Annotated in this window: 423 protein-coding genes, 6 tRNA genes and 1 other RNA gene (1 of these 430 only partly in view); 235 read left to right on the top strand and 195 right to left on the bottom strand. The window is 57.0% G+C overall.

Annotated features, from left to right (window positions below; all coding sequences use genetic code 11):
- The 8 genes from IE102_RS02140 to IE102_RS02105 all read left to right on the top strand — a co-directional run.
- Positions 1-978 carry the 3' portion of an aromatic ring-hydroxylating oxygenase subunit alpha gene (locus IE102_RS02140; protein WP_189484725.1) on the top strand. It extends 117 nt beyond the left edge of the window, so only the last 978 of its 1,095 coding nucleotides appear in the window; its start codon lies off the left edge, out of view; it ends in the stop codon at positions 976-978.
- Complete coding sequence (locus IE102_RS02135; protein ID WP_229807525.1) at positions 975-1,766, top strand: SDR family NAD(P)-dependent oxidoreductase; 792 nt, start codon at positions 975-977, stop codon at positions 1,764-1,766. The genes IE102_RS02140 and IE102_RS02135 overlap by 4 nt, the downstream gene beginning before the upstream one ends.
- On the top strand, positions 1,763-2,602 hold the full coding sequence (locus IE102_RS02130) for an alpha/beta fold hydrolase (protein ID WP_189484724.1): 840 nt from the start codon (positions 1,763-1,765) through the stop codon (positions 2,600-2,602). The genes IE102_RS02135 and IE102_RS02130 overlap by 4 nt, the downstream gene beginning before the upstream one ends.
- Before the next feature lie 10 nt (positions 2,603-2,612).
- On the top strand, positions 2,613-3,635 hold the full coding sequence (locus IE102_RS02125; protein WP_189484723.1) for a ketoacyl-ACP synthase III: 1,023 nt from the start codon (positions 2,613-2,615) through the stop codon (positions 3,633-3,635).
- The gene (pseG, locus tag IE102_RS02120; protein ID WP_189484722.1) at positions 3,635-4,648 is read left to right on the top strand and encodes a UDP-2,4-diacetamido-2,4,6-trideoxy-beta-L-altropyranose hydrolase; all 1,014 of its coding nucleotides are present in this window, start codon (positions 3,635-3,637) and stop codon (positions 4,646-4,648) included. Before IE102_RS02125 ends, pseG begins: the two co-directional genes overlap by 1 nt.
- Positions 4,649-4,650: 2 nt before the next feature.
- Entirely contained in the window at positions 4,651-5,235 is a 585-nt protein-coding gene (locus IE102_RS02115; protein WP_189484721.1) for a GNAT family N-acetyltransferase, read from the top strand.
- A gap of 46 nt (positions 5,236-5,281) precedes the next feature.
- Positions 5,282-5,752 (top strand): peptide-methionine (R)-S-oxide reductase MsrB, encoded by a 471-nt coding sequence (msrB, locus tag IE102_RS02110; RefSeq protein ID WP_189484720.1) that lies wholly within the window; start codon positions 5,282-5,284, stop codon positions 5,750-5,752.
- Positions 5,753-5,928: 176 nt separating this feature from the next.
- The gene (locus tag IE102_RS02105; protein WP_189484719.1) at positions 5,929-6,294 is read left to right on the top strand and encodes a hypothetical protein; all 366 of its coding nucleotides are present in this window, start codon (positions 5,929-5,931) and stop codon (positions 6,292-6,294) included.
- A gap of 84 nt (positions 6,295-6,378) precedes the next feature.
- Here IE102_RS02105 and IE102_RS02100 read toward each other — a convergent pair whose 3' ends face one another.
- Positions 6,379-7,809: an aldehyde dehydrogenase family protein gene (locus tag IE102_RS02100; RefSeq protein WP_189484718.1), complete on the bottom strand. Its 1,431-nt coding sequence runs from the start codon at positions 7,807-7,809 to the stop codon at positions 6,379-6,381.
- Between the two features lie 338 nt (positions 7,810-8,147).
- On the opposite strand from IE102_RS02100, the gene IE102_RS02095 reads away from it, so the two are divergent.
- The 5 genes from IE102_RS02095 to IE102_RS02075 all read left to right on the top strand — a co-directional run bounded on the left by IE102_RS02095 (position 8,148) and on the right by IE102_RS02075 (position 17,894).
- Positions 8,148-9,308 carry a DegT/DnrJ/EryC1/StrS family aminotransferase gene (locus tag IE102_RS02095; RefSeq protein ID WP_189484717.1) on the top strand — a complete coding sequence of 387 codons (1,161 nt, stop codon included), beginning with the start codon at positions 8,148-8,150 and terminating at the stop codon, positions 9,306-9,308.
- A gap of 205 nt (positions 9,309-9,513) precedes the next feature.
- Positions 9,514-10,815, top strand: coding sequence for an ammonium transporter (locus tag IE102_RS02090; RefSeq protein ID WP_189484716.1), 1,302 nt, complete (start codon positions 9,514-9,516; stop codon positions 10,813-10,815).
- A 389-nt stretch (positions 10,816-11,204) separates the two neighbouring features.
- Entirely contained in the window at positions 11,205-12,653 is a 1,449-nt protein-coding gene (locus IE102_RS02085) for an NAD(P)-dependent oxidoreductase (RefSeq protein WP_189484715.1), read from the top strand.
- A gap of 2 nt (positions 12,654-12,655) precedes the next feature.
- Positions 12,656-17,170 carry a glutamate synthase large subunit gene (gene gltB / locus IE102_RS02080; protein WP_189484714.1) on the top strand — a complete coding sequence of 1,505 codons (4,515 nt, stop codon included), beginning with the start codon at positions 12,656-12,658 and terminating at the stop codon, positions 17,168-17,170.
- A gap of 244 nt (positions 17,171-17,414) precedes the next feature.
- On the top strand, positions 17,415-17,894 hold the full coding sequence (locus IE102_RS02075; protein ID WP_189484713.1) for a DUF1579 domain-containing protein: 480 nt from the start codon (positions 17,415-17,417) through the stop codon (positions 17,892-17,894).
- A 135-nt stretch (positions 17,895-18,029) separates the two neighbouring features.
- Here the strand turns inward: IE102_RS02075 and IE102_RS02070 are convergent, their stop codons facing one another.
- From IE102_RS02070 to IE102_RS02030, 9 genes are all read right to left on the bottom strand, one after another.
- A complete protein-coding gene (locus IE102_RS02070; protein WP_189484712.1) occupies positions 18,030-18,776 on the bottom strand; it encodes a phosphoadenylyl-sulfate reductase in 747 nt (248 codons plus the stop codon).
- 21 nt (positions 18,777-18,797) lie between these two features.
- A complete protein-coding gene (locus IE102_RS02065) occupies positions 18,798-19,319 on the bottom strand; it encodes a DUF934 domain-containing protein (RefSeq protein ID WP_189484711.1) in 522 nt (173 codons plus the stop codon).
- Positions 19,306-20,949, bottom strand: coding sequence for a nitrite/sulfite reductase (locus IE102_RS02060; protein ID WP_189484710.1), 1,644 nt, complete (start codon positions 20,947-20,949; stop codon positions 19,306-19,308). Before IE102_RS02060 ends, IE102_RS02065 begins: the two co-directional genes overlap by 14 nt.
- Entirely contained in the window at positions 20,949-21,251 is a 303-nt protein-coding gene (locus IE102_RS02055) for a DUF2849 domain-containing protein (RefSeq protein ID WP_189484709.1), read from the bottom strand. Before IE102_RS02055 ends, IE102_RS02060 begins: the two co-directional genes overlap by 1 nt.
- Positions 21,248-22,669 (bottom strand): siroheme synthase CysG, encoded by a 1,422-nt coding sequence (gene cysG, locus IE102_RS02050; protein ID WP_189484708.1) that lies wholly within the window; start codon positions 22,667-22,669, stop codon positions 21,248-21,250. The genes IE102_RS02055 and cysG overlap by 4 nt, the downstream gene beginning before the upstream one ends.
- Before the next feature lie 156 nt (positions 22,670-22,825).
- On the bottom strand, positions 22,826-23,107 hold the full coding sequence (locus IE102_RS02045) for a hypothetical protein (protein ID WP_189484707.1): 282 nt from the start codon (positions 23,105-23,107) through the stop codon (positions 22,826-22,828).
- 129 nt (positions 23,108-23,236) lie between these two features.
- Positions 23,237-23,806, bottom strand: coding sequence for a DUF5655 domain-containing protein (locus tag IE102_RS02040; RefSeq protein WP_189484706.1), 570 nt, complete (start codon positions 23,804-23,806; stop codon positions 23,237-23,239).
- 32 nt (positions 23,807-23,838) lie between these two features.
- Positions 23,839-24,186, bottom strand: a complete 348-nt coding sequence (locus IE102_RS02035; RefSeq protein WP_189484705.1) for a GFA family protein — start codon at positions 24,184-24,186, stop codon at positions 23,839-23,841.
- Between the two features lie 179 nt (positions 24,187-24,365).
- A complete protein-coding gene (locus IE102_RS02030) occupies positions 24,366-25,463 on the bottom strand; it encodes an NAD(P)/FAD-dependent oxidoreductase (RefSeq protein ID WP_189484704.1) in 1,098 nt (365 codons plus the stop codon).
- 144 nt (positions 25,464-25,607) lie between these two features.
- Between IE102_RS02030 and gcvA the strand changes: the two genes are divergently transcribed.
- Complete coding sequence (gcvA, locus tag IE102_RS02025; RefSeq protein WP_189484703.1) at positions 25,608-26,570, top strand: transcriptional regulator GcvA; 963 nt, start codon at positions 25,608-25,610, stop codon at positions 26,568-26,570.
- 4 nt (positions 26,571-26,574) lie between these two features.
- Here gcvA and IE102_RS02020 read toward each other — a convergent pair whose 3' ends face one another.
- Positions 26,575-27,588 (bottom strand): cysteine synthase A, encoded by a 1,014-nt coding sequence (locus tag IE102_RS02020; protein ID WP_189484702.1) that lies wholly within the window; start codon positions 27,586-27,588, stop codon positions 26,575-26,577.
- A 252-nt stretch (positions 27,589-27,840) separates the two neighbouring features.
- On the opposite strand from IE102_RS02020, the gene IE102_RS02015 reads away from it, so the two are divergent.
- Positions 27,841-28,812, top strand: a complete 972-nt coding sequence (locus tag IE102_RS02015; protein WP_189484701.1) for a homoserine kinase — start codon at positions 27,841-27,843, stop codon at positions 28,810-28,812.
- Positions 28,813-28,849: 37 nt separating this feature from the next.
- On the top strand, positions 28,850-29,983 hold the full coding sequence (locus IE102_RS02010; protein ID WP_189484700.1) for a tetratricopeptide repeat protein: 1,134 nt from the start codon (positions 28,850-28,852) through the stop codon (positions 29,981-29,983).
- On the opposite strand, the gene thrC is transcribed toward IE102_RS02010, so the two are convergent.
- Positions 29,980-31,359, bottom strand: a complete 1,380-nt coding sequence (gene thrC, locus IE102_RS02005; RefSeq protein ID WP_189484699.1) for a threonine synthase — start codon at positions 31,357-31,359, stop codon at positions 29,980-29,982. The two genes, IE102_RS02010 and thrC, sit on opposite strands and share 4 nt — an antisense overlap.
- Positions 31,360-31,585: 226 nt before the next feature.
- Here thrC and proB point away from each other — a divergent pair, with 226 nt between their 5' ends.
- The 8 genes from proB to phoB all read left to right on the top strand — a co-directional run bounded on the left by proB (position 31,586) and on the right by phoB (position 40,972).
- A complete protein-coding gene (gene proB, locus IE102_RS02000) occupies positions 31,586-32,743 on the top strand; it encodes a glutamate 5-kinase (protein ID WP_189484698.1) in 1,158 nt (385 codons plus the stop codon).
- 12 nt (positions 32,744-32,755) lie between these two features.
- Positions 32,756-34,021, top strand: a complete 1,266-nt coding sequence (locus IE102_RS01995; RefSeq protein ID WP_189484697.1) for a glutamate-5-semialdehyde dehydrogenase — start codon at positions 32,756-32,758, stop codon at positions 34,019-34,021.
- 272 nt (positions 34,022-34,293) lie between these two features.
- Positions 34,294-35,781 carry a sensor histidine kinase gene (locus IE102_RS01990; protein WP_189484696.1) on the top strand — a complete coding sequence of 496 codons (1,488 nt, stop codon included), beginning with the start codon at positions 34,294-34,296 and terminating at the stop codon, positions 35,779-35,781.
- Positions 35,782-35,935: 154 nt separating this feature from the next.
- Positions 35,936-37,366, top strand: coding sequence for a phosphate ABC transporter permease subunit PstC (pstC, locus tag IE102_RS01985; RefSeq protein WP_189484695.1), 1,431 nt, complete (start codon positions 35,936-35,938; stop codon positions 37,364-37,366).
- Positions 37,359-38,672, top strand: a complete 1,314-nt coding sequence (pstA, locus tag IE102_RS01980; RefSeq protein ID WP_189484694.1) for a phosphate ABC transporter permease PstA — start codon at positions 37,359-37,361, stop codon at positions 38,670-38,672. Before pstC ends, pstA begins: the two co-directional genes overlap by 8 nt.
- 68 nt (positions 38,673-38,740) lie before the next feature.
- Positions 38,741-39,514 (top strand): phosphate ABC transporter ATP-binding protein PstB, encoded by a 774-nt coding sequence (gene pstB, locus IE102_RS01975; RefSeq protein ID WP_189485969.1) that lies wholly within the window; start codon positions 38,741-38,743, stop codon positions 39,512-39,514.
- Positions 39,515-39,580: 66 nt separating this feature from the next.
- Positions 39,581-40,273 carry a phosphate signaling complex protein PhoU gene (phoU, locus tag IE102_RS01970; protein ID WP_189484693.1) on the top strand — a complete coding sequence of 231 codons (693 nt, stop codon included), beginning with the start codon at positions 39,581-39,583 and terminating at the stop codon, positions 40,271-40,273.
- A 9-nt stretch (positions 40,274-40,282) separates the two neighbouring features.
- Positions 40,283-40,972 (top strand): phosphate regulon transcriptional regulator PhoB, encoded by a 690-nt coding sequence (phoB, locus tag IE102_RS01965; RefSeq protein WP_189484692.1) that lies wholly within the window; start codon positions 40,283-40,285, stop codon positions 40,970-40,972.
- A 58-nt stretch (positions 40,973-41,030) separates the two neighbouring features.
- On the opposite strand, the gene IE102_RS01960 is transcribed toward phoB, so the two are convergent.
- Positions 41,031-42,023, bottom strand: coding sequence for an aspartyl protease family protein (locus IE102_RS01960; RefSeq protein WP_189484691.1), 993 nt, complete (start codon positions 42,021-42,023; stop codon positions 41,031-41,033).
- Between the two features lie 93 nt (positions 42,024-42,116).
- Positions 42,117-43,019: an Hsp33 family molecular chaperone gene (locus IE102_RS01955; RefSeq protein ID WP_189484690.1), complete on the bottom strand. Its 903-nt coding sequence runs from the start codon at positions 43,017-43,019 to the stop codon at positions 42,117-42,119.
- A gap of 252 nt (positions 43,020-43,271) precedes the next feature.
- Here IE102_RS01955 and serA point away from each other — a divergent pair, with 252 nt between their 5' ends.
- Positions 43,272-45,221 carry a phosphoglycerate dehydrogenase gene (serA, locus tag IE102_RS17955; protein ID WP_189484689.1) on the top strand — a complete coding sequence of 650 codons (1,950 nt, stop codon included), beginning with the start codon at positions 43,272-43,274 and terminating at the stop codon, positions 45,219-45,221.
- Positions 45,222-45,327: 106 nt separating this feature from the next.
- Here serA and IE102_RS01945 read toward each other — a convergent pair whose 3' ends face one another.
- On the bottom strand, positions 45,328-45,786 hold the full coding sequence (locus tag IE102_RS01945; protein ID WP_229807524.1) for a PilZ domain-containing protein: 459 nt from the start codon (positions 45,784-45,786) through the stop codon (positions 45,328-45,330).
- 560 nt (positions 45,787-46,346) lie between these two features.
- Between IE102_RS01945 and IE102_RS01940 the strand changes: the two genes are divergently transcribed.
- From IE102_RS01940 to IE102_RS01930, 3 genes are all read left to right on the top strand, one after another.
- Entirely contained in the window at positions 46,347-48,254 is a 1,908-nt protein-coding gene (locus tag IE102_RS01940; protein WP_229807523.1) for a DEAD/DEAH box helicase, read from the top strand.
- Positions 48,255-48,498: 244 nt separating this feature from the next.
- The gene (locus tag IE102_RS01935; RefSeq protein WP_229807522.1) at positions 48,499-50,382 is read left to right on the top strand and encodes a M1 family metallopeptidase; all 1,884 of its coding nucleotides are present in this window, start codon (positions 48,499-48,501) and stop codon (positions 50,380-50,382) included.
- Between the two features lie 58 nt (positions 50,383-50,440).
- Complete coding sequence (locus IE102_RS01930; RefSeq protein ID WP_189484687.1) at positions 50,441-52,198, top strand: ATP-binding protein; 1,758 nt, start codon at positions 50,441-50,443, stop codon at positions 52,196-52,198.
- A 15-nt stretch (positions 52,199-52,213) separates the two neighbouring features.
- Here IE102_RS01930 and IE102_RS01925 read toward each other — a convergent pair whose 3' ends face one another.
- The 9 genes from IE102_RS01925 to IE102_RS01885 form a co-directional block, all read right to left on the bottom strand.
- On the bottom strand, positions 52,214-53,230 hold the full coding sequence (locus tag IE102_RS01925) for a sugar kinase (RefSeq protein ID WP_189484686.1): 1,017 nt from the start codon (positions 53,228-53,230) through the stop codon (positions 52,214-52,216).
- Between the two features lie 227 nt (positions 53,231-53,457).
- A complete protein-coding gene (locus IE102_RS01920) occupies positions 53,458-56,418 on the bottom strand; it encodes a TonB-dependent receptor (RefSeq protein WP_229807521.1) in 2,961 nt (986 codons plus the stop codon).
- Between the two features lie 301 nt (positions 56,419-56,719).
- Positions 56,720-57,565 carry a 2-keto-4-pentenoate hydratase gene (locus IE102_RS01915; RefSeq protein ID WP_189484685.1) on the bottom strand — a complete coding sequence of 282 codons (846 nt, stop codon included), beginning with the start codon at positions 57,563-57,565 and terminating at the stop codon, positions 56,720-56,722.
- Positions 57,565-58,740, bottom strand: coding sequence for a glycoside hydrolase family 88/105 protein (locus IE102_RS01910; protein WP_189484684.1), 1,176 nt, complete (start codon positions 58,738-58,740; stop codon positions 57,565-57,567). Before IE102_RS01910 ends, IE102_RS01915 begins: the two co-directional genes overlap by 1 nt.
- Complete coding sequence (locus tag IE102_RS01905; protein ID WP_189484683.1) at positions 58,737-60,341, bottom strand: glycoside hydrolase family 28 protein; 1,605 nt, start codon at positions 60,339-60,341, stop codon at positions 58,737-58,739. The genes IE102_RS01910 and IE102_RS01905 overlap by 4 nt, the downstream gene beginning before the upstream one ends.
- Entirely contained in the window at positions 60,301-61,629 is a 1,329-nt protein-coding gene (locus IE102_RS01900) for an ABC transporter substrate-binding protein (RefSeq protein ID WP_189484682.1), read from the bottom strand. Before IE102_RS01900 ends, IE102_RS01905 begins: the two co-directional genes overlap by 41 nt.
- 2 nt (positions 61,630-61,631) lie before the next feature.
- Entirely contained in the window at positions 61,632-62,507 is an 876-nt protein-coding gene (locus tag IE102_RS01895; RefSeq protein ID WP_189484681.1) for a carbohydrate ABC transporter permease, read from the bottom strand.
- Positions 62,504-63,412, bottom strand: coding sequence for a carbohydrate ABC transporter permease (locus IE102_RS01890; protein WP_189484680.1), 909 nt, complete (start codon positions 63,410-63,412; stop codon positions 62,504-62,506). Before IE102_RS01890 ends, IE102_RS01895 begins: the two co-directional genes overlap by 4 nt.
- A gap of 8 nt (positions 63,413-63,420) precedes the next feature.
- Positions 63,421-64,545 (bottom strand): ABC transporter ATP-binding protein, encoded by a 1,125-nt coding sequence (locus IE102_RS01885; protein WP_189484679.1) that lies wholly within the window; start codon positions 64,543-64,545, stop codon positions 63,421-63,423.
- Positions 64,546-64,733: 188 nt separating this feature from the next.
- Here IE102_RS01885 and IE102_RS01880 point away from each other — a divergent pair, with 188 nt between their 5' ends.
- The gene (locus tag IE102_RS01880) at positions 64,734-65,372 is read left to right on the top strand and encodes an RpiB/LacA/LacB family sugar-phosphate isomerase (protein WP_189484678.1); all 639 of its coding nucleotides are present in this window, start codon (positions 64,734-64,736) and stop codon (positions 65,370-65,372) included.
- 83 nt (positions 65,373-65,455) lie between these two features.
- On the opposite strand, the gene kduD is transcribed toward IE102_RS01880, so the two are convergent.
- The 4 genes from kduD to IE102_RS01860 form a co-directional block, all read right to left on the bottom strand.
- Positions 65,456-66,211, bottom strand: a complete 756-nt coding sequence (kduD, locus tag IE102_RS01875; protein ID WP_189484677.1) for a 2-dehydro-3-deoxy-D-gluconate 5-dehydrogenase KduD — start codon at positions 66,209-66,211, stop codon at positions 65,456-65,458.
- Between the two features lie 54 nt (positions 66,212-66,265).
- On the bottom strand, positions 66,266-67,126 hold the full coding sequence (gene kduI / locus IE102_RS01870; protein ID WP_229807520.1) for a 5-dehydro-4-deoxy-D-glucuronate isomerase: 861 nt from the start codon (positions 67,124-67,126) through the stop codon (positions 66,266-66,268).
- Between the two features lie 75 nt (positions 67,127-67,201).
- Entirely contained in the window at positions 67,202-68,614 is a 1,413-nt protein-coding gene (uxaC, locus tag IE102_RS01865) for a glucuronate isomerase (RefSeq protein WP_189484676.1), read from the bottom strand.
- 140 nt (positions 68,615-68,754) lie between these two features.
- Complete coding sequence (locus IE102_RS01860; RefSeq protein ID WP_189484675.1) at positions 68,755-69,861, bottom strand: LacI family DNA-binding transcriptional regulator; 1,107 nt, start codon at positions 69,859-69,861, stop codon at positions 68,755-68,757.
- Positions 69,862-70,127: 266 nt separating this feature from the next.
- Between IE102_RS01860 and IE102_RS01855 the strand changes: the two genes are divergently transcribed.
- The 3 genes from IE102_RS01855 to IE102_RS01845 all read left to right on the top strand — a co-directional run bounded on the left by IE102_RS01855 (position 70,128) and on the right by IE102_RS01845 (position 74,054).
- Entirely contained in the window at positions 70,128-71,669 is a 1,542-nt protein-coding gene (locus tag IE102_RS01855; protein ID WP_308429894.1) for a UxaA family hydrolase, read from the top strand.
- Positions 71,670-71,739: 70 nt separating this feature from the next.
- On the top strand, positions 71,740-73,179 hold the full coding sequence (locus tag IE102_RS01850) for a mannitol dehydrogenase family protein (protein ID WP_189484674.1): 1,440 nt from the start codon (positions 71,740-71,742) through the stop codon (positions 73,177-73,179).
- A 62-nt stretch (positions 73,180-73,241) separates the two neighbouring features.
- A complete protein-coding gene (locus IE102_RS01845) occupies positions 73,242-74,054 on the top strand; it encodes an alpha/beta hydrolase family protein (RefSeq protein WP_189484673.1) in 813 nt (270 codons plus the stop codon).
- Here the strand turns inward: IE102_RS01845 and IE102_RS01840 are convergent.
- The 3 genes from IE102_RS01840 to IE102_RS01830 form a co-directional block, all read right to left on the bottom strand.
- Positions 74,051-75,637, bottom strand: coding sequence for a carboxylesterase/lipase family protein (locus IE102_RS01840; RefSeq protein WP_189484672.1), 1,587 nt, complete (start codon positions 75,635-75,637; stop codon positions 74,051-74,053). The two genes, IE102_RS01845 and IE102_RS01840, sit on opposite strands and share 4 nt — an antisense overlap.
- Positions 75,638-75,692: 55 nt before the next feature.
- A complete protein-coding gene (locus tag IE102_RS01835; RefSeq protein ID WP_189484671.1) occupies positions 75,693-76,514 on the bottom strand; it encodes a DODA-type extradiol aromatic ring-opening family dioxygenase in 822 nt (273 codons plus the stop codon).
- Positions 76,515-76,588: 74 nt separating this feature from the next.
- Positions 76,589-77,173, bottom strand: a complete 585-nt coding sequence (locus tag IE102_RS01830) for a YceI family protein (protein WP_189484670.1) — start codon at positions 77,171-77,173, stop codon at positions 76,589-76,591.
- A gap of 290 nt (positions 77,174-77,463) precedes the next feature.
- On the opposite strand from IE102_RS01830, the gene IE102_RS01825 reads away from it, so the two are divergent.
- Positions 77,464-79,965 (top strand): TonB-dependent receptor, encoded by a 2,502-nt coding sequence (locus IE102_RS01825; protein WP_189484669.1) that lies wholly within the window; start codon positions 77,464-77,466, stop codon positions 79,963-79,965.
- Positions 79,966-79,983: 18 nt separating this feature from the next.
- On the opposite strand, the gene IE102_RS01820 is transcribed toward IE102_RS01825, so the two are convergent.
- The 6 genes from IE102_RS01820 to chvI form a co-directional block, all read right to left on the bottom strand.
- Entirely contained in the window at positions 79,984-80,760 is a 777-nt protein-coding gene (locus IE102_RS01820; protein WP_189484668.1) for a hypothetical protein, read from the bottom strand.
- Positions 80,760-81,035 carry an HPr family phosphocarrier protein gene (locus IE102_RS01815; protein ID WP_189484667.1) on the bottom strand — a complete coding sequence of 92 codons (276 nt, stop codon included), beginning with the start codon at positions 81,033-81,035 and terminating at the stop codon, positions 80,760-80,762. The genes IE102_RS01820 and IE102_RS01815 overlap by 1 nt, the downstream gene beginning before the upstream one ends.
- Positions 81,036-81,148: 113 nt before the next feature.
- Positions 81,149-81,553, bottom strand: coding sequence for a PTS sugar transporter subunit IIA (locus tag IE102_RS01810; protein ID WP_189485963.1), 405 nt, complete (start codon positions 81,551-81,553; stop codon positions 81,149-81,151).
- A 139-nt stretch (positions 81,554-81,692) separates the two neighbouring features.
- Positions 81,693-82,145: an HPr kinase/phosphorylase gene (locus IE102_RS01805; protein WP_189484666.1), complete on the bottom strand. Its 453-nt coding sequence runs from the start codon at positions 82,143-82,145 to the stop codon at positions 81,693-81,695.
- On the bottom strand, positions 82,142-83,698 hold the full coding sequence (gene chvG, locus IE102_RS01800; protein ID WP_229807519.1) for a two-component sensor histidine kinase ChvG: 1,557 nt from the start codon (positions 83,696-83,698) through the stop codon (positions 82,142-82,144). The genes IE102_RS01805 and chvG overlap by 4 nt, the downstream gene beginning before the upstream one ends.
- A 19-nt stretch (positions 83,699-83,717) precedes the next feature.
- Complete coding sequence (gene chvI, locus IE102_RS01795; protein ID WP_189484665.1) at positions 83,718-84,428, bottom strand: two-component response regulator ChvI; 711 nt, start codon at positions 84,426-84,428, stop codon at positions 83,718-83,720.
- Between the two features lie 260 nt (positions 84,429-84,688).
- Between chvI and IE102_RS01790 the strand changes: the two genes are divergently transcribed.
- Positions 84,689-86,404, top strand: a complete 1,716-nt coding sequence (locus IE102_RS01790) for a hypothetical protein (protein WP_189484664.1) — start codon at positions 84,689-84,691, stop codon at positions 86,402-86,404.
- A gap of 71 nt (positions 86,405-86,475) precedes the next feature.
- On the opposite strand, the gene IE102_RS01785 is transcribed toward IE102_RS01790, so the two are convergent.
- From IE102_RS01785 to IE102_RS01760, 6 genes are all read right to left on the bottom strand, one after another.
- On the bottom strand, positions 86,476-88,158 hold the full coding sequence (locus IE102_RS01785; protein ID WP_189484663.1) for a methyl-accepting chemotaxis protein: 1,683 nt from the start codon (positions 88,156-88,158) through the stop codon (positions 86,476-86,478).
- 153 nt (positions 88,159-88,311) lie between these two features.
- Positions 88,312-88,716, bottom strand: coding sequence for a VOC family protein (locus IE102_RS01780; protein ID WP_189484662.1), 405 nt, complete (start codon positions 88,714-88,716; stop codon positions 88,312-88,314).
- Positions 88,717-88,743: 27 nt separating this feature from the next.
- Positions 88,744-89,172 carry a hypothetical protein gene (locus tag IE102_RS01775; RefSeq protein WP_189484661.1) on the bottom strand — a complete coding sequence of 143 codons (429 nt, stop codon included), beginning with the start codon at positions 89,170-89,172 and terminating at the stop codon, positions 88,744-88,746.
- A 73-nt stretch (positions 89,173-89,245) separates the two neighbouring features.
- On the bottom strand, positions 89,246-92,071 hold the full coding sequence (gene polA, locus IE102_RS01770; RefSeq protein ID WP_189484660.1) for a DNA polymerase I: 2,826 nt from the start codon (positions 92,069-92,071) through the stop codon (positions 89,246-89,248).
- 79 nt (positions 92,072-92,150) lie between these two features.
- Positions 92,151-92,618: a VOC family protein gene (locus IE102_RS01765; RefSeq protein WP_189484659.1), complete on the bottom strand. Its 468-nt coding sequence runs from the start codon at positions 92,616-92,618 to the stop codon at positions 92,151-92,153.
- Between the two features lie 73 nt (positions 92,619-92,691).
- Complete coding sequence (locus tag IE102_RS01760) at positions 92,692-92,946, bottom strand: zinc-finger domain-containing protein (RefSeq protein ID WP_229807518.1); 255 nt, start codon at positions 92,944-92,946, stop codon at positions 92,692-92,694.
- 146 nt (positions 92,947-93,092) lie between these two features.
- Between IE102_RS01760 and IE102_RS01755 the strand changes: the two genes are divergently transcribed.
- Positions 93,093-93,169, top strand: a tRNA-Arg gene (locus IE102_RS01755).
- 76 nt (positions 93,170-93,245) lie between these two features.
- Here the strand turns inward: IE102_RS01755 and IE102_RS01750 are convergent.
- From IE102_RS01750 to IE102_RS01660, 19 genes are all read right to left on the bottom strand, one after another.
- On the bottom strand, positions 93,246-94,337 hold the full coding sequence (locus IE102_RS01750) for a tyrosine-type recombinase/integrase (protein WP_189484658.1): 1,092 nt from the start codon (positions 94,335-94,337) through the stop codon (positions 93,246-93,248).
- A 180-nt stretch (positions 94,338-94,517) separates the two neighbouring features.
- Positions 94,518-94,883 carry a hypothetical protein gene (locus IE102_RS01745; protein WP_189484657.1) on the bottom strand — a complete coding sequence of 122 codons (366 nt, stop codon included), beginning with the start codon at positions 94,881-94,883 and terminating at the stop codon, positions 94,518-94,520.
- Positions 94,876-95,073: a hypothetical protein gene (locus IE102_RS01740; protein ID WP_189484656.1), complete on the bottom strand. Its 198-nt coding sequence runs from the start codon at positions 95,071-95,073 to the stop codon at positions 94,876-94,878. The genes IE102_RS01745 and IE102_RS01740 overlap by 8 nt, the downstream gene beginning before the upstream one ends.
- Positions 95,066-96,004, bottom strand: coding sequence for a hypothetical protein (locus IE102_RS01735; RefSeq protein WP_189484655.1), 939 nt, complete (start codon positions 96,002-96,004; stop codon positions 95,066-95,068). The genes IE102_RS01740 and IE102_RS01735 overlap by 8 nt, the downstream gene beginning before the upstream one ends.
- Before the next feature lie 178 nt (positions 96,005-96,182).
- Positions 96,183-96,611 (bottom strand): hypothetical protein, encoded by a 429-nt coding sequence (locus IE102_RS01730; RefSeq protein WP_189484654.1) that lies wholly within the window; start codon positions 96,609-96,611, stop codon positions 96,183-96,185.
- A 246-nt stretch (positions 96,612-96,857) separates the two neighbouring features.
- Positions 96,858-97,325 carry a hypothetical protein gene (locus IE102_RS01725; RefSeq protein WP_189484653.1) on the bottom strand — a complete coding sequence of 156 codons (468 nt, stop codon included), beginning with the start codon at positions 97,323-97,325 and terminating at the stop codon, positions 96,858-96,860.
- Positions 97,326-97,407: 82 nt separating this feature from the next.
- Entirely contained in the window at positions 97,408-97,680 is a 273-nt protein-coding gene (locus IE102_RS01720) for a hypothetical protein (RefSeq protein ID WP_189484652.1), read from the bottom strand.
- Positions 97,680-97,952 (bottom strand): DUF2312 domain-containing protein, encoded by a 273-nt coding sequence (locus IE102_RS01715; RefSeq protein WP_189484651.1) that lies wholly within the window; start codon positions 97,950-97,952, stop codon positions 97,680-97,682. The genes IE102_RS01720 and IE102_RS01715 overlap by 1 nt, the downstream gene beginning before the upstream one ends.
- Positions 97,953-98,045: 93 nt before the next feature.
- A complete protein-coding gene (locus IE102_RS01710) occupies positions 98,046-98,438 on the bottom strand; it encodes a hypothetical protein (RefSeq protein WP_189484650.1) in 393 nt (130 codons plus the stop codon).
- A 65-nt stretch (positions 98,439-98,503) separates the two neighbouring features.
- Complete coding sequence (locus IE102_RS01705) at positions 98,504-99,661, bottom strand: coiled-coil domain-containing protein (protein ID WP_189484649.1); 1,158 nt, start codon at positions 99,659-99,661, stop codon at positions 98,504-98,506.
- Positions 99,661-100,338 carry a hypothetical protein gene (locus tag IE102_RS01700; RefSeq protein WP_189484648.1) on the bottom strand — a complete coding sequence of 226 codons (678 nt, stop codon included), beginning with the start codon at positions 100,336-100,338 and terminating at the stop codon, positions 99,661-99,663. The genes IE102_RS01705 and IE102_RS01700 overlap by 1 nt, the downstream gene beginning before the upstream one ends.
- A gap of 1 nt (position 100,339) precedes the next feature.
- Positions 100,340-101,020, bottom strand: a complete 681-nt coding sequence (locus IE102_RS01695; protein WP_189484647.1) for a YqaJ viral recombinase family protein — start codon at positions 101,018-101,020, stop codon at positions 100,340-100,342.
- The gene (locus IE102_RS01690; protein WP_189484646.1) at positions 101,020-101,259 is read right to left on the bottom strand and encodes a hypothetical protein; all 240 of its coding nucleotides are present in this window, start codon (positions 101,257-101,259) and stop codon (positions 101,020-101,022) included. Before IE102_RS01690 ends, IE102_RS01695 begins: the two co-directional genes overlap by 1 nt.
- A complete protein-coding gene (locus IE102_RS01685) occupies positions 101,256-101,549 on the bottom strand; it encodes a hypothetical protein (protein WP_189484645.1) in 294 nt (97 codons plus the stop codon). Before IE102_RS01685 ends, IE102_RS01690 begins: the two co-directional genes overlap by 4 nt.
- 2 nt (positions 101,550-101,551) lie before the next feature.
- Positions 101,552-101,722 (bottom strand): hypothetical protein, encoded by a 171-nt coding sequence (locus tag IE102_RS01680; RefSeq protein WP_189484644.1) that lies wholly within the window; start codon positions 101,720-101,722, stop codon positions 101,552-101,554.
- On the bottom strand, positions 101,719-102,621 hold the full coding sequence (locus tag IE102_RS01675) for a hypothetical protein (RefSeq protein WP_189484643.1): 903 nt from the start codon (positions 102,619-102,621) through the stop codon (positions 101,719-101,721). The genes IE102_RS01680 and IE102_RS01675 overlap by 4 nt, the downstream gene beginning before the upstream one ends.
- Positions 102,622-102,822 carry a hypothetical protein gene (locus IE102_RS01670; protein ID WP_189484642.1) on the bottom strand — a complete coding sequence of 67 codons (201 nt, stop codon included), beginning with the start codon at positions 102,820-102,822 and terminating at the stop codon, positions 102,622-102,624.
- Positions 102,822-103,049 (bottom strand): hypothetical protein, encoded by a 228-nt coding sequence (locus tag IE102_RS01665; RefSeq protein WP_189484641.1) that lies wholly within the window; start codon positions 103,047-103,049, stop codon positions 102,822-102,824. Before IE102_RS01665 ends, IE102_RS01670 begins: the two co-directional genes overlap by 1 nt.
- A 177-nt stretch (positions 103,050-103,226) precedes the next feature.
- Entirely contained in the window at positions 103,227-103,505 is a 279-nt protein-coding gene (locus IE102_RS01660; protein WP_189484640.1) for a hypothetical protein, read from the bottom strand.
- 800 nt (positions 103,506-104,305) lie between these two features.
- Between IE102_RS01660 and IE102_RS18060 the strand changes: the two genes are divergently transcribed.
- Positions 104,306-104,644, top strand: a complete 339-nt coding sequence (locus IE102_RS18060; protein WP_189484639.1) for a DUF4258 domain-containing protein — start codon at positions 104,306-104,308, stop codon at positions 104,642-104,644.
- Positions 104,641-105,147 carry a helix-turn-helix domain-containing protein gene (locus tag IE102_RS01650; protein WP_189484638.1) on the top strand — a complete coding sequence of 169 codons (507 nt, stop codon included), beginning with the start codon at positions 104,641-104,643 and terminating at the stop codon, positions 105,145-105,147. Before IE102_RS18060 ends, IE102_RS01650 begins: the two co-directional genes overlap by 4 nt.
- Before the next feature lie 48 nt (positions 105,148-105,195).
- Here the strand turns inward: IE102_RS01650 and IE102_RS01645 are convergent, their stop codons facing one another.
- The 4 genes from IE102_RS01645 to IE102_RS01630 form a co-directional block, all read right to left on the bottom strand.
- Complete coding sequence (locus IE102_RS01645) at positions 105,196-105,426, bottom strand: hypothetical protein (protein ID WP_189484637.1); 231 nt, start codon at positions 105,424-105,426, stop codon at positions 105,196-105,198.
- 141 nt (positions 105,427-105,567) lie between these two features.
- Positions 105,568-105,924: a hypothetical protein gene (locus IE102_RS01640; protein WP_189484636.1), complete on the bottom strand. Its 357-nt coding sequence runs from the start codon at positions 105,922-105,924 to the stop codon at positions 105,568-105,570.
- Positions 105,921-106,418 (bottom strand): hypothetical protein, encoded by a 498-nt coding sequence (locus IE102_RS01635; protein WP_189484635.1) that lies wholly within the window; start codon positions 106,416-106,418, stop codon positions 105,921-105,923. The genes IE102_RS01640 and IE102_RS01635 overlap by 4 nt, the downstream gene beginning before the upstream one ends.
- Positions 106,418-107,116 (bottom strand): S24 family peptidase, encoded by a 699-nt coding sequence (locus tag IE102_RS01630; protein ID WP_189484634.1) that lies wholly within the window; start codon positions 107,114-107,116, stop codon positions 106,418-106,420. Before IE102_RS01630 ends, IE102_RS01635 begins: the two co-directional genes overlap by 1 nt.
- A 95-nt stretch (positions 107,117-107,211) precedes the next feature.
- Here IE102_RS01630 and IE102_RS01625 point away from each other — a divergent pair, with 95 nt between their 5' ends.
- Complete coding sequence (locus IE102_RS01625; protein ID WP_189484633.1) at positions 107,212-107,403, top strand: hypothetical protein; 192 nt, start codon at positions 107,212-107,214, stop codon at positions 107,401-107,403.
- 582 nt (positions 107,404-107,985) lie between these two features.
- On the opposite strand, the gene IE102_RS01620 is transcribed toward IE102_RS01625, so the two are convergent.
- Positions 107,986-108,216: a hypothetical protein gene (locus IE102_RS01620; protein WP_189484632.1), complete on the bottom strand. Its 231-nt coding sequence runs from the start codon at positions 108,214-108,216 to the stop codon at positions 107,986-107,988.
- On the opposite strand from IE102_RS01620, the gene IE102_RS01615 reads away from it, so the two are divergent.
- The 33 genes from IE102_RS01615 to IE102_RS01460 all read left to right on the top strand — a co-directional run bounded on the left by IE102_RS01615 (position 108,215) and on the right by IE102_RS01460 (position 136,924).
- The gene (locus IE102_RS01615; RefSeq protein ID WP_189484631.1) at positions 108,215-108,826 is read left to right on the top strand and encodes a hypothetical protein; all 612 of its coding nucleotides are present in this window, start codon (positions 108,215-108,217) and stop codon (positions 108,824-108,826) included. The two genes, IE102_RS01620 and IE102_RS01615, sit on opposite strands and share 2 nt — an antisense overlap.
- Positions 108,813-109,112, top strand: a complete 300-nt coding sequence (locus tag IE102_RS01610) for a hypothetical protein (RefSeq protein ID WP_189484630.1) — start codon at positions 108,813-108,815, stop codon at positions 109,110-109,112. The genes IE102_RS01615 and IE102_RS01610 overlap by 14 nt, the downstream gene beginning before the upstream one ends.
- Positions 109,112-109,480 (top strand): hypothetical protein, encoded by a 369-nt coding sequence (locus IE102_RS01605; RefSeq protein WP_189484629.1) that lies wholly within the window; start codon positions 109,112-109,114, stop codon positions 109,478-109,480. The genes IE102_RS01610 and IE102_RS01605 overlap by 1 nt, the downstream gene beginning before the upstream one ends.
- Positions 109,481-109,630: 150 nt before the next feature.
- Entirely contained in the window at positions 109,631-110,983 is a 1,353-nt protein-coding gene (locus IE102_RS01600; protein ID WP_189484628.1) for a replicative DNA helicase, read from the top strand.
- Positions 110,980-111,858: a YdaU family protein gene (locus IE102_RS01595; protein ID WP_189484627.1), complete on the top strand. Its 879-nt coding sequence runs from the start codon at positions 110,980-110,982 to the stop codon at positions 111,856-111,858. The genes IE102_RS01600 and IE102_RS01595 overlap by 4 nt, the downstream gene beginning before the upstream one ends.
- Positions 111,855-112,091 carry a hypothetical protein gene (locus tag IE102_RS01590; RefSeq protein ID WP_189484626.1) on the top strand — a complete coding sequence of 79 codons (237 nt, stop codon included), beginning with the start codon at positions 111,855-111,857 and terminating at the stop codon, positions 112,089-112,091. The genes IE102_RS01595 and IE102_RS01590 overlap by 4 nt, the downstream gene beginning before the upstream one ends.
- Complete coding sequence (locus IE102_RS01585) at positions 112,091-112,678, top strand: hypothetical protein (RefSeq protein ID WP_189484625.1); 588 nt, start codon at positions 112,091-112,093, stop codon at positions 112,676-112,678. Before IE102_RS01590 ends, IE102_RS01585 begins: the two co-directional genes overlap by 1 nt.
- Positions 112,679-112,824: 146 nt before the next feature.
- The gene (locus IE102_RS01580; RefSeq protein WP_189484624.1) at positions 112,825-113,469 is read left to right on the top strand and encodes a terminase small subunit; all 645 of its coding nucleotides are present in this window, start codon (positions 112,825-112,827) and stop codon (positions 113,467-113,469) included.
- Positions 113,470-113,509: 40 nt separating this feature from the next.
- The gene (gene terL / locus IE102_RS01575; RefSeq protein ID WP_229807517.1) at positions 113,510-114,841 is read left to right on the top strand and encodes a phage terminase large subunit; all 1,332 of its coding nucleotides are present in this window, start codon (positions 113,510-113,512) and stop codon (positions 114,839-114,841) included.
- 9 nt (positions 114,842-114,850) lie between these two features.
- Positions 114,851-116,704 (top strand): anti-CBASS protein Acb1 family protein, encoded by a 1,854-nt coding sequence (locus IE102_RS01570; protein WP_189484622.1) that lies wholly within the window; start codon positions 114,851-114,853, stop codon positions 116,702-116,704.
- Positions 116,705-116,706: 2 nt separating this feature from the next.
- Positions 116,707-117,849, top strand: coding sequence for a DUF2213 domain-containing protein (locus IE102_RS01565; protein WP_189484621.1), 1,143 nt, complete (start codon positions 116,707-116,709; stop codon positions 117,847-117,849).
- Positions 117,850-117,867: 18 nt separating this feature from the next.
- Positions 117,868-118,326, top strand: a complete 459-nt coding sequence (locus IE102_RS01560) for a structural cement protein Gp24 (protein WP_189484620.1) — start codon at positions 117,868-117,870, stop codon at positions 118,324-118,326.
- A gap of 57 nt (positions 118,327-118,383) precedes the next feature.
- Complete coding sequence (locus tag IE102_RS01555; RefSeq protein ID WP_229807516.1) at positions 118,384-119,289, top strand: DUF2184 domain-containing protein; 906 nt, start codon at positions 118,384-118,386, stop codon at positions 119,287-119,289.
- 12 nt (positions 119,290-119,301) lie between these two features.
- Positions 119,302-119,622 carry a hypothetical protein gene (locus IE102_RS01550; protein ID WP_189484618.1) on the top strand — a complete coding sequence of 107 codons (321 nt, stop codon included), beginning with the start codon at positions 119,302-119,304 and terminating at the stop codon, positions 119,620-119,622.
- Between the two features lie 47 nt (positions 119,623-119,669).
- Entirely contained in the window at positions 119,670-120,155 is a 486-nt protein-coding gene (locus IE102_RS01545; protein ID WP_189484617.1) for a DnaT-like ssDNA-binding protein, read from the top strand.
- A 2-nt stretch (positions 120,156-120,157) separates the two neighbouring features.
- The gene (locus tag IE102_RS01540; protein WP_189484616.1) at positions 120,158-120,517 is read left to right on the top strand and encodes a cupredoxin domain-containing protein; all 360 of its coding nucleotides are present in this window, start codon (positions 120,158-120,160) and stop codon (positions 120,515-120,517) included.
- A gap of 1 nt (position 120,518) precedes the next feature.
- Positions 120,519-121,565 (top strand): putative phage head morphogenesis protein, encoded by a 1,047-nt coding sequence (locus tag IE102_RS01535; RefSeq protein WP_189484615.1) that lies wholly within the window; start codon positions 120,519-120,521, stop codon positions 121,563-121,565.
- A gap of 38 nt (positions 121,566-121,603) precedes the next feature.
- Positions 121,604-122,062, top strand: coding sequence for a hypothetical protein (locus tag IE102_RS01530; RefSeq protein ID WP_229807515.1), 459 nt, complete (start codon positions 121,604-121,606; stop codon positions 122,060-122,062).
- A gap of 185 nt (positions 122,063-122,247) precedes the next feature.
- Positions 122,248-122,676: a phage tail terminator-like protein gene (locus IE102_RS01525; RefSeq protein ID WP_189484613.1), complete on the top strand. Its 429-nt coding sequence runs from the start codon at positions 122,248-122,250 to the stop codon at positions 122,674-122,676.
- A gap of 22 nt (positions 122,677-122,698) precedes the next feature.
- A complete protein-coding gene (locus IE102_RS01520; RefSeq protein ID WP_189484612.1) occupies positions 122,699-123,430 on the top strand; it encodes a hypothetical protein in 732 nt (243 codons plus the stop codon).
- A 96-nt stretch (positions 123,431-123,526) separates the two neighbouring features.
- Positions 123,527-123,940, top strand: a complete 414-nt coding sequence (locus IE102_RS01515) for a phage-derived protein YdaY family protein (protein ID WP_189484611.1) — start codon at positions 123,527-123,529, stop codon at positions 123,938-123,940.
- 83 nt (positions 123,941-124,023) lie between these two features.
- Positions 124,024-124,332 carry a phage tail assembly chaperone gene (locus tag IE102_RS18140; RefSeq protein WP_505595771.1) on the top strand — a complete coding sequence of 103 codons (309 nt, stop codon included), beginning with the start codon at positions 124,024-124,026 and terminating at the stop codon, positions 124,330-124,332.
- Positions 124,332-125,975, top strand: a complete 1,644-nt coding sequence (locus tag IE102_RS01510; protein WP_189484610.1) for a phage tail length tape measure family protein — start codon at positions 124,332-124,334, stop codon at positions 125,973-125,975. Before IE102_RS18140 ends, IE102_RS01510 begins: the two co-directional genes overlap by 1 nt.
- Positions 125,976-126,034: 59 nt before the next feature.
- Positions 126,035-126,664, top strand: a complete 630-nt coding sequence (locus IE102_RS01505; RefSeq protein WP_189484609.1) for a hypothetical protein — start codon at positions 126,035-126,037, stop codon at positions 126,662-126,664.
- The gene (locus tag IE102_RS01500; RefSeq protein WP_189484608.1) at positions 126,664-127,239 is read left to right on the top strand and encodes a hypothetical protein; all 576 of its coding nucleotides are present in this window, start codon (positions 126,664-126,666) and stop codon (positions 127,237-127,239) included. Before IE102_RS01505 ends, IE102_RS01500 begins: the two co-directional genes overlap by 1 nt.
- A gap of 6 nt (positions 127,240-127,245) precedes the next feature.
- Positions 127,246-129,264, top strand: a complete 2,019-nt coding sequence (locus IE102_RS01495) for a phage tail protein (protein WP_189484607.1) — start codon at positions 127,246-127,248, stop codon at positions 129,262-129,264.
- 29 nt (positions 129,265-129,293) lie between these two features.
- A complete protein-coding gene (locus IE102_RS01490) occupies positions 129,294-131,249 on the top strand; it encodes a hypothetical protein (RefSeq protein WP_189484606.1) in 1,956 nt (651 codons plus the stop codon).
- Positions 131,250-131,253: 4 nt separating this feature from the next.
- Positions 131,254-131,439, top strand: a complete 186-nt coding sequence (locus IE102_RS01485) for a hypothetical protein (protein WP_189484605.1) — start codon at positions 131,254-131,256, stop codon at positions 131,437-131,439.
- Positions 131,440-131,518: 79 nt separating this feature from the next.
- On the top strand, positions 131,519-134,974 hold the full coding sequence (locus tag IE102_RS01480; protein WP_189484604.1) for a sialidase family protein: 3,456 nt from the start codon (positions 131,519-131,521) through the stop codon (positions 134,972-134,974).
- A gap of 78 nt (positions 134,975-135,052) precedes the next feature.
- Positions 135,053-135,316 (top strand): DUF7940 domain-containing protein, encoded by a 264-nt coding sequence (locus tag IE102_RS01475; RefSeq protein WP_189484603.1) that lies wholly within the window; start codon positions 135,053-135,055, stop codon positions 135,314-135,316.
- Complete coding sequence (locus IE102_RS01470) at positions 135,300-135,935, top strand: lysozyme (RefSeq protein ID WP_189484602.1); 636 nt, start codon at positions 135,300-135,302, stop codon at positions 135,933-135,935. Before IE102_RS01475 ends, IE102_RS01470 begins: the two co-directional genes overlap by 17 nt.
- Entirely contained in the window at positions 135,932-136,336 is a 405-nt protein-coding gene (locus IE102_RS01465; protein WP_189484601.1) for a hypothetical protein, read from the top strand. Before IE102_RS01470 ends, IE102_RS01465 begins: the two co-directional genes overlap by 4 nt.
- Positions 136,337-136,519: 183 nt before the next feature.
- Positions 136,520-136,924, top strand: a complete 405-nt coding sequence (locus IE102_RS01460) for a hypothetical protein (protein WP_189484600.1) — start codon at positions 136,520-136,522, stop codon at positions 136,922-136,924.
- Here IE102_RS01460 and IE102_RS01455 read toward each other — a convergent pair whose 3' ends face one another.
- Positions 136,925-137,239, bottom strand: coding sequence for a hypothetical protein (locus IE102_RS01455; protein ID WP_189484599.1), 315 nt, complete (start codon positions 137,237-137,239; stop codon positions 136,925-136,927).
- Positions 137,240-137,322: 83 nt separating this feature from the next.
- Complete coding sequence (locus tag IE102_RS01450) at positions 137,323-137,526, bottom strand: hypothetical protein (RefSeq protein ID WP_189484598.1); 204 nt, start codon at positions 137,524-137,526, stop codon at positions 137,323-137,325.
- Between the two features lie 639 nt (positions 137,527-138,165).
- Between IE102_RS01450 and IE102_RS01445 the strand changes: the two genes are divergently transcribed.
- The 6 genes from IE102_RS01445 to IE102_RS18055 all read left to right on the top strand — a co-directional run bounded on the left by IE102_RS01445 (position 138,166) and on the right by IE102_RS18055 (position 142,973).
- Positions 138,166-139,488, top strand: coding sequence for a tyrosine-type recombinase/integrase (locus tag IE102_RS01445; protein WP_189484597.1), 1,323 nt, complete (start codon positions 138,166-138,168; stop codon positions 139,486-139,488).
- 155 nt (positions 139,489-139,643) lie between these two features.
- Positions 139,644-140,303: a hypothetical protein gene (locus IE102_RS01440; RefSeq protein ID WP_189484596.1), complete on the top strand. Its 660-nt coding sequence runs from the start codon at positions 139,644-139,646 to the stop codon at positions 140,301-140,303.
- A gap of 182 nt (positions 140,304-140,485) precedes the next feature.
- Positions 140,486-140,674: a helix-turn-helix domain-containing protein gene (locus IE102_RS01435; protein WP_189484595.1), complete on the top strand. Its 189-nt coding sequence runs from the start codon at positions 140,486-140,488 to the stop codon at positions 140,672-140,674.
- Between the two features lie 721 nt (positions 140,675-141,395).
- Positions 141,396-142,214: a hypothetical protein gene (locus IE102_RS01430; RefSeq protein WP_189484594.1), complete on the top strand. Its 819-nt coding sequence runs from the start codon at positions 141,396-141,398 to the stop codon at positions 142,212-142,214.
- Entirely contained in the window at positions 142,199-142,792 is a 594-nt protein-coding gene (locus tag IE102_RS01425; protein WP_189484593.1) for a hypothetical protein, read from the top strand. Before IE102_RS01430 ends, IE102_RS01425 begins: the two co-directional genes overlap by 16 nt.
- Positions 142,686-142,973 (top strand): HGGxSTG domain-containing protein, encoded by a 288-nt coding sequence (locus IE102_RS18055; RefSeq protein WP_373295576.1) that lies wholly within the window; start codon positions 142,686-142,688, stop codon positions 142,971-142,973. Before IE102_RS01425 ends, IE102_RS18055 begins: the two co-directional genes overlap by 107 nt.
- 91 nt (positions 142,974-143,064) lie before the next feature.
- Here the strand turns inward: IE102_RS18055 and IE102_RS01420 are convergent, their stop codons facing one another.
- A complete protein-coding gene (locus tag IE102_RS01420; RefSeq protein ID WP_189484592.1) occupies positions 143,065-143,661 on the bottom strand; it encodes a hypothetical protein in 597 nt (198 codons plus the stop codon).
- A gap of 395 nt (positions 143,662-144,056) precedes the next feature.
- Positions 144,057-144,146: transfer RNA gene (locus IE102_RS01415), tRNA-Ser, on the bottom strand.
- A gap of 342 nt (positions 144,147-144,488) precedes the next feature.
- Here IE102_RS01415 and IE102_RS01410 point away from each other — a divergent pair.
- A complete protein-coding gene (locus IE102_RS01410) occupies positions 144,489-145,664 on the top strand; it encodes an OmpA family protein (protein ID WP_189485960.1) in 1,176 nt (391 codons plus the stop codon).
- A 117-nt stretch (positions 145,665-145,781) separates the two neighbouring features.
- Here the strand turns inward: IE102_RS01410 and IE102_RS01405 are convergent, their stop codons facing one another.
- Together IE102_RS01405 and IE102_RS01400 are read right to left on the bottom strand one after the other, a co-directional pair.
- Entirely contained in the window at positions 145,782-146,885 is a 1,104-nt protein-coding gene (locus IE102_RS01405; protein WP_189484591.1) for an acyltransferase family protein, read from the bottom strand.
- Positions 146,886-147,048: 163 nt separating this feature from the next.
- Positions 147,049-147,124 (bottom strand) — tRNA-Ala (locus tag IE102_RS01400).
- 158 nt (positions 147,125-147,282) lie between these two features.
- On the opposite strand from IE102_RS01400, the gene IE102_RS01395 reads away from it, so the two are divergent.
- Complete coding sequence (locus tag IE102_RS01395) at positions 147,283-147,588, top strand: YggT family protein (RefSeq protein WP_189484590.1); 306 nt, start codon at positions 147,283-147,285, stop codon at positions 147,586-147,588.
- Positions 147,589-147,595: 7 nt separating this feature from the next.
- Complete coding sequence (locus IE102_RS01390) at positions 147,596-147,886, top strand: DUF167 family protein (RefSeq protein WP_189484589.1); 291 nt, start codon at positions 147,596-147,598, stop codon at positions 147,884-147,886.
- A gap of 20 nt (positions 147,887-147,906) precedes the next feature.
- On the opposite strand, the gene leuB is transcribed toward IE102_RS01390, so the two are convergent.
- From leuB to IE102_RS01350, 8 genes are all read right to left on the bottom strand, one after another.
- Positions 147,907-148,974: a 3-isopropylmalate dehydrogenase gene (leuB, locus tag IE102_RS01385; protein ID WP_189484588.1), complete on the bottom strand. Its 1,068-nt coding sequence runs from the start codon at positions 148,972-148,974 to the stop codon at positions 147,907-147,909.
- Positions 148,971-149,558 (bottom strand): 3-isopropylmalate dehydratase small subunit, encoded by a 588-nt coding sequence (gene leuD, locus IE102_RS01380; RefSeq protein ID WP_189484587.1) that lies wholly within the window; start codon positions 149,556-149,558, stop codon positions 148,971-148,973. The genes leuB and leuD overlap by 4 nt, the downstream gene beginning before the upstream one ends.
- Before the next feature lie 52 nt (positions 149,559-149,610).
- A complete protein-coding gene (leuC, locus tag IE102_RS01375; protein WP_189484586.1) occupies positions 149,611-151,011 on the bottom strand; it encodes a 3-isopropylmalate dehydratase large subunit in 1,401 nt (466 codons plus the stop codon).
- 69 nt (positions 151,012-151,080) lie between these two features.
- Positions 151,081-152,010 (bottom strand): branched-chain amino acid transaminase, encoded by a 930-nt coding sequence (locus IE102_RS01370; protein WP_189484585.1) that lies wholly within the window; start codon positions 152,008-152,010, stop codon positions 151,081-151,083.
- 189 nt (positions 152,011-152,199) lie between these two features.
- Complete coding sequence (locus IE102_RS01365) at positions 152,200-152,466, bottom strand: ACT domain-containing protein (RefSeq protein WP_189484584.1); 267 nt, start codon at positions 152,464-152,466, stop codon at positions 152,200-152,202.
- Positions 152,444-154,132 carry an acetolactate synthase 2 catalytic subunit gene (gene ilvG / locus IE102_RS01360; RefSeq protein WP_189484583.1) on the bottom strand — a complete coding sequence of 563 codons (1,689 nt, stop codon included), beginning with the start codon at positions 154,130-154,132 and terminating at the stop codon, positions 152,444-152,446. Before ilvG ends, IE102_RS01365 begins: the two co-directional genes overlap by 23 nt.
- Positions 154,133-154,332: 200 nt before the next feature.
- Positions 154,333-155,334, bottom strand: coding sequence for a ketol-acid reductoisomerase (gene ilvC / locus IE102_RS01355; protein ID WP_189484582.1), 1,002 nt, complete (start codon positions 155,332-155,334; stop codon positions 154,333-154,335).
- Positions 155,335-155,433: 99 nt separating this feature from the next.
- Positions 155,434-156,030: an IlvD/Edd family dehydratase gene (locus IE102_RS01350; protein ID WP_189484581.1), complete on the bottom strand. Its 597-nt coding sequence runs from the start codon at positions 156,028-156,030 to the stop codon at positions 155,434-155,436.
- Between the two features lie 633 nt (positions 156,031-156,663).
- Here IE102_RS01350 and ilvD point away from each other — a divergent pair.
- Complete coding sequence (gene ilvD, locus IE102_RS01345) at positions 156,664-158,529, top strand: dihydroxy-acid dehydratase (RefSeq protein ID WP_189484580.1); 1,866 nt, start codon at positions 156,664-156,666, stop codon at positions 158,527-158,529.
- A 25-nt stretch (positions 158,530-158,554) separates the two neighbouring features.
- Here the strand turns inward: ilvD and IE102_RS01340 are convergent, their stop codons facing one another.
- The 3 genes from IE102_RS01340 to IE102_RS01330 all read right to left on the bottom strand — a co-directional run bounded on the left by IE102_RS01340 (position 158,555) and on the right by IE102_RS01330 (position 160,416).
- Positions 158,555-159,580, bottom strand: coding sequence for a methyltransferase domain-containing protein (locus IE102_RS01340; protein ID WP_189484579.1), 1,026 nt, complete (start codon positions 159,578-159,580; stop codon positions 158,555-158,557).
- Between the two features lie 122 nt (positions 159,581-159,702).
- The gene (locus tag IE102_RS01335) at positions 159,703-160,143 is read right to left on the bottom strand and encodes a CBS domain-containing protein (protein ID WP_229807514.1); all 441 of its coding nucleotides are present in this window, start codon (positions 160,141-160,143) and stop codon (positions 159,703-159,705) included.
- 42 nt (positions 160,144-160,185) lie between these two features.
- Positions 160,186-160,416: a hypothetical protein gene (locus IE102_RS01330; RefSeq protein WP_189484577.1), complete on the bottom strand. Its 231-nt coding sequence runs from the start codon at positions 160,414-160,416 to the stop codon at positions 160,186-160,188.
- 307 nt (positions 160,417-160,723) lie between these two features.
- Here IE102_RS01330 and IE102_RS01325 point away from each other — a divergent pair, with 307 nt between their 5' ends.
- Positions 160,724-160,912 carry a hypothetical protein gene (locus tag IE102_RS01325; protein ID WP_189484576.1) on the top strand — a complete coding sequence of 63 codons (189 nt, stop codon included), beginning with the start codon at positions 160,724-160,726 and terminating at the stop codon, positions 160,910-160,912.
- Positions 160,913-160,926: 14 nt separating this feature from the next.
- Complete coding sequence (locus IE102_RS01320) at positions 160,927-161,172, top strand: hypothetical protein (protein ID WP_229807513.1); 246 nt, start codon at positions 160,927-160,929, stop codon at positions 161,170-161,172.
- 33 nt (positions 161,173-161,205) lie between these two features.
- Here the strand turns inward: IE102_RS01320 and IE102_RS01315 are convergent, their stop codons facing one another.
- The gene (locus IE102_RS01315; RefSeq protein ID WP_189484575.1) at positions 161,206-161,406 is read right to left on the bottom strand and encodes a hypothetical protein; all 201 of its coding nucleotides are present in this window, start codon (positions 161,404-161,406) and stop codon (positions 161,206-161,208) included.
- A 187-nt stretch (positions 161,407-161,593) separates the two neighbouring features.
- Between IE102_RS01315 and IE102_RS01310 the strand changes: the two genes are divergently transcribed.
- The 3 genes from IE102_RS01310 to IE102_RS01300 all read left to right on the top strand — a co-directional run bounded on the left by IE102_RS01310 (position 161,594) and on the right by IE102_RS01300 (position 165,734).
- Entirely contained in the window at positions 161,594-163,234 is a 1,641-nt protein-coding gene (locus IE102_RS01310; RefSeq protein WP_189484574.1) for a M28 family metallopeptidase, read from the top strand.
- 100 nt (positions 163,235-163,334) lie between these two features.
- Positions 163,335-164,108 carry a PAS domain-containing protein gene (locus tag IE102_RS01305; protein ID WP_189484573.1) on the top strand — a complete coding sequence of 258 codons (774 nt, stop codon included), beginning with the start codon at positions 163,335-163,337 and terminating at the stop codon, positions 164,106-164,108.
- Between the two features lie 141 nt (positions 164,109-164,249).
- A complete protein-coding gene (locus IE102_RS01300) occupies positions 164,250-165,734 on the top strand; it encodes a methyl-accepting chemotaxis protein (RefSeq protein ID WP_189484572.1) in 1,485 nt (494 codons plus the stop codon).
- A gap of 17 nt (positions 165,735-165,751) precedes the next feature.
- Here IE102_RS01300 and IE102_RS01295 read toward each other — a convergent pair whose 3' ends face one another.
- Positions 165,752-166,513 carry a DUF4197 domain-containing protein gene (locus IE102_RS01295; RefSeq protein ID WP_189484571.1) on the bottom strand — a complete coding sequence of 254 codons (762 nt, stop codon included), beginning with the start codon at positions 166,511-166,513 and terminating at the stop codon, positions 165,752-165,754.
- 155 nt (positions 166,514-166,668) lie between these two features.
- Between IE102_RS01295 and cysQ the strand changes: the two genes are divergently transcribed.
- From cysQ to IE102_RS01275, 4 genes are all read left to right on the top strand, one after another.
- Positions 166,669-167,499, top strand: a complete 831-nt coding sequence (gene cysQ, locus IE102_RS01290; protein ID WP_229807512.1) for a 3'(2'),5'-bisphosphate nucleotidase CysQ — start codon at positions 166,669-166,671, stop codon at positions 167,497-167,499.
- A gap of 3 nt (positions 167,500-167,502) precedes the next feature.
- Positions 167,503-168,423 (top strand): sulfate adenylyltransferase subunit CysD, encoded by a 921-nt coding sequence (gene cysD, locus IE102_RS01285; RefSeq protein WP_189484570.1) that lies wholly within the window; start codon positions 167,503-167,505, stop codon positions 168,421-168,423.
- A gap of 73 nt (positions 168,424-168,496) precedes the next feature.
- Entirely contained in the window at positions 168,497-170,419 is a 1,923-nt protein-coding gene (gene cysN, locus IE102_RS01280) for a sulfate adenylyltransferase subunit CysN (protein ID WP_189484569.1), read from the top strand.
- A 102-nt stretch (positions 170,420-170,521) separates the two neighbouring features.
- Positions 170,522-171,175: a DUF2971 domain-containing protein gene (locus tag IE102_RS01275; protein WP_189484568.1), complete on the top strand. Its 654-nt coding sequence runs from the start codon at positions 170,522-170,524 to the stop codon at positions 171,173-171,175.
- A gap of 51 nt (positions 171,176-171,226) precedes the next feature.
- On the opposite strand, the gene IE102_RS01270 is transcribed toward IE102_RS01275, so the two are convergent.
- From IE102_RS01270 to paoA, 4 genes are all read right to left on the bottom strand, one after another.
- Positions 171,227-171,484 (bottom strand): dihydroxy-acid dehydratase domain-containing protein, encoded by a 258-nt coding sequence (locus IE102_RS01270; RefSeq protein WP_229807511.1) that lies wholly within the window; start codon positions 171,482-171,484, stop codon positions 171,227-171,229.
- A gap of 138 nt (positions 171,485-171,622) precedes the next feature.
- A complete protein-coding gene (gene paoC / locus IE102_RS01265; protein ID WP_189484567.1) occupies positions 171,623-173,815 on the bottom strand; it encodes an aldehyde oxidoreductase molybdenum-binding subunit PaoC in 2,193 nt (730 codons plus the stop codon).
- 3 nt (positions 173,816-173,818) lie between these two features.
- The gene (locus tag IE102_RS01260; RefSeq protein WP_189484566.1) at positions 173,819-174,769 is read right to left on the bottom strand and encodes an FAD binding domain-containing protein; all 951 of its coding nucleotides are present in this window, start codon (positions 174,767-174,769) and stop codon (positions 173,819-173,821) included.
- Entirely contained in the window at positions 174,766-175,401 is a 636-nt protein-coding gene (gene paoA, locus IE102_RS01255; protein ID WP_189484565.1) for an aldehyde dehydrogenase iron-sulfur subunit PaoA, read from the bottom strand. The genes IE102_RS01260 and paoA overlap by 4 nt, the downstream gene beginning before the upstream one ends.
- Positions 175,402-175,643: 242 nt before the next feature.
- Between paoA and IE102_RS01250 the strand changes: the two genes are divergently transcribed.
- A complete protein-coding gene (locus IE102_RS01250) occupies positions 175,644-176,543 on the top strand; it encodes a LysR family transcriptional regulator (RefSeq protein WP_189484564.1) in 900 nt (299 codons plus the stop codon).
- Between the two features lie 238 nt (positions 176,544-176,781).
- Here IE102_RS01250 and IE102_RS01245 read toward each other — a convergent pair whose 3' ends face one another.
- Complete coding sequence (locus IE102_RS01245) at positions 176,782-178,026, bottom strand: ROK family transcriptional regulator (protein ID WP_229807510.1); 1,245 nt, start codon at positions 178,024-178,026, stop codon at positions 176,782-176,784.
- Positions 178,023-179,006, bottom strand: coding sequence for an ROK family protein (locus IE102_RS01240; protein ID WP_189484563.1), 984 nt, complete (start codon positions 179,004-179,006; stop codon positions 178,023-178,025). Before IE102_RS01240 ends, IE102_RS01245 begins: the two co-directional genes overlap by 4 nt.
- 496 nt (positions 179,007-179,502) lie before the next feature.
- Between IE102_RS01240 and IE102_RS01235 the strand changes: the two genes are divergently transcribed.
- From IE102_RS01235 to IE102_RS01200, 8 genes are all read left to right on the top strand, one after another.
- Positions 179,503-182,481 (top strand): TonB-dependent receptor, encoded by a 2,979-nt coding sequence (locus tag IE102_RS01235; protein WP_229807509.1) that lies wholly within the window; start codon positions 179,503-179,505, stop codon positions 182,479-182,481.
- 254 nt (positions 182,482-182,735) lie between these two features.
- The gene (locus IE102_RS01230) at positions 182,736-185,300 is read left to right on the top strand and encodes a GH92 family glycosyl hydrolase (protein ID WP_189484561.1); all 2,565 of its coding nucleotides are present in this window, start codon (positions 182,736-182,738) and stop codon (positions 185,298-185,300) included.
- Positions 185,301-185,346: 46 nt separating this feature from the next.
- Entirely contained in the window at positions 185,347-188,448 is a 3,102-nt protein-coding gene (locus IE102_RS01225; protein ID WP_189484560.1) for a glycoside hydrolase family 2 TIM barrel-domain containing protein, read from the top strand.
- Between the two features lie 9 nt (positions 188,449-188,457).
- The gene (locus tag IE102_RS01220) at positions 188,458-191,232 is read left to right on the top strand and encodes a glycosyl hydrolase 115 family protein (RefSeq protein ID WP_189484559.1); all 2,775 of its coding nucleotides are present in this window, start codon (positions 188,458-188,460) and stop codon (positions 191,230-191,232) included.
- Positions 191,233-191,245: 13 nt separating this feature from the next.
- Positions 191,246-192,166 (top strand): family 43 glycosylhydrolase, encoded by a 921-nt coding sequence (locus tag IE102_RS01215; protein ID WP_189484558.1) that lies wholly within the window; start codon positions 191,246-191,248, stop codon positions 192,164-192,166.
- Positions 192,167-192,184: 18 nt separating this feature from the next.
- Positions 192,185-194,254, top strand: coding sequence for an alpha-L-fucosidase (locus tag IE102_RS01210; protein ID WP_189484557.1), 2,070 nt, complete (start codon positions 192,185-192,187; stop codon positions 194,252-194,254).
- Positions 194,255-194,274: 20 nt separating this feature from the next.
- Positions 194,275-195,801: a tryptophan halogenase family protein gene (locus IE102_RS01205; protein WP_189484556.1), complete on the top strand. Its 1,527-nt coding sequence runs from the start codon at positions 194,275-194,277 to the stop codon at positions 195,799-195,801.
- Positions 195,794-197,446 carry an alpha-L-fucosidase gene (locus IE102_RS01200; protein ID WP_189484555.1) on the top strand — a complete coding sequence of 551 codons (1,653 nt, stop codon included), beginning with the start codon at positions 195,794-195,796 and terminating at the stop codon, positions 197,444-197,446. Before IE102_RS01205 ends, IE102_RS01200 begins: the two co-directional genes overlap by 8 nt.
- A gap of 166 nt (positions 197,447-197,612) precedes the next feature.
- Here the strand turns inward: IE102_RS01200 and IE102_RS01195 are convergent.
- Positions 197,613-197,699, bottom strand: a tRNA-Leu gene (locus IE102_RS01195).
- A 201-nt stretch (positions 197,700-197,900) separates the two neighbouring features.
- On the opposite strand from IE102_RS01195, the gene IE102_RS01190 reads away from it, so the two are divergent.
- On the top strand, positions 197,901-198,857 hold the full coding sequence (locus IE102_RS01190; RefSeq protein WP_189484554.1) for a complex I NDUFA9 subunit family protein: 957 nt from the start codon (positions 197,901-197,903) through the stop codon (positions 198,855-198,857).
- A 53-nt stretch (positions 198,858-198,910) separates the two neighbouring features.
- Here the strand turns inward: IE102_RS01190 and IE102_RS01185 are convergent, their stop codons facing one another.
- Positions 198,911-199,717, bottom strand: coding sequence for an undecaprenyl-diphosphate phosphatase (locus tag IE102_RS01185; RefSeq protein WP_189484553.1), 807 nt, complete (start codon positions 199,715-199,717; stop codon positions 198,911-198,913).
- A gap of 120 nt (positions 199,718-199,837) precedes the next feature.
- Positions 199,838-201,028, bottom strand: a complete 1,191-nt coding sequence (locus tag IE102_RS01180) for a citrate/2-methylcitrate synthase (protein WP_189484552.1) — start codon at positions 201,026-201,028, stop codon at positions 199,838-199,840.
- Between the two features lie 473 nt (positions 201,029-201,501).
- Here IE102_RS01180 and fzlA point away from each other — a divergent pair, with 473 nt between their 5' ends.
- The 7 genes from fzlA to IE102_RS01145 all read left to right on the top strand — a co-directional run bounded on the left by fzlA (position 201,502) and on the right by IE102_RS01145 (position 209,005).
- On the top strand, positions 201,502-202,194 hold the full coding sequence (gene fzlA / locus IE102_RS01175; protein WP_189484551.1) for an FtsZ-binding protein FzlA: 693 nt from the start codon (positions 201,502-201,504) through the stop codon (positions 202,192-202,194).
- Positions 202,195-202,217: 23 nt separating this feature from the next.
- Positions 202,218-203,366: a tRNA epoxyqueuosine(34) reductase QueG gene (queG, locus tag IE102_RS01170; protein WP_189484550.1), complete on the top strand. Its 1,149-nt coding sequence runs from the start codon at positions 202,218-202,220 to the stop codon at positions 203,364-203,366.
- Positions 203,363-204,364 (top strand): glycosyltransferase family 2 protein, encoded by a 1,002-nt coding sequence (locus IE102_RS01165; RefSeq protein WP_189484549.1) that lies wholly within the window; start codon positions 203,363-203,365, stop codon positions 204,362-204,364. The genes queG and IE102_RS01165 overlap by 4 nt, the downstream gene beginning before the upstream one ends.
- Positions 204,361-205,968: a glucose-6-phosphate isomerase gene (gene pgi / locus IE102_RS01160; RefSeq protein ID WP_189484548.1), complete on the top strand. Its 1,608-nt coding sequence runs from the start codon at positions 204,361-204,363 to the stop codon at positions 205,966-205,968. The genes IE102_RS01165 and pgi overlap by 4 nt, the downstream gene beginning before the upstream one ends.
- Before the next feature lie 83 nt (positions 205,969-206,051).
- Entirely contained in the window at positions 206,052-207,479 is a 1,428-nt protein-coding gene (locus tag IE102_RS01155) for a serine hydrolase domain-containing protein (RefSeq protein WP_189484547.1), read from the top strand.
- Between the two features lie 60 nt (positions 207,480-207,539).
- Positions 207,540-207,845, top strand: coding sequence for a hypothetical protein (locus IE102_RS01150; protein ID WP_189484546.1), 306 nt, complete (start codon positions 207,540-207,542; stop codon positions 207,843-207,845).
- On the top strand, positions 207,845-209,005 hold the full coding sequence (locus IE102_RS01145) for an SGNH/GDSL hydrolase family protein (RefSeq protein ID WP_189484545.1): 1,161 nt from the start codon (positions 207,845-207,847) through the stop codon (positions 209,003-209,005). The genes IE102_RS01150 and IE102_RS01145 overlap by 1 nt, the downstream gene beginning before the upstream one ends.
- On the opposite strand, the gene IE102_RS01140 is transcribed toward IE102_RS01145, so the two are convergent.
- Positions 208,996-211,041 carry an NAD(+) synthase gene (locus tag IE102_RS01140; protein ID WP_189484544.1) on the bottom strand — a complete coding sequence of 682 codons (2,046 nt, stop codon included), beginning with the start codon at positions 211,039-211,041 and terminating at the stop codon, positions 208,996-208,998. The two genes, IE102_RS01145 and IE102_RS01140, sit on opposite strands and share 10 nt — an antisense overlap.
- Before the next feature lie 283 nt (positions 211,042-211,324).
- Between IE102_RS01140 and IE102_RS01135 the strand changes: the two genes are divergently transcribed.
- A complete protein-coding gene (locus IE102_RS01135; protein WP_189484543.1) occupies positions 211,325-212,527 on the top strand; it encodes a threonine ammonia-lyase in 1,203 nt (400 codons plus the stop codon).
- Entirely contained in the window at positions 212,508-213,005 is a 498-nt protein-coding gene (gene bamJ, locus IE102_RS01130) for a BamJ family beta-barrel-assembly machinery protein (protein WP_189484542.1), read from the top strand. The genes IE102_RS01135 and bamJ overlap by 20 nt, the downstream gene beginning before the upstream one ends.
- On the opposite strand, the gene IE102_RS01125 is transcribed toward bamJ, so the two are convergent.
- From IE102_RS01125 to IE102_RS01115, 3 genes are all read right to left on the bottom strand, one after another.
- Positions 213,006-215,171, bottom strand: coding sequence for an FdhF/YdeP family oxidoreductase (locus IE102_RS01125; RefSeq protein WP_189484541.1), 2,166 nt, complete (start codon positions 215,169-215,171; stop codon positions 213,006-213,008). It lies immediately after the preceding gene.
- A 37-nt stretch (positions 215,172-215,208) separates the two neighbouring features.
- The gene (locus IE102_RS01120; protein ID WP_189484540.1) at positions 215,209-215,334 is read right to left on the bottom strand and encodes an entericidin A/B family lipoprotein; all 126 of its coding nucleotides are present in this window, start codon (positions 215,332-215,334) and stop codon (positions 215,209-215,211) included.
- Between the two features lie 76 nt (positions 215,335-215,410).
- Positions 215,411-217,528 carry a M3 family metallopeptidase gene (locus tag IE102_RS01115; protein ID WP_189484539.1) on the bottom strand — a complete coding sequence of 706 codons (2,118 nt, stop codon included), beginning with the start codon at positions 217,526-217,528 and terminating at the stop codon, positions 215,411-215,413.
- Positions 217,529-217,672: 144 nt separating this feature from the next.
- On the opposite strand from IE102_RS01115, the gene IE102_RS01110 reads away from it, so the two are divergent.
- Positions 217,673-218,536 carry a glutamate racemase gene (locus tag IE102_RS01110; protein ID WP_189484538.1) on the top strand — a complete coding sequence of 288 codons (864 nt, stop codon included), beginning with the start codon at positions 217,673-217,675 and terminating at the stop codon, positions 218,534-218,536.
- A 42-nt stretch (positions 218,537-218,578) separates the two neighbouring features.
- Positions 218,579-219,505, top strand: coding sequence for a TraB/GumN family protein (locus IE102_RS01105; RefSeq protein ID WP_189484537.1), 927 nt, complete (start codon positions 218,579-218,581; stop codon positions 219,503-219,505).
- Positions 219,506-219,508: 3 nt separating this feature from the next.
- On the opposite strand, the gene ahpF is transcribed toward IE102_RS01105, so the two are convergent.
- The 3 genes from ahpF to ahpD form a co-directional block, all read right to left on the bottom strand.
- Positions 219,509-221,101 carry an alkyl hydroperoxide reductase subunit F gene (gene ahpF, locus IE102_RS01100; protein WP_189484536.1) on the bottom strand — a complete coding sequence of 531 codons (1,593 nt, stop codon included), beginning with the start codon at positions 221,099-221,101 and terminating at the stop codon, positions 219,509-219,511.
- 164 nt (positions 221,102-221,265) lie between these two features.
- Positions 221,266-221,829, bottom strand: a complete 564-nt coding sequence (ahpC, locus tag IE102_RS01095) for an alkyl hydroperoxide reductase subunit C (protein WP_189484535.1) — start codon at positions 221,827-221,829, stop codon at positions 221,266-221,268.
- A 97-nt stretch (positions 221,830-221,926) separates the two neighbouring features.
- The gene (gene ahpD, locus IE102_RS01090; RefSeq protein WP_189484534.1) at positions 221,927-222,496 is read right to left on the bottom strand and encodes an alkylhydroperoxidase, AhpD family; all 570 of its coding nucleotides are present in this window, start codon (positions 222,494-222,496) and stop codon (positions 221,927-221,929) included.
- A 151-nt stretch (positions 222,497-222,647) separates the two neighbouring features.
- Between ahpD and IE102_RS01085 the strand changes: the two genes are divergently transcribed.
- The 8 genes from IE102_RS01085 (at position 222,648) to IE102_RS01050 (ending at position 228,882) form a co-directional block, all read left to right on the top strand.
- The gene (locus IE102_RS01085; RefSeq protein WP_189484533.1) at positions 222,648-223,559 is read left to right on the top strand and encodes a hydrogen peroxide-inducible genes activator; all 912 of its coding nucleotides are present in this window, start codon (positions 222,648-222,650) and stop codon (positions 223,557-223,559) included.
- Between the two features lie 39 nt (positions 223,560-223,598).
- Entirely contained in the window at positions 223,599-223,820 is a 222-nt protein-coding gene (locus IE102_RS01080; protein WP_189484532.1) for an AbrB/MazE/SpoVT family DNA-binding domain-containing protein, read from the top strand.
- Complete coding sequence (locus IE102_RS01075) at positions 223,817-224,203, top strand: type II toxin-antitoxin system death-on-curing family toxin (RefSeq protein ID WP_189484531.1); 387 nt, start codon at positions 223,817-223,819, stop codon at positions 224,201-224,203. Before IE102_RS01080 ends, IE102_RS01075 begins: the two co-directional genes overlap by 4 nt.
- Before the next feature lie 53 nt (positions 224,204-224,256).
- Complete coding sequence (dapF, locus tag IE102_RS01070; protein ID WP_189484530.1) at positions 224,257-225,099, top strand: diaminopimelate epimerase; 843 nt, start codon at positions 224,257-224,259, stop codon at positions 225,097-225,099.
- Positions 225,092-226,429, top strand: a complete 1,338-nt coding sequence (gene mtaB / locus IE102_RS01065) for a tRNA (N(6)-L-threonylcarbamoyladenosine(37)-C(2))-methylthiotransferase MtaB (RefSeq protein WP_189484529.1) — start codon at positions 225,092-225,094, stop codon at positions 226,427-226,429. Before dapF ends, mtaB begins: the two co-directional genes overlap by 8 nt.
- Positions 226,430-226,441: 12 nt before the next feature.
- Positions 226,442-227,386 (top strand): signal recognition particle-docking protein FtsY, encoded by a 945-nt coding sequence (ftsY, locus tag IE102_RS01060; RefSeq protein ID WP_189484528.1) that lies wholly within the window; start codon positions 226,442-226,444, stop codon positions 227,384-227,386.
- Positions 227,387-227,390: 4 nt separating this feature from the next.
- Complete coding sequence (locus IE102_RS01055) at positions 227,391-228,110, top strand: inner membrane-spanning protein YciB (protein ID WP_229807508.1); 720 nt, start codon at positions 227,391-227,393, stop codon at positions 228,108-228,110.
- A gap of 91 nt (positions 228,111-228,201) precedes the next feature.
- Entirely contained in the window at positions 228,202-228,882 is a 681-nt protein-coding gene (locus tag IE102_RS01050; RefSeq protein WP_189484526.1) for a MarR family winged helix-turn-helix transcriptional regulator, read from the top strand.
- Here IE102_RS01050 and IE102_RS01045 read toward each other — a convergent pair.
- The 3 genes from IE102_RS01045 to IE102_RS01035 all read right to left on the bottom strand — a co-directional run bounded on the left by IE102_RS01045 (position 228,879) and on the right by IE102_RS01035 (position 230,570).
- Positions 228,879-229,190, bottom strand: a complete 312-nt coding sequence (locus tag IE102_RS01045; protein ID WP_189484525.1) for a hypothetical protein — start codon at positions 229,188-229,190, stop codon at positions 228,879-228,881. The genes IE102_RS01050 and IE102_RS01045 overlap by 4 nt on opposite strands.
- 111 nt (positions 229,191-229,301) lie before the next feature.
- Positions 229,302-230,063, bottom strand: coding sequence for an L-rhamnose 1-dehydrogenase Lra1 (gene lra1 / locus IE102_RS01040; RefSeq protein ID WP_189484524.1), 762 nt, complete (start codon positions 230,061-230,063; stop codon positions 229,302-229,304).
- A 99-nt stretch (positions 230,064-230,162) separates the two neighbouring features.
- Entirely contained in the window at positions 230,163-230,570 is a 408-nt protein-coding gene (locus tag IE102_RS01035) for a helix-turn-helix domain-containing protein (protein WP_189484523.1), read from the bottom strand.
- A gap of 149 nt (positions 230,571-230,719) precedes the next feature.
- Between IE102_RS01035 and rhmD the strand changes: the two genes are divergently transcribed.
- The 6 genes from rhmD (at position 230,720) to lldD (ending at position 237,060) form a co-directional block, all read left to right on the top strand.
- On the top strand, positions 230,720-231,916 hold the full coding sequence (gene rhmD, locus IE102_RS01030; protein ID WP_189484522.1) for an L-rhamnonate dehydratase: 1,197 nt from the start codon (positions 230,720-230,722) through the stop codon (positions 231,914-231,916).
- Between the two features lie 60 nt (positions 231,917-231,976).
- Positions 231,977-232,849, top strand: a complete 873-nt coding sequence (locus IE102_RS01025; protein WP_189484521.1) for a 2,4-didehydro-3-deoxy-L-rhamnonate hydrolase — start codon at positions 231,977-231,979, stop codon at positions 232,847-232,849.
- Positions 232,849-233,595 carry an SDR family NAD(P)-dependent oxidoreductase gene (locus IE102_RS01020; protein ID WP_189484520.1) on the top strand — a complete coding sequence of 249 codons (747 nt, stop codon included), beginning with the start codon at positions 232,849-232,851 and terminating at the stop codon, positions 233,593-233,595. Before IE102_RS01025 ends, IE102_RS01020 begins: the two co-directional genes overlap by 1 nt.
- A gap of 188 nt (positions 233,596-233,783) precedes the next feature.
- On the top strand, positions 233,784-234,689 hold the full coding sequence (locus IE102_RS01015; protein ID WP_189484519.1) for an amidohydrolase family protein: 906 nt from the start codon (positions 233,784-233,786) through the stop codon (positions 234,687-234,689).
- A gap of 72 nt (positions 234,690-234,761) precedes the next feature.
- Positions 234,762-235,841 (top strand): L-rhamnose/proton symporter RhaT, encoded by a 1,080-nt coding sequence (gene rhaT, locus IE102_RS01010; RefSeq protein WP_189484518.1) that lies wholly within the window; start codon positions 234,762-234,764, stop codon positions 235,839-235,841.
- Positions 235,842-235,923: 82 nt separating this feature from the next.
- The gene (gene lldD, locus IE102_RS01005; protein WP_189484517.1) at positions 235,924-237,060 is read left to right on the top strand and encodes an FMN-dependent L-lactate dehydrogenase LldD; all 1,137 of its coding nucleotides are present in this window, start codon (positions 235,924-235,926) and stop codon (positions 237,058-237,060) included.
- Between the two features lie 60 nt (positions 237,061-237,120).
- On the opposite strand, the gene IE102_RS01000 is transcribed toward lldD, so the two are convergent.
- The 3 genes from IE102_RS01000 to IE102_RS00990 all read right to left on the bottom strand — a co-directional run bounded on the left by IE102_RS01000 (position 237,121) and on the right by IE102_RS00990 (position 243,965).
- Positions 237,121-238,719, bottom strand: a complete 1,599-nt coding sequence (locus IE102_RS01000; protein ID WP_189484516.1) for an MFS transporter — start codon at positions 238,717-238,719, stop codon at positions 237,121-237,123.
- 148 nt (positions 238,720-238,867) lie between these two features.
- Positions 238,868-240,043, bottom strand: a complete 1,176-nt coding sequence (gene bglB / locus IE102_RS00995) for a beta-galactosidase BglB (protein ID WP_229807507.1) — start codon at positions 240,041-240,043, stop codon at positions 238,868-238,870.
- Between the two features lie 25 nt (positions 240,044-240,068).
- Complete coding sequence (locus tag IE102_RS00990; protein ID WP_189484515.1) at positions 240,069-243,965, bottom strand: beta-galactosidase; 3,897 nt, start codon at positions 243,963-243,965, stop codon at positions 240,069-240,071.
- 310 nt (positions 243,966-244,275) lie between these two features.
- On the opposite strand from IE102_RS00990, the gene IE102_RS00985 reads away from it, so the two are divergent.
- Together IE102_RS00985 and rhaM are read left to right on the top strand one after the other, a co-directional pair.
- Positions 244,276-245,496 (top strand): rhamnogalacturonan acetylesterase, encoded by a 1,221-nt coding sequence (locus IE102_RS00985; protein ID WP_229807506.1) that lies wholly within the window; start codon positions 244,276-244,278, stop codon positions 245,494-245,496.
- A 3-nt stretch (positions 245,497-245,499) separates the two neighbouring features.
- Positions 245,500-245,817 carry an L-rhamnose mutarotase gene (gene rhaM / locus IE102_RS00980; RefSeq protein WP_229807505.1) on the top strand — a complete coding sequence of 106 codons (318 nt, stop codon included), beginning with the start codon at positions 245,500-245,502 and terminating at the stop codon, positions 245,815-245,817.
- Between the two features lie 36 nt (positions 245,818-245,853).
- Here rhaM and IE102_RS00975 read toward each other — a convergent pair whose 3' ends face one another.
- Entirely contained in the window at positions 245,854-246,675 is an 822-nt protein-coding gene (locus IE102_RS00975; RefSeq protein WP_189484513.1) for a DeoR/GlpR family DNA-binding transcription regulator, read from the bottom strand.
- Between the two features lie 147 nt (positions 246,676-246,822).
- Positions 246,823-248,205, bottom strand: coding sequence for an FGGY-family carbohydrate kinase (locus IE102_RS00970; protein ID WP_189484512.1), 1,383 nt, complete (start codon positions 248,203-248,205; stop codon positions 246,823-246,825).
- Positions 248,206-248,502: 297 nt separating this feature from the next.
- Here IE102_RS00970 and rhaI point away from each other — a divergent pair, with 297 nt between their 5' ends.
- The 3 genes from rhaI (at position 248,503) to IE102_RS00955 (ending at position 251,975) form a co-directional block, all read left to right on the top strand.
- Entirely contained in the window at positions 248,503-249,810 is a 1,308-nt protein-coding gene (gene rhaI / locus IE102_RS00965) for an L-rhamnose catabolism isomerase (RefSeq protein ID WP_189484511.1), read from the top strand.
- A 9-nt stretch (positions 249,811-249,819) separates the two neighbouring features.
- Positions 249,820-250,566 (top strand): DUF1961 family protein, encoded by a 747-nt coding sequence (locus tag IE102_RS00960; protein ID WP_189484510.1) that lies wholly within the window; start codon positions 249,820-249,822, stop codon positions 250,564-250,566.
- Positions 250,567-250,646: 80 nt separating this feature from the next.
- Entirely contained in the window at positions 250,647-251,975 is a 1,329-nt protein-coding gene (locus tag IE102_RS00955) for an oligogalacturonate lyase family protein (protein ID WP_189484509.1), read from the top strand.
- Between the two features lie 106 nt (positions 251,976-252,081).
- Here IE102_RS00955 and IE102_RS00950 read toward each other — a convergent pair whose 3' ends face one another.
- Positions 252,082-254,046: a rhamnogalacturonan lyase gene (locus IE102_RS00950; RefSeq protein ID WP_308429893.1), complete on the bottom strand. Its 1,965-nt coding sequence runs from the start codon at positions 254,044-254,046 to the stop codon at positions 252,082-252,084.
- Positions 254,047-255,007: 961 nt separating this feature from the next.
- Between IE102_RS00950 and IE102_RS00945 the strand changes: the two genes are divergently transcribed.
- Positions 255,008-258,721, top strand: coding sequence for a TonB-dependent receptor (locus IE102_RS00945; protein WP_189484508.1), 3,714 nt, complete (start codon positions 255,008-255,010; stop codon positions 258,719-258,721).
- Between the two features lie 152 nt (positions 258,722-258,873).
- Here the strand turns inward: IE102_RS00945 and IE102_RS00940 are convergent, their stop codons facing one another.
- A complete protein-coding gene (locus IE102_RS00940; RefSeq protein WP_189484507.1) occupies positions 258,874-261,258 on the bottom strand; it encodes a glycoside hydrolase family 95 protein in 2,385 nt (794 codons plus the stop codon).
- A 234-nt stretch (positions 261,259-261,492) separates the two neighbouring features.
- Here IE102_RS00940 and IE102_RS00935 point away from each other — a divergent pair, with 234 nt between their 5' ends.
- Positions 261,493-264,264, top strand: a complete 2,772-nt coding sequence (locus tag IE102_RS00935) for an exo-rhamnogalacturonan lyase family protein (RefSeq protein WP_189484506.1) — start codon at positions 261,493-261,495, stop codon at positions 264,262-264,264.
- Positions 264,261-266,135 (top strand): glycoside hydrolase family 2 protein, encoded by a 1,875-nt coding sequence (locus tag IE102_RS00930; protein ID WP_189484505.1) that lies wholly within the window; start codon positions 264,261-264,263, stop codon positions 266,133-266,135. Before IE102_RS00935 ends, IE102_RS00930 begins: the two co-directional genes overlap by 4 nt.
- Here IE102_RS00930 and IE102_RS00925 read toward each other — a convergent pair.
- The 6 genes from IE102_RS00925 to ccmA all read right to left on the bottom strand — a co-directional run bounded on the left by IE102_RS00925 (position 266,122) and on the right by ccmA (position 269,362).
- Positions 266,122-266,505: a hypothetical protein gene (locus IE102_RS00925; RefSeq protein ID WP_189484504.1), complete on the bottom strand. Its 384-nt coding sequence runs from the start codon at positions 266,503-266,505 to the stop codon at positions 266,122-266,124. The genes IE102_RS00930 and IE102_RS00925 overlap by 14 nt on opposite strands.
- Positions 266,506-266,545: 40 nt before the next feature.
- Positions 266,546-267,067 (bottom strand): redoxin family protein, encoded by a 522-nt coding sequence (locus IE102_RS00920; protein ID WP_189484503.1) that lies wholly within the window; start codon positions 267,065-267,067, stop codon positions 266,546-266,548.
- On the bottom strand, positions 267,064-267,234 hold the full coding sequence (gene ccmD / locus IE102_RS00915) for a heme exporter protein CcmD (RefSeq protein ID WP_189484502.1): 171 nt from the start codon (positions 267,232-267,234) through the stop codon (positions 267,064-267,066). Before ccmD ends, IE102_RS00920 begins: the two co-directional genes overlap by 4 nt.
- Before the next feature lie 9 nt (positions 267,235-267,243).
- Positions 267,244-267,963 (bottom strand): heme ABC transporter permease, encoded by a 720-nt coding sequence (locus tag IE102_RS00910; RefSeq protein ID WP_189484501.1) that lies wholly within the window; start codon positions 267,961-267,963, stop codon positions 267,244-267,246.
- Positions 267,964-268,032: 69 nt separating this feature from the next.
- Positions 268,033-268,722: a heme exporter protein CcmB gene (gene ccmB / locus IE102_RS00905; RefSeq protein ID WP_189484500.1), complete on the bottom strand. Its 690-nt coding sequence runs from the start codon at positions 268,720-268,722 to the stop codon at positions 268,033-268,035.
- Positions 268,712-269,362, bottom strand: coding sequence for a heme ABC exporter ATP-binding protein CcmA (gene ccmA / locus IE102_RS00900; protein WP_189484499.1), 651 nt, complete (start codon positions 269,360-269,362; stop codon positions 268,712-268,714). Before ccmA ends, ccmB begins: the two co-directional genes overlap by 11 nt.
- Positions 269,363-269,584: 222 nt before the next feature.
- On the opposite strand from ccmA, the gene acnA reads away from it, so the two are divergent.
- From acnA to IE102_RS00885, 3 genes are all read left to right on the top strand, one after another.
- Complete coding sequence (acnA, locus tag IE102_RS00895; protein ID WP_189484498.1) at positions 269,585-272,275, top strand: aconitate hydratase AcnA; 2,691 nt, start codon at positions 269,585-269,587, stop codon at positions 272,273-272,275.
- 111 nt (positions 272,276-272,386) lie between these two features.
- Positions 272,387-274,969: a bifunctional aconitate hydratase 2/2-methylisocitrate dehydratase gene (gene acnB / locus IE102_RS00890; RefSeq protein WP_189484497.1), complete on the top strand. Its 2,583-nt coding sequence runs from the start codon at positions 272,387-272,389 to the stop codon at positions 274,967-274,969.
- Between the two features lie 419 nt (positions 274,970-275,388).
- Positions 275,389-275,727, top strand: a complete 339-nt coding sequence (locus IE102_RS00885) for a DUF2794 domain-containing protein (protein WP_189484496.1) — start codon at positions 275,389-275,391, stop codon at positions 275,725-275,727.
- Here the strand turns inward: IE102_RS00885 and IE102_RS00880 are convergent, their stop codons facing one another.
- A complete protein-coding gene (locus tag IE102_RS00880; RefSeq protein WP_189484495.1) occupies positions 275,728-277,368 on the bottom strand; it encodes an ArnT family glycosyltransferase in 1,641 nt (546 codons plus the stop codon). It abuts the gene before it with no gap.
- Positions 277,369-277,684: 316 nt separating this feature from the next.
- On the opposite strand from IE102_RS00880, the gene IE102_RS00875 reads away from it, so the two are divergent.
- The 4 genes from IE102_RS00875 (at position 277,685) to IE102_RS00860 (ending at position 283,793) form a co-directional block, all read left to right on the top strand.
- A complete protein-coding gene (locus IE102_RS00875) occupies positions 277,685-280,111 on the top strand; it encodes a TonB-dependent receptor (RefSeq protein ID WP_189484494.1) in 2,427 nt (808 codons plus the stop codon).
- 230 nt (positions 280,112-280,341) lie between these two features.
- On the top strand, positions 280,342-281,409 hold the full coding sequence (locus IE102_RS00870; RefSeq protein ID WP_189484493.1) for an agmatine deiminase family protein: 1,068 nt from the start codon (positions 280,342-280,344) through the stop codon (positions 281,407-281,409).
- A 24-nt stretch (positions 281,410-281,433) separates the two neighbouring features.
- A complete protein-coding gene (aguB, locus tag IE102_RS00865) occupies positions 281,434-282,303 on the top strand; it encodes an N-carbamoylputrescine amidase (RefSeq protein ID WP_189484492.1) in 870 nt (289 codons plus the stop codon).
- A gap of 41 nt (positions 282,304-282,344) precedes the next feature.
- Positions 282,345-283,793, top strand: coding sequence for a glycosyltransferase family protein (locus IE102_RS00860; RefSeq protein ID WP_189484491.1), 1,449 nt, complete (start codon positions 282,345-282,347; stop codon positions 283,791-283,793).
- 246 nt (positions 283,794-284,039) lie between these two features.
- Here the strand turns inward: IE102_RS00860 and IE102_RS00855 are convergent, their stop codons facing one another.
- Complete coding sequence (locus IE102_RS00855; protein WP_444541747.1) at positions 284,040-285,092, bottom strand: 1,9-bis(guanidino)-5-aza-nonane synthase; 1,053 nt, start codon at positions 285,090-285,092, stop codon at positions 284,040-284,042.
- A 319-nt stretch (positions 285,093-285,411) separates the two neighbouring features.
- On the bottom strand, positions 285,412-286,680 hold the full coding sequence (locus tag IE102_RS00850) for a type III PLP-dependent enzyme (protein ID WP_189484490.1): 1,269 nt from the start codon (positions 286,678-286,680) through the stop codon (positions 285,412-285,414).
- 402 nt (positions 286,681-287,082) lie between these two features.
- Here IE102_RS00850 and IE102_RS00845 point away from each other — a divergent pair, with 402 nt between their 5' ends.
- The 5 genes from IE102_RS00845 to IE102_RS00825 all read left to right on the top strand — a co-directional run bounded on the left by IE102_RS00845 (position 287,083) and on the right by IE102_RS00825 (position 292,097).
- Complete coding sequence (locus tag IE102_RS00845; RefSeq protein WP_189484489.1) at positions 287,083-287,904, top strand: phosphonate ABC transporter ATP-binding protein; 822 nt, start codon at positions 287,083-287,085, stop codon at positions 287,902-287,904.
- Positions 287,904-288,953, top strand: coding sequence for a phosphate/phosphite/phosphonate ABC transporter substrate-binding protein (gene phnD / locus IE102_RS00840; RefSeq protein ID WP_189484488.1), 1,050 nt, complete (start codon positions 287,904-287,906; stop codon positions 288,951-288,953). Before IE102_RS00845 ends, phnD begins: the two co-directional genes overlap by 1 nt.
- A 9-nt stretch (positions 288,954-288,962) precedes the next feature.
- Entirely contained in the window at positions 288,963-289,775 is an 813-nt protein-coding gene (gene phnE, locus IE102_RS00835) for a phosphonate ABC transporter, permease protein PhnE (RefSeq protein ID WP_189484487.1), read from the top strand.
- A 100-nt stretch (positions 289,776-289,875) separates the two neighbouring features.
- A complete protein-coding gene (locus IE102_RS00830) occupies positions 289,876-290,922 on the top strand; it encodes a substrate-binding domain-containing protein (RefSeq protein WP_189484486.1) in 1,047 nt (348 codons plus the stop codon).
- Between the two features lie 167 nt (positions 290,923-291,089).
- Complete coding sequence (locus IE102_RS00825) at positions 291,090-292,097, top strand: substrate-binding domain-containing protein (protein WP_229807504.1); 1,008 nt, start codon at positions 291,090-291,092, stop codon at positions 292,095-292,097.
- 2 nt (positions 292,098-292,099) lie between these two features.
- Here IE102_RS00825 and IE102_RS00820 read toward each other — a convergent pair whose 3' ends face one another.
- Positions 292,100-293,173 carry a glycosyltransferase family 4 protein gene (locus IE102_RS00820; RefSeq protein ID WP_189484484.1) on the bottom strand — a complete coding sequence of 358 codons (1,074 nt, stop codon included), beginning with the start codon at positions 293,171-293,173 and terminating at the stop codon, positions 292,100-292,102.
- 323 nt (positions 293,174-293,496) lie between these two features.
- Here IE102_RS00820 and IE102_RS00815 point away from each other — a divergent pair, with 323 nt between their 5' ends.
- The 4 genes from IE102_RS00815 to IE102_RS00800 all read left to right on the top strand — a co-directional run bounded on the left by IE102_RS00815 (position 293,497) and on the right by IE102_RS00800 (position 297,239).
- On the top strand, positions 293,497-294,165 hold the full coding sequence (locus tag IE102_RS00815; protein ID WP_189484483.1) for a TetR/AcrR family transcriptional regulator: 669 nt from the start codon (positions 293,497-293,499) through the stop codon (positions 294,163-294,165).
- 105 nt (positions 294,166-294,270) lie between these two features.
- The gene (locus tag IE102_RS00810) at positions 294,271-294,693 is read left to right on the top strand and encodes a DUF924 family protein (RefSeq protein ID WP_308429892.1); all 423 of its coding nucleotides are present in this window, start codon (positions 294,271-294,273) and stop codon (positions 294,691-294,693) included.
- Positions 294,694-294,763: 70 nt separating this feature from the next.
- Positions 294,764-295,129, top strand: coding sequence for an aspartate 1-decarboxylase (gene panD, locus IE102_RS00805; protein WP_189484482.1), 366 nt, complete (start codon positions 294,764-294,766; stop codon positions 295,127-295,129).
- Positions 295,130-295,364: 235 nt separating this feature from the next.
- Complete coding sequence (locus tag IE102_RS00800) at positions 295,365-297,239, top strand: ribonucleoside-diphosphate reductase subunit alpha (protein WP_189484481.1); 1,875 nt, start codon at positions 295,365-295,367, stop codon at positions 297,237-297,239.
- A gap of 236 nt (positions 297,240-297,475) precedes the next feature.
- On the opposite strand, the gene IE102_RS00795 is transcribed toward IE102_RS00800, so the two are convergent.
- From IE102_RS00795 to IE102_RS00750, 10 genes are all read right to left on the bottom strand, one after another.
- Positions 297,476-298,444, bottom strand: coding sequence for a type II secretion system F family protein (locus IE102_RS00795; RefSeq protein ID WP_189484480.1), 969 nt, complete (start codon positions 298,442-298,444; stop codon positions 297,476-297,478).
- A gap of 3 nt (positions 298,445-298,447) precedes the next feature.
- A complete protein-coding gene (locus tag IE102_RS00790) occupies positions 298,448-299,425 on the bottom strand; it encodes a type II secretion system F family protein (protein ID WP_189484479.1) in 978 nt (325 codons plus the stop codon).
- A 110-nt stretch (positions 299,426-299,535) separates the two neighbouring features.
- Positions 299,536-301,113 (bottom strand): TadA family conjugal transfer-associated ATPase, encoded by a 1,578-nt coding sequence (locus IE102_RS00785; protein WP_189484478.1) that lies wholly within the window; start codon positions 301,111-301,113, stop codon positions 299,536-299,538.
- Between the two features lie 8 nt (positions 301,114-301,121).
- Positions 301,122-302,672, bottom strand: a complete 1,551-nt coding sequence (locus IE102_RS00780; RefSeq protein WP_189484477.1) for a CpaE/TadZ family protein — start codon at positions 302,670-302,672, stop codon at positions 301,122-301,124.
- 12 nt (positions 302,673-302,684) lie between these two features.
- Positions 302,685-303,338, bottom strand: coding sequence for a CpaD family pilus assembly lipoprotein (locus IE102_RS00775; RefSeq protein ID WP_189484476.1), 654 nt, complete (start codon positions 303,336-303,338; stop codon positions 302,685-302,687).
- Between the two features lie 9 nt (positions 303,339-303,347).
- A complete protein-coding gene (locus IE102_RS00770; protein WP_189484475.1) occupies positions 303,348-304,784 on the bottom strand; it encodes a type II and III secretion system protein family protein in 1,437 nt (478 codons plus the stop codon).
- Positions 304,781-305,698: a Flp pilus assembly protein CpaB gene (cpaB, locus tag IE102_RS00765; RefSeq protein WP_189484474.1), complete on the bottom strand. Its 918-nt coding sequence runs from the start codon at positions 305,696-305,698 to the stop codon at positions 304,781-304,783. The genes IE102_RS00770 and cpaB overlap by 4 nt, the downstream gene beginning before the upstream one ends.
- 310 nt (positions 305,699-306,008) lie before the next feature.
- On the bottom strand, positions 306,009-306,518 hold the full coding sequence (locus IE102_RS00760) for an A24 family peptidase (RefSeq protein WP_189484473.1): 510 nt from the start codon (positions 306,516-306,518) through the stop codon (positions 306,009-306,011).
- A 95-nt stretch (positions 306,519-306,613) separates the two neighbouring features.
- Positions 306,614-306,799 carry a Flp family type IVb pilin gene (locus tag IE102_RS00755; RefSeq protein ID WP_189484472.1) on the bottom strand — a complete coding sequence of 62 codons (186 nt, stop codon included), beginning with the start codon at positions 306,797-306,799 and terminating at the stop codon, positions 306,614-306,616.
- Between the two features lie 119 nt (positions 306,800-306,918).
- On the bottom strand, positions 306,919-307,113 hold the full coding sequence (locus IE102_RS00750) for a Flp family type IVb pilin (RefSeq protein WP_189484471.1): 195 nt from the start codon (positions 307,111-307,113) through the stop codon (positions 306,919-306,921).
- Positions 307,114-307,488: 375 nt separating this feature from the next.
- Between IE102_RS00750 and IE102_RS00745 the strand changes: the two genes are divergently transcribed.
- Genes IE102_RS00745 through IE102_RS00735 form a run of 3 tightly spaced genes read left to right on the top strand, consistent with a single transcriptional unit; the run spans position 307,489 to position 309,050 of the window.
- Positions 307,489-307,914 carry a pilus assembly protein N-terminal domain-containing protein gene (locus tag IE102_RS00745; RefSeq protein ID WP_189484470.1) on the top strand — a complete coding sequence of 142 codons (426 nt, stop codon included), beginning with the start codon at positions 307,489-307,491 and terminating at the stop codon, positions 307,912-307,914.
- A 3-nt stretch (positions 307,915-307,917) separates the two neighbouring features.
- A complete protein-coding gene (locus tag IE102_RS00740) occupies positions 307,918-308,478 on the top strand; it encodes a TadE/TadG family type IV pilus assembly protein (protein WP_189484469.1) in 561 nt (186 codons plus the stop codon).
- A complete protein-coding gene (locus IE102_RS00735) occupies positions 308,478-309,050 on the top strand; it encodes a TadE/TadG family type IV pilus assembly protein (protein ID WP_229807503.1) in 573 nt (190 codons plus the stop codon). The genes IE102_RS00740 and IE102_RS00735 overlap by 1 nt, the downstream gene beginning before the upstream one ends.
- Before the next feature lie 7 nt (positions 309,051-309,057).
- Here IE102_RS00735 and IE102_RS00730 read toward each other — a convergent pair whose 3' ends face one another.
- Positions 309,058-310,485, bottom strand: a complete 1,428-nt coding sequence (locus IE102_RS00730) for an anthranilate synthase component I family protein (RefSeq protein ID WP_189484468.1) — start codon at positions 310,483-310,485, stop codon at positions 309,058-309,060.
- Between the two features lie 268 nt (positions 310,486-310,753).
- Here IE102_RS00730 and IE102_RS00725 point away from each other — a divergent pair, with 268 nt between their 5' ends.
- Positions 310,754-311,095: a DUF6559 family protein gene (locus IE102_RS00725; RefSeq protein WP_189484467.1), complete on the top strand. Its 342-nt coding sequence runs from the start codon at positions 310,754-310,756 to the stop codon at positions 311,093-311,095.
- A gap of 63 nt (positions 311,096-311,158) precedes the next feature.
- Here IE102_RS00725 and IE102_RS00720 read toward each other — a convergent pair whose 3' ends face one another.
- Together IE102_RS00720 and IE102_RS00715 are read right to left on the bottom strand one after the other, a co-directional pair.
- On the bottom strand, positions 311,159-312,646 hold the full coding sequence (locus tag IE102_RS00720; RefSeq protein ID WP_373295586.1) for an AMP nucleosidase: 1,488 nt from the start codon (positions 312,644-312,646) through the stop codon (positions 311,159-311,161).
- A gap of 77 nt (positions 312,647-312,723) precedes the next feature.
- Complete coding sequence (locus IE102_RS00715; RefSeq protein ID WP_189484465.1) at positions 312,724-313,578, bottom strand: alpha/beta hydrolase; 855 nt, start codon at positions 313,576-313,578, stop codon at positions 312,724-312,726.
- A 157-nt stretch (positions 313,579-313,735) separates the two neighbouring features.
- On the opposite strand from IE102_RS00715, the gene IE102_RS00710 reads away from it, so the two are divergent.
- Positions 313,736-313,996, top strand: a complete 261-nt coding sequence (locus IE102_RS00710) for a hypothetical protein (RefSeq protein ID WP_189484464.1) — start codon at positions 313,736-313,738, stop codon at positions 313,994-313,996.
- 70 nt (positions 313,997-314,066) lie between these two features.
- On the opposite strand, the gene IE102_RS00705 is transcribed toward IE102_RS00710, so the two are convergent.
- The 3 genes from IE102_RS00705 to IE102_RS00695 all read right to left on the bottom strand — a co-directional run bounded on the left by IE102_RS00705 (position 314,067) and on the right by IE102_RS00695 (position 316,586).
- On the bottom strand, positions 314,067-314,426 hold the full coding sequence (locus IE102_RS00705; RefSeq protein WP_189484463.1) for an endonuclease domain-containing protein: 360 nt from the start codon (positions 314,424-314,426) through the stop codon (positions 314,067-314,069).
- Positions 314,427-314,485: 59 nt separating this feature from the next.
- Positions 314,486-315,532: a ribonucleotide-diphosphate reductase subunit beta gene (locus IE102_RS00700; RefSeq protein ID WP_189484462.1), complete on the bottom strand. Its 1,047-nt coding sequence runs from the start codon at positions 315,530-315,532 to the stop codon at positions 314,486-314,488.
- A gap of 241 nt (positions 315,533-315,773) precedes the next feature.
- Complete coding sequence (locus tag IE102_RS00695) at positions 315,774-316,586, bottom strand: tetratricopeptide repeat protein (RefSeq protein ID WP_189484461.1); 813 nt, start codon at positions 316,584-316,586, stop codon at positions 315,774-315,776.
- Between the two features lie 108 nt (positions 316,587-316,694).
- Between IE102_RS00695 and IE102_RS00690 the strand changes: the two genes are divergently transcribed.
- Positions 316,695-318,119, top strand: coding sequence for a leucyl aminopeptidase family protein (locus IE102_RS00690; RefSeq protein WP_189484460.1), 1,425 nt, complete (start codon positions 316,695-316,697; stop codon positions 318,117-318,119).
- A 112-nt stretch (positions 318,120-318,231) separates the two neighbouring features.
- Positions 318,232-319,098, top strand: a complete 867-nt coding sequence (locus tag IE102_RS00685; RefSeq protein WP_189484459.1) for a C40 family peptidase — start codon at positions 318,232-318,234, stop codon at positions 319,096-319,098.
- Between the two features lie 71 nt (positions 319,099-319,169).
- Here the strand turns inward: IE102_RS00685 and IE102_RS00680 are convergent, their stop codons facing one another.
- A complete protein-coding gene (locus IE102_RS00680; protein WP_189484458.1) occupies positions 319,170-319,859 on the bottom strand; it encodes a c-type cytochrome in 690 nt (229 codons plus the stop codon).
- A gap of 221 nt (positions 319,860-320,080) precedes the next feature.
- On the opposite strand from IE102_RS00680, the gene IE102_RS00675 reads away from it, so the two are divergent.
- The 3 genes from IE102_RS00675 (at position 320,081) to IE102_RS00665 (ending at position 322,682) form a co-directional block, all read left to right on the top strand.
- The gene (locus tag IE102_RS00675; protein WP_189484457.1) at positions 320,081-320,806 is read left to right on the top strand and encodes a 3-deoxy-manno-octulosonate cytidylyltransferase; all 726 of its coding nucleotides are present in this window, start codon (positions 320,081-320,083) and stop codon (positions 320,804-320,806) included.
- A gap of 1 nt (position 320,807) precedes the next feature.
- Positions 320,808-321,653 (top strand): prephenate dehydratase, encoded by an 846-nt coding sequence (locus IE102_RS00670; RefSeq protein WP_189484456.1) that lies wholly within the window; start codon positions 320,808-320,810, stop codon positions 321,651-321,653.
- A 267-nt stretch (positions 321,654-321,920) separates the two neighbouring features.
- Positions 321,921-322,682, top strand: a complete 762-nt coding sequence (locus IE102_RS00665) for a class II glutamine amidotransferase (protein ID WP_189484455.1) — start codon at positions 321,921-321,923, stop codon at positions 322,680-322,682.
- Here the strand turns inward: IE102_RS00665 and IE102_RS00660 are convergent.
- Positions 322,679-322,879, bottom strand: a complete 201-nt coding sequence (locus IE102_RS00660; protein WP_189484454.1) for a hypothetical protein — start codon at positions 322,877-322,879, stop codon at positions 322,679-322,681. The two genes, IE102_RS00665 and IE102_RS00660, sit on opposite strands and share 4 nt — an antisense overlap.
- Positions 322,880-323,018: 139 nt before the next feature.
- Here IE102_RS00660 and ffs point away from each other — a divergent pair.
- The 4 genes from ffs (at position 323,019) to recR (ending at position 325,976) form a co-directional block, all read left to right on the top strand.
- Positions 323,019-323,114: signal recognition particle sRNA small type (gene ffs / locus IE102_RS00655), an RNA gene on the top strand.
- A gap of 93 nt (positions 323,115-323,207) precedes the next feature.
- Entirely contained in the window at positions 323,208-325,043 is a 1,836-nt protein-coding gene (locus IE102_RS00650; RefSeq protein WP_189484453.1) for a DNA polymerase III subunit gamma/tau, read from the top strand.
- A complete protein-coding gene (locus IE102_RS00645) occupies positions 325,040-325,369 on the top strand; it encodes a YbaB/EbfC family nucleoid-associated protein (RefSeq protein WP_189485950.1) in 330 nt (109 codons plus the stop codon). The genes IE102_RS00650 and IE102_RS00645 overlap by 4 nt, the downstream gene beginning before the upstream one ends.
- Before the next feature lie 4 nt (positions 325,370-325,373).
- Complete coding sequence (gene recR, locus IE102_RS00640) at positions 325,374-325,976, top strand: recombination mediator RecR (RefSeq protein WP_189484452.1); 603 nt, start codon at positions 325,374-325,376, stop codon at positions 325,974-325,976.
- 138 nt (positions 325,977-326,114) lie between these two features.
- Here the strand turns inward: recR and IE102_RS00635 are convergent, their stop codons facing one another.
- The 5 genes from IE102_RS00635 to IE102_RS00615 form a co-directional block, all read right to left on the bottom strand.
- The gene (locus IE102_RS00635; protein ID WP_189484451.1) at positions 326,115-326,993 is read right to left on the bottom strand and encodes a CheR family methyltransferase; all 879 of its coding nucleotides are present in this window, start codon (positions 326,991-326,993) and stop codon (positions 326,115-326,117) included.
- Positions 326,990-328,189 carry a protein-glutamate methylesterase/protein-glutamine glutaminase gene (locus tag IE102_RS00630; RefSeq protein ID WP_189484450.1) on the bottom strand — a complete coding sequence of 400 codons (1,200 nt, stop codon included), beginning with the start codon at positions 328,187-328,189 and terminating at the stop codon, positions 326,990-326,992. The genes IE102_RS00635 and IE102_RS00630 overlap by 4 nt, the downstream gene beginning before the upstream one ends.
- 63 nt (positions 328,190-328,252) lie before the next feature.
- A complete protein-coding gene (locus IE102_RS00625; RefSeq protein WP_189484449.1) occupies positions 328,253-328,618 on the bottom strand; it encodes a response regulator in 366 nt (121 codons plus the stop codon).
- A gap of 28 nt (positions 328,619-328,646) precedes the next feature.
- Complete coding sequence (locus IE102_RS00620) at positions 328,647-329,090, bottom strand: chemotaxis protein CheW (protein ID WP_189484448.1); 444 nt, start codon at positions 329,088-329,090, stop codon at positions 328,647-328,649.
- A complete protein-coding gene (locus IE102_RS00615) occupies positions 329,087-331,462 on the bottom strand; it encodes a chemotaxis protein CheA (RefSeq protein ID WP_189484447.1) in 2,376 nt (791 codons plus the stop codon). The genes IE102_RS00620 and IE102_RS00615 overlap by 4 nt, the downstream gene beginning before the upstream one ends.
- A 164-nt stretch (positions 331,463-331,626) precedes the next feature.
- Here IE102_RS00615 and IE102_RS00610 point away from each other — a divergent pair, with 164 nt between their 5' ends.
- Positions 331,627-332,436: a hypothetical protein gene (locus IE102_RS00610; protein WP_189484446.1), complete on the top strand. Its 810-nt coding sequence runs from the start codon at positions 331,627-331,629 to the stop codon at positions 332,434-332,436.
- A 158-nt stretch (positions 332,437-332,594) separates the two neighbouring features.
- Here IE102_RS00610 and chpT read toward each other — a convergent pair whose 3' ends face one another.
- On the bottom strand, positions 332,595-333,293 hold the full coding sequence (chpT, locus tag IE102_RS00605) for a histidine phosphotransferase ChpT (protein WP_189484445.1): 699 nt from the start codon (positions 333,291-333,293) through the stop codon (positions 332,595-332,597).
- 223 nt (positions 333,294-333,516) lie between these two features.
- Between chpT and cysK the strand changes: the two genes are divergently transcribed.
- The 6 genes from cysK to IE102_RS00575 all read left to right on the top strand — a co-directional run bounded on the left by cysK (position 333,517) and on the right by IE102_RS00575 (position 338,502).
- Positions 333,517-334,482: a cysteine synthase A gene (gene cysK / locus IE102_RS00600; RefSeq protein WP_189484444.1), complete on the top strand. Its 966-nt coding sequence runs from the start codon at positions 333,517-333,519 to the stop codon at positions 334,480-334,482.
- A gap of 170 nt (positions 334,483-334,652) precedes the next feature.
- Complete coding sequence (locus IE102_RS00595; protein ID WP_189484443.1) at positions 334,653-335,891, top strand: DUF2336 domain-containing protein; 1,239 nt, start codon at positions 334,653-334,655, stop codon at positions 335,889-335,891.
- Between the two features lie 181 nt (positions 335,892-336,072).
- Positions 336,073-336,501, top strand: a complete 429-nt coding sequence (locus IE102_RS00590) for a Ros/MucR family transcriptional regulator (protein ID WP_189484442.1) — start codon at positions 336,073-336,075, stop codon at positions 336,499-336,501.
- 260 nt (positions 336,502-336,761) lie between these two features.
- The gene (gene mopJ / locus IE102_RS00585) at positions 336,762-337,280 is read left to right on the top strand and encodes a motility/cell cycle regulatory protein MopJ (RefSeq protein ID WP_189485949.1); all 519 of its coding nucleotides are present in this window, start codon (positions 336,762-336,764) and stop codon (positions 337,278-337,280) included.
- A 251-nt stretch (positions 337,281-337,531) separates the two neighbouring features.
- Complete coding sequence (locus tag IE102_RS00580; RefSeq protein WP_229807502.1) at positions 337,532-337,963, top strand: helix-turn-helix domain-containing protein; 432 nt, start codon at positions 337,532-337,534, stop codon at positions 337,961-337,963.
- Between the two features lie 62 nt (positions 337,964-338,025).
- Positions 338,026-338,502, top strand: coding sequence for a DUF6456 domain-containing protein (locus IE102_RS00575; RefSeq protein WP_189484441.1), 477 nt, complete (start codon positions 338,026-338,028; stop codon positions 338,500-338,502).
- Positions 338,503-338,584: 82 nt separating this feature from the next.
- On the opposite strand, the gene IE102_RS00570 is transcribed toward IE102_RS00575, so the two are convergent.
- Together IE102_RS00570 and IE102_RS00565 are read right to left on the bottom strand one after the other, a co-directional pair.
- Positions 338,585-338,995: a SufE family protein gene (locus IE102_RS00570; RefSeq protein WP_189484440.1), complete on the bottom strand. Its 411-nt coding sequence runs from the start codon at positions 338,993-338,995 to the stop codon at positions 338,585-338,587.
- A gap of 39 nt (positions 338,996-339,034) precedes the next feature.
- Positions 339,035-339,823: a sensor histidine kinase gene (locus IE102_RS00565; protein ID WP_189484439.1), complete on the bottom strand. Its 789-nt coding sequence runs from the start codon at positions 339,821-339,823 to the stop codon at positions 339,035-339,037.
- Positions 339,824-340,048: 225 nt separating this feature from the next.
- Here IE102_RS00565 and IE102_RS00560 point away from each other — a divergent pair, with 225 nt between their 5' ends.
- A complete protein-coding gene (locus tag IE102_RS00560) occupies positions 340,049-341,935 on the top strand; it encodes a sensor histidine kinase (protein WP_229807501.1) in 1,887 nt (628 codons plus the stop codon).
- Positions 341,936-342,080: 145 nt separating this feature from the next.
- Here IE102_RS00560 and IE102_RS00555 read toward each other — a convergent pair whose 3' ends face one another.
- The 3 genes from IE102_RS00555 to IE102_RS00545 form a co-directional block, all read right to left on the bottom strand.
- Positions 342,081-342,644, bottom strand: coding sequence for an OmpA family protein (locus IE102_RS00555; RefSeq protein WP_189484438.1), 564 nt, complete (start codon positions 342,642-342,644; stop codon positions 342,081-342,083).
- A gap of 164 nt (positions 342,645-342,808) precedes the next feature.
- Positions 342,809-343,975 (bottom strand): acyltransferase family protein, encoded by a 1,167-nt coding sequence (locus tag IE102_RS00550; protein WP_189484437.1) that lies wholly within the window; start codon positions 343,973-343,975, stop codon positions 342,809-342,811.
- A gap of 86 nt (positions 343,976-344,061) precedes the next feature.
- Positions 344,062-344,949 carry a DMT family transporter gene (locus IE102_RS00545; RefSeq protein WP_189484436.1) on the bottom strand — a complete coding sequence of 296 codons (888 nt, stop codon included), beginning with the start codon at positions 344,947-344,949 and terminating at the stop codon, positions 344,062-344,064.
- Between the two features lie 105 nt (positions 344,950-345,054).
- Here IE102_RS00545 and IE102_RS00540 point away from each other — a divergent pair, with 105 nt between their 5' ends.
- Positions 345,055-346,434: an aminotransferase-like domain-containing protein gene (locus tag IE102_RS00540; RefSeq protein ID WP_195826288.1), complete on the top strand. Its 1,380-nt coding sequence runs from the start codon at positions 345,055-345,057 to the stop codon at positions 346,432-346,434.
- A gap of 104 nt (positions 346,435-346,538) precedes the next feature.
- Positions 346,539-347,273: a DUF1428 domain-containing protein gene (locus tag IE102_RS00535; protein WP_189484435.1), complete on the top strand. Its 735-nt coding sequence runs from the start codon at positions 346,539-346,541 to the stop codon at positions 347,271-347,273.
- 54 nt (positions 347,274-347,327) lie between these two features.
- Here the strand turns inward: IE102_RS00535 and IE102_RS00530 are convergent, their stop codons facing one another.
- Positions 347,328-348,272, bottom strand: a complete 945-nt coding sequence (locus IE102_RS00530; protein WP_189484434.1) for a hypothetical protein — start codon at positions 348,270-348,272, stop codon at positions 347,328-347,330.
- Between the two features lie 100 nt (positions 348,273-348,372).
- On the opposite strand from IE102_RS00530, the gene IE102_RS00525 reads away from it, so the two are divergent.
- From IE102_RS00525 to IE102_RS00500, 6 genes are all read left to right on the top strand, one after another.
- On the top strand, positions 348,373-348,702 hold the full coding sequence (locus tag IE102_RS00525) for a DUF1491 family protein (RefSeq protein WP_189484433.1): 330 nt from the start codon (positions 348,373-348,375) through the stop codon (positions 348,700-348,702).
- A 70-nt stretch (positions 348,703-348,772) separates the two neighbouring features.
- Positions 348,773-349,162, top strand: coding sequence for a hypothetical protein (locus tag IE102_RS00520; protein ID WP_373295575.1), 390 nt, complete (start codon positions 348,773-348,775; stop codon positions 349,160-349,162).
- Between the two features lie 305 nt (positions 349,163-349,467).
- A complete protein-coding gene (locus IE102_RS00515) occupies positions 349,468-353,541 on the top strand; it encodes a hypothetical protein (RefSeq protein WP_189484431.1) in 4,074 nt (1,357 codons plus the stop codon).
- Between the two features lie 218 nt (positions 353,542-353,759).
- Positions 353,760-354,971, top strand: a complete 1,212-nt coding sequence (gene rlmN, locus IE102_RS00510) for a dual-specificity RNA methyltransferase RlmN (RefSeq protein WP_189484430.1) — start codon at positions 353,760-353,762, stop codon at positions 354,969-354,971.
- A 142-nt stretch (positions 354,972-355,113) separates the two neighbouring features.
- On the top strand, positions 355,114-355,572 hold the full coding sequence (locus IE102_RS00505; RefSeq protein WP_189484429.1) for a DUF350 domain-containing protein: 459 nt from the start codon (positions 355,114-355,116) through the stop codon (positions 355,570-355,572).
- A gap of 18 nt (positions 355,573-355,590) precedes the next feature.
- Positions 355,591-356,424 (top strand): S1 family serine peptidase, encoded by an 834-nt coding sequence (locus IE102_RS00500; RefSeq protein WP_189484428.1) that lies wholly within the window; start codon positions 355,591-355,593, stop codon positions 356,422-356,424.
- Positions 356,425-356,496: 72 nt separating this feature from the next.
- Here IE102_RS00500 and acs read toward each other — a convergent pair whose 3' ends face one another.
- On the bottom strand, positions 356,497-358,446 hold the full coding sequence (acs, locus tag IE102_RS00495) for an acetate--CoA ligase (RefSeq protein WP_189484427.1): 1,950 nt from the start codon (positions 358,444-358,446) through the stop codon (positions 356,497-356,499).
- Positions 358,447-358,663: 217 nt separating this feature from the next.
- On the opposite strand from acs, the gene IE102_RS00490 reads away from it, so the two are divergent.
- From IE102_RS00490 to IE102_RS00480, 3 genes are all read left to right on the top strand, one after another.
- Complete coding sequence (locus IE102_RS00490; RefSeq protein WP_189484426.1) at positions 358,664-359,440, top strand: creatininase family protein; 777 nt, start codon at positions 358,664-358,666, stop codon at positions 359,438-359,440.
- Positions 359,437-359,955, top strand: a complete 519-nt coding sequence (locus IE102_RS00485) for a GNAT family N-acetyltransferase (protein WP_229807500.1) — start codon at positions 359,437-359,439, stop codon at positions 359,953-359,955. Before IE102_RS00490 ends, IE102_RS00485 begins: the two co-directional genes overlap by 4 nt.
- Positions 359,956-360,109: 154 nt before the next feature.
- Positions 360,110-360,286 (top strand): hypothetical protein, encoded by a 177-nt coding sequence (locus IE102_RS00480; RefSeq protein WP_189484425.1) that lies wholly within the window; start codon positions 360,110-360,112, stop codon positions 360,284-360,286.
- Here the strand turns inward: IE102_RS00480 and nth are convergent.
- Both nth and IE102_RS00470 read right to left on the bottom strand, forming a co-directional pair.
- On the bottom strand, positions 360,283-360,912 hold the full coding sequence (nth, locus tag IE102_RS00475) for an endonuclease III (protein WP_189484424.1): 630 nt from the start codon (positions 360,910-360,912) through the stop codon (positions 360,283-360,285). The two genes, IE102_RS00480 and nth, sit on opposite strands and share 4 nt — an antisense overlap.
- Positions 360,905-361,243: a nucleoside triphosphate pyrophosphohydrolase family protein gene (locus IE102_RS00470; RefSeq protein WP_189484423.1), complete on the bottom strand. Its 339-nt coding sequence runs from the start codon at positions 361,241-361,243 to the stop codon at positions 360,905-360,907. Before IE102_RS00470 ends, nth begins: the two co-directional genes overlap by 8 nt.
- 68 nt (positions 361,244-361,311) lie before the next feature.
- Between IE102_RS00470 and IE102_RS00465 the strand changes: the two genes are divergently transcribed.
- Together IE102_RS00465 and IE102_RS00460 are read left to right on the top strand one after the other, a co-directional pair.
- Positions 361,312-361,791 carry a low molecular weight protein-tyrosine-phosphatase gene (locus IE102_RS00465; RefSeq protein WP_189484422.1) on the top strand — a complete coding sequence of 160 codons (480 nt, stop codon included), beginning with the start codon at positions 361,312-361,314 and terminating at the stop codon, positions 361,789-361,791.
- A gap of 36 nt (positions 361,792-361,827) precedes the next feature.
- A complete protein-coding gene (locus tag IE102_RS00460; RefSeq protein WP_189484421.1) occupies positions 361,828-362,100 on the top strand; it encodes a DUF3144 domain-containing protein in 273 nt (90 codons plus the stop codon).
- A gap of 11 nt (positions 362,101-362,111) precedes the next feature.
- On the opposite strand, the gene hslU is transcribed toward IE102_RS00460, so the two are convergent.
- Genes hslU through hslV form a run of 3 tightly spaced genes read right to left on the bottom strand, consistent with a single transcriptional unit; the run spans position 362,112 to position 364,527 of the window.
- Positions 362,112-363,413, bottom strand: a complete 1,302-nt coding sequence (hslU, locus tag IE102_RS00455; RefSeq protein ID WP_189484420.1) for an ATP-dependent protease ATPase subunit HslU — start codon at positions 363,411-363,413, stop codon at positions 362,112-362,114.
- 35 nt (positions 363,414-363,448) lie between these two features.
- Entirely contained in the window at positions 363,449-363,973 is a 525-nt protein-coding gene (locus IE102_RS00450; protein WP_189484419.1) for a GNAT family N-acetyltransferase, read from the bottom strand.
- Entirely contained in the window at positions 363,970-364,527 is a 558-nt protein-coding gene (hslV, locus tag IE102_RS00445; protein ID WP_189484418.1) for an ATP-dependent protease subunit HslV, read from the bottom strand. The genes IE102_RS00450 and hslV overlap by 4 nt, the downstream gene beginning before the upstream one ends.
- 121 nt (positions 364,528-364,648) lie before the next feature.
- Between hslV and IE102_RS00440 the strand changes: the two genes are divergently transcribed.
- The 3 genes from IE102_RS00440 to IE102_RS00430 all read left to right on the top strand — a co-directional run bounded on the left by IE102_RS00440 (position 364,649) and on the right by IE102_RS00430 (position 366,002).
- Entirely contained in the window at positions 364,649-365,395 is a 747-nt protein-coding gene (locus tag IE102_RS00440) for a HesA/MoeB/ThiF family protein (RefSeq protein ID WP_189484417.1), read from the top strand.
- On the top strand, positions 365,392-365,808 hold the full coding sequence (locus tag IE102_RS00435) for an MAPEG family protein (RefSeq protein WP_189484416.1): 417 nt from the start codon (positions 365,392-365,394) through the stop codon (positions 365,806-365,808). The genes IE102_RS00440 and IE102_RS00435 overlap by 4 nt, the downstream gene beginning before the upstream one ends.
- Positions 365,809-365,927: 119 nt before the next feature.
- Positions 365,928-366,002, top strand: a tRNA-Gly gene (locus tag IE102_RS00430).
- A 637-nt stretch (positions 366,003-366,639) separates the two neighbouring features.
- Here IE102_RS00430 and IE102_RS17950 read toward each other — a convergent pair.
- Positions 366,640-366,765: a hypothetical protein gene (locus IE102_RS17950; RefSeq protein ID WP_268247442.1), complete on the bottom strand. Its 126-nt coding sequence runs from the start codon at positions 366,763-366,765 to the stop codon at positions 366,640-366,642.
- Positions 366,766-366,786: 21 nt separating this feature from the next.
- Positions 366,787-367,605, bottom strand: coding sequence for a DUF6807 family protein (locus IE102_RS00420; RefSeq protein WP_189484414.1), 819 nt, complete (start codon positions 367,603-367,605; stop codon positions 366,787-366,789).
- 107 nt (positions 367,606-367,712) lie between these two features.
- Here IE102_RS00420 and IE102_RS00415 point away from each other — a divergent pair, with 107 nt between their 5' ends.
- Positions 367,713-369,764: a glycoside hydrolase family 97 protein gene (locus tag IE102_RS00415; RefSeq protein WP_189484413.1), complete on the top strand. Its 2,052-nt coding sequence runs from the start codon at positions 367,713-367,715 to the stop codon at positions 369,762-369,764.
- A 173-nt stretch (positions 369,765-369,937) separates the two neighbouring features.
- Here IE102_RS00415 and IE102_RS00410 read toward each other — a convergent pair whose 3' ends face one another.
- The 4 genes from IE102_RS00410 to IE102_RS00395 all read right to left on the bottom strand — a co-directional run bounded on the left by IE102_RS00410 (position 369,938) and on the right by IE102_RS00395 (position 375,387).
- The gene (locus IE102_RS00410) at positions 369,938-370,522 is read right to left on the bottom strand and encodes a Smr/MutS family protein (RefSeq protein WP_189484412.1); all 585 of its coding nucleotides are present in this window, start codon (positions 370,520-370,522) and stop codon (positions 369,938-369,940) included.
- A 5-nt stretch (positions 370,523-370,527) separates the two neighbouring features.
- The gene (rimK, locus tag IE102_RS00405) at positions 370,528-371,946 is read right to left on the bottom strand and encodes a 30S ribosomal protein S6--L-glutamate ligase (protein ID WP_189484411.1); all 1,419 of its coding nucleotides are present in this window, start codon (positions 371,944-371,946) and stop codon (positions 370,528-370,530) included.
- A gap of 75 nt (positions 371,947-372,021) precedes the next feature.
- On the bottom strand, positions 372,022-374,406 hold the full coding sequence (locus IE102_RS00400; protein WP_189484410.1) for a PAS domain-containing protein: 2,385 nt from the start codon (positions 374,404-374,406) through the stop codon (positions 372,022-372,024).
- 297 nt (positions 374,407-374,703) lie between these two features.
- Positions 374,704-375,387, bottom strand: coding sequence for a glutathione S-transferase family protein (locus IE102_RS00395; RefSeq protein ID WP_189484409.1), 684 nt, complete (start codon positions 375,385-375,387; stop codon positions 374,704-374,706).
- A 178-nt stretch (positions 375,388-375,565) separates the two neighbouring features.
- On the opposite strand from IE102_RS00395, the gene IE102_RS00390 reads away from it, so the two are divergent.
- On the top strand, positions 375,566-376,744 hold the full coding sequence (locus IE102_RS00390) for a Yip1 family protein (RefSeq protein WP_189484408.1): 1,179 nt from the start codon (positions 375,566-375,568) through the stop codon (positions 376,742-376,744).
- A gap of 2 nt (positions 376,745-376,746) precedes the next feature.
- Here IE102_RS00390 and IE102_RS00385 read toward each other — a convergent pair whose 3' ends face one another.
- Positions 376,747-377,586, bottom strand: a complete 840-nt coding sequence (locus tag IE102_RS00385; RefSeq protein ID WP_189484407.1) for an alpha/beta hydrolase — start codon at positions 377,584-377,586, stop codon at positions 376,747-376,749.
- Between the two features lie 153 nt (positions 377,587-377,739).
- Here IE102_RS00385 and IE102_RS00380 point away from each other — a divergent pair, with 153 nt between their 5' ends.
- Positions 377,740-379,164 (top strand): HD-GYP domain-containing protein, encoded by a 1,425-nt coding sequence (locus tag IE102_RS00380; protein WP_229807499.1) that lies wholly within the window; start codon positions 377,740-377,742, stop codon positions 379,162-379,164.
- Positions 379,165-379,171: 7 nt separating this feature from the next.
- Here IE102_RS00380 and IE102_RS00375 read toward each other — a convergent pair whose 3' ends face one another.
- The 5 genes from IE102_RS00375 to IE102_RS00355 form a co-directional block, all read right to left on the bottom strand.
- Entirely contained in the window at positions 379,172-379,690 is a 519-nt protein-coding gene (locus IE102_RS00375) for a DUF4142 domain-containing protein (RefSeq protein ID WP_189484406.1), read from the bottom strand.
- A 197-nt stretch (positions 379,691-379,887) separates the two neighbouring features.
- Positions 379,888-380,649 (bottom strand): ABC transporter permease, encoded by a 762-nt coding sequence (locus IE102_RS00370; RefSeq protein WP_189484405.1) that lies wholly within the window; start codon positions 380,647-380,649, stop codon positions 379,888-379,890.
- Positions 380,650-380,817: 168 nt separating this feature from the next.
- A complete protein-coding gene (locus tag IE102_RS00365; RefSeq protein ID WP_189484404.1) occupies positions 380,818-381,732 on the bottom strand; it encodes an ABC transporter ATP-binding protein in 915 nt (304 codons plus the stop codon).
- A gap of 64 nt (positions 381,733-381,796) precedes the next feature.
- Entirely contained in the window at positions 381,797-382,687 is an 891-nt protein-coding gene (locus IE102_RS00360) for a quinate 5-dehydrogenase (protein WP_189484403.1), read from the bottom strand.
- A gap of 9 nt (positions 382,688-382,696) precedes the next feature.
- Positions 382,697-383,593, bottom strand: a complete 897-nt coding sequence (locus tag IE102_RS00355; protein ID WP_189484402.1) for a LysR family transcriptional regulator — start codon at positions 383,591-383,593, stop codon at positions 382,697-382,699.
- Between the two features lie 137 nt (positions 383,594-383,730).
- On the opposite strand from IE102_RS00355, the gene IE102_RS00350 reads away from it, so the two are divergent.
- From IE102_RS00350 to IE102_RS00320, 7 genes are all read left to right on the top strand, one after another.
- The gene (locus IE102_RS00350) at positions 383,731-385,005 is read left to right on the top strand and encodes an NAD(P)/FAD-dependent oxidoreductase (RefSeq protein ID WP_189484401.1); all 1,275 of its coding nucleotides are present in this window, start codon (positions 383,731-383,733) and stop codon (positions 385,003-385,005) included.
- 11 nt (positions 385,006-385,016) lie between these two features.
- A complete protein-coding gene (amaB, locus tag IE102_RS00345) occupies positions 385,017-386,528 on the top strand; it encodes an L-piperidine-6-carboxylate dehydrogenase (protein ID WP_189484400.1) in 1,512 nt (503 codons plus the stop codon).
- A complete protein-coding gene (locus tag IE102_RS00340; RefSeq protein WP_189484399.1) occupies positions 386,521-387,684 on the top strand; it encodes an acyl-CoA dehydrogenase in 1,164 nt (387 codons plus the stop codon). The genes amaB and IE102_RS00340 overlap by 8 nt, the downstream gene beginning before the upstream one ends.
- Positions 387,685-387,960: 276 nt before the next feature.
- The gene (locus tag IE102_RS00335) at positions 387,961-389,094 is read left to right on the top strand and encodes a CaiB/BaiF CoA transferase family protein (protein WP_189484398.1); all 1,134 of its coding nucleotides are present in this window, start codon (positions 387,961-387,963) and stop codon (positions 389,092-389,094) included.
- On the top strand, positions 389,087-390,739 hold the full coding sequence (locus tag IE102_RS00330) for a thiamine pyrophosphate-binding protein (protein WP_189484397.1): 1,653 nt from the start codon (positions 389,087-389,089) through the stop codon (positions 390,737-390,739). The genes IE102_RS00335 and IE102_RS00330 overlap by 8 nt, the downstream gene beginning before the upstream one ends.
- 20 nt (positions 390,740-390,759) lie before the next feature.
- Positions 390,760-391,203 carry an Lrp/AsnC family transcriptional regulator gene (locus IE102_RS00325; protein ID WP_189484396.1) on the top strand — a complete coding sequence of 148 codons (444 nt, stop codon included), beginning with the start codon at positions 390,760-390,762 and terminating at the stop codon, positions 391,201-391,203.
- A gap of 62 nt (positions 391,204-391,265) precedes the next feature.
- The gene (locus tag IE102_RS00320) at positions 391,266-392,519 is read left to right on the top strand and encodes a dicarboxylate/amino acid:cation symporter (protein WP_189484395.1); all 1,254 of its coding nucleotides are present in this window, start codon (positions 391,266-391,268) and stop codon (positions 392,517-392,519) included.
- Positions 392,520-392,535: 16 nt separating this feature from the next.
- Here IE102_RS00320 and IE102_RS18010 read toward each other — a convergent pair whose 3' ends face one another.
- Positions 392,536-394,455 carry an isoaspartyl peptidase/L-asparaginase gene (locus tag IE102_RS18010; protein WP_308429890.1) on the bottom strand — a complete coding sequence of 640 codons (1,920 nt, stop codon included), beginning with the start codon at positions 394,453-394,455 and terminating at the stop codon, positions 392,536-392,538.
- 216 nt (positions 394,456-394,671) lie between these two features.
- Here IE102_RS18010 and IE102_RS00310 point away from each other — a divergent pair, with 216 nt between their 5' ends.
- Positions 394,672-397,398: a TonB-dependent receptor plug domain-containing protein gene (locus tag IE102_RS00310; RefSeq protein WP_189484394.1), complete on the top strand. Its 2,727-nt coding sequence runs from the start codon at positions 394,672-394,674 to the stop codon at positions 397,396-397,398.
- A 33-nt stretch (positions 397,399-397,431) separates the two neighbouring features.
- Here IE102_RS00310 and IE102_RS00305 read toward each other — a convergent pair whose 3' ends face one another.
- The 7 genes from IE102_RS00305 to hemC form a co-directional block, all read right to left on the bottom strand.
- On the bottom strand, positions 397,432-399,189 hold the full coding sequence (locus tag IE102_RS00305; protein WP_229807498.1) for an amidohydrolase: 1,758 nt from the start codon (positions 399,187-399,189) through the stop codon (positions 397,432-397,434).
- Between the two features lie 103 nt (positions 399,190-399,292).
- The gene (locus IE102_RS00300) at positions 399,293-400,519 is read right to left on the bottom strand and encodes a glycerophosphodiester phosphodiesterase family protein (protein WP_189484392.1); all 1,227 of its coding nucleotides are present in this window, start codon (positions 400,517-400,519) and stop codon (positions 399,293-399,295) included.
- Positions 400,520-400,625: 106 nt separating this feature from the next.
- Positions 400,626-400,701, bottom strand: a tRNA-Thr gene (locus tag IE102_RS00295).
- A 114-nt stretch (positions 400,702-400,815) separates the two neighbouring features.
- Complete coding sequence (locus tag IE102_RS00290) at positions 400,816-402,348, bottom strand: heme biosynthesis protein HemY (protein WP_189484391.1); 1,533 nt, start codon at positions 402,346-402,348, stop codon at positions 400,816-400,818.
- A complete protein-coding gene (locus IE102_RS00285; protein WP_189484390.1) occupies positions 402,345-403,319 on the bottom strand; it encodes a COG4223 family protein in 975 nt (324 codons plus the stop codon). Before IE102_RS00285 ends, IE102_RS00290 begins: the two co-directional genes overlap by 4 nt.
- Before the next feature lie 126 nt (positions 403,320-403,445).
- Positions 403,446-404,177 (bottom strand): uroporphyrinogen-III synthase, encoded by a 732-nt coding sequence (locus tag IE102_RS00280; RefSeq protein WP_189484389.1) that lies wholly within the window; start codon positions 404,175-404,177, stop codon positions 403,446-403,448.
- A 3-nt stretch (positions 404,178-404,180) separates the two neighbouring features.
- Positions 404,181-405,125 carry a hydroxymethylbilane synthase gene (hemC, locus tag IE102_RS00275; RefSeq protein ID WP_189484388.1) on the bottom strand — a complete coding sequence of 315 codons (945 nt, stop codon included), beginning with the start codon at positions 405,123-405,125 and terminating at the stop codon, positions 404,181-404,183.
- 102 nt (positions 405,126-405,227) lie between these two features.
- On the opposite strand from hemC, the gene tsaD reads away from it, so the two are divergent.
- Together tsaD and IE102_RS00265 are read left to right on the top strand one after the other, a co-directional pair.
- Positions 405,228-406,385: a tRNA (adenosine(37)-N6)-threonylcarbamoyltransferase complex transferase subunit TsaD gene (gene tsaD, locus IE102_RS00270; protein ID WP_189484387.1), complete on the top strand. Its 1,158-nt coding sequence runs from the start codon at positions 405,228-405,230 to the stop codon at positions 406,383-406,385.
- Positions 406,382-407,404, top strand: a complete 1,023-nt coding sequence (locus tag IE102_RS00265; protein ID WP_189484386.1) for an NAD(P)H-dependent glycerol-3-phosphate dehydrogenase — start codon at positions 406,382-406,384, stop codon at positions 407,402-407,404. Before tsaD ends, IE102_RS00265 begins: the two co-directional genes overlap by 4 nt.
- Before the next feature lie 137 nt (positions 407,405-407,541).
- On the opposite strand, the gene IE102_RS00260 is transcribed toward IE102_RS00265, so the two are convergent.
- Complete coding sequence (locus IE102_RS00260) at positions 407,542-408,420, bottom strand: ATP-grasp domain-containing protein (RefSeq protein ID WP_189484385.1); 879 nt, start codon at positions 408,418-408,420, stop codon at positions 407,542-407,544.
- A gap of 49 nt (positions 408,421-408,469) precedes the next feature.
- Here IE102_RS00260 and IE102_RS00255 point away from each other — a divergent pair, with 49 nt between their 5' ends.
- Positions 408,470-409,462 (top strand): adenosine kinase, encoded by a 993-nt coding sequence (locus IE102_RS00255; RefSeq protein WP_189484384.1) that lies wholly within the window; start codon positions 408,470-408,472, stop codon positions 409,460-409,462.
- Between the two features lie 133 nt (positions 409,463-409,595).
- Here the strand turns inward: IE102_RS00255 and IE102_RS00250 are convergent, their stop codons facing one another.
- Positions 409,596-410,582: a 2-hydroxyacid dehydrogenase gene (locus IE102_RS00250; RefSeq protein WP_189484383.1), complete on the bottom strand. Its 987-nt coding sequence runs from the start codon at positions 410,580-410,582 to the stop codon at positions 409,596-409,598.
- A 191-nt stretch (positions 410,583-410,773) separates the two neighbouring features.
- Between IE102_RS00250 and IE102_RS00245 the strand changes: the two genes are divergently transcribed.
- The 6 genes from IE102_RS00245 (at position 410,774) to IE102_RS00220 (ending at position 415,282) form a co-directional block, all read left to right on the top strand.
- Entirely contained in the window at positions 410,774-411,340 is a 567-nt protein-coding gene (locus IE102_RS00245; protein WP_189484382.1) for an SH3 domain-containing protein, read from the top strand.
- 251 nt (positions 411,341-411,591) lie between these two features.
- Complete coding sequence (fabA, locus tag IE102_RS00240) at positions 411,592-412,110, top strand: 3-hydroxyacyl-[acyl-carrier-protein] dehydratase FabA (RefSeq protein ID WP_189484381.1); 519 nt, start codon at positions 411,592-411,594, stop codon at positions 412,108-412,110.
- A gap of 57 nt (positions 412,111-412,167) precedes the next feature.
- Positions 412,168-413,391, top strand: coding sequence for a beta-ketoacyl-ACP synthase I (gene fabB / locus IE102_RS00235; protein WP_189484380.1), 1,224 nt, complete (start codon positions 412,168-412,170; stop codon positions 413,389-413,391).
- 57 nt (positions 413,392-413,448) lie between these two features.
- Positions 413,449-413,886 (top strand): hypothetical protein, encoded by a 438-nt coding sequence (locus IE102_RS00230; RefSeq protein ID WP_189484379.1) that lies wholly within the window; start codon positions 413,449-413,451, stop codon positions 413,884-413,886.
- A 69-nt stretch (positions 413,887-413,955) separates the two neighbouring features.
- Positions 413,956-414,768, top strand: coding sequence for an enoyl-ACP reductase FabI (locus IE102_RS00225; RefSeq protein WP_189484378.1), 813 nt, complete (start codon positions 413,956-413,958; stop codon positions 414,766-414,768).
- Between the two features lie 121 nt (positions 414,769-414,889).
- Positions 414,890-415,282 (top strand): metallopeptidase family protein, encoded by a 393-nt coding sequence (locus IE102_RS00220; RefSeq protein ID WP_229807497.1) that lies wholly within the window; start codon positions 414,890-414,892, stop codon positions 415,280-415,282.
- Between the two features lie 318 nt (positions 415,283-415,600).
- Here the strand turns inward: IE102_RS00220 and IE102_RS00215 are convergent, their stop codons facing one another.
- Positions 415,601-416,173 carry a VUT family protein gene (locus IE102_RS00215; RefSeq protein WP_189484377.1) on the bottom strand — a complete coding sequence of 191 codons (573 nt, stop codon included), beginning with the start codon at positions 416,171-416,173 and terminating at the stop codon, positions 415,601-415,603.
- A 74-nt stretch (positions 416,174-416,247) separates the two neighbouring features.
- On the opposite strand from IE102_RS00215, the gene IE102_RS00210 reads away from it, so the two are divergent.
- The 4 genes from IE102_RS00210 (at position 416,248) to truA (ending at position 419,832) form a co-directional block, all read left to right on the top strand.
- Positions 416,248-417,504 (top strand): DNA recombination protein RmuC, encoded by a 1,257-nt coding sequence (locus IE102_RS00210; RefSeq protein WP_189484376.1) that lies wholly within the window; start codon positions 416,248-416,250, stop codon positions 417,502-417,504.
- Between the two features lie 42 nt (positions 417,505-417,546).
- Positions 417,547-418,056: a peptide deformylase gene (def, locus tag IE102_RS00205; protein WP_189484375.1), complete on the top strand. Its 510-nt coding sequence runs from the start codon at positions 417,547-417,549 to the stop codon at positions 418,054-418,056.
- 73 nt (positions 418,057-418,129) lie between these two features.
- Positions 418,130-419,059 (top strand): methionyl-tRNA formyltransferase, encoded by a 930-nt coding sequence (gene fmt / locus IE102_RS00200; RefSeq protein WP_189485941.1) that lies wholly within the window; start codon positions 418,130-418,132, stop codon positions 419,057-419,059.
- Positions 419,059-419,832, top strand: a complete 774-nt coding sequence (truA, locus tag IE102_RS00195; protein ID WP_189484374.1) for a tRNA pseudouridine(38-40) synthase TruA — start codon at positions 419,059-419,061, stop codon at positions 419,830-419,832. The genes fmt and truA overlap by 1 nt, the downstream gene beginning before the upstream one ends.
- An 89-nt stretch (positions 419,833-419,921) precedes the next feature.
- On the opposite strand, the gene dapE is transcribed toward truA, so the two are convergent.
- Positions 419,922-421,079: a succinyl-diaminopimelate desuccinylase gene (gene dapE, locus IE102_RS00190; RefSeq protein ID WP_189484373.1), complete on the bottom strand. Its 1,158-nt coding sequence runs from the start codon at positions 421,077-421,079 to the stop codon at positions 419,922-419,924.
- A gap of 78 nt (positions 421,080-421,157) precedes the next feature.
- Here dapE and IE102_RS00185 point away from each other — a divergent pair, with 78 nt between their 5' ends.
- Entirely contained in the window at positions 421,158-422,426 is a 1,269-nt protein-coding gene (locus IE102_RS00185; protein ID WP_189484372.1) for an MFS transporter, read from the top strand.
- A gap of 172 nt (positions 422,427-422,598) precedes the next feature.
- Here IE102_RS00185 and aptA read toward each other — a convergent pair whose 3' ends face one another.
- The gene (gene aptA, locus IE102_RS00180) at positions 422,599-423,930 is read right to left on the bottom strand and encodes an omega-aminotransferase AptA (protein WP_189484371.1); all 1,332 of its coding nucleotides are present in this window, start codon (positions 423,928-423,930) and stop codon (positions 422,599-422,601) included.
- 120 nt (positions 423,931-424,050) lie between these two features.
- Here aptA and IE102_RS00175 point away from each other — a divergent pair, with 120 nt between their 5' ends.
- Both IE102_RS00175 and IE102_RS00170 read left to right on the top strand, forming a co-directional pair.
- A complete protein-coding gene (locus tag IE102_RS00175; RefSeq protein WP_229807496.1) occupies positions 424,051-424,731 on the top strand; it encodes a GntR family transcriptional regulator in 681 nt (226 codons plus the stop codon).
- A gap of 2 nt (positions 424,732-424,733) precedes the next feature.
- On the top strand, positions 424,734-425,270 hold the full coding sequence (locus IE102_RS00170; RefSeq protein ID WP_189484369.1) for a hypothetical protein: 537 nt from the start codon (positions 424,734-424,736) through the stop codon (positions 425,268-425,270).
- Between the two features lie 34 nt (positions 425,271-425,304).
- Here IE102_RS00170 and IE102_RS00165 read toward each other — a convergent pair whose 3' ends face one another.
- The gene (locus tag IE102_RS00165; protein WP_189484368.1) at positions 425,305-426,228 is read right to left on the bottom strand and encodes a flagellin; all 924 of its coding nucleotides are present in this window, start codon (positions 426,226-426,228) and stop codon (positions 425,305-425,307) included.
- 3 nt (positions 426,229-426,231) lie between these two features.
- On the bottom strand, positions 426,232-428,391 hold the full coding sequence (gene flgK / locus IE102_RS00160) for a flagellar hook-associated protein FlgK (RefSeq protein WP_189484367.1): 2,160 nt from the start codon (positions 428,389-428,391) through the stop codon (positions 426,232-426,234).
- Between the two features lie 499 nt (positions 428,392-428,890).
- Between flgK and IE102_RS00155 the strand changes: the two genes are divergently transcribed.
- The 10 genes from IE102_RS00155 (at position 428,891) to flhA (ending at position 441,078) form a co-directional block, all read left to right on the top strand.
- The gene (locus IE102_RS00155; protein ID WP_189484366.1) at positions 428,891-430,438 is read left to right on the top strand and encodes a flagellar hook-length control protein FliK; all 1,548 of its coding nucleotides are present in this window, start codon (positions 428,891-428,893) and stop codon (positions 430,436-430,438) included.
- A gap of 10 nt (positions 430,439-430,448) precedes the next feature.
- Positions 430,449-431,135 carry a flagellar hook assembly protein FlgD gene (locus IE102_RS00150; protein ID WP_229807495.1) on the top strand — a complete coding sequence of 229 codons (687 nt, stop codon included), beginning with the start codon at positions 430,449-430,451 and terminating at the stop codon, positions 431,133-431,135.
- A 94-nt stretch (positions 431,136-431,229) separates the two neighbouring features.
- Positions 431,230-432,660: a flagellar hook protein FlgE gene (locus tag IE102_RS00145; protein ID WP_189484365.1), complete on the top strand. Its 1,431-nt coding sequence runs from the start codon at positions 431,230-431,232 to the stop codon at positions 432,658-432,660.
- A gap of 171 nt (positions 432,661-432,831) precedes the next feature.
- On the top strand, positions 432,832-433,113 hold the full coding sequence (gene sciP, locus IE102_RS00140) for a CtrA inhibitor SciP (RefSeq protein ID WP_189484364.1): 282 nt from the start codon (positions 432,832-432,834) through the stop codon (positions 433,111-433,113).
- Between the two features lie 324 nt (positions 433,114-433,437).
- A complete protein-coding gene (fliF, locus tag IE102_RS00135) occupies positions 433,438-435,132 on the top strand; it encodes a flagellar basal-body MS-ring/collar protein FliF (protein WP_229807494.1) in 1,695 nt (564 codons plus the stop codon).
- Positions 435,133-435,141: 9 nt separating this feature from the next.
- On the top strand, positions 435,142-436,164 hold the full coding sequence (gene fliG / locus IE102_RS00130; RefSeq protein WP_189484363.1) for a flagellar motor switch protein FliG: 1,023 nt from the start codon (positions 435,142-435,144) through the stop codon (positions 436,162-436,164).
- Between the two features lie 150 nt (positions 436,165-436,314).
- Entirely contained in the window at positions 436,315-436,962 is a 648-nt protein-coding gene (locus IE102_RS00125; protein ID WP_229807493.1) for a FliH/SctL family protein, read from the top strand.
- A 2-nt stretch (positions 436,963-436,964) separates the two neighbouring features.
- Complete coding sequence (gene fliN / locus IE102_RS00120; RefSeq protein WP_189484362.1) at positions 436,965-437,297, top strand: flagellar motor switch protein FliN; 333 nt, start codon at positions 436,965-436,967, stop codon at positions 437,295-437,297.
- A gap of 17 nt (positions 437,298-437,314) precedes the next feature.
- Positions 437,315-438,685 carry a sigma-54-dependent transcriptional regulator FlbD gene (gene flbD / locus IE102_RS00115; protein ID WP_189484361.1) on the top strand — a complete coding sequence of 457 codons (1,371 nt, stop codon included), beginning with the start codon at positions 437,315-437,317 and terminating at the stop codon, positions 438,683-438,685.
- A 296-nt stretch (positions 438,686-438,981) separates the two neighbouring features.
- Positions 438,982-441,078, top strand: a complete 2,097-nt coding sequence (flhA, locus tag IE102_RS00110; protein ID WP_189484360.1) for a flagellar biosynthesis protein FlhA — start codon at positions 438,982-438,984, stop codon at positions 441,076-441,078.
- A 3-nt stretch (positions 441,079-441,081) separates the two neighbouring features.
- Here flhA and IE102_RS00105 read toward each other — a convergent pair whose 3' ends face one another.
- Positions 441,082-442,572, bottom strand: a complete 1,491-nt coding sequence (locus IE102_RS00105) for a glycosyltransferase family 39 protein (RefSeq protein ID WP_189484359.1) — start codon at positions 442,570-442,572, stop codon at positions 441,082-441,084.
- A gap of 216 nt (positions 442,573-442,788) precedes the next feature.
- On the opposite strand from IE102_RS00105, the gene IE102_RS00100 reads away from it, so the two are divergent.
- On the top strand, positions 442,789-443,271 hold the full coding sequence (locus IE102_RS00100; RefSeq protein ID WP_189484358.1) for a DUF4282 domain-containing protein: 483 nt from the start codon (positions 442,789-442,791) through the stop codon (positions 443,269-443,271).
- On the opposite strand, the gene IE102_RS00095 is transcribed toward IE102_RS00100, so the two are convergent.
- The 4 genes from IE102_RS00095 to IE102_RS00080 are packed head-to-tail and all read right to left on the bottom strand — an operon-like array spanning position 443,268 to position 447,317.
- Entirely contained in the window at positions 443,268-444,329 is a 1,062-nt protein-coding gene (locus IE102_RS00095) for an endo-1,4-beta-xylanase (protein ID WP_189484357.1), read from the bottom strand. The genes IE102_RS00100 and IE102_RS00095 overlap by 4 nt on opposite strands.
- 14 nt (positions 444,330-444,343) lie before the next feature.
- On the bottom strand, positions 444,344-444,760 hold the full coding sequence (locus IE102_RS00090) for a flagellar export protein FliJ (RefSeq protein WP_189484356.1): 417 nt from the start codon (positions 444,758-444,760) through the stop codon (positions 444,344-444,346).
- Positions 444,761-444,778: 18 nt separating this feature from the next.
- A complete protein-coding gene (gene fliI, locus IE102_RS00085; RefSeq protein ID WP_189484355.1) occupies positions 444,779-446,131 on the bottom strand; it encodes a flagellar protein export ATPase FliI in 1,353 nt (450 codons plus the stop codon).
- Positions 446,132-446,177: 46 nt separating this feature from the next.
- Entirely contained in the window at positions 446,178-447,317 is a 1,140-nt protein-coding gene (locus IE102_RS00080; protein ID WP_189484354.1) for a tetratricopeptide repeat protein, read from the bottom strand.
- Positions 447,318-447,452: 135 nt separating this feature from the next.
- Between IE102_RS00080 and IE102_RS00075 the strand changes: the two genes are divergently transcribed.
- A complete protein-coding gene (locus IE102_RS00075; protein WP_189484353.1) occupies positions 447,453-449,417 on the top strand; it encodes a DUF2075 domain-containing protein in 1,965 nt (654 codons plus the stop codon).
- Positions 449,418-449,462: 45 nt separating this feature from the next.
- Positions 449,463-450,431, top strand: coding sequence for a quinone oxidoreductase family protein (locus IE102_RS00070; protein ID WP_189484352.1), 969 nt, complete (start codon positions 449,463-449,465; stop codon positions 450,429-450,431).
- A gap of 40 nt (positions 450,432-450,471) precedes the next feature.
- Here the strand turns inward: IE102_RS00070 and IE102_RS00065 are convergent, their stop codons facing one another.
- Complete coding sequence (locus tag IE102_RS00065) at positions 450,472-451,266, bottom strand: MerR family transcriptional regulator (RefSeq protein WP_189484351.1); 795 nt, start codon at positions 451,264-451,266, stop codon at positions 450,472-450,474.
- A gap of 265 nt (positions 451,267-451,531) precedes the next feature.
- Here IE102_RS00065 and IE102_RS00060 point away from each other — a divergent pair, with 265 nt between their 5' ends.
- The 3 genes from IE102_RS00060 to IE102_RS00050 all read left to right on the top strand — a co-directional run bounded on the left by IE102_RS00060 (position 451,532) and on the right by IE102_RS00050 (position 453,890).
- Positions 451,532-452,944, top strand: coding sequence for a rhamnogalacturonidase (locus IE102_RS00060; protein WP_189484350.1), 1,413 nt, complete (start codon positions 451,532-451,534; stop codon positions 452,942-452,944).
- Between the two features lie 73 nt (positions 452,945-453,017).
- Positions 453,018-453,500, top strand: a complete 483-nt coding sequence (locus IE102_RS00055; RefSeq protein ID WP_189484349.1) for a hemerythrin domain-containing protein — start codon at positions 453,018-453,020, stop codon at positions 453,498-453,500.
- Positions 453,501-453,581: 81 nt separating this feature from the next.
- The gene (locus IE102_RS00050) at positions 453,582-453,890 is read left to right on the top strand and encodes a hypothetical protein (RefSeq protein ID WP_189484348.1); all 309 of its coding nucleotides are present in this window, start codon (positions 453,582-453,584) and stop codon (positions 453,888-453,890) included.
- On the opposite strand, the gene IE102_RS00045 is transcribed toward IE102_RS00050, so the two are convergent.
- Positions 453,880-455,070: a DUF418 domain-containing protein gene (locus IE102_RS00045; protein WP_189484347.1), complete on the bottom strand. Its 1,191-nt coding sequence runs from the start codon at positions 455,068-455,070 to the stop codon at positions 453,880-453,882. The genes IE102_RS00050 and IE102_RS00045 overlap by 11 nt on opposite strands.
- 120 nt (positions 455,071-455,190) lie before the next feature.
- Between IE102_RS00045 and IE102_RS00040 the strand changes: the two genes are divergently transcribed.
- The 5 genes from IE102_RS00040 (at position 455,191) to arsC (ending at position 459,064) form a co-directional block, all read left to right on the top strand.
- The gene (locus tag IE102_RS00040) at positions 455,191-456,450 is read left to right on the top strand and encodes a dicarboxylate/amino acid:cation symporter (RefSeq protein ID WP_189484346.1); all 1,260 of its coding nucleotides are present in this window, start codon (positions 455,191-455,193) and stop codon (positions 456,448-456,450) included.
- A gap of 308 nt (positions 456,451-456,758) precedes the next feature.
- Positions 456,759-457,460 carry a response regulator transcription factor CtrA gene (gene ctrA / locus IE102_RS00035; RefSeq protein WP_189484345.1) on the top strand — a complete coding sequence of 234 codons (702 nt, stop codon included), beginning with the start codon at positions 456,759-456,761 and terminating at the stop codon, positions 457,458-457,460.
- 254 nt (positions 457,461-457,714) lie between these two features.
- Entirely contained in the window at positions 457,715-458,233 is a 519-nt protein-coding gene (locus IE102_RS00030; protein WP_189484344.1) for an arsenate reductase/protein-tyrosine-phosphatase family protein, read from the top strand.
- Positions 458,234-458,354: 121 nt separating this feature from the next.
- Positions 458,355-458,687 (top strand): ArsR/SmtB family transcription factor, encoded by a 333-nt coding sequence (locus IE102_RS00025; protein ID WP_189484343.1) that lies wholly within the window; start codon positions 458,355-458,357, stop codon positions 458,685-458,687.
- Between the two features lie 23 nt (positions 458,688-458,710).
- The gene (gene arsC / locus IE102_RS00020; protein WP_189484342.1) at positions 458,711-459,064 is read left to right on the top strand and encodes an arsenate reductase (glutaredoxin); all 354 of its coding nucleotides are present in this window, start codon (positions 458,711-458,713) and stop codon (positions 459,062-459,064) included.
- A gap of 225 nt (positions 459,065-459,289) precedes the next feature.
- On the opposite strand, the gene IE102_RS00015 is transcribed toward arsC, so the two are convergent.
- From IE102_RS00015 to IE102_RS00005, 3 genes are all read right to left on the bottom strand, one after another.
- Positions 459,290-459,655 carry a hypothetical protein gene (locus IE102_RS00015; RefSeq protein ID WP_189484341.1) on the bottom strand — a complete coding sequence of 122 codons (366 nt, stop codon included), beginning with the start codon at positions 459,653-459,655 and terminating at the stop codon, positions 459,290-459,292.
- 116 nt (positions 459,656-459,771) lie between these two features.
- Entirely contained in the window at positions 459,772-460,425 is a 654-nt protein-coding gene (locus IE102_RS00010) for a hypothetical protein (RefSeq protein WP_189484340.1), read from the bottom strand.
- A 34-nt stretch (positions 460,426-460,459) separates the two neighbouring features.
- Positions 460,460-461,074: a recombinase family protein gene (locus IE102_RS00005; protein WP_189484339.1), complete on the bottom strand. Its 615-nt coding sequence runs from the start codon at positions 461,072-461,074 to the stop codon at positions 460,460-460,462.
- Positions 461,075-461,373: the final 299 nt, after the last annotated feature.

Genomic DNA, 461,373 nt, shown 5'->3' with positions numbered 1-461,373 from the left:
GATCTGCAAAACCCGAACGATTTCATCACCCGTCAGATCGGTAAGACCAATATTGTCGTGCAGAATGTCAAAGGCACATTACGGGCCTTTCGCAATGTCTGCACCCACCGGTTTTCGCGTATCCAGTGTGAGGCGAAGGGTAACCGGCCACTGACCTGCCCCTATCACGGCTGGTCGTTTGATGGCGACGGCACGCCGGTGGGTGTGCCGCATAATGCCAAAAGCTTTGACCTGAGTGACGATGACCGGCAGTCCTTACGGCTTGAGGCGTTTGCGCTTGAGACCTGCGGTCGATTTGTGTTTGTGCGCATGGCCGCGGACGGGCCGGATCTGCGCGGGTTCTTGGCTGGGTTTTATGACATCCTTGAGCATTTGAGCGATACCTGCCCGGAGCGGTTTGATAGCCATCAGGCGTTTTGGGACTTTAACTGGAAGCTGGGTGTGGACAATGCCGCCGAAGGGTATCATGTCCCTCTGGTGCATCCTGAAAGTTTCGCGGCCATGTTAAAGCCCGATCTGCGCCTGACGGCTGAGGGTGAGCACGGTTATTTTCTGGGCGATTTTCGCGAACAGTCGGTGAAATGGTGGGCCGGCGTCTCCAAGGCCATCGGATTGCAGACCACGCCGCGCTATCCCGAATATGCCTGTTTTCTGGTCTTTCCCAATTTGGTCATCAATATGAGCTGGGGTGGCTTCTATTCCGCCCTGATGTTTGATCCGATCGGGGTGGATGCCACCGCGGTCAATGCCGGGCTGTTTCTGGGCCGCAATAAGGGCGGGGCCGCCCGCGACATGATCGTGGCGCAGCTTAAAGAGTTTTCCGATAAGGTGCGGTCCGAGGATCACGGCATCTGTGCCAAGGTGCATCTGGGGCTGACATCGATGGCCACGCCGCGCGCACCTTTGTTAGGTAAGATGGAAGATGCTTGCGCCCATTTTCATGCTGTCTATGCCAACCGAATGAAGGGGGCCTTATGAGCGATCTGATGCCGACACAAAATCTGGCGCGTGAACCGTTCAATCCTATGTCGCTTGAGGGGCGGACCATTCTGGTGACAGGGGCCTCCAGTGGTATCGGTAAGGGCACGGCTATCTATCTGGCCAAGCTGGGGGCAAAGGTCATTGCGTCCGGCCGTAATGCCGAAAGATTGCAGGAAACGCTGAATGAGATGCCGGGTGAGGGCCATGTCGGGCGCGTGCTCGACCTGTCGCAACATGAGCTGATCGTGCCGTGGATGAAGGAAATGTGCGCGCTTTATGGCCCCTTAAACGGTCTGGCACACTGTGCCGGTATTCAGTCGATGCGACCGCTGCAAACGGTAAATCTCGATTATATCCGTGAGGTGTTTGACGCCAATCTGACGGCAGCGCTGGTGCTGGCGCAGGGTATGCGGCTTAAGACGTGCCATACGCCGCAGGCCTCATTGGTGTTTGTGGCCTCAACCTCGGCCTTGCGCGGAGCGTCCGGCAATTCGGTCTATGCGGCGTCAAAAGGCGGTATGGCGGCCATGACGCGCAGTCTGGGGATCGAGTTGGTGCGCGACGGTCTGCGGGTCAATTGCGTCGCCCCGGCGCTGGTGGATACGCCCATCGCCCATGCCTACCGTAAGCTGACCGAGGATGGCTATCAGCGCCTGACCGCCGCCCATCCGCTGGGCATCGGATACCCTGAAGATGTCGCCGCCGCCGTGGCCTTTCTGCTGGCCGATACCTCGCGCTGGATCACCGGGTCGATCATGGCGGTCGATGGGGGCCTTTTGGCATGACCGCCGTGACTGCGCCCAAAGCCCCGTCCCGGCGCCTCAGTTTGTCGTTGAACTCCGATCATAGCTGTGCGCCGCTCAGTTATCTGGAAATGGGTCGTGCAGACGGGCCGGTGCTGGTCTTTCTCCATGGATTGGGGGCGGATTGTCTGGCCTGGCATTACTGTCTGCCCGCGTTTATGGCGCGCTACCGGATCATTGCGCTCGATCTGCCGGGGCATGGCCGGTCGGGACACGAGGTTGGCGACGGTGATGTCGCGTTCATGACTGGCTGGCTGGACGAAGCCTTGACCCTGCTGAAAGTGACCTCTGCCCATGTGGTCGGCCATTCGATGGGGGCCAAGCTGGCCTTGGGTCTGGCCCATCGTCACTCAGAACGGGTGCAGTCCCTTAGCCTCATCGCGCCGGCGGGCCTTGGCGGGCCTTTTCATTACGAAACCATGGATGCCTATCTGGCCGCACCATCGCTAAAGACCGCACATGATCTGGCCCGGTTTCTGGTGGCCGATAGCCACGCCCAGATGGTGCCCGCCCTGGCGCAGGCGCTTTTTGAGGCGGTCAGTAATCCCGAACGTCAGGCGGCTTTTGCTAAGCTGCTGGAGACTGCCAAGACCTTTGGCGTAGCGTTATCGCCGGAATGGCGTGACTGGACGCGGTTGCGCTGCCCCATACAGTTTATCTGGGGCGATCAGGACCGTCTGACCCCGTTGCGTGAGGCGGCCTATCTGCCGGTGGATGCCGCCATTCATGTCCTGCCGGACGTGGGGCACCTGCCCCATGTCGAGGCGGGGGCGATGGTCGTGGCGCGCTTAAAAGCCTTTCTGGAAACGGCAGTATAGGGGTGCGGTCATGGTCACATTTGTAACCCGCGCCCCAGCCCTCAGAGGCATAGTCACGGCCATGCCGGCGCATCAGGAATCGAACCACGATCTGTCGGGTCTGTTTGGCGAAGAGATGGTGGATAAGATCATCCGGGCGACCGGCATTGAGACCCGTCCGGTTTCAGACGGACTGCTCATCAGCGATATGGCGGTGGCCGCCGCACAAAATCTGATGGATGGTCTGGGCTGGGACAAGGACAGCATTGATCTGTTGGTTTTGGTAACCCAGACGCCGGACTATCCCTTACCCGCGACCTCCTATGTGGTGCATGGCCGACTGGGCCTGCCGATAACCACCGCGACCCTTGATCTACGTCTGGGATGTTCCGGCTTCGTCTATGCCTTAAGCATCATATCGTCGATGATGGCGGCGGGCGGCCTCAAGCGGGCCCTGCTGCTCGGTGGCGATGTCATCAACAGCATGATTGCCGATGATGACCGGGCCTTGCGACTGCTGTTTGGCGATGCGGTGGCGGCCACGGCTTTGGAAGCGTCAGATGACGATCATCAGATTGGCTTTGATCTAGGGGCCGACGGCACGGGTGCGCCACATTTGATGTCGGAAACCGGCGGGGTGGCCCATCCCGGTGATCCGCGTCTTTATATGGACGGGGCGCGGGTACTGTCGTTTTCCCTGCGTCAGGTGGCGCCATCGGTGGCACGCGCGTTGGCGGCGGTGGGTTTGGCGGCTGACGACATGGACCATGTTATCCTGCATCAGGCCAATGCCATGATGATCCAGTCTCTGGCCAAGAAGATCGGTCTGCGTGACGAACAGGTGGTGGAGGTGGTCAGGGACTACGGCAATACCGGCCCGGCCTCCATTCCGCTGGCGATGTGCGAGACGTTCCATCAGGCGACATCGAAAAAGCCGGTCAATCTGCTGCTGAGTGGGTTCGGTGTGGGCTGGTCGTGGGCGTCAGCCGTCTGGCGCACCCCTCTGCCGCGTTATTGCGATATCATCCGCCTGCCGCATAAGGATCAGCCATAATGGCGCGACTGTGGATCAGAACCGAAGCCTCGCCCACCTTGGGGCTTGGCCATTTCATGCGTTGTTTTGCGATTGCCGAAGCCGCCCGTGCGCACGGATGGAAGGTCAGCTTCATCCTCAATGAGGCATCAAGCGCCGCGCAAAAACATATGGCGGCCATTGGCGCCAACTGGGTGCAGGTGCAAAGCCGGATCGGCTCTCAGGCGGATGGGGTCGCGTTGCGCGTACTGATTTCCAGTCATCACTGGCTGATCATCGACAGCTATAGCGCGACGCCTGACTATATTGCCGCCATGTATGATCATTGCCGGGTACTGGTTATGGATGATCTGGCTAAACTCAGCCATATCCGCGCCCATATGGTGGTCAATGCCGCGGCGGCGGCCAAGACCTTACCCTATGACGATATAGCCCCCAAGGCGATTACGTGTCTGGGGCCGCGCTATGCGCCGATCCGGGCGGAGTTTAGCCGCGAATACCCAAAGTTCGATCAGGAGGGGTTTATTGCCCTCATGTTTGGCGGGTCAGATCCTAAAAACCTGACGTGTCAGGCGCTCAGTCATCTCTACCATGAAATGTTCCCGATGATCGGCCAGCGCGTGCCGATCCGCCTGATCGCTGGCCCCGCCAATCCGCACATTGAGGCGTTATCGGCCCAGATCGCGGGCATGGAGCAGGTGTCTTTGCATGTGGCCCCTGATAGTGTGGCCGAAACCCTCAACGGTGCGGCTTTGGTGGTAACGGCGGCAGGCGGCAGCGTCGGAGAAATCGCCGCTCAGAACCTGATGGCGCTGGTGCTGATTGTGGTCGATAATCAGGTCATGTCGCTGAAATCCTCACCCTATCCGGTGATGGATGCGCGCTCAGGTTTGCCGGATGACTTCGCGCAGTGGGTGGCGACCTTTCTGATGCATCCTGAAATTTGTCAGGAAACCGCCACGCGCGCCAAGGGCCTGATCGACGGGCAGGGGCCGCGCCGGATTGTTGAGATCATGAACGAATTGAGTCTCTGACCATGACCTACGCACACATGTCGTTTCGCGAACCGACGATTGATGACGCCCAGATGATACTAGACTGGCGTACGGCGGATCATGTCGCACCCTATATGCTGACGGTGGTGGACTATGACCTAGATAAACAGCGGGCATGGATTGAGCGCAGCAATGCCCGCGCTGATTACCATCACCGGCTGATCCTGATTCATGGCCGGCCGGTCGGCTATACCTCGATTACTATTGTCGATATGGATGAACGTATTGGTGAAATCGGCATCTATATGGGTGAGCGCGACGTGCCGGGCGACCTGACCATGTATAATTTTGTGCCGACCCTGAACCACGCCTTTTTTGCGTTGCGGCTTACCAAGCTGGTCAACCATATTGCCGACTGGAACCCGCGCGTCATCAAGGTTCAGAAATATAACGGCTACCGTCAGATCGGGGTCGAACCCGGCAAGGTCGTCAAGGACGGTATCGCGCGCGATCTTTATGTGTTTGAACAAACCGCCGAAGAATGGGCGCAGTTTCGGCGCAAATATCCGGATACGCGCGACTGGGATGGGGTTGCGCGGCCTGATCCCTTACCCGTTACCGATTGAGATTTAACGACGCGGGCCTATATAGGTATCACATAGGAGAGCAAATATGGCCCGTTCATCGTTAGGTTTTGATCTGACACCGCCGACAGAGGCGCAATACAAAGCGCTGGCGGCTAAACTTGATCCCGAAGCCGTGCGCATCTTGCTCAATCATGGTACGGAACCGCCGTTTTGCGGTAAGTTCGATGAATATGAGGATGAGGGCATCTATACCTGCGCTCTGTGTCACCTGCCTTTGTTCCGGTCGCGCGCCAAGTTCCATTCCGGTTCGGGCTGGCCAAGCTTTTATGAAGGCATTGATGAGGATCATATCCGCAATATTCAGGATCGCTCCCACGGTATGGTGCGCACCGAAATCCGCTGTGGCCGTTGCGATGCCCATCTGGGCCATGTGTTTGAGGACGGCCCGCGGCCGACCGGCCTGCGCTATTGCATGAATTCGGTCGCTATGGATTTTGTGCCGGATGGCGAGGCCTTACCCGATATGCTGGAGCGGGATGATCCGGCGCAAGTGTAAATATAATCCGTATACAGATTAAAATATTCCGTTCAAAATAGTGTGAAATTGATCCGTATTCGGATTTATTTTTGTTGCTAAGTCTCTAAAAGAGCGCATGATTTCATAACAGTCTTGGGAGGACTGTGCCGAACTTTCGGCTTTCACCCGATAAAACAAAAAACGGGAGTGAAATCATGTTTAAGTTAAATGCAGTTCTCGCGGCTGCGGCCTTTGGTGTGCTTACAGCTTCAGCGGCTTTTGCCGAATGTGACATCGTGCAGGGGCAGCAGGTGGGTAAGGCCATCACCCGCGCCACCCAAAAAGACCTGTCGGGAGTGATTACGCCGGCCCGCAAGCCGGTGATCGACATTCTTAAGTGCGAGGGTGGCGGCAGCCGGTTTGAGGCGACCTTCCGTTATTCGCAAATAAACAGCGACGGCCAGACGGTCTGGATCGAAGGCAACGCCAAGGGCCAGAACGATACGGTCACAAACCTTGAATACCGCAAATCCAGCCCTCAGCTCCAGTCCAGAATTGAGCCGCGCAAGGGTAGGTTCTGACTAAAAAAGCGGCCCCGTTTCCGGAGCCGCTTTTTTTGTATCTGGGGCTTGGGGTTGTGACCCCAAAACCTTGAACCTAAAGCTTTAAGCCGAAGTATAGGCCGTCTTGACGATGGTGTAGAATTCCTTGGCATAGGCGCCTTGTTCGCGCGGACCATAGGAGGAACCCTTACGGCCACCGAACGGGACGTGGTAATCAACACCGGCGGTCGGCAGGTTGACCATGACCATACCGGCTTCCGAGCGGCGCTTGAAGGTTTCGGCCGACTTGAGTGAGGTCGTGCAGATACCGGCCGACAGACCAAACTCGGTGTCGTTGGCGACCTTGATGGCTTCTTCGAGATCCTTGACGCGGATGATAGACGCGACCGGGCCGAACACTTCTTCTTTGTTGATCGACATGGCCGGGGTGGTTTTGTCGATCAGCGTCGGGGCGTAATAGTAGCCGGGTGTGCCAAAGGTCAGGTCTTCGCCGCCCGACAGGATTTCAGCGCCTTCGGCCTTGGCCTTGGCAACCGCGTCCTGAGCGATCTTGAGTTGTTCCTGAGAGGCGATCGGGCCCATCTGAACGCCATCAGCGCGGCTGTCACCAACCTTGATCGCTTTGGCGGCTTCGGCCAGCTTGGCCACAAACGTGTCGGCAATGCCCTCAGTCACGATGATACGCGACGAGGCCGTGCAGCGGTGGCCGGACGAGAAGAAGGCCGAGTTCAGCACGGAATTGACGGCGACGTTGAGGTCAGCATCGTCAAGCACGATGACCGGGTTCTTACCGCCCATTTCGGCCTGAATACGCTTGCCCTTCGCTACAGCCTGATCGCGCACACGGGTGCCGGTCGGCACCGAGCCGGTGAAGGAGATAGCGTCACAGCCGTCGATCAGCAACGGGCCAGCGACCGAACCGCGGGCAAACACGACATTCAGCACGCCCTTGGGCAGGCCAGCGCGGGTCAGGATATCCGCCAGTGCCCAGGCACAGGCCGGGGTCAGTTCGGCAGGCTTACAGACAACCGTGTTGCCAAACGCGATGGCCGGAGCCATTTTCCATGCTGGAATAGCGATCGGGAAGTTCCACGGGCAAATCAGGCCAATAACGCCGACCGGCTCACGGGTGATCTCGACTTTGACGCCGGGACGCACAGAGTCGAGCACTTCGCCGTGGGCGCGCAGGGCTTCACCGGCAAAATATTTGAAGATATGACCGGCGCGGGTGACTTCGCCGATACCTTCCGGCAGGGTCTTGCCTTCTTCGCGCGACAAAAGCGCACCGAGTTCGGCCTTACGGGCCAGAATTTCAGTGCCGGCATTGTCGAGCACGTCGAAACGCTGCTGCGGCGTTGAAAACTGCCAGGTCTTAAAGGCTTCGCGGGCGGCGTCGATGGCCGCTTTGACTTCCGCTTCACCGGCGGTCGAATAGGTGCCGATGATGTCGTTGGTATCGGACGGGTTGATGTCGTTAAAGGTGTTGCCCGTTACGACCCATTCGCCGTTAATCAGGTTGCCATATGTGGTCAAAGTCCGCTCTCCCGGAGTGTATGAAAATCTTTTTAGCTGCACACGAAATGTTAGCGCTAACTTAGGGGCTCTGTGGTCGCGCAAAAGCCGCTTTACGTCAACCGTCTCTCGCAAAAAAGTGAAAAGTCCGGCTAATGTCGGCGCCTGCGCAGCCGTGACCTCTATATAGAGAAAAGTCCGACAAATTAAAGGGCTGATTTCATAAAATCGTATACGAAATTTTCACCCAAACCCCCTTTTTGGATTGAAATGTTGGGTAATGCCTTTTGAGGTGCGTACGCGCCATAACCTGATAAATGACAGGTGCTGAATTTTCAGGCTTTTTATGAAGGCGTCCTATGGCTATTCCGTTTATCGACCTCGGCACCCAACGCGCGCGTATCGGCGCAAAGATCGAAGCCGGTGTGCTTAAGGTCATTGGTCATGGCGCCTACATCATGGGGCCGGAGGTCAAGGCCTTTGAAGCCGATCTGGCGACGTTTGCCCAGTCAAAACATGCCTTGAGTTGCGCGAATGGCACCGATGCCATTGAGCTAATCCTGCTGGGGCTTGGGATTGGCGCGGGCGACGCCGTGTTCGTTCCGGCCTTTACCTTTGTGGCGACGGCGGAGGTCGTGCCGATGACCCGCGCCGAGCCGGTGTTTGTCGATATCGACGCCCGCACCTATAATATTGACCCGGTCAAGCTGGAGGCCGCTATAGAAGCCGTGATCGCAGAGGGACGCCTCAAGCCTGCCGCCATTATCGCCGTCGATTTGTTCGGCCAGCCTGCCGATTATCCGGCGCTCAAACTCATTGCTGATAAATATGGCCTGCCGCTGATTTCCGATGCAGCGCAAGGCTTTGGCGGCACGATTGACGGCAAACAGCCGCTTGAGTGGGCGGTGGCGACCGCGACCAGCTTTTATCCGGCCAAGCCGCTCGGCTGCTATGGCGATGGCGGAGCGGTGGTCACCAATGATGATGTTTTGCAGGACCGGCTGATTTCTTATCGTGTCCACGGTGGCGCGACGGCTGCAGATGCGGCGGCAGCCAAGTTCGAACATGAAACCAAGTACCTTAATGTCCGTATTGGCATGAATTCGCGTCTGGATACCATTCAGGCGGCGGTTCTGATTGAAAAACTGGCCATCTTTGCCGAAGAAATCGAGCTGCGTCAGGTGGTTGCTAAACGCTACAATGAGGCGCTCGAAGGTTTTGTGACCAGTGTGCCCTATGTGAAGGACGGCTATGTCTCGACCTGGGCGCAATATACGATTGAGCATGAAAATCGCGATGGTTTGCAACTGCATTTGCGCGAAAAGGGCATCCCCACGGCGGTCTATTATCCAATCCCGCTGCACCAGCAACCGGGTTATGCAGGCTTTACCTCCGGCACGCGTAACCTTTCGGTGTCTGAGGCCAAGTCGAAGACCGTGATTTCCTTACCGTTTTCGCCTTACCTTACGGCCGAAACGCAAAACGAAATCGTCGAGGCGATAAAATCCTTTAAGGGTTAAAATGCATCGCGGCACGCAATAAAATGACTCTGTGGCGGTAAAATTTGTCACCAAAGCCATTTTTGCAGGAAAAATTTTGACACGGAATTGACAAGGCGTCAGTATATATGCTTGAGAAAAACAGCGATGCCTTCGCGTGTGCAAACGTGCGGATCATGAGGCGAAGCGCTAATTCTTTCAGGCTTGATACGGGGATATATCGGGAATGACGGCTACACCCGCCACGGATGCGATGGTTGCTGCGGCAAATCCTGAACCGGTTTTGGCATTGCTGGCCCATCAGGCACAGCTTGCGCTCGATCCGGCGGCAACCGTGTGGGTGCTTATCTCGACTGCCCTTGTGCTATTGATGACCCTGCCGGGTCTTGCGCTCTTTTACGGCGGCATGGTGCGTAAGAAAAACCTGCTGGCAACCCTGGCCCAATCAGTGGCCGCGACCATTCTGGTCTCAGTTCTATGGATCGTGATCGGCTACAGCCTGTCATTCGGCGTCGGCCCGAATGAGGGCTGGAACAAGGTTTTGGGCGGTTTCCAAGTCGCCCTCCTTTACGGGGTCGGCATGGATACGGCCTATAAGGCCCTGCCCGGACTGCCTGAATATCTATGGGTGGTGTTCCAGATGACCTTTGCGATCATCACGCCCGCCCTGATTGCCGGGGCTTTTGCTGAGCGCATGAAGTTTTCGGCCTTTCTGCTGTTTGTCGGTCTGTGGCACCTTTTGGTCTATGCGCCGGTTTGTCACTGGGTATGGGGCGGCGGTTTCTTAGGCGCTATGGGTGTGCTTGATTTCGCCGGTGGCGCCGTGGTCCACGTCAATTCCGGGGTCGCCGGTCTGGTGTGCGCCTATGTTTTAGGTCAGCGCCGCGGTTACGGACGTGATAACATGGCCCCGCATAATCTGGCCTTTACGATGATCGGTGCGTCCTTGCTGCTGGTCGGCTGGATTGGGTTTAATGGCGGTTCAGCTCTGGCGGCAGACTCGCTGGCGGCAGTGGCCACGCTCAACACTATCCTTGCGGCCATGACCGGTGCGATCGGCTGGATCATTCCGGAGTGGATCGAGCGCAAGCAGCCCACGGTTTTGGGCATGATCACCGGCCTTGTGGTCGGTCTGGTGGCCATTACGCCGGCGGCAGGCTTTGTCGATCCGCGCGGGGCGATGCTGATCGGCCTGATTACCGGCCCGATTTGTTTCGTAGCCTCGACCGCGATCAAGAAGGCCATGAAATATGACGACAGTCTGGATGCCTTTGGGGTGCATGGTGTCGGGGGTCTGGTGGGTGCGCTTCTGACCGGGATTTTCGCCACGACGTCGGTGAATGCTCTGGCTGAGGGTGCCAATATCGGCAAACAGGCGCTGGGTCTGGTGGCCGTGATTATCTGGTCAGGTGTGGTGACGTTCCTTATTCTGATGATTTGCAAATACATGACCGGGCTGCGGGTCACCGAAGAACAGGAAATTGAGGGTCTCGACAGCACGCAGCACGGAGAGACCCAGCACGGATAGAAGCAAGCCACATTTTCCAAAAGGCTTGGGCGTTTATCCTCCCCCTCGCGTTTTGGCTCCGCTTTTGGCAGTCAGGCCGGGCAGAGACCAGAACCGAGGGGGTTCGCATGTTTGGGCTATGGTTCTTGAAAAAGATATTCGTTCGCATTCGGACGAAGTCTCTGACGGGAACAAAAGGCAAACTGGTATCCTGTGATACTAAGTGGTCTAATGCTGATAAAAATCTCACCCACGGGTGAAATCTTTATCTAACTTGGTTTTTGTGCTTTTTATTTGTCAGCAATTGCGCTTTCACCCAAACGCTTTTGCTGAACGTATCAGGCGCAGTGAGACAATAGTTTTTGGGGTCGGAGGTGTAAACGCTTCCGACAGGTTTTGGAGGTTTAACAATGACGGGCGAAACGAACCGCTTTGTTGTCGAAGTCCGGCGCACGCCGCAGAAGCATGATGCGAAAACCCGCATTAATAACTTCTCGGAAATTTACGCCGATTTCAAACCGGCCCAGGCCACGACCCAGTCTTCGCGCTGCGCGCAGTGCGGTGTGCCGTTCTGCCAGTCGGGTTGCCCTTTGCAGAACAACATCCCTGACTGGCTGCGCATGACCGCAGAAGGCCGTTACGAAGAAGCTTACCTGCTGTCGTCGGCGACCTCGACCCTGCCGGAAATTTGCGGTCGTATCTGCCCGCAGGATCGCCTGTGCGAAGGCTCCTGCGTGCTGGAACAATCCGGTTGGGAAAACGTCACTATTGGTTCCGTTGAGCGTTTCTTAGGCGATATGGCGTTTGAGAACGGCTGGATCGAACCGATTGTGCCGGTGCAGGAGCGCGGACAGAGCGTTGGCATCATAGGTGCTGGCCCTGCCGGTATCGCCGCGGCTGACCGTCTGCGCACGCTCGGATACAAAGTCACCATCTATGACCGCTATGACCGCGCCGGTGGCCTGCTGACCTATGGTATCCCGTCGTTCAAGCTAGAGAAAGAGGTCGTGTTGCGCCGTACGGATCGCCTCGCGCAATCGGGCGTCGAATATGTCATGAACTGCGACATCGGCAACGACGTGTCGTTTGAAGAACTGCGCGAAAAGCACGACGCCATCCTGATCGCCACGGGCGTCTATAAGACCCGCCGCCTGAGCGTGCCCGGTTGTGGCTCGCAGGGCGTGGTCATTGCGCTCGATTACCTGACCGCGTCGAACCGCGTCGGTTTTGGCGATAATGTACCGGACTATGTGTCGGGCCGTCTGAATGCCGAAGGTAAGAACGTCATCGTCATCGGCGGTGGCGATACGGCTATGGACTGCGTGCGTACCGCCACTCGTCAGGGGGCAAAGTCTGTCACCTGCGTCTACCGTCGTGACCGCGCCAACATGCCGGGGTCTGACCGCGAAGTGTATAACGCCGAAGAAGAAGGCGTGAAGTTCGAATGGCTGTCAGCGCCGATGGCCGTGCTGGGCGATGCCGAGACCGTCACCGGCCTTAAGGTGCAGCGTATGCGCCTGACCACGCCGGACGCGCAAGGCCGTCAGGGTATCGAAGATATTGCCGGTGCCGAGAACGATCTGCCGGCCGATCTGATCATTGAGGCGCTGGGCTTTGAGCCGGAAAACATTCCGGTCATGTTCAATGAACCGGGCCTTGAGGTCTCCAAGTGGGGTACGATCAAGACTCTGGCCGGTGAGTTCCAGACCCTCGTGCCCGGTGTCTTTGCCGCCGGTGATATTGTGCGCGGTGCATCTTTGGTGGTGTGGGCTGTCCGTGAAGGTCAGGACGCCGCCGCTGATATCCACCACTATCTGCAAACCCAGTTAGCTTTGTCTCTGTCGGAGGCTGCGGAATAAGAATGTCTTACGAATTTGATCTCGAACGCTACCTTGAACAACGCCAGCGCCTGATCGACGGCCACGCCTATGATCCGGCCTCGGAAATCGACTCCTGCGGGGTCGGTGTTGTCTGTTCTATCGATGGCAAGCCGCGCCGTGACGTGGTTGAGCTGGCCGTTAAGGCCCTCAAAGCCCTGTTTCACCGTGGTGCCGTCGATGCTGATGGTAAATCCGGCGACGGTGCGGGCATTATGTTGTCGGTGCCGCAGGCCTTCTTTCAGGAGCAGGTCCGCAATATCGGCCATAACCCGCGCTCCGGCCCGGTTCTGGTCGGTCAGGTCTTCCTGCCGCGCTCTGACCTTGGGGCCCAAGAGGCCGCGCGGACCATCGTGGAATCCGAGATCCTGCGCTCAGGGTTTTACCTCTATGGCTGGCGTCAGGCGCCGGTCGATGTCGCGCAATTAGGCACGCGCGCCGCCTCGACCCGCCCTGAGATCGAGCAGATCATGATGGCGGCCCCTGAAGGCTTAGAGGGCGAAGCGCTGGAACGCGCCATGTTCCTGTGCCGCAGGCGGATCGAAAAGCGCGTCGATGAGGCCAACCTTGATTGCTACCTCTGTTCGTTCTCGTCCAAGACCCTGATCTATAAGGGTATGTTCCGGGCCGAGCTGGTTGATGATTTCTATCTCGACCTCAAGGACCCGCGCTTTGAATCGTCGGTGGCCATCTTCCATCAGCGTTTCTCGACCAACACCTTCCCCGAATGGAAGCTGGCCCAGCCGTTCCGCATGCTGGCTCACAACGGCGAAATCAACACCCTGCGCGGCAACGTCAACTGGATGAAGTCGCACGAAATCCGCATGGCCGCGACCACCTTTGGCGACCACGCCGAAGACGTAAAGCCAGTCATTCAGCCGCGGGGTTCGGACTCAGCCGCGCTGGATAACGTATTTGAAGTTCTGGTGCGGGCGGGCCGTTCGGCCCCGATGACCAAGGCGCTGTTGATTCCGGAAGCCTGGTCGAAGCAGGAAGTGACGATGTCGGAAAAGCATCGCGCCCTTTATGCCTATGCCAACGCGGTCATGGAACCGTGGGATGGTCCCGCCGCCGTCTGTGCCACCGATGGCCGCTGGGTCGTGGCTGGCAAGGATCGCAACGGTTTGCGGCCCTTACGGGTGACGGAGACCAAGGACGGCCTTTTGATCGTCGGTTCCGAAGCCGGTATGACGGGTGTGTCGGAAGAGCGCGTGTCGCGCCGTTCGGGCATCAACCCCGGCCGGATGATCGCCGTCGATCTGGAAGAGGGCAAGCTCTATTCCGAGACCGAAATCCTCGACGCTCTGGCCTCAAAGCACGACTATACCCAATGGCTTGAAAACATGGTCGAAGTCGATTCGATCATCGAGCCCGGCCCTGAGCCGCGCGCCTACCACGGCGAAGAACTGGATCGCCGTCAGATCGCGGCGGGCTTCACGGTCGAAGACCTCGATACCGTGCTTGACGCCATGATCAAGGACGGCAAGGAAGCCATTGGCTCGATGGGCGATGACACGCCTCTGGCGGTGCTGTCGAATGAGTGGCGTCCGCTATCGCACTATTTCCGTCAGAACTTCGCTCAGGTCACCAACCCGCCGATCGATCCTCTGCGCGAAGAAGCCGGCATGTCGCTCAAGACGCGCTTTAAAAACCTCGGCAATATTCTGGCCGAAGACGAAGCCCAGACCAATGTGCTGGTCATGGACTCGCCGTTCATGACGACGGGTATGTATGACCGCCTGCTGGAAACCTCAAACGTCGGTCAGGTCGCGCAGCTTGACTGCTCGTTCCCGCTGCCGGACGTGGCGGCCAAGCCCGGTGCGGCCCTGCGGGTGGCGCTGGATCGTCTGCGTGATGAGGCGGTTGAGGCCGTGAAGGCCGGTGCGGCCATGATCGTGCTGTCGGATAAGGCCTCTGGCCCCGGCCGCATGGGCGTGCCGATGATTCTGGCCGCCGCCGGGGTTCATGCCCGTCTGGTGCAGGAGGGCTTGCGCTCATTCGTATCCATCATCGTCCGCTCGGCTGAAGCCATGGATTCCCATGCCTTTGCCGTTCTGGTCGGGGTAGGTGCTACCGCAGTCAACCCGTATCTTTCGCTGGAGCTGATGCAGGCGCGTTTCGAGGCGGGCCGTTACGGTCAGATCACCTCCTACAAGGCCTTCATGAACTACAAGAAGTCCATCGAAGCCGGTCTGATGAAGATCCTGGCCAAGAAGGGCATCTCGATTATCTCGTCCTATCGCGGTGGCTATGAGTTCGAAGCGCTGGGCCTGTCGCGGGCGCTGGTGGCCGAATTCTTCCCCGGTGTGACTTCGCGTATCTCAGGCATCGGTCTGGCTGGTATTGAGACCAAGCTTTCGGAACTGCACCAAAAGGCGTGGGCGTCCAAGCGGGCGCTGGTGCCGATCGGTGGCTTCTACAAGCTGCGGGCCGCGGGTGAGACTCACTATTACCAGCCCAAGCTGATCCACCTGCTGCAGGATGCGACGACGCGCGGCGACTATAAGACCTTCAAGACCTATTCCAATCTGGTCGGGAAGATGTCGAAGGATACACCGACGGCGCCGCGTGATTTGCTGGATTGGGCGCCAAAAGCCGCACCCGTGGCGATTGATGAGGTCGAATCGGTCAACGAAATCCGCAAGCGCTTCGTCACACCCGGCATGTCGCTGGGGGCGCTGTCGCCCGAAGCCCATGAGACGCTCAACATCGCCATGAACCGTATCGGGGCGCGTTCCGTGTCCGGTGAGGGCGGCGAAGATCCTGACCGTTACGTTCGTCGTCCAAACGGCGACAACCCGAACTCGGCCATCAAGCAGATTGCGTCCGGTCGTTTTGGCGTCACGGCGGAATATCTGAACCAATGCCGCGAAGTCGAAATCAAGGTCGCTCAGGGTGCCAAGCCCGGTGAGGGCGGTCAGCTTCCGGGCTTTAAGGTCACGGAATTTATCGCCCGTATGCGTCACTCGACGCCGGGCGTGGGCCTGATCTCGCCACCGCCGCACCACGATATCTATTCGATCGAAGACCTGGCGCAGTTGATCTATGACATCAAGCAGATCAACCCCGACTGCCGCGTCACGGTCAAGCTGGTGTCACAGTCCGGCATCGGCGCGGTTGCGGCAGGCGTTGCCAAGGCGAAAGCCGACGCCATTCTGGTGTCCGGTCAGGTTGGCGGCACGGGCGCATCACCGCTGACTTCGATCAAGTTTGCCGGTCTTCCGTTTGAAATCGGCCTGTCGGAAGCCCATCAGGTACTGACGCTCAACAACCTGCGCGGACAGATCCGTCTGCGTTCGGATGGCGGGATGCGTACCGGCCGCGATATCGTCATCGCCGCCATGCTGGGCGCCGAAGAGTTCGGTATCGGCACGGCGTCGCTGGTGGCCATCGGCTGTCTGATGGTGCGTCAGTGTCAGTCCAACACCTGCCCGGTCGGTGTCTGTGTGCAGGACGAACGCCTGCGCGCCAAGTTCACCGGCACGCCGGAAAAGGTCATCAACCTGTTCACCTTCATCGCCGAAGAGGTGCGCGAAATTCTGGCCTCACTGGGTCTGCGTTCGCTGGATGAGGCCGTGGGTCGCACCGATCTGCTGCGTCAAATCTCCCGCGGCGGGGCGCATCTGGATGACCTCGATCTTAACCCGCTGCTGGTACGGGTCGAGCGCGATCCGAACGCCCTGATCACCTTGCCGCATGAGATCAATGCGGTCGCTGATACGCTGGATGCCCAGATCGTCAAGGACGCCGCGCCTCTGCTGGAACGCGGTGAGAAAATGTCCCTGACCTATGATGTGCGCAACACCATGCGCGCGGTCGGTACCCGCACGTCGTCGGCCTTGGTGCGCCGGTTCAAGGATACGCTGGCCGATGGTCACCTGACCTTGCAATTGCGCGGGTCGGCGGGTCAGTCGCTAGGGGCCTTTGCGGTCAAGGGTCTGTTTATCGATCTGGTCGGGGAATCCAACGACTATGTCGGTAAGGGCCTGTCGGGGGCGACCATCTCGATCCGTCCGCGTCACTGGCAGGAAAAGCAGGCTCTGGCCGGCAACACCATCCTTTATGGTGCGACGTCGGGTAAGCTGTTTATCGCCGGAACCGTGGGTGAGCGCTTTGCGGTGCGTAACTCAGGGGCAACCACGGTTGTCGAAGGGGCTGGCGCGCACGGTTGTGAATACATGACCGGCGGTAAGGTCGTCATCCTCGGTTCGGTTGGCGCCAACTTCGGCGCGGGCATGACCGGCGGTGTGGCCTATGTCTGGGACCCGGACAAGTCGTTTGCCAACTACATCAACCCTGAGGGTATTACTCTGCGGTCGGTGCCGGATGAGGCGGAAGCTGAACTGAAAGGGCTGATCGAAGAGCACTTCAAAATGACCCTCTCACCGCGCGCGGAGGCTCTGCTCGATGACTGGGACAACAGCCTCAAGGCCTTTGTGCAGGTTATGCCGAATGAGATATTGGCACTTCAGGCCCGCCTAGAGGCCAAGATCGCCTGATAAGTCCACTCTGGTGGTCTGCAAATCGCCGTCTTGCTGCGATGCGCTGCTCACGTACCGAATGTTAGCTGTGCTAACGCTTCGCTCTTTGAGCACGGTACGCTGCGATGTGCGTCTCGCAAGCCAATGATTTTCGCCGCACCAGAGCGGCTTATCTCTTAAGGTCTCAAAATAAAAAAGCGGTTCGTTAACAGCGAACCGCTTTTGTTTTATGGTGGCGGTAATCAGAACAGAGGAGGCCGCCATGAAAGTCGATATCCAAACTGAGCATCACTGGCTGGAGAGGATGACCGGGGACTGGGAGATCATCCCTGATATGTCCCTGCCAGAGACTGAGCGCACAACCGAGTGGATCGAGCGCGGGCGGATGCTGCACGGGGTATGGCTGGTAGTCGAAGGCCACGGTCAAATGCCAGGCGGGGGTGACGCGACGACCCTGATGACGCTGGGCTTTGATCGCGCCAAGGGCCAGTTTGTCGGGTCATGGGTAGGTTCGATGATGGATCATTTGTGGGTCTATGACGGCCACTGGAATGAGGCGCACAAATCCCTGTCGCTCGATTGCGAAGGGCCTGACTGGGAAAATCCCGGCCAGACCCTGAAATACCGCGACATCTATACGCTCAATGATGACAATACCCGCACCCTGACGGCGATGGTGCAGAGCACCGACGGCGAGTGGAAGCGGCTGATGCAGAACCACTACCGGCGTATTAACCCGTAAAAAGTCCCTCGCTAAATTGTACTTTTTTACGCTGAATGCAGTTCCGCGCTGAATGCTGGGTTTTCTTATTGATCCCGTGATAAAGTACACTGAGGCGGGAGCTTGATCGACACCGAAGGACTTTCTCAAGAGAAATCAGATCCCGTCGCCACCGAAGATCGGCTTATGGATGCCGCACTCGGTCTTGTCCTGCCCGGCCCAGCGGCCAGCGCGGGCGTCCTCACCGACTTCAACCGGCTTAGTGCAGGTAAAGCAGCCAATCGACGGATAGCCCTGTTCGACTAAAGGGTGCGCGGGCAGGGCGTGGGTTTCGATGTAATCCGCGATATCGTCCGCCGTCCAGTTGGCCAGCGGATTGACCTTGAAATTACGGCCATCCCACTCAACGATAGGCATATTGGCGCGGGTCGCTGCCTGATGACGCTTACGGCCGGTGATCCAGGCGGTGTAGTCGTCGGTGATCCTATTCAGCGGGCGAACTTTGCGCAGGGCACAGCAGGCATCAGGGGCCAGCTTCCACAAATTGCCTTTTGGGTCGAAATCCTGTTCCTCAGCCTTATCGGCCTTGAGGTTGATCAGATTGGTCAGGCCTAATATCTTGGCCAGCTGGTCGCGGTATTGCAGGGTCTGAAAAAAGTGCCGGTCGGTATCGAGAAAAATAACCGGCAGGTCTGAATTAATCTGCGACACCAGATGCAGCATAACCGCGGAATCCGCCCCAAACGACGACGACAGGGCGATGGAGCCGATAAACTCATGCTCTATCGCATCGCGCAGGATGTCGGCGGCGGCCCAATTTTCATACCGTGCCGACAGTTTCGCCGCACGGATAGCTTCGGGTGAAGCGACCTGATCGGCAATATTGTTGATGATCATAGTCATGATCAAAACGCTTTCTACGGATTAAGCTTCCGTGAGCTTTTGGCGTAACGCCCAGATCGGTTGACGGGCATCTGCGGCAGTTTGGTAGGCATTTTCAAAACGATCGGTAGCCGCCTTGATGGCGCCTTCGGGATCGGCATCTTTCAGGACAAATTCGTTGAACCCGCAGCGTAGCATCAGGAACAACTGATCCCGCAACACATCGCCGACCGCACGGATTTCGCCTTGATAGTTCAGGTCAGAACGCAATATCCGGGCGTTGGAATAGCCACGGCCATCGCGGTAGCCGGGGAAGTTGACCTCAACCAGCGCGATCTTTTCCATATAGGGAGTCAGCAGACGAATATCATCCCCCGGATTGACGCGCACCCCGTACTTGCCATTGAGGCCCGGCAGTTCGGTGAGCGCGCGCTCAAAGCCCAGCACATAGGGCCCGTCAGCACCGACAACATCTTCGTCGTTGAGTAAGGCCCAGCCGTCAAGAATACGGGTGCCGTCCTTGGCGATCAGGGTCGGAGTGGCAGAAGAATTAAGCTGGCTCATGGAGTGCCTCGGCAAAGGTTTCACGGCCCAGACGCTCAACCACATCGATGAAGCGTTCCGCAGGCGACGTGCGAAGTTGAAGATAAAGGCGCACGACGCGCTCAATGGCGGCAGGCACGGCTTCGGCCGGCAAGCCCTTGCCGGTGATGACGCCCAGCGCTGCTTTTTCATCGGCGCGGCCGCCGAGCAGAATCTGATAGAACTCGATCCCCTGCTTATCGACGCCCAGAATACCGATATGGCCGACATGGTGGTGACCGCAGGCATTGATACAGCCGGAGATTTTGATCTCCAGCTCACCGATTTCATCGGTCAGGTCGGCATCGGCAAAGCGCTTGGAAATTTCCTGCGACAACGGGATCGAGCGGGCATTGGCCAGGGTGCAGTAATCAAGGCCAGGGCAGGCGATGATATCGCTGATCTTCTTGGCATTGGCGGTCGACAGATTGACGCGGTCCAATTGCTGATAAAGGTCATAGAGATCAGCCTTGGCCACATGGGGCAGGATGATGTTCTGATCATGCGCCACGCGCAGTTCGCTATAGGCAAAGCTATCTGCGACATCGGCCATAACGTCCATCTGCGCGGACGAAGCATCGCCTGGCGGCAGGCCCACCGGCTTGGTTGAAATGGTGACGCTGACGTGGTCATCGCGCTTATGGGGATGGGTATTGTTACGCACCCAGCGCGCAAAAGCCGGATCGGCAGCTTTGGCGCGGTCTAACGCAGCCTGATCAAATGCCTTATCGGCAAAGGCCGGATCGGGGAAGAACGAACGGATACGGTCGATCTCATAATAGGGCGCGTCAATGGCGGCCTGATCGAGCGTGTTCCACTCTTCTTCGACCTGACGGGCATATTCATCAGGGCCAAGCGCCGAGACCAGAATCTTGATGCGCGCCTTATAGATGTTATCGCGGCGGCCATAGCGGTTATACACCCGCAGGCAGGCCTCAAGATAACTCAGCAGTTTCTCACCCGGCACGCCCGACTTGATCAGGTGGCCCAGATGCGGGGTGCGGCCCATGCCGCCGCCGACATAGACCTCAAAGCCCTTGGGCGTCAGGTGCAGGCCGATATCATGGACGCGGATGGCGGCGCGATCCTTGGTAGCACCCGTGATGGCGATCTTGAACTTGCGCGGCAGGAAGGTAAATTCCGGATGGATGGTCGACCACTGACGGATCAGTTCGGCCCACGGGCGCGGATCGTCGAGTTCGTCCTTGGCCGCACCCGAAAACTGATCGGTCGTGGTATTGCGGATGCAGTTGCCGGAGGTCTGCATGGCGTGCATCTCAACTTCGGCTAATTCTTCGAGAATCTTGGGCGTATCGGCCAGCTTGATCCAGTTGAACTGAAGGTTCTGACGGGTGGTGAAATGGCCGAAATCGCGGTCATAGGTGCGCGCGATATGGGCGAATTTGCGCATCTGAACGGATGACAAAACGCCGTAAGGGATGGCGATCCGCAGCATATAGGCGTGCAGTTGCAGATAAAGCCCGTTCATCAGGCGCAACGGCTTGAACTGGTCTTCGGACAATTCCCCGCTCAGACGGCGGGCCACCTGATCCGAAAATTCGGCGTTACGTTCACGGACAAGGGCGTGATCGAATTGGTCGTAAACATACATTACTGGAAAACCTCGTCACGTTTGAATTGCTTAGCGGTATCAAAGGTCGTCTGGCCGATGGTCGGTCCGTTGGCGCGTACGAACTCACGCACAAGTTCACGCTGCACCGGTGTGCCGTCATCGGTGACGGGGATCAGATAGGGGGCAACCACTTCGGTTTCGCGAGCGGCCCATTCGGCCTTCAGCGCTTCGCCCGCGGCGTCCTCAAGGTGCGTAGCAATGGCGGCATCTTCAACCCACTGGCCGTCAGCATACCACAGCACCAGGCCGTCGGTTAATCGGTTGGCGGTCAGGAGCTTCATGCGGGAACCTTTATCGTCTGTTGGGTGATGGCCCAGTGTTCGTGACTTAGGGCCGTGACTTCGCCAATGATGACGAGGGTCGGGCCCTTGGGTGGATTGGCGGCGAGGGTGGCGGCCAGTTGATTAAGCTGCGTGGCCTTGCGTACCTCATCGGGGCGCGTGCCGTTTTCAATGATAAGCGCAGGCGTCGAACCCGCACGGCCATGCTCCATCAGGCGGGCACAGACACGCGGCGCGGTCGCCACGCCCATATAGATCACCAGCGTATGATGCGCCAGTGACAAGGCGGCCCAATCCAGTTGCAGATCGTTGTGTTCGGCATCACCGTCATTTTTAGTGGTCGCGCATTCGGGCCCGAAAACCGCGTCGCACTTTTCGGAATGCGCTCGTGCATGTCCGGTGATAAACGTGACCGATTGCGCATGGTCGCGGTGGGTCAGCGGTACACCCGCAGACGCCGCGCAGCCCAGCGCTGCCGTAATGCCCGGTGTGACGTGGACTTCGATACCGGCGGCTTTCAGTGCCTCAACCTCTTCGCCGCCACGGCCGAACACGAACGGGTCGCCGCCTTTGAGGCGCACCACGCGCTTGCCCAAGTTGGCCTGTTCGACCAGCAGGGCATGAATCTGATCCTGCGGCACCGAGTGGTTGGAGCGCTGCTTGCCGACATAAAACCGTTCACTGTCGCGGCGGGCTAAGTCCATGATGGCATTCCCGACCAGCCGGTCATAGACGATGACATCGGCCTCACTCAGCAGGCGCAGCGCCTTGAGCGTCAGCAGTTCCGGGTCGCCGGGACCGGCACCTACCAGATGGACCACGCCCGTGCGGGGTTTCGGCGCTTTGATCTCAGCCAGTGCGGCGGTCAGCGCCTCATCTATCTTGCCCGAACGTGCCAAAGTCGTCGCCGGTGCGGTCAGGATATGTTCCCAGAACCGGCGCCGGTCATCGACATTGCTGAAGGTTTCACGCAGGTGCGGCGACAATTTCAGCGCAAACTCGGCGACATGAGTCTCAGACGGCGGGACCGCGGCCTCAATCTTGCGGCGGGTTTCGCGCGCCAGAACCGGGGCTGTGCCGCCGGTGGCCACGCCAATCGACAGCGATCCGCGATCAATAATGGCCGGGATGTGAAAATCGCTGAGATCGGGCTGATCGACGACATTGACCGGGATTTTTAATGTGTGGGCCAAAGCCGCCCCACGCTCTGCCGACGCACGATCTTCAAACGCCACCAGTATCAGCGAAGCGCCGCTAATGTCTTCGGCGGTCGGCCATGCGGTGTGATCAATATCATAAATCAGCAGCTCCGCTGGTGTACGCTCCACCAGATTAAGTTTGCGCGCAAGCGCCACCCCTGCGCCAATCAGCGCAACCTTACGGCCTTCCAGCGGCCAGGACAGGGGCAAAGCGATCATAACATCCTCAACAGGTGCGGGCGTAAGCCATCATACCTTAATGTGGACTTTTAATCTCTAGCCATGGGCTGGAAAAGCGATGGTTTTTACCCTCTGGGATTAGAGGGGCTAAATAAGCGTAAGTTGTTGCGAATTATGCGCAAATTTCACCCAAAATCACCGTTTGGCGCTGAGGGCGAAATCAAACTCCGGTGACAGAGCGGCATCGTTAGCATCGGGGAGATTTGTATCCGCCGTTGTACAGAAGTAATGCTGAAGCGGGTGGCGGCCAAATTCGCGGGCATCATCCGGCGCTTCAATAAGTGGCAAGGCGACTTTAAGCGGATGTTGTGCGGATTTACGCTGGCAAAGGGCGCAGGTGCAATTGTCTTTACTGCCGCTCAGACCCGACAGGTCAAAATTAATGTCGCCGAAATGGGCCGCGCCTAAGTGGAGCATGATACGCCTCCGATATTTACAAAGCGCATCCCTAAAAGTGTTATCGGTTTTAGGGTAAGATGCGCGCAAATTATACAGTACACAGATATAGTGCAGTGCAAATAAAGGAACAATTAGGCCCTATTGCGGCTAACCTGCGGCATCATAAGCGCGTTTGACGATGGCCATCAGGCTGTCATCGATCTGCGCCGCCTCGGTCAGCGGCACGACATATTGACACATGCCGCCGGGCGGCAAGGCTTTGACGCGGGGATCATCAATCGCCTCTTTCAGGTTCAGGCCCAGTTCAAAACGATCATTGGTCTTGGGGCCCAGCATAGCGAATTGTTTTTTGCGGCGCAGGGAGACATAGCCCTGTTTGGACGCGATTTCGAACTCACCAAAGCCGCTAATCGCGGCCATCAGGGCTTCGTGGATCGGGCGCTGGTGGGCCTTTTTGTCCTTATAGATGGCATCCAGCACATCATCGGCGGCGGCATTTTCCGGTGCCTCAAACGTACCACCACGTAAGCTAAAGTGGGTCAGGGTGTTGGCGTCGCCATGACCCAGCCCATAACCTGATTTCAGCCAGGCGACGATGTCGCCGTGCTTAGTTTTGCCAGATGCGGTGATGTCCGCCATCAGGGCCGTGCGGGATTTACCCGTCTTTTTTTCGATATTTGAAAGCTGGGTTTCCAGCGCCTGCTCGACCGTGCCCATGCGTGCCTCCCGTCAGATACTGACAGAATGACCTAATGTTCGGCGCCGTTCCACTTATTGATGGTCAATTTATCAAAATCAACATCGGGCAGGCAGCGTAAGTTAACCGCGACCATCGGCTTGCCATCGGGGGCCGTGCCTTCGCCGTAGGGTTCGACGCCGCACACCTTGCAGAAATTATGGGCGATTTTCATTGTGTTGAAACGGTAGGTTTCGATATCAGCCGGATCGGTTTTGAGATGAAGCGCATCCTTAGCGACAAAGGCCAGCAGGCTGCCGCGCCTGCGACAATAGGAGCAATTGCAATCGATGGCGTCCTTGAAATCGCCCTCAACCTCGAAACTGATCTTGCCGCAATGGCAACTTCCGGTGTGTAGCATGGTTTCCTCCTGTTTTGGCGGAGGTTAGCGAATCTGAAAGCTGTGGGCAAATCCCGTTTGTGTGGCTTGCCCCCTCCACCCCTTCGGGGTCCCCCTCCCCCGTAAACAGGGGAGGAGAAGTGTTTAGCTTGCGCTAACGCCGCATGGGCGGCCCCGTACGCTTCTTGAGCGCGACGCTGCTACTTCACGCCCATTTTCTTTTGCAGTTCCGATGACGAGGTCGTGTACTGGAAGCGCAGTTTCTTTTCCGGATAGACGTAGCGGAAGGCCTGCTGCGACATCAGGGCGGCCTCGTGGAAGCCGGACAGGATCAGCTTGAGCTTGCCCGGATAGTAGTTGATGTCGCCGATGGCAAAGACCTGCTTGGTTGAGGTCTCGAACTTTTCGGTGTCCACCGGGATCAGGTTTTCGTGCAGGTTGAGGCCAAATTCCGCGACGGGCCCAAGCTTCATGGTCAGGCCAAAGAACGGCAGGAAGGCATCGGCATCGATGTGCAGTTCATTGCCGTCATTGTCCTCAATCGTGATGGCTTCGAGGTTGTGGCCGGTTTCACCCTTGAGGGCAGTCGCCTGACCGATCACGAGATCCATCTTGCCGTCGGCGACCAACTGGCGCATCTGTGCTACCGTATGAGGTGCGGCGCGGAAGTCGTCGCGGCGGTGAACGAGGGTGATGCGTTCGGCCACATTGGCGAGGTTGACCGTCCAGTCGAGGGCGGAATCACCACCACCGGAGATGACAATGCGCTTGCCGCGGAAGGCTTCCATCTTGCGGACGGCATAGTGCACGCCCTTACCGGCGCCCAGGTTTTCAAAGCCGTCAATGCCGGGGATCGGGGGCTTTTTCGGCTGGAATGAGCCGCCACCGGCGGCGATGATGATGCAACGGGCCTCAATCGTCGTGCCCTGATCGGTGGTCAGTTTCCACTTGATTGTGCCGTCATCCTGCTCGACCTTTTCGATCGCCACAGCCATTTCGTTGAAGTGATATTTCGCACCAAACGGTGCGATTTGCTCCAGCAGACGGTCGGTCAGGTCGCTGCCGCTGATGATCGGCCAGGCGGGAATGTCATAGATCGGCTTTTCCGGATAAAGCTCGGCGCACTGACCGCCCGGCTTATCCAGAATATCGACCAGATGGGCCTTGATATCGAGCAGGCCCAGTTCAAAAACGCTAAACAATCCGACGGGGCCCGCGCCAATGATAATGACGTCGGTGGTCCAGGATTGTCCGGCTTCCAGCACGTCCAGCGATGCGATCAGGTCTGCGTGGCTCATATTCGTCTCCGATAGGCTAACTCAAAGGGCGAAGCGATTTCCAAACCGCCTTCAGGATTTGGCAATCACTCTGTAAGATTAGTATTTTTAAACCGTGCCGAACCCTATATAGGGTGTCGGGTTAGATTTGTTGATGGATTTGCTATGTCGCGCGATCGTTTGCCGCCATTGTCGGCGCTTCGGGTATTTGAAGCCGCCGCCCGCCACGAAAGCTTTAAGCACGCGGCGGAAGAACTGTTTGTGACCCCCGGTGCGGTCTCTCAGCAGATTCGTCTGCTGGAGGATCATGTCGGTGTTGAACTCTTCGTGCGTGACGGCCGCAGAGTTGTGTTGTCCGATGCGGGTAAGGCGTCGGCCCTGATCCTCAAGGAAGCGTTCGAGAAGATGTTCGAGGCGACGCGCCTGATGAAACAGGTGCAGCAAAAGGGCCGGGTGACAATTTCGGTTGCCCCAAGCTTTGCCGCCAAATGGCTGATGCCGCGCCTGAGCGATTTTAACGCCGAAAATCCCGATGTCGATGTCTGGGTCAGCGCCGACATGACCACGACTGATTTCGCCACCTCTGACGTTGATCTGGCCATCCGCTACGGCCACGGCAACTATCAGGGGGTGAATGTCGAGCATCTGCTGGAAGAAGGCGTTTTGCCGGTCTGCTCGCCGCTCTTGTACGATGCCGCCCCGATCCGCAAGCCCGAAGACCTGAGCAACCACGTCCTGCTGCACGATGTCGGCTTTGAGACTGATCCGACCTGCCCCGACTGGCCGATGTGGTTTAAGGCCCATAAGGTTGAGGGTGTTGATGCGTCGCGCGGTCCGCGTTTTAACCAGAGCCATATGGTCATCGAAGCCGCCGTGGCGGGTCGTGGCGTGGCTTTGGCCAAGCGCACCATTGCCGAGGCCGATCTCAAGGCCGGACGGTTGCAGGCCCTGTTTGGTGAGGATTTCAGCCCGATTTCCTACGGCTATTATCTGGTGTGGCCGCAGTCCAGAGAACCCTCGCAGGCCCAGACGCGCTTCATGGACTGGTTGCGCGCGCAAGCTAGAGACGAGGGTAACCCCTCGCTCGGCGGCTTTGATAAGCCTGTGTTCGCGGCGCAGGACATCTGACATTTTAGGCCAGCCACGCCGGTACCGGCAGGTTTTTACTGCGCAGGAATTCCGGGTTAAAAATCTTTGAGGCATAACGGTTGCCATAGTCACACAGGATGGTGACTATGGTCTTGCCCGGGCCCAGATCCTTGGCCAGACGAATCGCACCGGCGATATTGAGCGCGGTTGAGCCGCCCATGACCAGACCTTCGTTTTGCACCAGATCAAACACGATTGGCAACCATTCCTCATCGCTGATCTGATAGGCATGGTCGATCACAGCGCCTTCCAGGTTTGCGGTAATGCGGCCCTGGCCCACGCCTTCAGTGATGGAAGAGCCTTCGGATTTCAGCTCGCCGGTGGTGTAATAGCTATAGAGGGCTGCCCCCAGCGGATCGGCCAGACCGATCTTGATGTCGGGGTTTTGCGCTTTAAGGTAAAGGCTCATGCCCGCCAGCGTACCGCCCGATCCGACCGCGCAGATAAAGCCGTCGATCTTGCCCTCGGTCTGCGCCCACACTTCGGGGCCGGTGGCGTCGATATGGGCCTGACGGTTGGCGACATTGTCAAATTGGTTGGCCCAGATGGCCCCTTCCGGGGTCTTGGCGGCTAACTCTTCGGCTAGACGGCCGGAATAGCGCACATAGTTGTCCGGGTTAGAATAGGGCACGGCATCAACTTCGATCAGTTCAGCGCCCAAAAGCTTGATGGCGTCCTTCTTTTCCTGAGACTGGGTGCGCGGGATGACGATGACGGTCTTATAGCCCAAAGCATTGGCGACGGTAGCCAGCCCGATGCCGGTATTACCGGCCGTGCCTTCGACAATGGTGCCGCCGGGGCGCAACAATCCCTTGGCCTCAGCTTCGCGGATGATCCACAGGGCGGCGCGATCCTTGATCGACTGACCGGGGTTGAGGAACTCGGCCTTACCCAGAATCTCACAGCCGGTGGCTTCCGACGCCGCCTTCAGGCGGATCAGGGGCGTGTTGCCGATCAGGTCGATGACGGAGGCTGCGGGCTTTTGCGATGGTGACAAGACGGCGCTCCCTTTGAGGGTGATGGTTTTTCGAGTGTCTCTTTAATCAAAGGCTGATGACAGCCCAAGCGATAGTTTCTAATGGCGGGGTTTAGTGGTTCTGCGGCCTTAAGACAAGCGCATTGAAAACCGTTCGCAGGAAAACCTGCGCCTAATCAGGAATTTTTACGCATCGCATCAGCAAAAATGGTTGTTCTTCGCGCATCGCCTCCCCTATAGCTTGGCGAAACAAACAGAGGAACCATAAGGCTCATGGCCGTCTTTACGCCCGTATCTTTGGAAGAGGCCAGAGCCTATCTCAGCCAGTATGATATCGGCGACCTGATCCACCTTGAAGGGATCGAAGAGGGGGTTTCCAACACCAATTTCAAGGTCGAAACGACGACGGGCCTCTATGCCCTGACGCTGTTTGAGGCGGCCACGCCGATTGATGATCTGCCCTATTTCATGGACTATACCCTGCATCTGGATCGCAAGGGCTATCCGGCGCCGGGGCCTGCGATCATGACATCCGGTGAAACCATTGGTGAGGTGTCGGGTCGAAAAGCGGCGTTGATCAAATGGCTGCCCGGACGCTGGCCGCGCAATCCTGATACGCGCCATGCGGCCTCTGCCGGTGAATATCTGGCCAAACTGCATAAGGTGGGGGCGGATTTTGCGCAAACGCGCGAAAATTCGATGGGGATCGCGGCGTGGCCGCACCTGATCGCGCGCTGTGAACCCAAGGCCGGTCAGTCGGTGCGGGCGATGGCGATCTTAGAGGATTTCCGCAAGGAACTGTATTTCCTGAACGGCGTGTGGCCCAAGCCCGGTGCGCTGGAAAGCGGTGCTATCCATGCCGATTATTTCACCGACAATGTGCTGATGAACGATGACGGCCATGTCACCGGCGTCATCGACTATTACTATGCCTGCACCGATTTCTACGCCTATGATCTGGCGGTCAGCCTCAATGCCTGGGGCTTTACACCGGGCGGGCAGGCCATGCCGGAGATGATTTCGGCCTTTGCCAAGGCTTATCACGCTGAGCGGCCGTTGAGCGATGCCGAGGTTGAAGCCCTGCCACTGTTTGCGCGCGGATCAGCCGTGCGCTTTACCCTGACGCGGCTCTATGACCTGCTCAATCACGACCCGTCATGGGTGGTTAAACCGAAGGACCCGGAAGCCTTTTACCGCCGTCTGGATTACCACCGGGCGGTAAAATCTGGGTTTGAATATTTCTGAGCCGTGTTAGCCTCACCTATTCGATAGGGGGGCGCTGATGACAAAATTTATAACCGTAACGCTGGCCATATTTGGCTTTATATTCTCGGCGTTATCTGAGCCATCATTCGCTACATCCATAAATTATACGTCGCGTGATATCCGCGAACTGAGAAAACAAGCCGAAGCTGGAAATGTTCAAGCGATGGTAACGCTTGGGAGCGCGTATGCCTATGGCCTGGGCCCAAAGGTAGATATGCAGAAAGCATTGCCTTGGTTGGAGAAGGCTGGGGAGGCGGGAAATAGCGAAGCCCAAACAACCTTGGGTCAACTTTTCTTTTTCGACGATAAATTACCGAGAGATGATCAGGAAGCCTTCTATTGGTTCAGTAAATCCGCACAACAAGGCGATCCGACGGCTCAATATCTTTTAGCCGGTATCTATGAAACCAGTGATGTCATAGGCCGTGATTACAGGTCTGCCTATGAGTGGAAACTGAAGGCTGCCAAACAAGGAGACCCTGGGGCGATATATGATCTAAAGGCGATTTACGTCTATGGCCTCAATGTCGTCAGCTTTGATGAAATGTATAACCGTGTGAGGACGTTGGCTGAAAAAGGGGATGCCGACGCACAGTGGCGGTTAGCTTGGCTTTACCGATCCGGTGTTCATGTAGCGCAGAATGATGAGCAATCAATGTTCTGGCTAAAGAAGTCGGCAGATCAGGGAAATGCCCACGGTATGACCTTATTGGCCATAATTCTATACAGCAACGATTCAACTGGAAGTGCCGAAATAGAAGATCTTTTTGAGCGCGCCGCCGCCAAAGGAAGCGTTAGTGCGCAAGAGTTTTTTATCACTATTGGTGACGATAAGGAACTTACGGGCTCGGCGCTTGAGGAACATGAAGCGCGGGCTTTCAGGTGGACGGCGGCGGCAGCCGAAAAAGGGTATCCAATCCACCAATTTTTTCTGAGTGACTACTACGAAAAAGGGCGATTTGTGCTTAAAGACCTTGCCGAAGCCCATAAGTGGTTTTTATTGTCACAGCGATATCCGCATTTCAAACCATGCTGCAGGTTTGCAGATGTTAAAGACGTACCTGCAACCGAAGACGATGAGGCCGAAGGTGAACGTCGTGCCAAGGTCTGGCTAGATACTCACCCTGAATTATGGTGGGAGGCCGATTAACCCACAAACCCCTTAACCGCCGCAAGGGCGGCGGCGTAGTCGTTCTTGATCGGGGTTATGGTTTCCTTGCGGCCATAAAGCACCTGAATGGCTTCGGGGACTTCGGGGGCGAAGCCTAAAGCCTCAGTGACAAATTCCGGGAACTTGGCGGCATGGGCGGTCGACAGCGCGATGATCGGCTTACCCGATTTACGTTCCAGTGCCGCAGCCACCGCCACGGCGGTATGAGGGCAGATGACCTGACCCCAGGCATCATAGGCGTGTTTGATGGTCTTTTTGGTCGTCTCTTCCGACACGGTTGAGGCGGAAACCTCGGCTTTTAAGGCCGACTGCATGTCTGCCGACAAGGTGACGTCACCATCGGCGGCAAAGGTGTCGAACAGCGCCTTAGTGGCGGCACCCTCACGGCCGGAGGCTTCAAACACCAGACGCTCAAAGTTCGACGGGGCCTGAACGTCCATGGACACGCTGGCGGTCGGTGTGGCCTGATGGCGGACATAGCGGCCGGTATTGATGGCCTGACTAAGGGCATCGTTCGAGTTTACGGCGGCGTGCAGATGGCCGACATTGGCGCCGATCTTGCGTCCGGCCCAGCCGGCAAAGGCATCCCCGAAATTGCCGGTCGGCACCACAAATTCAGGATGATCAGCACCCGATGCTGCGGCGGCGGCCAGATAGTACGGCACCTGACCCAGCAGGCGGCCCCAGTTGATCGAATTGACGCTGGAGATCAGGCCGGTTTCTTTGAGGGAGGCTTCGCCCAGAAGCTGCTTCACAAAACGCTGGCAGTCGTCGAAATCGCCTTCGACGCCGATATTGAGCACGTTGTCGGCCTCAACCGTCGTCATCTGCAAACGCTGCACCGGGGAGACGCGGCCGAGCGGATGGAACACCACCAGCCGGACATGCGCGGAACCGGCAAAGGCGCGCACGGCGGCAGCGCCCGTATCGCCGGACGTGGCCGTAACCAGTGTCAGCTTTTCGCCGCGCTGCGACAGGGCGGCATCGGTCAAAGGCGCGATCATCTGCATGGCCATGTCTTTGAAGGCCAGGGTCGGGCCGTGCCACAACTCCAGAATCCACAGATTGTCCTCAACCTGCGTCAACGGCGTTTCGCCATTGCGCAAAAACGCGGCCTTGGTCTTGGCGGCAGCGGCTTTTACCGCCTCAGCGCCCAGCACATCGACGCCGAACAGGGTCAGCAGCTTTTCGGTCAGGACCCCGTAATCGCCTTTAGCGGCGGTCGCCAGCTCTGCGGCATCAAGGCTTGGCCAGCTTTGCGGCACATAAAGCCCTCCATCGGGGGCCAGACCATCCAGCAGGGCACCCGCAAAGGTGCGATGATTGTGAAAGCCGCGCGTACCGATATAGTTCATCGTCAAAAGCCTGTACCTTTGGTCTTTGTAGGGGTGAAATTCGCCCATCCAGCCGGATTAAAAGCCGTAACTCGCAAAATGGTTCCAATGGATACCGCTTTGAGGGTAAGTTTTTCGATTTTAAGCGAAAAGGCTTCACTTAAGGGCTGTCACGAATTAGAAGTCCCGCAACCGATTTTAAGTCGGGCACGCCCTAACACTTTAAGCTGTCTGAGAAAAGACATTTATGACCGTCATGGCCGCAAAAACCGAAGTCCTGACCTTGCCTGAGCCCTTGCTTAAGGCCCGCCGTCTGACGGTTAAGATCGGCTCGGCGCTGGTGGTTAATGCCGAGACCGGTGAGGCTGACATCGACTGGATGCGCGGTATGGCGCAGGATGTGGCCGCCCTGATGCGTGAGGGCAAGCAGGTCATGATCGTCTCTTCCGGTGCTGGCGCGCTGGGGCGGCGCTATCTGGGCCTCACAGGCTCGCGTCTTAGGCTGGATCAGAAACAGGCGGCAGCGGCGGTCGGGCAACCCCGTCTGATGCAGGCCTGGGAAGGCGTGTTCAACGAACTGGGCCTCAAGACCGCGCAGGTGCTGCTAACCCGCGAAGATACTGAAAAACGCCGGCGCTGGCTCAATGCGCGCGCGACGATTGAGACCCTGTTTGATCTGGGGTGCGTGCCGATCGTCAACGAAAACGACACGGTCGTGACCGAAGAAATCCGCTATGGTGACAATGACCGATTGGCCGCGCGAGCCGCGCAACTGGTGCAGTCCGAAGCCCTGATTTTGCTGTCGGATATTGACGGGCTTTATACCGCCGATCCGCGCAAAAACCCGGAGGCCCGCCATATTCCGCTGGTCGAAAAGCTCGATGCCGACATCGAGGCTATGGCCGGTGGGGCCAATACGTCGGCGGGCGTTGGCACCGGCGGCATGGCGACCAAGATCGCGGCGGCAAGGATCGCGGGCTCGGCAGGTTGTTCGACCACCATTGCTTACGGGGCCATGCTGCGGCCTTTGTCGGCACTAGGATCAGGCGCGAAGTTTACCCTCATCCGGGCGCAAAGCTCGGTCACCGCCGCCTATAAGGCCTGGATTGCGGGCACGGTTGTGCCAGCGGGTGAGGTCGTGCTCGATGACGGGGCGGTGGCGGCGCTGAAATCCGGTAAGAGCCTGCTGCCGTCGGGTATCGTTGAGGTGCACGGCAGCTTTGACAAGGGCGACAGCATCTCCATATTGGGTGTGAACGGGTGCGAACATGCGCGTGGAATTGTCGCCTATGGGGCTGACGAAATCCGCCTGATCAAGGGCCGACCGTCGAAAGAGATCGAAGGGCTGCTGGGGTACACGGCCGGTGACGTTATCATTCACCGCGATAATATGGCTTTTATCTGAGAGCGAACGACCATGAGTGAAATGCCTTTGAAAGACCTGATGGCCTATATGGCCGGAGCCGCCAAGGAAGGCGCCGAGGCTCTGCGTCTGGCCGGGCCGGAGGTTCGCACGAAAGCCATCCTTGAGGCCGCCAAGTCTATCCGCGCCCGTAAGGACGAAATCCTCGCTGCCAACCAAGCCGATCAGGCCGCTGCCGCCACCAAGGGTATCACTAAGGCGATGATTGAACGCCTTGTGCTCAATGATGACCGCGTCGAAGCGATGGCCAAGGGTTTGGAAGAGGTTGCTGCACTGCCCGATCCGGTCGGGCGTGAACTGGCGCGCTGGAGCCGCCCGAACGGGCTTGATATCGCCCGTGTCTCGACCCCCATTGGCGTGATTGCTATAATCTATGAGTCCCGCCCCAACGTGACGGCAGACGCCGCGGCCCTGTGCATCCGCTCGGCCAATGGTGCAATTTTGCGTTCAGGCTCTGAGGCTCTGCAATCGGCGCTGGCGATCTTTGCAGCTATCGAAGACGGGCTGGTCGCGGCAGGCCTGCCCAAGACCGCAATCCAGCTTGTGCCCGTGTCGGATCGCGATGCGGTCGGGCTGATCCTTGGCGGGCTGGACGGGGCGGTCAGCCTGATCATTCCGCGGGGCGGCAAGTCACTGGTCGCGCGGGTACAGGCCGATGCGCGCGCACCCGTCCTGAGCCACCTCGAAGGGCTCAACCATACCTATGTCCATGCCGATGCCCATCCCGATAAGGCGGTGGCGCTGACGCTGAACGCCAAGATGCGGCGGGTGTCGGTGTGTGGCGCGACCGAGACCTTGCTGATCGACAAGGCGGTGGCGGCTGACCTGCTGCCAAAGATTGCGCAAGCACTGGTGGATGCTGGTTGCACCCTTAAAGGCGATGCGGCGGCGCAAGCTATTTTCGCGATGGATGCGGCGACCGAAGAGGATTGGAAAACCGAATATCTCGATACCGTCCTGTCGGTACGGGTGGTCGATGACATCCATCAGGCTATGGATCACATCAAAACCTATGGCACCGAACATACCGAGTGCATCATCACTGAAAACGCCGAGGCTGCGGAGCTGTTTCTGAACTCGGTCGACAGCGCCATCGTGCTGTGGAACGCCTCGACCCAGTTTGCTGATGGAGGCGAGTTTGGGCTGGGGGCGGAAATCGGCATTGCCACCGGCCGGATGCACGCGCGCGGGCCGGTGGGTGCAGAGCAACTCACCACCTTTAAATATCAAGTACGCGGAACCGGCCAAACCCGCCCCTGATTTTCGGGCTAAATCGCCCCTGAGTGCGTTGCAAAGCTTAGGCTGTATTCATATACAGCCGTCGCTTAGCGCCTGCTCAGGAACCATTTTTCCTCGAAAATCTCTATCCGTTGTTGTGTTACCGCTCCTCGACCTTGGGTTTAAAGTTTGTGTCAGACGTGACCTGAGATTGTCATAAGCCTGTCGCAGAATCAGGTTAGGCGAAGTTTACGGATTTTTCGTTTCATCTGGCGTACTGTGATCCGTGTAAGGAAAGTCTTTTCGGATAAGCCATGCCGGACTATAAACCGCCCGCCAAACACTATGTCCCGCTGGGCGCGATCCTTGCGTTTGCGGGCCTTATTATCATGGCCGCTATTCCTGATTTTCAGCCCTATACGGCCTGGGCGTCGCTGATCCTTGTGGCGTACGGCCTGATCAGTTGTTACTCGCGCCTTCAGACCTATCTTGAGGTGCAGGCGGCCAAGCCCGCTCAGGAAATCCGCGTCAAGGTTCAGCCCGAAGGCCCGTCGTTTCAGGAAGTGCTGCGCGCCATGCCGGACCCGGTTCTGGTGGTCTCCGGGCTTGAACCCGATGATATCGCCGGACGCTGGGTGGTGTTTGCTAACAAAGCGGCCATGAAGCTGTTCCGCATGGAGCGTGAAGGCGGGCTTTTGGTGTCCTATATCCGTAATCCTGAACTGCTCGAAGCGGTCGATGAGGCCCTGTTTGGCAATGTCAGCCGCTCGACCCTGTTTGATGAAACCGGCGGTGCGCAGGACCGGTTCTGGCAGTCGTGGACATCGCCCCTGCCGGTCGAAGGCACGGGTAAGCGTCTGGCCTTGATGGTTATGCGCGATGAAACCGATGTGCGCCGGATTGAACGGATGCGTGCCGATTTTCTGGCCAATGCCAGCCATGAGCTGCGCACCCCGCTGGCGTCCCTGTCAGGTTTTATCGATACCCTGCGTGGTCACGCCAAGGACGACGAAGGCGCGCGCGATAAGTTCCTCAGTATTATGGCGGCTCAGGCTGACCGCATGGGCAGGCTGATCAATGATTTGCTGTCGCTCAGCCGGATTGAAATGAATGAGCATGTGCCGCCGACGGGGGAGGCTGATATTCCTCTGGCGGTTAAGGATGTGGTCGATTCTCTGACCATACTGGCGCAGGAAAAAGGCGTGGCGATTTCGGTCACCGCCCCCAAACCCGGTCTGTTCCCCGTCATTGGCGATCGCGATCAGATATTGCAGGTCGTCCAGAACCTGACCGACAATGCCCTTAAATACGCGCCCGAAGGCTCGGTCGTTGAGATTGAGGTTCTGCTCGATCAGGCCTTGCCACAAGCCTCCGCGCCGGCTGAGGGGCAGGCATCGCGTCTGATGCTGTTGCGTCCTGACCGGCAGTTGAATGATGTCTACACGGTGGTGCGGGTGCGCGATCATGGTCCCGGTATCCGGCGTGAGTTCCTGCCGCGTCTGGCTGAGCGGTTTTACCGCGTTGAGGGCCAGAAAAGCGGCAATAAGCTGGGCACGGGGCTCGGTCTTGCCATCGTCAAGCACATCATCAGCCGCCACCGTGGCGGGCTAGTGGTCGAAAGCGTGGCAAGCGAAGCGCAAGCCAGCGCAGAGGGCCAAAAATCAGAACGTGTAGCCAGCCTGCCTGTCAATGAGATCAGAACCTTTACGGCCTTCAGTGCCTATTTCCCGCAAAAGTCGGTTTACGGACAAATTCCGGTCGGGCCGCGCCTGCTGAATGATGACCTGAAACACACAGGTTGAGCTTAGTTTCGGCATTTTAGGACTAATCACGGCCATTTGTGACGCATGTTATAAAACTGTCACAAAAAGTACTTAAAGGGCGCACCAAGACAGTCTATAGGCCGTCTTAACCGGGTGTAAGTCCGGCCTACGCAATTTCAGGGTTTCCCAGTTTATGACCGGCTATCTCTTTCTCGCGCTGATCGTTTTCTCAGTCGCCAGCTTTATGTTTGGCCGGTCACTGGCGCGGCGTAAGGCAGCGTCTCAGGGCGTGCGCGGTCATTCCTTGCCTGCCTTTTCGGGCTGGTTTGTAGCGATCTGGAGTTTCATCCCGGCGGCCCTGATCCTGTTTGTTCTGGTCGTGTTTGGGGGGCGGGTTGAAAATGCAATCGTGCAGTCCGATGTGCCCGCCGCCGTTCAGCAATTGCCGGAGCTTAATCAGGGCCTGTTTTTTCAGGATGTGCGCGCCACTGTAAACGGTGGCATGGCCAGCACCACGGTTTATGACGGTGAGCTGAAGGCCGCGTTTGACCATAAGGTTGCTCAGGCCAAAAGCGTTGATAACACCATTACCCTTGGGGCCTATGCCCTGACATTTATACTGGCGCTGGCGGGAGCGGCCTTTGCCTATAGCCGCGTATCGCCTCAGTTTCGGGCCCGCAACAGCGTCGAGCGCTGGGTGTCGGCCTTTCTGGTCGCCTGTTCGGTTGTAGCGATCCTCACCACCCTGGGGATCATCCTGTCGCTGCTGTGGGAATCGCTGCGCTTCTTTCAGTCGGTATCGCCACTTGATTTCCTGTTTGGCACCCATTGGTCGCCGCAGATCGCCATGCGCGCCGATCAGGTCGGTTCCTCCGGTGGGTTTGGGGCCGTACCGTTGTTTGTCGGCACTTTCCTGATCATGATCATTGCCATGTGTGTGGCCGCCCCGGTCGGGCTCTACTCAGCCATCTATCTGTCGGAATATGCTTCGCCGTTCATGCGCGCCTGGATCAAGCCGGTGCTGGAAATTCTGGCCGGTGTGCCAACCGTGGTCTACGGCTTTTTCGCCGCTCTTGTGGTCGGGCCGAGCTTTCGTGAGTTCTTCAACTGGCTGGGCGCATTCATGCCGGGCACGCCGATGGGCGAATATCTGATGAACGTGCAAAACCAGATGGCGCTGGTGGCCGGTGTGGTCATGGGCATCATGTTGATCCCGTTCGTATCGTCCCTGTCTGATGACATTATCAACTCGGTGCCGCAGTCCCTGCGCGACGGGTCGCTGGCCATGGGGGCGACGCGCTCTGAGACCATCAAGAAAGTCGTTCTGCCCGCGGCCTTGCCGGGTATCTCAGGCGCCATGCTTTTGGCGGTGTCGCGTGCGGTCGGGGAAACCATGATCGTAACCATGGCCGCCGGTTTGCAGGCCAAGACGACGCTTAATCCGCTTGATACCGTCACGACCGTTACCGTGCAGATCGTGACGCTTCTGACCGGCGATCAGGAATTTGACAGCCCCAAGACGCTGGCCGCCTTTGGTCTGGGTCTGACCCTGTTTGCCGTCACCCTTGCTCTTAACCTGATCGCTCAGCGCATCGTCCAGAAATATCAGGAACAATATGACTGATTCCGCTCAATCATCTCTGGCTGAAACGCGCGCGGCGGCCCAGCCCGATCTTAAAACAAGGGTGGCGAAGCGCCTGAAATCGCGCCATGCCGCCGAACTGCGCTTTCGCGCCTATGGCATACTGGCGGTTTCCATAGCGGTGCTGTTTCTCGGTATCCTGCTGGAGCGCATCATCCATCAGGGCTACACAGCCTTTGTCACCCATTCGATCACGACGGAGGTCTATCTCGACCCCAACCGCATCGACCCGACCGACATCATGGGCGCTAACTATGACCAGATGATCACGGAACAGGTCATGGCGAAGATGGGTGTGAATGATGACGAATACGGCACGACATCGGGCGAATATAAAGAAATCCTGTCGCCGGATCTGGGCTTTAAGGCGCTGGAGGCTCTGCGCGACAATCCGAAGCTTCTGGGCCAGAAGATCAGCCTGACCTCACCGATCGCGGCCAACGCTGACCTTTACTATAAGGGTGAGATTACGCGCGATATCGTTGAGGCGGATCGCAATGTTTCCGATCAGCAAATGGTCTGGATGGACGCCCTGAAAACCAAGGGTTTGGTCACCAGCCATTTCAACACCTATCTGTTCACCAATACTGACTCGACCCAACCGGAACTGGCCGGTCTTCTGGGGGCGATCATGGGTTCGGCCATGATGCTGCTGGTGACGGCGGTGCTGGCGATCCCGATTGGTGTGGGAGCCGCACTTTTTCTGGAAGAGTTTGCGCCCAAGAACCGCTGGACGGCCCTGATCGAGGTCAATATCAACAACCTGGCCGCCGTGCCGTCGATTGTTTATGGTCTTTTGGGCTTGGCTGTATTTATCAACTGGCTCGGTATGCCGCGCTCATCGCCGCTGGTCGGTGGTGTGGTGCTGTCGCTGATGGCCCTGCCGACCGTGATTATCGCCACCCGCTCATCCCTGCGCGCCGTGCCGCCATCGATCCGCGAAGCTGCGCTGGGTATCGGTGCGTCAAAGACTCAGGCCGTGTTCCACCATGTGCTGCCGCTGGCCATGCCTGGCATCATGACCGGCACCATCATTTCTCTGGCCCACGCCTTGGGGGAAACCGCGCCGCTTCTGATGATCGGCATGATCTCCTTTGTGCCGGGTCTGCCCGAAAGTGTCACCTCAGCCGCGTCGGTTTTGCCGGTTCAGATCTTCATTTGGGAAAACGCCTCTGAGCGCGCCTTCCACGAACGCACAGCCGCCGCCATCATCGTACTTTTGGTGTTCATGATCATCATGAATCTGGCGGCGATCCTGCTGCGTCGTCGCTTTGAAAGACGGTGGTAATCATGAAACTCTATACGCGCCCGCTTTACGCCCCTGATACGTCCATCGGTAAACCCAGAGATCCGTCCATGACCACGACCGCCACAACCCCGAAGTTCGTCGCCCGTGACGTCAAGGTCTATTACGGTGACAAGCCAGCCCTGCACGGCATCGACATCGACATCCTCGATAAGTCGGTGACGGCTTTCATCGGCCCGTCGGGCTGCGGTAAGTCGACCTTCCTGCGTTGCCTGAACCGCATGAACGACACCATCCCCAGCGCCCGCGTTGACGGCACCATCCTGCTCGACGGCGAAGACCTGAACGACCGTAAGGTCGACCCGGTCGTGCTGCGCGCCCGCGTCGGCATGGTGTTCCAAAAGCCTAATCCGTTCCCCAAGACCATCTATGAAAACGTCGCTTACGGCCCAAAAATTCATGGCCTGGCGACCTCGAAAGAAGAGATGGATCACATCGTCGAAAGCTCGCTCAAAAAAGCGTCGCTGTGGAACGAAGTCTCTGACCGCCTGCACCAGCAGGGCACAGGCCTGTCCGGCGGCCAGCAGCAGCGTCTGGTGATTGCGCGCGCCATCGCCGTCGGTCCCGAAGTCATCCTGATGGATGAGCCCTGTTCGGCGCTTGACCCGATTGCGACGGCCAAGATCGAAGAGCTGATCGACGAATTGCGCCAGCAGTTCTGCATCGTCATCGTCACCCACTCGATGGCGCAGGCCGCGCGGGTGTCGCAAAAAACCGCCTTCTTCCATCTTGGTAATCTGGTCGAGGTCGGCAACACCGAAGATATCTTCACCAATCCTAAAGACCAGCGCACTCAGGATTACATTACTGGGCGCTTTGGTTAAGAGCGCGCATTTATATCCCAAAACCGGCCCCACTTTTGGGAATGCGCTTTGGATAAGGACTGACACATGAACCCGCATACCGTTAAAACCTACGGCGAAGAACTGGATCAATTATCGGCTGAAGTCATCCTGATGGGTGGTTTGGCCGAAGCTCAGGTCGCTGACGCCGTCGAAGCTGTGGCCCGCCGCGATGTGGCTCTGGCCCAAAGCGTCATTCAGCGCGATCAACGTCTGGATGAGTTGGAAAAAGACATTGAGCGCAAGGCCATCCGCCTGATTGCGCTGCGTCAGCCGATGGCGTCCGATCTGCGCAAGACCGTGTCGGCCATGAAGATCGCCACATCGCTTGAGCGTACCGGCGATCTGGCTAAGAACATCGCCAAGCGCTCACTGGTTATTTCCGAGTCCGAGCCGATGTCGGGCCTGACCCGCTCGATCGAGCGTATGGGCAAGCTGGTGTCGTCGCGTCTGCGCGATGTGCTGGATGCCTATAAGGGCTCCAAGCTTGATATCGCCCAGGCTGTCTGGTCATCGGATACCGAGGTCGATGAACATTACAACGCCATGTTCCGCGAACTTCTGACCTACATGATGGGCGATCCGCGCACCATTTCGGCCTGCACGCACGTCCTGTTCATGGCCAAAAACCTTGAACGCATCGGCGACCATGCCACCAATATGGCTGAGCACATCCACTACGAAGTGACCGGCGAAGACTACATGAACGAACGCCCCAAACTCACGACTATGGAACCGTAAGAGCACCCCATGAAGCCGTACATCATTATCGCTGAAGACGAAGACGCTTTATCGACGCTTTTGCAATATAATCTTGAAAAAGAAGGTTATGAGGTCGCGCAGGCCGTCGATGGCGACGAAGCCCTGATGATGATCGAAGAGCGTATGCCTGATCTTCTGGTGTGCGACTGGATGATGCCGAAGGTGTCAGGCATCGAAGTCTGCCGCCGTCTGCGGGCTCAGACCGAGACGCGCAACCTGCCGATCGTCATGCTGACCGCCCGCTCCGAAGAAAGCGATCGCATCCGCGGCCTTGATACCGGCGCTGATGACTATGTGGTCAAGCCGTTTTCGATGGTTGAACTGATCGCGCGCATCCGGGCGGTGCTGCGCCGTATTCGCCCCGGCCTGTCCGAAGATCGCGTGCAGTTTGGGGAAATCTCAGTTGACCGTCTGTCGCACCGCGTTCAGCGCGGCGGGCGCGATGTCCATCTGGGGCCGACCGAATATCGCCTGCTTGATTATCTGATGCAGCACCCCAAGCGCGTCTTTTCGCGTGAGCAGCTTCTGGACGCCGTCTGGGGCAATGATGTCTATGTCGAAGCCCGCACGGTTGATGTTCACATCGGTCGTCTGCGCAAAGCCCTGAATGACGGTGCCGAAAAAGACCTGATCCGCACGGTGCGTTCGGCGGGTTACTCGCTGGATTTGCAGGCCTAAAAGCGCATCCCAAAAAGTGTACAGCGGTTTTTGGATTAAGATGCGCGCCAAATAAATGTCAGGCCTTTTCGATCTGCACTTCCGGTCGCGGATTAGGTGGCGCGTCTGCCAGTTCAAAGCGGATTTCCTGAGCGCGGTAGTCAATGGAAACGACCGCAAACTGGCGTAGAAAATCCATGCCGACCAGCAGGGCGGGCTTATTCTGCAATCGCCAGCTATCGAACACCGGCACATCGGCAATGGCTATGGCGGCATCGCTGAAGGTCAGTTCCTGCATGCGCAATCTGGCGACCCGGATCGTAGGCGCAATTAATTCGCCGCCGGTCACGCCGCTTAAGGTGATAGGGCCCATCTCAGACAGTTTGCCGTTCTTGTTGAGCAAGGCATCCCTAAGCGCCGTATTGCCAATAGAGACTTCAGCGCCGGTATCGATGATGGCCGAAGCCAGCACGCGGTCTATTCTACAGTCGCTGATGCGCAAATGTCCGGCTGAGCCATAGGCTTTGACGCGGGTGATATCGGGCGCATAAATCCGCTGCGAAGCATAACGCGGCGCCTCGACCCTTAAGGTGCGCTTTCTGAAATCAAAGGTCACCCGCGCGCCATTGATGACATCCAGCCCTAAAAACCCATCGGCTTTCAACAGAGCGCGGGGCAATACAGGCAGCGTCAGATCACGATGGACGAATGGCCCAAGCGTCAGTTTGCCGATACGCGCGGTTGAGGCAGGGACAAGGCCGTTGATGCCTTTGACCATGACATCGCGTCCGGCGGTCAGGGCCAGCAGGTTGACCAGTTCTGTGGAGATGACTGACTGTTCGGCGGCGGTATCGACCACGAACTGATAAGGCCCTTGGCCATTGATAAGCACGCCCACGGTCATCTGATTGGCCGCCGTAGTGCGGGCGGCGAGCTGGGCCTCCTGACTGCCTTCATCTGCCGCCTGTGAGAGCGTGGCCCCCCAGGCCGGATTAAGACCCGTCAGGCAGGTGGCCGCACCGGCGCGAATGAGTGCGCGCCGGCACAGATGGTGCCGGTTTATATCTGACATGCGTTTCCCCCGGCCGTGTGATTATAAACTTTTGGCCTTGGGCGCAAAGGTAGCGCAAATGGCCAAAAGCTGCAATCCGGCAGCGGGATCAGGTCAGAGGCTGATAAAGTAAGTTTTGGAGCAGTATTCGCAGGTGATATGCACCTTGCCGTCCGGCTCGATCATGTCGTTCTGCTCTTCGGGAGAGAAGGATTGCACCAGACTTTCCACCCGTTCCTGCGAGCAGCGGCATTGCTGGTAGACCTCCTTGAAGGTCGACAGCCGCACGCCGTCCTCATGGAACAGGCGGTACAGCAGGCGCTCAGTCTCCAGCGAAAAATCGGTTAGTTCGTCTTCACCCAGGGTGGCAAACAGGGCGCGGATATGATCGAAGGCTTCGCGGGTTTCGCCGCGGCTAAGATCACCGGCAATGGCCTGAATCATAGCGCCACCGGCGCGCCAGACCGGGCCATCGCCTGAGTCTTCGCGCGATACGGCCAGCTTGATCTGGGTCGGAATTTGTTCGGACTGGGCGAAATAATGTTCGGCGCACAAAGACAGGCTGTCGCCTTCGATAGGGGTCACCCCCTGATAGCGATCCATCTGGCCGTCGGGATCGAGCGTCATGATAAAGGTGCCCTTACCGATCAGGGCGCGGGCGCCCAGACTGGTGAACTCCGTGGCATTGGCGGCAATTAGTTCTTTCAGTTCATCCTCGTCATAGCGGCAAAACGCCCGCAAGCCCCCGCGGGTATCGTAATCGGCCACGACATAACGCACGCAGCCTTCGCCTTGGGCCTGCATGATCAGGCGGCCCTCGAACTTCAGCGCCGAGCCGACCAGCACCGCCAGGGCGCAGGCTTCGGACACCAGATGCGCGATTTCATCGGGATAATTATGGGCGCTCAGGATAGTGTTAAGGCTGTCGCCCAAACGCACGACGCGGCCATGAACCGGCAAGGTGTCGATAATAAATCGGGCGGAAAAGTCCTGATAGGGCGGGGTGTCGTTACTCATGAAACCTGATCTTATGGAGCCACTGCGCGGGCGCAGCGTCGAATTTAGGGAATTTGGCTAAGTCTTGAAACGGAACGGCATAGATAATCAAGGGTTTTGCCAAAAAAAGAGGGGGCGGCACGTATTAATCACTAAGGACGGTTGTTTTGCGGGGGGTTTTGTCCTATTTGCGCAGGCGAAAATCAACATGATATTGCCATGCTGATGTCTGTCTCGCGCCGCATGTAACGGCCTTTTGTGAGTACAATTGTTATGACCACAATTCTTGAAAATCCTGTAGCTGACAAAATTCAGGCGGTGGTTCTGCCGACCATAGTTCTGGATTTTGACTCGACTTTCACTCAGGTTGAGGCGTTGGATATACTGGCCGAGCAGTTGTTTTCTTCCGATCCGGCGCGCCTGACCGACATTACGGCCATCAAAGACCTGACCGATCTGGCCATGTCGGGGGAAATCTCATTCGCCGAAGCGCTGCAACGCCGGGTGCAGATTTTGAGGCCGACGGCGGAGGATCTGAAGGGACTTGTTGAAACCCTCAAAGGGCTGGTCAGTGCTTCGGTGGCCCGTAACAAAGAAGCCTTCCTGCGCCATCCGGGCAAGTTCCGCATTATTTCTGGCGGCTTCCATGACTTTATCGCCCCCGTGGTGGCTGAGTATGGCATCCGGCCTGAGCATATCCTGGCCAACCGTCTGGTGTTTGGTGATGACGGTATCGCCACTGGCGTCGATCAGGGCAATCCCCTGTCCAAAGACGGCGGCAAGGTTGTGGCCCTGCAAGGCTGGGACATCACCGGGCCTGTGGTCATGGTCGGCGATGGCTGGACCGATTTTGAGGTCTATAAGGGCGGGGCGGCTGACCGTTTCTATGCCTTTGTTGAAAACGTAAAGCGCGAAAAGGTCGTGCAGGCCACCCACGGCATTGAGGCCGCGCAGGTCGTCGTGTCGTTCGATGAAGTGCTGCACAACGAAGGCTTTGAAGGCCGCTATTCCTTCCCGCGTTCGCGCCTTAAGGTGCTGCTGCTCGAAAACGTCCACCCGACCGCGATTCAGGCTTTCCGCGAAGAAGGTTATGATGTCACGACCGTCAAAGGCGCGCTCGATGAAGATGACCTGATCGCCGCCATTCAGGGTGTGCACATCTTGGGGATTCGCTCCAAGACCACAGTGACGCAAAAGGTGCTTGATGCCGCCGATAAGCTGCTGGCGGTAGGTGCGTTCTGCATCGGCACCAATCAGATCGACCTTAAGGGCTGCTCGAAAAAGGGTATTGCGGTCTTTAACGCCCCCTATTCCAACACCCGTTCGGTCGTTGAAATGGTCATGGGTCTGACGGTCATCCTGACCCGCAACATCTACGATAAGTCGATCCAGATGCACACCGGCAAGTGGGATAAGTCCGCGACCGGCGCCCACGAAGTGCGCAATAAAACGATCGGCATCATCGGTTACGGCGCCATCGGGTCGCAGTTGTCGATCCTTGCCGAAGCGTTCGGGATGCGGGTTATCTATTACGATGTGGCCGAAAAGTTGACGCTCGGAAATGCGCGTCGTTACCGCTCGCTGGATGCGCTGTTGGCTGAGGCTGATGTCTTAAGCATCCACGTCGATGGCCGGGCCGAAAACAAGAACCTGATGGGGGCTGCGCAGTTTGCGAAAATGAAAGACGGCGCGTTGTTTATCAACCTGTCGCGCGGCCATGTGGTTGATATTGAGGCACTGGCGGCGGCGCTGAAATCGGGCAAGATTTACGGGGCGGCGGTTGACGTGTTCCCGGAAGAGCCGCGCACCAATGACGACCCGTTTGTAAGCCCGCTGACCGGCATCAAGAACCTGATCCTGACGCCGCACATCGGGGGATCGACCGAAGAAGCGCAGGAAGCGATCGGGGAGTTTGCCTCTGAGCGCCTGCTGAACTTCCTGAACCGTGGCGATACGACGTTTTCGGTCAATATGCCGAACGTGCAGTTGTCCGAGGTCGAAGGCCGCCACCGCTTCCTGCATATCCATCAGAACGTGCCGGGGGTTATGGCGGCGATCAACAATATCATCGCCAAATATAATCTCAACATTCTGGCGCAGCATCTTAAGACCAATGAGTCGCTCGGCTATGTGATCGTCGATGTTGACCGCGGCTATTCAAAAGAAGCGCTGGAAGAACTCAAGGCGGTTACCGGGACGCTGAAATTCAGATCTCTGACCTAAAAAAAGGCCCCGGTTTCGGGGCCTTTTTATATTTTTAGCATCGCGCATCTTATCCAAAAACCGCGCAACACTTTTTGGCTTCGCCGAACTCCGTTTGGGATGCGCTTTAATCCAAAAAGAAAGTGTCGTCGTCTTTGGGTGGTTCGGGCTGGTTCAGTCTCTGCCACATCTCATAGACCGCGCGCGGTACTTTGGGGGAAGGAATCTTGCCCGGCGTCAGTTTTTCGATGAAGTCGAATTTCAGCCCCATCTTGTGCGCCATAGTCCAGACCGAACGCCCGCGCCGCAGAATATGCGCATCCAGATCGATCAGCCAGACCTCGGCCGGGATTTCGCCGATCTCTTCAAACAGAACCTGCGCGCCGGAGGCCGACTGGTCAAGGATAGTACAGTGAATGGTTTGCTGACTGTTCAGGAACAGCAGGCAGCCGCGATCGTTGCATTCAAATCGCGGTTCGTTCCGGCGATTGGCGAACATTTCATAGGGCTGAATGATCTCAACCTTTGAGGCGGTATGCGGCATACGTGACGCCGGTGATGAAATAGGTGCAGACGGTGTGGGCATGATAGATTGCACTTCGTTGAGACGGACAGGGGACTGTACGCAACGCCTTAATAAAACTGAATTTTTTAAGCTACTGTGCCGTATTCGCGACCGTGCGCCAGTGGTGGGCGGATCGTGTAACCAGCGTTTGGCAAGATAACAAACTTGCCATGTTGCGGTGCACGTTAAACCCGGTTTCTTTACAAACCGTGTCCAAAACGATCAGTGATCACGTTTTTTAGAAAAATATCATTTCAACCGTACCTATTGACATTCCCGCCCATATGCATCATGTGACCCTCTTCGCATCCGCGAAATCTATTTGTCAGGCCGCGTGAGGTAAGGCTTTTTAAAATTACACCACATGTTTGTGTGTGCCGTATCGCCTGACAGACTTATAACCTTATCGCCATGTTGAATGGCGGTCACAATCAAAAAAAATACGATGGCTCGTGACACGCGGAGCCTCGCCCATAAACCGCCCGGCCTTACATAGAAAAGGCGCGGGCAGGGCTGTTTGCGTGTCTGCGCTTGTGCGTGAGACTTCTAAGCGGCCTCACCCCAGAAAGCGTTGTCTCTCCGTGAGCACTATTAATTCCACGACCTTCAAAGACCTTGGCCTGACCTCATCCTTGTTGATGACTCTTGAAAAAGAAGGCTATGTCAACCCGACCCCTATTCAGGCGCAATCGATCCCGATCGTCCTGAAAGGCCATGACCTGCTGGGTATCGCCCAGACGGGTACAGGTAAGACGGCGGCGTTTGCCCTGCCGATCCTGCACCACATCCTGACCAACCGCATCATTCCGGCCCCGCGCACTGTGCGCGTGCTGGTGCTGTCGCCGACCCGCGAACTGGCAACGCAAATCGCCGAAAGCTTCAAGACCTATTCGCGCGGCATGGGTCTGCAAATCGCCACCATCTTTGGCGGCGTCAAGTACGGCCCGCAATATAAGGCCCTGCTGAACGGCCTTGATATTCTGGTGGCGACACCGGGCCGTCTGATTGACCATCTGGACCAAAAGACGGTTGACCTGCGCGGCGTTGAATTCCTGGTCCTCGACGAAGCCGACCAGATGCTTGATCTGGGCTTTGTAAAGCCGATCCGCCAGATCGCCGCCAAGCTGCCGCATAAGCGTCAAAACCTGTTTTTCTCGGCGACCATGCCGAAGGAAATCGTGGGTCTGGTTAACGAACTGCTGACCGATCCTAAGCGGGTCGAAATCGCTCCCGAAGCCACCACGGCTGAGCGCGTGACGCAACAGGTCATCTTCGTTGAACAACTGCGTAAGCGCGCCCTGCTGTCGGAGCTTTATGCCGAAGACGCCTTGACCCGCACGCTGGTGTTTACCCGTACTAAGCGTTCTGCCGACCGTGTCACCGCCTATCTGCAAGCCGGTGGCATCGAAGCCGCCGCCATTCACGGCGATAAGAATCAGGGCCAGCGCGAACGTGCCCTTCAGGCGTTCCGCGATGGCCGCGTGCGTGCGCTGGTCGCCACGGACATTGCCGCGCGCGGTATCGACGTTGACGGCGTGACCCACGTCATCAATTTCGAGCTGCCTTACGTGGCCGAAGCCTATGTCCACCGCATCGGCCGTACCGCCCGTGCCGGCAAGTCAGGGATTTCGATCACGCTGTGCGCTGATGATGAGCGTAAGTTCCTGAAAGACATCGAACGCGTGACGCGCCAGCGCATCCCGTCGTTTGATCGCCGTAAGGATCAGGCTTTGAAACTGCTGGACGAAGCCATTCTGGCGTCGGGCAATACCGAAAAGCCGAAGACGCCTGAGCGTATTGCTGTCGCCCGTCACATCGACGGCGATGCCGAGCGTGTTCAAAAGCGTCAGCGCAACCGCCCGGGTCGCAATGAGCGCCGCGACATGCGTGAAGGTACGCGTGACGGGGGCCGTCCTGAGCGGGCTGAACGTCCGGCGGCTTTCGATCCGATGGCGGCCGAGCGTGAAGCTTCTGCCCCTAAGCGCGATTTCACCGAAAAGAAGTCCTTCAGTGAGCGCAAATACGGCGACAAAAAACCCTTTGGCGCGAAAAAGCCATTCGGTGACAAGAAGCCTTTTGATCGTGACTCCTACGCCAAAAAGCGTTTTGACGAGTCGTCCGATGCGCCCCGTGCTGAGCGCCCGGCATCATCTGAGCGTCCGGCTTTTGAACGCCCTGCCGGTGAGCGTTCGGAGCGTCGCAGCGATGAGGGCAAGCGTCCCTATGCTAAGGCTGATGGTAACCGCAATGATGGGGCCAAAATCCCGTTTGGTGACAAGAAGCCGTTCGGCGATAAAAAGCCTTATGGTGCCAAAAAGCCGTTTGACCGTAAGCGTACCGATAGCGCTGACGGCCATAAATCCCGCGATCCCCATGCCTACAAAGGTCGTGACGGCGCCAAGCGCGGCCCGGCACCAGCCGTTGCGGAACCCAAGGTAAATCGTGCTGATGGGGCTCAATTCAAGCGCCGCCAGAAACAAGCCAGCTAAAATCTGAGTTTTGCTTGATCGCGATATTATAGCCGAAAACCGCTCACACTTTTCGGCATATCGCTAAAACCGACTAAGAAAAGCCCGTGGCATATCATGTCACGGGCTTTTTCATTATTTTCACAGTTGTGTGATGAGCTTATTTTTCGTTTAATGAGGCCTTGATGGGGTTTTGATTTTTATGCGGGTCACAGATCGAATGAACGCCGGTAGTTGCTATGCGCGAATCCTTGCGGGCGTTGGGATGGCGTTGGCCATGCTGTGTGCCGTGGCGGCCTGCTCACCCAAACCGGACGAGGGTAGCGCCGCCCCGCTGGCGATTGCCGCCAAGGCTGTTGACCATCATTCCTATGCTAAACCGCTGGAAGCGCGGGTGCGCCATGTTGATCTGGACCTGACGGCGGATTTTGACCGCAAGGTTTTGTCCGGCACGGCGGCGCTGTCGCTGGAGACGGAGCCCGATGCCCGTCAGGTTATCCTCGACACCAAGGCGCTGAACATTTTGGGTGTGACCGATGCCGCCGGGGCACCGCTGAAATATGCGCTGGGTAAGGCCGATCCGATTTTGGGCGCGCCGCTAACGATTGAACTGCCGCAGGGCGCGCAAAAGATTATCGTGCGCTATGAAACGACCGCTAAGACCGAAGCCCTGCAATGGCTGGCACCGTCCCAAACCGCAGGCAAGCAGCAGCCGTTCCTGTTTTCGCAAGGTCAAGCCATACTGACCCGGTCGTGGCTGCCGACGCAGGACAGCCCCGCCATCCGCCAGACCTATAGTGCCCGTATCGTGACCCCGCGCGCCCTCAAGGCCGTGATGAGCGCCGATATGCTGACGCCCGACGGCGAAGATGTGATCGATGCACCGGGTAAAAAAGCCTATCGTTTCAAGATGGACGAGGCTATCCCGCCCTATCTGATCGCGATTGCTGTGGGCGAGATTGATTTCCGGCCCCTGGGTAAGCGCACCGGTGTCTATGCCGAAAAAGTCACGGTCGAAGCCGCCGCCGATGAGTTTGTCGATGTCGAAAAAATGGTCGGGGCCGCCGAAAAGCTTTATGGACCCTATCGTTGGGGCCGTTATGATATTCTGGTGCTGCCGCCATCCTTTCCTTATGGGGGCATGGAAAATCCGCGCCTGACCTTTGCGACACCGACCATTCTGGCGGGGGATCGCTCACTGGTGTCGCTGGTCGCCCATGAACTGGCCCATTCGTGGTCAGGGAACCTTGTCACCAACGCCACCTGGAATGACTTCTGGCTCAACGAAGGCTTCACGGTCTATTTTGAGAACCGCATTATGGAAGAGCTTTATGGCAAGGACCGCGCCGGCATGCTGCGCACCCTGGGCTATAAGGACCTTCAGGACACGGTTAAGGGCTACATGGATGATAAGCATCCGGAACTGACGGCGCTCTATATCGACCTTAAGGGTAAGCATCCCGACGATGGGTTCTCCGAAATTCCTTATGAAAAAGGCGCGTCTTTCCTGCGGGTGATCGAAGAGGCCGTTGGGCGACGCCGGTTTGATGCTTATTTGAAGGGCTATTTCAACCGCTATGCCTTCCAGAGCATGACGTCTGAGGCTTTTATCGAAGACCTGCGCGAAAATCTGCTCAAGGGCGATAAGGCGCTGGAAGATAAGATCAATGTTCGCGCCTGGATCTACGATCCGGGTCTGCCCGCCAATATAATTGTCCCGAAATCCGATGCGTTCGATAAGGTCGACGCGCAAGTGGCGGCTTTTATCAGCGGTACGGCACCGGCTGAGTTACAGACCGCGAACTGGACGACGCAGGAATGGCAAAGGTTCTTAAACCAGATGCCGGAAACCCTGACGGTGGCACAGATGGCAAGTGTGGATGACGCGTTTAAATTCTCCGAAAGTCACAATTCAGAAATCCTGTTTCTATGGCTGAAACTGGCGATTGCCCATCATTATGAACCGGCCATGCCGGCACTGGAAACCTTCCTGACCTCGCAGGGACGGCGTAAATTCATCACGCCGCTGTACCGCGATCTGATGGATCAGTCGGGTTGGGGGCAGGCTATGGCGCGCCGGGTCTATGCTGACGCGAGGGCCGGTTACCACGAAGTTACCCGTGCCAGCGTCGATAAGGTCGTAAACTAAAACTCTTTTAAAGGTTTTGGGCTAAGTTCGCGTTTTAAGCGAACGGATTAGAGTGCCCATGCGCGATGCTATTTTCATCGGAATTGCCAAATCCCGCGTTAAGGGATTGCGCACACGGCTGGGACTTGCGGGCTTTCTGGGCGGCACGGCCATGCTGCTGGAGCCATCCATCTGGCCGGTGGTCTGGTTTCTGGTCTATTTCGTGTCGCAGATTATCGACAATAATCTGTTTAAGGCCGCGCTTAAAAATCCAAAAAAGCAGGGCGACGAAGCCAAGTTTATTATCGCGATTGCCTTAAGCACCCTGATCTTCTCCGCCATGTCGGCCTATACGTGGATTTTCGGCGGCGAAGAGGGCCGGATTTTCGCGGTCATTTCGATCTGTGGCGCTTTGCTGCATGTGACCTTGCAGCTTTATAATCGCCGCACCTACCTGTTTGCGGGCCTGTTGCCGCACGCGCTTTATCTGCTGTTCCTGCCATCGGTTACGGCGGTGATTGAGCCGGGGCACAACTCATTCACCCTGTTTATCGTCAATGTCGGCACGTTCGTGTTTCTGGGCAATCTGGCCTGGGCGGTGCGTCAGAACAATCAGAGCCTGCTGGATCTTAAGGTAGCCAAGGACGAAGCGCAGGAGGCGCGTAAGCTGGCGGAGAATGAGAGTGCAGCCAAAACCAATTTCCTGGCAGTTATCACCCACGAAATCCGCACGCCTATGAACGCGGTCCTTTCGGCGGCGAATTTGCTGAAGCGCACGCCGCTTAACGATGAGCAAAGCGACCACGTCCGTATGCTGAGCAATGCGTCTGAGGTTCTGATGGGCCTGCTGAATGACGTGCTGGATATCTCAAAAATCGAAGCCGGCAAGATGTCGATTGAGCGGGCGGCGATTGACCTTAAAGACCTCGTTACCGGTGTAGGACAACTGTGGTCGCCGCAGGCCCAGATCAAGAATGTCCGCCTGTTACTTGAGATAGAGGATGATCTGCCGTCGCAGATCATGATTGACCCCCTGCGCCTGCGCCAGATCCTGTTCAATCTCCTGTCCAATGCGGTCAAGTTCACCGCCAAGGGGCTGATCATCGTGCGGGTCTATCGCTTGCCCAACGCATCCGGACATACTGAACTGCGCTTTGATGTCGAGGATCAGGGCATCGGTATTGCGGGCGATCAGTTGGAGCGCATTTTCTCAAGCTTTGAACAGGCCGATGCCGGGACGACGCGCCGCTATGGCGGGACGGGTTTGGGACTGGCCATTTCACGCAAGCTGGCCCAGCTTATGGGCGGTGATATTTCGGTGCGCTCCAGCCTTGGCCACGGGTCGTGTTTCTCGCTCAGCTTGCCTTACGACAGTCTGCTGCTGACGGCGATCGACATGCCGGAGGGCTTTGATGCGGTTGAGGCGGATGAAGCACCTGCGGAAGGGCCGCGCACCATCCTTATTGTCGATGACCATGAGGTCAACCGCCGGATTGTGTCGCTGTTTGTGCAGCCTCTGGGCTGGCGCTGGGTGATGGCTGAAAACGGTCAGCAGGCGGTTGACCTGTGCCGCTCGGAAGCCTTTGACATCATCCTGATGGATATGCAGATGCCGGTCATGGGCGGGATTGAGGCGACGAAACTGATCCGTAATCAGGACGGTCCCAATCAGGACACGCCGATCGTGGCCCTGACCGCCAATGCCATGGAACATCACCAAAAGGCGTGGGCCGAAGCCGGGGTTGAGGATTTCCTCGCTAAGCCGATCGACCCGGATTTGCTGATCAACACGCTGATTGCCAAGTCCCGGATCAATCCGTTGCGGGCGGCGGCCTGAGCCTAAGTTTTTATTTTAGCGCTTAACGTCGAAGCCATCGTCACTCAGGAAGGCGTTCAGATCAGTCGCGTTTGCCAGACTGAAATCGCCCGGAATCGCGTGCTTCAGGCAGCCACAGGCGATGCCGAGATCAAGCGCGTCCTGATCAGTTTTGCCACTTAAAATGCCGTGCAGCACACCGGCCGCAAAGGCATCGCCGCCGCCGATGCGGTCAATGATCCCCGCGATGTCATAGGTCCTGGTCTCAAGGCTCTCACTGCGCGTGAACATCAACCCGGCCAGACGGTTGTGATCGACATTAACTTGCGTGCGGCGGGTGGAGATCAGGCGCATCAGATCGGGAAAGGTCGCAAAGGCGTGGTCGGCGGCGGCGCGGTTGCGCGCCATTGAGCCGTCTTCGCCGTCAAATTTGGTTTTGAATACCAGTTCGATATCGCGGTAACCGCCGAAGATCAGATCGGCATGGGACATTAACTGCTTGATCAGGGTGGGGGCGTCGCCGCCCCACGCTTCCCACAATTTTGGGCGGTAGTTGCAGTCGAACGAGACCTTGACCCCTAACGCCTTAGCCGCCTTCATGCCCGCCAGAGCCGCATCGACGCAGTTCTGACCCAGGGCCGCGGTCACGCCGGAGACATGCAGCCATGAGGCGTTCGCCAGCAGCGCCGGCCAGTCCAGCTTAGAGAAATCCGCCGTCGCAAAGGCAGAGCCCGCGCGATCATAAAGAATATCCGAAGGGCGGTGAATGGCGCCGGTGGTCAGAAAATAGAGGCCCATCCGTCCGGGCTGCGTGGTGACATCAGACGTATCAACGCCCCATTTGCGCACCTCCTGAACGGCCGCCAGACCCAGATCGTTGTCAGGGATGACGCTGATCATCTTGGCTTTGTGGCCAAGGCGTTGCAAACCGACGGCGACATTGGCTTCGGCGCCACCGATGAAGGGCACCAGTTGCGGCAGGCCATAGAGCGGATCAACGCCCGTCGTCGTCAGCCGTACCAGCAATTCCCCAAAGCACGCAAAGGCCTTCATAATGTTCAGTTTCCCTCTTTCCGTATGGGTTTGTGTGTAGTGCGCAAAACCGTGTCTGTGAAGCGCTTTTGGCCGGTCTCATAAAAAAAGAGCTTCGGGCCGGGAAGGCCGCGAAGCTCAAGGTCAGACGCGCATAGAAGGTCAGGAGCGCGCCTAAAGTCAGGCAGATCAGGCGTACTCAACTAAAGATGCACCGGCACCTGCCTCCGGCGCACCAAACGCGGGGCTTAATACTTGTAGCGGACGCCCAGATAGTATTGGCGACCGGACGTGCCATAGTCATACAGCAGGTTTTGAGCGGTGTTGCCCTGAGCCGTATTGTAGGCGATGTAGCGGTCATCGGCCTCATCGGTCAGGTTGATGCCTTCGAGGATGAAGGTCAGGTTCTTGGTGACCTCCCACGTCATCTGGGCATCGATGTTGAAGGTTTCGTTCTTGCCCCAGAAGTCAGCGGATGAACCGGGGTTCAACTGCGACAGGTAACCGTCACGATAGGCGAAGGCGACACGGGCCGAAACCGCCGGACCTTCGTAATACAGGGTCGTATTCCAGGCCTTGGGTGACAGACCCAGCAGATTGGCGCGGGTCGTCGTGGTCGCGGTCGGCGAGGTATAGTAATCGATCTGGGATTCAACATTGGTGTAGTTGAAGATACCGCCCGTTCTCGACAGTATGCCTGGCAGGAAGGTGAACGGTTTCTGGACGCTGAATTCCCAGCCGGTCAGGTCGCCACCGGCGGTATTGATCGGTGTCGTGACCGTAAAGGACGGATCGCCGGTGACGCCCAGATCCGCCGGATCGTAACCCAGTTCGCTGAGGGTCTTGCTGGTCTGAACCGTCTGAATGTAGCTCTTCAGCTCTTTCTTGAAGACCGCCAGCGAGACCAGCGTGTCCTTGTCGGGATACCATTCGAGCGAAAAGTCCATGGTATTGGCGCGAACCGGATCAAGGTCCGGGTTGCCCGTCGTGATGGTAAAGGCCGTGGTGCTGATTGAGCCGCCGCCCGGTGTCAGGCTGAGCAGGGTGGGACGTGCCATGGTCTTGGCGGCGGCAAAGCGCAGGAAGACATTTTCGATCGGCTCTACGCTGACATTAACCGCGGGCAGTGAATCTTCGTAGCTGCGCTTAACCGTGGTCAGGATCGCATTGTTGCCGGAACCTACATAACCGACCGCCGTCAGGTTCGTTTCGACTTCGCGGGTGCCGATATTGCCGCGGACCGGAACGCCCGCGATATCGCCTGAGAAATCGACCTGAACGTACCAGGCCTTATCATCTTCACGGGCATTACGGTTGTTGGTGCGCGACGATGAGTTGGTGTTATTGACATAGAAGTTGCCATAGGTGTTGCCCGTGGCGGTGCCGCAGCGGCAGTCGTAATTGAAGGTCGAGCGGATCAGATCCAGATTAGGGATCAGATAGCTTGTCCCGGCAACCGTTACGGTCTGGGCGAATTTAGCGATATCGGCATTGATAGTGGTCTGGATCAGCCCTGCCGCATTCTCATCGCGGGTTTGTGGTGTCGCCAGGTTGGAAATGCGGCCATATTCGGTTGAATCGAACTTATAGGACTTGTCCGAAAAACCGCCCTTGATCGTGAAATGTTCATTCAGGTCGTACTTCAGATCAAGCCGTGCGGTTGAGAACTCATTGCGGACGGTTTGCGGACGAATACGGATGAGCGATGCGTCCCCCAGAGCCGTGCTTGACGAGTAGGTCCAGTAGCAGGCCTGATCCGGGGTACATCCCGTCGATGAGGTGCCATAGTTGAACTTCGGCGCGGTCATATCCGTATAGTCGTATGAATAACCATCGACATTATAGGATTCAAACGTGAAGGTGGTTTGTTCCGGGTTGTCCTGGAACGATTCCGACGCACCAATCAGCAGCTTGGAGGAGAAACGCTCACCCCAGTTCTGATCCCAGGTGAAATTTAACTGATCAAAGGTCGTGGTCAGTTCATCGTAGCGGTGTTCAGAGCGGATATCGACATCGTTGAACGAGCCCTTAACCAGAGTGCCCTGATCGTCGATCTCATAATTATAGACATCGGTTCTGGGCAGGCCCTGATTGTTGCGGCTGAACGAGATGGCTTCGATTTCCCATTCGTCGCGGTTCGACTGGAACTCGGCATGCATGGCGTCAATGGTAACGAGCGTGCCTTCCCATGGACGCATCTGGAACGCACCGGTGATGCCCAGACGCTTTTGATCGGTCTCAAAGTGGTTGTAGCGCGGGATGCGCGGGTGCAGGGCACGGCTTATGGCCTGGGCTTCGCCGGTAAGCGTCGGGTTCTGCGCGTTAACTTCAGTGGTATTACAGTTGCGGTTGGTGACGTTGGCCGTGCAGGGCGCAATATTGGTAAAGGTCGTGCTGCCATTGGTCGAGAAACTTTCAAAACGACCGACGTTAGAGGCCGAATAGGCGTTCTCCCAACGGGTGGTGTTGGTGGAATCTTCGATAACGGTGCGTTCGCCATAGGCAACCGACAGCAGCGCCCCCAACTTACCATCTGCCCAGCGATTGGAGATCATGAAGGTGCCGCGCGGGGCGGTTTCCTTAGCCAGATCGTTGTAGCCGACCTGACCCCCGACGGCCATGGTGAAGCCCTTATAGTCGAAGGGGCGGGCAGTTTGCAGATCGACCGTGGCGCCGAGCGAGCCTTCCTCAATCTCAGCCGACAAGGATTTACGCACGGTGATCGAGTTGAACAGGTCAGCCGCAAAGACGTTGAAGTCAAAGCCACGACCACGATTGGTGCCGCCGGAGGAGTCCTTTGAACCCGTCGTCGCCAGAGCTTCGAGGCCGTTCAGGCGGGTACGCGAAAATTCGGAATTCAGGCCGCGAACTGTGATCTGCTTGCCTTCGCCGCCATCACGATCGATAGACACACCCGGAATCCGTTGCAGGGATTCGGCCAGGTTCAGGTCCGGAAACTGACCGATATCCTCAGCCTTAATAACGTCGACCATATCGACCGAGCGCTTCTTTTCGCTGATTGCGGATTGCAGCGAACCGCGAAAGCCAGTGACGACAACCGTTTCAACATCGTCGGCCGGTGCGGTATCTTGCGCGAAGGCGGCGGTGCCTAAGCTCGCGGCCATCAGGACAGCAAGCGACGCTCCGAAGCGGATGCGGGCACGATAAATTTTAGGCACACCTGTAGCGTGCGTGATTTTGGCAGGCATAGATCAACTCCCCGTTTTTGCCATTGATCATGCCCCTCATTTATGAGGTGGCTGATCAGTCATTGTTTTGAGGGCACCGGAATGACGCCCCGCTTCGGCTAAAAATTTGACACCGGTGTCATGGGCCATTATAATCCATGACACCGGTGGCATATGGTACGCATATATGATTTAATAAAACAAGTATGGAAATGACGTTGTTGTCAAAAGTGGCAATTCTGCCATATTATCGGGTGCCCCGATGCCGCAAAAGCGGCATTTTAAGCCGCTTTTGCTGTTAATTTCATCTTATAGGCGTGCGTCAGGCTAGCTCAGGGCCGTCTGATTCCAGGCGATAGGTTTGCAGTTTCAACTCGGTTGGCGACAGATTTGGGCTATCGAAGCGGACTGTGGCGGCCTGACCGATCAGTATGTCATGAATACCGGTGGTCGCCCCCGATGAGATCAACTGGCCTTTGCGCAGCGGTTTTTGACGACGTGCCAGATGCCCGGCCAGCCAGCCGATGGCCTTGAGCGGGCCACCGGGCATGGTGAACAGGCCGCCCTGGCCGACCACATGGCCGTCGATTTCAGTAGTGGCACGAAACGCCTTCACGGCGTTTTCATCCAGATCGCCGATCGTGGATGTCTCATCAAAGGCCATCAGTTGCGGCCCCAAAATCAGGCCGAAATTATTGCCGAAATCCGACGCCACGACGGTAGGGCCGAGCTTATTTATAGTCGGCAATGGCGATCCTGCCATTTCGATACCGGCGAACATGGCATCAATCAGATCCAGCGCTTCGGCCTCCGTATAATCTGTTTTGGCGACCGGGGCGTCCTTGCCGATGCGGAAGACATATTCAGCCTCAACGGCGGCAAAGCCATGCTCAAACACCGGCACATGAACGGGCTCACCATGATAAGGCTTGAACATGGGTTGAAAGATCGGCCCGGCCAGACGTTCCGTGCCATGTTCGGCCTGCCGCTCCGGCGCCAGTCGCCCGATTTTCCAGCCGATAACCGGCTTATCCCATAGGGCAATGGCCTGATCCTGAATGAAGTAGGACTCATCCAAAACCGACGGGATCGTGCCCGGATAATCCGCCAAGGCGGCCGCCGAACGACGGGCGGTGACGAAGTTTTTGGCAATATCTTTTAACGGCATCAGGCTTTCCCTTCATTCAGGCCTTCACTCAGGCTCCACATCAGCGCCCCGACGCCCTTGGGGTCATTGGGGGTGATTTTTTCAGACATATAATACGCAAATGTGCCGTCGCGATAGGGCACATTGCCAAGGCCTGCGACGCCGCAAATGCCGTTCAGCGCCGTGGGCGTCAGGAAACGGTCAATGGCGGCCTGAAGGCTGTCGGGGCCAGCGATACGTTCAGCATCGCCGACGATCCCAAGGCGGGCCGCCTTCATCAAACCGTATGAAATCATGAGCGAGGCTGAGGCTTCCTCGTAATTACCGTCGCGGTCGCCCTGATCGACCACCTGATACCACAGGCCATTGGCTGAGCGGAACTTCAGCAGGGCGCTCAAGGTATCGCGCGTGATGCGGGCAATTTCGGCCCTGCCAGCCTCATCCAGACCCGTGGAGTGCTCATAGGATTCGACCAGGGCTCCGATCCACCAGCCCATGGCGCGGCCCCAGACATTGGGCGACAGGCCGGTGTCCGGGTTCGACCAGCGCTCCTGACGGCTTTCGTCCCAGCCGTGGAAATAGAGGCCGTTATCTTTTTTCAAAAGGCGGTCAACATTGGAAAACTGCTGCACGCTGTCGGCAAACAAAGCCTCATTGCCGGTGATGCGGGCATAGGCAACCTGAAACGGTTGGGCCATGAACATGCCGTCGAGCCAGACCTGATGCGGGTAAATCTGCTTGTGCCAGTAATTGCCGGACTTGGTGCGCGGATGGTCTTTTAGCTGCGCGAACTGAATATCCATCGCCTTACGGAAACGATCCTCACCGATGATCTCATAAAGCGGAAACAGGATCTTACCGCCATTAATATGGTCGATATTATATTCTGTCGGCAGGAAGGTCGGCATGGACCCATCGGGCAGAACGCGGGTTTCCATTTCCTTCAGGATATAATCCAGAAACGCTTCGTCGCCAGTCGTCTGATAAAGATCGAGCGCGCCTTTCCAGACGATGCCGTCTTCGTAGTTCCAGTACGGACGGTACGGTTCCCAGCTTTTGAAATAGTTGCCGATAAAGACCGGCACCTGAGCGCCAAATTTCGACAGGGTGCGGATAGTCGCGTTGCTCACCGTAAATGTTCGGCGCATGGGTGCATCAATGACATCGACGGGGATATTGTGGGATAGGTTCATCATAGGACATTTTCCAGTTCGATGTCCTGTCCCAGATACCCTTTGAGGGACAGGTTATTGAGGCTGACATTGCGGGCATTGCAGATATAGAGCCCTTTGCGGGCGACGGCGGGGATCGAGGCGGCCATGTCGGGAAAGCCGGCGTCGGCGGTCTCTGAAAAGCTGACCCGGAAATCATCGATATGGATGCCGTCGATCGGCTGTTCCGGCAGGCCCAGCAGATAGGCGGCGGCGTGGCGGGTTTGATCGCAATATATGCGCGTCAGGGTTATATCGCCGATTAGCGGCGTGCGGTCATCAATGGGGAAAGGATTGCGGTTGCCGACATAGTCGGTCTTGCCGTCCGGATCGCACCAGTAAAAGCTGTTGATCACAAAGGCTGTGCCGACATTCTTCATGCGGATATTATCAAAGCGGATGTGGCTGGCCACCGCATCCTTACCGCGTCCGCGCCGGGTCTTGATCCGCAGGCCGCGATCCGTGCCGGTAAACAGACAATTCTGCACCTTAACGTCATAAACGCCGCAGGCCATTTCTGAGCCGATGACGATGGCACCGTGTCCGTTCTGCATCCAGCAGTTTGAGATGCTGACCCGTCGGGTCGGGCGCAGAGCTTTGCGGGCCATGCTGATCTTGCCGGATTTGAGCGCGATGCAGTCATCGCCGACCGTGAAGTGAATGCCGCTGATTTTGACGTCAGTACAGCTTTCAGGGTTCAGGCCATCGGTATTGGGGCTGTCGGAGGGGGCCTTGATTTGCAGATTGGTAAAGGTCAGCCAGCGACTATTCAGCGGGTGGATCGTCCATGACGGGCTGTTGGCGAACGTCAGGCCTTCGAGGGTTATTTTTTCGCTGTCGATGATGGAAATCAGGCGCGGCCGCCAGGCGGCGTGATCGCCTTCGCCGAACGGAGTCTTGGTCCGTGACCACCACGTATCAAAACCTGCCCGCCCATCGATTTCGCCCTCGCCGTAAACCATGACATTGCGGGCGGCGATGATGTTGATGAGGGCGGCATGGCAATTCAGCGCCTCACCTTCCCATGAGCCCAGCCAGACCTTTTCGCGCCCTTCATCATCGTAGAGAATACCGGGCAGAATCGGCCATCCCGTGATGTCGCGCCGCCCGAAAAGGCGGGCATCTTTGGCGATCTCAAGCGCCATATCGCTTTTGAGAAACAACGGCCCGCTGACATAATCGCCGCCGGACAGCCGCACCCGGCCATCACTGGGGCAGGCGGAAATCGCGGCCTGCAAGGCGGCGGTGTCGTCGGTGATGCCATCACCTCTGGCCCCGAAGGCGCGCGGATCAAGCACGGCCTTGCACCGGACGGTTCGGGCTATCAGCTCTTCGTCGTCCACGGTCACCGTATAGAGCGTATCGGGCGTTAAGCCTGTCAGGGTAAAGACATTCAGATCGGTGGTGAGTGCGGGCGCGCCGTCGACCCAAACTTTGCGCGCCGTGTCCGTCCGGTAAATACTGCCATCGCTAATCTCAAAGGTCAGCGCCGTCGGCAGATCGGCAATCAGGTTCAGGCGTGGCGTGTCCGAGTTCGGCATGACCTTAGCGGATGATCCGGTGCAGGATGGCGTTGATGTCATCATAAAGTGCATCACCGGCCTGTTCTAAGGTGATCTTGCCATACCCAAAGGCTTCCAGGATATCCTGAAAACCGTCGCGAACGCGCGGGTGCTCGAAGTAGGGGCTTTCCAGCACATTGATGGGCAGGCGGGCCAGCATGTCTTCGCTGTCCTGCTGAAGCTTGCCGATCAGGCCGTCGTCACGCAGGATTTTTTGCGCGGTCTTGGATACGGGCACGCCGCGTTTGGTCTCCATCGCCCGCACCCCTTCGGGGTCATTGAGCAGGAAGTTGATCAGCATGGCCGACTCGCGCGGATGCTGGGATTTGGCATTAACCGCAAACATCATCGATGGCCGGTACAGAAGCCCGGCATCGGTCGCCCCTGGCCGCATCGGATAGGGCGCCAGCGCCACTTCCTGTTTGCCGGCTAAGGTGTCGGTATATTTTTCAATGGCGCTGTTCCACTGATAGGTGCCGGCGAATTCGCCGTTGATCCACGGCCGCATTTCCTGCTGCGGCAGATAGCCATAAGAGGCCCGCACCTGCGCGCTGGGCCAGACATGATCGCTGATCATCTTAGCGTAAAACCCGGCATATTCGTGCATGTCGGCGCGGGTACAGTTCAGCGATTTGGTCTCAGAATTGACCAGCGCCTTACCTGTTTTTTGCACAATGTATGACCGCGCCAGAGCGATGAAATCCTGAAACAGGCCATCGAGCGGATAATAGGCATCGCCCAGCTTTGCCTTGAACTGCGGCCCGCGCGCGAAGAGCGAGTCCCATGTGTCGGGCAGGCTTAGGCCCGCCTTATCATAGGTGGTTTTGTTGAGGTACATCAGGCGGGCAGCATTGGAAATGGCCAAGGCATTCAGCTTACCCCCCGTCGTGCCCATCGACAGGGTACGGGCATCAAACTGGCTGAAATCGATCTCATTCTTATGCTGATTTAGGTCGGTAAAGCCTTCGCCATCGCGCGAAAACAGGGTCTGCCAGTACCAGTTGATCTGCATCACATCCGGCGCGGTCTCGCCCGCGATCTGGGTCGTCAGGCGCTCCAGATGGCCGGTAAAGCCGGTATATTCGCCGCGCACGCGGATATGAGGGTGGCGTTTTTCAAACAGTTGCAAGGCATTGAGCGTGGCCTTATGCGCGGATGTGCCGCCCCACCAGCTCATCCGCAGGGTGATAGCCCCCCCGTTTGACGATGAGGTTTGGGTCTTTGAGCAGGCGGACAGGCCGGTGACGGCCGCGGCCCCCAGCAGAAGGGTGCGGCGATGCAGACGGGTGGCGGCTAGAGTCAAATCTGACATGGTTACCCCTTCACCGCGCCGGAGGTGATGCCTTCGACAAAGTATCTCTGGGCCACAAAAAACAGGATCAGGGACGGCGCCAGAGCAATGGTCGACATAGCCAGAATCTCATTCCATGAGGTCGCTTCGGTCACGTCGATCGACATTTTGAGCGCCAGCGCTACCGGATATTTCTCAACCGACGACAAATAGATCAGCGGTTGCAAAAAGTCGTTCATCGACCACATGAACTGGAACAGAGCGACTGAAATAATAGCGGGCAAAATGACCGGGGCGACCACCAGCGTCAGCACCTGAAAACTGTTGCAACCATCCATGACCGCGGCCTCTTCCATTTCCATGGGCAGGGAGCGCATGAACTGAATGATCATGAACACGAAGAAGCCCTCAACCGCAAAGGCCTGCGGGGCGATCAGCGGCAGATAGGTATCCAGCCAGCCAAATTCGCGAAACATCAGATATTGCGGGATCAAGAGAACCGATTTCGGCAGCAAAACGGTCGCCATCAGCAGCGCAAACAGCAACTTACGGCCCGGAATGGCAAAGCGGGCAAAGCCGTAAGCGACGATAACCGACGAAATAACCGTTACAATCACCTTGGGCACCACGATCTTCATGGTGTTGATCAGATAGGTCGCGAACGTGTATTCGGTCGAGGTCTCCCAGCCCTTTTTAAAGCCATCCAGCGTCGGCTCTTTCGGGATGAAACCGATGGAGGAGAAGATTTCCTGATTGTTCTTGAACGATCCACCGATCATCCAGAACAGCGGATAGAGCATCATGAAACCAATAATAATCAGTATGCCGTAGCGCATGAAGGCATTGATGACCGGCAGGTGTTTACGCCATCCGGCGTCAGCGGTTGCAGACTGGCTCATTTCTGGGCTCCCCCATTTTTATCTTCACGGTCTTGGGCATAGAAGACCCAGTGTTTCTGGGACCAGAAAGCGATGGCGGTAAAGACAGCGATGATGACAAACAGCACCCACGACAGGGCCGAGGAATAACCCAGATTGAAGTATTTGAATCCTTCTTCATAGATCATCAGCGGCAGCAGGTAGCTGGATTTGAGCGGGCCGCCGCCGGTGATGATGTAGGGGCCATTAAACTCCTGAAAGGCTTGCACGATCTGCATGATGAAGTTGAAGAACAGCACCGGTGTCAGCAGCGGCAAGGTGATCATCCAGAACTGACGCAGCCGTGACGCGCCGTCGAGATCAGCGGCCTCATAAAGGTCTTCCGGGATAGCTTTAAGGCCCGCCAGAAACACCACCATCGCTGACCCGAACTGCCATAACCGTAGCAGGATGATCGAGAACATGGCGGTGTTAGGCTCGCCCAGCCAGTTGACGCCGGTAATGCCGATCATTTCCAGCGCCTGATTGATCAAGCCGTCACCGGCAAACACAAAGCGCCAGACAATGGCGATGGCGACCGAGCCACCAAGGATTGACGGCAGGTAATAGGCGGTGCGGAAAAAGCCGATGGCGCGCAGTTTAAAATTCAAGACGACCGCAATAAACAGCGCGAAGGCCAGCTTGAGCGGCACGGTGATGAACACATAGAAAAACGTGACGCCGAGCGATTTCTGGAACGTCGCGTCGCGGCCCATTTCGGTATAGTTTTGGATGCCGGTGAAATTGGCGCTGCCCAACTGATCCTGCAACTGGGCATCAGTCAGGCTGAGGACGAATGAGGCTACGAACGGAAAGGCTGTAAACAGCAAAAAGCCGATGACGAACGGAGCGACATAGAGCGAGCCGATTTTTTTGTCATTGAACATGCCGGCCTCTACACCTGAGCCGGATCAAAGTCAGGCGCGTGGCCCAGTGCCTGATCGTCGGCGTCAAACAGATGGGCGCGCTTAAGCTCGATGGTCAGGGCCACTTCCTGATGATTATGAACCGCCGTTTCGCCGTCCAGCTTGATGATGATCGGCTCACAATCAAACTCTTTGAGGGTGACATAGGCGAAGGTTTCCCCGCCCAGGCGCTCAATCAGGGTGACGTAGCCGGTCAGATGGGCCTCTGCGCCGGGGGCGGTGAGGCTCAAAGATTCCGGCCGCAAACCCAACTGGATCTTATCAGAGGCGGGTTTCGAGACATCCTTGCGCGGGATGATCAGTGAGCCTTGCGCCGTCTGGATGCGCACGCTGTCGGCGGTCGATCCGGCAAAGGTCGCAGGCAAAATGTTCATGCGTGGTGAGCCGATAAAACCGGCCACAAACAGATTGGCGGGGTGGCGATAAAGGGTCATCGGCGAGCCAACCTGCTCGACCAATCCAGCGCGCAATACAACGATTTTATCGGCCAGAGTCATGGCTTCAACCTGATCGTGGGTCACATAGACCGAGGTCGCGCCCAGTTTGCGGTGCAGCCGGGCGATTTCCACCCGCATCTGCCCGCGCAGGGATGCATCGAGATTGGACAGGGGTTCATCGAACAGGAAAACATCCGGCTCGCGCACAATGGCACGCCCGATGGCGACGCGCTGACGCTGACCGCCCGACAAAGCCTTGGGGCGACGTTGCAACAGATGATCCAGTTGCAAAATCTCGGCAACCTCATGCACCTTGGCGCGGATTTCAGCCTTGGGGCGGCCCTGAATCTTGAGCGCGAATGCGATGTTATCTTCGACCGTCATGTGCGGATAAAGGGCGTAGGATTGAAACACCATCGCCACACCGCGCTTGGACGGGTGAGCGTAGGTCACGTCCTTATCGGCAATGATGATTTCACCCGATGTTGGGGTCTCAAGACCGGCGATCAGGCGCAGCAATGTGGATTTGCCGCACCCGGACGGGCCGACAAATACGACCAGTTCGCCCTTTTTGACATCAAGGCTGACACCCTTGATGACATCGGTGCCGTTAAACGATTTGGTGACGGCGCTAAGCCTGACGCTGCTTGAAGTCACGTTTCCCCGCTGTGTATTTTGTTATTTTTGCTATTGTGATCCTTCGTATAGGAAACCGGTGTCATTTTCAACGCCGATTATATATAAAGCTGAAAATTGGGCCCATGCGGGGTTGCTGAGGCTACGTTCGGGGGCTATTGAAGCGACTACGCGCATATCCACGCATAAATACGCAGAAAGACATTCTCATGAAAATTGCTCTGATTAACGAGAACAGCCAGGCCGCCAAGAACGGCATCATTTTTGACGCGCTCAAGACGGTCGCGGAACCGCTCGGCCACACCGTTTTCAACTATGGTATGTATGGCGCCGACGACAAGGCCTCGCTGACCTACGTCATGAACGGCCTTCTGGCCGGTATCCTGCTGAACTCAAAGGCGGCTGATTTCGTCGTCACCGGCTGCGGCACCGGCATGGGCGCCATGCTGGCCTGTAACTCGATGCCCGGCGTTTTCTGCGGTCTGGTGATCGACCCGACCGACGCCTTCCTGTTTGGCCAGATCAATGATGGCAACGCCATTTCGATGCCCTACGCCAAGGGCTTTGGCTGGGCCGCTGAACTGAACCTGCAGGACGTGTATCGTAAGCTGTTCGACGGTGAGCGCGGTCTGGGCTACCCCAAGGAGCGCGCTGAGATCATGGCTAAGAACCGTGGTATCCTGAAGGACCTTAAGGCCGCGTCGTGCAAGGACATGCTGACCGTCCTCAAGACCATTGATCAGGACCTGTTGAAGGCCGCCGTGGCCGGTGAGAAGTTCTCGGAATACTTCTTTGCCAACGCGCAGGACGAAGAGATCAAAGCCTATATCAAGGGCCTTGTCGGTTAAGCGATTATAGCCTTAGCGGATACAAAAAACCCCTTTCGTTTGCACGGAAGGGGTTTTCTTTTTTGACTAAAGTTCAGTTCGGATTAGCGCGCCAGCCAGCCGCCATCAACTGGAATAACCGCGCCGTTAACATAGTCAGACGCACGCGACGCCAGGAACACAGCCGTGCCGCCGAGGTCGGCCGGATCACCCCAACGGGCGGCCGGGATACGGTCGAGGATCGACTTGTTGCGGGCTTCGTCGGCGCGAATCTGAGCCGTGTTGTCGGTTGACATATAGCCCGGTGCGATGGCGTTGATATTTATGCCCTTAGCCGCCCATTCGTTGGCCAGCAGGCGGGTGATACCGGCGATGCCGGACTTTGACGCCGTATAGGACGGAACGCGGATGCCGCCCTGGAACGACAGCATAGAGGCGATATTGATGATCTTGCCGTAGCCTTGGGCGATGAAGTGCTTACCTGCGGCCTGCGACATGAAAAAGGCTGACTTGATGTTGACGTTCATGACGTCATCCCAGTCTTTTTCCGAGAACTCAACAGCGTCGGCGCGACGGATCAGGCCGGCATTATTGACGAGGATATCAAGACCACCGAGGCCGTCGAGGGTTTCCTTGACAATGCGGTCAACCGGCTCAATCGTGATCAGATTGGCGTCGATATTGATAAACTTGCGGCCCAGAGCCTTGATCTTTTCAGCCGTCTCATCAGCCGGCACGATACCGGCGGCGGCGATATCGGCACCGGCTTCAGCCAGAGCAATCGCGATGCCCTGACCCAGGCCTGTATTGGCACCGGTGACAAGGGCAACCTTGCCGGTCAGATCGAATGGATGTGTCATGATAGTGTTTCCCTAGTTTCTATGCTCCCCAGCGTGCCGGGAAGCCGTAAGCGCTTATTTTAATTGACAGATGTCGAGCACGTTCATGTCGGTGTAGTCGAGGTTTTCCCCGCCCATCGCCCAGATGAACGTGTAGTTCGATGTGCCCGCCCCCATGTGGATCGACCACGGCGGTGACACGACCGCTTCGTCGTTCTGCATGACGATATGTCGGCAGTTGTCGGGCTCACCCATGAAGTGGAAGACGCGGTCGTTGTCACCGAGGTTATAGTAGAAATAAACCTCTGAGCGGCGGTCATGCAGGTGCGGCGGCATGGTGTTCCACACCGATCCGGGCGCAAGCTCAGTCAGGCCGAGCAAAAGCTGGCAGGACTTGGCGGTGGTCGGCACGATGTACTGATAGATGACGCGCTGGTTCGACTGTTCGAGCGATCCACGCTCCAGCGGTACCGCCTTATCGATCGAAATCTTGACGGTTTCATAGCGCTGATGGGCAGGCGTTGAGGTCAGATAATATTTGGCGGGGTTGGCGGGATCGTCCGATTTAAACAGAACCTCAGCCGTGCCCATCGGCACATAAAGGCCGTCTTTTTGGCCCAGAGCATAATCAACGCCGTCAATGGTCACTACGCCTGAGCCGGAACCGACATTGATAATGCCAAGCTCCCGGCGTTCCAGGAACGGATGACTGGCAGCCGACGCGGGTTCCGTCTGATCTGGCAGCTTGACGACGCCGTTCACCGGGGCTGCGCCGCCGATAACGAAGCGTTCAAAGTGCGTGTAATTCAGCACAATCTCATCGGCTTTGAACAGGCCACCCATGTGGTACTTATCGCGCAGATCCTGATTGCCGACATTGGTCATCATGTCAGGATGGGTCGCGTAGTAGGTTTTGTGATAAATTTTATCGCACATGTAAGCCTCGCAGGGAGAGGGGCAGATGCTCCAATCAATCAAATCGGAGCATCTTAAATCACGTTTAATCCACCCTTAAAGCTTATAGGCCGCTTTGGGAAGATTATATGTGAGGTCCTTGATGGTTTCCGCAGCGTCATCCAGTTCCAGCCGATGCTCGGCCACCAGTCGCGCCAGGAAGTTGGCATCGATACGGCGGGCGACATCGTGACGGGCCGGGATCGACAGGAAGGCGCGGGTGTCGTCATTGAAGCCGACGGTGTTGTAGAAACCTGCCGTCTCCGTCACCTGCTCGCGGAAGCGGGTCATGCCTTCGGGTGAGTCGTGGAACCACCATGAGGGGCCGAGTTTCAGGATCGGATAGTGTCCGGCGAGTGGTGCCAGTTCGCGCGCATAGCTGGTTTCATCGAGCGTAAACAGAATGACCGTCAGGTCTTTTTCATTGCCGAACGCATCCAGCAAGGGTTTCAGATCGTTGACATAGTTGGTCGGCAGCGGGATATCGCAGCCCTTATCGCGGCCATAGGTCTCAAATACCTTGAGGTTATGGTTGCGGAAGGCGCCGGGGTGAATTTGCATGGTCAGGCCGTCATCGAGGCTCATGCGCGCCATTTCGGTCAGCATCTGAGCCCGGAACAGTTCGGCATCATCAAGACTGAACCCACCGCGAATGATGCGGTTAAACAGGGCCTCAGCGTCCACAGGTGACAGATTGGCAGTCTTGGCCGTCGGATGGCCGTGGTCGGTTGAGGTCGCGCCCATAGTCATGAAAAAGTCGCGGCGGTTGCGGTGGGCACGCAGATAGCCTTTCCAGCTATAGACATCCTCTCCCGACAGCTCGCCAAAAACTTTCAGCTTGGATTTAAAATCCTCATGTTCGGCATCGATCACCGGATCGGGACGATAGGCGGTGACCACGCGGCCTTGCCAGCCGGAATCCTTGATTTTCTGGTGGTGCTCTAAGCTATCGGTCGGCGATTCCGTGGTGGCCAGCAGTTCGATGTTGAAGCGTTCAAACAGGGCGCGCGGACGATAAGCGTCAGATGCCAGCAGTTCACCGATGCGGTCGAAATAGAAATCTGCCGTCTCTTCGCTCAGCTTAACCTCAAAGCCCATGATCTGGTCGAATACATAGCCCATCCACATCGAGGTCGGCGTGCCACGAAACAGGTGCTGGTTCTTGGCGAAAATCTTCCAGGCCGTGCGCGCATCAGCCGGGCTGGGTCCTGCCTTTGAGCCGACGCCGACATCGTCCATACTGATGCCCTGCGAATAGAGCATCCGGTAGATGTAATGGTCAGGGGCCAGAAATAGCTGGGTGGCATTGCCGAACGAGTCGTTATCGGCAAACCATTGCGGATCGGTGTGGCCGTGTGGGCTGAGGATCGGAAAATCTTTGACCAGTGCGTACAGTTCGCGGGCAATGGCGCGCTGCGACGGATCGCTCGAAAAGAGGCGATCCTCATTCAGTTTCAAGGCTTCGGGCATGTATTCGTTACCAATAATTATGAAGCGCCGGACCTTTTGGCTGGGCCGGTCATCTCAGCTACTCCCTGCCGCCATAGGTAACCGGTGTCATCACATTTGTCCAGAGACTATTTGCGAAGGTATCTCAGCGTATGGCCGCATTACGGCTTGAAGGTTTTGGGGGCGGGGGCTGTGGAATCGCGCACCACGAGCGCTGCATCGAAAATCATGGTGTGTTTGCGGTGGTTATCCTGATCAATCAGGGTTTCCGCTGCCGTGCGACCCATGTCACGTATCGGCAGGCGCACGGTGGTCAGGGCCGGGTAGATGCGTGACGCCAGCGGGCTGTCGTCAAAGCCGATGATGCTGAGATCACCGGGCACCGACAGGCCCATTTGCAGGGCGGCCTTATAAGCGCCAATGGCCATCTCATCGTTCGAGGCAAAAATGGCGGTCGGGCGATCGGGCTGGCTTAGGATTTTCTGGCCTGCCTCAAAGCCGGATTCGAACGAATAGGCCCCTTCGGCGGTGACCGCAGGATCGATGTCGAGGCCGTGAGCCTTAAGACCTTCGGCAAAGCCTTGACGGCGCTCCTTGGCGGACGCGTAGGTGTGCGGGCCTTCGATAAAGCCGATGCGCCGGTGGCCAAGCTCAACCAGATGATCGGCGGCCTGCTGGCAGCCCATGCGATCGCGCGACACAACCTGAGAGGTCTTGATCGGAGGCGAATTGTCGTCACCGTGACGGGCGGTGATGCGCACGAACGGCACGGCCAATTCTTCTAAGACCTGAATAAGTTGCCGGTTTTCCGCGATCGGCGGCAGCAGGATCACACCTGACAGGCGTTGCAATTCCACAAAGTCACGAATTTCCTCAAGGAAGCTGTCGGAGGTTTTATCGCACGGGTGGACCACCAGTTCGATGCCGGAACCGCGCACCTTATCCAGAATACCCATCTGCATGTTGACGATGTACTGGGCGTTGGGGTTATCATAGATCAGCCCCAGCAGGAACGACCGGCGAAAGGCCAGCCCGCGTGCCTGCGGATCGGGCCGAAAGCCAATGCGGGCGATGATGGCATTGACGGCTTCGCGGGTTTCTTCGCGCACCGATGGTGAGTTATTGATGATCCGGGAGACGGTCTTTTTGGATACCCGTGCAAGTGCGGCGACATCATTGATGGTCGCTTTTTTGCGCCGCTTCAGGAACTCTTCGACAGGGTCGGCGGCGGAAGGTTTAACAGGTTGAGTTTGGGGGGGTACGGTCATGGGCTCCCGGCCAGCTAATTCAGTATATGTGTAAAGTGCGTCGATTGTGATGGCAAGATGCGCGAAAGCCGTGGGAGGGGCGGCCGGGCAGGCATCGGAATGTATGTGGTTTCAGCGGACTGCGTTCAGGTGTAAGATGGGCTTGCTATCGGGTCATAAAAAGATTAATGACACCGGTTACCATAACGCGAAAATACGCGACTGTCCAAATTAAAATCAAAGTGCTACCGGCCCTGCGGGAGAGAGGGCCTTAAGGTTTGAAAACTATGCCAGATGACATTAAAACCGGATGCGGCCAACTGGGTGAGGGTGATCATGCCCTGATCCGATATGTGCGCGTTCATGACACTGACCATGTGGTGATTGCGGTTGAGGAGCTACCTGCTGGTACGGTGATCGACATCGACGGACAGCCGCCTCTTGTGCTTGAGGCCGATATCCCCAAGGGCCATAAGCTGGCACTCTATGATATTCCGGCGGGCCAGGATGTGCTCAAATTCGGGTTTGTCATCGGTCATGCCAGTGTCGATATCAAACGCGGCGAGCATATCCATAGCCATAATCTGGTGACGTCCTTAAGCGGGGTAGAGGATTACGACTATCAGCCTAAGCCCGCACCCAAACCCGGTGATGCGCCGGACGCCCATACCTTTATGGGCTATCGCCGGTCAGATGGCCGGGTCGGTATTCGCAATGAAATCTGGATTTTGTGCACGGTCGGTTGTGTGGCACGGACCTCAGAACGCTTGGCCAAGATCGCCGGTGAACGCTTCAAAGACCGTGTTGACGGGGTCTTTGCCCTGACTCATCCGCTGGGCTGTTCGCAACTGGGCGATGACCTTGATCATACCCGTAAACTGCTGGCAGCGCTGGCGTCCCATCCCAATGCGGGCGGGGTGCTGATCGTGGGCTTAGGCTGCGAGAATAATCAGCTCAGCGCCCTGATCAGGGAAGTCGTGCGCGAACCCGATCGCCTCAGATATTTCGCCGCCCAGATGGTTGACGATGAGCATGAGGCGGGCCTTGAAGCGCTGGAAGAACTGGTGGCCGTAGTCGAAAAAGACCAGCGTGAGGAATGTCAGGTTTCCGATCTGGTCATCGGTGTAAAATGCGGTGGCTCGGACGGTTTTTCCGGCCTGACGGCCAATCCGCTGGTGGGAAAAATTGCCGACCGCGTGGCGCTGGCGGGTGGCAAGTCGATCATGACTGAAATCCCGGAAATTTTCGGGGCCGAGCGCATCCTGATGGCGCGGGCCAAAGATGAGGCCGTCTTTCACGGCATCGTCGATGTGGTCAATGACTTCAAGCAGTACTTCCTCGACCATAAGCAGCCGGTGTTTGAAAACCCGTCGCCGGGCAATAAGGCCGGTGGTATTACCACTCTTGAAGAAAAATCGCTGGGCGCGGTTCAAAAAGGCGGCTTAAGCCAGCTTAATGAGGTTTTGCGTTATGGTGAGCGGGCGACGGTTCCGGGACTGTCCCTGCTGGAAGCACCGGGGAATGATGCGGTCTCCTCAACCGCGCTGACGGCGGCAGGGGCGGTGATTGTCCTGTTCACCACAGGCCGCGGCACACCGCTCGGCTTTCCGGCGCCGACGCTTAAGATCGCATCCAACACGGCTTTGGCGAATAAAAAGCCGCACTGGATTGATTTTAACGCTGGTCAGGCCTTAGAAGGGAAGACACTTGACCAAACGGCAGATGATTTGATGGATTTAATCCTGAAAACCGCGTCGGGTCAGCCTAGCTGCAACGAAAAGAATGAGGAACGCGAGATCGCGATCTGGAAGAACGGGGTGACGCTTTAATCGTGGGGAAAAACTGTTTTTCCCCCACGGACCCCCTTGCAAACCACAATAATGATTTAGGAAATGCCTGATGTCCCGACTGTCGCTTGCTACCCTTGAGGCGCTGAAACCCGATGTGATTAAACCTGTCTATGATCCGGCAAAGCTTGAGATTGGGGTTGTGCATTTTGGGCCGGGGGCGTTTCACCGCGCCCATCAGGCGGCGTATCTGGATGCGATTGCGGCTTTTGATCTGCGCTGGGGCATTTGCGGCGTATCGCTACATTCAACCGGCGTGCGCGATGCGCTGAGCCTCCAAGACGGGCTCTATACCCTCGCCATTCTGGATGAAGAGATCAAATACCAGATTATCGGCTCCATGCGCGAAGTGCTGGTGGGGCCCGAAGATATCGAAGCCGTGCTTGAGCGCCTGACGCGCGAAACAGTGGGCATTGTCTCATCGACCGTAACTGAAAAAGGTTATTGCCTGACGCCGGATGGTGCCCTTGATTTTGCCCATGCCGATATCGTCCACGATGTCGCCCATCCGCAAACGCCAAAATCATTTGTCGGCTATGTGGTCGAAGGTCTGCGCCGTCGCCATGCCAAGGGTCAAAAACCATTCGTGCTGATCCCATGCGATAACCTGCCGAAAAATGGTCACCGCCTGAAATCTGCTGTGATGGCCTTGGCGGCCAAACATGATCAGGTTTTGGCCGACTGGATCGAAGCCCAACTGCAATGCCCGTGCACCATGGTCGATTCTATTACGCCGGCGACCGACGATGCCTTACGCGCCCGCGTTGAGGCTGCGACCGGCGTGGCCGATGCGTGGCCGATCCAGCGCGAAGCCTTCACTCAGTGGGTGATCGAAGATCATATCCATGACGGCGGGCCGGACTGGGCACGGGCGGGTGTGACCCTGACCGACAATGTCCCGGCCTATGAACGCGCCAAGCTGCGCCTGCTCAACGGGCCGCACTCGACCCTGGCCTATGTCGGTTTGCATAAGGGTTATGAGAGCGTATCTGAAGCCATGACCGATTCCGATTTGTCAGCCTTTGTTCGTGACCTTATGATCGAAGATGTGGTGCCCTTGCTGGAGGCGCCGAAAGGTCTTGATCTGGTCGCCTATAGTGAAGCCATCCTGAAACGCTTCCGCAATCCGGCCATCCGTCACCTGTTGTCGCAGATTGCCTGGGATGGCTCCCAAAAGCTGCCGATACGCTTGCTGGGTTCTTTATCTGAAGCGCTGGCCCGCGATGCGGATATCAGCCGCTTTGGGGTGCCGCTGGCGGCGTGGATACGATTTGTGCGTCATAAGGCCGTCACCGGCGAGGCGATTACCGATCCGCTGGCGGCTGAACTGATCGCTTTGGGCAAGACGCTCAACGACGAGGTATCGGATGTTCAGGTGGTGCTGGCTTTGCGCGCGGTATTCCCCGAAGCTTTGGCGGGTAATCCGAAGGTGGTCGCCGCCACTGAGACCGCCTATGCCGATCTGCTGGCGGCAGAAAAGGTAGCCGCTTAAAAACTTGTCAAGTTGGGGCGAGATCGGTTAGGTCGGGTTTACATAAAACAGAGAACCCGACCATGCCAAACCCTGCCTTTACCGTTCCGGCTGAACCTGTGCCCGCCGATGTGATTGCCTTGTCGGAAGGGCCTGCCAATGTGCTGTCAGGGCAGTGGCCGGATCGGCAAATAGACGCCGTGACGCGGCTGGAATTGCATGGCTATTACACCAAGAACGCACGGGCGCGGGCACTGGTCTATGCCGGCGGTGGTTATCACCGGCTGATGCACGATAAGGAAGGGGTTGAGGTCGCTCTGTGGCTCAACAGCCTTGGGATTGACGCCTATGTCATGGCCCACCGGCTGCCGGGGCAAGGTAACCACGATAAGGACATGGCGCTGAAAGACGGCCTGACCAGTCTTGATTATCTGGCCCAGTTCAAAGATATACCGCTGCTGCATATTGGTCTGTCGTCGGGTGGGCATCTGGCTGGGGTCATGGCCTGTCAGGATCATGCTTTGAAAGCCGCCGGTGCGCTGATTGCCTATGCGCCGATCAATGCTAACCATAAGGACTATAAGTTCCCGGTGGGAAAACCTGATTATCCGCCGGTCGAAAAGCAGGATTTCTATAACGACTGGCCGATCGGGATTGCGTCTGAGCCGCATGGTATGCCCGACTGTCCCGTGTTTCTGGCTTACGGCCTTTATGATGAGATCGTGCCGGTCGATCATGCGCTCAACATGATCAAGGCCGGTCAGGTCTTAAAACGCGATGTTGAGGCCCATATTTTCGATCAGGCCCCGCATGGGTTTGCGTTGCGCGAAACCACCGGTACCCATGCCCACTGGCCTGAATTGGCCGCGCGGTGGTTCGATCGTGTTTTGGCCTAGGTTCCCTGCTGGATAAACGGCACTTTTTCAAACAGTTTGCGTTCTTCGCCGCGCGGGTCAAGGGCTAACTCTGGCTTGAGATCCATCAGCATGGTCTCACGACCCGGCAGGGTATAGGGCTTCCATTCCGGCAGGGCAACCGTCTGCGGTGATCCGGTGCGGGCAAAGGCGATAAAGGCATCGCTGAACAGATTAGCCATAGCTTGCGCATCGGCTGAGTTGGTGGTGATGGCGCTATCAACAGCCGTATTTCTGAACACCAGTGGGATGTCGACGGTGTGTGGCGCGCCCAGCTTGCCGCCGTCTTTGGGGGTTGGCCAGTTTTCCTGATAGACGAAGGTTGTGGCGCCTGATTTGGCCCGTTCCTCGGCCTCAATGATCGCGCCGCGCCATGACCGGCCCGCGGTGGTGGCGGCAAAAAACACATCTGACGGCGACATAGTCGGATAGAGTTTTCCATAGGTATCAATCACCAGATAGGGGTCGATATCGACCCGGTATTCCGGCGGCAGCTTGGCGGGCAGGTCGTCCCAGTTCAGTTCAAAATTTTTCGGATTTCCGCCCAGAAAAGCACGGGTTTCATCCTTTGTATTGCCGATAATCATTGGGATATGGTGTGACTGTGCGGGGGCATCGGGATAGAACGGATGGCGAAACAGGATGGTTTCATCCAGCACCGGCCCCATATAGACGCTGCCCTTGCCGATCACCGTATCAGTGGTTTTGAGCGCATCGACCAGGGCTTGCATGGGCAAGGTCTGCACCGCCGCCAACCCGTCCGCATCGGGCTTTAAGCCAAGGGTTTTGAGGAAAGCCTCAGTTCGCAAACTGGCGTTGCCGGGGCCAGAGGCGGTGACCTGCTGACCACTCATGGTGGCGCACTTGTGGAACAGCCCCTTGGCCGCCGGGGTGGCCATCATGGTGGCGATCTTGGCACCGCCGCCGGACTGTCCAAAGACCATGACATTATCCGGATCACCGCCAAAGCCTGAGATATTATCGCGCACCCATTCGAGCGCCAGATGCAGATCCATCTGCCCGCAATTGCCGGAATAGCGCAGCGGGCCGGGGGTGCCCGACAGTAGTCTTTCAAACCGCGCCAGATAGAGATAACCAAACACATTGAGGCGGTGATTGACGGTGACCACCACGACATCACCGTGGGCCGAAAGGTTGGTGCCGTCATAAAGCGGATCGGAACCGGAACCGCCATTATAGGCCCCGCCGTGGATATAGAACATGACCGGGCGTTTCCTATTCGGGCGGGCATTGGGTGTCCAGACGTTGAGGAACAGGCAGTCCTCGCTGATGCCGATATCGGCCTTGCCACCTTGGGGCGACGACGGGCCATAGCGGTCGGCCTTATAGACCGCTTTCGATACGGGTGGGGCGACGGGCGGCTGAAAGCGGGCGGCGGTGCCGTAGCGTATGCCTAAGAATGTGCTGATGCCGCCTTTGACAAAACCTTCGACCGGGCCGGAACAGGTTACAACGCGCGGAGTGCGGCCTTTGGCGGACACCGGTGTCACAAGGGTGGCGGCAGACAGGGCGGTAAGGCCCGTGAGGACATGGCGGCGGTGCATGGAAAATCCCTGTAGGTTTTTGCCTACAGTGCCGTCTGGCGCTTCATATGTAAAGTCAGCCGAACTGATAGCCGCTGATGGCCGCATTAATGTGGGGCAGGGTCTGGCTGTAGGTGGCCGCGCCCTTATCATCACCGGCAGCCCCGGCGACGACCATCAGCGGGATCAGATGCTCCTCACGCGGGTGGGCATCGCGGGCGGCAGGGGCCTGTGTCCAGTGGGTGAGGCGCTCTGTACGGTCTAAGGGCGCAACTTCCGTCGTCGTAGCTTTCAGCCAGTCATCAAAGTCATGCGAAAAATTGTGCGCCTGTCCGGCAAGATTCACACCTCGTCCCATCAGGGCCTTCATATTATGAAAACTCATGCCGGAACCGATGATCAGCACGCCCTCGTCCCGCAAAGGGGCCAAAGCCTGCCCCAGCCGGATATGCTCGGCCGGATCGAGACCTTTTTTGAGCGACAGTTGCGCCACCGGAATATCGGCATCCGGATAGATCAGCGTGAGCGGAATAAAGACGCCGTGATCATAGCCGCGCGTCTCATCGTGGTTCAGCGCAATACCGGCCTGCGCCGTCAACTGCCCGATACGCGCAATCAATTGAGCATCGTTATGGGTCGGATAGGTGATCTGATAGGTGTGGGGCGGAAAGCCGTAATAATCGAACAGCAAATCCGGCTGTTGCGCGGTTTGCAGCGTAAATTCGGCCTCTTCCCAATGGGCGGAAATGACTAGAATCGCCTTGGGCTTTTGGCCGACCTGACGGGCGACATCACTCAGGTAATCCCCCATGCCGGTCCAGACATCGGCGGGGTTCCAGTCCATGAAAAAGCATGGGCCACCGCCGTGGGGAATATAGAGGGTGGGCATTCGGGTCATGTCAGGCGTCCTGAAAAAACAATGCCCCGCCCGGATTAAGCGGACGGGGCACATTTACCGATTTAAATGTAAGCCTACTTAAGGTTGGCTTCAGTGGTGATCGACAGGGTGATTTCATCCGACACGGCCGGCACATAGGCGCCTATGCCGAAGTCAGAGCGTTTGATGTCACCGGTAGCCGAGAAGCCTGCCGTCTTTTTCTTCATCATGTTTTCGCCGATCTTGTTCAGCTTGACATCCAGAGTGACGGGCTTGGTGACGCCGTGAATGGTCAGGTCGCCGGTGACCTTGGCGGTATCAGCGCCGGTAACGGCAACCTTGGTTGATTTGAAGGTTGCGGTCGGGAACTTGGCGGCGTCAAAAAAGTCGGGCTTCTTCAGGTGCTCATCCAGCTTGGCAACGCCGGTGTTCAGGCCGTCAATGGCGAAGGTGACTTCGACGGAGCTGTTGGCCGGGGCCGCTTCGTCAAGCACCAGGGTGCCGACGGCGTTCATGAACTTGCCTGTAGGCTTGGAGAAGCCAAAGTGGGTCCAGCTAAACAGGACTTCGGTATGGGTAGGCTCGATCGCGTAAGTTTCCGGCGCCGCCAGCGCGGGGGAGAAGCTGGCGCCCAGAAGGGCGGCGGCCACGAGGGCGGATTTGAAGAAGGACTTGGTCATAATTTAAAATCTCTGATTTGAGTGTGAGGAACGCAAATTTGAAACGTAACTATAATGGTTACGGATTGGCATTTCAAGAGATGTTGAAAGGTTTTAACTCAAAATGTTTCGGCCTGATACGATTATAGCCTGATGATGGATGTGCTGCACCGGTAAGGACTGTCACTTTTAGGTGACACCCATATTTCAAAGTACCCTGATTGTGCGCCTGACATAATTTATAAACCATACTGTCATTAGCCCTGTGTAGGTGAGGGCAGGTTCTGAGCAAACTTAAGGTGGGTGTGGTTATGGCTGTGTCGAAGTGTAAACTGATGAAAGCGGCGGGTCTGAGTGTAAGCTTTATGGCGCTCATGGCCGGTGTAACCCACGCTCAGGATGCCGCGCCAGGCGCCGAGGTCATCCCCGAAGTCATCGTCACTGTGCAAAAACGTGAGCAGACCCTGCTCAGTGTCCCGGCAGCCGTCACGGCCTTCAACTCATCCTTTATGAATGACGTCGGCATTACCGATTTTCAGGAGCTGGCGCAGTTCGTGCCCGGTTTTGAGGTGCAGGATCAGTCGCCCAACAATCCGGGCTTTATCATGCGCGGGATCACCTCCGATTCCGGTACGGCTACCGGCGAAGCGCGCGTTTCGGTCTTTCAGGACGGCCTGAGCATTTCGCGTTCGCGCGGCGCCTATATCGAACTGTTCGATCTGAACCGCGTTGAAATCGCCAAGGGACCGCAATCTACCCTGTTTGGGCGCGGCGCGCTGATCGGGGCGGTCAATGTCATTCAGAACAAAGCTGATCCAACCGATTTCGATGCATCAGCGCAGGTCGGTTTTGGCAATTATGATTACCGCCTGACCGAGTTGATGATGAACCTGCCGGTCAGTGAAACGCTGGCGGTGCGTCTGGCGACCCGCTTTAAATCGCGCGACGGTTATACTGAAAATCTGCTGGGGGGCGAGGACTTCAACAGCCTCGATACCCGTGCCGCGCGGGCGGTCATCAGCTATGCGCCGACCGATCGGCTGAACTTTGATCTGATCGTTAATTATCAGGAAGACACGCCTGCGGGTACGGGCTTTAAATCCGGCACCTTTACCCCGACCAATCCGCAAACCGGGGCCGTGATCGGCGATCTTAGCCCCTATACGGGTGCTGCCCTGTCGGCGGCGGGTGGCTTTAAGGGCGGGCGCGATCTGGGCTTAGAGCGCTACGTGTGGGGTACGACCGTACTGGGGCGCTATGAGATCAGCGATAATTTTAGCCTGTCATCCTTAAGCGCCTATCGCCGCTTCACGGCTTCGGAAGTGTTCGATGCCGACGGCATGTCCCTGCCGCTGACCGTGTTTGGCGAAGATGCTTACGGTAAGGTCTGGACCCAGGAACTGCGCCTCAACTATGACGGCAATGATAAGCTGTCGTGGTTTGCCGGCGTCAGCTATTTCGACGAGGAGGCCCGCACGGCGGTGCCGCTTCAGATCGATGAGCGCGTCGCTTCGGTGTTCCTGACCAATCAGTTGCCGCGCCCGACAGTGCCGTCCTATCCGTTCATTCAGGCCGCGCTGCAATCGACGCCGTCACTGGCGGCGCTATATCCACTGCTCGATCCGGCCCACCGTGAAACCTCGACCACCTTTGGCGAGACGCGCTCATTTGATGTCTTTGGCGATATCACCTATCGCCTGACGCCGAAGTTAGAGATCAGCGGCGGGGTGCGCTACACCAAGGATGACAAGACGTCCGGCTATTCGGCCAGCGTTGTCGGCAATTCCGGTCTGGCCTCGATCAGCTTTGCCCAGACGACCGTGACCAGCTATGTCACCCAATATGTGCAGGCCACCGGCACCCTGCCGTCATCGGCACAGCAGACGGCGGTATTTAATCAGGCCCTGACGGGGGCGCTTGGCCTGCCGCTGGGCATATTCAAGCAGCCAACGACTGGCAATGGTAATCGTTTTGACCAGGATTTTGACGACGATGGTTTCACCTATCGTCTGGTCGGGCGCTATCTGTTCAGCGATACGCTCAATGCCTACGCTTCCGTCTCGCGCGGACGTCAGCCCAAGACCTTAAGCGGTGATTCCGGCTCCGCCCCGCTCAGTGCGGCGGTCTTTATCGAAGCTGATTCTGAGACGGTCGATAGTCTTGAGGCCGGGGTTAAGGCGCGTCTTTTTGGCGGTCGCATGAGCTGGGATTCGGCGGTCTATCATTATCAGTACGATAATTTCCAGACATCAGTGGCCACCAATACCGGCAATGTCATCACCGTCAGCGCGGGTGAAGCCAAGGCCTATGGTCTGGAAACGCAAACCTACTACCGCGCCACACCGGGCGTCGATCTGTTCGCCACCTACGCCTATAATCACGCCCGTTTTGGCAATGGTATCTACGATGGCAATCGTTTCCGCCTCAGCCCTGACCATACCGTATCATTGGGCGCACGGCTGAAAAAAGAGTTTGGTCTGGGCACGCTGTCGTTCACCCCAAGCTATGTGTGGCAGTCGGAAGTCTATTTCGATGACAACAACGACCTGCCGCAGTTCCAGCCCGTCGTGGCCGGGCTTCGTCCGGTGGCCGACACCAAGCAGGATGAAAAGCAGGACGCCTACGGCCTGCTCAACCTGCGGCTAGGCTTCAAGCCTGCGCGCGGGCCTTGGGAGGTTGAGCTGTTCGGCACCAATGTCACCGACGAAGACTACATCAAGGACGCGGGCAATGTTGGCGATACCCTGGGGATCGCGACCTTCATTCAGGGTGAGCCCAGCATGTATGGCGTGACCCTGAAGCTTAAATATTAACCCTAAAACAGTGCTGGTTTAAAACAGTATTGGGCCGCCTGCGGATTGCGGGCGGCAGGTGCCGGTTTCGGACAGGGTTTCGGTAGATCCGAGGCCAAAGCGCTTATCCTCGGTCCAGTGCTTCTGGCCGTAAAACGCGCCCGTCGTGCGATTAAGCGATACCTTAAGATACCCACCCTTTTTCTGGGTCTGATCGACCAGTTCGTAATAGGCCGGGCTGACGGAGGCATTGCAGCGGAAGCTGAAACAAAGCGTATCACGGATGATCGAGCTATGGTCAGGGTCGATGGACATGACCTTGAAATCGGCCGCCGTATCCGGAAATGTCTCAGACGGGATCAGGCTGAGGTAAAACGTGCCGCGTGTGGTCTGATCTTTGCCGGTCGTCGTCACCGTATCGCATTTTAGCGTGATTTCGCGCCCGCTTGCCTTAGTCGCCGGGGGTGTTTTCAGGTTGACGATGACAGTGGGTGGTGCGGGCGGTGGTGGCGGTTCCGGGGTTGCCATATCCATCACCGATGGGGCGGCAATGGTCGCTATCGGCTGCGATGAGGTGATCGGTTTAAGCGGTGCCGCCTGAACGGCGGCCACGGGCGCGGGTTTCAGGCTGGTGTAAGGCACTGGGGCTGCGGGCAAGGTCGGCGCGGCTTCAGCCTTTTTCTTGACGACCGGTTTTTTGGCCACCCGCTTGACCACAGGTTTTGGGGTGTCGGCCGCCGCGGCATCCCATTCTTCGGCCAGAACGAGGGACGGAACCGTCAGACACATGATAAAGGTGGCGATGGCGATCCGCATCAGATCTCTTCTCCGAAACGATCAGATACCAGATCGACCAGCGCCTGAACGGCATCGGCGGCCTGCGGGCCTTCGGCTTCGATACCGATATGGCTGCCCTTACCAGCGCCCAGCATCAGAAGGCCCATGATCGACTGGGCATCGACGCGGTGGTCGTCACGCAGGACATAGATCTGGGCATTAAAGGTGGCGGCCAGCTTGACGAATTTGGCTGATGCGCGCGCGTGCAGCCCTTTTTCGTTGCAGATTTCGACTTCGGCGTGTGCGACGCTCATGACTGTGGGCAACCCTGCGAACTTGCTTGGAATGGACGCTACCATGCGCAAAGCCAGCGTCCTCATCAAGCCTGATAAAAAGACGTTTGGGTTAATATTCAGGTAAGATTAATTCAGCTTTCACCCGACAGGACGTAAGACGCCACGGTAATATATTTGCGACCGGCTTCCTGAGCATGAAGTACGCAGGTCGACAGGGGCTCATTCTTACGCAAAGAGGCCAGCTTGATCAGCATGGGCAGGTTGATCCCGGCAATGACCTCGGCCTTGGTTTGCTCCATGACGGAGATGGCCAGATTGGACGGGGTGCCGCCGAACATATCGGTCAGCAGGATAACGCCGTCACCCAGATCATTGGCAAAGGTCGCCTCTAAAATATCCTGACGCCTGCGGGCCATATCGTCTTCAGGACCGATACAGATCGCCGTGACGGCACTTTGCGGACCCACTACATGTTCCATGGCGGAAATGAACTCTTCCGCCAGCCTGCCGTGGGTTACGATCACAAGCCCGATCATAAAGACAACTTCCTCAAACCGATCCGTAAAATCCGGAACCGCTGTCATAGCCCTGATAGTCTTTGGGCCAAGACCGCTGATCTTAGCGGATTGTATGCACTGCAAAAAGTCCTTTTACCTGTTTAGGCGTAAATTAGTCCTAATCCAAGCGAATTGAGGGTGCGCGGACGGTTTGTGTCAGGGATATAAGCAGTTTGGCCACACTTGACGATTCCCTTGGGTTAAGCCTCATGATCGGAATTTTCAGGCCAAGTATGTCGCTAAACTCCGGTTCAGGCAGGCGTTCAACCGCTGAATTTTGGCAGTGCACCGTAAGGCTGATGCGGCTGAAATGGCGGGTTCGCAAGGTGGTGATGCCGACGCCGCGTACTTCGATCCGGCCTTTGATGGTGTCGGGCGCCCCGGCATAGAGGTGATCGCCAGAGCGCCACAGCACCGAATAATCATCGCTGATCAGGGCGCACCCCTGTGCCAAAGCCCGCAGGGCCAGATCGCTTTTGCCCACCCCGGATGGGCCGCTGATCAGCACGCCGTGCCAGGTGCCGCCGATCAGGCAACTTATCGACGTGGCGTGTACGATCAGCTTACTCACAGGGCACCATAGGTGTTGGGCAGGGCGACGGTAAAGCGGGCCCCGATGAGGTTGCCGTGCTCATCCTTGCGGTTTTCGGCCCAGATGCGCCCGTGATGCGCCTCAATGATCTGGCGCGAAATCGACAGGCCAAGGCCCGAATTTCGGCCAAAGCTGGTGCCCTTGGGGCGGGAGGTGTAAAAGCGCTCGAAAATAGTTTCCAGATTTTCTTCGGGTATGCCGGGGCCATTATCATCAATGGTGATCTGTAGCGGCAGAGCCTGATCGCGGTCGGAATGGCCTAACTGTATGTGGACTGTACCGCTTTCGGGGCTGAAGGAGCGGGCATTGTCGATCAGGTTGCGAAACACCTGCCCTAACGGGCCTTCACGACCAATGACGCGAGACGATGATGGTGTGATGGAGCGATTAAAGGTCACCTTAACCGACGTCTCATCTGAGGGCGCGTAGAGTGAGACGATATCTTCCATCAGAGCGCCGATGTCGACGGGCTTAGGCGTATCGCGCGACAACTCGGCGTCAAGGCGCGAGGCGTTGGAGATATCAGTTATCAGCCGGTCGAGGCGATGAACATCCTGATTAATAACATTCATCAGCCTCGTCTTGGCGCTGTCGTCCTTAACCAGATTAAGGGTCTCAAGGGCCGATCGGATCGAGGTCAGCGGGTTCTTGATCTCGTGGGATACATCAGCGGCAAAGCGGTCGATCGCATCCATGCGTTTGGATAGGGTGTCGGTCATGGATTCCAGAGATCGCGCCAGGGTGCCGATCTCGTCTTTTCGGTCTTCGAGATCGGGCAGGGAAATAGCGCGGATCTTTTCCATGCGCACGCTGTCGGCGGCGGCGGACAGGCGCTGGATCGGGCGGCTGACCCACCAGTTGATCAGCATGGCTGAAAACAAACTGACCCCCACAGCGACCAGAATGAACGGCATCATGGCCATACGCTGAGCCGCAACGATAGCGTCAACATCCCCGGCTTCCAGCGTGAGTACGCCCAAAACCATCTTAACCCGCCGTATGGGTATCGACACCGACACGACCTTTTTGCCGCTTTCGTTGAGGCGCACCGAGGTGACCTGCGTGCCGCCGAGGGCCAGCTTGACCTCATCGCTCAGTGCGGCCTGCGCTTTTTCAAGACTGGCGGTCTGGGCAGAGCGGTCGGGTGCGGCTTCACCACGGTCACGGGCCGGAGGCAATGGCCGGACATCCACGCTTTCTGAAACCACGTAGCTGTCCGACAGGAGTTCGCCTTCGCCATTAAACAGGCGGGCGCGCTGGCCCTTGGGAATAAAGCGGCTCAGGGCCAAATGAGCGCTGGAGGCCTCAAGATAGGGCTGGGGATCACCAACCGTCGCCACCACGGCGATAATCTCGGCCATAGTGTCGGCCTGCGCCGTCAGGGACTCTTTTCGGTTTTCCACCAGCCCCTGCCGGAATTCGTTGAGCGCCAAAGCACCCACCACCAACACCAGCAGCCCAAGCAAATTCAGCCCCAGAACCAGCCGGCTGAGGCGTGAATTGCCAAAGGTGAATTTGAACCGGTTTGGCATCAAAGCCCCAGCCAAAGGGTTAAGCTTCTTTGTAGCGATAACCGACGCCGTAGAGGGTTTCGATCGAATCAAACTCATCATCGACCTGCCGGAACTTTTTGCGCATACGCTTGACGTGGCTGTCGATGGTGCGGTCATCGACATATACCTGATCGTCATAGGCGGCATCCATCAGGTTGTCGCGGCTTTTGACAAAGCCCGGACGCTGAGCCAGAGCGTGCAGCAACAGGAACTCGGTCACGGTCAGACGCACCGGCTTGCCTTCCCAGGTACATTCGTGGCGGGCGGCGTCCATAACCAGCTTGCCGCGTTTCAGGGACTTGGCATTGAGGGCTTCAGTGACCTCTGGCGCTTCGCCCTGCTCGACTATGCCCGCACGACGCAGGACGGCCTTGACCCGCTCCAGCAGCAAACGCTGCGAGAACGGCTTATGCATATAATCGTCGGCACCGAGGTTAAAACCCAGCAACTCATCGATCTCATCGTCCTTGGAGGTCAGGATGATGACCGGAAGGTTCGAGGTCGCGCGCAGGCGGCGCAGCACTTCCATGCCGTCCATGCGCGGCATTTTCACATCCAGAATCGCCAGATCGGGCGGGTCCTTTTCAAGTGCTGCCAGACCCGATGCGCCGTCATAATAGGCGGTGATCGTGTGGCCGCCGCTTTCCAGTGCCAAAGATACGGATGTTACGATATTCTCGTCATCATCCACCAAAGTGATCTTCGCCATGTCAGGTCTGTCTCCGCAAATTATCTTAGTCGTCAATATGTGGCTGATAAGACTTTAATTCTAGTCTTTAAGTTGACCTCTTAAAGGTCTTAATCGGGCTATAAGTGGGCTTCAACCTTAATTTAACACCGTTTGTGTATGGTTTGTCATAAGTTGTAGCGCTTTCCAAAAAGTGTGTGCGGTTTTTGGACTAAAAGCGCGCTAGGCAAAAATACAGTTCGGCCGCGTCAGAACGATGTGGCCTAAACAAGGTCAAGAATATGTCCGGCCCGATCCATTACGAAGTGTTCGCGCGTAAAACGCCCGCCTCCGGCTGGGCGCTGCAAGGGGCGGTGGAAAACCGCGAGGCGGCCATATCCATGGCCGAGGATATGCTGGCGCAAAACCGCGCCGCCGCGGTCATGGTCACCAAAGAAGTTTTTTCCAGCGAAAGTGGCGAATTCAAAAGCTTCACCGTGCTCAACAAGGGCGCGCCTGAGCAAAAGAAAAAAGACCGCCCGACCCAACCGGCAGAGAACATCTGCGGCAGTCCGCAGGAGCTCTATACGGCGCAGGGCCGCGAAAAGGTGGCCCGTCTGCTTGAGGACTGGTTGCGGCGGTATAAGGTGACGGCTTTTGAAATGATGCACCGACCCGATCTGGTCGAGCGCTTCGAAGCCTCTAATAATGACGTGCAGCATGTCGCGCAAAAGCTGGCTGTACCGGAAGCGCAGGAAACCGGCGCGTCGATCCATGAAATCATGCGACGCTGGACCGCCCTGATCGATAAGGCGTGCACCCGCGTCATCAGTGATGGGCGCAAGAACCTGTTTCCCGATCTGACTCTGGACGGCCTGACCGCTCAGATTGATAAGATCAGCAGCCACCCTGAAAAGGCCTATGTGCTGGGCGGTGGCGTGGCTAAATTGATGAAGGCAGCTACGACGCCTGCAGGCAAGCTGGAGGTTTTGCTGCCGTTCGTGCAGCGTCTTGCCGAAAGTCATGAAGGCTGGGGCTGGGCGGTTCAGGTGTTTGAAGCGCCGATCATGGAAATCTTTGCGGGTAAGACCGCACTGACCGACATTATGGGTCAGGAGATGGATCTGGGGTCGGGTCTGGCCATTCTGACGCGGCTGGTAGCCGGGCCGGAAGCCAAGCTGGTCGCGAAAATCGATCCGGTGGTGTCGCGTACCCTGCCGGAGCTGACCGGGGTTCTGGCCGATATTCTGAAACTGATCGAAGCCGGTCATTTCAAGGCGCTTTCGGCCAGCATTTCCAAACGCCTGCTGGTCGAACTGAAAAGCGTGCGCCGATTGCGTCCGTCGAGCCCGGTGTTGGAGATCGAAACCCTGCGCGCACTGGCTCTGGTCATGACCGCGGCGGGCAAGGAGCAGACCCAGCGTGAGGATATCGCCGAAGCCTTTGCCGAGCGCTCCAAGACTCTGGTGTCCAGCGATTTCGTCGAAAGCCTGACCAAGGATACGGCATCGGCCTTTGGTGAGATTGAGCGTCTGATCTGGCTGTGTGAAAATGTCGTCGGCTCTGCCAATAAGCGTCAGGCCGTGCGCTGGGTCAGCGGGTGTCTGACCGGCCACCGCTTTGAGCGCGAAATCAGGGATGGGGCCAAATCGGCCCCGACGCGGCTGAGCTTTCTGGCCGGTTTGCAGAAACGCCTGATCCGGGCAGAGCTGCCGGAAAAAGAAGCGCAGGAACTGCGGGATAAGCTGGGGGCGCTGGGGGCGTCGATTGCTACAGAAGTCAATCTGATGATGCATCTGACGCGGGTCGGCGGATCTTCGATGCAGAAACTGACCCTGTTGCTGGGCTTTGCGGCCGGGCAATCGGCACCGCTTGGGCCGGTCAGCGATCTGGCCAAGGCCGAAGTGATGAAGCTGCTGAAAAGCCCGGAAGCGCGCACGAACCTGATGAGCGATCCGGCCGCATTCATGCAGCTAAGGCCCCTGATGCAGGCGGCGGGTATCGGTGCGGCGGCGTAAGCTTCTCCCCATAAAGACAATAAAAAAGCCCGCCGATCAGGCGGGCTTTTTCATAAGCTATGTGCAGGCTTTTAAGCCGCACGTACTCTGGCGAGGAACGCGCTGACCTGATGGCGAAGCTGTTCAGCTTGCTCTGCCAGTTCCGATGACGCGCTCAACACCTGAGACGCACCGGCGCCGGTTTCTTCGGCCATACGGGCCACACCGGTGATGTTGACGGTCACCTCGGTGGTGCCCATCGACGCCTGATTGACGGCCTGAACGATCTCATTGGTGGCCGCCCCCTGTTGCTCAACGGCAGCCGAGATGGTGGTCGAGGAGTCGTTGACTTCGCGGATGGTGGCCGAAATGCTCTCGATTGCCGTCACCGCCTGCTTGGTGGTGCCCTGAATGGCGGCGATCTGCTGGTTGATTTCTTCGGTGGCCTTGGCGGTTTGCTGGGCCAGGGTTTTGACTTCTGACGCCACAACGGCAAAGCCACGGCCCGCCTCACCGGCACGGGCCGATTCGATGGTGGCATTCAGCGCCAAGAGGTTAGTTTGCTGAGCGATGGCGGAAATGATGTCGACGATGCCGGTGATCTTGGTGGCGGCTTCCGACAGTTCATAGACGATGGCCATGGTCGTGTCGGCTTCGGTTACTGCTTCGCGCGCTTTGGTGAGCGAGTGATCGACCTGACGGCTGATTTCCGCGACGCTGGCGCCCAGTTCTTCGGCCGAACCGGCAACCGAGGTGACATTGGTGCCGGCTTCTTCGGCGGCGGCGGACACTGAGGTCGCCTGGGCCGCAGATTCCTGCGCCGATGAGGTCAGTTGCTGAGCTGTCGCCTGCATTTCGGTCGCGGCGGCGGAGACCATCTCAACGATGCCACCGACGGCACCTTCGAACTGATCGGCCAGTTCGCGCATGGCTTGCTTGCGCTGATATTCGGAGTCTTCGCGGGCCTTGACGGCTTCGGCTTCAAGAGCACGAGTGCGGATCATACCATCTTTAAACACTTCAACGGCGGCGGCCATGTTGCCGATTTCGTTGGGTTCACCCAGGTTCGGGATCTTAACTTCGGTATTGCCGCCTGAGAGGGTGCGCATGGTGTCGGCCATCTTGCCGATCGGCGCGGAAATGGTGCGGATCATGACAAAGCCGATGGCGACTGACACCGCGGCGGTGATGCCCAGAGCGATCAGGATCAGCATCGAGGCTTGCTTGCCGTCGGCTGTAGCGTCGGCTGCGGCTTTGCCGCCCGCTTCGACTTGATAGGTCCGGTCGGCACGAATGGCTTCGCGGAAGGTGCGGCCTTGGTCCTGCATTTCGCCGAGGAAGAAGCTCTGAGCCCCCGCCAGCTCGCCGGATTTGACCATGGCGATATATTGTCCGCTATTGGCCTGATAGGTTTTCAGTTCGGCTTCGATCTTATCGGCGTGAACTTTTTCATCCGGATTGGCAATCATAGGGAGATAGTCGGCGTAAGCCTTATCCAGATCCTTGGACGACTTATCGACGTTACCGAAAATTTCCTGTTGCTGCTCACCGGTCGTGGTCAAAAGCTGGGACTGGCGCAGGCGCAAAAGCTCAAAGGTCTGGGACATGTCGCCAAGCTGATTGGCGGTCGGCAGCCAGTTTGACCCCAGATCGTCAACGGCCTTATTGACACTGTCCAGGCGGTTGATCGAGAAAATCCCCAAGGCCGCGGTGCTTAAAAGGACGATGGCGAAGGCGGCGATAACACGCGCGCGAATGGTAAGACGGCTAAGCATGGAAAACCCCTAAGCTCAAGAACACAAACAATACTGACTAAAAGCTTTTGCCCCGACGCAACGCGCACACGACTTAAGCCTTCCTCGCTCCCGTCAGTAGGGTTAACCGCTTATGCTAAATAAAGTATGAATTGTTCCACACTGGCCGAAGCGTTATGTGCTGCGGAAATTGAGTTCCAGCAAGACGTTATTGGGGTCAGCGACGAATATCTGACGCAGACTAATCGGTTTAACTTCGTTGGTGGCATAGTTAAGGCCGCGCGCGGTTAATCGCTCAATCATGTCGTCATAGCCTTCGCACTCAAAGGCGACATGGTGAATGGCGCCGGTCGGATCGCCGGGCACAACCTCACGCGGGATGGTGTTGTCGGTGCCAAACAGGTTGAGGTGAATGATGGCGCGGTCTCCGCTGTCGTACAGCCATTGCCGCAGGGAGGGATCACGCTCAGGGGCTACCCGCGCCTCCAGCCCCAGCAGGTCATGATAAAACGCAATCGTCCCCGCCATATCGCGGGTCTGGATATTGATATGATCAAGGCGTTTGACGGTGACGGGCATAACAATCGTACTTTCGAGGTTAAAACATTATTGAGACAATACTGACGCTACATGCAAAGCGATGCTTTCTGTCAGGGCAGCTTTACTTTCAGTGCTCCGTTTGCGGATCATAATAAATGTGCCGGAGAAAGTGCCTTGTACGTCGTGGATTGTCCAAGACCCGGTTATTTCATTGTGTTCGCCATTCAAGAGGCCTGAGTAATGAACGCTGTGATCCCAGCCATTTTGACCATCGTAGGTTTTTAAAAACGTAATCGCACCACCTGCAACTGTGCCATCGATAACCGCGTTAAGGTCGCCAGAAATATCGAAATCCGCGGTTACCGTCTCGAAAATGGTTCCCGATAAAATGCTGTTTGTATGAATAATCACGGCCACAAAGTAACAATCCGGCATCATATATTCTAATGGGTAGCTGTACGTACCATGCCACACGCCAGTGAGATTTTCGGTCAATCTTATCCCCTAAGATTTATTTTTCACGGCCCAAAGTACACTGAGCGGTAGCGAGGGACTTTGGGGCGAAGCCTTAGTGTGCCTCATCCCAATTGAGGGCAGCTTTCGCTTCGACGACGAGAGGCACGCTGATTTCAGCCGCAGGCAACGGCGCTTTTTCCATCACCGAGACAATCAGCGGCATAACCGCTTCGACCTCATCATCGGGGGCTTCAAAGATCAGTTCGTCGTGAACCTGCAGCAGCATTTTGGTCTTGAAACCCGCCGCAACCAAGGCCCCCGGCATCTTAATCATAGCGCGGCGGATGATATCGGCGGCGGTGCCCTGAATCGGGGCGTTGATGGCGGCGCGTTCGGCAAACTGACGCTGGCCACCGGCCTTGGCATGGATGTCAGGTATGTGGATTTTCCGGCCCATGATGGTCGTCACATAGGCATGGTCTTTCACGAACGCCTTGGTGGCGTCCATATAGGCCTTGATGCCGGGAAAGCGCTCGAAATAGGTCTTGATGTAGCGGCCAGCTTCATCGTTGGGGATCGCTAACTGATTGGCCAGACCGAACGCCGAAATGCCGTAGATAATGCCGAAATTAATCGCCTTGGCCCGCCGGCGGATTTCAGACGTCATCTCATTCAGCGGCACACCGAACATTTCAGACGCGGTCAGTGAGTGAATGTCGATACCGTCCGAGAACGCTTTTTTAAGTTGGCCGATATCCCCGATATGAGCCAGCAGACGCAACTCTATCTGCGAATAGTCGGCGCTGATCAGACGGTGGCCCGGCTTGGCGATAAAGGCCGTTCTGATCTTGCGGCCTTCACCGGTGCGGATCGGGATATTTTGCAGGTTGGGCTCATTGGACGACAGCCGCCCGGTGGTGGTCGAGGCCAGATGGAATGAGGTATGGACGCGGTCAGTTTTTGGATCAGCGACCTGATGCAGGGTGTCGGTATAGGTGCCTTTGAGTTTGGCCAGTTGGCGGTAATCCATCAGGATTTTGGCCAGTGGTATGCCCTGTTCGGCCAGATCTTCCAGCACCTTAACATCGGTCGCCCAGGTACCGGATGCCGTTCGCTTGCCGCCCGGCAGTTTCAGCTCATCAAAGAAAATCTCACCCAGTTGTTTGGGGGAGTTGAGGTTAAACGGTCGTCCGACCACCGCATGGGCCTCTTGTTCCAAAGCCCCCATGCGCACCCCGAAATCCTGCGACAGACCGCGCAATACTTGCGGGTCGATACGGATGCCGGTCAATTCCATGTCCGACAGCACGGTCGGCATCTTGCGTTCCAGCGTCTCATAGACCGTCAGCAAACCGTTTTCCTGCAGGCGCGGTTTCAACAATCGCCATAGCCGTAAGGTCACATCGGCGTCTTCGGCAGCGTATTTGGTGGCCTCAACCAGGCCGACATATTTAAAGCTCTTGGCCGCCTTGCCCGTACCTGCCACCTGCTTAAAAGTGATCGGCGTATGGCCCAGATGCAGTTCCGACAGGGTATCCATGCCGTGGCCATGCAGCCCGCCCTCAAGCACATAGGAAATCAGCATGGTGTCGTCATAGGGCGCGACATTAATGCCGTGGCGTTTCAGAACGCTCAGGTCATATTTGATGTTCTGGCCGATTTTCAGCACCGACGGATCTTCCAGCAGCGGTTTCAGGACCGCAATAGCCTCGGCCATCGGAATCTGCTGAAGGGCGTCACCAAAGGCCAGCCCGTCATCGCTTTCATGGGCCAGCGGAATATAGCAGGCATCATTGGCGCCAAGGCTTAAGGACACACCGACAAGCCCCGAATGGGTGGCCGACAGATCGTCGGTTTCGGTATCGACGGCGACATAACCAAGCTTTTGCGCGCGCGCGACATAGGTTTTAAGGATGTCGATATCCTGCACGCAGGCATAAGCCTCGTGATTAAACGGCTCAATGACGCTGGTGACCGGCTTCTCACCGATATTGCCGTAAAGCGGGCGTGAAATGGGCGCGGACGGGGTTTTGGCGGCATCCAGACGCGCCTCCTCCATCGCCGTGATAGCGCCACCCATGCGCCGGGCCAGTGAGACAAACTCCATCCGCGTCAGAAACGGAATCAAATCATCGGCGTTGGGGTCTTTGAGCGCAAAACTATCAATATCAAACGGTGGCGGCACATCATCGCGCAGTTTGACCAGTTCGCGCGACAGCAAAATCTGATCACGGAAATCGGTCAGGGCCTCCCGGCGTTTGGGCTGCTTGATCTCATGGGCGCGGGCCAGCAGGGCGTCAAGGTTGCCATATTCGGCCAGTAACTGCGCGGCGGTCTTGACGCCAATCCCCGGTGCCCCCGGCACATTGTCAGCGGTATCGCCAATCAAGGCCTGCGCATCGACCACCAGTTCCGGCGGCACGCCAAATTTCTCATAGACCTGTTCACGGCCGATGGAGACCGCCTTGACCGGCTCCAGCATAGTCACGCGGTCATTGACCAACTGCATCAGGTCTTTGTCGGAGGATACTATGGTGACATCAAAGTCCTGCTCGACTGCCATCCGGGCATAGGTGGCGATCAGATCGTCGGCCTCAAATCCGGCCAGTTCGACACTGGGCACCCCAAAGGCGATGGTCGCCTCACGGATTAGCGGGAACTGCGGGATCAGGTCTTCGGGGGCGGGGGGGCGATGGGCCTTATAGGCTTCATAAAGATCGTTGCGAAAGGTCTTTGAGCCGGCATCGAAAATAACCGCCAGATGCGACGGTCCGCCATCGCCGCGGTTTTCCTTGATCAGCTTATAAAGCATGTTGCAAAAGCCGGAGACGGCCCCGACCGGCAGCCCGTCGGATTTACGCGTCAGCGGCGGCAAGCCGTGATAGGCACGGAAAATGTAGCCGGAGCCATCCACCAGAACCAGACATTTCCTGCTCATCTATCCTGCCCTCACTGCGAAATATAGTCGGCTATACCTAAACCTATATGATGTCAGATCAAGTCAGGATGTCAGGTGCTCACCAACTTCCGATGTTAGGCATGGAGGCCCACGGTTCGGCAGGGGCCTTGGGCGGGCCCTTTTGCAGCAATTCAATGCTGATATTATCGGGTGAGCGCACAAAGGCCATATTACCGTCGCGCGGCGGGCGGTTGATGATCACGCCCATATCCATCAAGTGCTGGCAGGTCGCATAGATATCATCGACCTCATAGGCCAGGTGGCCGAAATTACGCCCGCCGGTGTAATCCTCGACCTTACCGTTCTCATCCGGCCAGTTATAGGTCAACTCGACATGGGGTGCGGCGCGGTCGCCGCCATTAATCTCAGCGGTCGCCTTGTCGGCAGGTGCGGCCAGAAACACTAGTGTAAACCGGCCCTGCGCACTCTCATGGCGGCGGACTTCGTAGAGGCCTAAGCCCTTGCAGTAAAACTCCAGCGACGCCTCAAGGTTTTTGACGCGCACCATGGTATGTAGGTATCGCATGATTTTTTCCTGTCGCGCATTTGATTCCAAAAACCGCCAGAGAACTATATTGGCACTTTTGGGAATGCGCTTGCTAATGCTCTTCAGGACGAGGCGATGGATCTGCATAGTCGTGTGCGTGATCCTTATGGACGAATTTGCGGTCGCAATAGCCGCACTCAACTTCGCCGTCCTGGCCAAGTTCCAGATAAACCATCGGGTGACCCAGCGCGCCGCCGCCGCCATTACATCCGACCTTGTGGCTGTCCACATAGATGACTTCGGGGGGCTGGGTCGTGCTCATGTCGTAAAATACCTTTGGCGGGGTGGGGGCCTTAATCAAGGTCATTAAAGCAATTGCCGCACCTTCGTCAATTTGGCGTTTGTATGTAGGCTGCGTAAATCGTGTGAGTGAGCCAAATTTTAAGTTGAGCGGGGCGCGCGTTTAGCATAGGTTCCGCCCGCGCAGGCCTCAAAGGGCCTCCCTGATCGTGCGCACCCGTAGCTCAGCTGGATAGAGTGTTGCCCTCCGAAGGCAAAGGTCACAGGTTCGAATCCTGTCGGGTGCGCCATTCAAAATACAATTCATAACAAATACAATGCGCTATCAAAAAGGTTTGGCAGGTATTTTGCGATGGTTTGGCAGTCTCAAACCTTTTCCTGATCCAATTTACCTATGGCTTGACGCGCCTTTTTTAGCTGGTTTACGTCACGAATATAGACCGCAAGCTCTTTTTCACTGGCGTGTCCAGTTATTGCCCGCGCCGATTCCCCATCGCAGCCAGCCTCAATTAAGCGCCTTGCTGCTGCCTTTCTGAGGCCGTGCGGTCCGCGTGTACCTTCGATCAGCGGTGGATCAAATGACACGCCTTGATCGTTAAGGTTCACATCCTTAGCTGCCTGCCGTAACCAGTTTCCAAACCCCTCTGACGAAAATGCGCCACCGCGGCTGTTTACGATTAGGGCCTTTTGATTGTGCGGCCAAAGCGCCAGTTCGGCCTGTAAGAGCGGGTGAAGCGGTATCCATAGCTGTTTGCCAGCTTTAAATCTGCGACTGCTTTTCTGCTGCACAACCCTTATCTCGTGGTCGCGAATATCGGATTGCGTCATGCGCACCACGTCAGAACGACGCTGCCCGGTGAACAAACATAGATACAGGCCAAGACGCTCCCTTGTGCCTGCGCCCCATTTTAAAAGATAATGCTTTATATCCTCGTCAGACCACGGGGTAAATCCATCGCCCTCTTCCGGAAGCTTAACCCTTGCCATCGGATTAATATCGATCATCTCTTCGTCTATGGCGAAGTTGAGTAGGGTGGTCAGGCGCTTTAACAGCGTCCGGCACGCGCCCGGCCTTTCAGCCATATCGGATTTGATCTGGTTAAAGTGTCGCTTAGCGAGGCTGCGCACCATCATGAATCCCATGACGCTTCTGAAGGCTTCAATCTGGTGACGGTAATGCTTCTGTGATGGCGCTTTGAGGTTTTTAAAGCCGTAGGAATCGTAATACCTGGCGCAAAGATCATCAACCGTACCGGGGCGGATGGACGACTCGCCGGGGCGGGAGGGGGCGGCCACGCTTGCCTTTGCGGCCTCATAGGATTCGTCAAATTCATGCGACCCAAACGTACCTTTTACAGGTATGCGTTTGTGACCAGACTTCCTAAAATAGTGCCGCTCTTTACCGTGCCTGTCTTTGAAGGCCTCTAGATTTGCGTACACCTTTACTAAACGCGCCATTGATAGCCTCGTCGCCCAATCTTGCTTCGTTTTCTTTAATTGACGCTATGGGCGGTGGAAAGTTCCCGCCTGTCAAGGTGTCAACCGTGACCGAGCCGTCGTCTAACTGCGTGACCCTGACTGCTACGCCTGCCAGCGCCATTTTTCCAGCCCATGATAGTATTGAAGGGCTTCGCCTGGTCACTTCACGTCTCCCATGATTTCCTTGATGCGGGCGAGGGCGGTTCTGGCTTGTTCAATGTCCTTGTAACAACACCAATCTTTAAACCTGTCCTTGTAACGAATTTCCCAAGCCGATTGAACGGTATCCTCTTCACCGTCCTCCAAATCAGCGGCAAAAAAGCACCACGGCTCCAAAGCCTCCACCGCCACCCGTAGCGCTTCTGCGTGGGGGTTGACCATTTCGGTGACGTCAACGTTATGGTCTGACATAGCGTCGAGGTGTCGGTAAATCCTGCTGATTTCACCCTTTGGCAACCAATAATCAGCATTGTTCGTGCGTTCGGCAAAACCCTTCTCAAGCGGCCCCATTGTTGTTTCACCCATGCTCACCCCCTGCGATCAAGCCCTCAACCTTATGGCGGCATTCAGGGCAAAAGAAATGCTCAGTGCCTTTCTTGCCGAACTCACCAAGCCTGAATGCAAGCCACCCTTCGGGCGTCCAATGTTCTTCGGATTGATGTTTAGCGCCGCAACCAGCATCACAGCGCCACTCATGGATCATAACCTTACTCATGCTCACCCCCTGCGGTTCTAAGGGCTTCTTTGACCAACATTTCGCAAAACGGTCCGTCAAATTCAGGGTCTAAGCCGTGTTTTGCTGCGTAAGCTTTTATGCACTTTCTCATGAGCGCGTCGATATCCACGTCGCTTTGTGGCTGTGGGTGGGTGATCGGCGCAAGCCATTCACGGGCGGCTTTTTCAAGGGCCGCCTTTGCTTCAAGTTCCGTCCTGAATTCATGACTGACAGCCGCGCGATTTAGGGTTGCGTAAGACCATCCTCCCCCAGTGGGGTCTTGGTCAGTCCACGTTGGAACGGCCCGCCCAATCTCCCAACCAGAAAGGAATAGAGAGCGTTTAACATTCTTGTCAGATGTTCTTTCGTTTGTTCGCCACTCCAGATCAACCGGCTTTTCATCCGGTGCGGGTTGAGAAGAGGTGTGTCGTTCAATAAAATCAGCGATACACTTTATATGCTCGTATTTCTCGACATACATAGGGCAGTTGATTTCAAGACCTTCCAAAGCATCTTGAACTGGGTATTCGACCGCCTCACTGCTTACCGGAATGCGATAGGTTGCTGCGGTAATAGGTTCGCCCTCTGCGTCGACTAGCCCAGCCGCTTTTAAAATGTTTGCGATTTCAACGTAAACATCACCTTCGACGCTCTCTAACCCGTCGCCACCGTCCCAATTTTCGGCACCAAGAGCCGCGCCAACTTGATCAAGCGTCCATGATATAGCTTGCTGCACCTTGTCATCATATAGGTCAAGTTCATCTGTATCATTTGGCTGAGGTTCGTCGCTTGCGGGAAGGGCGGCGATTTCCCTCAGTTCGTTCTCAGTGATGAAATCTTTAACCTTCGCGGGTTCGCCTGCTTTAATCATCTTGTCGGCATACCTAACCGCACGTATTAACGCCTCTAAGGCGGGTGTGTTAGTGGTCATGTGGATTTCGTCACTTTCTTGCTACATACGGGACAATCAATTTCGTAATAATTGCCATCCCGTTTATCAAAAGCGTGATTGGCTTCATGCTGTTCAAACTCAAAAATGGTCTTGCAGTTTTGGCACGTAACCTTATGCACGGTCTTTTCTGGATGTTGTCCTCGGCTTATGATTTCCATCACCCCCTCCCTTTGTTAAGCAGTTCAAGCACGGCGTCGGCAATTCGATAGGCCCTGCTTGAGTGATGCGTGTAACCGGCGTTAAGGATACGCGTCCAAGGCACCGGCGCGTTTCTTTCCATGCAAGGGTTTGCGTCATATGCCGCCTTCGCCACCTCTTCTTGGGTGAGGCGGTTAATTGATGCTGCGGTATGGCCGCTTGGAGATTCAACGCAGCGTAGCACGGCACACAAATCCTCCCTCGCCACCATCACGAACGGAGACGGCGGGGCGGCGTTGAGTGCCGATGCGTACAGAATACCGACCGTTTCATTCATGCGATCAAGCGTGTTGGCCGCTTTTGGCTTCGTCTTGCACAATACGGCAGCGTCGATCATTTCCGGCGTTGGCTGGCAAGGGACGATCTTCCACTCTTTAGGGTTGGTCATGTCTTGTCTCCGGTGTGGGTTATCCATGAAAATCTGGGTGCGTCAGGATAAATTCCAACGCGGCGATGGCCACATTTCTCGCCCGGTGTTGACCGCGAGCAGACGGAACGATTACCTTGACGCCGGTAGGGACGTGCTCAGCGCATAGCTCTCGGGATGTCCCGGCATGCTGCCCCCCGCGCTCTGTTAATTCGTATCGACTGCGCGGAACATGAAGCAGGATTTGGTCGGGCGGGATTAAATCGCTCACGTCACCATCCCCTCTATCTTTGCCACGAGTGCGGCGGCGGCCTTCAAGACATTAGCCATGTCTGCGGATTGATACGCTTTGCCGTGATTATCGTGACAATCACGCAAGCCTGTATCATCTGCATCGCATCGCAAGACGTGCCCCAACACCTCCTTAGCCTCGGTGAGAAGGGCTTCACGTGAGGCATTCTCAGACAGAAGGTAGCTTGTAAGATCGACCAGCGCGTATTTACTGTGCCGATTGCTGACCAGTTCGATTGCCTTCGTCCAGTGAGGCCAATTTGCCTTATTGAGTGTTGGGTGAGCCGCACGAATAGCTTCCGATAAATCGTCTTTAGTGTCTGACGGGTTTTCAAACGCGCCAGCTTTTTCAAGCGCCGCAATGTAGTCGCTGACGATCTTGCGGACTGATGCATCCCTAATTATCGCGGTCGCCTCCCGCGCCTCTTGGGGGGTGGGGGTCATGGCAATAAAAATCCTAAAAATATTCCGAAAGCGACAGCGGCAGCACCAACGAAAATGCCGCAACGAAAAGCTTCATTGTGCGTCATTCGCTCACCCCACAGGCTTTAAGGGCGGCGTCGATCTTCTCGTTTGTGCCGCAAACCGCCGATTCAGGATCGTCGGCAGTCACAAACCAAACATTAAGTGTCGTTTGCTCTATGCTTTCGACCAGTGTTTTTGCCTCCCGCAAAGCCTCTACCGCTATGTCGCGTTGTTCGGTGACGCTGATCCGGCGCGTAGGGGCCTCGAAAGTGTTGCCGGTAGCCTCCTGCGCAGACACGCTGTCAAGGAATGAGTGTTGTGGGTGGGTCCGCATCAGGCTTCCCCGATGGCGTGCATGTAGAGATCCAGGAGCGCGTCAATCTCTTGCCGTTTCACTTTGTCGATCCGGCGTAGGGACACGATCTTGCGGATGATCTTGACGTCAAAGCCTTCCGACTTTGTTTCCGCGTAGACCTCCTTGATGTCTCCCGCGATGACGGCCTTGTCTTCCTCAAGGCGTTCAATGCGCTCGATAATCGTCCGAAGCCGACCCTGTGCAGCGGCGTTGATGACATCATCGGATGTGATTGCGTTGTTGTCAGTCATTGTTCTTCTTTCTGATAAAAAGCGCCGTCGCGGAGTTTGTGGACAGGCATGGCGCGCGGCCAAGGGTTGATGTGATGCGACGGCGAAAGGGGGTTAGGTTGATGTCCTGATGCGGACACCTTCGCCAATGCGGGTGACGTTGCGGTCGGCATCCTCAATCGGCTTGAGTATGGAGCGCATAAGCTTGTAGAGTTCGGCACCATCGCGGGTTTCTAGTGCTTTAATGTAAGCCACTTCGATATCGTCCCAACGCTCAATCAGCGCTTTCCAGTACGGGCTTTTTTCGGCAAGAATGGAGAAGCCGCTCTTAACTTCTGGAACATTTATAAGAAGCCGAACGCACCGCCCAAAGTCGCCACCGTCTGACGGGTATGAATAGTATGTCTGGTCAAGACCCAGTCCGGCAGACAACAAAGCCTTACTGGACGTGCCGACATCGTCACTCAACAGCCACTTGATCGCCCGTTTGTGTGTGTACTCAGTCATCATCATTCCTTTCCGTCATCGGCGGGCGCTTATTGGGCAACCCGCCGTCCGACGTGGGTGAGGGGTTAAAACTGGATTGAAACAGCCGGGACATTGCCGCCGGTGATCGCCAGGACGACACGTTTGGCGATGTCTTCTGGAATGTCGGCGTGCTGCATCAGGGCCTCTTTTGCGGCACTCATGATCTGGCTGCGGTGCTTTTGGTCGCGCTGGCGCTTTTCGTCGGCTTCACGGGCCAATCTGTCGGCCTTTTCCTTCGCCAGACGCTCGTCTTCGATGCGTTTAGCTTCTGCCATGCGCGCGGCTTCGGCCTCATCAGCACGGCGTTTAGCGTCGGCCAAAGCCTGAGCGTGTTCACGGTCACGCTGATCCTGCTCAGCCTTAGCTTTTGCCTGTTGTTCCGCGATGGCGGCCAAACGGGCCTGTTCGGCGGCTTGTGCGAGGCGTTCTGCCTCAGCCACCTTTGCGCGTTCGGCGGCGACTTCACGCTCTTTGGCTTCATCGGCCAATCGCTGAGCCTCTGCTACCCGTTCGGCTGCGATCCGTTTGGCTTCGGCACGGGCTTCTTCCTGAGCCAGCCTCTCGGCTTCGGCCGCCCGAAACCGTTCAAGTTCTGCGCGGTCAGCCGCAGCCCTCTTGTGAGCCTCATACGAAACGGTCAGCAATTCGCGGGCGGTTTCCATAGCCTTGCGCGCCGCCGGTTCAAATTCGGCAAGATCAGATATGTTGATCTTTTCGTCCAGTTCATGGAACAGGATTCCAAAGGCTTGAGGTTCGCCGCCGATCAGACCTTTGCCAACATTTTCGATGTGAACGATCATGCGCTTGGCGTAGTCAATGCGCTTTTCCTCGGCCTCTTCCCACTTGGTCAGGGGTTCGCGGGCCTGATCAGCCAGAGCCTCAAGGCGGGCTTTGATGTCGCGGCGGCTGGCGTTCACGAGGTCAATCTGAGAGCGCGCCTCTTCGGTCAGTTTCAGGCCAGCCTTATCAATACCGGCCTTGAGCTTCGTGACCTTGAATGCCAGCGATGCCACGGCTTTACGGCCCTTGTCAGTGGTCACATCCGGAACGAAATCGGCGATCTCCTGCTCGACATCGGCATAAAGCTTTTCGTGCTTGGCCTTATCGGTGAAGGCTATGAGCGTTGTCGCCTCCAAAAGCGCGACCGCCGTGCCGGTTTCCGTTTCAGGCGGCAGAGTTTCAAGGTTCAAAAGATCGTCCATCACCGCGCTCCTTGTGTGGCCCGGTCGCCGGGGAAGTCGTCGTCGGTGGCGGTGTCCATGTCGAAGCTGTCATCCGATGTCGTGCCCACCATCTGTTGAGCGCGTGTCTCGGCATATGCGTAGACATCGCGAGCCGCCTGACTGTCGTGGGTTTTCATGCCTGCGAAATCATTGAGCCAAACAGCGATTGCGGCCATGTCGGAAAGCGCGTCGATTTCAGTGCGCCAGTCTGCGGGGGTTTTCTTTGGTTTAGCGGTAGATTGCACCTGCGCGGTCTGATTGCCATTGGCCACAAGCGGCGTGACGGTATGTGGCTTGCGCTGGCCTTTAGTCGCGGTGAGTGCCAGTTGCAGTTTACCGTCAATATGAGACATGTGGCTGATGCGGATGCCCCCAACCTCCATCCCGCCCCACTTGACTTTCGGATCGGTATAGAGCGTCAGGGAGCGCCCGACGTAAGCCGTGGCATCTGCGCCCCAAGCCGAAACCAGAACGCGTGACATAGACTTGCATGGGCGATAGAATTTATCCGTGCCCTCAAGGCTGATGTTGACCGGCTGCTCCTGACCCCCATTGATTTTGACGCCACGGATCGTGAACGTGCGTGGGCCGGACAAGAAGTCATCGGCATTCCACTGATCTGATTTTGGCGTGATCACCGCCGTCATATCGTTCATTTTAGATATACATTTCCTGCTCTACGCGGCGCTCAGTCTGAATAACGACCTGCATATCCGCGATTGATTGATGGTATTCAGCGATCCGAACGGCGATCCGCTCCTCAAACTTCTCTGAGGCTTCGATTATCGCTGTCTGGATTTCGTCCGATGGGTAGACACGCATCACGCACATCGGCAGACCGCCGCTGTAACTAATGAAGTCGATCCATTGCCGTTCACTGACGAGAAGTCCGGCCTGTAGCTGCAAGACGTGCTCTGCCGGAACCTCTTGAGTGGCGATGGTTTCGATCTGGAACTTCTGACGGCGGCTCTTGCTTTCGATAAGGCCGTCATCACCCACAAGACCGTCAGGCGAATAACCAAGCGTAAAGCCCCACTTGTCATTAGTGATGAAGCCGACTTCCTCGACTGGCGCGTAATGTTTGGAATAGAGGTTGCGTGCCTCAATTTCGTCTTCCCAGCCGCGCAGAGCGTTATCACCGATATAAGCCACCTCAACGAACCGGCTGATGCGTTGCGCGGCCAATTCCCACAGGTGGTTGCGCTCTTTATCGTTCGACGCCAGCTTCAAAGTCGGCGTCAGAATTAGCTTCATTTCCGAAGCCGTGAGCAGTCCGCAACGAGCGTCTTTCCATTCGTCCGTGCCTTGGATCAAGTCGCGGTGATAAGTGATAGCCATCACTCAACCCCCATCTTCTCAATCGCGCGCACCAGATCGGCGCGCTCGGTTTGCTGTTCGGCCACACCGGCCACGTTTCCCGCGCGTTCAAGCCGTCCGATGATGCGATCAATCGACTGCAGCCGGATATTGGCCCTGACGAGGTTCAACCGTTCGCCGCCGCTTGACACGATCCATCCGCCGTCAAAGCGGTATGCGATGGTGCGCGCTTCGGGGAAGGGGATCACGAGCGCGGTCATGCGGCGGCCTCACGTTTAATGAGATCTTTCACAGGCTTGGTGATATCCTCGACCAGATCCATTCCTGAATGGCCTATGCCGCGATACGCCCCAGTATCGGCGCAGTGATCCAAAACCTGCGCGCAAAGGTCACCATAAAAAACCGCGGTCACGGCTATATTTTTAGGCCCTTCGCATCCAACCCATGACGCCCAGTTCCGCCCGACATAAAGGACGCGAACGTGACGACGCGGCTCAATCTGCGCTTCGTCACGGAAGCGGTAGTAGCGCCCGACTTTGAGTTGAACCATAATCAAAACCCTCCCAGTGCGGCCACGATCCCGACCGCGACAACCGCAGCGCAGGCAAACGTTTTTAAAACACCGCTAACCCCAAGCGCCTCGACCACGCACCAGAACGATGCGGGCGAAACCTCGATTGTGGATATGCGGCAGGTGATGGCGTCTATGTCGGCGCGGTTCATGCGGGGACCTCAGATGCTTCACGCTCGGCCATCTCTTCTATGTAAGCCAAGGCCCACGCATCGGGGATCGTACCGAAGTTCTGGCACGGCCAATCGGGATGCGCTTTAAAGTGGATCAGTGCGCCAGCCTTGGCCCAACCATATTTGGCCTTGAGCGCGTATCCGGCCTCGCCACCCATGTGAACGAGGTGACCGGCTGTGCACATAGGCGAGCCGCAAATGTTCTTTTCAGGTGCGCGTTCAAATGGGCCGAATGTGCCCTGATCGAAAGCTCGCTTTTTAGCCTGGATGTCATTCCAAAGCTGCGTGTATGGCTTTTCTACCAGAGGAATTTCAGCCTCTAGCGCGTCAAGGTCGGACAAGCTGTAGCCAGCCGATCTGAGGGCGGACGCGCTGTAGCCAGCCGATATGAGGTCGGACAAGCTGTAGCCAGCCGATATGAGGTCGGACGCGCTGTAGCCAGCCGATCTGAGGGCGGACAAGCTGTAGCCAGCCGATATGAGGTCGGACGCGCTGTAGCCAGCCGATCTGAGGGCGGACAAGCTGTAGCCAGCCGATCTGAGGGCGGACGCGCTGTAGCCAGCCGATATGAGGTCGGACAAGCTGTAGCCAGCCGATCTGAGGGCGGACGCGCTGTAGCCAGCCGATCTGAGGGCGGACGCGCTGTAGCCAGCCGATCTGAGGGCGGACGCGCTGTAGCCAGCCGATATGAGGTCGGACAAGCTGTAGCCAGCCGATCTGAGGGCGGACGCGCTGTAGCCAGCCGATATGAGGGCGGACGCGCTGTAGCCAGCCGATATGAGGTCGGACAAGCTGTAGCCAGCCGATCTGAGGGCGCCAGTCTGATTACTGGCCAACATAGCCAGAAACGAGCGGTTGATGGTTTTTTCTTCGGCCACTTAAGCCCCCTGTACCGGCACACGACCGGCGATGATGTTGATGTCGGAAAGGATGGAGCGGTACGCCGCGATGTCGCGAAGGATCATCTGGGGCAGCGTGCCGATGCCGGGCTGGCCGGGATGAATGGCCTCTAGGCTCTCGGTCGCGCCGATGATACGGGCCTCGATAACGCGGATGATGGTGTCAATTTCGGAGGGCATTACGCGGCCTCCTTGCTGGCGTTAAATTCGGCAACAAGGGCGAGGTCGTGAGCGTAGAATTCGGCCCAGACATCTTCGTAAGCCGCGTCACGCTCTTCACGCATGAACGCCTTGTCCTCGGCGTCTGCACGACCATCGCGGACACGCTCCCAATAGGCTGCCGTCATGAGCAGATCGAGTTCATTGGCCTTGGCGGCGCGGCGGGTAAGAAGTTCATCGCGTGTCATCGTCGTCGTATCCCTGTTGATGGGATGACAATATTACGAAAAATCGTAACACGCAACAACAAAGTTACGACAAATCGTAATTTCTTTTGACGACGCCGCCAACCCGTGGCATAAAGGGGGTATGGAAAAGCCCGCCGGTTAGGGCGGGCTAATCAAACAGAGGTGGTTATGGAGAGCCTATCCCTTGTAGTCTGTAATAAATCTATAGACGCCATGTGGGATGGGCTTGCCGCTGAACTTAAGCAGTTTGCTTTTCCGGGCGGTATTCCTGACGCTGTCTTGGAAGTCGCGCGCAATCATTTCTTTAGTGTACTCAGTAGCTTCCCGCATGACGTTATCTCGTGTGTCGCTGATCCCGCAGACGGGGCATCCGTAAAGCTGCGGGTCGGTGTCAGCGAGGCCTTTAAGCTCCACCTTGCAAGCGTTACAGAGGATTTTATGCGTCGATTCACTCATTAATCTTCTCCCGTGGTTGTGCCGACCTCGACCCTACATTGAGTCGATGGGAGAAATAACCCGATCCGGCGCGGGGTAATTCGCCGGAGAAATACATGAGGGGCCTTTGCCGCGAGGTGAGGGAAGTCATGATGGTGAACCGGTCTGGTGTAGCGGCCTCGGTTCACACAAATAGGGATTGATGACTTGAAGGTTCGCCCTTCGATCAGCCTTATGGGAAGAAAATCCGCCGTTACCCTTCGGCCCCATATAGCGCCCTGAGCATGGCACAAAAAGGCTCTTTAAGTTTCGCCAGAAATGGCAACTAAGCCGTGGGTTCCCCGGCTTACCTGACAAGGGAACATCTAGCCCGGCGCTATGCGGCTGACGAAGTGCTGAAATGCACAGAAACTCGAAAGAGTCCCGCGGAGCCCTCCAAGCCGGGGAATAACTGAGGGCCTAGGGTAAGCAACTAAGTTTCAGCCTTCGGGCTAAACAAGATTGATCTGCGGCGTTGAAGGAAACGCAACCGACCGTGTCCACGCTGGGCGTTCCCCGAAAGGGTCTATATAGCAGGCGACAGAATATGGAGCAGGTATCAAGCCCTGCCAGATCAAAACCTATCCTTCGCTTTAGGCGGTGGAGTTACTGAACTGGAAACGGTTTGGTGTTTAAGACCTGACAACAGGCCATCGGGAGTCATGACCCGATGTAGGTAGGGCCGGGGTTAACGCCCCGGCCTTATTTTATTTTATTTTGTTATTCCGATGCATCTTCCTTATTCATTTGACATTAACCCGTACCTATCATAATGATAGGTGATGACACGTAACCGATTAGGCGCGTCTGTCGCCGTATTCAAGCCGAAACCTCAGCAACTCCTGACCACAATCAGGTCGCTGGCTTCGGATTCTTCGAATGTGGCTTTTACAGAGCATGCGCTTGAAAGGATGGAATTGCGGGACATCACTACCCCGGACGCACTGCTGGTTCTGCGAACCGGGGATATTATTGGAGACATTGAACCTGGCAGAAGCAATGGAGAATGGAAATGCAAGGTCGTCGCGCGAAAGCGGGCCAGCCGAGAAGTGGGGGTCGTTACAGTCGTCTCTCAGTTGGGGCGACTTGTCATCAAAACGGTAGAATGGGAAGACATGTGAAACCACAACATTTTTGCTTTGGGAACGAGGCAATTAACGATGAACCCTATCACTACAGAACAGCGGGCTTAGAAGGCATCTATCTATTAAACGGTTATGAAATATCCGAGTATGACGGTGAGCGCACCGTAGCTATCAAGAATGTGGACGGTCTTCACAAGGCGATTGGGAGGCATATTGTCTGCCACCGAAAAGGCCTTACTCCTAAGGAGACACGTTTTTTACGTAATACCCTAGGTTTAACGCAAGGCGAGCTGGCGGCGTTACTTGGAACAACCAGCCAGTCAGTGGCTAGGTGGGAAAAGGGCGACACCGAGATGCCAGGCGCTGCTGAGAAACTTCTAAGGATACTCTTCCTTGCGTTGACGGACGGTGAGGGAGATACTGTTCTAAATTTAATCACGTCTAAGCTCGAAGAGTTGGACTCTATGGACGAACTTAGTAACGCTCAGGCCCAGTTCGGGCTATTTGATAGCGGCTGGGAAGAAAAGAAGGCCGCTTGAGGCCACAAGATTAGCCGTCTCTATTGAGGCGGCTTTTTTGTATCTCAATCACTCCGCCATCTCCCCATCAATCCCATCCTGCAGAATCGACTTCAGGTATTCCACAGCCTCGCCAGCCGTGCATTCCGTGGCGGCCACAGTAATGTCCAACGCCAACGCCAAGAGTGCATGAACCACGACCTGACGATCAACTCCCATAAAGTGCGCGTCGCTGGCCCTGAGAATGTCTCTTGAAAGCTCAATGACCTGATCAGGATCTATGCCGTCAGATTTTATCATCGTCCTGTTTCCTCAATTTTGAACGCCTGCCGCCGTAGTTCCGCCGCCTTGGCCCTGTCCTCTGCCGCGCCGTTCAAGTCCTTCTCTATCCGCTCTTTCAGTAGCGCGACCTTGTCCAGAAAGCGCGGTCGGAGGGGGCGGTCATTTCGGTTCTTCGGTCGCCCCAGGCGCCTGTCGCCAGTCCAAGTCCCTGAAATGGCGCTCGCACTTGCCGGTGTAGGGCTTGTTATAGCGCGTCAGGCCGGAGACGTTGCCATCGCTGAGCCAGACCACCACGAAGTCGTTATATGCCCAGCCATCGCGGGAGCAATATTGCAACGCCTCACGGTTGCCCTGAAACTGCCGATCTGCGGCAGGCCCCATGATGTCGATGACCCGATCCGCCGGCAGACCAACCTCCAGCTTATTGATCCGCACATGGAACAGGTTCTGTTTTTCGTCGGCAATGGCCGGAAAGGCGAGGGCGGTTAGTGCCAGGGTGAGGATGGTGGGTTTCATTGAGGCACCGCGAAATTGTTTTTATCGAACTTCCCAATGCTGTGCAAATAGTTCATGTGGCTCTGCTTGGGCTTCTCGCCATTGAAATATTGGATGTAAGCCTTGTCACGCTGGTAGTCTGAGCAAATTTCATCCCAAACTACACGCTGCGCTTTCTCACGACGCTCCATCTCACCCCACGTTTCAGCGCCGACAAAAATGTTCTTATCGGTACTGTCTATATCGTCCATTTCCTGATTGACGATCTTGTAAAATTGATACTCAGCCGATGTCCGGCCCATCTCGCGCGACGCCCTGTGGATAGCGAGCTTTGCGAATCCGACAATGGCGTCAGGGTCTATCGGGTAGCCCACCCGTCCGCATTTAAAAGCGTGGCCAGCAAAGGCCGCATCTCGCTCTAGTTGGTTTGAGACGTCCATATAATCAGCGCGCGCTGGTGCGGCCGACAATGTTGCCAATATTACTAACGCTTTAATTGTCGCCCGATATTTCATCACATCCTCCTTGCGACCCAGACCACGCGCCCGACGACATTCACGAGTTCGGCGTGGACTGGATATTGATTGTGCGTTTTATTTTCTGAGATCAACACAAGCATTGGCGGATCGGAATAAGGCACGGCTTCTACCCGCTTAACTACCGTCGCGCCGCCGTTCCAAATCACATACAAGCCGCCCTCGGCGGCGTTTTTGTCGTTATGATCTACGACTACACGATCGCCAGGTCTAAGCAGTGGCTCCATGCTGTCGCCCTTGACCTCGATCACTGAAAGGTTTCTGGGTTCAAGGCGTAATTCGTCGCGAATATAGTGCCGTGAAAAAGGCCAGTGACCTTTAATTCTCTCGCGGTCGATTGTGTAGCCACCTCCCGCTGAAATCTTCAACTCGTATTCGGGCAGGTTTAAAATATCGCCCATGTCTGGTTTTGCATCTTCCGTATCCGGATCATACCAGGACGAAGCGCTCTTTATCGGTTGAGGATCTTTAAAAATATCATCCGCTGATACGCCAAATGCCGAGACCAGCTTTTGAATGTTTCTATCATTCATGCTTTGGCCGGGGTTTTTTGCGAAAGATTTCAGCGACGAGTAAGGAATACCAGAAGCGTCTGAAACGCCAACAAAGGTGAGGCCGTTCAGGCTCATCCACTCGATAAAATTCAACTGTCGTGAGGTAAATGTGGTGTCGTCCATGAGGGAAATATATGCCATTTGGTGCGAAATTTCGTAACTGCTATATTTCGTAATTTTACTTGCCATTATTTACGATAAATCGTAATGTCGTCACCATGACAGACATCAATGCTTCAATCGAAAAAATCAAAGCCAAGGTAGATGAGATCGGTGTGCAGGAAATGTCCCGCCGATCCGGTGTCCCGTACACAACCATTCGGTCTCTGATTACTCGCGACTTCAAACCCCAGACTGTCACCACGTTAGAGCAACTTGAAAAAGTGGCGCAGGAGAACTCCGCCGCCTAACCATTCGCGCACCTCCCCTGGGTGCGCGAACGGGCCAGTGACCAATCCCCCCGGTTGCTGGCCCCACACAACAAGATCGATGCCGGATTTAGCCCCGGTCTTTCGCCAGATGGCCGCGCTCTGGTTCGATAAAAGCGCGGTGAGGTTTAGGTGATGGCGCTGATGCAGCGACTTCCCACAAGTGGTTCGGCGGGTTGCTTTTGCGACTGTCGGATAAGCGGCTTCGTTAAGGTTAACTTTTAACCATGATGAAGCCAAGGCCTATGGTTCCCGAATAACTGGGGGTGTCCGGCTCTAAACGCCAATTCGGAACGGACACCCCGCTTTTTTGAGGGAACCAACAATTTGGAACCGCAGGTCTGCCCTCACGCATGGGCGGTAATTTATTACGATTTACCGCACCGCGTCATGAGCATACCCTCAAAAAGGGCATCAAGCCATGACCAAGAGTCAAAGTTCGCCTACGGGCGTAAAATTTAACCATAACACCCCCGTCGAGCAGCATGGCCGCGTCAAATTCCGGCCCCGCGCGTCGTCGTATGTGGATGAGTCCGATCTCGAAAAATCGTGCGCCCCCGAAGGTTATGTGGCCCATGGACTGGCGGTGCGGTCATGAGCCGCCTCAATATCCCCGACAATATCCCGGCTGATGCGCTTGATCTGGTTCAGGACATGCTCAACAACCTGTCCAAAGCCGATAGTGACGGCGGCATAGGCACTTTCGGGTATTTCGTGCAGCAGGTGGAAGGCTTTGATTTCGGCGCGGTCTGCCCTGAGATCATGCACCAGGCCATTGGCCAAGCTATCGCCCATGCTCACGCTCTGGCCAATGTCGTTTCCGGCGCGCCATGTGATTGCGCGGAATGCCGAGCCGGACGCCCATCCAACAAAACCAAGCCTGATGTCGACGGCCTTATCAATCGTGTTTTCGGAGGACGTCATGGGTGACATCATCGACAACACACGCTTTGAGAAGGTTCGCGCCGCCGCTGCGTCCGGGATGCCAGGATGTAAGACGGCACAGAAACGGGTCAAGAACGCCACGACCGCGGGTTTGAAAGCCGCCGTGGATGCGCGGTACAAGGCCCCGGCGCTCGACCCGCTTGGTCAGTTCCCAAGCGTCCACCAGCTTGACACATACCGGCCCTGCGACATCTGCACCCGCGTTGAGGACGTTGAGCCGCGCTACGCCTGCCGTGAATGCCGTGACGAGGCGGATGCGTTGGCGGCAAAGTGTGTTCGTGATGGCCTGAACCCGGTCAATGACGACTATCCCAAGGGGTCGGCGGGATATTTCATGGGTGAGGGCCAGTGGCGCCGAATTCATCCCAAGCGCCGTCTTGGATTGGCTGGCGTCGTATCGCTGGTTCTGATCGTGCTGGCCGTCGTGCTGTTCGGGGAGGCTGGCAATGTCGTTCGATAGACAAGACCGCCTCCGCAATGGCCTTGAGCCGATTAAATCCCCGCAGCTCGGCATCTCGATTGTGCGGCTGATCGGTCTGCGTCAGTGGCAGAATATCGCCGCCATCGAGGGCCGGTCGATTGATGCTGTGCGCGCTCAATATGACGGCGGGTATAAGCGGGAAGCGTCTATAAGTGAGCCTCAAGCCGCCGATAAACCCGCTGATAAACCGGCGTGGAATGTCAGGACGCGCCGCCGGATGAAGCACATTCACGGCGTGGACATAAAACTGACGGGGGCGAAGTGATGGCATCAACGGACAAATACACCCGCATCGAGCAGGCCGAATACCTGAGGCTTGACTGTCCCGGCCGCCCCGGAAAACTGCCTCTAGCCATGATCCGGCTTGGTCAGCACAATGGTCTATGGGCCGCCGCGATAGAGTTCCATCAAATGATGGGCGATTGCTGGGGCATGGGCGAGCCTCTGGGGATTTATAACGGCAATACCAGCCGTTTATTCAGAACTCGCTCAGAGGCCGTAAATGACGCGGCCGCGCGTATGCTCGAAAAGATATATGGTCGCCCGGTCTTGATGGCTGCTCAGATCGCGTGGGCTAAGTCACTACAGTCTAAGCCGGGCGATCAGATGACCCTATTCGGGGAGGTGGCGTGATGCGAGACAGATTCACACCAGCAGAGCGCATCAACAAGGCCGTGGCGTTACTTTCCATAGCTTCGCTGGCTAAAGAACCAAGCGTTCGCCTGTCCATCCTGCCGATGGCACAAGCTCAGATCACTATTGCTATGGCTCAAGGGGGTGACAATGCACGCTCTTGACGCTGAACAAGCCGTGATCGGCATCGCGCTATATGATCAGTCAGTGCTCCCGCTGGTCATGCACCTGCATGAATACCATTTCCACGACGATCTACACGGTTTCATATGGGGGCTAATCCGTGAAGGCGTCTCTGCGGGTAAAAACATAGGCCCGCAGACCATTGCGCCCCTCTTAGGTGATTCCGCAGAGAAGTATGGCGGGTCTAAATACCTGTTTACGATGATCGATAAGTGCCCGCCGACCTTCACGATATCTGACAATGCGGGAGCGATCATAAACGCATGGCAGGTCAATGAGGTCGCTAATAGCTTCACCAGTGTAGCGAAGATGACCGACGCACTGGCAGCCATAGACGCCGTCAAGCAGGACATCGCACGCATTGAGATAGCTGCCGGATCGGGAGAAGAGTCGGTAAACGCGACAGCCGCGGCCACGGATCATCTGTCTATGCTCTACGGTCAGGTTGAGAGTGGGCGTCCGTCCGGACTAATGACGGGCCTAAAGTGCATAGACGATAGGTTGGGGGGATTAAAGCCGGGGCACGTCATCGTGACCGGCGGGCGTCCATCGATGGGCAAGACGGCATTCAGTCGTAATGTCTCATTCGGCGCTGCCCGACTCAACCCAGATCACCGCGTGGTCTTTTACGCGCTTGAAATGACACGGGGTGAAATGTCGGAGCGCTGCCTGTCTCACCTGACATTTGAGACCGGATGGAGCGTGGCCTACAAAGACATATCAAGCCCATCTAAAGACACGCTGGATCACGTCTCTTCCGTCGCCGGTGACGTGCCACGCAACCTTTTCATAAACGATTGCAGCCGCATGAGCATAGACGACATCAGGCGCGATGCCTGGCGTCATAAATCACGGTCTGAACTGGCGCTAATCGTCATAGATTATGTTCAGCTTCTAACTATGCCGGATTATCGCGGCAAGACAGACGCGAAAGCCCTCGCTGAGATGACCGCGGAGGTTAAGCGGATGGCTAAGGAGCTTGGCTGCACCATCATGCTTGTGGCCCAGTTAAACCGCAATCTTGAAAGCCGTGAGAACAAGCGGCCTCAAATGTCAGACCTTCGCGACAGTGGCGGGTTTGAGCAGGACGCCAACGCTATCCTATTCCCATATCGTGAGGTCGTTTACCTCCGCAATAATCCACCCACGGACGCTATGCGCCTTCTGGACTGGGAGGCTGAGTGCGCGGCCAAGTCACATGAAATGGTGGTCATCTGCGCCAAGAACAGAGGCGGTGAGGTGGGTGATGATGTCATGTGGGCATCGATGGCCCACGACGTAATCCTGAATGAACGCCCGGACAATTGGAGGGGTGCATGAGCGACCTTAAGATAAATACATACCCGATGCACATAGGTGATTGGCATAGCGGCACATCACGCATGTCGCTGGCTGAACGTGGCGCATATATCACTTTGTGCCACCAATACTATCTCGATCAAGGCGAAGGATGGACGGTCACCGAGTGCTTACGCATCTGCGCCGCTATGGCGAAAGATGAACAGAAAGCTGTTAAAAGCGTTCTGGCGTCAAAGTTCATTCAGGCTGATGGGGGTTACCGTCACGACGGCATGGACAAGCGTATTGGCGAGATTAAAACTGCATCTGAGCGCAATCAGGATCGCGCCCGTATCGCCGCAGAAAAACGATGGGGTAGCAATGCGCAAGCACCAATCGAAGATGCTATTAGCAATGCTACAAGCATGCCCGAAGCATTGCTTGAGGAATGCCATCCAAAAACCAAAAGCCAAAAGCCAAAAGAAGCTATAGCTAAGAGCCCAAAACTCGAAGGCAAAAACTGGCCTGAGCGAAACCAAATCATGGCCGAGTTGGGCAAGGTCTGCGGCCCCGGCATAGTCAACCCGCACTCGACGGCAAGCATGATCCAGACCACCCACGCCGTGACCTCATGGCTGGCGATGGGTTACGATTGGCGAATGGTCAGGCAGGTGATTGATGCCAAAACCCGAAAGTCCAGAGTTAAGCCAATCACCACCTGGTCGTGGTTCAACGACGTTATGCGGGAGGCTCACGAGGTATGGGTTCCGCCCGCTGAGGCTGAGGAAGTGCCTGATGATATCCGCAAAAACCTTGTCCGGCACAAGGTGAAAACTGGCCAATGGATGCCGTCTTGGGGGCCTGAGCCGACATGGGCCGAAGAAAAACAAATCCGCGACGAAAGGGACGCAGCATGACCCACTACGCCGAACAGCGCGAGGCCGAGGCTGACGACGGCCTCTACACCGAAAAACTGCGCTACATCGCGGGCCGCATCCGTGCACGCCAGCAGATCGGCGGCATCGGTGATGACCTGAAATCCTTCGTCTGGGCCAACCGCGCCAAGTCGGAATTGTTCGCAGATGCCCGGCTCATCATCGACACGTTTCCGGGCCAGTTCCCGCTATCAGCAGAAAAGGCAGCCGATTGATGGCCAGAGCTGACCGAGCCAAGTTCCTCGACCCGGATTATGCGCTCAAGAAGGCTGCGGCTGAGCGTGAGGCCATGCGGCAGACCGGCAATTGGGGCGTCAATCCCGATACCGTCAGCCGCGCCCAGAGCCAGCCTGAGGCCTACGACATGGCGCAGGATCATCGCAAGCGTGTCACACGCCTTGAGCGATGCTTGGTGTTCGATGCGCTGTTCCGCAAATCCGTGATCGACCAGAACCAGCAGAACGCCGGCAGGGCCATTGTCGAGCTATACGCCAAGGCTCACGGCATGGACGGATCACGCGGCATGAGGGCCGAGTTCGTGGACAATGACCGCGGCGACAGTAAGGGGCGCCTCGATATCCAGATGGCGGCTGCACGACGCTACGACGAGATCAAAGCTCACATCGGCGGCGGGTCAGCTAAGCTGATCGAGGCGCTGTGCCACGACTGGATCATGGACACTGGCAGGTCGTGGCAAGATGCGGTAAGATCGGTTTACACCGTGCGGGATGAGAAGAAGTTATCGGCCTTCATCGTGTCGGCTGTTGAGAATGTCAGGTTCGCTTTTGAGGCTGGGTTGTGAACTAAATCAACGCGCGATAAATTCCCCGTTGACGTGCGCGCGCAAATCAGCCAATTAATCACTATGCGCTGAAGTAGCGTCACAAGATCAGGCCGCACGGGGAACCGTCGCGGTCTTTTTTCATTTTCATCACATGGGTAATCACGATGTCGGAAGGCAAGGAAAAGCCTTGGCCTGATGATGCGCCTCGACGCGATTTGACGGACAAGCAGAAGCGGTTCGTTGAGGAATACCTTATCGACCTCAATGCCACACAGGCTGCGGTAAGGGCGGGATACAGCGTCTCGACCGCCCATTCGATAGGCCATGAGAACCTTAGCAAACCTGAGATAATTTTTGCGATCTCCGAGGCGCAGGCTTCACGTTCAAAACGCACCGAAATCACCGCCGACCGGGTGCTGCAAGAACTTGCCAAGGTAGGTTTTGCCAACGCTTCGGACGTAGTGAACTGGGGCACGAAAGAGGTCGCGTTCGGCTTCACTGATGATGGCAAGCGCCTTCCCGCTGAGGAAATTGGCAGCGCGTCTTTGGTCAAATATGTCGACGCACCGTTCGTTGACCCTATCAATCGCGACGATCTGCCGGATGATATCAAGGCCGCCGTTTCCGAGGTCAAGCTGACCAAAGACGGATTCGCGATCAAGATGCACGACAAGGTTGGCGCGCTTGAGAAGATCGGCCGACACTTGGGAATGTTCAAGGATAAGGTTGAGTTGACGGGGAGGGATGGGGCGGATCTTCCAGCCCCCTCAGTGACCATATTCCAACTGCCTGACAATGGCAGGGGGTGAGCCGAGCCAAACGGTCATAAGGCCGCAGGACGGTCCGCAAATGGCCTTCCTGTCGTCACCGGCTGATATTGCGATATACGGCGGCTCTGCTGGCGGCGGAAAGACTTGGGCGCTCCTGATGGAGCCCCTAAGGCATATAGCTAACGCCAACTTCGGCGCGGTTTTCTTTCGTCGTTCCACGGTGCAGGTTCGTAACGAGGGTGGCCTTTGGGATGAAAGCCAGAAACTTTATCCTTCGATGGGGGCAGTTCCTAAAGAGCATGTTCTGGAGTGGAAGTTTCCTTCCGGCGCATCAGTAAGTTTCGCTCACCTTGAGCACGATAAGACCGTCCTGAACTGGCAGGGCTCACAGATACCGCTGATTTGCTTCGATGAGTTGACGCATTTCAGCGAAAAGCAATTCTGGTACATGGTCAGCCGAAATCGCTCAATGAGCGGTGTGCGGCCATATATCAGAGCGACATGCAATCCTGATGCGGATAGTTGGGTCGCGAAATTCATATCATGGTGGATCAACCCAGAAACGGGCCTTCCGATTCCGGAGCGTGCTGGCGTTCTCAGGTGGTTTATACGGGTAGGCGATACGATAGTTTGGGGTGATAATCCCGACGACCTAGCAAGTCACACGGCGCCTGATGCCGATGGGGCTCAGAAGCCCATTCCACCCAAGTCTGTGACCTTCGTTCCGGCGAAGTTGACGGACAACAGGGCGTTAATGGCCGCTGATCCGGGCTACCTTGCGAACCTGATGGCCCTTGGCACGGTTGAGCGCGAACGGCTCCTTGGTGGCAACTGGAATATACGTCCAGCCGCGGGTCTGCTGTTTCAGCGTGGCTGGTGTCAGGTCGTTGAGGTCGCGCCCGCCGGTGTTCGGTGGGTTCGCGGTTGGGATTTAGGCGCTACGCCGAAGATTGAAGGTAATGATCCTGATGGCACGGCTGGCACTAAGCTCGGCAAACTGCCGGATGGTCGATACATTGTGGGCCATCATGTCAAGGCGTGGCTATCTCCAAGTGGCGTAGAATCGCTTATAAAAAACACCGCCGAACAGGACGGTATCGGGACTGAAGTTTCGCTTCCGCAAGATCCTGGGCAGGCCGGTAAATCGCAAGTCACTAACCTCATCAAACTTCTGAGCGGATTCACTGCGCGGGCCACGCCGGAATCTGGCGACAAGGTTACGCGATTCAGCCCGTTCTCGGCCCAAGCTGAGGCGGGCAATGTTTTGGTTCTCAAAGGGGCGTGGAACGAAGATTGGTTCTCGGCCCTAGAAGGCTTCCCAGAAGCCACGCACGATGACGACGCCGACAGTACCAGCCGGGCATTTAATGCCCTTCTATCGAGCAGCACCTACACCCTTGACGGCCTCTAAGGAGCGGACATGAGTATCGTTGCCCGCATTACTGACGGCCTCACCTCTCTTGTTTCCCGTATGGGGACAGACCGAGATAAGGCGGCGACCACGTTCTACGGCGCGCCGATGTTGAGTGATGATCAGATCGCATTCGGCTATGACGGGTCGTGGTTGCCGCGTAAGATTGTGGATATCCCGGCGTTTGACAGCGTCCGAGCATGGCGCGACTGGCAAGCGAAGCCTGAGCAGATTGAAGCCTTAGAGGCTGAGGAAAAACGCCTCGGTCTGAAAGCTAAGGTTCAGGAGGCACGGCGTTTGGCCCGTTTGTGGGGCGGAGCTGCCATCATGATTGGTACGGGCGATCTAAACCCGACTTTGCCGCTCAACATGGACCGCGTATCAAGGGGTGGTGTGAAGTATCTAACCGTCCTGTCGTGCCGATTTCTGGCCGCGGGCGAAATAGACCGAGATCCGACATCCGAGTGGTACGGCAAGCCAAAATATTACACGTTGGCCAATGCCAGCGGCCAGCAGCTTACAATCCACCCGTCGCGGCTGGCGATATTTCTTGGAGCGAAACAGGCTGACCCCGACCTATCGACAAACGCACGAAAAGGATGGGGCGACAGCGTTCTAAATTCGGTCATTACTGAAATCAAGAACACTGACGCAACCGCTGGCAATATCGCCTCTCTGGTCTTTGAGGCCAAGGTTGATGTGATCCGCATTCCCGGCTTTATGCAGGGCATGATGGACCCCGGATATGAGGCGCGGCTGTTAAAGCGCTTCACGCTGGCCAACACGGCCAAAGGAATAAACGGCACAATCATCCTCGACAAAGAGGAAGAATACGAAACCAAAGCGGCGTCTTTTGCGGGCTTGCCTGACGTGCTGGATAGGTTTTTACAGATCGTGTCTGGTGCGGCGGATATTCCTGCCACGCGGCTGTTGGGGCAAGCCCCCGCTGGCATGAACGCGACCGGTGATAGCGATCTGCGCAACTATTACGACCGCCTGAGTGCCGATCAGGAGATAGAGACCACACCCGCGCTTTATCGGCTCGATGAATGCCTTATCCGCTCAGCTTTGGGTTCGAGGCCCGACGAGGTTCATTATCGTTGGTCACCTCTGTGGCAAATGAGCGCCAAGGAAAAGGCCGACGTGTTCAAAATCAAGGCTGACGCCGCCCGCGCCATTGCGGGCAGTGGTGGCGCATCGCCTCAGCTTATGCCGATTGAAGTTCTATCTGACGCTCTGGTGAACGCATTTATTGAGGATGGTTCGTTGCCGGGCTTAGAGGCCGCCATTGATGAATACGGCAAGCTATCAGAGCAAGAGCCGGATGGTGATGACGAGACGGCGGCATTGGGCGCTGCGTTAACCGATCCGAACGCGCGACTGGCTGCAAATGACGCTACACCGCGCACGCTTTACATCCGCCGCGACGTGAAGAACGCTGCTGAGATTATCGAGCATTTCAAGGTTCAAGGCGTTGAAACGACTCTTGCGGCTGACGACATGCACGTCACGATTGCCTTCTCTAAAACGCCCATCGACTGGCTCAAGGTCGGCGACGACTGGGGAAATGTAGATGGGGAACTAACCATCAACGCGGGCGGCCCTCGTATGATGGAGCAATTTGGTGACGCCACAGTAATGGTGTTCGGCGCGTGGAATCTTTCATATCGCCATGAGCGGGTCAAAGAGGCTGGGGCGTCTTGGGATCATCAGGATTACAACCCGCACATCACAATCACCTATGCACTGCCAGTAGGTATAGACATCGCTAATATCGAGCCATGGAAAGGCAAGATCGAGCTGGGTGTTGAGATATTCGAAGAGATAAAGCCGAATTGGCACGCTGAGATAGCTGAGGTTTAACCATGCAATTTACCGATGCTGTAACCGTCGCGGGCACGCGCCGGAGCGCTGACGGCTACCTGATTGCTGAGGCAAGGGCGGTTCGGACCGGCGTTCAGATTTACACCGGCTCCGAAATGGGCGTCACTGACAAGGCGGTTGTGCGGGTGTATCGGCCCGCCGAAGAGGTCTTTTCCGACGAAAGCCTCCGCTCTGCGTCACACATGCCCATCACCATCGACCACCCAAAGGACGGCGTCACGGCTGACAACTGGAAAGAGTTGGCCGCGGGTGAGGTATCCACGCTGGCCAAGAAGGACGGAGAGTGGGTTCAGTTTCCGCTCATTGTCAAGGATGCGGCCGCGATCAAGGCGTTCGAGGCTGGCAAGCGCGAATTGAGCGCGGGCTATACCTGCGTGATCGATTGGGTTCCGGGCGTCACGGCTGATGGCGAGGAATACGACGCGGTTCAACGTCATATCAAGTTCAACCACCTCGCACTCGTTGACCGGGCGCGGGCTGGCTCAAAGGCTCGCATCGGTGACGGTGCGATTTCATGGGGCGCTGCCCCGATCACTGTAGCAGACGAAAGGAATCCGCACATGCCGGACAATCTGCGTAACGTCATGGTTGACGGCCTCTCGGTCTCTACGACCGATCAGGGCGCGCAAGCCATCGATAAGCTGACCAAGGATCGTGATGCCGCAGCGGCAAAACTTTCCGATGCTGACACCGCGCACAAGGCTGCAATTGCGTCCAAGGATGAGGAAATCGGCACACTCAAGGCCGACTTGAAAAAGGCCCAAGACGGCGCGCCAAAGCCCGCTGATCTGGATAAGTTGGTGGCAGATCGCGCCGCGCTGGTTTCCACCGTCAATAAGCTTGACGGTAAAATCGACGTGTCAGGCAAGTCTGACGCTGAACTTCGCCGCGCCGCTGTCGTTTCCAAGCTTGGTGACGAAATGGCTAAGGACGCTTCCGACGCCGAAATCAGCGGCATGTTCAAGGCTATCGCCAAGGATGCCAAGCCCGCCGATCCGTTCCAATCCGTGCTGTCTGACGGTGTTGCGCCCAAGGGCGACATGCGTGCTCAGGCCGACGCTGCCCGTAATGCCCGCAACCAAGCTCTGCGCGACGGGTGGAAATCTCCCGCCGACGCGGCTTAATCGAAGGAGACACCGAAAATGGCTGTCGTTCAATCCACCTATGACACCACGCATCCTGTCGGTTATGCCGGGATGATTGCGAATGGTGAAACCTCAAACCGCATTTCCCGCACCGTTGAAGATGCAGCCGCCATCCCGTTTGGTAAGGCTGTGTTCCGCGGCGCTGGGGACCACGGCTGCATTCTGGCTCCGACAGCCGGTGCGCTTCTGGGCATCACCATCGCCAACTATGCCGCACCACCGGTTGCTGCGACTGGCGCACAAGCCGATTCCTATCCGCAATATTCCACCGCTGGCATTTTGACCCTTGGTGTTATCTGGGTTTCGTCCTCGGTGGCCGTCGCGGATGGTGATCAGGCTTATGTGACGCCGGCCGGGGTCATCACCAACGTATCGACCAGCAACGTCATTCTGCCGGGCTGGTTCTTCCAAGACACCATCGGCGCTGCGGGCCTGACCCGTCTGGCCAAGCGCTAAGGAGGCGCCACTATGAACCAATTGGTTTTCACCGACGCGCAATCCGCGCTCGGCTTCGTGACGCCTGCGTTCTATAATATCGAGCGCACCGTCTACCAGAAGAAATACCCGTCATTCGACTACGCCTCGGTTATCCCCGTGATCACCGAAGGCAGCGAATGGGCGCGCGGCACACTGTTCCGTTCGTCTGACGCTGCCGGTAAGGCTGAGTTTCTGTCTGGCAAGGGCTTCGACATGCCCTATGCCGACGTGACCCGCGATCAATTCCTGAAAGCATTCGAACTGGCCGGTATCGGCTACGAATGGTCACTGGAAGAGATCAACGTCGCGGCGGCTGAAGGTCGTCAGCTTGGCGACGAAAAAGGCCAGGGCGCACGCCGCATCGCAGAACAGTTCCTGTGGGGCGTAGCCATGACCGGGACGGGCGAAAAGGGTTGGACCGGGCTTGTCAACGACACGAACGTCACCGCAACTACGGCTCCTGCTGACGGCACGGGTTCGGCCACGACTTGGGCCAGCAAGACGCCGACCCAGGTGTTACGCGACTTTAACGCCCTTATCACCAACCAGTATCTCGGCACCGCGGAAACCGCGATGGCTGATACTGTGCTCCTGCCGTGGGGCGTGCTGAACTATATGGCCACCACGCCGATTGGTGATAACGCCGACAAGACCATTCTCACATTCCTGCGTGAGAATAACGCCTATACCGGCGAAACCGGCCTGCCGCTTGTCATCCGCTCTTTGCGGGCGCTCAACACGGCTGGCGCATCTTCGTCAGGCCGGGCCGTCGCCTATCGCCGCGATCCGGAGGTTCTTCGCTTCCATCTGCCGATGCCTCATAAATTCCTGGCACCTTGGCAGAAGGGGTCGATGACCTACGAAGTGGCCGGCATCATGCGTACCGGTGGCACTGAAATCCGACTGCCGAAAGAAGTCCGTTATTTGGATGGCATCTCTTAAGGAGCGACCGACATGCTTGTGAAAAACATCACCAATGGGCCTAAAGGCCTGAATGCGCTGGCCGGTCAGGTTGTTCTTGAGCCGGGGCAGACTGCTGATGTCGAAATCAGCGACGACGAACTGAAAGCTTCTAAGGCGACGAAGTGGTTTGCTTTCGCTAAAGACGCTGAAAAGGCCGACAAGACTGAGGCTGCGGCTGATGATGAAGTGGCTAAGCTTCGTGAAGAAGTGGCCGCGCTGAAAGCCGCCAACGACAAGCTGAAAGCTGATGCCGACAAGACTGAGGCTGCGGCTAAGGCTGCCGCTACAGGCCAAGGCGGCGAAAAGAAGTAAGCGTAAGGGCGGGCCCGACACCCGCCGATTTCTTAAACGAGGGCGGCATGGCTGGATATGGCACCGATCAGGGCTTTACGGACTGGCTCGCCGCCAATGGCTACACCCTTGCCATAGACCCTAATCAACTAGCTGTCCTGCGCCAAAAAGGATCGTCCTATATCGACGCGACTTATGGCGCTCGTTTTGTGGGGCATCAAGCTGGCGGCGTTGCTCAAGAGCGGGCTTGGCCAAGGTCATGCGCACATATCCGCGGCATTGATATAACTGACGACGCAATACCGTTCGCAGTCATTGAAGCGTCATATCACGCTGCCAGATACGCCTTTATCAACCCTGACGGCCTTGTGGTCACAGGAACGGCTTCGGGACAGGTGAAGCGTAAAAAGGTTGATGTGATCGAGATCGAGTATCAGACCGCTTCGTCCGATAAACTGGCTCAAAGCATCACACCGCTAATCACGTCTGTTGACGGATTACTGGCTCCATATTTGCGCGGCGCATATGAAGATGCCGCCATCGCTGTGGTCTGATCATGGCTGACTTCTACGACGAAATGTCCGCGGTAGCATTGGAAATGCTGACCGAGTTCAATCAGGCCGAATACATTTTATCGCGCCAAGGCGAGCCGATCCCAGGATCTAACCCGTGGGATGAGCCGGAACTGCCCGCGCCTGAAACGTGGACGCTTAAAGGCATATCCAAGACCGTCGAGCAAAAATACGTCGATGGCATGACCATCAAGGCGACCGATCGACAATTGGTCATCGCGCCATTCGAGGATGAGCCGCGACAAGGTGACGTGCTGACCGTCAATGGGCAGGTTCAGACCGTGCTGGCCATCAAGCCTATTACCGAGCGCCGTCTGGGGTGGCACATCATCATAAAGGGCTGACATGGCCAGTATAGCCGAGCAGCGCCGCAGGGTCAGAGACTTGATCGCCACGCTTGAGCCTGAGTTACAGGCCGCGTTCGTGTCGAGTGTGGATGATATTCGCAACAACATCGTTCTGGCCGAACTGATCCTGGCGCTTGAAGCGGGCAACGTCGAGCAGGCGCTTGAGGTGCTACACATCAGCCGAGCGTCATTCGGCCAACTGGCAGACGTGTTCGCGCTGGCATTTAATCAGGGCGGGCGGCTACAAACTGAGTTTCTTCCGCGCCTGACCCAACCCAACGGGCTTAGGGCTGTGGTGCAGTGGGATGTAAGGAATCTGCGGGCTGAGGCAGTTCTGGCTGAATTGTCGTCCAGCCTCATTACCCAGGTGACTGAGGAAACAATTAAGGCGGCGCGTGTCGCTATCACCGAGGGTTATGCGGCGGGGCAAGGGCCAAGCCAGATAGCACTTTCACTGGCGGGCCGGATCAATCGCGCATCGAACCGGCGTGAGGGCGGGCTGGTGGGTATGTCAGCGCCACAGGCTGAGGCCGCCACGAATATGCGTGAACGCCTTCTCAGTGGCGATCCTGCTGAGATGCGCAAGGTTCTGGACATGAAACTGCGTGATAAGCGGTTTGATGCCTCGATCCGAAAGGCCATAGATGCGGAAAAGCCGCTCAGTCAGGCTGATGCCGACAAGATGGTGGCGCGATACGCCGACAAAGCCATCCGTATGCGGGGTGAAATGATCGCCCGCACCGAAACTGGCAATGCAGTCATGGCGGCACGTCACGCGGCTGTCTGGCAGGCTATTGAGGCAAGGGGCGCGACAGAACTAGACGTTAAGCGGCGCTGGCGGGCTGTGGGCGACGATAAGACGCGGCACACGCACAGGGGCATGAACCGGCAGACGGTGATCGGCATGTCTCAGGCGTTCGTGTCGCCATCGGGTGCACGGCTGATGTATCCCTTGGACCGCAGTCTGGGCGCTCCGGCCTCTGAGGTCGTCGCGTGTCGTTGTGACGAAGACATTATATTCGACTTTACGCGCGGGCTTAAGTGATGGGTAGTTTTTCGGCGCAGGTGAATGCTTGGGCTAGAATGACCGAGCAGCGCATAGAAGCGGTATTTCACGTCTCGGTTCAGATGCTTGAGCAGGAGATGAAGAAGCCGACGGCGCAGGGCGGTAATATGCCGGTTGTGTCTGGCAACCTTTATCGCTCACTACTGGCCAGCCGTGACGTGATGCCGTCAATAAAGTCTGACGGGGTTTTTACTGAGCCGAACAATACCCTGACTATTAGTGGCGCCGAACTTGGCCAGACTATCTATCTGGGCTTTCAGGCCATATATGCCCGTCGCGTCAATTACGGGTTTACCGGTACGGACAGTCTGGGCCGGACGTACAATCAGACGGGGCGGAACTTCGTTGGACTGGCGGCCCAGCGCTGGCAGCAAATCGTGGCTGAGGCTAACTTTCAGGTTCAGAAGACGGTCCAGAGCCGTCAGGCCGGTGGAGTTCGGGGTACGGTGGCGCGTCAGGGCCGGAACGCTCGCTGATTATCAGGATCGCGGTTTTGATAAGACCTACATGCTCTGTCAGGGCTTTGATGGCTGTATCGCCGTGCACAGTCTGGCCCGAATGATCGCGCAGTAGCAGGCTGACCTGATGAAGCAGGTCATAAATCTGGCGATCGGTTAACGGGGCGCGGCTCACGGTAAACGCATAACACAACAGGCGGGCGATGGCGACGGTTGAGACGAAAATCATGGCCGTCCTAATGGCGCGCGTCGGTGAAACGCTACTCGAATACCCCGTTACATGGGGAGATGACGGTTTCACACCGCCGATCGACGGTCAAAAATCGCTGCCATACATCATCGCGGAGAACGTGCCGAACGTGCCCGACAGGATCACCATTGGTGATAGCGGAAAGGACAACCGGCAAGGCATTCTAACCCTGTCGCTGATGGCGCCGGTCACGATGAAATGGAAGCTGCCGGTCATGGTCGAGAAGCAGGGATTAATGGCGGCCGAGTTTCCGAAAGGCTTCCTACCCGCTTTTGACGGTCTGCGGGTGCGCGTCACGCAATCCCCTCGCTGTGTCGCGCCATACCGCGACGATACGAACTACCGCTGCCCGGTTCAGGTGCGGTGGCAATCCTTCTCTTAAACGCTAACCGAAAGGAATACCGATGTCCGGTGACCTATATGCCGTTGCGGGTAAACGCTTTTACCTTGGCCCGGCCATCGCCCTTAAGGCGGCTAATTACATTTACAGCGAACTTGCGTCACTGACGTACACCGAAGTGGACGGATGGGAAACGCACGGCGCCATTGGTGACACGGCGCAGGTTATCACCACATCCCTAATCAACCGAGCCCGCGACACGAAGCAGAAGGGCACCAAGAACGCTGGGTCGATGGAGAATAATTTTGCCTACGTGCCTGGTGACGCGGGTCAGGCGCTTCTCGACGCTGCTGTGGCCTCCAATTCAAACTATGCCGTGAAGATACTTGGCAATGATGAACCAGCGGCCCGAAGCGCCGCGGTCACGATTTCCAACGCGTCTCCTGCGGTTGTATCTTTTGCGTTACACGGATTAACTGAAGGCGCTGCGTTCGACCTCGCCACGACCGGCTCACTGCCGACGGGGCTTTTGCCCGCAACGACCTATTATGTCGAAGAAGTGCTAACCAACGGCACCTTCACGCTTTCGGCCACAAAGGGCGGCGCGGCGATAAATACGACCGGCGCTGGCAGCGGCACGCACACACTTACGACCGAGCCTGCGCCATCGGAGCGTTATTTCGTCGGCTTGATCATGTCGAACAGCGAGACCGGCGGAAACGCCAATACGGTGCAGATGCTGTCGGTGAACGTGGAAATCAACTCGAATATCGTCAAGCAGGTTCCGCTCGGCTAACCCCATCCCGCCGACAGCGGGTCAAGACGTCGCCTTGTGCGGCTAGGGGGTGGTGGTTGTCGGACTCCATCCCCGTCCTACCGACAAGAGGATTCAATGGACATTTTAGACATTAAACAGGATCGCGCCGCGATTGATGCGGGCGATTGGGTTGATAACATTCCCGGACTTCCCGGCGTCAGGCTGAAGGTTCGCGGAACAGCCGGTGACACTGCGGAAAACCTGCGCGACGCCAAGCTTAGAGCCTTGGGCCCAGATGCTATCAACGTCGATGGTGGCGTTAAAGATGAAGTCGTTGAACGCATCGCCCGCGAAGTGCTGCATGAGGCCATTCTTCTTGATTGGGACGGCATTGAGAGCGGCGGAAAACCGTTGCCATACAGCCTTGAGGCCGCCCGCCCGCTATGCCTCGACAAAAACTTCAAGAATTTCCAGGACAAGATCACTTGGGCCGCAGCAAAGGTCGTGCGCATAAACACCGGCAAACGCGAGGCGCTTGAAAAAAACTAGCCAAAGCCGTGGCATGGAACCTTGACCACGGCGCTGAATATCGGGCTCTGATCGAAAAACAACAGCCCATTCATAAGGATAAGATGCCGCCGCCCGTTATGGCTGGTGGCCACTCAATCCTGAAAGCCTTCTGGGAACTTTCAACTGAGCGGCAGATTGGGTTCGGCGTTGGGCCCATACCCGGCTCACTGATATCTAAGGCCGCTTCAGACATTGGGATCTACGACCCAGACCGAGTGGCGGATTTTCGCAGCATAATACGTGCCTGCGATGAGGTTTATCTCTCCCGATCCACCCCAAAAGACCCAAATGATAAATCTGCCGCCGCCGCGAAACCGGCGATGGCGATGGACGCCTTTGACACAATGCTTGAGCGAGGAAGGAACAAATAATGGACGTCGCCTCGCTCGGCATCGCTGTTGATTCCTCTCAGGCTAAGGGGGCGTCAGGCGATCTTAACGCCCTGACCGAAAGTGCGAGGCGCGCAGATAGCGCTATAGAATCCCTAGGTGATGAGGCGCAATCCACTGCGGGCTCGTTTGATCGCATGGCAGCGTCGGTTGCGCGTACATCAGGAGTCAGAAAGCTAGCGACTGATATTGATAGGGTTGGTAAGTCGGCCCAGGCTAACCGGCACCACGTTTTAAACATGGGCCATCAATTTATAGATCTTGGCGTGCAGGGTGTAGGCGGCGCAAATATGCTTGTCGCGTTCATTCAGCAAGCGGCGCAGATGGGGCCTATTGCGGCACAGGCTGAAATGAGCGTCACGCAGTGGGCAAGAGCGTTCGGACTTCTCAATCCGGTTGTACTAGCCACAACCGTCGCTGTCGGCGTTGCCGCAGGTGCTTTTGCCCTCTTCAAATCTGACGTCGATAAAGCCGCGAACAACGATGATTTTGTGAAATCCCTTGGCCTGACTGACAAGGAATTGAAAAAGCTTGGCGATACCAGCGTCACCGTGGGCGATATGTTCAAGGGCCTATGGATGACGATTGATGAGGGCGGTCGTGTCTCGAAGGTGTTCACGGACATCAAAACCGTAGCTGTGGATTCGTTCAGGGCGATACTTGACGCGATCAAGACCGCCATCGCTGGCCTATATGGCGCCGACAGGGCTTGGAAAGAGTTTAAAGCGGGGCGTATCACTGATCTGGAGGGAATTTGGGAGGCTACCAAATTCTATACCAAGATGGCCGAGGCCCGCATGGACGACTTCGGGGCTAAGGTTGGGGCCAATGCAACACGCGCCAGTGAAGAGCGCTTAACTAAAGCGGCTAACGCACTAAGAGGAAGCCGCTCGGATCGATCGACACGGCAGCCCCGATATGAGGGTATACTGGAAAGCGGCGCTCTGAATGATGGGTTCGATTTTACGAAAACATCCGACATGTACAGAGACATTACGGATCGCTTTGCGGCCATGGAGCGGGTTGCTGATCCGCTAGGCGATAAGCTGAAAAAACTTAACAGCCAGTTCGACGTTACCGGCATCCCAAATCCTGCCATACAACGCATGGAAGCCTTTGCCGATGCAGCCCGATCTGTCGGTGAAAATCTGGGTTACGCCGCTGCTTATGGCGACAAACTGGGCGAAAGCGTCACCAACTCCCTGCGCCGGATCGCTGCGGAGTGGGCCGCGAATAAATTGGGCGATATCTTTGCCTCTATGGTCGATGGGAAAAAGGGTAACAGCATCTCAGATGCGGGCGGGTTCAGCGGTTATGCCAAGAGCCTGTTTAGTTTTGACGGGGGCGGTTTCACAGGCAATGGCTCACGCTCTGGGGGCATAGACGGCAAGGGCGGTTTCCCGGCCATCCTGCACCCGCGTGAGACGGTTACGGATCACACCAAGGGCCAAGGCGGTTTCAACTTCGCGCCGAATATCCAGATCAACGGCGAGGCGCTGACGGACCGGCTGATGAGCGGGATTCGATCCGTAGTGGAAGACAATCGCCGCTACGTTGACCGCGAAATCAAGAAGTCTGTCCCGGCCATGAATAACCGTTACGCCAAAATCGGGACGTATTCGTAGTGATCGACACCTTTCCGATTGAATTATTCTGGCCATCATCAATGCGCTGGAGACGTACGATGGTGACGGTATCCGGCGGGCAGGGTGCGAATGGCGTCACGCGTCGCGGCCGGACTGATGGTGGCGGGCTGTGGCGCTGCGAAATGACGGTTCCTCTCCTCAACGTGCCAAGCATCAAAGTGGCGCGCGCGTTTCTGGAGGATATGGACGGCGGCGCAGCGCAAATCTTGGTGCCGTTCTACCCCGAAGCTGAGGCGCCCTATCCTTTGGGCGTTCCGGGCGCGCTCGTGACCCACAGTGACGGATCTACGTTTAGCGACGACACTATGTATCAATCAGATGCGATTGAGGTTGAATTGGCTCAGAGTGTGGCGCTGAGAGCGACAACTGTTTTTCCTACGCTCACGGCCATTGCGGACCTCGACGGCGGCGAAATGTTCAGCGCGGTGCATGACACATACGGCGAGCATATCTATGTCGTGACGCGCATCCTTGATGATGGGTCGTGGCGCATAAGACCGCCGTGGCGCGAGGCATCAAATGCCGAAACCCCGCTTAACTTCGACAATCCGAAATGCGTCATGCACTTGATTAATGCCGATGAGGCAATGGAGGACATAAGGCCTCCGTATCTATCCAGCATGACCCTCGTGTTTGAAGAATCTCTAGATCCGGTTCCGGTAAATTAATGCCCCTCACCCCTGCCCAAGTCGCCATCATGCAGCAGATGGAAGCGCCCAGTTATGCGCTTTTTCTGCGGATTGAGCGGGAAGGTGGCACGGATCGGCTATGGACCGGTGTTGGCGACATTGCGGCTACGGCTGATGATGATTACGAGCCAGGCGCGATCTACAAGGGCATGGGCATCCTGCGCGAACTGCCGGAATTGTCTTCAGTTCCAAGTGGTGCGGCGCGGCGTTTTGATATCAGTTTTTCGGGCGTCGATGCATTGCCGCGGTCGTGGATGCTTCCCACTACGGATATTTTCGGATCTCCGGTGCGTATCGGCACTGTGGATTTCGACTCTGAGTTTCAGATGCTTGAGGCCATCGATTGGGAGGCTTCCGCGACCGCTGATGTGGCGCGATCCAGTTTCGATAATGGCGTGAGAACCGTGAGCCTGTCGTGCATCACCGGCTCTGCCACGATGGCCGGTACTATCAACACCCACTGGACGCCATCGCAGCACAAGATCGAGAACCCGACCGATAACGTGTTCAAGATGGTGCCGTCCATGTCCGTTATGCGTATCATAAAGTGGTGATCTGACATGGCTGACGAGTGGGATTGGGGCGATGTCGGTGATGTCATTGTCGCGGTTGCGGCTGTGGCTGTGGCGGCGAGCGTCGAGGCTGGGATTCGCGGCCTATTCGGCGGCGACAAACAGCGCGCATCGCAAGGCATGTACCCCGTCAAAGAGGGCATACCGCCGACCACGAACCTTGTGGGCGACTTTACCCGTGTTGCCGGGGCCTTGATTATGCGGGACGCGCAGGATCAGGCGATGGTCAACATGCAAGCGATCCACGCCGGACGCATTGCCGAGGTCCCGCCGCGATATTGGCTACATGACGACGAGGTTCAGTTGGCACCGGGCGGTTATGTCGACGCGGTGATTGATGGCCCAAATGATGGACGATACACGAACGCGGGGACCTATATCTTCGCACGCACCGGCCTGCCAACAGAGACGAAATACACCGACAGCTTCTTAGACCGCTTCCCCTATTACTGGACCGATCCCAACTGGCGCGGTGACAATATCGCCACGATATACCTGCGCGGCATCATGCCGTCGAACCGTCGCGAATATTATCCCGGCGGCATCCCTGAATTATCCTGCGCAGCGCGGGCTGTGTGCTTTGACTGGCGCGATGTGGCACAGGATATCGATGATCCGATGTCGTGGGAGGCCTGCGCTAACCCTGTCGTCTGGACCGTATTCAAGGCTTGGCGCGAATGGGGCGTCGATTGGGACACGCAGATTGCACCGGTACTGGCCGATCTGACGGCTGAGGCGGATTATTGCGACGAACCTGTTGCTCTTAAGGCGGGAGGGACTGAGCCGCGATACAGGTGCGCTGGCTGGCACTACGGCACGGATTCGGAAAGTTCTGTGCGCTCCCGCCTGCTGGATTGTATGGACGGCTGGTACGACTTTGACCGCTTCGGAAATCTGATCGTCAAAGCCGGTCGCGTCGAAACCGATGTGCCGATCATCACGGCTGACATGATTGAGGGTTGGGTCTGGGAGCACGGCACGCCAACCGAGGACGCGGTCAAAGAGATCGTGATCAAATATCAGTCGCCGGATCACAAATATAACGACGTCAGCCCAGACCCGTGGGTGATCAATGAACTGGCATCAAGGGGCGAAACTCTTGATGTGCCGTGGGTAAAATGGCTGTCACAGTCTCGCCGCCTCGCAAAGCGGATGGTGCCGAAACTGAACCCCAAGAGCCGTGGGACGGTGTCGATGGGGCGGGTAGGCCGGACTTTTAAGGGTTATCGCTACCTGCGTATCCAAAACCCTGACGAACCGCTGATGGCGGACGTGCTGTGCGAGGTCATGCAGCGCGATCTGTCGAGCGACGGCGGGACATACACCTATACACTCAGAGAGGCTGAACCGGCTGTCGATAGCTGGAACGCCGCCACGGAAGAAGGTGATCCGGTTGAATATGTCGCGGCCGCGGCGGGTGAACCACTGGCAGCGCCTGAAATCACTGACGCAGACGCAGTGCAGGACGGAACGCTTGTCAGGGTCAGTATTGACGCGACGGGACCGGACCGAACCGACCTGACATGGTTCACGGCATGGCGCGTTGGGTCAAGCGGGACGTGGGTTGAAGAGGCCAGTAGCGCATCAGGCGGTACGGTCACGCTCCTGACCGGTTCTGTGCCGCAGGTGTCAAATCTTGAGGTCAGGGTGATGTACCGCACGGGTCAGGAATCTCTTTCGCCACCATCGGACCCGTTTGACGTGAACAGCACCATACTGTCCGTACCTGAGCCCACAAACCTGTCAGCGACCGGCGGCGTGGGGCAGGTCAATGTGTCGTGGCGCTATCCGCAGCAGCCATTCGCCTACGTCAAGATCAAGCGCAACACCACGAACAATTACGGCACGGCCACGGAACTCGGAACGGAACACACCGGCGGGCTGGGTCAGACCGTGACCGTCACCGACACGATATCTCCGGGGCCTTACTGGTACTGGGTCAGGGCTTTTGATGACGACGATAACCCGTCCGATCCCGTTGGCCCCGTAACCGCCTCGTCAACCTAAACAAACCCACAATTTAAAGGCTTTAACGCATGTCCCTTTCGGCACAGGCGCAAATCGCGCTGCGTCCATACGAACTCGCAGGCGTTCCCGCCAGTGGTGCGCATGAACCGATCAAGTCTGAGGTTGTGGCGCTATTCACGCTTATTGACTCGGTGCTGTCGGCTATCGGTCTGAGCGGCGGGGTTGGTGTCATCAAGGCCGCGCGAAGTGATCTGAACGCCGATCTGGCCCATGCCGCCGGAACTTTGGCGCTGGTTTATGCCGACCCATTGCCATCAAACAATGACTTCTACCTTAAAAATGGCACATCGGGTACGGGTTCGTGGACCAAGCTAAACCTGCTGATCACGCCTGCGCTTGCGGCTCAAATCGCAGAGATACTTGAAGCTTACGAGTCCATTGATGTCGATCTGGCTGCAGCGGCTGCAGCGGCTACGGCGGCGCAGGCAAGCGCTGTTGCGGCAGAGGCTTCGGCGGATGATGCTCAGGCTGCCGCGCTGATCGCATCTGGCTACGCAAATGCGGCGGGCCTGACGAAGGTGTTTGACACCTATGCGCTGGCCAATGCCGGTTTGGCTGGTATCGCTGCCGACGCTTACATTCAAGTGCTGATCGATGAAACCCATAGCGGCATGTCAACGGTCTATCAGAAGTCCGGCGGTGTGCTGGTTTATAAGACCTCGCTCTATGGCCTGACCCAGTCTGTAACATCCGGCGACACGACCCGCGCCGTAAGCTCTGACGGCGTATTCCTGATGCGCGCCGCACTTCTGGCATTGCTTGCCGCATCTTCTGGTACATCCCTTATAGGCCATACCTACGGCGGCACAGGGGCGATCAATTACGCGCTGCAAACCCTTGTCAGGGACCAAGGCGTCAACGTTAAAGCCTATGGGGCACTAGGTAATGATGCTGCCAACGACATGCCTAAGATCGATGACGCATTGGCGGTGGCTTTAAACACGGGCGCGCCTCTGCTCTTTCCGGCAGGCACATACAAAATGGACTGCATGGGCACGTCCAAATTCTGGGACGTAACGCGGATTAACCGCGGCGCCAATCGGGCCATCAAGATCATTGGTGCGGGCGTGGGTCAATCGGATCTGCACTTTGTCAACGCTCCGGCATCGGGCGCGCTTACGATCCGGCACGCGACGGAGCACTGGCTTGACCTGTTCATTCAGGATTTGACCATCGCGGGCGTCGTCAACGGTCCATTATTGACCCTTGGCGGCAATCTGTACGTCGACTTTATCAACATGCTCAATCTGACCAATGTGTCGATTGAGAACTCGGCCAACCACGACGATAACGAGGGCCTGCGCCTCAATGGTATCGCGGGCGGCGCGATCATAAACAGCCGCTCAGTGGCCTATGCTAACGGCCTTGGCGACAACAAGGGCACAGGCGTCAGGTCTCGCAACGCTCAGTTTATTGAATGGGTCGGCGGATCGATGGGTAATGCTCACCGCGGCATCGACTTCACGGATGGATTTTCAACCGGATGGACGGTTTCGAGCTGCACGCTTGAGAACACGGACATTTCGGTATCCCACCGCTCAAGTTCGGCGGGCGGTCACGTCTTCCAGCAGTGCCAGTTCACAGAGGTTGTTGAATACGCCGTATCGTCTGAGGGTATGCTGAACGACAAGATACTGGCGATCAACAATCCGAACTTTGCCGCCGCTCCATCATCGCCCGGCGCGGTTCTGCTTGACCCTGTAAATTACGTCGGGGTTCGCATCCAGGACAGGGCGGGCCTCACGACGCCAACTCTTCCCGCGAGCGGCGTGTCACTCTTCAATAACAAGGGTCGTCGTGTCGAGGTCACTTTCTGGGGCGGCACGGTTTCGGCCTATTCTGTCAACGGATTCAACTATACTGTGATCAATGGAAATCCGATCACGGTAGTCCTTTTGCCGTCCGACGCCTTTGCAATCACATACTCCGCAGCGCCTACGATGCATTGGCGGAACATAGGGTAATAACATGACATTGAATATTGGCGATATCGTTGGTGGCGGCTTCGAGGTCACAGCGATTGACGGCAGCACGATCACCGTGACGGGCGAAACGCCTCTGTCGAATGGTCCTGTAAACCTGACGCTCGAAATAGAGACTTTTGAAATCGGGTTTAAGGCGTGGCTCCACAGCCAGAACGTACCGACGACTTAATATCTCCACCATAGTCGACACACCCACCGCCCTTTGAGGCGGTTTTTTTATGCCCAATTTCTGAGAAAGGATGGCCGCGATGGCTGTTCACGACCTTCCCGATGGCACAGGCACGCTGTGGTTTGCTGAGACCGATGACGCCGAAGCGTTTGAGATTGGCGAACTGGTCAAGGTTGGGGCTGCATCGCTTCCGGCCTCGCTTGTTTTGTCGCAAATCACTGACCTGAATGCATTGGTGGCGATTATCATTGCCGGGATGCAGATCGGACGCGTCACAACTCTGACTGCCAAGGTCGAAATATCAAGCGGCGAAATCAATCAATTCCTCGCCATGGCCACCCCCAATCGCTGGGGTATACTTATTGCCAAGTTCGAGAACGGCCTGAACGCTACCATTGGGGCAGCGATTGATTACACCACGTCAGGTTCTTTCGGCAATTTCGCCACGGTGACGTTCAGCGCCACGTCGTCGCGACTGCCTGTGGTTACGCCAAGCGGCGCACCAACCCTTTCAGCCTTAACCCTGTCCGCTGATGAGTTCACCGAGGGCGCGACCGCTGGAACTGTAATCGGGACAATCTCCGGCAAAACCACAGGCTCGACGCTCAGCATATTCCCGGCCGATACCCGCGTGGCGATCAGCGGCAGCAACCTAGTTGTCGGATCAACACCGGCCACAGACGGTACGTTCAGCATAACGATCCGAGAGACTCTGGCTGGCGCGACCAACACTCCAAGAGACACGACATTCCCAATTACTGTCAATGAAGCGACTCCGACGCTGGCTGCCCTGTCCCTGTCGAATGACACGTTTGCGGAAGATGATGCCAGCGGGACGGTCATTGGAGCTATTACCGGCAAGACATCTGGATCTACCCTATCAATCACCCCGTCCGATGGGCGTGTGGCCATCGCGGGCACAAATCTGGTGGTGGGCCTGACACCTGCGACCGATGGTGATTTCAGCATAACTGTGCGCGAAACCCTTGCCGGGGCGACAAACACGCCGCGCGACACACCGTTCACTTTGACCGTTGAAGCCGCCGCGCCGGTTCTGGCTGACCTTGCGCTATCGAACGACACATTTACCGAGGGTGACCCGGAAGACACCGTTATCGGCGCTATAACAGGTAAGGCAAGCGGCTCCACGCTGTCGGTCGTGCCAAATGACGGTCGGTTCAAGATCGTCGGCACAAACCTTGTCGTTGGCCCTACGGTTTCGTCGGACGGCGACATCGCAATCACCATTGTGGAGACCTTGGCGGGGGCGGTGGGAAGCCCGAAAGATAATGATTTCACGATCACGGTCGAGGCAGCGCCAGCATGGTACGACGAATGGACGTTCAGTCGCGCATCAGCAAGGACGGCGCGAAACTATGACGGTTCCATCGTCAGTTTCGCCAGTGGTGTAAAAGCAATTACCGATATGGGCTTCTCTTTGGAGCGGACCACCACCAACATCATTCCCAGCCCGCTAAACCTCTCAGCATGGGTTGCTAACGATGGTACGGTCACCTCAGAAGGTGGGGGCGTCTACAAGTTTCTGACGAACACTGTATCCGCAGCGCATGGGTTCAGCTCTCAAAACGTCGCCGTCACAAACGGCGGATTTAACGGTGCGTATGTCGATGTGAAGCCAGGCGGTGGCGCTCGCTACGTTCAGCTTGTGTACTCTTCATTCGGCTTCGGCTCGACCCATTACGCTAACTTCGACCTGCTCAGCGCAGAAGCGGGTACCGTGGGGGCTGGCCTGGCAGACAATCGCGTTGAACTTCTGGCTGACGGCTGGTTCCGCCTATATATCGGAGCGAGCGCTCTGGCCACGGTGGCTAACTCCGTGTTCTTTGTCAGAATCGTTGACAGTCGCACCTCCGCTCGTAACCAGGCTTGGGTCCCTACGGGTACTGAGTTCCTGCTGTTCCGCGGTGCGCAGATGGCCGCTAACAGCTACCCCACCAGCCTGATCGACGGTACTCGTGCCGCTGACAGCCTGACACGGATCGTTCCCGCCACGACAGGTGACCTCGCTTTCCTTTTGGACGCCATCATCCTCCCGACAAACCCAATCGGCGGCATCCTGTTCGAGTGGGCCAACGCAGCCAGCGCCCCCACTCAGTATGTTCGTATTAAGTGCACGACCACAGGCCAGATTTCGCTCACCGCAAACTCTGGGTCTGGTGAAACCACTGTCATTACTGAAAACCAATCGATCTACTCGCCTCGTCGTGTTTCGGTCGGCGCTAAGCTGACTACAGCAACGTGGTCGCTGGTCGTCAACGGCACCACGGTCACGGTCGGCACCGCTGGGCCTGCGCCTGTCGGTCTGACCCATATGCGATTAGGTTCTGACAATGGTGGTGGTGCTGGCAACTCGGCGCCTGTTTACGTTAAGTCGTTCACTAAACTGGACGTAAACCCTACCGTCGCTGAGTTCCGTGTGCTTACGCAGATCGCTGATGCTGCTCCGGTGTTCGTGCCCGCCGCCAGCGCCGCGTTGAAAGAAACATTGGCTACATTCCAAGCCATCCCCGGCATCGGTAGATCAACGGCGGGTCGTACGTTCGCTGTTTGGGGCCGTCGTTTTGGCCTCGGCAGCGCGTTCGGTGAGCGCCCCGGCACGACCGCCGTGCTTGCGTTCAGTGACAACGACACCGCTTGGACTGTTGCTGGGTACTTTGTCCCCAACTACTACGACGCGTGGATCGGTCAGCCAGCCGTATTTGAAGCCCCTGATGGCACCATGTGGCTGATGTACTCCATCGCTGGTGATGGGCTGCTGTACAATGGCCGTTACGGCGTTTGGGTTGCCCAAATCCTGAACCCTACTTCGTCTACCCCAAGCATCGGCACGCCACGAAAACTGGTCAACGGTGTGGGCATGAAGATGTTCAAGATCGGCACGTCCAACTATGTCACGGTCGATGTGTGGGCCAACGAAGTTACTCCGGTACACGCTGGCGTGACTGCTGGGCGCTTCATCTACCAGATCAACGGAGCTTTCGACAGCCTGACACTCGTGTCTACGCTACCGAATGAGGCGGTGGCTCTTGATCGAACCTTCGATGAAACCAGCGCTGTCGAATTGCCTAACGGCACCGTGGCTGCTCGCTGGCGGACTAAATCCGGCGCTAAGCAATCCATCCTTACAGGTGGCATCGGTGGGACTTGGGGCGCGGCAACAGTCGTATCAGGCACAAACGCAGCGAGCCGCTCAACCTTCTTCAAAGGTCCCGGCGGTGCTGTGGTGTGGGCTTATAACGCCTCCGCTATCGGTTCGGCTCGCGCCAATATGACCTTACGAGTAAGCACGGACAACCTGGCTACAGAACCCTATACCCTGCTGCTCGATGCTCGTACGGATACCTCGTATCCTGACATTATCATTGACCAGACTACAGGCGATGTACGTGTTGTGTACGACCGGGAACGGTTAGGTGCTCGCGAGATAATCATGGCGCATGGCTTCACGGTCGCTCAGATCATCGCAGGTACGGCGGTAGTCACCCTGACCGTCATTGCTGATGGTTCAGTGTAAGCCACGATCCAAACCATAATCGACCCTAAACCCGCCCCGCTTCGGCGGGTTATTTAACGCCTAAATCGCAGGTGGAAGATGAAAATTGTAGACGATTGGCGCGCCATACTTCGCAGGTGGTCGTTCAAACTTGGCGCGGTCGGAGCGCTGGCCGTGACGTGGTTGGCTGACCCTGTGAACCTTTTCACGCTATGGTCGCTGTTCCCGGCGGAAATCAAGCAGGCCATGGCACCGGAGTTCCTGCTTCGGCTGGCGGCTCTAATCGTTGTCGGTGCGGTCATTGCCATGTTCATCAAGCAGCGGAAAAAGCCAGAGGTGTCGAGCGATGAAACAGCCGGTTAATCTCAAGGGTAAGCTGGCGGCGGGCGCCACTGGCCTGATGGTCATGTCGCTGTCCGTGGCCGGTGTCGAACTGCACACGCAGCTTGAGGGCAATAAACTGACGGCCTACGCCGATCCGGCAACCAAAGCTGATCCCTGGACGATCTGTGGCGGGGCCACGGGCTGGATCACGGTGGATGGCAAGCGCATACGTGTCGTTAAGGGGCTCACCCTCACGGCCAAGCAGTGCGAGGCGGTAAACCATGAGATTGCCGAAGATGCGCGGGCGATCCTCAACACCTGCGTCACACGGCCATTGAACCAGAACCAGAGCAACGGTCTGATCCTGTTCACGATCAACGTAGGCCCCGCCGCGTGCACGTCTACAGCCATCAAGCGGGTCAATGCTGGTGATTTCTTCGGTGCGGCTAAGGCTTTGCTGGCGTGGTCGTGCGCGCCAACGAAAGACCCGCGCTATCCGTTCGCCCATTGCGGCCCCCGTAAGCGCCAGATGCCCGGACTATTGAGCCGCCGCAAGCTTGAGGCGTCGCTGTTGAACACGCCTGTCTTGCCGTTCCAGCGCAGCCTGATGGGAAATATCGCCGCGGCCAATGCCAAACTCTTGGAGGACGCACAATGATCCCCACATGGTTACCGGCTGGCGCTGGTTTCGTCGCAGCCGCCGCTTTGTTCGGCTGGGTGGCGCTCGATCAGCGTGACGACCGAATCGAGGCTGAAACCAATCTGGCCACTTGCGAGGTCACGTCCGCCAACTGGCAGCACGCCGCCGGTAAATTCCAAGCCCGATATCTCGAATGGAAAACCTTCGCTCAACAAGAATCTAACCGCATCAAGGGTGAATCCGATGTCGTCCACAAAGAAACACGCCAACGCGCCCGAAGCGCTTGCCAGAGGTCGTTCGATGCCGGTTATGAGGCTGGCTTTGCTGTCGGTTCTAATCCTCCTGACGGGGTGCGCGTCGAGACCGGCCCCCGACTTAGGGATGTCATCGCTGGAAGAGCCGAAACCCCTCGCGATTAATTGCCCGACCGGCGCATCTGCTGATGTTGAGCTGCTGCCAATCGCCCCGGCTGAGGTGTTCGCGCGCCCCGTTTTTCAGGCTCTCGGTCGCGAAGGCTCAAAGTGGTTCATGGACTTCATTTCTGTGGCCGAAGAGAACACGGCGCGGCTGACAAGTACCGCGAAGCAGTGCAGGGTCAGGCCATGAGTGAAGCGGATATCCTCAAGCCTATGAGTGCCGAAGTAGCGAGACAGACCGAGTTGATAGCGTTGAAAACTATTTCCGATGGAATGGCCGCGTTACAGGCTCAAGTCGCCAAACTGACCGACAGTGTCATGTCTGTGCGTGATGACGTGATTGAGATCAAAGCAGTGCGGTATGAGGCCCAACTGGCCAGCCTGCGCCTTGAGGTCGAAAAAGAGACTGTGCGGCTGAGTGAGGATTTCCGTCGCGAAATGGACGCCACCAATAAGGCTGTCGATGGGGTCAAGGATCGTGTCAACAAGGCTGAGATCGCCATAGGTCGCTATGGTCTGGGCCTGATGATCATCGGCACCATAGGCGGTGCATCGGTGGCGACGATTCTGACGAAGCTGTTTTCGGGCTGACTATTTATTGTGGGCGTCCATGGCCGCTGCGCTGGCCGGGGTTGACCCGCGCGGCACTAGGGTGACGGGCCTGTCAAGTTCGGCGATCACCATGCCCGCCATGACTTTCCAAGCGCCGACGCATGGATATCCAAGCGTTTGGGCTTCGTGATCATCTGATGGGTATCCGATTTCACAGGGCGCGCCATCAGGCACGATCGAATCTATCTGCTCGACGGCTGATAGGGCGGCGTGACTGATCGTGTCATATAGCTCACGTAGCCGGTCAATGTTTTCGGGGTGCGGTTTCCGCCGCCCGGTTGACCACGATCTCACGGTGTCGGGCCTGATGTCTAAGAAGGTAGCAGCCTCTGCCGTAGAGAGGCCGCACGCTTGAATTAAAAGGCTGATGGGGGTCATTACAGGGCAAAGATTTTTGCGAGGTTGGTATTGAGTTCGACGGTGTGGAATACGTGTGTCAAGTCGTGGACCTGGTCGTTGTGCTTTAGGGTGCGCTTGCCTGTCTTTTCATTCAAGCGGATGAAGCCGACACGACGGTTGTTGATGTTGATTTGACCGTTAGAAAATACGGTGATGTTTGCCTGAGTGTTCATAGTGTTCATAGTGGTCATCCCTTAGTGCGACCGGGCCAACCCCGTGTCGATAATTAAATGTACAATGCCTTTGTACATATTGCAAGCGGAAAATGCAGGTTGCTGAATTATTTTAGCGAACTCAGGATCGCGCCGCACGGCTTGCGGCGGCGTCAATGTCCGGTTGTTCGCAGGTGATTGAGATGGCGCCTGAGTGAAATTCCACCTGATGGTGGGTTTGGCAAACGCGAAAATACCTCAATGAAATCAATTAGGGCATACGGTCGGTTTGGCTGATTATCATATTGAATTAATTAATTAAAGTTATACCTGTCGGGTGCGCCAAAATCCTTAAGGGTTTGAGGCGATTTCGGGCTCTTGATTATTCTCTTAAAATAATGGACCTTTGAGCGTCGCCAGGCGTTTGATGTGGTTGGCTATTAACGCGCCAGCGCGACGTACGGGCTAGTTCAGATGCTTTATATTAAGAGGAGTGGCGGAGAGGGTGTCCTCCTAACTATTGTTCTGCTGCATTTCATTATGTCCAAAAATCCCAAATAAATAAGGAGTTTTGTCGCTAGGCAATGCTTTTACCGTCCCGTACTATCCTGTTGCGTTCCCCTAAAACCAGCGTATTATTGGGGAACAGTTTTGGGAACGGAGGGCGCTATGCCCAAAAAGGTCAGTAACAGGCTCAAGGCAATAGAAGTCAAATCCAAGCCTTCTGGACGGCATGCCGACGGTGGTGGCTTATATCTGTTGGTCAAGGATACTGGAGCGCGCTCTTGGGTGTTCAGGTTCATGCTCAAGGGCAAGGCGCGTGACATTGGACTTTCGAATTGCCCGGAAGCTGCCGAGATTATGGCGAAGGAAAACAGCAGAGAGCTAACACTTGCGCAGGCTCGGGTGGTTGCTGAGGTTTATCGGTCGAAGGTGAGGCAGGGTATTGATCCGCTCGCGGAACGCACGGAACGGGCCGCCCACGCTCTTGCGACAGCACAAGCGGGGAAGATCGCCAAGATTACATTTAGGGAGGTAGCTGAGGCCCATATCGCTGCTAATTCGGATAGCTGGCGTAATCCCAAACATCGTCAACAATGGGCGAACACCCTTAGTACCTATGTTTATCCTGCAATTGGTGATTTGCCAGTGGCCGAGATCGGAACCGCCCATGTGCTGCAAATCTTGGAGCCGATTTGGGGCACAAAGCCCGAAACTGCCAGCCGCGTCAGGGGGCGCATAGAAACGGTTTTGGACGCTGCTAAGGCACGAGAATATCGGACGGGTGAAAACCCCGCCCGGTGGCGTGGCCATATCGATCAAATCCTGCCGCCGCGCATTCGCTTGTCGCGTGGGCACTTTACCGCCATGCCATACGACACCTTACCGGAGTTTATGCAGGGGTTAAGGTCACGCCAGGCAACAGCTGCTTTGGCATTGGAATTTGCCATACTGACAGCGGGTCGGACTGGTGAGGTATTGGGCGCCACATGGGCAGAAATTGACCTTGAAAAGGCCGAGTGGACAATTCCGGCCATTCGCATGAAGGCAGGGGTAGAACATCGCGTGCCCTTATCCAAACGCGCCATTGAAATACTTCAGTCCATAAAAGCGCTACAGGGCCCAAGTCATCGGGGTCTCAATTCCGGATCGCGCGTTGAAACAAGCGAGAAGCCTGTGTTTCCTAGTGATCGCGGCGGCAAACTTTCAGGCATGGCGATGACCATGCTTTTACGACGGATGAAAGCCGACGTGACTGTGCATGGCTTTCGGTCATCTTTCCGCGATTGGGCAGCGGAGCGCACTAGCTATGCCCATGAAGTCTGTGAAATGGCCCTGGCTCATACGATTGGAAATAAGGCCGAGGCGGCATATCGGCGCGGAAGCCTATTTGAGAAACGTCGCCGCCTCATGGATGATTGGGCAGACTTCTGCAATGGCGAGGGCGTGTACGACGCCAGTGTAACACCTATTCGTGGAGCCGTCGCATGAACAAAGCCAATGCGATTATATTGCCCGCTGAGGAATTGCCAAATCCGGCGTAAACCGGCAAAATACAAGCGGGGATAGGCTGGCCTGCCGACAAGCGCAACTCCCATGCGTTTCCCTGTCACATCTTGGGAACCGCTCGGGAGGCGGATTTATCCATGACATCATACCCTCCGAAGTTGCCGGGAAAGGGGCCGCCAGCCTCTCTCGCTGACACCTCTCGTGATCTTGATGAGGAGATTCAACGGCTTGTAAAAAAGTACGGCAAGCCTGCGGTTGTTGAGGCTCTTAAGAAAAATAAGCAGAAACGTGGCCCGAAAACAAGAACAGATTGGAAGTTTCTTGCTCCTATTTTTCGAATAGATGCGGTTGATTTTATAGAAGGGCGCAATCCTTTTGAGTTACGCACTAACTATAAAATAGCTAATTTTTATGCAGAGAAACAACCTGGCCATAGTCCAATTTCAACATTTCGGCGTTTGCTGCGCGATCTAAAAGAGGGGCGGCCAGATCGGGTTTACCTGAAGGCTTATTTCTATTCGGAAGTAGAGTATCCGTATGAAACCCACATCAAAACTTTAAATCGTATAATTAAAGCTCTTCCCAGTGCTGAGCACTGGCCGAGTTTTTTAGAAATTTCTCAGCATTGGATTGACGATCATGTGCAAAGGATTGGCCCTATTCCGCCTCACTTTACAATGAAAGAAATTCGGGAAGCTGTATTAAAACAACCGGTAAATTATGTGCTGGAAGCGTCTAAAGCCTCTTTGGGCTTATTCGGCTCAGCGTACCTAATGTCTAATAAAAATGGTGATTAATTTCCACAGAATTTAATAGCGATTAGATTGTTATTAAATAAGTCATTGAAAATATGAATATTTGTTATTTGGCAGTGGTGTGGTTTAGGGTACCATTACCTCCAGCGACGTCCAGGTGATCACTTCCGATCTGAACTTGTCCCTCGCTAGAGGAGCCCGCTAATTTTGCGGGAAATGCCTAAATGCAGGCACCAATCACAGTGACCATTCCAGAGGCTGTTAAGTTTTCTGGCCTGTCAAAAACTCGATTTTATGAGTTGCTGAAACGCGGCGATTTAACCGCACGCAAGGCAGGCCGTCGTACGCTCATAGCGTTTTCAGACCTTCAGGCCTATCTGGCCAGCCTTCCAGCTTATAAACCGGAGGCCTAAGCCATGACCCAAACACAACAAACCCGGCTCCAAGTGGGCCGGGCTTGCAATTTATCGTGTGATTTTCTTGGCGGAGCCTCACACGAAACCTTTAACTCACATGACAGGCAGTTGCAACGTCTTGTGCGGCGCTTTGGTCTCTCACCGTCGGTCGCTGGCGTCACGGCAACTCTAGCCTTTGGGGAGGCGGCGAATGACTAACCTACCATTCATTCACCACCGCGCGGCTGCTCTGGCACTGCTCAATCAATGTCCAAACTTATCCCATAAGGCGGCAGGTTTTTGCGGCCACATTTCCGTTGCAGACAGCGCTACAGCTAAACAGCTTAAATGGCTGGACGTGCTTTTAAAGCAAAATGGGCTTCCGCCATATGATGGAGGCGTTAATGGATAAATACCCATACACGCCAGGTCATCGGGGCATAGAGACTTCTATCGCTGCCGCTATAGACATCAATCCTAAGCTTGGACGCCTTCAGCGCGTCTCAGAGGCCGCCATCCGGGACGCAGGCACGCAAGGCCTAACAGCCGATGAGCTTGCCGCAAAGCTTGGTCAAGATCGGTGTTCAATTCAACCGAGAACCTCTGAACTAAAGCGTCTGGGGATCATAATCGACAGCGGTCTGCGTCGTTCAAATTGGACGGGCAAAAGCGCAATCGTTTGGATCATCGCGCCCATGCTCAATAGTGGGGAGAGCCCCTCACAATGATGACGGTGCCCATGTTCAAAACTCAAAATGAGGGGCGGCGTGGGCCGTGTTTGAAACTTCACCGGAAGCGCTATTTCGGTGAAGTTTCAATGCGGGGTTTAAATCGCCAACCGGTCTCCGGATATAGGTTCGCCGGTGCTGGCCGCGCAAACCTCCTTAAGTATCTTATATTAGGTGTCAGACCCAATTTGGCTATAAAGCGGGGAGCACGCGGCGGCGCACGCAACAGCGCAAGCCGTGTAAGCCACGCGCTCTCTGTCAGTCAGGTTACAAATCTCATTGCCGCAAGCGAGTTTGCAGAAACCATCGGGTTGCCCTTCAACCGCATGATCACGGTTCACTGGCAAGGCGCTGGAATACCCCTTTTAGGCATGGCGAAGGCAACAGGCCGATTCATTGACCTGCTCACCAGAGCCCTTGCCCGGCATGCCTTCAAAACTGCGTGGCTTTGGGTGCATGAAAACGGCGACCGAAAAGGCGGTCATGCACATATTCTCATGTATGTGCCTGCCCAAATGGTCAGCATTATCGGCAAGCTTCAAAAGCGCTGGTTGCGAACTATCACAGACAGCCCTTATCAGTGTGGTGTCATATGTTCCCGCCCCATAGGAGGTCGCCTAGGGCTGGAAATAGGTAACCCTGCCTTGCATGCCCTAAACCTAGAGACGGCCCTTGGCTACGTCCTCAAAGGTGCGGATGCAGCCGCCGTCAAATCCCACAATCTGACCCGCGTTGAACCCGGTGGCTTAATCATCGGCAAGCGTTGCGGAGTCTCTCAAAACATCAGCCCAAAGGCCAGAAAGGACGACAAAAAATGTCTAAGATTTTAGTTGAACCATCCAAAGACGAAACGGAAGGGGAAGCGGTTGCGCGGGCCATCCTGAGGCCGGGCATAAGGCACGGTGACGTTGCTTCGAGCTTTGGTTCAAAGATAATGGGAAAAGGGGTTACTCTGCCTGAGATCGGGGATTACACGCATTACGTCAATCAGGTTTCAAAAAGCGCCATTGAAGGCGATTTGACGTTTGCAAGCCGTACTTTGGCAGCTCAGGCTCTCACACTTGATAATATGTTTACGGAGTTTGCCAGACGTGCAGCTATGAACCTAGGCGAATATATTAATGCCGCCGAGACCTATGCGCGCTTAGCGCTCAAAGCGCAAGCAAACAGCCGTGCAACGCTTGAGGCACTAGCGAAGCTGCATCAACCGCGAGAACAGACTGTTCGCCACGTTCATGTCAACGAGGGCGGGCAGGCTGTCATCGCCGATCAAATCCACAATCACACCAGAGGGGGTAAAAATGCAAAAATCGACGATCAACCCGTTGCAAAAGCCCTCAAACATAAGCCGGGCACACCTTGCAGCAAGATGCCAAGCCAAATCAAAGCGGACGGGATACACCTGTAAAGCCCCGGCAATCCGGGGCAAGGATAAGTGCCGGATGCATGGTGGTAAAGGGTCTGGCGCACCGAAGGGGAAAGCAAATGGGCGCTTTCGTCACGGGCTATACACTGACGCGAATAAAGGTGAGATTGCTTGCGTTAGGGAACTGATGCGCGAGTTTAATCAGTTCGCTAAGGAAATTTGACGTACCGTGGCATTAAAAAGGCAAACAGGGTCATGAGAAATTTCGCTGTGAAATTACATTGGGCACCATTCTTATTCGGGCTAACGTCCAACTATAATGAGCTTTTAAAGCCCCGTACAATCCAACGGACCGTAAGAATTGTGGCGAAGATCACTCCGAAGCCTATCGCAAATCTGAACAAAACCCAAATCCTGGGGATTAAGGCTGCCTGAATATTAGCAACTAATTTGTTATTTGCTTCAGTTTCTAGGTGCTTAGAGATAGCTGCTTTGATTGTGTCGTTCGGAGTATCCGGTGGAAAAACAAAGGCAACTCCTTCGCTGATAACGGTCTCCATTGCTATCGCTTTAGCGGTAGTTGGATCGAATGTGTTTTCCTGAGGCTTACTCTGCGTTTGTGTCGGTGGCGGCGACGGATTAATGAACACTGTTTCTGCAGTACCTTTGTTCGCGTCGGCCAGATACGCCTCTAAAGAAGGGATTACGTCTTCGCCACCATAAATAAGATATATGTTGCCATCTGGTGACCTAACCTCATAGATCGACCACGTTTCTTTCGGAACATCCGGGGCCTCTTCCCAAGTCGTTCCAATCGAAAACACAGCGACTGCCAGCGCTATCACCCAGTAAATGGCTGACAAAGCGATAAAGCTGCGTTTAAGACCAATTCCCCAATTGAGTTTGCTCATTTCGATTCCCCGCGCCGCAATTGCCATTTTGCGCACTACAGCTCTGAAAGCAAATGTTGTGACTTCGCGTCCTCTATTCGTTTGCGAAAGCGGCCTTACTCATCCGAAGCACTGCAGACTTTCGCTGTAATCGCCAATTGCAGGTCGAACGGTCTTTCCCTAATGCCGCTCTCCTGAGCACCTGCTTGTGCAGCAAATAGAACCACAACTGAATAAAACAATTTCAATAACGATACCCCCCGATTTATAGCAATTTTTATCCCCCGGTCTCCATGTAGCTTATTTGATCTTTAAGACCGAGAGCTTTCAAGTTGGTCAAGTCGACAGTGAATTAGGGAGCCTTTAAGGGGACTGAAGGCTCATCCATAAAAAAATATATATAAATCAATGTGTGGTGGCGGAGAGGGTGGGATTCGAACCCACGGTAGGCTTCCACCTACGCCGCATTTCGAGTGCGGTACATTCGACCACTCTGCCACCTCTCCGCAGAGGTCTGAGTAGGGGCTGTAAAGCCTGTGGCCGTCAGAGCGGGTGTCTCTAATGGCTGATGAAAGTTTGTGCAAGCTTTTTTGTGCGGTATTTTCAGACTATTGACGCTCGGTATCACGAATTGAAATTTTACATCCTCTGATTTTATAGGGATAAGCGTGTCTTTAAGGTGTCAGGTTCGCCTAAACGCACCTGAAACGGCTGAATATGGGGCATTATTCAATTTGACGGCTAGTCAAACCCCCCTCGTGAAGTTATTAAAGGCGCTTGTAATGATTAAAGCTTTCAGCCGAATGCGTCGGCTGTTTGTTGGAAAAAGCCAAGAGAGGGCTCTAATTATGAAATTGAAACTGCTGGCGAGTGCTGCACTCGCCTCTTTAGCGTTGGCCTCTGGTGCCGTCGCTGAAGAAATCAAGGGATGGTACGGCGCCGTCGACCTCGGTTATAACTGGAAGGACGAATGGGGTGCCCGTTCGCAAGGTACGGCCCCTGACGGCGGTCCTTACATCTTCGACGTTTCGACGGATGACGACTGGGCTGGTTTTGCCCGTCTCGGCTACCGTTACAGCCCGAACTGGCGCGTTGAACTCGAAGGCGGCTATCGCCCCGGCGACGTGACCGCAGCTCGTGGTTTCCCGCGCACTCTTACGGCTCAGTCACTTTGTGCCTCAACGCAAACCGCCACCACCTGCGGTTCGCCGGACGGTTCGATCGATCAAACTTCGGTCATGGCTAACCTGATCTATGACTTCCTGCCAGAATCCAGCTTCCATCCGTTCGTCGGTATCGGTGCTGGTCTGACCAAGGTTGACGTCGACATTCAAGGCAAGTTCTCGAATGCCAGCCAGACCCTGTCCATCTCTGGTGATGACACGGTCGCTTCCTACCAGTTCCTGACCGGCTTCGTCTGGGCTCTGTCCGAAAAGCTGGACCTGGACCTGACCTACCGTTATCATAAGCTGGATAAAGTCAGCATCGCTTCGACCTCGTCGTCGCCGCTGGCTACTTATCAGCCAGGTGACTTCTCTGGCCGTTTCGATAACCAAACGGTTTCGGTTGGTCTGCGTTGGGCCTTCGGTTCGCCGACCCCGCCTCCTCCACCGCCGCCTCCTCCCCCACCGCCTCCGCCGCCTCCGCCTCCGGTGGTTGAGCCGGTTGCGCCGCCAGCCCCGGTCTATGAAGCCCGCGAATTCATCGTGTACTTCGAATTCGACCAATCGGCTCTGACGGCAGATGCTCAGGCTGTGGTTCAGGCCGCGGCTGATTATGCCAAGGCTGGTAACGCGACCCGTATCGTTGTTGTTGGTCACGCCGACACCTCCGGTTCGGCTGCTTATAACATTCGCCTGTCGGAACGCCGCGCTAAGACCGTTGCTGATGCCCTCGCTGGCCTCGGCGTTGACGGTTCCAAGCTGGCTGTTGACTGGAAGGGTGAATCGGCCCCGGCAGTCGCCACCGGCGACGGCGTGAAAGAGCCTCTGAACCGTCGTTCGACCATCGACATCGCGTTCTAATTTAAGATCGCGACCTCTAAGGTCTTAAGACAAAAGAGCCCGGCCTGAGCAATCAGGTCGGGTTTTTTGTTTGTCAACTCAGGCCAAGTGATGGCGCAATAGCGGCAATTTCAGAGCTTACTCCGCTGGTATGCGGTTGTTCAAGCTGATGGGCTTGAGCTTCTGGCTCAGGAAGCGTCGCACAGGCAGATCATAGGACCTGAGCAGGAGATAAGCGACCAACACGCATCCGGGCAATATGATGAGGCCCAGCCATATGATGGGCAGGTTCGGGAATAGTTTGTGCAAAACGGCGCGCATAGCCCACATGACCGGCAGGTGGGTGACATACAGAGGGTATGATATATCGCCGAGGAATTTGGAGACGGCGCCATAGCGTCCGGTGATATTTTCCCGGATGGCTGATAAAAGCATGACAGGGAGGACGATTAGTATGGTGAACAGGCACGTCCACCAGTTAAGGCTGCCTTCGGGCTGAACGAAAATCAGCAGGCACATCATGGGCAAGAATACGACAGGAATAGACGGAAAGGCGTTTAATCGTGGGAGTCCGCGAAAGATCATAACGCCCAGAAAAAACGACAGGCCGATCCGCGACAGATCAGCCAGAAAGCCTTGTTTAAGAAACCCCAGACCCGTCGGCACTGCGGGAGAAGCGCCAAAATTGAAGATTAGCCAACCGGTCACGCCAATGGCGCCTGCCACAATGACCGGAACAAGCCAGCGCGTCTTGGCCTTGGCAAACACCAAGCCATAGGCGGCATAGGCTATAAGCTCAAAAAACAGCGACCACAGCACCAGGTTAAGCGGAAACATCGCGATGTCCTGATCCCAGGTCACGACCGGAATCATAAACAGGTTCATAAGCAGATACATGACGAACTGGGGAACCGTAAATGCCTGCTCCCCCGTAATCAGCCCGTCGAGTGTAAACCAGGCGGCGCCAAATCCGATCCCCATCAATATCATAGGGTAAAGCCGGATCAGGCGTGGAATGAAAAAAGTCCAAAAGGGCAGACCGGCCTTCAGGCGGTCATCATAGGCATAGGCCAGCACAAAACCGCTCATTAAAAAGAACAGGTCGACGGCCAAACGGCTGTGCTGAAACAGGGGCGAACCGGCTTCGATGTGCCAGTGAAAGGCCATGACCGAAACTGCGGCAATGCCGCGCAAACCATCAAGCGTGTTAAGATGGGCCGGTTTGGGTGCCGCAGATGCCATGTCGAATCCCCTATCGCTCACAACCTATAGCGGCGTTATGTGAGCGTATAGACACATCACCCGACGGTTGTTTGCGCCGCAGCGCGCGACGGCGGCGCGTGAGTAGGGGCTTATTTATAAGGGAAACATCGGGCCAAAGCGGTCGCGTAAACAGTGTTTTCAATGGTGGAGCTAAGGAGATTCGAACTCCTGACCTCGTCATTGCGAACGACGCGCTCTACCAACTGAGCTATAGCCCCTTGTCCATGACAAAGTGTGGTTTTTAATAAACCAGGATATGAACCTGTCAAGGTCTCCTTAACCTGCCGGTCTTACTTGTTTGACACAGCCAAATCATTATATGGATATAATTACGCGCGCTTAAAGCCGCGCCGCCCGATCCCAGTTAAGGACACGCATGACCGGTTTTGTTATTTTTATTCTCGACGGCATTTTGGGCATCGCCTATTGGGCCATCATCATCAGCGCCATCATGAGCTGGCTGATCGCCTTTAATGTCATCAACACCCATAACCGTGTCGTCTATAATATCCACTACACGCTGGACCGGATCACCGGCCCGATCCTTGAGCCGTTCCGGCGCTTGATCCCGACGCTGGGCGGCATCGACATCAGCCCGATCTTTGCGCTGCTGATCATTTCAGGGATGCGCCGCTTCCTGATCCCGATGGCAGCTAACGGCCTTTATCCTATTCTGGGCTAAACGGGTCATGGCCAGACTGGTCATACGCCTGACGCCCAAGGCCGCCCACGACCGTATAGATGGTTGGGATATAGACGAGTTTGGCCGTAAAATTCTGAAAGTACGGGTGAAAGCCCAACCGATTGAGGGCCGCGCAAATGCGGCCCTTTTAGCGTTTCTGGCCAAGGAACTAGACCTGCCGAAATCGCGCCTGACCCTGTTGTCGGGTGATACGTCACGCTATAAGCAGATTGAGGTCGAAGGTCTAAACGATGATGCCCTTATGGCTCAAATAAAAACCCCTCAGATCAAAATCTGAGAGGTTTTTATTTCTGAGAATTAAGCTTCGACTTTGGCCTGAATACGGATTTGGTCAGAGACAGCCTTGGCGACCTGAGAGCCGGACGTGGTGCCGCCAAGGTCGCGGGTCAGGGTGCCTGCCTTGATCACCGCCTCAATGGCGGCATCGAGCGTATCGGCCTCTTTGGTCAGGTTCAGACTGTGGCGCAGCATCATGCTGACGGATTTAAGCGTGCCGATCGGGTTGGCCAGATCCTTACCGGCGATGTCCGGGGCTGAACCGTGAATCGGCTCATAAAGACCTTTGCCGGTAGACCCCAATGACGCAGACCCCAACAACCCAATCGAGCCCGGCAGGACCGAGGCCAGATCTGACAGGATATCGCCGAACATATTCTCGGTCAGAATGACATCGAAGTCCTTGGGGCGAGTCACCAGATGCATGGCCATGGAATCGACCAGGGCGTGCTCCAGCTCGACATCCGAATATTCCGCGGCGTGCAGTTTATTGACCGTCTCCCGCCACAGGCGCGAGGTTTCAATGACATTGGCCTTATCGACGCTGGTGACCTTATTGCGGCGCTTACGAGCGGCCTGAAAGGCAACATGAGCGACGCGCTCGACTTCGGCCACCGTATAAAGACACTCATCGGTCGCGGTCGTTTCCGTGCGGGTGCGCTTGCCGAAATAAAGGCCGCCGGTCAGTTCGCGCACGATCAGCATGTCGGCGCCCGATACGATCTCTTCTTTCAGCGGTGACCGGAACGCCTGAGACGGCGCTACATCCATTGGACGTAAGTTCGCAAACAGGCCCATGGATTTACGCACGGCCAGCAAGCCCTGCTCAGGCCGCTTGGGCTTTAAGTCCCACTTCGGCCCACCGACCGCCCCCAGAAGAACCGCATCGGCGGCCAGACAGGCGGCATCGGTATCGGCCGGATAGGGATCATCAACCGTATCAATGGCAATGCCGCCGATCAGCTTTTCTTCAAACGTGAAGTTATGGCCGAACACATCACCAATGGTTTCCAGCGCCAGACGGCCGGCGGCGGCGACTTCCGGGCCGATGCCATCACCGGGGAGGATTACGATCTTAAACGCGCTCATGCGGCATGCTCTTTTTCATAGGTTTCAATGGCGGGCAGGCGGTTGATCAGCCAGCCCATAGCGTCGACGCCTTCCAACAAGCACTGGCGGGCAAACGCTTCGATTTTGAAGATAAAGACCGTGCCGTCTTCGAGGCGCAGTTCGTTGGCCTCAAGGTCAATCGTCACACGCTGCTGCGGACTGGCCAGAAGCTTGGCGTGAATCTCCGGTGTTACCACGATCGGCAACAGGCCGTTTTTCAGGCTGTTGGAGGTGAAAATATCAGCGATCTCGGTCGAAATCACGGCCTTGAAACCATAGTCCGTGAGCGCCCACGGCGCGTGTTCACGCGATGAGCCGCAGCCAAAATTATTGCCGCCAACCAGAACGCGATGCTCGGATGGGTCGATAGTGTTGAGGATAAAGTCTGGCTTGGGCGTGCCGTCTTTTTCGTAGCGCCAGTCGTTGAACGCCGCCACGCCAAGCCCTTTACGCGACGTGGTTGTCAAAAAGCGCGCCGGAATGATCTGGTCGGTGTCGATATTGGCTTCGGGCAGCACGGCGATGCGTGAGGAGAAAGTGTTGATCGGTTCTTGGTTTGACATTTTTTCGTTTCCAGTTTCCGCTTAAAAGTACACTGAGCGGAGCGAGGGACTTTTAAGCGATATACCGTCTTGGATCGGTGATGTGACCGGCAATGGCTGACGCCGCCGCCGTGGCCGGAGAGGCCAGAACCGTGCGCGCACCGGGGCCCTGACGGCCCTCGAAATTGCGGTTGGAAGTCGAGACCGCCAACTGTCCCGGCTGAACGAAATCACCGTTCATGGCGATACACATCGAACAGCCCGGCAGACGCCATTCGGCACCGGCTTCGGTGAATATCTTATCCAACCCTTCGGCGACCGCTTCGGCGCGGACCTGCTCAGAGCCCGGCACGACCAGCATGCGTACGCCCTCAGCGATATGGCGGCCCTTCATGATCTCAGCCGCCGCCCGCAAATCGGACATGCGGCCATTGGTACAAGAGCCGATAAAGACCACATCGACCTTAGCCAGGTCGCGGGCTTCGCCACCCGCAAAGTGCATATATTTCAGGGCTTTGGCTTCGTTTTCGTTCGAGGCCACCGGCACGGCTTTGGAGACCGCAGCGCCTTGGTCCGGCGTGGTGCCCCAGGTCGCCATTGGCTCAATGATCGAGCCATCAATGGTGATTTCGTCGTCAAAGACCGCACCGTCGTCGGATTTCAGTTTCAGCCATTCAGCGGCGGCGGCCTCATAATCGGCCGGCACATAGGCCCGCCCACGCAGCCACTCAATGGTCTTTTGATCGGGTGCTATCATGCCGCAGCGCGCACCGGCCTCGATCGACAGGTTACAGACCGTCATGCGCCCTTCCATATCGAGCGCTTCGATCACGGGCCCGCAATATTCCAGCGCATAGCCGGTGCCGCCACCAAAGCCCAAGCGGTTGATGATGGTCAGGGCCACGTCCTTGCCCGAAACCCCAGCCTGCAATTCGCCGGTGACGGTAATGAGCATGGTCTTGGGCTTGCGTTGCGCGAGGCACTGTGTCGCCAGCACATGGCCGACTTCGGAGGTGCCGATGCCAAAGGCAATGCAGCCGAACGCGCCGTGGGTTGAGGTATGGGAATCACCACACACCACGGTCATGCCGGGTTGGGTCAGGCCCATTTCCGGCCCCATAACGTGGACGACGCCGCGGTTTTCGGAGCCCCAGCCGAACAGTTTCACGCCGTGGTTTTGAGTGTTGCGCTCTAAGGTTTCGACCTGATTTTTGGCGTCCGCCGTAAAATAGGGACGCTCACCCGCAGCATTTGGCGGCAAGGTCGGGGTCGAGTGGTCAAGCGTCGCAAAGGTGCGGTCGGGGCGGCGGACTTTTAAGCCGCGTTCCTCAATCGCCGAAAAGGCCTGCGGCGAGGTGACTTCGTGGACAAGATGCAGGTCGATGTAAAGCACGGCCGGGCGGTCGTAGCTTTCGTCTTCGACTATGTGTTTTTCCCATACCTTGTCGAATAAGGACTTAGGTTGTTCTGACATCTTGGGTTGTCCTGATAATAAAAGGTGCAAGGGGCACCGCCCCTTGCATCCCGTAACATTTCGGCGCGGTTAGTTGACCGGCGCTAACCAGTTCCAGCGATCTTCCGTTTCACCGGTGAACAGGCCGTGGAAGCGCTTTTGGATCAGCTTGGTGACATCGCCGGGGCCGCCAACGCGGGTAGGAATGCCGTCAACCGAACGGATCGGCGTGACTTCGGCCGCGGTGCCGGTCATGAACACTTCGTCAGCGAGATAAAGCATCTCACGCGGCAGAACCTGCTCGATGACCTCAATCCCTTCCGCGCGGGCCAGTTGGATCACCGTGTCACGGGTGATGCCGCCTAAGATCGACGCGGCCAGGGGCGGCGTAAAGATCTTGCCCTTCTGGATCAGGAACAGGTTCTCACCGGCCCCTTCGGACAGCAGGCCATCGCGGCCAAGCCCCAGACCTTCTGCAAAACCACGCTCACGCGCTTCATACCCAATCAGGTAAGACGACAGATAGTTGCCGCCAGCCTTGGCGCCAGTCGGGATCGTGTTCGGGGCGGCGCGGTTCCAGGACGAAACGCAGACATCAACGCCCTTAAGCAGGCCTTCTTCGCCCAGGTAAGCACCCCACGGAAAGGCGGCGATGGCAACATCGACCGAAACATTTTCCTTCTTAGGGGTGACCCCCATGCCGCATTCGCCCAGAAAGGCGATCGGGCGCAGATAGGCGCTTTTGAGATTGTTGGCGCGGACAATCTCACGGCACGCATCGTTGATCTGATCTACAGTGTACGGCAGTTGGATGTGATAGATCCGCGCCGAGTCGATCAGGCGCTGGGAGTGTTCATGCAGGCGGAAAATAACCGGGCCGTTTGGCGTATCATAGGCGCGCACGCCCTCAAAAACCGAGGTGCCGTAATGCAGGGCGTGGGTCATGACGTGGATGGTGGCGTCTTCCCACGGGATCAGCTTGCCGTTGAACCAGATCGTATCAGCGAGTTTCTTATTCATTTGGAATATTCCGTATTCGGAGAATTAACTTAAAGGCAGTGTGAAAGGCTTAAAATCCACTGCCTACGGAACCGGGGTCGCGACGACGACCCCGTATACCTGTTTCCCGATAAGATGGCGCGATTTCAAAGCCGGTTGCTATGGCAACGTCTTTAATCCCGCTTTCGATAGGTTTCAAGTCGCGCATAATCAGGCCGACAATTTCTGAGCGGCGGCAGCCTTGCGCGGTTCGGCTACGCGCTTCAGACCATACAGACGGTCGATCTGCGCATAGAGGGTTTCAAAACGGCGATGGGACTCCTTGGCGCGCGCCGTAACGCTTAAGCCACGGGTCTTGTCATCGATCGGATACATCTCAATCGCATCAATGAAAAAGCCGCGCCGTTCAATCAGGCCCAATACCCGCAGGAGCGTGCCGTCGAGATCGTCAATCTCAATATGAATCAAGTGGCTCATCCCAACGCTCCTCCATCATTTCCGCATTCGACGCGCCCGGCGGCACCAGCGGCCAGACGTTTTCGCGCGGATCAATCAAAATATGCAACAAGGTCGGCTTATCCGCCGCCAGCAGGCGATCGAGCGCGCCATCGACCTCATCGCGGCTGGTGATACGGAAGGCATCAAGGCCAAAGGCTTGGGCAACCGTCACGAAATCCGGGTTATCACTGAGGTCGATTTCCGAATAGTTTTCTTCGTAGAACAGGCGCTGCCACTGACGCACCAGCCCCAGAGACGAGTTATCGAGCAGGACGATCTTCAGCGGAATACCGTAACGGCGCAGGGTGGCCATTTCCTGAATGTTCATCATGAATGAGCCGTCGCCGGACACCGTGACCACATGGTGGTCCGGCAGGGCCAGTTTTGCGCCGACACCGGCGGGCAAACCATAGCCCATAGCGCCGGAGCCGCCCGACGTCAGATGGGCGCGGTTTTGCAGGAACTGACAGTGCTGAGCGACCCACATCTGGTGCTGACCCACATCGCAACAGGCGACGAACTTATCACCGGCCTTTTCCGACAGCAGCTTCAGAAGGGCCGGCGCATATATGCCGGTGCCCGGCGCGTCGTAGCGGAAGGCGTGTTTCTTTTTGTCGGATTTGCACTTGGCAACCCACAGGGAGATGTCCTGCATCTTGGGGTGCAGGCCGTCCAGAACCATTTTCAGGTCGCCCAGAATGCCGACTTGGGCCATGCGCAATTTGTTGATTTCAGCGGCGTCGATATCGACATGGATGACCTTAGCGTGGGGCGCAAAGGCCGACAGCTTGCCCGTAGCACGGTCATCGAACCGTGCGCCCAGAACGATCAGCAGATCGGCGTCCTGAACGGCGATATTGGCCGCGCGGGTGCCGTGCATCCCCAGCATGCCGAGGAACAGGTCGTCAGTGGTCGGGATCGCGCCTAAGCCTTTCAGCGTCGAGACAACCGGAATGCCGGTACGGTCCATCAGAGCGCGCAACTGCGGCACGGCAAAAGCCATTTCGACCCCGCCACCGATGTAAAACAATGGCTTTTTCGATTGCTCAATAAGCTTTTCAGCCGCCTTGATATCGGCGACATCGGGCTGCGGCGGCTGCCAGGATGGGAATTCGCCCGTTGTCGGCACGTCTTTGACAAAGGCGGCGGCGACATCCTTTGGGATATCAACCAGAACCGGGCCCGGACGGCCTTCCTGAGCAATTTGAAAGGCGCGCGACAAAATGGCAGGGATCTCTGCCGGATCACGCACCAGCCAGGAGTGCTTCACGATTGGCAATGTCAGGCCCAGGATATCGACTTCCTGAAAACCGTCTGTGCCCAACAGGTGCGTGCCGACTTGCCCGGTGATGCAGACCATCGGGACTGAGTCCATATAGGCGTTGGCGATACCGGTAATGAGGTTGGTGGCGCCGGGGCCGGAGGTGGCCATACAAACGCCGACCTTACCCGTCGCGCGGGCATAGGCATCGGCGGCAAAGGACGCGCCCTGTTCGTGGCGCACCAGAATATGCGTGAGGCCGGAGCCGGCCAACGCATCATAGATCGGCATGATGGCCCCGCCCGGATAGCCAAACAGGATATCCACGCCCAACGCTCTTAACGTTGAGATGACTAACTGTGCTCCGGTCGGTTGGTTTATCATGATGATCCCTCGTAAAAAAGTTTGGCGGGCAGGCCGCCAATACGTTTTTCACGTAAACAATACGGAGAAAATTTCCTTGGGACGGCCCTCAGAAATTTTCATTTTTTGTGTATCCGGCCTCGCCAAGGCGAAGCCGGATCAGAGGATATGGCCCACGGAAAATGTATTGAGGCAAAGCCTCAAACTTTTCCGTGAGTTGCTTACCCGTTATTCTTTTCCTGCAACCAAGACATACGCGAACGCAGATCACGGCCGGTATGCTCGATCGGGTGATCCAGATCCTGACGCATCAGGGCGTTGTAGCGCGGACGGCCAGCCATGTTCTCAAGAATCCAGTCGCGGGCAAAGTCGCCAGACTGAATGTCATTGAGGACTTCCTGCATACGCTCACGGGTTTCTTCGTTGATGATGCGCGGGCCGGAAACCAGATCGCCGTACTTGCAGGTTTCGGACACGAACGAGTGCATCTTGGCAAAGCCGCCTTCGTACAGCAGATCAACGATCAGCTTCAGTTCGTGCAGAACTTCGAAATAGGCGATTTCCGGGCGGTAACCGGCGTCAACCAGGGTTTCAAAGCCCATCATGACCAGCTCGGTCGTGCCGCCGCACAGAACGGCCTGCTCGCCGAACAGATCGGTTTCGGTTTCTTCCTTGAAGGTCGTCTCGATGACGCCGCCAACGGTGCCGCCGATGCCGCGGGCATAGCCCAGGGCGCGCTGAGCGGCCTTACCAGTCACGTCACGATCAACGGCAAACAGCGACGGTACGCCGCGGCCACGTTGATATTCGCGGCGCACGAGGTCGCCTGGACCCTTGGGGGCCACCAGAATGACGTCGAGGTCGGCACGGGCATCGACGCGGCCATAAAGGACCGAGAAGCCGTGGGCGAACAGGATCGACGCGCCCTTAGCGGCGTAAGGGGCGATGTCGTTGGTGTAGATTTCGGCATGGCTCATGTCCGGCGTCAGGATGGCGATGATGGTCGCGTCCTTAACGGCGTCCTTGATTTCTGCGGTCGGCAGACCGTCGTGCTTGGCCTTTTCGTAGCCAGCGCCGCCGGTGCGAACGCCGACAATTACGTCAACGCCCGAATCGCGCAGGTTCTGAGCATGGGCGCGGCCTTGGCTGCCGTAGCCAACGATGGCGACGCGTTCGCCCTTCAAGCTGTCGGCGGAAACGTCGTCATTAGTATAGATTTTCACGAAGGTACTCCTGAAAGTTCGTGTAGCGTGGATAAGTGGTGAAGGGGTTTACGGCAAAGCCATAAATACGAAAAGCCCAAAAAGAAATGACCGGGCCTGTTAAGAGGCCGCGGTCATAACACGTGCATATTTTTCAAGCGCCGGATGGCCCTGATAGCCACGGGCCGGTGCTGTGAAGCTGGATTTACGACCGGATAAGTCCGCCGTAGTCTCGATGCGGCGCGAAGTGGCGTCAATGGTGATGATGTCACCATCGCGCAAACGACCGATATTGCCACCGCCTTGCGCTGCAGGCGCGCAGTTGCCGACGATCATGGCATTGGCTGTGGAGCCTGCGATATGACCGTCACTGACCAAGGCGATGCCGGTGATGCCAGCGTGCTCAATGGCGTCCACGATATCGCGCAGATCGGTTTTATGGCGAATGATGATGGCGGTGCCGGACGCGATTTCACCGGCGCGGACAGCCGCAATAGCCGTCATTTCGTCTTCGAAAACGCGCGCCTGACCTTCGAAGCGTTCCCCGAAGCCCGACAGCTTTAAAATGCCGCCGACGGGCGCAATCGATCCATGAAGAATGGCAAAACCGGACACTACCTTTTGAGCGCCAACAAGCGAAGCGGCCATAAAGGCGGCCGTGACTTCAAAGGATGGGGCTTCGGTGGCGGTTGGGGTCATCTTGATTTGCGCGTTCATGGTGCAGCTCTTCAAAGGTTTCGAGGGTGATTAGATACAAAAATCCCCGCTTCCGGGGGCGGAGCGGGAGACTGATTTAGGCCATTAATTTGGTCTGAACCGTTTGGTCACCACTCCACGATCATGGGGCGTACGACGCCCACGATAAGTAGCGATACAATGGATACCAGGCTGACAAACGACATCGCGAGCGCCTTACGGCTCTCGGTTTTGTCCATCGCTATGGCTATAGCTTTCGTCACAACAGGTAAACTCCATCTGGCCTCAGCATTCATAGCTTTGGCTTGGGATGACTATATGCCTGATCGGTTTTAAAAAAGCAAAGGAAAAAGTGGAAAATTTTTTCCTGAAAATTGGCAATCAAGCGACGATTTGGAATTAATTTTCTGAATATCGACCATTTGTGAAAAATATTTTCCAAATGACCCGGTTTTGATATCAAAACTTGCACGACGGGCTGAGTTTGTGAAAGGCTTTTCCGCGCTGCAAAAGGGCCAATACCCCGCGTCTTGCCGTCATATCATATATCAGTCTTGCCAACTTGGCCATTAGGCTTATATGCCAGCCGCAAATGGCTTATAATGCTTTGAGTTTTTGTGAACCGTTCTCAACTTTCCGGATAAGGATGAGATAATGCCTGCCTATCGTTCCCGCACCACCACCTTTGGCCGCAACATGGCAGGCGCCCGCGCCCTATGGCGGGCGACCGGCATGACCGATTCCGATTTCACCAAGCCGATTATCGCGGTCGTCAATTCCTTCACCCAGTTCGTGCCGGGCCATGTTCACCTGAAAGACTTAGGGCAGATGGTGGCGCGTGAGATCGAAAAAGCCGGCGGTGTCGCCAAGGAATTTAACACCATTGCCGTTGATGACGGTATCGCTATGGGCCACGGCGGGATGCTCTATTCCCTCCCCAGCCGCGATCTGATCGCTGACAGCGTGGAATATATGGTCAATGCCCACTGTGCCGATGCCATGGTCTGTATCTCCAACTGCGACAAGATCACGCCGGGTATGCTGATGGCCGCCATGCGCCTCAATATTCCGGCGGTGTTTGTCTCCGGTGGGCCCATGGAAGCCGGTAAGGTCGTGTGGCCCGATAAGGACGGGGTGGCCAGGACCCATGCGCTTGATCTGGTCGATGCGATGGTTCAGGCCGCCGATGACAATATCTCCGACGCGCAGGTTAAGGCCGTCGAAGAAGCCGCGTGTCCTACCTGCGGGTCGTGTTCGGGCATGTTTACCGCCAATTCGATGAACTGCCTGACCGAAGCCTTGGGCCTGTCTCTACCCGGCAATGGCACGGTTCTGGCGACCCACTCGGACCGTGAGCGCCTGTTTAAGAATGTCGGTCAGATGATCGTTGATATCACCAAGCGCTATTACGAAGGTAATGACGAAAGCGTTCTGCCGCGTTCGATCGCCTCCTATGCGGCGTTTGAAAACGCTATGCGCCTTGATGTGGCTATGGGCGGGTCGACCAATACCGTATTACACCTTTTAGCCGCCGCGTCCGAAGCCGGTGTCAATTTCAAGATGGCCGATATCGACCGGATTTCGCGTTCCACCCCGTGCCTGTGTAAGGTCGCCCCCGCCACATCAGATGTGCATATCGAAGATGTCCACCGCGCCGGCGGCATCATGTCGATCCTGGGCGAACTGGCCCGCGGTGGTTTGCTGAACACGGAATTGCCGACCGTCCATTCGCCGACACTGGGCCACGCCCTGGCCTACTGGGATATCCGCGTCACCAATGATGAAGAGGTGTCCGAGTTCTTTAAGGCCGCCCCCGGCGGGGTGCGCACGACGCAGGCCTTCTCGCAGTCAAAGCGCTGGCCCGAACTGGACAAAGACCGCGAGAACGGCGTCATCCGCTCGGTCGAGCATGCCTTCACCAAGGATGGCGGGCTGGCCGTGCTCTACGGCAATATCGCTGAAAAAGGCTGCATCGTGAAAACGGCCGGCGTGGATGAATCCATCTGGAAATTCTCAGGCCGGGTGCGGGTGTTTGAAGCGCAGGAAGACTCGGTTGATGCCATCCTGAAGAACCAGATCAAAGAGGGCGATGTCGTTGTCATCCGCTATGAGGGCCCCAAGGGCGGGCCGGGCATGCAGGAAATGCTGTACCCGACCTCGTACCTGAAATCCAAAGGCATGGGTAAGGTGTGTGCCCTGCTGACCGATGGGCGTTTCTCTGGCGGCACGTCGGGGCTGAGCATCGGCCATGTCAGCCCCGAAGCCGGTGAAGGCGGGGCGATTGCTCTGATCGAAGAGGGCGATATCATCGACATCGATATCCCCAACCGCACTATTGAGTTGCGCGTCACTATGGAAGAACTGGCCCACCGCCGGGCGAAAGAAGAAGCGCGCGGTCAGGACGCCTTCACGCCCAAGAACCGCGAGCGCTATGTCTCGGCGGCCCTGCAGGCTTATGCGGCGCTCACCACCTCAGCCGACACCGGTGCTGTGCGCGACCTGAGCCAGTTGAAGCGGTAGCTTCAACTGTTCGTAACTGGAGAACCTAAAGTTTAATTCGCCCCAGAAGAATTTTTGCCCAGGTGCGTAGCCTGATGGAGATGCGGCTACGCTCGGTATGCTGACGTGTTTCCTTGGTGTACGCATCAAATTCTTGAATTAAAAAGCCAAGGTCATGGCGCAATATGCCAAGCTGATGGTTAATGTGCGGGTCGCCCGCCGACGCGAGCTCTGTTGGCTGAGGGGCGTCCACGATTGGTGCTGCATAAGACTTGGTTTGCGGCGGTAAGCGTTTTGGCTCACCCAATTTTTTGAGCATAACCATAAACTCACCCTTATCGCTGGTGAGATTTACAACCTCTGCATTGAGAATGCCCAAGTCTTTCAGGCGATCAAATATGTTTTCGATCGTATCGCTCGTCCAGACTGTGCAGTGAATATCGAGGTATTCGCCACTCTGATATCTGGATATGGTAGTGCTAATGGCCTCGCTATCGGGATAGGCCCGTTGTGGGGACTCAGGACCGATGTCGGGGTCCCAATCCGCATTCATGCCGTGGACCAGAGCAAACGAATTGATCATAAAGTCCAGAATTTGACCCGGTGTCGGCACAGGGGGCTGCTCAATCCACCACTGTAAAATCTGGTAAACCTGAGTATTTTTGCGGAAAAAGTCGGACGACCAACGCCGGTCCGGCAAAAACAGCGCCACATGCCCGCCAACCTTAACGACAGATAGTACCTCATTAAGCCAGCCGGCGGGATTGGGGACATGCTCGAGCACATGCGACGCGACGGCATAATCGTATTTTGCCTTTTTAGGCTTACATGAGGCAAGTGGCTTTCCAGGTTGCCAGACGAAATCGATTTCAGGGACATCCCGACCCGCAAGGCCGGGGTTAAGGGCCGCCTTGGCACGGATTTCTTCAGTGCCAATATAATCTGTATAGTGAACTTTATAGTCACCTTTACGCATAACGGGATCGAAATAGGGCGAAATCTCAAGCCCCAATCCATTTAGATTTAAATATGAAAAAGTTATATCTGTAATGGATTTTGAATGACCAACCATTTATTTTCTCCCAGTTTTAGTAACACTACGGATACTTAAAACCGAGGGCAATGCGAAAAGGCGCGATAAACAATATGTTACCGGTAAGGTGAGGATTCCATCTGGAGGCCTATTTTCAAAAGTCACCGGATAAAGGTCAGCGACGGGTCCATGGTCGTACCAGAGCTGTGGGGCTGGGCGACGGCGGTTTCGATATCGCCGGTCAGGTGGCGGTCATGGTGCTCACGGGCAATGTCGCCTAGGCTGATGATGCCGCACACGCGCTTATGCTCATTGAGGACGACCAGCCGGCGGATCTGCTCGGCCTTCATGACTTCGGCAGCTTCGCGTACCGTGTCGTCCTCAAAGCAGTAGGTGATGTGATCGGTCATGACGCGCATGACGCTTTCGTCGCCACTCATGCCGGTGGCGATACCGCGCACGACGATATCGCGATCGGTCACCGCACCTTTCAGCCGGTCGTTTTCACCAATCGGCAGGTAACCCAGATCATGGTCGCGCATGATCTCAGCCGCCTGACGCAATGTCGTATCGGGGGCGATGATTTTGAAGCTGGTGCTCATAAGGTCTCTGACGTGCATAATAACCTCCATAGGATATGGGTTTCAGATAAACGGTGTCGGGTCATGCGGAGCATCGATCACCCCGCGTTTCAGGCGCTGACCCAAGGCGATGGCGACAAGCGCCATGCCCGCGCCAATTAATCCGCCCAGAGCCACCCTCTGCATAACCGGACGGCGCGCCAGCGGGCCCTGTGTTAAGGGACGGGCCAGAGCCTGCGCCATGGTCATATAGGGCAGGGCGGTGGCCTGGAGTGTCAGCAGACGTTTAAGCATGGCGCGGTTCCTCAATGCGAAATTAAGTAGGGTTCGCGACGAATACTAAGGCCGTGTGCATAAAAATGCAGGATTTGTGAGGTCATTTTAAATTAAAAAGCACGGTTTTTAAATCGTTGGGTTCATAAATGACGACAATTTGATTTCTGAATATGAAATCGTTCCGGTTTCGGTTGTTCTGTGTTTATTTTCGGTGAAATGGACGGCGTTTTTTGCTATATTTTTACTTAAGATCATTTTTGCGCCATAATAATCTTATGGCGTATGCATTAGGCTTTAAGATTGGAATTTAAACGGAGACGTTCAAATGCCGCACCCTTCGACCCCTCGCCATTCAGCCAAAAGTGCGATCCCTGCCCCTAATCGCAGGGCCTATGATGACCGCGATAACGATTACGTCCTGTCCTATGATCCGCGCAGCAATGCTCGTCATCAGCGCAGTGAAGACGAAGACTATGCCAATACGCTCGATCAGGATCGACGAAGTCATAAATAATTGGAGCAAAGAAGATGACACAGGTAGCTCACGCTCGCCCCAACTCAGGCCCGATGTTCAGCCTGCCGGTGCTTATTTTTTCAACGGCGGTTTTGGGGCCGGTTCTGAAATCGTTTTACGACGGCTTTTTCCACGGACCTTATCACTATAAGCGCTGCCTGAAGGGTGATAAGAAACTGCGTGATGACCTGAGCGAGGATCAGGTGGATCACATGGTCGAAGACAGCTTTCCGGCCAGCGATCCGCCCAGCAGCTACTAAAGATAAAAACCGGCGGAGAGTTCCGCCGGTTTTTTAGTATTTGTGGACGTCTGAGGGTTTGCGCTCATCAAATCCGGAAACCTCATCTCCGGACTTGTGGTCAAGATCGTCCGGGATGATCTGGTCGGCGGCGTTATCTGGGTAGTCAGGCTCGTTGAGGCCGGACGGATCGCGATGATCGCGCTGTGTTTTAGAGGGGATTACAGGTTCAGTGGGTTTGGGATTGTCGGGCATGATGCGCACCTGAAAAAAGGTTAGGGTTGCCTCACCATGCGCCGCCGCCCATAAGGTTGATATGTAAGGTCATGAATTTGCGCGCAAAAAAGAGGTAAGTGCATGGGTGCACGCGCTTAGCCTTGACATTGCGGCTTAAGGATTTAGCGTCAACTGAAACCAGTTGTCATTGTCCCGGAGACCCGCCATGCGCACTCAAATCCTTACCCTGTCTGTTAGTCTGATGGCGCTGGCCGCGGCCGCCGGGGCTGAGCCGGTCATCAGCGGTGCGCGCATTTCTGATGACGTGAAAGTGCTGTCATCTGACGAATTTGCCGGTCGCGGGGTCGCAACGCCCGCCGAGGATAAGGTCGTCGCGTTTGTTTCGAAGGCCTATAAGGATGCAGGCCTTGAGCCGGGTGGTGAAAACGGCGGCTGGACGCAGACCGTAAAACTACGCAAGTTTCAGGTCAGCGATCCGAGCTTAAGCCTCAACCTCAAGGGGCAGCCTATGCCGCTGGTGCAGGGCGAAGATATCACCGCCTCGACACGCGGAGCGCTGGGCGCGGTCAGTTTTACTGATGCACCGCTGGTCTTTGCCGGTTACGGCGTGACCGCGCCTGAACGCGGTTGGGATGATTTCAAGGACGTTGATGTCAAGGGTAAAATCATTGTGGTTCTGATCAACGACCCTGATTTCTATCAGCCAGAGTCGCGGACCTTTAACGGTAAGGCCATGACCTATTACGGGCGCTGGACCTATAAGTTTGAGGAAGCGGCCCGTAAAGGGGCCGCCGGGGTCATGATCATCCACGACAGTGCTGCCGCTTCTTACGGCTGGAACACTGTCAAAAACTCCTGGTCGGTGGCGCAGTTCGATATTGTCCGGCCCGACCCGTCAGTCACCAGTCCCAAGCTGGAATCGTGGATCAGTGCCGACGCGGCCACCAAGATATTTGCGGCGGCGGGGCTTGATCTCAATGCGCTCAAAATCGCGGCCCGCTCCAAGGATTTCAAGCCGGTGCCGCTGGACGGCATCACCCTGTCCGGCGGCTACAAAGTGGCCGCCGAAGAGGTGGTCAGCCGCAACATTATCGGTCAACTCAAAGGCGCCAAGCGCCCTGATGAGACCGTCTTTTACATGGCGCACTGGGATCATATCGGCATAGGCACGCCGGATGCCGATGGCGATGCGATCTTCAACGGCGCGGTTGATAACGCTACGGGTGTCGCCGCCCTGATCGAACTGGCGCGCGCGTTTAAGGCATCAGGCAAAATACCTGACCGCACGGTCGCCTTCATCGCCGTCACCGCCGAAGAAAGCGGTTTGCTGGGTTCGGAATATTACGCTTCTAACCCGATCTATCCGCTGGCCAAGACGGTGGGCGGCATCAATATGGACGCGCTCAATGTCTCAGGCCGCACACGCAATGTCGAAGTGGTCGGCTCCGGCCAGTCGTCGCTGGAGGACGATCTGAAAACTCTGGCGGCGGCGCAAGATCGGGTGCTGACCCCGGATGAAACACCGGAAGCCGGTTACTTCTTCCGCTCGGATCACTTCCCGCTGGCAAAACGTGGCGTGCCGGTACTTTATGCGGCATCAGGTCTGGATATGGTTGAGGGTGGGGTGACGGCGGGCCGGGCCTTTGATGAGGACTACCGCAAAAACCGTTATCATCAGGCCAATGACGAATGGTCGGCGGACTGGGATCTGTCGGGTCTGGCCGAAGATGTGGCGCTCTATTACCAGTTAGGGGCGAAACTGGCCAATTCGACCGTCTGGCCGCAATGGCGCGAAACATCCGAGTTCAAGGCGGCCCGCGACAAAACGGCGGTGGCGCGCCCATAGATTAATCGTAGTTAACCTGTGGTTCAGTATAGGTTTTAGGTCGCGATTCAGGTTTCCACCGTAATTTGTACGCCAACCCCTATGTCAGGTGAGTGTGCGTATGATGTTAACATCCTTGTTTTCGACCCGCGAACAGGTTCTGGGCCAGGCGCTTTACGATGCCATCCCTATGATGGAATTTGACATCAAGGGCACGATCGTATCGGCCAATACTGACTTTCTCACCCTGCTGGGCCATCGCCTGAATGAGCTGAGCGGCAAGCCCTATACGGTCATCTGTGATCCGGCGACCATCGATGATGGCCGCGCCGAAGATATCTGGCGCCGGGTGTCGGGCGGTGAAACCCTTCAGGAAACGCTGAAACTGCAGGCGCGTGATGGCAGCGCCCGCTGGATGCAGGCCTGTCTCCTGCCGGTCAGGGCCTCGATGGGTAAGATGGAGCGCGTCATTCTGGCTGGGTGCGATATTACGGCCATAAAGCAAAAAGAACTGGCCAGTCGTAACCTGCTGAAAGCCCTGTCAGATACCCATGCTGTGGTCGAATTTTGCGCCCGCGGGCAAATACTGTTTGCCAATGACAGCTTTCTCCAACTCACCGGCTACAGCCTGAATGAGCTGCTGGGCCGCCCCCACCGCAAGCTGTGCGAATATGATCGGGGATTGAGTAGCGAATATTCGGACTTTTGGGACGGGCTGGCCAAAGGGCAAGCCCGCCACGGCGAATGTGTCCGTTACGGTAAGGATGGCCGCCATATCGCCCTGAGCGCCAGTTATAATCCAGTGCTGGATGATGCGGGGGCGGTGACCAAGGTTGTGCTTTATGCCACCTCGATCGCGCGCAGCGACATGGACAGTCTGAAAGACGCGGCCTGATTGTAACCCTTATGTAATAGAGCGTTAGTTCTGCAAGAAATGGTATACGAATGGTGCTTATTTAAGGGCTGGTTAACCGTACTGTGAAACTAACTGAGGGTAGTTGCGTAAAAAACTCCCCCCACATTTTCAGGTGCCCTCATGTTTTTTGCCGCTCAGTCCGCCGATTATCGCTCGATCATGGATGCCCTCAGCCTGTCGCAGGCGGTTATTGAATTTACCCCGACGGGCAATATCCTTACAGCCAATGCCAATTTTTGCGACCTGATGGGCTACGCCTTAAGTGAGATTGAGGGCAAGCACCATAGCCTGTTTTGCATACCCGAATATGCCGCCAGCGCAGATTATAAATCGTTCTGGCGCGATCTGGCCCAGGGCCATTTCAAGAGCGATGAATTCAAGCGGCTAGGCAAGGGCGGCAAGATCGCCTGGATACAGGCCACCTATAACCCGATCCGCGACAAATCCGGACGCGTCACCAAGGTCATCAAGTTCGCAACCGACATCACCGCGATTAAATCCCGCAATGATGATTTTCAGGGCAAGATCAAAGCGATTGACCGGGCGCAGGCGGTGATTGAGTTTACCCCGACGGGTGAGATTCTAACTGCCAATGAGAATTTTCTGACAGTTCTGGGCTATGATTTGAGCGAAATTAAAGGCCGTCATCACCGCATGTTCTGCGATCCCGCCTATGCCGCGACCGAAGACTATAAGGCCTTCTGGCGCGATCTGGCGTCGGGTCAATTTCAGGCGGCAGAATATAAGCGCCTGGGTAAGGGCGGGCGCGAAGTCTATATTCAGGCGTCCTACAATCCGATTTTCGATGAGACGGGCGCGGTCGTAAAGGTCGTCAAATTCGCGACTGACCGCACCGCGGCGGTTCTGCGTCGTCTGCGCAACGATGCCTTAAGCCGCGATATCAATGACGATCTGGGCGGGGTAATTGGCGAAATCACCGAGGCCGCCGGTATGGCGTCCAATGTCGCCGGGGCATCGTCTGACACCAGCGGCATCATCAATTCGGTGGCGGCCGCGACCGAAGAACTGAGCCAGAGCGTGCGCGATATTTCGGCCAGCATGGTGGTCACGCGCGACAATGTTGAAGGTATCTTCAAGCACGCCGAGAACGCCAGCGCCTTTGCCAAAAACCTGGATGCGTCGGCGTCGGCCATGACCGGCATTGTGACGCTCATTCAGGATATAGCCGGTCAGATTAATCTGCTGGCGCTCAATGCCACGATCGAGTCCGCGCGCGCTGGTGAGGCCGGCCGCGGCTTTGCGGTGGTGGCGTCCGAAGTTAAGTCGCTGGCCAATCAGGCGGCGCGTTCAACCCAGACCATTTCCGAAGAAATCACCCGCATGCAGACGGTCACCGCCGATGTAGTGAATGCGCTGGGTGAGATCTCAGGCGCCATGACGATTGTGATGGAAAGCGTCACCAGCGTCGCGGGCGCGATTGAGCAACAAAATGCCGCCACCGGCGAAATCTCCGGCAATATGCAGTCGGCGGTCGATGCCATTCACCGTATCGAAGATAGTCTGATACGCATCGACCACAGCTTCCGTCAGGTCACTCTGGCGTCAGAACAGGTCAAAAAGAATGTCGAAGTGCTGGCGGCGTAAAGCTTTGTAAACTCGCTTTAGCCAAACACGGCTTTCAACAAATCCGTAGTTCGGCTGGCCGGATTGGTGCGGATGGCGCGTTCTTCGTTGCCGACGTAGTAGAACAGGCCGTCCAGCGCCTTACCCACCGCATATTCGCTCAGGTAAGTCTTGGGGTCTTTCTTGATGTAGGCCCCAAGGCCGTTGCGCTCTATGGCCTGATCTAATGATTGCACGGCCCCTGTCGATTGCAGGGCCTCGCCCATCGGTGGCGTGAACAGGGTGATCAGACGCGGGGTCGTCGATTTCTGAAGATACTGCGTGCCCGACGTTGGCCCGCCGCGCACAATGCTGACCACATCGGTAAGCGTGATCGATTTGATCGCATCCAGAAACAGGTCTTTGGCGACGGGAGCGGCGACTTCGGCGGCGTGATTGACCTTTTCATGCACTTCATCGAGCGCGCCGGACATCCCCAGCGGTTTCAGGGTTTTCTGAACCTTGGCAATGGTTTTGGGCAGGGGGATGCGGACCAAATCATCGCCCCAGTAACCGTCATCGCGGCCGACGCGGGTGACAGCCGCGACCGCACCAAGTGATAAGGCCTCGCGGATACCCTTGTCGGCGGTGGTCTTGGTGACACCCACTGGCAGGCCGGTCGACGAGGTTTTTTTGGAAGTCTTGCCGATGGCGGCCTTGAGCGCGTTTTCAAGCTCATCCTGAGTTTGCGCCGTGGCGTGGGTTGTGGTCAGGCCCATCGCCATAAGACCCAAAAGCAGTTCGCGTCTGTAATTATCCATGATCCGCCCCTGGCCTTTTTCTGTACTGCCTGATTAGCAAAGCTTAGCTGTCAGGTCACGATATATCGCTTTTTTGCGGCGTGCAGAAATGCTTTTTACGCGACACTTGATCGGGTGCGCGTTACAGGTGCGCCTTGTAAAAACGAGACCGGATTGTGACGACTGACCTTGCCACCACGATTTTGAGCGAGTCTGACCTGCTCAGGCTTGGCCAACTGGCGATAGATGCCGGGGCTGAGATCATGCGCGTCTATGAAGGCGAGTTCGATGTCCAGATCAAGGGCGACCAAAGCCCGCTGACCCAGGCCGATCTGGCCTCTCATGCGGTCATTGCTGACGGATTGGCCCGCGATTTTGGCCATATTCCGGTTGTGTCCGAAGAGGACGCCGACAGTCACAATGCCCCCGAAGGTGAGACAGGGCCGTTCTTTCTGGTTGACCCCCTCGATGGCACCAAAGAGTTCATCAATCGCCGCCCGGATTTCACCGTCAATATCGCCCTTATCGAACAGCAGCGCCCGACCTATGGCATCATCTATGCGCCGGTGCGCAAAGCGCTCTATATCGGTGATGTGGTCAGCGGCAAAGCACATGTGCTAGAAACTGAAGGTCTGAGCGGCGACATTAGTTTTGCCAATTTCAAGGCTCTTACTGTCCGTAAAGCCCCAGACGCTCTGGCAGCGGTCTGTTCCCTGTCACACAATTCGCCGGAAACCGAAGCCTATCTTGATCTTTATGGTGTGGCTGAGCGGGTCGCCATTGGCTCATCGCTGAAGTTCTGTCTGGTGGCCGAAGGGCAGGCCGATCTATATCCCCGCCTTGGGCCGACGATGGAATGGGATACCGCCGCCGGTGACGCCATTCTGACGGCGGCGGGCGGCAAGGTATTGTCCCGCGACGGTGCGCCGCTCATCTATGCCAAGCCCCGCTTTTTTAACCCTGAATTTTTCGCGCAAGGCGACGTCGCCTTCAAAGTGCCGAACTGAATCATGAGCAACATTATTACCTACCCTGTGTCAGATCACCTCAAGCGGTTAGAGGCCGAGTCGATCGAGATCATGCGTGAAGTCGCGGCCTCGTTCGAGAACCCGGTCATGCTCTATTCGATCGGTAAAGATTCCGGCGTCATGCTGCACCTGGCGATGAAGGCGTTTTATCCGTCCAAGCTGCCGTTCCCGCTGCTGCACGTCGATACGCGCTGGAAGTTTGCCGACATGATCCGCCACCGCGACATGATCGCGGAAAAATACGGCGTGAAACTTCTGGTCTATACCAACCCCGAAGGCGTTGAGCGCAACATCAATCCGATTGATTCCGGTTCCTCCCTGCACACCCAGATCATGAAGACCGAAGCGCTCAAAAGAGCGCTCGATCTTTACGGTTTTGATGCCGCTTTTGGGGGTGCCCGCCGCGATGAGGAAAAGTCGCGTGCTAAGGAGCGTATCTTTTCGTTCCGTTCTGCCGGCCACGTCTGGGACCCGCGCAATCAGCGCCCGGAACTATGGAACCACTATAATACCCGCATCAATAAGGGCGAGACGATCCGCGTCTTTCCGCTTTCCAACTGGACCGAGCTTGATATCTGGGAATACACCCGCGCCGAGAACATCCCGATTGTGCCGCTCTACCTGTCGGCGCCGCGTCCGGTGGTTAAGCGCAGCGGTATGCTGATCATGCGCGACGATGAGCGCATGCCGCTCAATCCCGGCGAAGAGGTCGAAATCCGCAATATCCGTTTCCGCTCGCTCGGCTGCTATCCGCTCAGTGCCGCCGTGGAATCCGAGGCCGATACGCTGGATGATATCATTGCCGAAATGCGAGCCTCGCGGTCGTCCGAGCGTCAGGGTCGCCTGATTGATTCCGACGAGTCCGCCTCGATGGAAAAGAAGAAAAAAGAAGGGTATTTCTAGGCCTCAGACAAAAGTTGCCCTGCGGGTACTTTTGTCTGGCTCGATACCTTTAGCTGAATGTATGGAATTTTAGATGTCGCTTGAGACCGCCACCCTGACCGCCGATGCCGCACCTAAGACGGCCACGCTTGAGAAAAGCCTGCTGCGCTTTTTGACCTGCGGTTCCGTTGATGACGGTAAATCGACCCTGATCGGGCGCTTGCTGTACGACACCAAGTTGATCTTTGATGACCAGCTTCAGTCGCTGGAGCGCGACTCCAAAAAACACGGCACAACCGGCGAAGATATCGACTTCGCACTTCTGGTCGATGGCCTTGAGGCCGAGCGTCAGCAGGGCATCACTATCGACGTCGCTTACCGTTTTTTTTCGACGCCTAAGCGTTCGTTCATCGTTGCTGACACGCCGGGCCATGAGCAATATACCCGCAATATGGCCACCGGCGCGTCCAATGCGGACCTGGCCATCATTTTGATCGACGCCCGCAAAGGCGTGCTGCCGCAGACCCGCCGCCATTCGTTCATCGCCTCTATGCTGGGCATCAAGCATGTGGTCGTGGCGGTCAACAAGATCGATCTGGTCGATTATGATCAGGCGCGGTTCGAAGAAATCCTGACCGCTTACCGTGAGTTTGCCGACCAACTTGGGTTCACGTCAGTGCAGGCCATTCCGCTGTCGGCGCGCTTTGGTGAGAACATGATCACACGCTCAGGCCTCATGCCCTGGTATGACGGACCATGCCTGCTGGAGCATCTCGAAGCTGTCGATGTCGAAAGCGTGGATGCCCAAAAACCCTTCCGCATGGGCGTACAGTGGGTTAATCGCCCCAACCTCGATTTCCGCGGCTTTTCCGGCACCATCCATTCGGGCGTGATCAAGCCCGGCGATGAGCTGGTGGTCGCCGGATCGGGTAAATCCTCAGTGCTGAAACGCATCGTAACCGCTGATGGTGACTTAAGCGAAGCCCGCGCCGGTACGGCGGTGACTCTGGTGCTTAACGATGAAATCGACGTGGCGCGCGGCGATACCTTTGCACATCCGCAAGGTCGCCCCGAAGTCTCCGACAGCTTTGCCGCCCATATCCTGTGGATGACGGACGAAGCCTTGCAGGTCGACCGGCCCTATCTGATCAAGCTCGGCCACAACTATATCCCGGCCCGTGTCACCCGTATTGAGCACAAGATCAATATCAACACCCTGGAACACGAAGGTGCGCACAAACTCGATCTCAATGAGATCGGCCTGTGCCATGTCCGCCTGTCGTCGCAAACCGCCTTTGATGCCTATGAGCTTAACCGCCATACCGGCTCATTCATCCTGATCGACCGCTTCACCAATGCGACGGCGGGCGCGGGCATGATCACCCAGGGGCTTAACCGCGCCACCCATGTCCACCGTCAGGAACTGACGGTTGGTAAGGCAGCGCGTCAGGAACTGAACGGCCATAAATCGGCGGCCCTGTGGCTGACCGGCCTGTCGGGGTCGGGCAAATCGACCATCGCCAATCTGGTGGTGTCTGAACTACACGCCCGCGGCATCCGCACCATGATGCTGGACGGGGACAATATCCGTCACGGCCTCAACAAAGACCTCGGCTTTACCGATGCTGACCGGGTGGAAAATATCCGCCGCGTCGGTGAGGTCGCCAAACTGTTCGTCGATGCGGGCACGGTTGTATTGTGCTCCTTCATCTCGCCGTTCGCCTCGGATCGCCAGATGGTGCGTGACCTGTTTGAGGATGGTGAGTTCTTTGAGGTGTTCATCGATACCCCGATTGAGGACTGCATCAACCGCGACCCCAAGGGCCTCTATGCCAAGGCGCTCAAAGGGGAGATCAAGAACTTCACCGGCCTCGACAGCCCTTACGAAGCGCCAACCAATGCCGAAATCGTCGTAAAGACCGAGCGCATGACTGCCGCCGAAGCCGCGGGTCAGATCATCGAGCGCCTGCGCGCGTCGGATCTGTTCAGCATGTACGACGGGGATTGGTCGATCTAATCTGTAAAAAGTCCTTCGCTGACGCTCAGTATACTTTTCACAGGAATCTGAAATGATAAGCCCTGCACTATATGGTGCAGGGCTTTTTGTTGGGCAGAATCTATGCGGCTTTATTACTTTACAACTGCCGAGCACGGATTAGCGGCAATTAGAGATCAGCGCCTAAAAATTGCTGAAGTTGGGAAATTAAATGATCCATTTGAGTTTCTTGGCTTAGAACTATCAGACCCGTTTGCACGTAAAAAAACGAAAGAAATCAAAAAAGCAATAGATAGCGAGACAGGTATTGTCTGCCTATCAAAAAGCTGGAAGCACCCGTTAATGTGGAGCCACTACGCTGATAAACACAAGGGCTTATGCCTTGGTTTCGACGTGCATTGTAAAGCCGAGAAAGTGGAATATGTAGCGAAGCGCCTTACTCCCGATACTCTCGGAGCCAATAGCTTATCCGAACTTACCAATCGTCAAGTTACAAATTCGTTTTTCTATAAATTCGAAGCTTGGGCATATGAGGCCGAGTATCGTTTAATTTGTTCAAAGACTTACCGAGATGCCGTTACAAAATTATGCTTTCAGCATTTTGGTGAAGATTTGACCTTAAAAGAGGTAATAGTTGGGTGTGAATCGACTTTATCCCAATGGCAAATTCAAGAGGTTCTGGGAAGCTCCAAGGAAGCAGTGGATACATTTAAAGTTAGGCCCGCCTTCAAGACTTTTGAAATTGTACGGGATAGACGTCGGAATGCTTTGAAATAACCCCTCCCTTGAAACGAAGTTCGGCGCAGCCAAATCAGGGAGGGGCTACGATCAGCGCTTCAACTGGTTGAGGTCGCGCACGGCACCGGTATCGGCTGAGGTCGTAAGCGCCGCATAGGCTTGCAGGGCCGCTGAGGCATAGCGTTCACGGTTCTTAGGCGTGAAAGCGTCCTGACCGCGGGCTTCTTCTTTCGCCCGGCGGTGGGCCAGTTCTTCCATGGTCACCCGCAATTCAATGGTGCGGTTAGGGATATCAATGTCGATGATATCGCCCTCTTCGACCAGAGCGATCGCGCTGCCTTCGCCCACATCAGGGCCTGGGCCGGGGTCTGGCGATGCACCCGTCTGCGCGAACGCGTTGGGTACGATTAGGCACAAACAGGCCAGAGCTTTGCGAAGCTTAATTATGTTAATCTTGCTTATATAGGTGTGCGTCGGATACAGGGATCATGCGATCTGCGGCATGTCCTTGAGCAGTTTGTCGAGTGTGATCGGATAGTGGCGCACCCGCACGGCGGTAGCGTTGTAGACGGCATTGGCAATGGCTGCCCCGACGCCGCAGATGCCCAGTTCACCCACGCCCTTGGCCTTCATAGGTGATGACATGGGGTCGGTCTCATCGAGGAATATCACCTCCTGATGCGGGATGTCGGCATGGACCGGGACTTCGTAGCCGGCCAGGTCATGATTAACGAAAAAGCCGTGGCGTTTGTCGATGACAAGGTCTTCCATCAACGCCGCTCCGGCCCCCATCGTCATGGCCCCGATCACCTGACTACGGGCCGATTTGGGGTTGAGGATACGACCGGCGGCACAGACAGCCAGCATACGCCGGATACGGATTTCCGCCGTGACTTCATTGACGCCGACCTCAACAAAGTGCGCGCCAAAGGTCGATTGCTGATGGGTTTTACCGAGGTCGCCAAATTCGATAAAGTCTTCGGCGACCATACCGCTCGCACCTGCGGCTTTGCCCAAATCAATACTCTTACGGCCAGAGGTGACCTTACCGTCAGCGAAAGTGGTTTTGGCCGGATCGAATTTTTGGGATTTGGCAATCATCTCACGCAGCTTGACGCAGGCGGCATAGACCCCGGCGGTTGAGGAATTGGCGCCCCATTGCCCGCCTGACCCTGCCGAGACCGGAAAGCTCGAATCGCCCAGTTTGACCACGACCTTATCGAGCCCAACACCCATCATTTCCGCCGCTGTCTGGGCGATAATGGTATAGGTGCCGGTGCCGATATCGGTCATGTCGGTTTCGACCGTCACCACACCTTTATTATCAAGCTTGACGCGGGCGGCTGATTTCATCGTCAGATTGTTGCGGAAAGCGGCCGCCACGCCCATGCCGGTTAGCCAGCGTCCATCGCGGGTTTTTCCGGGCGCACCGCGCTTATCCCAGCCGAAGTTGTCGGCGCCCGTGTGTAGGCACTTGATCAACTGACGCTGAGAGAACGGACGGGCCGGATTTTCCGGATCGACCTGAGTGTCGTTAATGACCCGGAACTTGATCGGATCGAGGCCCAGCTTTTCGGCCATTTCATCAATGGCGATTTCCAGCGCCATCAGGCCGGGAGCTTCACCGGGGGCGCGCATGGCATTGCCTTCGGGCAGGTCGAGCACAGCCAGCCGCGTGGTGATCAGGCGATTGGCCCCGGCATATAAGAACTTGGTTTGCTGAGTAGCATCTTCCGGCCCGCCACCGGCCAGATCACCTGACCAGTTTTCGTGGCCGATAGCGCTGATCTTGCCGTCTTTTGAAGCGCCGATGCGGATACGCTGTATGGTCGCCGGACGGTGCGGGGTATTGTTGAACATAAACGAACGCGGCAGGGCGACCTTGACCGGTCGCTTAGCCTGACGCGAACCCAAGGCGGCAAGGATGGCATCGGCGCGCACGAACAGCTTGCCGCCAAAACCGCCGCCAATATAGGGCGAAATCAGCCGGACATTGTCTTTCGGAATACCCAGCGTTTTGGCGACATCACCGCGCCCCCAGTCGATCATCTGATTGGCGGTCCACAGGGTCAGCTGATCGTCTTCCCATGACGCAATCGACGCATGAGGCTCCATCATGGCGTGGGCGTGGTCCGGTGTGCGGTAGGTGACATCAAGCTGAACCGGGGCTGCGGAAAAAGCGCCTGCGAAATCCCCGACGAGGCTGTCTTTGCTGTCCTTGTGGCGGGTGGCGGTGGTCCTGATGGCCTCAAGATCGTGCGCGCCCTTGGCCTTGGTGTAGCGCACCTTGATCAGACCGGCAGCCGAGCGCGCCTGCTCTAAGGTTTCAGCGACCACTAGGGCGATGGCCTGATGGTAATGCTCAATCTCCGGCCCGCCCAGCAGCTTGGCGGTATTGAAATTGCCCTTATCAAGCTTACCTGCCGTATCGGCGGTGACGATGGTGATCACGCCGGGAGCCGATTCCGCCTTGCTAAGGTCGAGGGCAGCGATGGTGCCTTTGGCGATAGTGGCACCCACCACATAGCCGTAGGCGGCATTGGGCGCGGCCTCATGCTGCTCATAAGCGTAAGGCGCCATGCCGGTGGTTTTCAAAGGCCCGTCGATGCGGTCGGTCGGTTTGCCGACGACTTTGAGCTGATCAATCGGGTTGGTGGTGGCGGGGGTATCGAATTTCATGATTTAAGCCCTCGCGTCCATAAGTGCGGCACTGAGCGTGCGCTCTACCAGGGTGATCTTGAATTCATTTTCAGGGGTTGGCGTCGCATCGGCCATCAATTTTGCCATAACCGCCTTGGCCCCTTTGGGCAGGTCAGTCTCGGCCTTTTCTACCCGCCACGGTTTGTGGGCAACCCCACCGAGCGCCACGCGACCAGTACCGTCAGGTTGAATGACCGCTGCGACCGACACCAGCGCAAAGGCATAGGAGGCGCGGTCTCTGATCTTATGGTAGACATGGCTGCCGCCGATCGGCTTGGGCAGAGTCACGGCGGTGATGAACTCACCGGTTTGCAGCGCGGTTTCAATGTGCGGCGTGGTGCCCGGCAGTTTATGGAAATCAGCGATTTTGATGCGGCGTGTCTTGCCGTCGGGTTTGACGGTTTCAACTTGCGCATCCAGCACGCGCATAGCCACCGCCATATCGCTGGGGTGGGTGGCGATGCAGGCGGTGCTGGCCCCGACCACGGCATGTTGACGGCTGAAGCCACCGATGGCCGAGCAGCCACTGCCGGGCGCGCGCTTATTGCAGGCCTGAGCCGTGTCATAAAAATAGGGGCAGCGGGTGCGTTGCAAGAGGTTGCCCGCCGTCGTGGCCTTATTGCGCAACTGACCCGACGCACCGGCAAGTAAAGCCCGCGACAGCACACCGTAGTCGCGCCTGACACGGTCGTCCGCAGCCAGATCGGTATTGCGCACCAGCGCCCCGATGCGCAAGCCACCGTCATCAGTGGCTTCGATCTTATCCAGCCCCAATCCGTTGACATCAATCAGATGCGGCGGGGTCTCGATCTCCAGCTTCATCAGATCCAGAAGGTTGGTGCCGCCCGCGATAAATCTGGCTCCCGGCGTCTTGGCGGCCTTGGCGGCGGCTTCGGCAGGTGAGGTGGCGCGCTCATAGGTGAAGGATTTCATGCCGTGGCTCCCGCAACTTCGCTCATGGCGTCGATGATGTTGGAATAGGCCCCGCAGCGGCAGATGTTGCCGCTCATCCGCTCGCGCATTTCGTGGGCGCTGACCTGTGGGGTCGCGGTCAAATCATCGCTGACATGGCTGGGGATGCCTGCCTTGATCTCTTCCAGAACCGCCACGGCTGAGCAAATCTGGCCCGGCGTGCAGTAGCCGCATTGATAGCCGTCGTGCTTTATAAATGCCGCCTGCATCGGATGCAGCTTATCCGGTGTGCCTAAGCCTTCGATGGTGGTGATCTCATCGCCGTCGTGCATGACCGCCAGCGACAGGCATGAGTTGATGCGTTTACCATTGACCATAACCGTGCAGGCGCCGCACTGGCCGTGATCGCAGCCCTTCTTGGTGCCGGTCAGGTGCAGATGTTCGCGCAGGGCATCGAGCAGCGTCGTGCGCAAATCAAGTTCCAGAGCTTGATCTGCGCCATTGACCGAAAAGCTGATCTTGGAGATTACCGGCTGGCTGAGGTCGGCGGTTTGCGCGGTCGTCGCCGTAGCGGCGCTGCTGAGAGCGGCCGCCGCACCTGCCGTTATAAGAAGGTCGCGCCGGTTGGGGGATATATCAATGGGGGAGGCCATGTCGTTTCCATAGGGCTGTGGGGGCAGGGAAAGCAGAGGCGTACGGGGGGAGTATAGCCTGAAATTTACGCGCGCATTGTCGGTTATTTTCAATAGGGCCTATGAGCCCAATTCATAAAAGCGTGATGCCTGTGATCAGGGAGGGACGTGGTCCACGGTAAGCGCATATCTGGAAACTAACTGATGACTGATTATGAGATAAGCTGCTAAGATTTGCATGAGGCTATGAGGAGAATTCATAAATGCCACGTGAGAATATAAACGACCTCATTGCCTTTGTGACGATTGCGCGTGAGGGAAACTTCACCAGAGCGGCGAGGAAGCTGGGCGTTTCACAATCTGCTCTGAGCCATACCCTGCGCGGGCTTGAGACGCGGCTGGGCATACGGCTTTTGACGCGCACCACCCGAAGCGTTGCCCCGACCGAGGCGGGCGAGCGTCTGCTCAGAACCGTAGCCCCACGCTTTGATGAGATAGATGCGGAACTGCTGGCTCTGACGGAGCTGCGCGATAAGCCATCGGGCACCATCCGGATCACTACGGGTGAACATGCGGCAAACACGGTTTTGTGGCCGGTGATTGAGAAACTTCTTCCGCTTTATCCGGATATCACGGTTGAAATCACGGTTGACTATAGCCTGACCAATATCGTCTCCGAGCGTTATGACGCCGGTGTGCGCTTAGGGGAGCAGGTCGCAAAAGATATGATTGCGATACGCATCGGGCCGGACATGCGCATGGTGCCGGTGGGCACTCCGGATTATTTTGCCAAGCGGGATATACCTGTGGTTCCGCAGGACCTGACCGCTCATAACTGCATCAATCTTCGCCTGCCCACGTCCGGGACGATCTATGCCTGGGAGTTCGAAAAGCAGGGACGTGAGTTAAAAGTCAGGGTGGATGGCCAACTGGTGTTCAACAGCCTGCCGCAAGTTATGACGGCGGTACTCGCCGGGGTCGGCGTCGGGTTTCTGCCAATTGACCTGGTGCAGCCCCATGTCGACGCAGGGCGCTTAGTGATGGTTCTGGCTGACTGGTGTGAGCCATACCCCGGATATCACCTTTATTATCCATCCCGTCGGCAGCACTCGGCCGCATTTTCGGTCATTGTTGATGCCCTCAGATATCGCGGCGAGCGATGAGCCTTACCGGATAGTCTCCCCACTAGGAGTTTGAAATGCGGTTAAATGTTACTGCAAAAAATATCAAATAAGGGTTTTTCAAACTTCCCCGGACGATTGCAGCCGGCGAACTAAAGCGGACAAACGCTTAACTTCTAAAATGCCAGCGCGGTGAAAGCTCGGTTGAAAGGCTCTATCCGGAAGCTGATGCCGGTAAATATCTACGCGTCACTTCAAGCCAAAAACGCCGTTTTCATGTTCAAGTATATTCAGTCTTCATCAGTACCTCTGGTGTCGGCAGGTATCTGTTTTGGAACACCAGCATTGCGGCCCCCATAGGGGCAGCGTCCGCGACAGCTCTGGCCGGGCGGATATTGGCTATGGCGGGGGCGTGCGGGAGGCGTTGTGCCAGCAATCCATTCAAAAGATCGCAAATGCGTTCTATGACCATGGCGGGCAGGCGACCGCCAATAATATGAGCCTCCGGGTTCAGGGCGCAGTTTAAAACGGCCACAGTCCCCAGAAGCTCATTTGCCGCCAGTCGGGACCAGATTTCAATGGCGTCGGCATGAGCGGGATCGTCCGTCCGGATATCGGATGGTGTTGAAACCTTGACGCCGCGCTCTGCCAGAAACGCATAAAGCGAATAGAGCGAAAGATTGTCCTGCACGATGCCGTCCTGCGACGGTTGAAAAAGACTGCGCGCTATGAAGGCGATTTCACCGCTTCGTCCTTCTGCGCCTCTGTAGGGCTGGCCGCCGATAATCAGGCCGCATCCCAGTCCGGCGCTCATCAGGGTGAAGATAAAGTGCTGATAGGGGCCGCCGCCGCCAAAATGCAGTTCTCCGATGGCGGCTGCCGTCGCATCATTTTCAATATAGGCGGGCAGGGCGAGTGCTTCGGAAAAGAACTCACCGACGTCGATCTGAGACCATATTTCATAGCCAGCGGGCTTATTTGGCAGGGGAATGTCGCCGAGCTTGTCAGGAATTCCAATGCCTATGCCGGCCAGGCGGTTCATGTTGAAGCGCTTTTCACGTTTCAGCCGGTCTATTTGTGTCTGTACGAAGGTCAGGACATCCTCCGGCAGGGCAAAGTGACCTTCCATGCAGGCGCGATCGACGACCCTTCCCCCAAAGTCCATCGCTACCAGAGTGGTATGATCCCGATCAATGTTCAGCCCCAGAGCATAGGCGCCCTCCGGGCGAATGACGAACTTGCTGGCCGGTTGTCCCCGGCTGCCCAGCACTTTTCCGCTGGTTTGGATCAACCGCTCCTCCAGCAAGCGATTCGTGATCTTGGCGACGGCAGGGGGCGTCAGGCCGGTAATGGTCGTCAGTTCGCTGCGGGTGATGGAGGTGTTTGATCGTATGGCCTGAAGTATAACGCGCTGATTGTGCTCGCCTGCCCGCACAAGGTTCGTTCCGGACAGGCCCTCAGATGCCATCGGGGTCTTGCGCGCCCAGTCCATAGAGGTGGCCCTGATGTGAGCGGAGGGGATCACGCGCTGACGGCCAAATTAGAGGGGGCGATGGAGGCGGCGGCGCGCGGCGGGATATCCGAGGTGTCTCTCCACAGATAGGCTGCGCCCCGGACGCCGGATGAGTCTCCCCAACGCGCCGGAGCAATGCGCGCCTCCCATGCGTCCGAAAACACGCGTGTTCGGATTTGATCGGGCAAATGCTCATATATTTCCGAAACGTTTGAAAGGCCGCCACCCAGGACAAACACTTCGGGATCGTAGAGATTGACGAGGGTTGCCAGTGTCCGCCCTAGCCGCGAGATAAAGCGCTGAAACGCCGCGTTCGCGTGCGGGTCACCTTGCCGCATTGCCGCTATGATAGCCTCAGCCGTGAGAACCTGGCCTGTGTGTACGGTGAAATCCCGTGCGAAGCCTGTGCCGGATACCCAGGTTTCGACGCAACCCCTTTGGCCGCACCAATATGGCGGGCCGGGCGATTCATCGCCTTCGGCCCACGGTAGGCCGAAGTGGCCAATCTCACCGGCAATACCGTTGGCGCCTTGTATCAGTCTGCCGCCTAAAACGAGGCCGCCCCCGAATCCGGTGCCTAAGATCACGGCGGCGACGCTGTCGCTGCCTGCGGCCGCGCCGTCCATAGCCTCAGACAGAGCCAGGCAGTTGGCGTCATTGGACAATCGAACCGGCCGGAGTAAGGCTTCTTGAAGGTCTGTAAGGAGCGGGCGGCCGTTTAACCATGTGGAGTTGGCGTTGCGCACCACGTCGGTGCGCGGTGACACTGAACCGGGGATGCCTATGCCGCCCCCTGCGGATTTAAGCTTTTGGTCACCGATTTTATCACGCGCCATTTGTTCGGCCGTCGTTATTAACTCAGCGATGGCTTTAAGGGCCGGGGCGTAGGCGCCGGGATTTGGTATGCGTTCCCTGGCTAAGAATGCGCCGCTTGAATCAAGGATGGCGGCCTCAATTTTCGTCCCTCCGAAATCAATCCCGGTATAAATCATGCTGTCGATTCCCTTCAGGCGTGCGGGCCTGACTGTACGCTGTCGCCAACTTCACGGCCAATTGGCATTACCAATTAAGTGTTGTGTATATTGGGGCTTCGCCAAAGTGAAGCGGTATTGGCCTTACCATTAAATTTTTATCTGAAGCGAACTAGATGCGCAATGTTTGAGCTTAAATTATGTTTTGAAAATAAATATTTCAAATTTTGTATTTAAAATCAAGCAAAAACAATCATCTATGATCTACATGTGACTTTTTTATCTCATTGTCAAAATTAGGAAGGGGTATATGGTCGTACAAATTGACGCGTCAATCTGACCCTGATAGGGGATTGGTCAGACCTATTATGTCATTGGTGGCATGACGGCTCATAAAAATAAGAAACCGGCTTAAGACCGGCATGATCAGGAAAGGAAACCTATGGTGTACCCATTAAACTCTCGTGCCAGGCTTGCTTGGAGAGCGGCGCTGCTTTGTGCCACGGTTATCGGCGGCATGCCTGTGATCGTCAGCGCGCAGGAGGCGGCACCTGCGCCTGCGGATGACGAAATCAATACGGTCGTCGTTACCGGCATCAAGAAAAGCTACCTTGATGCGGTCCGCGCTAAACGCAGCAATATTGAAATCACTGACGGGATTTCATCGGACGGTCTGGGGCGTTTCCCGGATCTGAACGTCGGCGAAGCGTTGCAGCGCGTGCCGGGCGTGCAAATCAACCGTGAGGCCGAGGGCCGTAACGCCACAATCAATGTGCGTGGTATGCCGGGCTCTTATGCCCAGACGACCATCAACGGGGTTTCGTTTGCTGCGCCGCCGTCTCTGGCGAATGATCAGGGGGCGCCTCTGGGGGCCTTTAATTCAGATATCTTCTCGGCGTTTGTTATTCAGAAATCACCGATGGCCAATGCGCCGTCCGGCGGCCTTAGCGGTAACGTTGACATGCAGATTGCGCCGGCCTTGTCCCGTAAGGACGGCGGTACGTTCAAGGCGTCTTATGAGTATAACGAGCTGGGTAAAAATCTGGCACCCGCGTTTACGATTGGCTACAATAAGCACCTGAATGAAAACCTAGCGGTATTTGGCACGGTAGCCTTCAAAAAGGAAAACTTCCGCCGCGATACGCTGCGCTTCAACGGTTATAGCCGTCTGACCCCGACTCTGACGGGCTTGAGCAATTCGCAGTTTGCGACGACCTATGGTGATTACTATTCGGCGTCGGATTGCCCGGCGGGTACGACATCATTTTGTTATTCGCTCAAGAATGCGCTGGGTTTACCAGCTACAGGCGATGTCACGCCCTTCCTGAGTAGTGCTACCGGCTCGAAGGGCAATACGGGCGTTTATGCGCTGGATGCCATTCGTCAGTATACCCGCACTAACGAAGGCGACCTGTGGACGGCGTCCGGCGGTATCGAATGGAAGCCGAATGCCAGCACCAAGGTGGGTATCGTTGGCTACTATACCGATCGTGACCTGCCCAAGACGACCCAGCACTTCCTGATCAATGCGGTTTGGGCTGGCAATGGCACCATGACGCCGTCTGGCACGCCGGTGCAGACTTCGGACGGTCGTTGGCTCTATGAAACGGTCACCCACAACAACTTCCCGGCCAAGATCTCGACGCGTCAGTACGGTCAGCATCAAAAGGCCGGCGGTATCGTCGCGAATGCCGAGTGGTCGAGCGAAGAATGGAAAATTGACGGGGTGCTGGCCCTGTCCAAAGGTGAAAACTCATCGATTGAAACTGAACTGAACCTTCAGACAAACTCCGTCAGTGGTGGCGGAACCAATGGCATCAGCGGGACGATCACCACCGGTTTTGGCGATCTTGATGATTTCAGCTATTCGGTCACGCCGTCTCCGCAAAATATACTCTTTACGTCAGGCTGGACCTGGCAAGGGCCACCTACCGGGACTGATCCTGCCGGTTACCTTCAACCGGGCGGACGTTACTACTTCAGCCTGAGCGGTTCAGAGTCTCTGGCGGAGGAAACCGTCAATTCGGCGCAGGTCAATGTCGAGCGTTTCGTAGACTTTGGCCCGATCAAGAGCATCAAGGGCGGTGTTCAACTGCTGCAAAACAAGTTCCAGTCGCGCGGCTTCCGCAATATGGGGTTTGGCCTTCAGATGCAGAATATTACCGCGGATATGGTCTATACGCCGTCGTTCGTGGGTGACTTCATGAACGGCGATGCCGATATCACCACCAACTGGATCACGTTCGATGCTGAGCGCTTCATTGATGCGGTGACTCCGGTAACACCCTATACCGCATCAGGCGGCGGTTTGACGACGGCCGGCTTCAATATTCAATATGCCGACGGTGCCTTTGCTGACTATAACTACAACACACAAAACGATGTTAGTCAGGCCTATATCCAGTTCAAATTCGATACGGATGTTTTGGGCCACCGTGTTCGCGGTAATTTCGGCACACGTTATGAATCGACCGACAACACAATCGATTCCTACGATGTTGTCACGCCGTTCGCCAACTCGGTCGGGTCTCTGTCGAACTTTGAATGGCAGAGCATTGAGAACAGCTATGATTATTGGCTGCCGTCGGCTATCTTTGCGGCTGATATTACCGATGATCTGCTGCTGCGTGGGGCCTACTATAAGACCTATGTACGTCCGCAGGCGCGTCAGTTCTCGCCGGTTACGCGCATCTCACCATCGCCAATTGCAAATGCCAGCCTATCCTCTCCAACCATCAGCGTTTCTGACGTAACTGTGCGGATCGGTAACAACAAGTTGCAGCCCTATCTGGCCGATTCTTATGATCTGTCGCTTGAGTGGTACAATCGTCCGGGTGGTATGGTCTCTCTGGCCTATTTCAAGAAGATCATCACCGGTCGTGTTGTGGCGACCGCTGATCCGGCGATCCTGTGTCCGGCGGACGGGTCGACCTGGGGCTTTGGGGCGTTGTCATGGGACGGTCAGTATTGTACCGCAACGGCCCTGTCCACGGCGAGCAGTATTGTTCACGTTCTTGCGTCGGGGGCTTATAATCTAGACAAGGACACGACCGTTGAAGGGGTTGAGTTCAGCATCCAGCAGAACTTCGACTTCCTGCCCGGCTTCTGGCGTAACTTCGGCGGTAACTTCAACTATGCCTATACGGACTCCAAGAGCCCGGCGATCGCGCCGTTCCCAGGGATTTCAAAGCATGCCGCCAATGCGATCCTGTTCTATGAAACCTCCAAGTTCGGTGTCCGGGCCGTTTACAACTACCGCACCGATTATCCGCTCAATGCCAACGGCACCTATACCGGCGGCGCCCGTTCGGTGAAGGAGCGCGGTCAGCTTGATCTGTCGGCATCCTATAACCTCACCGACGCGATCACGCTGTCTCTGGATGCTTACAACATCACCGATGAGAAGCGTTACGAGTATGAGAACGATGAGCGCTTCGTACGCTGGATCGATTATGACGGCCGCACATTCACACTGAGTGCCCGCGCCGTATTCTAACGAAGTTCCCTCCCCCTGGGCGGGCCAGTTCTTCCTTGCTGGCCCGCCATTTTTCTTTTGAAGCTGCATTATCAGATGCGGGATGGCTCACGGCCAGGCGTAATCCGGTCATCGGTCAAATCACAATGATTGGTCTTTTGCGGCGGGTTTTTTAGGCACCGCCATATTTTTACTCTGAACTGACGCCTTACGGGTTTTACCCGGCGTTTCGGAGGTCTACAGTGCGTAAAACAAAAAAACAGGAAGGGATGCTCATGACCCAATTTTACCGCGCCCTATGTCTGGCGTCAGGGGTAGCCAGTCTGTCTCTTATCAGCGTGCCTGCGGTCGCACAGGCGGACCCGGCGCTTTACACCCAGCCAGATCTTCGGATCGGTCTGGGTAATGATAATGAAGGCGATACTATCCCCGGTGTCGCGCGTCCCAACGGCTCGATCCATCCGTCGCCGGAAACGCTCAATCCCAATAATTCCGGTTACAATCCCGTCGAAAAGATCAGTGGTTTTGGCCAGTTGCACACCCAGGGCTCCGGCGGGGTCACGACCTATGGCACCTTCCTGTTGTCGCCGCAGGTGGGGGTGCCCGAATTTGATGAACCGGCGCACCTGTCGGACAAAGCCAATGTGACGATGGCCGCCGACTACTACAGTGTCGATCTGGCCCGCTATGCGACACGGGTAGAGATCACACCAGCCCACTATTCGGCTATTTATCGTCTGACCTACCCCAAAAGTAACGAGGCGCAACTCGTCTTTGACGTGACGCGTAAAGTGGGTGGGGTGGTCGCCTCGGAACTGGCGGATGTAAAGCTCTACCCGAAAGAGGGTAAGATTGTCGGTCACGTTAAGGCCAAGGGCTACTGGAATCCGGCGCTGATTGACATCTGGTTTGTTGCCCGCGTCAGTCAGATGCCCACAAAGTGGGGCCTTTTCGACAAGGCTGCTGTAAAAGCGGGTGCCACTCAGGCCGCGACCGGCCCCGATGAGCGTCTGGGCGCATGGCTGACCTTCAAGGGTACGCCCGACAAGCCGGTTCTGGTTAAGCTAGCCGTGTCGTTTACCAGCGCCGAAACCGCCGAAGCGCTGCTTGATAAGGAAATTCCGGACTGGGATTTCGAGCAGGTGCGCAAAGATACGCAAGTTGCCTGGAATACGCGGTTGTCGAAGATTGAGGTGTCAGGCCTCGATACGGCTCAGACCCGGCGCTTTTATACCGCCCTGTACCACAGCTCGATTCAGCCGCGTGATCGCTCGCTGGACCAACCCGCCAAGGAAATGGGGCGGCCAAACTGGGATGATCACTATACCCTGTGGGATACCTATCGGACCCTGTTCCCGCTGATGTCGATCCTGTCACCAAAGGACTACGCGTCAAACATCAATTCGCTGGTCCATACCTATGATAAGCTGGGGGCGGCGGATACGGCCATTATCGGTGGTCAGAACTACCATGTGGGTCAGGGCGGCGACGAAGCGGACAATGTGATCGGTGAGGCCCTGCTGCGGGATGCCAAGGGCGTTGACTGGAATGAAGCCTATCGTCTGACGCATTTCAATGCGTTTGAGCGCCGTCGTCCGCGCTATCTGGAAAGCGGTTATTTTGGTGTCGGTGATCTTAGCCCCGAACCCAATAATCAACGCGCCAAATCGGGCTCATCGACGCTTGGGTTTGCGCTCAACGATTATTTCGCCGCTCAGGTGGCCAAAAAAGTCGGTAAGACCGATGAGGCCGAACGCCTGATGACGCGCTCCGCCAACTGGCGGAAAGTCTGGAACCCGGAAACGACCAGTGATGGTTTTAGCGGCTTTATCATGCCGCGTTATCCCGATGGCCGGTTTCAGGACATCGACGCCAAGCTGGGTTGGGACGGTAAGGTTCACAATAATGTCGGCTATTACGAAGGCACGGCCTGGATCTATTCTTACGGCGTGCTGCACGATATCGACGGCATGGTCGAGGCCATGGGCGGGCGGGTGCGCTTTAATGAGCGTCTGGTGCACGCCCTCAGTTCCAACTTGATCGATATTACCAACGAGCCGTCGTTCTCGACGCCGTGGCTGTTCCACAATATCGGCCGCGCCGATCTGTCGTCCTACTGGGCGCGTGAGGTATCCCGCCATTTCACCGCCACCGCCTATCCGGGTGACGAAGATGCCGGGGCGATGAGTTCCAACTATGTCTTTAACCGTCTGGGCCTGTTCCCCAAGCTCGGCAGCGATCGTTATTACCTGCATGGCCCGCGTCACGCGCACAGCGTCATTCAGCTTGGCGGGGATAAGTCTCTGGAAATCGTGGCGGATAATGCGGGGTACGACCGGCCTTATATTGCGGGCGTGACCCTGAACGGCACCCCACTTGAGGCACCGTTTGTCACCCAAGCGCAGGTGCAGGCGGGGGGTAAGCTGGCCTTTATCATGAGTGCCGTACCGGGGCAGTGGCTCTATGACGGCGCGGTCGTGACGGCATCGTCAAGCGTGGCCGAACTGGTTGATGGTAAATCCTCAACGGTCTGGACCGCCAACGCTGGCGACCACTCCACCTTTGAGCGGACATCGCCGGTGTGTCTTAAGGCCTATACGGTCAGCACTAGCGACCCATCAACACCACCGTCAGCATGGCGCGTCGAAGGCTTTGACGGCAAGCGCTGGGTTAGGCTCGATAGCCGCAAGGGTGAGGTATTCGATCAGCCCTATATGACCAAAACCTATGACCTCAAAGCCAAGGCCTATGCCCGCTATCGTTTTGCCCTGACGGCGGGCAAGGCGGTCAAGGTGGCCGAGATTGAACTGATCGCGGCTTCGTCATCGGCCTGTAAATAACTATCGTCGGGCGGGCCGCAGAGCCTGCCGACGCGGAGGACTGATTATGCGTACCCCTATTGTACCCGCGCTTACGGCTCTGGCTTTGGTGCTGGCGACACCGGCTTTAGCTCAGGTGGCGGCGGTTGCCGAGTGGGAGCGGCCGGAGGTGGTGGCGGTGAACCGTGAGCCGATGAAGGCGACGTTCTTTAACTATGAGAGCCGCGATATGGCGCTCAAAGGGGATAAGTCGGCGTCGCGCTTTTTTCAGTCGCTGGACGGGACGTGGGATTTCAAATTCTCCAGGGGCGTAGAGGCACGCCCCAAGGATTTTTACAAACAAGACACGGCGAGTTGGGACAAGATTCAGGTGCCCGGCATGATTCAGGCCCAAGGCGAGGGCAAGTTCGGTCTGCCGGAGTTCTATAATATCAAATATCCGTTCCCGATGAACGAGCCCTATATCCCGCATGACGCCAATGAGGTCGGATCGTATAAGCGCAGCTTTGAGGTGGCATCCGATTGGTCGGGCAGGGATGTCTTCCTGCATATCGGGGCGGCGGGGGCGGCTTATTACATCTGGGTCAATGGCGAAAAGGTCGGCTATTCCGAAGATTCCAAACTGCCGTCAGAGTTTAACCTAACGAAATTCGTCAAGCCGGGCACGAACAGCATCGCCATTGAGGTCTACCGCTATGCCGATGGGTCTTACCTTGAGGATCAGGATTTCTGGCGACTGTCGGGAATTGAACGCTCGGTTTACCTTTATGCTGAGCCTAAAACACGTCTGCGCGATTACACGGTCACGGCGTCGCTCGATAAAACCTATACGGATGGCACCTTCGCGCTGGAGGCCGAACTGGCGGGCGCTAAGGGATCGGGCACCATCACCGCCACGCTCTATGACGGCGACACGCAGATTTTGAAGGCTTCGGCTAAGGCGTCGACCACTAAGCCCGCCAAGCTGACGGGTACGATCAAGGGCGTGAAGGCCTGGTCGGCGGAGACGCCGAACCTTTACCGGCTGGTGATCGAATATACAGACGCCAAGAGCAATCTGATTTCGGCTACATCGCGCAAGATCGGCTTCCGCACTGTTGAGATGCGAAATGGCGAAGTGCAGGTCAATGGCAAGCGCGTGATGATCAAGGGCGTGAACCGCCATGAACATGACCCGAAAACCTTCCGTGTCATGACCGAAGACCTGATGCGCAAAGATATCGAGCTGATGAAGCAGGCCAATGTTAATGCCCTGCGCACCTCGCACTATCCCAACGATCCGCTCATCTATGATCTGGCCGACGAATACGGCCTCTATGTCATGGACGAGGCCAATGTCGAGAGCCACGAATATATGACGCTGGGCCGCGACAAGGGCGATACCAGCGTCCAGTTGGGCTTTAAGCCGCACTGGAAAACCGCGCACCTTGACCGCATCTCGCGCATGGTTGAGCGCGACAAGAACTCGCCTTCGATCATCTTCTGGTCGCTGGGCAATGAAACCGGTGTCGGCCCGAATTTTGAAAATGCCGCTAAATGGGTTCGGCAAAATGACCCGACGCGCCTGCTATCCTTCCTGGGCTATAGCGCGCTGACTGAGGAACATAGGCCTAACTCCTATGTCGATATCTATGCGCCGATGTATGATGACATCGACCGTATGCGCGACTACGCCGAAGACCCGCAATTTACCCAACCGATGATCCAGACCGAATACGCCCACGCCATGGGCAATTCTCTGGGCAATTTTGAAGACTATTGGCAAACCATCCGGGCTCACAAAAAGCTGCAGGGCGGCTTTATCTGGGACTGGGTTGATCAGTATGTCTATGCCAAGGACGATAAGGGCCGCACCTATTGGGCATCAGGTTTTGATCTTAACCCCAAACGCGGCGACAATAGCGTCATCGGCGACGGCGTTATCAAGGCCGACCGCACCCCTGATCCGGAATATTACGAGTTGCGTCAGGTGCAGGCTCCGGTCGCTTTTGAGCGGGATGCAGGCGGCAATATTGTCATCGAAAACCGCTACGACTTCATCGATTTGTCGGGCTATGACCTGCGTTGGGACGTCCGCATAGACGGGCGTGAAAGTGCCAGTGGTGTGCTCACGTCGGTGCCGGTCAAGGCCGGGGCGCGCCAGACGATCCCGCTAAGTCTGCCCGCTATCGGTGATGACGGCGAAGCCATATTGACGGTGCGGGCCATCGCCCGTGAGGGTGCCATTAAGGGCGTGCCCGCGGGTACCGAACTGGCCTTTAATCAATTCACCTTGAGGGCGGCAGCACCCTTAAGCGTCGCCGCCTCTGGTACTGTGAAAATCTCAAAATCTGCCGACGCTATCACCCTGAATGCCGCTCGTAATCAGTTGACGGTCGATACCCGCACGGGCCTGATCCGCTTTGATGAGGCGGGCAAACAACTGCTGAATGGCGGGTCGCCCAACTTCTGGCGCGGGCTGACTGATAATGATGTGGGCATCGGCCTTGAGAAAAGCCACCGTATCTGGAAGGACTATACCGAGCACCGCCGGGTGCGCGGCATTGAAACCGGCGCTGATTTCGTCCGGGTCAACTATGCGCTGGGACAGGGCGGGGGCCGCTTTGATATCACCTACCGGATGTCGGGCGATGGTCAGGTCGATGTGACGGCGGCGTTCACCCCCGAAAAAGACGATCTACCTGATCCGTTGCGGATCGGCCTGCGTTTCAATTTCGATCCATTGATGGATGACCTGAGCTGGTACGGCAAAGGCCCGCACGAAAGTTACGACGACCGCCATACGGGGGCGGCCCTTGGCCTTTATCGCGGTTCGGTTCGGGCCCAGTATCATGACTATGCCCGCCCGCAGGAAAGCGGCAATAAAACCGATGTGCGCTGGGTGTCGCTGTCGGACGATAAGGGGCACCGTCTTAAAGTGACCGGGGCGCAGCCTTTGTCAGTCAATGCCCTGGCCTTCCCCTATGAAGACCTTTACGTCCGACAGCAGGGTACCTGGAAGTCCTCCGATATCGCGCTTCACGGTGAAGGTTCGCTGCTGATTGATATTACCCAGTCAGGCGTCGGCGGCGATACGGGCTGGAATTCGATCGGGCGGCCATTGGTCAAATACCGCGTGCCACTGGCGCCGGTCAGTTATAGTTTCCGTCTGTCGTCCAGTCAGGAATAGGAGAGGCCTATGCTTCGCTCGCGGTTGCTATCGGGGCTTTTGTCCGGAGTTATGCTGCTGTCGGCGGCGTCGGCGTTCAGTGCCGAGGTCACCCTGTTTGACGGCACAAATAAGATTGGTGTCGTCCACGAGAAAGGCCGCACGCTTGAGCTGGCCGCGCAGATGTTGTCGCGTGACGTTGAGGCCTTGACCGGACACACCGCGAAGGTCTCAACCCGTCTGCGCGACTGCCCGCAGGTGTGTGTGGTCATTGGCACCTATGACTCAGGCGTGGTGGCAGGCCTTGCCAAGTCGGCAGGTGTTGATCCCTTGGCCCTCAAAGGGCAATGGGAGCGCTATGGCCGGGCCGTGCTGCAAAAGGACGGCAAAACCTATGTGCTGATCTATGGCTCAGACCGTCGGGGCGCGGTCTACGGCGTTACCGACCTGTCGCGCGAACTGGGGGTGTCGCCGTGGGAATGGTGGGCCGATGTCAAGCCACGCCGGACCGAGCGGCTGGTGATCGATGACACGGCGCGCCTGTCCCAGACCCCTTCGGTGCAATATCGCGGCATATTCCTGAACGACGAAGACTGGGGCCTTGAGCCCTGGGCGGGCAAGACCTTTGAGCCCGAAGTCGGCAATATCGGGCCAAAGACCTATGCGCGGGTCTATGAGCTGATGTGGCGGCTGAAGGCCAATACGCTGTGGCCAGCCATGCACATCAATACGGTGCAGTTTTACGGGCTGAAACAAAACCCGAAAGTGGCCGATGACTATGCCATCATTATCGGCACCTCCCATGCCGAGCCGATGATGCGCAACAATCTGCGCGAATGGGATGAGGCCCGCGACGGGCCGTTCAATTTTACCGTCAACCGCGATAAGATCCTCAAATACTGGCGCACCCGGCTTAAGGAAAGTGCGGCTTACGAGAACATCTATACCGTAGGCCTGCGTGGGATACACGATGGACCGATGCAGGGCGCCGATACGCTTGAGGCGCGCAAGGACGTATTGCAGTCGGTGATCGGCCTTCAGCGCAACCTGTTCAAGTCCGCTCTGGGGCGGTCGCCGGAGACCGTGCCGCAGACCTATGTGCTCTATCATGAGCTTCAGGAAGCCTATGACGCCGGGCTGAAATTGCCGGACGATGTCACCCTGATGTGGGCCGATGACAATTACGGTTATATCCGCCGCCTGAGTAATGCTGAGGAGCGTAAGCGCTCCGGCGGGTCAGGCGTATATTACCATGTCTCCTATTGGGGGCGGCCTCACGATTATCAGTGGCTGGGGACTAACCATCCTGAGTTGCTGCGGTCGGAAATGCAGAAAGCTTACGCGCTTGAGGCGCGCCGCATCTGGATACTCAATGTCGGTGATGTCAAACCACTGGAATATCTGGCGCAGTATTTTCTTGATCTGGCGTTTGATGCGGACCTTCTGAAATCAGGCCCAAGGGCGCATCTGACGGGGTGGGCCGATGAAACTTTCGGAGCCGGGAATGGCACCGAAGTCGCCGATATCATGATGGGCTTTTATGATCTGGCGTTCGAGCGAAAGCCTGAATATATGGGCTTTTCCGAAACTGAGCCGGTCACGCCGGTGACAATGAGCGATTTCGTAAAGCCCGACGGTGAAAAGGCGCAGGCCCGTCTGGCCGCCTATGCCGATCTGGTGGCGCGGGCCGAGGCGCTGGGGGCACGGTTGCCGCCGGATCGTCAGTCGGCCTATTTTGAACTGGTGCTTTATCCGGTCAGAGGAGCGGCCAATCTCAATGCGCGGGTGCTCAACATCGATCTGGCCGGTCTCTATGCCCGTCAGGGGCGGGCCAGTGCCAATGTTTACTCTGACCGCGCCCGCGCCGCCCATCAGGCCATCGTGGCCGATACCGCCACCTATAACGGTCTGGAAAACGGCAAGTGGAACCGCATGATGGACATGGCACCGCGGCGGTTGCCGGTGTTTATGGAGCCGGTCTATCCGCAGTGGTCACCGTCATCGCAACCGGGCTGTGCAACCGCCGTTGCGGGTGGCTGGTGGAATGATGAAAACGCCCTGACCTTTGTGACGGGCCAACCACGCAGCCGGGTGATCGAGCTATTTACGCGGCAGGCAACGGATCAGACCTGGACGCTGAAAGCCCCCAAAGGGGCGCTTAAACTATCATCCGAAAGCGGCACGCTAGATGCCACCAATGGCTGGGAGCAGCGCCTGACCGTCACCTATGACGGCACAACCGAACTGGGTCCGATCGATATCCAGTGCGGCGGCAAAACCATCCGCATCCACACAAAGCTTCTGCCCGCACCGGTCCCGGCCGATTACGTTGAAAATGATCGCCGCGTGATCATACCGCTGGCTAGCCAAAGTGATGCGCGCTGGGAGCGGCTTGAGGAACTGGGTCATACTGGCGACGTGCTTCGGTCGCGGCTTGATCTGCCAACCTTACAGGCCCCTGACGGTGAGCCGCTGCGATACCGGTTTTCGACCTACAGTTCCGTGGGCGGTAGCCTTAATCTGGTCGGCCTGCCGGTTCATGCGCTCAATCCGGGGACGGGCGTGAAAATTGCGGTGCAACTGGATAGCGGCCCCATCGAAGTACTCGATTTTTCGACCGTCGGCCGCAGCGATCAGTGGCGGGCCAATGTGTTGGTCAATAAGGCCGTGCAAACCCTGCCGCTGCGGATGCTGAACGCCGGGGCCCATGAGCTTAAGATCTGGCCGCTCGACCCCGGTGTGGTTCTGGACCATGCTGAGATCCGGCTGGACGGGGCGGACAAATATTATGGCATCGTCGAATAATCAGGAGCAGGACATGAAACGCAAATTAGCCGGGTTTATCGCGGCGACTTTGATGATCGCAGCCAGTGCGGCGGTGGCGCAAACGCCCATATCACCGCGCTTTAATGCCGACCCGTCGCCCCATGATTTTAAGGGCAAGGTCTATGTCTATGCGACCGATGATGCGTCCAATTCGGGCACGTACTGGGATTCGACCACATGGCGGCTCTATTCGTCAAAGGATATGAAAACCTGGTCTGACGACGGCGCTTTTCTCAGCGTCAGCGTCTTTAAGTGGGCCAAGCCCGACGCCAAGGCCTGGGCGCCGGAAGCCGCCTATCGCAACGGTAAATATTATTTCTACGCCCCGGTCGGCGGTGACAAGATCGGCGTCGCCGTCGCCAGTAAACCGCAGGGACCGTTCAAAGATGCCCGCACAGATGCGCTGATCGACAAGGCCCGCGACGCCAATGCCGGTGATGAACCCATTGATCCGGCGGTGATGATTGATGATGATGGGCAAGCCTATTTGTTTTTTGGCACGCGCGTGCCCAAGGTCATTAAGCTCAATAAGGATATGGTCTCAACCTCCGGGCCGATCATGAACGTCGAAATCACTGGTTTCCCTGCCAACGACCCCAAGAAAAAATACGGCGAAGCGCCGTTTTTGCATAAGCATAACGGGCTATATTATTTCAGCTTTTCAACCGGATGGCCGGGGCAGATTGTCTATGGCACCTCAAAATCGCCGGCGGGGCCGTTTGAATATCGCGGCGTGATTTTCGATTATCTGTCTATCAGCACCAACCATCAGGCGATCATGAAGCGGGGCGGTAAATGGTGGTTCTTTTATCATGACAATCTCCTGCCCGGAGGCGGCAGTCATCGGCGCTCAATCAGCTTTGCACCGCTGATCCATCGCCCTGACGGCACTATCGAAGAGATCAAGCGCTAAAAATCAGGACGCAGCCCTATGTTCTATCCATCGCGCAGGCAGGTTATGTTGGGCGGGGCCGCGGGTGCCAGCGCTTTTGGGACCGGAGCCTTTGGGAATGGGGCCTTTGCGGCCTCCGGTATTCAGCCCTTTGGCGCCGTGCCATCTGAGCGTCAGGCGGCGTGGCATCGGCTGGAAACCTATGGCTTTGTGCATTTCACCATTAATACCTTCACCGATCGGGAATGGGGATATGGTGACGAGCCTGCGTCCCTGTTCAATCCGTCTGACTTTAGTGCGGATCAGATTGTTGATGCCGCGCAAACGGGCGGTCTGAATGCCTTGATCCTGACGGCCAAGCATCATGACGGCTTTTGCCTGTGGCCCAGCGCCTATACCGAACATTCAATCAAAAATAGCCCCTACAAAGCCGGTAAAGGCGACATCGTGCGCGAACTGGCTGAGGCCTGTACGCGTAAAGGGCTGAAATTCGGCACCTATCTGTCGCCGTGGGACCGCAATCATGCCGAGTATGGCCGTGACGCCTATGTTCGCTATTACCACAATCAACTGGAAGAACTGACCACACAGTACGGGCCCTTGTTTGAGGTATGGTTTGACGGCGCCAACGGTGGGGACGGCTATTATGGTGGGGCGCGGGAACGGCGGCGCATTGACGGCGCAACCTATTACCAGTGGGACCGCGTGCGCGAGATCGTTCGCCGCAACCAACCGCAGGCGGTGATGTTTGCCGATGCCCATATGGACATTCGCTGGGTGGGCAACGAAGAGGGCCACGCGGGCGATCCATGCTGGCCCACGGTTGACGCGACGCCGTTCACCAAGGCCAAGGGCAATAGCGGCACACGTAATGGCGACATCTGGAATCCGGCGGAAACCGATGTGTCTATCCGGCGCGGCTGGTTCTGGCACGCGGACGAAGCCCCACGCAGTGCCGCCAATCTGTTGCGACTTTATTTTGAGTCCGTGGGGCGTGGCTCCAACCTGTTACTCAACATGGCCCCAGACCGACGCGGGCGTGTGCCCGACGAAGATGTGCGCGAACTGAAAGCCTGGAAGGCCCTGCGCGATCAGCTTTATGCGGTCAATTTGGCAAAGGGCGCCACGGTGACGGCATCAAGCCACCAGTCGTCGCATTATAAGGCCGCCAACCTGCTGTCCGACACGGCATACTGGGCAGCAAAGACAGAGGATCGCTCAGGCGCATGGGTTGAGGTCAAACTGCCGACAGCCCAGACCTTTGATGTCATCCGGCTGGCCGAAGATATCGGGCTGGGCGTTCGGGTGGATAGCTTTGCCATCGACATATTTAAGGCGGGCGACTGGCAACAGGTGGCGCAGCATCAGTGCATTGCCTATAAACGCCTTGTGCTGTTGCCGGAGCCGGTCACAACCGACCGTGTGCGTGTGCGCTTCGTTAAGGCTGACGCCTCACCGGTCATCGGGCAGTTTGCCCTGTTCCTGAAGCCCGCAATCATTGAGGCGCCAGTGATACGTCGTGACCGGGCGGGCATGGTCACACTTTTAGCCGCTAACCCGAAAGCGTTGATCTATTTCACGACCGATGGTTCAATCCCTTCTGTATCCAGTCCGGTCTACACACAGGCTGTATCTCTGGTGAACGGTGGTTTGATTAACGCGGTCGCCCGGCTGCCGGACGGCACGGCCAGTGAGGTGTCATCGGCCAGTTTTGATGTGTCGTCGGCGTCATGGAGCCTTGTGAAACCTGATGCCACGCCGTTCTCAGGCGCAAAGTTTTCAGGCCCTGTCGACGCCGCCTATGAATTGATTATCGACCTAAGCCGCTCTTACGATCTTTTGGGTATTACCCTGTTACCGGGGGAGGCCAATCCCTTACTCAGCGAAGGGCCGCCTGCCGGATATCAGATATGGATCAGCGCGGACGGACAAAACTGGGGTGCGCCGGTGGCGCAGGGCGAGTTCTCCAATATCGCCAATAGTCGCGCGGTTCAGACGGTTCGGTTCAAAGCGTCTGTAAACGGGCGCTTTGTCCGGCTGGTGCTGCCTCAGCCCGTCGTCGGTAGTAAAAAAGTCGCTTTCAAGGACTTGGGTATCGTCACGCGCTAAGCGCTTATCGGGATTTCACCATGTCTCAACCCATTAGAAAAGTAGTCATTGCCGGGGGCGGCACCGCCGGATGGATGACGGCGGCGTGGTTTGCCAAAACGCTCAAATCTGATGTCGAAGAGATCGTTCTGGTCGAAAGCGATGATATCCCGACTGTGGGGGTCGGTGAGGCGACAACGCCCTATATTCAGGTGTATAATCAGGTGCTCGGCATCGATGAGGCCGAGTTCCTGAAATTCACCGGCGGCACCTATAAGCTGGGCATTGAATTTGAAGGCTGGGGGCGGGAAGACAACCGCTATTTCCATCCCTTTGGGGCCTTTGGGCGTGATTTTGGCGCCTTGCCGTTTCATGCGGCGTGGTTGCGTCATGCGCTGGAGACCCCTTCGGATAGTCTTGAGGCCTATAATCTTCAGGCGGTGGCTGCGCGGGCGGGGAAGTTCATGCCGCCGACCGGGACTAATTCCCCGCTGGCCGAAATCACCTATGCCTATCACTTCGATGCCTCGCTCTATGCCCGTTTTCTGCGTCACATGTCGGAAGCCGGCGGGGTGACGAGGATCGAAGGCAAGATCGAGACGGTGCTGACCGACGATCGCGGTTTTATCACTGGCTTGAAACTGAATGGCGGCCGTCAGGTTGACGGCGATCTGTTTATCGACTGCACAGGCTTTCGGTCACTATTGCTGGGTGAGGCGCTGGGCGTTGGCTTTGAGGACTGGTCGCACTGGCTGCCCTGCGACTGCGCCTATGCTGTGCCCACCGTAACGACCACGCCGCCACTACCCTTTACCCGCTCAATAGCCCACAGTGCCGGGTGGCAGTGGCGCATTCCGCTTCAGCATCGCAATGGCAACGGGATTGTGTTTTCAAGTGCGTTCATGGATGAAGCAACGGCGGTTTCGCACCTGATGTCCAGCCTGAGTGAGCCAGCGCTGGCTGAGCCGCGGCGCATTGCCTTTACCACCGGCCGCCGCAAAAAGTTCTGGCATAACAACTGTGTGGCTATCGGGTTGGCGTCAGGCTTTCTTGAGCCCTTGGAATCGACATCGATTATGTTGATCCAGAACGGCATTGCCCGCCTGCAGTACCTGTTTCCGGACCGGGCGTTTGAGGCCGCCGACATCGACGCCTACAACGCCGAAATGACGCGCGAATATGAAGAGGTGCGTGATTTCCTGATCCTGCACTATCATGTCGGTCAGCGTCAGGACAGTGACTTCTGGCGCTATTGCCAAACCATGCCCATACCGGAGACTTTGGCAGCCAGATTAGCCCTGTTCGAGAGCCGGGGACGTATTCCGCCTGAGCGTGGTGAGCAGTTTCGCACCGGCAACTGGCTGGCGGTGATGTGGGGGCAGGGCCTGCGTCCGCGTCAGGCCGATCCACTGGCTTTGAGCATACCTCATGCTGACCTTAGCCGTTCCTTATCCGATATCCGTCAGGTGATAGCGGCCTGTGGTGATCGGATGCCATCGCACGACGCCTTCATACAGCACTATTGCCGCAGCACTATCGGCATGAAACAGGAGACACCGAATGGATAGCACAAAACGTAACCTGCTGCGGGGTGTGGCTGGACTGGGGCTGGCGGGCGCGCTGCCTGCCAAAGCCGTTGAATTGCCTGAACCGGGCTATGACCGGATCGCAGACGGCGCTTTTAAACCCAACTGGGAGTCGCTTTCAGCCGGTTATAAGACACCGGACTGGTTCCGTGATGCCAAATTTGGGCTGTGGGCTCATTGGGGGCCGGGGTGCGTGCCTGAGTACGGGGACTGGTATGCCCGCAGCATGTATCTGCAAGGAAATGGGGTCTATGATCATCATGTCAAAACCTATGGGCATCCGTCGGATTTTGGCTTTATGGAGTTTTATCCGCGCTGGACGGCTGAAAACTGGAACCCCGGCGAGTTGCTTGATCTCTATGTGAAGGCGGGTGCGAAATATTTTGTCGCCATGGCCAATCACCATGACAATTTCGATATGTTCGATTCGAAGTTTCACGACTGGAATTCCGTCGCGATCGGGCCGAAAAAGGACATTATCGGCATCTGGGAAAAAGAAGCCCGTGCGCGTGGCTTGAAATTCGGTGTCTCCAACCACGGGGCCCATGCCTGGCACTGGTTTCAGACGGCCTATGGCTATGATCCGGAAGGTCCGCGGGCGGGCGAACGCTATGATGCATATAAGCTGACCAAACTGGATGGCCGGGGCAAATGGTGGGAGGGGCTGGACCCGCAAGCCCTCTATGGGGGCGCGGTTATGCCCCTGCCGGACGGCATAAAGACCATTGCGCAGGCCAATGACTGGCACGAACAAAACGATCGGGTATGGACTGAAGCGCCGCCTTTGGCGAACCCGGCCTTTACGCGTCAGTGGTATCTGCGCTGCAAGGATCTGATCGATAGCTATAAGCCCGACCTTCTCTACTTTGACAATTTTGATTTGCCGCTGGGGCAGGCGGGACTGGATATCGCGGCTCATTATTACAATGCTTCGGTCCAGTGGCACGGAAAGCTGGATACCGTGCTGAATATCAAACCGCAGGGCGAGCCTAAAAAAGGCTATGTGGCCGATGTCGAACGGGGTTTCCGGGCGGAAATAAGCCCCGAACCGTGGCAGACAGATACCTGCATCGGCCACTGGCATTATGATCGCCGGGTCTATGAGCAAAATAAGTATCTGCCGGCAGCGGCTGTCATTCATCGCCTGTGCGACATCGTCTCCAAAAATGGTAACTTGCTGCTTAGTATCCCCGTTCGTGCTGACGGGTCGATTGACGATCAGGAGCGCCGCATTGTCGAAGGCGTAGGCGAATGGATGGGGCGTTTCTCAGAAGCGATCTACGGTACACGCCCCTGGAAAATCTATGGCGAAGGCCCCACACAAGTGGGGGTCGGCATGTTCGGTGAAAGCCAGCAAAAACCTTTTACACATCAGGATATCCGCTTCACCACCAAAGATAAGGCGCTTTATGCCATTAGCCTCGGCCGTCCGGTCAACGGTAAGCTTACGATTGCGTCTCTGGCTAAGGGCGCCAAATATGCCCGCGGTCAGGTTCGGCGCGTTCAGATCGTCGGGGACGCGTCACCGCTTGATTTTCGTCAGGACGACAAAGGTTTGCAAATTTCTGTGCCGGTAGCTTCCTGCCACGACATCGGTGTGGCGTTAAAGATTACGGGCGTGGTGTAAATGCCCTCACGAGGGGCGCCTGACTGATGGCCATCAAAAGCCTGACCCACTTGGTATGGGCAGACCCCGATAAGGCGGGTAAGCATGAATTATGGTTCAATTTTACCGCGGAAATATCGAATTTTAAGTGTTTTTTATATTTCCCGGACAAATCCGGAAGACCTATTGGTGCCCAGGAGAGGACTCGAACCTCCACGACCGTTAAGCCACTGGCACCTGAAGCCAGCGCGTCTACCAATTCCGCCACCTGGGCACTTTATCATTAGGTGCGGCCTCAAGCCTTATCGGCTGAGGAGGCGGACGTTTAACGACAAACTTTTGTGGCGTCAATGGCTTATGTGACGAATATTCAAAACAATTTGTGCATGTTTTGGTAGGGGGCTTTCATCAGGCGTTGCGTAAGCGAAAACCTTACGCTAATTGGGGGAATGTAGCGATTATCCAGGGGTTTCCTATGGCGGAATTGGTCACGATCTTCGGTGGTTCGGGCTTTGTGGGCAAGCAGGTGGTGCGGGCCTTAGCCAAGCAGGGCTGGCGCATCCGTGTGGCGGTGCGTAAACCGACCGTCGCCTATGACCTTAAACCGGCCGGTGACGTGGGTCAGATTCAGGTCGTGCGCTGCGATGTGCGCAAAGAGGCCGATATCGACCGCGCGCTTGATGGCGCCTCAGCGGTGATCAATCTAGTCGGTATTCTTTATCAGACCGGCGCGCAGACGTTTGATGCTTTGCACCGTCAGGCGTCAACGACGATTGCCCAAAAAGCGGCGGTCTTAAGTATCAAACGCTTTGTGCAGATGTCGGCGATTGGCGCCGATGCAAATTCTTCGTCGAAATATGCCGCCTCAAAAGGGCAGGCCGAAGCCGCGGTGCTTAAGGCCATTCCGACCGCCACCATTGTTCGCCCCAGCGTGATCTTCGGCCCGCAGGACGGCTTTTTCACCTCTCTGGCCTACCAGACCAAGATGTTTCCGTTTATGCCGTCAATCGGTGGCGGCAAGACTAAGTTCCAGCCGGTCTATATCGGTGATGTCGCTCAGGCCTTTGCCGAGATCATGTCGTCCGATGCCCATTTTGGCAAAACCTATGAACTGGGTGGCCCCAAGGTCTATAGCTTCAACGACGTCGTTAAATATGTCGGTCAGGAAGTTATGGCGCCTAAGCCGCTGATCTATATGCCGTTCTTTGTGGCCAGCGCCATTGGGATTGGGGGCGATCTAATGGCGGCGTTTGGCCTGCCGCCGCTGGTGACGACAGATCAGGTCCTGTTGCTGCAAAAGGATAATGTTGTGGGCGCGCAGGCGGCGGGTCTTAAGGCTCTGGGCATAGCGCCGACCGCCGTGGAATCGGTGGTGCCGGGCTATCTGTGGCGCTTTCGCAAGAATGGTCAGTTTGCCGTGGCGGTTGGCTAAGGTTTATCGAATATCATTTAAAAAGCCCGCTGAGAGATCAGCGGGCTTTTTTATTATCTGAACACCACGCCGTAATGCAGCAGGATCAGTCCGGTAATGCCGACCGCCAGCCGCCACAAGGCGAAGACGCCGTAGCCATGTTTGCTGACGAAATCGAGCACCGCGCGCACCACAAACAGGGCCGTTACAAAGGCGGCAATAAAGCCGGTGGCGATCAGACCGACATCGCTGAAATCCATCTGATCGTAGGTTTTATAGATGTCGTAGGCAAAGGCACCGGCCATGGTCGGCATGGCCAGAAAGAATGAAAACTCGGCCGCGGCTTTTTTCTCGACCTTCATCAGCATGGCCCCGATCAGGGTTGAGCCTGAGCGCGACATGCCGGGGATCATGGCCAGACATTGAAACAGGCCGATGGCCAGGGCGGTTTTAACATCCAACCGCATGGCGTCGCTATGAGTAGGCGTGGGGGCAAACCGGTCAACCAGCCACAACAGTATGCCGCCGATGATCAGGGCGTAGCAGATGGTCTGCGGCGACTCAAACAACACCCCCTTGATAAAGTCGTGCAGCAAAACCCCCAGCACCAGCGCGGGCAAAAAGGCGACCAGTATACTGATGACAAACCCGCGTGACTGCGGATTAGAGGGCAGGGTGATGACGACGTTCCACAGCCGGTTGAAATAGAGGCTGAGCAAGGCCAGTACGGCCCCCAATTGGATCAGCACTTCAAACGTCTTACCCGTCGTGCTGAAATTCAGGAAATGGCTGAGCAGCAGCAGGTGGCCTGTCGAGGACACGGGAATATATTCTGTCAGGCCTTCGACAAAGCCCAGCAGCAACGCGATCAGATAATCCATAAATCCCTCTTGAAACGCAGCCTAGTGGCTCACAAACACATACGTCTGAACGACCGTAATGTAATGTACGGTTATGACAAGAGGGTTAAGCCGCGCGTTGAAATGTTTATATCACGCTTTTCAGGGGTTTAAGGGGTGTTTGCCGATGTAACGCAGGCGGGCCTTGGGCGCGGATTTTGAAGCGATCTGCTCCATGGCGTGCGCCAGCCAGCCCGCACTGCGACCTAAGCCGTAAAGGGTGAACGGCGCTTCCTTGGGCAGATCGAGATGACGACCCAGCAAGGCAACGGCCAGTGAGAACCCGGCGGGACGTCCGGTGAGGTCTTCGCCGACCTGAAGGATGGTTTTGAGGTCATTGCCCATGTGAGGCGCGGCGGCCATCAGGCTTTCGGCGCGCTGCTTTTCGGATGAGGCGGTCCCCGCCTCAAAGCCGGGGAGTTCCAGACCCTGATTAAGATAGGTCTTGGCGACCAGTTCCGGATTGCCGTGGCGGCGCACCTGAGTGACATAGGCTTCGGCGCGGGAAATGCGCCCGCCGAGCTTAGGCCCCATCAGGGCGGCGAAACCGGCCATGATCGAATTGGCCAGTGGCCCTTGCGTGGCGGCGCTAACGCGTACGGCCAGCGTGGCCTCGTCCAGTTCGGTATCAGCCGACAGTATCAGAATACGGCGGATCAGGTCGATATCGCGCGGGTCATTGACCTTCCAGCCGCGCGCAAGGCGTTGATGGAAAAACAGACGCGGGCCGCCGTTGGTAACCGAATCGATCAGTTCGTTGAGCAGACCTGCCGCCTCTAACTCAAGGTCGCGCTCCGGCAAAATTTCCTGCATCGCCTCTTCTTCGAGGCGGCGGCTGAGCATGGCCATGACCCGTGCGCGCGGGCCGCCGGGGAAGTTGACATCGGGGCGCGGTTTCAAGGGGCCAAACAGGTTTGAATTATCGCTCTGCCACAGCAGCGTCGCCACCGGCTCAAAGTTTTCAGTCTCAGCGAGGACAAGGCTGTCCTGGCCGCGATAATAGTGGCGGCCCTGAAAGGTAATCGAGATCTCGGAATCGATGGAGGCTTCGCCGCGTGCCGGATTGCCTGAGCTTATGATATTGGGCGCCGGGCGTGGCGTGGGGCTTGCGTGGGCATGGTCGCTGCGACCGGACAGGCGCTCAACATCGTCGAGGGAATAGAGACTTTTGCGCGGGTGATCAGGGTCACTTTTGGCCGCGATTCGCTGACGGCTGACGTAAGCGTAGAGGGTTTGGGGCTTAACATCCAGACGCTCCAGCGCTTCGGCGCGGCTAATCCATTGACGTGTCATATGTTTTCCCTGTGTATGCGAACGCGAACTGACAATGCGATAATCAAGATTGACGGCTTGCGGTAATTAGACACATTTCATATAAAAAATCCATTATTGATTCGTGGGTGAGTCAAGATGGATTTCGATAAAGATGTGCGTAATTCGCGTTTAGCCGTAGCTTAGCTTAAAAACCGTCGATCCCTTGTCCCGCCTAAGTTTTAGCCGGACGTGAGCGTGAGATACATACTATCTGCTTAGAGAATAAGACGATAATGTGGCGGTTGTCTGCGCGGACGATCACAGTGTTTTGAAACTAATAAATGTAAGAAAATCATAAGCATGGTGGGTGCGGGAATGATTTCAAAGCTTTTCATGCCTTATTTGCACATCCTGCGGTAAAAGGCTTGCCGTGACCGTGCGCAATATGGTTTTACTCGTCCTCCTGAGCTTTGCGTCATTGCGCGCGCGGCTTTTCAATCACGGTTAGGTTTATGAGTGCCATTGAACGGCAGTTTTATCATTTCGCCTTTGACCCGGCTTCGCGCGTGGTGCGCATGGCGCTGGGCGAAAAGAAGCTTGATGTCACAGAAATCGCTGTCAAATACTGGGCGCCAACCGATGAGTTGCTAAAGCTCAATCCGTCAGGGCTTTTGCCGGTGCTGGTTGAGAATTACGAAGACGGCCAAACCGTGGTGGTGTGTGAGAACCGCGCGATCTTAGAGCACCTCGAAGAACTACCGCTGTCGCCGCGCCTGTGGCCGGTGCCGATGCAGGAGCGGGCCGAGGCACGCCGTCTGGTCGGATGGTTTGAGCGCAAGTTCGACTATGAGGTCAATGCCCTGTTGCTCTATGAAAAAATGGAAAAGCGGTTGATGGGGCATGGCGCGCCGGACATTAACAATCTGCGCGCCGGGCGTGAATCTCTGCGCGATCACTTAAGCTATTTTGAGAGCCTGCTGGAAACGCGCAACTGGCTGGCCGGACGGTCGATGTCCTATGCCGATTTTGTCTGCGCCGCCCACCTCAGCGTCATCGACTATTTCGATGAAATGAACTGGCAGAAGTACCCGCACCTTAAGACCTGGTATATGGTGATCAAATCACGCCCCTGTTTCCGGCCATTGCTGAATGATATCCTGCCGGGGGTGACCGCAGCCGCCCATTATAAAGAACTTGATTTTTAGGCCAGCGTGCGCCCAATGACCCCATGAAGGCGAAACCCAAAAAGCTGCCGCCAGAAGCGTTTAAGGCTGCGGTCAGGGCAGAGGCTCTGACGCTTGGGTTTGCTGATCTCAGGTTCCTAGATATTCCATCGTCATGGTCGGCATCTGAGCGATTGAAGGCCTTTGTCGAAGCCGGTCTGCACGGCCAGATGCAGTGGATGGAAGACACGTTAGAGCGCCGCGCCCACCCCACGGCCATGTGGCCGGACGCGAAAAGTGCGATTGTGCTGGGGTTTAACTATGGCCCCGACACAGACCCTTTGGAACAACTGCAATACCCGCAGAATGCCAATATCAGCGTCTATGCCCGCGGCGATGACTACCACGACCTGATCAAGAAAAAGCTGAAAGCGTTGGGGGGCTTTATCGCCCAGAACTTTGACTGCCAGCTTAAGGTCTTTGTCGATACCGCACCACTGATGGAAAAGCCGCTGGCCCACCTGTCGGGACTGGGCTGGCAGGGCAAGCACACCAATCTGGTTTCGCGTGACTTCGGATCATGGCTATTTTTAGGGGTAATCCTGACCGATCGTGTGCTGGAGAGCGATCGTTTTGAGCCTGATCATTGCGGGTCATGTCAGGCCTGTCTTGAGGCGTGCCCGACCGATGCGTTTATCGGGCCCTACCAACTGGATGCCCGCAAATGCCTGTCGTACCTTACCATCGAATATAAGGGCGCGTGGCCGGAAGTTTTCCGCCATCAGATGGGCAACCGCATCTATGGCTGCGATGACTGTCTGGCGGCCTGCCCGTGGAACAAGTTTGCCCAAACGACGCAGGAAATAAAACTGGCTCAGCGCGACGGGTTCGATCAGTTACGTCTGATCGATATGGCGCGGCTGGATGATGAAGCCTTTCGTGCCCTGTTTGCCAAATCGCCGATCAAGCGCATCGGGTTGGCGTCTTTCTTAAGGAATGTGCACTACGCCATGGGAAATGCAGTGGCGGGAACTGAAAACGACGAGATGATCGCGGTACTTAACGATAATCTCACACGCGAACATCCTGTGGTCCGGGCTTCGGCTGTCTGGGCGCTGAAACAGGGTATGGCGGCGGATGCTTTTGCGGCCTTACGGGCACGGCACATGGATGAGGCCGATCCCGATGTGCGGGCCGAATGGGCCGGCCCATGACGGACAGCCTCAGATTCTCAATTATCGTCGTCAGCTATAACAGCTCGGCCTTTTTGCCGCGCTGCCTTGAGGCGTTGCAGGCTCAAACCCTGCCGCGTGCGGCCTATGAGATTGTCGTGGTTGATAATGCCTCGGCCGATTTTGAACTGGACGCGTGGCGGGCCCGCTATCCCGATATCCGGTTTGAACAGTTTGAGGATAATCTGGGCTTTGCCGTTGCCAATAACCGCGCCGCCCAAATGGCAAGTGCGCCGTGGCTGGTGCTGATCAATCCCGATGCTTTTGCTCATGCCGATATGTTGCAGGCCTTGCAGGGGGCGGTGAGTGATTATCCGGCCGTTTCCATGTTCAGCGCCCTGCAACTCAGTGCTAATCATGCAGGTAAGCTGGACGGTGCGGGCGATGGCATGATGGCGTTTGGGTTTAACTACCGCATGGGCTACGGCCACGATATGCCGCAGTTTTTACCGGTCGGTGAAGTCTTTTCGGCGTGCGGAGCCGCGATGATGATCCGGCGCGACTTGTTTGAGCGCTTAAACGGCTTTGATGAGGATTTTTACATCTATTGCGAAGATGCCGATCTGGGCTACCGCGCGCGTCTGCTGGGCGAAAGATGCCTGCTGATCCCGCAGGCCAGGGTCGATCATATCGGCTCAGCCACCCTGGGGGCGCGCTCGGATTTCGCCTTGCGTTATGGCTATCGCAACCGGTTGTGGATGTATCTGAAAAACACACCGTGGCCGGTGATGATTCTGACTCTGATGCCCCATATATTAATGACCATCGCGGTGATGATCAAAGATGCGCTGTCGGGTAAAGGCGTGATTGCCGGGGCAGCTATTTGGGAGGCTTTGACCAACCTCGGTCATATCCGGCGCAAACGCCGTGACATTCAGACGACGCGGCGCTTAAAGTCTTTACGCCTGCTAAAACTTTTGACATGGAACCCCGGTAAGATTACCGGGCGCGGTATTGATGTGAAGGAGATGAGACAATGAGTGCGTTTGATGCGTTGAAGTCCCAGGCCAAGGCCGATGCCAAGACGGCTATTGTCGATCACTTTACCGCCGATCCGTCACGGCTTGAGGCCTTGAGCCTTGAGGTGGCGGGGCTTTATGTCGATGTCTCCAAGCAAAGCTGGTCCGATGCCGGGTTTAAGTCGGCGCTGAAACTGTTTGAAGCCGCCAACCTCAAGGGCGCACAGGAGCGCATGTGGTCGGGGCAGGCCATCAACGTGTCGGAAAACCGCGCCGTTTTGCATGTGGCTTTGCGCGATTCCGACGCCAACAATCTGGGCCTGCGCGGCCCTGAGATCACCGAAGATGTGGCGTCTGCCCGCAAGGCGATGCAGGCCTATGCAGGGGCGATCCGGTCGGGCACCATCACCGGTGCCACCGGCAAAAAATTCAAGACCATAGTTCACATCGGGATTGGCGGGTCGGATCTTGGGCCACGTCTGGTTTACCAAGGTTTGGCGGCCCTTAATCCGGACATCGACATCCGCTTTGTGGCCAATGTCGATGGCTCAGAACTGGCTCTGGCTTTGGCGGGTCTTGATGCCGAAGAGACGCTGGTGATCGCCGTTTCCAAGACTTTCACGACGCAGGAAACCCTGGCGAATTTTGTGGGGGCTCGTGACTGGCTGATCAAACATTTGGGTGAGGATAAGGCCAAGGCCCATATGGCCGCTGTCTCTGCCGCCCCCGATAAAACCGGGGCTTATGGCATTGCGCCCGACCGGGTGTTCGGTTTCAAGGATTGGGTCGGCGGGCGCTACTCGCTGTGGTCGGCGGTGTCGTTGAGCGTCATCATCGCACTCGGCTTTGACGTCTATGAGCGCTTGCTTAACGGTGCCTATGAGATGGATCAGCATTTTTATCATGCGCCGCTGAATAAGAATGCGCCGGTGCTGCTGGCGGCGGCGCAAATCTTCAACCGCATCGGTCTGGACCGTCCGTCGCGCGCGGTGATCCCCTATGTCCACCGCCTGCGCCGTCTGGCAGCCTTCCTGCAACAGCTTGAGATGGAATCAAACGGCAAGCGTACCTCGCCGACCGGTGAGGTGTTGGCCTCGGCGACCTGTCCGGTGGTGTTCGGCGATGAAGGTACTAATGCCCAGCACGCCTTCTTCCAGATGTTGCACCAGTCGGAAGACGTCGTGCCGCTGGAACTGATCGCCGTTCAGCACAATTCTGAGGCGTCGGCTGACATGCAACAAAAACTGCTATCGAACGTCATCGCTCAGGGCGAAGCCTTTATGGTCGGTAAGTCCTACGCGACCGCCGAAGCCGAATGCAAGGCGATGGGCCTTGATGAAGCTCAGACCAAAATCATCGCCCCGCAAAAGGTCTGCCCCGGCAATAAGCCGTCAACGACGGTTCTGCTCAATGAACTGACCCCGGAAACCCTGGGCTCACTTCTGGCGCTTTATGAACATAAGACCTTTGCCGAAGGGATTGTCATGGGGCTGAACAGCTTTGATCAGTGGGGCGTTGAACTGGGTAAGACTCTGGCGACCTCGGTGTTGAAGGACATCACCGGTGACGCCATCGCGCCGCACGATGCGTCGACGACCGCGTTGATCAAGCGCGTTAAGGGTTGATATGGTTACGGATGTGACATGAAATTCACTTGATTGTGGTGGCCGGTTGCCCGATCCTTCCGGCCACATATCAGGGGGCTTTCATGTCAATATCGCGCCGTTTGCATCTTAAGTCACTGCTGGCCTCTGCGGGGTTGATTGGATGCTCCGGCGCGTCAAGGGCGGCGGAATCCGACCTTATAGGCAAATGGTCGGGGACGCTGAATATTGGTGCGACCTCGCTCAGGCTGCGGTTTATCATATCCGATGCCAAAACCGCGCGGGTGATCAGCCTTGATCAGGGCAATGCCGAAATTTCGGCCAGTTCGGTCAGAATCGAAGGGGCGAAACTTGGCCTGACCTTCAGTGCCATAGGGGCGCGGTTTGAAGGCGAACTGACCGACAAGGACACCCTGACTGGCACGTTTACGCAAGGGGCAGCCATTCCGCTGACGCTTAAACGGGGTGAGGCGATGGCCGAGGTTCCGCCGGTTGCGGCCAAACCGCTGACGCTCACCTTGCTGCAAAGCCTGCGGGCTGAGGCGGGAACACCAGCCTTGGGGGCAGCGGCGCAAGTCCAAGGCAAGGCTCCGCTGATCATTGTCAATGGCGCACGCTCAGTGGAGGACGAAATTGCGGTTCAGCCGACGGATCAGTGGCATTGGGGCTCGATCACCAAATCCATGACCGCGACCCTTGTGGCACGTCTGGTTGAGGCGGGTAAAGTCAGTTGGGATACCCGCGTCGCATCAGTTTTCCCAAAAGACATTAATCCCGCCTATGCCGACGCGACGTTCCGGCATTTGTTAAGCCACCGGGCGGGTTTGCAGCCCAATATCGATATGTTTCACCTCATGGCCTATTCGCGCGATCCTTTGCTCGATGCACGCGAGGAGCGTAGGCGCTATGCCTTAACGGCGCTGAAGCAAAAGCCGGTTGGGGCTTTGGCTGAGAAAATGGTCTATTCGAATAATGGTTATATTGTCGCGGGCGCCATGCTGGAAGATATTACCGGTCAGCCGTGGGAAACCTTGATCAGGGCCCATGTTTTTGATCCTTTGGGGCTGTCATCGGCCGGATTTGGGGCGCCGGGCCGGGCCGGTATGATCGATCAGCCGCTCGGCCATGCGGTCTCTGGTAAGGTGCGCAAACCGGCACCGGTTGGGCCAAAAATTGTCAATGATAACCCCGTCGCTTTGGGGCCTGCCGGTCGGGTGCATATGTCGCTGGCGGATATGCTCACCTATTTGTCCGCCCACCGCGACCAGCCGCAAGCGTTCCTAAAAGCCGCATCCTGGCATACCCTGCACACGCCGCCATATGGTGGTGACTACGCTATGGGCTGGGTAGTGCGCAAAGACGGCAGCTTATGGCACAACGGATCGAACACCGTCTGGTACGGCGAAGTGATGGTTGATCCTAAAGCCGGTGTGGTCTGCGCCAGCGCGGGGAATGACGCTGCCCCGGAAACTCAAAAAGCTGTCTCGATCGCCCTGATGAGTGTCCGCGCCGCAGGCTTATCCACCACCTGATCCCCGCAGTGAAAGGGCCGTTTAGCCTCAAGGCTGGTTTTTCCAGCAGAGGCTTAATCCATGCCCTATTCCCGCGATCGCGATCAGTTCCCATCCTCCATGCCGACGCCGCAGAGCCAGGCGCGGCGCAAACACCCGATTACGCCCGGTGCGTCCGACCTTGATCCCTACACCAAGGCCGTGGTGGTCCATGTCACCGGTGGCGGCCGCGCCAGCCTGACCTATATCCCGACCGACAATGACGATGCCCAGACCGTGACGGTCGAAGTGGCTGACGGCTGGGTCTCTGACACCTCTGTGCGGCGGGTATCGGCCTTATCGGTGGTAGGTAGCGGCACGGCCACCGTCTGGGGGCTTTATAACTAATGCCCTCATTAGGATTAAAGCTGCCGCAGGTGGCGGCTTGTCGCCGCCGTGTGCGCGGGCCGGTTGTGCCTGACCTGCCGATCTGGCGCGCCGCCCGTGCTGCGGTGGCGGCGGGTGAGCGCAATGCCCGTATCCTGTGCATTGGCGACTCCACCACGGCGGGACACGGGGCCTATGCCGCGGGGATGGGCGATAACAATAAGGCCGGTGCCTGGCCCAACCAACTGGCCGCCCTTATCAATGCCCGTGGCGGCGTGGCATCAGGGTCATCAATCATAGGCAATAACAACGCCGCCGATACCCGTCTTTATGACAGCCGGGTGACCTTTCCCGCCTTACAGGGCTGGGCGTTTTCCACGGCGAGCGGGGTGAACGGCTCGACTCTGGGTGGCTATCACACGATGGCGTCGGGATATAATCCGCCGTCGAAATACAATTTCGCGCCGCTCAATGCCTGCGACACGTTCGAGGTCTATAACCCCAAGGCGGGTGGCAATGCGCGGGCATGGATTTTGAGCGTCAATGATGGCGCTGATCTGGCGACCATCTCGAACATGCAAACCCCATCGCCGCCGGGGGTGTTTGAAAAATATACCTTGACAACAGCTCTGGGCGCCAATGTGCTTAATATTCGCGCACAGAATACCGAGGCCACCTATCTGGCCGGGATCATCGCCTATAATTCGGCGATCAAGGAAATATCGGTGCTCAATGCGGGTTGGTCGGGCGCCAAGGCCTCCGATCTCAATAATGGCTCTGGTTATGCCTATGGCCCGGTCAATGCCATTGGTGCCTATGACCCGGATCTGGTGATTATCAATATCGGTATTAATGACGCCAATCAGGCTTCACCTACCGCCACAGCCACCTTTTCCAGCCATGTTCAGTCGGTGATTACCGCGGCCAAGGTGGCGGGGGCGGATGTGGTTTTGATGGCTCCAAGCCCTATCGGCACCAGCTATGTCGCCAATCTCAACACGCTATCGGCGGCGGTGGTCGCGCTTGGGGTCACGAATGGAGTGCCGGTCATTGACCTGCGTACCCGCTTTACCGACTATACCACCGCCAATGCGACCGGCTGGATGCGCGACACCCTGCACCCCAATGTCAGCGGCTATGCTCAGATCGCCACGGCGGTCGCTGATCTCATCTATAGTTGATCGGGCACATTGGCGCGCAGTTCGTCCAGCCATATCTTGGCGGTGGCATCGGACGGGGCGCGCCAGTCTCCGCGCGGGCTAAGCGCCCCGCCGGAGATCAGCTTCGGGCCATTGGGCACGGCCGAGCGCTTGAACTGCGAGGTGGTGAAGAACCGCCACAGAAACACCTCCATCCACTTTTTGATCTCGGCCAGTGTGTAGCTGCGCTTTTTATGGTCAGGATAATCCTGCGGCCATTCACCGGCGTCTTTGTCTTTCCACGCTTGGTATGCCAGATAAGCGACCTTTGACGGTTTCAGGCCAAAGCGGGTGATATAGTACAGCGTAAAGTCCTGAAGCTCATAGGGGCCAACCTTATCTTCGGTCTTTTGTAGCGCCCCGTCGGCTCCGACCGGCACCAGTTCGGGGGAAATTTCGCGCTCCAGCACCGACTTCAAAATCCGGCCGGTACGCGCGTCAAATTCCTTAGTGGCCGCCCACCGGATCAGGTGCTGGATCAGGGTCTTAGGCGCGCCGCAATTAACATTGTAGTGGCTCATGTGGTCGCCAACACCGTAGGTTGACCAGCCAAGCGCCAGTTCCGATAAATCACCGGTGCCGACCACAAAGCCCTTTTTCTCACCGGCCAGCCGGAACAGGAAATCGGTACGCAGGCCCGCCTGCACATTCTCGAAATTGATATCATAGACCGGCTTACCCTCCCCGTAAGGGTGGCCGATGTCCATCAGCATCCGTTTGGCGGCGGGCCGGATATCAAGCACTTCGCCGGAAATGCCCAAAGCCTTCATCAGCTTCAAGGCATCGGTCTTTGATCCCAAGGTCGTGCCAAATCCGGGCATGGTGTAGCCGTGGATGTTTTCGCGCGGTAGGCCCAGGCGATCAAACGCCTTGCACGCCACGATAAGAGCATGGGTGGAATCAAGCCCGCCCGAAATACCGATGACGACATGTTTGGTGCCGGTCGCTTCCAGCCGCTGCATCAGGCCGTGAACCTGAATATTGAAGGCTTCATAGCAGTCTTCATCCAGCCGGTGTTTGTCGGCAGGCACATAGGGGAAGCGCGGTACGTGGCGATGAAACTCTGTCAGGTCGTGGGGGTGGTAATCAAAGCCAATCGGAAACGATTCCTGATCCTTCATGAATATGTGGCGTGCATCATTAAATGTGCCATTGCGTAAGCGATCCAGCGCGATACGCTCGACATCTACGTCCGCCAAAGTCATTGTATCTGATCGGAAACGCTCTCCTTCCGAGACGAGCTGCCCTAACTCATAAATCAGTGATTGTCCGTCCCAGGCAAGGTCAGTGGTCGATTCGCCGGGGCCAGCCGCAGAATAGGCATAAGCGCACATCAGGCGCTCAGAGGTCGCTGCACACAAGGCCTTGCGCGCGCGTGACTTACCGACCACGACGGGTGAGGCCGACAGGTTAATGATGATATTTGCCCCATTGAGCGCCAGTTCGGTGGACGGCGTATGGGGTGCCCACAGGTCTTCACAGATTTCGATGGCAAAGGTGAAATCCTCGAACCCTAGGGCCCCGAAGGTCATATCGTTATCGACCCAACAACCTTGATCATTCAAGCGGATGGGACAGCCTTGAGCCGGTAAATCACGACCCGATGCAAACCAGCGCTTCTCGTAATATTCGCGATAGTTGGGCAGATAGGTCTTCGGCACGATACCAAGGGCGCGACCATTCTGAATGACTGAGGCACAATTATAAACGGCCCCGTTTACGCGAAGGGGCACGCCCACAATTAGGACGGGACGTAGCTCACGCGACGCCGTAATAAGATCGACCAGCGCCTGTTTGGCGCTGTCTAATAGACTCTCCTGCAAAAACAGATCATCCAGCGAATAGCCGGTCAGGCTAAGTTCTGGAAAGACCAACAGATCGGCCCCAGCTTCGTCGGCCCGCGTGGCCAGTTGCACATGCTCAGCCAGATTGGCGGGCGGATTGGCCAGATGTACCTTGGGCGTCACGCACGCTATGCGAACAAAGCCATGAGACGAAGATGTGTCGAATTTGGGCATTTTATGGCTTTCTTCATCGCTTCTGGATCGTATTTATCTGATTATAGGCTGATAATGATAAAACCATAATCCCTAAGTCTGAATAAATGCGTGCAAAGTGGTCAATATGTGTTGTTTGATGAATAGCCTTTGTGAAAATTGTATCAATTGAAATAATATCATTCCCTGTACACACTCTATAAAACTGCCGCCATAAACTACCGATGCCGCCTTTTTTGTAGATGCCGCGTAAAGTCCGGTGCTAAGGGAGGGCCTCATTTGCCTAACCGTAATCGGAATACCCATGAGTTTGACGTTTGACGATGTAAAGGCCGCCGCCCAGCGCATCGAGGGCCACGTGCTAAAGACGCCGTTCGCCTATTCCCAGCGCCTGAGTGCGGTCACCAAGGTCAGCCTGTGGGTCAAGTACGAAAACCAGCAGATGACTTCGGCCTTTAAGGAGCGCGGCGCGCTCAATAAACTGGCGCAGTTGACCGAAGAGGAACGCGCGCGCGGCGTCTATGCGGCCTCGGCCGGCAATCACGCGCAAGGGTTAGCCTATCATGCCACGCGCTTAGGCATTCCGGCGACCATCGTCATGCCGCAGGGCACGCCGTTCGTGAAAATTCAAAAGACCCAGAGCTTTGGCGCCAAGGTGGTAATCGCGGGTGCCAGCTACGACGAATCATCCGCCCACGCGCAGGATCTGTGCCGCGAAGCCGGGGCGGTTTATGTCCATCCGTTTGATGACTATGACGTAATGGCGGGGCAGGGCACCTTGGCGATTGAGATGCTTGAGACCGTGCCGGATCTTGATGTACTGCTGGTGCCGGTCGGGGGTGGTGGCCTGATCGCGGGCATGGCGGTCGCGGCCAAGGCGATCAATCCTAAGATCAAGGTCATCGGTGTCGAGGCGGCCATGTATCCGTCCTTTGCGGCCAAGCGCAACCGTCAGAATGTCGTGTCCGGTGGGGCGACTATTGCTGAGGGTATTGCGGTCAAGGAAGTGGGCGAACTGACCTTTGCGGTCGCCAATCCCTTGGTAGACGATGTAATCGTAATCGACGAATCCGATATCGAACGCGGCATCGCCATGTTCGTCAATGTCGAGAAGACCGTCTCCGAAGGCGCGGGGGCTACGGGCCTCGCGGCGGTTCTGCGCCATGCCGAACGGTTTGCAGGCCAGAAGGTTGGTCTGGTTCTGTGCGGTGGTAATATCGATCTGCGTCTGTTGGCCAGCGTGCTTCAGCGTGAGCTGGTGCGTGAAAAGCGCCTCGTGACCTATCGGATTCTGGGCGATGACCGTCCGGGTATGTTGTCGCGCATGGCTGATGTGATATCTGATAAGGGCGGCAACATCGTCGATGTGGCGCACAATCGTCTGGTGCTCGATGTCCCGGCTAAGGGCGCTGAGTTCGACATCATGGTCGAGACCCAGGACGCCCGCCATGCCTATGAAATTGAAGAAGCTTTGCGGAGAACGGGCTATGCGCTCAGAATGGATTAAACGCGCGTTAGCAGCGCTTACGGCCGTGACGGTCATGGCTGTGGCAGCCTGCAACAAAGGCCCTGATCCGGTCGCGGTCGCGGCTAATGCCGAGGCGGGCAAGGTCTTCCTTGAAAAAACCGCCAAGGAAGAGGGCGTCCTGCCGTTAGAGGGTGGGATGTACTATAAGGTCGTGTCGTCTCCGACACCAACGGCTCCCCAGCCTGCCGTGACTGACACAGTTAAGGTTCATTATGAAGGTAAGCTGATCGACGGCACCACGTTCGATTCGTCCTATGACCGTGGCGTACCCGCAGCGTTTCCTCTAAAAGGGCTGGTCAAGGCCTGGCAGATTGCTATCCCAAAGATGCACAAGGGCGATACCTGGATGCTCTATGTCCCGGCCGAAATGGGCTACGGCGATCAGGCGATGGGCCCCATTCCGGCGGGCAGCGTGCTGGTCTTCAAGATCGAACTGATTGATATTCAGCCTAAGTAATTAGGCCATAATACGCACCGGCGTGGATTTAAACGCCGGTGTTTTGCTGCGCGGATCGACGGCGGTGCCGGTCAGGATATTGGCTTCGGGGTAATAGGCCATGACCGACCCGCGCGCTATATCAAACGCCCTCACGGTAACGTCTGCCATCATCCCATGATCAGACAGCAGCGTGGCTTTGTCGCCATCTTTCAGGCCGTGAGCCTTGAGGTCGTCGGCGTTCAGCATAACGCTCCAGCGGTCGTCCATACCGCGGTAGCTGTCTTTGTACTCATAGACGATGGTGTTGAACTGGCCTTCTGAACGTACGGTGGTCAGCAGCAAAGTGTCCCCCCGCACCGGCGGCAGAGGCCGGGTTATAAAGCGGGCCTTACCGTCGGGTGTATGAAATTCCGGTGTGTGCATCAGCCGGCCACGCACATGGAATTCACGTTTGGCCACATCGATATCGGCCAGACCCTCAAGGCCGGGCACGATCCCCGCAATGGCTTCGCGAATGGTTTTGTGGGCCTTGAACGCCTGAAAATCGACGGGCGAGTCCGGCATCAGGCGCGTGGCCAGATCGCACAAAATATCGCTTTCCGGCCGCACGGTTTTCAGACGCGTAATGCCGCCATCGGACAGGCGCACATAGTTGAACATGGATTCCTGCGTGGTCGGTTGCCATTCTTCGTCGCGGGCCGTGACCGGCAGGATCAGGGCTTCGGAATTGTCGATGCCGTGGATATGGCCCTTATTGAGCGTGGTGGTAAGGTACATTTTAAACCCGATCTGACTGAGCGCTTTCGCGGCCCAGGTACTATCGGGGTTGGCTTCATAAAGGTTGCCGCCCATAAGAAGCGCCGCATCCATCTTGCCGTCTGCCGCCGCCTTCATGCAGGCCATGGTGTCAAGGCCGGGATCAAGCGGCAGGGTGAGGCCAAAGGCCGCTTCCATCTTCGCCATGACCTCTTTGGCCAGCACCGGCTTAACGCCGATCGTGCCTATACCCTGTACGTTTGAGTGACCGCGCAGAGGCAAAAGACCCGCGCCCACACGCCCGATCTGGCCGCGCAGCAGGGCGAGGTTGGCGATATATTCGACATTATCGACACCGTTCAGGTGATGAGTAATGCCCATGCCCCAGGCGAACACGGCGGATTTGGCTTTTGAGTAAAGGGCGGCGACCCGCTCGATATCGGCGCGCGATAACCCCGTCGCGGTCTCGATATCGGCCCAATCGGTCGCCTCTATGTCGGCGCGAAAGGCTGCGAAATCATGACTATGCTGCGTAATAAAGCCCGCGTCTTCGGCACCCATTTCAAGCACCGCCTTGGCCAGCCCTTTGAGCACGGCCATGTCCGAGCCAATGCGCGGTTGCAGGTAATCCGAGGCAATAAAATCCCCGCCCTTGAGCATGGACTTCGGGCTCTTGGGAATGGCGAATTTGACGAGGCCCGCTTCTTTGGCAGGGTTGATGATGACCACTTCGCCGCCGCGTTCCCGGCATTTTTTAAGTTGATGGATAAAGCGCGGATGGTTCGATGACGGATTGGCACCGATCACCAGAATGAAATCGCACAGGCTTAAGTCTTCCAGTTCAACCGTCGACGTGCCGGTGCCGATGGTGGTGCCAAGTCCCACGCCGGTCGCCTGATGGCAATAATATGAGCAGTTGTTGACATTGTTGGTGCCGTACGCCCGCGCCAGCAGTTGCAGCACAAACCCGGCCTCATTAGACGAGCGGCCTGACGAATAGAAAAACGTCCGCTCCGGCGTGGTGGCTAAAAACCGGCGTGCCGCGAGATCAAGGGCGTCATCCCACGATATCGGCTCGAAACGGTCAGCATAACGGGATTTGTAAATGGGCGTAGATAGCCGCCCCAGATGCTCAAGCTCATGACCGTCCAGTTCGCGCAGATCGGCCAGGGCATGGGTTAAGACCTCAACCGGAATACCCGGTTGAATGTCAGTCGACTGGGCCTGAATCGATTTGTTGCAGACGGAGGGGAACTCATCCAGTTCATTGGTCATGCCGCCGCGCTGGCCGCCCATGCCCAGCCCGCAGGCCTTGCAGGTATTATGGGCGGTCAGGGCCTTGGCGGTATTTTCCAAGCCGATACGGCGGGCGGTTTTCAGCGCATAGAGCACTTTTTTGGGGCCGCCGCCGACGATGGGTTTGTTCATCTTATCCTCCGTCGCGCAACGGATGGTGTACGCAAGGTTACTTGGTGGCCCTGTCCATGGCGTCACCGACAGATTCGATGTCGCGGCCAACGCCTTTGACGGTGTTGCAGGCCGATAGAACCGGCAGGGTAGCGATCAGGGCGATGATCAGGAGACGTTTCATGGGGTCAACCTCTGAATAAAAAAAGAGGCTCCATTGGTAAGACGGAGCCCCTGAATTAGCAATATATTTTGGTAGCTTACGCGACCGGGAAGCCGCGTTTGCGCATCAGGGGTGCAATGCCGGCATCACGACCCCGGAAGTTGCGATAGGCTTCGGCCGGATCGACCGTATTGCCGCGGCTCAAGACCTCCTTGACCAGCTTATTGGCCACGGTCTTGTCGTAGAAGCCGCCCGCCTCGGTAAAGGCTTCGGCGCAGTCGGCGGTCAGGGTATCCGACCACAGGTAGGAGTAGTACCCCGCCGAATAGCCATCCGATGAGAAGACGTGCGCAAACTGTGGTGTGCGGTGACGCATGACGATTTCGGACGGCATGCCAAGCTTGGTCAGTTCTTCGCGTTCAAACGCATCGGCGTCGATATCAGCCCCCCCGGCCAGATGCAACTTCATGTCGATCAGGGCCGAGGCCAGATATTCGACCGTCCCGAAACCCTGATTAAAGGTGTCGGCCTTTTCGATCTTGGCGACCAGATCCGCCGGGATAGGCTTTCCGGTTTCATAGTGCAGAGCGAATTTGTTGAGCACTTCCGGCGTCCCCAGCCAGTCCTCATTAAGCTGCGACGGGAACTCGACATAGTCGCGCGCCACCGACGTGCCGGCCAGCGACGGATAGGTGACGTTGGACAACAGGCCGTGGATGGCGTGGCCAAATTCGTGGAACAGGGTCGAGGCATCGTCCCAGGAAATCAGCACCGGCGAGCCATCGGCGGTTTTGATGAAGTTGGAGTTGTTGGACACGATGGTCAGGATGTCCTTGCCGTCCATGCGCGACTGCGAACGGTAGGCGTTCATCCACGCGCCGGAACGCTTACCCTGACGGGCGTAGGGATCAAAGTAGAACAGGCCGATCATCTTACCGGCTTTATTGACTTTCCAGACGCGGACATCTTCGTGATAGACCGGCACATCGGTCACCGGCTCAAAACTGAAGCCGTAAATCTGACCCGACGCCCAGAACATGCCCTCGACCAGCTTATCAAGCTGCATATAGGGCTTGATGGCGTTTTCATCGAGGTCGTAGCGGGCCTTGCGCACTTTTTCGGCATAGAAGCGGTAATCCCATGGCGCGATCTTGATTTTGGCGCCTTCGGAATCAGCGATCTTTTGCATATCGGCCACTTCTTCCTTGACGCGGGCGACGGCGGCGGGCCAGACGGCTTCCATCAGCTTGGTGGCATTGTCGGGGGTCTTGGCCATGGCGTTTTCCAGTCGCCAGTGGGCGTGAGTGGCATAGCCCAGCAATTGCGCGCGCTCAAAACGCAGCTTCAGGATCTTGGAAATCAGGGCATTGTTATCGTGCGCGCCGCCATTATCGCCACGATTGACGAAGGCCTTCCAGATGACTTCGCGCGCACCACGATCGGTGGCGAAGGTCAGGAACGGATCGGCGGCGGAGCGGGTATTGACGATGCCATACTGGCCGTCCTTGCCGTTTTTCTTGGCGGTGGCGGCAGCGCTGTCGATATATGCCTGAGGCATACCGTTCAGTTGCGCCTTGGTCAGGTAGGTGACTTGTTCTTCATCGTGCAGCAGGTTGTCGCTGAACTGGGTAAACAGTCCGGCCAGTTCTTTATTAATCGCAGCGATACGGGTTTTTGACGCCGCTGACAGCTTGGCCCCTGAGCGCACAAAGCCGATATAAGTCACCCACAACAGGCGCTTTTGCTCCGGCGTCAGGTTCATTTTATCCTGATTTTGGTAGACGCTCTCGACCCGCTGAAACAGGGCTTCGTTCTGGCTGATCTCGTCGCTAAATGCCGCCAATTTCGGGCTGAGGACCTTGGACGCCGCCTGAACGTCGGGGGACGACAGATTGCCGCTCCAGATGCCGTAATAGGTATAGACGCGCTCAACCGCCTGACCGGATTTTTCAAGCGCAACGATGGTGTTTTCAAACGTCGGCATGGATTTGACGCGGGTGATGGCGTCAATTTCCTTGCGGTGCATGTTCATGGCATCGTCAAAGGCCGGCTCGAAATCCGAGACCTTGACCTTATCGAATGCCGGGACGCCGCCATAGGGGCCGGTCCATACTGCCGTCAGCGGATTAGCGGTAGCACCTTGCGCAAAGCCAACAGCAGGTGCGGCGGCAGCAGCGGCCATGAGGCCCAAAGTCGTGCGGCGGTCGATGGTCATGAATAATCCTCGAAAGTTCACATAATCGTCACAATAGAAATCATATGGATGCCGGTGTGGCAACACACAAGATGTATAGACGACGCCAGAGGCTTAGCTTAAGCATGGCGGGACGGGTTTGGCGAATTACGGATAGTTCAGATTATGGCGATTGGCGTTTTTGATTCCGGTGTCGGGGGGCTTACCATCCATCGGGCCTTGGTTGAGCGGTTGCCGCAGGCCGATTTTGTCTATCTGGCCGATCAGAAACACGCCCCATACGGTGAACGGACGGGCGAAGATATCGTCAATCTGACGCGCCAAGGCTGCGAGACCCTGTTTGATCAGGGGGCGTCTCTGGTTATACTGGCGTGCAATACGGCGTCCGCTGTGGCGCTGCGGCGGCTGCAATCGACCTGGCTTTCCGACTATCGCAAAACCGCCGGACGGCCCGTGAATGTGCTGGGGATCATCGTCCCGACCATTGAGGCCGCGACCGGACTGCCGTGGGAGCATGAAGCCGAACGGCGCGGGCCGAAGATCGAAAACCTGGATATACTCGGCCTGTTTTGCACCCGTGCGACGGCCAATTCGCGCGTCTATGAGATCGAAATCGATAAGCGCCGTCAGGATCTGGCGGTGTTTGCGGAAGCTTGCCCCGGCCTTGCCGACATGATCGAGCAGGGGGCGGATCGTGACGCGCTTAAGGCGAAGATCGACGGCCATGTGGCCGCCCTCAAGGCCCGGATCGGACGGTTCCCGGATCGGGCAATTTTGGGCTGCACCCACTATGAGATTGTGGCTGACCTGTTCAAAGCGGCCCTGCCCGCCGGAACGCCCCTGATCCATCAGCCATCGTCGGTGGCGGCGGCGATGGGCCGCTATGTTGAGCGTCACACCGAGTACGATGTCGGATCATCGGGCAAGCGGGTGTTCCTGACGACGGGTGAGCCAAAAACCCAGTCGGCCCTGATTGAAACCTTTTGGGGCGCACCGCTCACCTTTTCGGCGGCGCAAGTGGTAGCCTGAGTGTGCAAAAAAACGGTCATAAAGTGAGTGTATGACACCCTCATGATCCGTATCGTGCTCGTTTTCTTGATGCTTATATTGGCACCGCTACCCGTTCAGGCAGGGGCGGAAGACTGGAACCATACCGAAGTGGTGGTCGCGGCCAAGCGTCCGCCCGGCCCGGCCCTATGGCGCGTCAAATCCGGTGAGTCCGAGGTGGTGATCGTCGGCATCCTGCCGGTCTTTCCGAAATCGCAAGGTTGGAATCAGAAACGCCTCGAAAATGCTTTGCATGGTGCGAAAGTTCTGATTACCCCGCCCGATGCCAAGACCAGTGCGGGCGATGCGGTGCGGGTTTTGCGCACCAAAGGGTTGCCCGGCAAACAGACCCTGAAAGACGTGCTGCCGCCTGACCTAAATGCCCGTTTTGAAGCGACGGCCAAACGGGCCGGGGTATCGGCCAAATCCTTTGCACGCGATAAGCCGGTCTGGGCGGGGGCGCGACTGCGGCGTGAAGTGCTGGAAAAGCGCCGCCTGAGAGCTGATGAACCGACCGATACGATTGTACGCATCGCCCGTAAACAGGGCGTGCCGGTCAGACCTGCGGGCAAATATAAAACCGGGCCGGTGCTGAAAGACCTGAACCGCCTGAGCGATCAGGATAGTCAGGATTGCCTGCGCTATACGCTGGGCGATATTGATTTTAATATGGACCGTGCGCCTAAGGCCGCGGCCGCTTGGGCGGTCGGTGATATCCGTACCGTGCGGGCCAACTATCAGGGCGGGGCGATGGCCGCCTGTCTGGAAGGCTCAGATGTTGGGACGGCCATGCTGGAGCGCAGCGTCGATGACATAGTGGGCGCGATCAACAGCGGTCTGCAAACGCCGGGTAAGACAGTAGTAATCGTGCCGCTGTCGCCGCTGTTGAGGCAGGGCGGTGCGCTGGATCAATTGCAGGCAAGAGGCCTGAAGATCAGCGCACCGGAATAGAGACTATTGCGCCGCCAAAGTATCGGCCGGAGCCGAGGTGCGGATCAGGTGATCAAAGGCCGACAGTCCGGCCTTGGAGCCTTCGCCCATCGCGATGATAATCTGCTTATAGGGCACGGTCGTGGCATCGCCCGCTGCAAACACACCTGACACAGACGTTTCCGCGCGATCATTGATCTCGATTTCACCACGCGGTGACAAGGCGACGGTGCCTTTCAGCCATTCGGTGTTGGGCAGCAGGCCGATCTGGACGAATATGCCCTCAAGCTCAATCGTGTGAGCCGTGTCATGGATGCGGTCTTTGTAGGACAAAGCACTGACCTTTGAGCCATCGCCATGAACCTCGGTCGTCTGGGCGTTGGTGATCACGGTCACGTTCGGCAGGCTATAGAGCTTGCGTTGCAGCACCGCGTCTGCCCGCAGTTCAGGCGCGAACTCCAAAAGCGTGACGTGGGCGACGATACCGGCCAGATCAATCGCCGCTTCGACGCCGGAATTGCCGCCACCGATAACCGCCGTGCGCTTACCCTTGAACAGCGGGCCATCGCAGTGCGGGCAATAGGCCACGCCCTTGTTGCGGTACTGGTCTTCGCCGGGCACACCCATCTGACGCCAGCGGGCGCCGGTGGAAATGATGACCGTGCGTGATTTGACCGAGGCGCCGTTTTGCAGTTTCACCTCAATCAGACCGCCATGTTGCTTTGCCGGGATCAGTTCGACGGCCCGTTGCAGGTTCATGATATCAACATCATAGTCCTTAACGTGCTGCTCCAACGCGCTGGCCAGTTTCGGGCCTTCGGTGTGGGAGACCGAGATGAAGTTTTCGATCGCCATGGTATCGAGCACCTGACCGCCGAAGCGTTCCGCAACCACACCGGTGCGGATGCCTTTGCGGGCCGCATAGATGGCCGAGGCCGCACCGGCCGGGCCGCCGCCCACGATCAGCACGTCAAATTCCGACTTGGCGTTGATCTTTTCGGCTTCTCTAGCGTGGGCACCGGTGTCGATCTTGGCCAGGATTTCTTCCAGGCCCATGCGGCCCTGACCAAAGACTTCGCCGTTGAGATAGATGCTGGGCACGGCCATGACCTGACGGGCCTCGACTTCGGCTTGAAATAACGCACCGTCAATGGCGACGTGCTTGATCTTGGGGTTTAAGACGCTCATCAGGCTGAGCGCCTGCACTACGTCGGGGCAGTTCTGGCACGACAGGGAGAAGTAGGTTTCAAAGCGCAGTTCACCGTCGATATCAAGCGCCTTGACGGCTTCGAGGGTCTCAGCCTCGACCTTGGGCGGGTGGCCGCCGACCCATAGCAGGGCCAGCACCAGCGAGGTGAACTCATGGCCCATCGGCAGGCCCGCAAAGGTTGTGGCCACTTCGGGGTTGTCAGCGCGCACGATATCAAAGGACGGGACGCGCTCTCCGCCTGTCGATACCTTAAGCGTCACCTTATCCGAGGCGGCAACGATATCTTCGAGCAGGTCAACCAGTTCGCGCGATTTTGGCTGATCATCAACATGCGCTACCAGTTCGATCGGCGTGCGCAGATTTACCAGATAGGTTTTCAGTTGCGTTTTCGCTGCGTCATCAAGCATGGCACGGCTCCAGTTTAAAATTCAGGGGAAATCATTGTCCATATTCGGGCTCCGCAAAGCCCGGATAAGGAGAATGTGAAAAGCGCCCGCAGGGCCGCCCCAAGGGGCGCTTTTCTCAACGTCAAAGGGGGCACATGGGGGAAAGATTGTTTCCCCCATGATTTTTATATTTTGCCAACAAGGTCGAAAGACGGAGCGAGAGTCTTTTCGCCTTCTTCCCACTTGGCCGGGCACACTTCGCCGGGGTGAGACGCGACGTATTGCGCGGCCTTAACCTTACGCAGCAGTTCGGAGGCGTTACGGCCAACGCCTTCGGACGTGATTTCCATGAACTGGATGATGCCTTCCGGATCGACCAGGAAGGTGGCGCGGTCAGCCAGACCAACACCCGGACGCATCACGTCAAAATTGTTGGTGATGGTGCCGGATTGGTCACCGACCATGAAATAGTTGATCTTGCCGATGGCAGGCGAGGTGTCGTGCCAGGCCTTATGGCTGAAGTGCGTGTCGGTCGAGACCGAATAGACTTCGACATTGATGTCTTTCAGGGTCGGGTAGATGCCGGCCAGATCTTCGAGTTCAGTCGGGCAAACAAAGGTAAAGTCAGCCGGATAGAAGAAGAAGATCGACCACTTGCCTTTGGTGTCGGCGTCGGAAATGTCGACGAACTTGCCTTCTTTGTAGGCGGTGGCTTTGAACGGCTTGATGGGGGTGTTGATAAGGGCCATTGGTCTTCCTCGTGGTTGTGCAGTGCAGAGCCACGGTTATTCCCAATCGGGCCGCAAAAATCAAATCTATTTTATTTTAAATTAGAATAGATTTTTCTTATTGAGCCGCGTGCGGAATATTAGTGAGAGACAGTGGGCCTTGGCGCGCACTTTCGGCGCGGATGACCGATGAGATCGCATTGACCACAGCCGCGATTTTCAAGGCCGCCTGAACCTGCACATTGCTCATGCCGTGGCCACGCAGGACTTTTTCGTGGGAATCCAGACATAGCCCGCAGCCATTGATGGCCGATACCGCCAGCGACCACAGTTCGTAATCAAGTTTAGGCACGCCCGGATTAGCCAGCACGTTCATCCGCAAACTGGCGCGCAGGGATGCGTATTCCTGATTGTGCATCAGGTGCAGGGACCGGTAATAGACATTGTTCATCGCCATGATCGCCGCGGCTGACCGGGCGGCATCGGCGGCTTCGTCCGATAAGATGGCAGCGCTTATGGCCTCAATATGCTGAATGACCTCGGCGACCCCAACCGCATGGGCGCAGGCCAGAAAGGTGCCCCACTTTTGCTGTTCGGTAAGCAGGGTTTCTTCGGCCAGATTGGTCAGGTTCACCGCAATATCGCGAGCATAGGCGGGTATAAGGTGAGTTAGGGACTGAACGGACATAAGCCTGTTTCCTCTTCTGTCTTTGTTGCGGGTAATATAGGCCTGTTTGTGCGCTTTGTGCAGGGTCTGACTGTGCAACATAAACACTGGGGTGGTAAAAATTAATTGATTGATTTTGCATGTGCGATAAATCGGCCTTATATAGACAGTTATGTTACCTACCTTAAGACAACTTCAGTACCTCAAGCTTCTGGCCCATCACCAAAGCTTCATGGCCGCTTCCGAAGCCGCCCATGTTTCTCAACCCGCCCTGTCGTCAGGCATTGCCGAATTAGAGAAAATTCTGGGGGCGCGGCTGGTTGACCGGGCGCGCGGTAAGGTCATTCTGACCAAGGTTGGCGAAGAGACCCTTAAACGCGCCGAGGATATTCTGGCCCGGGCCGAAGATCTGGTCGAGGCAGCCCAAGCCGCCAATCATCCGCTGTCGGGCCGGTTCCGTCTGGGGGTAATACCTACGGTGGCACCGTATTTGTTGCCCAAGGCGCTGGTGTCTTTGCGCAAAGAGTTTCCACAGTTGAAGCTGTTCCTGCGCGAGGATCAGACGGCGCGACTGATCACGGCCCTCAAAAGCGGTTCGCTGGATGCGGCGATTATCGCCTTGCCCTACGATCTGGGCGGGCTTGATCATGCGTTTATTTGCAGGGACGCTATTTTGGCGGCGACACCGTGCGATCATCCGCTGGCGCGTGGGACCAGCATTTCGCCGGATGACCTCAAAAGTGAGGAGCTAATTCTGCTGGAGGACGGTCACTGCCTGCGCGACCATGCTTTGGGTGCCTGTCAGTGGAACGGCGGCAGCAATGTCGATATGACCGGGCCGCAGACCCTGGCCGGGGGTTTTGCCGCGACCTCTCTCAACACTTTGGTGCAGATGGTTGGGTCTGGCCTTGGGGTGTCGCTCCTGCCGGCTATGGCGGTTGAGGCAGGCCTTGCCGGCGGCAGCGAAGTCTCTATCCGGCCCTTGTCATCCGATAAGGCGTTCCGCGATATCGTCGTCATCTGGCGCGCCGGTTCCTCACGCGCCGCCGAGGCGCGGCTGCTGGCCAAGACCTTGCAGGCGTGATGAAAGTTTGTTATAACTTTTGTTATAACGAGGTGCGTCATGGAACTCAAAATAACGAAAATCGGCAACTCTCTGGGGGTTATACTACCCAAAGAGGTCGCTGGGCATCTCAAGGTCGATAAGGGCGATAGCCTGTGGCTGAACGAGTCACCATCGGGCTATACCTTGACACCTTACGATCCCGAATTTAGCGTCCAAATGGATGCGGCCCGCGCCATTATGAAAAAGCGCCGTAATGTGCTGCGGGAATTGGCCAAGTGAGCGAATATCGTTGGCTTAGGGAAGATACGCTCTTAGCCATTCATGACGAACAACTTGCCGAACATGGCGGGCTGGCAGGGATTCGTGATCTGAAGCTTTTGCAGTCAGCGGTGGCGCGTCCGCAGCAGATCATGCACTATGGGCAGCCGGATATTGCCGAACTAGCAGCGGCCTATGGCTATGGCATATCGCGCAATCATCCGTTCATGGATGGTAATAAGCGCACAGCTTTTGTGGCGGTTGAGCTCTTTCTGATTTTGAATGGCTTTGAGTTGACTGCGGATGATGCTGCCTGTGTGCTGACTATGCTGAATGTTGCCAGCGATGATATTACCGAGACGGATTTTGCAGACTGGATCAGACTGCATCTCAGTCAAGCTTAGCTTTTTCAACAAACCCCTACAATTTTGGACATTTTGCGACTATATAGCCGCCTATGACGCGCCCGTTTCTAAAGATGAATGGCCTCGGCAATGATTTCATTGTCATCGATGCCCGCGACGCTGGCTTTGCACCGCGCACGGAAGATATCCGCGCGTGGGGTGACCGTGCGTCCGGCATTGGCTTTGACCAGTTGATCGCTATCGAAGGGTCTGAGACCGGCGACGCCTTTATGCGGGTATGGAACTCAGATGGCGGCACGGTCGAGACCTGCGGCAATGCTTTGCGGTGTGTCGGCTGGGTGCTGGATAAGGCGACCGATAGCGATGAGTTGACCATCGATACTCTGGGCGGACTAACGACAGCCAAGGTGCTGGAAGCGGATGCCCGCACCGGCATGGTCAGCGTCGATATGGGTAAGCCACGGCTGAACTGGGATCAAATCCCTTTGAGCGAAGAGATGGATACGCTTAGGTTAGAATTACAAATCGGGCCGATCGACGCGCCGCTTTATCACACGCCGGTCGCGGTCAGCATGGGTAATCCGCATGTGGTGTTTTTTGTTGATGATGTCATGGCCGTCGATGTTGAGCGGTCGGGCAGCCTGATCGAACACCACCCGCTGTTCCCCGAAGGGGTGAATGTCGAATTTGCGCAGGTGATTGATCGCAACATTATCCGCATGCGGGTGTGGGAGCGTGGGGCGGGTATCACCAAGGCCTGCGGCACCGGGGCCTGTGCCACGCTGGTGGCGGCGGCGCGGCGCGGTCTGACCGAACGCCACGGCAATGTCATCATGGACGGCGGGCCGCTGCATATTTTGTGGCGCGCGGCGGACGACCATGTCATCATGACCGGCCCCGTTGAAGTTGAATTTGAGGGCCAGCTTGATGGCTGATACCCTGCACTCGCATCACCATGAACACGAGGCGCTGAATGAGACGCCAGAGGTGCCGGTGAATGTCGCCACCGGCGTCGAAGTCGTGACCTTTGGGTGCCGTCTTAATTCCTATGAATCGGAAGTGATCCGTAAAACGGCTGCAAGTGACGGTTTGGATGGCGCGATCATCTTCAACACCTGCGCGGTCACCAACGAAGCGGTCCGTCAGGCGCGTCAGGCCATCCGCCGTGCACGTAAGGAAAACCCTGACGCCAAGCTGATTGTCACCGGCTGCGCGGCCCAGACCGATCCGGACACGTTCGCCAACATGCCCGAAGTCGATTACCTGATCGGCAATGGCGATAAGGCCAAATCAGGCGCCTATGCGCTGACACCTGACAGTGCGCGCATCGTGGTCAACGATATTTTCTCTGTCAAGGAAACGGCGGGGCATTTGATTGACGGTCTGAAAGATCGCGCCCGCGCCTATGTCGAGGTGCAAAACGGCTGCGATCACCGCTGCACGTTTTGCATTATCCCCTATGGCCGCGGTAATTCGCGCTCGGCCGCTGCCGGTGATGTGGTGGGGCAGATTCAACGTCTGGTGGGCGAGGGCTATAATGAAGTCGTCCTCACCGGTGTCGACATGACCTCATGGGGGGCGGACCTGCCCGGAACGCCGCAATTGGGGCATCTGGTGGCGCGTATATTAAAGCATGTGCCGGATCTAAAACGCCTTCGGTTATCGTCCATCGATGCGGCGGAAATTGATGATACCCTTCTTAAGGCCTTTGCCGAAGAGGAACGTCTAGCGCCCTATCTGCATCTGTCGTTGCAGCACGGTGACGACATGATCCTCAAGCGCATGAAGCGCCGTCATAGCCGCGCGGATAGCATTGCTTTGGTGCAAAAAATCCGATCAGTGCGGCCTGATATTGCCTTTGGGGCCGATATGATTGCGGGCTTCCCGACTGAGACCGAGGCGCATTTTGCGGGTGCCCTGTCGCTGGTTGACGCCTGTGACCTTAGTTTCCTGCATGTGTTTCCGTTCAGTCCGCGTCCGCAAACGCCTGCGGCCAAAATGCCGCAACATCCACGCCCGCTGATCAAGGCCCGCGCCGAGCAATTGCGGGCTAAGGGGGCGCAAGCCCTGATCCGTCACCTGGATCGTCAGTCAGGCCGTGAGGTCATGGCGGTGGTCGAAAAACCCGGTTTTGCGCGCGCCCCTGATTTCACCGAAGTGACCTTTACGGGTGAGGCGACCGTCGGCGGGCTTGCGCGCTTGCGCATAACCGGCCATGACGGTAAACGCGCCCATGCTAAGCTTATTGGCGCTGAGCTTATTTAAGTCTGGATATTTATGAGCGACGATAAGAAAAAAGGCGGCTGGCTGTCGCGGTTGACGCAAGGGCTGACCAAGACTTCGACTGAGATCAGCCAGCAAATCACGTCCGTATTCACGCAAAAGCCGCTGGATGAAAAGGCACTCGAAGACCTCGAAGATCTGCTGATCGAAAGCGATTTTGGCCCGCAGATTGCCGCTGATATTGCGCAAAAACTGTCGCAGCAAAAATTCAACGACCCCAAGGACACCAACGCCATCAAGGCCGCTTTGGCCGACGCTATTGCTGATGAACTGAAAGGGCGCGAAGATACTTTCGATGCCCTGTCAGGCCCCAAGCCCTATATCGTGTTGTTTGTCGGCGTGAACGGTTCGGGCAAGACGACCACGCTCGGCAAAATCGCGGCTGACCTGACATCCAAAGGGGCGCGGGTTCTGATCGTGGCGGGGGATACCTTCCGGGCGGCGGCGGTTGAGCAGCTTAAGGTCTGGGCTCAGCGGGCTGGGGCTGATTTCATGGGCCGCAAAACAGGTGCCGATGCGGCGGGTCTGGCCTATGACGCCTGCGTGCGGGCGAAAGAAGAAGGCTATGATGTCGTCCTGATCGACACGGCGGGGCGTCTGCAAAACAAGCAGCAGCTTATGGATGAACTGCTGAAAATCGTGCGGGTGATCAAGAAGGTCATCGATGGCGCGCCGCATGAAACCCTGCTGGTGCTTGATGCGACGGTGGGCCGTAATGCGCTGGCGCAGGAGCAGATTTTTGGTCGGCAGGCCTTTGTGTCGGGTTTGGTCATGACCAAGCTTGATGGCACGGCGCGCGGCGGGATTCTGGTGCCGATCGCCAAGGCGTCCGATGCCCCTATCAAGCTGATTGGTGTGGGCGAAGATATTGATGATTTGCAGCCGTTCAGGGCGCGGGAATTTGCCCGTTCCATGGTCGGTCTTGAGCCCTTGGGATAAGCCTATGTCGGAACCTGCTAAGAATAACGAAACCACGGAAATCGAACCCGTTATCACGCCGATAGATGCGGATGCCCCGGCACCTGTGGCGACCAACTGGGTCAAGATGGGGATCGATTACGGGCCAATTATTGCCTTTGGTGCAACCTTCTTCCTTGTCCCGATTTTAGGCCTGGCTAATAAAATTCCAGCGTTTATTTCAGGGCAAGGCATCGTTCTGATTAATGAGAGCTCAGATAAAAATACGGCACTGATCTGGGCCTCAGCGGTTCTGGCTATTACCTCTCTCATCGCGGTTCTGCTCGGGTTGCTGTTAGAAAAACGTATTGCGTGGGTGCCCCTCATTGTTGCGATTATTGGAATTCCATTTGCCGTACTAACGGTAGTATTCAGAGATCCTATTTTCGTTAAAATCAAGATGACCATTGTCAACGTGTTAATTGGCGGGGGATTGCTGATAGCGCTTAGGATGGGCAAAAATCCTTTCAAGTCCCTCATGGGCAGTTCTCTACCGCTAAAAGATGAGGCATGGCCGCGCCTGACGATTTATTATGCCTTGTTTTACTTGGCTATGGCCGTCACTAATGAAATTATATGGCGAACCCAATCTGATGCAGTTTGGGTAGGATGGAAAATGTTGTCGCTGATCGGCGGCCCTATTTTGTTAACTATCGCATTAGTGCCGTTTCTGATGAAAAACATGATCGGCACCGATAAGGAATAGCGATGGTTGTCCGTGTGCGGATGGTAATGTCGTAATTCTGATATATAATGGTGCGAAGATGCCGCTACGATGAGTTTCGAGGTGGGAATCTATGAAAAAGCATAAGGTTAAGCGCGTTATGTCCGCGAAAAGCGTTCTCGAAGATTCACCGTCCCATTTGCTGCACCGGGTTTTGCAAATCGCCCTTGATATCTATGGTTCGGAAACCGGCGGCAGTGCCCTGACCCAGCGTCAGTACGCTCTGCTAAAGGCTTTGGACGGCTCAGAAGGGTTGACGCAGACCGATCTGGTGCGGGCCACTGGCATTGACCGCTCGACGCTGGCGGATATGGTCGCACGCATGATCACCAAGGGTCTGCTGGCCCGTGAAAAGTCTGCCCTTGATGCCCGTGCCAATCTGGTGCGGCTGGCGGATGACGGGGTGGCGGCTCTGGCCGACATGACGCCCAAGGTTCTGGCCGCCGATGAGAAAATCCTCTCGATGCTGGCCCCGCCCAAGCGCGATAGTTTTGTCAAATTGCTGCGCAAAATCACCTCAGCGCGTGAGACGGAACTGAGCGCCCCTGCGCCGTTAAGCGATGAGGAAAAGCTGGCCCTGAAAGCCACCAAAAAGGCGGCTAAGGCCGACAAACCTAAAAAAGACAAGAAGCCCAAAAAAGACGGCAAGAAGGCGAAAAAAGCCGATGAGAAACTGCCGTTTCCGCCGCTCAGCGGAGGTGCGGATATGACTCAGGCTGAAGCGCCGGAACTCGTTAAAGAGCCCGAAGTTTAGACGATAATATTCAGCAATGAACCGGGGCGCAGAGGTGTCAGGTTCTCAGCGCCCGCATTGCTGGCGATATCGGCGGCTTTGAATGTTGCCGGTGTTATGGCGGGCTGAACCTGCGTACGGGCCGGGGCTATTGTAGCAGGCGTGTTGGCTGCTGGTTGCGCGGTGGTATTGCCCAGAACTTTCTGGAAAAAGGCCCGCTGAGCATCAAGGCGCGCGGTCTCTGCATTCACGGGTGTCGCTGGCGTAGGGCTCGCATTGGGGCGGGCGCGCAAAGCATCGGCTAGAGACGGACGAATCGGGGTGGCCATAACCGCAAACCTACATGAAAATCAGTGGTTATATGGTTAATAAACTGTCTCATAAAACTTTGCCACCCGAAAGGACTTCGGGTGGCAAAAGATTTGTACGGAGTTTGTGGGCTATTGCAGGTTTACGAATAAACCGCCGTCTACCAGCAGCGACGCGCCGGTGACATATCCGGCCAGATCGGACGCCAGAAATACCGCAGGTCCCGCCATGTCTTCGGGTTGACCCAGACGGCCAAGGCAGGTGCGGCTTTCCATATATTGACGCTTGGCGTCGTCGGCCAGATCGTCCTTATTTATGTCGGTCAGGATGGTGCCCGGCAGCAGGGCGTTGCAGCGGATGCCGTGCTTACCCAGCGCAATCGCAGTCGATTGCATCAGCGACAATACACCGGCCTTGGTTGGGGTGTAATGAGTCTGGAACTCACCGCCGACAAGCGCGGAGATCGAGGATACAGCGATCAAGGTCCCTCCATGCCCTTGTTTCACCATCTGGTTGGCGGCGGCCTGAGACATATACCAGGCGCCGTGCAGATTGACGCGCAGGGTGCGCTCCAGCACCTCCTGCGGCATGTCGAGGAAGGCGTGGAACGGGCAGATGCCCGCGTTCGATACAAAGCTGTCGATCTTGCCGAAATGGTCAACGCCAGCCTGAATGAAGTCCTTGGCCGACTGCGGGTCAGAGACATCGCCCTTAAGCGCAAAGGCCTCACCGCCTGCGGCCTTGATCTCAGCGACCGTGGCTGCGGCTGCGGCATCGTCACCGGCATAGTTGATACCGATTTTGGCGCCATGTTTTGCGGCACCTACGGCGATGCCGCGTCCAATCCCTTTTGAGGCGCCGGTGATCAGCATGACTTTGTTTTCAAGCAGCATTTTATCTCTCTTCGTTGTCTCAACCGTCCCAGGCTCTGAAATGTCCTGTTGTCCCTGTCTCATTGGCATCGGGGATTTTGGTCCCTTAGCCCTCACTCTTTAGTCATCCTGAGTTAGCCGATCACCTATGGTCTTTGCACATAGACGCATCGCCTCACTCAAAACCTCCATCCGCGCCGCATTGACCGGCAGGGCGAACCGGCACAGTTCAAGTGTCGCCACCTGAGCCCCGCCCGACATGACGGCGGCACTTAAGCCCGGCTCTGGCCGCAAAGCTTGCAGACGCGGGCCAAGGGCATAACCGCCGCGCGGTACGGTCACCAGATAGTCGCGCTCCACCAGGGCCGAGGCCAGCCGGTAGGTCGTTGAGCGCGTCAGCCCCAGATCATTTGACAGTGCATTAAGAGACGAAGCCCCACGGCTCACGGCTTCGATAATGTTCAGGCCCCGGATAAGAGTCTGACTGCCCGTGATTGGTTTTGCGTCGCCCTTGTCCTCACTGCGCATTATCATTTTCGAGATTGACGTTTTTTGCTCTGTAATATAGTCATTCAAGTCATATATTGGAACTAAAAGATTGACAAGCGTGGAAATGAGCATAATTGCTCAAATTTACGAATTTCCAATCATTCCAAAGCAGGCCAAGGACGACACTCATGACATTCCCGAAGATTAAGCAGGTTCGCGCCTATGTGATTAAGGGCGGCGAAGGCGGCGGGGGCGCGGATTATCACGATCAGGGCGAAGGCCACTGGATCGACAATCATATTGCGACGTCGATGGGGCGTTATCCTGAGTACCGCCAGTCGCGCAAAAGCTTTGGTATCAACGTTCTGGGTACGCTGGTCGTTGAAATCGAAGCCGATGACGGCACGATCGGTTTTGCCGTGACGACCGGCGGTGAGCCCGCCTGTTATATGGTCGAAAAGCACTTCGCGCGCTTCCTCGAAGGCCGCAACCCGTTTGAATATGAGCGCATCTGGGACCAGATGTACTTCGGCTCGCAATACTATGGCCGTAAAGGCCTTGTCGTGAATGCTATTTCCGGCGTCGATCTGGCCCTGTGGGACCTGATGGGCAAGCTGCGTCAGGAGCCGGTTTATCACATGCTGGGTGGTGCGGTGCGTGATGAACTGCAATTCTATGCCACGGGCGCGCGCCCGGATCTGGCCAAGGAGATGGGCTTTATCGGCGGTAAGATGCCACTCTATCACGGCCCGATCGAAGGCGAAGAAGGCCTTAAGAAAAACGTCGAACTGGTCGCGGACATGCGCTCAAAAGTTGGCGAAGATTTCTGGCTGATGTACGACTGCTGGATGGCGCTTGACGTCAACTACGCGACCCGTCTGGCTCATAAGTGCCATGAGTATGGCCTGAAATGGATCGAAGAGGCTATCAATCCTGACGACTACTGGGGTTATGCCCAGCTCAAGAAAAACGTGCCGCAAGGTATGCTGGTGACGACCGGCGAGCACGAAAGCACCCGCTGGGGCTTTAAGATGCTGATGGACATGGGCTGCTGCGATATCATTCAGCCAGATGTCGGCTGGTGCGGCGGTGTGACCGAACTGCTTAAGATTTCGGCGCTGGCCGATGCCAATGGTACTCTGGTGGTGCCGCATGGGTCATCCGTATACAGCTACCACTTCGTCATTACCCGTCACAATTCGCCGTTTGCCGAGTTCCTGATGATGGCCCCCAAGGCCGATCATGTCGCCCCGATGTTCCATCCGCAATTGCTGGGTGAGCCGGTGCCGGAAAACGGCCGCCTGAAAGTTACGGCGCTGGATAAGCCGGGCTTTGGGGTTGAACTGAACCCCGAAGTGAAGCTTTATCGCCCTTATGAGCACTGACTGCCTCACCCCAAAATGCTTTAGCGTTTTGGGGTGGATTATTATTTTAAGGATAACTCTATGAAACTCGTCCGTTTTGGCCCCAAGGGCCAGGAAAAGCCCGGTGTTGTTGATGCCGAAGGCAAACTGCGCGATCTGTCGTCGGTTGTGGCCGACATCACCTCCGAAGAGGTGCGTCTGTCAAAGCTGGCGGGCCTTAAGGCCGCTGATGTCGCCGCCCTGCCGGTGGTAGAAGGCGATGTCCGTTACGGCGTGCCGGTCAAGAACATCGGCAAGATCATCGCCGTGGGTCTGAACTATGCTGACCATGCGGCCGAATCCAATCTGCCGGTGCCGCCTGAGCCGATCTTCTTTACCAAGGCGATCACTTCGCTTTGCGGTGCCAATGACGATGTCATGAAGCCGCGCGATGCGACCAAAATGGACTGGGAAGTCGAACTGGGCATCATCATCGGTAAGACCTGCCGCTATGTCGAAGAGTCTGAGGCCCTGAATCACGTCGCCGGTTATGTGCTGGTCAACGATGTGTCCGAGCGCGCCTTCCAGAAAGAGCGCGGCACCCAGTGGGTCAAGGGTAAGGGCTGTGACACGTTTTGTCCGACCGGCCCATGGCTGGTGACCGCTGACGAAGTTGGCAACCCGCAGGAACTGGATATGTTCCTCGACGTCAATGGCGTGCGCATGCAAACCGGCAATACCCGCACCATGATCTTCCCGGTCGCGGAAGCCATTGCCTACATTTCGCGCTTCATCACCCTGCAACCGGGCGATCTGGTCATCACCGGCACCCCTCCGGGCGTAGGCGAAGGCAAGAAGCCTGACCCGATCTATCTCAATGTCGGCGATAATATGCACCTCGGTGTCTCGAAACTGGGTGAGCAGCGCCAGACGGTGGTGGCGTTCTCACTCGAAGATCAGGAGATCATCGGTTAATGACATACGCTAATCGTTACGAAGGCCGTTGTGCGGTCATCACCGGCGGCGCAGGTGGTCTGGGTAAGGCGGCTGCTATTCGCATTATTGCAGAGGGCGGCAAGGTCGTCCTGTGGGATCTCAATGCCGAAGTCCTGGAAGCTACGGCAACCGAAATCGGCGCGGCTGGTTTTGTGGCGCTGGATGTCTCAAAGCTAGATGACGTGTCCGCTGCGGCCAAAACATCTGCGGAAGTTTTGGGCAAGATCGACATCCTGATCGCCTCGGCAGGCATTACGGGCGCGACCGTGCCCGTGTGGGAATTTCCGGTCGATAGCTGGCTCAAGGTCATGGATATCAACCTCAATGGCCTGTTCTACTGCAACCGTGAGATCATCCCGTATATGTTGCAAAACGGCTATGGCCGGATCGTCAATGTGGCTTCGGTTGCGGGCAAGGAAGGCAATCCAAACGCCTCGGCCTATTCGGCGTCCAAGGCCGGCGTGATTGGTTTCACCAAGTCGCTGGGCAAGGAATTAGCGGGCAAGGGCGTGATCGTGAATGCGCTGACACCGGCCACGTTTGAATCGCCGATCCTGGCGCAATTGCCGCAGTCTCAGGTCGATTACATGCGCTCAAAAATCCCGATGGGCCGTTTGGGCATTGTCGATGAATCGGCCGCGATGGTGACGTTCATGGCGTCGGAAGAATGTTCGTTCACCACGGCGTCGGTGTTTGACACGTCGGGTGGTAGAACCACTTACTAATGTTAATCCTCCTCCCCTGCGCAAGCGGGGGAGGTGGCATCTAAAGCCCGTGAGGGCGCAGAGATGACGGAGGGGGCAGCCCCTCCTTTCTTTGCCCCCTCCGTCGCGGTTTTCGCCTTTGGCGACTCCCGCACCACCTCCCCCGTACGCTTGGCTACAGGGGAGGAGATATTGATGGGGGAACGCGCATGAAGCTGCCTTTTGTTGATGCTCATATCCATCTCTGGGATCTGGAAAAGCTGCGCTATGACTGGCTGTCAGCGCCATTTGACGACACCGGCGTCAATGGCTCGACCGAAGCGATCGCTAAGACCTATTTGCCCTCTGATTACCTTGCTGATGCCACCGGTTTTGATGTACGCGGCACCGTCCATGTCGATGCCGGGGCGCGTGCGGATCAGGCGTTGAATGAGACGCAGTGGTTGCAGGGTTTGTCCGATGCCGAAGCCTTACCGACCGCGCTTGTTGCGTTTGCGGGCCTGAATGATCCCAATGTCGAGGCCTTGCTGGAGGCCCACAGTCACCATAAATCCGTGCGCGGCATCCGTCATATCCTCAACTGGCATCCGGATAGTTTTTTCAGCTATACACCCGCCAATTTGCTGGATGATCCGCAGTGGCAGGCGGGCTATGCCAAACTGGCCAAACATAATCTGTCGTTCGATCTGCAAATCTATGCCAACCAGATGGCGCAGGCCGCAGAGCTTGCCGCCAAACACCCGGATATTCCGGTTATGCTCAACCACGCCGGTATGCCGGTGAAGGATGGCGACGACCACCTGGTGCGCTGGGAAGCGGGCATGAAATTACTAGCCGCACAGCCCCATGTCTGGGCTAAGATTTCCGGCATGGGCTTTGTCGAGCGTACCTGGACGACCGCCTCGATCCGCCCGCTGGTGCTTAAGGTCATTGAGATTTTCGGCACGGATCGCGTCATGTTCGCCTCCGACGTGCCGACCGATAAGTTGTTTTCGGACTATGCCACCATCATCAATTCTTTTGATGAGATTACCGCAGATTTTTCCGACGATGAGCGCCGCGATATGTTTGGCCGCAATGCCAACCGCGCTTATCGCCTGAATCTTGATCTTTAAACCATTAGCCAGAGCTCTTAAGGGCCGGATGATAACCGGGAGACAATGCACATGAACCCAAGGGAGACTTAAGTGCCAAATCCGATTTTAGGCGTACTGTTTCACTGGATCGGCGGCTTTGCCTCGGCCAGTTTTTATGTTCCGTACCGGCGCGTGCGCGGCTGGTCGTGGGAAATCTACTGGCTGATCGGCGGCCTGTTTAGCTGGGTATTTGCCCCGTGGATTTTCGCGTCGCTGCAAACCAAAGACCTGCTGGGCGTGCTGTCGGCGGCACCGGCCGATGTCTGGGGCCTGTGCGTAATGTTTGGCCTGCTGTGGGGCATGGGCGGCTTAACCTACGGCCTGACCATGCGCTATCTGGGCTTGGGTTTGGGCACGGCCATCGCCCTGTCGTTATGTGCGTTTTTCGGCACCCTGATGCCGCCGATTGTTGATGGCAGCTTCTTTACCGAAATTCTGCCGACCACCCACGGTCAGATCGTGCTGTTTGGCCTGTTCCTCTGTCTGGCAGGGATCTGTGTCATCGGCATGGGCGGGGCCAGCAAAAACAACGACCTTACCGAAGAGAAACGCCGTGAGGTGCTCAAAGAATTTGACCTGAAAAAAGGCATCTGGGTGGCGGTTTTTTGCGGCCTGATGTCGTCATGTTTTGCCTATGGCTTGGCGTCAGGAGCGCCGGTGCAAAAGCTGTCGGCAGCGGCGGGTACTGATCCGCTATTTGTCGGCTTACCGGTGCTGTGCATGGTGCTGCTGGGCGGGGCGCTGACCAATATCGTCTGGTGCGGCTATCTGATACTCAAGAATAAGACCGCCGGTGAAGTCACCCAAACCCATGCCCGCGAAGACGGCACGCGCCCCAAGATTGGTGTGAACTATCTGCTGTGTGCGCTGGCGGGGACGACCTGGTATTTCCAGTTCTTTTTCTACACCATGGGCGAAAGCCAGATGGGGTCGTATGGCTTCTCAAGCTGGACCCTGCACATGGCCTCGATCATCATATTTTCCAGCCTGTGGGGTTTTGCCCTTAAGGAATGGAAGGGCTCAAGCCGTAAGACCCTGACCTATGTGTTTGCCGGTCTGCTGCTGCTGATCGCCTCGACCGTCGTTATCGGTTATGGCAACTATATCGGCGGCGCGGGCGGCGGCCACTAATTCACCGGCGTTTATGCGCTGGTGCTACTAAGCTTTGCCCCTGCCCATGTGGCGGGGGCATAAACCTGTTTGGAATAGACCTATGATTATCTCCGCCTCGACCGATTATCGTGAAGCCGCTCGGCGCAAGCTGCCTGCGTTTTTGTTCCACTATATCGATGGCGGGGCCTATGCCGAGCATACCCTGAAACGCAATGTGTCGGATCTGGCCGATATCGCGCTGCGTCAGCGGGTGCTGAAAAACATGTCCGACCTCAGCCTTGAGACGACCCTGTTTGGCAAGAAACAGTCCCTGCCGATCGCGCTGGCACCGGTGGGTTTGACGGGTATGTATGCGCGGCGGGGTGAGGTCCAGGCCGCCAAAGCTGCCTGCGCCAAGGGCATCCCGTTTACGTTATCGACCGTCAGCGTTTGCCCGATCGAAGAGGTGCAATCGCAATGCCCGGCCCCGATCTGGTTTCAGCTCTATGTGCTGAAGGATCGCGGCTTTATGAAAAATGCGCTGGAGCGCGCACAAGCCGCGGGCATTGAGACTCTGGTGTTCACGGTCGATATGCCGACGCCCGGCGCGCGCTACCGCGACGCCCATTCGGGTATGAGCGGCCCCAATGCCGAGATTCGCCGTCTGTGGCAGGCGGCGACCCATCCGTCATGGGCCTTTGATGTCGGGCTGATGGGGCGGCCCCATGATCTGGGAAATATCTCCGCCTATATGGGTAAGCCGACGGGCCTTGCCGACTATATTGGCTGGCTGGGCAACAATTTTGATCCGTCGATTTCGTGGTCTGATCTGGAATGGATACGCGATTTCTGGAAAGGCCCGATGATCATCAAGGGCATCCTCGACCCCGAAGATGCCAAGGACGCCGTAAAATTCGGCGCGGACGGTATTGTAGTGTCCAATCATGGCGGACGGCAACTTGACGGTGTCCTGTCGTCAGCGCGGGCTCTGCCAGCCATAGCGGACGCCGTCAAGGGCGACCTGACCATACTGGCCGATTCCGGCATCCGCACCGGCCTCGATGTCGTGCGCATGATTGCCCTTGGGGCCGATGGCGTGTTGCTGGGCCGGGCATTTATCTATGCGCTGGCAGCCGCCGGTGGGGCAGGGGTGGCTAACCTGCTTGATCTGTTTGAGAAAGAAATGCGGGTGGCTATGGTGCTGACGGGCGCCAAGTCGATTGCCGACATCACACCGGAATTGCTCACCAAAGCTTAAACCCGAAGACAGCGCACAATAAAAAAGGGCCGGTTTCCCGGCCCTTTTTCGTGTCTGTTATTACCGGCCACGGCCCCACAGGGTGGAGTATTTCCAGCCGGTCAGGTCTTCGACGACCTTTCCGCTTTCGGGCGTTTCAGGCTCGGTCGCCCCGGCGCGCAGTCGCTCAACCTCGTGAACCAGAACGGCGTGGGTTTTGCCATTGAGGTGGAATTTCCACGACACGATCAGGCCAAAGATCATCATGATAATCGGCCCGATTACCAGCAGAGCCACGATCGTATGAATGGCTTCCGGTGTCTGGGTGATGACCACTGCCGGGGCGCCATCAACCGGCTTGGGTGGGGAGATATAGCCACCGCTGTCGATGATCCAGCCCGTGACAATGATGGCACCCGACTGGGCCACTTTGCGCACCAGAGTCATGACCCCGGCAAAGATGCCTTCGCGGCGCTGACCGGTGACGGCTTCATCAATATCGGGCAGGTAGTTATAGACCGACCACGGCACGAAGTTGAGTGTCCCGCGTCCCAGACCGGCCAGCAGGATCGGCACGAACAGCCAGAAGATCAGGCTGACATTACCCTGACCAAAGGCGTCAAAGATATTGCCGCCGAGTGCCGTCAGACCGGTGCTGAAACCTGCGGGCGTAATGAGGTAAAAGGCCAGATACAGCAGCAACGCGCCCGAAAAGAAACCGATAGCGATACGGTACGCCATGACGGGGCCGGTCCGAATGACGATATTGATGGCGATCATGACCGAGATCAGTTGCGCGACATACATGGCGGTCATGAGCTGGGAGATAATCAGGGTCGCCCCCATCAGCACGGTCGCCACAAAGATCGGGAAGGCGGTATTGAAGATATCCTGAGAGATGTAACCGCCCAGATAGACCGACAGGTGCTGACGAAACGCCTTGATGCGCAGGGTCGAAAATAGATCGCGGAACATATTGACCGGAATCATCAAGGCCTTAGACGCGTTAAAAGGCTCCGGCTGGATCAGCTTTTCCTCATCGGTGTAAGGGCGCTCCCACGTCGTTACCACCACGATCAGCACGACAAGACTGAACAGCACGCCGAAGATGGCGGCCATGATGAAGAAGGTGTTGGGCGAATCCTTGCCGCCGAAATTGTTGATGATCAGGGTCGGCAGGTAAGATGCCAGAATGGCCGAGGACTGGGCCACAATCATGCGCGCGCCTGCAAACTTGGCTTTTTCCTTGTAATCCTTGGTCATTTCCGCCGCCAGAGTTTCCCATGGGATCAGGAACATGGTGTAAAGGAATTCAAAGAAGATAAAGGTCAGCAGGTAATAATAGAAGTCATGCCCGGTCATGAAGATCAGGGCAAAGCTGGGCAGGAGCGGGATCGTCAGCATCAGGAAGATCTTACGCCGACCGATCTTGCGGCCGATCCAGGTGTGACGCAGATTATCAGACACATAGCCGATCAGCGGGCAGGTGATGGCTTCCAGCAGACGCGGCAGGCCAAGGATCAAACCGGCTTCAACGGCACTCAGGCCGCAGAAGGTGGTAAAGAAGTAAAACAACCAGCCGGTGATGACGGCCTGTGCGCCAGCCCCCAGCATATCGCCGGAGCCCCAGCCCCAGTGATTGATCCATGTCGTCTTCTTTGCGGCGATTTCACCTGCCATATTAAAACTCCCTGCGGCCATGTGACGAGGCGCCACCACTTTAAAAAGCAAAAATTTCTGAAGGGCCGCCCAGAAGAAATTTTTTCAAACCAGTCCCGCTGAAAACGTATTCTGGCCCCATGAGGGGCCAGAAACTTTTCCGCGAGTACTAGATAAACCGATACATAAACTCGCCCATGGTCAGAAGCGCCATGGCCTGCCCGAACGGCATGGAGGTGAGTGGGATGTCTTTGTATTCCTGAATGGAATTGAACACAGGCGTACCGAACGACACCTGCGTCAGTTCACCCTCAGCATTGATATGGGCGCGTACGGCCTTGGCCCCGCGGATGCCCATGGCCTCATATTCTTTGGAGATATAGCCCTTACGCACCGATTTCAGAATACCGTAAGCAAAACCTGCGGACGCCGCAGCTTCTTCGTACGATGTCTCATCATCGAGGATAGTGCGCCATAGGCCCGACGGCGCTTGATATTGCGCCAGCGCCTTAACTTGCGCCTCAAGGGTCTCGATCAGGAACATGCGGAAGGCATCATCTTTCGGCAGGTTCAGCAGTTCAATAAATTCCGGGATCACGATGGTGACCCATGAATTACCGCGGCCCCACAGGGCATTGGCAAAGTTATGGCGGCCCTCAAATGTCCAGCCGTGGAACCACAGACCGGTCTTACGGTCGGTCAGGTACTTAATGTGCACCATGAACTGGCGCTTGGCTTCTTCGACATAGTGCGGACGGTTAAGCAGCAGGCCGATCTTGGCCAGCGGCAGAACCGACATCATCAGGGTGTCGTCCCACAGTTGCTGATTGTTGACCGAATTATAGACGATGTGCTGGAAACCGCCTTCTTCGGTGCGCGGCAGCTCATTGTAGACCCACTCAGCCCAGACATCGAGATAGGGCAGGTAACGGCGGTCGCCGGTGCGCTCAAACAAATAGGCCAGCGTAATGAACGGGGCGACCGTATTGATATTGCGCGATGGTGAGCCTTCGGCAAAGCGGTCCTCAAACCAGTTGATCATGATGTCCCAGGCGCGTTTATCGCCGGTCATCTCCCAGATCTTATACATGCCGTAAAGGCCGACGCCTTGTGTCCACTCAAAGCCGTGCCAGGCCTTGGTGTCGATCACGCGGCCATCGGTCAGGCGCAGCAGGAACTCACCCGAAGTATCTTCGATATTGACCAGATTATTGATCAGTAGGTCGATCGCATGGCGGTAATCGTCACGGTCAGCATCCAGAGCCGCTGATTGGTGTTGCAGCAGCGGATGGATGTTGAACGGATCGGTCGGCTTAAGGATCTGGTTTTTAGTATTTACAGGCATGTGACAAACTTTACGGGGAAGGACGTTAGCGTTGCAGATTACGAGTGGCGGGCATGATCTCCAGCGGCACACCGCCACGGACGGTACGCAGATTGACCAGCTTGACCGGCTCCAGAGCATTCTCAGCTTTTCCGTCGGTTGTCACGGCAAAGCTAATGGTATTTTCGCCATTGGGGTTGAGAATGCCGGGCGGAATAACAAAGGTGCGCTGCGGGCCAATATTGGCGATGAACTGCCCCATGTTCCAGCCGTTGACGAAGATCAGGGCGCGGTTGGTGCGGTCAGAACGCGGCTTGGTGGTATCGCCAAAGGCCAGACCCAGTTGCACGTCATGATCCTTGGGCAGATCGAGATTAAAGGTCGTGCTCAGCCAGTAGGTGCCGGGCGCTGGCGGTGCGGCGGTGGGGCTGACCTTATCCCAATCGGCTTTTTTGCCGGGCAGGTACCAGCCTTCGCGCTCACCATAAAGGCCGCCATTGTTCATCGGGCCGCGCACCAGATCAGCGATCTTTTCCCCGCCCTTATTGCCCTGAATGCGCCACTCGATCGGCACAGCAAAGCGGTTGCCACCTTTGGAGGTCAGCGACGCCGAAATCAGGCCACGAGCTTCACGGTGCTGATCGTCAGCCATCAGATCCCAGTTGTGCGAATTGTTGCGCACCATGACCGAGACGACGTGCTTACCCGGTGTCAGATCACCGAGTGACAGCTTGAGGCTGTCGGTGGTTTCGGGGAACTGACGACCTGTGTCCATTTCGTCCTGACCGATATATTTGCCGTCGATCCAGACCTGAATCAGGCCCGCGCCACCGGCACCGTAAAACAGTTCAAGCTGATTGGTCTTGGTGTCGGTGATGTCGATGTGGCCGCGATACCAGACATCGCCGTGGTGGAAGCCGTAATCGCTCATGGAAAGCGTAGGCTGGCCGCGCTCCGGCGTCGTCCAGGTCTGGGCGGCAGAGGGGCGGGTGTCGGCCTTGAGCCATGTTGAGTCGTCGAAACCGGGTTTGGCTTCGGGGCTATCGGCACGGCGAGTCCATTCCAGCGTGGCCAAATCGGGCAAGGTGATCGTATCGGGGCCACGCACGCTTGAGGTCTTATAGCTGCCATCAGGTTGCGCCGTCAGGGTCAGGGCCTCGCCATTGAAGGTGGCGGCGCTGACAGCAGGGCCCCAGATTTCAAAGGCGCTGTCAGCCGTGGTGTCGCCGGTCAGGTTGAGCGTACCATTCTCGATTTTCGCGGTGCGCACAAGGGCAGGCGTGTGTTGTAGCACAGTGCCCTGTGCGGTGTCCTGACGCCACATGTTAAAGCTGGTCGTCTCATCGGCAATCAGCAGCAGCAGCGGGGCGCGCCCGCCGCCGGAAATGCGCACACGCGTCAGGCCATCATGAGTGTAGTTAAGCTTAACATCGCCTTTGCGAGCATCGAATTTCGAGGTGACCTTACCCGACAACACTTCGACCTTTGGTGCAGAGGTATAGCGCAGAACCGTTTCGCCGTCCTCACGGTTGCGGCCATGCAGCAGGGCGATGTCCTGCTCACCGTTCTGGAAATGAGTCTGGATTTCGGAGTTGGAATAGACCAGATGCTGACGCTCCATCGCATAGGATGCCAGCAGCATCTTGGCGTCCTGGCCATTGACGCGCACCGGGATCTTATAGGTGCCGTCCTTGGTGGTCACGTCAAACGTGCCGCGATCATCGGTGATGGCATCCGACGGATTATGCACGGCAAACAGGATATGCGTCTTCAGCGTCGGATTGACGTTGTGATAGACCTTGATCTTGTCGTTGGAGACCTTAAGCACTGGCCCCTTGTCCATCTCGGCCATCACGGCCTCAGTCGCCTGGACGAACATGCCCTGTTGCTTTAGCGCGTAGGCTTTTTCGCGCAAACCCCGGTCTTCGGAAATAGCCGCGCCATAGTCGTAAGAGGTATAGACCACCGGCCCGGCCAGCCAGCCCCACGACGTGCCGCCGAACGTCATATAGACGTTGTGGATCGAAATGCCGTTGATCAGGTTGGTGCCATAAAATACCCGCTGATAGCCCTTGCCCTGACGCTGCGACGTGCAGTCATAGGTGCCGTTTGAGCCCCAGTAATCGAACCAGCCACCGCCTAGTTCCGCCGCAAAACCCGGCGTCTTGGGCGACGACAGGGCACCGATCTTAGGTGCCGTTGTGCCGTACATGCCCCAGTCGGGGGCCTTGTTGGGGCCGGACGCGTCGGCATGGACATTACAGGTGCCGCCGGGATAGCCGTCAAAGGCGTAGATGTCGGTTGGCCCCGGATTGGCCCACGGTGCGGTCGAATCCTTGGGTGTCCAGTCAGGCAGACGACCCGCCGAATTATGGAAGAACGGCACGGTGATGCCATCGGCGCGCGCCTTTTTCGCCAGATGCTCCATCTGACGGACGTGCTTCGGCTCGACCTTGCCGAGTTCGTTCTCTAGCTGATAGGCGATGACCGTGCCGCCGCCCGTAGTGAGCTGATGGCGGGCGATAATGGCGTTGATCTGGGTCATCCACTCATCGGTGGCGGCCAGATAAAGCGGATCATCGGTGCGGGCTTCGGCGCGTTGGCGCAGCATCCAGCCGGGATAGCCGCCGCCGGTCAGTTCGGCGTTCACATAGGGGCCGGTGCGGGCAATGACATACATGCCCTCTTCCTTGGCGATCTCGAGCGCGCGCTCTACGTTACGCACGTTCGAGAAATCATAGACGCCCGGTGACGGCGAGTGGTAGCCCCAGTCGAAGTAAAAAGCGACGCCGTTAAAGCCTGACGCCTTCATCTTTTGGATCACATCGCGCCACAAGGACGGGTTGGGCAGGCGGAACGGATGGATTTCGCCGGACCAGACCATGATGCGCTCACCATCGACCATCAGGGAGTTTTTATCCCAGGTGATTTTCTGAGGCGTACCTTTGGGCTTGGTGGCCTCAGTGAAGGCTTTGGGGTCTTCGGACAGGACGGTAAAGTGGCGCACAACGCCCGACACGCCGCCGATTTCTTTTTTCGGCGTCCAGGTCTTGAAGCCGTCAAGGCTGTCTGAATACCAATAGTGCTTGGTGATGTAGTCGTCGAAATAGATGCGGTAACCACCATTTGGCAGCTTCACCAGCGCCTGACCTTCGCGCCAGCTTCCCCATCCGGCCCAGTCGCCGGTCTTTTCCAGCTTCCACGGCCCCAGCAGGGATTTCGAGGTCGCCAGTTCGATAAACTTGGTCGTCTCGTTCTTGACAAAAGCGGTGTAGCCGCCGTCGGTCGAGACCACAAAGGTGTCTATAAAATTGCCTTGCAGGCCCGCCATCGGCTTAGGGTCGGACCATTGCGAGAAATCAGAATTGGGTTCGATCACATAGGCCCCGAACGGGCCTTTGGTGCCGCCTTTTGACAGGGAGACGACCACTTTCAGCGCGCCGTTCTTGTCGCGGAACCATTCCGGCGCCCAGGTATTGGTGGTGCCCGGCAGAGTGATTTTTACCTCGCGCACCAGTTGCCAGTCGCGCAGGTCTTTCGAGCGGGCGATTCCGAAATCAGAGCCGTTCCAGTCGGTCGTATAGACGATGTAATAATAGCCGTCCGAATGACGAATGATCGACGGGTCACGCAGCAGGCGTTTTTCAGGGGTATAGACCTCGGACGCCAGCGTATTGAAGGTGATGCCGTCGGGCGAGGTAAACAGGCTGAGCGTGTTCTGAGACGTCGCCATGAAGCTCGACATTATAAAGACGGGTGCGTCTTTTACGGCATTTTGGGCGGCATTCTGAGCCGCAGCTTTTTGGGCATCGGATGCCTGTGGGATGCCCAGTTCCTGCGCAAATGACCCAAAGGCCAGCGTTCCCATAAGCGCCGTCAGCAGGCCGATTTGCGAAACACGCGAAAGGGCTGCACGTTTGCGCAGCGACTTAGGGTAGGGCATTTAAAGTCCTCTGTAACTTAAGTTTCCTCAACCAAAGTCCGGCGACGGTAAAAACCGCTGGGTCTTAAACGCCCATGCCCGTCCGGCCGGTCAACATTCGTTCATTAAGATGACATTGACTAATGATCATATCAATGAAAAAATATCATAAACGAGCATCTTAGTGCTGGAATAAGGGCGGAATTTCATAATTATGATCAAAAATAATCAAAAAAATGGGACTAAGGCACTGTGGGCGGCTCTGATGATGAGTGCTGGGATTATGGCCATATCCTCTGACGCGGTATTAGCTCAAGGTACCACGACGTCTGTGAGCGCCCCTGTTGTCAGCTATAGATTCACCCTCGATCCAGCAGTTAAAGGTAGTGTGGGTGCGGTCAGTCTGATCCCGGCGCAGGCCTATGATGAGACCAAGGGCTATGGCTTCACCAATACCAAGGACGGCAATGAGCAGGCGCTGGCGGTTAAGGTCGCCCCCGGTGATTATCGTGTGCGGGTGACGCTCGGTACTAAAAAAGCCGCCAGCCGCACCTCGATCTGGGCCGAAGACCGCCGCCTGATGATGGCCCCGGTGGCCTTGAAAAAAGGCGAGGTCAAAACCGTCGAATTTATCGTCAATGTCCGTAATGCCTCGCTGGCGACTTCTGAGCAGGACGCGGCTAAGGCCCCGCGCGTAGGGTTGCGCGGTGATGAGGCGACCGAGAGCCGTACTTGGGATGACAAGCTGACTGTGGCGTTTTCAGGTGAAGCGCCCGCCGTGCAGTCGGTTGAGATTGCGCCTGTGACCGCACGGCGCGTCTTTATGGCGGGGGATTCCACCGTCACTGATCAGGGCGGCACGGACTATGCGTCATGGGGGCAGATGCTGCCGCGGTTTTTGCAAGGCGACGTATCGGTCGCCAACCATGCCCGTTCGGGCGAGACCATGAAGTCGTTCGTCACAAGTCTGCGCTGGGATAAACTGCTAAGTGAAGCGCGGGCGGGCGATGTGTTGCTGATCCAGTTCGGCCACAATGACCAGAAGAAACAATGGCCGCGCACCTATGTCAGCGCTGAGCAGTCCTATCCGGCGTGGTTGAAAGCCTTTGCCGCCGATGCGCAGGCTCATGGTATGAAGGTCGTGCTGATCTCACCGGTCTCGCGCCGCACGTTCAAGGATGGCAAGATCACCAATACGCTGGCCGGCTATGACGATGCCGTGCGCAAAGTCGCGACCGAGCTAAATGTGCCGTTTATCGATCTGACCGCCAAAACGGCGACGCTTTATGAGGCGCTGGGGCCGCAGGTCAGCCCGCAGGCGTTCGGGAATGGTGGCAAGGACGGCACGCACCACAATGCTTATGGGGCATTTGTGATTGCCAACTATGTTGCGCAAACGATCACCGACCCTGCAAGTGGCTTGAACCTCAAGGCTGCGCCCGATTTTGTGGCCTTTGATCCGGCCAAACCGGCTGATCCGAAAAATTTTGAACTTAAACCCACCGACTGGCCCGTCATGCGCGACGTCGTCACTAAGATATCAGGGAACTAAATTATGACCCAAATTCACGGCTTTAAAATGCAGCTTAAGCCCGGCTTTGAAGCCGAGTACCAAAAGCGTCACGATGAAATCTGGCCGGAACTGTCTGACCTGCTGCATCAGGCGGGCGTGTCGGACTATTCGATATTTCTCGACCCTGAGACGCTGACCCTGTTTGGGGTCTTAAAGCGCACGGACAATCACACGATGGATGATCTGCCCAGTCTGCCGATTATGAAAAAGTGGTGGGCCTATATGGCCGATATTATGGACAGCAATCCGGACAATTCGCCGGTCGCTAAGGATTTGAAGCACGTCTTCCACATGGCATAGGCTATAAAAAACCCCGGCTTTAACCGGGGTTTTTTCTTATTGATCTTCGGCCAGGATATCGACGACGCGGACATCGATACCGGCATCTTCAAGCCATAGCTTGTCGCGGGTGCTGAGGCCGGAATCGGTAATCAGAATATCGATCTCGGTCAGTGGGCACACCGACAATGACGCGGGTGCATTGATCTTTGACGAGTCAGCCAGCACGACGACCTGCTGGGCGCGCTCGATCAGGCGGCGTTCAGATTGCACCAGCAAGGTATCGGTCTGCATCAGGCCGTTGGGCGTGATCGCCTGCGCGCCGATAAACATGCGCTGAGCCGCAAAATTTTGCAGCATACCGTCTTCATAGGGGTTGAGGATTATGCGCTGCTCACGGAACAGTTCCCCGCCGGGCAGGGTAACCCGAATGCGCGTGCGATCCAGCAGGCTTTGCAGGATCGGGATCGAGGTTGTCAGCACATTATAGCTGTCGTTCGGCATGATCGAGGCCAGCATATAGGTGGTCGTTCCGCCGTCGATAATCATCGACATGCCGGGCTTGAGCAGGTCAAGGGCGGCGCGCGCAATGGCTTTTTTGGCGGGGGCGTAGTGGATGACGCTCTCGAAAAACGGCGCCTGACCGGTCAGGCTGTTGCGGCGGTCGTCGCTGGTGACTTTAAGCCCGATATGGGCGCCTTCAATGCGCATGGCTCCGCCACGGACGCGCAGCAAATGCCCCAGTTCATGCAGTTCGTTCAGATCGCGACGGATGGTGGCGGGTGACGCCCCCAGCTTGGCGGTCAGTTCATCGACAGAGGTGACCCGGTCATGATTAAGCTCATCAATGATCAGTTTCCAGCGATCCTGAAAATGCATGTACGGTCCGTCCCCTTGGTTTTTATTGTCCCGAACGGCGACGCAAAGCCTGTGTGTCCTGACACGGACGGGAATCATGATTAAAGATGATTGTTTATATTAAACAGGTTTTTCGCGCTTGTCGAATGTCTGTTCACAATATGAGACTTACGCGGCTTTTCCGGTCTCCAGCAGGGCCTGCGACCAGACCGAGCGGTACTTCAGAACCTCGTCCTTAAGCAGCGGGTCAATGCGCCGGTAATTGGGCGCGGGCGGGGTCGCCTCATGGTAATAGGCAATGGCTCCGGCCCCCAGGGTAACCCCGTTTGAGGTGTCATTGACATAGACCGGCGTACTCCTGACTGACGCGATCAGGGCGCACAGATGGGGATGACGGGCTGCCACCCCTTCGATCAGCAACGGGCCATCGGCATGGATCAGGTTAAGGCAGGTGTCGCTGACCATGGCCAGATAAAGCTGGCCCAGAGCCGCACGATGGGCTGGGGTATCAACCTTTAGGCCGCGGATTTCGCCGCGCCGCCCCTGATACGGGCCGCCCGCATCATCGAAACTGGGCAGGGCCAGAGCGCCGTCGCGCATCACCGCCTGAGTGATGGCCGGGTCGACATCAGTTGCGGTCATGCCGTGGGTGATCAGATCATAGGCCCGGCCACCCATAAAGCGGGAACAGGCGACCGGATTGCCGAACACATCGACCTTGGCCAGACAGTCGCGTTCGGCCTTAAGATCGCTGACCGAGGTTTCGGGCGCCAGCGCAATGAACCATGTACCGGTCGACAACATGGCGGGGGGAACAAATGACGGGTCGCGGTGCTGACGCACAATGACCGAAGCCAGCGCCGCATTGGTATCGTGAAGCCCGACCAGCACCTTGCAGTCACGGCTGATGCCGGTGGCATCGGCAATGTCGGGGCGCAGCGGGCCCGCTTCGTCCCAGGCGTTTTTAAGCTCCGGGAAACGCTCAACCCAGCCCTGACGGATGGCCATGGAGGAGTAGGTTTTTTGTAAGGGCGCCCACAGGTCAGTGTGGCACCCCATGGACGTGACTTCGGTGGTCAGCGCTCCGCTTAAGCGCCAGGTCCAGTATTGCGGATAGCTTAGTATCCAGCGCACCCGCTCGAAAAATTTAGGATCTCTGCGGGCATGCCAATAGATCTGGCACCCCATGTTCAAACCGTTGGGCAGGCTGGGCGACAGGGTGTGCGAAAAATGCGGGCGGATGGCATTATAGGCTTCGCGGTAAAGCTGCGGGATGGCGGCTTCGTAATCCTGAATCGGTTGCAGCAACTGGCCGTCTTCGCTCAGGAAGGCGCAGGTCGCGCCGTGGGTGACCGGCACGATCCTGTCGATGTCGTAACGCACCGACAGTTCGCGCAACTGCCCCAGAAACCAGCTATGGAGGCGGTCGACATCATAGGCAGCATAAAGGTGCGCGTGCAGGCGCGGTGTCACCACCCGGCGCTCACTAAGGATCTTACCTTCATGATTGATGAGGCTGACCTTGGCAAAGCTCTTGCCGATGTCCAACACGACGCAAACCGTGTCTTTTTGCCGGATGTCTCCCAACCTGTGGCCTCTTATCGTTTCCCGTTACCATCTTTTGTGTCACCGTTCTGCGACGGCTTAAGCGGCTCAGATTATAGCATCACCGCAAAGGGCGCAATCAACGCTGCGTGTTTATGACAGTGAGGTGTCACTAAGCCGCCTCATGTTATATAAATACCATAGATATGAAAAAAGACTGACAAACCGACCGGTTGCCGCCATAAGACGCGTGTAAAAATGCGCACCCGTATGTGAAGCGGGACCAAAAGATGAGGCCAGGTCATGAGGAACACGGTGGCAACACCTGCCATTACCCCGGATCAGATAGACACCAGCAATGCCCGTCTGGAGGCTGAGGCCGTCCGCGACTATGCGCATCTGGGTGAGCAGCTTGCGCGCCGGGGGATTGATGTCGAGGCGGTTCTGGCCGAGGTCATGGCGTTTAGCGTAGCGGTACCAAGCTGGGGCCTAGGCACCGGCGGTACGCGCTTTGGCCGTTATCCGATTGCGGGCGGGCCGAATACCCTGTTTGAAAAGATCGAAGACTGCGCCGTCATTCAGCAACTGACGCAGGCCACGCCGCGGGTGTCTCTGCATTTTCCGTGGGACAAGGTTAAGGATTATGACGAACTCAAAGGCTTTGCGGCGGCGCAAGGGTTGGGATTTGATGCGGTCAATTCCAACACCTTTCAGGATCAGGCGGGGCAGGGACTGTCCTATAAGTTCGGCTCCCTGACCCATGCCGATGCGGCCACGCGCCAGCAGGCGATTGACCATAATCTGGAATGTATCGAGATCGGCCAAAAGCTGGACGCCAAGGCCCTGACCGTCTGGCTGGGCGATGGCTCCAACTTTGCGGGCCAGAGCGATTTTACCCGTGCCCTTGAGCGCTATCTCGACAGTATGGCGGTAGTCTATGCCGGTTTGCCCGACGACTGGCGCGTGTTCATGGAGCATAAGCTCTATGAGCCGGCTTTTTATTCGACGGTGATTCAGGACTGGGGCACGTCGATTTTGTGCGCACAAAAACTGGGGCCCAAGGCGCAGTGTCTGGTCGATCTGGGCCATCATGCGCCGAACGTGAATATCGAAATGATCGTGGCGCGCCTGTCGCAGTTTGGCAAGCTGGGCGGGTTTCATTTCAACGATTCCAAATATGGCGATGATGATCTGGATGCCGGGTCGGTTAATCCGTTCCAGTTGTTTCTGGTGTTCAACGAGCTGGTGGAAGCTAAAAGCCGCGATCCTCACGGGTTTGATCCGGCCTATATGCTGGATCAGTCGCACAATATTACCGACCCGATCGAAAGCCTGATGATGTCGGTCGGGTCGATCGAGCAGGCTTTAACCAGGGCTCTGCTGATTGATCGTGTGACACTGCGCGGCTATCAGGACGGCAATGATCCGCTGATGGCTCATGCCACCCTGAAAGAGGCCTATGACACCGATGTGCGGCCGATCCTGAAAATCGCGCGCTTGAGGGTGGGGGCTGCGATTGATCCGGTTGGGGTTTATCGGGCGTCTGGTTATCGCGCACAAAAAGCTGCCATTCGTATCACTCAGGGCGCGACCGGCGGCGGTATTGTTTAGGAGTAAGCTATGATTTCGCGGCGGCAATTGGCAGGCGGTTTAAGCGCTTTGGGTTTGGTCGGGACAGCCACAACCGTGGCGGCGCAAACGGCCAAGGTGGGCGACATCATCTACCACAACCCCTTTGCCAAACCGGAAGACATCGCGGCGTTTAAACTGGAAGGTGAGGCCAAAATCAGTTTTGAGCGCGGCCGCATGACCTTGCAGAACGCGCGCGATCCGTCCGAAGGTCAAGCATCAAACTTTGTGTTCTGGTGCCCGGAAACATTCCCGGACAATGTCGAGATAAGCTGGAAATTCTGGCCGGTGGCCGAGCCCGGTCTGTGCATCCTGTTTTTTTCGGCGGGCGGGATATTGAATGGCGAGCGGGTGCATGTACTCGATAAAGGGCTCAAGCCCCGCGCCGGTATCTATGATCAATATACCCAGAGCGATGTCGATGCTCTGCAAATCGCCTATTTCCGCCGCAGGTGGGCGGAGGAGCGGGCCTTTCATCTGGCCAATTTGCGCCGCGCGCCGGGCTTTCAGTTGCTGGCACAAGGGGCTGACCCTCTGCCGGATGTCGAAGACGCCACCCCGCCCTATGATGTTAAAATTCGCAAGACCCATAAGGCGGTTGATTTCCTGATCAATGACTTGCCAGTCGTGCACTGGGATGTAACGCCCGGCAGTCCGACATCAGGGTCGATTGGGTTCCGGCAGATGGCGCCTTTGATTGCCGATTACGCGGATCTGACGGTGCGCAAAATTGCGTGATTATGATTGATTGTTGTGAAATTCGCGCTAGTGTTCCGGCAAAAGACTGAAAGCCTAATAACACTCAGCAGGGATTATTCATGCAAAAACGCACTTTTTTGACGGGCGCTGCCGCTTTGGCGGCACTGTCGGCTATGCCCGCACAGGCGCAAACGCCAACGCCAACCAAAGATATTCCCGTCGAATGGGTCGATGCCGACACCGGCCACCGGGTGCGCCGCGTCTCGACTGAGGATAATTCCAAGTTCCTCTATTTCCACGACAACGCCTTTACCGGCGACGGCAAGTGGATGGTCTTCAACGGCCCGAACGGTGTCATGAAGGCCGAGATTGGCACCTGGAAAGTCTCTGCCCTTACCAAGGCCAAAAACGCCCACCTGTTCGAAGTGATCATGGTGTCGCGCACCAAACCGATCGTCTATGTCCGTCAGGCCAAGCTACAGGGTCAAGGCAAGGGTGCTCTCGGCCTTGATTACTATGCCGTCGATATCAATACGGGTAAGGCGACCGTGATTGCCAAAAACGTCGGCGGCTGGATCGGGTCGGTCAATGCTGACGATACGTTGTTGCTGGGGGTGTGGGCTGAGCGTCACTATGAACTTCAGCCGGGGCCGAAGATTGCAGGCACCGATGGTGGCTATAATGCCATTGGCCCGGACGGCAAGCCTCTGTCGTTTGCGGCGGCCAAGGAAGTGCGCATGGCCGACCGGCTGGCGCAAAACATTCCGATGGAAATCTTCACCCTCGATATCAAAACCGGTGAGCGCAAGGTGGTGACGGCGTCGACTGACTGGCTCAACCACATTCAGTTTTCCCCGACCGACCCTCAGCAGATCATGTACTGCCACGAAGGCCCCTGGCACATGGTCGACCGCATCTGGACGATCCGCGCTGACGGTAGCGATAAGCGTGATATCCATAAGCGCACCATGAATATGGAAATCGCCGGTCATGAGTTTTTCTCTTTTGATGGCGAGCAGATTCTGTATGACCTGCAAACCCCGCGCGGTGAGGATTTCTGGCTGGCGTCCTATAATCTTAAGACCGGCAAGCGCATCTGGTACCATATGGAGCGCAATGAATGGTCGGTGCATTTCCAGATATCACGCGACGGCAAGCTGTTCGCCGGTGACGGCGGCGATGAGGAAATGGTCGCTAAGGCCAAGGACGGCAAATGGCTTTATCTGTTCGAGCCGGAGATCATTGAGGACTTAGGGGTTTCCGCGCCGAACGCGGCGGATCTGGTGCGGCCGGGTAAGCTGAAATCGACCAAAATCCTCAACATGGCTAAGCACGATTACCGGGTTGAGCCGAACCTGCAATTCACGCCAGATGGCAAGTGGTTGCTGTTCCGCTCCAGTATGCACGGCCCGATCCATACCTATGCGGTCGAGGTCGCCAAGGTTTAAGACGGTTTGGACAAATTAAAACCCCCGGAGCGAACTCCGGGGGTTATTTGTTAGACGCGCAATTTTTCCAAAAACCGGGTGCCACTTTTTGGGTGGCGCTTTTTACCTATTTGCCGATTTTAATATTGGCTTTGGGCGGGGTTTTCATACCTTCACCCAGATAGTAGCTGACATGCGGCGGCTGGTTATAGGCCGTGTTCTGCCAGGCGATGCCCGCCCGGTAAACCGGATCGTGCATCAGGGTGGTAAAGCTGTAGGTCGTTGGAATATTGGTCGAATAGATGCGTAAGGCTGTATTGTCGGTGGTGCGCATAATGACCTCTTCACGCCAGTCACCGAGTATGTCGGCCTGCAGCGCCGGATTGGACTTGGTGCCATTGTTGGAGGTGGTGTCCGTCATCTCAAAAATGACGGGTGAATCGCCCGTCTTCCAGTCCCATTTAAATATCTTATTGCCATCCAGCAGTTCGCGGGTCAGATCGCCGTCCCACCAGATCGCAAAGTTCATCGAACGCGGGCGCTTGTCCGAGATTATCTCGCCCTTGGCATTATAGAGGTTGGACGAGTTAGAGGCCCATGATTCTGCCCCCAGATGGCGCGGGTCAATATCTGCGGAGACGCCGCGCCCGGTATCCTTGTCGGCCGGAGTCGACCACAGCATTTCACCCGTTTTGGCATCCAGCATGGCTGAGCCGCGGTTGCCGCTGTCGCGCATGCTTTCATGCACGCCAAATTTCTCAAAACCTGGGCGGGATGGATCAAGATCGGAGACATGCATGGCGTCGCCGTGACCGAGTTTGGCGCTCCACAGGGGCTTGCCGTCATCATCCAACGTCATGGAGCCATAGATGACTTCATCCTTACCGTCGCCATCGACGTCAGCGACCGAGAACTGGTGGTTGCCCTGATGCGAATAGCCGTCCGGCGCGCCATCAGCTTCGGAATCAAAGTACCAGCGCTTGGTCAGCTTACCATCGCGGAAATCATAGGCCGACAGGGTTGTGCGGGCGTAATAGCCCCGCGCCATAACCACTGACGGATGCACACCGTCCAGCCAGGCTGTACCGGCCAGATAGCGCTCCGACCGGTTGCCGTAGGCGTCGCCCCAGCGGGCTTTTTGTTCTTCCGGGGTGGCGTCCGGCCCGGTCGTGCCGCGTGTATTGGCAAAATCGACAGTATCGAGCACACGCCCGGTGGCGCCCTCGAAGACGCTTAAATATTCCGGCCCCTTAAGGATGCGGCCTTTAAATTGCGCCATCAATTTACCGTCGGGTGCGACGACGGAGCCGGTGCGATCGTTCTGAGCGACCTCGCCATCACCTTCTACCCAATTGGCATTCGCATCGCCGATGACCTTGCCCTGAGCGTCTTTGGTGCCATCGGCGGTTTTGACGATCAGTTCGGCCTTGCCGTCACCATCATAGTCGGCCACCTGAAACTGGGTGTAGTGGGCGCCGGCGCGGATATTGCGGCCCAGATCGATGCGCCAAAGCTGTTTGCCGTCAAGCGTATAGGCATCGATAAAGACATTGCCGGTATAGCCGCCCTGGGAATTGTCCTTGGAATTGCTGGGGTCCCACTTCAGGATGATCTCATAACGACCGTCACCATCAAGATCTCCGGCCGAAGCGTCATTGGCATTGTAGCTATAGGTTTGGCCATCCGGCGTGGTGCCGTCAGCGGGCTTGTTCAGCGGAATGTTGAGGTAGCCCTCTGCCCACACGCGCGCATCGGCTGAGGTGCCGGTTGCCTTGCCACCCGTGATTGCTGCGACTTTATAGATGGATGTCGCGCTACCCTTAGCGTCTGCGAAATTCGTCGCGCTGATGGGCTTTGGCGTGATTTTCTTACCGTCGCGATAGAGATTAAAGGTCGTCTTATCCGCATCATTGCCCAGCAGGCGCCAGCTAACCAGCACGCCATTGGTGGCCGGAACAGCGACCACGCCGCGGTCGATGGCTTCCATATGGCGCGGGCCCGTTTGCGCCAGTGCGACCGTTGACATGGCGAGTGCGGCGAGTGCCGGCAGAATCGCCCCTGAGCGGCGAAGGTAAAGTTTCAGATCATGCATCTGATTATATCCTTGAATTCAGTTTCCCCGTGAAAGGCTGGCCCTGCCGGATCGGTTAAACCGGGGTGCCTTTTATTTTATCGGCGGAGGCTACGCCTTTGTAATGAGCGAGACAAGCGCAATTTGATCGATCGTGCGCGATATCAATCATAGCGTGGCGCGCAAGGCAAAAAAAACGGTGAGAGCCAAGGGAATGGCTGTCACCGTTGTCAGTCAATAGCTTCGGGACGCGGCCTGAAGCTATTTCGGGAAGGTTGCCTCCGCGATCATGACGGCAAAGCACGTCATAATCACCTGGAAGCGTGGCCGACAAAACGCTTGAAATGAACACCAAGAGTCATGCTGCGCAAATTAGTACGATAATAATCTGTATTGCGCAATAGTAATCAAAATCGATTTTCCGGGTTCATTTTGTTAGCGCTATCATGTTTCAGACGCTTCAAAATGTCAGATTTTTGCGTCGTGGATATTAGTTTCATATTATTCAATAGTTTGGTTAAGGCGAGTTCGTAATATCGAAGGGTGCGACGATTCAGTGATTTGACCAATATGGTGCACGTCTTTGCCTGAGCGGGCATGAATGTGGCGATTTGTTAGAAAAATTGTGTTCTTTTTGTAACGCAGGCTCACTTATCTGACCAATTTGACGGACAATATGGCGCAAATGATCAAAATGTATCTTGACTTGCCACAATCAATCAACAAAGCTTAGGCCATCCCATAGGGGTTGATAAATGAGACCGACTAACGGTCCAATAAAAGGGAGATGACACCGGAAACCGTCCGCTTGCGGAAGGGCTTTTAGGAATGCGTCCGCTCGGATAATGCCGAGCCGGGTTTTGCGTTTCAGCCCCATAGGCAGCGACACTTCACGGTCATCAGTAATGAATGTGCGGGCGGCGGCATCGCTGACCTGTGCGGATTACATTCTCTTTTCAACCTCTGGGGCAGGTGCCGACACATGGCGCCGGGCTTTGAAAAAGCCAGCACCAGGAGGACTATTTTGATGTTAACCCGCAACCGTAACCGGTCATTCTCCAAAGCCCTGCAACAGGGAACGGCGATGACGCTTATTTCCATGATGGCGTTCTCAGGCACGGCCATGGCTCAGGACGCGATTGTATCGTCCAGCCAGGCCGGTGCTCCGGTCGCCGCCGCTGCCGATGAGGATATCCAGGAAGTCGTCGTCGTCGGCGCCCGCGCCGCCCAGCAGTCATCTAACGACCGTAAAAAGCGCGCCAAGACGGCAATGGACTCTATTGTCGCAGACGATGTCGGCGCCTTCCCTGACAAAAACCTGAACGAAGCGATTTCGCGTGTCGCTGGCGTCGCGCTGCAGCGTGACGAATTCGGTGAAGGTAGTGGAATCGATATCCGTGGTAACACCGCAGAGCAGACGCGCGTTGAACTGGACGGCATGGGGGTCAGTAACGCCAGCTTTGCCTTGAGCGGCACTCAAAACGCACGCGGAGCTGATATGGTGGCGCTGCCATCCGATCTTATTAAAAGTGTAGATGTGATCAAAGGATCTACCGCTGACATGACCGAAGGGTCACTTGGCGGTGGTGTTAAAATTCAAACCCGTACAGGGCTTGATTTCAAAAAGCCTTATCTGTCGCTTCGCGTCGGTGCACGCCGCAACTCGCTGGGGGAGCAGTGGAAGCCGGATTATAATCTGGTGGCTTCGCGTAAGTTCCTGAATGATCGCCTCGGTGTTGTCTTGAGCCTCACAGGGAGTAATTATCAGAACAATTCCAGTTCTCAGGGGACATCGGCTAACAATACCGGATATCTGGGGCGCCTTGATTTCGATGGTTCTGCGGAAAAGACGTTTGAGTTCAACCCCTCGACCGTGGGTGGCACAGGCGTTGGTGCAACTTTGAGCCCGGATACGCTGCTAGCCAATTCAAGTTTTACACCGCGTCAAATTGTCGAAAGATCAGCTTCGGCGCAAACCAAAGCCGCTTGTAGCACGGCGTTTCCGCTATTGACGACGGGTACCGCTGCCGTGAAGAACCAGCGCGTTTACGAACTTCAGACTTGTCTAAATCAATGGAACGATCTTGAGCCGAATTTGGTTCGCAGCTACGATAATACGCAGCTAGATGAGCGTTTCTCTGCTGACATTCGCTTTGATTACAAAATCAGCGATAATTTTACCGTATTTGCCAAATATAACAAATCAACGCGCGAAGTTGACCGCCAGTATCGCTGGCGTAGCCTTCAGGGCGGGCAAGAAACACCGATTAACCCCGGCAATATTTATACGACAGCGGGCAATCCTAACGGCGTGTGGAATATTGCAGCCGGTTCACCATACCAACAACGGGTCGTTTCACCGACGGCTGCTGGGAAGTATTTCCTCTATGATGGCGTTGGTATCTACAACAATAACCCGGCAATTGGGAACGTAGTCGGTATTGATCCGTCCTCTGTAAAAGTTGATGAAAATCACTTTGTTACAGAATATGTGCTGACAGATGCCAGTTCGAACATTACTCAGTCGTGGGAGCCGTTCGACACAACAAATACATTTGCCCAGTTTGGAGGCAATTATAATAGCGGGCCTTTGAAGATTGATTTTATGGTCGGTAAGTCTGAAGCCGATTATAAACGCTTCAATATCTCGACAAACCGCTCCTTCAATTATGGTGCGGCGCGCTTCTTTGTGCAGCCCAGTGGTTTGTGGTCGCATGAGATATTGGGCAACTACGACGAAACCAATCCGGCCAACTATGTTCAATTGAACTCTCAGGCGGCAATTACGACGGCTGTGGCTCCTACGTATGAAGTGCCAGCAGGCGTTCCGGTAACTACTGTTGCGCAACGTCCTCTGGTGTCAAACAGCTTTGCTTTGAACTTTGACGCTTGGATTGGGGAATCTACTGAAACCACCGCAAAGATAGATGTTACCTATAATCTTGAAGATAAATTGCCATTCTTCAGCGCTATCAAGATCGGTTTGAGCCAGCGTAATCCACAAGGTAAGGCTTGGTCGCGTCCGGGCGGTCGTACAATCTCAAACGCCGTTGGTACCTATCTGAATACGAATGGTACTGTTAATCCTAACTATATTCCGGCGGTTGTTTTGCCGTCTACCTTGATGCGCGGATCGTTCCGTGCTTGTCAGCCAACGGCAACGTCGATTGAGTCCTGTAACTATGGTTATGTGCCTGCCACGAATATGTTTAACGCTCTGACGGGCGTGACGACATACACCCCTGCCGAAATGCAGGCTCTGATTGCAGCAACCATTTCACAGCCAGATTCCAATTTCTTCAATGGTTACGAAGGCGCTGAGAATATGGAGAACTGGCAGGGCATTGACGTTGAAAAGCTGGTCAGCCTTGTGCCCTCGGCCCAGAACTATAACTTCGATTGTATGAAGAGTTGTGTTGCCAGCGATGGCAAGGTGTATGATCAGTTCTTCCAAGGCTATGACGAAAAGATTACTGCGGCCTACTATATGGCAGAGTTTGAACAGCCTCTGCCACTTGGTATGGAACTGATTGGTAACTTTGGTCTGCGAGCGGTTGAAACCGAAGCCACGGGTCAGGGAGCCTTCACCCTGCAATCAGTCCGTACGACAGCGGCATTTGATCCGCTTAACCCGACTGCGGCAGCGGGCATTGTAACCACAAGCTATACGCAACAGGTTGAATTTACGCGTACCACCCGCGATTATTTGCCGACATACAACGTCGGTGTATGGGTTGTGCCGGATCAAGTCGTCGTCCGCTATTACAAGGGCAAGACGATTTCACGTCCTGGCGTTAACTTCATGTTACCGGCCGGTACCTGCACCGTCGATGAGCGCCGTGAATTGGATGTCATCGGTTTTGACGGCGACAACTCATGTAGCGTGCGGGTAGGTAACCCTGAGTTGAAGCCGTATACGGCCTGGGACCAGAACTTGAGTGTGGAATGGTATCCTAACCGTGACACCATGCTCTCTCTGGCCACCCATAAGCTTGATGTCCTTATCGGTAATGTCGTTGGGACCAGCGCCACAGGCAAGTTGTTTGCCGGTTCTGACTATGTCGACCCTGTTACGGGGCAGGCTTTGGCTGATCTGGAATTTACGTATCCGACGTATGAAAATGCTCCGGGTATTGAACGTACAGGTTGGGAGTTTACCTCTAAAACGGCATTTACCTTCCTGCCTTGGTATTTCCGTTACACTGGTGCGGACTTCAACTATTCCAAGCTAGAGTCCAAAGGTGCGACCAATATCATCAACCCAAACACGGGTGAGGTCATGCCGCCGCAGCGAGAGTCAGATTATTTTGCAAACCTGTCGCTGTGGTATGATGACGGTAAAACCAATGCCCGCATCACCTATCAGGCGCGTGGTGAGTATTTCATCTGTATTGAATCTTGCGGTAGTAACGGCCGGAACAATTATCCGAGCGAGATTGGTTTTGATGCCCGTCCTGCGCCTTATCAGCCGGGTAATGCCGTCTGGCAGGATGAGACTAAGTATGTTGATGCCAAGATCACCCACAAGTTCCGCCCGAACGTAGAATTCTATGTCGAGGGCCGTAACCTGACTAAGCAAGGCACAACGACCTCAAACGGTGCTGATCGTACCTTTGCAGACGGGACGCCTACGGTTCATAACCTGAACTATGGTGGTCGTACCTTCTCCTTCGGTGTCACCTACCGCATGCAATAGTTCGAGTTGAGTAAGCGTACATCGTAACCCGACTGCCGCCGCCTGAGTGATCAGGCGGCGGTTTTTTCGTTTCAGGCGCACAAAAAAACCGCGGCGTGAGGGGGATAAGCTCACGCCGCGGATCATTGGTTTCACTCAGGAAGAGACCCTATTTATATGGGTGTCAGTTTCCCGGATTTAAAGGATAGAGACAGGCGTTCATTAGCGTTTAATATCCGGCGCAGATGTGCCCCCTTATAGACAATATGACACGGGCCGCCCTTGGCGCTGGATACGGTTAGATGGGTCAGTTCACCTTCGGCCCATTTCAGATCACAGACAAATCCGCCACGGGCCAATACCCCTTTTAGCTCCCCTTTGGGCCAGGCGGATGGCAAGGCGGGCAAGGGCTCGATCCGGCCTCTGTGCGATTGCAGCAGCATTTCGATAATGCCGGCGGTGCCGCCGAAATTGCCATCGATCTGAAACGGCGGATGGGCGTCAAACAGGTTGGGATATGAGCGCTTGGGGGCCAGCAACAGCTTTACGACCTCATGGGCATGGTCGCCGTCTTTCAGGCGTGCCCACAGGTTAATACGCCAGCCTATGCCCCAGCCGGTGGCGTCATCGCCGCGGATCTCCAGCGATTTTTTTGCGGCGGCGGCCAGCTCTGGCGTGTCCTCGACCGTAATCTGGTCGGACGGGTGCAGAGCATAGAGGTGCGAAACGTGGCGGTGCTTAATATCCGGGGCCTCCATATCCCAGTCATCTTGCCATTCCTGAAGGTAGCCGCCCTTGCCGATCTTTTCAGGCGGCAGCTTTTTGCGCATGGCGGTGCATTGGCGGGCAAACGCGGCATCCATGCCCAGAACTTTTGAGGCCTCAGCCACATGGCCGAACAGGTCGCGCAGAAGCTGGTTGTCCATAGCGGGACCGGCAGCCAGCGATGAGCCTTTGCCATGGCTGTTTTCCGGCGAATTGGACGGGTTGGTGACCATGTAGCCGGTGTTCGGGTCTTTGACGAGGGTGTCGAGATAGAACTGGGCTGATCCCTTCATCAACGGGTAGAGCCGCTTCAGATAATCCTTGTCCAGAGTGTAGGCATAGGTTTCCCACAGGTTTTGCAGTAGCCACGGCCCACCCATCGGCCACAGGGCCCACACAGCTCCGTCGGGCGGTGACGCGACGCGCCAGACATCAGTATTGTTGAACACGACCCAGCCGCGTGCGCCGTACATGTCTTTGGCCAGCTTCGCGCCGGTTTCAGACAGGTCTTCGACCATATCGAACAGGGGCGGGATGGTCTCCGCCAGATTAGCCGGCAAGGCCGGCCAATAGTTCATCTGGGCATTGATGTTCAGCGTCCATTTTGACTGCCAGGACGGGTTGATCTTGTCGTTCCAGATGCCTTGAAGATTGGCGGGTTGGCGCGACCCGCGCGACGACGACAGCAGGAGGTAGCGACCATATTGCACATAGAGTGCTGCGAGGTGCGGATCGTGGCCGCTGGCGTAGTTGCGGATGCGCTCATCGGTGGGTTTCAGCGCCGCGTCACTGGTGCCGAGATCAACACTCAGGCGGTTGTAGATGGTCTGATAATCTTTGAGATGATCGGCCTTAAGAGCGGCATAACCTTTGGCCGTGGCCGCTGAAATCATCGCGGCATTTTTAGCGACTGGATCGCCAGAGATGTCATTATAACGCACATACCCGGTCGCCGCAGCGATCAGAATCACGACCTCTTCGGCACCCGCCACATAGACCCCACCTTCGCGGGAGGTCAGGGTACCGGTGGGGGCGATGACCTTGGCGCGGAACTCGAACGGCAGTTTGCCATCTATGCCCTGTTGCGTTGGGCTGATGCCTTTGATGACTATGGTGTCGCCATCTATGGTCTCTACGGCCGCGTTTTGCGGGGTGGACAGGCTGAGGTCGACGGTAATGGCCTTGCCGCGCTGAGACGACAGGCGAACGACCATGACCTGATCGACCGCAGAGACAAAGACTTCGCGGCGGTGGCGATTACCGCCGGCATTAAATTCGGTCGCGACGATGGCCTGTTCGAGGTCCAGTTCACGTTCATAGCGGCTGGTGTTATCAAGGCCGGGAAACAGCATGATCAGATCGCCTAGCGGCTGATACGACATCTGTTTGTTCGGGGTGGAAATCAGAGTCTCATTAGCCAGCTTTTCAGCTTCGCGGAACTTGCCCTCGAACACCAGTTGACGCACGCGCGGCAGGCCTTCGCCAGATTTCGGGTTGGTCGGGTTATAGGGCGATCCGGCAAAGAAGCTGTCTTCATTAAGCTGGATGCGCTCAAAGGCGACACCGCCGAACACCATGCCGCCCAGACGGCCGTTGCCGACCGGCAGGGCCTGTACCCATTCGGTTGCCGATTGGGTGTACCATAGCCGGTTTGGGGAGGTTAAGGGCCGCGCGGGGGAGGCGGTTTGCGCCTGCGATAAGGCTGGTATCATCAAACCGGCGGCGCCCACCGTGCTTAATAGGCGGCGGCGATCAATGGGTACATATCTGACGCGATGGCGAGGTGGTTTCATAAGATTGCCCCTGTTTTATTTTTATAAGTAAAATTATTTTATTCATATGAAATGCTATTTCCGGTGACTTGGCAAGCCGTTGTGATTGATATTGACATGTCTTGCGTAATGGCGTCTTTTTTAATCAAGATCGGCCATTGGTTTGACCAATTTTGCGCCGGAAAAGTACAACGCGTGCGTATAAGCTATAAGTGCGGCAGCAGGGGCCGATAACACGCCAATAAGGTAGGGCATATGTCTTCACAATTTATCTCACGTCGTCACATGTTGCAGTCGGCGGCGGCTTTCGGCGCGGTGGCGTTTGCCGCCGGTAATGCTATGTCGGCCAGTGCGGCTACAGGGCAGGTTTCTGGCAAGGGCAAGCCGGTATCGGCCACGCCTTTGTCATGGATGGATAAGGTGGCACCGAACCGCTTTGATGGCACGACGATGGGGGTTCCGTGGCCGCGCGGGACGGTGAAGGCCGCTCAGGCGTTGAAACTCACCGGAGCCGACGGGCAGGAAGTGGCGTCGCAGTCGTGGCCGCTGGCCTACTGGCCGGACGGGTCGCTGAAATGGTCGGCCCATGCGGTCGCCGGTTCCGAGGGCCTTACGGGCGCATCTGTGGTGATGGGTAAGCCTAAAGTACCGGCCAATGCCGTGCGCGTCACCCAAACCCCGGCGTTGATCACTATCAAATCCGGCGATCTGACCTGGCAGGTGCCGACGTCGGGTGAGGCCCTGATTGCCTCAGCCACCAAGGCCGGGCGCACGACCTTGCGCGACATGAAGCTGGTGGCGCGCTCTCAGGATCAGGCTGATCTCGAAGCGACCGGCAGCGTCACCCAATCTCAGTTCACCTCAAAAGTCACCAAGGTCACGGTCGAACAAACCGGGCCTGTGCGGGCTGTGCTTAAGGTCGAAGGCACGCACTCAGGTCAAGCGGGGGGCGGCGGTGGCCGCGACTGGCTGCCGTTTTCGGTGCGGCTCTATTTCTATGCGGGTACGCAAAGTGTGCGTATCGTCCATAGCTTCATCTTTGACGGCGACCCTTTCAAAGACTTTATCCGTGGCCTAGGGGTGACGGCGAAGGTCGCCATGTCGGACGAGACCTATAACCGCCATATCCGCCTGTCGGGCGAAGGTGTCGGTGTGTGGGGTGAGGCGGTCAAGCCGCTGACGGGCCTGCGTCGTCAGGCGGGTAAAAAGGCTCAGGCCGCCCAGATTGCCGGTGAGGCGGTCAGGATTGACGACATCGCCAAGCCCGTTCAGGACGGTCTGAAATGGATTCCGGAATGGGGTGATTTCTCGCTGTCGCAACTGACACCCGATGGCTTTACGCTTAAAAAACGCACCGAAAAAGGTCACGCCTGGATCGACTCCAATGCCGGGTCGCGCACCAAGGGGCTGGGTTATGTCGGTGGGGCTGCCGGTGGCGTGGCGCTGGGCTTCAAGGACTTCTGGCAACGCTCGCCGACGGCCATCGATATCCGCAACGCCCATACCGATCTGGCGGAGATCACGGCCTGGCTGTGGTCGCCGGACGCACCGGCCATGGATGTGCGCCCCTATCGCTCGGCCGGTGAAATGGACACCCATCCCGAGGAGATCGAAGGGTTGAACATCACCTATGAGGACTACGAAAAGGGCTGGGATACCGCGCACGGTGTGGCACGGACCTCTGAGCTTAATCTGTGGGTGCTGCCGACGACGCCGAGCCATGAGGTCTTTTCCGGCATGGCCGAACGTGTCGCCAATCCGCCGCGCCTGATGGTCTCGCCGGAGCGCATCCATGCCGCCGGTGTGTTTGGTGACTGGGATGTGGTCAATGCTACGACGCCGGCCCGTAAAATCCTCGAAGACCGTCTGACCTATCAGATCGACTATTATATGCAGCAGGTCGAGGCTCACCGCTGGTACGGGTTCTGGACCTACGGCGATGTCATGCACACCTATGACGCCGACCGGCACATGTGGCGCTATGATATCGGCGGCTATGCGTGGGACAATTCCGAACTCTCGACCGATCTGTGGATCTGGTACACCTATCTGAGAACCGGGCGGGCCGATGTCTTTAAGTTCGGTGAAGCCATGACCCGCCAGACCGGCGAGGTCGATGTCTATCATCTGGGGCGCTTCAAAGGCTTTGGCACCCGGCATGGCGTGCAGCCGTGGTCGGACTCGTCCAAGCAGCCGCGGGTGTCAAACGCCGCTTACCGGCGCATCTATTACTTCCTGACCGCCGATGAGCGGGTGGGCGATTTGATGCGTGATTTGAATGAATCCGACTTCTCGCTCAAGAACGTCGATATTTCGCGTAAATTGCCGCCGTCGGCAGAACGCGCAACCCCCGAAGGCGTTGTTAATTCCTCGTTTGGCACGTCGTGGGGATCGTTCATTTCGGCCTGGCTGACCGAGTGGGAGCGCACGGGCGATACCAAATGGCGCGACCGGATCATCAATGGCATGGTCACGATCGGGGGCCTTAAGCGCCGCTGGTTTGCGTCATCGGCGCCTTACGATCTCAAGACCGGTAAGTTCCTGGGCGAAGGCGACTATATCGCCATTTCGCACCTGAATGGTGTTTTCGGCGTGGTTGAGATGAGTTCCGAACTGTTGTCGCTGATTGATGAGCCGCTCTACCGTAAGGCCTGGCTGGAATATTGCCGCTATTACAATGCGCCCAATGATGAGCTTCAGACCCTGCTTGGCACCGTGCCGCGTGGGCGTAATTTACGCGATTCCCATTCGCGCCTGACGGCCTATGCGGCCTATCATGAAAACGACAAAGTGCTGGCCATGCGGGCGTGGAGCGAGTTCTTCGGTAACGAAGGGCGCGAATCCGACGGCGGTTTGGGTCGCCGCACCACCCGCATTGACGGGGTGGCGACGCTGCGGCCACTGGATGAGGACAACAGCCTCTCGACCAATGGCACGGCGCAATGGGGTCTGGCGGCGATCCAGAATATGGCCCTGATTGGTGACAGCCTTGATGAAGCCGCAACACTTGCCGGAGTTGTAAAATGAACCGGCGTGATCTGATTAAGGCCAGCGTCGCGGTCGCGGCCCTGCTGCCGGGCGCGTCCGCGTGGGCGCAAGGGACAGCGTCATCGGTTGCCAAACCCAACATCGTTTTGGCCAATGCCACGGCACGCACAAAGCTTGACCTGTCCGGTGAGTGGCATGTGTCGATTGATCCGTACCGCGCCGGTTTGGTCGATGCGGTCGGTGATCCGTCAAAGCCGCGTCACTGGCGCTATGCTGATGTTCACGTTGAGGACGCCGAGGTTAAAAACCCCGGCACCTTCTTTGAGCAGGACATGCGCCGCTCAGACACCGTGACCCTGCCCGGATCGTGGAACGCGCAAAGGCCGGAGTGGCGCTATTATGACGGATTGATGTGGTATCAGCGGGCATTTGAGGCGCAAGCTGAAGCCGGAAAGCGGGCGTTTCTTTATTTCGAGGCGTCTAACTATACCACCCATGTTTATCTGAATGGTAAGAAACTGGGCGTCCATGTCGGCGGGTTCACGCCGTTCGCGTTTGAAGTCACTGAGGTGCTGCGCGACGGCGAAAACCGCGTGACCCTTGGGGTCGATTCTGAACATGACGCCAATGCCGTGCCGCCGGTCATTACCGATTGGGATATTTACGGCGGCGTGACCCGTCCGATCCGCTTTATCACCACGCCCCTGACCTATATCGATGATGCCTTTGTGCGGCTGGGTAAGGATGGGATTATCCGAGCGTCGGTTACGCTTAACGGGGCCGCAGCGGCGAACCAGAAGGTGGTGCTGACCATCAAGGGGCTAAAGGCGCTTACGGCCACGACTGATGGCAATGGCCGGGCTGAACTGAGCGTCAAGGCGCCGAAATCGCTTAAATTATGGACACCGGAAACCCCGACCCTGCATGAGGTGCGTATCGAAGCCGCCGGTGATGTATTCACCGACCGCATCGGGTTCCGAACGGTTGAGGTCAGGGGTGAGGATATTCTGCTCAATGGTAAGCCGATTTTCCTGCGCGGTATTTCCCACCATGAAGAAGAGATTGGCACCAACCCCGCTCGCGTCATCACCGAAGACGCAGCGCGCAGGCTTCTGACCGAGATCAAGACCGGCCTGAACGGCAACTATGTCCGCCTGTCGCACTATCCGCACTCAGAGGTTACGGTGCGACTATGTGATGAGATGGGGCTGTTGGTATGGAGCGAAATTCCGGTCTATTGGGCGGTTAATTTTGGTAATCCCGATACGCTGAAAACCGCGCAAACCATGCTGACCGAAAATATCCTACGCGATCGTAACCGGGCGTCGGTCATCATCTGGTCGATCGCCAATGAGACGCCGCAAACTGAGGTGCGCAATAAATTTTTACGGACGCTGGCACAAACGGCCCGTGATCTGGATGAAACCCGTCTGGTCAGTGCCGCGCTTTTGGTTGAGCGCAAAATCGTCGATGGCCACATCGATATGCACATCGATGATCCGCTCATACCCGCGCTCGATATCATGTCGGTCAATACCTATAACGGCTGGTACGGCGATGATAAGCTGGAGGCCCTGCCGTCGACCGTGTGGCGGGCCGATGGCAAAAAGCCGATGATCTTTTCCGAGTTCGGGGCGGACTCTAAGGCCGGGTTCCATGACCCGCAGCTTAAGCGCAAATTCTCAGAGGAATATCAGGCTGACTATTATCGCTATACGCTGGCGATGGCCGATAAGATACCTAACTTACGCGGTCTGTCGCCGTGGATCTTGAAGGATTTTCAGGCCCCGCGCCGTCAGCATCCGGTCTATCAGCAGGGCTGGAACCGCAAGGGCGTGATTTCAGAAACCGGCGAACGTAAGCTGGCGTTCAATGTCCTGTCGGATTATTACAAAACTAAAGCGGGTTAGAAGGTGGCTTAGCCTTACGCCTCTTTAGCCAGTTTTCGAAAATTTGACTCAATAGTGTTATGGCGTATATGGCTGGAAGCGCCATAAGCGCTGATAAGACGTTTTTCTGTAAAGCTTGATCAAAGTCTACGTTAAATAAAATTAGTAGACTTAACCCCGTTGCTCCGAAAACAGCATAAATCAGTAGCCAGACCACTAACAGTTTTAAGGCTATATTTTTAATTGATTCTAAAGCCTTAGAGTCTGTTGATAAGCTATCGAGATCGAAACCCCGTGACTTCAGCTTCTCCTTAATGATCCAGAATATGATCGCGAAAAAACCGAAAATAAAAACCGTCGCTGTCAATACTTTTATTTCTACGAATGACACTGTGAGCCCCCTCGTTCATTGGTCATAATTATAAATTGTATTATTTGATTTTAGCCATCAGATCATCGGACCGTTGCTGATCCAGTGGGCCGGTGACCTTATCAATAATTACCCCGTCCGGGCTTACGATATAGGTTTCGGGCACACCTGAAATGCCAAGGTCCAGTCCCATATCGCCCGGTTCATCGCTGATGACCACGGCATAGGGATCACGGTGCTTAACGAGGTAATTCAGGCTGTTTACCGGTGTGTCTTTGTAGGCAATGCCGATGATGACAGCACCTTTTGATTTCATATCGAGCAGAAACGGATGTTCGGCCAGACAGGGCGTACACCAGGATGCAAAGATATTGACCACGATGGGTTTATCGTAAGTCGCCGCAAGGGTTTTCAGGTCGCGCAGTTCGGCGGTTTTCAGATCGGGCAGGGCGCGCATCGGCACAGGCTGCCCGACCAGCTCACGCGGCTGGTATTCGGTTTTTTTGTGAAAATTGAAGTAGCCGAACACGCCCACCAGAGCGGCCAGCACGATCAGCGGAATGAAAGCCAGCAGCCGTTTCATGCGTCAGGTTTTGCGACATCTTTGAGCGCATCCTGAAGGGCGTCGAGTTTTGTCTTTTGCACGCTGCGGGCGCGTAGGGATGCTATGATGAGCGCGGTCAGTGCTACAAAGGTCGCGCCATAGCAACCCCAGACGTAGAACCCGTATTTGCCCATATCGAGGTCCATCAGAACACCTTATTGGAAGCTCAGGCGCGCCCGCAGGGTGCGGTAGCGGCGGGTTATGATCTCAGCATCTATGCGCACCAGCCACAGCCAGACGAACAGGGCCTTGAACGCTAGCGCCATAACCAGCAGCGGCCACAGCATGTCGGGGGCAATGGTCGGACCGTCCATCCGTACCACCGACGTGCCCTGATGCAGGGTGTTCCACCAGTCGACGGAAAACTTGATAATCGGCAAATTAACCAACCCGACCAGCGCCAGAATGGCTGTCGATTTCGCGGCGCGCACTTCATCGTCGATCGAGGCATGCAGGGCGATATAGCCGATATAAAATAAAAACAGCACCAGCACCGACGTCATGCGCCCGTCCCATTCCCACCATGTCCCCCACATCGGCTTACCCCACAAAGACCCGGTGATCAGCGCCAGAGCCGTGAAAACCGCACCAATGGGGGCGGCGGCCTTGGCGGCGGCATCGGCCAGCGCGTGACGGAAAATCAGCCCAAAGAAAGAGGCGATGCCCATAATCAGGTAAACCATCATTGCCATCCATGCCGCGGGCACATGCAGGTACATGATGCGCACCGTGTCGCCTTGCTGATAATCTTCGGGCGAGGCAAAGCACAGGTACAGCCCCCAGACGAACAACGCTGCCGCCAGCCCGCCAATATAGGGGCGGATCGGGGCAAAGACGCGCGTAAATCGCTCAGGGTTAGCCAGCCAGGTGATCATGGTTTCGACATAGGGCTTTTGAGGCTTTCGGACAAGTCTCTTAAGAACTCCCCTGCATCAGGGGAAGTTCTAGTTGAGCGCGCTTTTGAGCGCAGCCCCCATCGCAATCGGCCCCAGCGCCAGCGCGAACAGGGCGTAGGCGGTCAGCAAACTCAAGGCCTGAACAACCGGTGCGCCGGTAAGATAAGCCTGCATCAGACCCGCACCAAAAATGACTGGCGGCACATAGAACGGCAGCACCAGCAGCGCGATCAGAACGCCGCCCTTGCGGGTGCCGAGGCTCAAAGACGCGCCGATCCCGCCGATGATAGCAAAGCTTAAACTGCCAAGGATGGCGGCGATCAGGCTGATAAACGCGGCATCCACCGGTGCGCCCAGAATAATCATGACAAATGGCGTCAACACGGCCAGCATGAGCCCGGTGCCCAGCCACTGGGCCAGGCATTTCAGCAGGGCGATGACTTCCATAGGTAGCGGCCCAAGGCGCAAAATGTCAAACAAACCGTCTTCGTAATCGCGCTCAAACAGTCGCTCCAGCGACAGCAGCGAGGCCAGCGCCAGACATAACCACGTCAGGCCGGGGGCGACCCGCGACAACGTGCCGCTGTCGGAACCGAGGCTTAGCGGGATCATGGCCATCAGGGTCAGATAAAACCCAACCGCCAAAAGCGGCCCGCCGCCGCGGGTCAGGGATAGGCTGAGGTCCCGTTTCAGAAGGGACAGGGCGGCATGGGGGCCTGCATTGATCTTAGTCGACAAGGGCTACCTCCTGCGCAGATATGTCAGGCCGTGTCAGGTGGACAATGCGCGTCTCAAACGGCAGCGGGTCATGGACCGCGGCGATAATGATGCCGCCGTCACTTAAATGATCCTGCATCAGGCGCGCCGCCACATCGCGCTGATCGGCATCGAGTGGCGACATCGGCTCATCCAGCAACCAGACCGGGCGTTGCGCAATCAGCAACCTTGCGAAGGACACTCGGCGTTTCTGACCGGCGGACAGCAGCCGCGTTTCCAGATCCAGCAGAGGCGACAGGTTTAAGTATTGGACTGCAAATTGATAATTATTCTCATTTGCGTTTAAGTATTGCGCCTGAAACCTAAGCTCCTGCTCTGTGGTTCGCGTCGGGCTTAACGCATCCTGATGACCCAGATAGTGGATCAATTCTGTGCGAAATCTTACGGGATCAATCGGGCCGCCCGCGTCAGAGGCTGAGATTTTACCCGCGTGAGGTGAAAAAAAACCGGCTATGGCGCGCAGGAGCGTGGTTTTGCCGACGCCGTTTTGGCCGGTCAGGCTTATGGCGTCGCCACTTCCTACTTCCAGATTCAGATTGGAAATCAGAAGGTTATAGCCTTTTCTCAGGCTGATGTTATCAAGTGTCACGCTCAGCGACATGAAAACGACGTCCCGTTCACCCAAAATAACCCGAAAATATGTTGGGGCCTTAATAGACGAAAAGCCATAACAAGTTTAGAAGGGCAATTGACCGCCTGACTTTGGCATCGCGTCGCGTAAGCGTGGAACCCTGTGAGTTCCCCTTTCATGCGCGCGATCAAGAGACAAAAAATGGCCATCGGGGCTGTTTGTAGGGGCGGTCACATTGAAAAGGAAGCTAAAATGTCTTCACTCGACAGCTTTAAGTCGCATGCCACCCTAGAGGTTGGCGATAAATCCTACGATTATTATAGTCTGCCTGCCGCCGAAGCCGAAGGCCTTGGCAATGTGTCGCGTCTGCCGGCATCGCTGAAGGTGCTGCTGGAGAATCTGCTGCGCAACGAAGACGGCGTATCGGTCACCAAGGCCGACATTCAGGCCATTGCCAACTGGGTTGACAATAAGGGCTCGGTCGAGCACGAAATCTCCTTCCGTCCGGCGCGCGTGCTGATGCAGGATTTCACCGGCGTGCCCGCCGTGGTTGACCTTGCCGCCATGCGCGATGCGATGGTCAAGCTGGGCGCCGATCCGGCCAAGATCAATCCGCTCAACCCGGTGGATCTGGTGATCGACCACTCGGTCATGATCGACTATTTCGGCACCGCCGATGCGGCCACAAAGAATGTCGAACGCGAATATGAGCGTAATATTGAGCGCTATAACTTCCTGCGCTGGGGCTCCTCGGCGTTCAATAATTTCCGCGTGGTGCCTCCCGGCACCGGCATCTGTCACCAAGTCAATTTGGAATATCTGGCGCAAACCGTGTGGACCAATGTGGCCGAGGGCAAGACGATTGCCTATCCCGATACGGTCGTCGGCACGGACTCGCACACTACTATGATCAACGGCCTGAGCGTTCTCGGTTGGGGCGTGGGCGGGATCGAAGCCGAAGCCGCTATGCTGGGCCAGCCGATCCCGATGCTGATCCCCGAAGTGATCGGCTTTAAGGTGACGGGTAAGCTGCCGGAAGGGGCGACCGCCACCGACTTGGTGCTCACCATCACCCAGATGCTGCGTAAAAAAGGCGTGGTCGGCAAGTTCGTTGAATATTTCGGTAACGGCCTGCTGTCGCTGACCCTCGAAGATCAGGCAACGATTGCCAATATGGCGCCGGAATATGGCGCAACCTGCGGCTTCTTCCCGATCTCACAGGCGACGATTGATTACCTTACCGCCTCCAACCGTGAGCCTGAGCGCGTGGCGCTGGTTGAAGCCTATGCCAAGGCGCAAGGCCTGTGGCTTGATCCGGAAAATGATCCGGTATTCACCGACACGTTAGAGCTTGATCTGTCGACCGTCGTGCCGTCGCTGGCGGGCCCGAAGCGTCCACAAGACCGCGTGCTACTGACCGAAGCGGCGTCAGAATTTGCCAAGTCTCTGGCCGGTGAGTTCGGCAAGGGCGGCGAAGCCTCCAAAGAAGTCGCCGTAGCAGGCACCGACTACAGCATAAATCACGGCGATGTCGTGATTGCCGCCATCACGTCCTGCACCAATACCTCCAACCCGTCGGTTTTGATCGCCGCCGGTCTGGTGGCCCGCAAGGCGCGCGCGTTGGGTCTGATGTCCAAGCCGTGGGTCAAGACCTCATTGGCGCCCGGCTCCAAGGTCGTGACCGATTATCTCGATGCGTCCGGCCTGTCGGCCGATCTCGATGCGCTCGGCTTTAACCTGACCGGCTATGGCTGCACGACCTGCATCGGTAACTCCGGCCCGCTGCCGGAAGCCGTATCGGCCGCCATCACCGAAGGCGATCTGGTGGCGGCATCCGTGCTGTCCGGCAACCGCAATTTCGAAGGCCGCGTCAATCCGGATGTGCGCGCCAACTACCTGGCCTCACCGCCGCTGGTGGTGGCCTATGCCATCGCCGGTTCGCTCAATGTCGATATCGCGGTGGATGCGCTTGGCACAGGCTCAAATGGTGAGCCCGTTTACCTTAAGGACATCTGGCCGTCGAACGCGGAAATTGCCGAAATCCAGCGCGCCCACGTCACGCTTGATAAGTTCAAGTCCCGCTATTCAGATGTGTTCTTAGGCGATGAGCACTGGCAGGCCATTAAGGTCTCCGGCGGTCAGACCTATGACTGGGAAGGCTCATCGACCTACGTCGCTAACCCGCCCTATTTCGAAGGCATGACCATGACCCCTGAAAAGGTCACGGACATTGTCGAAGCGCGTGTACTGGGTATCTTTGGCGACTCGATCACGACCGACCACATTTCGCCGGCCGGTTCGATCAAGAAAACCTCGCCTGCCGGTCAATGGCTGACCGAACACGGTGTCGAAGCATCGGAGTTCAACTCTTACGGCGCCCGTCGTGGTCACCACGAAGTCATGATGCGCGGCACCTTTGCCAATATCCGCATCCGCAACAAGATCACGCCGGAAATCGAAGGCGGGGTGACTAAGCACTTCCCGTCGGGCGATGTCATGCCGATCTATGACGCCGCCATGCGTTATAAGGGCGAAGGCCGTCCGCTGGTGATCTTTGCCGGTAAGGAATACGGCACAGGTTCGTCGCGTGACTGGGCCGCCAAGGGCACGCGCCTTCAGGGCGTGCGCGCCGTGATCTCAGAGTCGTTTGAACGCATCCACCGCTCTAACCTTGTCGGCATGGGCGTGCTGCCCTTGCAGTTCAAGGTCGATGGCTGGGCCAAGCTTGGCTTGACCGGTGAAGAAATCGTCACCATTCGCGGGCTTGAAAACGTCCAGCCACGTCAGGAACTGATTGTTGAGCTGTTCCGCCCATCGGACGGCAAGATGGCGCGTTTCCCGGTGCGTTGCCGCATCGATACCCCGACGGAACTGGAATACTACCGCAATGGCGGTGTTATGCCCTATGTCCTGAGAAACCTCGCGCGCGTATCTGCCGACTAAGCCTTTTAGCCCCGCCGGTTTTTGCCGCGCGGGGTTTTTCCTGTTCAATTTTTCGCATTTGCGATATGGCATGGATGATCCGTGCCCGACATTCATTCAAGGTTTTCTCCCATGCTTGAAGCTTACCGCGCCCATGTAGCCGAACGCGCCGCTCTGGGTATTCCGCCCTTAGCCCTGACCGCCATTCAAACCGCCGAAGTCATCGAACTGATCAAAAACCCACCTGCCGGTGAAGCCGATTTCCTGCTCGACCTGATCACTTACCGCGTCCCTCCCGGTGTGGACGATGCGGCTCAGGTTAAGGCGTCGTTCCTATCGGCTGTGGCGCACGGTGATTTTCCGGTTGAGCTGATCTCGCGCGAGCGCGCGACCGAACTGCTCGGCACCATGGTCGGCGGATATAACGTCAAGCCGCTGATTGATCTTTTGACCGATGCGGTGGTGGGCAAGATCGCCGGTGAGGCGCTCAAGAAAACCCTGTTGATGTTCGACTTCTTCCACGATGTCGCCGAACTGGCCAAGGGCGGTAACGCCAATGCCAAAGAGGTTGTGCAGTCGTGGGCCGATGCCGAATGGTTCACCTCGCGCCCCAAGGTCCCCGAACGAATTACGGTCACCGTCTTCAAGGTCACTGGTGAGACCAACACTGACGACCTGTCGCCCGCCCCCGATGCCTGGTCGCGCCCGGATATCCCCCTGCATTATCTGGCCATGCTGAAAAACACCCGCGACGGCATCACCCCCGAAGAAGACGGCAAGCGCGGCCCGATCAAGTTTATCGAAGACCTGAAGATGAAGGGCCATCTGGTCGCCTATGTTGGCGATGTGGTCGGCACCGGCTCGTCGCGCAAATCGGCGACCAATTCGGTTATCTGGGCGACCGGCGAAGACATTCCTTACGTGCCGAATAAGCGCTTCGGCGGCGTGACCCTGGGCGGCAAGATCGCGCCGATCTTCTTTAACACCCAGGAAGATTCCGGCGCACTGCCGATCGAAGTCGATGTCACGGATTTCCACATGGGCGATGTCATCGACATCTATCCCTATGCCGGAAAGATCGAAAAGAACGACGTCAAGGTCGCCGATTTTTCGCTGAAATCTCATGTTATTCTGGATGAGGTTCAGGCTGGTGGCCGTATTAATTTGATCATAGGCCGCTCGCTGACCGCCAAGGCGCGTGAGTTTCTGGGCCTGCCCGCCTCGACCGAGTTCCGTCTGCCGGTGCCGCCCGCAGGCTCGGATAAAGGCTTTACCCTGGCGCAAAAAATGGTCGGTAAGGCCTGTGGTCTGGGTGAAGGCCAAGGCATCCGTCCCGGCACCTATTGCGAGCCGAAGATGACGACGGTCGGCTCTCAGGACACGACCGGCCCAATGACCCGCGATGAGTTGAAAGACCTCGCCTGCCTGGGTTTCTCGGCAGATCTCGTTATGCAGTCCTTCTGTCACACGGCGGCCTATCCGAAGCCGGTCGATGTCAAAACTCACCGCGAACTGCCCGCCTTTATCTCCAACCGTGGCGGGGTTGCCCTGCGTCCCGGCGATGGGGTTATCCACTCCTGGCTGAACCGTCTGCTGCTGCCCGATACGGTTGGCACTGGCGGTGACTCGCACACCCGCTTCCCGATCGGGATTTCTTTCCCGGCCGGTTCGGGCCTTGTGGCCTTTGGTGCGGCGACCGGTGTTATGCCGCTCGATATGCCGGAGTCCGTTCTGGTGCGTTTCAAAGGCGCGTTGCAACCGGGCATCACCCTGCGTGATCTGGTCCACGCCATCCCGTACTACGCCATCAAGCAGGGTCTGCTGACGGTCGCCAAGGCGGGTAAGGTCAATGAATTCTCCGGGCGGATTCTGGAAATCGAAGGACTGCCGAACCTGAAGGTCGAACAGGCGTTTGAGCTGTCCGATGCGTCGGCGGAGCGTTCTGCGGCGGGTTGCACCGTCAAGCTCAACAAAGAACCGATTATCGAATATATGACTTCGAACATCGTGCTGATGAAGAACATGATTGCGGACGGTTATGCCGATGCCCGCACGCTCAGCCGCCGCATCAAGGCGATGGAAGACTGGATCGCTGATCCGGTGCTGATGGAGCCTGATGCCGATGCCGAATATGCCTACATCATCGACATCGACCTGAATGAGATCGTTGAGCCGATCCTGTGTGCCCCGAACGATCCGGACGATGCGCGCCTGCTGTCCGAAGTGGCGGGTACACACATCGACGAAGTGTTTATCGGTTCGTGTATGACCAATATCGGTCACTTCCGGGCGGCGTCTCTGCTGCTTAAGGATAAGAAGGACATTCCGACCCGTCTGTGGGTAGCCCCCCCGACCAAGATGGATGCCGCCGAACTGACCAAGGAAGGCCACTACAACGTGCTGGGGACTGCCGGTGCGCGTATGGAAATGCCGGGCTGTTCGCTGTGCATGGGCAATCAGGCTCAGGTGCGCGAAGGTGCGACGGTGGTCTCAACCTCGACCCGCAACTTCCCGAACCGCTTGGGTAAGAACGCCAACGTCTTCCTCGCCTCGGCGGAACTATCAGCCATTGCCTCAAAGCTTGGCCGCCTGCCGACCTTAGAGGAATATCATGCCGATATGGGTGTGGTGAATGCGGCGGGCACAAGCGTCTACCGCTATATGAACTTTGATCAGATCGAAGAATATGCCGAAGCGGCCAAGGCCTACGTTTAGCAGGGACTTAGTCCCTGCACCCGAAACTTAAACTCAAGCCCCATCGGAAACGGTGGGGCTTTTTCTTTGAGCTGAAAACGCAAAAAACGCCTGTGCCAAGGGGATGAAGCACAAGCGCTTTTGATGCGTTTAGTTTAGTGTTTTTAGAGAGGGGCTCTAAATTTTATCGGTTGAGCCGCCCCGAACCGGTTCGGGCTGTGGGGGGGCTGTTCAGGGGGGAACCCGCTCTTGGCGGCCCAACCGACACAAATATATTTACGCCCCATCCAGGCAAATGAACGGCCAAATTAAGGTCATTTATTGTTAGCTTCATTTTGTTTGGAAACGTGGTTTTAGGGCTTCAAATTGTGCGCGGAGTCTTGCCAATCTGAGCGACTTAGGGCGTACTACAATGGTCTCTATACCCTGACAGGTCTGGCATGAGTATTCAGGATTTGGGTGCCGCCCATCCCGCCCCGCGCGGCCCGGTGTTTTTTGAGCGCAAGGAACTTGAGCTGATCCTGCGCCTGTACGGGCAAAAGGTGGCGGCGGGCGACTGGCGCGATTACGGTATCGATACCTTTACCGATGCCGTGTCGTTTAATGTCTTTCGCCGCACCAGCGAAGCGCCACTTTATCGCATCGAAAAACGCCCGGCCTTAAGTCGCAAACAGGGGGCGTTTGCTGTGTTTAATCAGGCGGGGCTAATCCTGAAACGCGGGCGCGAACTGGCGCCGGTGTTAGCGGTGCTGGATAAGACGAAATTGAACGTGCTCTGACTATTCGTGCACCTTGCCATCGACAATTGGGTGGCCGGTCGCCGGATCACGCGGGGCGCGGGCAAAATCATAACCGTAGAATAGCCGGACATCGCGCAGGCGCTTATGGTCGATCGGCACCTGAACAAGGCGCGGCTCAGAGGTGCGCTTAAAATCCTGACGCATATCGATCACGAAGCGCTCGGTCAGATTGGCCAGCAGCACATGCCGCCCCGTTTCTGCCGTCAGGGGCATGTGGGTTTCGCTGTGGGAGTGGGGGTTGATTTCGCGCACCCAGTTTTTGAGCGGGATATCCGGATGGGCCTTAAACCAGTCGCGGCCGTAATAGGCCATGGAATTATATAAGAACCGGTCGTCGACGGCGATGGCGCTCAAAGGTTCACCGCGCGCCAGGGCGACTTCGGCCTCGGCCAATACGGTTTGGGTCGCCGCCTCCCAGCCGCGGGCGCGCTTCATTCCCGACGCCATGCCCATAGCCTGAGTGGCTTCGGGCGAAGTGATCCCGTACATGAACACGCCCGCGACGGCGACCTGAAAGGCCAGACCGGCCCACAGGGCCACAGCGATTGCCGTTTTCAGCACGCCCTTGCGGCGGTAGGGCAGGGAGGTGATCACCCCGTAAAGCCAGGTCGCCGCCAACAGGCTGCCCGGCACATAGCTTGAGGCCGCCCAGTTGGCATGGGCGCGCGATAGCAGGGCTTGAATAGTGACGAACACCAGCGGCGGCAGGGCAAAACAGATCAGCATCAGGTCGCGGTTACGAGATCCGCCGCCTAGTTCGGTATCCGGTGACACCGACGCGCGGTTAAGGGAAAAGGCGATCAGGCCGATGACCAGCATCCCAAACGGCACCGGGCCGAACACACCGAACTGATGGCTTAAAAATTTAAGCATCGACAGCGGATGGAACAGCGAATCCGCTTGCCAGTTGGCATTGTCGGCGGTGTGGGCCACCGTCTGAAAGCCGTGGGTGGCGTTCCAGATGATGTTGGGCGCAATCACACAGGCAAAGGTCAACGCCCAGATCAACAGGGCCTGCCATGACCAACGCGACCGGGCGCGGGGATCAAAGGCGGCGTGAATGACCGCCCCCAGCAGAAAATAGAGACAGGCATATTTGCTAAGGAAAGCGCCACCAAATGTCAGGCCCAGCAGGAACGCCAAAAACAGCGGGCGCTTGCCACGGCCATGCAAAAACTCGACATAGACGAGCAGGCTGAGCGACAGGAAAAACAGCAGGCAGGCATCGGTGGAAATGACACCCGAAGATAGTACAACGCCCGGCATCAGGCTATAGATCAGGGCCGCCAGTGCCCCGGTCTTTTCGTTATAAAGCCGCGTGCCCGCAAAGAGTAAGGCCGTGGCCGATCCGGCATGTAATAGCGGCGCAAACAGTCGCACAAACCCCTCACCATTGCCGCCTATAGCGGTCGCCAGATGGATGACCCAGGCGATCATTGGCGGTTTGGAATAGTAGCCGAAATCCAGCTCCCGCGACCACAGCCAGTACTGGGCTTCATCCGGATAGAGATCAAGATAGGTCGTGAACAACAAGGCCACGCGCACGACGGTGAGTGCGGCGATGGCCAACAGGCTTATGTGCGTCAAAGACAGACGGGGGGCGGCGGTATCTGAGGTCATGGCACATCACAAGAAATTGGGGCACATCGCACTATAAAGGCGTGCGTGAGGCGTATCCTAAACCGCGGGCCCTTTCAACGGATAGCTTAAGGCAATCTTGTGACGCGAATATGTGACAATAAAGGCGCATCTGGTTTCCAACGTCACAAATGTCACAAAACCTTTGCAGATTTCGCTCAAAAAGCGGCTGAAAAGCTACTAAAGGATTAACACGTTTTGCACCTGCGAGGTGGCGTGATCCTTCCCGGTCGCCATCTCCACGCGGGTGCGGTGTAGTTTTTAGTCATTTAAACCTTGGAGAGGGGATACTCCTACCATGAAATTTAATAAAGCACTGATCCTGGCCAGCTCGGCTCTGGCGGGTCTGTTTGTCGCCAACACGGCGACCGCCCAATCGACGGCGTCTCAGGAAATCGATCGCATCACCGAAGTGGTCGTCGCCGGAAACCGTAATGTCGGCGCTAACAAGCGCGAGCGCGGCCCCAAGGCCAAGACCACTATCGGTCAGGATTCGTTGCTGAAGGACGCATCGGGCAACACGTTTGCCGATGCCCTGAACACCATTCCGGGTTACAATTTCACCAGCAACGATGCCTATGGGTCATCGGGTGGTGAAATCATGATGCGTGGCCTAGACAGCGCCCGCGTTTCCATCGCGGTTGATGGTCTCCAGCTTAATGATAGCGGCAACTATGCCGTTTATACCAACCAGATGATCGACTCCGAGCTTCTGTGTTCGGCAAGCGTATCGACAGGCGCTACAGACATCGACTCGATGTCATCTTCGGCCACGGGCGGTACTGTCAACGTGGCAACCTGTATCCCAAACGAAGATTTCGGCACCACGCTGAAGCTGGCTTACGGCGAAGAAGAACATAAGTACGGTTTTGTTAAGGTTGACTCCGGTGCTTTTGGCCCGTTCGGCACTCGCGCCTATATTGCCTACACCGGTACGCATACCGATACCTGGGCTAACGAAGTCAATATGAATGACGAAGGTAAGCTGCAAAAGAACCAGTACAACGCTATGGTCTATCAGAACATAGGCGACAAGGGTTCGTTCATCAGCGCTGCTGTTCACTGGAATGAAAACCGTAACAACTTCATGCCGCGTCAGAGCAAGGCTCAGATCTCGACCATGGGTTACGGTAATGACACCTTCCAGAACCGCGCCACGATTAACCCGTCCGATACCGGCAACGTCCGCATCAAGTCGAAGTGGGTTATCAACGACAAACTGACCCTGACCGTTGACCCCAGCTTCCAATATACCATGGCCTTGGGCGGTTCGACCGGTACTATCAACGAAAATAGCGCACAACTTCGTGGTTCACTGTTCTCTACCGTTCCTTATGTGGACGTTGACGGAAATGGTGTTTCTAATGTTGTTCAGCTTTATCGTCCGAACATCACCAATACGATGCGCTATTCGCTGCAATCTGCGGCCATCTATCGCTTCAATGATCTTAGCACCTTCCTGCTGAGTGCTTCGTTCGACCGTGCTCGTCACCGTCAATCGGGTGAGCAGGTTCTACGTAACGCTGACGGTTCAGCCCCGAACGTGTTTGCCGGTAAAGTCGATCACGATCTTCGGATTGCAACCGCTGACGGCAGCATCCTGCGCCGTCGTGATCGTCTTTCTTATGCAGACGTTGATGTGATCTCAGGTGAATACCGTGGTCGCTTCTTCGAGGAAAAGCTGTTTGTGTCGGCTGGTATCCGTCACCAGAAGCTTGAGCGCGAGCTTAACCAGAACTGTTATTCGCCGGTTGCCGGTGGTGGTTCGAACAACCCGTACTGTACCACGCAGAACATCGCTACAACGACCCCAACCGCTGACAGCGACGTTAATGTTGTCACCCTGCAGGGGTCGGGTTCTACCCGCTACTTCACGCCTTATCAGCGTACCGTCAGCTTTTCCAAGACCATGCCTAACGTTGGTGTGACCTGGAACTTTGATCACGGTGGCCAGATTTTCGGTACCTTCGCGCAGTCCATGTCTGCCCCTCGTACCGACGTTTATTATAACGTCGTTCTGATCGATAACGCTATGCGGGTTAAAAACCCGAACCCGGAAATTTCCGACACATTTGAACTGGGTTATCGTTATGCCCAGTCAAACTTCAACGCTACGGCAACTATCTACTCGGCTACGGACAAGGACCGTATCGTTCAGGCCTATGACGCTGAAACCGACACCTACACCGACACCAACGTCGGTGAAGTTAAGCGTAAGGGTTTCGAAGCCTATACCAACTATTCTCCGGTTGAAAACCTGGTGCTGAACGCGGGCCTGACCTGGACAGACACCGAAATGCAAGGTGATATACCGAACGGTACCACCGCAGTAATTCCGACCAAGGGTAAGTCTCTGACCGGTATGCCTGAGTGGATGTGGACCGTTGGTATGGACTTCGATATTACATCGAACCTGAACCTTAACCTGAATGCCAAGTATGTTGGCGATCGCTTCTACAGCTACGTCAATGACGAAGTGGCTCCAAAATACACGGTTTGGAACGCCAGTATGCGTTATGATCTGCAGCAGTTCCGTAAGGGCACCTACGTGCAGTTGAATGTACAGAACCTCTTCGACGAAAAGTACCTGCATGGCACGGGTTACGTAGATAACCAGAAGCCATATGTTAACAACATCGGTGCTAATGTTGCCGGCGCCAGTGCTGTCTTGTACCAACTGGGTGCACCGCGCACGATCTCTGCGACCCTGCGTACCCAGTTCTAAGAGCAGTCTCTCTTTGACCTAAAATCAGCGGCTCCTGTTTTGTGCAGGGGCCGCTTTTTTGTGCAGCCCGGTTTGTGCAACGGGGACACGCACTTGTGTTTTTTTGTGCGCGAGCGCGTCTGGTTATAGGCAAGACCTTTTCTTATGTGTATGAGGCGCTTAAAGAGGATATCATAAGGTCAGACGTATAAATGACCGCACAATTTACCTGCATAGACCGGACGTTTTGAATGACCAAGAATGTGCCCGCCGCCAACGGCTTTTCCGACGACCGCGTTGTGCCGGCGGAGTGGGAACCGCATCAGGCTATGTGGCTGGGCTTTCCCAGTCATGAAAACCTGTGGCAGGAAGACCTGATCCCGGCTCAGGCCGAAGTGGCCGCTCTGGCGCGCGTGCTGGCCGAAGCCGGTGATGAACAGGTCAAGCTGATGGTCATGGGCGACGCGGCGCGCAAGGCTGCCGAAGATATGCTCGGTGACCTGAAAAAAGTTGAGATTATCGACGGCAAGTTCGGCGATATCTGGTTTCGCGACACCGGCCCGATCTATGTCTCGATCGACAAGGACGGTAAGGATCATCACGCCGCCCGCCCAATCAGCTTTCTGAATAACGGCTGGGGGGGCAAGTATCATCTGAAATATGACGATCAGGTCGCCGCCCAGATCACCACGGCCGATGGCCATGCCTCTGAATTACATGAATTTATTCTCGAAGGTGGATCGCTCGATCACGATGGCTTTGGCACCGTGCTGACCACGCGTCAGTGCCTGCTCAACCCGAACCGCAACCCGGACTGGACGCAATCGACGGCGGAGCAGGCCTTGGCCGAGGCGCTTGGGGCCAAGAAGATCATCTGGCTGGGGGATGGTTTGCTCAATGACCACACTGACGGCCATATCGACAATCTGGCGCGCTTTGTGGCCCCCGGCGTGGTGGCGTGCCCGGTCGCGTTTGGCGTGGATGATCCCAATGCCGAAATATATGACGCCACGGCCAAGTTCCTTAGCCAGCAAACCGATGCCCGCGGTATGCCGCTTCAGGTCGTGCGCATACCGTCGCCTGGAAAAACGCTGGATGAAGATGGCGAAATCATTCCGGCTTCCCATATGAACTTTCTGATCGCCAATGACTGTGTGGTCGTGCCGATCTATAATGACCGTCCCGGCGAAATGGCGGTGGAAGCGCTGCAAAGCCTGTTCCCGGAGCGGACGGTGCTTGGGCTGTCGTCCGAAGCCATTCTGACCGGCGGCGGATCATTCCACTGCATCAGCCAGCAAGTGCCGTTAATCCGCGCATAACCTGCGCCTTATCTGAGTTTGCTTATGACCCGCACCCTTACCGTAGCCGCCATCCAGACGTCTTACGGCGATGACATGGCTGCCAATATCAAAAAAACCGAAGCCTTTGTGCGCGAAGCCGCCGCCAAAGGCGCTCAGGTCATCCTGCCGTCGGAGCTATTTCAGGGGCCGTACTTCTGCGTCTCTCAGGAAGAAAAATGGTTTGCCACGGCCTATGAATGGCGCAGCCATCCGGCGGTGATCGCTATGGCCGAACTGGCGCGGGAACTGAACGTCGCCATCCCGGTCTCGATCTATGAGCGCGAAGGGCCGCACTATTTCAACAGTCTGGTCATGATCGATGCGGGCGGTGAGGCCTTGGGCGTCTATCGCAAGAGCCATATCCCTGACGGACCGGGCTATCAGGAAAAATACTATTTCCGGCCGGGCGATACCGGTTTCAAGGTCTGGGACACCAAGTTTGCCAAGATCGGTGTCGGCATCTGCTGGGATCAGTGGTACCCGGAAACGGCGCGTTCGATGATGCTGATGGGAGCGGAGATTTTGATGTATCCGACCGCCATCGGCTCCGAACCGCACGATACCTCGCTCGATACCGCCGCCCCGTGGCAGCGTGCCATGCAGGGCCATGCTGTATCGAATGTCGTGCCGGTGGTCGCATCTAACCGCATCGGTCATGAGCAGGTCACTGAGGCCGGCCAGACCTTCTATGGTCACAGCTTTATCGCCAATCATCGTGGCGATCTGGTTGAGCAGTTTGGCGCCACGGACGAAGGTGTGCTGGTGCACACGTTCGATCTGGATTACTTAAACACGCACCGTGCGGCCTGGGGCTTCTTCCGCGACCGCCGCACCGATCTTTATGGTGCGCTGGCGTCGGGTCGTCCGGCCTAAATTATATTGCTTTCCAGTCAGCCCTGAGAAATGCTCAGGGCATGGATCGCAAAGACATAAATAATGAACGGTTTTGGCTGGGGCTGTGTGTTCTGGCCGGAACCGTTTTTTGCGTTCTGTTCGTGATCAATGCCCGTCGTGGCGGACTGTGGACCGATGAGTTGTTCACGGTCTGGGCGACTGATCCAACGATTAGCCCGTGGCAGCTTCAGTTTGACCGCCTGCGCTATGAGACCAACCCGCCGCTGCATTTCTGGCTGCTGTACGGCTTAAGGCAAATCGTGCCGGATGCGCGATTGGCGGGTTTGATCCTGAATTTTACGGTGGTCGCGGCCACGGTAGCGGCGATTGTCATGACTATGCGCCGTGATGGTAGGGCGCTTTTGGGATATGGGCTGGCGATCCTGTTTTCGCTGAATAGTGCGACGCTGATCTATGTGCAGGAGGTGCGCGCCTATGTGCTGGCCATAGGTTTAAGCGCCGTGCTTGCCGTGCTGGTCATGAGTTTCGTCCGAGAGGGGCGCGGGTGGGTTGCGGTGTTGGCGGTACTCGGCGCGGTGACGGCCTTAAGTCATGTTTACGGCGCACTGTTTGCGGGGGGCTTGGCGGCGGCACTAGTGGTCGAAGGTCTGGTTTCCCGGCGCACGGAGGTCTGGCGGGCGGGGCTAATTATTGGGGTGGCGTGCAGTGTGCCGTTCCTGATCTGGTTCATGGGCGTGCATCATCAGGAAGGTGGAACCCTGCGCAATATCGGCTGGATCAGCTTTGCGCCTGAGCATATCAAAAGCACGATCGACGGTATTTTGCGGGTATTTATCGGACCGGTCTGGGTGTTAATCATTTGGGCGATGGCGTTGGTTACGGCGTTAAGATCGCCCGTGTTTCGTCGGTCCGGGTTGATGGTCGCGGTGGTGGCGGTGATCTTTCTGATTGGGCCGTTCGTAATTTCAGCCAAGGTGCCGATCCTGCACTATCGTTATTTTGCGGTCGGTTTTCCGGCATTAGTTCTGCTGCTGGCGTTTGCGGTGAATGAGGTCTGGCGCAATGAGCCGTCGCGGTTGCGCAAAGGGGCGGCAGCTATATTTGTGCTGATCCCGGTGGTGATGAGCCTGCCGGTGTCGTGGGCGGAACTGACCATGAAGCCCGTGTGGCGGGGGGCTGAGGTGGTGCGGGTCAATGCGCAGGCGTGCCCGTCCGGTGTGGTGCGTGGCTTGACCTATCCCGACGCGCGGGTGCAGCCCATTTTTCCGTTTACCTATGAGTACCTGCTGCGCAGCACGGGGCTTAAGGTTACAGGTTCAGATCAGGTGGCTGACGTTTCCGATATCAATTGCCGGCTCGTGGCTTGGGTCGAACATAACGGCTTTATCAGCGAAACGACGGATGAGGCTCTGTTGCTGGAGCGGCTTAACCTGACCAACCGGCAACAGGTGCCGTTGGTTATTCATCATCATCGTAATGGTTTGGTGATCTTAAAGGCTGGCCGTTAAGCGCTGACCTTTCCGCCCACTCCAAGTATCGGCCGCGGCGCCTCGCCGCAAATAGAAACGGCCGTCCTTGGGGGGCAAGGACGGCCGCGCATGTCGCCGGTTTCGAGGGGGGGGATGATTCCGGCGACTGACTTGTGGGCTATAATTTCGCTGTTGCGATACATCATAGCCGATGGATGTTACATAAGTCCTAATTCCAAAAAGGAAAGAGATAAAATGAGAAAAACCTCATTTTTTATGACATTTTTATAAGAAAAGCTTGGCCCAGCCGCGGGCTTCGCGGTTCTTCCAGGCGCCGCGGTGATAGGCGTCCGAGGCGATCAGTGGCACGACCGTTGTCGCTTCTGCGAAGACCATTTGTTCAAAGGTGGTGTCGACCTTACCCCACGAAGCGGCTTCCTTAAGCGTCGAGGACGAGCAGGCGCCGTCACGCACGTCGGCGACCGTGATCTGGACGGCATATTTGTGCATATCGGCTTCGACGCCGAGGATTTCAGCGCAGACGACCGTGTCCTGAGCGAAGTTCTTCGGCACGCCGCCGCCGACCATGAACAGGCCGGTGGTGCCCGCGGCAATCTTGATGTCGGTCAGTTCGCGGAAGTCAGCCACCGCGTCGATCATCAGGTAAGGCTGCTTGGCGGCAATGCGCTCTTTCTGGTGCTTGACAAGGCCGAAACCGGCGGATGAGTCGACAAAGGCCGGACAGAAGATCGGCACATTGTTCTCATAGGCGGTCTGGATCAACGAACCGGGCTTTTTGGCATTGCCTTCCGACAGCCACTTGCCCATTTCCCAGATGAACTCACGCGAGGAATAGCCGCGCGGCTCAAGGCGGTTGCAGATTTCCAGAATCGTGTGATCGCAGGCCTGAAGCTCTTCTTCGTCGATATAGGTGTCGTAGATGCGGTCGATATAGTTGTCACGCAGGACATTGTCGTCCACCTGACCGGCGGCCTGATAGTGCTTGAAGCCGAGGGCCTCAAAGAAATCCATGTCGACGATCGAGGCACCCGTGGCCACAACCGCGTCGATCATGCCGAACTTCACCATGTCACGGTAGACGTGCATGCAGCCGCCGGCCGAGGTCGAACCGGCCAGGATCAGCCAGGGCGAGCAGGCCTTGTCTTCGAGGGCCATGTTGAAGATGTCAGCGGCGCGGGCGGTATCTCGCGACGAAAACGACATCTTGCGCATGGCGTCAATGATCGGGCGCGCGTCGAACGAGGTCATATCGACGTGCTCTACCGTCTCAGACAGCAGGGCGGCTTTGGTGTTTGATTGGGGGGTATCAGCGTTCATCTCTTGGTCCTTTGAGAGGAGATTAAGGTGGACGCCCGTCATTACATCATGGGGGAAACCAGTTTCCCCCATGCGCCCCCTTCCCCTTGCGGAGAGGGAGTGCCCGTAATCCCCCAGACGGCGCGATGGGGAGGCAAATCTGTGCTCTAAGAGCGGTGTGTTAGCGCAACTAAGATAAAAACTGCGGCTCCTATAAACCAAGCGAAAGGCTTTGGCAAATAAGGTTTTGATGAGTGTTTTGTGACGCCTATAAGAACTCCCCCTGTGGCAGGGGGAGCTGACATTTTAAGCAAAGCTTAAAGTGTCAGAGGGGGTATCCTTACTTGCTCCGCTTTTTGCCGCGTTTGCCACCTTTGGGGCGGTTCAGGCGCACGACCTTATTGTCTTCATAGGTGTCGTAGGCGCTGCGCGGTGTCGAGATATGGCGCGGGCCAAGCCCAAACAGGGAGGCCATGGGCGCATCGTCCATAAACACTGTGTCGGTCTGACCATAGCCGTTGAAGCCGGTCGCCATAGCCACGCCGTAAGCGCCCAGCATGCCGATTTCGATATAGTCGCCTTCGCGCACATCGGCAGGCAGCCAGAACGGCCCCGGCATGTGGTCGATGGAGTCACAGGTCGGGCCATAGAAACGGAACGGGCGCAGTTCGCCCTCAGCGTCAGTACCATCAGCCCGCACCAGTTTAACCGGGAACGGCCATTTGGCGTGGGTGGCGTCAAACAAGGTGCCGTAGGAACCGTCATTGAGGTACAGGGCATCGCCCTTGCGCAGTTCAACGCGCGTCAAGACCGAGGTCGACTCCGCCACTAATGATCGGCCGGGTTCGGCCCACAGCTCAGTGGTTTCGTGTACCTTCATATCCTCGAAGGCGCGGTCGATGACATCCATATATTCGGCCAGAGCCGGTGGCACCATGCCGGGGTAGACCGATGGGAAGCCGCCGCCGACATCGACGATATCGGCAAACACACCGGCCCGCACCAGTGAGCGCGAGGCGGCGGACATAGCCGCCGCATAGGCGGTTGGGCGCATACATTGCGAACCGACATGGAACGAAATGCCCATCAGGTCTTGGGTGGCCTGACGGGTGGCCAGCAGTAGGGCGGGCGCTTCGTGCGCCTGAGCGCCAAACTTATTGGTCAGCGGTAGGTTCGAGCCTTCGCCGGAGGTCGCCAGACGCACGATCAGGTTCAGGTCCTTGGCATTGCCGGTGGCATCCAGAATCTTGCGCAGTTCGTCATGGGTATCGAGGCTGAAGGTACGCACGCCGTAATCAAAATAGGCGCGGGTAATGGCTGAGCGGCTCTTGACCGGATGCATGAATGCTAGACGCGCTTCGGGGGCTAAGGAACGCACCAGTTCGACTTCGCCTAACGATGCCACATCGAACGACGAAATCCCCGCATCGCGCAGGGTTTCAATCACCCACGTCGACGGATTTGCCTTGACGGCATAAAAGACATCGCCTTTGAAATTAGCCTGAAACCATTGGGCCGCGACGGAAACAGCAGCACGTCGCACCATAGCGACGGGACGTTCCGGAGACTGCTTGCGGACCAGGTCCAGGGCCGTAGGGAAGATTTCCATCCACAGACACCCAAGATAAAGTTTAAACCCAGACCGACGTTAGCAGAGTGTTTCTCTAGTCTCATGCCAGATACCTTATCAACGTATCTGGACCCACATGAGACCGCATGTTTCGGGGTCCGCCGGAAGCGCGGAATATATAGATATAGGCCCCGGTGTAAAGGCCAGAAATGTGAAGTTTCATATAACGATGTTATTCAATTAACCCTATGATCCGCTTTTGAAAGTTTGCGGGTTTTGGCCCAAGTTTTCGATGTGGCGCGGTGACGCTTTTGGCGGCCCTGAGTTACCGAAGTGGTTGCCAAAACTACAAAACTTGGGCAAGGGTAGGGACGTTAATCATTTGGTGACGCTGTCGTTTAAGCCGCAGCGTGGTTTCGCGTGGAATTTGGGGGTATAAATATGCCGCAGCCGCTGGTCGAGGTGAGCGCTGTCTCCAAAACCTATACGATCAAGGCCGACGGTGCCAAACCGCGCGGAACGCTTAAGGCCCTCAACAATGTCTCCTTCACCATGGATAAGCCTGAGCGCATTGCCCTGATCGGGCCGTCGGGCTCAGGCAAATCAACCCTGCTACGCTCGATCGGCGGGCTGCTGATCGATGATGCCTCAAGCGGTGACATCAAGGTCATGGGGCAGGCCATTCAGTCCAAAGGCCGTCTGGCCGGCAATGTCCGTCAGGCGCGCATGAATCTGGGCATGATCGCCCAGCAGTTTAATCTGGTAGGCCGGTTGTCGTTGTTCACCAATGCCGCTCTTGGGCATCTTGGTAAGGTCAATGGCCTGCGCGGCTTTTTCGGCCTGTGGTCGAAGGATGAGAAAATGGCGGTGATGCGCGCCCTTGATCATGTCGGCGTGGCCTCAAAAGCCAATCAACGCGCCAATACCTTATCCGGCGGGCAGCAGCAGCGCGGCGCGATTGCGCGTGCCATCGTGCAGGACGCCAAGGTCATTCTGGCCGATGAGCCGGTGGCGTCGCTTGATCCGGTGACGGCGCGCAAGGTCATGGAGCTGTTGGTCAAGGTCAATACTGAGGATAAGGTCGGGGTGATCGTTACCCTGCACCAGGTTGACTATGCCAAACGCTATTGTGACCGCATACTGGCGCTCAAGGACGGGGTTATCGTCTATGATGGCCCGGCCGGGGGGCTGAGCGGAGATAAACTCAAAGACATCTACGGCGAAGAGATCGAAGACGCTTACTGGGAAGGAGCGGTATCCTGATGCTGAAGCGCAAACATTTTATCTTAAGCGCGATGGCCGCTGTGGCGGGGGCAGGCCTGCTTGGCCTGTCGTCATGCTCAAAGCCCGATGAGGCCGCAACCAATCCGGAAATCGCGTTCTCGGTTCTGTCGGTCGAAAAGGCGCAGGATCTTGAGAAGCTGTGGACGCCGCTGTTTGAGGATATGCGCAAGGAAACGGGTCTGAACATTCGCCCGTTCTATTCGTCGAACTACACCACCCTGATTGAGGGGATGCGTTTCAATCAGGTGCAGGCGGGCTGGTTCTCCAATGCCGCCGGGCTTGAGGCCATCCGCCGTGCCGAAGGCGAAGTCTTTGCCCATTCGACCTATCCTGATGGGGTCGAAGGCTATACTTCGGTTATCATTGTCCCCGCTAAATCAACGCTTACAGCGGAGCAGTTGCTGACATGCGATAAGACGCTGAATTTTGGCATGGGTGATGTTAAATCAACGTCCGGTACGCTGGCGCCGCTGACCTATTTCTTCCTGCCGCAGGGCAAAGAGCCTAACACCTGCTTTAAGAATGTCCGCTCGGCCTCCCATCAGGCCAATATCGAAGCTGTGGCCGCCGGTGTGATCGATGCAGCGACCAATAATTCGACGGCGCTATGGGAACTGGAAGAGACCAATCCGGAAAAGTTCGCCAGGATCAAGGTGATCTGGAATTCGCCGGTTCTGCCCAATGATGTGCTGATCTACCGTAAGGATCTCGATCCGGCGGCTAAGGAAAAGCTGCGCTCATTTTTCCTGACCTATGGGACGGGCGAGGGGGCTGAGGCCGACCGTCAGCGGGCCGTGCTGCGGGCTCTGTATTTCGGCAATTTCAAGCCGGACGACAACAACCACTTTATTCCGGTGCGTTTGATGGAGGCCACTCAGGCCTTGCAGCAGGCCAAAAATGCCGGGGATGTGGCAGCGATAGACAAGGCTCAGGCCGCCTATGACGCCCTCAAGGTCGAAGAGGCTGCCTATATCAAAAAAGCGCCGCCGGTTCAGGCTAAGGCGGATGCGTCCGCGTCGGCCCAATAAGAGAGCCTCATGTCCAAAACCGCCGCGTCTGATATCAGCCATCTGGCCCCGCCCACGACCTCGTTCATGTCGCGCCTGATTACCTATGGCGGCTGGGCGGTGCTGATATTTGTGCTGGCAATCAGTTTTAAGGCTGTGGAGATGGACAATCTCCCTAAGCTGTTTACCAATTCTGCCAACACCCAGACCCTTTTAAAAGAGTACATGCATCCCGACTTCTCTGACTGGCGCAACTATGTCGATAAGATGTGGTTGACGATCCAGATCGCCATCTGGGGGACGGTGGCTTCCGTCATTATGGCTGTACCGTTTAGTCTGCTATGTGCCTCAAACATAGCCCCGCAGTGGATCGTGCAGATCGCTCGCCGCCTGATGGATATCTTACGGTCGGTCAATGAACTGGTTTTGGCTACATTATTTCTAGTAGCTGTTGGGCCAGGCGCTTTGGCGGGTGTTTTGGCGTTATCGTTGCACAATGCTGGGGTTTTGGCCAAGTTGTTTTCCGAGGCTGTGGAAGCGATTGATAAGGCCCCGGTCGAGGGCGTGCGCGCCACCGGCGGCAACCGTTTGCATGAAATCGTCTGGGGGGTGTTCCCGCAGGTAGCACCCCTGTGGACCTCGTTTGCGCTTTACCGGTTTGAATCAAGTGCGCGTTCGGCCACGGTTCTGGGTCTGATTGGGGCGGGCGGTATAGGTGCCGTTTTGTTCGACAACCTCCAAAGCTTTGATTATGCAAATACTTCGGCCATTGCTATCATCATTATAATTGCCGTAACCGGAATCGATTTTCTCTCGCAGGCGATCCGTAAACACCTCCTGTGAAAATTCTCCGAACGCGGACAAAACTCTGAGAAATGTGACAATAGCTTCATTGAACTGTCACATAGCGGGCGTAAAAGCACCGGGCATCAGGAGAATTTCCATGAAAAAGATCATTTTGGCTGTAGCCGCTGTGGCCGCTTTTGCCGTCGCCGGTTCCGCCTCTGCGCAGGCCTCACGCGACTACGTCTGGGCCGCCGGTTCATCGACCGTGTTCCCGTTCACCACCCGCGTCGCGGAAAACTATGGCCGCAAGAGCGGCGCCAAGGCGCCCAAGGTTGAAAGCCTCGGCACCGGTGGCGGTTTCAAAGCCTTTTGCGCCGGTATTGGCGCGGGCACGCCGGACGTCGCCAACGCCTCACGTCCGATGAAAAAATCGGAATTCGACGCCTGTAAGGCCAAGGGCGTCAACGACATTCTGGAAATCAAGATCGGTTACGACGGCATCGTCATCGCCACCGCCAAAACAGGCAAAGACTATGCCTTCCGCGATGTCGATTTTTACCTGGCCCTGTCCAAGGACGTGCTGCGCTACGGTCAGTATGTGAAGAACCCTTATAAGGGCTGGCATCAGATCAATCCAAACCTGCCCAAGAGCAAGATCCTGATGTACGGGCCGCCCACCACGTCCGGTACTCGCGATTCCTGGAACGAACTGGCGCTCGAAGCCGGTGCGGCTAAGTTCCCAGCGCTCAAGGCGCTCAAGGCTTCGGACGAGAAGAAGTTCAAGGAAATGGGCTCGGCCATTCGCGAAGACGGCGTATGGGTCGATTCCGGTGAAAACGATAACGCCATCATCGGCACCCTGACCAAGACACCGGGCGCTCTGGGCGTGTTCGGTTACTCCTTCTTTGAGGAGAACATGGATAAGGTGAAGGTGGCCACCATCAACGGTGTGGCCCCGACCCCGGAAACTATCGCCACCGGCAAATATCCGGTGTCGCGTTCGCTTTATATCTACGTCAAAAAGGCCCATATCGGCGTCACGCCGGGTCTTGACGCCTTCATCAACGAATATGTTTCGGATGCGGCGACGGGCAAGGGCGGCTACCTCCAGCAGCGCGGTCTGATACCGTTGCCGGCCGCCGAACATGCGGCCATCAAGGGCGGCATCAAGACCTTGAAGCCAATGGCGCGCCCGAAGTCTTAAGGGCTGCGTAAGCTGACAATGAAAGCCGTCCCTGCCTTGTGGTGGGGGCGGCTTTTTTCTGTGGCTGGTTTTTGTCACGAAACTGTCATATGAAGCGGCCTCACTCATGGAACCGCTGTCCTATGTATAAGCCGCTCTTGTCTCTCTCTGTCGCCATGTTGATCTCTATGTCGCCGGTTTCGGCCTCGGCGCAGATGCAACGCGACTATGTGTGGGCGGCAGGATCATCGACGGTGTTTCCGTTCGCCACGCGCGTAGCTGAATATTACATGCGCAAGTATGGCACCAAGGCCCCCAAGATCGAATCGCTCGGCACCGGCGGCGGCATCAAGCTGTTCTGCTCAGGGTTGGGCGGCAGCACCCCTGACGTTGCCAATGCGTCTCGGCCCATGAAGCCGTCCGAGTACGAGATGTGCCAAAAGAACGGCGTGGGGGAAATTATCGAGCTTCAGATTGGCTATGACGGCGTCGTCATCGCCATGAACAAGCAAAACCCGGACTACGATTTCCGGCTGGATATGCTCTATCTGGCCCTGTCGAAGGACGTGCTGCGCTACGGCGCGTTTGATCCCAACCCCTATGTGCGCTGGAACCAGATTTCGGCAGGATTGCCGGACCGCAAAATACTGGTGTACGGCCCGCCGTCGACGTCGGGTACGCGCGATGCCTTTGTTGAACTGGGTATGGAAAGCGGCGGGGCGGCCTATCCGCTGCTGAGGGATATCAAGACCCGCAATGAAAAGCGCTTTAAGCAGCTAACCGGCTCGATCCGCGAAGATGGCCGTTACGTCAATGCCGGTGAAAATGACAATGCCACCTTGAGTGTTCTGACCAAGACGCCGGATTCGCTCGGGGTGTTCGGTTATTCCTTCTATGAGGAAAACAAGGACAAGGTGAAGGTCGCCAAAATAGACGGTGTAATGCCTACGCCCACGGATATTGCCTCCGGCCGTTACCCGCTGGCGCGGTCTTTGTTCATATACGTCAAGAAGGCGCACTTAAAGTTCGTGCCGGGTCTTGAAGGCTATATGAATGAGTTTGTGTCCGACGCCGCGGCGGGGAAGGGCGGTTATCTCAAAGGGCGCGGCTTGATCGCGCTGGATGACAGCCTGCATGATAAGGTCAAGCAGGCTGCCCGTACGCAGGTGGTGATGGCCGCACCTGACAGTCATTAAATCTAAGCGGTTTTACGCCGTTTGCGGATCGGATTGAGCGCCTTAAGCCGAGTCCAGATACGGGCCTTTTCCGGCTGAGGCAGGGGCTGGAGATTGCGCACGAACTCTTCGGCACAGGCCCGCCAGGAAAACTTCTCAGCATAGGCGCGTACATTTTTCGGATCGAGTTTCAGCGCCTCTTCGGTGGCGATTTTCAGGTCGTCGTTAATGACGCCGGCGTTTGAGCCCGGAATGATGTCGATCGGTCCATGGGCCGGGAAAGCCGCCACCGGTGTGCCGGTCGCCATGGCTTCAAGGATCACCAGTCCAAAGGTGTCGGTCAGGGACGGGAACACAAACACATCGGCATCGGCATAGGACCGCGCCAGTTCGTCGCCAAAGCGCGGGCCGGTAAAGATGGTCTTGGGATATTTGACCTTAAGTTCTTCGAGCTGCGGACCGCCGCCGACGATCACCTTGGTGCCGGGGACATCGAGCGACAAAAAGGCTTCGATATTCTTTTCGACCGCCACACGCCCGACATAGGCCATGATCGGGCGGGGCAGGTCACCATAGATCGGCTCAAGATCGGGGCGGAACATGACGGTATCGACACCGCGTGTCCACGGAGAGACGTTTTTGATGCCGTGGGCCTCAAGATCCTTTTGCAGGGTCGGGGTCGCCACCATGACCCGGCCTGACGGCTTATGGAACCAGCGCATATAGGCATAGCCGACGCTTAGCGGCAGCGGCAGACGCGCCGAGACGTATTCCGGGAATTTGGTGTGATAGCTGGTGGTAAACGGCAGGCCCCACTCCACGCACACCCGGCGCGCGGCCAGCCCTACCGGGCCTTCGGTGGCGATGTGAACGGCATCAGGCGCATACATCAGGATGCGTTCGCGCACCTCTTCGTAGCAGCCGAGCGCCAGCTTGACTTCTTTGTAATCAGGCCAGGAAACGGTTTTGAATTCATTATATTGAATGATTTCAAAGTCATGACCCAGAGCGCGGCATTCGTCGAGCGTGCGCTTCAATGTGGTCACGACCCCGTTGACCTGGGGTTCCCATGCATCGGTGGCCAGCAAGATACGCAAGGCTTTAAGCTTCCCTCTCACCCGAAATGAACACGACGACGAAGATAGATACAGTTTGTAACATCACGATGTCCCCCGTCGTATAGCTTAAGATGATCCGCTATGTCAGAGTTATTTCTCATATTTACGACATAGGGTAGACTGAAAATGCGCACAAAGCGTCAGTTGCGTGTGAATTTGTTGAAATGCAAGCTTGCCACACCGCGCAAATGCCTTAATTAGAAAGGATAAGCCAAGGTTTGCACTGCACAATATGTAAATTTAGCCGCGACATCGGTATAATGTGGTACAAGCCCTAAAGAAAGTTGTTTCAAAGACCTGCCATGAGCGATCGCCGTAAAGACATGCCCGTTAAGGACCCGGCTTCGAAGGATGTGACCCCGCGGGACACGCCGAAGTCGCGTCGTACGCGGTTGCAGATTCTCGACACCTCAATGCGGCTGTTTGCCGAACTGGGCTATGACCGCGCCGGCAATGCCGCCATCGCCGAGGCCTGCGGCCTGACGCGCGGGGCGATGCTGTATCATTTTCCGACCCGTGAAGCTCTGGTTGAGGCGGCGGCCTGGCATATTCACGCCGCCCGCGAAGCTATGTTTGAGGCCGAGGCGGCCAAGCTTAAACCGGGGCAAGACGCGCTTGACGGGGCCGTAGATGCCTATTGGCGCCTGCTGTCGTCCGTGCCGTTTTCGGCCTTTCTGGCGCTGGAGCGCGCGGCCCGTCAGGATGCTGATGTGGCCAAGGCCATTCGTCCGGCTCAGGAAGCCTTTGATCAGGGAGCCATGGGTAATGCCACACCGGGCTTTATCACGGCGGGGATCGATGCCCGTTTTCAGGCCAGCCGCGATCTGGCGCGCTTTGCCTTGGACGGCCTCCACCGCGCGGCCCTGACCTATGATCAGCCCGAACGGGTTGAAAACCTTATCAATGTCATCAAGCGCGCCCTGCATATGCTCAACCGTAAGGGCGATGTGCATGATCTTTGGGTTGACTAAGCTTTCACAGGTCATCGAGTTTTGGCGCGATGCCGGGCCGCAGGCATGGTTTGCCAAAAATGATGACTTCGATGCCCGCTTTACGGCCTTTGCCACGATCTGCATATGAAGGCGGCTGCGCGCACGCTGGATGACTGGACGCAGACGGCGGAGGGGGCGCTGGAGCTGCTGATCCTGCTGGATCAGCTTCCGCGTAATGCCTTTCGCGGCACGGCCCATATGTTCGCCACGGACCCGTTGGCGCGCACGGTAGCGGACACAGCCATTGCCGCCGGTCAGGATATGGAGATTGAGCCCCTGCTGCGCGGCTTTATCTATTTGCCGTTTATGCATTCAGAAGACCTTGCTGATCAGGAATGCAGTGTGCGGCTGAATGAGCCTCTGGGCGGGGACAGTCTGGCCTACGCCATAGAACACCGGGATATTATTGTCCGGTTTGGGCGCTTTCCCCATCGCAACGCGGTGCTGGGGCGCGAAACGACGCCGGAAGAAGCGGCGTTTCTGGCTGACGGCGGTTTTGCGGGCTGAGAAACGTCTGGCCTCAACGGGGCATAGCTGGTATTTCCGGCCCCTTTCCTAATCAGACCCTGTGGCTCTCATGCGTTTCCTGCTCCGTTCCAAAATCCACAATGCCTATGTGACCGAAGCCAATCTGGCCTATATCGGCTCGATCACCATCGACGAAGACCTGATGGATGCGGTGGGCCTGTGGGAAGGCGAAAAGGTGCTGGTGGTGTCCAATACCTCTGGCGCGCGGCTTGAAACCTATGTCATCACCGGTGAGCGCGGATCGGGCAAGATCGCCATGAATGGTGCGGCGGCGCACCTGATCGCTGAATCCGAGCAGATTATCATTATGGGTTTCGAATTGACCTCTGATCCAGTTGTCCCCAGAGTCGTGCTGGTTGACCGCGAAAACAAGCTTGACCGGTACCTGTCGGAAACTCCCTCGACGATTCTTTAAATCCGTACACGTCGCAGGGGAAATTGCCGATCCCAAGCCCTGTAAGGCCCTGGATATTCACTCACAGGGTTATGCACGATGTTAGGACTTTTTTAACCAAAAACCGTTTGACGGCAGAGTCCGGTTGTGGCGCTATATGTGGGCAAGAGGGTGTCGCTTCCCACTAGATGTAGTTGCTGGCGATCTTCCAAACCGGGTCCGGGGCTGGGCCGTAAAAGTTATCTGGGTGAGTTATATGTCCGTAAATGATGCCGTCAAACGTGAAGCTGTGCCGATGATGAAGTCCTTTATGGAGGTGCGCCCCAAGGTGCGCGCCGAATTCAAGCTTGTAAAACAGGTGGTTACCGATCCGTCGCGGGATGCGGTGCTGACTGACTTCGGCAAGAAGACCCTCGATGACCGCTACCTGATGCCGGGGGAATCCTATCAGGATATGTTTGCGCGCGTGGCCACCACCTATGCCGACGACGCCGAACACGCCCAGCGTATCTATGACTATATTTCGCAATTGTGGTTCATGCCGGCCACGCCGGTGCTGTCGAACGGTGGTGCGTCGCGCGGTTTGCCGATCTCGTGCTTTTTGAATTCGGTGCCAGACAGCCTCGAAGGCATTGTCGGCACCTGGAACGAAAACGTCGCTCTGGCATCGAATGGCGGCGGCATCGGCACCTATTGGGGCGGCGTGCGCTCCATCGGTGAAAAGGTTAAGGGTGCCGGTCAGACATCCGGCATCATCCCCTTCATCCGCGTGATGGATTCGCTGACGCTCGCGATTTCACAAGGGTCTCTGCGCCGCGGTTCGGCGGCGGTCTATATCGACATCCACCACCCTGAAATCGAAGAATTCCTCGAAATCCGTAAGCCATCGGGCGACTTTAACCGTAAGGCGCTCAACCTGCACCACGGTATTTCGATCACCGACGAGTTTATGGAAGCCGTGCGCGACGGGAATCCATTCGGCCTGCGTTCACCCAAGAACAATGAAGTCATCAAGTTCGTCGATGCCCGCGCCCTGTGGCAAAAGATTCTCGAAATCCGCATGCAGACGGGCGAGCCCTATTTGATCTTTGCTGACACCGTTAACCGCGCCATGCCGCAGCATCAGCGTGAACTGGGTCTGAAAGTGCGTCAGTCCAACCTGTGCGCGGAAATCATGCTGCATACCGGCGCTGATCATCTGGGCCGTGACCGCACTGCCGTCTGCTGCCTGTCGTCGGTCAATGCCGAGACCTTCCTTGAATGGCGCGATCACCCGCGTTTTGTCGAAGACATCATGCGCTTCCTCGACAACGTGCTTGAGGACTTTATCCAGAGCGCGCCCAATTCGATGGAAGCCGCCATCTATTCCGCCCAGCGCGAACGCTCGGTGGGCTTAGGCCTAATGGGCTTCCACTCTTTCCTTCAGGCGCAAGGCGTCGCGTTTGAATCGGCGATGGCCAAGTCGTGGAACCTGCGCCTGTTCAAGCACTTGCGCCGTGAAGCCGATAAGGCCAGCGTGAAACTGGCCGAAGAGCGCGGCGCTTGCCTTGATGCCGCCGAGCGCGGCGTCATGGAGCGCTTCTCGCACAAGCTGGCCATCGCGCCGACCGCCTCGATCTCGATCATCTGCGGCGGCACTTCGGCGGGCATTGAGCCGATCCCGGCCAATATCTATACCCATAAGACCCTGTCGGGCTCATTTGCGGTCAAGAACCCGTACCTTAAGGCTCTGCTGGCGGAAAAGGGTCTCGATACGCTCGAAATCTGGGATTCGATCGTTGAGCACGAAGGCTCTATCCAGCATCTGGATGCCTTAAGTGCCGACGAAAAGGATATCTTCAAAACCGCGTTTGAGATCGATCAGCGCTGGGTGGTTGAACTGGCGGCTGACCGCGCGCCGGAAATTTGCCAGTCGCAGTCGCTCAACATCTTTTTGGCCGGCGATGTCGATAAATGGGACCTGCACATGCTGCACTGGACCGCGTGGGAACAGGGCGTCAAATCGCTCTATTATCTGCGCTCCAAGTCTGTGCAACGCGCGGCGTTCGCCGGCGGCGAGGCTAAGGCAGCCAGCGTTTCGATGATTGATGCCGCGAAGACTGACTATGAAGAATGCCTCGCCTGCCAGTAAAAATCGCGGTCTTTGCGGGGCGGCCCGTGTCGACGATTATGTCGTTACCGTCGCTTGCAGGTACTATCTGTACCTGCGGCGCTAGGCGCCTAATACTCCCCGCAAATCTCACGATTTTTAATCAGCGCAATAATATTAAAGCAAAAATCCCCGAAGGGCCGCCCCTAGGGGATTTTTTCGTTATTGACCCATCTCAAAGTATTTTGGCCCGAAGGGCCACAAACTTTGAGATGAAATCATTTCTTCATATCCATGATCTTGAGCGCGACCGGCCCCAGAATGACCAGAAACAGCACGGGCAGGAAAAACACGATCATCGGCACGGTCAACTGCGCGGGCAGGGCGGCAGCCTTTTTCTCAGCCGCTGACATACGCATTTCGCGGTTTTCTTTGGCCATGACCCGCAAAGCCGACCCCAGCGGCGTGCCGAATTTTTCCGCCTGGATCATGGCCGTGCACACCGATTTAATGCCGGGGTGGTTGGTGCGCCGCGACAGGCCCTCATAGGCCATACGCCGTTCCGGCAGGTAGGACAGTTCCGCCACCAGCAAAGACAGTTCTTCGGCCAGTTCGATCGAACTGGAACCAATTTCCTGAGACACTTTCTGAAGGGCGCTTTCGACCGACATACCGGCCTCGACACTAATCAGCAGCAAATCCAGCGCATCGGGAAAGGCAGCGACGATTGAATCCCGGCGCTTTGACGCCAGATTCTGGATGTAGATGTTCGGCGCATAATAACCGGCCACCAGAGCGCCCACGACGACCAAAAGCTTGATGTTCGGTTGAAGTGCGCCCGGATTGATCACCAGCACATAAAGCGCTGCTGCGGCTGCCAGCACAAACGGCATGACAAAGCGGAAGAAGTAAAAAGTCGAAACCGGGCGCGGGCCGCGAAACCCGGCCATAGCCAGACTGTCGACCACCTTTGGGTCTTCCAGCAGGGTTTTGAGGTTCAGACGCTCAACGATCTGTTTATAAAGGCCTTCGTCGCGCTGTCTGAGGCCAGAATCCTTATTTATGCTCAGGCGCGATTGACGGCGCAGTTCGTCGCGGCGATGGGCGACGGCCTTCATCCGCTTATCCAGTTCCTGGCCCGTAATGAGGCTCTTGCCAATGGTCATGCACGTAAAGAAGACAAGCACCGCCACCCCGATCGCGATCAGGTTACCCGGTTCCATGATGAGCGCGGCAAATTCGGTCATGAGCTACATCTTGAAGTTAATCATTTTGCGCATCGACAATATGCCGAGCAGCATCCAAACCAGACCGGCCGCCAGCATCATCTGACCGCGCGGATCAGTGAACATGACGCGGATATAGTCAGGCCGCGACAGGAAGATCATGATCGCCACCCCCGGCGGCAGGGAGCCGATGATCGAGGCCGAGGCAATGGCTTCGGATGACAGGGCCTTGACCTTTTCGCGCATCATCTTACGGGCGCGCAATACCGTCGACAGGTTGTTGAGCGCTTCGGCCAGATTGCCGCCGGTCTTTTGCTGGATCGCCAGAACAATGGTGAAGAATTTTAGCTCAGCCGTCGGAATACGATCGTACATGATGTCGAGCGCTTCGATAATGGTGCGGCCACCACCGATATTATCGACCAGACGCTGAAACTCAGGGCCCAGGGGGGCTGCCCCTTCGCGGGCGATGACCTTGATCGAATCGTGAATGGGCAGGCCCGATTTTATGCCGCGCGTCAGAATATCGAGGGCGTCCGGGAAGTCCCGCGTAAACTTTTTCTGGCGCCCCCCCGCCATGAACCCCAATACCCAGCGCGGCAAACCATAGCCGGCAGCAAAGCCTGCGCCCAAAGCCACCAAAGCGTTGGGTTTCAGCAGAAATACACCTATGGCGAAGACGACGCCCAAAATCCCACTGATGATCCAGAAGCGAGTCAGGTTCGGGGTAATGCCAGCGTGAGTCATGCGAGCGGTCAGGGTCAGGCGGGCTTTGCGTTCCTGCCGCTCAGACTCCTTGAGCTGCAGCATAATTTGTTTGCGGCGTTCTTCGGGCGTGCGGTTCTGGCTTTTCTGGCGTTTGGCACGACTGGGATCGGCAGAGGCAATGGCCTGAGCGCGCTTCACGGCAACCTGAGAGCCATTGCCGTCGGACGTCAACACATAGCCCAGGCTGGCCAGAACGATGAAGCTTAAGACCGCGATGAGGATTGTGGTGAGCATGGGTTTATTCCGCCGCGTCTTTTTTAAGTGCGCTAACGCCGTGGGACGGCCCCGTTCGCTTCTTGAGCGCGGGTATTTTTTTTGCCCTATCGCTTCGCTGTTTGAGGGCTTTACTCGGCAGCATCAAGTGCCTCCGCCAGTTCGCGCTCAAGGCCATAATAGCGGGCGCGGTCCCAGAAGCGCGGACGGCCAATGCCGGTGGAGCGGTGGCGGCCTATGATCTTGCCGTCCTTGTCCTCGCCTTCGATTTCATAGACAAACAGATCCTGAGTGATGATGACATCGCCTTCAAGGCCTAAGACTTCGGTAACGTGGGTGATGCGGCGCGAACCGTCACGCAGGCGGGCGGCCTGCACAATGATATCAATTGAGCCGACGATCATTTCGCGAATGGTGCGCGAAGGCAGGCCGTAGCCGCCCATGGTGATCATAGATTCCAGACGCGAGATGGCTTCGCGCGGTGAGTTGGCGTGCAGCGTCCCCATAGACCCATCGTGGCCAGTGTTCATGGCCTGAAGCAAATCGAACGCTTCGGGGCCGCGGACTTCGCCGACGATGATGCGTTCTGGCCGCATCCGCAGGCAGTTCTTGACCAGATCGCGCATGGTAATCATGCCCTGGCCTTCGAGATTGGGTGGCCGGGTTTCAAGGCGCACGACGTGCGGCTGCTGGAGTTGCAATTCGGCGGCGTCTTCGCAGGTCACGACCCGCTCGGTCGGGTCAATGAACGCCGTCAGGGTATTGAGCAAAGTTGTCTTGCCCGAACCCGTACCGCCGGAAATGAGGATATTACAGCGCGACGCGCCGATGACGCCTAAAACCCGCGCGCCTTCGGGACTGATGGATTTGAACTCCACCAGATTGCGCATGGTCAGCTTGTCTTTTTTGAACTTACGAATGGTAAGCGTCGGGCCATCGAGGGCCAGCGGCGGGGCGATGACGTTGACCCGCGACCCGTCCGGCAAACGGGCGTCACAGATGGGCGAGGATTCATCGACGCGGCGACCGACCTGAGAGACGATCCGCTGGCAGATGTTCATCAGTTGCTGGTTGTCGCGGAAGCGGACATTGGTCAGTTGGACCTTGCCGCCGACTTCGATGAACACGCGCTGGGCGCCGTTGACCATAATATCGGCGATGTCATCGCGCGCGAGCAGCGGCTCCAGCGGGCCATAACCCAGAACATCGTTGATAATGTCCTGGATCAGGTTGTCCTGCTCAGACACCGACATGGAGACGTTTTTGATCGCCACAAGCTCAGCGACGATATCACGAATTTCTTCGGCGGCGGCCTTATGATCCAACTGGGCCAGTTGGCTCAGGTCGATGGTGTTCAGCAGAGCGTTGAAAATAGCCGTTTTGGTGGCGTGATAGTAATCGGACTGCTCACGCACAATCTCAGTGACCGCCTGCGCCTTATGCAGTTGATCAAGGCCTTGCGCGAGTTTAGCGGTCGCGGGGACGGTTTCACGTTTTTCAGGTGCCGCGTCCGGCTTGCGAACAGGCTTTTCGGGCGCTGTGGCTTTTTCCGCAGAGGGTTTTCCGCCCAAAGCTTGGGTGCGTGTGGCCGCAGGTTCCGGCGCAGGCTTGGGCTCGGCCACAGCCACGGGGGCGCCTGCCGCCGCCGAGGTCGCGGGCTTGCTGCCGAAGCTGGTCTTTACCTGATCGCCGGGTCGCTTTCCGAACACCTATGGCCTCACTTCTTGAACAGCTTGGCGAAAAGGGACTTGGGAGCTTTCACCTCGACCTGACGGCCGGTAAGGGTCGCCGTCAACTGGGTCATGGCCTCGTGTACCTTTGAGGTCGGGGCACATTCGGCAATCATCTGACCGTTGTTAGACGCCTGACCGAACAGCTTGGCATCAAAGGGAATCACGGCGGAAGGCGTCAAGCCAATAGCGGCGGTAAAGTCCTTGACCGGAATTTCAGGACGGCCCGGCATGTCGGTCTGATTAAGCACCAGCTTAGGGGCTGCGTCATTGGGGCGGTAGGTTTTCAACAGGTCAACAATGTTTTTGGCATTGCGCAGTGACGCCAGATCCGGCGTTGCGACAATGACCACATCATCGGCGGTGATCAGGTTTTTCTTAAGCCACGGCGTCCAGACATGGGGCAGGTCCATGACGATATAGGGCGCGGAGGAGCGGATTTTACGGGTCACGTCCTCATAGGCGTCTTCACCGGCGGTATAGTCCTGATCGAGCGAGGCGGGGGCCGAAAACAGCGACAGGCGCTCCCCGCACTTGGTCAGCATCCGGTCAAGCAGCACCGGATCAAGGCGGTCAGGCTCATTGAGCGCATCGGCCATACCCTGCAACGGGTCCTGATTGAAATCGAGACCGGCGGTACCAAACGGCAGGTCGTAATCGACAATGACCGTATTGGCCTGCAGGCTTTCCGACAGGTTGTAGGCAAAATTGTGGGCCAGCGACGACGAACCGGCCCCGCCGCGCGCGCCAACAAAGGCAATCGCGCGCCCGATAAACGGGGTGTCGGGGTCGGTGAACAGGGAGGCGATCGACTTAATGACTTGCAGCGGCTGAACAGGTGCCACCATATATTCGCTGACACCCTGACGCATCAGTTCGCGGTAAAGCTGGATGTCGTTGTGGGCTCCGATGACGACGACCTTGGTGCCGGCGTCGCAAACCTGAGCCAGATCGGTCAGTTCGTTCATCAAATCGCGGCCGCGCGAATGGCTTTCGACGATGATCAGCGACGGGGTAGGCTGATCGCCATAGGCGTGGATGGCTTCGGCAACCCCACCTTGGCGCACCATGCACTGAGCGCGGGTCATGCGGCGATCGGCGGCCACGGTCTCGCAGACCTGAGCGCTGTCGTCGGATTCGAGGAAGAAGTGAATGCCGATGCGCGGGATCGATACCGTGTCGTAATCCTCATCATCCATGAACGGATTTAGCGATGGGGCGCTGTAGGCGGGCGAAGGGGCCTGAGATTTGAGCGGCATCAGGGATTCGTCTGCGAACGGATCAATGATGCCGTCGCGGGCGGTGGCTTCAACACGGGATAAGGCCTGTGGTGCCAGTTCAACCGGCCGGTCAGGTGTAATCAGGTCAAGATCGCCGTCATAGGATTCGTCGAAATCATAATGCGTCGCGGTTCCACCGTGTCCGCCAGGGGTTTCGTCGAAACTGTCAAATGGATCGGGCACGCCACCGACACCGTCAAAGGCATCGTCACTGAAGGGGTCTTTTATGCGGCTATCGGGGTTAAGTTTCGCAGACATGTTTGACTTACCTTACTTGACCGCGTCGGAAATGGCGGAGGTCGCGGCGGCATTATCGGCAGAGGAAGTGACTTCGCCCTTACGGTACTTATCGATGACCGTGGTCTTACGGCCGGCATCGGCAGGTGTCGTGGCGGTCGGGGCGGCAATGTCACGCGGATCGGCAATCTGGGCGGCCATGTTGGCCGTAACCGCGCAGCCGAAATTGCTGTGCGGGGTGTTACTGGCGGTGCGCGACAGGTTCTCCCACGAACGGTTGCAGTCAAGATTGCGGGCGCGGTAGCTGACCAGTGTAAGCGAGACGATATCGGCAGGGTGTTCCACTACGGTGCGATAGCTAACCGAGCGCGGGTCGACCCCTTGGGACACAAGATAGTCAGACACCAGACGGCCATAGCTTTCCGAAGTGGGGCGCGGGCCGGTGGTGATGATGATGTCGGTGCTGTCCGACCGTGCACTGAGTTTATCGAGCGCAGTCATCTGATTGGTCGACAGGCGATCCGCAGAAAAGCGCAAATGTACCGGCGCGTCTTCGCGGGCTTGCGCCTCTAAGCTGTATTGGGAGGTTGGCAAAAGCGGTGCCACGGCGTTCGGCTGGCCATCGCTGGCGCAGGCCGTCAGCGTAAATGCACCAAGGATAATCGCTGGGACAGATAGGGTTTTCATCCTGATCTCCTATTCAATCACATAACCGACCGGCGCCTGATAAGGGGCGCCGGAGGGGGATGACGATTGCGGATAGCCACCGCGATCCTTGATGACCTTGTTCATATTGCCGATGAAGGTGCTCGACAGGTCGTGGGCGATTTGCAGATTATCCGCCGGGGTTTGCAGAGCATCAGGGCGGGTCGGCGACACCAGATAGGGGGTTACGATGACCACCAGTTCCGTTTCACGGTTCAGGAAGTCGCGCGACCGGAACAGGGTGCCGATAACCGGCAGGGTGGTCATGCCGGGCAGGGCATCGACCGCCTGACGATACTCTGATTGCAACAGGCCGGCGATCATCAGCGACGAGCCGGAGGCCATTTCCACGCTGGTTTCAACCCGGCGCACCGATATGGCCGGCACGCTTAAGGTATCGGTAATCGAGATCGATCCGTTGGCGGACAGTTCCGATACTTCGGTCGAGAGTTTAAGCGAAATGCGGCCGCTGGACAGCACGACCGGCGTAAAGCCTAAGCCCACACCGAAGGGTTTGAACTCAACCGACACGCGGCCCTGATTGTCCTGACCCGTAGGCACAGGGAATTCACCACCGGCCAGAAACTTGGCGGCTTCGCCCGATACGGCGGTCAGGTTGGGCTCAGCCAGGGTACGCAGCAGGCCGACGCGCTCAAAGGCTTCGATGGTGGCGTCGACGTTGCGCAAGCCACTGCTGGTCGGGTCGCTCTGGACATAGTTGCCCGATGCGCCGCCCGATAGGGTGCCGTTGATGCTGTAGCCGGGGCTGTTGGCGAAGGTAAATGTATCGCCGCCCAGCCGTCCGATAATGGCGTTGGTGTCAAAGCCTAACTGCTTGATGGTCGAGCGCTGTACCTCGGCCACACGGACCTTAAGCATCACCTGATCCTGCCCGCGGATGGACAGCATGTTGATCACGTCTTCGGGTTTGGTCACGAAGGAGGCGGCCAGACGCTGGATCTGCTCGGCCTCGCCATTGTTGGACACCAGACCCGACAGCAGGATCTTGCCGTTCAGGCTCTGGGCTTCGACCTGAGCGCCGGGGAACAGGCGTGAAATGGTGTCGCTCAACTGATCGGTCGGCGCATCGACACGGATATTGAGGTTGAGGATCTGACGGCCCAGACCGTCGAAAAAGATGGCGTCAGACTGACCCGGAGCCACACCCAGCACGAAAATGCGCTTAGGCGTTTTCAGCACGGCATCAGCCACGGCGGGGTTGGAAACGAACACGTCGCGCGCTTCGACCGGCAGATCGACAATGGCGGAGCGGCCCTTGGGCAGGTTGAGCACCTGAGTTTTGACATTGCCACTTTGGGTGGTGACGCCCATACCCTGAGCGGATTGCGCAGACGCTTGATGGCCGGCGCAGGCGAGGGCTGCGGCGGCCATAAGGGCAGGAAGTATGAAAGGTTTCAGTCTGATCATCGCGAAACTGTGACCTCCGAGGCCTGTCCGTTGCGGAAGACACGCACTGTATTGGACGTCATTTGACTGGTATCTTCGGGGGTGACGCGGCCACTGGCGCCACCGGCATCAGCGTATGAGCGTAGCATCAGCGACAAAGACCCCTGCGAGCGGGCCAGTGCCAGAGCCTGACCATCTTCGGGGCTAAGCTCCAGTGTGGCGGTCGCGCCAATAACGGTTTGCTGATCGGCGGCGGCCTGAAGGTTCTGGTCGATGGCCAGAACCTTGATGTTGCGTAAGACCGGCTCAACCACCTGCATGTTGCCGTTGCCATTGGCGCGCGGGATTTCACGGCTGACCATGATGTCGACCCGGTCGCCGGGCAGGACGAAGCCTGCGGCGGCATTCTCAGCCGAAATTGGCACGGCCATGGCGCGCTTGCCGGGCTCCAGCATGACGGCCATGAAGCCCCCTTCATCGGCGCGCACGATTTTGCGGTCGGTGATCGGCTCGTTCTTGGTGATCTCTTCGCGGACCACGCCGTTCAGATAGGCTTCCATACCCGCCGTGGGGGCTAGGGCCTTTTCAGCGGCATCACCGGCTTTTTTAGCCGCGGTTTTGACCTTGGCCTCGACCTTGGTTTCTTCTTCGGGCGGCAGAGGGGTGGTGACTTCGCCGTCGGTGACATAGGCGGGGACAAGTGAGGCTTCGGGCCATTCCATCCAGGTCAGGTCGGCTTCGGCCAGACGTTCACCGGGCTTGAGATCGCGGGCGGCAACCAGAACCTTGACGGTTGGTACCTGCACAGCGGCGACGGCGACCTGAGCGGAAGCGGCTTTCGAGCCCTTACCGGCGACCAGTCCGCGCACGACAAAGGCTAGCAGCAGGGCTGCGATCGCAGCCACTCCGAACACGACGATGCGTGATGCCTTCATGAAGTCTATCCCTAGTTTGCCCTTAGTTCCCCTTGGGCTGTGGGCCGAGCTATGGCGCACATGTGAATCAATCCAGGTTGACCATGTCTTAAGGGTGGTTAACGTCTGCCTAAAGAAAGACGGCGATACGTTAATTTCTTAATTTGATGGTGTTTTTAGGCATTAGAACCTCCCCTGTTGCAGGAGAGCCTCTCCTCCCCACGTGTGGGGAGGTGTCGAGTTTACGAGACGGAGGGGTACGGACGGCCATGTACCCCTCTGTCAGCCTTAACAGGCTGCCACCTCCCCATGATATGGGGAGGAGAAAAGATTATAATCCCGCCAGCTTAAACAGCGCACCGCTGGGGGCAGCGAGCAGGGCGCCCGCGAAAATGGCAACCCCATAAGGGATGCCGCCCTTATCGGTCATCAGGCGCTGCTGCCAGCCGGACATGGTGTCGGTATGGCGCTTAAACAGCTTGCGCAGGATCAGGAAGATCACGGTCAGGGCCCCGCCCATCAGGGCGACATAAAACACGAACGGCAGGGCGGCACTCAGGCCGAGCCATAGACTGGCCGCCGTCATCAGCTTGGCATCGCCGCCGCCCATCCATCCGGCGGCGAACATGGCCATACCGGCCAAAAGCACGGCAAAGGCCAACAAGCTATGAAGACCGATCAGTATGGGGTTCAGGCCCAGCAACAGGGCGGCCGGATAAAAACCGCCAGCCAGAATAAGGCACAGGCGGTTGGAAATGGTCATGGTGCGCAGATCGCTGATCGCCGCCCAGATCAGGCAGGCCGGAAACACAAGCATAAAGACGATACCGGCGATGTTCATGGATATATCTACCTGGGGCAATTTATGTCAGCTCAAATCTAAGAGCAATTCTAAGGCCCCAAATCTAAGACAGGGTATTGAACAATTGCTTAAGCTTAGGACGCGTCGGTTTCGCCGCCGATGGCTTCATCGATTGTGTCGCCAATATAATTATACATGCCATCCGTTTTCTCGGAGTAACTGCCTATGGCGGTAACGATGCCGAGGAATATCAGGGCGCAGATCAACCCGTATTCTATGGCCGTGGCGCCGCGTTCATCGCGGATGAATGTCTTGATCATGAGGGATTCTCGTTGAAAGCAAGGTCGCGCGCCGCATACGCCGATAAAGTAAAGGCCGCAGACAACTGCGTATCTGCGGCCTCCATTAATTTCAGACTTAGTGTCCGAGAAGGTTAAGATTAACCTTCGCCACCAGCCGGAGCGGCAGCGGTCGGCAGGCCGTCTTCAACCGACTGGAAGGTGCTGGTCAGCTTGGTGCCCAGCGTGCCCAACACGGTGATCAGAGCGACGGCGATCAGGGCGGCGATCAGACCATATTCAATGGCAGTTGCGCCGGATTCGTTCTTGGCGAAAGACTTTACAAACTTGATCATGAGGAAGTTCCTTAAAGGTTAGATTTGGGGTTGTTGATCCATTTACTTGTTTCGGGCCCCTGTAAATGGGTCAATGTCTCCCGAACACGAGATTGAATTTAACGCAGCGTGATTAATTACGAGTAAATAAATAAGATTTTTGCAAAATTTTCTATAGTTAACAGGCATTTACTATGAATATGTATTAAGTTTAATTTTGATTAAACATGTTTACGCATGAATTAAATCATATTTTCCGCGTTAATATTGCATTTAGTATTTTTAAATATTTTTTGTTTACCCTTTTTCTAAACCGGACGCTTAGGGGTTCGGACTATAGTGATGTCACGCGCCCGCCTTAAGGGGGGCCTTTTTGAGACCAGAATGGATTCTTATATGACCCGTAAACTTAAAGCGGCCCTATCTGTGTTTGGTGTCTGCGCGCTTATGGCGGCGGCTCCGGTGCAGGCGGCGCAAAAGCTTCAGATCGAAAAGAACCATGCCACCCGCATCGCCTTATCGGCGCCCGCGGGCAACGTCATTGTCGGTAATCCCGATATCGCCGATGTCACGGTGGTCGATACGCGCACTATCTTTATTGTCGGCCGCAGCTTTGGCCGGTCCGGGGTCACTATTACCGATAAGTATGGCCGGGTGATCTTTGACGGCGATGTCGTTGTGGCTCAGGCCTCGAACGCCAAGGGCGTCGTCACCGTCTATAAAGGTCTGAAATCGTCATCGGTCGTCTGTGCCGCCACCTGCCAGACGCAGGAAGATGCGTCGGGCGTTGTGACCTCTACCGAAGTGGCCTCGGTTCCCTAAATCATGTTCAATGCGGTGCGGCGTTACAGAACATGGCTGACAGCGGCGCGGCGACGGGCGAGCGCGGGACTGCGCGACCGCAAAGGCAGTGCCGCGGTCGAATTTGCTTTGATCGCCGGGCCGCTGATCCTGCTGATTTTCGGCTGTCTGGAACTGGCGCTGTTTATTATCGTCAGCGTCTTGCTGGATAATGCCACCCAGGCGGCGGCGCGCGAAATCCGTATGGGTATCTTGACCGGTGAAAATTCCGACGCCACCAGCTTTCGTCAGCAAATCTGCGACAATATGGGCTGGGTCGCCGCCACCTGCATGAATGACCTGCAGATTGATGTCGAAACCTTTGATAACTTCACCGGGGTCGACCTGACGCCGCCGATCGTGGAGGGAGAGTTCGAAGAGGCCAATTTCAGCTACGATCTGGGCGGATCGAGCAGTATCCAACTGGTCAGCGCCTATTATTCCTACAGCCTGATCACGCCGATCCTCAGTTCGGGCATGGCGACTCTTTCCAATGGGGATGCGGTTCTGACCACCCAGGTCATCTTTAGAAACGAGCCGTTCTGATGGGTATTTTGCGTGCACTCAATCCGTTTAATACGCTGCGCCGGTTCGCCAAAGACCGCCGGGGCGTGTCGGCGGTGGAGTTTGCGCTGATCGCGCCCATTCTGATTACGCTTTATCTGGGGCTGGCGGAATTGACGCTGGCCATGATGGCGTCTCGTAAGGCGTCGCACCTGGCGGCTTCGATCGGTGATCTGGCGGCCCAGTCGGAAAGCCTGACCAATGCCAATATGACCGATCTGTTTGAAATCGGCGACAGCATCATCGCCCCGTTTGATGGCGGTGCTGCGCTAAAGGTGCGCGTGACCTGCGTGACTATGGACAAGACCGACAATAAGGCCAAGGTCATCTGGAGCGATCCGCATATCTGGACGCAGAAGAACACCAACGACTCGCCGGTCGTGTCGGCGATCACCACGGCTCAGCTTCCGGTGGGGCAGAGCCTGATCGTGACCGAGGTCGAGTATGATTACGACTCGCCGCTGCACAGCTTTTTGCCGGCGCAAAGCCAGTTTAAGGATACATTCTATCACCACCCCCGTAACGGCAGTGTGGTGGTGAGAAAAACGTCTTAAAGCGCGGTTAGCTCGTGCCTTCAAGCACTGACCGGATCAGTTTAAGTTTGGTTTCCGTCTCAATCCGCTCCTCATGCGGCACGCTGTCGGCGACAATCCCGCCCCCCGCACACACCCGCAAATGCCAGACGCTGTGGTCGTCTTTTTCAAGCGCTATGGTGCGGATCAGCACGCTGGAGTCCATGCCGCCCTCGGCATCGATCACCATCAACGACCCGCAGTAGGGGCCGCGCGGAGCCTCTAATTCCTGAATGACCTTAAGGGCCTGCACCTTGGGCGCGCCGGAAATCGAGCCCGGCGGGAAGGTCGCGCAAATGACATCGGCGGCATCAAGACCGGGCGAGAGCTGCCCCGTCACGGTCGAGACCAGATGATGAACGCTGGGGTAGGTTTCAAGGGCATTAAGCGCGGTGACCCTGACCGAACCGACTTCGCTTACCTTCGATAGATCATGGCGCATCAGGTCAACAATCATCAGATTTTCGGCGCGATCCTTGGGGCTTTTCAGCAAGGCGTCACTTAAGGTCTTATCGGTGGCGGGGGTAGTGCCGCGCGGGCGGGTGCCCTTAATGGGGCGGGTTTCCAGATGACCGTCGGGGCTTAAACTTATGAACCGTTCCGGGCTGTTGGAAATAATGGCGCGCCCTTTTAGGCGCAGCGCTGCTCCGAAGGGCGCGGGCCCCGCCCGGTTGAGGTCGCGTAATACCCGGCCCAGGGTGACATCATCTTTCAGCGTGCCCTGCCAGCCGCGCGCCAGATTGGCCTGAAACAGGTCGCCGGCGTGAATTTGCTGGATCAGGTTAGACACCTTGTCCTCGTGAACCTGATCGCTGGTTTCAAGCGTAAGCGGCGCACAAACCAGCGGACCGTTGCGGATCAGGCCGGTCGCCGGATGCTTAAGCGCGGCATTGAAGGCTTTACGCATCGTATCGGCGGCATTGCGGGCGGCATAGTCGTCGCGACCGCGGCCCAATGACAAAAGCGTGCGCGTCCTGTGATCAAACGCCAGCACAGCGGGGTAGCGCAGGATATGCAGTTCGGGCCAGGCCTTACGCCCTTCGACACGGAACGGACGTTTTTTTAAATGTTCGAACCGCATGCCCATTTCGAATGACGCCAGCGCGATCACGCCGCCGGTAAAGGGTGGCAGGTCGGTTGTGGCATCGCCGCCGATATGGGCGGGGTGGGCTGCCGTTTTAAACGGCGCAATCGACTGTTTCAGAAGCACTTTTGGGTCGGTGTCGTCATCAAATTCCAGCGTGGTCACGCCGTCAGGATAGCAGCTTAGATACGACCACCGCCCCTGAGGGCCACCATCGGAAATCAGGCCCACACTATGGTCGGTTTCAAACCACGCCTCAAACAAAGTCTCCGGCGCCACGAACGGCAGCCGGATCACATGCAGGTGGGTCAGGGGCGTGGCAAAAGCCGACATTCACAACAACTTGATTCGATTATAAGCATTTGAAGGATCACACTAATACTAGGTTAAAGCCCCTGTCTGCAACTGCCCTCTCTTGGTATTGTCGTATGGAGCCTTAAGCCTATGGATGGAGGTCCATTGATCCTTGTGTGCGCCCAAATCATAGCAGATTTCGGGCGCATATTTTTGTGAAAATCAGTTCAAAGTTATTCGCCAAATAAATTTGTCGAAAATACTTTGAACTGGAAGCCGTAAAATCAAATTTGATCTAGGGGGTGAGATGGGTTGGTTTGAGCGTTTCAAGTGGCATAGGGCGGCCAAAAAGTGTGCCCGACAATTACCGCGTGAACTGGCAAAGGGCTGGGGCCGTGCGAAATACTATACGCTTGGTCAGATTGAAACCGCTTTCAAAGCCCTGAAACTGCCGGATAAATATTCCGTCATTGCCTATGCGGCCTTTTTGACCAGAGACGATTTCGACGCACATGTAGTCGCAGATGGCCCGGTGTCTTACGAAGTAGCACTGGCTTTATTTGAACGCTTTGCCTCGCGTCGCCGGATAGGCGGGTATTGGCATGACCCCCACACAGAGGTTCTTCGCCATGTAGGTGGAGACGATTAGAAAGTCTTAATTTCCCGCAAAAACAGTATTTGACGCAAAGCGGCAAAACTTTTTTTGCGAGGCCTAGCGAAACGGCGGCTCGTCGAAGGCCCGCAGCTTGCGTGAATGCAGCCGCGAACCGGCATCGCGCAGAATATCCATTGTCTTGATGCCGATGTCGATATGCTCCGAAATCGCCCGCTCATAGAAATGGTTAGCTTGACCCGGCAGTTTCAATTCGCCGTGCAAAGGCTTATCCGACACGCACAGCAGCGTCCCGTAAGGCACCCGGAACCGATAGCCTTGGGCTGCCAGCGTGGCGCTTTCCATGTCGATAGCCACCGCGCGCGATTGCGAAAAGCGAATAGCGCTTAAGGAATATCTCAGTTCCCAGTTGCGGTCATCGGTGGTGACGACCGTGCCGGTGCGCAGGCGGCGCTTAAGCTGATCGGGGTTTTCGCCGGTCACTTCGACACAGGCCTGTTGCAGGGCGACCTGAACTTCGGCAATGGCGGGGATCGGGATTTCGACCGGCAGCACATCATCAAGTACATGATCATCACGCAAGTACGCATGGGCCAGCACATAGTCGCCAATACTCTGAGACGGACGCAAGCCGCCGCAGTGGCCGATCATCAGCCACGCCTGCGGGCGGGTCACGGCCAGATGGTCGGTAATGGTCTTGGCATTCGACGGCCCGACCCCAATATTTACCAGCGTAATGCCCTGGCGGTTCGGTGCCAGCAGATGATAGGCTGGCATCTGGTGCTTACGCCACGGCGAATTGGCGATCAGTTCCAGCGGATTTTCAGTGTCGCGCGTGATCAGCAGATTGCCGCAGCACGACAAGGCTGTGTACGGACTATCGGGGTCTTGAAGCTGCTCCAGCGCATATTTGACGAACACATCGACATAGCGATGATAGTTGGTCATCAGAATATAGCCCTGAGTGTGTTCCGCCGGGGTGCCGGTATAGTGCTTAAGGCGCGCTAGCGAAAAATCTGATCGCAGGCCGTCAAACAGTGACAAAGGATGCGAGCCATCGGCATTGCGGACTTCGTGGCCGTCGGCGACTTCGTTGCCAATCAGGGCCAGTTCGGTCGCCGGGAAAAACCGCGCCAGATCAACAGCCGAGACGCTGTTGAGATCAAGATCAGCGCCGTCCAGCACATAGGGGTAGGGAATTTCCTGATCCGATAATCCGACTTCGATCGTGATGTCGTAATCCTTTTGCATCAGTTCGATCTGTTCTTCGATGAAGTCGCCATAAAGGTCTGGGCGGGTGATCGAACCGGCATAGACGCCAGGGCGCGAAAAGCGGGCAAAGGCGCGATTGACGAACGGATGGCGGTGGCCCAGCACCGGCGTGTCTTCGTCGTCGTCTTCATCGACGCCGTTCCAGGTCACGATCAGCTTAGGGTAACAATAGCGGCCTTCGGCACGCAAAACCTTATTCGGTTTGGTCTTATCAGCCAGATAGGCCTGTAGGTCGGCCTGTAGCTGCGTCACCGACGTCTGATACAGGGTTTTAAGGTGAGTTACGGCGTCATGGGCCGTTGCGTGTGTTGTTATATTTTGCAGTGTCATGGCCATACCTATCACAGCTTTGCGCATCTGGCAAAGTGGTGATAGCTCAAATTCGTGACGCTTTATCCAAGCGTAGTCGTCAGAAAATCGGCCACGTCTTTGCGTACCGGAGCCTTATTTCGGAACGGTACCGAAAAGGCGGCGGCCGTGTCCTGATGGCTGATGTCATCATAGAGTTTCAGCGTCACGGCATTGCCAGACGCGCTCAGTTTTTGTGCCATGACTTCGGAATTGCGCACGCGGGCAATGGTGTCGGCGCGGCTGTGAATCAGCAAAAAGTGCGTGTCGAGCTTTCGCACATGGTTGATGGGTTGGGTTTCCTGCGGGCGCGGCCATTGCCCAAAGGCGTTTATGGTCGAGTCGACATCATAGGGATAAAAATCATAAGGCCCGGCCAGCCCGATCATGGCCTTGATGGCGATATCAGGGATATATTGTGGATCAAGCGTCAGCATCATGGCGTTATAGGCCCCCGCCGAATGACCCATCAGGATCAGTTGTTCAGGATCGCCGCCATAGTCGCGGATATGGGTGTGGACATGGCGAACCGCCGCCGCACTATCGGTCAGAAAGTCGGGATAGCGCGCCTGCGGCACCAGCCGGTAATCGGGCACGACGACAATATAACCTAGTGCTGCCAGTGAGCGGCCCATCCAGGCGTAGTCGTCCTTGGCGCCTGAGTTCCAGCCGCCACCATAAAAGAACACAATAACCGGCAGGTTGCGGGCCCCTTTGCGCGGGCCGTACACATCATAGCTGCGGCGCGGGCCGTCGCCATAGGCAATATCACGCGACAGACGTTCGCTGTCTGCGTCCTTGGGCGTCAGGGTATTGAACGCGCTTAAGGTGTTGCAACCCGCAAGCGCCGTGGCTAATCCCGTCAGGCCGATAAGCGATAAAAAGCGACGTTTATTCATATAAAGGCTTACGTGTCGGGGGCGGATTTGGATTATGGCCGTGATATACGTCCACGCTAAGTCGGCGGTCGTAAGAAAGCGATGAGAACCTGCGCGCGACAGGGGCTGTGCCTGTTAGCGGGATGGTCTATATGCTGCACAGTCACGGAGGACGGTCATGAAAGAACTCGGTCAGGCATTGTGGCATTCGCTGACGGTGGTGTCGGTGACGCTGTTCTGGTTGCTGAGCCTGATCTATGTGTTTGTGGCCTTTACGTCGTTCGGGTTCAATGCCGGCCTGTCGTTTCAGCTTTTGGGGCTAGTGATTGCCCTTCATGTGGCGCGCGCTTTGCTTACACCGCGCTTTGCCTCCGTCAAGGTCGGCTATGTAATCGGCGCGGCGGTTCTGTTCGGGTTGATGCTATTATCGCAGGGTTAGTTTTTTCCTCCCTTGCGCAGCGGGGGAGGGGGACCACGCGCCCATCAGGGCGAACGTGGTGGAGGGGGCATTAGCGCTGTAATCTGGCGCTGGCGCTATCCCAAATGATCCCGGCGACGGCATCCGCATCCGCCATTACATCCGCAGCGTTTATGCGGATCACGTCGATGCCTTGCGACCGCAACCATGTGTCGCGTTGCTCATCCTTATGCGCCACGACAGCCAATCCGTGAATCTGACCATCAATCTCGATAGCCAATCGGGCTTTGGCGCAATAAAAATCCAGCACATAAGGCCCAACAGGATGTTGCCTGCGAAAGCGGAGTTCGCTGTTGGGCGCGCCTTTTAGTCGTGACCAGATCATGACTTCCGGTGGCGTCATTTCACGGCGAAGTTTACGGGCGAGGGGGAGTTTAATCTGTGGGCGCATGATGCCCCTTCCGTCCGCTTCGCGTCCACCTCCCCCGCATTGCAGGGGAGGAAAGGTATTTAGTTCGTGCCCAGCGTGGCGTCGGAGCGTTTTTTCATCAGTTGATCAAACGCGCCCCAGACGCCTTCGCCGCCGGTCCATTGACCCTTGGTGGCGGCCTTGGAATACTCCGTCGCGCGGGCCTCAAAGAAGTTGGCGTGTTCAACGCCCGACAGCAGCACCTGCAACCACGGCAGCGGGTTTTCCTTGACGCCGTAGACTTCCGGCAGTTCCAACTGACGCAGGCGCCAGTCAGCGATGTAGCGGATATATTGCTTGATATCGTGCGGGGTCATGCCCTCGACCGGCCCCATCTCAAACGCCAGGTCGATGAAGTTGTCCTCCATCATCACCACATTCTTGCAGCAATCGACGATGTCATCGGCCACGGCCTTGGTGACTGCGCCGGTTTCCTTGTTAAAGGCGTGATAAAGCTTGATGATGCCTTCGCAGTGCAGGCTTTCATCGCGCACGGACCACGATACGATCTGGCCCATGCCCTTCATCTTGTTGAAGCGCGGGAAGTTCATCAGCATGGCGAACGACGCAAACAATTGCAGACCTTCGGTAAAGCCGCCGAACATAGCTAGGGTGCGGGCGATATCGGCATTGGTTTCGACACCGAATTTCTGCATGAAATCGTGTTTGTCGCGCATGGCCTGATACTGCATGAACGCGCCAAATTCCGATTCCGGCATGCCGATGGTCTCAAGCAAAAGCGCATAGGCGGCTATATGGACGGTTTCCATATTGCCAAACGCCGCCAGCATCATCTTGATTTCGGTCGGCTTGAACACGCGACCGTATTTTTCCATGTAGTTGTCCTGCACCTCAATGTCGGATTGGGTGAAGAATCGGAAAATCTGGGTCAGGAGGTTGCGCTCATTGTCATTGAGCTTGGACGCCCAATCCTTACAGTCTTCGCCCAGCGGCACTTCTTCGGGCAGCCAATGGACCTGCTGCTGCTTTTGCCAATAATCAAAGGCCCACGGATAGCGGAACGGCTTATAGGCCGCCGAAGGGGTAAGCAGGCCAGGCAAGGAAGCGGCAGACGTGATGAGGCTCATGAACTATATCCCGAATCGTAAGCGACGCGATTAAACTGTCGCCTATATCACCACAGTTTGTGGTTAAGGCTAGGTTAATATCTACATATTGTGTGTGTTTGTCGGTCTGGTTTGGGGATAATTTTTATCCGCCGTGATCACATGGACTCATAGAGACCAAGGATCAATTGGGCTATTCGTTAACACGGCTGATCGCGGTGCGCATCCGGATTTTTGGGGCGGCGACCATAATTATTGCGGGTTAGCTGCCGGCTTTGAGGGCTTCCCATGTGCGGGTATTGGCGGGGCCGCTTAAGCTATGTTGCAACCAGGCCAGATTGGCATCGGCAATCTCCGGCGGCAGATCACGGCGCAGCAGGGCTTCGGCCTCAACCATCTTGCCCTCAAGCCCTAGGATCAGCGCCAGATTTTGCCGCATGGCCAGCGTCGACGTGGGCTGTGCCACCGCGCGGCGTAGCAGGGCTTCAGCATCGGCCAGTTTGCCGCCTGAAGCCGCCGATATGGCCTTGTTGGTCAGGACGGTGGGGTTCTCTGGTGACAAACTCAGCGCCTTATCCCATGCAACTTGCGCCTCAGCACCCCGCTTGGACTGATCGTAGGCCACCCCGATCAGCGACCAGTTTTGCCAGTCATTGGGTTTGAGCTTTAGCGCCTGATCCAGCGGTTCAATGGCGTAAAAGCCGTTGCCGCTGGCGATATGGGCGCGGGCGGCAGCGGTCAGGGCCTCGACATTATTAGGCGCAAACAACAAGACGCGGTGGGCGACATCGGCGGCTTCGTCAAACCGGCCAAGGGCGCGCAAGGCATGGCTCAGGTCAATACCGGCCTGAGCGTCGGTCGGATTGCGCTCAAAGGCGCGGGCAAAATAGGCGGAACGGCTGAGCGGATCGGCACGCAGGGCCTCATTGCGATCCACCGGCAGCATGGCCTTGTTGGAAGGGGCAGCGGCGGGCACTTCGGCTTTTTTCTGACCAAACGGAAAGGCCATGACGGTGGAGGCCATCACCATCCATCCGGCAGCAGCCCCGATGACAACGGATTTGAAAACGGCCATGCGCAAGATCCTGAAACGACTCAAAAAGAGCAGCGGCGTTAAGATTTCAGTGACAGCGATGAAGATAGGGTTAAAACCGTTAAAACTGCGCAAACCTGAGACCCGAAAATGGCCAAGCCGCTGAAATCCACGTCAAATGCCTCTGGCAAGTCCGCCCCCGATCACCAGATCATCGCGGTGTTTGAGGATGAACTGGCGGCCCGGCTGTCCGAAGCGTCCCCGGCGACCCGCGCCTATGCCAGCGCCCGCGCCTTTACGGCCCGGGCGGGCACGCTCATTCTGCTGCCGGAGGGCAAGGGTGTCACGGCCTGGTACGGCTTAGGCGCGCGCAAAGCCTATAATCCAATGCTATTTCGCGCTCTGCCGCCACAACTACCCAAGGGTAACTGGGTGCTGAAGGCGGATGCTGGCCTTGATCGCTGCGCCATCCATGCGGCCTGGGGCATGGGGGTTTACGGTTTTGACCGCTATAAAGGCGAGGGCGGTAAAAACCAGAGGGGCGAGGTCAAGCTTGATACCGCCGATCTGACGCCCGCGCAGATTGAGGCGGTGGGCCATGAGGTCGCGGCCCACAATCTGGCGCGCGACCTGATCAATACCCCGGCACAGGATATGGGCCCGGCTGAGCTTGAGGCCGCGGCGCGTGCGGTGGCCGATGAGTTTGGCGCGGCGATTACCGTCATCACCGGCGATGAATTACTGGCGCAAAACTATCCGGCCATTCATGCGGTCGGTCGGGCAGCCCCTTCATCGCGCGCGCCGCGCTTTATTGAAATCACCTGGTCGCCCATTGGCAGTGACGGCTTGCCCCTTCCGACTGTGGCTCTGGTGGGCAAGGGAATTACCTTTGATACCGGCGGGCTGAACATGAAGGGCGGGGCCGGTATGGCCCTGATGAAAAAGGATATGGGCGGGGCGGCGCACGTTCTGGCGCTGGGGCGCTGGATCATGGCGACCAACCTACCGGTGAAGCTGTCTATATTGTTATGTGTGGCGGAAAATTCGATCGGCGGGGAGGCTTTCCGGCCGGGTGATGTGCTGTCCTCACGGGCGGGTCTGACGATCGAGGTTGGCAATACCGATGCCGAAGGGCGGTTGGTTCTGGCCGATGGTCTGGCGCGGGCCTCTGAGATCAACCCTGACCTGACGCTTGATTTTGCGACCCTGACCGGTGCCGCGCGGATTGCTTTGGGGCCGGAAGTGGTGCCGTTCTATTGCGATGACGAAGAGATTGTCCGCCGTCTGGAAATCGCCAGCCTGTCCGAGCATGACCCGCTGTGGCGGATGCCATTGTGGGCGGGATACAAAGACGCGCTCGAATCCGAGATTGCTGATATTCGCAACGACCCGCAAGGGTGGGCGCAGGCCGGATCAGTAACCGCGGCCCTGTTTCTGCAACGCTTTGCGCCGACAACGGGTGTGTGGGCGCATTTTGATATCTATGGCTGGAACCCGCGCGGCGTGCCGGGCTATCCGACGGGCGCGGCAGCCCATACCCTGCGGGCGGTTTACCGTCTTATCAAAGGGTTATGATCCGGATAGGCCGGTCATCTAAAATTAAGGCTGGCTGTTAACGGGGTTTTCGTATCCTTGGGCTATGGTGGAGGCTGAAGAGTACAGCTTAAGCAGAAGGTTTGGACGCTTTATGGCGCATGAACGTGACCCCCGATTTGACCCGCGTCTCACCCCCTATAAGGACGGTGTGGCCGAGATTGCCCTGCAAGGCGTCATCACGGCGGCGCGCTATGTGGTCGGTGAGCTTCTGACCTGTAATGTCACCTCAGCCGCCATGTCGGATGAGCCGGGGGCCCATGCCGAACAATCGAACCAGATCCTGTTTGGTGAGCGTTTCAAGGTCATTGAGCGCAAGCATGACTATGTGTGGGGACAATCGATGCGCGACGGCTATGTCGGCTATGTCCATGCCGGTGCCTTCACGTCGGACTGGCATTTGCCGACCCATTTCGTATCGACCTTACGCACCTTTGTATTTGCCGATACGTCGATAAAATCACAGATCAAGAAGATCTTAAGCCTCAATTCGCTGGTCAGCGTGACGCGCGAAGAAGGCAAGTTTTCGTTCATTAACGATCTTGGCTGGGTCTATTCGGCGCACCTGAGCGGCTTTGATCGCTTTGCGGACGATTATGTCGATGTGGCCGAAACCTTTTTGCATGCGCCCTATCAGTGGGGCGGGCGCGAAAGCATCGGGGTTGATTGTTCGGGACTGGTCCAGCAGGCGCTGTACGCCACCGGTCGGTCATGCCCGCGCGATACCTACATGCAGGCGGCCGAACTTGGGGACGTGATCGAGATTGGCCCTGATTTTGGCGGGCTTGAACGCGGTGATCTGGTGTTCTGGAAGGGCCATGTCGCGATCATGATGGATGCGGAAACCCTCATCCACGCCAATGCCTTTCACATGAAAACGGCGATTGAACCGCTAAAAGACGCTGTGGTGAGAATTGAGGCCGGTGGCAACGGCCTGCCAACGGTTTTTCGCCGCTTGTAAGCGGCATAAACAACAGACACAAAAAAGCCCTGCGATTAAATTCGCAGGGCTTTTTTTAATGGTTCAATTTTTTAAGCTGCGGGTGTTGCGGTCGGGGCCGTAGCCGTAGCCGCAGGCGTTTGTGCCGCGGCAGCTTCAGGGGCAGCGGCATCAGCCGCTGGTGCACCTTCAGCCGGAGCGGCGGCGGTGGTCGCCGCACCCGGTTGACGGGCCGGATCGGGCGCAGGCACTGCATAACCGGCCGAGCCATGAGTCTTAAGCCAGGCAATCAGGTTGACGCGATCTTCGGGTTTTTTGATGCCCGCGAAGGCCATCTTGGTGCCCTTGACCCACTTACCCGGCGCGCCGAGGAAGTGATAAAGCTCATCATAGGTCCAGTTTGGCGCAGGACCGGCATGGGCCTTCATGGCGTCGGAATAGGCAAACCCGGCGTGGGCCGCGGTCGGGCGACCGACAATGGCATTAAGGCCAGGGCCGGTGCCATTGGCATCCGTTACCTGATGGCAGGACATGCATTTCTTGAACTGGGCTTCACCGGCGGCCAGATCGGCGGTCGCCAGAACCGTGCCCCAGTCGGGCAGGATTTCAGGGCCCGCCGCTTCGCCACCTTCGGCAACCTCGGCGACTTCGATCAGATAACCGGGCTTTTCGGGGGCTTCGGTGTGGTAAAGCGCGTCTGCGCCAATACGTACACCCATAATGGCCAGTGCCGCCGCAAGGCCCGCACCCATTATCATATTCAGTTTAAGATCACCGCTCATGGGGCCCAAACGTCCTCATATGTTTATCATTGTGGCAACCATAGCTTTATCGGATGATTCCTTAAAACTATGTTCCTCCGCCATTGGCGCATATTATTGCATTTGGCTTGCCTCTGGCTGTCTGACACGCTACCGCAAAAGACGCAAGGCGCGTTTGTGGCTTTTTGCCGAAAAAGGCCCCAAGCTGTGTCAAATCGTCGCACTCCGGAGGTTTTTGCAAGGTGACATCACTGGTTATTATCCCCGCCCGAATGGCCGCTACGCGCCTGCCGGATAAGCCTCTGGCCGATATTGCGGGCCTGCCCATGATCGTGCGGGTGATGAAGCAGGCGCAGAAAGCCAGCAATGTGCGCGTGGTCGTGGCCGCCGGGGATCAGCCGATCGTCGATGCGATAAGGGCGCATGGTGGGGAGGCTGTGCTGACCGATCCGGCCCTCCCTTCGGGGTCTGACCGAATCATGGCCGCCCTCAGAGCCGTCGATCCGCAGGGTGTCCATGACATTGTGATCAACCTTCAGGGCGATATGCCGTTTGTTGACCCGGAGGTCATCAGCCGCACTGTGGCGCTGTTAAACGATCAACCCAAGGCCGATATTGCCACCTTGGTTGCCGCCGAACATTCCCCTGCCGACCGCACCAATAAGGATGTGGTCAAGGCGGTTCTGACGACCTCCGGCAAAGCGCTTTATTTTACCCGCTCGACCCTGTTTGGTGACGCGCCCATCTGGCGGCATATCGGCATCTATGGCTACCGGCGCGCGGCCTTAGAAGCTTTTACCGCCGCCCCGCCGTCACCGCTGGAGACGCTTGAAAAGCTTGAGCAACTGCGCGCCCTCGAAATGGATATGAATATCTATGCGCTGGTGGTAGAGGACGCGCCCCTGTCGGTCGATAATCCGGCAGACCTCGATGCCGCCATTACTTATGCAAATACCCACGGACTCTGACATGTCAAACCCCAAACGCATCGCCTTTCAGGGTGAACCCGGCGCCTTCAGCCATCAGGCCATAAAGCGCTGGTTTCCCGGTGCCGAAGCGGTCGCCCACCCGACTTTTGAGGAAGCGTTTGCTGCGGTACGCAGCGGTGAGTGTGACCTTGGCATGATTCCGGTCGAAAATTCTCTGGCCGGACGGGTGGCAGATGTCCATCACCTGCTGCCCCATTCGGGCCTGAAGATCATCGGTGAGCGCTTTTTGCCGATCGAGATGAACCTGATGGTCAATAAGGGCGCCAAGCTTTCCGATATTAAGGTCGCGTTTTCTCACCCTATGGCCCTGATGCAGTGCCGTAATTCGTTGCGCGCACTGAACATCCTGCCGGAAGTGTTTCACGATACGGCAGGGTCGGCCCGCGCGCTAAAAGACAGTGGCGCTATGGATCGCGCCGCCATCGCCCCCGAAGTGGCCGCAGAGCTTTACGGCCTTGAGATCATCCGCCCCAACCTTGAGGACGCGCGCCACAACACCACGCGCTTTCTGGTGCTGACGGGCGAGCAGAGCGTGGTCGATCCGGCTCCCGAAGTGCCTTGCGTCACCACCTTTGTATTCCGGGTGCGCTCTATTCCGGCAGCCCTCTATAAGGCTCTGGGAGGGTTTGCCACCAACAGCGTCAACATGACCAAGCTGGAAAGCTATTCGGAAAACGGATCGTTCTCGGTGACCTTTTTCTATGCCGATGTTGAGGCGCGCCCCTCTGATCGCGCCCTGCAACTGGCTATGGAAGAACTGAAATTCTTTGCGACCGATGTCGAGATTTTGGGCGTCTATCCGCAGGATGAGTTCCGCAGGAAGTAACTGGCCGTAAATCCATAAATTTCATAATATTGGTGTGAGGCCGTTTGTGCGGATACCAGGAGGGAAATTGCTGGAAATGTCTACATTTTCAAAATTTTACGACGCCGTAGTCCGTGCAGACGGACCACATCCTTCGGACGGCGAAATGGCGTCATACTGCGTCGGAAATAGACTTGAACAGGGGGTAGCCCTGATCTGCGTCTATTTCCTAGCATTATTTAGCCATTTCAGCCGCCAATATCATGAAATTTGTGGATTTACGGCCTGATGTGCGAACTTCTGGGCATGAATGCCAATGTGCCGACCGATATCCGCTTTAGCTTTGCGGCCCTGGCGAAGCGCGGCGGTGAGACCGGCCCGCACAAGGACGGCTGGGGCATCAGCTTTTATGAGAACAAAGGCTGCCGCAGCTTTCATGACCCGAAGCCGTCAGCCCAATCGGAACTGGCGGCGCTGGTTAAGAACTATCCGATCAAAAGCCGCATGGTCATTGCCCATGTTCGTAAGGCCAACCGCGGGCGGGTGGCGCTGGAAAACACCCATCCTTTTACGCGCGAACTGTGGGGGCGGGCCTGGACCTTTGCCCACAATGGCCAGCTTAAAGGCGTGAAGGATTTGCCTTTAAGTTTTTTCCGGCCCATAGGCACAACCGATTCCGAACATGCCTTTTGTTTTGTCATGGATTATCTGGTTAAGACCTTCCCTGACTGCCCGCCGCCCAAGGTTCTGGATCGGGAAATCTCAGACCTGTTCGCGCAATTACGCGGCCTTGGCGTCTTCAATGCTCTGCTGACCGATGGGCGCTCACTGTATGCGTCCTGTTCAAAAAAGCTGTGCTATATCAAACGTCAAGCGCCGTTTGGCACGGCGACCCTGATCGATGAGGATGTGCGGGTTGATTTCGCGGCTGAGACCACGCCCGACGATAAGGTCATCGTAATTGCCACTCAGCCCTTAACTCACGACGAAGCGTGGACGGTGGTTACGCCCGACAGCACGCTGATTTTACGCGGTGGTGAGGTTATTTAGACCGTCAGGAAATGGCTCAGAAAAATGACCGTAAATACGGTTTGAAATGCGGTCGCCGTAACCGCCAGCCCAAGGCCGATCCATTCCAAATAGGATCGTTTCAGCGACAGCTTATCCTCATTGAAATGCTCAGGCTCAACATCGTAGTTTTCGACGAAGATATTGTCCTGATTATTGGGGTGGGCATGTTCGGTCATGGTCGTCCTCCTTATTTTGCCCATGATACGCCCATCGGCGTAAGGCTTTAAGACGCATGTTCGTGATCGGTGTAAGCGGGCTGTAAAGCGCTCTCTAAGATTCCCTCTTGCATCCACACCCCAAAATACGCATATAGCCCTTGAGATCGCGCGGGCGAAGGCCTCGCCAATCTGGTCAGGGCCGGAAGGCAGCAGCCACAACGAATTCACCTTCGGGTCGCGCGGTCTCACCTTATTCCCCGAAATTTTCCACAGACCACCCCACACGGCTTATCGCTGCGTATGCTTTGTGCTGGAAAAGCCTGAGTTTGGATATATAACCCTAGCTATGTCCGATTTTCCTGAAACCGATCCGTTTGGTGCCGCGCCCGAAGACGAATTCGAGCGCGATGACCTGACGGCGGATATTTTCGGTGAGGCTGCGACTGTGAAGGCCGTGGCGGCTCCCGCTCCGCTGACGTCCGAAGCCTATACGGTGCTGGCGCGAAAATACCGCCCGCGCACCTTTGAGGATCTGATCGGTCAGGAAGCGATGGTGCGCACCCTGTCCCACGCCTTTGCTACGGGCCGGATCGCCCACGCCTTTATGCTGACCGGGGTGCGTGGGGTAGGTAAGACTACGACGGCACGTCTGCTGGCGCGCGCACTCAACTATGAATCCGAGACAGTACACGGCCCAAGCGTCGATCTGACCACCTTTGGTATTCACTGTCAGGCGATCATCGAAGGCCGCCACATTGACGTGCTGGAACTCGATGCCGCATCGCGCACCGGCGTCGATGCCATGCGCGAGCTTCTGGAGAGTGTGCGTTATGCGCCGGTTGAAGCGCGCTATAAGGTCTATGTGATCGACGAAGTGCACATGCTGTCGACAGGCGCGTTCAACGCCCTGCTGAAAACGCTCGAAGAACCGCCGCCCCACGCCAAGTTCATCTTTGCGACGACCGAAATCCGAAAGGTGCCGGTCACCATCCTGTCACGCTGTCAGCGCTTTGACCTGCGCCGGGTTGAGCCGGAGACCCTGACGCCGCATCTGGAAAAGATCTGCCGCCTCGAAGGGGCGCAGATCGAGCCCGACGCCATTGCCCTGATTGCCCGCGCTGCCGAAGGCTCGGTGCGCGATAGCTTATCTTTGCTCGATCAGGCGCTGGTGCAGGGCGATGAGGGCCAGCCTGTATCCGGCGAGTTGGTACGTGATATGCTGGGCCTGGCCGACCGTTCGGCCACGCTGAACCTGTTTGAAAATATCATCGCCGGTCAGATTCAGGACGCTTTGCTGGGGTTCCGCACGCTTTATGGCTACGGCGCTGATCCGTCGCAGATCATGGGCGATATGCTGGAATACTGCCATGCCTGCTCGGTCGCTAAGGTTTTGGGGGCCGAAGCGACCCGCCTGCCCAAGGAGTCGGCCGAGCGGGTCACCCTGTTGGGGGCGGCTTTGTCGGCGGGGACTTTATCGCGCCTGTGGACCCTAATGCTTAAGGCGTTTGAGGAAGTGCGCCGGGCGCCGGACCCTGCGGCTGCCACTGAAATGGCGCTGGTGCGGTTCTGCTATGTATCTGATCTGCCGGGGCCGGAAGCCCTGCTGAAACGCCTCCAAAACGGCGAAGACCTGTTGGCCGGTGGGGCTCCGCAGGGGCCAACGGGCGGCGGGGGCGGGGTGACCTCGCAATACCGCAGCGCCAACAGCAATGCCGCCGTGATGATGCGCCCGCAAGTTCAAGCCGCCCCGCATATTGAGCTTAAAAGTTTTGCCGATGTCATGGCCCTGATCGAACAAAAGCGCGAAATTGGTTTGCGCGTTGATGTCGAGCGCTATGTGCGGCTGGTGTCGTTCATGCCGGGGGCAATCACCTTTGAGCCGGCGCCCAACATGCCGGCAGATCTGGTGCGCAAGCTTTCCTTACGCCTCAAGGAATGGACGGGCCAGCGCTGGCTGATCGCCACCGACGGGCAGGGCGGGGCTGAGTCCATCTATGAGCGCGATAAGCGTGAATCAGATGAAGCTCGCGCCGCGGTGCTGGCCGATCCGTTTATGACTCAGCTTATGGCCACCTTCCCCGGCGCTAAAATGACCGGTTTCCGCAAGAAGCCCAAGCCGGTTGACACTACGCCTGAAATTCCTACATCTGCCGATGAAACTCCCGATAAGGATGACGACTGATGGATATCAACAGCTTGATGAAGCAGGCGCAGGCCGTGCAGCAGAAATTCTCCGAAGCCCAGAATAAGATGAGTGCTACGGTTGTGACCGGCACGTCGGGGGCGGGGCTGGTTAATCTTGATCTCAAAGGGGCGGGCGAATTACTGTCGCTTAAAATCGACCCCAGTCTGCTGGCCGATGATCCGGAAATCCTGAGCGATCTGATCGTGGCGGCCCACGCCGATGCGCGCCGCAAATTGGATGAGGTCAATGCCAACCTGATGAAAGAAGCCGCAGGCCCGTTTGGGGGGATGCCTAATTTCCCCGGCATGCCGAAAATCTTTTAATTAAATGGCGATTGGTGCAGGCCCCGAAATTGAGCGCCTAATGGCGCTGCTGTCCAAGCTGCCGGGGCTTGGGCCGCGCTCAGCGAGACGGGCCGCGTTAGCGCTGCTTAAGCGGCGCGAACAGCTTTTGATCCCACTCACCAACGCCATGCAGGACGCCGCCGATAAGGTGGAATCCTGTCGGATATGCGGGGCCTTATCGACTCAAAATCCCTGTGCGACCTGCGCCGATCCGGCCCGCGATAAAACCATGATCTGCGTGGTCGAAGAAGACTCAGCCCTGTGGGCGATGGAACGGGTGGGCGCGTTTAGCGGTCGCTATCATGTGCTGGGTGGGTTGTTGTCGGCGCTGGACGGCGTGCGGCCCGAAGACCTGCGCATCGACGGATTGGTTGAGCGTGTGCGTGCCGGTCACATCACCGAAGTCATCATGGCCCTGCCCGCCACCGTCGAGGGGCAGACGACGGCTCATTATGTTGCCGATCGCTTAAGGCCGCTAGGAAATGGGGTTCAGATCACCTATCTGGCGCGCGGCGTGCCCGTGGGTGGGGAGCTTGACTGGCTGGATGATGGGACTATATCCCATGCCTTCAAGCAACGCCGATAAAGCCGTGAGTTTGGCGATCTGCGGCGTTGTCGTCGCTGGCAGGTACTTAAATGTACCTGCGGCGCTAGACGCCTGGCATCTCATCCAAACTGACGGCTTTCATCAGAGCGGTAATCTCACGATTTATAATTTGTGGCTTTAAGCCGCACCGGCGGCGCGCAGCGGTGGCAGGCTGGAAGTCGCGGATGGGCGCAGGGAGGCCGAAGCACTCATGTTCTTGACATAAAGGCCACGCGTGCCCTGCAACGGCTTGAAAGCGTCCGTAATGCCCAGAACCGTTTCGGCCGCACCCAGGAATAGATAACCGTCGTCAGCCAGCATGGTGGCCATTTGCTCCAGCACCCGCTTTTTGGTGGCAATGTCGAAATAGATCAGCACGTTGCGGCAATAGATGACATCCATCCGCCCCAGCCCGCGCAGATCGTCCAGCAAATTGTATTTCCGAAAGCGCACGCCCTGACGCATCTTGGGCGAGATGCGCCACATCTCATCGACTTTTTCAAAGTTCTTGACCATCATGGTGATGGGCAGGCCGCGCTGAACCTCAAACTGGGTATAGAGCCCGGCCTGTGCCTTTTCCAGGCAGCGGTCGGAAATGTCGGTCGCCAGAATATCGAGATTGATGCGCGGAAACTGCGCGCGGGCCTCATCCATCATCATGGCCAGCGAATAGGGTTCCTGACCGGTCGAACAGGCGGCGCACCATACTTTGATATCGCCTGAAATGCGCGACTTGGCAAAGGCAGGCAGGACGTCGGACTTGAACTGGTCGAACGGAGTTTTGTCGCGGAAGAAAAAGGTCTCATTGGTGGTCATGGCGTCGACCACGGCGAGAATGACCTTTTCGTCGCGACGGGTGCGAAGCGCCGTCAGCAGGCCGGCGACATTGGCAAAGCCTTCTTTGCGCGCGATCGGTGCCAGACGGCTTTCGATCAGATAGGTCTTATCTGCCCCCAGGATGAGACCGGAGCGGGCTTTGAGCAGGGCGGCCAGATGTTCGATGTCTTCAGGTGTCATTGTGGTCTTTCCCCGCGCGCAAAAGTCTTACAGGCCTGCGCCAGCCCTTCAATAGGTTTAATAAGTTCGGCAAGGCCAGCCTCTGCGACCGCACCCGGCATACCCCAGACGACGCTGGAGGCTTCGTCTTGCGCCATCACGGTGGCCCCGACATTGACCAGAGCCTGCGCGCCGTCGCGGCCGTCATGGCCCATGCCGGTCAGCACAACGCCGAGGGCATGGTGGCTATAGACTTCGGCGGCGGAGCGAAACAAGGGATCGACCGCCGGACGGCACCAGTTGACCTGCGGGCTCTGGTCGAGTTTGATCTGCTTGACGATCGGATCGTTCTTAATCGTCATGTGCCAGTCGCCGGGGGCGATATAGACGTTACGCGATTCAATCAGCATCCCGTCCTTGGCTTCGCGCACCGTCATCGGCAGCGCCTTATCCAGATGCTCAGCCAGAATCGTGGTGAAGGTCGCGGGCATGTGCTGCACGATCAAAACCGGGATCTTCCAGTCCGGCCCAAGGCCCAACAGGAAGTTACGCAGGGCGGGCGGGCCGCCGGTCGATGAGCCAACCACCAGCAGATCGATGCGCTTGGGGCCGGTACGCGGGCGCAGCAAGGGGGCGGCCACATGTCCGGTTTTCAGCGGTGTGATATTGGTCGCGCGCGGGGCTGGCGCAGGTGCCAGTGATGGTGACGGCGCGGGTGAAGACGGTCGTGCGGGCTCAGGCTTGGTATCAGGCGTCGCTGATGGCGGTACTGGCCACAAACGCGTGCGACCACACAGGGCGCGTATCTTGGTCAGCAGTTCGGTGCGGAAACCGTCGGCCCCGCCAATGCGCGACGAATCGGGCTTAGGGACATAGTCCGCCGCCCCCAGCTCCAGCGCGCGAATGGTGACGGATGCCCCGCGCGTCGTCAACGTCGAGGCCATCAGGACCTTAAGGCCCGGCTTGGCGGCAATCAGCTTGGGCAGGGCTTCAAGGCCGCCCATATTTGGCATTTCGATATCGAGGATCAGCACATCGGGCTGGATGTCCTTGACGCGCTCAACCGCCTTGGCCCCGTCCGTGGCGGAACCGGCCAGAACCATGTCAGATTCCTGCTCGATCCAGCGCGTGACAAGGCCCCGCACCACCGCCGAGTCATCGACGATCATGATTTTCAGGGGCCGCAACGAGGCCGCAGGATTAGGGTTAGCTGACATATGAGGCTTGTTTCATATCATGGTTACCGGCTACCGTGAAAAAAATAGGCGTTGTAAAAACGCCTAGATCAGACCGACTTCCTGGAATTTGGCTTCGAGAATATCGCCGTCAAACGGCTTCATTATGTATTCGGAGGCCCCTTCGGTCAGGGCTTCGGTAATGTGGGACAGATCGTTTTCGGTGGTGCAAAAGACCACGATCGGCTCTTTGCCACCCTGTTCCTTACGCAGGTGCTTAAGGAAGGTGATCCCGTCCATGACCGGCATGTTCCAGTCGAGCAGGACCGCGTTCGGCATGGCGGTCTTACAGGCATCGAGCGCTTCCTGACCGTCGGCGGCCTCAAGCACTTCAAACTGAAGGTTCTCCAGAATACGTCTGGCGACTTTACGGATGACGCGGCTGTCATCAACAACAAGGCAGGTTTTCATTCTAAAAAGCCCCTAAAATTACGCTTGCTTAAGCGGCCTTGAGATGCCCGGCATCCAAAAGCGTGTGTGGGTCTAACACTATCAGAAGTTCCTTTTCCAATTGATAAACGCCGACAATTATTTCTGCCCAGCGCGGCGGTAAATTGCCGGGGGCGGCGTGGAACTTTTCATCATCCAGTTTCAGGACTTCATCAACGGAATCGATCACGAGGCCGTAACTATCGCCATGCACTTCGAGACCAATGGCTAGAGGCTCAGGCGCGCCCTCTTCGCGTGGGCCAAGACCCAGACGACGGCGCGCACACACGGCGGTAACGATCCGGCCGCGCAGGTTCAAAACCCCGGCGATTTCAGAGCGTGACAACGGCACAGGCGTTAAGCCGCGAGGATGGAATACGTCGTGGACACGGGCGGCGTCGACGCCGAACAACTGACCACCGACACGCAGGGTTACATAATCACGGATGCTCATGCGGCGACCTTTCCGGCTTCGGAGTCAGTTTGTGGGGCTTTGCGGGCATGTTCGGCCAGACCGCGGAATTGGTAGTAATCGACATCAAGGATTTCACAGGCGCGACCGGCGACGACGGCAGTACCGCGAACACCCGCCCGATCCGGCGACAGTTCGATGGACAGAGAATCTTCGACCACATCAACGATCTCATCGACCGCCAGCGCCATGGCATAGCCTTCGCCGGTAAAGACCAGCAACGGCTGAATGCCTTCGTTCATTAAGCCAGAGCCTTCGCTGACGTTCAGGATTGGCATCAGTTTGCCGCGATATTGCAGGGCGGCGCGGCCGTCCATGCGCTCGATCTTTTCGACTTCGATGTGCTCAAGACGCGTGATGTGCGCCAGTTCGACCGCCTTGGGCGCGCCGTAACCGGCTTTGAACAGCAGCATGGCCACTTTTTCATTCTCCGCCGAGGCGACCACGATCTCGCCGTCTTCGGCTGATTTCTCGTCGATGATGTTGCCGGCATATTCCGACAGGGCGTTCGGGTCGAGGATCAGCACGACGGAACCGTCACCAAGGATAGTGGCGCCCGAAAAGGCCTGAACCGAGCGCAGGATACCGGCCAGCGGCTTGACCACGATTTCTTCGGTATCCAGAACATCGTTGACGACGAGGCCATAGCGGCGTTCACCGACCTGAATGACCATGACAAAGGTTGGGTCCTCAGATTGGGCCGCTTCAAGTTGCATGGTTGGGCCTAATTGTACCAGCGGCAGCAGCTTATCGCGCAGGCGCAGGACCAGCGCGTCGTTGATCTTCTCAATCTTGTGCTCGGCATTGGCGCCAGTGCGAACCAGTTCCATGACCGAGGTTTGCGGCACGGCGAACTTCTGACCACCGGCACCGACGATCAGGGCCGAAACGATGGCCAGGGTCAGCGGGATCTTGATGGTAAAGGTCGTGCCTTGGCCCATGATCGAGACGAGGTCGATCTGGCCGCCGATTTGCTCAATATTGGTGCGCACCACGTCCATGCCGACGCCGCGGCCCGACAGGTTGGTGACCTTGGCGGCGGTCGAGAAGCCGGGCGCGAAGATGAAGCGGTGGATCTGCTGATCCGACATGGCTTCGACTTCGTTGCGCGGGGCCAGCGCCTTTTCGATGATTTTTTCGCGGATGCGGGCGGTGTTGAGGCCGCGACCGTTATCGGCAATACGGATGACGATATAGCCGCCTTCGTGGAAGGCCGACAGCTTGACCGTACCGTTGGCGGGCTTGCCCAGTTCGATACGCTCAGCCGTCGGTTCCAAACCGTGGTCAGCCGAGTTGCGGACCATGTGAGTCAGCGGGTCGCGGATAAGTTCCAGAACCTGACGGTCAAGTTCGGTACCTTCACCGTCCATGACCAGATCAATCTTCTTACCCAGTTCGTGGCTTAAGTCGCGCACCAGACGCGGCAGCTTTTTCCAGGCTGCACCAATCGGCTGCATGCGCGTTTTCATCACGCTGTCCTGCAACTCACCGGTCAGGGTCGAGAGACGCTGTAATGGGGTGGCAAAGGCAGAATCTTCACGGGTGCGCGAAATTTGCAGCAACTGGTTGCGGGTCAGAACCATTTCCGACACCAACGTCATCAGCCCTTCCAGCACATCGACCGACACGCGGATCGACTGGGTGGTGGCGATGGCATTGTCTTCGCCCATTACAGGTGCTGGGGCATCCGAAGCGGTGGGGGCGGCCTTGGCGGCCACAGGTGCTGCGGCAACCGGAGCCGGGGCAACTTCGGAGACGCTCAGCTCAGGCTCAACCTCGGCGACGGCTTCGTTCATCCAGTCGGGGGCTTCGGCAGCCGCAAAGGCGGCTTCGAGTTCGGCTTCGGACACTTCGCCGGGACGTAAGTTGCGCTCAGGTTCTTTTTGGACCACTTCGGGGGCCAGGATTGGATCAGGCTCAGAGCCAATCGGGCGGTCCGGCACTTCGACGGCCTGCACGGCGGAAATATCAACGGCCTGACCTTCGGCCATGGCCTCCAGTTGGGCGATCAGGTCGTGGTCGTCGCCGTCCGGTTCATTGCCGGTCGATTCCAGACCCGACAGGATGAACTTGATGCGATCGATCGAATGCAGCACCAGGGTCACGGCATCGGAGGTGACCTCCAGCTTGCCATCGCGGAAGCGACCCAGCAGGGTCTCACCGGCGTGGGCGACCGCTTCGAGGCGCCCAAGGCCCAAGAACCCACAGGTGCCTTTGACCGTGTGCACAAGGCGGAAAATATTATCGAGCGTCTTGCGCTCATTAGGGTTGGCTTCGAACTTGACCAGTTCACTATCGACCACCTCAAGGCTTTCGGCGGTCTCGGTCAGGAATTCGGCAATCAAATCGTCCACAGCATACCCCGTCAGGTTACTTACTAAGCCTTAGCGGTCTGATTTTCAGACACACTCAGGGCCCCTGCGAAAACTTATAGCTGTGGTTTGGTTAAGAGACCGTTGGCAAAAGATTAATGAGAAATAAATCCAGAGATTTAAAGGGTTGCGGATGATGCGGTAGGATGGTGTGCTACATCAGCTTAAACGTCGAGCAGCAAAAACAGGAGGCGCCTGTGTTTTTAGTGAGGGTTATGGCTGTGATGGCTTTGAGTACGTTTACTCAAGGGGCATGGGCGCAGGGTGAATTATACTTCAATCCCGGCAGGTCGCTAATTTGGGACTTTAAAGCTGAGAAGCAAAAGGAAGAAGAAAAGGAAAAAGCTAAGGCATTGGAGGCCGAGCGGGCTAACGAAACGCCATATATCCCAATACGTCAGATTTTCAGTTATCTCGCTCAGAATTTAAGCATGAAGATGACAGCGGAGGATTTTGACCAGGGTGCCTTGCAAGGGCTTGCGAAGAGAACTGATTCTGAACGCACAGATGGTGTCGTTACTTATAATTACAGGCACGGTGACAAGCGTGTCTTTGGGCGCGCTATTTTTAGCAAATCCATGTCGGGTAAAAAAACCGATACCATAATGAGAGTGTTTAGTTCTTTCGAAGACAGAAAAAATGACTGCCTGAAGTTCGGGGAAGCTAAACAAGTGCTTATATCTCAGGGGTGGAGGCGCGATGTAGCGAATAACTACGTAAATGAGATTTCAGATTCATATCAAAAGAGTGACGTGAAACTTTCGATTAAAAATCATGAAGACCTGATGGGGTCTGTGATTCACTCGTTTGACGGGCATTTGGATGCCGGTGCTATGGTGGCATATAATCTCGAACTTAATCGCGCTCGCGAAGCAATTGCTGTGGATTCAGATCAGTTTAAGGCGTTGTGTGTTGAGGCTATCTGGGTGGATTACGTTATGGATGAGGTAAATTGAGGCATCATCTCCGCTGCCTTATACCTATCATACTCCCCCGGCGTGCCGGGGGACCGGGCCGCCGGAGCGGGTGGCACGGCGCATTAGCGCCGTGACGGAGGGGGGCAAACCGCCGTGCGTAAAAAACACCGCCCTGACTAACCAAAGCGGTGAATATTTTACATCTTAACAATGATCTCAAGCCGGTCTTCTTCGGCGGTGAAGGTGAGGGTGCCGCCTGCTTCCGTAACCACGCTGTGGAGCCAGAAGGGCTGAATCCACTGCCCCGACAGGCCGTCACCGAGCGGATCACCGCTTAGGCCCTCGACCGCTTCGGGTTTCAGGCGGGCCTTTTTGCCGGTGGACAGGGCAGTAAAGGTGATGGCGTCGCCGTCTTTTGCCATATCGATTGTGGCCGTCCCACCCAAGGGCAAGGCCCCTCCGGCAATATAGACCAGGTTGACCAGCGCCCGCGCCACTGGCTTTTCGAGCACGATCTCATCGTCGATATTCAAATCCAGGGTGGCGCGCATGGTCGAGAACATATCATCCAAAATCTTGCGCAGTTGCTTGATAGAAAAATCCTCAGCCGTGGTCGCGGCCCCAAAGGCCACGCGCGCGAAATAGACGATCGACACCAGCTTTTTCGACGAGGCCTTGATCAGGTTAATGGCATCTTCCTTCATGTCCTGCGCGGACGGGTCCTCAAGCAGGTCAAGGCCGGACACAATCGCACCTGTAGGCGATATAAAATCGTGACACAGCTTGGCGATCAATTGGGTCGCCAGTTCGTGAGGGTTCGGCAGCGCCTTGAGCGGCGTGGTCTCGGCCCCGTCGGTGTCAAGTGTGTTGGCTACGGTGGCTTCAGGGAAGGTCATGCCCATATCCTCAGTTTAGATTCTTTGACGCCATATGTGAGGTGATTTGCCTTATCAGCAAACATTTTAAGCGATATGGTGGTCAAAATTCAGTTTGGCTTGTCGCGGTTATGGCACGCGCTCCCCCGGTTACAGGCCTGTTTCACCCCGATTTGCATTTACCCGTTTGGGTTTGTGCGCTAACACAGCGCAACCTAAATAAAGACCACCGGAGGTTCATCCCATGTCCGAATCCACACTGTCGCGTTCTGGGCGCGGTAAGATTTTTGAGTCCATTCTTGATACCATGGGCGATACGCCGCTGGTGCGCCTGCCGCGGCTGTCGAAGGAATATGGCTCTAAGGCCGATGTGCTGGCCAAGCTTGAGTTCTTTAACCCGCTGTCGTCAGTCAAAGACCGTATCGGCATTTCGATGATCGAGGCGCTGGAGGCTTCGGGTAAGCTGACACCGGGGGCGACCATCGTTGAACCGACATCGGGCAACACCGGTATTGCGCTGGCGTTTGTCGCCGCCGCCAAGGGTTACAAACTGATCCTGTGCATGCCGGAATCCATGTCGCTGGAGCGCCGTAAGATGCTGGCCCTGCTGGGGGCGCAGCTTGAGCTGACCCCGGCCGAAAAAGGCATGCGCGGTGCGATTGCCAAGGCGCTGGAAATCATTGAGGCCACGCCGGGTTCGGTCATGCCGCAGCAGTTTGAAAACGACGCCAATCCCTATATTCACCGCATTTCCACGGCTCAGGAAATCTGGAATGACACAAACGGCGCGGTCGATGTGGTCATCTCCGGCGTCGGCACTGGTGGTTCGATCACCGGCATCGGTCAGGCCCTGAAAGAGAAAAAAGCCTCCGTTAAGATGATCGCAGTTGAACCCGAAGCCTCGCCCATCCTGTCGGGTGGTGAGCCTGGGCCGCACAAGATTCAGGGCATCGGCGCCGGTTTTGTGCCGGGTATTCTGGATCGCAGCGTGATCGATGGCGTGGAAACCGTCTCGAATGACGCTGCTTTTGCCATGGCACGTAAGGCTGCGGCCACCGAAGGCCTGCCGGTCGGTATTTCGTCGGGGGCAGCACTTGAGGTCGCCTTCCGTCTGGCGGCAAAGGATGAATATGCGGGTAAGACGATCGTGGCGATTATTCCAAGCTTTGCAGAAAGGTATCTATCCACCGCCCTCTTCGACGGCCTGTAAATCGCGGTCTTTGGGTGATTAGTGCGTCGGCTGCGCTGGCAGGTACTTAGGTGTACCTGCGGCGCTTACCTCCTGCTACTCACCGCAAATCTCACGATTTACGGGTTGGTGCGCTGTAGTGAGTTGGGCTGCATAACAAAAGATTAACGCCTGACGGGGCATGATGGCGCATGTCTGAGTCTCAGTCCCGTTTCATCGAAGATCTGGATGCGCAATCGACAGGCGTGCCCGTGCGGGTGAGCCTGTCGCGCCAGACCCTGCTTAAGCGGCTGGCAGATGTGGTGTGTCTGCCCGAAAGTCGCATCAATGCCTTTGAGCGGGCGGTGACGGCGGATTTGCTGGTGGAAATGCTCAGTGAGGCGGGTGTCGAAGACCGCGCCCGCGTCGCCAAACGTCTGTCGCATCTGACCGAAGTGCCGAACTCGCTGGTGCGCCGCCTGATCATTGATGAGGTGCGCGTCGCCCGCGCCCTGATCGAAGAGTGCGAGACTCTGAACGACTCCGATCTGAGCTACTGCGCCCGCAATGGTGGCCATGAGCACCGGATGTTGCTGGCAGCGCGCAAAAATCTGGCACCCATCCTAACCGAAATCCTGATCGAACAGCAGGACGTGCGGGTTATCGAAGTCATTCTGAAAAACACCCGCGCCAGCTTGTCACAGATGGCGGTTGAGGCGGTGGTGGTCCTAAGTCAGTCACAGCCGCAACTGATCCCGCTGATTATCAAGCGTCCGGAAATCCGGCCCAGTTCGGCCTATGTCATGTTCTGGTGGGCGGATGCGGAGGTGCGCCGCGTGATCCTGAGCCGTTTTGCGGTCAACCGCGAAGTGATGCAGGATGCGGCCTCCGATGTGTTTGCCATGGCCGCTGACGAAGGCTGGCAGGACGCATTATCGCGCAAGGCGCTTCAGTTCATTGAGCGGCGTCAGCGTAACCGGGCGGCTCTGGCGCGCAGTCCGTTCGACAGTCTGGATGCGGCTATCGATGAGGCGGCCCGCAAGGGCATGACCCGTCATCTGGCCGAAGAGATATCTTACCTTGCGGGGATTAAGCCTTCGACCGGTGCCAAGATGCTGCGCGATCGGGGCGGAGAGCCTCTGGCGGTGCTGTGCAAGGCGACTGGTCTGCCCAAGGCGTCATTACGCGGTCTGTGGCAGGCCTTGCGCCGCCCGTCCCAGATGGCGGATGGTTCAGTCCATCCGGAGCTTGAGCATGTGCTGATTACGTTTGATGTGCTGGCGACTGACCGGGCGCAGACCGTATTGCGTTACTGGAACTGGTCTTTGTCTTCGGCCTTAAGCGCCACTCTGATCCGTACCCTGAGTAAAGGCGAAGAGGTTGATCTGGACGGCTTAACCGTGCCGGAACGTGCGGCAATGCTGGCCTTTGCTCAGGATCTGAAAGCCTGACGGTGATGATTTTTACGCAGGATGACCTTGCGTCAACTTACGGTTTTTGTAAGTAATGCATTCCCATATTCACCACGATGTGAATATTTTTTCTGTTGAAGACTTGAATAATCAAAAGTCATGGCTTAGTTAAAGCGCGAACTAAAGTTGATATTTCAGGCGAATTCACGGGATTTGTGTAATGGACAACAAGACAGACACCATTGATATGACGGCGGACATTGTTTCGGCCTATGTTGGTAATAATTCTGTGCCGGCCAGTGAGTTGCCGTCCCTGATCCAGAATGTATATGCCGCCCTCAACAGCATAACTACCGGCGAAGAAACCAAGATCGAAGCGCCGAAAGAGCCTGCGGTATCGGTAAAGAAGTCGATTTCTTCTGATCATATTGTCTGTCTTGAGGACGGTCGCAAGTTCAAGTCGCTCAAGCGTCACCTGCGCACCAAGTACAATATGTCGCCTGAAGAATATCGCGCCAAGTGGGGCTTGCCGAAGGACTATCCGATGGTCGCGCCAAACTATGCCAAGGCCCGTTCGGATCTGGCCAAAAAGATGGGCCTGGGCCAGGGTGGCCGTCAGGTTGCACGCAAAACCCGCGTCGTAAAGTAAAGCTCGTCTCAATATCTTCCTATCGATAATTAATGCTAAAGGCGCCATAACTGAGATTAAGGCGCCTTTTTTGTGTCTTTTTACCAACAGAGAGGTCGCGTTAACCCTTTTTTGCTTGCCAAAGAATCACCCCTTAAGAGAAGGTAAATTTAGGTGATTCGTTTTGATCGTGCGCGGAATACTGGTGATTCGTGCGATTCGGGGCAGGTTGACGGACGGTGGGTGTCGTCCGTGCATAAGGGGTAGTGGCGCGTTTTGTTATGGCGGGTATAGCGGCTGAAATGGCATCGGCTTTACGCGGCCACGAAGACATCTTCCGTTACTGGAAGGGCCTTCGTAAGCCCGGACGACTGCCCGCACGGGCCGATATAGATCCGTGTGCCTTGCGCAAACTCCTGCCGACCATCAGCCTGATTGATGTTTCTGACAGCTATCCGGCGGATGACCGTCATATTCTCCCGCCGGAAGCCTTTCGTCAGCGACTGGCCGGAACGGAATTATTCAGCGCCTACGGCACTGAAATCACCGGCAAGACCTTCGATGAGATATATACAATTAATGAGGCCATGTACTGGGCCGAAGAATTGTCGCTGGTCGCCACCACCCGTAAGCCTAATGTGGGCTTACACTCCATGGCCTGGCGCGGGGCACGGGGCCTGAGCCTGTTCTGGCTGCGTCTGCCGCTGGCCAGCGATGGGGTTAAGGTTGATATGATTCTGGGCCATGATGCCATGATCGGGCGTCTTGAAGCCCCTACCAGCGGGATTCGCGCGGCCTGACTCACGGCGATCATGGGCCTTATGGGCGGGCCATCCGCAGTCGTGCAATAGGATTTTTCGCCTATTTTTAATTTATCAAAAATTGTTTTTCCATAATTTTGAATCGTTTGGCAATCTATGCGCGAATAAAATTTAGGCATTTAAGCCTATTTTTTATTTTATATAGGAAAGTTATCCTCTAATCTTTGGGCGTGTCTATGCTGTGGTTTGTACCGCGGCTCGGGGCCGCCTTAATAAAAGATGGTGTGATAATGACAATTGGGATTTTCAGTGCCGCCCGTGCGGCCAGGGCGGCGGTCGCGGTGCGGAGCGAAGGGGCAGCGCCGTCTGTGGAGCGCCTGACCGGGCAGGATATGCAGGCGCTGAAGGATCGCGCCAAGGCCTTGTTTATCATCGATGTGGTATCGCATGCCACGGGCATACCGGCGGCTGAGATTTTATCGTCATCGCGTAATCATGCCGGTGCGGCGCGGGCGCGGCAGGTGGCCATGTATCTGGCCTATATCACCTATCAGTGGCCGCTGGCGCGGATTGGGGCGGCATTCAAACGCGATCGCACGACGGCGGGTCATGCGTGCCGCCTGATCGAGGATTTGCGTGATGATCGCCGCTTTGACCTTGAGTTGGATAAGCTGGAAGCGTGCCTGAAAAACGCGCCGGAACCTTTGGCCATAGTGTGCTGAGGGCCTAAAAATTAACCTCTTTGGCCTATGATAAAGCACAGATTTTAAGACGAGCGGGTGTCATGTTTAAACTGTTGCAGTCGATCGGGCAGCGCCGTGACGCCCAGCCGCTTTCGTCCGAACCCGCGCCATCGGAAATCCTGGCCCTAAGGCCTTTGTCGGCCCTTGCGCGGTTGAAAAGCGCCGAAGGCGGGCCTCTGCTACAGATGCGGCATAAGGCAGCGTTTGAGCAACTAGCCCGCGATTTCCGGGCCGGATTTGTCACCGCTCCGGCAGGGACGGACTGGCGAGCCTTTGGCGCGGACGGTAATCCGGCGCGCTTAAGGGTCGATGAGCCGATGTTCCGCCTTAAGGCGCGGGCGGCCTATGAAGGGGCGATCTGCCATCTGGGCCATCAGTCGGGGGATATGATCCGCCGTCTGATGCAAGAGGGCCTGACCCTGCCGGTTCTGGAGCGCGATTACAGCCTGCCGCGTGGTCAGGGTAAGGTCTCCGTCCGCGACGCGCTGGAGCGGCTGGCCGTTTATTACGGGATATAATTCATTAAGTCCCTCGCCGGGCGGTGGCTACGCCACCTTGGCCGCCGCCTCAATGGCGGCTTGAGCGGAAAAATCATTCCGCTCAAGCCGTGGCGTGTTTCAGGCGCTCGACCATCGACATCAGCCCATTGGTGCGCTGGGACGACAAAGCTTCATTCAGGCCAAGTTTATTCAGCGTATCGCGGATCGAAAAACCTTGAATCGCTTCATGCGACAGACCGTTCAGCAAACGCGACAACAGCGCAATCAGGCCCTTGACGATAAAGGCGTCGGAATCGCCGCGAAAACGCAGGATACCATCCGGCGCATCATCGATGACCAGCCAGACCTGACTGGCGCAGCCGCGCACCTTATTGGTCTCGGTTTTTTCGGACAGAGTCAGAGGGGCCATGTCCTTGCCCAGATCGATGATATATTTATAGCGCTCTTCCCAGTCGTCGAAGAGTTCAAACTCATCATTGAGATCATCGAGGCGCGCAGTAAATTCAGACATATTCAGGGGAACCTATACACTTTCCCCGGATGTGACCCTTCAGGGCTGTGATTTCAAGCGCAAAATGGCCTTAAGCCCCAGACCGGGCGACGTCGTGACCTTAAAATCGCCGCCCATCGCCTGACAGTACAGCTTTACGATCGCCCAACCGAGACCTGCGCCGGGCTGGCTGCGGCCAGGGGCCTTGGGGCCGATTTCAAACGGCCGCATCAGCCGGTCAATCTCTTCCACTGTGGGGGCCCCCCCGACATTGAACACCCAAATGTCGATATCCTCACCCACCGCCTTGGCCGAGACCTCGATCAGCGAGCCTTCGGGGGCGTGGTTGAGGGCGTTATCGATCAGGTGATCAAGGCATATGCCGACCGCGCGGGCGTCGAAATGGCCGCTTAAGTCCTCATCCTTGAGGCGCAGACTAAAACGGACATTGCGCGCTTCGGCCCGTCCGGCGTGGCCGAGCAGGGCGTCTTCCAGACACGGCAGAACCGGCTGGCGGGCGCAGACCAGATCGGCATTGCCGCCTTGCAGGCGCACGATTTCCAGCACATCATCAAACAGCCCCAGCAGCCTGCGGCCGCTGTCGTGAATGATCCCGGCATATTCATGGTACTGCGGCGAGCCCAGCGGGCCGAAATGTTCGTGACGCAGGACTTCGGAAAAGCCGATGATCGAATTGAGCGGCGTCCTCAGTTCATGGCTGACCATGCGCAGAAACGCACGCCCGCCATCGGCCGGATCATCGCCGGATAACACGCGGTGACCGGGCTCTGCAGCGGGGGCATTGTCGGTAATTTCCGGTGCCTGAAGGTGTCGCAGGGATAAAGACATGAGGGCACCCTAACACAACATGCTTAAATGGGGTTTAAGCCCCGGCCAATTTTTGCGGGGGTAAGCGGTGGGTAAGTGCGGGCATGGATATATCGCCGCTTTCCCCCAATGAGTGAGAGTTTTGGCTGTATTCAACTTTGTTCGTTAATGTCACATCTGTTAAAAATAAGATATTGCGCCTCTGTTAAGCTTAACCGGCGGTGGCCTTATCACAGATTCTGTGGTGTGCTTAAGTTTATGATTGATGCGCCGAAACCCTCATCGACGTCGCCTTTGACTGGCCTGACTGTGGCCCGCAACCCGCTGCGGGTCAGTGTCGTTCTGTGGCATCTGGGCTGGTCGACCCTGGCCCTGATGGGGCTGGCGGGGATGTTGTTTCTCACCACGACCTCATTTGTGGTAGGCGCCATGGTGGCGGGCGCCATTCCCGGCCTGTGCGGTATATTCCTGCTGTCGAACGATAGCTTGCGCCGGCGTCAGATTCTGTTGTGGATCTGGAGCCTGTGCAGCCTGATCGCGGTCGGCTTAACCGGCGGCGTGGCCGGGCCGTTAGCGGTGTGGATAGCCGCACCCCTGGCGGCGGCTGTGGCGTTCAATCAGCGGGTGCTGATCTCGCTGGGGGCCAGCCTGTCGTTCATGTGCTTGCTGATTGCGACGTTTTTGAGCGTTTCCCAAAATATCCGCATCCCCGATGATCAGGAAGGCTTCTGGCTGTCGTTCCTGTCGCTGTTGAGTGTAATGGTCGGGCTGTCGCTGGCCCTGATGCCCGCCCTGCGCGCACGGGTGGAGCGGGCGCGCGATGCCGAAGACGCCCATGAACGGTTGCTGACCCAGTTGACCGAGCAGCCGTGCCTGATCCTGACCTTTGATGAGGGCGGACAGGTGTTGTCGGCCTATGGCGAGGCGCCGGCGGGGCTTGATATCCGTCTGATGATGGAGCATGGCCTGACCGCCTGCGCCCATGTGCCGGACCGGGTGGCGGTGGCCCTGTCGGTCGAGCAGGCCACCAGCCTTGGCCGGTCGGAGGTCGGCTTTACGCCCCATGCAGCGCTGGACCATTATCTGCATCTTAGTTTGCGGCGCGGGCCTGACGGGCGGCTTTACGGGGTGATGAGCGATGCTTCGCTCACCCATGGCCGTGAGGTGGCGCTTGAGCAAGCCAAGGTCGAGGCCGAGGGCCTTAATCAGTCTAAGTCCGAGTTTCTGGCCAGTATGAGCCACGAATTGCGCACGCCGCTCAATGCCGTCATCGGTTTTTCTGACATCATGCGCCAAAAGATGTTCGGGCCTCTGTCGGCGAAATATGCTGAATATTCTCAACTTATCTTCGAGTCGGGCCAGCATGTGCTTGATCTGATCAATGATGTGCTCGATGTCTCAAAGATCGAGGCCCAGAAATATACGCTGTCGATTGAGGCGTTCGACGCCCGTGAACCGGTGTCCGCAGCCCTGCGTATCGTGCGAGCGCAAGCCCAAAACATGATTCAGAACATGGCTGAGCCGGGAGCAACTGAGGGCACCGGCGGGGTGCGCATCAAGTCGGTTCTGCCCCACAGTCCGATTGCGGTTAAGGCCGATAAACGCGCCCTGAAACAGATCTGCCTGAACCTGCTGACCAATGCCGTGCGTTTTACCCCGGCGGGTGGGCAGGTGACCCTGATGCTCAATGTGGTAGGCGCCGACAGGCTAGAGATCAATATCACCGACACCGGCACCGGTATTTCCCCCGCTGACCTGACCCGCCTGGGCCAGCCCTATGAGCAGGGCGGATCTAACGCGCAAAAAGCCGGCGGCACCGGCCTTGGGCTATCGCTGGTCAAATCGCTGGCCCATCTGCATGGCGGGTCGATGACGATCGAGAGCACGCTCGGCGTCGGCACCAGTGTCAGCGTGATCCTGCCCATCATATCCGAAGAAGCGGGGCCGGTTGAGATTAATGCGGTGTCCACTGCCTCACAGGCCGGGGATGACGCCATCACCGCCTTTGATGCGCGCCATGTCCGCACCCGGATACTGGATCACGTCAGCACATCCACCGCCTCCGCTGAGGGGGGAGCTCAGTCCGACCCGGGCGGCTTTTCCGACTTTATCATCCGCCCCCCACGGTCGTAGCGACCGGGTGTTGCCTTAACCCCCTCTTGAAATGAAACAGGGTTTCATTTCAAGCTCCCCTGCCTCAGGGGGAGTTCTTAAACATAACAAAGCCCGCGCCTGTGGTTAAGAAGACGCGGGCTTTATATATATTGGCGTTAAATCCTTACGACAGAACCACAATCACCACGCGGCGGTTAGCGGAGCGGCCCGCAGACGTATCGTTGCCGGCCACAGGCTGTTCCGAGCCATAGGAGATCGACGACATCCGGTTCAGCGCCAAACCCTGCGTGTTCAGGAAGCGGCGCACGCTGTCGGCGCGTTCAGCCCCCAGCTTGTAGTTGAGGTCGTCCGTGCCGGTGGAATCGGTATAGCCCTGAACTTCAAGATAGACGTTCTTGTTGTCGGTCTTGAGCCGTTCGGCCAGTTGCGCCAGCGTCGCCCTAGCTTCATCAGACAGGACGGCTTTGCCGGTATCGAACTTGACGGAATCGTCGGTCAGTACCACCGAATAGACAAACTTACCCTCCGCCAGCTTACCGGCGGCGGTGGCGCGGTTAAGCGCATCCTGAGTGGTTGCATCAAGTTGGGTAAGACGGGAGTCCTGCTGATCCATGCGGCTATTGGCGGCACCGATCTTTTCGTCGACATACTTATGACTGGCGCAGGCCGTGAGGCTGAGCATCAACGGGAGCGCAATAAGGGCGGCGACAGGCTTAAAATGTTTCATCTAATATTCTCTCTGGTCGTGGTTTCTCCCCAAACCCAGTCTTGCCTTAACCATAAATCTTAGAATAAAGACCGAAAAAAGGCGAGTCTTTGTGTGCCAAGCCCTTATGCCGCAACCCGGTACCGCGCCGAAAGGCGGTCAGGAACCCGGTCTGAAGGGGGGGGCTATTTGGACAGCAGGGCTTGTATCGGCTTTGGGGATTTACTGATCACCAGATGGGTGATCTTGTCTGCCCAGTTTGAGCATATATGCAGCAAATTATTGATCGGCTTGGACATAATGGGATAGAGCGCCACCTGGGCGGCGACCAACGCCAAGGATAATATCCAGGTATCCGGAAGGGTTGGTATGATGTCGGCCAGCAGCGATGGCGACAGGGCCACAAACACGCCATTAATCATTAGCAACACCAGCGTATTCTTGCCTATGCGGGCGATGTTCGGCGCGTATTTCGTGTGGCTCAGGCACATAGACAAGGTCATCAGGCCTATGATGCCGATTACGGCGCAAAGCAGAAAATAGGGCATGAAGCCAAACTGGCCATAGACGACATCAATATAAAAGCGGGGATAGCCGCTTGGGATATCACAGACCTCAGTCGGGCTGAACGCACAGCCCTTATTCAGGTCGTAGAACAGGGTGAGGACAAAAAGGCTTATGACCGATACGGCCAGCGCATAGAGCGGGGGCAGGTTTATCACCGGTCTTTTGGCATATGCGCGCCCGGCCAGAAAGAACAGCAAGCCAATCGCCCAGGTATGCATCATGAACCAGGTTTTTCCGGTCAGAGTGGTCATCAGGTATGCGGCAATGACAATAGCGACCACGCCCAGCTTGATCCACAGGCTTTGGCGCAGATATAGCCACGCCAGGACCTGCACGCCGGCCAGAGAGACAAAAAACCACGTCACCACCAATATGAAATCTTTTCCGGTCAGTAAGGGGCGGATGATCTTAACGCTCAGGGTCAGCCAGTCCATGCCGGGATTGGCAATGAGCAGCAAAGGCGCCGCCAGTAGCTGGGTCACAAAGGCCAGCAGGATAAAGCGCAGGGCTGATGTCGTGATCTTACGCATAGACCGTGACGCCAACCCAAGGGCTGACAGTCCCGAAATGAAGTAAAAGGCAGGCATGATAAAGGTTGAAATGACGCGCGATGTTTCAAAGGCCGGAACATCCAGGGGGCGGCCACTACCCGGATAGGTGAAGATAACAAGGCAATGGACCAGCAGAACCAGCAAGATGCTGAGGCCGCGTGCGACATCGCCTATCGCGCCTTGCGTCACCGCTTTGGCTGGCTTTGTTGATGTCGATATGGCCGAGGTACTCATGTGCCGTCCCGTTTTGATGCTGCAAAGCGGGAAGACTGCAAATTGAATACCACTATTGCGCGAGGTTTGTGTCGCGCGTCAGGTTATCAACCTGAGAATTTGCGGGCCCCGAAGACGCAGGCAACAATGGCCAGCATGACCGCCAAGACCGACAGCCCGACCGGCTCTTTCAGCAGCAGCGCCGCCAGAATGAGCGCCAGAAACGGCTGGATCAACTGCAACTGACCGATCGCGGCAATACCCCCCAGCGACAGGCCGCGATACCAGAAGAAAAACCCGATCAGCATCGAAAAGATTGAAACATAACCAAGCCCAAGCCAGGCGGGCCATGAGATCGCGGCCATATCAGCAGGCAGGGTCAGCATCATTACCGGGCCCATGACGGGCAGGGCGATCAGCAGTGCCCAGCAGATGACCTGCCACCCGCCCAAGCGGCGGCCGAGCCGTCCGCCTTCGGCATAGCCGAGCCCGCACACGATGATCGCCGCCAGCATCAGAAGATCGCCCATGGGCGATACGGCAAAGCCCTGAACGGCCGCAAAGGCCAGTATGCAAGCGGCCCCAAGGCCTGAGAACAGCCAGAACATCTTCGTCGGACGCTTTTCACCCAGGAGGGTCGCAAACAGGGCGGTCGATAGCGGCAGCAATCCGGTAAAGACGATCGAATGAACTGAAGAGACCGTTTGCAACGCGATGGCCGTCAGGAGGGGAAAGCCGATCACGGTGCCGCCTGCGACGATCAGCAACGACCCGATCTCGCTCTTTTTTGGCCACGGAGCGCGAAAGGCCCACAGGCACAGAACCCCCAGAACGGCGGCAATCGTGGCGCGTGCCCCCGTCAGGAACCAGGGCGACATGTCGAGTACGGCGATGCGCGTGGCGGGCAGTGAGCCGCTGAAAGCCACAACGGCGAGGCCGCCGCTGATCCAGGCATCGTTGCGAACGCTCGTTTGGGTAAGGGTTGTGGTGGTCATAATAAGTGTCTCCGGCCCCGGTTATGGAGGGCGGGGGCTGGCGCGAACAGATACATTCGGCTAAAATTGCACTAAACTGTACCGATACAAATTGCAGGACACTTTATGGCGTTCGACCTTACCCTGACCCAGCAGGTCATGACTGTGATCCGTGACCAGATCGCCCGCCGCCAGCTATCGGCCGGGGCGCGTTTGCCGTCGATCCGGGCCTTTGCCGAGGCGCAAAATGTGTCGAAATCGACCGTGGTCGAAGCCTACGACCGGCTGCTGGCCGAAGGGGTGATCACCGCCCGGCGCGGTTCGGGCTATTATGTGGCGTCGGCATTTGCCCCTTTGTCGCTGGCGGAAATCGGCCCGCGCCTTGACCGGCAGGTCGATCCATTGTGGGTGTCGCGTCAGTCGCTGGAGACACGTGATTACCTCAAACCCGGTTGTGGCTGGCTGCCGGCGTCATGGATGCCGGAAGATGATATCCGTCGGGCGCTGCGGGCACTGGCCCGTAATCCGAAGGCCGATCTGCTCGATTATTCGACGCCTGCGGGACACGCAGGTTTGCGCCAGATTCTGACGCGGCGGCTGGCGGAAAAGGATATCGACGTATCCCCCGGTCAGATCATCCTGATGGATTCGGCCACTCAGGCCATAGAACTGTTGTGCCGGTTTTTGCTTAAGCCCGGCGATACAGTTCTGCTGGATGATCCGTGTTATTTTAATTTTCTGGCCAAGTTACGCGCCCATAAGGTCAATGTCGTAGGCGTGCCATATACGCCGAACGGGCCGGATATGGCGGCGCTGACGGCCGCGCTTGAAACCCACCGGCCGCGCCTGTACCTGACCAATACGTCGATGCACAATCCGACCGGCGCCAGCCTGTCGCCGATCAATGCCCATCGCCTTTTGAAGCTGGCCGAAGCCTATGACCTGACTATCATCGAGGACGATATCTACAGCGACTTTGAGCTGGAGCCCGGCCCGCGCCTGTCGGCCTTCGACGGGTTTGAGCGGGTGGTCTATGTCGGGGGTTTCTCAAAGGCGCTGTCGGCATCGATCCGGCTGGGCTACATCGCCGCCCGACCGGACTGGATCGAAGCTCTGACGGATCTTAAAATCGCCACCCTGTTTTCCAGCCAGACCTTTGCCGCCGAACTGGTTTGTCAGGTGTTGAGCGACGGTCATTACCGTAAGCACCTCGATACCCTGCGCCAGAAACTGGCGGCCGTGCGGGGCCCTACGGCGGAGCGGCTGGAAAAGCTGGGGCTGAAACCGTGGCTGCGGCCGCAGGCCGGTATGTTTTTGTGGTGCGAATTGCCGGAAGGCTATGATGCCTCCGATCTGGCGCGGCAGGCCCTGAATGAGCGCATCGTGCTGGCGCCCGGTAATGCGTTCAGCGTCAATCAAACCGCGACCCGTTTCATGCGCTTCAACATCGCCCAGTCACAGGATGAACGCCTGTTTGCGTTTTTAAAGAGCCATCTGCGGACTTAAGATGAGATTCGGCTATATTCAGATTTGATATAACGTGACTATGCGGTCGTGATCTGAGTGGTAAAAAGGGGCAACCGATAACCACCTGAACACGGAGACACGACATGGCCTATGTAGAAGGTTTCGTTACCGCAGTGCCCGCTGACAACCGGGATATCTACATTCACCACGCTGAAAAAGCGGGAGAAATGATCCGGGAACTGGGGGCGTCACGGATGTTTGAAGGCTGGGGAGATCAGGTGCCGGACGGCAAGCTCACTGACTTTAAGCGCACGGTCAAGGCAAAGCCCGATGAGGTGGTATTGTTCTCATGGTTTGAATATCCCGACCGTGCTGCCCGTGATGCCACCAATGAAAAGATGATGGACGATCCGCGCATGGAAGCGATGATGCAGGATATGCCGTTTGATGCGTCGCGCATGATCTATGCCGGTTTCGAGGTGATCATCGACGAAGGGGCTGGCGTGACAAAGGGCGGCAAACCGGCCTATGTCGATGGCTCATTGCTGCCCGTGCCGGAGGCCGGGAAAGACGCGTACCGTGCTCAGTCGGTGGCGCAGGCGCAGGCCTTTATCGAGCAGGGCGCCCTGCGGGTGGTCGGGGCCTGGGGCGATGATGTGCCTGATGGTAAAGTGACGGACTATAAGGGGGCGGTGTTGCTCAACCCCGGTGAAGTGGTGACCTATAACTGGATCGAATGGCCGTCCAGAGCGGTGCGCGACGCGGCCTGGGGCAATCTGATGAGCGATGCGCGCTTTGAAGACGATGCCTCAGCCTTGCCGACCGATGGCCAGATGCGGCGTGTTTACGGTGGGTTTGAGGCGATAGTCGACGTTTAAAGCGCATCCCCAAAAGTGTGCAGCGGTTTTGGGACAAGATGCGCGTCTTAAAGCTTACTGCCCGTAGGGCGATGGCAGGGCGATAAACCCCGCGCCTGTGATGAAATCGCCGATTTCAAAGCGGGCATAGCGGGGGCCGTCCTGAAAATCGAAGGCGATAATCACGTCTTCACGTGGGTCGAGACCGGCCATGGCGGTCATGATCTCACGCGGAAAATCAAAGCGCACGGTGGGCTTGGGTTCGATCGTGCCGACGCGCTTTCCGGACGGATCAAAGCCCGCAAAATTGACCCGGCGATCCGCCCCCAGAGCGATCTGGAGGTCGTTGCGACCGGAGGCCATAAAACTGCGGCTGTAGGTTTCGCTGAATCCCTTGGGCAGGTCGCGGCTTAAGGTATAGCCGCCGCGCGTAATCACGCCGGTCGGGTTTAGCCGTGGATCGCGGAGCAGCAGGCGCGCACCATAAGGCGTTTCCTCAGCAGTGAACTGCGCCATTACGGTCAGGTTGAAGCCTGTCAGTGTGCCGTAAAGCCCGAACGCCAGGCGGGCGTCGCGGCTGTCCTGATGCTGCACCAGCCGCCACATGCGATCTGAGGCATGGCTGCGGGTGGCCTGCCAGTGGGTGCGGTCGGACGGCAGTTCAAGGCGCGGCTGAGCCACAAAAGCGCGGTAGGCGCCGCGTACGGTCTCGGCTTCGGATTGCAGGGCAGACGAGGCGCAGTCGACGCGTTCGCCGGCGTCACGGGCGCGGTTTAAAACCGCACGCATGTTGGTGGCCGAGATGCCAGCGCGCACAAGCTGATTGCGCGATTGCACCAGACCGGCATTCAGTGCGGTCACTGCGGGGGCATCCAGCAGATGGCAGCGTTTATCCGCCGTCAGCATAAACTGGCGCCGGGTCAGGATTTCGACCATGTCGCTGGGTGCCGCCGCGTGGGCCGCACCCGACATCAGGCCTGACGCTATGATCAGAGCCGATAATACTTTATAGACGGACACGAAAATTACACCTGACCCGAAAGCTTATGCCAAAACCCATTTGTAAGGGCAGCATAAACCGATCAGGCTTTAGGCTCCGTTTCCAAAGAAGGTAAACAGCGTGTTATTATCGACGGATTTTTGGGTCGGAGCCCTGTTGCGGCGCATCGAACAGGGCGGCGGCTTTGGCTATATTGCGCGCAAAGGCGATGCGAAAGCTGGTGGGGTAATCCTGAAAGTCGTTAATCTGTTGACCCGTCAGGCCTATGTGCTGCGTGAGGTGCAAGGCCATGACGGCGCGCTGTGGATGCGTCCGATCAAGACCGATGACGAGGCGGAGATCGATATCTATCTGCAAAAGCAGATAAAATTTGATGCCGATCTGTGGGTGGTCGAGATCGAGGACCGCGAAGGTCGTCACTTCTTAACCGAGAAAGTTGAGGATTTGTAAACCTTCTTCTTCAACGGGATATCAAACCCTTGGGTGTAGGGTGGGGCTCAGTATTACTGGCTTTAGGAAGGTGTCGCTGTTGTTTTTTCTACTGAACGATCTGGTCCTTGAGCTTGACCCCTCGCGCATGATGCACCCGCTGGAGGCTGAGCGTTTCGAGGCCCTGAGCCTTGATTACATCGCCCAACTGGGTAAGGAAATGTTTGCGCAAGACCCGCAGGCCCACCGCCAGAACCCTGAGCGCGCCCGCCGTCTGGCCTATCTTATTCAGCTTAAAATGCCGCGCGTGAATGCCGTGCAGTTTTTTGCCATGTCAAATCAGGGACGGGTCGAAGACATCGACGCCAGCTTCAAGTCGCTCAATGAAATGGTGGTGGGCATGATGTATCAGGAACAGATGGCGGGTGCGCTTAATGCCTCTAAGGTCGATCAGGCCGTCTGGCATCGTCAGGCCGCGTAAGGCTTCCCAAAGGCTTTGTAAGTATTTACGAATCCAAGATTATAATCTGCTGTTGAAGTCGGTAAAATAAGAATTGTTATCGGGAAAATTCTTCAATCTTTTCAAATTAGTGTTTTATAAAGATTTCATAAACCGTGTTTTAAGACCTGTGCCTTATTGGTACATCACAACAGTATGCAGTAAGCATCGTGTGGGCGTAAAATACGTTATACTCGTTTAGAGCGTCACTCGATGATCAGTGCGATAGCATTGGTTTTAACTTTTTCTGCTGACCTGCCGTGTTCAGTTTAGAAAAGGTGAGTTAAGTGGTGTCTTTATCTCGTATGGGTAAGCGTTTTCTGTGTGGAGCGTCTGTTCGGGCGCTGGTCTTGGGCATGGCGCCTAAAGCCATCATGACGGCGCTGAGTGTGCCCCTGGCTGTGGTGGCGATAATGCCCGCAGCGGCTTTCGCGGATACGTTCCTTGATGTTAATGCCGGTCTGACGGGCTGGACGACCCAAGGCGCCACGTCGGTCATGACGACGACCGAAACCTCTAATCACGGCGGCAGTCCCTTCACCTTGACCCCGGCAACGGGTGAGGCAATGGTCAAGATCGAGGCCGACGGCTCAATCATAGACGTCAGCACTGTCGATTCCATTCTGGGTCTGACAAACGGCACAGCCGCTGCGGCCATCGCCGGCAATTCAACCAATTTTGGTCTGATCACCAAATCGTTCAGCCTGCAAACCGGTACCTATACCTTCGGTTGGGCCTATTCGGCCGGTGATTACCTGCCCTATTCTGATGGTGTGTTCTTCTCACTGGGCGGTCAGGGCGTATCGCAATTCAACATCCTGGCTCGCAACGGCGAAACCTCGATCGTGCCGGGCAGCGCGGGTTACCCGACCGGCGCGCTTATTTTGCAAAGCTATGGCAACACCCCTTGGATCACGGCGTCCTTTAGCGTGTCTACAGCGGGGAGTTACCAGTTGGGCTTTGGGGGCTTTAACGCACTCGATGACGGTCTGAGCCCTATCCTTTATGTCTCTTCTGTCATCGGCACCTATACTGGCACACCGGTGGGTACATCGGGCGGCACGCCAACGCCAACCTCAACCGATATCGACACCGCTGCCGCTGGCGGTTATGATGCCGCGCAACTGGGCACCAGCCTGAATGCGGTGTTTGCGGGTGGTACGCTATTTTTCACGACGCCTGGCGCTTTTGCTCAAAATTTTCAACTCGGTAATTCGGCGACCAATACGATCGACCTGCGGGACGTTTCGGTAAATCTGGACGGCGATCTGACCGATCAGACCACAGGCGGGTCGATCATTTTTGCCAATACCGGTAGCGTTCAGACCGCGGTTATGTTGAACGGCAACAGCACCTATACCGGTGCCACGACGATCGAAAATAACGTTCTCCTCAATTTGTATGGCTCGATTAACAACACCTCAAGCATACAGATTAAGAACGGCGCTCTCGTCATGGTGCGCAATGGCGCTTCAATTACTGCCGGTCACATTACCAATGAGTTGGGCGGGCAATTGCTCATCCAGCAGGGCGGCACGGTCACGGATGATCTGGACAACGCCGGTGATGTCGAAAACGCAGGCACCTATAACGCCATCGTCAACACCAATACCGGCACAATCCTGAACACCGCCACCGGCGAATGGAACGGTGAAGTGCGCAGCAATACCAACATGCTGACCAATGCCGGTATCTGGAATGGCGATGTCGCGTCCTCCGGCTATTTCGGCAATAACGGCACGCTCAATGGTGATCTGAGCGTGAGCGGCTGGGGCACTGCGGACAACAGCAATGTCATAAACGGTAACGTCACCTTGGTTGACGGCAATTTCAATAATACCGGCACAGTTGACGGCAACCTGAGCAATAACGCCTCTTTTGTGGGCATGAGCACGGTCACGGGCGGCGGCATTATCACGGGCAGCGTAACCAACTCCGGCACGATCGAAGTGACGGGAGATATGACAACCGGTGCGATCACCAATAGCGGCGATGTCACGGTCTTTGGCCCCATTAGCTTAACGGCTGCTGGCCTCACCAGCGATGCGAACGGCCGGGCGTGGGTGAATGCTAACGCAACCCTGAACAGTTCGGTCAATAATGCCGGTTATTTCCGCAACTCCGGCACCGTCAACGGCGCGCTTAATGCCAATAGCGGCGACATTGGCAACGCGGGCGTCTGGAATGGTGATGTCCTGAGCAATGCGGACTGGATCTACAGCACCGGAACCTGGAACGGCGCAGTGACGGCAAACTCCGGGACGGTTTTCAATGCCGGAACCTGGAACGGCGATGTCACGAACGCTGGCGAATTTGTCAGCACGGGAACATTTACCGGAACCCTAAATAGCAGCGGCGAAGCCTATCTTTATGGTGTGATCAATGGCGCGGTGACCAACACCGGCACCTTTACCCTTCAGGGCAATCTGACCGGCAATGGTTCGGCGTTCAATAATTCCGGCGCTCTGATTATTGATAACTATGTCTTTGATGGTTTTGGCGCGGTGACGAACGCGGCGAATGGGACCATCCTGATCAGAAACTTTGTGACTGCCGGTGCCTTGAATGCTACCAGCCTGAGTAATGCCGGTGAGGTTGATAACGCCGGGACATCCAACAGCATCGTCAACAGTAATAGCGGCACGATCACCAACTATGCTACCGGCGTCTGGAATGGTCAGGTTCTTAGCAACACCGGTACGCTTATAAATGCCGGTGTGTGGAATGGTGATATTGCCACGTCGGGGACGTTGTTCAGCCTTGGCACCATCAACGGCGACCTGACCAATACGGGCTCGGCTGAGGTTGGTGGTGTGGTCAACGGTACCATGACTAATGCTGGCGCCTTTATCCTCCAGGGTAATCTGACCGGCAATGGTTCGGCGTTTGACAACTCAGGCACGCTGAATATCGCTGATCACGGTTTCAACGGCTTTGGCGCGGTCTCCAACGCCGCCGCAGGTACGATTTCGGTCGGCACCACAGCCAATGCCGGTTTCCTGAATGCCGCCAGCCTGAGCAATGCGGGCGCGCTGCATATGGCCAATGGCCGTACCGGTGATATAGTCAATGTGACCGGTGCCTATACGGGCATCGCCGGATCGGTTCTGTCGTTCGATGTCGATATGCTGACCGGTCAGGCCGACCGCCTCAATGTCGGGACTTTGTCGGGCACATCGACGGTGCGCCTCAATAATTCAGCCGCAGGCCGGGCTTACCTGAGCGCACCTGTGGTGCTGGTCTCTTCAGGTGGTGGCGACGGGACTTTGACCGCAGATACCGATATCGGCACCAATGCCGTTTTGGGCAGTCAGAGCCTGATGAGCTACCGTCTGGCCAAAATCGCAGGCACTAGCGACTGGGGCATTGTCTCAAGCCTGAATACGCCGTCGCTGACCAGCCTGAGCGCCAGCCTGACGGCCTATGTCACGGCGCAGAACCTCAATCTGGCTGACCTGCCCGAAGAGGTGTTCGTCCGCGATGGTGCATACGGCGTCAACCAGTGGATGGCCAATAGCTGGGCGCGCGCCTATAGCGGCGATCTGTCACTAAAGGAAGCTTTCACGACTTCGGACGGCTATTCGTCGGGCACAACCACCAAGGCCAAGTCGTCTCAGGACGGCGTACAGTACGGCTTCGACGCGGGTGTCTATAACATCCATGGCACCGGCGTCTCATTGCGCGCGGGCTTCATGGGCGGTTCGACCGACGCCAAGGTGACGGATGAAACTCTGTCGGGTTCAAGCGTCAAAATCGACGCTCCGAACTATGGCTACTACGCCGCCCTGACGCACAAAGGCCTTCGCCTGTCGGTTCAGAACCGCCACGAAATCCTGAAAGCCGACGTCACCAATCCGGCGCTTGGCCTGTTGAACAGCCGCCTTAAGGCCCGCTCTGAGACGTTCTCGGTGGCCTTGTCCAATCGCTATGACCTCAACAGCCTGTTTGTTGAGCCGGTCATCGGCTACATGACGACCAAGGTCGATGCCGATACGCTGGACATTCCGGCGGATCAGGGCAGCGCGAAAATCGCTGAACTGAAAAGCAAGCTCATCAGAGCCGGTGTCCGTGTCGGTACGTCGCTGTCGACCGAGCGGGTGATCTGGACGCCTTACGGTGAACTGAACGCCTGGCAGGAAGATGCCGCTAAGACCCAGACCGCTTATGTGCCGGAAAGTGGCACCGGCGCGGTCTGGCTGGCCGGTCAGCGTACCGGGGCGTTCGGTCAGGCTCTGATGGGTGTTACGGCGCAGTCGCGATCGAATGAGAACCTGTCGGGCCACCTTACGGCCGATGCCCGCCTGGGCGATACGCTGAATGGCTGGACCGTGCGTGCGGGCGTGAAATATCGCCTGAAGTAATCGGCTGACCGTTGAAAACAAAAAGCGTTCCCATCATCTGGTGGGGGCGCTTTTTTGCGCGAACCTTAAATTTGCGCATGGGCCCGTTTTCAGTTATAAGTTCTAGGCGGCAGGACTAACGCGCATTCTGAAAAGTGTGAAGCGGTTTTCAGATACAAATGCGCGACTACAAGTCCCTGCCTTTTTTAGTTTCCCGACAGCCTTGAGAATCCCCACCCGTGGCCTATACGCTTGACCTGAGTTCCAAACCTGTTGCTGCACCTGCCCGCGTTAATATCACCGGCCTGACCCGTCAGGGGCTAATCGACGCTTTGGCCGAATCTGGTGTTGTGGAACCGCGCAAAGCCAAAATGCGCGCCACGCAGATCTGGCGCTGGGTCCATCATTTCGGCGTCACCAGCTTCGATCAGATGACCGATATCGCCAAAGATCAGCGCGGGCCTCTGGCGGAAAAATTCTCCCTCGACCGTCCAGAAATCATTGAACGCCAGATATCCAACGACGGCACGCGCAAATGGCTGATTCGCATGGCGCCCGGTATTGAGGTCGAAAGCGTCTTTATTCCGGGCGTTGGCCGTGCCGGGGCCTTATGTGTGTCGTCGCAGGTCGGCTGTACGCTCAATTGTTCGTTCTGCCATACCGGCACGCAAAAGCTGGTGCGTAACCTGACCGCCGCAGAGATCGTGGCGCAGGTGCAGATCGCGCGTGACGACCTTGAGGAATGGCCGTCGCCGCGTGAGGCGCGCAAACTATCCAACATCGTCTTTATGGGCATGGGTGAGCCGCTCTATAATCTCGACAGCGTGGCCGATGCCATCGACATTATCTCCGACAACGAAGGCATTGCCCTGTCGCGCCGCCGTATCACCGTGTCGACTTCCGGTGTTGTGCCTGAACTGACGGCTCTGGGTGAGCGCACGCAGGCCATGCTGGCGATTTCGCTGCATGCCACCAATGACGAACTGCGCGACATGCTGGTGCCGCTCAATAAAAAATATCCGCTCAAAGACCTGATCGCCGGTATCCGCACCTATCCGGGCATTTCTAATGCACGGCGCGTGACGTTTGAATATGTGATGCTGAAGGACGTGAACGACAGCGCCGCCGAAGCGCGCGCTCTGATCAATCTGCTGAAAGGTATACCGGCCAAGGTCAATCTGATCCCGTTCAATCCGTGGCCTGGCACCAATTATCAGTGCTCGGACTGGAAGACGATTGAGGCGTTCGCCGCCATTCTCAACCGCGCCGGTTATGCTTCCCCCATTCGCACCCCGCGCGGGCGCGATATTCTGGCGGCCTGCGGGCAGCTTAAGTCCGAGAGCGAGAAACAACGCGCCAGTGAAACGCGGCGGCAGAGTCGCGACGGCGTGGTTATGGTCGACCATATCGACGGTTTGCCGTTTGGGCACCTGGTCGAGGACGCTGATTAAACCCGTTTTGGGGGAAAACCGTCGCAATATCTTAGGAATTTCCGGTTATATTGAAATGATTGACAAAGGCCCATCACGCGTCATGGTCTGAGCGCGCGGTAAAACGGTCTTGAAGATTATCAAAGCGGCGGGGCGAAGCTTTATGATACCTGATTTTCTGAACCCGGAATTCCTTATCCCGGAAGCCTTACGCCCTGAGTTTCAGGCGTTTGGCACGGGGTTTCCCGTCACCTTACTGCATGCGGGTGTGACGCTTTTGATGCTGATGATCGGCACCGCCGTCTATGCGTTCCTCACGCCCTATAAGGAAATCAACCAGATCCGCGACGGTAATTCGGCCGCGGCGGTGGGCTTTGGCGGGGTGATCATCAGTCTGGCTATTCCTTTGGCGACGTCGATGTCAGCCTCAACCTCGATCCGTGAGATTGTGATCTGGGGCGGGGCGACCATCCTGTTGCAACTGTTCGTGTTCCGCATTGTCGATTTTCTGTTGTCGGGCCTGCCTGAGCGCATCAACGAAGGCGAAGTGTCGGCTGCGGTGCTGCTGGTGGCGGCCAAGCTGGCCGGGGCCATTATCCTCGCCGCCGCTGTGGCGGGCTAAGACCAGAAGGGGCAGCAGGTGAAACTCGACTGGCTGCTTTATGGGGTTGCGCTGGCGGTGGGGACGATGGTCACCGTCAACTGGCGCGACCGGTCTATGGCGCCGCCCGCGCCACCGCCGCCCAGTGCGTCCGAGATATCCCTTTTGGCCAGTTTCAGCCCGTTCGCCCAAGGCTCGATCATCAGCTTGCCGAGCGGTCAGGGAGTCGCCACCCAGATCGACTATACCGGCACGGCGTTTTCGGTGTCCCAGTCCGGTGAATGGATCATTGCCCGCGACAGCATCCGCAACTGTGCCCATCCGTTCTTGAACATAGGCGGCAATCTGGGCGTACCGTTTAAGATACGCAAATCTGCGGGCCATGAGAACTATGAGATTGCGGTGACGTCAGGTGGCACACGGCCCTTGCCACTGGCCGATCCGGCAGCGCTCAAAGTGGGGCAGCGCGCCTTTATGCCGGGCTTTCCGCGCGGTGAGGTGGGGGAGGCGACGGGCCGGTTTATCGGGCGCACCACCCTGTCGAAATCCAAGCGCTTTGAGTCCAATGAATCCGTACTGGCCTGGGCGGAGTCCGGCCATACCCATGAGCTTAAGGGCAGCCTGAACCAGCTTATCGGTGGCCCGGCGGTGAATACGGCGTCTCAGGTGGTCGGCATTACCCTGCGTCACAATCCGCGCCGGGGCCGGATCTATACTTCGACGCCGGAAACCCTGCACGCCCTGGCTAATCCTGCGTCGCGCCGCCCGGACTATGACCGCGAAGAAACGATCACGCGCCGCAATTACGGCACCGTGTCCGATACTTTCCGCCGCGAATATCGGGTGGCGCAGGTGGGTTGCCTGCGCACCTAAAGCGCATTGGCTTCGCCGAACTCCGTTTCCGATAAGTGTGAAGCGGTTGTCGGAATGCGCGACAATAATAAGTCAGGCATCGATTTTAAGATTCGCGCCCTTGATCAGATCGGCCACGACCGACGGATCGGCAAGGGTCGAGATATCGCCCAAAGCCTCTGGCTGACCTTCGGCGATCTTGCGCAAAATCCGGCGCATGATCTTACCGGAGCGGGTTTTGGGCAGGCCCGGCGCCCATTGGATGACATCGGGCGAGGCGATCGGACCGATTTCACGGCGGACCCAGTTGCGAAGGGTTACCTTCAATTCGTCGGTCGATTCCACGCCCTTAACCAGCGTCACAAAGCACCAGATGCCTTGCCCCTTGATGTCATGCGGGAAGCCAACCACGGCGGCTTCGGCCACGGTTTCGTGCGCCACCAGCGCGCTTTCGACCTCAGCCGTGCCGATGCGGTGGCCGGAGACATTGAGCACATCATCGACGCGGCCGGTGATCCAGTAGTAACCGTCCTCATCACGCTTAACGCCGTCGCCGGTGAAATACATGCCGGGATAGGTCGAAAAATAGGTCTCGATAAAGCGGGCATGATCGCCGTAGATCGAGCGCATCTGACCGGGCCAGGAATCCGCAATACAAAGATTGCCTTCGGTGGCCCCCTCAAGCCGCTTGCCTTCGGCATCGACAATGACCGGTTTCACCCCTGGCAAAGGTTGAGACGCTGAACCGGGCTTAAGCGGGGTCGCCCCCGCCACCGGTGTGATTAGATGGCCGCCGGTCTCGGTCTGCCACCAGGTATCGACGATCGGGCAGCGCCCGTCACCGACGACATTATAATACCACATCCAAGCTTCGGGATTGATCGGCTCACCGACCGAACCAAGTACCCGCAAAGACGCGCGTAAGGTTGTTTTGACCGGCTCATCGCCTTCGCGCATGAGGGCGCGGATGGCGGTGGGGGCTGTGTAGAAGATATTGACCTTATGCTTATCAATGACCTCCCAAAAGCGGCTGACGGTTGGGTAGTTCGGCACGCCCTCAAAGATCAGCGAGGTGGCGCCATTGGCCAGCGGGCCATAGACGACATAGGAATGTCCTGTGACCCATCCGACATCGGCGGTACACCAGAAGACATCACCGGCCTGATAATCGAACACGGTCTTAAAGGTGTAGGCGGCCCACGCGAGGTACCCGCCGGTGGTGTGCAGCACGCCCTTGGGCTTGCCCGTCGAACCGGAGGTGTAGAGTATGAATAAGGGGTCTTCGGCGCCCATGGGCTCGGCCGGACAGTCGGCGCTAATATCCTCCAACACGCAGGCGATATTGATGTCGCGCTGACCGTGCATCAGCATCACATCACAAATATCGGCCACGACAAACACATGCTTGACGTCCGGGCATTGCAGCAGGGCCAGATCGGTATTGGCCTTGAGCGGGATTTTTTTGCCGCCGCGCACGCCTTCATGGGTGGTGACGACATATTCCGACTTACAGTCCAGAATCCGCCCCGCCAGACTGTCAGGTGAAAAGCCGCCGAACACAACCGAATGGACAGCACCTATACGGGTGCAGGCCAGCATGAAATAGGCGGCTTCAGGCACCATCGGCATATAGATGGTCACCCGGTCACCTTTTTTAACGCCGTACTGCTTCATCAGATTGGCGCGTTTGTTTACCTCAGCGGCCAGTTGATTATAGGTGACATGATAGGAATTGCCCGGATCGTCGCCTTCAAAAATGAAGGCTACACTATCGCCCCGGTCTTTCAGGTGCCGGTCGATGCAGTTCTGTGACACATTGAGCTTGCCGTCATAGTACCAGCGGATGCGGAAATCCTCAAAGTTGAACGACACATCCTTGATCTTGGTGAACGGCTCTATCCAGTCCAGTGCGTCGCCCAGCGTCTTCCAATGGGCGTTTTCATCGGTGGCGATCAGATCATGCTGGGCCTTAAGGCCGACAGCATCGAGGGTATCTGGGCGCAGGAAGCCTGCGGGCACGGGAAAGAGTTGTTGATCACTCATCTGTGGCGTTCCTAAATCTAAATAGTCGGGCGCAGCTTGACAGCCTGCGTCTTATTTTCACCCGGAACATGGGATGAAATTGGGGCAGAGTCGAGAGAACCAATGTTGAAAAACGCAAAAAAACATTAGCTTTCCAGGCCCAAACTGTCGCAAATTCCGTCAGGCGCCGCCATCTGTTCATTAAGGGCTGTGCGGTAATGACTAAAGAGTAGCTGATATGATCCTGCATGTATCGACCTGGCCGGAAATCGAACGGTTTTTGAGTGCGTCTAAAACCGTAATTATTCCCATCGGCTCCAATGAACAGCACGGCCCGACCGGCCTTCTGGGAACCGATTGGCTGTGTCCGGAAATCATCGCTCACGCCGCCGAAAAACTGGCGGCTGAACAGGGTGAGCCGGTTCTGATCGCCCCGACCTTTAATATCGGCATGGCGCAGCATCATCTCGGCTTTGCGGGGACGATTTCTCTCAGGCCTTCGACCTTTATGGCGGCGATTGAGGACTGGGTGATGTCGCTGGCGCGGCACGGTTTTGAGCGCATCTATTTCCTCAATGGGCACGGCGGCAATATCGCGACCATTGAAGCGACCTTTTCGGAGATATATGCGCGCTATTCCTACCGCGGCGAAGTCTGCCCGTTTGCGCTGAAACTGACCAACTGGTGGGATTTGTCAGGCATAGCCAAAATGTGCTCGGTCATGTTCCCGACCGGCCACGGCAGCCATGCCACTCCGTCTGAAATCGCCATTACCTATGCCGCCTATCCGGATCAGGTGCGTGACGTGGTGCCAGACCCGAAAATCGCGCCGAACGGCCCGATCCGCGAAGCCGCCGACTATCGCGCCCGCTTCCCCGATGGCCGGATTGGCTCCGACCCGACGCTGGCTAGCATCGAAAAAGGCCAGCAACTGATCGATGCTGCCGCGATAAGCCTGCTTAAAGATGCCGCGCGTTTCAGCGCTGAACCCGTGCCGCCAAAGGCTGTATCGTGAACCGGATTGAAACCGCGCGTCTGATCCTGATGCCCATGACGGCGGATGATTTTGAGCCGTTATGCACCCTATGGCGCAACGAAGATTTTGTGCGCGACATCACGCGCCGCCCCCTGACGCCGGAGGAGGTGTGGATGAGGCTGTTGCGCGACATCGGCCACTGGCAGGTCTTTGGCTATGGCAACTGGTCTATAAGATTGAAAGACGGCGGCAACTGGATCGGCAGTGTCGGGATTTTCAACTATATGCGCGATATAGAGCCCGTCTTTGACGCCCCGGAGATGGGCTGGGGCCTCGATCCGGCGCATCACGGTCATGGCTATGCTCGGGAGGCGGTGAACGCGGTGTTGGATCTGGCCGATGGCGATCTGTCGCTGGAGCGCACCCTATGCATGATCAGCCATGACAATGAACCCTCGCGCAAACTGGCCCGCAAGGCAGGCTTCCGCTACCGTCATGATGTCACCTATCACGGCGAAATTGCCAGTGTTTTCGAGCGCTTACGGCCAGCTTAAACCCGGTGCGACATCATGGCTCACATGACTGTTATAGCTTCGTGAGCGCATTTCCGTTAAACTTATGTTTACAATTGTAAACATTGCGATTAGCTTTCGCCGCTGGTCATTCGCGTAACGGGCGTATTTCTACTCAGCTATTCGGGAGGGTTATATGGCGTTGTTCAACACTAGTGATACCAAATCGGTCAATATCTACGCCATGATCTTTCTTCTGGCCGTGCTGGTACTGGTCGGGTTTTCGCTGGGCCGGACGCTGGTGAAGATGTCAGCCAATGACTGCGTGTCGGTTACTCAGGATGCTGTCGTCACTTCGGGCATTTGCCGTTAGACGCCGATCTTCGGACATAAATCCGCGACGATACAACTGCCGCACATGGGCTTACGCGCCACGCAGGTGTAGCGTCCGTGCAGGATCAGCCAATGATGCGCCCGCGTCAGCCACTTTTGCGGAATAATCGCCATCAACTGCGCCTCAACCTTATCCGGTGTAGTCGCATCTGCAATCCCTAAGCGGTGCGAAACGCGGTAAACATGGGTATCAACCGCAATGGCCGGTTCGATATTTAGCTCATTCAGCACCACACTGGCGGTCTTGCGGCCCACGCCGGGCAGAGCCATCAGCGCCTCACGGTTAAGCGGCACCTGCCCGCCATAGCTGTCGATCAGGATCTGCGACAGCCTGATGACGTTTTTGGCCTTGGTACGATAAAGCCCGATCGAGGCGATCATGGCCGACAGCTTTTCCTCACCCAGGGCCACCATGTCGAACGGATTATAGGCCAGGTCAAACAACGGTTTGGTGGCCTTGTTGACCGCCTTATCGGTGGTCTGGGCTGAGAGCGCTACCGCCACCACCAGCGTATAGGGATTGATGAAATCAAGCTCGGTCTTAGGGTCGGGTTTATCGGCCTCAAAACGCGTAAACAGTTTTTCGATCAAACGGGGATCAGGCATCGTGACTTTCCTCAGTCATCACCGTTTCCCACTTCAGCCATTTTTCGGTAATGGCGGCATTGAGGTCAATGCCTTCAGCCCGCGCCATCAGCAGCAACATGCACATCACATCAGCCATTTCCATAGCCACATGGTGCCGTGCGGTCGCTTCATCGCGCCGCGATCGGCCCGTCATGGCCAGATAGCTTTGGGTCAGTTCCCCCATCTCTTCCTGAAGTTTCAGGATATGCCAGTCGCCACCGCGATCGACGCCATATACCCGGCCATAGCGATCCGATATGGCCTTAAGCCGGTCGATAAAATTTTCCAGTTCGGGGAGAGGCTGGGACATGGTGTTCACCCTGTGTTCAACCCACTATTAAGTTGATTCCGCCATCAGGCAATGCCTATAACCCTGTCATGATATCTGTTTTATTTGTCTGTCTTGGCAATATTTGTCGCTCACCTTTGGCTGAGGGCGTGTTCCGCCATAAGGTCATGGAAGTCGGTTTGAGCGATCATTTTTTCATCGATTCCGCTGGCACCGGCGGCTGGCACATAGGCGCGGCGCCCGATAAGCGCTCGATTGCCGTCGCCGCCCGCTACGGTATTGCCATTCACGAGCAATGCGCGCGTAAACTGGTGCACGAAGATTTCAACCGTTTTGATCTGATCCTGGGGCTTGATCGTCAAAACCTTAGCGATATCCGCCGGTTGCAAACCGCCGGATCAAAAGCTCGCGTCGGGCTTTATCTGGAGCAGGCCTTGGGTCTGCGCAAGGATGTTCCCGACCCTTATCACGGCGGGCCAAGGGACTTTGAGGCGGTTTACCGTTTATGCGAAGAGGCCAGCGCCGCCCTGCTTAAACAATTGACAGGCCCGGATTTCACCGCCACATAAGATCAATATTAGTCATAAAAAATCACAGGGCGTAACATGTCGGATAATAATCAGGAACTTTTCGTTAAAATGGCCTCTGGTCACATTGATCTGGCCAACACCCACAGCAAGGACGCCGATTATGAACTGGTCGCCATTGCTATGAGCCACGCCGCGGCCCGCTATAATGCGTTTATGGTCTCGCAAAGCCTGACGCCTGAGCAAATAGCGACCGACCGCGACAAACATATCGACCATCTGGCGGGGCAGTTCCGTGAGTTTCTGATCCAGCACTATGATGGCTATGTGCAGGAAAAGACCGGAGTCTGACTTGAATCCGGCTATAGAATATATCGGCTGAGGTCAGCATCACCCGCGATCTCGCCAAGGCGTTCCTTGACATAGGCTTCATCGATCAGGATGGTCTGGCCTGACTTATCTGAGGCCGTGAAGGAAATGTCCTCCATGACCTTTTCAATCACCGTATGAAGACGGCGCGCGCCAATGTTTTCGACCTTGGCGTTCACTTGCGCGGCGGCAGCCGCCATCTCGGCGATCGCGCCGTCATCGAATTGCAGATCAACGCCTTCGGTCAGCATCAGGGCCTGATTTTGCTTGATCAGATTGGCTTCGGGTTCCGACAAAATCCGGCGGAAATCGTCTTGGGTCAGGGCCTTAAGCTCGACGCGAATCGGCAGGCGGCCCTGCAATTCCGGCAGCAGGTCTGACGGTTTAGCCACATGGAACGCGCCCGATGCGATAAACAGAATATGGTCGGTCTTGACCGGCCCATGCTTGGTCGAAACGGTCGTGCCTTCGATCAGCGGCAGCAGGTCGCGCTGTACCCCTTCGCGGGAAACATCAGCCCCGCCGCGCTCGGATTTCGAAGCCACCTTGTCGATTTCATCAAGAAAGACAATGCCTTCGTTTTCGGCCAGGCTCAAAGCCTCTGCCGTCACAGATTCCTGATCGAGCAGTTTATCGCTTTCTTCGGACAGCAGGATCGGCTGGGCGGCCTTGACCGTCAGGCGCACGGTTTTTTGCTTATTGCCCATGGCCTTGGACAGCATTTCGCCGATGTTGAAATTGCCGCCCGGCTGGCCCGGAATTTCAAACACGCCGATGGGGGAGGCGCTTTCGTTGACGCTGATTTCGATGTCCTTATCGTCCAGTTCACCGGCCCGCAGGCGCTTACGAAAACTGTCGCGGGTGGCGGGTGACGACCCGGCCCCGACCAGCCCGTCGAGCAGGCGCTCTTCGGCGGCAGCCTCGGCCTTGGCGCGCACACCGGCCCGGTTCTTTTCGCGCACCATCAGCATGGCGGCCTCGACCAGATCGCGGACAATCTGATCGACATCGCGCCCGACATAGCCGACTTCGGTGAATTTGGTGGCTTCGACCTTGATGAACGGCGCATTGGCCAATTTGGCCAGACGTCGCGCGATTTCAGTCTTACCGACGCCGGTGGGCCCGATCATCAAGATGTTTTTCGGGGTGATCTCATCGCGGATGTCATCAGACGTTTGCTTACGGCGCCAGCGGTTGCGCAGCGCCACGGCCACGGCTTTTTTGGCATCGTTATGACCGATAATATAACGGTCCAGTTCGGAGACAATTTCGCGCGGGGAAAAGGTATGAGACATAAATTCAAAGTCCAAATTAGGAATAGCGGGCCGGGTCAGGCCGATTTCACAGCGTCGGGCGCCACATCACGCGCCCGCACCATCAGCACCAGCCCATTGGCGCGGGTGTGATCGGTGGCGGTAAAGCCTGCGCGTTCACACGATTTGACGGCGGCGATATTGGTCGCATGGGGGGCGGCGCGCAGGCACTGAGCGCCCTTATAAAACAGGCCGTCCGCGGCTTTGTTGAGGACTTTCGCCCCTAAGCCGTCACCGAGGTGTGAGGCGTCCCCGATGAACATATCGAACAAAAATGTGCCTCTGGGGTTTTCGCTGTAGCACGGGCTGTCGGGTTCATGGTCCGGATTGCATTCATAGCACTGAAAATAGCCGATCGGTTGATCGCTATAGGTGATCATGAAGGCTGTGGCATTGGCTGCCCCGATATAGGCCAGAGCATCCTCAACACCGTCTTCGGCGGTCTGGCAATCGCTCAGCCACCACTGCTGAACATGCGGTGAGGTCATCCACAGCAACAGCAATCCGGCATCATTATCAGTTAGCGGGCGGAAACTGATCACGGGTTCAAAACCTCAAGCGTCAAATGATCATTGGTGTAGACGCAGATGGAGGACGCGATTTTCATGGCCTTGCGGGCGATGGTTTCGGCGTCCTGTTCGTACTCCAGCAAAGCGCGTGCCGCCGACAGGGCATAGGTGCCGCCGGAGCCAATCGCCGCCACGCCGTCTTCGGGCTCCAGCACATCGCCCACGCCCGTCACGGTCAAAATATGGTTCTTATCGGCCACCAGCAGCATGGCCTCAAGCCGGCGTAAGTAACGATCCGTGCGCCAGTCCTTGGCCAGATCAACGCAGGCTCGCGCCAACTGGTCCGGGTATAGCTCAAGCTTGGCTTCCAGCCGCTCCAGCAGAGTAAAGGCATCCGCCGTTGCCCCCGCAAAGCCGGCCAGTACCTTACCGCCGGCCAGCGTGCGCACCTTACGCGCGCCGCCCTTGACGATGGTCGGGCCCATGGAGACCTGACCGTCACCGGCAATCACGGTCTTATTGTTTTGGCGCACGGCGACGATGGTGGTGCCATGCCAGTTTGGAAACGGGGAATTGTGTTCGCTCATGTTGTCTTACTTGGCGGTTTTGGGGTTGTAGTTCAAGGGGCCTAAGCGCATTCCAAAAAGTGTCCAGCGGTTTTTGGATCAAATGCGCGACAAATCTATAAAAAAGTGCCATTTCGTTTAAATGCTCAACGATGATGAATTCGACCGCTACGCCCGCCATATAGTTCTTAAGGAAATCGGCGGCATGGGCCAGATGCGGCTTAAGGGGGCGAAGGTGCTCATCGTCGGCATGGGTGGCATAGGCTCACCGGCAGCGCTTTATCTGACGGCGGCAGGTGTGGGCCGGCTTGGGCTACTGGATGATGATGAGGTTTCGGTCTCAAACCTTCAGCGTCAGGTGCTGTATGCGACCTCCGATGTCGGGGCCTCCAAGGCCGGGCAGGCCAAAACCCATTTGGAAGCGCTCAATCCGCATGTGGCGTGCATCACTCATCCGGTGCGGCTGACGGATAATAATGCGGCGGAGATCATCGGCGCCTACGATATCGTGCTGGACGGGTGCGATAATTTCGAGACGCGCTTTCTGGTCAACCGGATGTGCGTAGACCTGAATAAACCGCTGGTGTCGGCAGCACTTGGGCGCTGGAGCGGACAGGTGGCGGTCTTTACCGGCAAACCCTGTTATCAGTGCTTTGTGCCGGACATTCCCCCCGATGCGGAAACCTGTGAGCGGGTAGGGGTCGTGGGCGCTCTGGCCGGTGTGATGGGGTCGATGGCCGCACTTGAGGTGGTCAAACTAATCACCGGCGCAGGTAAGGTCTTGACGGGGCGGTTGCTGATCTATGACGGCCTGTCGGGAGAGAGCCGCACCATCCGTATCCCCCCTGAGCCTGACTGTCCGGTCTGTGCCGCAAAGGGGGGCATATGACGCTTGCTCAGGTGTTTATTCTGGCGTTTCTGGCCCATTTTGGCTGGGTAGCGCTGCTCTATGTCTGGCTGACGATTGAGCGCCAGTCGGCGGTCGCTAAGGGTGAGGTGCGCATCGCTGATTTCATCCGCGCCGGTGCCGATCCTGAGCGTTCACTGCGCGTCGCCCGCAACCTGTCGAACCAGTTTGAACTGCCGGTATTTGCGCTGTTTGCCGGTCTGTTTATCTATCTGTCGGGTGAGGTTGCGGTGATCGATGTGGCGGCGGCATGGCTGTTTTTGTTCGGGCGCGTGGTCCATACGGTGGTGCAGACCCTGACCCGCAATGTGCCTCTGCGCGGGATGGTGTTTGTGATCAACTTTGCAGGGGTTGTGATACTCATGGCCCGCGTGGCGTGGATCGCGCTCACTTAAGCCGTTTGCAAACCATGTGGAAAAATCGGATTTTTTCAAAAAGAGGGCTTGCAAGGCCAAGGGCTTAATGTCTATAAGGCGCACCTCTTCGGCGGACATGAACATGACCGCGCAGATGAGCGGGCGTAGCTCAGCGGTAGAGCGCAACCTTGCCAAGGTTGATGTCGAGAGTTCGATCCTCTTCGCCCGCTCCAAACACTCTCAGAGTGTTTTGGTTTTTATTCAAAAAAAATTCATTAGATTCAAAGCAAATTTTGTCTTCTTAACTCGATTTCCCAGAATTTCTGACAATCTCGAATTACACTAATCAGAGGAAACGACGGCGGGAATTTGTAATCTTTTTTATGCCCCTCAAAAACAAGCTTTAGCTTTACGCCATCTTTGTAGTGATCGTATTCTCTGACCATAGACCAGTCCGCATCAAGGGAGGCTTGATCTAGTCTTAGATGTTTGGCTCTATTAGCTATGTCACGGCATATCTTCATGCAGATTGGATATTCAGGTGCCACATAGGTAGGGCATTGTTTCTTGAGCCAGTCTTTTAGGCTGTGACAAGCAATGAAGAAGCTAAATCCAAAATCCCATGCGTCATGGAAGTCTACATAACAGCCATCGACATGTATTTTTTCGCACCGATGATACCAGCGAGTCATCGTTTCATACTGGCTTTTCCAGCCCTTACTGTTTTCAATGCTATGCGCTAAAACCATATAATTAGTGTATGTGAATATAGAACAGCTTAAAATAAAAAACTAAAATATTCTCAAGATATTGTTATGTTTGATACATTTAAAATATTTCAGCTCATTATATCATTAAGGTTAGCGCGACCTACTTCCACGGTTCATCATCATCGTTCTTGGGCTCGTCGGGGATGTTTTTGAACAGGGCATAGGTGAACACCAGCGCCGCCACCAGAAACACAATCAGCCCGATCGCTATGCTCCAGATATTCATGATCTCCCCCCGGATGCGGCCCTAAACTACCTGCCGCCAGTTGAGGCGGATATTCAGCGGCGCGTCCATATCGACCGGCACCGAGCCTAGGCCGGGGTAGGCCGCGTTTTGCATACTCTTTTCCTGGCGCAGTACCCAGGTGGTCCACGGCGTGCCATTGATCAGGCAGGACAGCTCAATCTCATCGGGCATATCGGGCCGCAGGGGCCAGCTAAAGGCCACGGCATCACCGGTTTCAACCGCCGCAAACTGGGCCGTCACGGCCTGACCTTTGGTGCGGATAGTGATGTCTTCGGAATGGAGGAAGCGCACGCTCGGCCCGCCATAGCCCTTATCCGGCGTCCCACCCAGACTTAAGCCCGCCACTAATGCTTTGAGTGTGATATCGACGCTAAACCGGCGGCCATGCTCATCATCGGGATGGAGCGTAATAACCACGGCTTCATCCATGATCGGCAAATCGGCGTCATGCTTGGTCGAATACCAACGGTAATGGGCGCGTAAGGTATAGTTGCCATCTAAGTCTTCGGCGTGCTCGAAGCTCAGCGGTTCAAAGCGGATATTGTGGCCTTCCCAGCCATCGGCGATCTTTTCGCCCAGCAGGTAGATTTCCCGCCACGCCCAGAACAGGCCGCGCTGATGGTGGTGATCTTCGGGGGTGTTTTCGGTCAGCACCGCGCCCGACAGGCCATGAATGGGGTGGATATAGTTCATCCGCCACGGCTCATAGTTGCGGCACGGTCCGAAATGGTAGGTCATGACCGGCTTATTACGGTGGTACAGGCGCACATAGGTCAGGCCCTGTTCCGCTTTCCAACCCGTCAATACCGCGTTTGCCATCACAACCTCCTGAACTGATAATTAGCCTTGACCTGTGCCCGACTTTAAGGTGCCTTACGCCCCATCAAAAATAAATACCGAACGGCATAACCATCAGGGAAGCGATCATGGTAATATCTGCCTCAATAGTGCGCGGGTGCGCCTTAAGTTTCGGTCTGTTGTGCGCCGCGCAAGTTTCGGCGGAGACTTTCACCGCCGCCTCACCCGATCAGCGCAACCGGATCGAAGTCACCCTGACCGATAAGGGTTTGACCTATGCCGTCAGCCGCAATGGCAAGGCCGTCATTGCGCCCTCAAGCCTTGGTCTTACCCTGCAAAACCGTCCGCCATTTGGCACCGCCATCGGGGCGGGCGGGTTTACCCTGGTCGATCAGAAAACCACGTCTGGTGCCGATCAGTTTACGCTTCCTGTCGGCAAGGTAAAGTCCGTAAACGCGCGGTATAATCAAACTGAGTTTACTTATAGGGCGGCCACGGGTGACGTGAAGACCCTGAAGCTGATTGTGCGGGCCTATGATGACGGGGTGGCGCTAAGGTACGTGATCCCGAAACAGGATGGGGTGGCCGCGTTCGACCTTCAGGACGAGATGACGGCGTTTAATTTCGCCGCCGATTATGATTGTTGGGGCCTGAACCAAGGCCGGTTCGAGAACAGTTTTGAAGGCGAACACGACGCGATCAAAGCGTCTCAGATGCGGGTGTTTCACCTGTTCCAAGCTCCCGTCGTGTGCGATACCGGTGAGGCGGCCTTTGCGATTGCGGAATCCAACCTAAAGGCCTATCCGGGCGCCTACTACACCGCTCTGAGTGACGCCAGTTACGGCGTCAAGGTCGTGCTGACCCCGCGCAAGGACAATGACCCCGGCGCGCGCTTTAACACCCGCGCTGCTCGCATCGATGCAACGAACGGTTTTGAAACGCCGTGGCGGGTGATCATGCTGGGGGATCGACCCGGAAACCTGATTGAATCCAATCTGATCAATGCCCTGGGTGAGCCATCGGTGGTGAAGGATACGTCGTGGATTAAACCGGGTCTGTCAGCCTGGGACTGGTGGAATGGCAACGATTTCCCTTTGCCAGCGCCCCACAATGCGAACGGCCAAAAATCCGGCATGAATACCGCGACCTATAAGGCCTATACCGATTTTGCGGCCGAGCTGGGGCTGGAATATATCCTGATCGACGAAGGCTGGTCGGCGGGATCGACGGTGGAACCTAACCCTGCCGCCGATGTCACCACACCCAAGCCCGAAATGGATATGGCCGAGATCATCCGTTACGCCAAATCCAAGGGCGTGGGCGTGTGGATCTGGCTGCAATGGCAGCAACTGGATAACCAGATGGATGAGGCGCTGGCGACCTATGAGCGCTGGGGCATCAAGGGCATTAAGGTCGATTTCCTGAACCGCAACGATCAGGAGATCATGGACTATTATCAGCGCCTCCTGACCAAGACCGCCCAGCATAAACTGATGGTCGATCTGCACGGGGCCTTTCCGCCGGCGGGGCTGACGCGCACCTATCCGCACTATATGACGCAGGAAGGCGTGCTGGGGGCGGAGAACAACAAATGGAGCCGCCGGATCACCGCGCACCATAATATCATGCTGGCCTATACCCGCGGGCTTTTGGGGCCGATGGACTATACCCAGGGCGGGTTTCGCCACGCGACACCGGCTGAGTTTCCGTCAAAGCAGAGCTTTATCAACCCCTATGTCATGACGACGCGCGGGGCCGCCCTGGCCATGTATGTGGTCTATGAGAGCCCGTTCGGCATGGTATCGGATTCGCCGCCTGCGTATCGCAAAGCTGATGGTTCATGGGAAGACGGCGTTGATTTTATCAAGGGCGTTCCGGCGTCATGGGACGAAACGCGCTTTGTGGCCGGTGAGATCGGCCAGAGTGTGGTCATCGCCCGCCGGTCGGGTAAGGACTGGTACATTGGCGCCATGACTGACGATCAGGCCCGCGAGGTGACCGTGCCGCTTGGGTTTTTGGGTGACGGGGCGTTTTCGGCCAAACTCTGGCAGGACGGGGTGACGATTTCGACCTTGAACGTCAGCGATGCCAGGGTTGATAAGTCGGGTTCAGTGAGGTTGAAGCTGGCGGCCAATGGCGGTGCTGTGGTCAAGATCAGTCCGGCTGGGAAAAAGAAATAAGAACCCCCACCTTCCGGCCCTTTCGGGCCTCCCTCCTCCCCAACAAGTTGGGGAGGTATGAAGTCGTAATTTTATACCTCCCCGGCGTGCCGGGGAGGGGGACCGTTTTGCGTAGCAAAAGGGTGGTGGGGGCCTATTTGCGCTTTTTGCCCTAACGCTGCGCTCCTTGAGGGCTATCTCTGCCGCTTCTTGAGTGCCACATATAACGCGCCGGAACCGCCGTGGCGGGCATGGGCCTGTGAGATACCGGCGACCATGTGGGCCATTGCCGGATCGGCCAGCCATTCCGGGGCGTTGCGCTTGAGGATACCGTTTTCAGCCATGCCTTTGCCGGTAATCACCAGAATAGCACGGTAATCATTGGCGTAGGCCTGTTGCACGAAGGCTTTCAGGCGGGCCTCCGCCGCGATCTGGGTGAGGCCGTGCAGGTCAAGGCGCGCCTCGATCGGATCACGTTCGCGGGTAATGCGGCGCTTGCGTTTCGGCTCAATCGGATCGGGCTCAAACGATGTGGCGCGCACCAGCCGATAGCCGCCGTCCGGCTTAATGGCATCACCGATTTTAAACGGGGTCAGAGGCTCGGCTTTCCGCAGCGGTTTAGCTACCATATCCGGCATATCGCGAACCTTAACCACTTCGGGCTCAGTAGGCTTGACGGGCGCTGTTTTGCGGGAGATTTTGCGCGAAATGTAGGGCCGCACGGTTGCGGTCACCAGGGCCCAAAGCTTTTGATCTTCGCCTTTTGAGCCCGTCGCCACGCGCACTATTCCCTTCTGAGCAACCTTGGGCTTTTGGCCCCCAAACGCTGTATCGGCCGCATCCGGCCTTCGATGTGGCCGATGATCAGGTCGGCGACCTTAACCCCCGATGCCTTTTCTATGCCTTGCAGGCCGGGTGAGGAATTGACCTCTAAGACCTTCGGGCCGGTTTTGGAACGCAAAATATCAACGCCTGCGACCTGTAAGCCCAAGGCGCGGGCGGCCTTTACCGCAATCTGAGCCTCTTCGAGCGAAATGTCTACACTGAGTGCGTCGCCGCCCTGATGGAGATTGGCGCGGAAATCACCGATCTTGGCACGGCGCATCATGGCGGCCACGACCTTATGGCCAATGACGAAACAGCGCAGGTCTTCGCCGTCGGCTTCCTTGATAAACTCCTGCGTCAGAAGTTCGGCATCAAGGTCACGAAAGGCGGAGATGACGGACGATGCCGCCAGACGCGTATCGGCCAGCACCACCCCGCGGCCCTGCGCGCCCTTGGTCAGCTTGACCACCAGCGGTGCGCCGCCGACAAGGTCGACCACATAGTCGGTATCTTTCGGCGATTTGGCAAAGGCGGTCACCGGCATGGGGATGCCCTTGCGCGCCAAAACCTGAAGGGCATGGAGTTTATCGCGTGAGGCGGCAATGGCGTTGGAGCGGTTCAGACAATAGGCGCCGGTGGTTTCAAACTGCCGCACCACCGCCAACCCATAGCTGGTCATCGGCACGCCAATGCGCGGGATGACCACATCGAATTGCGGCAGGGGCTTGCCATCATAATGGACCTCGGGGCGCAGGACATTGATGTTCATGTAGCAGCGTGAGGTGGTGATGGCTTCAATGACGTGGTCGCGGCTTTGGGCGGCCTCGATAATGGCGCGGCTGGAATAGTTGCTGGCGGCCTGGGTCAACAGCGCGATCCGCAAAGGCCTGCGCACGGCGGGGGTTTCAGTGCCACTGTAGGCGTCATAGGAGCGCGGCGGCAAAATCTGCGAGCGAACCGGATCGACCAGCGCGCCCATACTCTCAAGTGCTTGGCGCCCCAGCAGCATCCGGTACGCCATGCCCTCACGGTTGGTCAGGGAGACTTCGATGGGGATCAGCCGGCCTTTGACATCAAGACGGGTTTCGATAAAGTAGCGCATCTCGGTCTCACCGTTCGATGACGTCACCTCGCGCTGGCCAATTATATCAGCCGAGCAGACGACTTCGACATCATGACGCCCGGCGATCGGGTTGACCACAAAGCGCACGCGCGGCTTGCTCTGTGTGCCGAACGGTTCGATATCGACGGCGTGCAGCGATGAGGTGCGCGCGCCGGTATCGACCTTGGCCTTGATGGCCGGCAGGCCCAGATCCGGCAGACCCAGCCATTCTTCCCAGCCAAAGGTCAGTGGGGCGTTCTGCGCGGCGTCGGTCATGAAAAATCCTCTGGCTACGGCCTATTCTACCTTTGGCCTTAGCGATGATCCATGACGGATTTTTGACTTTGAGCGTTAGTCTTCATCCGATTGCGTAAAGGCCTGCAACTGGCGGGTCAGGCGTTCGCCGCGTTTACCTGCCACAAGTGCGGCTTCCGACAGGCGGCGGATGTTCTCAGGATTATTTGACTGCTTTTGCATCATGTCGAGCGCGCCGTTGATAACGTGCAGCATCTGGCCAAAATCATTGGCGACATTAAAGGTCAGGCGACCCGCCGTTTCATATTTCTGAGCCTGTTGCAGGGCGTCATCCAGTTTACGCGCTTTGTCCTCAAGGGAGGCTTTGCTGGCGATGGCCGAATTGAGGGATTGGCGCAGATCATCGAGTTCGTCGCGCAGTCTGGCGAGTTCGGTGGTGTCCACGGGGATGATAACGGGTTCGGGGGGCGGTTCGACCTCAGCCTCGACAACGGTGGCGGGCATCAGATGTTCGATCTCAAAGGCCATACCGATCAGGCCGTCAAAGGCGCCGTTATCAAATGACGGCGTGACTTGCTCGATCAGGCGCACATAGTCGCCGTTGGCGTTGCGCACGCGGTAGCTGATCTGGCCGCCGCGGCTGCCGGTCATAAAGCTTTTGAGCGTATCAAACAGTTCGGCCTGATCGTCAGGGTGCACGCAGTCGAGGAAGCCTTCGCCCATAAATTCGTGAGCCATTAATCCGGTCAGGTCATGCCAGTCGGCTGACAGGCTGATCAGGGTCGGCTTGCCGCTGCGTAATGTCCAGTACCGTGTCAGTTTAGATAAGGTTAGGGCCACATCTCTGGCGGATGGCGATTGCGCAGGCTCGGGGGTGGGCTCTGGTTCAGGGCGGGCTTTAAGGGCCTCGATCTCGGCCATCAGGGCCGCTTGCGCCTCTGCGGTAGCGGCACCTTGCGCCTCAGACACGGCTTCGGCCATGACCTGCTCCATGAGTGTGCGCTCAGAGGTTATGGCGGCCTCAATCTGCCCGGCGATATCGCTTTCGGCGCGGTTCAACAGTTCGGCCTCAAGGACGGGTCTGAGGCGGGCTTCGATTTGCGCGACGGTTTCGGCTGGCTCAGCGGGGGGCGCCACGTCAGCGATCTGCGTCCGGTAGCTGCTGATGTCGAGCGCTATGCCCGACACGTCGCGGGTGCCATCGTCACGGGTGTCGGCGCGACCTTTTAGGTTGATCCAGCGCAGGGGCTGATCAGCCGGACCGACCCGTAGTTCGATATCGAGCGTGTCGGTCTCACCGGCCATCAGGGCGGCAAAGGCTTTGTCGGCAATGGCCTGATCTTCATCGGAAATCAGGGTGGGGCCGCCTGGGGTTTCGCGCCCGATCAGGCGGCGCATACCTTCGTCTTCGACAATGGTATCGGCGTCACGATCATAGACCCATACCCCGACCCCCAGATCGGCGCGGGCGGTTTCGGCCTGACGCAGATCTTCAAGCGCCTGTGCTGCGTCATCATCCAGTTGGGGCGTGGCCAGTTCAGCACTGGGTGCGGCTAAAGATACGGGGGCAGGCACCGCCATGACCGTCAGGCCCTGATCGGCGCCGTCCGGGGTGCGTACCTTCCACGCGCTGACCATAACCGTCTGCGCCGTGCCATCCGCACGTTTCAGGATGAGGGGCAGCGGGGCGGGCGGATGATGGGCGGCGGCATCGGCCTGAACCTCAGCCAGATAATCGACGGCACGCTGGAAGTCTGTATCGCTGACAAAACTTTGGGCCCAGCTTTGACCCAGACTGTCATCGCGCGTGGTCGATAAAACATCGACTGCGGCCCCATTGAGGTCCAGCACCTTACCTGCCAGATCAAGGCCCCAAAACGGCACAGACGCGGCGGTAAACCAGTGGCCGCGCCATACGCCGGTGATGTCGCCAATGCCTTCACCAGCCTGAGATTCGATTTCGACAAAGGCCGCACTCGAGCCGGTGATTTCGCCGTGGGGGCTGACGATCGGCATGGAGGTGACCGAGATCATCACCTTGCCGCGTGTAACCGGATGGGCCAGCATGTGCTGAAAGCCCTTAACCGTCTGGCCACGAAGGGTGCGGGCAATCGGCAGCAGGTCGGGCGGGATCATGCGCCCGTCCGGATAGGTGATCCCCCAGGTCGCCGAGTGAAACCGAAGCCCGATCAGCTCAGAGTCCTTGCGGCCCAACAACTGATGGGCGGCCTTATTGGCAAAGGTGAATTTGCCGGTCAGGTCGGTTTCGACCAGCGCCACCGGCACGGCATTGAGCACGTTAAAAATGCGGCGCTCTAAGTTATCGACCTTGCGTTCCGAATTGTGCAACAGGGTCTGGAACTGGCGCACCTGAAAGGTTTTCAACGTAGCGATAATGCCGCAGGCCAGCGCCAGAAACAGAAGAATACCGGCGGCGGCACCCAGCACCATCACCAGATCGGCTTCAGTCTCCAGCAACATAACAACCCCTTTTACCGCACACGCGAACCTGATCTTCGGGGGCGCGGTGTGCATTTACGACACACTACGCCCTTCAGTTGTCAGTTTTAGCAAGAACTGTACCTATACGCCTGACGGGCGAATTATACAGGTTCAGGCTAGTATCGTGAATTCGAAGTTCGCCTCCTTTCGATATCAGGACACAAGCGAACTTCGAATTTAAAACGATACTAGAATTCAGTGATTTCTAGTGTCCTGTTGAATCTGAAATTCGCTAAAGGTTGATATAGCCATGAGGCGAATTTTAGATTCAGGACACTAGGCGCGGTAGTCGGCAATGAGGTCACCGGCGGCCTCAAGCTCGGCCTCATGGTCCGGATCGCGCGCCTTTTCCGCCAGAGCTGCCGCGTACCAGTTCTGCATCGACTCCAGATCCAGCAGGTGCTCGACATAGGCGGCTGATTTGGGCGACAGTTTGAGACCATAGCTGCGCACCCGAAACGCGACCGGGCAGAAAAACGCATCAACCGCCGTAAATTTATCACCGGCGAGATAAGGCCCGCCAAAACGCTTCAATCCGTCCAGCCATAGGGCCTCCAGCCGGTCGAGATCCTTTTGAAGCGCAGGGCTAACCTCGCGCAGTTTGATACGCACGCCGCAGTTCATCGAACAGGTGTTGCGCAGGGCTGAAAACCCCGAATGCATTTCCGCTGCCGCCGCCCGCGCCCACGCCCGTGCGGCATGGTCTTTCGGCCAGACGGACGGGTGCTGCTCATAGACATATTCGGCAATGGCCAGTGAATCCCAAACCGTCACACTGTGTTCGGTCAGGCAGGGCACTAGGCCGGTCGGTGAAAACTTCAGAAATTCGGTATTTTTGCCGTAACCGCCTTTGAAGAAATTCATATGCTCGACAAATTCGATACCCAGTTCGCTTAACAGAACCCACGGGCGCAGCGACCATGACGAATAGTTCTTATTGGCGATGTAGAGATTGTACATAGGCCCGCACCCTGTAAAAGTTATGAATTCAGCTAATTATATTACGCTTTGGCCGCCGCTCCAAGCCGAATGAACGCGGGCCGTTTCACCGGTTACGCGAAATTTACCGTATCCGCATTGACCCCTTCTCGCTTATTGGTCATGTTTAACCGGATAAATTTAGGGCAATGGGGATAGCATGAACACGGTCGAAGACAACGATACAGCCGCCACGTCGCTTGTGGCGCGCGTCCGTAATATCCTGCTCCAGCCATCGGTGGAATGGGATAAAATCGCCCTGGAGGCGACGACCGCCAAAGAGGTATTCAGCCGCTATGTACTGATCCTGGCCGCGATCCCGGCGCTGGCTGGTCTGATCGGCAGTCAGGTTTTCGGGGTGAATGCCTTCCTGTTCAGCGTTAAGCCGCCCCTGTGGCAGTCGGCCCTGACGGCAGTGCTGGTCTACGGAGTGTCGCTGGTGTCGGTGTGGGTATTGTCACTGGTTATCAATGCCCTGACCCCGACTTTTCAGGGCGAAAAGAACCCGGCACAGGCCTATAAGGTTGCGGCCTACAGCAATACGCCGGGGTGGCTGGTTGGGATTTTCAGCCTGATCCCGCATCTGGGGGTGCTGGGGTTGCTGGGGCTTTACGGCATTTATCTGCTCTACCGGGGTTTGCCGCGTTTGATGAAGTCGCCGGTTGAGAAATCAACGACCTTTACGCTGGCGGTGGTTGTGGTTGGGATCGTCATCAATCTGGTGCTGTTTGCACTCATTGCGCCGGTCATGGGGCTGGTCGGTGGGGCGGGTGCCAATATCGCCGCCAATGCCCCTTCCGAAGTGACGATTAACGGCAAAACCGTCGATGTGACGGGTCTGGAGGCCGCAGCGCGCAAGATGGAAGACGCTGCCGAAAAGATGCAGAACGCCGAGGCGGTCAAGGTCGTGGACCCCAACGTCCTCGAAGGCCTGATGCCGGCGATGGTGGCGGGTGCTGCGCGCGGTGAAGTGACCACCAGCGCCAATTCGGCCGGGCAATATTCCGGCTCAAGCGCCGAGGCTCAGTATCTGATCGAAGACGGCAATCTCAACGTCAAGGTCACCGATATTGGGGCCATGGGCGCCATGGCGGCGCTCGGCACGGCCATGAACGTCAATTCCAGCCGCAAGGTCGGTGAGTCTTACGAGAAAATCACTACTGAGAACGGCCGGTTAGTCTCGGAATCCTATGATGCCGACACCAAGCACGGCAAATATTCGGTTCTGGTGGCGGAGCGGATTCTGATTGAGGCCGAGGGCGACAATGTCGAGATGGCCACCCTGAAAAGTGCGGTGGATGCGGTCGGTGTTACCCGCGCCGAAAAGCTCATTGAATAGAGTTATTTAAGTCCCAGAAACGGCCAGATGCTGCGCTCATAAAGACCATCACGCACCAGCGTCGAATGGTCTGAGCCCTCATAGCGGGCAAAGGTTTTGGGCTGATTGGCAAGGTCATAGAGTCTGACCCCGTGATGGAACGGTATCACCGTATCGCGGTCGCCGTGCGCGATCAGCACCGGTATGTGCACATCCTTGATCCGGTCGCGTGACAAATATTTGTCCTTCATCAGGAACGATACCGGCAGCAGGGGATAGCGCTCCTGGCCCACATCCGAGGCGGCGGTGAACGGTGCCTCCAGTATCAGGGCGCGGGCCGGGCGCTGGGTCGCCAGCCAGGTAGCCACGCCTGAGCCGAGCGAATGGCCGTGAAGCACGATCCGTTCCGGCCCATAGCCTTGCGCGGCCAACCAGTCATAGGCGGTGGCTGCATCGGTAAACAGGCCCGTCTCACTTGGGGTGCCGGTCGATCCGGCATAGCCGCGATAGGACAATGCCAGAAAGCCAACCCCTTCGCGATGCATGCGGATATAGCGATCGGACTGATCATGTATGCCTGAGCCCTGACCGCCGAAAAACAGGATCAGGGGCTTGCCGTCTTCCGGCGGCAGATACCAGGCCCGCAGGGTTTCACCGTCAGGGGTTTTCAGGCGGATGTCTTCTATGTCCGGCACGCCGTCGACCTTGGGGGCCGTGACGGTGGTGACCTTTTCATACAGCATGTTTTGCTGATTGACGTAGATATGCCCCAGGATCAGCAGATAAACCGCCAATGCCGCCACCAGCGCGATCCGGCCGATAAGAAAAAAGACTTTCAGAGCGGCTGAGCGATGACGGGGCATGGTACTGTCCGGATGGGCATGAATGGTGATCGTCCATAGCCTGAATCGCGCCCCTACGCATCAGTCTATGGCGCGTAAATCAATCTTAAGCCTGATGGGGTAGAATATCTGATCTGCGAACTTAAAAACCTTTACGGCGGGAAAGGTCACATCGTGCATAAGGCACCGAAATTGCCGGATATTTCGGCAAAAAGTCTCAGGCTGTCGGAACTGCTGGGGGCGCTATCACATGCCCTTGACATGACCGAAGGCCAGCCCGAAGGTCACTGCGTGCGTTGCGCCTATATCGGCATGCACATGGCTGATGAGCTGGAACTAAACGATCTGCAACGGTGGGAGCTTTATTACGTCCTGCTGCTCAAAGATCTGGGCTGTTCGTCGAATGCCGCGCGCATCTGCCAGCTCTATCTGACCGATGATTTAAGCTTTAAGCGCGACTTCAAGACCATCGATTCCGACCTGTCCAATATTCTGGGTTTTGTGATGTCGCATACCGGGCTGAAGGCCGATCTGGCCGCCCGGTTTCGCGCCACGATCAATATCTTTCAGAATGGTGGGGAACTGTCGCGCGAGCTGATTGAGACGCGCTGCACGCGCGGGGCCGACATTGCCCGTCAACTTAGATTCTCCGAAGCCGTCGCCGTCGGCATCCGTGATCTGGATGAACACTGGGACGGCAAGGGCCAGCCGCAAAAACTTAAAGGTCGTGAGATTTCCCCCTATGCCCGCATTGCGCTCCTGACGCAGGTCGTCGATGTTTTCAACGCCAGTCACGGTCGGTTAGCGGCGATCAATGAGGTCCAAAAGCGCGCGGGAACATGGTTTGAGCCGGAAATGGCCGACGCTTTCCTTGAGGCCTCGGCCCGGCCCGGTTTCTGGGAAGGCCTGTCCGATCCGGATTTGAACGCGCAGGTTTACGGCTTGGAACCCGCCAATCATGAGGTTGAACTGGACGAAGACTTTCTGGATGATATTGCCATTGCCTTCGGGCAGGTAGTCGATTCCAAAAGCCCCTATACCGCCGGTCATTCGGCGCGGGTGGCGCTCTATACCGACATGATGGGCGAGGTCTTAGGGCTGGACGACCATGTCCGGCGCTGGCTTAAGCGGGCCGCCCTGCTGCATGATGTCGGAAAGCTTGGGGTCTCCAACACCATCCTCGACAAGCCGGGTAAGCTGGACGGCGATGAGTGGGTGCAGATGCAAAATCACGCCCTTTATACCGAGCATATCCTGTCGCGTATTTCAGCCTTTGCAGAATTGGCGCAGATCGCCGGCGCCCACCATGAGCGCCTTGACGGCAAAGGCTATCCGCATGGTTTGGCGGCCGAGCAGATCAGCTTTGAAACCCGCATCATATCGACGGCGGATTTCTTTGATGCCCTAACCGCCGACCGGCCTTACCGCGCAGCTATGCCGGTGGGCAAGGCGCTGGATATCATTGGCGAAAGCGTGGGCACCGCCATCGATCCGGTCTGCTTTGAGGCTTTGAAGCGTGCCATTGAGCTGATCGAGCGCAACGGCCAGGATGGTACGCTGGTCATCAACGGTCAGGCACCCGTCATGAAGGTGGCTTAAGCTATCTTTACTGACAATCAGCGCCAGCCAGCGGTGCAAATTGCTGAAGGTGGTGGCTGAGATAGGACAGTGTGTTGGTCGCAAAAAACGCCAGCGCCTTATCGGCTCCGGTTTCGATATATTGCTCGCTGAGCACGATCAGCTCCATATAGAGCCGGTTCTGGGCGTCAATATAGTCATAGTCGAAATCCGGTAACGCGACCAGATTGAGCGCCTCCAGCCGCCTGTGGTGGCGGTCGTCCGGCTGCTGATAAAGCTCAACATGAAGGTGCGTACTTTGCACTGACGTCAGCAACGCCTCAGCCGTCCAGATATGGGCCTCGGCCATCTGGCGGGCATAGTCGCGCACCTCAGCGCGGGATGAGCGCTCAATCGCCAGACGATGCAGCTTAATGGCGCAGCCGTTGAGCATGGACGCGCGGGCGGCAAACTGTGCGCCCGTCAGGCTGCGGTTGAACTTATGGGCGGCCGGAAAGGGCAGGGCGTTTGACAGCAAGGCCGTCAGATTATGAGGGGACATGAACATTGAAAATCGCCTTGAGGTTGGAGCGCGGCACCTGCCGCGGACAACCCACTGCACACCAAACTTTTATATGGCCTGAGTCTAACCGTTTACGGTCAACAGGCTTATGGGCGATTCTCACCGTTCATGAATCTTAACGGCCTGTGGATAAATGCTATATCGGGTTAAGGCCCCGGTGTTATAAAAAGTCCGTAAGCGGATCAGGTGCGTAAGCGGTAACCTGTCCTGAATACCCATGAAATTATGCCAACGCAAACCACCATAAACAGCACGGTCATGCCTAGGCTTACGGCGATATTGACATCGGCCTTGCCGTAGAACGTCCAGCGAAAGCCGTTGACAAGATAGACGATCGGATTGAACAGGGTCACGGTCTGCCAGGCCGGAGGCAGCATGGAAATCGAATAAAACGTGCCCCCCAGAAACGTCAGCGGCGTGATGATCAGCATGGGCACGATCTGCAGCTTTTCAAACCCGTCGGCAAGTATGCCCAAGATAAACCCGAACAGCGAAAATGTGACGGCAATCAGCACCAGATAACCCGCCGTGGCCAGCGGATGAACAATTTCAAACGGCACAAACAGGCGCGCGGTACCAAGGATTATGGTGCCGATAATGACCGACTTGGTGGCGGCCGCACCCACATAGCCCAATATCACTTCGCCGACTTCGACGGGTGCCGACAGCACCTCATAGATCGTGCCGGTAAAGCGCGGCAGATAGATGCCAAACGATGAGTTCGATACGCTTTCGGTCAGGACGGTCAGCATGATCAGGCCCGGCACGATGAAGGCGCCGTAAGATACGCCGCCGATCTCCGTCATCTGGCTGCCGATCGCCGAACCAAAGACGATGAAATAGAGCGAGGTCGACAGGACGGGCGAGGCGATGCTCTGGAAAATGGTGCGCAAAAACCGGCCCATCTCAAACGCATAGATAGCTTTTATGGCGTGCAGGTTCATGCCTTGTCCTCCATTAGTGCACTGCCTCATTCATTTGCTAAAGCTTGCGGCTGCCTTGAGAGCAAATGAATGAGGCAAAAGTGCACTATTAACTAATTAATTCTAGCGCAGTTTACGATGCGGACATTTGATATCGAGTGTGGGGCACCCGTGGATCAAATGTCCGCATCACTGCACTAGCGTGACGAAGATGTCCTCCAGCGAGGAGCGGTTCATATTGATGGAGGTGAAATCCATGCCCGACTGGGCCAGCCGTTTAATCAGATCGGCCGGGGCTTCGTCGTTTTCGTCCCCGTCAATCACATAGGTCAGGGTCAGGCCATCTTCGGATATGAGCGGCGTGTGGCCGCTGATGGTGGGGGCGGCTGAGGTGGGCTCTTTCAGGCCGATGACCACTTCGGTGCGGCCCAGCTTGCGCATCAGGGCGGTTTTGTCCTCGACCAGTATGATCTCGCCTTTGTTGATCACACCGATGCGGTCGGCCATGTCTTCGGCCTCTTCGATATAGTGGGTGGTCAGGATGATAGTGACACCCTGTTCACGCAGGCGGCGCACCATCTGCCACATGTCGCGCCTAAGCTCGACATCGACGCCGGCGGTCGGTTCATCCAGAAACAGGATTTTGGGTTCATGCGATAACGCCTTGGCGATCAGCACACGCCGCTTCATACCGCCGGACAGGGTGGCGATCTTGGCGTCCTTCTTGTCCCACAGGCTGAGATCTTTCAGGATTTTCTCTAAATAGGCCTTATTGGGGCCAAGGCCAAACAGGCCGCGGCTGAAGGCGACCGTGTTCCAGACCGTGACAAACATGTCGGTCGCCAGTTCCTGCGGCACCAACCCGATCTTGGCACGGGCGGCGCGGAAGTCTTTAGAGATATCATGACCATCGGCGATGATGGTGCCGCCGGTCGGGCGCACCAGCCCGCATACTGCCCCGATCAGGGTTGTTTTACCCGCGCCATTCGGCCCCAGCAGCGCAAAGATTTCGCCGCGACGGATATCGAGATCTATACCCTTAAGCGCCTTGTGGCCGCTGGCATAGGTTTTCTCCAGGCCTTTTATGGCAATGATCGTGTCCATGTCCGCCCTTTCTGTACCGTTGTGCACACATATAGTGGCCTGCGCGGGGGGCGCAATGCGGATGTTATAATAAACTGGCGCAGGCCAGATCCTGAGACGCTTCGCCGACGCTCTTAAAGACCGTAAGGCCGGACGGCGGGGTGAACGCGGGGTCGCACAGATCGCTTAGCACGCCTTTGATGTCATTTTTTGTCAGCATGGCGACATCGCCCGCTTCGGTCAGGGCGGTCAGGGTATCGACAAACACATAGCCTTTGCGGATGGCGCCGTCGTCAGCTTCGCGCATGGCGGGCGTAAATCCGCCGATCAGGGCCAGATGGTGTGCGCCGGTGAGCCAGTCACCCTGCACGATCGGCGTGTGGCTCAAGGTTGCGCAGGCGATGATATCGGCACGGCCTGCCTCATGGGCGAGGTCTTCGCACACCGCAGCGTTAAAGCCGTTATCGCGCAGTTTTTGCACAAGGGCCTCGGCATTGGCGCGGGTCGGGCTATGGACACTGACGTGGGTAATGGGTCGTACCGCTCTGTAGGCAAGCGGCAGTTCTGAGGCGATCCGGCCTGAACCGATCAGAAGCAGGCGGGTCGCGTCCGGTGCGGCCAACTTCCCCGCCGCAATCGCCGCCACCGCCGCGGTGCGCCGCGCCGTCAGTTCGCCGCCATCAATCAGGGCCAGATGCTCATGGGTTGTGCCGTCGAACAGCAGGTAGGAGGCATTGACCGACGGCTTATGTCGGGTCGCATTTCCCGGTGTGACATGGACGATTTTGAGGCCCCCGACTGATGGGCTCCAGGCGGGCATCAGCAGCAGGGTGGCGTCGTCTTCATCGTCGCGCGGGATGGTGATCTGGCTGCGGGCGGGCACTTGGGCGTCGGCGCGTAAACGCGGCGGCAGTTTGGCAACCAGACGGTCATAGCTGAGCTTTTGGCGAACCTCTTCGGCGGTGACTATGCGCATGGTTTTCCCCTATCTGAACGACGCGGTTTCATTGAGCAGCCACTGCTTGAAGGCCGTAAGCGGCGGGTGCTGGGCGCGCTCAAACGGCCAGACCAGATAATAGGCCTCTTCGCTCTTAAGCGGCAGATCCAGCGCGCGCACCAGTTGGCCGCTCGATAACTCTTCCTCAATCAGGAAGGTCGGCAGAAGCGCCACCCCAAGGCCGGAGCGGGCCACCTGCGCGGCTGTGGCGAACTGATCGAGCAGCATGCCCTGCACGCTTTCCGCCCCCGCCCCATAGGCCGCCAGCCAGCGCTCCCACGCATCAGGCCGTGAGGTCAGGTGCAGCAGCGGGGCCTGACGCAAATCGCTCGGCTCGCGGAAATCATAGCGGGCCTTAAGCTGCGGGCTGCAGGCCGGGACGACCTCTTCGGTCCTCAGCAACGCCATTTCCGTGCCCGGCCAGTTGGCGTGGCCGAAATGAATGGCCGCGTCCATGGTCTCCAGCCGGAAATCGAAGGTGTTGATGCGGGTCTTAAGGTTGAGCGTAATGCCCGGATGCTGCGCCAGAAAGGTCGGCAGACGCGGCGCCAGCCAGCGCGTCCCAAAAGTCGGCAGGATGGCGAGGTTGAGCGTGCCGCCCATCGGATTGGCGCGCAGATTAAGCGAGGCCGTGCGGATGGTTTTCAGCGCTTCACGAATCTCACGCGCATAGGTTTCCCCGCCGGAGGTCAGGCGCACGGTCTGACGCTCACGGTGGAACAGATTGACCTCCAGTTGCGCCTCTAACGCGGCGATCTGGCGGCTGACGGCGCTCTGGGTCAGGTTCAGCTCACGCGCGGCGGCGGTGATCGAACCCAGACGGGCGGTGGCCTCAAAAGCCGACAGGAGCGACAGCGACGGCAGGAAGCGGCGGGGTGACAGCATGTTATGCCATTTCAGAATGATCTTTTGCCAAAACAGTCATTGTTATTAGCGTTTCGTCAGCGTAAAACAGGTCGTAACATTACGCAAGCGAATGATCTTGCGTGTAAACCCAGGCTCAGGGCGCGGCGGAAACCGACATGTCACTCACCCACGGACTTTGGCAGGCTTCGGCACCTGACGCCCCGCAAACGGCGGTGCTGGCGGGCGATGTGCGGGCCGATGTCGCCATTGTGGGGGCGGGTTATACCGGATTGTCGGCGGCGCTTAATCTGGCGGAGCGCGGCTTGTCGGTGGCGGTGATCGAAGCCAAACACATTGGTTTTGGCGGGGCGGGGCGCAATGTCGGGCTGGTCAATGCCGGCATGTGGGTCATGCCTGATGAACTGCCCAAGGTTCTGGGGGCGGTGCACGGTGAGCGCCTGCTGAGCGTGCTGGGTGATGGGCCCAATGAAGTGTTCGCGCGGGTGGCTAAGCACAATATTGACTGCGAACTGCAAACGGCAGGCACCCTGCATTGTGCGGTCGGTCAATCCGGTATCAAAGAATTGCAGCGGCGGGCGCAACAATGGCAGGCGCGGGGGGCGGCTGTGCAGTTGCTGGATGCGACGGAAACCGCGCAAAAGATGGGATCAAACGCCTACCCGGCAGCATTGCTTGATCTGCGGGCGGGGACTATCCAGCCGCTGGCCTATGTGCGCGGACTGGGGCGGGCGGCGATTGCGGCGGGGACTAAAATTTTTACCGACAGTCCGGTCAGCGCCGTTGAGGCGGTCGGCGATCAGTGGCGGGTGGTAACCGATGGCGGATCGGTGACGGCGAACTGGGTGATCATGGCGACCGATGCCTATGCGCAAGGTCCGTGGGATATTATCCGGACAGAGCAGGTACATCTGCCCTATTTTAACATGGCGACGATCCCTTTGCCGGAGGATATCCGGCCCAGCCTTTTGCCGCAAGGGCAGGGCGCGTGGGATACGGCTGAGGTGCTGTCATCGTTTCGGATGGATGCGCAGGGGCGGCTGGTATGGGGTTCGGTCGGGGCGCTCAGGCATGGGGTGCACGGTGTGCATCGCGAGTGGGCCAAACGGGCTATGACGCGGGTTTATCCGCAACTCAAAGGCATCGAATTTGAGCATGAGTGGTTTGGGTGGATCGGCATGACCGATGATAATTTGCCACGCTTTCATCGCTTTGCCGATCGGGTGATTGGCGTGTCGGGCTATAATGGTCGCGGTATTGCGCCGGGCACGGTCATGGGGCGCGTGCTGGCCGAGCACGTTGCCGGAGACTTGCACGCAGACGACCTGCCCTTGCCGGTCACAGTGGCAAAAGCGGCGGGCTTACGGGCCACGAAAGAGATTTATTATGAAGCCGGTGCGGCGATGCTGCATGCGGTTGAACACAGGCTTTAGGAAGGGTAATCATGAGCGCGGGTACACGGATTTTGCTGGAAAGCTTAGGAGTTACCTCTGGCCACACCGGCGGGACCTTAAAGGTCCACTCGCCCAATACCGGCGAACTTATTGCCGAGGTGGTCGAAACCTCTGTGACGGAGGCCAACGCGCGTATCGACGCCGCCCATCAGGCGTATTTGCAATGGCGTCTGATCCCGGCCCCTAAGCGCGGTGAACTGGTGCGGTTATTCGGCGAAGAATTGCGCGCGCACAAGGACGCCCTCGGAAAGCTGGTCTCGGTCGAAGCGGGCAAGATCACCTCCGAAGGCCTCGGCGAAGTGCAGGAGATGATCGACATCTGCGACTTTGCGGTCGGGCTTTCTCGGCAACTGTACGGCCTGACCATCGCCACGGAGCGCGCCGAACACCGCATGATGGAAACCTGGCATCCGCTCGGTGTCGTTGGCATTATTTCGGCGTTCAATTTCCCGGTCGCCGTGTGGGCCTGGAATGCCTGTCTGGCGCTGGTGTGCGGCGATGCGATCGTGTGGAAGCCGTCTGAGAAAACGCCCCTCACAGCTTTAGCCACCCATGCTCTGTTTGAACGGGCCATAGCGAAATATAAGGCTGCCGGATACGCCATCCCCGAAGGTTTGTCGGCGCTTCTGATCGGCGGCAAAGCGGTCGGCGAAGCTCTGGTCGATCACGATAAGGTTGCGTTGGTCTCGGCCACCGGATCGACGGCTATGGGCCGCGCTGTGGGGCCGAAACTGGCCGCGCGCTTTGCCCGTGCCCTGCTGGAACTGGGCGGTAATAACGCCGCCATAATCGCCCCAAGCGCTGATCTCGATCTTTCCTTACGTGGCGTGGCCTTTGCGGCTATGGGCACCGCCGGTCAGCGCTGCACCACCCTGCGGCGGCTGTTTGTCCACGACAGCATCTATGACGCTTTCGTGCCACGCCTGAAGCAGGCCTATGGCTCGGTTAAGGTCGGTCATCCGCTCGAAGACGGCACCCTGATTGGGCCGCTGATTGATGCGCAGGCGTTCCAGAACTTCGAGAAAGCGCTCGATGAAGCGCGTGGTGTCGGCGGAAAGGTAACCGGCGGTGAGCGGGTCGATATCAATGGTCATCAAAGCCACTATGTCCGTCCGGCGCTGGTCGAAATGGATGCCCATATGGGGCCGGTGCTGCGGGAAACCTTTGCGCCGATTCTTTATGTCATGCGCTATTCGGATATCCGCGGCGCTATTGATCTGCAAAACGCCGTGGGGGCGGGGCTGTCGTCGTCGATCTTTACCAACGATGTCCGCGAAGCCGAATTGTTCATGTCGGTGGCGGGGTCTGACTGCGGCATTGCCAATGTCAATATCGGCCCGTCCGGTGCCGAAATCGGCGGAGCCTTTGGCGGCGAAAAAGAAACCGGCGGCGGGCGTGAATCGGGTTCAGACTCGTGGCGCGCCTATATGCGCCGCGCCACCAATACCATCAACTACGGCACGACCCTGCCGTTGGCTCAGGGGGTCAAGTTCGATGTTTAACTGGTCCGACCCGTTTTTGCTCGACGGTCAGTTATCCGACGAAGATCGGATGATCCGTGATGCGGCGCATGACTATGCGCAATCGTCATTGATGCCGCGGGTGCTGAAGGCCTATGCCGAAGAGGACACCGACCGGGCCATCTTCACCGAGATGGGTGAGCGCGGATTGTTAGGCGCGACCTTGCCGGAAGAATACGGCGGGGCGGGGGCGAGCTATGTCGCCTACGGTCTGATCGCGCGTGAGGTCGAGCGGGTCGATTCCGGCTATCGTTCCATGATGAGCGTGCAGTCGTCGCTGGTGATGTATCCGATCCATGCCTATGGTTCCGACGCTCAAAAGCAAAAATATCTGCCGAAGCTGGCGTCAGGAGAATGGATCGGCTGCTTTGGGTTGACCGAACCGGACGCAGGGTCTGACCCCGGATCAATGCGCACCACGGCGCGCAAAACGGACGGCGGTTATGTGCTCAATGGCACCAAGATGTGGATCTCAAACTCTCCCATCGCCGATGTGTTTGTGGTCTGGGCTAAGCTGGACGGGGTCATTCGCGGCTTTGTGCTCGACAAGGGCACCAAAGGGCTTTCAGCGCCGAAAATCCACGGCAAGTTGTCCTTGCGGGCCTCGATCACCGGCGAGATTGTGATGGACAATGTCGATGTCGGTGACGACGCCATCCTGCCGAATGTCGAGGGCCTGAAAGGGCCGTTCGGGTGCCTCAATCGGGCGCGTTATGGCATTGCCTGGGGCGTGATGGGGGCGGCGGAAGACTGCTGGCATCGGGCGCGGCAGTATGGCCTTGATCGGGTACAGTTCGGCCGGCCTTTGGCGCAGACGCAGTTGTTCCAGAAGAAGCTGGCCGACATGCAGACCGAAATTACGCTGGGCCTGCAAGCGGCCCTGCGCGTGGGGCAGTTGTTTGACGCCGGTCAGATGCAGCCGGAGATGATCTCACTCATCAAGCGCAACAACTGCGGCAAGGCGTTGGAGATCGCGCGTCATGCCCGCGACATGCACGGCGGCAACGGCATCCACGAAGAATTTCATGTCATGCGCCACGCCCAGAACCTGGAGAGCGTCAATACCTATGAGGGCACCCACGATGTCCATGCCCTCATCCTGGGTCGGGCGCAGACGGGCCTGCAGGCGTTTTACTAGCGCATGCCAAAAAGTGTGAAGCGGTTTTTGGATTAAATGCGCGACAAAAAACAAACAACTCAGGCAAAAGTCCTTCGGGCAGAGCCCTCAGTGTACTTTTTGCCTGTAAGGGAAGAATGAGAAACGGATAATGATATTATGTGTTGATCTTTCTCCGCCCCCGTTTACGGGGGAGGGGGACCGCGAAGCGGTGGAGGGGGGAAACTTACAGCCGTGCCCCCTCCGTCAGCCTTACGGCTGCCACCTCCCCCGCGATCGCAGGGGAGGAGATAAGACATGAAACCACTATCCGGCATTAAGGTTCTAGAACTGGCGCGGATACTGGCGGGGCCGTGGGCCGGTCAGGTGCTGGCGGATCTGGGCGCCGAGGTCATCAAGGTCGAGCGCCCCGGTGAGGGCGATGACACCCGTGGCTGGGGCCCGCCGTTTGTGCACGATACTGACGGCAGCGTCTGGGGTGCCGCCTATTTCCATGCCACCAATCGCGGTAAATCCTCAGTCTGTCTGGATATGGCCACACCCGAAGGGCAGGGCGCGATCAAGCGGCTGGTGTCCGACGCCGATGTGGTGATTGAGAACTTCAAGGTCGGGGGTCTGAAAAAATACGGCCTGGATTACGATAGCCTGAAAGCTATCAATCCGCGTCTGGTTTATGTGTCGATCACCGGCTTTGGGCAGGACGGCCCCTATGCGCACCGCGCCGGTTATGACTACATCATTCAGGGCCTGTCGGGCCTGATGGATATTACCGGGGAGCCGCACCGTGAGCCGCAAAAGGTAGGCGTCGCTGTAGTCGATCTGTTCACCGGCGTCTATGCCTCAACGGCCATTCTGGCAGCCCTGCGTCAGCGCGATATGACCGGTGAGGGCAGCCATATCGACATGGCTTTGATGGATTGCGCGGTCGCCATGCTGGCCAATCAGGCGATGAATTATCTGACGTCGGGTATATCGCCGTCGCGTCTGGGCAATGCTCACCCCAATATTGCGCCCTATCAGGTGTTTCAGGTCAAGGACGGCCACGTCATCGTCGCGGTCGGTAACGACCATCAGTTTCGACGGTTCTGTCAGGTGCTGGAGGCCGACTATGTGGCTGAAAATCCGACATGGCAGACCAATGCCGGACGGGTCGCATCGCGGGTGCAGCTTGAGGCCGCGTTACAGCCGCTCATGATGATGCACACGCGGGCGGAGTTGCTGGCCAAACTCGAAGCGGCGGGGGTGCCTGCCGGGCCGATCAATCGCATCGGTGATGTGTTTAACGACCCGCAGGTCATCCACCGCGGTATGCGTCTGGAACTGGGGGCGGTATCCGGCGTGGCCTCCCCCATTGTGATCAATGGCGCGCGCATGGTGGCCGATGGGCCATCGCCAAAACTGGGCGAAGGTAAGGCAGAGTGGCATGATTAGGACCGGCGGACAAATCTTAGTTGATCAGTTGAAGATCAACGGCGTGGAGCGCATCACTTGTGTGCCGGGGGAATCCTATCTGGCCGCCCTTGATGCCATGTACGATGCCGATATCGACGTCCTGATTTGCCGTAACGAAGGCGGGGCGGCGATGATGGCCGAGGCCTATGGCAAGCTGACCGGACGGCCCGGCGTGTGCTTTGTGACGCGCGGGCCGGGGGCAACCAATGCTGCCCACGGCGTCCATATTGCGCAGCATGATGGCACGCCGATGATCCTGTTTGTGGGGCAGGTCGAGCGGGCTTTCCTGGGGCGCGGGGCGTTTCAGGAACTGGACTATGTGCGGGCTTTTGACGGCATCGCCAAATGGGTGGTCGAGATTTCCGATCCGAAGCGTATCCCGGAAATTGTGGCGCGGGCCTTTCGCGAGGCCATGCAGGGGCGTCCGGGGCCGGTGGTGGTGTCCCTGCCCGAAGATATTCTGACCGAAATGGCCGAGGTCGCGGATGCCCCGCCTGTGGTGCCGGTGGATGCGGCGCCATCGGTCGCGGATATGCAGGCCTTTGCCGATCTGTTGGATGGTGCGGAAAATCCGCTGATCATCCTTGGCGGGTCGCGCTGGACGGCCGAGGGGTGTGCGGCGGTCGCTGAGTTTGCAAACACATTTGATGTGCCGGTAGCGACCGAGTTTCGCCGCACGTCGCTGTTTCCGTCTCACCATCCTGGCTATGCCGGTGATCTGGGCTTTGGCCAAAACCCAAAGCTGTCGCAACGGGTCAGGGACGCCAATCTGCTGATCCTTGTGGGGGCGCGCATGGCCGAGGTGCCGTCCAATGGCTATACCCTGATCGATGCGCCTGCCCCGCGTCAAAAGCTGGTGCATATCTTCCCCGATGCGGCAGAGATTGGGCGGGTTTATCAGCCGACACTGGGCATCGTCAGCGCGCCGGATCAGTTCGCGAAAGCCTTGACCGCGTTAGGCCCCTCACCGGATCATCAGCGCGGGCAAAGGGCGGCGGTTGCCCATGCCGATTGGCAGGGCTGGACCACGACACCCGCTCAGATCCCCGGTGCGTTTCAGTATGGTGAGGTCATGGTCTGGCTGCGGGATAGCCTGCCGCCGGAGACGATCATCACCAATGGGGCGGGGAACTATGCCATCTGGGTGCATCGCTACTGGCGCCATGACAAACCTTTTACCCAGGTCGCCCCCACATCAGGCAGTGTCGGCTATTCGGTGCCCGCAGGCATTATGGCCAAGCGCCAGTGTCCGGATGTGCCCGTGGTGACCTTTGCCGGTGATGGCTGTTTCCTGATGAACGGCAATGAATTCGCCACGGCCGTCCAATACGATATCCCCGTTATCATTATCGTCATCGACAATGGTATGTGGGGTACCATCCGTATGCATCAGGAGCGGGAATATCCGCACCGGCCGATCGGGACAGAACTGAAGAATCCGGACTTCGCGGCCTATGCCCGCGCCTTTGGCGGCCACGGTGAGACCGTGCGCACGACGGCAGAGTTCGCCCCGGCATTCGGGCGGGCGCAGGCGTCCGGAAAACCCGCCATCATTCACTGCTTCATCGATCCGCAGGCCATTACCCCAGCTAAGACCTTGCAACAGGTTTCCGAAGGAGGTTAAGTTGGCATGGAGAGGGCCCCATGACCGACGCGCTGAAACTGGATGAGACGGACCGAAAGCTTCTGGCCATGCTGCGTGAAGATTCGCGCCACGGTATCTCGCATCTGGCCAAGGAGCTCGATATTCCGCGCACTCAGGTCTATACGCGGCTGGAGCGCTTTGAAACCGACGGCATTATTGCCGGATATACGGTCAGGTTAGGGGCCGCCTTTTCCAAGGCCCGCATGCGCGCTCATGTCATGATCAAATGCCTGCCGAAATTCAACGCGCAGGTGGCGGTCGAACTGGCTGAAATCCCGGAAATCAGCGCCATCCACGCCATCAGCGGCGTCTACGATGTCATCGTTATGGTTGAGGCGGCGGACAGTGTCGAATTGAATGATTTGCTGGACCGTATCGGAGCGTTGGAGGGGGTTGAGCGGACCACGACCTCGGTGATACTGGCGACTAAACTGGAGCGATAAAACCGTTGCGCCTGTAATCGGTTATATGCCACGGTTAATGATTGAAGTGTCGGGAGTCGTTCGTGAAAAACAAGTTTGCGCTGTTTGTGGTGGCGTCCATGGTTCTGGGCGTCGGGGTTGGCTATTACTGCAATCAGTATCTGGGCGAGGCCGATACCGCCACCGCGCTTGAGACCTTCAAGACCATTACCGACATTTTCCTGCGCCTGATCAAGATGATCATCGCCCCCTTAGTGCTGACGACGCTGGTGGCCGGGATTGGCCACATGGAAGACGCAGCCGCCGTCGGGCGCATCGGTGCCAAGACCATGGCCTGGTTCTTAGGGGCCTCGGTCGTATCGTTGATCATGGGCATTCTCATGGTCGAATGGCTTCAGCCGGGCGCGGAAATGGCCCAGATGGCCGCCGCCGCGGGTGAGGGGCTGACAGCGCCTACGGCCACGACCTTCAGCGTTTCCGGCTTTATCTCTCATCTGGTGCCATCGTCGATCATCGATGCCATGGCCAAGAACGAGATTTTGCAGATCGTGGTGTTTGCCGTCTTTGTCGGCACGGCGGTCAGCATGCTCGACAACAAGGCCCCGCAGATCATGCATCTGGTTGAGCAGATGGCCGAGATTATGCTGAAAGTGACCGAACTGGTCATGAAGTTTGCCCCGTTTGCCATCTTTGCGTCTCTGGCGGCGACCGTCACCAAGCAGGGCCTGCCGGTGCTGGTCACCTATGCCAAGTTTGTCGGCGGGTTTTACCTGTCGCTGGGGATGCTGTGGGGGCTGTTGTTCCTGCTGGCGCTGCTGATCACCGGCAAGGTCGCGTTCCGGCTGTTCGGCAATATCCGCGAAGCGACCCTGTTGTCGTTTTCGACGGCATCAAGTGAGGCGGCCTACCCTAAGCTGCTGGAAGCCCTGCCGAAATCCGGCGTGCCGCGCAAGATTGTGTCGTTCGTCCTGCCGCTCGGCTATTCGTTTAACCTCGACGGTTCGATGATGTACTGCACCTTTGCGACGATTTTCATTATGCAAGCCCACGGCGTGCAGTTGTCGGTGCAGCAGATCATCGCCATGCTGTTTTTACTGCTCATCACCTCAAAAGGCATAGCCGGTGTGCCGCGCGCGTCACTGGTGGTCATCATGGCGACCCTGACCTATTTCGGTTATCCGGAAGCGTGGATCGGGTTGGTGCTGGCGGTCGATCACCTGCTCGATATGGGCCGCTCTGCCACCAATGTCGTTGGCAATACGGTCGCCTCAGCGGTCGTCGCCAAATGGGAAGGCCAGCTTGATAAGGATGAGGTGCCGGAGCCAGAGAAGGTTTAGGCACTGCCTGATCAGGTTACTTCAACACCTCATCGGCATAGATGGCTGTGGCGGCAGATTGGGTCGCGGAAACCAAACCGCGATACATGCCCAGATCATTGATCCCGAAGGCAGGCTCACCGGCTGCGTCCATGGCGATCAGGCCGCCGTCGCCGCCGATGGCACCGACCGACATGATGGTATCAAAGGCGGCCGAGGCGATGTCCTGACGGTTCCAGATCACACGATCACAAACCTGACGAGCGGCACTTTCGCGGATGAAATATTCGCCTGATCCGGTCGCCGATACCGCGCACGCGCCGTTCTTGGCATAGGTGCCCGCACCTATGATCGGCGAATCCCCGATACGGCCCCATTTCTTACCGGTCAGGCCGCCCGTTGAGGTCGCCGCCGCCAGATTGCCGTTTTGATCCAGCGCCACAGCCCCAACGGTTCCAAATTTGTGCGTGTTATCAACAGCGGCCATGTTTTTCTGTTTCCAGGCCTGAAGCTGATCCCAGCGTTCCTGCGTGAAGAAGTATTTCGGATCGACCTGCTCAAGCCCCTGTTCGACCGAGAATTTATCGGCACCGTCACGCGCCAGCATGACCCGGCCTGATTTTTCCATGACACGGCGGGCCAGAGTAATCGGGTTTTTGGTGCGGGTGACACCGGCGACGGCCCCGGCCTTTTGGGTGGCTCCGTCCATGATGGCGGCATCCAGTTCGTTGGCACCTTCGGCGGTAAAGACCGCGCCCTTACCGGCGTTGAACAAGGGGTTGTCTTCCAGTACGCGCACCGTGGCTTCGACCGCATTAAGGGCCGTGCCGCCGCGCTCAAGAATGGCCTGGCCGGTTTTCAGCGCCTCATTCAGGCTGGCGCGATAGGCGGCGTCCTTTTCGGGTGTCAGGTCGCCGCGTTCGATGACACCAGCACCGCCATGGATGGCCAGAGACCAGAGCTGTTTTTCACGCAACACGCCATTGGTGACCGTATAGCGTTTTTCAAAAGCCGGTTTCGTCACTTTACGGGTAACGACGTTGAATGTGCTGTCGGCCCCTATGCCGGTGGCTTTGATGTTATCGACGCTAAGTGGTGTGCTGGCTTTGGCGGCTTTGGCATCGACCGGTTCAAACAGCCAGGCATAGCCGCCGATATTGCTGTAAACGCGTGCCGTGCCGTCGCCTTCGACCGTCAGAACGGTCTGTTCATCTATGCCTAAACCGACCAGAGGTTTATCTGCCCTGGTCTGAGCCTTGGCCAGAAACGCGACCAGGCGGCCCTGACGGTTGCGTTCCTTGAAATGGCTGTCGGTGACCACGCCCTTAAGCTGAGGAATATGCAGGAAATCACCTTCGATGGTGACCGCAGGCCCCAGCGGATCAGCCAGCGCTTCGGCGCTGTTGACGCTGCCGCCGTCCATGGCCCCGTAGAGATATTCGCCCTGCACGGCCAGGCCCGCACTGGTGCCACCTATCGGCTTTCCGGCCTTGATGTGGGCATTCAGCGCGGCTTGCACCGGCGTATCGCGCCAGAACCGGACGTAGTTGGCCTGATCGCCGCCCGCCAGAAAAATACCATCGGCGGATTTGAGCGCCGCCAGAATAACCGGATCATAGGCGGCCTTGCGGTCATGGAACACAAAGGTGCGGATCGAGGCAAAACCGCCGATTTTTAAGTACATCTCATCGGCAGTGCTGGTTGTACCTGATGCGCGCAAAACGACGATATGACCGTTGCCGGATTTTTTGGCAAACCAGCGGAACGCCTCATAGGGCCACTCGCCGCCACCGCTCATCAGCACGCCGGGGGTCGGTTTGCCGGTACGTTTGGCCGTCTCTTTGCCGATGATAAAGGTCTGATAGCCTGCGTCAGTTGGCATCTGCGCTGTGGCCGGTGACAGCGCACCGCAGAGTGCGGCAAGTCCTACCGCTAAAGCTTTGAGCCAGTTCCCCATGAGGTATCCCCTGAAATGATCTGTCGCAATGTTACAATTATGTGTCACTTGGGGCGCAATTGGCGCGCTTGGGACATATTGTTTGCAGATGCGTACAGATTGTGATCACAATTCATCAACTTATTGGCCAGTTTTTGCAGTTTGGCAATAGGCGCAGGGCGCGCACGGTCGTGATCACAACGGTGCATATGTACATATCTAAGGGGATTTAGACGAATGGCAAATGAAAACTTCAGACGGTTCAGAACTTCGGTAAAATTTGGCCTGCTGGCGGGTTGCAGCCTGATCAGCCTGAGCGCCGTGGCGCAGGAGGCGGCACCGGCTGCGGATGAGGAAATCACCACGGTGACGGTGCTGGGTTCCAACATTCCGCGCACTCGCAAAGAAGGCCCCGCGCCGGTTACCGTTATCGACAGTCGTACCATTGAGGCCAATGGCTATACGTCGGTTCCGGATATTTTGCGCTCGGTCACCCAGAACGGTGGCCAGACCCAGAGCCAGCAATCCTACGGTGGCGCGCTGACGACGCCGGGGGCGGCTCAGGTCGATCTGCGCGGTCTTGGGCCAAACCACACCCTGGTCATGATCAATGGTCGCCGTGTTGCAGACTTCCCCATGCCATATCAGGGCCTTAGCAATTTCACGGATGTGTCCAACATTCCCGTCGGCATGATCGAAAAGGTCGAGGTTTTGTCGGGGTCGGCCTCCGCCATCTATGGTTCGGATGCCATTGCCGGTGTTGTTAATTTCCAGCTTAAGAAGAAGGTCGATAAAACAACTGTTGAATACCGTCTTGGCACGACGGAGCAGGGCGGCGGTACGGATCAGAACCTGTCTTTGTCTACGGGATTTACCAAAGATAAGCTGAGTGTTGTGTTCGGTTTGCAAGCCACGGAGCGCGATCCGATCTGGGGGTTTGACCGCGAAATTCAGGACTCGCGCGCTGATGCGCCGACGACCAACAGCCGTTTTCCGTTTCGGGTCGCTCAGCGTTACGAAGATGACTACGGCACCGATGCCGGTACTGACTGTAGCGGTATGACGCAACTGGCTGGCGGCACGGTCACCAAGACGACCGATCGTTTTGATGACTATTACTGCGCATCCAGTGAGGCCGTATCTTACGGTACAATCCAGTCGCGTCGTAAGGCGGTCAATAGTTACACCGCCATTACCTATGACTTAAGCGACCGCACAGAACTGTTCGCGGACATTCAGCTTGGCGTAGCTGACACTGCCTTGATGAACGATGTCACCTACTGGCGTTACCAGCTTCCTGACGGCAGCATCTCTGATTTCTATAATAACTTCTCCGATCAGCCTGAAGACTGGCGTCGTGTGTTCATGCCCGAAGAAATGGGCGGCCTCGAAAACGGCATGATCAAGAACCACTCCATGACCGGGTCAGTGACGACCGGGGTTAAGGGCGCGTTCGGCGATCAGTGGCGATATGAGGCGGCGCTGAACTATTCAACCTACCGCACACGCATTAAGATCCCGCAGATCGTCGCGGCCAAGGCCAATGCCTTCTATCTTGGCGCGCCGGTTGACGAAGACACTTTCAATGCTGATCCGGCCAAGCTGTTCACGGCACTAACACCGGCACAATACGCTTCGATCTCGGAATATGCCCGCACAAAAGCCGAGGCGACCACCAAGGGCGTCTCGCTTAAGTTCAATCACCCTGAGATTTTCACCTTACCCGCCGGGCCGGTAGGCTTTGCGGTCATTGCGGAGATGGACAATCAGGAATATTCGGTGTCGCCGAACGCGGAAGCGACTAATTTTGGCTACTACTACCAATATGCTGCGACCTCCGGCAGCGGCAGTCGTGACCACAAGGCGCTGGGCGTTGAATTTGCCGTGCCGATCCTGAGCACACTGCAAGCCAGTTTGGCGGCGCGTCACGACAGCTACAATTTCGCCAGCCGCGATATCGGTAAGACGACCTATAATTTTGGTCTGGAATATCGTCCGTTTAACTCACTGCTGATCCGTGGGGCGTATGGCACAGGCTTCCGCGCGCCGGACCTGCATTATCTTTATGCCAAGCTTGACCTGTTTCACCCGTCGATCACCGATTACTATCAGTGCCGGACGGACCCGGCTGAGGCAGGGCTTCCGTATGATGAGTGTTCTTACACCGATATTGATATCCTCAAGCAGCGTGAGGGCGACACCAACCTCAAACCGGAAACATCGAAATCCTACAATTACGGCTTCGTGTGGCAGCCCAGCCGTCTGTTCGATATCTCGATCGACTATTTCAATGTCGATATGGACAATCAGATCAACGATCTGAGCCTCAAGAAGCTGCTGACTGACGAAGCCGATTGCCGCATTGGCTCTACCGACAGCGGCACGCCGGTCAACAGCAGTTCGCCGACCTGTCAGGATGCCGTGTCGCGCATTACCCGCGACGAAGACGGCGAAGTCACGACCGTCTATATCAATCCGATCAATCAGGCGAATGAGAAGACTGACGGTATCGACCTTAACTTCCATGCCCTGGCACCGACGCGCTTTGGTGATTTCAGGCTGACCGGCGGCTATACCTATGTCTTCAATCACACGTCGATCCAGTTTGAAGGTGACGACGAAATTGATCAGTTGGCGGTCGACAGCGGATATTACATCCCGCGCGAAAAAATGAACCTCAGCCTGGGCTGGACGTTCGATCCGGTGGCGATCACCCTGTCCGGTGTTCGTATCGGTAAGTTGCCGAACTATGACGAAGATGCGCGTGTCAAAGCCTATACGACCTATAATGCCACGGCCATCTGGCAGGTAACGCCCGCGATGAAGGCCACGCTGACAATCAACAATCTGCTGGATAAAGCCCCGGTCAAGGACGCGACCTGGACGTCATATCCTTACTATAACTCAGACTGGTACGACTCGGTGGGGCGTAGCGGTTACGTCAATATCAGCTACAGCTTCTAAAGATAAAAGCCGGAGGGAAACCTCCGGCTTTTTTTATTTTGCGGCCTCGTAAACCACCTTGCCGCCAACCATAGTCATCAGCACTTTGGTGTCCGCGATATCGTCAGGGGCGATGGCCAACAGGTCGCGGTCGAGCACGATCAGATCGGCGAATTTCCCGACCTCCAGCGATCCGGTGGTGGTCTCGGCCCGCAGGCTGTAGGCGGCATTTATGGTCATGGCCTTTAGCGCGGTCGTCAGGCTCAGGCCCGGATCTATGCCTAAGCGACCGGGATATTTGGCGGCATCGGCTGGGCTGGCGGTACGGGTCAGGCCGACTTTGAGGGCGAACCACGGATTGAGCGCATCGACGGGCCAGTCGCTGCCGTAGACGATCGTGGCACCGTAAATCTCCAGAAGGCCCGCCGGCTCGACGATGGCGTGGCGATAGGGACCCATATAGTCGCGCAGGGCTTCGATCGTGTCCGCCGCCGGTTTCTGCCACTGGAACGACAAAACCGGCAGGGCGTTAAGCGCTTTGAAACGCGCAAAATCGGCCGGATCGACGATCTCAGCATGGGCGATGGCGGGGCGCATATCGGCCTGCGGAAGTTCTTTGCGCACCGCGTCTATGGCATCCAGCGCCTGTCTGACCGCGCCATCACCGTCGGCGTGCATATGGGCATCAATGCCCGCCTCGGTCAGCTTCAGCAGAGTCGTTTCCAACTGTGCGGCGGTGAAATAAGGCACAGGCCCGCGGTGATCGCCGGGGCGCCACATGGGCTTATCCGCAGTGCCGCTATTGACGAAATAGGGCTCAACCATCACGCCGGTAAAAGCGGGGGCGGCGATCACCCCATCCAGAAACAGCTTGGCGGTGTGGATGCGCAGGCCGGGTGCCGCACCAAAGGCTGCCTGTTCATACTGTTTTTTCTGGCGCAGGACTTCATTCACGGCCTTATCGGCATCATAGCCTTCGACCGGATCGATTAGCACCCCAAAGGCTGCCCGCGCCGTCAATTCGTTCGCCTTATAAATCGTCGTATAGGCCGTGAGCGTCTCCGGATCTGTATAGACATCCAGAAAGCTGGTGATCCCCTGTGCGTTCATAATTTTAAGCACAATCTGTGCGGCCTTAAGGTTGGTGGCGGCATCCGGCGGCGGGATCAGCGCGCGTACCAATCCTTGCGCGCCCTCTTCCAGCAGGCCGGTCGCCTCACCCTTATCGTCGCGGACAATCTTACCGTCCTTGGGATCGGCGGTGGCGCGGGTGATGCTTGCCAGCTCAAGCGCGCGCGAATTGACCAGAATAGAATGGCCGAACGATGAGCGTACCATCACCGGGCGCTGAGTTTTTAGAGTGTCCAGATCGTGCCGGGTCGGCGCATAGCCGGTCGGGATCATGTCTTGCTGAAACCAGTTGATCACCGTCAGCCACTGATCGGGTTTGGCTGTGTTTTCCGCGCCGAGACAGGCCTCTATCCGCGCCAGAAACGCGGCCTGCGTCAGGCGCTCATAGTTGAGGTTGCAACCCAATGTGCGCAGCCCACCCGACTGCGGATGCATATGCCCGTCGATCAGGCCGGGCATGACAAAGCGCCCCTTCAGGTCGAGTGTGCGGGTGGCCTTACCCGCAAACGCTTTGGCGTCCGTAGGATTGCCGACATATACAATCCGGCCATCGGTAATGGCCATGGCCTCAGTGACGGCATCGCTGGCATTGGCCGTATAGATTTTGCCGTTGGTGAGGATCAGATCCGCAGGCTTGGGCGGCTTGGCCCAGGCGTGACCGCTGACCATCACCATAGCCATAAAGGCGAGCCCCTTAACCTTTAGCCTTTTGCCGCCTGTCATCCTGCTACCCCTCTGAGTCTGCCTGCCAATTGAAGCATGACGGGGCGGCTCAGGCCAAGGGCTATCTCAGTCCCTGGCAACTGGCATAATAGCTGACCGTGGCGGGCCAGTCGCTGAACACGCCGGTCGCACCAACATCCTTAGCCAGCACATCCAGAACCGTGTAATAATCTCCGCCGCCGCGGATGACTTTGGACACGCTCTGGAAATACCATCCGCCGCCGTCGGTCAGGGGGCCGGAGCGCTCCAGAGACCAGGCGATGATCTTGATATCGGCGGCTTTCAACGCCCTGGCCAGACGTGACGGCACGATCTTGCCGTTCGCATCCAAAGTCAGCAGGAACGTAATGGCGGGTGCTACATAGTTTATGCCCTCACGCTTAAGGGCTGCCGGATCAAAGCCCCAGCTTGACGGGTTCATGCCATCCAGTCCGGGGATGGTTTCGTCATCGATCAGATAAACCGCCTGCGCACCAAAGGCGGGCTCATGGGCGATCCAGTAACGAATGTCGGCAATATCAAAGCTTTGCGGCCAGACATCGGAGGCGGGTACGCCAGCCTCTTTATATTCATTGATCAGCTTTTGCGCATAGTCGGCCCGCGAGAAACCGTTGAACGGCATAGCAACGACCGGGGTCTTAAGCTCCGGCGTGAATTTGGCCCTTAGCGCGCGGAACAGTTCGATAGACTCTTTATGCGTCATCGTCTTGGCGGGTTCAGCCGCATAGAGGTCGGTGCGCCAGTTCGCGGTGCCGTCCAGGTAATTTTTGGCGGTGACGGCGCTCACATTGGCGCCGTCCATCTTGGGCGTCAGTTGACGAAATTCCGCCAGCGTTATGTCTGAGGTCCGGCATTCGGCCTGAGCCGGTTTAGTCCCGGAGGCGGGCACAAACGGTTGGGTGCATTTCTTCCCCAGATCCGTAGTCACGATATTGGTCGTGGTGTGCAGATCATTCTGAGCATGACGGCAGACCAGTTCCTTATCCTTCGTGAAGGTGACATCGCACTCAAGGATACCGGCACCTTGCCAGGCGGCGGCACGGTTCGATTCGACCGTGTGTTCCGGGAACATGAGCGGTGCCCCGCGGTGTCCGATCGAAAACAGGGTGGGCCGAACCGGCTTACCGATGCAGGCTTTCAGCACGTCCTTGAGCGGGCCGTCGGCCATCTTGTCAATCAGATATAGCGGACGCACACCGACCTCAACCGGGGTTTCCCCTGCCATAGCGGGTGCGGCCACAAACAGGGCGGCAACCAGACCGATCGCGCGGGTGTGGGCGAGGGACATCTAAAAGCTCCGGCAAAAGCCTGTCCCTAACATACGGCCGTGACGCGTGTGTGACGTGCGCCAACACCCGCTGGCCATGAGAATTGAGGATTATTTAATGGAAAAGTGGTGCCGCATAGGTGACTCGAACACCTGACCCCCGCATTACGAATGCGGTGCTCTACCAGCTGAGCTAATGCGGCACGCTGCGCAGGCGGGGAATAAAAAGAAACGCCCCGGCCAGTCGACAGGGGCGTTTCTTTACACATGACGGCGGTCTTTGCCAAGGCCGCAGCGCTCATTTTTATCGGGATTTCTTATTTGGTTTTGGTAGTTGCCCGTTTCGCCCGCGGTTTGGCGGCCGGAACCGGCGGCACATCCGCATCATCGCCGCGCAGAGCATCGTCGTATATGCCGGGATCATCCGGCAGGGGCACGAAGGTCGCCGCCTTTTGTGCCGCCTTAACGAACGGCATGGACGGCATGTAGCGCGACACCAGATCGGGCAGTTCCGACAGGGTGCGCTCATCCCGCTCAAACCGTGGATGCACCAGCGTGCCTTTTTCGGCATAGCTTAACACCAGTTGCGCCCAGTCGGCGGGCGAATAAGCAAAGGCTTTACCTTCTGGATCAAGGTCAGACCAGTCCGGCTCGGCCTTGACCAGTGACGCCTTGGCGACCCAGTTGCGCGCCCCGTCCATGTCCTGAAGCCCCAGGCACGCCTTGGCCATCAGGCCGCACACCCGCCGGGTCACCACCTCTTCGGCCAGATCGGGTTCTAAGGCTGCCATGGCCGTGCGGATATCGGCCTTGGTGTGGGTCATCAACGCGCGCTCTAAGTTAAGCAGGCGGCTTTCGCGGTGGGCCGGATTGCGATCGACCAACCCTTGCAGACGGCGCGCCCGGTCGCGCGGGGTCTCATCATTGACCAGATCGCGGTACGCCAGCCAGATCGCCGGATGAGGCTGAGCGGCATAGGCGGCCTCAAGCACATCTTCGGCCCGGCCCAGCTTATTGTGGGCGGCCAGCAGACGGCCCGCCATGATGGCGGCGGGGGCGAACTGTGGCTGGAGCTTGGCAGCGCGCACGGCGTAATCAAGCGCCTGCTCGCGCGTAGCGGTATCTGCCGCCGTTTCCATGCGGGCAGCCGACGCGGCCATAAGTGAGGCCCGTGCCCGTTCGGCATAGATCGGTGAGATCAGCTTGCGGCCCAGAGCACCTTCGATCAGGTCAAGCGCTTCGGCCCACTCCCCGGCGGTCAGGCGGGCTTCAAACAGGGTGCGAAACGCCCACATGGCCGGTTTGGTCTGGCTGTAGGCCTCTTCGGCCAGACGGATGGCCTCAACGCGGTCACCCTGCTTTTGCGCCAAGGTCATCAGGCCTTTGAGGCCTGCCAGTTTCAGTTCCGGCACGCTCAGCATGGCGGAATAGGCGGCCTTGGTGGCGACATCGTCCTGAGCGGTTTCGGCGGCCAGCGCCCCTAAGACCCGCACCAGAGGCACATTGTCGCTGAGATCAATGGCCTTGACGGCATGGCGGCGCGCTTCGGCCCCGTCACCGGCGGCAATGGCGACAAAGCCTTTGCTTAGGGTATCATCAGCCTGACGGCGGCGGGCTTCTGCGCGGGCCTTGGCCTGACGCTGCGGGGAGCGCGACAGCCACAGGGCCAGATTCCAGAAACAGACGGCGGTCAGGGCCAGAAAACCGATCAGGATAATGGCGGCGGTGGCGGACGTATCAACGCGGTAGCCCATCCAGATCAGGCTGGCGGTGCCGGCTTCGCCTGCCGCCCCGATCCCCAGGGTCACCAGAACCGTAATGGCCAGAAGAATGAGAAAAGTTCTGATCACAGGGTGCCTCCGGGGATTGCGGCTGCTGAGGTTTGCGGCGCGGTCGCGGACAATTGCTTAAGGGCGGACTCGCTGATCCGGCGGGTGGTCGCATCAATCAACAGGCGGGCGCGGGCCTGATCCAGCCAGAGGCCAAGCGCGCGCTGGGCCGGGGTAGGCAGGGCGTCGATATGGGTCATGGCACCGCTCAGGTCGCCCTGATTGAGCCGCAGTTCGGCGCGGCGCAAGGTGGCATCGACATCACTGCCTTCGACGCGGTTGAGGGGGCGGATGGAGATGATCGAGCCCAGCGTATCGAGCAAGCCGGTCCAGATGGTGTTGCGGTCTTCGGGGGCCTTGACCGTGGCGTGGGCCTTGGCGGCATAGGCCGGGAATTCGATGACCAGCGCCGCTTCGGACATGACACCCTTGTCGGCATGGGGGCGTAAGGCCGCCAGAGGTGCCGGGTCCGTCAGGGTACGCTCAGCCGCCGTCAATTGGCCGGAAAAGGGCTGGGCGCTGCGGGCGGCCAGTTGTAGGGCGGTGGCCGCTTCGACGGCGGCGGCGGCAGAGGTCACCTCACGCTGGCGGGCTTCGAGTTCATCAATGCGCTGCGACAAACGTGCCAAAGCTGAGGGATCGCTATAGACCGGGGCGGCAGGGGCATCGAGGGTTGGCGTGGTCGTCTGCAAGGTTGTGGGGTTAGCCGCAGGCGCGGGCGCTTTGAGCGCCTGAACCTGGGCGCGTAATTCGGCAATCGCGGCCTGAGTCTGAACATCGGTCGCAGGCGCGGATTTGCCCCCCACATCCTTAAAGATACCAAGCCCCATGAACACAAAGGCTGCCACAATAAACAGCAGCGGTATGGCAATGGCGATCATCAGCGGCGTGCGCGCCCATTTTTCTTTCAGGACGGCGCGGCTGTTCTGATTGGCCGCATCAGGCCCTGAAGGCGGCAGGGTATCAACAGGTATTGTATCCGGGTCAGTCATCAAGGCTTCGCGTATCTTTAAAGGGTTAGAGCGTTTTCCCAATAAGTGTCTTCACTTATTGGATAAGAAAGAGCGACCAAACAAATATTTAAAGCATATTTCGGATCAATTTGATCGAAATATGCTCTAACGCGGGATATCGCTCAGGAGCATAAGCATAGAGGCTTCGTCTGGGAACTGCGAAATCAGCACTTTAGGTGAAATTTCAGACACATTTTCGCGTTCGGCGTCCGCAGGGTCGCTCAGTCCAGTCATTAATGCCTCGGCACAGGCTTTGGAAATGGCTGTAAACGTCAGGCGCTTTACGGTGTAAGGGCCTGTTTTTGTGCGCAGCATTTCGCCGATAAACCGTGCCGCTTTTGCGGAATGCAGCAGGATGATATCTATGTTGTCTATGGCGTTAAGAGCTGTATCCGGGCAGATCGTAACGGTACGATAGAGCGCTAATTCGTGTGCGCTAATGCCTTCATCAGTCAGCCACTGCGTCAAAGGAGCGGCGGGGGTTTCGGGTGCGCAGACGATCACGGCCTGCGGCCTGTGCTTAAGGATCAATTCAAACACAGCGCGTCCGTCACCTGCCGCACTCAGCACCTCAGAGAAACCCTGATCGCGGGCGGCCTCAGCGGTGGCGTCACCAACGCAAAACGTCGTCACAGTACGTAGGGGATAGGTTTTGGCGAATATCTCAACCGCGCTGCGGCTGGTGAAAGCAATGGCGTCAAACCCGTCACTAAGCGACGGGGCGGGCAGGCGCTCAACCTTAAGCACCGGATCGATCAGGGCCTCAAACCCCAGCGCCTCAACCGCGGCGGCGGTCTTATGCGCCCGCCTATCCGTCCGCGTGACCCACACCTTCATGGCCTAACCCAGATACTGAATGAAGTCGTCACCGGCCTCATCGCGGATTTCGTGCCCCAACCGGAGCCCTAAAGTGCGCGCGCTTTCGACCGTTGGATTGGCCAGTTTGGCTCTTCGTTGCCAGCGGGTTGTGCCATCGGCGCTTAGGGCCTCAGTAAACAGGGTCAGGGTGTGATCATCGCTCAGTTTCGCATAGGCGCCCACCGCCGTACGGCAGGACGCTTCCAGCGCCTCAAGTGCTCCGCGCTCGGCGGAGATGCAGATATGGGTCGGCACATGGTGCAGTTTTCTGATCCAGTCCTGATCAATGTCCGCCGTGCGGCACTGCACCGCCAAAGCGCCCTGACCGGGAGCCGAGGCGAACTGATCGGGATCGATATAGGATTTAATGTGGTGCGACAGGCTGAGACGGTTCAATCCGGCCGCTGCCAGCAAAATAGCGTCACAGTCACCGGCCTCAAGCTTTTTTAGGCGGGTATCGACATTGCCGCGCAACATGACGACCTCAATATCGGGCCGGACGTTTAGCGCCTGAGCCTGACGGCGCAGGCTGGCCGTGCCGAGTTTTGCACCGGCGGGCATATCCATCAGGCTTTGATATTTCACGCTGACAAAGGCGTCGCGCGGGTCTTCGCGCACCGGAAACACGGCAATGCTCAGGCCCTCAACCTCATTGGCCGGCATGTCTTTGAGGGAGTGGACGGCGACATCGATATCGCCGCGCAGCAGGGCATCTTCGATTTCCTTGGTGAACAACTGTTTGCCGCCGGCCTCGATCAGACGGCGATCCTGAATGCGGTCTCCTTGAGTCGAAATGATTACAAGCGGCGCAATCTCATCTGCGCGGGCCACATCTTCGCCTAGAGCCGCGACGATCTGACGCTGCACCCAACCGCATTGGGTGGTGGCCAGTTTGGAGCCGCGCGTGCCGATTTTCAGTCGTATCATGGAATCTTAAACTCAAAAAAGCTGGCAAAGCGCTTGACGCACGCCCATCTGAAGGGAAAGACAGTGGCCAATCTATAATTATGTACCCGTTACAAGAGCCTTATGACCTTAGCAATCTCCGATCCATCGCAAAAGTCTGCACCGGACGATGACCTGTGCGTGCTGGGGGTGGAATCAAGCTGCGATGAAACCGCCGTGTCGGTTGTGCGCAAGCGCGGCGGGCAGGTCGAGGTCTTGTCGTCGGTCATTCATTCCCAGATCGCTGCTCATGCGGTTTACGGTGGGGTCGTGCCGGAAATCGCCGCCCGCTCCCATGTGGAAACCATAGACGACCTGTGCCGACGGGCGCTGAGTGAGGCCAAGACCAAGGGGTTTGATGAGGCGGAATTAGATGCCGTGGCGGCCACCGCAGGCCCCGGCCTGATCGGCGGGGTGATGGTCGGTTTGTCGTTCGCCAAGGGCTTTGCGCTGGCGCGGGGTTTGCCGCTGATCGGGGTCAATCACCTCGAAGGCCACGCCCTGTCGCCGTTACTGGCCGAGCCGGTGGCGTTTCCCTACCTGCTGCTGCTGGTGTCCGGCGGTCATTGTCAGTTGCTTAATGTGCGCGGCGTCGGGGATTATGAGCGGCTGGGCACCACCATTGATGACGCCGCCGGTGAAGCCTTCGATAAGATCGCCAAGGTTTTGGGGCTGGGCTATCCCGGTGGCCCTGCGCTGGAAAAATGCGCGGCAGAAGGCGATGCCACGCGGTTTGTTTTGCCGCGGGCACTGCTGGGTCGCAAAGACTGCGATTTCTCATTTTCGGGCCTGAAAACCGCCGCCGCCAAGGTCGCCACCGATCAGGTTAAAACCCCGCAGGACCGTGCCGATCTGTGCGCTTCGGTGCAGGCCGCAATCGCCCGCCAACTGTGTGAGCGGTCGGAACGGGCGATGACGGCCTTTACGCACGGAAACACCAAACCGGCCTTTGTGGTCGCGGGCGGGGTGGCGGCGAATAAAACAGTACGGGCTGAACTCACTAAACTTGCGGATAAACATGGCTTTAGGTTCGTGGCCCCGCCGATGGCCTATTGCACCGACAACGCGGCTATGATTGCCTTAGCCGGACTGGAACGGTTCAGTCTGATGGATGCGGATGAACGTAGTGACATGATGGGATCAATGGCGACCGTGGCGCGGCCGCGCTGGCCGCTGGATGAAGCGGCAGCAACGGCATCGCCTGTCCATAAAGTAAGCGGTCGCAAGGGAGCGAAGGCGTGAAAAAACTCAAACATGCGGACCATTTCGATAAGATAGGCGTCATTGGTGCCGGTGCGTGGGGCACGGCCCTGGCGCAGGTCTGCGCGCGCGCTGGCCGTGACGTGATATTGCAGGCCCGTGAGTTGGACGTGGTGGAATCGATCAACACCGCCCATCGCAATGAGATTTACCTGAAAGGCATAGACCTGTTGCCGCAGGTCAGGGCGACCGCCAACCTTTCTGATCTGGCAGAGTGTGAACTGATACTGGCCGTGCCACCGGCCCAGCATATGCGGTCTACCTTAAAGGCTCTGGCACCGTTCATCAGCGACGGTGTGCCGATCGTGCTGTGCGCCAAAGGGGTCGAGCGCGGCACAGATGCTTTGATGAACGAAGTGCTGGCGGAAACCCTGCCAAACGCCACGGCCGCCGTCCTGTCGGGGCCGAGCTTTGCCGCCGAAGTGGCGCGGGGGCTGCCGGCGGCAGTCACGCTGGCCTGTCCCGATGTCGATCTGGGGGCGCAGATTATTCATACCTTGGCGACGCCGACCTTTCGGCCCTATCACTCCGATGACATGATCGGCGCCGAAGCGGCAGGGGCGCTGAAAAACGTGCTGGCGATTGCCTGTGGCATTTCCGAAGGGCGCGGACTGGGGCGCAATGCCCATGCCGCCCTGATTACCCGCGGCTTTGCCGAGATTTTGCGCTTTGCCGTGGCCCTGGGGGCCAGATCCGAGACGGTAGCCGGGTTGTGCGGGCTGGGTGATCTGGTGCTGACCTGCTCATCGCCGCAGTCGCGCAATATGAGCGTGGGCTTAGCGCTCGGCGGCGGTCAAACCTTGGAACAGGCGCTGGCCGGTAAGGTCTCAGTCGCCGAAGGGGTCGAATCCGCCCCGGCCGTAGTGCATCTGGCGAAAAAGCTGGGGGTCGAACTGCCGATCTGCGAGGCCGTAGCGGCGATTCTGGCCGGTGAGGTTAATGTCGAGGACACGGTTTCGGCGCTTATGTCGCGGCCTTTGAAGTTTGAGACGGCTCTCTAAGAACCTCCCCTGTTGCAGGGGAGGAGACCGCAAGCGATAGTGCAGCGGTGGTGGGGTAAATGGCGGCAGTTTACCCCCTCTTTCATTTAAGCGGGGCTTAAATGAAAGCTCCCCCTGCAACAGGGGGAGTTCTTAAGTCAATGACAGCCACAGCCGATATGCAGAGCAGCGGCGAAGGCTTTCGCTAACCGTTCGGGCGCGCCGTCGTCATATTTTAAGTACAGATCAGGCTCGATCAGTTCCAGTTCCATCAGGCAGAACCGGCCCTGATCATCGCGCACCATATCGACGCGGGCATAAAGCACGCTGTCGCGGCCCACAAACTCAAGCGCATCAGAGGCCAGTTGCAGGGCCTCATCCGGCGGGGTTTCCATCCGCAGATGGGCGTCATAATCGGGCTGTGAGCGGAAATCGCCATCTTTGGGGGTTTTCAGCACCGCATGGGAAAAGTCCCCCCCGAAAAACAGCAGTGACCATTCGCCTTCGGTCTGAATGGCCCGCATCAGCGGCTGGATCATGGCCTCAGATTGCGGGGCCTCGGCGGGCACATCAACCCCTTTCCAGATCAGGGTGTTTTTGGCACCCGCCGATACCACGGGTTTAAGCACCAACGCGTCCTGACCAAAATCCGCACGGGCGGCGGCCATGTTTTCCGGCGTCAACTGGTCAACAAAAGCGGTCGGAATGGTGCGCACGCCGGCCTGCGCCAGATCGCGCAGGTAACGCTTATCGACATTCCAGGACACGATCTCAGCCGGGTTCAGAAGGCGATGACCTTTGGCCTTGATCTGGGCCAATGCGCGCCTGAAATCATTAGGCGCATTATGATAGCCCCACGCCACCAGCGGACAGATCAGGTCATAGGGCGTTGTGACCGGCTCCGACCAGGCCTGATCAAACACATCCAGATCAAGATCGTACAGCGCCTCCCGAAAGGCTTCCAGCACATAGGGCCAGCGCCCGTGGTGGGACGGATGATCAGGGTTTGGGGTCAGGATCAATAAAGACTTGCTCATGAGGCGTTTTATGCGCATGAGAACTGAAAAATCAAACGGATATTATTTCATGACTGCTCTCTATGATGTCACCGCCGTTGGCCATGCCATTGTCGATGTTCTGGCTCCGGCTGACGACGCGTTTCTGACCGCGCAAAATCTGGCCAAGGGGGCGATGACCCTGATTGATCAGGATCGGGCCCTGAGCCTTTACGGCGTCATGGCGCAGGCGGAACTGGCTTCAGGCGGATCGGCCGGCAATACCATCGCCGGGGCAGCGTCGCTGGGCGGCAAATGCGGCTATATCGGTAAGGTCGCCGATGACGAACTCGGTAAGGTTTTCCGCCACGATATGAAGGCGCAGGGCGTACATTTTGACACTGCGTTGCTGAATGAAGGTCTGGCGACGGGGCGTTGCCTGATCAACATCACGCCGGATGCCCAGCGTACTATGGCGACGTTCCTTGGAGCTGCGGCCAAGGTCGGCCCTGCAGATGTCGATGCAGCCCTTATTCAGGCGTCGAATATCGTCTATCTTGAGGGCTATCTGTTCGATACGCCGACCGGGCGCGAAGCCTTCGTCAAGGCGTCTGGGCTGGCCCGTGCGGCGGGTCGCAAGACGGCGATCACCATGTCGGACCGCTTTGTGGTTGATCGCTGGCGCGCGGATTTGCTGCCGTTCATCGACCAACATATCGACATCGTCTTTGCCAACGAAGATGAACTGCTGGCCATGTATGAGACTGAGGATTTCTTTGTGGCCCAAAGCGCGCTGCGGTCCAAGGTCGATCTGGCCTTTGTGACCCGTTCGGATCAGGGCTCTGTGATCCTGACCAAGGAGGACACGGTTCTGGTGCCGGTGTTTGATGTCGACACTCTGGTCGATACGACCGGTGCTGGTGATCAGTATGCGGCGGGGGCTATGTTTGGCCTGTCGCGCGGGTTTGATCTTTATACCTGTGGACGTTTAGGGGCTATGGCCGCTGCCGAAGTTATCGGTCACTATGGCCCAAGACCGTTGGTATCGCTTAAGGATCTGGCCGGGCAATACGGACTGCTTTAAAAGAGGGGTAAGCTTGCGGCCGTTTACCCCACCTTCCGGCCTGATAAATCAGGCCTCCCTCCTCCCCTCCAAGAGGGGAGGTTCTTCCACGAAAAAGTACACTGAGCGCAAGCGAGGGACTTTTTCGTGAGTGTCACAGCATCGCCGGAATAACGCGGTCGGGCGGGCGGTGACCGTCCTGAAGGGTCTTGATATTCAAAATCACCCGGTCGCCCATGTCCTGACGGGCTTCGATGGTCGATGAGGCCATGTGCGGCAGCAGAACCGCATTGGGCAGGCCGAACAGTTCCGGATTGATGCCCGGCAGACGCTCATAGACATCAAGACCCACACCCGCGATCTTATGTTCGCGCAGCAGATGGGCCAGCGCCGCCTCATCGATGATTTCACCGCGCGCTGTGTTGACCAGAATGGCATGGGGCTGAAGCAGGGCCAGCCGCTCTGCGTTCAAAAGATGAAAGGTCTCCGGCGTGCGCGGACAGTTTATTGAGACCACATCAACCCGCGGCAACATGTCGTCGAGATTGTCCCAGTAAGTCGCGCCGATCTCTTCGGCCACACGGGCACTGACCGGTTTGCGGTTATGGTAGTGGACGCTCATGCCAAAGGCTTTAGCGCGCTTAGCCAGGGCCTGACCAATGCGGCCCATGCCGATAATCCCCAGCCGCTTGCCGTAAATACGACGTCCCATCATAAATGTTGGTGACCATTCGGAAAATTCGCCACGCTGGACGGTTTCGGCGCCTTCAACAAAGCGGCGCGACACGGCCAGAATAAGCCCCATCGTCATCTCAGCCGTGTCTTCGGTCAGGACGCCCGGTGTATTGGTGATGATCACGCCTTTGTCGGCGGCGTTCTGGATATCGATATGGTCATAGCCGACGCCGAAATTAGCGACCATCTTGAGCGGTTCACCGGCGGCGGCAAAAAAATCGGCATCGATCTGATCATTGATCGAGGAGATGATCACTTCGGCGGATTGTGCCGCCTCCAGCAGCTTTTCGCGCGGCATGGGGCGCTTGTCCGGGCACAGGGTCGTGTCAAACAGTTCGCGCAGACGCGTTTCTACACTGTCGGGCAGTTTGACGGTGACGAAGACTTTAAGCTTTTTGGCGCTCATGATGAGGTCTTGTGGCTCCGGTGGTAGTCGCAAGCAATGGCCGAAGTCATCCGGGGGCGGGTTATTATGATTATGTTAACCAAATCTGAACCTGCGGCCGTTAAATCTGACCGAAGTCCTAATGACCCATCGTTGCGTAAACTTCTGCTACAGTCCTTAATCAATCTTACCCCGCCCGTCGAGACTTAAGCGTGCAAAACCTGCTATTTCGCAAGAAAATCAACCGGATGTTGGCTGTGGCGGCGATTTTTATGCTGGCGAGCGTATCCGGCGGTCTGGCTCTGGCTGATGATAGCGCTGTCACGACAGATACGCCGTCGGGCAATCCGGTGCCGCGCTGGGGCATTATGCGATCCAATAAAATCTATACCCGCGCCGGGCCGTCCAAAGATCATAAAATCCTGTGGGCTTACCGCGTCAAAGGCCTGCCGGTGCAGATTATATCTGAGACTCGCGAATGGCGGCTGATCTGCGATCCGGACGGCAATACCGGCTGGGTGGCGGCCAATCTGTTGTCGGGTAAGACCAATGCCCTAACGCCGGAGGGCCATAAGCTCGAACTCAAGGCCTCACCGAAGCCAGAGTCCCGTACCAAGGCGATTATCCGGCCACGCGCTCTGGCGTCGCTGGATAAGTGCAAGGACGGCTGGTGCCGGATTTCGGTGGGCTCTGAGCGCGGTTGGGTGCCACAGGATAGTCTGTGGGGCACGCAAACCCAGCCGGTCTGTAAGCGGCCCGATCCGTTCGCGGCACGCTAGATCACTATGATTTTAAACAAAACCATAGTGATCCAGCTTTACTTTAGTCCCTCGCCGGGCGGGGGCATCCGCCCTCTTGGCCGCGCCGCTGGTGGCGGCTTGAGCGGGAATTGTAAGTTGCCACTTACTAAAAAGGGTTGAGACGACGCGCGCGGTCGTGTAACGCATCATTTCGTGTTCTTACAAACCTGAGCGGTTCGCCCTCAACCTGTGATGCAGGTGCTGTGCCGCCCCCGGAGTCTTATTGCCGTATGTCCGATCGTCCTTCGTCGTTTGATTATGAAGCTTTGCTGGCCTGTGGGCGCGGCGAAATGTACGGCGCAGGCAATGCGCAGCTTCCAGCGCCGCCGATGCTGATGATGGATCGCATCACCCTGATCACCAAGGACGGCGGGGCGTTCAACAAGGGCTATATCGAAGCGGAACTGGATATCACGCCGGAACAATGGTTCTTTGCTTGTCACTTTATCGGCGATCCGGTCATGCCGGGCTGTCTGGGCCTTGATGCCATGTGGCAACTGGTTGGTTTCTTCCTCGGCTGGTCGGGCCATCCGGGCCGTGGCCGCGCCCTGGGGGTTGGTGATGTGAAATTTACCGGACAGGTGACGCCAGCCATCAAAAAAGTGACCTACAAGATTGATATGAAGCGCGTCATGGCCGGTAAGCTGATCATGGGTATTGGCGACGGCTCGGTCTATGCCGACGACAAACTGATCTATAGCGCCTCTGGCCTGCGGGTCGGTCTGTTTGACGCCAAAGATCTGGTATAATTTGCTTATTAACCCTCAAACTGAGCATTGATTTAGGATCAGCGAGGATAATTGAATATGCGTAGAGTCGTCGTAACGGGTCTTGGGATTGTGTCCTCCATTGGTACGGGTGCTGATGAGGTCACCGCATCTTTGCGTGAAGCCCGCTCCGGTATCATAGCCGCCCCCGAATATAAGGATCGCGGCTTTAAGTGTCAGGTTCATGCGGCGCCGAAAATCGGTGACTGGACGCAACTGATCGACCGTCGCGCTGCCCGCTTTCTGTCGCCGGGTCTGGCCTATGGCCATTTTGCGATGGATCAGGCCATTGCCATGGCCGGGTTAGAGGAAAAAGACATTTCCAATGACCGCACCGGCATTATTTTCGGTGCGGGTGGCCCGTCCACCAGCGCGATCGTTGAGGCCGCGGATATCACGCGCGAAAAGGGCTCGCCTAAGCGCATCGGGCCGTTCGCGGTACCCAAGGCCATGTGCTCCGGCCCGTCGGGCGTGCTGGCGACCTGGTTCAAAATCCGCGGCGTCAACTATTCGATCTCATCAGCCTGCGCTACCTCCGTGCATTGCATAGGTGCTGCGGCCGAGCAGATCGCCTGGGGCAAGCAGGACGTGATGTTTGCCGGCGGCACCGAAGAACTGGACTGGACCCTGTCCAACCTGTTTGACGCCATGGGCGCGATGTCGAGCGGCTATAACGACACCCCTTCGGTCGCGTCTCGCGCCTATGATAAGAACCGTGACGGCTTTGTCATCGCAGGTGGTGCCGGGATGCTGGTGCTTGAGGAATATGAGCACGCCAAGGCGCGCGGCGCCGATATCTGGGCGGAAATCGTCGGCTACGCCGCCAATTCCGACGGCTATGATATGGTGGCCCCGTCTGGCGAAGGCGCTGAGCGCTGCATGAAGATGGCGCTGGAGATGGCGGGCGGTCGTAAGATCGATTACCTCAACCCGCATGGCACCTCGACCCCCATTGGCGATGAGCGCGAAATCGGCGCGATCAAAAACGTGTTCGGTGAGGCCATGCCACTGATTTCGTCAACCAAGTCTCTGACGGGCCATAGTCTGGGGGCGGCGGGCGCGCAGGAAGCCATCTATTGCCTGCTGATGATGCGCTCATCGTTCGCTACCAAGTCGGCCCACATTGACGAGATCGATCCGGCGTTTGAAGGTCTACCGATCCTGCGCGAACGTCGCGACGGCGCGCTGGAGTCGATCATGTCGAACTCGTTTGGCTTTGGCGGCACCAACGGGTCGCTGATCCTGTCGCAGGCGGATTTGTAGAGGCTTTGCCAAACGGTCATTCCGATTGTACCCTCTCCTGAGACAGGGGAGGGTACAATGAAATCAAAACCAGGCTATTTATCGCGCTTGCGATATGTCCTGCTGGCGCTGCCTTTGGCAGTAATTCTCTATACTATAGTAGGTATCGAGATCAGAAATGCGCTCATAGGTCTAGTGATCAATTCGACCAATGACGGCTGGGTTTTCACGGGCGTGAACATTCTCTATTACGCTCTGGTATTTCCCCTGATGGCGGTTGCCGCTTTACGATCGCGCGCTCTTGGCTGGAGCCCTTGGTTGGTTTTGCCGATGGGGTTTGGTGTTCTGATTCGGTATTGTAGCTGGTGGCTGTTTAGCGATATCGCGCCGCAAACATGGGATATGCCTCCGGGAAGCTTTGAGGCGATGGAACTTATGAGGGTGTACGGTATGTGTTTTGTGCTGTTATTAGCGGTGTGGCCGGAGCGAAAAGCGAGACTTGCTATGGCTGTTTGACAGCGAGGTCTTGCTTTTGCAGTGGTTATTTGCTCTTAACGGCCAAAGAGTCATAGCAAGGAGCCAATCATGTCTGACGAATGGAAATTCCCCAAGGGCGACCTGATGAAGGGCAAAAAAGGCCTGGTCATGGGCGTAGCCAATGACAAGTCCATCGCCTGGGGCATTGCCTCACAATTGGCAGCGCAAGGTGCCGACATGGCGTTCTCCTACATGGGCGACAGCCTGCTGCGCCGTGTTGAACCGCTGGCCGCCTCGATCGGCGTCAAGCACCTGATCGAATGTGACGTCACCAACGACGCCTCAATGGACGCCACCTTTGCCAAGCTTAAAGAAATCTACGGCGAGATAGATTTCGTTATCCATTCGGTCGCCTTTGCCAACAAGAACGAACTGCAAGGTTCCTTCGTTGAAAACACCACCCGCGAAGGCTTCCTGCTGGCGCTGAATGTCTCGGCTTTTTCGTTTGTGGATGTGTCGCGCCGCGCCGCAGAGCTCATGCCAAACGGTGGCTCGCTGGTGACCCTGACCTATCTGGGCTCAGAGCGCGTCATTCCGAACTACAACACCATGGGCGTGGCCAAGGCAGCTCTTGAAGCCTCGACCCGCTACATCGCCCGTGATCTGGGACCCAAGGGCATCCGCGCCAATGCCATTTCAGCCGGGGCCATGCGCACGCTGTCATTGGCCGGTATTTCCGGTGGCCGTGGCCTGCACGCCAAGTCGGGCCAGTTCTCCCTGATGAAAGAAGAGACATCAATGGAAGGGGTCGCCGGGGCGGCGCTGTGGCTGGCGTCTGACCTTGGTTTCTCCACGACCGGCGAAGTCATCCACGTCGATGCGGGTTTTCATGCGGTGGGGCTCCCCGAAGATATCTCCTAGGGGAAAATCGCGGTCTTTGGTCGATTACGTCGTTGTCGTCGCTTGCAGGTACTTGGTGTACCTGCGGCGCTAGACGCCTGCTACTTGACTCAAGGTTCGAAATTTTCAGACGGAGTGTGTGATGAAGTTTGGTTCCGCGCCTTCTCTTGATGATATCGAACTTATGGCGCGGGCAGCTTTGCACAAGCTGCCCGAACCGTTTGCGGGCTACCTCAAAGACGTTATCCTGATTGTTGAAGATTTTGCGGCCGAAGATCTGCTGGCCGATCTGGGCATTGACGATCCGTTTGAATTGACCGGCCTTTACAGCGGCCGTCCGGCGGAGACTGAGGCGATGACCGGCGATCTGCCCGCCATGATCCACCTGTTCCGCCGTCCGATCTTAGAGGAATGGATCGAGACCGGCGTGGACCTCAATCATCTTGTCAGCCACGTCCTTATCCACGAAGCCGGTCATCATTTCGGGCTGTCGGATGAAGACATGGAATGGCTGGAAGAGACCTTGAAGGCTTAATTTAAGCGCTCAATCCATGCGCAGGCATAGGGAGCGACTTGCCAGAGTGCCGCAACCCATAGGCTACTAAGGGTTAAATATGTAATGATAGTTCGCAAACCGGCAGGCCATATGTGAGGCAGGTAAATTAATGAGAATAAGGCGTCTATGAACACATAATAGAAGGCAACACGACCTCTTAAATCATATATAAAATATGCGAAGGCACTGATTAGAAGGGCAGATAAAACGACATACATGCGTGTGTAGAATATTATTTTGGGCCACCACCAGCGTGCTTCCTTCTCCGGGTCAAAGATATTGTGACTGCGGTTCATACTAAAACAAATCCGGCAATTTTTCCTGAGTGACCGCGGCTTTTTTCTCACGTTGTTTCAGCAGCAGATAGACCACATAGGCCCCAACCAGCTTTGATGCGGCGGCAGTGACCAGCGTCAACGGCGTAAACGTGCCAGAAGCCTCAGCGCTCAAGGACGCCAATCCCCAGAACAGGGTGGTATCGAGCGGGGCGGCGACTACCGATGATATCAAAACCCGCTCGGACAAAGGCCGTTTGCTGAACGTATAGATCGCCCAGTCAACCACTTCCGACACTAAAAACGCGGCGGCGGAGGCAATGGCAATGGCGGGCGGGGCCATCAGAAACGATACCGCCATGCCGATAAAGACGGCGACGAAAATATGGTGGCCGACTTCACGCTGGGCAAAATCGCGTGCCACCAGAATAAAGCCGGTGACGATCGCCAGCGGCGGCCAGGCCCCGCCGTCGGGCATGGGGATAGACGGCACATGGGCAAACGACCAGTTCACGAACGGGATCAAGAAAACATAGAAATAGGTCCACGGCGTGCGTCCGCTAAAGACCTTCTTTAAAAACTCAGCCGTGTGCATCTGTCATTCGCTCCATACTCAGAATCCGTTTAACCATGCTTGCAATATCAGGAAAAATCAAATAAGAACGTAACATGAACGAAATTATTGTGCCCGTTATTCTTATCGTGGTCACGCTGGCCTTTGCCGGCGGATGGTATGTCAGCGTGGCTGACAACCGGCGTTTGCGCGTCAAAAACGAAGACCTGAACGACAGTTTGCTGTCGGCTATTGGTGAACTGGCGCAGGTCAAGGAGCGGGCGCGTAACCTTGAGGACGCCAAGGCGGCCATGAGCGAGCACTTCAAAGCGGCGTCGTTTCAGGCGATGGAGCAGACGGCGGACGGGCTGCTGAAACGCGCCGAAGAATCGTTTGTGGCGCGCGAAAAATTGGCGCTGGAGCGCATGGATTCCAGCCTGAAACCGGTATCGGAAACCCTCACGCGCTTTGAGGCGCAGGTGAGGGCGATGGAAGAAAACCGCCATAAAGACACGGGCGGTCTCAAGCAGCAGATCGAACACCTGATGACGGCCTCGACCGCCACGCGCGATGTGACGGCGAAACTGGCCAATGCCTTGCGGCGCGGGGCGGGCGTTCAGGGCCGTTGGGGGGAGGAGACCCTGCGCAATGTGTTGCAGGCGGCGGGTCTAACGCGTTTTGATTTTACCGAGCAGCATAATCTCGACACCGAAGAAGGGCGCAGGCGGCCCGATGTGACCGTGAAACTGCCCGGAGGGGTGTTTGTCATCGATGCCAAGGTCAATCTGACCGCGTTCCTTGAGGCGATGGAGGCGGTCGATGATGAGGCGCGTGAGATGCACCTGATGCGCCATGCCCGCGCCCTGCAAACCCATGTGCGTGACCTGTCGCAAAAGGCCTATTGGGACCAGTTTAAGGATGCCTCACCGGATTTTGTCGCCATGTTCATCCCCGGTGATGGGTTTCTGGCCTCGGCGCTGGAGCGGCTGCCGAACCTGATGAATGAGGCGATGGACCGCAAAGTGATTATCGTCACGCCCACGACCCTGTTTGCGCTCTGTAAGGCGGTGGCCTATGGCTGGCGGGTTGAGGATCAAATGAAAAATGCGCAGTCAGTGGCTGAACTAGGCCGTGAGCTTTATGCGCGCCTGTCGGTCATGGGCGGGCATGTCGCTGATCTGGGCAAGTCACTGAATACCGCTGTTGGCAAATATAATCAGTTCGTGGGCTCGCTGGAGACCAAGGTGCTGACCCAGGCGCGCCGGTTTGAAGACTTAAGCGTTGACCACGAAGGCAAGACCTTGCCAGAGTTAAATCAGCTTGAGGTCCAGACTAAGCTATTGAATAAACTGGAATCGTCATCGGTGGAATGATCGCCGCTTGACGTTGCGCAGCGCGATCATTATTTTTATGTCATGGCCATACGTGAAATCATAACCGTTCCCAATCCTCTGCTGAAGCAGACATCCAAGCCGGTCGAAGGCGGCGTGACGGATGAATTGCGCACCCTGATGGATGATATGCTGGAAACCATGTACGACGCCCCCGGCATTGGCCTGGCGGCGATCCAGATCGGTGAGCCGATCCGCGTCATCGTCATGGACCTTCAGGAAAATGAAGAAAAGCATCCGCGCTTTTTTGTGAACCCGGAAATTGTCTGGGCGTCAGAAGAAACGGCACCCTATGATGAGGGCTGCCTGTCGGTGCCGGAAGTCTATGATGAGGTCGAGCGTCCCGCCCGCGTCAAGATCAAATACCTGAACTATCAGGGCGAAGAGATTATCGAAGATGCCGATGGCCTTTATGCCACCTGCATCCAGCATGAGATGGACCACCTGAACGGCGTGCTGTTTATCGACCATCTGTCGAAGCTTAAGCGCGACCGGGCCATCACCAAGGTCAAGAAGCTTAAGCGCGCCGCATAAGCCTTGATCCGCGGCACAATATATTCCAAAGAAGCGCATCTTAACGGTGCGCTTTTTGTATTGAGGATGGATGATGAAATTAGCTTTCATGGGAACGCCTGAGTTTGCGGTGAAGGCCCTGGCCGAACTGGTGGCGTCAGGTCATGAGGTGATCTGCGTCTATTCCCAACCGCCCAAGCCAAAGGGCCGTGGCCAGCAATTGTCACCGTCTCCTGTTCATGCCTTTGCCGAAAGTCTGGGCATTGAGGTGCGCACGCCGATATCCATGAAATCAGCCGAGGCCATTGCTGAGTTTCAGGCGCTGGATATCGATGCCTGTATCGTCGTCGCCTATGGTCAGATCTTAAAAAAAGCCGTGCTGGATCACCCGCGTCTGGGCTGTTTTAATCTGCACGCCTCGTTGTTGCCGCGTTGGCGCGGGGCCGCGCCCATCCAGCGGGCGATCATGGCTGGTGATGCCTATACCGGCGTGCAGGTCATGCGCATGAGTGAGGGGCTGGACGAAGGCCCGATCATCCTGTCCGGCCGGGTCGAAATCACTCCCGATGATACGGCCCAGACCCTGCATGATAAGCTGGCGCACACCGGTGCGGCGCTATTGCCGGTAGCGCTGGCGGCGATTGAGCGCGGCGGGGCCGCCGGCACCGAGCAATCCGGCGACGTCACCTATGCCGCCAAGATCACCCCCGCTGAGGCGCGCATCGACTGGAACCGTTCCGCGCGTGAGCTTGATTTCCACATTCGTGGTTTGTCGCCGTTCCCTGGCGCATGGTGCGAACTGGAAACGCCCAAGGGGCCGCAACGGTTAAAGGTTTTAATGTCGCGGCTATCTGACATGACCACAGATCAGCCCGCCGGAACCCTTATCGGTAATGGCCTCAATATCGCCACCGGCGACGGCGTGATTGAATTGCTGCGCGTCCAACGCGAAGGCAAGGGCGGGCAGGATGCGGCGACGTTTCTGAATGGGGCGGGACTGAACGTCGGGGATCGCCTTAACTAATGCCGCGTTATTCCTGCCTTATTGAGTATGATGGGCGGCCCTATAAAGGCTTTCAGGCGCAGGAAAACTTGCCGACAGTGCAGGGGGTAATCGAAGACGCAATTTTCAAATTTTCCGGTGAGCGATTGCGGCTAACGGCAGCGGGGCGGACCGATACCGGTGTTCATGCCACCGGGCAGGTGGTGACGTTTGACCTGCAAAAAACCTATCGCGGTGAGGTCGTCGCCAACGCGCTCAATGCCCACCTGATGGGGGAGCCAGTGTCGGTGCTGGAGGCCGCTCAGGTGCCAGATGATTTCTCGGCGCGGTTTTCGGCGACCGGGCGGATGTATCTGTACCGCATCCTTAATCGCCGTGCGCCGCCCGCACTTGATCTGGGGCGGGTGTGGCATGTTAAGAAACCGCTGGATGCGCAGGCGATGCACGCGGCGGCGAAAGCCCTGATTGGGCTGCATGATTTTACCACTTTCCGCCATGTGGAATGTCAGGCCAAATCGCCGATTAAGACGCTGGATATTGCCCGCGTCGCGCGGGTTGGGGATGAAGTGCATCTGGTGTTTGCGTCCCGCTCATTCCTGCACCGTCAGGTCAGATCGATGGTCGGGACACTGGCGGAGGTCGGCATCGGGCGCTGGGATATTGACGATGTGAAGGCGGCTCTGGAAGCCAAAGACCGCACCGCTTGCGGGCAGGTTGCTCCGCCGGAAGGCCTGTTTCTGACCCATGTCACTTATGAGGCGGAGCCTGATTTTGAGAGCAGGTGTTCGATATAGGGCGTGAGTAATTACCCCTCTTTCATTTGATGCGGCCATCAAATGAAAGCCGCACGGGCGGCCCCGTCCCCCTCTAAGAGGGGCAGTTCTTAGGCGGCGAATTTCTCGAAATACAGCTCGATCAAACGCTGATAGGCGCGGGTCAGGTTTTCAAGATCGGCGACGGGTGTGGATTCATTGACCTGATGCATGGTCTGGCCGACCAGACCGAACTCGACCACCGGACACAGGGCGCGGATAAAGCGGGCATCCGACGTGCCGCCGGTGGTGGACGGATCAGCCTCAGTCCCTAAAACCTCGCGGACCGCGCTCAAAATCACATCCACAAATGGCCCGCCTTCGGTCAGGAAAGCCTCACCAGAAATGGTCGGTTTAAACTCGACCTGAGCCCCCGCTTTGTGCGCAAACTCATCGCACACGCCGCGCATCCAGTCGGCCAGAGACTGGCCCGAATGGGTCGGATTAAAGCGGATATTGATCCGTCCGGTCGCCTTTTGCGGGATAAGGTTGGTCGTGGCATTGCCGACATCAAAGGTGGTGATTTCAAGGTTTGACGGCAAAAACCGCTCATAGCCTTCGTCCAGCACCCGCGCGTTCAGCGCCTGCATGATGTCGACCAGCACCGGCACCGGATTGAGGGCGCGCTGCGGATAGGCGACATGGCCCTGCTTGCCCGTCACGGTGATGGTGGCATTGATCGAGCCGCGCCGACCGACCTTGATCATATCGCCAAGCGTCGCCGATGAGGTCGGTTCCCCGACAATGCAGTGGTCGATGACTTCGCCGCGCGCTTTCAGCCATTCGACGACCTTGACCGTGCCGTTCGTGGCCACCCCTTCTTCGTCGCCGGTGATCAGAAATGACAACGAACCGGGGGCGTTTTCAAGACGCCCTACCGCCGCGATCCAGGCGGCAATCCCGCCCTTCATATCGACAGCACCCCGTCCGGTCAGAACGCCGTCCGTGATCTCACCGGCAAAGGGATCGCAGCGCCAGTCATCGCGCGCGCCATCGGGGACCACATCGGTATGACCGGCAAAACACAGATTGGGTGAGGCCGTGCCCCGCCGTGCATAGAGGTTTTCGATCTCACCATATTTCAGGCGTGTGCAGCTAAACCCCAGATCCTCAAGCCAGCCCTGCACCACATCCATCGCCCCTTCGTCAGCGGGGGTGACGGACGGGCGGCGGATTAACTCTTGCGTTAACTGAACAGGATCGGTGAGACATTTTGGTGTATTTGACATGAGGCTTGGTGTAAGACCTCCGGCTATATTAGGGAAGTCGCAATGTGATCGGGTTCCCGCCATTTCGGGACTTTTTTTGTGTCAAATTCCCCGCCAGCAACGCCGCCCATTGATCCATCGCCATCGCTCTACAAAGGCCCGCTGCAAATTCCGGCCTTTCGCAGTTTTCTGCTGGCACGCTTCATTTCAGTCCTGAGCTATTCGGCCCAGTCGGCGGCGATTGCCTGGCATATCTATGAAACGGCGCGCGAGACCACCGGGGTGGGGCAATCGGCGCTCTATGTCGGGCTGATGGGCCTGTGTCAGTTCGTCGCCATGTTTATCACCACCCTGCCCGCCGGGGTGGTCGTCGACAAATACGACCGCAAGAAGGTGATGGGTTTTACGATAGCAGCCCAAGCCGTGATTGCACTTGGGTTTTTTGCGTTGGCGGTGACACCGGATTCGCCGTTCTGGGCGCTGTTTGTGCTGTCGGCGTGTCTGGGTGTGACGCGCTCCTTTATCGCGCCCGCCGGTTCCAGTATTGGCCCGATGATTGTGCCGCGCGATATGCTGCCCAAGGCGATTGCCATTAACTCCCTGTCGTTTCAGGTCGGTGGGGTGCTTGGGCCAGCCCTTGGGGGTGTGCTGGTGGCGGCCTCGACCGGCTTTGCCTACGGCGTCAGTGCGGTGCTGTTTATCCTGGCGGGCATTATCATCCTCAACATCAAGGCCAATACCCAGCCCGACTATGCCGGTGGTTCCAAAATGGAGATGGTCAAGGAAGGCCTCAGCTATATCTGGACCAACAAGGTCGTGCTGGGCGCGTTATCACTGGATCTGTTTGCGGTCTTGCTGGGCGGAGCGACGGCCTTGCTACCGATTTTCGCCAAGGACGTTTTGCACGTCGGGCCGGAAGGGTACGGCATATTGCGGTCGTCCGCAGCGGTAGGCGCCATGGCCACGGCGGCCTGGCTGGCACGATCGCCGATCCGCCGTCATGCCGGTAAGTGGATGTATGGCGGGGTGGCGATATTCGGAATTTGCACCATCATTTTCGGCATATCCCAGAGCTTTTGGGTATCGGTCGCCGCTTTGGTGGTGCTGGGAGCGGCGGATATGGTCAGCGTCTATGTGCGCGGAACGCTGGTTCAGATCGTAACGCCCGATTACATGCGCGGGCGGGTGGCGTCGGTGTCCTACCTGTTTATCGGGGCATCAAACGAACTGGGCGAGTTTGAATCCGGTGTGGCCGCACGGTTCCTGGGGCCGGTCGGGGCTGCGTTGTTTGGCGGCATTGGATCGCTGATTGTCACCGGCGCGTGGGTTAAGTTGTTTCCGGCGTTGTATAAGTCTGACAGTCTATAAGCCCTCGCCCCAAAGTCCCTCGCTCCGCTCAGTGTACTTTGGGCCGTAAGTACCCCTCCGTCCGCTACGCGGCCACCTCCCCATGGAATGGGGAGGAGAATGAGGACTCTATCTCCTCCCTACCGCAAGGTGGGGAGGTGCCGAGCGATAGTGAGGCGGAGGGGTATCTTGTCTATTCCGTCTCCGACAAAACCTTGCGGAGAATCTCCACCGCCTGATCGATATGGGATTTTTCAAGGATCAGGGGGGGGGACATGGCGATGATGTCACCCGTAACGCGGATCAGCAGCCCCGCATCAAACGCCTTATTGAACACCTCCATCGCCCGCGCGGTCGCCGCCCCGGCGCGCGGTTCAAGCTCTATACCGCCGATCAGGCCAAGGTTGCGGATATCGATGACATGGCGGGCGTCTTTTAAGGAATGGATCGCGTCCTGCCAGTAGGGGGCCATATCGGCAGCGCGCGCAAACAGGCCTTCTTCGGCATAGGTCTCTAACGTGGCAATCCCCGCCGCACAGGCCAGAGGGTGGCCGGTATAGGTATAGCCGTGGAACAGCTCGATCGGCGTCTCTGAGGTTTGCATAAAGGTGTCGTAGATGCGGTTGGATACCGCCACCGCCCCCATCGGCACGGCGGCATTGGTGATGCCCTTGGCCATGCACATGATGTCGGGCCGCACCCCGAAATAGTCGGCCCCAAAGGCCGCGCCCAGCCGCCCAAAGCCGGTGATGACCTCATCGAAAATCAGCAGAATATCGTGCTTGTCGCAAATCTCGCGCAGGCGCTTCAAATAGCCTTTGGGCGGCACCAGTACCCCGGTCGATCCGGCGACGGGTTCCACGATGACGGCGGCGATGGTTGAGGCGTCATGCAGGGTAATGATCCGCTCCAACGCTTCGGCAGAGTCCAGCCCATGTTCCGGCTCGCCCTTGATAAAGCGGCCATATTCGGGCTGATAAGTGTGGGGCAGGTGGTCAACCCCGTTCAGCAGCGGGCCAAATAATCTGTTTTTGGGGATGCCGCCGACGCTGATGCCGCCAAAGCCGACGCCGTGATAGGCCCGTTCCCGCCCGATCAGGCGTACCTTGCTCGCCATGCCGCGCACCCGCTGATAGGCCAGCGCGATCTTGAGCGCCGTATCAGCGGATTCTGAGCCCGAATTGGTCAGGAACACCCGCTTGAGGTCATACGGCAAAAGCTTGGACAGCTTATGGGTAAACTCAAAGACCTTGGGGTGGGCCATGTTGAAGGTCGGGGCGAAGTCCATCTCCGCCGCCTGCTTCTGAATCGCCTCAACGATTTTCGGGCGGTTATGGCCGGCGTTGGAACACCAGATGCCCGCCGTCATATCCAGAATCTGGCGCCCGTCATGGCTTTGGTAGTGCATGTCTTTGGCCGATACCAACAGCCGCGGCTGGGCCTTGAACTGCCGGTTGGGGGTAAAGGGCATCCAAAAGCTGTCGAGCGCTTCGGGCGACGGCAGGTTGGGGCTGAGATTATCCATTATACGAAAAATCCCTGATGACGGGGTGGTAAAACATGTGACACTATGAGTCAGGCGACCGGCAATTGTGATCACACATCATCTGGCCCTGCAAGAATATTCCGTTTCAGGAGATGCGTTTTGGCTGTGGAAGCGTTGAGTTCATATTTGCTGAAGGCCGATGACGCCTCCTTCCACGATCAGGTCTATGACGCCCTGGCCGAAGCCCTGACCGAGGGCGTGTTTGCGCCGGGACAGTCGGTGTCGCTGCGGACGCTGGCCAGCGGATTGAATGTGTCGCCCATGCCGGTGCGTGAGGCGGTGCGCCGCCTGATCGCGGAAAAGGCGCTGGAGTTACAGCCGTCAAATAAGCGCCTGCGGGTGCCATCATTGTCCGAAGACCGCCTGCATCAACTGGCCAAGGCGCGCTCCTGGGTCGAGCCGGAACTGGCGGCGATCGCGGCGATCAAGGCGACGCCGGAACTGGTCGATACCCTAAAAGAAGAAGACGACACCCTGATGGTCGCGCTCTCCAAAGGCGATGTCGAAGGCTATATGAAGGCCAACCACGCCTTTCATTTTCATATTTATAAAGCGGCTCATGCCGATTTGTTTTACGATATGGCGCGTACCCTGTGGCTGCAAACCGGGCCGTTCATGCGGGTGGTGTTTAATAAGCTGGGCACCGTCCAATTGCCCCGCGATCACCATCAGGAACTGATCGGGGCCTTTGCCGCCCGCGATGCCGATACCGCGCGCAAAGCTATGGCCGAGGATATCGCTGAGGGCATGGACCTGATGGTGGAGGCGGTGAGGGCGTAATCATGTGGCCGCTTACTAAGGCATCACAACTGCCGTTTAAGGATGATGATCCCATATGGCGCAGCGTCGAGGGTGGCTACAAGCAGCCATACTCACCTCTTAAAGCGCTGAAGAAATTAGCTTCTAATCCCAAGGATGAAAAATCCTGGAAAGAGCTGTGGCAGGAACTGCACCACCAAGGTGATGTTGGATCAGCATCTTATCTGGCGGCGATATGCCTTGTCTACCTGCGACGTACCAGCCTCCGGTTCGACTGGAATTTTTATGCGCTTATGGCTGCAATTGAGGCATGTCGTTTAAAGCCCCAAAATCCGCCCGTTCCTGATGAGTTTAAAGAGGCTTATCAACAGGTTTGGTCGACCATAGAAGCCGATTGCTTGGAAGATATTCCAAAGAGTGCAACCTCGTGGGAGTTACGGGCGATTTTTTCCGTTTTAGCGCTGGCTAGAAATTACGAAATGCTGGGACGGCTATTGATAGAAATCGATGACTCGGAAGTAGAATATTATCTGGCTAACGGTTGGGGCGGAGCCGTGTGACACTCTCACTAAATTGGCTGGGTAAACGCCCCACTCACCGCAGCAAATCCAGCAGGGTCGTTTGCTTAAGGTTAGCGACAACCTGAGCGGAGGCATTGACCGACACGGTCGCCATCTCAAGCTTTGTGTAGGCTTCGGCAAGATCGACGCCGGTGCGATCGGACAACAGGCCCTGCAATGAAGTCGATTGGGCTGTCAAAGAGGTGGCCGCGTTTTCGACCCGGTTCTGATAGGTGCCGTTGAGCGAGGTCGACTCCAGCACATTATTATAGGCGGTCGCAAAGCGCGACGCGATGCCGGTCAAAAAGGTCTGCTGAGCATCATTAAGCTCACCGTCCAGCGGGCCGTTGGCAGACGCGTGATAGTCATAAAGATCCTTATAGATCTGCATGACTTCGCTGCCGAGATCATCAGCCAGCATGCCGGTCTGCAGCTTGGTGGTGGCATCAATCTGGGAGCTTTTCTTGATGGTGCCGTTATCGAAAGCATCAGCGACATTGGTCAGCGCCGCCGCCTGAGCCATGGTTGAGACATTGACGGGGGCGGTGTCATCCTTGCCGCCCGCAAACAGGTACTGGCCCTGATGCTTGAAGTTCAGGCCATCAACCACGGCGGCGAAATCGGAATTGAGCGCCTGCATCATGGTGTTGGCGCTGCCATTGGCCAGGGCATCAAGGATGGTCTGACGTGCCCCTTCGGCCCCTTCGCCAACGCGCTCCAGCGCCAGATTCTGGGTATCGAGGCGGTCAGCGACCGTCTGGTTGACGCTGAGATAGCCTTCAATGCGCGTGACCGAAGACTGATAAGAGGCCACGATTTCCGAAGAGCGGCCATAGCCACGCAGATCGGTGGCGACCTTTTGGGTTTGAACCTGCTCATTGGCCTGATTTTGGCGCGATTGCGCCTGCATCAGGTTTGATAAGGCATTGTTCCAGCTTTGCGAGGTCGAGATTCTCATGACTTACACCAATCCTAGCAGGATATCGTACATATCTTTGGCGGTTTGAATGACGCGGGACGAAGCGTTGTAGGCCTGCTGGAAGGTGGTCAGGTTGACCAGTTCTTCATCCAGATTGACCCCTTCGACCGAAGACCGGCGGGCGGTGGCCTCATTTGATAAGGCCTCGGCGGAATCGCGGCGCTTTTCAGCGGAGGACGCCAGGGTGCCGATCTGACCGGCCAGGTCTGAGGCATAGCGCGACAGCGATGACAGACCGACGCCGGAATAACCGGCCTTATTGAAATTATAGCTGGCGTCGCCGATTTTTGACATCAACAGCGCGCCGGAGCCATCGCCGCTGACCAAGGCCGATTCACCCGCCGGGGCGGACAGGTCGACCTGGGCCATCGACAGATTGTAAAGGTTGTTAGAGATGCGGTCGCTGACGGAAAAGTTGCCTATGCGGGTGGCCGGTGTGCCGCCGACGCCAAAAAATTCCGTGAAGCTCGCACCACCGGCATTAAGACGCGAGGTCTGATCGGACAAGACACTCAGCTTGTTAGACGGGGTGCCGTAGCCGGTGAACTGCAACTCACCTTCGGAGGACAGCGCAAACTGACCATAGGAGCCGACGCCGGTGGTGGTTGAATTGAGCTCCGTCAGCAGATCGCTCATCTGCGTGCCGGCCGGTATCTGGAAATCGACCTTGGCCAGGATTGAGCCATTGGCTTCGCGCAGATCAAAACGGATGGTGTCACCGGCGGTGAAGCCATGGTTGGAGGTCGAGGTCAGACCCGTATCGTATTGAGTATGACCCGATGAGGTGATCAGGTCGTTCAGGCCGAAATAGTGCGAAAATGACCGGCCATTTTTGGTTGAGGCGCCGGTGTCGGGCTCAACCACCGAAATGCCGTTTCCGGCTGAACCCGGTGCGGTCTGAGCGGCGGCAACGCTAAGCTGACCATTGGCGAAGCTGACCGTGCCGTAGCCGCCCATGGCGGTGGTGATGTCGGTATCAAAGGTTGCCGCAGCATAGCCGCCGGTGCCAACGGCAGCACCGGCCGCATTATAGGCGGTCCAGGTGCCTGCGGTCATGTTCAGTTCGACCCGGCGCTGGATAACCCCTGATGAATTGGTGACCACCAGATTGGTGGTGCCGGTAAAGCCGGTGGCGGCTTCGGCCAGGGTCAGGTCGGTTGCCTTGCCATTAAGCGCGGTCGGGGCCGGTACGGCGCTGGCGGCATTGTGGGCGGCGTTCAACTGATCGGCAAAGGCCGAGACATATTCGGACAATTGCTCGGAAATCTTGACCGACGTGTCATCCCGCAACTGGGTCAGGCCCATGAGTTCGCCGCTGCCCAGATGGTCGCCAAAGTCACGCTTTTCGCCGTCAGGGCCAGTGACATAGATCGAATTGAAGGTCGTGTCGGCATCGACATTGCCGGCGGACTGGTAGCTTAAGGTCGCGTAAGAGTCCTTGGTGACTAGATTAAAGCCTGACTGGGTGCGTAAGGTCACGCCGCCGGTGCCGTTGGAGGAAACACCGACGTCGATCAGCTTGGACAGTTCATCCATATACTGCGACTGGGTCGTCTGAGCGCCGGAGGCGTCGCCGCCGGTGACATAGGCCTGAGAGATGACGCCGTTCAACTGGCTGATGTTTTTCAGAAGGTCATTGACCGATTTGACGCCCGAAGAAATGCGCGAATCCGCATCCTTACGGATCGTCTGAATCTGATCGGCGATGCGCGTCGTCTCATCGAGGAAATTTTCCAGATTAGTGACGATTTCCTGACGGCTGGCGGTCGATTGCGGGCTTTCGGCGGCTTTGGCGAAGGTGGTGAAGATTTCATCGCCCAGATTAAAGACATTGCCGGCTTCGCTGATGTCGCCGAACTGGCCCTGAATCTGGTCCAGCAATTCGTAATAGGCCTGGGCCTGAGACGAGGCGGAATTGGCCTTAAGCGAGGCGCTCTGAAGATAGGTGCTGGTCGACAGATTAACCTGACCGGTGGTTACCCCGGCGCCCACGCCATTAACCGTGGCAGCATTTTGCTCAAGTTTCTTACGGATATAGCCCGGCGTGTTGAGGTTGGAGATATTGTCCGAGACAATGCTCAACTGGTTCTGGGCCGTCATCAGGCCCGAAACACCGATATTCAGGATGGTCGAAAGCGACATGATCTAGCCTCCGTAACCATTGAGCGCCCACACCGATGGCGCGTCTTTAGGCAAAGCCTGCTCACCATCAGGCAATTTCTGCCTAACCTGTGCTGAGGGCTTAAATGAAAACCTGTTGTTTTTCATATGGATACCAAAAACCGTCTCGTGCGTGAGCTAACTATGGCCTTAACCTTCGCAAGTTAGGTGCCACACTTATAAAGCTATGATGCGGGGCGCTTTGCAGGTGAGGTTTAGCGGGGTTCCACCGGAGGGCGCTAGGCAGGAATGATGCCGGTCAAGGCGGCAGATTTGGCCGCACAGGGAAGAAACTGATCAGGGCGCACTCCGTGTCTTTCATGTAAAAAATCAATAAAAACAATGATTTTAAGTCTGGCCTGACGATTGCTACGGCAGTGACCTAATCATGCGCAAAATGCGCTCTGAGAAAAATAGTCCGTCCCGGCTGAATGTGGGTGATGGGTTTTGCCTGAATATTTCCGCTTTTAAAGAGCCGTTCATGTCGTTTGACACGCACAATCTGATCTTGCCGGGGGCTGTGACCTCCGCCGACGCGGCACCGTCCGCGGGCGGACAGGGCCTGTCAGACGCCGAACAGGCCGGGATCAAGTCGCGCTTTGATCAGGTTCTGCAATCGCAAACGGTTGAGACGCCCGCAAAGATCCCAAACGAAACGACACCCCCAGTGGCGGCTATAGCCCCGATTGCGCCTGTGGATGGCGCAGAGACGACCGTTCCGGCACTGCCCGCCCTGATCGATATGCTGGCTCAGGCGGTTTATGCTGAAAATGCAAAAACCCCAACATCGACTCCAGTTCTGGCCACAACTCTGGTCACAACTCTGGCCCAAACATCCTCGCAAACAGTTGATGTCACGGTGGCTTCAGAATCCGGGCTGACTGTGCCCACCGAAGACGCGACCCCGGAAGGGGCGACGGAGGCGCCTGCGCCGTCCCTCATCGTTCAGGCGCTGATGGATGCGCTTAAGGCGGCGCAGGCGACCGGCGCGTCTGAGGCGACAGCAACAGATTCTGCAAAACCCGCAGCGGATGCGCCCGCTCTTGATCTGGCGGCGGTGCTGATGGCGGCGCAATTGGCCCAATCCGATGAGGTTGCTGCCGATGCTGCACAAACGCCGCCGAGCGATGCTGATCTGGACGCCTTGCTGAAAACACTGCCACCGGAGCTTCAGGCTCTGCTGCAAGCGACGGCCAACCCGGCGAATGGTCAGGGCAAAGCGGCTCCGCCCAAATCCGAGCCGGCCCCGCTGAACGGCAAAAGCCTGATGGATAAGGCCTTTGCCGGAACCTCTGCGGAGGCTGACACCCTGACCGCCAAGGCTGCTGATATATCGGCTGATCCGGCCTTAAGCGCGGTCAAGGATGTAATGGCCACCGCCGAAGCGGCTGCTGATGCGGCCCAACCGGCGGTCGCTGCCGCGCAAACGGCTCAGGTGCCGACGTCACAAAGCGAAGCTCAGGCCCTGGTTAATAATTTGTCGGCGCGCCTTAACGGCGCCACGGCGGCGTCGAGTGCATCAAGCGCCGCCACGGCTCAGGCCTATGTCATGTCTAACCAGACGGCGGACAATATCGCGGCTCTGGCGGCGAACATTCACAAACGTATGGACGGCAAGTCGATGCGTTTTGACATGGAACTGCGCCCAAGCGACATGGGCCGCGTCGATGTCCGTATGGAAATCAATGCCGACGGCAAGCTTTCGGCGCACCTAAGTTTCGACAGTCCGGCGGCCGAGAGCGAGTTCCGTGGCCGTCAGGACGAACTGCGGCGGCAACTGGAACAGTCGGGTTTTAATCTCGAAGACGGCTCTTTGAGTTTTTCTTCACGCGATCAGAACCCGCAGCAGTCGGGGCGTGATTCAGGCCGCGATGAAGCTGATCAGCCCGCCGTGACGGCGACCGCCGCCAGCACGCAGTTTTCACGCACCGAAGATACGGCAGATGATCTGTCAGGGAATAACTGGCTGCCGGGCGTGGATGGCTTTGACAGTATGAGCGGGCGTATCGCGCTCAATGTAAGGGTTTAGGAAACAGGCTATGGCAACCAGCATTACCGATTATCTTTCGACCCAGAGCACGCCGACCAATACAACGGCGGCGGCGGGATCGACCGGTCTCGCGTCAACATACGAAACCTTCCTGTCGCTGCTGACGGCCCAGATCAAAAATCAGGACCCGCTGTCGCCTATGGATACGACCGAGTGGACCAACCAGCTTGTCCAGTACACCAGCGTCGAACAGCAGCTTAAGTCCAACGAATATCTGGCCACCATCGCCAATCAGGGCGGCGACAGCATGACCACGGCCGTCAACTATATCGGCAAGGACGTCAGCGCTGAGCATGACACCGCCACGGTGTCGGCCAGCGGTTCGGGTACGTCATGGGACTATAAGCTTGACGGCAACGTCGCCAATACGCTCCTGACCGTCAAAAACTCTAATGGCGATATCGTCTACACCAAGAGCATTGAGAATGAGACTCAAGGCAGTCACAGCTTTGAATGGGACGGCAAGGGCTCCAATGGCAAGGCCATGCCCGCGGGCGACTATACCTTAAGCGTCACCGCTAAAAACACGGCGGGTACCGAAATCAATTCCACCGTCATGGTCAAGGGCACGGTCAAATCCGCCGAATACGAAAACGGCGAGATCATCCTGACCATCGGCAACAACCGCGTACCTTTCTACAAAATTCTGTCGGTCAAGCAGGCGGCAGCCGCCTGATGACCAATGTTCAGACCCTCAACGCGCATTTGAATCCGAAAACCGCGTCACACTTTTCGGAATGCGCTCACAATATAAGTAACGGAGAAAACTCATGAGTATCAACAGCGCCATGCTGGCCGGGGTTTCGGGGCTGGCGGCCAATTCAACGGCTCTGGCGGCGATTTCCAACAACATCGCCAACGTCAACACCACGGCCTATAAGCGCGTGGCGACCAATTTCTCCGCGATCGTCACCGATTCATCAAGCTCCGGCGGCTATAGCGCGGGCGGCGTCATCGCCGATACGCGCCAGCAGATTTCCAGCCCGGCGCTGTTGCAGCGGACCAATTCGGACATGGATCTCGGCATCGACGGTCAGGGCTTTTTCGTCGTGACGGAAAAGTCGGAAAATCTGACCAATTCCGATACCCGTCTGTTTACCCGCGCCGGTTCGTTCGCGGTCGACAAATATGGCTATCTACAAAACGCGTCGGGCTATTATCTCCAGGGCTGGCCGGTTGATGCGCTTGGCAATGTGGTCACTGACCCATCGGATATGTCAAAGCTGGGCTCGATCAACGTCTCCAGCGTCGGTGGTGCGGCCGAAGCCACGACCCGCGTGGTCGTCAATGCCAACCTGTCGGACGGTCAGGCCTTGTCGGCCCGCGTAGGTACGGTCGATGCGGCGGGCAACTTTACGGCGGCACCGGCGGCGACGGCCTATGATCCGGCCTCAGCCACCAATTCGATGGCCGTATATGATATTGACGCGGGCACAGGCGTCGAGCCCGACTTTGAAATCTCCATCCCGGTGTCGGATTCCAAGGGCGGTCAGCGCAATATCACTATGCGCCTGCTGAAGTCGGAAACCGCCAACACCTGGTATGCCGAAATGGTGTCCCCGGACATAACGACGGGTACGCCCGCCGGACAACTGGCCAGCGGAACCTTGACCTTTACCCAGGACGGTCGTCTGGATACCGCCAACTCAACCCTGTTTGGTACGCCTTATAACTCGACCCTGACGGTCGGCGCTTCGGGTACCGCCGGTACGCCGCGCTGGATGGATATTCTGGGGGTCGGTGACCAGACCATTTCGCTTGATCTCGAAGACGCCACCGCCGGTTTGACCCAGCTTAACTCCACATCGATCGTGCAGTCGGTCGTCACCAACGGTACGGCCTTTGGTAACCTCGCCACCGTGCAGGTCTCAAAGGACGGCATTGTCACCGCCATCTACGACAACGGCGTGACTCGTAATATTGCTCAGGTCGCTTTGGCCACCTTCGTCAACCCGGACGGCCTGATCCCGGTCAACGGCAACTCCTACATCATGTCGCGCGATTCCGGCACGTTTAACCTCAAGTCGCCGGGCGTTGGCGGGTCGGGGTTGTTGAGCCCTTCGACCCTCGAAGCGTCGGCGGTGGACTTGTCTACGGAATTCACAGGTTTGATTACAACGCAGCGGGCTTACTCCGCCGCATCAAAGATCATCACGACAGCAGACGACATGCTGGCTGAGTTGATTAGCATCAAGAGGTAAGTAAGTATAGCGCGTTAAGCTTGCGGTAACCATCCCAGTTTCGGTAAACGACTGGTTAATTTCAGAAATAGTTGCGTTAGTAATATATTTACTATGGCGATTAAGCTGATGTTTAAGCCCTTGGGGTATATTGGCTCTCAATGGTGATGGTAAGAAAGGCGTGAAAAAGTCATGCTGCAAGAACAACGCCGCGATAACAAAGGCGAAAAATACGTGATTGGTCCAACTGGAGCAAAGCTTACGCTCAACGATCTGCCCCCTCCGGGGACGGAACGCTGGGTAATACGGCGCAAGGCAGAGGTCGTGGCGGCAGTCCGCGGCGGGCTGTTGACCTTCGATGAGGCGTGCGAGCGTTATCGCATTACCTCGGAAGAATTTCTGTCCTGGCAGAAGTCGATTGAATCGCACGGTATGGCGGGCTTGCGCACCACGCGCATCCAGCAATACAGGTAGTGTTCATCGAAAAGTTTTGCCGCTGCGTGGCAAATACATTTTCGATGGTTCGATATTGTGAAAATTCCCGCGGGCTAAGCCCTGTGGGAATTTTCGCGTTTTTAGGATAGAGTAGGGTTGACCGCGACCCGTGATCCTTAATGCGTTTTAAGGATATGTGGATAAAAGTGCTGAATTTTCGGCCTTTTTAACGTCTTAACGCCATTTATTAATGGGTCGTTTACTCTTCACTGGGAAATTACTGCCTAGCGGTGATCAGCATAAGGCTGCTTCGCCGCAAGCGCATGCGAATGCGCGACCAGAATTTAATGGGGCAGTTACAGCGTGGCGGCACAGGGTCAGACACTCAATATTACCCAGCAGGGCGGAGGTTTCCTTCAGCGCTTTGGCATAGGCCGCCTGGCCGCGATTGTCGGAGTGTCGATTGGCATTGCTGCGGTGCTGGCAGCCGTCATGCTGCATTTTGCCGCCCAGCCGCAATCTTTGCTGTTTTCCAACCTTGACCTCAAAGAAGCCTCGGAAATCACGGCGGCGCTGGATCAGGCCGGTATTAAATATTCCGCCAAGGGCGATGGATCGACCATTATGGTTGAGCGCGATCAGGTCGCCACCGCCCGCCTGATGCTGGCTGAAAAAGGTATGCCGACGGCGGCCTCGGTCGGTTATGAGATTTTCGATAATGCCCCGGCGCTGGGCCAGACCGAATTTGTGCAGAACCTGAACGACAAGCGCGCGCTGGAAGGGGAACTGGCCCGCACCATCCGTTCGTTAAAAGGCGTGACCTCGGCGCGGGTGCATCTGGTCATGCCCAAGCGTCAATTATTTGAAGAAGACGCCGCCCAACCCACCGCCTCCGTGGTGGTCGGGCTGTCGGGCCGTCAACTGACCGGCGATGAAGTGCGCTCGATCCGCAACCTTGTGGCGTCAGCCGTGCCGAACCTTAAGCCGTCAAACATCACGCTGGTCGATGACAAAAACCGCCTGCTGGCGGCCGGTGGTGAGGATGATCCGGCACTGGGCGCGGCGGGTGCCGAGCGCAAGAACGAGGTCGAGGAGACCTTACGTAAGCGCATCAAGGATATTGTCGAAGGCGTGGTCGGTGTGGGCGCCGCCCGTGTGACGGTGACCGCCGAGCTTGATACCACCACCACGACCCGTAAGCAGGAACAGTATGATCCTGATGGTCAGGTGGTGCGCTCGACCAAGACCTCTGAAACCAATGATTCGTCCTCTCAGCCTGACCCGAATGGCGTCACCACGGCGGCGGCCAATATTCCGGGCGGTCAGGAAGCGAATGGGGCTGCGACCGCGACCAACAGTTCCGGGGCGACCGAAGAAACCACCAACTTTGAGATTTCCAACACCACCACGACCGAAGTGACGGCACCGGGTCAGGTGAAAAAGCTGGCCGTGGCCGTGGTTGTGGACGGCGTGCTGACCCCGCCCGCAGGTGGTCAGGGCGCACCGGCCTATGCGCCGCGCTCGGCTGAGGACATGGCAAAAATCGAAGAACTGGTGCGCGCCGCCGTGGGCATTAATGCCGAACGCGGCGATGTGATCTCGGTCGCCAATGTCCGTTTCAGCCGCGATCCGGGTGAGATTGCCGAAGGTACGGGCGCTGCGGGCGGCATGTTTGATTTCGACAAAAACGACATCATGCGCGCCATTGAAATGCTGATCCTCGTCGTCGTGGCGGTTCTGATCATCTTCTTTGTGGCCCGTCCCCTGATGAAGTTCATCAATGGCACCGCAGGCCCCGGCGGCGCGGCAGGACTGCCCAATAACTTCACCGTCGCCCTGACACCAGAGCAGGCGGCCATGTTGCCGGAGGCTCAACAAGCGGCTTTAGCGGCGCAGGCTGGTGGTCTGGCCCTGCCGGGAGCTGAAACCTCCAGCATCGATATGGCCAAGATCGAAGGCCAGGTTAAGGCGTCTTCGGTGAAAAAGGTGTCTGAGTTCGTGGAGCGTCACCCTGATGAGTCGGTGTCGATCCTGCGTAGCTGGCTGCACGAAAGCTAAGGGGCAGTCATGGCGCGTAAAAACCTTATTGATGATGCCAAAAAGCTGAACGGGGTCGAAAAGGCCGCGGTAGTGTTACTGGCGCTGGGCGAAGACCATGTGCAGTTGTGGCAGGCGCTCGACGAAGAAGAGATCAAGGAGATCTCTCAGGCTATGTCGGCGCTGGGGACGGTGACCTCGAACGTGGTCGAAGACCTGCTGCTGGAGTTTGTCTCAAGCCTAAATAATGGCGGCATGATCATGGGCTCGTTCGAACAGACCCAGAGAATGCTGGCCTCCTTCCTGCCGTCGGATAAGGTCGACGCCCTGATGGAAGAAATCAGAGGCCCGGCCGGCCGGACCATGTGGGATAAGCTCGGCAACGTGAATGAGGCGGTGCTGGCTAACTATTTGAAAAACGAATACCCGCAGACCGTTGCCGTGGTTCTGTCCAAGGTTAAAACCGACCACGCCGCCCGCGTTCTGGCTGCGTTGCCGGAAGATTTCGCCCTTGAGTGCGTGCAGCGGATGTTGCGTATGGAGCCGGTGCAGCGCGAAATCCTCGACAAGATCGAACAGACTTTGCGGGTCGAGTTCATGTCCAATCTGGCGCGGACCTCTAAGCGTGACAGTCATGAACTGATGGCCGAAATCTTCAACAATTTCGATCGTCAGACCGAAAGCCGGTTCATCACCTCCCTTGAGGAACGCAACCGCGAGTCGGCCGAGCGTATCCGCGCGCTGATGTTCGTGTTTGAGGATCTGTCCAAGCTTGATCCGGGCGGGGTGCAGACCTTGCTGCGGGCGGTCGAGAAAGACCAGTTGGCGATGGCCCTCAAGGGGGCGTCCGATGCGTTGCGCGATATGTTCATGTCCAACATGTCCGAACGCGCGGCTAAGATCATGCGCGATGATATGGATTCGATGGGGCCTGTGCGCCTTAAGGATGTTGACGGTGCGCAGATGGCCATGGTGCAGGTCGCCAAGGATTTGGCGGCTAAGGGCGAAATCATGCTGGCCGGTCAGGGAGGCGATGATGAGCTTATTTATTAGTTTTTCAACTTCCTCCTCCCCTGTTTACGGGGGAGGTGTCAGTACGCGCAGCGGACTGACGGAGGGGGCAATGGCGGCGGGTAATGCCCCCTCCGTCTTTTGCTATCGCAAAATCCACCTCCCCCGCTGTGCAGGGGAGGAGATATCGTCATGACCCAGCCGGTTCATAAAAAATTCGATTTTGGCACCGTCTTTGGTGACGCCGGTCAGGTGACGCGTGCCCCGGTCCAAAAACGCAGCTACACCCCCGAAGAGGTCGAGACTTTACGTACCAACGCCTATCATGACGGTGAGCAATCGGCGCTGGCGCGCGCTCAGTTGGCGCAGGCGCAGGCGCTTCAGGCCCTGGCCGATGCGGCCCATCACGGCTTGTCGCACCTTCAGGACGCCATCTCCAGACACAAGGCCGCCTGCGCGCAACTGGCGCTGATTTGTGCGCAAAAAATCAGCGCGGAAGCCCTCAACCAGTTTCCCGAAGCGCCGCTCAAAGCAACGCTTGAGGCCCTGACCCATGAGATCGACACCGCCCCGCGTCTGGTGGTTTCGGTGCCTAATCCCGATGCGTCCCTGCAAGGGGCGGCGCGTGAAGCCGTGACCCTGGCGGGCTTTACGGGGGCTATCACCTTTCGCACCTCAAGCGCCATGCCGGTTGGGGCGTTCGAGGTGATGTGGCCGGATGGCCGCGCCGAGTTCGACCCTGAGCGTGTGCTGAACACACTCGATACCGCCCTGCGTGAAGCGCTGGCGGCGGATCAACACCATCATCAGGCCACCCCGGCCATGAAAAGGGAGGCCTGACCATGGCCGAGAACTTCTCACTGGAAGAATTTAGCGAAAACAATATGCCGGCTATGGGCGGCGATGACGACGGCGATAAAACCGCGGCTGATCTGGCACCGGTGTTCGATGTCCCGGTCAATATCTCGGCGGTGCTGGGTAAGTCCTACATGTCGGTGGCGCAACTGCTTAAGCTGGGGCAGGGCTCGATCCTTGAACTGGACCGCAAGGTCGGTGAGGCGATTGATATCTATGTGAATAACCGGCTGGTGGCGCGCGGTGAAGTGGTGGTGGTCGATGAGCGTTTAGGCGTGACCATGACGGAAATCATCAAGTCCGAAGACAGCAACAGCTAACCGCAAAGGAAAAACCCATGAGACTATTAGTAGTCGGAAAATTAAGCGGTCAGATGTCGGTCGCGGTCAAGATGGTGATGGATACCGGGGCCAAGGTGTCCCATGTCGAGGGGTGCCAGCAGGCGCTGGACGCCCTGCGCAAAGGCCAGGGCGCTGACCTGCTGATGGTGGATTATGAGCTCGATATTGCGGGGCTTATTGCGTCGTGCGATCTGGAGCACATCCACATCACGGTCGTGGCCTGTGGCGTCAATCCCGATCCGCGTAAGGCCGCGCAAGCCATAACCGCCGGAGCCAAAGAGTTCATTCCGCTGCCGCCTGATGCGGAACTGATTGCCGCCGTGCTGGCCGCCGTCGCCGATGACCAGCGCCCGCTGGTCACACAAGATCCGGCCATGCAGCAGGTGCTGAAACTGGCTGATCAGGTGGCGGCGTCCGATGCCTCGATCCTCATCACCGGCGAATCCGGCGTCGGTAAAGAGGTCATGGCCCGCTACCTGCACGAAAAATCAAAGCGCGCCCAGAAGCCGTTCATCTCGGTCAACTGCGCGGCCATTCCGGATAATCTGCTGGAATCAGAACTGTTCGGCCACGAGAAAGGCGCGTTCACCGGCGCCATGGCCCGCCGGATCGGTAAGTTCGAAGAAGCCGATGGCGGCACGTTGCTGCTCGATGAAATCTCGGAAATGGATGCCCGTTTGCAGGCCAAGCTGTTGCGCGCGTTGCAGGAGCGGGTCATCGACCGCGTTGGCGGGGCCAAGCCTGTGCCGGTCAATATCCGCGTGCTGGCGACCTCCAACCGTAATCTTAGCATCGCGGTTAAGGAAGGCACTTTCCGCGAGGATTTGCTGTACCGCCTGAACGTCATCAATCTGGCGCTGCCGCCGCTTCGGGAACGTCCGGCCGATATCATGGCCCTGTCGGAATTCTTCGCCAAGAAGTACTCAGAGGCCAACGGCATTGCGCTTAAGCCCCTGTCGAATGAAGCGCGTCGCCGTCTTCAGGCCCACAACTGGCCGGGCAATGTCCGTGAGCTGGAAAACGCCATGCACCGCGCGGTTTTGTTATCATCGGGGTCTGAGATTGATGCCGAGGCTATTCGCCTGCCCGACGGTAAACCGCTCAATATCGAGGCTCCGATCGGCCTTGATTATGTCGGCCGTGCCGCCCAGGCCGCCGAGAGTGCGGCGCGTACCTTTGTGGGGTCTACCGTGGCGCAGGTCGAGCAGGTTTTGATTCTGGATACCCTGTCGCACTGTCTGGGCAACCGCACCCATGCCGCCAATATCTTGGGGATTTCGATCCGCACCCTGCGCAATAAGCTGAAAGAATATTCCGACGCCGGTGTGCCTGTGCCCGCCCCACAGTCGGGTGCCAACGCGGCGTAGTGAAATATATACTCCCCCAACTTGTTTGGGGGAGGTGGGTTTTTGCGTTAGCAAAAAGCCGGAGGGGGGCAATAGCGCAGGTGGTAATGCCCCCACCACCCCGACCGTAAACGGTCGCGGTCCCCCTCCCCAACAAGTTGGGGAGGTATAGATAGTGTAATAGTCGCGTTTATCTCACATCAAATGATGCCAACAGTTAACATCTGTTAACCACTTGTTCACCATCCATCGGGTAAATTTTGCCTAGCGCCCGAAGTGTGTCTTCGGTGTGGAGTTCGAGTAATTCGGGGGCCTTGGTGGCGGACGCAGCGACAACAACTTCGGGTGTCCAGCCCTTTCAGTTTTCCGAAATCGGCGGTTGGCTGAAGCGCGGCGAAGTCATCATGGCGGTTGGCGTCATGCTGATCATCGTCATGCTGATCATTCCGCTGCCGGCGTTTTTGCTCGACGTGCTGTTGTCGATGTCAATCGCCTCAGCCGTGCTGATCCTGATGACGGCCCTGCTGATCAAAAAGCCGCTTGAGTTCTCAGCCTTTCCGACCGTGCTGCTGGTCACGACCCTGTTTCGGTTGTCGCTCAATCTGGCCTCGACGCGCCTGATCCTGACCCACGGCCACGAAGGCCACGACGCCGCCGGTCAGACCATTAAGGCCTTCGGCGACCTGATCATGCAGGGCAATTTCATCATCGGGGTGATCATTTTCGCCATCCTGCTGCTGGTCAACTTTGTCGTCATCACCAAGGGTTCGGGCCGGATCGCCGAAGTTTCGGCCCGTTTCAGCCTCGATTCCATGCCGGGCAAGCAGATGGCCATCGATGCCGATCTCTCGTCAGGCATTATCGATCAGGACGAAGCCAAGAAGCGCCGTAAGGAAGTCGAGCAGGAATCGAACTTCTTCGGCTCCATGGACGGTGCCTCGAAATTCGTGCGTGGCGATGCGGTCGCAGGCCTTGTCATCACCGCCATCAACATCGTCGGCGGCATCCTGATCGGCATTATCAATCACCAGATGCCCGCCGGTGAAGCGGCCTCAACCTATATCCAGTTGACTGTCGGTGACGGTCTGGTGACGCAAATCCCGGCCCTGATCATCTCGATCGCCGCCGGTTTTCTGGTGTCCAAGGCCGGGGTTGACGGATCTGCGGATAAGGCTCTGACGGCGCAGTTGGCGCAAAACCCGGTCGTGCTTGGCATGGTGTCGGCGGCGGCGGGCGTGCTGGCGCTGGTGCCGGGGATGCCGATCCTGCCGCTGGCGGGCATATCGCTGGGGGCCGGGTTCATGGCCTGGCGCATCGGGCGAAAAATGCTGGAGCCGGTCATGGCCGACCTGCCGCCACCCGCCCCGCTCGTTCAGGAAGATGAGCCGATTTCCGCGACGCTTGCGATTGATGATGTCAAGATCGAGTTGGGTCTGGGCCTGCTCGGGCTGATCAACGATCTGGATGGTCGTAAGCTGACCGATCAGATCAAGGCCCTGCGCCGGACGCTGGCGCAGGAGTATGGCTTTGTCATGCCGTCGGTGCGTATCCTCGACAATATGCGCCTGCCCCATCAGGGCTATGTGGTGCGCGTCAAAGAAATGGAAGCGGGCTCCGGCGAAGTGCGTATCGGCTCGCTGATGGCGATGGACCCGTCAGGCCGTCAGGTTGAGCTGCCCGGTGAGCATATGAAGGAGCCGGCCTTTGGCCTGCCTGCCACCTGGATCGATCAGGCTCTGCGCGAAGAGGCGACGTTTCTGGGCTACACCATCGTCGATCCGGCGACCGTGATCACCACCCACCTGACTGAGATCCTGAAAGACAACATGAGCGATCTGTTGTCCTATGCCGAACTGACCAAGCTGTTGAAGGATGCGCCGGACGACCAGAAAAAGCTGATCGACGACCTGATCCCATCGGTCGTGCCGGTGGCGACCTTGCAGCGGGTGTTGCAGGCCTTGCTAAAAGAGCGGGTCTCGATCCGCGATCTGCCCGCGATCCTCGAAGGTCTGGGGGAGGCGGCACCCTATACCAAATCGGTGACCCAACTGGTCGAACATGTCCGCTCAGGTCTGGGGCGGCAGTTGTGCTGGCATAACCGCGGCGATGACGGCACCCTGCCGATTGTGACCCTGAGCCACGAGTGGGAAAATGCGTTCTCAACATCGCTGGTCGGGACGGGGGAGGAGCGCCAACTGACTATGGCGCCGTCGATCCTGCAGGACTTCATCCGCGGCGTGCGCGATACCTTTGAGCGCGTATCGATGAACGGCGAAGTGGCGGTGCTGCTGACCAGCCCGCAAATCCGGCCCTATGTGCGCTCTATCGTTGAGCGTTTCCGGCCGACCACCACGGTCATGAGCCAGAACGAAATCCACCCCAAGGTAAAGCTGAAAACCGTCGGGCAAATATAACGACTATTTGGCAGCTTTCCATTCCGTCACCGCGATAATTTCCGGTAGGCCGTCAATCGCCACGGGCCGGGATGTGCCATGCGAGGTGAGCAGTCCATTGAGGTTCTTGCTGCGGCGGCTGATGACATACAGGGTGCCGTATTTGGGCAGCAGGGCCGGAACCTGCGCCAGATTAACTTGATTATGCAGCGGCAAATAGGACGTAGTTCCGGGATCGGTGCGGGGCACCAGAATGGTCAGGCGGTAGTTGATTTCGGCACAATAGCGCTGCATCAGGTGGCCTTGTAATTCATAGCTGGTCAGGACGACGGCGGTCGGGTTTCGTTGGCTGAGCGTCTCTGTAATATGTTGCCATGGTTCCATCTGATACTGATGGCGCTGGCTGACCGTCTCAAGGCCGGTCGTGGTGATCGCCAGTATGGCCGCGGCTATGGCGGCGCGATGATCGGGCAGGGCGCAGATCCCTATGGCTACGGCGGCGATGAACGGGCCGGTCCCCCAGTACAGCGTGCGCGGCAGCATGATGGGGGTTTTCAGGTTCAGCAAAAATATCAGGATCGGCACGGCCAGCCCCACCAGCGGCAGGATCAATGCCGGGCGGGCGCGATATTTGACCGCCATATAGACGGCCAGACCGATTAGCACTGCGGCCCAGAATTTTCCGCCCGGCGCCACCGACTGGAAATTGGGCGCATAGACTTTCCGGATCATGCCGACGGCTTCGGACAGGTTAAGCTGCGGTATCCAGTTGATGGTCTCGGCATGGTTCATCTGTTGCAAGGTTATGCCGCCCCACCAACTCCACAGGATCAGCACGATGGCTTGCGCCAGCGCCCATTCAATCACGACGATCCGGTTGACAGGCCATTGTTTCACCGCCCAGGGGATGAGAAACAGATTGATCAGGACCGGCAGGATGATCAAGGTTGTGTGGCAATAGGCCGCGGCGCTGACGCTGACGACATAAACACCCAAGGCCCATCGCCTCAAAAGTTGTGGCTCATCCGGTCTCATGATTCGTAAAACGGCATAAAGGGCGGCCAGCGCAAAGGTTTGCGTGAAAATATAGCCGCGCACCTGAAGGCTGTAGAATATGTTCTGAAACGATATGGCCAAAAGCAGTGCCGCCAACAGGCCCGCTAACGGACCGCCTATGTCGCGGGCGATCAGGAAGGCTATGAATATGCTGGTGCATCCGGCGATAATCGACAGGCTGCGCAATGCCAAATCGCTGTCCCCGAATAGGGCCATCCAGATTTTCAGGAACGTGTAATAGAGCGGCGGGTTGGTTTCGCGGGCCATCCAGTCTGACCACAATAACTGAACCGGCGCGCGCGCAAACGATACCGAAGCGCTTTCGTCGACCCATAAGGATATGTCGGAAAGATATATCCGCAAAATCAGTGCGCTCAGAATAATGGCACCCAGCACCGCCCACATGACGGGGGCGGATTTGTAATCCAGCCGATTGATCCAGGCAGTTAATGACATCATCCGGCCCCCCGCTGAATGACACGATAGTGGAGTTAAACCGGTGATTTTGCAATGCAAAAAATCGCGTCATGGCTGCGGGTAAATGATACCTCTCATTCTGGTGCGGTCTGCGTTTTAGCGGCACTGCGAACCAAGCTCAGAGCTTGACAATCGGGGTTAAAATCATTTCTAACGCCTTAATGACAAACCCATGACGGGTTAAAGGGTGGCCAGCTTATGAAGCGTCTGATCAAGCAGGTGTTCGGTTCGACCTCTCCGGGCGATATTTTCTTTGACCTGATTACCTTTGACCGCCTGATTACGCGGCCGGTCATTCACCTGATCTATTGGGCGGGTTTGTCGCTGTTGCTGCTGTCGGCCTTTGGTGTGCTCGGTGCGACCGTTGGGATTGCCATGCGCGAAGAAGCGCCGTGGGGCTGGTTTCTGGCGGTGCCGTTTCTGATTGGTGGATTGCTGTTTGTGTTTGCCGGTATCCTGCTGTGGCGGTCGTTCTGCGAATTTTACGTCGCTATTTTCCGCATTGCTGACGATCTGCGTTTTCTGCGTAAAGAGGCCGAAACGGCCAGCCGCCAGGCACCTGTCGCGCCAGTGCCTGAGCCGCGCCCGACCCTTGACCCGCAGGCCCCGATCGATATGGGCGACCCAAAAGACGTGATGGATTCGCCCTTTACCAATGTCCGTCCGGCCAAAGAAAACTAGGCGAACCGCTCCGCAAAGGCGTGGGCCAGAGGCTTGGCAAAGCCTGTGCTGTCAAACAAAACGGGTTTGTCGCTGTTGTCTTTGCGATAGGGGAATGTGTCTTTGTCACGCAGGCCCCACACGGTCATGCCGAACTGCTGATGGGGTTTGAGCTGCAAATAGGCGTCGGTAATCTCGTCCAGTGCCCGTATTTGTCCGGCGGCTAAATCTGTTCCCGGTAAAACCATGCCTTCGGGTTTCAGGCTGATATCGACTTCCGAGACATGCACTTTTAAACCCAATGAGGCGATGTCTGTGATCGCGGCTTTGAGCATACCGGGGGCGATAGTGGCATCGATATGGGTCTGGGTGCCCAGCCCATGCAGCGGCACACCCGCCTTTAACAACCGCTCGGCCAGCCGTAGAAACGCTGCCCGCTTTTTGGGGTAATATTCCAGATTATAGTCGTTGAGAAACAGGGGGGTATGCCTGTCGGTTTCGTGTGCCCTATGAAAAGCCAACAAAATGTAATCTTCGCCAAGAACTTGCTTCCATAAGCAGTCACGCAGCCCTGAGCCGTCATCCAGCATAGGCTCATTGACTACATCCCAGCCTGTAAGTTGGCCTTTGTAGTGTCCAACAACACCATCGATATATGCCTGATATGCATCGAAGAAATTATCGTAATCTCCAGACAGTTTATCAAATAAAGGAGCACTTTGGGCGTACCAGACTAGGGTATGGCCAAACATGCCCATACCGTTGATCTTTGCAAAAGTGAGTATTTGATCGGCAGCCTTGAACCTCAACCATTTTTCAGGTTCAACGAAATTGATGGGGTTGTCCTCACCGAGGATGTATTCCATCTTCATTTCCCATTCCGGCGTGATGCGGTCGAAATGGGTGGCGGCCAGCGGGCCCCACTGTGGGTCTTTGAAACTGGCGGTCATGGCGCAGACACCCAGATCAAACGGCGCCAGCGATTTTAACGGGGGGAGGGTGGCGTCGGTTTGTGCGGTGCTTTGGCCGCATCCGGCCAAGGCTACTGCCCCGGTCAGCACGGTTCGACGTGAAAGCATCGGGCGTGAGATCATTAAGCGCGGCTGTAGCTCATCCGCAGGGCCGCTTCGTCCATGGCGGCATTTTCGCGCGCCAATTCCTGACGCTGACGATTGAGCTTGGTCACTTCGGATACATGCTCGAATTTCTTAAGCTCTTCAAACGCCTCGGTCAGTTGATCGCGGATGCCGAGTTCTTCATGGGCAATGAGGTTGAGGTCACCCACGACCTGCACCCGGCGCGCGTCCCATCCTTTTTTATAGGCCGGCATATGGATCGACAGGCTGTAATCTTCGCGGGCGCGCACAGTTTCCAGCTCAAATTCGGCATCGAGCGTGGCGATTTTCATCTCAACATGGGTGCGGCGGGTAACGACTTCGGCGAGGGTCTTTTGCAGGGTCTCCACCTCAAAGGTCGAGATGCGGATTAAGCTTTTGACCCACTTAGCCATGTGTAGAACCCCTACTTATTAACCCGGTGGAGGTTCCACCTGATCCGAAGTCAGAATTTGCGCCAGAAATGTAAACGAGTCGTCAAGAGAGGTGTATTCTTCCTTGTCTTGCCGTAAAAAATTTTCGATGTCAGGGTTGAGGCGGATCGCCCGGTCAACATCGGGGTCAGCACCGGCGCGATAGGCCCCGATCCGGATCAGTTCTTCCATGTTGGTATAGGCCGACAGCACCTGCCGCGCTTGTCGCACGACCTCGCGTTCGGGGATGGTCTGGCACCCCGGCATGGTCCGGCTGATCGACTTCAAAACATCAATGGCGGGGAAGCGGCCGCGCTCAGCGATATTGCGGCTCATGACGATGTGGCCGTCCAAAATCCCGCGCACGGCATCGGCAATCGGTTCGTTATGATCGTCGCCGTCAACCAGCACGGTAAATAGCCCTGTAATCGGCCCGCCTTGGGTGCCGTCTGGATAGGTCGGGCCGGGGCCAGCGCGCTCCAAAAGCTTGGGCAATTCGGCAAAGCAGGTCGGGGTATAGCCCTTGGTGGTCGGCGGCTCACCGGTGGCCAAACCGATCTCACGCTGCGCCATCGCAAAGCGGGTGACCGAGTCCATCAGGCACAGAACCTCCAGGCCCTGATCGCGCAAATATTCACTCAGCGCCAGGGTCATATAGGCCGCTTGACGGCGTTTCAGGGCGGGTTCGTCCGAGGTTGCGACCACCACAATGGCGCGTCGCAAACCTTCAGGGCCAAGGGTTTCCTCGATAAATTCGCGCACTTCGCGGCCCCGTTCGCCGATCAGGCCGACCACAACGGCATCACATGTGGCTTCGCGCGCCAGCATCGACAGCAGCACGGACTTACCGACGCCAGACCCGGCAAACACACCTAAGCGCTGACCGCGGCAGCAGGTGGTGAACACATCCATGGCCCGCACGCCTAGGTTCAGCCGTTCCCCGACTCGGGCGCGGGTATGGGCAGGCGGCGGTGCAGCACGCAAGTTGTAGCCGACCTGACCCTTGGGCAGCGGCCCCAGACCATCAATGGCCTCACCAAAAGAATCGACGATCCGCCCCAGCCACGCGCGTGACGGATAGACCTTGCCGCCATCGGACAGGATGCGGATTTCAGCGCCGGGCGCTATGCCTTCGATGGGCCCAAACGGCATCATCAGGGCGCGGTCTTCGCGAAAGCCGACGACTTCGACGGGCAGGGGCTCGGCATGGCGGCGGATGATCTCACAGCGCGCACCGACCTGCATGTAAGAAAGCCCGCCCTTGGCTTCGATCAGCAGGCCATTGACCACGGCCACGCGGCCATACACCCGTAACGGCTCAACATTATCGGCGGCGTGAATCAGATCCTGCATGGGGTGAGTTTAGGTAACGCAAACTTAAGAATGGTTAACGAAACGCTTAATTGAATGACCAGGTAAAATTATAAACAAATACACTTTGTGCGGTGGACTGGCCTTTGGCATCAATCGGTGAAATGGTCAATTTGTCATTGAAAACACCACGAAGTATGGCGCCTGCGTTATACCCTACCGGGAGTTCTGCCTGATTTAGGCACAAATCGATAATATGCGACTCTGTAATGTAACAATGCATCGTGGCTGATATGTCAGTCCCTCCCTCCTCTCTGTATTTTGAAAAAAATTGAGCGAGATCTTTTACGTCGAACGACTTGGGGGTCTTTGTATTCTTAGTCCCATCTGCCTGAGTAATTAGCCACTTTGAATCTTTATAAAGTATGGTCCGTTTCAAAGGTTCTGGTGAAACTAATTGGGCCGAGAGCCACTCACTGGCGCCCTTGTGGCCGCGTCGCGCAGCATTGACATAAAGCCATGCGGCTTCTTTTTCATCCTTAAAGCCGCCGCGCCCTTCTGCCGTCATTTGAGCCAGATTGAACATAGCGTCCGCAGAGCCTTCGGCGCTGCCTCTGCGAAACCATTCGCGTGCTACTTCAGCCTTATCTGTTTGATTTATTGCCTTAAGGCCGAGTTGATTCATGGCTTCGCCACTACCAGTTTGTGCTGCAAGCAGGTAATTTTTGAAAGCTTCGGTCTCATCCTTTGGGCCGGATAGGCCGTGCTCATAATCGTAAGCAACGGAAAAAATCAGAGCGGGCTGGCTGACTTTTATCTTAATACAATATTCGTTCATCGCTTTGGCGATATTGACGGGACGATTGATACCTAGCAAGTAGGCTTGGCACATCACACTGAGTGCGCGAGGTTCATCTTTGTCTGCCGCGGCCTCATATAAATTATATGCAGCCTTTAAGTCTTGTGGCCCGTATATGCCTTGGGACAAAACCGAAGCCAGATCAAACATTGCGACACGGTTGCCATTATCAGCGGCATAGCGGAGGCTTCTGATTGTGCGTGCGCGATGTGCTTTAATGTCCAGATAATTTTTGTTTGGTTTCGTTTCGGCTTCTGTAACGACATATAAATGGCTGCCGGTGCCGTCATAGGGTGTGGTTTCGGCATGTCCGCTATTTGTCGTTATCAAGGCTGCAAAGGCCGTTGCCAGCGTCACAAAATACCGCATAAGTTCCCCATCAATATACTTGGTATAGTTATCTATAGAATTGTTCAGGGTTGTGAATGCTGAAAACACGCCTTGGATATTTTTCTTGTAAATCTGACGCTTTATGACAGCCTAGGCTCGATTTCAGGGGGAGCCATGCGCGCCTATTATACCGCAGACCGTGCGCGGTTTTTTGCCGATACGGGTGAGCATATTCTTGGGGCTTTGGCGCAAGGGCATTCCTTCGCGCTGGAGATGACCCAGCGCGAAGCGTGGCGGCAGCAAATCACCCTCATGCGCGCGGCACTTAGCGATCAGCCGGCCTTTACGCTCTATTTCGAGTTCGCCATTCCGCGCATGGGTAAGCGTGCCGATTGCGTAGTGCTGATCGGTGACTGCGTGTTTGTGATCGAGTTCAAGGTCGGAGCGGACAGCTTTGACCGCCATGCCATAGAACAAGTCGAAGACTATGCGCTCGATCTGAAAAACTTTCATTTGGGCAGTCATGATCTGGCGATCGTGCCGGTGCTGGTGCCGACCAAAGCGCTTGTGTCCGACATCATCCAGTTTGAACTGCCCGGCTCCCATGTCGCCAAACCGTTGTGCGTATGCCCCAACGACCTGGGTTATGTGCTGAAAATGTTCAGCGCCACGGCGGCCGCGCAGTTCGATGCGCACATATGGGCCGCCACCGGCTATCGCCCAACCCCGACCATTATCGAGGCCGCCCGCGCGCTCTATGCGCGACATGGCGTCGAAGATATAACTCGAAGGGCCGCCGATGATATTAACCTTACGACCACGCAGGATATCATCAACCGCGTGGTGGAGACCTCCCGCGCTCACCGGCAAAAGTCGATCTGTTTCGTCACGGGCGTGCCGGGGGCGGGTAAGACCTTGGCGGGCTTGAACATCGCCACCCAACGCAGTGATCAGGGTGACACGCACGCCACTTTCCTGTCCGGAAACGGGCCGCTGGTGGCGGTGCTGTCTGAGGCCCTGATCCGCGATCAGCAGGCCAGAAACAAAGCTAATAACACGGGCGGCGCTAAAACCCATATTGCCCGCAATGTTCACGCCTTTATCCAGAACATTCACCACTTCCGCGACCATTATCTGCGCAGCCATGAAGCGCCCTCCGATCATATTGTGGTCTTCGACGAAGCCCAGCGCGCCTGGACGCGGGCGCAGGCCTCAAAGTTCATGCAGCAAAAGCGCGCGGTGGCCGATTTTGATATGTCCGAGCCTGAATTTTTGCTGCGGGTTATGGATCGTCATCACGACTGGTGCACGGTGGTGTGCCTGATCGGCGGCGGGCAGGAAATCAATACCGGTGAGGCGGGGTTATCCGAATGGATGGCGGCGATCCGCGATCATTTTCCGCACTGGCGCGTCCATGCGTCGGCACAGATTATCCAGACCGATTATAACCTGAATAACGACGCCGATGCCTTTATCAAAACCGAGCCTGTGACCTTGCATGAAGACCTGCATCTGTCGGTGTCTATGCGGTCGTTCCGGGCAGAGACCCTTTCGGATTTTGTGGCGCAGGTGTTAAATGGTGATGCCGAGGCGGCACGGGCGGCCTTTGATAAGTTAGGGCATTATCCAATTTACCTGACCCGTGACATCCATGCCGCCCGCGAATGGTTGCGCCAAACCGCGCGCGGGTCGGAACGGTTTGGCCTGATAGCTTCATCCGGGGCGCTGCGACTCAAGCCCGAAGGCGTGCACATAAAGTCTGAGATTGACCCCGCCAACTGGTTTCTGAATGACCGTGCCGATGTGCGGTCGTCCTATTACCTGGAAGACGTGGCGACCGAATTTGATGTGCAGGGGCTGGAGCTGGACTGGGCCGGCGTGTGCTGGGATGCCGACCTGCGCCATGACGGCTACGGCTGGCAACTGAACAAATTCAAAGGCACGAAATGGCAGTCGGTTAAGGACCGTCATCAGCGGCTTTACCTGAAAAATACCTACCGGGTAATACTTACCCGCGCGCGGCAGGGCATGGTGATCTTTGTGCCCACGGGCGATGACCGCGACCCGACACGGCCGTCAGGGTTTTATGACGATACCTTCCGGTTTCTGCAAAGTTGTGGCATCCCGCTATTGAACTGAAAGCCGTGACGCCGATATATCTCTGAACGAATAAGGAGATATCCGATGGTCTTAGCGATCCGCGTCCACCAAACCGGCGGCCCAGACGTCATGGTGGCTGAGGACATTGACCTCACCCCGCCGCAGGCCGGTGAGGTGCGGGTGCGCCATACCGCCATCGGGGTCAACTATATCGACACCTATTTCCGCTCAGGGCTCTACAAAACCACCCTGCCGTTTTCGCCGGGGAATGAGGCCGCCGGTATCATTGAGGCCGTGGGTGAGGGCGTCAGCGATTTTAAACCTGGCGACCGCGTGGTCTATCTGCACGGGCCGGGCGCTTACGTTGAGGTGCGCAATGTCCCTGCCGATAAGCTGATCCCGCTGCCCGATACGGTGCCTGACGAGGTGGCGGCGGCATCGCTGCTGAAAGGACTTACCGTGCAGTATCTGCTGCGCAGTACGTTCGAGGTGAAATCCGGTCACAGCCTTTTGTTCCACGCTGCCGCCGGTGGGGTCGGCCTGATCGCCGGTCAGTGGGCGCGGCATTTGGGGGCGCACATTATTGGCACGGCCGGATCACAGGCCAAGGTCGATCTGGCGATGGCACATGGCTATGATCACGTCATCAACTATGCCGAAAATGGCTTTGTGCCGAAGGCTCTGGAACTGAACGGCGGGCGGTTTGATGTGGTTTACGATTCAGTGGGCGCCGATACCTTTCCGGCCTCTCTGGATGTGCTGAAACCACGCGGTTTGTTTGTGTCGTTCGGCCAATCGTCCGGGCCGATCCCGCCGTTTGATATTGGTATCCTCAATGCCAAGGGTTCGCTCTATATGACGCGGCCATCACTGTTTGCCTATAACGCCACGCGCGAGGATCTGCTGGCCTCGGCACGTGAACTGTTCGACCTGATCGGTCGCGGGATTATCACCATCCCGATCCATCAGCGCTTTGCGTTGAAAGATGCCGCCAAGGCCCACCAAGCGCTGGAAAGCCGCGCCACGACCGGTACGACTATATTGGTGCCGTAACAGGCGTTGCGGTAACATCACAACGCCTGCTGGCTTTTTATCAGGTCGCTTGCGGATCAGGCATCAGACCCGCCGCAATCGCGGCACCATAGGCCTTACGGATATAGTCAGTCATCGCCAATGATGACGGCGATTGATGATTGGGCTGGCTCAGGAAGTCCTTAGCCAGAGCCAGCACTTTCTGATTAAGTTGATGGTTACCGCCGGTGGCCTTTTCCACCTGCTGCATCCAACGCCGGGCCAGATCCATCGCGCGCGAAGAATGGGGCTTATAATCCTCGGCCATCAGAAGATTGGCTTCGGCAATCAGGGTGTTCCAGTCTGTATCGGGTTTATCCATGCCGGCATAGCCCTTGGCGGTCATGAGGCTCTGGTCTTCGGGTGTCAGGTGCTTTGCCGCAAGCGCTGCGTAGCCAGCCTGACGTTCAGGGGTATTGGTCATCGTCGTTTTCCTTGTCAGATCAATGAGATCGTCCGTGGAAAGCGTGCCTTGATCCGCCAGTTTCAACCGCGCGGAACTCACCAGTGTGATGGCCTGTTCCACGTCGTCCTTCTGACGCCTAAGCATGGCTTCATGCAGCGCCAGAAAATCCGCCAGGTCGGTCTGACGGCCCGAAAGCAGTTCGGAAATCCGTGCCAGCGGCAGGCCAAAGCTTTTGAGGGCAAGGACCTGTTGCAGGCGCAGAAACTGTTCCGGCCCATATAGGCGCCAGTCCGCACGGGTGCGCTCGGGACGGATAAGGCCTTTCTCTTCGTAGAGGCGAAGGGCTTTACCCGATATACCAAAGCGGCGGGCGGTTTCAGTCAGGGTCAGGTGGCGTTTGGGCGGTTTCAAGGCATAGTCTTTCGTTGGACGGTTAAGCTATCGGGCCTGCCCCTGGGTACGGTTCAAGGGGTAATTTCAAAAAAATGGCGTGGCCGTCAATGGACTTAGAGCGTATTCCGATCTGATTGGATCAGATCGGCGCTCTAAATTTTTAATTTAACGCGCATCCCATTTTAGTCTTTGGCCAAAAAACCGCTGCCCACTTTTTGGGATGCGCTCTAACCCATTGCCCTTTAACGGGGCCTGCGTTAATCGGACGAAAACGGAGACGCGCATGTTCAATATCGGGGATTTCGGGGCGGTTGGCGACGGTGCAGCACTTGATACCGTAGCCATAAATGCCGCGATAGATGCCGCTGCCGTTGACGGCGGGGTCGTCGTGTTTCCGGCGGGGCGGTATTTAAGCTTTTCGATCCGCCTCAAAAGCCACGTTACCCTGCACCTGTCCGAAGGGGCGGAGATTATCGCCGCCGATCCCAAACTTCACGGCGGCGCATACGATCCGTTTGAGCCTAATCTGTTTGATCTTTATCAGGATTTCGGCCATTCGCACTGGCATAATTCGCTGATCTGGGGGGAGGGGTTGACGCATATCGCCATAACCGGGGCGGGCCTGATCAACGGCGAAGGCCTGACCCGCGAAGGGCCGGGATCGCAATGGCAAAAGCAGGCCGGTGAGTTCCCGCTGTCCATGCGCGGCCTGTCCGCCGAAGTCATGGCCGAGCTGGCACCGGAAGTTTCGGCCATGGCGGGATTAGGCAATAAATCTATCGCGCTTAAGAACTGCCAGCACGTCACCTTGCGCGGGTTTACGATCAAAAACGGTGGCCATTTTGCGCTGCTGGCCACTGGCGCCTCCGACATGGTGATTGACGGTCTGACCATCGACACCAACCGTGACGGGCTGGATATCGACGGCTGTAAGCGCGTGCGCATCACCGGCTGCAAGGTCAATACGCCTAATGATGATGCGATTGTGCTGAAATCGAGTTTTGCTTTGGGCGAACTCCGCGACTGTGAAGACATCCATATCGAAGACTGCCGCGTCAGCGGGTTTGACTTAGGCACTATGCTTGATGGCACGTTTGGCCGCACGCAAGAGCGCGCCCCCGATCAGGACCGCGTCACCGGCCGCATCAAGATCGGCACAGAATCGAACGGCAGTTTCCGGCGCATCACCATCCGCAACTGCCATTTTGAACGCTCACGCGGGCTGGCGCTGGAAACGGTCGATGGCGGGGTGATCGAAGATGTGGTGGCCGAGAACCTGAGCCTGAATGAAGTTACGACCGCGCCGTTGTTCCTGCGCATCGGCGCACGTTTGCGCGGGCCGGAAGGCACGACGCCGGGCACGATCCGCCGGGTGCAGATATCGGACATGACCGCGACCGACATATTGCCAGATTATTCGGCCCTGATCATGGGGTTGAGCGATCACTCGATTGAGGACGTGACGCTAACCAACCTGCATTTTACCTATCGCGGCGGCGGCACGGCAGAGGATGCGGCGCGCCGGCCTGATGAACTGGATAGCGCCTATCCGGAACCGAGCATGTTCGGGATCACCCCTGCTTACGGCCTGTGGGCGCGGCATGTGCGTGGGTTGAAGATGGATAATGTGGTGCTGGAAACCTCGGCCTCTGATGCCAGACCGGATATGGTTTTGGACGATACGCAGACTTTATAATCTGACGGCGCGACCTGATCGAAAAGCCATTTTTAGGTGGTTAGGGTGGGTTAACATTTTGGAGGCGGCCCCCATGACTAATAAAACCCCCACGAAATCTGCGCTTGATATCTTTACCGCCCTGATTGCCGACCACAATAAGCACCGTAAGCTGCTGGATAAGATCGAGGCCGCCGATAAGGATGCGCGGTTGGAGCATTTCGCGGCCTTTGCGCTGGAGGCCAAGGCTCACGCGGCGGCCGAAGAGCAGGCGCTCTATTCGGTCATGATGGCTAATCCTGACCTGACCTCTAAGGCCCGCCATTCGGTGGCTGAGCACAAAGAAATCGAAGACCTGATCGACGAAATTGCTGAGCTTGATGCCGGTTCAAAAAAATGGTCGGAGAAATTCGCGGAGCTAAAACACGAATATCTTCACCATATCGAGGAGGAGGAAGAGGAAATGTTCCCCGCCGCCGACGAAGAACTGACCACATCCGAAGAACGCGACATGGGTAAGGTCTTCAAAGACCGCAAGCCCAAGGAAAAAGCCGCCGCGACCGTGGGTGAAGAGTAAACCCTTGGCTGCAGGTATACTATTTACGGGTTAACCTCTAACTGTGTCATTGCTGAAGAGGCGGACGTGGAGCTTAGTTCGTTGAATGATATCGTAATTGTAAACGAGTCCCCAGGTATTGCGATCGCTGGAGATGTATTGATATTTCGTAACTCTAAGCAGGCTTGCCTCTATCTCGAATACTGGTGGGTCGAAGATGGGGAAGGTTTTGCATTATCATTATCCGGTGACCGTTTGGTGCTTGGCGTGAAAGATGATCAGGTCGTCGAACTTGGTCGCGAGCCGTATGAAAATGGGCGCGATATTGTTCTGAGTTGGTTGCAATCTGTTGCGAAAACTCCTTCCACAGATATCAACCAGATGATCCAGAGTGTCGGCTTTACGGCCTGACTTCGGCTTTGCGCCGAAACGGGACGTTTACGCTCATCTGGGTCGCTGCCCGCCACAGCCATTCCAACGGGCCGTAGTAGAACCGCTTTAGCCACAGATGGGCAAAGGCGATTTCGGCCACAAAGAAGGCCGCGCCCCACAACATGGCGACCGGCGGTGTCAGCCATTCCCAGCCACCAAGGCCAAAGCCGTAATAGACTGGCACCCAAACCACCGCCTGAAACACATAGAGGCTTAGGGTCATGCGTCCGGCGGGCACAAGCACACGCAGCGCCGGCCCTGCGAACCCGTAAAACAGCTCAAGGATCACCAGCATATAGACGCCCATCAGCGTCAAGTCTGTCCACCCGCTTACTATCATATTCGACAGTGCCCCAGCCATAACGGGGCTTTGAGCGGTCGGGGCCAGCGCGATCAGCGCCGGTTTATAGATGATGAGCCCCGCAGACACGGCGGCCAAAATCACCAGCCATATACGCCGCGCAGTCGCATACCTCTGCGGCTGATCGAAAAAGCCGATGCGGCCCAGAACCATGCCAATCAGGAACAGGCCCGCGATCTGGGCTACCCGTCCGGTTTCAAGGAAAAACCACCATTTCGGGTACTGTCCTTCAAACAGGTTATAGCGGATGACATCGATAAACGTACCGTACTTATAGGCTTCAAAACTGCCGCCGTTCCAGAAGTTGGGCTTGGCATTGGCCCAGTCGGCACCGCTTACGGCGCTGAATATTTGGTAGAAAATAAACGGTTGCAGGATCAGTATGGCGGCGATGGCGACCAGCACCCAATTTTGGCGCACCCGATGAAACGGGATCAGCACCAGCCCGATGGGGGCCAGGACCGTCAGCACATCACCTCGGTACAGTGCACTGTGCGCGACCCCGATGATTGCCAGCACCACCATGCGCCAGGCAAACCTGCCGGAAAAATCCCCGCCCTTATGCGCTTCGCGGTCCATCAGGACAAAAAAGCTCAAGCCAAAACACAGGGCCAGCAGCGAAAACGACTTACCCATGATATAGGTCAGCACAAAGCCGGTCAGGGGACCCGGCGTCATATGGGCGTAATAAAGCTCGAACTGATCGGCAATATGAACCGCAAAGACGCCGAAAATGGCAAAGGCGCGCAAAACATCGACGGCCTCATTGCGCGCGACTGGCGTGATCTGTCCCGGCATAATTCCCCCCATTTGTTGGGAGTAGCATAGCCTCGTCAAATTACCGTCCGCAAGCGAAACTGCCGTCCCGCTGGACTAAGCGCCATTTACATGGTTCCCTAGCGTTTTCGGGGGGAGCCGATGCCGCTAACCATGCGCATACTGACGGGTCTGGCGCTGGGTTTAATCGGCGGAGTGGTGCTGTTTGAGTTTTTGCCGGACAGCATAGGCCCCGTCGGCACCACGGCGCAGGTGATCGGCGGGCTGTGGCTCAATGCCCTGCGCATGACCATTATTCCGCTAGTGTTCGCGCTGCTGGCGCTGGGGGTGGTCAATGCCGCCGCGCTGGCCGGGCAGGGTACGCTGGCGCTAAAAACCGTGGTGACCTATGTTGTCCTGCTGCTGGTCTCAGCGGTATTGGGGGCCGCGCTGACGTTGGGCCTGTTGCCCCTGTTTCCCATTCCGGCCGATGCTGCGCAGGCTCTGCGATCGAGCGCCGGATTGCACCATGCCGAGATCATGCCGTCTCCACCGCTCAGTGAGATGCTGCTGGGCATCATCCCGGCCAACCCCATTGAGGCGGCAGCCAATGGCGCCATGCTGCAAATCGTCATATTTGCGCTGGTGTTCGGTCTGGCCCTGACCCGCGTCAATGTCACCCGCCGGGCGGCGATCGTGGATTTTTTACATGCCCTGAACGACGTGATGTTTGTGATCGTGCGATGGGTTCTGATCGCTGCACCGCTGGGGGTATGTGCGCTTGGGCTGTCACTGGCGCTCAGGGCCGGAGCGTCAGCCTTTGGGGCGCTGGCGCACTATGTCGCGTTTTCATGTGGCCTTGCCTTAATCGGCATAGGCTTAGCCTATGTCATGGCCTGGATCGGGGGCGGGGTTTCGCCGTGGCGGTTTGCACGTGGCGTGGCACCGGCGCAGGCCGTGGCCGTCAGCACGCAATCGTCACTGGCCTCTCTGCCGGCCACGCTGGCCAGCACCGATGCGCTGGGTATTCCGCGCGCCGTTTCCGGAGTCACCCTGCCGCTGGCGGTGTCGATTTTCCGGTTTAATGGCCCGATGCAGAACCTTATGCTGGGGCTGTACGGCGCGTCACTTTACGGGATTCACCCAAGTTTCACGCTGATCGTCGCGGCCATTCTTGTGGCGGTGGTGATCGAGCAAAGCTCGGTCGGTTTGCCCAATCAGCTAAATTTTTTCACAGCCTATCTGCCGGTCTATGCCGTTCTGGGGGTGCCGGTTGAGGTTCTGGCGCTTTTGATTGCGGTTGATGTGCTGCCCGATATGGTCGCCACCACCGGCAATGTCAGCATGAATGCGGCGGTGACGACGGCCATTTCCAAACGATTTGCACCGGATGCCAGCGCGCAAACTGACCAGATTGTGTGAAGCGGCCGGTTTCACGCCGTCAGTACCACCCGCTCCAAGTTTCACCCGCGGGGGTTCCGTATTTCTTGGATTGAGTCCCGCCTACGGCGGGGTGTGTGATTCAAAAGACTCAGTGCCAAAAAATGCACATATTTATCCTGTTAATAAATCGAATCGTTGACTCATCAGTCTTGTGGGTGAGTCGCAAATCACCCTACGAATCAATATTCGGGTAAGCTTAACGAATCTTAAGGGATTTTCGTTTTAGCTTGTTAACGAATGGTTTGGGCATGTTGCCCTGACCTCGTTCCCAACGCCGGAGGGGCTTGATGCGAGTTTTATTGATTGAGGACGACAGCGCGACCGCGCAAAGCATCGAACTGATGCTTAAGTCGGAAGGTTTTAACGTCTACACGACCGATCTGGGCGAAGAGGGCGTGGATCTGGGTAAGATCTACGATTACGACCTGATCCTGCTGGACCTTTCGCTGCCGGATATGTCGGGCGTCGAAGTGCTGCGCCAGTTGCGCGTGGGCAAGATCAATACGCCGATCATGATCCTGTCGGGCACGTCTGAAATCGACACCAAGGTTAAGACCCTGGGCAACGGCGCTGACGACTACATGACCAAGCCGTTCCACAAAGACGAAATGATCGCGCGTATTCACGCTGTGGTTCGCCGCTCCAAGGGCCATGCTCAATCGGTAATCAAGACCGGCGACATCATCGTCAATCTGGATGCCAAGACGGTCGAAGTGTCAGGCAACCGCGTGCACCTGACCGGCAAAGAATATGAAATGCTTGAGCTTTTGTCCCTGCGTAAGGGCACGACGCTGACCAAGGAAATGTTCCTGAACCACCTTTACGGCGGCATGGACGAGCCTGAACTTAAGATCATCGACGTGTTCATCTGTAAGCTGCGCAAGAAGCTGGCCGTGGCCGCTTCGGGCAACCACTATATCGAAACCGTCTGGGGCCGGGGTTACGTTCTGCGTGACCCGTCCGAAGTCGGCGGTACTGTCGCCGCCTAAACTGCGGATACATTGATTACGTTATCGCCTTTCTGATTCGCAAAGGTGACTGAGCGCCCGTCGGCCCCTCCCGACGGGCGCTTTCTATTTTACGCGTTTTTTTACCGCGCATTGTTTCCAAAAACCGCTTCACACTTTTTGGCATGCGCTTGTTCAGTTTTGCTTAACCGTGTCTGTAAACCTTAAACTAAACCTGATGGTGTAACCTTGTTATGCGGGATAAGGGTTCCCAAAATAATCAAGGTGAGGGCGTGATGGGGTTTCAGGCATATAAGGTTTTGTTCCTGTGTGAGCATAATTCGGCGCGGTCGATCATGGCCGAAGCCCTGTTGAACCGGCTGGGGGCCGGGCGATTTGAGGCTCATTCGGCAGGTATCACGCCGGCCGGATCGATCAGTCCCTTCGCCGTCGGACTGCTGCAAAAGATCAACTATACCCTCTCAAAGCTGGCGCCCAAGCCGGTCGAGACCATGGTGACCGATGACGCGCCGGTGTTTGATTTCATCTTTCGCTTGTCGCACCATGTGCCGCAGGACGGCCACTGGCCCGATTTCAAGGGTGAGCCGATGGTCATCGACTGGTTCCTGCCCGACCCCAGCGATCTGAGCGATTCCAAAAGCGTGGTGGCGCAGGCTTATGGCGACATGTTCGCGCGCCTGTCGAGCCGGATCGATACGCTGTCGCAGATGTCGGATGAGGCCCTGAAGCAGTTCATGCCGCTGCGCGGTCGTCTGGAGCGGATGGGCGAGGAAGCCTTCCGGCTGGCGTCGTGAGGTCTTTTTCGGCTTAAGTTTCTGGTTTTTTATGGATTTTTAATTCCATAGTCGCGAAAAAGACGAAATATTTTATTGTCTTTCGCTTTCTGATTGCTGAAACTCATGTAAACTTGGCGGCATGAACACCGATGATGCCGTAGTTAATCTTTTCGCGCTGGCGCACCCTGGGCGGCTGGCCATGTATCAGGTCATTGTCGCGGCTGGCCCCGGTGGCATAGCTGCGGGTCAGGTGGCGCGCGCGGTCAATATGCCCGCCAACACCGCGTCAACGCACCTCAGCATCATGACCGGCGCGGGCCTTCTGAGCGCGCACCGCGAAGGGCGCTCGATCATCTATAGCGCCGACATGGCTCATTTCTCACAGATGATCGGGTTTCTGCTCAAAGACTGCGCGCAGGGCAGGCCCGAAGCCTATGAATCGCTGCGGGCATGGCTTAAACAAAACGCTTAGGCACCATTTAAGAAAAGCGTTTCATGGCCATCGAAGTCACTATCTATCACCGCCCGACCTGCTCCACCTCACGCAAAGCGCTTGAACTGATCCGCGCGCAGGATGTTGAGCCGACCATCATCGACTATGGCAAGGTCGGCTGGACTAAGCCCCAATTGCAGGCCCTGCTGAAAAGCATGGGCGTAGGTGCGCGTGATATTCTGCGCACGAGGGGAACCCCTGCCGAGGAACTGGGCCTGACGGCGGCGGGCGTCAGCGATGATGCCATCCTTGAGGCCATGGTACGCGAGCCTGTGCTGGTCGAACGCCCAATCGTGGTTACGCAAAAGGGCGCGGTCATCGCCCGCCCGGTCGAGCGATTGCTGGAGATTTTGTAGGTTTAAGGGGCGGGGCGGGTGGAGGGACCGGGCACCCGGCTCTTGGGTGCGGTCTTGGTGGCGGTGATCTGGGGCATGATCGGCCTCATGATGTGGAATCGGATGGCCTATCTGATCATTGCGCCGGGGCGTTTACCATAGTCGTTTTGGCGATCACCTCCCTCGGCCGGGTTATTGGAGACATGACCAAAGGAGGCTCTCGTCAAACGCTCAGGACCGCGAGCGTTATGGGTGGGCCTGTCGGACAAAACGCTTCATGGTTTCAATGAAGCTTGTACGACGCTCGGCAGCAAGTTCTGGGGCATGGTTCGCTTCGATCTGACCACGGATATTCATGAGCCATGAACGATAGCAGGCCAGTTCATATTTCAGACGACGATCCTTGGCCTTCCCGTGACGAATGTCGATCCTCTCGATGACATAGCTCAGCAGGCCAATGGCCTCTTCGTGATCATAGTTCTTGAGCAACTCTCGGATCAGGCGTGGTGATATATGGTCGTGGTAAAGTTGTCGATCTTCCGCGTGGAACTGCCCGGCAGGGAGAAAGCTGAGAAGCCACTCCTCGGACTGGGTGATGTAGGTCTGGGGCATGGGCGTTTTTCCTCATTTTGGGTGCCCATGTATTTATCTTCCATCGCCCTGACCGGGGTAATTTATGCCCTATTTTTCGATCCCGACTTTCAGAGGCTTTCGCTATTAGGCTGCTGCTATTTAGCCTTCCGCATTTGACTGTCCCGTCGCTTTTTCTCTTCGACGATAGGCTTACCGGCTTGGAAAAAATACATGTCAACCAGCTTGAAGAACGGATACTCTTGTCCTTGATGGCAATTCCGTTGCGGAGTTTGGAATCCTTCAAGCGCGACAAGAAAGTCCTCGAAACATTCCCTTTTTAAAAAATCACCAGCAATGCCACACCTGTCCAAAACACCCGCTTTAAAAAAGGTGTCGTATGCGGGCACACAAGCAAGGCAGCTCAGAAGTATTTTAGAGATCAGGGTATCCGTGGGAGTGACGCCTCGGTCTTTATAATGCTTTCTAAGCGCCTCAATTAGCTGGAAGAGAGCGCCGGTGCCGATGTTTGTATAAGTAGACAGGTCAGCTTCGTTCAGCATGGGGTATTGGCGAATGATGTCTATCGCTCCGTCATGAACTGTATAGTCATGCGCTCTCAATAGCTCGCTTGAGCCGCGATACATTCCCCATGATGCAAGATAGGCGGCCAGATGCGGGCTGTAGTGGCTCCGATCCTGATCGGGACCATTGAAGAAGTAGTAGAATAGGCTCCATGAGCGATAGCGCCTGATCTCGCGTTCAGGCGTGCCAACGTAGCGACCGATGACTTCTTCGGCGTCTTCAAACATAATCCCCTCCCGTTTTCCTGAGCGGACCATGACCTCACTTCCCAGCCAGCTTCAACAGCTTCTCGCCATCTGGCCGTAACTCTCCGGCCGGGCTGACGAGCCTGTACAATGTGTTCCTCGTTATCCGAAGTTCTGCGCACAGGTCGGCGACATTCGTGTCCCTATGTGCCATTGCCGCCTGTGCCCGGCGAAGGCCGCTCGGCGTCAGCACGAACTTGCGACCGCCCATTCGACCACGGGCGCGGGCAGCCTGCATCCCGGCCATTGTGCGCTCTCGGATGAGTTCTCGCTCGAACTCAGCCAGACTGGCGAAGATACCGAAGATCAATTTCCCGCTGGCTGTCGTCGTATCTATGGAAGCCCCATGACCGGCGAGCACCCTCAAGCCGATCCCCCGGTTGGTCAGGTCATGGACGGTGTTGACCAGATGGCGCAGATCGCGGCCGAGGCGGTCGAGCTTCCAGATGACCAGCGTATCGCCCTCGCGCAACGCTTTTAAACAGGCCAGCAATGCCGGGCGGTCATCCTTCTTCCCAGACGCCACATCTTGATAGATGTCTTCTACCTTCACCCCATGCTCGACGAGAGCATCCATTTGAAGGTCTGTCTGCTGATCATGTGTGGAAACGCGCGCATAGCCAATCTTCAAAAACGACTCCTTCTAAATCTAAGTGGTGCTTACGACGTGACCTAAAGCCATGGCTTCAATCTGGATATGGGCGGATTATCCACTGCCCAGCTTCCAAAGAAGCGTAATGCTCAGGCGGCAGAACAAGGTCAGCGGCACTATCCGGCATTAGGCTTTTGACATCCTTGGCGCAGACGGGCGAAGCATCGTCCATTCCATGAATCGTGGAAACACACATCAGTTGAATTGAGGTGCCCCTAGAATTGAGGTGCCCCTAGATTGCTAGACACCTTGCGCCTTCAAAATGCGTTGTCTGTTTT

Source organism: Asticcacaulis endophyticus (assembly GCF_014652575.1).
Taxonomy (GTDB): Bacteria; Pseudomonadota; Alphaproteobacteria; order Caulobacterales; family Caulobacteraceae; genus Asticcacaulis; species Asticcacaulis endophyticus.
Note: the sequence above shows the minus strand (reverse complement) of the source record. Positions and strands in the feature narration are given on the sequence as shown.

Bases quoted from the DNA above. Each gene is read 5' to 3' on its own strand.
- IE102_RS02135 (WP_229807525.1), top strand. From the start codon at position 975: ATGAGCGATCTGATGCCGACACAAAATCTGGCGCGTGAACCGTTCAAT.
- IE102_RS02130 (WP_189484724.1), top strand. From the start codon at position 1,763: ATGACCGCCGTGACTGCGCCCAAAGCCCCGTCCCGGCGCCTCAGTTTG.
- IE102_RS02125 (WP_189484723.1), top strand. From the start codon at position 2,613: ATGGTCACATTTGTAACCCGCGCCCCAGCCCTCAGAGGCATAGTCACG.
- pseG (WP_189484722.1), top strand. From the start codon at position 3,635: ATGGCGCGACTGTGGATCAGAACCGAAGCCTCGCCCACCTTGGGGCTT.
- IE102_RS02115 (WP_189484721.1), top strand. From the start codon at position 4,651: ATGACCTACGCACACATGTCGTTTCGCGAACCGACGATTGATGACGCC.
- msrB (WP_189484720.1), top strand. From the start codon at position 5,282: ATGGCCCGTTCATCGTTAGGTTTTGATCTGACACCGCCGACAGAGGCG.
- IE102_RS02105 (WP_189484719.1), top strand. From the start codon at position 5,929: ATGTTTAAGTTAAATGCAGTTCTCGCGGCTGCGGCCTTTGGTGTGCTT.
- IE102_RS02095 (WP_189484717.1), top strand. From the start codon at position 8,148: ATGGCTATTCCGTTTATCGACCTCGGCACCCAACGCGCGCGTATCGGC.
- IE102_RS02090 (WP_189484716.1), top strand. From the start codon at position 9,514: ATGACGGCTACACCCGCCACGGATGCGATGGTTGCTGCGGCAAATCCT.
- IE102_RS02085 (WP_189484715.1), top strand. From the start codon at position 11,205: ATGACGGGCGAAACGAACCGCTTTGTTGTCGAAGTCCGGCGCACGCCG.
- gltB (WP_189484714.1), top strand. From the start codon at position 12,656: ATGTCTTACGAATTTGATCTCGAACGCTACCTTGAACAACGCCAGCGC.
- IE102_RS02075 (WP_189484713.1), top strand. From the start codon at position 17,415: ATGAAAGTCGATATCCAAACTGAGCATCACTGGCTGGAGAGGATGACC.
- IE102_RS02070 (WP_189484712.1), bottom strand. From the start codon at position 18,776: ATGACTATGATCATCAACAATATTGCCGATCAGGTCGCTTCACCCGAA.
- IE102_RS02065 (WP_189484711.1), bottom strand. From the start codon at position 19,319: ATGAGCCAGCTTAATTCTTCTGCCACTCCGACCCTGATCGCCAAGGAC.
- IE102_RS02060 (WP_189484710.1), bottom strand. From the start codon at position 20,949: ATGTATGTTTACGACCAATTCGATCACGCCCTTGTCCGTGAACGTAAC.
- IE102_RS02055 (WP_189484709.1), bottom strand. From the start codon at position 21,251: ATGAAGCTCCTGACCGCCAACCGATTAACCGACGGCCTGGTGCTGTGG.
- cysG (WP_189484708.1), bottom strand. From the start codon at position 22,669: ATGATCGCTTTGCCCCTGTCCTGGCCGCTGGAAGGCCGTAAGGTTGCG.
- IE102_RS02045 (WP_189484707.1), bottom strand. From the start codon at position 23,107: ATGCTCCACTTAGGCGCGGCCCATTTCGGCGACATTAATTTTGACCTG.
- IE102_RS02040 (WP_189484706.1), bottom strand. From the start codon at position 23,806: ATGGGCACGGTCGAGCAGGCGCTGGAAACCCAGCTTTCAAATATCGAA.
- IE102_RS02035 (WP_189484705.1), bottom strand. From the start codon at position 24,186: ATGCTACACACCGGAAGTTGCCATTGCGGCAAGATCAGTTTCGAGGTT.
- IE102_RS02030 (WP_189484704.1), bottom strand. From the start codon at position 25,463: ATGAGCCACGCAGACCTGATCGCATCGCTGGACGTGCTGGAAGCCGGA.
- gcvA (WP_189484703.1), top strand. From the start codon at position 25,608: ATGTCGCGCGATCGTTTGCCGCCATTGTCGGCGCTTCGGGTATTTGAA.
- IE102_RS02015 (WP_189484701.1), top strand. From the start codon at position 27,841: ATGGCCGTCTTTACGCCCGTATCTTTGGAAGAGGCCAGAGCCTATCTC.
- IE102_RS02010 (WP_189484700.1), top strand. From the start codon at position 28,850: ATGACAAAATTTATAACCGTAACGCTGGCCATATTTGGCTTTATATTC.
- thrC (WP_189484699.1), bottom strand. From the start codon at position 31,359: ATGAACTATATCGGTACGCGCGGCTTTCACAATCATCGCACCTTTGCG.
- proB (WP_189484698.1), top strand. From the start codon at position 31,586: ATGACCGTCATGGCCGCAAAAACCGAAGTCCTGACCTTGCCTGAGCCC.
- IE102_RS01995 (WP_189484697.1), top strand. From the start codon at position 32,756: ATGAGTGAAATGCCTTTGAAAGACCTGATGGCCTATATGGCCGGAGCC.
- IE102_RS01990 (WP_189484696.1), top strand. From the start codon at position 34,294: ATGCCGGACTATAAACCGCCCGCCAAACACTATGTCCCGCTGGGCGCG.
- pstC (WP_189484695.1), top strand. From the start codon at position 35,936: ATGACCGGCTATCTCTTTCTCGCGCTGATCGTTTTCTCAGTCGCCAGC.
- pstA (WP_189484694.1), top strand. From the start codon at position 37,359: ATGACTGATTCCGCTCAATCATCTCTGGCTGAAACGCGCGCGGCGGCC.
- pstB (WP_189485969.1), top strand. From the start codon at position 38,741: ATGACCACGACCGCCACAACCCCGAAGTTCGTCGCCCGTGACGTCAAG.
- phoU (WP_189484693.1), top strand. From the start codon at position 39,581: ATGAACCCGCATACCGTTAAAACCTACGGCGAAGAACTGGATCAATTA.
- phoB (WP_189484692.1), top strand. From the start codon at position 40,283: ATGAAGCCGTACATCATTATCGCTGAAGACGAAGACGCTTTATCGACG.
- IE102_RS01960 (WP_189484691.1), bottom strand. From the start codon at position 42,023: ATGTCAGATATAAACCGGCACCATCTGTGCCGGCGCGCACTCATTCGC.
- IE102_RS01955 (WP_189484690.1), bottom strand. From the start codon at position 43,019: ATGAGTAACGACACCCCGCCCTATCAGGACTTTTCCGCCCGATTTATT.
- serA (WP_189484689.1), top strand. From the start codon at position 43,272: ATGACCACAATTCTTGAAAATCCTGTAGCTGACAAAATTCAGGCGGTG.
- IE102_RS01945 (WP_229807524.1), bottom strand. From the start codon at position 45,786: ATGCCCACACCGTCTGCACCTATTTCATCACCGGCGTCACGTATGCCG.
- IE102_RS01935 (WP_229807522.1), top strand. From the start codon at position 48,499: ATGGCGTTGGCCATGCTGTGTGCCGTGGCGGCCTGCTCACCCAAACCG.
- IE102_RS01930 (WP_189484687.1), top strand. From the start codon at position 50,441: ATGCGCGATGCTATTTTCATCGGAATTGCCAAATCCCGCGTTAAGGGA.
- IE102_RS01925 (WP_189484686.1), bottom strand. From the start codon at position 53,230: ATGAAGGCCTTTGCGTGCTTTGGGGAATTGCTGGTACGGCTGACGACG.
- IE102_RS01920 (WP_229807521.1), bottom strand. From the start codon at position 56,418: ATGCCTGCCAAAATCACGCACGCTACAGGTGTGCCTAAAATTTATCGT.
- IE102_RS01915 (WP_189484685.1), bottom strand. From the start codon at position 57,565: ATGCCGTTAAAAGATATTGCCAAAAACTTCGTCACCGCCCGTCGTTCG.
- IE102_RS01910 (WP_189484684.1), bottom strand. From the start codon at position 58,740: ATGATGAACCTATCCCACAATATCCCCGTCGATGTCATTGATGCACCC.
- IE102_RS01905 (WP_189484683.1), bottom strand. From the start codon at position 60,341: ATGATGACATCAACGCCATCCTGCACCGGATCATCCGCTAAGGTCATG.
- IE102_RS01900 (WP_189484682.1), bottom strand. From the start codon at position 61,629: ATGTCAGATTTGACTCTAGCCGCCACCCGTCTGCATCGCCGCACCCTT.
- IE102_RS01895 (WP_189484681.1), bottom strand. From the start codon at position 62,507: ATGAGCCAGTCTGCAACCGCTGACGCCGGATGGCGTAAACACCTGCCG.
- IE102_RS01890 (WP_189484680.1), bottom strand. From the start codon at position 63,412: ATGTTCAATGACAAAAAAATCGGCTCGCTCTATGTCGCTCCGTTCGTC.
- IE102_RS01880 (WP_189484678.1), top strand. From the start codon at position 64,734: ATGAAAATTGCTCTGATTAACGAGAACAGCCAGGCCGCCAAGAACGGC.
- kduD (WP_189484677.1), bottom strand. From the start codon at position 66,211: ATGACACATCCATTCGATCTGACCGGCAAGGTTGCCCTTGTCACCGGT.
- kduI (WP_229807520.1), bottom strand. From the start codon at position 67,126: ATGTGCGATAAAATTTATCACAAAACCTACTACGCGACCCATCCTGAC.
- uxaC (WP_189484676.1), bottom strand. From the start codon at position 68,614: ATGCCCGAAGCCTTGAAACTGAATGAGGATCGCCTCTTTTCGAGCGAT.
- IE102_RS01860 (WP_189484675.1), bottom strand. From the start codon at position 69,861: ATGACCGTACCCCCCCAAACTCAACCTGTTAAACCTTCCGCCGCCGAC.
- IE102_RS01855 (WP_308429894.1), top strand. From the start codon at position 70,128: ATGCCAGATGACATTAAAACCGGATGCGGCCAACTGGGTGAGGGTGAT.
- IE102_RS01850 (WP_189484674.1), top strand. From the start codon at position 71,740: ATGTCCCGACTGTCGCTTGCTACCCTTGAGGCGCTGAAACCCGATGTG.
- IE102_RS01845 (WP_189484673.1), top strand. From the start codon at position 73,242: ATGCCAAACCCTGCCTTTACCGTTCCGGCTGAACCTGTGCCCGCCGAT.
- IE102_RS01840 (WP_189484672.1), bottom strand. From the start codon at position 75,637: ATGCACCGCCGCCATGTCCTCACGGGCCTTACCGCCCTGTCTGCCGCC.
- IE102_RS01835 (WP_189484671.1), bottom strand. From the start codon at position 76,514: ATGACCCGAATGCCCACCCTCTATATTCCCCACGGCGGTGGCCCATGC.
- IE102_RS01830 (WP_189484670.1), bottom strand. From the start codon at position 77,173: ATGACCAAGTCCTTCTTCAAATCCGCCCTCGTGGCCGCCGCCCTTCTG.
- IE102_RS01825 (WP_189484669.1), top strand. From the start codon at position 77,464: ATGGCTGTGTCGAAGTGTAAACTGATGAAAGCGGCGGGTCTGAGTGTA.
- IE102_RS01820 (WP_189484668.1), bottom strand. From the start codon at position 80,760: ATGCGGATCGCCATCGCCACCTTTATCATGTGTCTGACGGTTCCGTCC.
- IE102_RS01815 (WP_189484667.1), bottom strand. From the start codon at position 81,035: ATGAGCGTCGCACACGCCGAAGTCGAAATCTGCAACGAAAAAGGGCTG.
- IE102_RS01810 (WP_189485963.1), bottom strand. From the start codon at position 81,553: ATGATCGGGCTTGTGATCGTAACCCACGGCAGGCTGGCGGAAGAGTTC.
- chvG (WP_229807519.1), bottom strand. From the start codon at position 83,698: ATGCCAAACCGGTTCAAATTCACCTTTGGCAATTCACGCCTCAGCCGG.
- chvI (WP_189484665.1), bottom strand. From the start codon at position 84,428: ATGGCGAAGATCACTTTGGTGGATGATGACGAGAATATCGTAACATCC.
- IE102_RS01790 (WP_189484664.1), top strand. From the start codon at position 84,689: ATGTCCGGCCCGATCCATTACGAAGTGTTCGCGCGTAAAACGCCCGCC.
- IE102_RS01785 (WP_189484663.1), bottom strand. From the start codon at position 88,158: ATGCTTAGCCGTCTTACCATTCGCGCGCGTGTTATCGCCGCCTTCGCC.
- IE102_RS01780 (WP_189484662.1), bottom strand. From the start codon at position 88,716: ATGCCCGTCACCGTCAAACGCCTTGATCATATCAATATCCAGACCCGC.
- polA (WP_189484660.1), bottom strand. From the start codon at position 92,071: ATGAGCAGGAAATGTCTGGTTCTGGTGGATGGCTCCGGCTACATTTTC.
- IE102_RS01765 (WP_189484659.1), bottom strand. From the start codon at position 92,618: ATGCGATACCTACATACCATGGTGCGCGTCAAAAACCTTGAGGCGTCG.
- IE102_RS01760 (WP_229807518.1), bottom strand. From the start codon at position 92,946: ATGACCTTGATTAAGGCCCCCACCCCGCCAAAGGTATTTTACGACATG.
- IE102_RS01750 (WP_189484658.1), bottom strand. From the start codon at position 94,337: ATGGCGCGTTTAGTAAAGGTGTACGCAAATCTAGAGGCCTTCAAAGAC.
- IE102_RS01745 (WP_189484657.1), bottom strand. From the start codon at position 94,883: ATGGGTGAAACAACAATGGGGCCGCTTGAGAAGGGTTTTGCCGAACGC.
- IE102_RS01740 (WP_189484656.1), bottom strand. From the start codon at position 95,073: ATGAGTAAGGTTATGATCCATGAGTGGCGCTGTGATGCTGGTTGCGGC.
- IE102_RS01735 (WP_189484655.1), bottom strand. From the start codon at position 96,004: ATGACCACTAACACACCCGCCTTAGAGGCGTTAATACGTGCGGTTAGG.
- IE102_RS01730 (WP_189484654.1), bottom strand. From the start codon at position 96,611: ATGACCAACCCTAAAGAGTGGAAGATCGTCCCTTGCCAGCCAACGCCG.
- IE102_RS01725 (WP_189484653.1), bottom strand. From the start codon at position 97,325: ATGACCCCCACCCCCCAAGAGGCGCGGGAGGCGACCGCGATAATTAGG.
- IE102_RS01720 (WP_189484652.1), bottom strand. From the start codon at position 97,680: ATGCGGACCCACCCACAACACTCATTCCTTGACAGCGTGTCTGCGCAG.
- IE102_RS01715 (WP_189484651.1), bottom strand. From the start codon at position 97,952: ATGACTGACAACAACGCAATCACATCCGATGATGTCATCAACGCCGCT.
- IE102_RS01710 (WP_189484650.1), bottom strand. From the start codon at position 98,438: ATGACTGAGTACACACACAAACGGGCGATCAAGTGGCTGTTGAGTGAC.
- IE102_RS01705 (WP_189484649.1), bottom strand. From the start codon at position 99,661: ATGGACGATCTTTTGAACCTTGAAACTCTGCCGCCTGAAACGGAAACC.
- IE102_RS01700 (WP_189484648.1), bottom strand. From the start codon at position 100,338: ATGAACGATATGACGGCGGTGATCACGCCAAAATCAGATCAGTGGAAT.
- IE102_RS01695 (WP_189484647.1), bottom strand. From the start codon at position 101,020: ATGGCTATCACTTATCACCGCGACTTGATCCAAGGCACGGACGAATGG.
- IE102_RS01690 (WP_189484646.1), bottom strand. From the start codon at position 101,259: ATGACCGCGCTCGTGATCCCCTTCCCCGAAGCGCGCACCATCGCATAC.
- IE102_RS01685 (WP_189484645.1), bottom strand. From the start codon at position 101,549: ATGGTTCAACTCAAAGTCGGGCGCTACTACCGCTTCCGTGACGAAGCG.
- IE102_RS01680 (WP_189484644.1), bottom strand. From the start codon at position 101,722: ATGAACCGCGCCGACATAGACGCCATCACCTGCCGCATATCCACAATC.
- IE102_RS01670 (WP_189484642.1), bottom strand. From the start codon at position 102,822: ATGCCCTCCGAAATTGACACCATCATCCGCGTTATCGAGGCCCGTATC.
- IE102_RS01665 (WP_189484641.1), bottom strand. From the start codon at position 103,049: ATGACACGCGATGAACTTCTTACCCGCCGCGCCGCCAAGGCCAATGAA.
- IE102_RS01660 (WP_189484640.1), bottom strand. From the start codon at position 103,505: ATGAGTGAATCGACGCATAAAATCCTCTGTAACGCTTGCAAGGTGGAG.
- IE102_RS18060 (WP_189484639.1), top strand. From the start codon at position 104,306: ATGACACGTAACCGATTAGGCGCGTCTGTCGCCGTATTCAAGCCGAAA.
- IE102_RS01645 (WP_189484637.1), bottom strand. From the start codon at position 105,426: ATGATAAAATCTGACGGCATAGATCCTGATCAGGTCATTGAGCTTTCA.
- IE102_RS01640 (WP_189484636.1), bottom strand. From the start codon at position 105,924: ATGAAACCCACCATCCTCACCCTGGCACTAACCGCCCTCGCCTTTCCG.
- IE102_RS01635 (WP_189484635.1), bottom strand. From the start codon at position 106,418: ATGAAATATCGGGCGACAATTAAAGCGTTAGTAATATTGGCAACATTG.
- IE102_RS01630 (WP_189484634.1), bottom strand. From the start codon at position 107,116: ATGGACGACACCACATTTACCTCACGACAGTTGAATTTTATCGAGTGG.
- IE102_RS01625 (WP_189484633.1), top strand. From the start codon at position 107,212: ATGACAGACATCAATGCTTCAATCGAAAAAATCAAAGCCAAGGTAGAT.
- IE102_RS01615 (WP_189484631.1), top strand. From the start codon at position 108,215: ATGCTCACGCTCTGGCCAATGTCGTTTCCGGCGCGCCATGTGATTGCG.
- IE102_RS01620 (WP_189484632.1), bottom strand. From the start codon at position 108,216: ATGGGCGATAGCTTGGCCAATGGCCTGGTGCATGATCTCAGGGCAGAC.
- IE102_RS01610 (WP_189484630.1), top strand. From the start codon at position 108,813: ATGTCGTTCGATAGACAAGACCGCCTCCGCAATGGCCTTGAGCCGATT.
- IE102_RS01605 (WP_189484629.1), top strand. From the start codon at position 109,112: ATGGCATCAACGGACAAATACACCCGCATCGAGCAGGCCGAATACCTG.
- IE102_RS01600 (WP_189484628.1), top strand. From the start codon at position 109,631: ATGCACGCTCTTGACGCTGAACAAGCCGTGATCGGCATCGCGCTATAT.
- IE102_RS01595 (WP_189484627.1), top strand. From the start codon at position 110,980: ATGAGCGACCTTAAGATAAATACATACCCGATGCACATAGGTGATTGG.
- IE102_RS01590 (WP_189484626.1), top strand. From the start codon at position 111,855: ATGACCCACTACGCCGAACAGCGCGAGGCCGAGGCTGACGACGGCCTC.
- IE102_RS01585 (WP_189484625.1), top strand. From the start codon at position 112,091: ATGGCCAGAGCTGACCGAGCCAAGTTCCTCGACCCGGATTATGCGCTC.
- IE102_RS01580 (WP_189484624.1), top strand. From the start codon at position 112,825: ATGTCGGAAGGCAAGGAAAAGCCTTGGCCTGATGATGCGCCTCGACGC.
- terL (WP_229807517.1), top strand. From the start codon at position 113,510: ATGGCCTTCCTGTCGTCACCGGCTGATATTGCGATATACGGCGGCTCT.
- IE102_RS01570 (WP_189484622.1), top strand. From the start codon at position 114,851: ATGAGTATCGTTGCCCGCATTACTGACGGCCTCACCTCTCTTGTTTCC.
- IE102_RS01565 (WP_189484621.1), top strand. From the start codon at position 116,707: ATGCAATTTACCGATGCTGTAACCGTCGCGGGCACGCGCCGGAGCGCT.
- IE102_RS01560 (WP_189484620.1), top strand. From the start codon at position 117,868: ATGGCTGTCGTTCAATCCACCTATGACACCACGCATCCTGTCGGTTAT.
- IE102_RS01550 (WP_189484618.1), top strand. From the start codon at position 119,302: ATGCTTGTGAAAAACATCACCAATGGGCCTAAAGGCCTGAATGCGCTG.
- IE102_RS01545 (WP_189484617.1), top strand. From the start codon at position 119,670: ATGGCTGGATATGGCACCGATCAGGGCTTTACGGACTGGCTCGCCGCC.
- IE102_RS01540 (WP_189484616.1), top strand. From the start codon at position 120,158: ATGGCTGACTTCTACGACGAAATGTCCGCGGTAGCATTGGAAATGCTG.
- IE102_RS01535 (WP_189484615.1), top strand. From the start codon at position 120,519: ATGGCCAGTATAGCCGAGCAGCGCCGCAGGGTCAGAGACTTGATCGCC.
- IE102_RS01530 (WP_229807515.1), top strand. From the start codon at position 121,604: ATGACCGAGCAGCGCATAGAAGCGGTATTTCACGTCTCGGTTCAGATG.
- IE102_RS01525 (WP_189484613.1), top strand. From the start codon at position 122,248: ATGGCGACGGTTGAGACGAAAATCATGGCCGTCCTAATGGCGCGCGTC.
- IE102_RS01520 (WP_189484612.1), top strand. From the start codon at position 122,699: ATGTCCGGTGACCTATATGCCGTTGCGGGTAAACGCTTTTACCTTGGC.
- IE102_RS01515 (WP_189484611.1), top strand. From the start codon at position 123,527: ATGGACATTTTAGACATTAAACAGGATCGCGCCGCGATTGATGCGGGC.
- IE102_RS18140 (WP_505595771.1), top strand. From the start codon at position 124,024: ATGCCGCCGCCCGTTATGGCTGGTGGCCACTCAATCCTGAAAGCCTTC.
- IE102_RS01510 (WP_189484610.1), top strand. From the start codon at position 124,332: ATGGACGTCGCCTCGCTCGGCATCGCTGTTGATTCCTCTCAGGCTAAG.
- IE102_RS01505 (WP_189484609.1), top strand. From the start codon at position 126,035: ATGGTGACGGTATCCGGCGGGCAGGGTGCGAATGGCGTCACGCGTCGC.
- IE102_RS01500 (WP_189484608.1), top strand. From the start codon at position 126,664: ATGCCCCTCACCCCTGCCCAAGTCGCCATCATGCAGCAGATGGAAGCG.
- IE102_RS01495 (WP_189484607.1), top strand. From the start codon at position 127,246: ATGGCTGACGAGTGGGATTGGGGCGATGTCGGTGATGTCATTGTCGCG.
- IE102_RS01490 (WP_189484606.1), top strand. From the start codon at position 129,294: ATGTCCCTTTCGGCACAGGCGCAAATCGCGCTGCGTCCATACGAACTC.
- IE102_RS01485 (WP_189484605.1), top strand. From the start codon at position 131,254: ATGACATTGAATATTGGCGATATCGTTGGTGGCGGCTTCGAGGTCACA.
- IE102_RS01480 (WP_189484604.1), top strand. From the start codon at position 131,519: ATGGCTGTTCACGACCTTCCCGATGGCACAGGCACGCTGTGGTTTGCT.
- IE102_RS01475 (WP_189484603.1), top strand. From the start codon at position 135,053: ATGAAAATTGTAGACGATTGGCGCGCCATACTTCGCAGGTGGTCGTTC.
- IE102_RS01470 (WP_189484602.1), top strand. From the start codon at position 135,300: ATGAAACAGCCGGTTAATCTCAAGGGTAAGCTGGCGGCGGGCGCCACT.
- IE102_RS01465 (WP_189484601.1), top strand. From the start codon at position 135,932: ATGATCCCCACATGGTTACCGGCTGGCGCTGGTTTCGTCGCAGCCGCC.
- IE102_RS01460 (WP_189484600.1), top strand. From the start codon at position 136,520: ATGAGTGAAGCGGATATCCTCAAGCCTATGAGTGCCGAAGTAGCGAGA.
- IE102_RS01450 (WP_189484598.1), bottom strand. From the start codon at position 137,526: ATGAACACTATGAACACTCAGGCAAACATCACCGTATTTTCTAACGGT.
- IE102_RS01445 (WP_189484597.1), top strand. From the start codon at position 138,166: ATGCCCAAAAAGGTCAGTAACAGGCTCAAGGCAATAGAAGTCAAATCC.
- IE102_RS01440 (WP_189484596.1), top strand. From the start codon at position 139,644: ATGACATCATACCCTCCGAAGTTGCCGGGAAAGGGGCCGCCAGCCTCT.
- IE102_RS01435 (WP_189484595.1), top strand. From the start codon at position 140,486: ATGCAGGCACCAATCACAGTGACCATTCCAGAGGCTGTTAAGTTTTCT.
- IE102_RS01430 (WP_189484594.1), top strand. From the start codon at position 141,396: ATGTTCAAAACTCAAAATGAGGGGCGGCGTGGGCCGTGTTTGAAACTT.
- IE102_RS01425 (WP_189484593.1), top strand. From the start codon at position 142,199: ATGTCTAAGATTTTAGTTGAACCATCCAAAGACGAAACGGAAGGGGAA.
- IE102_RS18055 (WP_373295576.1), top strand. From the start codon at position 142,686: ATGCAAAAATCGACGATCAACCCGTTGCAAAAGCCCTCAAACATAAGC.
- IE102_RS01420 (WP_189484592.1), bottom strand. From the start codon at position 143,661: ATGAGCAAACTCAATTGGGGAATTGGTCTTAAACGCAGCTTTATCGCT.
- IE102_RS01410 (WP_189485960.1), top strand. From the start codon at position 144,489: ATGAAATTGAAACTGCTGGCGAGTGCTGCACTCGCCTCTTTAGCGTTG.
- IE102_RS01405 (WP_189484591.1), bottom strand. From the start codon at position 146,885: ATGGCATCTGCGGCACCCAAACCGGCCCATCTTAACACGCTTGATGGT.
- IE102_RS01395 (WP_189484590.1), top strand. From the start codon at position 147,283: ATGACCGGTTTTGTTATTTTTATTCTCGACGGCATTTTGGGCATCGCC.
- IE102_RS01390 (WP_189484589.1), top strand. From the start codon at position 147,596: ATGGCCAGACTGGTCATACGCCTGACGCCCAAGGCCGCCCACGACCGT.
- leuB (WP_189484588.1), bottom strand. From the start codon at position 148,974: ATGAGCGCGTTTAAGATCGTAATCCTCCCCGGTGATGGCATCGGCCCG.
- leuD (WP_189484587.1), bottom strand. From the start codon at position 149,558: ATGTCAAACCAAGAACCGATCAACACTTTCTCCTCACGCATCGCCGTG.
- leuC (WP_189484586.1), bottom strand. From the start codon at position 151,011: ATGTCAGAACAACCTAAGTCCTTATTCGACAAGGTATGGGAAAAACAC.
- IE102_RS01370 (WP_189484585.1), bottom strand. From the start codon at position 152,010: ATGAATAAGAAACTCGCTGATACGATCTGGTTCAACGGCAAGCTGATC.
- IE102_RS01365 (WP_189484584.1), bottom strand. From the start codon at position 152,466: ATGAGCCACTTGATTCATATTGAGATTGACGATCTCGACGGCACGCTC.
- ilvG (WP_189484583.1), bottom strand. From the start codon at position 154,132: ATGATAAACCAACCGACCGGAGCACAGTTAGTCATCTCAACGTTAAGA.
- IE102_RS01350 (WP_189484581.1), bottom strand. From the start codon at position 156,030: ATGAACGCGCAAATCAAGATGACCCCAACCGCCACCGAAGCCCCATCC.
- ilvD (WP_189484580.1), top strand. From the start codon at position 156,664: ATGCCTGCCTATCGTTCCCGCACCACCACCTTTGGCCGCAACATGGCA.
- IE102_RS01340 (WP_189484579.1), bottom strand. From the start codon at position 159,580: ATGGTTGGTCATTCAAAATCCATTACAGATATAACTTTTTCATATTTA.
- IE102_RS01335 (WP_229807514.1), bottom strand. From the start codon at position 160,143: ATGAGCACCAGCTTCAAAATCATCGCCCCCGATACGACATTGCGTCAG.
- IE102_RS01330 (WP_189484577.1), bottom strand. From the start codon at position 160,416: ATGCTTAAACGTCTGCTGACACTCCAGGCCACCGCCCTGCCCTATATG.
- IE102_RS01325 (WP_189484576.1), top strand. From the start codon at position 160,724: ATGCCGCACCCTTCGACCCCTCGCCATTCAGCCAAAAGTGCGATCCCT.
- IE102_RS01320 (WP_229807513.1), top strand. From the start codon at position 160,927: ATGACACAGGTAGCTCACGCTCGCCCCAACTCAGGCCCGATGTTCAGC.
- IE102_RS01315 (WP_189484575.1), bottom strand. From the start codon at position 161,406: ATGCCCGACAATCCCAAACCCACTGAACCTGTAATCCCCTCTAAAACA.
- IE102_RS01310 (WP_189484574.1), top strand. From the start codon at position 161,594: ATGCGCACTCAAATCCTTACCCTGTCTGTTAGTCTGATGGCGCTGGCC.
- IE102_RS01305 (WP_189484573.1), top strand. From the start codon at position 163,335: ATGATGTTAACATCCTTGTTTTCGACCCGCGAACAGGTTCTGGGCCAG.
- IE102_RS01300 (WP_189484572.1), top strand. From the start codon at position 164,250: ATGTTTTTTGCCGCTCAGTCCGCCGATTATCGCTCGATCATGGATGCC.
- IE102_RS01295 (WP_189484571.1), bottom strand. From the start codon at position 166,513: ATGGATAATTACAGACGCGAACTGCTTTTGGGTCTTATGGCGATGGGC.
- cysD (WP_189484570.1), top strand. From the start codon at position 167,503: ATGAGCAACATTATTACCTACCCTGTGTCAGATCACCTCAAGCGGTTA.
- cysN (WP_189484569.1), top strand. From the start codon at position 168,497: ATGTCGCTTGAGACCGCCACCCTGACCGCCGATGCCGCACCTAAGACG.
- IE102_RS01275 (WP_189484568.1), top strand. From the start codon at position 170,522: ATGCGGCTTTATTACTTTACAACTGCCGAGCACGGATTAGCGGCAATT.
- paoC (WP_189484567.1), bottom strand. From the start codon at position 173,815: ATGAAATTCGATACCCCCGCCACCACCAACCCGATTGATCAGCTCAAA.
- IE102_RS01260 (WP_189484566.1), bottom strand. From the start codon at position 174,769: ATGAAATCCTTCACCTATGAGCGCGCCACCTCACCTGCCGAAGCCGCC.
- paoA (WP_189484565.1), bottom strand. From the start codon at position 175,401: ATGGCCTCCCCCATTGATATATCCCCCAACCGGCGCGACCTTCTTATA.
- IE102_RS01250 (WP_189484564.1), top strand. From the start codon at position 175,644: ATGCCACGTGAGAATATAAACGACCTCATTGCCTTTGTGACGATTGCG.
- IE102_RS01240 (WP_189484563.1), bottom strand. From the start codon at position 179,006: ATGATTTATACCGGGATTGATTTCGGAGGGACGAAAATTGAGGCCGCC.
- IE102_RS01235 (WP_229807509.1), top strand. From the start codon at position 179,503: ATGCCTGTGATCGTCAGCGCGCAGGAGGCGGCACCTGCGCCTGCGGAT.
- IE102_RS01230 (WP_189484561.1), top strand. From the start codon at position 182,736: ATGACCCAATTTTACCGCGCCCTATGTCTGGCGTCAGGGGTAGCCAGT.
- IE102_RS01225 (WP_189484560.1), top strand. From the start codon at position 185,347: ATGCGTACCCCTATTGTACCCGCGCTTACGGCTCTGGCTTTGGTGCTG.
- IE102_RS01220 (WP_189484559.1), top strand. From the start codon at position 188,458: ATGCTTCGCTCGCGGTTGCTATCGGGGCTTTTGTCCGGAGTTATGCTG.
- IE102_RS01215 (WP_189484558.1), top strand. From the start codon at position 191,246: ATGAAACGCAAATTAGCCGGGTTTATCGCGGCGACTTTGATGATCGCA.
- IE102_RS01210 (WP_189484557.1), top strand. From the start codon at position 192,185: ATGTTCTATCCATCGCGCAGGCAGGTTATGTTGGGCGGGGCCGCGGGT.
- IE102_RS01205 (WP_189484556.1), top strand. From the start codon at position 194,275: ATGTCTCAACCCATTAGAAAAGTAGTCATTGCCGGGGGCGGCACCGCC.
- IE102_RS01200 (WP_189484555.1), top strand. From the start codon at position 195,794: ATGGATAGCACAAAACGTAACCTGCTGCGGGGTGTGGCTGGACTGGGG.
- IE102_RS01190 (WP_189484554.1), top strand. From the start codon at position 197,901: ATGGCGGAATTGGTCACGATCTTCGGTGGTTCGGGCTTTGTGGGCAAG.
- IE102_RS01185 (WP_189484553.1), bottom strand. From the start codon at position 199,717: ATGGATTATCTGATCGCGTTGCTGCTGGGCTTTGTCGAAGGCCTGACA.
- IE102_RS01180 (WP_189484552.1), bottom strand. From the start codon at position 201,028: ATGACACGTCAATGGATTAGCCGCGCCGAAGCGCTGGAGCGTCTGGAT.
- fzlA (WP_189484551.1), top strand. From the start codon at position 201,502: ATGAGTGCCATTGAACGGCAGTTTTATCATTTCGCCTTTGACCCGGCT.
- queG (WP_189484550.1), top strand. From the start codon at position 202,218: ATGAAGGCGAAACCCAAAAAGCTGCCGCCAGAAGCGTTTAAGGCTGCG.
- IE102_RS01165 (WP_189484549.1), top strand. From the start codon at position 203,363: ATGACGGACAGCCTCAGATTCTCAATTATCGTCGTCAGCTATAACAGC.
- pgi (WP_189484548.1), top strand. From the start codon at position 204,361: ATGAGTGCGTTTGATGCGTTGAAGTCCCAGGCCAAGGCCGATGCCAAG.
- IE102_RS01155 (WP_189484547.1), top strand. From the start codon at position 206,052: ATGTCAATATCGCGCCGTTTGCATCTTAAGTCACTGCTGGCCTCTGCG.
- IE102_RS01150 (WP_189484546.1), top strand. From the start codon at position 207,540: ATGCCCTATTCCCGCGATCGCGATCAGTTCCCATCCTCCATGCCGACG.
- IE102_RS01145 (WP_189484545.1), top strand. From the start codon at position 207,845: ATGCCCTCATTAGGATTAAAGCTGCCGCAGGTGGCGGCTTGTCGCCGC.
- IE102_RS01140 (WP_189484544.1), bottom strand. From the start codon at position 211,041: ATGCCCAAATTCGACACATCTTCGTCTCATGGCTTTGTTCGCATAGCG.
- IE102_RS01135 (WP_189484543.1), top strand. From the start codon at position 211,325: ATGAGTTTGACGTTTGACGATGTAAAGGCCGCCGCCCAGCGCATCGAG.
- bamJ (WP_189484542.1), top strand. From the start codon at position 212,508: ATGCGCTCAGAATGGATTAAACGCGCGTTAGCAGCGCTTACGGCCGTG.
- IE102_RS01125 (WP_189484541.1), bottom strand. From the start codon at position 215,171: ATGAACAAACCCATCGTCGGCGGCGGCCCCAAAAAAGTGCTCTATGCG.
- IE102_RS01120 (WP_189484540.1), bottom strand. From the start codon at position 215,334: ATGAAACGTCTCCTGATCATCGCCCTGATCGCTACCCTGCCGGTTCTA.
- IE102_RS01115 (WP_189484539.1), bottom strand. From the start codon at position 217,528: ATGACCATCGACCGCCGCACGACTTTGGGCCTCATGGCCGCTGCTGCC.
- IE102_RS01110 (WP_189484538.1), top strand. From the start codon at position 217,673: ATGGCGATTGGCGTTTTTGATTCCGGTGTCGGGGGGCTTACCATCCAT.
- IE102_RS01105 (WP_189484537.1), top strand. From the start codon at position 218,579: ATGATCCGTATCGTGCTCGTTTTCTTGATGCTTATATTGGCACCGCTA.
- ahpF (WP_189484536.1), bottom strand. From the start codon at position 221,101: ATGCTTGATGACGCAGCGAAAACGCAACTGAAAACCTATCTGGTAAAT.
- ahpC (WP_189484535.1), bottom strand. From the start codon at position 221,829: ATGGCCCTTATCAACACCCCCATCAAGCCGTTCAAAGCCACCGCCTAC.
- ahpD (WP_189484534.1), bottom strand. From the start codon at position 222,496: ATGTCCGTTCAGTCCCTAACTCACCTTATACCCGCCTATGCTCGCGAT.
- IE102_RS01085 (WP_189484533.1), top strand. From the start codon at position 222,648: ATGTTACCTACCTTAAGACAACTTCAGTACCTCAAGCTTCTGGCCCAT.
- IE102_RS01080 (WP_189484532.1), top strand. From the start codon at position 223,599: ATGGAACTCAAAATAACGAAAATCGGCAACTCTCTGGGGGTTATACTA.
- dapF (WP_189484530.1), top strand. From the start codon at position 224,257: ATGACGCGCCCGTTTCTAAAGATGAATGGCCTCGGCAATGATTTCATT.
- mtaB (WP_189484529.1), top strand. From the start codon at position 225,092: ATGGCTGATACCCTGCACTCGCATCACCATGAACACGAGGCGCTGAAT.
- ftsY (WP_189484528.1), top strand. From the start codon at position 226,442: ATGAGCGACGATAAGAAAAAAGGCGGCTGGCTGTCGCGGTTGACGCAA.
- IE102_RS01055 (WP_229807508.1), top strand. From the start codon at position 227,391: ATGTCGGAACCTGCTAAGAATAACGAAACCACGGAAATCGAACCCGTT.
- IE102_RS01050 (WP_189484526.1), top strand. From the start codon at position 228,202: ATGAAAAAGCATAAGGTTAAGCGCGTTATGTCCGCGAAAAGCGTTCTC.
- IE102_RS01045 (WP_189484525.1), bottom strand. From the start codon at position 229,190: ATGGCCACCCCGATTCGTCCGTCTCTAGCCGATGCTTTGCGCGCCCGC.
- lra1 (WP_189484524.1), bottom strand. From the start codon at position 230,063: ATGCTGCTTGAAAACAAAGTCATGCTGATCACCGGCGCCTCAAAAGGG.
- IE102_RS01035 (WP_189484523.1), bottom strand. From the start codon at position 230,570: ATGCGCAGTGAGGACAAGGGCGACGCAAAACCAATCACGGGCAGTCAG.
- rhmD (WP_189484522.1), top strand. From the start codon at position 230,720: ATGACATTCCCGAAGATTAAGCAGGTTCGCGCCTATGTGATTAAGGGC.
- IE102_RS01025 (WP_189484521.1), top strand. From the start codon at position 231,977: ATGAAACTCGTCCGTTTTGGCCCCAAGGGCCAGGAAAAGCCCGGTGTT.
- IE102_RS01020 (WP_189484520.1), top strand. From the start codon at position 232,849: ATGACATACGCTAATCGTTACGAAGGCCGTTGTGCGGTCATCACCGGC.
- IE102_RS01015 (WP_189484519.1), top strand. From the start codon at position 233,784: ATGAAGCTGCCTTTTGTTGATGCTCATATCCATCTCTGGGATCTGGAA.
- lldD (WP_189484517.1), top strand. From the start codon at position 235,924: ATGATTATCTCCGCCTCGACCGATTATCGTGAAGCCGCTCGGCGCAAG.
- IE102_RS01000 (WP_189484516.1), bottom strand. From the start codon at position 238,719: ATGGCAGGTGAAATCGCCGCAAAGAAGACGACATGGATCAATCACTGG.
- bglB (WP_229807507.1), bottom strand. From the start codon at position 240,043: ATGCCTGTAAATACTAAAAACCAGATCCTTAAGCCGACCGATCCGTTC.
- IE102_RS00990 (WP_189484515.1), bottom strand. From the start codon at position 243,965: ATGCCCTACCCTAAGTCGCTGCGCAAACGTGCAGCCCTTTCGCGTGTT.
- rhaM (WP_229807505.1), top strand. From the start codon at position 245,500: ATGACCCAAATTCACGGCTTTAAAATGCAGCTTAAGCCCGGCTTTGAA.
- IE102_RS00975 (WP_189484513.1), bottom strand. From the start codon at position 246,675: ATGCATTTTCAGGATCGCTGGAAACTGATCATTGATGAGCTTAATCAT.
- rhaI (WP_189484511.1), top strand. From the start codon at position 248,503: ATGAGGAACACGGTGGCAACACCTGCCATTACCCCGGATCAGATAGAC.
- IE102_RS00960 (WP_189484510.1), top strand. From the start codon at position 249,820: ATGATTTCGCGGCGGCAATTGGCAGGCGGTTTAAGCGCTTTGGGTTTG.
- IE102_RS00955 (WP_189484509.1), top strand. From the start codon at position 250,647: ATGCAAAAACGCACTTTTTTGACGGGCGCTGCCGCTTTGGCGGCACTG.
- IE102_RS00950 (WP_308429893.1), bottom strand. From the start codon at position 254,046: ATGCATGATCTGAAACTTTACCTTCGCCGCTCAGGGGCGATTCTGCCG.
- IE102_RS00945 (WP_189484508.1), top strand. From the start codon at position 255,008: ATGGCGCCGGGCTTTGAAAAAGCCAGCACCAGGAGGACTATTTTGATG.
- IE102_RS00940 (WP_189484507.1), bottom strand. From the start codon at position 261,258: ATGAAACCACCTCGCCATCGCGTCAGATATGTACCCATTGATCGCCGC.
- IE102_RS00935 (WP_189484506.1), top strand. From the start codon at position 261,493: ATGTCTTCACAATTTATCTCACGTCGTCACATGTTGCAGTCGGCGGCG.
- IE102_RS00930 (WP_189484505.1), top strand. From the start codon at position 264,261: ATGAACCGGCGTGATCTGATTAAGGCCAGCGTCGCGGTCGCGGCCCTG.
- IE102_RS00920 (WP_189484503.1), bottom strand. From the start codon at position 267,067: ATGAAACGGCTGCTGGCTTTCATTCCGCTGATCGTGCTGGCCGCTCTG.
- ccmD (WP_189484502.1), bottom strand. From the start codon at position 267,234: ATGGACCTCGATATGGGCAAATACGGGTTCTACGTCTGGGGTTGCTAT.
- IE102_RS00910 (WP_189484501.1), bottom strand. From the start codon at position 267,963: ATGATCACCTGGCTGGCTAACCCTGAGCGATTTACGCGCGTCTTTGCC.
- ccmA (WP_189484499.1), bottom strand. From the start codon at position 269,362: ATGTCGCTGAGCGTGACACTTGATAACATCAGCCTGAGAAAAGGCTAT.
- acnA (WP_189484498.1), top strand. From the start codon at position 269,585: ATGTCTTCACTCGACAGCTTTAAGTCGCATGCCACCCTAGAGGTTGGC.
- acnB (WP_189484497.1), top strand. From the start codon at position 272,387: ATGCTTGAAGCTTACCGCGCCCATGTAGCCGAACGCGCCGCTCTGGGT.
- IE102_RS00885 (WP_189484496.1), top strand. From the start codon at position 275,389: ATGAGTATTCAGGATTTGGGTGCCGCCCATCCCGCCCCGCGCGGCCCG.
- IE102_RS00880 (WP_189484495.1), bottom strand. From the start codon at position 277,368: ATGACCTCAGATACCGCCGCCCCCCGTCTGTCTTTGACGCACATAAGC.
- IE102_RS00875 (WP_189484494.1), top strand. From the start codon at position 277,685: ATGAAATTTAATAAAGCACTGATCCTGGCCAGCTCGGCTCTGGCGGGT.
- IE102_RS00870 (WP_189484493.1), top strand. From the start codon at position 280,342: ATGACCAAGAATGTGCCCGCCGCCAACGGCTTTTCCGACGACCGCGTT.
- aguB (WP_189484492.1), top strand. From the start codon at position 281,434: ATGACCCGCACCCTTACCGTAGCCGCCATCCAGACGTCTTACGGCGAT.
- IE102_RS00860 (WP_189484491.1), top strand. From the start codon at position 282,345: ATGGATCGCAAAGACATAAATAATGAACGGTTTTGGCTGGGGCTGTGT.
- IE102_RS00855 (WP_444541747.1), bottom strand. From the start codon at position 285,092: ATGAACGCTGATACCCCCCAATCAAACACCAAAGCCGCCCTGCTGTCT.
- IE102_RS00850 (WP_189484490.1), bottom strand. From the start codon at position 286,680: ATGGAAATCTTCCCTACGGCCCTGGACCTGGTCCGCAAGCAGTCTCCG.
- IE102_RS00845 (WP_189484489.1), top strand. From the start codon at position 287,083: ATGCCGCAGCCGCTGGTCGAGGTGAGCGCTGTCTCCAAAACCTATACG.
- phnD (WP_189484488.1), top strand. From the start codon at position 287,904: ATGCTGAAGCGCAAACATTTTATCTTAAGCGCGATGGCCGCTGTGGCG.
- phnE (WP_189484487.1), top strand. From the start codon at position 288,963: ATGTCCAAAACCGCCGCGTCTGATATCAGCCATCTGGCCCCGCCCACG.
- IE102_RS00830 (WP_189484486.1), top strand. From the start codon at position 289,876: ATGAAAAAGATCATTTTGGCTGTAGCCGCTGTGGCCGCTTTTGCCGTC.
- IE102_RS00825 (WP_229807504.1), top strand. From the start codon at position 291,090: ATGTCGCCGGTTTCGGCCTCGGCGCAGATGCAACGCGACTATGTGTGG.
- IE102_RS00815 (WP_189484483.1), top strand. From the start codon at position 293,497: ATGAGCGATCGCCGTAAAGACATGCCCGTTAAGGACCCGGCTTCGAAG.
- IE102_RS00810 (WP_308429892.1), top strand. From the start codon at position 294,271: ATGAAGGCGGCTGCGCGCACGCTGGATGACTGGACGCAGACGGCGGAG.
- panD (WP_189484482.1), top strand. From the start codon at position 294,764: ATGCGTTTCCTGCTCCGTTCCAAAATCCACAATGCCTATGTGACCGAA.
- IE102_RS00800 (WP_189484481.1), top strand. From the start codon at position 295,365: ATGTCCGTAAATGATGCCGTCAAACGTGAAGCTGTGCCGATGATGAAG.
- IE102_RS00795 (WP_189484480.1), bottom strand. From the start codon at position 298,444: ATGACCGAATTTGCCGCGCTCATCATGGAACCGGGTAACCTGATCGCG.
- IE102_RS00790 (WP_189484479.1), bottom strand. From the start codon at position 299,425: ATGCTCACCACAATCCTCATCGCGGTCTTAAGCTTCATCGTTCTGGCC.
- IE102_RS00780 (WP_189484477.1), bottom strand. From the start codon at position 302,672: ATGTCTGCGAAACTTAACCCCGATAGCCGCATAAAAGACCCCTTCAGT.
- IE102_RS00775 (WP_189484476.1), bottom strand. From the start codon at position 303,338: ATGAAAACCCTATCTGTCCCAGCGATTATCCTTGGTGCATTTACGCTG.
- IE102_RS00770 (WP_189484475.1), bottom strand. From the start codon at position 304,784: ATGATCAGACTGAAACCTTTCATACTTCCTGCCCTTATGGCCGCCGCA.
- cpaB (WP_189484474.1), bottom strand. From the start codon at position 305,698: ATGAAGGCATCACGCATCGTCGTGTTCGGAGTGGCTGCGATCGCAGCC.
- IE102_RS00760 (WP_189484473.1), bottom strand. From the start codon at position 306,518: ATGAACATCGCCGGTATCGTCTTTATGCTTGTGTTTCCGGCCTGCCTG.
- IE102_RS00755 (WP_189484472.1), bottom strand. From the start codon at position 306,799: ATGATCAAGACATTCATCCGCGATGAACGCGGCGCCACGGCCATAGAA.
- IE102_RS00750 (WP_189484471.1), bottom strand. From the start codon at position 307,113: ATGATCAAGTTTGTAAAGTCTTTCGCCAAGAACGAATCCGGCGCAACT.
- IE102_RS00745 (WP_189484470.1), top strand. From the start codon at position 307,489: ATGACCCGTAAACTTAAAGCGGCCCTATCTGTGTTTGGTGTCTGCGCG.
- IE102_RS00740 (WP_189484469.1), top strand. From the start codon at position 307,918: ATGTTCAATGCGGTGCGGCGTTACAGAACATGGCTGACAGCGGCGCGG.
- IE102_RS00735 (WP_229807503.1), top strand. From the start codon at position 308,478: ATGGGTATTTTGCGTGCACTCAATCCGTTTAATACGCTGCGCCGGTTC.
- IE102_RS00730 (WP_189484468.1), bottom strand. From the start codon at position 310,485: ATGTCGGCTTTTGCCACGCCCCTGACCCACCTGCATGTGATCCGGCTG.
- IE102_RS00725 (WP_189484467.1), top strand. From the start codon at position 310,754: ATGGGTTGGTTTGAGCGTTTCAAGTGGCATAGGGCGGCCAAAAAGTGT.
- IE102_RS00715 (WP_189484465.1), bottom strand. From the start codon at position 313,578: ATGAATAAACGTCGCTTTTTATCGCTTATCGGCCTGACGGGATTAGCC.
- IE102_RS00710 (WP_189484464.1), top strand. From the start codon at position 313,736: ATGAAAGAACTCGGTCAGGCATTGTGGCATTCGCTGACGGTGGTGTCG.
- IE102_RS00705 (WP_189484463.1), bottom strand. From the start codon at position 314,426: ATGCGCCCACAGATTAAACTCCCCCTCGCCCGTAAACTTCGCCGTGAA.
- IE102_RS00700 (WP_189484462.1), bottom strand. From the start codon at position 315,532: ATGAGCCTCATCACGTCTGCCGCTTCCTTGCCTGGCCTGCTTACCCCT.
- IE102_RS00695 (WP_189484461.1), bottom strand. From the start codon at position 316,586: ATGGCCGTTTTCAAATCCGTTGTCATCGGGGCTGCTGCCGGATGGATG.
- IE102_RS00690 (WP_189484460.1), top strand. From the start codon at position 316,695: ATGGCCAAGCCGCTGAAATCCACGTCAAATGCCTCTGGCAAGTCCGCC.
- IE102_RS00685 (WP_189484459.1), top strand. From the start codon at position 318,232: ATGGCGCATGAACGTGACCCCCGATTTGACCCGCGTCTCACCCCCTAT.
- IE102_RS00680 (WP_189484458.1), bottom strand. From the start codon at position 319,859: ATGAGCGGTGATCTTAAACTGAATATGATAATGGGTGCGGGCCTTGCG.
- IE102_RS00670 (WP_189484456.1), top strand. From the start codon at position 320,808: ATGTCAAACCCCAAACGCATCGCCTTTCAGGGTGAACCCGGCGCCTTC.
- IE102_RS00665 (WP_189484455.1), top strand. From the start codon at position 321,921: ATGTGCGAACTTCTGGGCATGAATGCCAATGTGCCGACCGATATCCGC.
- IE102_RS00660 (WP_189484454.1), bottom strand. From the start codon at position 322,879: ATGACCGAACATGCCCACCCCAATAATCAGGACAATATCTTCGTCGAA.
- IE102_RS00650 (WP_189484453.1), top strand. From the start codon at position 323,208: ATGTCCGATTTTCCTGAAACCGATCCGTTTGGTGCCGCGCCCGAAGAC.
- recR (WP_189484452.1), top strand. From the start codon at position 325,374: ATGGCGATTGGTGCAGGCCCCGAAATTGAGCGCCTAATGGCGCTGCTG.
- IE102_RS00635 (WP_189484451.1), bottom strand. From the start codon at position 326,993: ATGACACCTGAAGACATCGAACATCTGGCCGCCCTGCTCAAAGCCCGC.
- IE102_RS00630 (WP_189484450.1), bottom strand. From the start codon at position 328,189: ATGTCAGCTAACCCTAATCCTGCGGCCTCGTTGCGGCCCCTGAAAATC.
- IE102_RS00625 (WP_189484449.1), bottom strand. From the start codon at position 328,618: ATGAAAACCTGCCTTGTTGTTGATGACAGCCGCGTCATCCGTAAAGTC.
- IE102_RS00620 (WP_189484448.1), bottom strand. From the start codon at position 329,090: ATGAGCATCCGTGATTATGTAACCCTGCGTGTCGGTGGTCAGTTGTTC.
- IE102_RS00610 (WP_189484446.1), top strand. From the start codon at position 331,627: ATGGTGTGCTACATCAGCTTAAACGTCGAGCAGCAAAAACAGGAGGCG.
- chpT (WP_189484445.1), bottom strand. From the start codon at position 333,293: ATGACCTTCCCTGAAGCCACCGTAGCCAACACACTTGACACCGACGGG.
- cysK (WP_189484444.1), top strand. From the start codon at position 333,517: ATGTCCGAATCCACACTGTCGCGTTCTGGGCGCGGTAAGATTTTTGAG.
- IE102_RS00595 (WP_189484443.1), top strand. From the start codon at position 334,653: ATGTCTGAGTCTCAGTCCCGTTTCATCGAAGATCTGGATGCGCAATCG.
- IE102_RS00590 (WP_189484442.1), top strand. From the start codon at position 336,073: ATGGACAACAAGACAGACACCATTGATATGACGGCGGACATTGTTTCG.
- mopJ (WP_189485949.1), top strand. From the start codon at position 336,762: ATGGCGGGTATAGCGGCTGAAATGGCATCGGCTTTACGCGGCCACGAA.
- IE102_RS00580 (WP_229807502.1), top strand. From the start codon at position 337,532: ATGACAATTGGGATTTTCAGTGCCGCCCGTGCGGCCAGGGCGGCGGTC.
- IE102_RS00575 (WP_189484441.1), top strand. From the start codon at position 338,026: ATGTTTAAACTGTTGCAGTCGATCGGGCAGCGCCGTGACGCCCAGCCG.
- IE102_RS00570 (WP_189484440.1), bottom strand. From the start codon at position 338,995: ATGTCTGAATTTACTGCGCGCCTCGATGATCTCAATGATGAGTTTGAA.
- IE102_RS00565 (WP_189484439.1), bottom strand. From the start codon at position 339,823: ATGTCTTTATCCCTGCGACACCTTCAGGCACCGGAAATTACCGACAAT.
- IE102_RS00555 (WP_189484438.1), bottom strand. From the start codon at position 342,644: ATGAAACATTTTAAGCCTGTCGCCGCCCTTATTGCGCTCCCGTTGATG.
- IE102_RS00550 (WP_189484437.1), bottom strand. From the start codon at position 343,975: ATGAGTACCTCGGCCATATCGACATCAACAAAGCCAGCCAAAGCGGTG.
- IE102_RS00545 (WP_189484436.1), bottom strand. From the start codon at position 344,949: ATGACCACCACAACCCTTACCCAAACGAGCGTTCGCAACGATGCCTGG.
- IE102_RS00540 (WP_195826288.1), top strand. From the start codon at position 345,055: ATGGCGTTCGACCTTACCCTGACCCAGCAGGTCATGACTGTGATCCGT.
- IE102_RS00535 (WP_189484435.1), top strand. From the start codon at position 346,539: ATGGCCTATGTAGAAGGTTTCGTTACCGCAGTGCCCGCTGACAACCGG.
- IE102_RS00505 (WP_189484429.1), top strand. From the start codon at position 355,114: ATGATACCTGATTTTCTGAACCCGGAATTCCTTATCCCGGAAGCCTTA.
- acs (WP_189484427.1), bottom strand. From the start codon at position 358,446: ATGAGTGATCAACAACTCTTTCCCGTGCCCGCAGGCTTCCTGCGCCCA.
- IE102_RS00490 (WP_189484426.1), top strand. From the start codon at position 358,664: ATGATCCTGCATGTATCGACCTGGCCGGAAATCGAACGGTTTTTGAGT.
- IE102_RS00480 (WP_189484425.1), top strand. From the start codon at position 360,110: ATGGCGTTGTTCAACACTAGTGATACCAAATCGGTCAATATCTACGCC.
- nth (WP_189484424.1), bottom strand. From the start codon at position 360,912: ATGCCTGATCCCCGTTTGATCGAAAAACTGTTTACGCGTTTTGAGGCC.
- IE102_RS00470 (WP_189484423.1), bottom strand. From the start codon at position 361,243: ATGTCCCAGCCTCTCCCCGAACTGGAAAATTTTATCGACCGGCTTAAG.
- IE102_RS00465 (WP_189484422.1), top strand. From the start codon at position 361,312: ATGATATCTGTTTTATTTGTCTGTCTTGGCAATATTTGTCGCTCACCT.
- IE102_RS00460 (WP_189484421.1), top strand. From the start codon at position 361,828: ATGTCGGATAATAATCAGGAACTTTTCGTTAAAATGGCCTCTGGTCAC.
- hslU (WP_189484420.1), bottom strand. From the start codon at position 363,413: ATGTCTCATACCTTTTCCCCGCGCGAAATTGTCTCCGAACTGGACCGT.
- hslV (WP_189484418.1), bottom strand. From the start codon at position 364,527: ATGAGCGAACACAATTCCCCGTTTCCAAACTGGCATGGCACCACCATC.
- IE102_RS00440 (WP_189484417.1), top strand. From the start codon at position 364,649: ATGCTCAACGATGATGAATTCGACCGCTACGCCCGCCATATAGTTCTT.
- IE102_RS00435 (WP_189484416.1), top strand. From the start codon at position 365,392: ATGACGCTTGCTCAGGTGTTTATTCTGGCGTTTCTGGCCCATTTTGGC.
- IE102_RS17950 (WP_268247442.1), bottom strand. From the start codon at position 366,765: ATGAATATCTGGAGCATAGCGATCGGGCTGATTGTGTTTCTGGTGGCG.
- IE102_RS00420 (WP_189484414.1), bottom strand. From the start codon at position 367,605: ATGGCAAACGCGGTATTGACGGGTTGGAAAGCGGAACAGGGCCTGACC.
- IE102_RS00415 (WP_189484413.1), top strand. From the start codon at position 367,713: ATGGTAATATCTGCCTCAATAGTGCGCGGGTGCGCCTTAAGTTTCGGT.
- rimK (WP_189484411.1), bottom strand. From the start codon at position 371,946: ATGACCGACGCCGCGCAGAACGCCCCACTGACCTTTGGCTGGGAAGAA.
- IE102_RS00400 (WP_189484410.1), bottom strand. From the start codon at position 374,406: ATGTTGCTGGAGACTGAAGCCGATCTGGTGATGGTGCTGGGTGCCGCC.
- IE102_RS00395 (WP_189484409.1), bottom strand. From the start codon at position 375,387: ATGTACAATCTCTACATCGCCAATAAGAACTATTCGTCATGGTCGCTG.
- IE102_RS00390 (WP_189484408.1), top strand. From the start codon at position 375,566: ATGAACACGGTCGAAGACAACGATACAGCCGCCACGTCGCTTGTGGCG.
- IE102_RS00385 (WP_189484407.1), bottom strand. From the start codon at position 377,586: ATGCCCCGTCATCGCTCAGCCGCTCTGAAAGTCTTTTTTCTTATCGGC.
- IE102_RS00375 (WP_189484406.1), bottom strand. From the start codon at position 379,690: ATGTTCATGTCCCCTCATAATCTGACGGCCTTGCTGTCAAACGCCCTG.
- IE102_RS00370 (WP_189484405.1), bottom strand. From the start codon at position 380,649: ATGAACCTGCACGCCATAAAAGCTATCTATGCGTTTGAGATGGGCCGG.
- IE102_RS00365 (WP_189484404.1), bottom strand. From the start codon at position 381,732: ATGGACACGATCATTGCCATAAAAGGCCTGGAGAAAACCTATGCCAGC.
- IE102_RS00360 (WP_189484403.1), bottom strand. From the start codon at position 382,687: ATGCGCATAGTCACCGCCGAAGAGGTTCGCCAAAAGCTCAGCTATGAC.
- IE102_RS00355 (WP_189484402.1), bottom strand. From the start codon at position 383,593: ATGCTGTCACCCCGCCGCTTCCTGCCGTCGCTGTCGCTCCTGTCGGCT.
- IE102_RS00350 (WP_189484401.1), top strand. From the start codon at position 383,731: ATGTCACTCACCCACGGACTTTGGCAGGCTTCGGCACCTGACGCCCCG.
- amaB (WP_189484400.1), top strand. From the start codon at position 385,017: ATGAGCGCGGGTACACGGATTTTGCTGGAAAGCTTAGGAGTTACCTCT.
- IE102_RS00340 (WP_189484399.1), top strand. From the start codon at position 386,521: ATGTTTAACTGGTCCGACCCGTTTTTGCTCGACGGTCAGTTATCCGAC.
- IE102_RS00335 (WP_189484398.1), top strand. From the start codon at position 387,961: ATGAAACCACTATCCGGCATTAAGGTTCTAGAACTGGCGCGGATACTG.
- IE102_RS00330 (WP_189484397.1), top strand. From the start codon at position 389,087: ATGATTAGGACCGGCGGACAAATCTTAGTTGATCAGTTGAAGATCAAC.
- IE102_RS00325 (WP_189484396.1), top strand. From the start codon at position 390,760: ATGACCGACGCGCTGAAACTGGATGAGACGGACCGAAAGCTTCTGGCC.
- IE102_RS18010 (WP_308429890.1), bottom strand. From the start codon at position 394,455: ATGGGGAACTGGCTCAAAGCTTTAGCGGTAGGACTTGCCGCACTCTGC.
- IE102_RS00310 (WP_189484394.1), top strand. From the start codon at position 394,672: ATGGCAAATGAAAACTTCAGACGGTTCAGAACTTCGGTAAAATTTGGC.
- IE102_RS00305 (WP_229807498.1), bottom strand. From the start codon at position 399,189: ATGGCTATGGTGATGGTCAGCGGTCACGCCTGGGCCAAGCCGCCCAAG.
- IE102_RS00300 (WP_189484392.1), bottom strand. From the start codon at position 400,519: ATGTCCCTCGCCCACACCCGCGCGATCGGTCTGGTTGCCGCCCTGTTT.
- IE102_RS00285 (WP_189484390.1), bottom strand. From the start codon at position 403,319: ATGACTGACCCGGATACAATACCTGTTGATACCCTGCCGCCTTCAGGG.
- IE102_RS00280 (WP_189484389.1), bottom strand. From the start codon at position 404,177: ATGAAGGTGTGGGTCACGCGGACGGATAGGCGGGCGCATAAGACCGCC.
- hemC (WP_189484388.1), bottom strand. From the start codon at position 405,125: ATGATACGACTGAAAATCGGCACGCGCGGCTCCAAACTGGCCACCACC.
- tsaD (WP_189484387.1), top strand. From the start codon at position 405,228: ATGACCTTAGCAATCTCCGATCCATCGCAAAAGTCTGCACCGGACGAT.
- IE102_RS00260 (WP_189484385.1), bottom strand. From the start codon at position 408,420: ATGAGCAAGTCTTTATTGATCCTGACCCCAAACCCTGATCATCCGTCC.
- IE102_RS00255 (WP_189484384.1), top strand. From the start codon at position 408,470: ATGACTGCTCTCTATGATGTCACCGCCGTTGGCCATGCCATTGTCGAT.
- IE102_RS00250 (WP_189484383.1), bottom strand. From the start codon at position 410,582: ATGAGCGCCAAAAAGCTTAAAGTCTTCGTCACCGTCAAACTGCCCGAC.
- fabA (WP_189484381.1), top strand. From the start codon at position 411,592: ATGTCCGATCGTCCTTCGTCGTTTGATTATGAAGCTTTGCTGGCCTGT.
- fabB (WP_189484380.1), top strand. From the start codon at position 412,168: ATGCGTAGAGTCGTCGTAACGGGTCTTGGGATTGTGTCCTCCATTGGT.
- IE102_RS00230 (WP_189484379.1), top strand. From the start codon at position 413,449: ATGAAATCAAAACCAGGCTATTTATCGCGCTTGCGATATGTCCTGCTG.
- IE102_RS00225 (WP_189484378.1), top strand. From the start codon at position 413,956: ATGTCTGACGAATGGAAATTCCCCAAGGGCGACCTGATGAAGGGCAAA.
- IE102_RS00220 (WP_229807497.1), top strand. From the start codon at position 414,890: ATGAAGTTTGGTTCCGCGCCTTCTCTTGATGATATCGAACTTATGGCG.
- IE102_RS00215 (WP_189484377.1), bottom strand. From the start codon at position 416,173: ATGCACACGGCTGAGTTTTTAAAGAAGGTCTTTAGCGGACGCACGCCG.
- IE102_RS00210 (WP_189484376.1), top strand. From the start codon at position 416,248: ATGAACGAAATTATTGTGCCCGTTATTCTTATCGTGGTCACGCTGGCC.
- def (WP_189484375.1), top strand. From the start codon at position 417,547: ATGGCCATACGTGAAATCATAACCGTTCCCAATCCTCTGCTGAAGCAG.
- fmt (WP_189485941.1), top strand. From the start codon at position 418,130: ATGAAATTAGCTTTCATGGGAACGCCTGAGTTTGCGGTGAAGGCCCTG.
- truA (WP_189484374.1), top strand. From the start codon at position 419,059: ATGCCGCGTTATTCCTGCCTTATTGAGTATGATGGGCGGCCCTATAAA.
- dapE (WP_189484373.1), bottom strand. From the start codon at position 421,079: ATGTCAAATACACCAAAATGTCTCACCGATCCTGTTCAGTTAACGCAA.
- aptA (WP_189484371.1), bottom strand. From the start codon at position 423,930: ATGGATAATCTCAGCCCCAACCTGCCGTCGCCCGAAGCGCTCGACAGC.
- IE102_RS00170 (WP_189484369.1), top strand. From the start codon at position 424,734: ATGTGGCCGCTTACTAAGGCATCACAACTGCCGTTTAAGGATGATGAT.
- IE102_RS00165 (WP_189484368.1), bottom strand. From the start codon at position 426,228: ATGAGAATCTCGACCTCGCAAAGCTGGAACAATGCCTTATCAAACCTG.
- flgK (WP_189484367.1), bottom strand. From the start codon at position 428,391: ATGTCGCTTTCGACCATCCTGAATATCGGTGTTTCGGGCCTGATGACG.
- IE102_RS00155 (WP_189484366.1), top strand. From the start codon at position 428,891: ATGTCGTTTGACACGCACAATCTGATCTTGCCGGGGGCTGTGACCTCC.
- IE102_RS00150 (WP_229807495.1), top strand. From the start codon at position 430,449: ATGGCAACCAGCATTACCGATTATCTTTCGACCCAGAGCACGCCGACC.
- IE102_RS00145 (WP_189484365.1), top strand. From the start codon at position 431,230: ATGAGTATCAACAGCGCCATGCTGGCCGGGGTTTCGGGGCTGGCGGCC.
- sciP (WP_189484364.1), top strand. From the start codon at position 432,832: ATGCTGCAAGAACAACGCCGCGATAACAAAGGCGAAAAATACGTGATT.
- fliG (WP_189484363.1), top strand. From the start codon at position 435,142: ATGGCGCGTAAAAACCTTATTGATGATGCCAAAAAGCTGAACGGGGTC.
- IE102_RS00125 (WP_229807493.1), top strand. From the start codon at position 436,315: ATGACCCAGCCGGTTCATAAAAAATTCGATTTTGGCACCGTCTTTGGT.
- fliN (WP_189484362.1), top strand. From the start codon at position 436,965: ATGGCCGAGAACTTCTCACTGGAAGAATTTAGCGAAAACAATATGCCG.
- flbD (WP_189484361.1), top strand. From the start codon at position 437,315: ATGAGACTATTAGTAGTCGGAAAATTAAGCGGTCAGATGTCGGTCGCG.
- IE102_RS00105 (WP_189484359.1), bottom strand. From the start codon at position 442,572: ATGATGTCATTAACTGCCTGGATCAATCGGCTGGATTACAAATCCGCC.
- IE102_RS00100 (WP_189484358.1), top strand. From the start codon at position 442,789: ATGAAGCGTCTGATCAAGCAGGTGTTCGGTTCGACCTCTCCGGGCGAT.
- IE102_RS00095 (WP_189484357.1), bottom strand. From the start codon at position 444,329: ATGCTTTCACGTCGAACCGTGCTGACCGGGGCAGTAGCCTTGGCCGGA.
- IE102_RS00090 (WP_189484356.1), bottom strand. From the start codon at position 444,760: ATGGCTAAGTGGGTCAAAAGCTTAATCCGCATCTCGACCTTTGAGGTG.
- fliI (WP_189484355.1), bottom strand. From the start codon at position 446,131: ATGCAGGATCTGATTCACGCCGCCGATAATGTTGAGCCGTTACGGGTG.
- IE102_RS00080 (WP_189484354.1), bottom strand. From the start codon at position 447,317: ATGCGGTATTTTGTGACGCTGGCAACGGCCTTTGCAGCCTTGATAACG.
- IE102_RS00075 (WP_189484353.1), top strand. From the start codon at position 447,453: ATGCGCGCCTATTATACCGCAGACCGTGCGCGGTTTTTTGCCGATACG.
- IE102_RS00070 (WP_189484352.1), top strand. From the start codon at position 449,463: ATGGTCTTAGCGATCCGCGTCCACCAAACCGGCGGCCCAGACGTCATG.
- IE102_RS00060 (WP_189484350.1), top strand. From the start codon at position 451,532: ATGTTCAATATCGGGGATTTCGGGGCGGTTGGCGACGGTGCAGCACTT.
- IE102_RS00055 (WP_189484349.1), top strand. From the start codon at position 453,018: ATGACTAATAAAACCCCCACGAAATCTGCGCTTGATATCTTTACCGCC.
- IE102_RS00045 (WP_189484347.1), bottom strand. From the start codon at position 455,070: ATGCCGGGACAGATCACGCCAGTCGCGCGCAATGAGGCCGTCGATGTT.
- IE102_RS00040 (WP_189484346.1), top strand. From the start codon at position 455,191: ATGCCGCTAACCATGCGCATACTGACGGGTCTGGCGCTGGGTTTAATC.
- ctrA (WP_189484345.1), top strand. From the start codon at position 456,759: ATGCGAGTTTTATTGATTGAGGACGACAGCGCGACCGCGCAAAGCATC.
- IE102_RS00030 (WP_189484344.1), top strand. From the start codon at position 457,715: ATGGGGTTTCAGGCATATAAGGTTTTGTTCCTGTGTGAGCATAATTCG.
- IE102_RS00025 (WP_189484343.1), top strand. From the start codon at position 458,355: ATGAACACCGATGATGCCGTAGTTAATCTTTTCGCGCTGGCGCACCCT.
- arsC (WP_189484342.1), top strand. From the start codon at position 458,711: ATGGCCATCGAAGTCACTATCTATCACCGCCCGACCTGCTCCACCTCA.
- IE102_RS00015 (WP_189484341.1), bottom strand. From the start codon at position 459,655: ATGCCCCAGACCTACATCACCCAGTCCGAGGAGTGGCTTCTCAGCTTT.
- IE102_RS00010 (WP_189484340.1), bottom strand. From the start codon at position 460,425: ATGTTTGAAGACGCCGAAGAAGTCATCGGTCGCTACGTTGGCACGCCT.